The 461,373-nt window shown below is 50.5% G+C and carries 414 protein-coding genes, 4 tRNA genes, 1 other RNA gene, 2 pseudogenes and 2 riboswitches (2 of these 423 only partly in view); of the genes and pseudogenes, 164 read left to right on the forward strand and 257 right to left on the reverse strand.

The genetic code is table 11. The annotated features are described in order from the left end of the window. Positions 1–290: the 5' portion of a hypothetical protein gene (locus tag ACPAOP_RS00560; protein WP_423680871.1), read on the reverse strand. Its footprint begins 178 nt before the window's first position; the window shows 290 of its 468 coding nt (coding positions 1–290); its start codon is at positions 288–290; its stop codon lies beyond the left edge, outside the window. Positions 291–735: 445 nt separating this feature from the next. Here ACPAOP_RS00560 and ACPAOP_RS00565 point away from each other — a divergent pair, with 445 nt between their 5' ends. The 3 genes from ACPAOP_RS00565 to ACPAOP_RS00575 are packed head-to-tail and all read left to right on the forward strand — an operon-like array spanning position 736 to position 4,244. After that, entirely contained in the window at positions 736–1,581 is an 846-nt protein-coding gene (locus tag ACPAOP_RS00565; RefSeq protein ID WP_423708922.1) for an undecaprenyl-diphosphate phosphatase, read from the forward strand. A gap of 3 nt (positions 1,582–1,584) precedes the next feature. Further along, positions 1,585–3,429, forward strand: coding sequence for a DNA helicase RecQ (gene recQ, locus ACPAOP_RS00570; protein WP_423708923.1), 1,845 nt, complete (start codon positions 1,585–1,587; stop codon positions 3,427–3,429). A gap of 23 nt (positions 3,430–3,452) precedes the next feature. Then, positions 3,453–4,244: a fumarylacetoacetate hydrolase family protein gene (locus ACPAOP_RS00575; RefSeq protein WP_423708924.1), complete on the forward strand. Its 792-nt coding sequence runs from the start codon at positions 3,453–3,455 to the stop codon at positions 4,242–4,244. Between the two features lie 51 nt (positions 4,245–4,295). Here the strand turns inward: ACPAOP_RS00575 and trmB are convergent, their stop codons facing one another. After that, positions 4,296–5,012, reverse strand: a complete 717-nt coding sequence (trmB, locus tag ACPAOP_RS00580; protein WP_423708925.1) for a tRNA (guanosine(46)-N7)-methyltransferase TrmB — start codon at positions 5,010–5,012, stop codon at positions 4,296–4,298. Positions 5,013–5,037: 25 nt separating this feature from the next. Continuing rightward, positions 5,038–5,111, reverse strand: a tRNA-Gly gene (locus ACPAOP_RS00585). Positions 5,112–5,346: 235 nt separating this feature from the next. Here ACPAOP_RS00585 and ACPAOP_RS00590 point away from each other — a divergent pair. Then, positions 5,347–5,790, forward strand: coding sequence for a thioesterase family protein (locus ACPAOP_RS00590; protein WP_423680859.1), 444 nt, complete (start codon positions 5,347–5,349; stop codon positions 5,788–5,790). 60 nt (positions 5,791–5,850) lie between these two features. Further along, positions 5,851–6,207 (forward strand): DUF1304 domain-containing protein, encoded by a 357-nt coding sequence (locus ACPAOP_RS00595; RefSeq protein WP_423680858.1) that lies wholly within the window; start codon positions 5,851–5,853, stop codon positions 6,205–6,207. Positions 6,208–6,270: 63 nt separating this feature from the next. Here the strand turns inward: ACPAOP_RS00595 and ACPAOP_RS00600 are convergent, their stop codons facing one another. Further along, positions 6,271–7,326, reverse strand: coding sequence for a phospholipase A (locus tag ACPAOP_RS00600; protein ID WP_423708926.1), 1,056 nt, complete (start codon positions 7,324–7,326; stop codon positions 6,271–6,273). A 103-nt stretch (positions 7,327–7,429) separates the two neighbouring features. After that, positions 7,430–8,173, reverse strand: a complete 744-nt coding sequence (locus ACPAOP_RS00605; RefSeq protein ID WP_423680856.1) for a TIGR00730 family Rossman fold protein — start codon at positions 8,171–8,173, stop codon at positions 7,430–7,432. Between ACPAOP_RS00605 and polA the strand changes: the two genes are divergently transcribed. The 3 genes from polA (at position 8,174) to ACPAOP_RS00620 (ending at position 14,476) form a co-directional block, all read left to right on the forward strand. Next, the gene (gene polA, locus ACPAOP_RS00610; RefSeq protein WP_423708927.1) at positions 8,174–10,954 is read left to right on the forward strand and encodes a DNA polymerase I; all 2,781 of its coding nucleotides are present in this window, start codon (positions 8,174–8,176) and stop codon (positions 10,952–10,954) included. It abuts the gene before it with no gap. A 789-nt stretch (positions 10,955–11,743) separates the two neighbouring features. Then, a complete protein-coding gene (locus ACPAOP_RS00615; protein ID WP_423680854.1) occupies positions 11,744–13,432 on the forward strand; it encodes a methyl-accepting chemotaxis protein in 1,689 nt (562 codons plus the stop codon). Positions 13,433–13,690: 258 nt separating this feature from the next. Further along, positions 13,691–14,476, forward strand: coding sequence for a substrate-binding periplasmic protein (locus tag ACPAOP_RS00620; protein WP_423680853.1), 786 nt, complete (start codon positions 13,691–13,693; stop codon positions 14,474–14,476). Between the two features lie 124 nt (positions 14,477–14,600). Here ACPAOP_RS00620 and corA read toward each other — a convergent pair whose 3' ends face one another. From corA to mpl, 9 genes are all read right to left on the reverse strand, one after another. Then, positions 14,601–15,575: a magnesium/cobalt transporter CorA gene (gene corA / locus ACPAOP_RS00625; RefSeq protein WP_423680852.1), complete on the reverse strand. Its 975-nt coding sequence runs from the start codon at positions 15,573–15,575 to the stop codon at positions 14,601–14,603. A gap of 186 nt (positions 15,576–15,761) precedes the next feature. Continuing rightward, entirely contained in the window at positions 15,762–16,223 is a 462-nt protein-coding gene (locus ACPAOP_RS00630; RefSeq protein WP_423680851.1) for a hypothetical protein, read from the reverse strand. After that, positions 16,220–16,915, reverse strand: a complete 696-nt coding sequence (gene mtgA / locus ACPAOP_RS00635) for a monofunctional biosynthetic peptidoglycan transglycosylase (RefSeq protein ID WP_423680850.1) — start codon at positions 16,913–16,915, stop codon at positions 16,220–16,222. The genes ACPAOP_RS00630 and mtgA overlap by 4 nt, the downstream gene beginning before the upstream one ends. After that, positions 16,912–17,769, reverse strand: coding sequence for a shikimate dehydrogenase (aroE, locus tag ACPAOP_RS00640; RefSeq protein WP_423708928.1), 858 nt, complete (start codon positions 17,767–17,769; stop codon positions 16,912–16,914). The genes mtgA and aroE overlap by 4 nt, the downstream gene beginning before the upstream one ends. Then, positions 17,766–18,659: a TonB family protein gene (locus ACPAOP_RS00645; protein ID WP_423682240.1), complete on the reverse strand. Its 894-nt coding sequence runs from the start codon at positions 18,657–18,659 to the stop codon at positions 17,766–17,768. The genes aroE and ACPAOP_RS00645 overlap by 4 nt, the downstream gene beginning before the upstream one ends. Before the next feature lie 35 nt (positions 18,660–18,694). After that, on the reverse strand, positions 18,695–20,794 hold the full coding sequence (locus ACPAOP_RS00650; protein WP_423708929.1) for a ribonuclease catalytic domain-containing protein: 2,100 nt from the start codon (positions 20,792–20,794) through the stop codon (positions 18,695–18,697). 147 nt (positions 20,795–20,941) lie between these two features. After that, a complete protein-coding gene (locus tag ACPAOP_RS00655) occupies positions 20,942–21,541 on the reverse strand; it encodes a chorismate--pyruvate lyase family protein (protein ID WP_423708930.1) in 600 nt (199 codons plus the stop codon). Positions 21,542–21,543: 2 nt separating this feature from the next. Continuing rightward, positions 21,544–22,125, reverse strand: coding sequence for a YqiA/YcfP family alpha/beta fold hydrolase (locus tag ACPAOP_RS00660; protein WP_423708931.1), 582 nt, complete (start codon positions 22,123–22,125; stop codon positions 21,544–21,546). Next, positions 22,122–23,516: a UDP-N-acetylmuramate:L-alanyl-gamma-D-glutamyl-meso-diaminopimelate ligase gene (gene mpl / locus ACPAOP_RS00665; RefSeq protein WP_423708932.1), complete on the reverse strand. Its 1,395-nt coding sequence runs from the start codon at positions 23,514–23,516 to the stop codon at positions 22,122–22,124. Before mpl ends, ACPAOP_RS00660 begins: the two co-directional genes overlap by 4 nt. A 93-nt stretch (positions 23,517–23,609) precedes the next feature. On the opposite strand from mpl, the gene ACPAOP_RS00670 reads away from it, so the two are divergent. From ACPAOP_RS00670 to ACPAOP_RS00700, 7 genes are all read left to right on the forward strand, one after another. Next, positions 23,610–24,233, forward strand: a complete 624-nt coding sequence (locus tag ACPAOP_RS00670; protein ID WP_423680844.1) for a hypothetical protein — start codon at positions 23,610–23,612, stop codon at positions 24,231–24,233. Then, entirely contained in the window at positions 24,230–24,772 is a 543-nt protein-coding gene (locus tag ACPAOP_RS00675) for a TlpA family protein disulfide reductase (protein WP_423680843.1), read from the forward strand. Before ACPAOP_RS00670 ends, ACPAOP_RS00675 begins: the two co-directional genes overlap by 4 nt. Positions 24,773–24,844: 72 nt before the next feature. Then, on the forward strand, positions 24,845–25,282 hold the full coding sequence (aroQ, locus tag ACPAOP_RS00680) for a type II 3-dehydroquinate dehydratase (protein ID WP_423708933.1): 438 nt from the start codon (positions 24,845–24,847) through the stop codon (positions 25,280–25,282). 145 nt (positions 25,283–25,427) lie between these two features. After that, a complete protein-coding gene (gene accB, locus ACPAOP_RS00685; protein ID WP_423708934.1) occupies positions 25,428–25,883 on the forward strand; it encodes an acetyl-CoA carboxylase biotin carboxyl carrier protein in 456 nt (151 codons plus the stop codon). Positions 25,884–25,948: 65 nt separating this feature from the next. Next, positions 25,949–27,316, forward strand: a complete 1,368-nt coding sequence (accC, locus tag ACPAOP_RS00690) for an acetyl-CoA carboxylase biotin carboxylase subunit (protein WP_423708935.1) — start codon at positions 25,949–25,951, stop codon at positions 27,314–27,316. A gap of 57 nt (positions 27,317–27,373) precedes the next feature. Continuing rightward, a complete protein-coding gene (gene prmA / locus ACPAOP_RS00695; RefSeq protein ID WP_423708936.1) occupies positions 27,374–28,285 on the forward strand; it encodes a 50S ribosomal protein L11 methyltransferase in 912 nt (303 codons plus the stop codon). 6 nt (positions 28,286–28,291) lie between these two features. Then, positions 28,292–29,713: a DUF3426 domain-containing protein gene (locus tag ACPAOP_RS00700; protein WP_423708937.1), complete on the forward strand. Its 1,422-nt coding sequence runs from the start codon at positions 28,292–28,294 to the stop codon at positions 29,711–29,713. A gap of 59 nt (positions 29,714–29,772) precedes the next feature. Here ACPAOP_RS00700 and ACPAOP_RS00705 read toward each other — a convergent pair whose 3' ends face one another. Further along, a complete protein-coding gene (locus tag ACPAOP_RS00705; protein ID WP_423708938.1) occupies positions 29,773–30,693 on the reverse strand; it encodes a pseudouridine-5'-phosphate glycosidase in 921 nt (306 codons plus the stop codon). 2 nt (positions 30,694–30,695) lie between these two features. Further along, entirely contained in the window at positions 30,696–31,796 is a 1,101-nt protein-coding gene (locus ACPAOP_RS00710) for a carbohydrate kinase (protein ID WP_423708939.1), read from the reverse strand. 565 nt (positions 31,797–32,361) lie between these two features. Here ACPAOP_RS00710 and rbsK point away from each other — a divergent pair. From rbsK to ACPAOP_RS00750, 8 genes are all read left to right on the forward strand, one after another. Beyond that, on the forward strand, positions 32,362–33,291 hold the full coding sequence (rbsK, locus tag ACPAOP_RS00715; protein WP_423708940.1) for a ribokinase: 930 nt from the start codon (positions 32,362–32,364) through the stop codon (positions 33,289–33,291). A gap of 186 nt (positions 33,292–33,477) precedes the next feature. Beyond that, a complete protein-coding gene (locus tag ACPAOP_RS00720; protein ID WP_423708941.1) occupies positions 33,478–34,473 on the forward strand; it encodes a BMP family lipoprotein in 996 nt (331 codons plus the stop codon). A gap of 91 nt (positions 34,474–34,564) precedes the next feature. Next, positions 34,565–36,094: an ABC transporter ATP-binding protein gene (locus ACPAOP_RS00725; protein WP_423708942.1), complete on the forward strand. Its 1,530-nt coding sequence runs from the start codon at positions 34,565–34,567 to the stop codon at positions 36,092–36,094. 56 nt (positions 36,095–36,150) lie between these two features. Further along, positions 36,151–37,233, forward strand: coding sequence for an ABC transporter permease (locus ACPAOP_RS00730; RefSeq protein ID WP_423680831.1), 1,083 nt, complete (start codon positions 36,151–36,153; stop codon positions 37,231–37,233). Continuing rightward, positions 37,230–38,201: an ABC transporter permease gene (locus ACPAOP_RS00735; protein ID WP_423708944.1), complete on the forward strand. Its 972-nt coding sequence runs from the start codon at positions 37,230–37,232 to the stop codon at positions 38,199–38,201. Before ACPAOP_RS00730 ends, ACPAOP_RS00735 begins: the two co-directional genes overlap by 4 nt. A gap of 173 nt (positions 38,202–38,374) precedes the next feature. Further along, entirely contained in the window at positions 38,375–39,367 is a 993-nt protein-coding gene (locus tag ACPAOP_RS00740; RefSeq protein WP_423708945.1) for a nucleoside hydrolase, read from the forward strand. 11 nt (positions 39,368–39,378) lie between these two features. Further along, a complete protein-coding gene (locus ACPAOP_RS00745; protein WP_190477367.1) occupies positions 39,379–40,218 on the forward strand; it encodes an isopenicillin N synthase family dioxygenase in 840 nt (279 codons plus the stop codon). Between the two features lie 130 nt (positions 40,219–40,348). Next, positions 40,349–40,747 (forward strand): cytidine deaminase, encoded by a 399-nt coding sequence (locus ACPAOP_RS00750; protein WP_212677746.1) that lies wholly within the window; start codon positions 40,349–40,351, stop codon positions 40,745–40,747. 214 nt (positions 40,748–40,961) lie between these two features. Here ACPAOP_RS00750 and ACPAOP_RS00755 read toward each other — a convergent pair whose 3' ends face one another. Next, a complete protein-coding gene (locus tag ACPAOP_RS00755; protein ID WP_200177929.1) occupies positions 40,962–41,462 on the reverse strand; it encodes a hypothetical protein in 501 nt (166 codons plus the stop codon). Between the two features lie 492 nt (positions 41,463–41,954). Between ACPAOP_RS00755 and ACPAOP_RS00760 the strand changes: the two genes are divergently transcribed. Continuing rightward, on the forward strand, positions 41,955–43,376 hold the full coding sequence (locus ACPAOP_RS00760; RefSeq protein WP_423708947.1) for an MBL fold metallo-hydrolase RNA specificity domain-containing protein: 1,422 nt from the start codon (positions 41,955–41,957) through the stop codon (positions 43,374–43,376). Between the two features lie 83 nt (positions 43,377–43,459). Here ACPAOP_RS00760 and ACPAOP_RS00765 read toward each other — a convergent pair whose 3' ends face one another. Next, entirely contained in the window at positions 43,460–45,157 is a 1,698-nt protein-coding gene (locus tag ACPAOP_RS00765) for an L-lactate permease (protein ID WP_423710045.1), read from the reverse strand. 341 nt (positions 45,158–45,498) lie between these two features. On the opposite strand from ACPAOP_RS00765, the gene ACPAOP_RS00770 reads away from it, so the two are divergent. Beyond that, a complete protein-coding gene (locus ACPAOP_RS00770) occupies positions 45,499–46,380 on the forward strand; it encodes a dienelactone hydrolase family protein (RefSeq protein ID WP_423680825.1) in 882 nt (293 codons plus the stop codon). Between the two features lie 208 nt (positions 46,381–46,588). Beyond that, positions 46,589–47,290 carry a ZIP family metal transporter gene (locus ACPAOP_RS00775; RefSeq protein WP_423682238.1) on the forward strand — a complete coding sequence of 234 codons (702 nt, stop codon included), beginning with the start codon at positions 46,589–46,591 and terminating at the stop codon, positions 47,288–47,290. 84 nt (positions 47,291–47,374) lie between these two features. Here ACPAOP_RS00775 and ACPAOP_RS00780 read toward each other — a convergent pair whose 3' ends face one another. From ACPAOP_RS00780 to ACPAOP_RS00790, 3 genes are all read right to left on the reverse strand, one after another. Next, positions 47,375–48,229, reverse strand: coding sequence for a sulfurtransferase (locus ACPAOP_RS00780; RefSeq protein WP_423680824.1), 855 nt, complete (start codon positions 48,227–48,229; stop codon positions 47,375–47,377). A gap of 92 nt (positions 48,230–48,321) precedes the next feature. Further along, positions 48,322–49,242 carry a DMT family transporter gene (locus ACPAOP_RS00785; RefSeq protein WP_423708949.1) on the reverse strand — a complete coding sequence of 307 codons (921 nt, stop codon included), beginning with the start codon at positions 49,240–49,242 and terminating at the stop codon, positions 48,322–48,324. Between the two features lie 63 nt (positions 49,243–49,305). After that, a complete protein-coding gene (locus ACPAOP_RS00790) occupies positions 49,306–50,406 on the reverse strand; it encodes an aromatic ring-hydroxylating oxygenase subunit alpha (RefSeq protein ID WP_423680821.1) in 1,101 nt (366 codons plus the stop codon). A 542-nt stretch (positions 50,407–50,948) separates the two neighbouring features. On the opposite strand from ACPAOP_RS00790, the gene ACPAOP_RS00795 reads away from it, so the two are divergent. Both ACPAOP_RS00795 and ACPAOP_RS00800 read left to right on the forward strand, forming a co-directional pair. After that, positions 50,949–51,881 (forward strand): lipase family alpha/beta hydrolase, encoded by a 933-nt coding sequence (locus ACPAOP_RS00795; RefSeq protein WP_423680820.1) that lies wholly within the window; start codon positions 50,949–50,951, stop codon positions 51,879–51,881. Between the two features lie 50 nt (positions 51,882–51,931). Continuing rightward, complete coding sequence (locus tag ACPAOP_RS00800; protein WP_423708950.1) at positions 51,932–52,903, forward strand: lipase secretion chaperone; 972 nt, start codon at positions 51,932–51,934, stop codon at positions 52,901–52,903. Positions 52,904–52,959: 56 nt separating this feature from the next. Here ACPAOP_RS00800 and ACPAOP_RS00805 read toward each other — a convergent pair whose 3' ends face one another. After that, positions 52,960–55,173, reverse strand: a complete 2,214-nt coding sequence (locus ACPAOP_RS00805; RefSeq protein ID WP_423708951.1) for a DUF1631 family protein — start codon at positions 55,171–55,173, stop codon at positions 52,960–52,962. Positions 55,174–55,585: 412 nt separating this feature from the next. On the opposite strand from ACPAOP_RS00805, the gene ACPAOP_RS00810 reads away from it, so the two are divergent. Genes ACPAOP_RS00810 through dxs form a run of 3 tightly spaced genes read left to right on the forward strand, consistent with a single transcriptional unit; the run spans position 55,586 to position 58,626 of the window. After that, positions 55,586–55,858, forward strand: a complete 273-nt coding sequence (locus tag ACPAOP_RS00810; RefSeq protein ID WP_423680817.1) for an exodeoxyribonuclease VII small subunit — start codon at positions 55,586–55,588, stop codon at positions 55,856–55,858. After that, complete coding sequence (locus ACPAOP_RS00815; RefSeq protein ID WP_423680816.1) at positions 55,855–56,742, forward strand: polyprenyl synthetase family protein; 888 nt, start codon at positions 55,855–55,857, stop codon at positions 56,740–56,742. The genes ACPAOP_RS00810 and ACPAOP_RS00815 overlap by 4 nt, the downstream gene beginning before the upstream one ends. A gap of 12 nt (positions 56,743–56,754) precedes the next feature. Then, a complete protein-coding gene (gene dxs, locus ACPAOP_RS00820; RefSeq protein ID WP_423708952.1) occupies positions 56,755–58,626 on the forward strand; it encodes a 1-deoxy-D-xylulose-5-phosphate synthase in 1,872 nt (623 codons plus the stop codon). Between the two features lie 204 nt (positions 58,627–58,830). On the opposite strand, the gene lpxC is transcribed toward dxs, so the two are convergent. Further along, positions 58,831–59,766, reverse strand: coding sequence for a UDP-3-O-acyl-N-acetylglucosamine deacetylase (lpxC, locus tag ACPAOP_RS00825; protein WP_423708954.1), 936 nt, complete (start codon positions 59,764–59,766; stop codon positions 58,831–58,833). A gap of 154 nt (positions 59,767–59,920) precedes the next feature. Then, positions 59,921–60,427 carry a peroxiredoxin gene (locus ACPAOP_RS00830; RefSeq protein WP_423708955.1) on the reverse strand — a complete coding sequence of 169 codons (507 nt, stop codon included), beginning with the start codon at positions 60,425–60,427 and terminating at the stop codon, positions 59,921–59,923. A gap of 292 nt (positions 60,428–60,719) precedes the next feature. Between ACPAOP_RS00830 and ACPAOP_RS00835 the strand changes: the two genes are divergently transcribed. Together ACPAOP_RS00835 and ACPAOP_RS00840 are read left to right on the forward strand one after the other, a co-directional pair. After that, positions 60,720–62,384, forward strand: a complete 1,665-nt coding sequence (locus ACPAOP_RS00835; RefSeq protein ID WP_423708956.1) for a hypothetical protein — start codon at positions 60,720–60,722, stop codon at positions 62,382–62,384. 51 nt (positions 62,385–62,435) lie between these two features. Further along, positions 62,436–63,944 (forward strand): S8 family peptidase, encoded by a 1,509-nt coding sequence (locus ACPAOP_RS00840; RefSeq protein WP_423708957.1) that lies wholly within the window; start codon positions 62,436–62,438, stop codon positions 63,942–63,944. 102 nt (positions 63,945–64,046) lie between these two features. Here ACPAOP_RS00840 and ftsZ read toward each other — a convergent pair whose 3' ends face one another. The 17 genes from ftsZ to rnpB form a co-directional block, all read right to left on the reverse strand. Then, positions 64,047–65,243: a cell division protein FtsZ gene (gene ftsZ, locus ACPAOP_RS00845; protein WP_423680809.1), complete on the reverse strand. Its 1,197-nt coding sequence runs from the start codon at positions 65,241–65,243 to the stop codon at positions 64,047–64,049. A gap of 123 nt (positions 65,244–65,366) precedes the next feature. After that, complete coding sequence (gene ftsA / locus ACPAOP_RS00850) at positions 65,367–66,599, reverse strand: cell division protein FtsA (RefSeq protein WP_186884784.1); 1,233 nt, start codon at positions 66,597–66,599, stop codon at positions 65,367–65,369. Beyond that, on the reverse strand, positions 66,596–67,378 hold the full coding sequence (locus tag ACPAOP_RS00855; protein WP_423680807.1) for a cell division protein FtsQ/DivIB: 783 nt from the start codon (positions 67,376–67,378) through the stop codon (positions 66,596–66,598). Before ACPAOP_RS00855 ends, ftsA begins: the two co-directional genes overlap by 4 nt. 14 nt (positions 67,379–67,392) lie before the next feature. After that, positions 67,393–68,352 carry a D-alanine--D-alanine ligase gene (locus ACPAOP_RS00860; protein WP_423680806.1) on the reverse strand — a complete coding sequence of 320 codons (960 nt, stop codon included), beginning with the start codon at positions 68,350–68,352 and terminating at the stop codon, positions 67,393–67,395. Between the two features lie 18 nt (positions 68,353–68,370). Further along, on the reverse strand, positions 68,371–69,756 hold the full coding sequence (gene murC / locus ACPAOP_RS00865) for a UDP-N-acetylmuramate--L-alanine ligase (protein WP_423680805.1): 1,386 nt from the start codon (positions 69,754–69,756) through the stop codon (positions 68,371–68,373). Continuing rightward, complete coding sequence (gene murG, locus ACPAOP_RS00870; protein WP_423708958.1) at positions 69,753–70,835, reverse strand: undecaprenyldiphospho-muramoylpentapeptide beta-N-acetylglucosaminyltransferase; 1,083 nt, start codon at positions 70,833–70,835, stop codon at positions 69,753–69,755. Before murG ends, murC begins: the two co-directional genes overlap by 4 nt. Further along, positions 70,832–71,965 (reverse strand): putative lipid II flippase FtsW, encoded by a 1,134-nt coding sequence (gene ftsW, locus ACPAOP_RS00875; protein WP_423682237.1) that lies wholly within the window; start codon positions 71,963–71,965, stop codon positions 70,832–70,834. The genes murG and ftsW overlap by 4 nt, the downstream gene beginning before the upstream one ends. An 83-nt stretch (positions 71,966–72,048) precedes the next feature. Continuing rightward, the gene (murD, locus tag ACPAOP_RS00880; protein ID WP_423708959.1) at positions 72,049–73,551 is read right to left on the reverse strand and encodes a UDP-N-acetylmuramoyl-L-alanine--D-glutamate ligase; all 1,503 of its coding nucleotides are present in this window, start codon (positions 73,549–73,551) and stop codon (positions 72,049–72,051) included. Between the two features lie 38 nt (positions 73,552–73,589). Continuing rightward, positions 73,590–74,759, reverse strand: a complete 1,170-nt coding sequence (gene mraY, locus ACPAOP_RS00885; RefSeq protein ID WP_423680801.1) for a phospho-N-acetylmuramoyl-pentapeptide-transferase — start codon at positions 74,757–74,759, stop codon at positions 73,590–73,592. Between the two features lies 1 nt (position 74,760). After that, on the reverse strand, positions 74,761–76,158 hold the full coding sequence (locus tag ACPAOP_RS00890) for a UDP-N-acetylmuramoyl-tripeptide--D-alanyl-D-alanine ligase (RefSeq protein WP_423708961.1): 1,398 nt from the start codon (positions 76,156–76,158) through the stop codon (positions 74,761–74,763). Further along, positions 76,158–77,693, reverse strand: coding sequence for a UDP-N-acetylmuramoyl-L-alanyl-D-glutamate--2,6-diaminopimelate ligase (locus ACPAOP_RS00895; protein WP_423708963.1), 1,536 nt, complete (start codon positions 77,691–77,693; stop codon positions 76,158–76,160). Before ACPAOP_RS00895 ends, ACPAOP_RS00890 begins: the two co-directional genes overlap by 1 nt. Further along, complete coding sequence (locus ACPAOP_RS00900) at positions 77,693–79,456, reverse strand: peptidoglycan D,D-transpeptidase FtsI family protein (protein WP_423708964.1); 1,764 nt, start codon at positions 79,454–79,456, stop codon at positions 77,693–77,695. Before ACPAOP_RS00900 ends, ACPAOP_RS00895 begins: the two co-directional genes overlap by 1 nt. Beyond that, complete coding sequence (gene ftsL / locus ACPAOP_RS00905) at positions 79,453–79,728, reverse strand: cell division protein FtsL (RefSeq protein WP_423708965.1); 276 nt, start codon at positions 79,726–79,728, stop codon at positions 79,453–79,455. Before ftsL ends, ACPAOP_RS00900 begins: the two co-directional genes overlap by 4 nt. After that, positions 79,725–80,684 carry a 16S rRNA (cytosine(1402)-N(4))-methyltransferase RsmH gene (gene rsmH, locus ACPAOP_RS00910; RefSeq protein WP_423708966.1) on the reverse strand — a complete coding sequence of 320 codons (960 nt, stop codon included), beginning with the start codon at positions 80,682–80,684 and terminating at the stop codon, positions 79,725–79,727. The genes ftsL and rsmH overlap by 4 nt, the downstream gene beginning before the upstream one ends. Positions 80,685–80,693: 9 nt before the next feature. Continuing rightward, positions 80,694–81,122 carry a division/cell wall cluster transcriptional repressor MraZ gene (mraZ, locus tag ACPAOP_RS00915; RefSeq protein ID WP_423680793.1) on the reverse strand — a complete coding sequence of 143 codons (429 nt, stop codon included), beginning with the start codon at positions 81,120–81,122 and terminating at the stop codon, positions 80,694–80,696. Positions 81,123–81,548: 426 nt separating this feature from the next. Beyond that, a complete protein-coding gene (locus ACPAOP_RS00920; protein WP_423708967.1) occupies positions 81,549–84,743 on the reverse strand; it encodes an EAL domain-containing protein in 3,195 nt (1,064 codons plus the stop codon). A gap of 282 nt (positions 84,744–85,025) precedes the next feature. After that, positions 85,026–85,365: RNase P RNA component class A (gene rnpB, locus ACPAOP_RS00925), an RNA gene on the reverse strand. A gap of 123 nt (positions 85,366–85,488) precedes the next feature. On the opposite strand from rnpB, the gene ACPAOP_RS00930 reads away from it, so the two are divergent. The 3 genes from ACPAOP_RS00930 (at position 85,489) to ACPAOP_RS00940 (ending at position 89,679) form a co-directional block, all read left to right on the forward strand. Beyond that, positions 85,489–87,195, forward strand: a complete 1,707-nt coding sequence (locus tag ACPAOP_RS00930; RefSeq protein ID WP_423708968.1) for a thiamine pyrophosphate-binding protein — start codon at positions 85,489–85,491, stop codon at positions 87,193–87,195. Between the two features lie 82 nt (positions 87,196–87,277). After that, positions 87,278–88,453 (forward strand): MFS transporter, encoded by a 1,176-nt coding sequence (locus tag ACPAOP_RS00935; RefSeq protein WP_423708970.1) that lies wholly within the window; start codon positions 87,278–87,280, stop codon positions 88,451–88,453. Between the two features lie 500 nt (positions 88,454–88,953). Next, positions 88,954–89,679 (forward strand): DNA/RNA non-specific endonuclease, encoded by a 726-nt coding sequence (locus ACPAOP_RS00940; RefSeq protein WP_423708971.1) that lies wholly within the window; start codon positions 88,954–88,956, stop codon positions 89,677–89,679. Between the two features lie 1,593 nt (positions 89,680–91,272). Here the strand turns inward: ACPAOP_RS00940 and ACPAOP_RS00945 are convergent. The 6 genes from ACPAOP_RS00945 to ACPAOP_RS00970 all read right to left on the reverse strand — a co-directional run bounded on the left by ACPAOP_RS00945 (position 91,273) and on the right by ACPAOP_RS00970 (position 99,237). Further along, entirely contained in the window at positions 91,273–92,049 is a 777-nt protein-coding gene (locus ACPAOP_RS00945; protein ID WP_423680786.1) for an enoyl-CoA hydratase, read from the reverse strand. Positions 92,050–92,282: 233 nt separating this feature from the next. After that, the gene (locus tag ACPAOP_RS00950) at positions 92,283–93,479 is read right to left on the reverse strand and encodes an acetyl-CoA C-acyltransferase (RefSeq protein ID WP_423708972.1); all 1,197 of its coding nucleotides are present in this window, start codon (positions 93,477–93,479) and stop codon (positions 92,283–92,285) included. 14 nt (positions 93,480–93,493) lie between these two features. Continuing rightward, complete coding sequence (locus ACPAOP_RS00955) at positions 93,494–95,881, reverse strand: 3-hydroxyacyl-CoA dehydrogenase/enoyl-CoA hydratase family protein (protein WP_423680784.1); 2,388 nt, start codon at positions 95,879–95,881, stop codon at positions 93,494–93,496. Between the two features lie 187 nt (positions 95,882–96,068). Next, a complete protein-coding gene (locus ACPAOP_RS00960; RefSeq protein ID WP_423680782.1) occupies positions 96,069–97,859 on the reverse strand; it encodes an acyl-CoA dehydrogenase C-terminal domain-containing protein in 1,791 nt (596 codons plus the stop codon). Positions 97,860–97,946: 87 nt separating this feature from the next. Continuing rightward, positions 97,947–98,549, reverse strand: coding sequence for a TetR/AcrR family transcriptional regulator (locus ACPAOP_RS00965; protein ID WP_423709961.1), 603 nt, complete (start codon positions 98,547–98,549; stop codon positions 97,947–97,949). Positions 98,550–98,832: 283 nt separating this feature from the next. After that, positions 98,833–99,237 carry an RNA-binding S4 domain-containing protein gene (locus ACPAOP_RS00970; protein ID WP_423708973.1) on the reverse strand — a complete coding sequence of 135 codons (405 nt, stop codon included), beginning with the start codon at positions 99,235–99,237 and terminating at the stop codon, positions 98,833–98,835. 267 nt (positions 99,238–99,504) lie between these two features. Between ACPAOP_RS00970 and ACPAOP_RS00975 the strand changes: the two genes are divergently transcribed. Beyond that, complete coding sequence (locus ACPAOP_RS00975) at positions 99,505–100,158, forward strand: TetR/AcrR family transcriptional regulator (protein WP_423708974.1); 654 nt, start codon at positions 99,505–99,507, stop codon at positions 100,156–100,158. Between the two features lie 188 nt (positions 100,159–100,346). On the opposite strand, the gene ACPAOP_RS00980 is transcribed toward ACPAOP_RS00975, so the two are convergent. From ACPAOP_RS00980 to ACPAOP_RS01030, 11 genes are all read right to left on the reverse strand, one after another. Beyond that, on the reverse strand, positions 100,347–101,147 hold the full coding sequence (locus ACPAOP_RS00980; RefSeq protein ID WP_423708975.1) for a DUF429 domain-containing protein: 801 nt from the start codon (positions 101,145–101,147) through the stop codon (positions 100,347–100,349). Further along, positions 101,144–102,316 carry a cardiolipin synthase ClsB gene (gene clsB, locus ACPAOP_RS00985; RefSeq protein ID WP_423680778.1) on the reverse strand — a complete coding sequence of 391 codons (1,173 nt, stop codon included), beginning with the start codon at positions 102,314–102,316 and terminating at the stop codon, positions 101,144–101,146. The genes ACPAOP_RS00980 and clsB overlap by 4 nt, the downstream gene beginning before the upstream one ends. 11 nt (positions 102,317–102,327) lie before the next feature. Continuing rightward, a complete protein-coding gene (locus tag ACPAOP_RS00990) occupies positions 102,328–103,134 on the reverse strand; it encodes an endonuclease/exonuclease/phosphatase family protein (protein ID WP_423682235.1) in 807 nt (268 codons plus the stop codon). Between the two features lie 4 nt (positions 103,135–103,138). Then, positions 103,139–103,588, reverse strand: coding sequence for a dihydroneopterin triphosphate diphosphatase (nudB, locus tag ACPAOP_RS00995; protein ID WP_423680777.1), 450 nt, complete (start codon positions 103,586–103,588; stop codon positions 103,139–103,141). A gap of 198 nt (positions 103,589–103,786) precedes the next feature. Then, complete coding sequence (locus ACPAOP_RS01000; RefSeq protein ID WP_423708976.1) at positions 103,787–104,266, reverse strand: cache domain-containing protein; 480 nt, start codon at positions 104,264–104,266, stop codon at positions 103,787–103,789. 289 nt (positions 104,267–104,555) lie between these two features. Then, the gene (locus tag ACPAOP_RS01005; protein ID WP_423682234.1) at positions 104,556–105,320 is read right to left on the reverse strand and encodes a CsgG/HfaB family protein; all 765 of its coding nucleotides are present in this window, start codon (positions 105,318–105,320) and stop codon (positions 104,556–104,558) included. Positions 105,321–105,506: 186 nt separating this feature from the next. Continuing rightward, entirely contained in the window at positions 105,507–106,034 is a 528-nt protein-coding gene (locus ACPAOP_RS01010; protein ID WP_423708977.1) for a GNAT family N-acetyltransferase, read from the reverse strand. Positions 106,035–106,106: 72 nt separating this feature from the next. Further along, a complete protein-coding gene (gene aspS / locus ACPAOP_RS01015) occupies positions 106,107–107,912 on the reverse strand; it encodes an aspartate--tRNA ligase (RefSeq protein ID WP_423680774.1) in 1,806 nt (601 codons plus the stop codon). Between the two features lie 70 nt (positions 107,913–107,982). Continuing rightward, entirely contained in the window at positions 107,983–108,591 is a 609-nt protein-coding gene (locus tag ACPAOP_RS01020; protein ID WP_186896366.1) for a DUF502 domain-containing protein, read from the reverse strand. Between the two features lie 55 nt (positions 108,592–108,646). Then, complete coding sequence (locus ACPAOP_RS01025) at positions 108,647–108,958, reverse strand: FmdB family zinc ribbon protein (RefSeq protein WP_423680773.1); 312 nt, start codon at positions 108,956–108,958, stop codon at positions 108,647–108,649. Positions 108,959–109,126: 168 nt separating this feature from the next. Then, positions 109,127–110,551, reverse strand: coding sequence for a sodium:solute symporter family protein (locus ACPAOP_RS01030; RefSeq protein WP_423680772.1), 1,425 nt, complete (start codon positions 110,549–110,551; stop codon positions 109,127–109,129). Positions 110,552–111,159: 608 nt separating this feature from the next. On the opposite strand from ACPAOP_RS01030, the gene ACPAOP_RS01035 reads away from it, so the two are divergent. The 5 genes from ACPAOP_RS01035 to ACPAOP_RS01055 all read left to right on the forward strand — a co-directional run bounded on the left by ACPAOP_RS01035 (position 111,160) and on the right by ACPAOP_RS01055 (position 118,919). Next, entirely contained in the window at positions 111,160–111,894 is a 735-nt protein-coding gene (locus tag ACPAOP_RS01035) for a ribonuclease T2 family protein (protein ID WP_423708978.1), read from the forward strand. 139 nt (positions 111,895–112,033) lie between these two features. After that, the gene (locus ACPAOP_RS01040; RefSeq protein WP_423708979.1) at positions 112,034–112,966 is read left to right on the forward strand and encodes a hypothetical protein; all 933 of its coding nucleotides are present in this window, start codon (positions 112,034–112,036) and stop codon (positions 112,964–112,966) included. Positions 112,967–113,160: 194 nt separating this feature from the next. Continuing rightward, entirely contained in the window at positions 113,161–114,447 is a 1,287-nt protein-coding gene (locus ACPAOP_RS01045; protein ID WP_423708980.1) for an exonuclease SbcCD subunit D C-terminal domain-containing protein, read from the forward strand. Further along, a complete protein-coding gene (locus ACPAOP_RS01050; protein ID WP_423708981.1) occupies positions 114,444–118,448 on the forward strand; it encodes an AAA family ATPase in 4,005 nt (1,334 codons plus the stop codon). Before ACPAOP_RS01045 ends, ACPAOP_RS01050 begins: the two co-directional genes overlap by 4 nt. Before the next feature lie 141 nt (positions 118,449–118,589). After that, complete coding sequence (locus ACPAOP_RS01055) at positions 118,590–118,919, forward strand: DUF2322 family protein (protein ID WP_423708982.1); 330 nt, start codon at positions 118,590–118,592, stop codon at positions 118,917–118,919. A gap of 204 nt (positions 118,920–119,123) precedes the next feature. On the opposite strand, the gene ACPAOP_RS01060 is transcribed toward ACPAOP_RS01055, so the two are convergent. From ACPAOP_RS01060 to ACPAOP_RS01075, 4 genes are all read right to left on the reverse strand, one after another. Further along, complete coding sequence (locus tag ACPAOP_RS01060) at positions 119,124–119,465, reverse strand: phage tail protein (protein WP_423708984.1); 342 nt, start codon at positions 119,463–119,465, stop codon at positions 119,124–119,126. Between the two features lie 75 nt (positions 119,466–119,540). Continuing rightward, a complete protein-coding gene (locus ACPAOP_RS01065) occupies positions 119,541–121,739 on the reverse strand; it encodes a PGDYG domain-containing protein (RefSeq protein ID WP_423708985.1) in 2,199 nt (732 codons plus the stop codon). 21 nt (positions 121,740–121,760) lie between these two features. After that, positions 121,761–123,236 (reverse strand): toll/interleukin-1 receptor domain-containing protein, encoded by a 1,476-nt coding sequence (locus ACPAOP_RS01070; RefSeq protein WP_423709962.1) that lies wholly within the window; start codon positions 123,234–123,236, stop codon positions 121,761–121,763. Between the two features lie 109 nt (positions 123,237–123,345). Continuing rightward, positions 123,346–124,578: a hypothetical protein gene (locus ACPAOP_RS01075; protein WP_423708987.1), complete on the reverse strand. Its 1,233-nt coding sequence runs from the start codon at positions 124,576–124,578 to the stop codon at positions 123,346–123,348. Positions 124,579–124,874: 296 nt separating this feature from the next. Between ACPAOP_RS01075 and ACPAOP_RS01080 the strand changes: the two genes are divergently transcribed. Both ACPAOP_RS01080 and ACPAOP_RS01085 read left to right on the forward strand, forming a co-directional pair. Further along, positions 124,875–125,186, forward strand: coding sequence for a single-stranded DNA-binding protein (locus ACPAOP_RS01080; protein WP_423680762.1), 312 nt, complete (start codon positions 124,875–124,877; stop codon positions 125,184–125,186). A gap of 228 nt (positions 125,187–125,414) precedes the next feature. Further along, positions 125,415–126,122 (forward strand): substrate-binding periplasmic protein, encoded by a 708-nt coding sequence (locus ACPAOP_RS01085; RefSeq protein WP_423708989.1) that lies wholly within the window; start codon positions 125,415–125,417, stop codon positions 126,120–126,122. A 58-nt stretch (positions 126,123–126,180) separates the two neighbouring features. Here the strand turns inward: ACPAOP_RS01085 and ACPAOP_RS01090 are convergent, their stop codons facing one another. Next, positions 126,181–126,321 (reverse strand): DUF3149 domain-containing protein, encoded by a 141-nt coding sequence (locus tag ACPAOP_RS01090; protein ID WP_423680759.1) that lies wholly within the window; start codon positions 126,319–126,321, stop codon positions 126,181–126,183. 325 nt (positions 126,322–126,646) lie between these two features. Here ACPAOP_RS01090 and ACPAOP_RS01095 point away from each other — a divergent pair, with 325 nt between their 5' ends. Beyond that, positions 126,647–127,798, forward strand: a complete 1,152-nt coding sequence (locus ACPAOP_RS01095) for a GNAT family N-acetyltransferase (protein WP_423708990.1) — start codon at positions 126,647–126,649, stop codon at positions 127,796–127,798. A gap of 155 nt (positions 127,799–127,953) precedes the next feature. Beyond that, a complete protein-coding gene (locus ACPAOP_RS01100; RefSeq protein ID WP_423708991.1) occupies positions 127,954–128,769 on the forward strand; it encodes a substrate-binding periplasmic protein in 816 nt (271 codons plus the stop codon). 3 nt (positions 128,770–128,772) lie between these two features. Here ACPAOP_RS01100 and pssA read toward each other — a convergent pair whose 3' ends face one another. The 12 genes from pssA to ACPAOP_RS01160 all read right to left on the reverse strand — a co-directional run bounded on the left by pssA (position 128,773) and on the right by ACPAOP_RS01160 (position 142,990). Next, a complete protein-coding gene (pssA, locus tag ACPAOP_RS01105) occupies positions 128,773–130,143 on the reverse strand; it encodes a CDP-diacylglycerol--serine O-phosphatidyltransferase (RefSeq protein ID WP_423708992.1) in 1,371 nt (456 codons plus the stop codon). Between the two features lie 63 nt (positions 130,144–130,206). After that, positions 130,207–130,833, reverse strand: a complete 627-nt coding sequence (locus ACPAOP_RS01110; RefSeq protein WP_423680755.1) for a methyltransferase — start codon at positions 130,831–130,833, stop codon at positions 130,207–130,209. A gap of 3 nt (positions 130,834–130,836) precedes the next feature. Further along, positions 130,837–132,402, reverse strand: a complete 1,566-nt coding sequence (ubiB, locus tag ACPAOP_RS01115; protein ID WP_423680754.1) for a ubiquinone biosynthesis regulatory protein kinase UbiB — start codon at positions 132,400–132,402, stop codon at positions 130,837–130,839. Beyond that, positions 132,399–132,971, reverse strand: a complete 573-nt coding sequence (locus ACPAOP_RS01120) for a ubiquinone biosynthesis accessory factor UbiJ (RefSeq protein ID WP_423708993.1) — start codon at positions 132,969–132,971, stop codon at positions 132,399–132,401. Before ACPAOP_RS01120 ends, ubiB begins: the two co-directional genes overlap by 4 nt. Before the next feature lie 199 nt (positions 132,972–133,170). Continuing rightward, complete coding sequence (locus ACPAOP_RS01125) at positions 133,171–134,088, reverse strand: Tim44 domain-containing protein (RefSeq protein WP_423708995.1); 918 nt, start codon at positions 134,086–134,088, stop codon at positions 133,171–133,173. Positions 134,089–134,118: 30 nt separating this feature from the next. Beyond that, entirely contained in the window at positions 134,119–134,853 is a 735-nt protein-coding gene (gene ubiE / locus ACPAOP_RS01130; protein WP_423680751.1) for a bifunctional demethylmenaquinone methyltransferase/2-methoxy-6-polyprenyl-1,4-benzoquinol methylase UbiE, read from the reverse strand. Between the two features lie 188 nt (positions 134,854–135,041). Then, the gene (locus tag ACPAOP_RS01135; protein WP_423708996.1) at positions 135,042–135,539 is read right to left on the reverse strand and encodes a cell envelope integrity protein TolA; all 498 of its coding nucleotides are present in this window, start codon (positions 135,537–135,539) and stop codon (positions 135,042–135,044) included. A 151-nt stretch (positions 135,540–135,690) separates the two neighbouring features. Next, entirely contained in the window at positions 135,691–136,113 is a 423-nt protein-coding gene (locus tag ACPAOP_RS01140; RefSeq protein ID WP_423708997.1) for a gamma-butyrobetaine hydroxylase-like domain-containing protein, read from the reverse strand. Between the two features lie 6 nt (positions 136,114–136,119). Beyond that, complete coding sequence (locus tag ACPAOP_RS01145) at positions 136,120–136,566, reverse strand: HIT family protein (protein WP_423708999.1); 447 nt, start codon at positions 136,564–136,566, stop codon at positions 136,120–136,122. Between the two features lie 3 nt (positions 136,567–136,569). Beyond that, positions 136,570–140,544, reverse strand: a complete 3,975-nt coding sequence (locus tag ACPAOP_RS01150) for a DUF3683 domain-containing protein (protein ID WP_423709000.1) — start codon at positions 140,542–140,544, stop codon at positions 136,570–136,572. A 440-nt stretch (positions 140,545–140,984) separates the two neighbouring features. Further along, positions 140,985–142,283: an HAD family hydrolase gene (locus tag ACPAOP_RS01155; protein WP_423709001.1), complete on the reverse strand. Its 1,299-nt coding sequence runs from the start codon at positions 142,281–142,283 to the stop codon at positions 140,985–140,987. A 215-nt stretch (positions 142,284–142,498) separates the two neighbouring features. Beyond that, entirely contained in the window at positions 142,499–142,990 is a 492-nt protein-coding gene (locus ACPAOP_RS01160) for a YqaA family protein (protein WP_423709963.1), read from the reverse strand. 81 nt (positions 142,991–143,071) lie between these two features. Between ACPAOP_RS01160 and ilvA the strand changes: the two genes are divergently transcribed. The 7 genes from ilvA to rapZ all read left to right on the forward strand — a co-directional run bounded on the left by ilvA (position 143,072) and on the right by rapZ (position 151,283). Beyond that, on the forward strand, positions 143,072–144,619 hold the full coding sequence (gene ilvA, locus ACPAOP_RS01165) for a threonine ammonia-lyase, biosynthetic (protein ID WP_423680743.1): 1,548 nt from the start codon (positions 143,072–143,074) through the stop codon (positions 144,617–144,619). A 7-nt stretch (positions 144,620–144,626) separates the two neighbouring features. Continuing rightward, positions 144,627–145,475 carry an NADPH-dependent 7-cyano-7-deazaguanine reductase QueF gene (queF, locus tag ACPAOP_RS01170; RefSeq protein WP_423680742.1) on the forward strand — a complete coding sequence of 283 codons (849 nt, stop codon included), beginning with the start codon at positions 144,627–144,629 and terminating at the stop codon, positions 145,473–145,475. 55 nt (positions 145,476–145,530) lie between these two features. Further along, positions 145,531–146,115 carry a hypothetical protein gene (locus ACPAOP_RS01175; RefSeq protein WP_423709003.1) on the forward strand — a complete coding sequence of 195 codons (585 nt, stop codon included), beginning with the start codon at positions 145,531–145,533 and terminating at the stop codon, positions 146,113–146,115. 95 nt (positions 146,116–146,210) lie between these two features. Next, entirely contained in the window at positions 146,211–148,865 is a 2,655-nt protein-coding gene (locus ACPAOP_RS01180) for a sensor domain-containing phosphodiesterase (RefSeq protein WP_423680739.1), read from the forward strand. 102 nt (positions 148,866–148,967) lie between these two features. Further along, on the forward strand, positions 148,968–149,441 hold the full coding sequence (locus ACPAOP_RS01185; protein WP_423680738.1) for a PTS sugar transporter subunit IIA: 474 nt from the start codon (positions 148,968–148,970) through the stop codon (positions 149,439–149,441). 41 nt (positions 149,442–149,482) lie between these two features. Then, positions 149,483–150,424: an HPr(Ser) kinase/phosphatase gene (gene hprK, locus ACPAOP_RS01190; protein WP_423709004.1), complete on the forward strand. Its 942-nt coding sequence runs from the start codon at positions 149,483–149,485 to the stop codon at positions 150,422–150,424. Between the two features lies 1 nt (position 150,425). Beyond that, on the forward strand, positions 150,426–151,283 hold the full coding sequence (gene rapZ / locus ACPAOP_RS01195; RefSeq protein WP_423709005.1) for an RNase adapter RapZ: 858 nt from the start codon (positions 150,426–150,428) through the stop codon (positions 151,281–151,283). 128 nt (positions 151,284–151,411) lie between these two features. On the opposite strand, the gene ACPAOP_RS01200 is transcribed toward rapZ, so the two are convergent. From ACPAOP_RS01200 to mutM, 6 genes are all read right to left on the reverse strand, one after another. Next, positions 151,412–152,566: an ABC transporter permease gene (locus tag ACPAOP_RS01200; protein ID WP_423709006.1), complete on the reverse strand. Its 1,155-nt coding sequence runs from the start codon at positions 152,564–152,566 to the stop codon at positions 151,412–151,414. 5 nt (positions 152,567–152,571) lie between these two features. Continuing rightward, positions 152,572–153,429: an ATP-binding cassette domain-containing protein gene (locus ACPAOP_RS01205; RefSeq protein ID WP_423709007.1), complete on the reverse strand. Its 858-nt coding sequence runs from the start codon at positions 153,427–153,429 to the stop codon at positions 152,572–152,574. Continuing rightward, the gene (locus ACPAOP_RS01210; RefSeq protein ID WP_423709008.1) at positions 153,426–154,859 is read right to left on the reverse strand and encodes an alpha/beta hydrolase; all 1,434 of its coding nucleotides are present in this window, start codon (positions 154,857–154,859) and stop codon (positions 153,426–153,428) included. The genes ACPAOP_RS01205 and ACPAOP_RS01210 overlap by 4 nt, the downstream gene beginning before the upstream one ends. Positions 154,860–155,004: 145 nt before the next feature. Next, positions 155,005–156,171 carry an A/G-specific adenine glycosylase gene (mutY, locus tag ACPAOP_RS01215; protein WP_423709009.1) on the reverse strand — a complete coding sequence of 389 codons (1,167 nt, stop codon included), beginning with the start codon at positions 156,169–156,171 and terminating at the stop codon, positions 155,005–155,007. Positions 156,172–156,182: 11 nt separating this feature from the next. Further along, on the reverse strand, positions 156,183–158,120 hold the full coding sequence (locus tag ACPAOP_RS01220) for a dynamin family protein (RefSeq protein ID WP_423709010.1): 1,938 nt from the start codon (positions 158,118–158,120) through the stop codon (positions 156,183–156,185). Between the two features lie 101 nt (positions 158,121–158,221). Further along, positions 158,222–159,043, reverse strand: a complete 822-nt coding sequence (mutM, locus tag ACPAOP_RS01225) for a bifunctional DNA-formamidopyrimidine glycosylase/DNA-(apurinic or apyrimidinic site) lyase (protein ID WP_423709011.1) — start codon at positions 159,041–159,043, stop codon at positions 158,222–158,224. 184 nt (positions 159,044–159,227) lie between these two features. On the opposite strand from mutM, the gene ACPAOP_RS01230 reads away from it, so the two are divergent. The 7 genes from ACPAOP_RS01230 (at position 159,228) to ggt (ending at position 166,582) form a co-directional block, all read left to right on the forward strand. Continuing rightward, on the forward strand, positions 159,228–161,075 hold the full coding sequence (locus ACPAOP_RS01230) for a tetratricopeptide repeat protein (protein ID WP_423709013.1): 1,848 nt from the start codon (positions 159,228–159,230) through the stop codon (positions 161,073–161,075). A 120-nt stretch (positions 161,076–161,195) separates the two neighbouring features. Further along, on the forward strand, positions 161,196–161,789 hold the full coding sequence (gene lolB, locus ACPAOP_RS01235) for a lipoprotein insertase outer membrane protein LolB (protein WP_423709014.1): 594 nt from the start codon (positions 161,196–161,198) through the stop codon (positions 161,787–161,789). Next, positions 161,786–162,640, forward strand: coding sequence for a 4-(cytidine 5'-diphospho)-2-C-methyl-D-erythritol kinase (gene ispE, locus ACPAOP_RS01240; RefSeq protein WP_423680727.1), 855 nt, complete (start codon positions 161,786–161,788; stop codon positions 162,638–162,640). The genes lolB and ispE overlap by 4 nt, the downstream gene beginning before the upstream one ends. Before the next feature lie 72 nt (positions 162,641–162,712). Continuing rightward, positions 162,713–162,789 (forward strand) — tRNA-Gln (locus ACPAOP_RS01245). 121 nt (positions 162,790–162,910) lie between these two features. Beyond that, on the forward strand, positions 162,911–163,873 hold the full coding sequence (locus ACPAOP_RS01250) for a ribose-phosphate pyrophosphokinase (RefSeq protein WP_423680726.1): 963 nt from the start codon (positions 162,911–162,913) through the stop codon (positions 163,871–163,873). Positions 163,874–163,988: 115 nt separating this feature from the next. Beyond that, the gene (locus ACPAOP_RS01255; protein WP_423680725.1) at positions 163,989–164,588 is read left to right on the forward strand and encodes a 50S ribosomal protein L25/general stress protein Ctc; all 600 of its coding nucleotides are present in this window, start codon (positions 163,989–163,991) and stop codon (positions 164,586–164,588) included. Positions 164,589–164,809: 221 nt separating this feature from the next. Beyond that, on the forward strand, positions 164,810–166,582 hold the full coding sequence (gene ggt / locus ACPAOP_RS01260) for a gamma-glutamyltransferase (protein ID WP_423709964.1): 1,773 nt from the start codon (positions 164,810–164,812) through the stop codon (positions 166,580–166,582). A gap of 244 nt (positions 166,583–166,826) precedes the next feature. On the opposite strand, the gene ACPAOP_RS01265 is transcribed toward ggt, so the two are convergent. Next, complete coding sequence (locus ACPAOP_RS01265; protein ID WP_423709015.1) at positions 166,827–167,420, reverse strand: 5-formyltetrahydrofolate cyclo-ligase; 594 nt, start codon at positions 167,418–167,420, stop codon at positions 166,827–166,829. Positions 167,421–167,454: 34 nt separating this feature from the next. Here ACPAOP_RS01265 and ACPAOP_RS01270 point away from each other — a divergent pair, with 34 nt between their 5' ends. From ACPAOP_RS01270 to ACPAOP_RS01285, 4 genes are all read left to right on the forward strand, one after another. After that, on the forward strand, positions 167,455–169,437 hold the full coding sequence (locus ACPAOP_RS01270; protein WP_423709016.1) for a transglycosylase SLT domain-containing protein: 1,983 nt from the start codon (positions 167,455–167,457) through the stop codon (positions 169,435–169,437). Then, positions 169,424–170,137, forward strand: coding sequence for a glutathione S-transferase family protein (locus tag ACPAOP_RS01275; protein ID WP_423682229.1), 714 nt, complete (start codon positions 169,424–169,426; stop codon positions 170,135–170,137). The genes ACPAOP_RS01270 and ACPAOP_RS01275 overlap by 14 nt, the downstream gene beginning before the upstream one ends. Then, positions 170,134–171,387 carry a multifunctional CCA addition/repair protein gene (locus ACPAOP_RS01280; protein WP_423709017.1) on the forward strand — a complete coding sequence of 418 codons (1,254 nt, stop codon included), beginning with the start codon at positions 170,134–170,136 and terminating at the stop codon, positions 171,385–171,387. The genes ACPAOP_RS01275 and ACPAOP_RS01280 overlap by 4 nt, the downstream gene beginning before the upstream one ends. 82 nt (positions 171,388–171,469) lie before the next feature. After that, the gene (locus ACPAOP_RS01285) at positions 171,470–172,150 is read left to right on the forward strand and encodes a GNAT family N-acetyltransferase (protein ID WP_423680720.1); all 681 of its coding nucleotides are present in this window, start codon (positions 171,470–171,472) and stop codon (positions 172,148–172,150) included. Positions 172,151–172,185: 35 nt separating this feature from the next. On the opposite strand, the gene ACPAOP_RS01290 is transcribed toward ACPAOP_RS01285, so the two are convergent. Continuing rightward, positions 172,186–172,689: an Lrp/AsnC family transcriptional regulator gene (locus ACPAOP_RS01290; protein WP_423680719.1), complete on the reverse strand. Its 504-nt coding sequence runs from the start codon at positions 172,687–172,689 to the stop codon at positions 172,186–172,188. Positions 172,690–172,864: 175 nt separating this feature from the next. Here ACPAOP_RS01290 and hppD point away from each other — a divergent pair, with 175 nt between their 5' ends. Together hppD and phhA are read left to right on the forward strand one after the other, a co-directional pair. Further along, positions 172,865–173,980 carry a 4-hydroxyphenylpyruvate dioxygenase gene (gene hppD, locus ACPAOP_RS01295; RefSeq protein ID WP_423680717.1) on the forward strand — a complete coding sequence of 372 codons (1,116 nt, stop codon included), beginning with the start codon at positions 172,865–172,867 and terminating at the stop codon, positions 173,978–173,980. Between the two features lie 81 nt (positions 173,981–174,061). After that, complete coding sequence (gene phhA / locus ACPAOP_RS01300) at positions 174,062–174,958, forward strand: phenylalanine 4-monooxygenase (RefSeq protein WP_423709018.1); 897 nt, start codon at positions 174,062–174,064, stop codon at positions 174,956–174,958. 147 nt (positions 174,959–175,105) lie between these two features. Here phhA and ACPAOP_RS01305 read toward each other — a convergent pair whose 3' ends face one another. The 4 genes from ACPAOP_RS01305 to ACPAOP_RS01320 all read right to left on the reverse strand — a co-directional run bounded on the left by ACPAOP_RS01305 (position 175,106) and on the right by ACPAOP_RS01320 (position 178,475). Next, positions 175,106–175,636: a hypothetical protein gene (locus ACPAOP_RS01305; protein ID WP_423709019.1), complete on the reverse strand. Its 531-nt coding sequence runs from the start codon at positions 175,634–175,636 to the stop codon at positions 175,106–175,108. 277 nt (positions 175,637–175,913) lie between these two features. Next, positions 175,914–176,696 carry a hypothetical protein gene (locus ACPAOP_RS01310; protein WP_423709021.1) on the reverse strand — a complete coding sequence of 261 codons (783 nt, stop codon included), beginning with the start codon at positions 176,694–176,696 and terminating at the stop codon, positions 175,914–175,916. Between the two features lie 58 nt (positions 176,697–176,754). Further along, positions 176,755–177,618, reverse strand: a complete 864-nt coding sequence (locus tag ACPAOP_RS01315) for a lipid A biosynthesis acyltransferase (RefSeq protein WP_423709022.1) — start codon at positions 177,616–177,618, stop codon at positions 176,755–176,757. Beyond that, positions 177,615–178,475: a lysophospholipid acyltransferase family protein gene (locus ACPAOP_RS01320; protein ID WP_423709023.1), complete on the reverse strand. Its 861-nt coding sequence runs from the start codon at positions 178,473–178,475 to the stop codon at positions 177,615–177,617. Before ACPAOP_RS01320 ends, ACPAOP_RS01315 begins: the two co-directional genes overlap by 4 nt. Positions 178,476–178,695: 220 nt before the next feature. Here ACPAOP_RS01320 and metK point away from each other — a divergent pair, with 220 nt between their 5' ends. The 7 genes from metK to ACPAOP_RS01355 all read left to right on the forward strand — a co-directional run bounded on the left by metK (position 178,696) and on the right by ACPAOP_RS01355 (position 191,792). Next, positions 178,696–179,877: a methionine adenosyltransferase gene (gene metK, locus ACPAOP_RS01325; protein ID WP_423680711.1), complete on the forward strand. Its 1,182-nt coding sequence runs from the start codon at positions 178,696–178,698 to the stop codon at positions 179,875–179,877. A 26-nt stretch (positions 179,878–179,903) separates the two neighbouring features. Next, on the forward strand, positions 179,904–180,818 hold the full coding sequence (locus tag ACPAOP_RS01330; RefSeq protein ID WP_423709024.1) for a M14 family zinc carboxypeptidase: 915 nt from the start codon (positions 179,904–179,906) through the stop codon (positions 180,816–180,818). A 665-nt stretch (positions 180,819–181,483) separates the two neighbouring features. Next, on the forward strand, positions 181,484–183,358 hold the full coding sequence (locus ACPAOP_RS01335) for a M4 family metallopeptidase (RefSeq protein WP_423709025.1): 1,875 nt from the start codon (positions 181,484–181,486) through the stop codon (positions 183,356–183,358). Positions 183,359–183,675: 317 nt separating this feature from the next. Beyond that, positions 183,676–185,787, forward strand: a complete 2,112-nt coding sequence (locus ACPAOP_RS01340; RefSeq protein WP_423709026.1) for a prolyl oligopeptidase family serine peptidase — start codon at positions 183,676–183,678, stop codon at positions 185,785–185,787. Between the two features lie 250 nt (positions 185,788–186,037). Then, positions 186,038–187,789, forward strand: a complete 1,752-nt coding sequence (locus ACPAOP_RS01345) for an ABC transporter ATP-binding protein (RefSeq protein WP_423680707.1) — start codon at positions 186,038–186,040, stop codon at positions 187,787–187,789. Position 187,790: 1 nt separating this feature from the next. After that, positions 187,791–189,551, forward strand: a complete 1,761-nt coding sequence (locus tag ACPAOP_RS01350) for an ABC transporter ATP-binding protein (RefSeq protein WP_423709028.1) — start codon at positions 187,791–187,793, stop codon at positions 189,549–189,551. A 6-nt stretch (positions 189,552–189,557) separates the two neighbouring features. After that, positions 189,558–191,792: a penicillin-binding protein 1A gene (locus ACPAOP_RS01355; RefSeq protein WP_423709029.1), complete on the forward strand. Its 2,235-nt coding sequence runs from the start codon at positions 189,558–189,560 to the stop codon at positions 191,790–191,792. A gap of 138 nt (positions 191,793–191,930) precedes the next feature. Here the strand turns inward: ACPAOP_RS01355 and metC are convergent, their stop codons facing one another. Continuing rightward, entirely contained in the window at positions 191,931–193,136 is a 1,206-nt protein-coding gene (gene metC, locus ACPAOP_RS01360) for a cystathionine beta-lyase (RefSeq protein ID WP_423709031.1), read from the reverse strand. Between the two features lie 148 nt (positions 193,137–193,284). On the opposite strand from metC, the gene ACPAOP_RS01365 reads away from it, so the two are divergent. Next, positions 193,285–193,767 (forward strand): Lrp/AsnC family transcriptional regulator, encoded by a 483-nt coding sequence (locus tag ACPAOP_RS01365; protein ID WP_423709032.1) that lies wholly within the window; start codon positions 193,285–193,287, stop codon positions 193,765–193,767. On the opposite strand, the gene ACPAOP_RS01370 is transcribed toward ACPAOP_RS01365, so the two are convergent. From ACPAOP_RS01370 to ACPAOP_RS01400, 7 genes are all read right to left on the reverse strand, one after another. Then, complete coding sequence (locus ACPAOP_RS01370; RefSeq protein ID WP_423709033.1) at positions 193,768–194,550, reverse strand: MBL fold metallo-hydrolase; 783 nt, start codon at positions 194,548–194,550, stop codon at positions 193,768–193,770. Positions 194,551–194,797: 247 nt separating this feature from the next. Further along, a complete protein-coding gene (gene metF / locus ACPAOP_RS01375) occupies positions 194,798–195,625 on the reverse strand; it encodes a methylenetetrahydrofolate reductase [NAD(P)H] (RefSeq protein ID WP_423709034.1) in 828 nt (275 codons plus the stop codon). Continuing rightward, the gene (locus ACPAOP_RS01380; RefSeq protein WP_190477187.1) at positions 195,622–195,966 is read right to left on the reverse strand and encodes a phage holin family protein; all 345 of its coding nucleotides are present in this window, start codon (positions 195,964–195,966) and stop codon (positions 195,622–195,624) included. The genes metF and ACPAOP_RS01380 overlap by 4 nt, the downstream gene beginning before the upstream one ends. 68 nt (positions 195,967–196,034) lie before the next feature. After that, positions 196,035–197,462, reverse strand: coding sequence for an adenosylhomocysteinase (ahcY, locus tag ACPAOP_RS01385; protein WP_423680698.1), 1,428 nt, complete (start codon positions 197,460–197,462; stop codon positions 196,035–196,037). A 26-nt stretch (positions 197,463–197,488) separates the two neighbouring features. Further along, positions 197,489–197,562: riboswitch (S-adenosyl-L-homocysteine riboswitch) on the reverse strand. Between the two features lie 373 nt (positions 197,563–197,935). Beyond that, a complete protein-coding gene (locus tag ACPAOP_RS01390; protein ID WP_423709035.1) occupies positions 197,936–198,460 on the reverse strand; it encodes a GNAT family N-acetyltransferase in 525 nt (174 codons plus the stop codon). A gap of 164 nt (positions 198,461–198,624) precedes the next feature. Continuing rightward, complete coding sequence (locus ACPAOP_RS01395) at positions 198,625–199,167, reverse strand: adenine phosphoribosyltransferase (RefSeq protein ID WP_423680696.1); 543 nt, start codon at positions 199,165–199,167, stop codon at positions 198,625–198,627. Positions 199,168–199,200: 33 nt separating this feature from the next. Beyond that, on the reverse strand, positions 199,201–201,183 hold the full coding sequence (locus tag ACPAOP_RS01400) for a cation:proton antiporter (protein WP_423709036.1): 1,983 nt from the start codon (positions 201,181–201,183) through the stop codon (positions 199,201–199,203). A 124-nt stretch (positions 201,184–201,307) separates the two neighbouring features. Here ACPAOP_RS01400 and ACPAOP_RS01405 point away from each other — a divergent pair, with 124 nt between their 5' ends. From ACPAOP_RS01405 to ACPAOP_RS01440, 8 genes are all read left to right on the forward strand, one after another. Further along, complete coding sequence (locus ACPAOP_RS01405) at positions 201,308–202,348, forward strand: KpsF/GutQ family sugar-phosphate isomerase (protein ID WP_423709037.1); 1,041 nt, start codon at positions 201,308–201,310, stop codon at positions 202,346–202,348. Continuing rightward, a complete protein-coding gene (locus tag ACPAOP_RS01410; protein WP_423709038.1) occupies positions 202,348–202,872 on the forward strand; it encodes a KdsC family phosphatase in 525 nt (174 codons plus the stop codon). The genes ACPAOP_RS01405 and ACPAOP_RS01410 overlap by 1 nt, the downstream gene beginning before the upstream one ends. Further along, entirely contained in the window at positions 202,869–203,489 is a 621-nt protein-coding gene (gene lptC, locus ACPAOP_RS01415) for an LPS export ABC transporter periplasmic protein LptC (RefSeq protein WP_423709039.1), read from the forward strand. The genes ACPAOP_RS01410 and lptC overlap by 4 nt, the downstream gene beginning before the upstream one ends. 41 nt (positions 203,490–203,530) lie before the next feature. Continuing rightward, positions 203,531–204,106, forward strand: a complete 576-nt coding sequence (lptA, locus tag ACPAOP_RS01420) for a lipopolysaccharide transport periplasmic protein LptA (protein ID WP_423709040.1) — start codon at positions 203,531–203,533, stop codon at positions 204,104–204,106. Between the two features lies 1 nt (position 204,107). Then, complete coding sequence (lptB, locus tag ACPAOP_RS01425) at positions 204,108–204,860, forward strand: LPS export ABC transporter ATP-binding protein (protein WP_423709041.1); 753 nt, start codon at positions 204,108–204,110, stop codon at positions 204,858–204,860. Positions 204,861–204,871: 11 nt separating this feature from the next. Further along, entirely contained in the window at positions 204,872–206,353 is a 1,482-nt protein-coding gene (locus ACPAOP_RS01430) for an RNA polymerase factor sigma-54 (RefSeq protein ID WP_423709043.1), read from the forward strand. A 109-nt stretch (positions 206,354–206,462) separates the two neighbouring features. After that, complete coding sequence (gene hpf / locus ACPAOP_RS01435) at positions 206,463–206,807, forward strand: ribosome hibernation-promoting factor, HPF/YfiA family (protein WP_423680688.1); 345 nt, start codon at positions 206,463–206,465, stop codon at positions 206,805–206,807. Positions 206,808–206,958: 151 nt separating this feature from the next. Then, the gene (locus tag ACPAOP_RS01440; RefSeq protein ID WP_423709044.1) at positions 206,959–208,053 is read left to right on the forward strand and encodes an enoyl-CoA hydratase/isomerase family protein; all 1,095 of its coding nucleotides are present in this window, start codon (positions 206,959–206,961) and stop codon (positions 208,051–208,053) included. Between the two features lie 351 nt (positions 208,054–208,404). Here the strand turns inward: ACPAOP_RS01440 and ACPAOP_RS01445 are convergent, their stop codons facing one another. The 13 genes from ACPAOP_RS01445 to ACPAOP_RS01505 all read right to left on the reverse strand — a co-directional run bounded on the left by ACPAOP_RS01445 (position 208,405) and on the right by ACPAOP_RS01505 (position 223,715). After that, positions 208,405–209,133, reverse strand: a complete 729-nt coding sequence (locus ACPAOP_RS01445; protein WP_212677639.1) for an ABC transporter ATP-binding protein — start codon at positions 209,131–209,133, stop codon at positions 208,405–208,407. Positions 209,134–209,143: 10 nt separating this feature from the next. Further along, positions 209,144–211,108: an ABC transporter permease subunit gene (locus tag ACPAOP_RS01450; protein ID WP_423709045.1), complete on the reverse strand. Its 1,965-nt coding sequence runs from the start codon at positions 211,106–211,108 to the stop codon at positions 209,144–209,146. Positions 211,109–211,117: 9 nt separating this feature from the next. Beyond that, on the reverse strand, positions 211,118–212,008 hold the full coding sequence (locus ACPAOP_RS01455) for a branched-chain amino acid ABC transporter permease (RefSeq protein ID WP_423709046.1): 891 nt from the start codon (positions 212,006–212,008) through the stop codon (positions 211,118–211,120). A gap of 170 nt (positions 212,009–212,178) precedes the next feature. Next, positions 212,179–213,336 carry an ABC transporter substrate-binding protein gene (locus tag ACPAOP_RS01460; protein WP_423680684.1) on the reverse strand — a complete coding sequence of 386 codons (1,158 nt, stop codon included), beginning with the start codon at positions 213,334–213,336 and terminating at the stop codon, positions 212,179–212,181. 311 nt (positions 213,337–213,647) lie between these two features. Then, complete coding sequence (locus ACPAOP_RS01465; RefSeq protein WP_423709047.1) at positions 213,648–214,352, reverse strand: DUF4197 domain-containing protein; 705 nt, start codon at positions 214,350–214,352, stop codon at positions 213,648–213,650. 32 nt (positions 214,353–214,384) lie between these two features. Continuing rightward, positions 214,385–215,539 carry a deoxyguanosinetriphosphate triphosphohydrolase gene (locus tag ACPAOP_RS01470; RefSeq protein WP_423709048.1) on the reverse strand — a complete coding sequence of 385 codons (1,155 nt, stop codon included), beginning with the start codon at positions 215,537–215,539 and terminating at the stop codon, positions 214,385–214,387. Next, on the reverse strand, positions 215,536–217,191 hold the full coding sequence (gene aroKB, locus ACPAOP_RS01475) for a bifunctional shikimate kinase/3-dehydroquinate synthase AroKB (protein WP_423709049.1): 1,656 nt from the start codon (positions 217,189–217,191) through the stop codon (positions 215,536–215,538). The genes ACPAOP_RS01470 and aroKB overlap by 4 nt, the downstream gene beginning before the upstream one ends. 19 nt (positions 217,192–217,210) lie before the next feature. After that, positions 217,211–218,593, reverse strand: coding sequence for a hypothetical protein (locus tag ACPAOP_RS01480; protein WP_423709050.1), 1,383 nt, complete (start codon positions 218,591–218,593; stop codon positions 217,211–217,213). Positions 218,594–218,651: 58 nt separating this feature from the next. Further along, entirely contained in the window at positions 218,652–220,763 is a 2,112-nt protein-coding gene (pilQ, locus tag ACPAOP_RS01485; protein ID WP_423709051.1) for a type IV pilus secretin PilQ, read from the reverse strand. 32 nt (positions 220,764–220,795) lie between these two features. After that, a complete protein-coding gene (locus ACPAOP_RS01490; protein ID WP_423709052.1) occupies positions 220,796–221,296 on the reverse strand; it encodes a pilus assembly protein PilP in 501 nt (166 codons plus the stop codon). 32 nt (positions 221,297–221,328) lie between these two features. Continuing rightward, positions 221,329–221,985 (reverse strand): type 4a pilus biogenesis protein PilO, encoded by a 657-nt coding sequence (locus ACPAOP_RS01495; protein ID WP_423680676.1) that lies wholly within the window; start codon positions 221,983–221,985, stop codon positions 221,329–221,331. A gap of 21 nt (positions 221,986–222,006) precedes the next feature. Continuing rightward, a complete protein-coding gene (locus ACPAOP_RS01500; protein WP_423680674.1) occupies positions 222,007–222,588 on the reverse strand; it encodes a PilN domain-containing protein in 582 nt (193 codons plus the stop codon). 50 nt (positions 222,589–222,638) lie between these two features. Further along, the gene (locus ACPAOP_RS01505) at positions 222,639–223,715 is read right to left on the reverse strand and encodes a pilus assembly protein PilM (protein ID WP_423709053.1); all 1,077 of its coding nucleotides are present in this window, start codon (positions 223,713–223,715) and stop codon (positions 222,639–222,641) included. Between the two features lie 343 nt (positions 223,716–224,058). On the opposite strand from ACPAOP_RS01505, the gene ACPAOP_RS01510 reads away from it, so the two are divergent. Further along, positions 224,059–226,377 (forward strand): penicillin-binding protein 1A, encoded by a 2,319-nt coding sequence (locus ACPAOP_RS01510; protein WP_423709054.1) that lies wholly within the window; start codon positions 224,059–224,061, stop codon positions 226,375–226,377. Between the two features lie 9 nt (positions 226,378–226,386). On the opposite strand, the gene cyaY is transcribed toward ACPAOP_RS01510, so the two are convergent. Then, a complete protein-coding gene (cyaY, locus tag ACPAOP_RS01515; protein WP_423709055.1) occupies positions 226,387–226,698 on the reverse strand; it encodes an iron donor protein CyaY in 312 nt (103 codons plus the stop codon). 63 nt (positions 226,699–226,761) lie between these two features. On the opposite strand from cyaY, the gene lptM reads away from it, so the two are divergent. Continuing rightward, positions 226,762–226,878 (forward strand): LPS translocon maturation chaperone LptM, encoded by a 117-nt coding sequence (gene lptM, locus ACPAOP_RS01520; protein WP_423709056.1) that lies wholly within the window; start codon positions 226,762–226,764, stop codon positions 226,876–226,878. Between the two features lie 70 nt (positions 226,879–226,948). On the opposite strand, the gene ACPAOP_RS01525 is transcribed toward lptM, so the two are convergent. Further along, positions 226,949–227,572 (reverse strand): 1-acyl-sn-glycerol-3-phosphate acyltransferase, encoded by a 624-nt coding sequence (locus ACPAOP_RS01525; protein WP_423709057.1) that lies wholly within the window; start codon positions 227,570–227,572, stop codon positions 226,949–226,951. Positions 227,573–227,632: 60 nt separating this feature from the next. Here ACPAOP_RS01525 and ACPAOP_RS01530 point away from each other — a divergent pair, with 60 nt between their 5' ends. After that, a complete protein-coding gene (locus ACPAOP_RS01530) occupies positions 227,633–228,367 on the forward strand; it encodes a transporter (protein ID WP_423709059.1) in 735 nt (244 codons plus the stop codon). A gap of 18 nt (positions 228,368–228,385) precedes the next feature. Here ACPAOP_RS01530 and ACPAOP_RS01535 read toward each other — a convergent pair whose 3' ends face one another. From ACPAOP_RS01535 to ACPAOP_RS01555, 5 genes are all read right to left on the reverse strand, one after another. Continuing rightward, positions 228,386–229,006 (reverse strand): sulfite oxidase heme-binding subunit YedZ, encoded by a 621-nt coding sequence (locus tag ACPAOP_RS01535; RefSeq protein WP_423709060.1) that lies wholly within the window; start codon positions 229,004–229,006, stop codon positions 228,386–228,388. A gap of 7 nt (positions 229,007–229,013) precedes the next feature. Then, positions 229,014–229,994 (reverse strand): protein-methionine-sulfoxide reductase catalytic subunit MsrP, encoded by a 981-nt coding sequence (gene msrP / locus ACPAOP_RS01540; protein ID WP_423709062.1) that lies wholly within the window; start codon positions 229,992–229,994, stop codon positions 229,014–229,016. 115 nt (positions 229,995–230,109) lie between these two features. Further along, positions 230,110–231,255, reverse strand: coding sequence for a c-type cytochrome biogenesis protein CcsB (gene ccsB / locus ACPAOP_RS01545; protein ID WP_423709063.1), 1,146 nt, complete (start codon positions 231,253–231,255; stop codon positions 230,110–230,112). 79 nt (positions 231,256–231,334) lie between these two features. Next, complete coding sequence (locus ACPAOP_RS01550) at positions 231,335–233,491, reverse strand: cytochrome c biogenesis protein ResB (protein WP_423709064.1); 2,157 nt, start codon at positions 233,489–233,491, stop codon at positions 231,335–231,337. An 80-nt stretch (positions 233,492–233,571) separates the two neighbouring features. Next, positions 233,572–234,237 carry a c-type cytochrome gene (locus ACPAOP_RS01555; RefSeq protein WP_423709066.1) on the reverse strand — a complete coding sequence of 222 codons (666 nt, stop codon included), beginning with the start codon at positions 234,235–234,237 and terminating at the stop codon, positions 233,572–233,574. A 211-nt stretch (positions 234,238–234,448) separates the two neighbouring features. On the opposite strand from ACPAOP_RS01555, the gene yihA reads away from it, so the two are divergent. The 6 genes from yihA to ACPAOP_RS01585 all read left to right on the forward strand — a co-directional run bounded on the left by yihA (position 234,449) and on the right by ACPAOP_RS01585 (position 241,049). Further along, entirely contained in the window at positions 234,449–235,156 is a 708-nt protein-coding gene (yihA, locus tag ACPAOP_RS01560) for a ribosome biogenesis GTP-binding protein YihA/YsxC (protein WP_423680660.1), read from the forward strand. A gap of 172 nt (positions 235,157–235,328) precedes the next feature. Further along, entirely contained in the window at positions 235,329–236,339 is a 1,011-nt protein-coding gene (gene hemB / locus ACPAOP_RS01565) for a porphobilinogen synthase (RefSeq protein WP_423680659.1), read from the forward strand. Positions 236,340–236,493: 154 nt separating this feature from the next. Beyond that, positions 236,494–237,741, forward strand: a complete 1,248-nt coding sequence (locus ACPAOP_RS01570) for a sterol desaturase family protein (protein ID WP_423709067.1) — start codon at positions 236,494–236,496, stop codon at positions 237,739–237,741. Beyond that, positions 237,722–238,816: a magnesium transporter CorA family protein gene (locus ACPAOP_RS01575; RefSeq protein WP_423709069.1), complete on the forward strand. Its 1,095-nt coding sequence runs from the start codon at positions 237,722–237,724 to the stop codon at positions 238,814–238,816. Before ACPAOP_RS01570 ends, ACPAOP_RS01575 begins: the two co-directional genes overlap by 20 nt. Positions 238,817–238,955: 139 nt before the next feature. Next, positions 238,956–240,398, forward strand: coding sequence for an exodeoxyribonuclease I (sbcB, locus tag ACPAOP_RS01580; protein ID WP_423709071.1), 1,443 nt, complete (start codon positions 238,956–238,958; stop codon positions 240,396–240,398). Between the two features lie 114 nt (positions 240,399–240,512). Beyond that, the gene (locus ACPAOP_RS01585; protein WP_423680655.1) at positions 240,513–241,049 is read left to right on the forward strand and encodes a GNAT family N-acetyltransferase; all 537 of its coding nucleotides are present in this window, start codon (positions 240,513–240,515) and stop codon (positions 241,047–241,049) included. A gap of 107 nt (positions 241,050–241,156) precedes the next feature. On the opposite strand, the gene ACPAOP_RS01590 is transcribed toward ACPAOP_RS01585, so the two are convergent. The 33 genes and pseudogenes from ACPAOP_RS01590 to ACPAOP_RS01750 all read right to left on the reverse strand — a co-directional run. Then, a complete protein-coding gene (locus tag ACPAOP_RS01590) occupies positions 241,157–241,795 on the reverse strand; it encodes a peroxiredoxin (RefSeq protein WP_423709073.1) in 639 nt (212 codons plus the stop codon). A 154-nt stretch (positions 241,796–241,949) separates the two neighbouring features. Further along, entirely contained in the window at positions 241,950–243,761 is a 1,812-nt protein-coding gene (dsbD, locus tag ACPAOP_RS01595; RefSeq protein ID WP_423709074.1) for a protein-disulfide reductase DsbD, read from the reverse strand. Then, positions 243,758–244,243 carry a divalent-cation tolerance protein CutA gene (gene cutA, locus ACPAOP_RS01600; protein ID WP_423709075.1) on the reverse strand — a complete coding sequence of 162 codons (486 nt, stop codon included), beginning with the start codon at positions 244,241–244,243 and terminating at the stop codon, positions 243,758–243,760. The genes dsbD and cutA overlap by 4 nt, the downstream gene beginning before the upstream one ends. A 16-nt stretch (positions 244,244–244,259) precedes the next feature. After that, positions 244,260–244,655, reverse strand: a complete 396-nt coding sequence (gene rplQ / locus ACPAOP_RS01605) for a 50S ribosomal protein L17 (protein ID WP_423680652.1) — start codon at positions 244,653–244,655, stop codon at positions 244,260–244,262. A 122-nt stretch (positions 244,656–244,777) separates the two neighbouring features. Continuing rightward, a complete protein-coding gene (locus ACPAOP_RS01610; RefSeq protein WP_423709076.1) occupies positions 244,778–245,755 on the reverse strand; it encodes a DNA-directed RNA polymerase subunit alpha in 978 nt (325 codons plus the stop codon). Between the two features lie 102 nt (positions 245,756–245,857). Then, positions 245,858–246,481 carry a 30S ribosomal protein S4 gene (rpsD, locus tag ACPAOP_RS01615; protein ID WP_423680650.1) on the reverse strand — a complete coding sequence of 208 codons (624 nt, stop codon included), beginning with the start codon at positions 246,479–246,481 and terminating at the stop codon, positions 245,858–245,860. 196 nt (positions 246,482–246,677) lie between these two features. After that, positions 246,678–247,082, reverse strand: a complete 405-nt coding sequence (gene rpsK, locus ACPAOP_RS01620; RefSeq protein ID WP_110255932.1) for a 30S ribosomal protein S11 — start codon at positions 247,080–247,082, stop codon at positions 246,678–246,680. A gap of 31 nt (positions 247,083–247,113) precedes the next feature. Then, positions 247,114–247,479, reverse strand: coding sequence for a 30S ribosomal protein S13 (rpsM, locus tag ACPAOP_RS01625; RefSeq protein WP_186884641.1), 366 nt, complete (start codon positions 247,477–247,479; stop codon positions 247,114–247,116). A gap of 28 nt (positions 247,480–247,507) precedes the next feature. Continuing rightward, a complete protein-coding gene (gene rpmJ, locus ACPAOP_RS01630; protein ID WP_014004415.1) occupies positions 247,508–247,621 on the reverse strand; it encodes a 50S ribosomal protein L36 in 114 nt (37 codons plus the stop codon). Between the two features lie 33 nt (positions 247,622–247,654). Beyond that, positions 247,655–247,873: a translation initiation factor IF-1 gene (infA, locus tag ACPAOP_RS01635; RefSeq protein WP_005663428.1), complete on the reverse strand. Its 219-nt coding sequence runs from the start codon at positions 247,871–247,873 to the stop codon at positions 247,655–247,657. 24 nt (positions 247,874–247,897) lie between these two features. Next, positions 247,898–249,235, reverse strand: a complete 1,338-nt coding sequence (gene secY, locus ACPAOP_RS01640; protein ID WP_423680648.1) for a preprotein translocase subunit SecY — start codon at positions 249,233–249,235, stop codon at positions 247,898–247,900. A 25-nt stretch (positions 249,236–249,260) separates the two neighbouring features. Continuing rightward, positions 249,261–249,692 (reverse strand): 50S ribosomal protein L15, encoded by a 432-nt coding sequence (gene rplO / locus ACPAOP_RS01645; RefSeq protein WP_186884639.1) that lies wholly within the window; start codon positions 249,690–249,692, stop codon positions 249,261–249,263. Between the two features lie 28 nt (positions 249,693–249,720). Further along, on the reverse strand, positions 249,721–249,900 hold the full coding sequence (gene rpmD / locus ACPAOP_RS01650; RefSeq protein ID WP_186884638.1) for a 50S ribosomal protein L30: 180 nt from the start codon (positions 249,898–249,900) through the stop codon (positions 249,721–249,723). A gap of 10 nt (positions 249,901–249,910) precedes the next feature. Continuing rightward, positions 249,911–250,429 carry a 30S ribosomal protein S5 gene (rpsE, locus tag ACPAOP_RS01655; RefSeq protein WP_110255927.1) on the reverse strand — a complete coding sequence of 173 codons (519 nt, stop codon included), beginning with the start codon at positions 250,427–250,429 and terminating at the stop codon, positions 249,911–249,913. Positions 250,430–250,441: 12 nt separating this feature from the next. Then, on the reverse strand, positions 250,442–250,804 hold the full coding sequence (rplR, locus tag ACPAOP_RS01660) for a 50S ribosomal protein L18 (RefSeq protein ID WP_423001159.1): 363 nt from the start codon (positions 250,802–250,804) through the stop codon (positions 250,442–250,444). A gap of 12 nt (positions 250,805–250,816) precedes the next feature. Beyond that, complete coding sequence (gene rplF / locus ACPAOP_RS01665; protein WP_423680646.1) at positions 250,817–251,350, reverse strand: 50S ribosomal protein L6; 534 nt, start codon at positions 251,348–251,350, stop codon at positions 250,817–250,819. A 10-nt stretch (positions 251,351–251,360) separates the two neighbouring features. Then, complete coding sequence (rpsH, locus tag ACPAOP_RS01670) at positions 251,361–251,756, reverse strand: 30S ribosomal protein S8 (RefSeq protein ID WP_186884635.1); 396 nt, start codon at positions 251,754–251,756, stop codon at positions 251,361–251,363. Between the two features lie 14 nt (positions 251,757–251,770). Then, positions 251,771–252,076 carry a 30S ribosomal protein S14 gene (rpsN, locus tag ACPAOP_RS01675; RefSeq protein WP_423680645.1) on the reverse strand — a complete coding sequence of 102 codons (306 nt, stop codon included), beginning with the start codon at positions 252,074–252,076 and terminating at the stop codon, positions 251,771–251,773. A gap of 7 nt (positions 252,077–252,083) precedes the next feature. Beyond that, positions 252,084–252,623, reverse strand: a complete 540-nt coding sequence (gene rplE / locus ACPAOP_RS01680; protein WP_423680644.1) for a 50S ribosomal protein L5 — start codon at positions 252,621–252,623, stop codon at positions 252,084–252,086. Positions 252,624–252,627: 4 nt separating this feature from the next. Next, entirely contained in the window at positions 252,628–252,942 is a 315-nt protein-coding gene (gene rplX, locus ACPAOP_RS01685) for a 50S ribosomal protein L24 (RefSeq protein WP_423680642.1), read from the reverse strand. A gap of 9 nt (positions 252,943–252,951) precedes the next feature. After that, a complete protein-coding gene (gene rplN / locus ACPAOP_RS01690; RefSeq protein ID WP_006464924.1) occupies positions 252,952–253,320 on the reverse strand; it encodes a 50S ribosomal protein L14 in 369 nt (122 codons plus the stop codon). 239 nt (positions 253,321–253,559) lie between these two features. Then, positions 253,560–253,832 (reverse strand): 30S ribosomal protein S17, encoded by a 273-nt coding sequence (rpsQ, locus tag ACPAOP_RS01695; RefSeq protein WP_423680640.1) that lies wholly within the window; start codon positions 253,830–253,832, stop codon positions 253,560–253,562. Then, positions 253,832–254,023, reverse strand: a complete 192-nt coding sequence (gene rpmC, locus ACPAOP_RS01700) for a 50S ribosomal protein L29 (protein WP_186884630.1) — start codon at positions 254,021–254,023, stop codon at positions 253,832–253,834. The genes rpsQ and rpmC overlap by 1 nt, the downstream gene beginning before the upstream one ends. A gap of 13 nt (positions 254,024–254,036) precedes the next feature. After that, positions 254,037–254,456, reverse strand: coding sequence for a 50S ribosomal protein L16 (gene rplP / locus ACPAOP_RS01705; protein ID WP_423680639.1), 420 nt, complete (start codon positions 254,454–254,456; stop codon positions 254,037–254,039). 2 nt (positions 254,457–254,458) lie between these two features. Then, positions 254,459–255,283 (reverse strand): 30S ribosomal protein S3, encoded by an 825-nt coding sequence (gene rpsC / locus ACPAOP_RS01710; RefSeq protein ID WP_423680638.1) that lies wholly within the window; start codon positions 255,281–255,283, stop codon positions 254,459–254,461. Positions 255,284–255,292: 9 nt separating this feature from the next. After that, entirely contained in the window at positions 255,293–255,625 is a 333-nt protein-coding gene (rplV, locus tag ACPAOP_RS01715) for a 50S ribosomal protein L22 (RefSeq protein ID WP_423017107.1), read from the reverse strand. 6 nt (positions 255,626–255,631) lie between these two features. Next, positions 255,632–255,907 carry a 30S ribosomal protein S19 gene (gene rpsS / locus ACPAOP_RS01720; protein ID WP_124574225.1) on the reverse strand — a complete coding sequence of 92 codons (276 nt, stop codon included), beginning with the start codon at positions 255,905–255,907 and terminating at the stop codon, positions 255,632–255,634. 10 nt (positions 255,908–255,917) lie between these two features. Beyond that, positions 255,918–256,745, reverse strand: a complete 828-nt coding sequence (gene rplB / locus ACPAOP_RS01725; RefSeq protein ID WP_186884626.1) for a 50S ribosomal protein L2 — start codon at positions 256,743–256,745, stop codon at positions 255,918–255,920. Between the two features lie 2 nt (positions 256,746–256,747). Then, a complete protein-coding gene (gene rplW, locus ACPAOP_RS01730; RefSeq protein ID WP_186884625.1) occupies positions 256,748–257,062 on the reverse strand; it encodes a 50S ribosomal protein L23 in 315 nt (104 codons plus the stop codon). Then, positions 257,059–257,682: a 50S ribosomal protein L4 gene (gene rplD, locus ACPAOP_RS01735; protein ID WP_423680637.1), complete on the reverse strand. Its 624-nt coding sequence runs from the start codon at positions 257,680–257,682 to the stop codon at positions 257,059–257,061. Before rplD ends, rplW begins: the two co-directional genes overlap by 4 nt. A 3-nt stretch (positions 257,683–257,685) precedes the next feature. Further along, the gene (gene rplC / locus ACPAOP_RS01740; protein WP_423680636.1) at positions 257,686–258,342 is read right to left on the reverse strand and encodes a 50S ribosomal protein L3; all 657 of its coding nucleotides are present in this window, start codon (positions 258,340–258,342) and stop codon (positions 257,686–257,688) included. Positions 258,343–258,558: 216 nt separating this feature from the next. Further along, positions 258,559–258,876 (reverse strand): 30S ribosomal protein S10, encoded by a 318-nt coding sequence (gene rpsJ / locus ACPAOP_RS01745; RefSeq protein WP_110255911.1) that lies wholly within the window; start codon positions 258,874–258,876, stop codon positions 258,559–258,561. 130 nt (positions 258,877–259,006) lie between these two features. Further along, a pseudogene (locus ACPAOP_RS01750) lies at positions 259,007–259,813 on the reverse strand (elongation factor Tu); the annotation flags it as partial. A 607-nt stretch (positions 259,814–260,420) separates the two neighbouring features. Between ACPAOP_RS01750 and ACPAOP_RS01755 the strand changes: the two are divergent. After that, on the forward strand, positions 260,421–262,028 hold the full coding sequence (locus ACPAOP_RS01755) for an NAD(P)/FAD-dependent oxidoreductase (RefSeq protein WP_423709078.1): 1,608 nt from the start codon (positions 260,421–260,423) through the stop codon (positions 262,026–262,028). Positions 262,029–262,127: 99 nt separating this feature from the next. Here the strand turns inward: ACPAOP_RS01755 and ntrC are convergent, their stop codons facing one another. The 4 genes from ntrC to glnA form a co-directional block, all read right to left on the reverse strand. Continuing rightward, complete coding sequence (gene ntrC / locus ACPAOP_RS01760; RefSeq protein WP_423709079.1) at positions 262,128–263,639, reverse strand: nitrogen regulation protein NR(I); 1,512 nt, start codon at positions 263,637–263,639, stop codon at positions 262,128–262,130. Between the two features lie 81 nt (positions 263,640–263,720). Then, positions 263,721–264,803 carry a nitrogen regulation protein NR(II) gene (glnL, locus tag ACPAOP_RS01765; protein WP_423679308.1) on the reverse strand — a complete coding sequence of 361 codons (1,083 nt, stop codon included), beginning with the start codon at positions 264,801–264,803 and terminating at the stop codon, positions 263,721–263,723. Between the two features lie 95 nt (positions 264,804–264,898). Continuing rightward, positions 264,899–265,387, reverse strand: a complete 489-nt coding sequence (locus tag ACPAOP_RS01770; protein ID WP_423709080.1) for a DUF4124 domain-containing protein — start codon at positions 265,385–265,387, stop codon at positions 264,899–264,901. A gap of 126 nt (positions 265,388–265,513) precedes the next feature. Beyond that, positions 265,514–266,929: a type I glutamate--ammonia ligase gene (gene glnA / locus ACPAOP_RS01775; protein WP_423679306.1), complete on the reverse strand. Its 1,416-nt coding sequence runs from the start codon at positions 266,927–266,929 to the stop codon at positions 265,514–265,516. A 441-nt stretch (positions 266,930–267,370) separates the two neighbouring features. Between glnA and ACPAOP_RS01780 the strand changes: the two genes are divergently transcribed. From ACPAOP_RS01780 to ACPAOP_RS01790, 3 genes are all read left to right on the forward strand, one after another. After that, on the forward strand, positions 267,371–267,835 hold the full coding sequence (locus ACPAOP_RS01780) for a rhodanese-like domain-containing protein (protein ID WP_423679305.1): 465 nt from the start codon (positions 267,371–267,373) through the stop codon (positions 267,833–267,835). 88 nt (positions 267,836–267,923) lie between these two features. Then, positions 267,924–268,013 (forward strand) — tRNA-Ser (locus ACPAOP_RS01785). Between the two features lie 224 nt (positions 268,014–268,237). Further along, positions 268,238–270,106: an AI-2E family transporter gene (locus ACPAOP_RS01790; RefSeq protein ID WP_423709081.1), complete on the forward strand. Its 1,869-nt coding sequence runs from the start codon at positions 268,238–268,240 to the stop codon at positions 270,104–270,106. Positions 270,107–270,267: 161 nt separating this feature from the next. On the opposite strand, the gene ACPAOP_RS01795 is transcribed toward ACPAOP_RS01790, so the two are convergent. Further along, the gene (locus ACPAOP_RS01795) at positions 270,268–271,851 is read right to left on the reverse strand and encodes an isocitrate lyase (RefSeq protein WP_423709082.1); all 1,584 of its coding nucleotides are present in this window, start codon (positions 271,849–271,851) and stop codon (positions 270,268–270,270) included. A 435-nt stretch (positions 271,852–272,286) separates the two neighbouring features. Here ACPAOP_RS01795 and ACPAOP_RS01800 point away from each other — a divergent pair, with 435 nt between their 5' ends. From ACPAOP_RS01800 to ACPAOP_RS01810, 3 genes are all read left to right on the forward strand, one after another. Beyond that, the gene (locus ACPAOP_RS01800) at positions 272,287–273,429 is read left to right on the forward strand and encodes a glycosyltransferase family 9 protein (RefSeq protein ID WP_423709084.1); all 1,143 of its coding nucleotides are present in this window, start codon (positions 272,287–272,289) and stop codon (positions 273,427–273,429) included. 179 nt (positions 273,430–273,608) lie between these two features. Continuing rightward, positions 273,609–274,262 (forward strand): DUF4272 domain-containing protein, encoded by a 654-nt coding sequence (locus tag ACPAOP_RS01805; protein WP_423679301.1) that lies wholly within the window; start codon positions 273,609–273,611, stop codon positions 274,260–274,262. Positions 274,263–274,382: 120 nt separating this feature from the next. Next, positions 274,383–275,093: a tetratricopeptide repeat protein gene (locus ACPAOP_RS01810; protein WP_423679300.1), complete on the forward strand. Its 711-nt coding sequence runs from the start codon at positions 274,383–274,385 to the stop codon at positions 275,091–275,093. Between the two features lie 143 nt (positions 275,094–275,236). Here ACPAOP_RS01810 and ACPAOP_RS01815 read toward each other — a convergent pair whose 3' ends face one another. The 18 genes from ACPAOP_RS01815 to ACPAOP_RS01900 form a co-directional block, all read right to left on the reverse strand. Beyond that, on the reverse strand, positions 275,237–275,983 hold the full coding sequence (locus ACPAOP_RS01815; protein WP_423709086.1) for a hypothetical protein: 747 nt from the start codon (positions 275,981–275,983) through the stop codon (positions 275,237–275,239). A 118-nt stretch (positions 275,984–276,101) separates the two neighbouring features. After that, positions 276,102–276,881, reverse strand: coding sequence for an acetolactate decarboxylase (gene budA, locus ACPAOP_RS01820; RefSeq protein WP_423709087.1), 780 nt, complete (start codon positions 276,879–276,881; stop codon positions 276,102–276,104). 156 nt (positions 276,882–277,037) lie between these two features. After that, the gene (locus ACPAOP_RS01825; protein ID WP_423709088.1) at positions 277,038–278,489 is read right to left on the reverse strand and encodes a cobyric acid synthase; all 1,452 of its coding nucleotides are present in this window, start codon (positions 278,487–278,489) and stop codon (positions 277,038–277,040) included. Between the two features lie 83 nt (positions 278,490–278,572). Beyond that, positions 278,573–279,421: an ABC transporter substrate-binding protein gene (locus ACPAOP_RS01830; protein WP_423709089.1), complete on the reverse strand. Its 849-nt coding sequence runs from the start codon at positions 279,419–279,421 to the stop codon at positions 278,573–278,575. Beyond that, the gene (locus ACPAOP_RS01835; protein WP_423709090.1) at positions 279,418–280,341 is read right to left on the reverse strand and encodes a cobalamin-binding protein; all 924 of its coding nucleotides are present in this window, start codon (positions 280,339–280,341) and stop codon (positions 279,418–279,420) included. Before ACPAOP_RS01835 ends, ACPAOP_RS01830 begins: the two co-directional genes overlap by 4 nt. A 58-nt stretch (positions 280,342–280,399) precedes the next feature. Then, positions 280,400–281,410: a threonine-phosphate decarboxylase CobD gene (cobD, locus tag ACPAOP_RS01840; RefSeq protein ID WP_423709091.1), complete on the reverse strand. Its 1,011-nt coding sequence runs from the start codon at positions 281,408–281,410 to the stop codon at positions 280,400–280,402. Next, positions 281,403–282,350, reverse strand: a complete 948-nt coding sequence (gene cbiB, locus ACPAOP_RS01845) for an adenosylcobinamide-phosphate synthase CbiB (protein ID WP_423709965.1) — start codon at positions 282,348–282,350, stop codon at positions 281,403–281,405. The genes cobD and cbiB overlap by 8 nt, the downstream gene beginning before the upstream one ends. Then, complete coding sequence (gene cobU, locus ACPAOP_RS01850) at positions 282,350–282,919, reverse strand: bifunctional adenosylcobinamide kinase/adenosylcobinamide-phosphate guanylyltransferase (protein WP_423679293.1); 570 nt, start codon at positions 282,917–282,919, stop codon at positions 282,350–282,352. Before cobU ends, cbiB begins: the two co-directional genes overlap by 1 nt. Position 282,920: 1 nt before the next feature. Then, positions 282,921–284,222 carry a cobyrinate a,c-diamide synthase gene (locus ACPAOP_RS01855; RefSeq protein WP_423709092.1) on the reverse strand — a complete coding sequence of 434 codons (1,302 nt, stop codon included), beginning with the start codon at positions 284,220–284,222 and terminating at the stop codon, positions 282,921–282,923. Next, positions 284,216–284,860: a cob(I)yrinic acid a,c-diamide adenosyltransferase gene (cobO, locus tag ACPAOP_RS01860; protein WP_423679291.1), complete on the reverse strand. Its 645-nt coding sequence runs from the start codon at positions 284,858–284,860 to the stop codon at positions 284,216–284,218. The genes ACPAOP_RS01855 and cobO overlap by 7 nt, the downstream gene beginning before the upstream one ends. 6 nt (positions 284,861–284,866) lie before the next feature. Then, a complete protein-coding gene (locus ACPAOP_RS01865) occupies positions 284,867–285,628 on the reverse strand; it encodes an ABC transporter ATP-binding protein (RefSeq protein ID WP_423709094.1) in 762 nt (253 codons plus the stop codon). 19 nt (positions 285,629–285,647) lie between these two features. After that, positions 285,648–286,667 (reverse strand): FecCD family ABC transporter permease, encoded by a 1,020-nt coding sequence (locus ACPAOP_RS01870; RefSeq protein ID WP_423709966.1) that lies wholly within the window; start codon positions 286,665–286,667, stop codon positions 285,648–285,650. Positions 286,668–286,932: 265 nt separating this feature from the next. Then, positions 286,933–288,786, reverse strand: coding sequence for a TonB-dependent receptor domain-containing protein (locus tag ACPAOP_RS01875; RefSeq protein WP_423709095.1), 1,854 nt, complete (start codon positions 288,784–288,786; stop codon positions 286,933–286,935). 109 nt (positions 288,787–288,895) lie between these two features. Further along, positions 288,896–289,227: riboswitch (cobalamin riboswitch) on the reverse strand. Between the two features lie 64 nt (positions 289,228–289,291). After that, entirely contained in the window at positions 289,292–289,642 is a 351-nt protein-coding gene (locus ACPAOP_RS01880) for a PilZ domain-containing protein (RefSeq protein WP_423679288.1), read from the reverse strand. 69 nt (positions 289,643–289,711) lie between these two features. Then, positions 289,712–290,257, reverse strand: a complete 546-nt coding sequence (locus ACPAOP_RS01885; RefSeq protein WP_423709096.1) for a histidine phosphatase family protein — start codon at positions 290,255–290,257, stop codon at positions 289,712–289,714. A 19-nt stretch (positions 290,258–290,276) separates the two neighbouring features. Further along, the gene (locus tag ACPAOP_RS01890; RefSeq protein WP_423709097.1) at positions 290,277–291,077 is read right to left on the reverse strand and encodes an adenosylcobinamide-GDP ribazoletransferase; all 801 of its coding nucleotides are present in this window, start codon (positions 291,075–291,077) and stop codon (positions 290,277–290,279) included. Further along, positions 291,077–292,111 carry a nicotinate-nucleotide--dimethylbenzimidazole phosphoribosyltransferase gene (gene cobT, locus ACPAOP_RS01895; RefSeq protein ID WP_423709099.1) on the reverse strand — a complete coding sequence of 345 codons (1,035 nt, stop codon included), beginning with the start codon at positions 292,109–292,111 and terminating at the stop codon, positions 291,077–291,079. The genes ACPAOP_RS01890 and cobT overlap by 1 nt, the downstream gene beginning before the upstream one ends. Positions 292,112–292,118: 7 nt before the next feature. After that, a complete protein-coding gene (locus ACPAOP_RS01900; protein WP_423679284.1) occupies positions 292,119–292,517 on the reverse strand; it encodes a diacylglycerol kinase in 399 nt (132 codons plus the stop codon). Between the two features lie 315 nt (positions 292,518–292,832). Between ACPAOP_RS01900 and ACPAOP_RS01905 the strand changes: the two genes are divergently transcribed. Beyond that, complete coding sequence (locus tag ACPAOP_RS01905; RefSeq protein WP_423679283.1) at positions 292,833–293,612, forward strand: IclR family transcriptional regulator; 780 nt, start codon at positions 292,833–292,835, stop codon at positions 293,610–293,612. Between the two features lie 84 nt (positions 293,613–293,696). Here ACPAOP_RS01905 and ACPAOP_RS01910 read toward each other — a convergent pair whose 3' ends face one another. The 5 genes from ACPAOP_RS01910 to tkt form a co-directional block, all read right to left on the reverse strand. Beyond that, on the reverse strand, positions 293,697–294,155 hold the full coding sequence (locus tag ACPAOP_RS01910) for a cache domain-containing protein (RefSeq protein WP_423679282.1): 459 nt from the start codon (positions 294,153–294,155) through the stop codon (positions 293,697–293,699). Positions 294,156–294,388: 233 nt separating this feature from the next. Then, the gene (gene lepB / locus ACPAOP_RS01915; RefSeq protein WP_423709100.1) at positions 294,389–295,069 is read right to left on the reverse strand and encodes a signal peptidase I; all 681 of its coding nucleotides are present in this window, start codon (positions 295,067–295,069) and stop codon (positions 294,389–294,391) included. Between the two features lie 182 nt (positions 295,070–295,251). Next, positions 295,252–296,268 (reverse strand): type I glyceraldehyde-3-phosphate dehydrogenase, encoded by a 1,017-nt coding sequence (gap, locus tag ACPAOP_RS01920; protein ID WP_176804895.1) that lies wholly within the window; start codon positions 296,266–296,268, stop codon positions 295,252–295,254. A 67-nt stretch (positions 296,269–296,335) separates the two neighbouring features. After that, positions 296,336–296,944 carry a GNAT family N-acetyltransferase gene (locus ACPAOP_RS01925; RefSeq protein WP_423709101.1) on the reverse strand — a complete coding sequence of 203 codons (609 nt, stop codon included), beginning with the start codon at positions 296,942–296,944 and terminating at the stop codon, positions 296,336–296,338. A 5-nt stretch (positions 296,945–296,949) separates the two neighbouring features. Continuing rightward, a complete protein-coding gene (gene tkt / locus ACPAOP_RS01930) occupies positions 296,950–298,953 on the reverse strand; it encodes a transketolase (RefSeq protein WP_423709103.1) in 2,004 nt (667 codons plus the stop codon). A 300-nt stretch (positions 298,954–299,253) separates the two neighbouring features. Between tkt and ACPAOP_RS01935 the strand changes: the two genes are divergently transcribed. Then, the gene (locus tag ACPAOP_RS01935; protein WP_423709104.1) at positions 299,254–299,979 is read left to right on the forward strand and encodes a 16S rRNA (uracil(1498)-N(3))-methyltransferase; all 726 of its coding nucleotides are present in this window, start codon (positions 299,254–299,256) and stop codon (positions 299,977–299,979) included. A gap of 27 nt (positions 299,980–300,006) precedes the next feature. Here ACPAOP_RS01935 and ACPAOP_RS01940 read toward each other — a convergent pair whose 3' ends face one another. Beyond that, complete coding sequence (locus ACPAOP_RS01940) at positions 300,007–300,282, reverse strand: DUF3079 domain-containing protein (protein ID WP_423679277.1); 276 nt, start codon at positions 300,280–300,282, stop codon at positions 300,007–300,009. 274 nt (positions 300,283–300,556) lie between these two features. On the opposite strand from ACPAOP_RS01940, the gene ACPAOP_RS01945 reads away from it, so the two are divergent. The 9 genes from ACPAOP_RS01945 to dut all read left to right on the forward strand — a co-directional run bounded on the left by ACPAOP_RS01945 (position 300,557) and on the right by dut (position 310,238). Next, positions 300,557–301,207, forward strand: coding sequence for a DUF5610 domain-containing protein (locus ACPAOP_RS01945; RefSeq protein WP_423679276.1), 651 nt, complete (start codon positions 300,557–300,559; stop codon positions 301,205–301,207). A gap of 423 nt (positions 301,208–301,630) precedes the next feature. Next, on the forward strand, positions 301,631–302,767 hold the full coding sequence (locus ACPAOP_RS01950) for a methyltransferase (RefSeq protein WP_423709106.1): 1,137 nt from the start codon (positions 301,631–301,633) through the stop codon (positions 302,765–302,767). Between the two features lie 89 nt (positions 302,768–302,856). Further along, a complete protein-coding gene (locus ACPAOP_RS01955) occupies positions 302,857–303,069 on the forward strand; it encodes a hypothetical protein (RefSeq protein ID WP_423679274.1) in 213 nt (70 codons plus the stop codon). Between the two features lie 24 nt (positions 303,070–303,093). After that, complete coding sequence (locus ACPAOP_RS01960; protein ID WP_423709107.1) at positions 303,094–303,798, forward strand: hypothetical protein; 705 nt, start codon at positions 303,094–303,096, stop codon at positions 303,796–303,798. Between the two features lie 166 nt (positions 303,799–303,964). Further along, entirely contained in the window at positions 303,965–304,945 is a 981-nt protein-coding gene (locus ACPAOP_RS01965) for a bifunctional riboflavin kinase/FAD synthetase (protein ID WP_423709109.1), read from the forward strand. Positions 304,946–304,997: 52 nt separating this feature from the next. Continuing rightward, positions 304,998–307,862, forward strand: a complete 2,865-nt coding sequence (gene ileS / locus ACPAOP_RS01970; protein WP_423709111.1) for an isoleucine--tRNA ligase — start codon at positions 304,998–305,000, stop codon at positions 307,860–307,862. A gap of 139 nt (positions 307,863–308,001) precedes the next feature. Further along, a complete protein-coding gene (lspA, locus tag ACPAOP_RS01975) occupies positions 308,002–308,520 on the forward strand; it encodes a signal peptidase II (protein WP_423679269.1) in 519 nt (172 codons plus the stop codon). A gap of 17 nt (positions 308,521–308,537) precedes the next feature. Then, positions 308,538–309,740, forward strand: a complete 1,203-nt coding sequence (gene coaBC, locus ACPAOP_RS01980; protein WP_423709967.1) for a bifunctional phosphopantothenoylcysteine decarboxylase/phosphopantothenate--cysteine ligase CoaBC — start codon at positions 308,538–308,540, stop codon at positions 309,738–309,740. Between the two features lie 48 nt (positions 309,741–309,788). Further along, the gene (gene dut / locus ACPAOP_RS01985) at positions 309,789–310,238 is read left to right on the forward strand and encodes a dUTP diphosphatase (protein WP_423679268.1); all 450 of its coding nucleotides are present in this window, start codon (positions 309,789–309,791) and stop codon (positions 310,236–310,238) included. A gap of 196 nt (positions 310,239–310,434) precedes the next feature. Here dut and ACPAOP_RS01990 read toward each other — a convergent pair whose 3' ends face one another. The 3 genes from ACPAOP_RS01990 to clpS form a co-directional block, all read right to left on the reverse strand. After that, positions 310,435–310,713 (reverse strand): hypothetical protein, encoded by a 279-nt coding sequence (locus ACPAOP_RS01990; protein WP_423679267.1) that lies wholly within the window; start codon positions 310,711–310,713, stop codon positions 310,435–310,437. A 73-nt stretch (positions 310,714–310,786) separates the two neighbouring features. Next, positions 310,787–313,087: an ATP-dependent Clp protease ATP-binding subunit ClpA gene (gene clpA, locus ACPAOP_RS01995; protein ID WP_423679266.1), complete on the reverse strand. Its 2,301-nt coding sequence runs from the start codon at positions 313,085–313,087 to the stop codon at positions 310,787–310,789. Further along, positions 313,084–313,392 carry an ATP-dependent Clp protease adapter ClpS gene (clpS, locus tag ACPAOP_RS02000; RefSeq protein ID WP_423679265.1) on the reverse strand — a complete coding sequence of 103 codons (309 nt, stop codon included), beginning with the start codon at positions 313,390–313,392 and terminating at the stop codon, positions 313,084–313,086. Before clpS ends, clpA begins: the two co-directional genes overlap by 4 nt. A 386-nt stretch (positions 313,393–313,778) precedes the next feature. Here clpS and ACPAOP_RS02005 point away from each other — a divergent pair, with 386 nt between their 5' ends. The 3 genes from ACPAOP_RS02005 to ACPAOP_RS02015 all read left to right on the forward strand — a co-directional run bounded on the left by ACPAOP_RS02005 (position 313,779) and on the right by ACPAOP_RS02015 (position 316,091). Continuing rightward, on the forward strand, positions 313,779–313,982 hold the full coding sequence (locus tag ACPAOP_RS02005) for a cold-shock protein (protein WP_110257373.1): 204 nt from the start codon (positions 313,779–313,781) through the stop codon (positions 313,980–313,982). Positions 313,983–314,106: 124 nt separating this feature from the next. Continuing rightward, positions 314,107–315,471: a cache domain-containing protein gene (locus ACPAOP_RS02010; protein ID WP_423709112.1), complete on the forward strand. Its 1,365-nt coding sequence runs from the start codon at positions 314,107–314,109 to the stop codon at positions 315,469–315,471. Continuing rightward, entirely contained in the window at positions 315,471–316,091 is a 621-nt protein-coding gene (locus tag ACPAOP_RS02015; RefSeq protein WP_423679263.1) for a response regulator, read from the forward strand. Before ACPAOP_RS02010 ends, ACPAOP_RS02015 begins: the two co-directional genes overlap by 1 nt. A gap of 75 nt (positions 316,092–316,166) precedes the next feature. Here ACPAOP_RS02015 and icd read toward each other — a convergent pair whose 3' ends face one another. Continuing rightward, a complete protein-coding gene (icd, locus tag ACPAOP_RS02020; RefSeq protein ID WP_423679262.1) occupies positions 316,167–317,420 on the reverse strand; it encodes an NADP-dependent isocitrate dehydrogenase in 1,254 nt (417 codons plus the stop codon). Between the two features lie 182 nt (positions 317,421–317,602). Between icd and ACPAOP_RS02025 the strand changes: the two genes are divergently transcribed. From ACPAOP_RS02025 to ACPAOP_RS02035, 3 genes are all read left to right on the forward strand, one after another. Beyond that, positions 317,603–318,148: a pseudouridine synthase gene (locus ACPAOP_RS02025; protein WP_423679261.1), complete on the forward strand. Its 546-nt coding sequence runs from the start codon at positions 317,603–317,605 to the stop codon at positions 318,146–318,148. A gap of 159 nt (positions 318,149–318,307) precedes the next feature. Further along, on the forward strand, positions 318,308–318,508 hold the full coding sequence (locus ACPAOP_RS02030; RefSeq protein WP_423679260.1) for a hypothetical protein: 201 nt from the start codon (positions 318,308–318,310) through the stop codon (positions 318,506–318,508). Positions 318,509–318,617: 109 nt separating this feature from the next. Then, positions 318,618–319,067, forward strand: coding sequence for a DUF192 domain-containing protein (locus ACPAOP_RS02035; RefSeq protein WP_423679259.1), 450 nt, complete (start codon positions 318,618–318,620; stop codon positions 319,065–319,067). Between the two features lie 125 nt (positions 319,068–319,192). Here the strand turns inward: ACPAOP_RS02035 and rpsT are convergent, their stop codons facing one another. Further along, complete coding sequence (rpsT, locus tag ACPAOP_RS02040) at positions 319,193–319,456, reverse strand: 30S ribosomal protein S20 (protein ID WP_423679258.1); 264 nt, start codon at positions 319,454–319,456, stop codon at positions 319,193–319,195. Between the two features lie 241 nt (positions 319,457–319,697). Between rpsT and ACPAOP_RS02045 the strand changes: the two genes are divergently transcribed. Together ACPAOP_RS02045 and ACPAOP_RS02050 are read left to right on the forward strand one after the other, a co-directional pair. Continuing rightward, positions 319,698–320,291, forward strand: coding sequence for a GNAT family N-acetyltransferase (locus ACPAOP_RS02045; RefSeq protein WP_423709968.1), 594 nt, complete (start codon positions 319,698–319,700; stop codon positions 320,289–320,291). Positions 320,292–320,302: 11 nt separating this feature from the next. Beyond that, positions 320,303–321,472, forward strand: coding sequence for a vWA domain-containing protein (locus tag ACPAOP_RS02050; protein ID WP_423709114.1), 1,170 nt, complete (start codon positions 320,303–320,305; stop codon positions 321,470–321,472). Between the two features lie 9 nt (positions 321,473–321,481). Here the strand turns inward: ACPAOP_RS02050 and ACPAOP_RS02055 are convergent, their stop codons facing one another. Further along, positions 321,482–322,318 (reverse strand): response regulator, encoded by an 837-nt coding sequence (locus ACPAOP_RS02055; RefSeq protein WP_423709115.1) that lies wholly within the window; start codon positions 322,316–322,318, stop codon positions 321,482–321,484. 135 nt (positions 322,319–322,453) lie between these two features. On the opposite strand from ACPAOP_RS02055, the gene ACPAOP_RS02060 reads away from it, so the two are divergent. Both ACPAOP_RS02060 and parC read left to right on the forward strand, forming a co-directional pair. Next, positions 322,454–324,445, forward strand: a complete 1,992-nt coding sequence (locus ACPAOP_RS02060; RefSeq protein ID WP_423709116.1) for a DNA topoisomerase IV subunit B — start codon at positions 322,454–322,456, stop codon at positions 324,443–324,445. A 164-nt stretch (positions 324,446–324,609) separates the two neighbouring features. Next, the gene (parC, locus tag ACPAOP_RS02065) at positions 324,610–326,925 is read left to right on the forward strand and encodes a DNA topoisomerase IV subunit A (protein WP_423709117.1); all 2,316 of its coding nucleotides are present in this window, start codon (positions 324,610–324,612) and stop codon (positions 326,923–326,925) included. A 113-nt stretch (positions 326,926–327,038) separates the two neighbouring features. Here the strand turns inward: parC and ACPAOP_RS02070 are convergent, their stop codons facing one another. The 7 genes from ACPAOP_RS02070 to hutU all read right to left on the reverse strand — a co-directional run bounded on the left by ACPAOP_RS02070 (position 327,039) and on the right by hutU (position 338,424). Next, a complete protein-coding gene (locus tag ACPAOP_RS02070) occupies positions 327,039–328,691 on the reverse strand; it encodes a diguanylate cyclase (RefSeq protein ID WP_423709119.1) in 1,653 nt (550 codons plus the stop codon). Further along, complete coding sequence (locus tag ACPAOP_RS02075; protein WP_423679252.1) at positions 328,692–329,084, reverse strand: response regulator; 393 nt, start codon at positions 329,082–329,084, stop codon at positions 328,692–328,694. It lies immediately after the preceding gene. A gap of 50 nt (positions 329,085–329,134) precedes the next feature. Beyond that, positions 329,135–332,857, reverse strand: a complete 3,723-nt coding sequence (locus ACPAOP_RS02080; RefSeq protein ID WP_423709120.1) for a DUF748 domain-containing protein — start codon at positions 332,855–332,857, stop codon at positions 329,135–329,137. Between the two features lie 345 nt (positions 332,858–333,202). After that, positions 333,203–334,417, reverse strand: a complete 1,215-nt coding sequence (gene hutI, locus ACPAOP_RS02085) for an imidazolonepropionase (RefSeq protein ID WP_423709121.1) — start codon at positions 334,415–334,417, stop codon at positions 333,203–333,205. Then, positions 334,417–335,049, reverse strand: coding sequence for a HutD family protein (locus ACPAOP_RS02090; protein ID WP_423709122.1), 633 nt, complete (start codon positions 335,047–335,049; stop codon positions 334,417–334,419). Before ACPAOP_RS02090 ends, hutI begins: the two co-directional genes overlap by 1 nt. Positions 335,050–335,052: 3 nt before the next feature. Then, entirely contained in the window at positions 335,053–336,594 is a 1,542-nt protein-coding gene (gene hutH, locus ACPAOP_RS02095) for a histidine ammonia-lyase (RefSeq protein WP_423709123.1), read from the reverse strand. A 126-nt stretch (positions 336,595–336,720) separates the two neighbouring features. After that, on the reverse strand, positions 336,721–338,424 hold the full coding sequence (gene hutU, locus ACPAOP_RS02100; protein ID WP_423709125.1) for a urocanate hydratase: 1,704 nt from the start codon (positions 338,422–338,424) through the stop codon (positions 336,721–336,723). A gap of 172 nt (positions 338,425–338,596) precedes the next feature. On the opposite strand from hutU, the gene hutC reads away from it, so the two are divergent. The 4 genes from hutC to ACPAOP_RS02120 all read left to right on the forward strand — a co-directional run bounded on the left by hutC (position 338,597) and on the right by ACPAOP_RS02120 (position 340,602). Beyond that, positions 338,597–339,307: a histidine utilization repressor gene (hutC, locus tag ACPAOP_RS02105; RefSeq protein ID WP_423709127.1), complete on the forward strand. Its 711-nt coding sequence runs from the start codon at positions 338,597–338,599 to the stop codon at positions 339,305–339,307. Positions 339,308–339,455: 148 nt separating this feature from the next. Beyond that, on the forward strand, positions 339,456–339,653 hold the full coding sequence (locus tag ACPAOP_RS02110; RefSeq protein WP_186883234.1) for a hypothetical protein: 198 nt from the start codon (positions 339,456–339,458) through the stop codon (positions 339,651–339,653). Positions 339,654–339,686: 33 nt separating this feature from the next. Further along, positions 339,687–340,364, forward strand: coding sequence for a DUF2242 domain-containing protein (locus tag ACPAOP_RS02115; RefSeq protein WP_423709129.1), 678 nt, complete (start codon positions 339,687–339,689; stop codon positions 340,362–340,364). A gap of 19 nt (positions 340,365–340,383) precedes the next feature. Continuing rightward, positions 340,384–340,602, forward strand: a complete 219-nt coding sequence (locus ACPAOP_RS02120) for a DUF3820 family protein (protein WP_423682302.1) — start codon at positions 340,384–340,386, stop codon at positions 340,600–340,602. A 160-nt stretch (positions 340,603–340,762) separates the two neighbouring features. Here ACPAOP_RS02120 and ACPAOP_RS02125 read toward each other — a convergent pair whose 3' ends face one another. The 4 genes from ACPAOP_RS02125 to ACPAOP_RS02140 form a co-directional block, all read right to left on the reverse strand. Next, positions 340,763–341,575, reverse strand: coding sequence for an SAM-dependent methyltransferase (locus ACPAOP_RS02125; RefSeq protein ID WP_423709130.1), 813 nt, complete (start codon positions 341,573–341,575; stop codon positions 340,763–340,765). 6 nt (positions 341,576–341,581) lie between these two features. Then, positions 341,582–342,934: a GGDEF domain-containing protein gene (locus tag ACPAOP_RS02130; protein ID WP_423679243.1), complete on the reverse strand. Its 1,353-nt coding sequence runs from the start codon at positions 342,932–342,934 to the stop codon at positions 341,582–341,584. A gap of 425 nt (positions 342,935–343,359) precedes the next feature. Further along, positions 343,360–343,575 carry a hypothetical protein gene (locus ACPAOP_RS02135; protein WP_423679242.1) on the reverse strand — a complete coding sequence of 72 codons (216 nt, stop codon included), beginning with the start codon at positions 343,573–343,575 and terminating at the stop codon, positions 343,360–343,362. Positions 343,576–343,663: 88 nt separating this feature from the next. Continuing rightward, complete coding sequence (locus tag ACPAOP_RS02140; RefSeq protein ID WP_423709131.1) at positions 343,664–345,370, reverse strand: M14 family zinc carboxypeptidase; 1,707 nt, start codon at positions 345,368–345,370, stop codon at positions 343,664–343,666. 141 nt (positions 345,371–345,511) lie between these two features. On the opposite strand from ACPAOP_RS02140, the gene ACPAOP_RS02145 reads away from it, so the two are divergent. Then, positions 345,512–346,621: a threonine aldolase family protein gene (locus ACPAOP_RS02145; RefSeq protein WP_423709133.1), complete on the forward strand. Its 1,110-nt coding sequence runs from the start codon at positions 345,512–345,514 to the stop codon at positions 346,619–346,621. A gap of 17 nt (positions 346,622–346,638) precedes the next feature. Here the strand turns inward: ACPAOP_RS02145 and ACPAOP_RS02150 are convergent, their stop codons facing one another. The 6 genes from ACPAOP_RS02150 to ACPAOP_RS02175 are packed head-to-tail and all read right to left on the reverse strand — an operon-like array spanning position 346,639 to position 352,385. After that, on the reverse strand, positions 346,639–347,967 hold the full coding sequence (locus ACPAOP_RS02150) for a TAXI family TRAP transporter solute-binding subunit (protein ID WP_423709134.1): 1,329 nt from the start codon (positions 347,965–347,967) through the stop codon (positions 346,639–346,641). Beyond that, positions 347,967–348,770 (reverse strand): competence/damage-inducible protein A, encoded by an 804-nt coding sequence (locus tag ACPAOP_RS02155; protein WP_423709135.1) that lies wholly within the window; start codon positions 348,768–348,770, stop codon positions 347,967–347,969. Before ACPAOP_RS02155 ends, ACPAOP_RS02150 begins: the two co-directional genes overlap by 1 nt. A 31-nt stretch (positions 348,771–348,801) precedes the next feature. Then, positions 348,802–349,629 (reverse strand): EI24 domain-containing protein, encoded by an 828-nt coding sequence (locus ACPAOP_RS02160; RefSeq protein WP_423709136.1) that lies wholly within the window; start codon positions 349,627–349,629, stop codon positions 348,802–348,804. After that, positions 349,626–350,618 carry a sterol desaturase family protein gene (locus ACPAOP_RS02165; protein WP_423709137.1) on the reverse strand — a complete coding sequence of 331 codons (993 nt, stop codon included), beginning with the start codon at positions 350,616–350,618 and terminating at the stop codon, positions 349,626–349,628. The genes ACPAOP_RS02160 and ACPAOP_RS02165 overlap by 4 nt, the downstream gene beginning before the upstream one ends. Then, positions 350,618–351,448 (reverse strand): polysaccharide deacetylase family protein, encoded by an 831-nt coding sequence (locus tag ACPAOP_RS02170; protein WP_423709138.1) that lies wholly within the window; start codon positions 351,446–351,448, stop codon positions 350,618–350,620. The genes ACPAOP_RS02165 and ACPAOP_RS02170 overlap by 1 nt, the downstream gene beginning before the upstream one ends. Then, positions 351,411–352,385, reverse strand: coding sequence for a cytochrome D1 domain-containing protein (locus tag ACPAOP_RS02175; RefSeq protein WP_212678795.1), 975 nt, complete (start codon positions 352,383–352,385; stop codon positions 351,411–351,413). The genes ACPAOP_RS02170 and ACPAOP_RS02175 overlap by 38 nt, the downstream gene beginning before the upstream one ends. Before the next feature lie 239 nt (positions 352,386–352,624). Here ACPAOP_RS02175 and ACPAOP_RS02180 point away from each other — a divergent pair, with 239 nt between their 5' ends. After that, positions 352,625–352,981, forward strand: coding sequence for an FKBP-type peptidyl-prolyl cis-trans isomerase (locus ACPAOP_RS02180; protein ID WP_423679233.1), 357 nt, complete (start codon positions 352,625–352,627; stop codon positions 352,979–352,981). Positions 352,982–353,232: 251 nt separating this feature from the next. Here ACPAOP_RS02180 and orn read toward each other — a convergent pair whose 3' ends face one another. Continuing rightward, positions 353,233–353,817 carry an oligoribonuclease gene (gene orn, locus ACPAOP_RS02185; RefSeq protein ID WP_423679232.1) on the reverse strand — a complete coding sequence of 195 codons (585 nt, stop codon included), beginning with the start codon at positions 353,815–353,817 and terminating at the stop codon, positions 353,233–353,235. Positions 353,818–353,857: 40 nt separating this feature from the next. Between orn and ACPAOP_RS02190 the strand changes: the two genes are divergently transcribed. From ACPAOP_RS02190 to rsgA, 3 genes are read left to right on the forward strand one after another with little or no spacing between them, the layout of a single operon-like run. Beyond that, positions 353,858–355,126, forward strand: a complete 1,269-nt coding sequence (locus tag ACPAOP_RS02190; protein ID WP_423709969.1) for a M48 family metallopeptidase — start codon at positions 353,858–353,860, stop codon at positions 355,124–355,126. A gap of 38 nt (positions 355,127–355,164) precedes the next feature. Further along, a complete protein-coding gene (locus tag ACPAOP_RS02195; RefSeq protein ID WP_423709139.1) occupies positions 355,165–355,515 on the forward strand; it encodes a 4a-hydroxytetrahydrobiopterin dehydratase in 351 nt (116 codons plus the stop codon). Next, positions 355,515–356,420, forward strand: a complete 906-nt coding sequence (gene rsgA, locus ACPAOP_RS02200) for a ribosome small subunit-dependent GTPase A (protein ID WP_423709140.1) — start codon at positions 355,515–355,517, stop codon at positions 356,418–356,420. Before ACPAOP_RS02195 ends, rsgA begins: the two co-directional genes overlap by 1 nt. A gap of 50 nt (positions 356,421–356,470) precedes the next feature. Here rsgA and ACPAOP_RS02205 read toward each other — a convergent pair whose 3' ends face one another. The 4 genes from ACPAOP_RS02205 to ACPAOP_RS02220 all read right to left on the reverse strand — a co-directional run bounded on the left by ACPAOP_RS02205 (position 356,471) and on the right by ACPAOP_RS02220 (position 360,479). After that, the gene (locus ACPAOP_RS02205) at positions 356,471–357,616 is read right to left on the reverse strand and encodes an alginate O-acetyltransferase AlgX-related protein (RefSeq protein WP_423679229.1); all 1,146 of its coding nucleotides are present in this window, start codon (positions 357,614–357,616) and stop codon (positions 356,471–356,473) included. A 9-nt stretch (positions 357,617–357,625) separates the two neighbouring features. After that, on the reverse strand, positions 357,626–359,023 hold the full coding sequence (locus tag ACPAOP_RS02210; RefSeq protein WP_423709141.1) for an MBOAT family O-acyltransferase: 1,398 nt from the start codon (positions 359,021–359,023) through the stop codon (positions 357,626–357,628). A gap of 20 nt (positions 359,024–359,043) precedes the next feature. Then, positions 359,044–359,700 (reverse strand): hypothetical protein, encoded by a 657-nt coding sequence (locus ACPAOP_RS02215; protein WP_423709142.1) that lies wholly within the window; start codon positions 359,698–359,700, stop codon positions 359,044–359,046. A 119-nt stretch (positions 359,701–359,819) separates the two neighbouring features. Continuing rightward, complete coding sequence (locus ACPAOP_RS02220; RefSeq protein WP_423679226.1) at positions 359,820–360,479, reverse strand: SGNH/GDSL hydrolase family protein; 660 nt, start codon at positions 360,477–360,479, stop codon at positions 359,820–359,822. Between the two features lie 395 nt (positions 360,480–360,874). Between ACPAOP_RS02220 and argF the strand changes: the two genes are divergently transcribed. From argF to ACPAOP_RS02235, 3 genes are all read left to right on the forward strand, one after another. After that, entirely contained in the window at positions 360,875–361,789 is a 915-nt protein-coding gene (gene argF / locus ACPAOP_RS02225) for an ornithine carbamoyltransferase (protein WP_423679225.1), read from the forward strand. Positions 361,790–361,837: 48 nt separating this feature from the next. Next, positions 361,838–363,070 (forward strand): argininosuccinate synthase, encoded by a 1,233-nt coding sequence (locus ACPAOP_RS02230; protein ID WP_423679224.1) that lies wholly within the window; start codon positions 361,838–361,840, stop codon positions 363,068–363,070. Between the two features lie 76 nt (positions 363,071–363,146). Next, positions 363,147–363,464 (forward strand): pyrimidine/purine nucleoside phosphorylase, encoded by a 318-nt coding sequence (locus ACPAOP_RS02235; protein ID WP_423679223.1) that lies wholly within the window; start codon positions 363,147–363,149, stop codon positions 363,462–363,464. Between the two features lie 64 nt (positions 363,465–363,528). On the opposite strand, the gene murJ is transcribed toward ACPAOP_RS02235, so the two are convergent. Beyond that, entirely contained in the window at positions 363,529–365,082 is a 1,554-nt protein-coding gene (murJ, locus tag ACPAOP_RS02240) for a murein biosynthesis integral membrane protein MurJ (protein WP_423679222.1), read from the reverse strand. Positions 365,083–365,184: 102 nt separating this feature from the next. Here murJ and ACPAOP_RS02245 point away from each other — a divergent pair, with 102 nt between their 5' ends. After that, positions 365,185–366,273, forward strand: a complete 1,089-nt coding sequence (locus tag ACPAOP_RS02245) for a serine hydrolase domain-containing protein (RefSeq protein ID WP_423709143.1) — start codon at positions 365,185–365,187, stop codon at positions 366,271–366,273. A gap of 111 nt (positions 366,274–366,384) precedes the next feature. Here the strand turns inward: ACPAOP_RS02245 and ACPAOP_RS02250 are convergent, their stop codons facing one another. After that, positions 366,385–366,858, reverse strand: coding sequence for an Lrp/AsnC family transcriptional regulator (locus ACPAOP_RS02250; RefSeq protein WP_423709144.1), 474 nt, complete (start codon positions 366,856–366,858; stop codon positions 366,385–366,387). 206 nt (positions 366,859–367,064) lie between these two features. On the opposite strand from ACPAOP_RS02250, the gene kynB reads away from it, so the two are divergent. The 6 genes from kynB to ACPAOP_RS02280 all read left to right on the forward strand — a co-directional run bounded on the left by kynB (position 367,065) and on the right by ACPAOP_RS02280 (position 371,908). Continuing rightward, positions 367,065–367,691: an arylformamidase gene (gene kynB, locus ACPAOP_RS02255; RefSeq protein ID WP_423709970.1), complete on the forward strand. Its 627-nt coding sequence runs from the start codon at positions 367,065–367,067 to the stop codon at positions 367,689–367,691. A gap of 72 nt (positions 367,692–367,763) precedes the next feature. Then, on the forward strand, positions 367,764–369,014 hold the full coding sequence (gene kynU / locus ACPAOP_RS02260; RefSeq protein WP_423679220.1) for a kynureninase: 1,251 nt from the start codon (positions 367,764–367,766) through the stop codon (positions 369,012–369,014). 100 nt (positions 369,015–369,114) lie between these two features. Then, a complete protein-coding gene (gene kynA / locus ACPAOP_RS02265) occupies positions 369,115–369,969 on the forward strand; it encodes a tryptophan 2,3-dioxygenase (RefSeq protein WP_423709145.1) in 855 nt (284 codons plus the stop codon). Between the two features lie 263 nt (positions 369,970–370,232). Continuing rightward, positions 370,233–370,469 (forward strand): hypothetical protein, encoded by a 237-nt coding sequence (locus ACPAOP_RS02270; protein ID WP_423709146.1) that lies wholly within the window; start codon positions 370,233–370,235, stop codon positions 370,467–370,469. A gap of 83 nt (positions 370,470–370,552) precedes the next feature. Then, on the forward strand, positions 370,553–371,179 hold the full coding sequence (locus tag ACPAOP_RS02275) for a LysE family translocator (protein ID WP_423679217.1): 627 nt from the start codon (positions 370,553–370,555) through the stop codon (positions 371,177–371,179). Positions 371,180–371,299: 120 nt separating this feature from the next. After that, complete coding sequence (locus tag ACPAOP_RS02280) at positions 371,300–371,908, forward strand: fumarylacetoacetate hydrolase family protein (protein WP_423709147.1); 609 nt, start codon at positions 371,300–371,302, stop codon at positions 371,906–371,908. 277 nt (positions 371,909–372,185) lie between these two features. Here ACPAOP_RS02280 and ACPAOP_RS02285 read toward each other — a convergent pair whose 3' ends face one another. The 3 genes from ACPAOP_RS02285 to ACPAOP_RS02295 all read right to left on the reverse strand — a co-directional run bounded on the left by ACPAOP_RS02285 (position 372,186) and on the right by ACPAOP_RS02295 (position 375,863). Next, a complete protein-coding gene (locus ACPAOP_RS02285) occupies positions 372,186–373,721 on the reverse strand; it encodes a chemotaxis protein CheW (RefSeq protein ID WP_423709148.1) in 1,536 nt (511 codons plus the stop codon). Continuing rightward, positions 373,718–375,412, reverse strand: a complete 1,695-nt coding sequence (locus tag ACPAOP_RS02290; protein WP_423709149.1) for a methyl-accepting chemotaxis protein — start codon at positions 375,410–375,412, stop codon at positions 373,718–373,720. Before ACPAOP_RS02290 ends, ACPAOP_RS02285 begins: the two co-directional genes overlap by 4 nt. A gap of 376 nt (positions 375,413–375,788) precedes the next feature. After that, positions 375,789–375,863: transfer RNA gene (locus tag ACPAOP_RS02295), tRNA-Arg, on the reverse strand. A gap of 176 nt (positions 375,864–376,039) precedes the next feature. Here ACPAOP_RS02295 and ACPAOP_RS02300 point away from each other — a divergent pair. Beyond that, positions 376,040–377,956, forward strand: a complete 1,917-nt coding sequence (locus tag ACPAOP_RS02300; protein ID WP_423709151.1) for an ATP-binding cassette domain-containing protein — start codon at positions 376,040–376,042, stop codon at positions 377,954–377,956. Between the two features lie 70 nt (positions 377,957–378,026). Further along, positions 378,027–378,659: a hypothetical protein gene (locus ACPAOP_RS02305; protein WP_423680996.1), complete on the forward strand. Its 633-nt coding sequence runs from the start codon at positions 378,027–378,029 to the stop codon at positions 378,657–378,659. Positions 378,660–378,910: 251 nt separating this feature from the next. Here ACPAOP_RS02305 and murB read toward each other — a convergent pair whose 3' ends face one another. Further along, complete coding sequence (murB, locus tag ACPAOP_RS02310) at positions 378,911–379,939, reverse strand: UDP-N-acetylmuramate dehydrogenase (RefSeq protein ID WP_423709152.1); 1,029 nt, start codon at positions 379,937–379,939, stop codon at positions 378,911–378,913. 86 nt (positions 379,940–380,025) lie between these two features. Here murB and ACPAOP_RS02315 point away from each other — a divergent pair, with 86 nt between their 5' ends. Next, positions 380,026–380,517 carry a YajQ family cyclic di-GMP-binding protein gene (locus tag ACPAOP_RS02315; RefSeq protein WP_423680999.1) on the forward strand — a complete coding sequence of 164 codons (492 nt, stop codon included), beginning with the start codon at positions 380,026–380,028 and terminating at the stop codon, positions 380,515–380,517. Positions 380,518–380,604: 87 nt separating this feature from the next. Continuing rightward, positions 380,605–381,234, forward strand: coding sequence for a retropepsin-like aspartic protease family protein (locus tag ACPAOP_RS02320; RefSeq protein ID WP_423709153.1), 630 nt, complete (start codon positions 380,605–380,607; stop codon positions 381,232–381,234). Positions 381,235–381,283: 49 nt separating this feature from the next. On the opposite strand, the gene aroG is transcribed toward ACPAOP_RS02320, so the two are convergent. Continuing rightward, positions 381,284–382,351 (reverse strand): 3-deoxy-7-phosphoheptulonate synthase AroG, encoded by a 1,068-nt coding sequence (aroG, locus tag ACPAOP_RS02325; protein WP_423709154.1) that lies wholly within the window; start codon positions 382,349–382,351, stop codon positions 381,284–381,286. 68 nt (positions 382,352–382,419) lie between these two features. Between aroG and ACPAOP_RS02330 the strand changes: the two genes are divergently transcribed. Beyond that, positions 382,420–382,575 carry a hypothetical protein gene (locus ACPAOP_RS02330; RefSeq protein ID WP_423681002.1) on the forward strand — a complete coding sequence of 52 codons (156 nt, stop codon included), beginning with the start codon at positions 382,420–382,422 and terminating at the stop codon, positions 382,573–382,575. Between the two features lie 82 nt (positions 382,576–382,657). Here the strand turns inward: ACPAOP_RS02330 and ACPAOP_RS02335 are convergent, their stop codons facing one another. The 11 genes from ACPAOP_RS02335 to ACPAOP_RS02385 all read right to left on the reverse strand — a co-directional run bounded on the left by ACPAOP_RS02335 (position 382,658) and on the right by ACPAOP_RS02385 (position 402,031). Next, positions 382,658–383,077, reverse strand: a complete 420-nt coding sequence (locus tag ACPAOP_RS02335) for a tetratricopeptide repeat protein (RefSeq protein ID WP_423681003.1) — start codon at positions 383,075–383,077, stop codon at positions 382,658–382,660. Positions 383,078–383,080: 3 nt separating this feature from the next. After that, on the reverse strand, positions 383,081–387,466 hold the full coding sequence (locus ACPAOP_RS02340; protein WP_423709155.1) for a cellulose synthase subunit BcsC-related outer membrane protein: 4,386 nt from the start codon (positions 387,464–387,466) through the stop codon (positions 383,081–383,083). Positions 387,467–387,624: 158 nt separating this feature from the next. Continuing rightward, positions 387,625–390,000: a cellulose biosynthesis cyclic di-GMP-binding regulatory protein BcsB gene (gene bcsB, locus ACPAOP_RS02345; RefSeq protein ID WP_423709156.1), complete on the reverse strand. Its 2,376-nt coding sequence runs from the start codon at positions 389,998–390,000 to the stop codon at positions 387,625–387,627. Positions 390,001–390,003: 3 nt separating this feature from the next. Further along, positions 390,004–392,106 carry a UDP-forming cellulose synthase catalytic subunit gene (gene bcsA, locus ACPAOP_RS02350; RefSeq protein ID WP_423709157.1) on the reverse strand — a complete coding sequence of 701 codons (2,103 nt, stop codon included), beginning with the start codon at positions 392,104–392,106 and terminating at the stop codon, positions 390,004–390,006. Positions 392,107–392,165: 59 nt separating this feature from the next. Beyond that, complete coding sequence (gene bcsQ / locus ACPAOP_RS02355) at positions 392,166–392,933, reverse strand: cellulose biosynthesis protein BcsQ (protein WP_423681011.1); 768 nt, start codon at positions 392,931–392,933, stop codon at positions 392,166–392,168. After that, the gene (gene bcsP, locus ACPAOP_RS02360) at positions 392,930–393,550 is read right to left on the reverse strand and encodes a cellulose biosynthesis protein BcsP (protein ID WP_423709158.1); all 621 of its coding nucleotides are present in this window, start codon (positions 393,548–393,550) and stop codon (positions 392,930–392,932) included. Before bcsP ends, bcsQ (ACPAOP_RS02355) begins: the two co-directional genes overlap by 4 nt. 47 nt (positions 393,551–393,597) lie before the next feature. Beyond that, positions 393,598–394,089 carry a cellulose biosynthesis protein BcsD gene (gene bcsD, locus ACPAOP_RS02365; RefSeq protein WP_423709159.1) on the reverse strand — a complete coding sequence of 164 codons (492 nt, stop codon included), beginning with the start codon at positions 394,087–394,089 and terminating at the stop codon, positions 393,598–393,600. Between the two features lie 479 nt (positions 394,090–394,568). After that, the gene (bcsQ, locus tag ACPAOP_RS02370; RefSeq protein ID WP_423709160.1) at positions 394,569–395,336 is read right to left on the reverse strand and encodes a cellulose biosynthesis protein BcsQ; all 768 of its coding nucleotides are present in this window, start codon (positions 395,334–395,336) and stop codon (positions 394,569–394,571) included. Between the two features lie 35 nt (positions 395,337–395,371). Beyond that, positions 395,372–396,832: a metalloprotease TldD gene (gene tldD, locus ACPAOP_RS02375; protein ID WP_423709161.1), complete on the reverse strand. Its 1,461-nt coding sequence runs from the start codon at positions 396,830–396,832 to the stop codon at positions 395,372–395,374. Between the two features lie 124 nt (positions 396,833–396,956). Then, positions 396,957–397,754, reverse strand: a complete 798-nt coding sequence (locus ACPAOP_RS02380; protein ID WP_423709162.1) for a carbon-nitrogen hydrolase family protein — start codon at positions 397,752–397,754, stop codon at positions 396,957–396,959. Next, positions 397,751–402,031 (reverse strand): YhdP family protein, encoded by a 4,281-nt coding sequence (locus tag ACPAOP_RS02385; protein ID WP_423709163.1) that lies wholly within the window; start codon positions 402,029–402,031, stop codon positions 397,751–397,753. The genes ACPAOP_RS02380 and ACPAOP_RS02385 overlap by 4 nt, the downstream gene beginning before the upstream one ends. Before the next feature lie 268 nt (positions 402,032–402,299). On the opposite strand from ACPAOP_RS02385, the gene glnE reads away from it, so the two are divergent. Continuing rightward, positions 402,300–405,050 carry a bifunctional [glutamate--ammonia ligase]-adenylyl-L-tyrosine phosphorylase/[glutamate--ammonia-ligase] adenylyltransferase gene (gene glnE / locus ACPAOP_RS02390; protein ID WP_423709165.1) on the forward strand — a complete coding sequence of 917 codons (2,751 nt, stop codon included), beginning with the start codon at positions 402,300–402,302 and terminating at the stop codon, positions 405,048–405,050. A gap of 104 nt (positions 405,051–405,154) precedes the next feature. On the opposite strand, the gene ACPAOP_RS02395 is transcribed toward glnE, so the two are convergent. Beyond that, positions 405,155–405,286, reverse strand: a complete 132-nt coding sequence (locus ACPAOP_RS02395) for a hypothetical protein (protein ID WP_423709166.1) — start codon at positions 405,284–405,286, stop codon at positions 405,155–405,157. Positions 405,287–405,396: 110 nt separating this feature from the next. Between ACPAOP_RS02395 and ACPAOP_RS02400 the strand changes: the two genes are divergently transcribed. From ACPAOP_RS02400 to ACPAOP_RS02420, 5 genes are all read left to right on the forward strand, one after another. After that, positions 405,397–407,766 (forward strand): TonB-dependent receptor, encoded by a 2,370-nt coding sequence (locus ACPAOP_RS02400; protein ID WP_423709168.1) that lies wholly within the window; start codon positions 405,397–405,399, stop codon positions 407,764–407,766. A gap of 75 nt (positions 407,767–407,841) precedes the next feature. Continuing rightward, positions 407,842–409,020 carry an alpha-hydroxy acid oxidase gene (locus tag ACPAOP_RS02405; RefSeq protein ID WP_423709169.1) on the forward strand — a complete coding sequence of 393 codons (1,179 nt, stop codon included), beginning with the start codon at positions 407,842–407,844 and terminating at the stop codon, positions 409,018–409,020. 13 nt (positions 409,021–409,033) lie between these two features. Beyond that, complete coding sequence (locus ACPAOP_RS02410; RefSeq protein ID WP_423709170.1) at positions 409,034–409,717, forward strand: Fe2+-dependent dioxygenase; 684 nt, start codon at positions 409,034–409,036, stop codon at positions 409,715–409,717. 36 nt (positions 409,718–409,753) lie between these two features. After that, positions 409,754–410,026 carry a PepSY domain-containing protein gene (locus ACPAOP_RS02415; protein ID WP_423709171.1) on the forward strand — a complete coding sequence of 91 codons (273 nt, stop codon included), beginning with the start codon at positions 409,754–409,756 and terminating at the stop codon, positions 410,024–410,026. Continuing rightward, a complete protein-coding gene (locus ACPAOP_RS02420) occupies positions 410,010–410,555 on the forward strand; it encodes a cytochrome b/b6 domain-containing protein (RefSeq protein WP_423709172.1) in 546 nt (181 codons plus the stop codon). The genes ACPAOP_RS02415 and ACPAOP_RS02420 overlap by 17 nt, the downstream gene beginning before the upstream one ends. A gap of 126 nt (positions 410,556–410,681) precedes the next feature. Here the strand turns inward: ACPAOP_RS02420 and pbpG are convergent, their stop codons facing one another. The 3 genes from pbpG to ACPAOP_RS02435 form a co-directional block, all read right to left on the reverse strand. Continuing rightward, positions 410,682–411,644 carry a D-alanyl-D-alanine endopeptidase gene (pbpG, locus tag ACPAOP_RS02425; RefSeq protein WP_423682248.1) on the reverse strand — a complete coding sequence of 321 codons (963 nt, stop codon included), beginning with the start codon at positions 411,642–411,644 and terminating at the stop codon, positions 410,682–410,684. Positions 411,645–411,809: 165 nt separating this feature from the next. Then, complete coding sequence (locus tag ACPAOP_RS02430) at positions 411,810–412,505, reverse strand: nitroreductase (RefSeq protein WP_423682249.1); 696 nt, start codon at positions 412,503–412,505, stop codon at positions 411,810–411,812. Next, positions 412,505–412,942, reverse strand: a complete 438-nt coding sequence (locus ACPAOP_RS02435) for an acyl-CoA thioesterase (RefSeq protein ID WP_423681024.1) — start codon at positions 412,940–412,942, stop codon at positions 412,505–412,507. Before ACPAOP_RS02435 ends, ACPAOP_RS02430 begins: the two co-directional genes overlap by 1 nt. Before the next feature lie 346 nt (positions 412,943–413,288). Between ACPAOP_RS02435 and ACPAOP_RS02440 the strand changes: the two genes are divergently transcribed. Next, positions 413,289–413,855 carry a phasin family protein gene (locus ACPAOP_RS02440; protein WP_423709173.1) on the forward strand — a complete coding sequence of 189 codons (567 nt, stop codon included), beginning with the start codon at positions 413,289–413,291 and terminating at the stop codon, positions 413,853–413,855. A gap of 88 nt (positions 413,856–413,943) precedes the next feature. Here the strand turns inward: ACPAOP_RS02440 and ACPAOP_RS02445 are convergent, their stop codons facing one another. From ACPAOP_RS02445 to ACPAOP_RS02470, 6 genes are all read right to left on the reverse strand, one after another. Then, positions 413,944–414,669 (reverse strand): ABC transporter ATP-binding protein, encoded by a 726-nt coding sequence (locus ACPAOP_RS02445; protein ID WP_423709174.1) that lies wholly within the window; start codon positions 414,667–414,669, stop codon positions 413,944–413,946. Further along, the gene (locus ACPAOP_RS02450) at positions 414,669–415,439 is read right to left on the reverse strand and encodes an ABC transporter ATP-binding protein (RefSeq protein WP_423709176.1); all 771 of its coding nucleotides are present in this window, start codon (positions 415,437–415,439) and stop codon (positions 414,669–414,671) included. The genes ACPAOP_RS02445 and ACPAOP_RS02450 overlap by 1 nt, the downstream gene beginning before the upstream one ends. An 11-nt stretch (positions 415,440–415,450) precedes the next feature. Beyond that, positions 415,451–416,641, reverse strand: a complete 1,191-nt coding sequence (locus tag ACPAOP_RS02455) for an ABC transporter permease subunit (protein ID WP_423681029.1) — start codon at positions 416,639–416,641, stop codon at positions 415,451–415,453. Between the two features lie 11 nt (positions 416,642–416,652). Then, positions 416,653–417,582, reverse strand: coding sequence for a branched-chain amino acid ABC transporter permease (locus ACPAOP_RS02460; RefSeq protein WP_423681030.1), 930 nt, complete (start codon positions 417,580–417,582; stop codon positions 416,653–416,655). Between the two features lie 495 nt (positions 417,583–418,077). Then, a complete protein-coding gene (gene ispH, locus ACPAOP_RS02465) occupies positions 418,078–419,025 on the reverse strand; it encodes a 4-hydroxy-3-methylbut-2-enyl diphosphate reductase (protein WP_423709177.1) in 948 nt (315 codons plus the stop codon). A gap of 3 nt (positions 419,026–419,028) precedes the next feature. Further along, positions 419,029–419,484, reverse strand: coding sequence for an FKBP-type peptidyl-prolyl cis-trans isomerase (locus ACPAOP_RS02470; protein WP_423681032.1), 456 nt, complete (start codon positions 419,482–419,484; stop codon positions 419,029–419,031). An 86-nt stretch (positions 419,485–419,570) separates the two neighbouring features. Here ACPAOP_RS02470 and radC point away from each other — a divergent pair, with 86 nt between their 5' ends. The 3 genes from radC to rpmG all read left to right on the forward strand — a co-directional run bounded on the left by radC (position 419,571) and on the right by rpmG (position 420,799). Next, positions 419,571–420,245: a RadC family protein gene (gene radC / locus ACPAOP_RS02475; protein ID WP_423709179.1), complete on the forward strand. Its 675-nt coding sequence runs from the start codon at positions 419,571–419,573 to the stop codon at positions 420,243–420,245. A gap of 124 nt (positions 420,246–420,369) precedes the next feature. Continuing rightward, entirely contained in the window at positions 420,370–420,606 is a 237-nt protein-coding gene (rpmB, locus tag ACPAOP_RS02480; RefSeq protein WP_162040513.1) for a 50S ribosomal protein L28, read from the forward strand. Between the two features lie 25 nt (positions 420,607–420,631). Further along, a complete protein-coding gene (rpmG, locus tag ACPAOP_RS02485; RefSeq protein ID WP_110257750.1) occupies positions 420,632–420,799 on the forward strand; it encodes a 50S ribosomal protein L33 in 168 nt (55 codons plus the stop codon). A gap of 141 nt (positions 420,800–420,940) precedes the next feature. Here rpmG and ACPAOP_RS02490 read toward each other — a convergent pair whose 3' ends face one another. The 14 genes and pseudogenes from ACPAOP_RS02490 to ACPAOP_RS02555 all read right to left on the reverse strand — a co-directional run bounded on the left by ACPAOP_RS02490 (position 420,941) and on the right by ACPAOP_RS02555 (position 434,037). Beyond that, on the reverse strand, positions 420,941–422,143 hold the full coding sequence (locus tag ACPAOP_RS02490) for a DesA family fatty acid desaturase (protein ID WP_423681034.1): 1,203 nt from the start codon (positions 422,141–422,143) through the stop codon (positions 420,941–420,943). 130 nt (positions 422,144–422,273) lie between these two features. Further along, positions 422,274–423,590, reverse strand: coding sequence for a mechanosensitive ion channel family protein (locus tag ACPAOP_RS02495; protein ID WP_423709181.1), 1,317 nt, complete (start codon positions 423,588–423,590; stop codon positions 422,274–422,276). A gap of 57 nt (positions 423,591–423,647) precedes the next feature. Then, complete coding sequence (locus ACPAOP_RS02500; protein ID WP_423709183.1) at positions 423,648–424,904, reverse strand: RsmB/NOP family class I SAM-dependent RNA methyltransferase; 1,257 nt, start codon at positions 424,902–424,904, stop codon at positions 423,648–423,650. A 41-nt stretch (positions 424,905–424,945) separates the two neighbouring features. Continuing rightward, positions 424,946–425,551 carry a phosphoribosylglycinamide formyltransferase gene (gene purN / locus ACPAOP_RS02505; protein ID WP_423681037.1) on the reverse strand — a complete coding sequence of 202 codons (606 nt, stop codon included), beginning with the start codon at positions 425,549–425,551 and terminating at the stop codon, positions 424,946–424,948. 90 nt (positions 425,552–425,641) lie between these two features. Further along, positions 425,642–426,061, reverse strand: a pseudogene (locus ACPAOP_RS02510) (barstar family protein); the annotation flags it as partial. Positions 426,062–426,066: 5 nt separating this feature from the next. Then, positions 426,067–426,438 carry a ribonuclease gene (locus ACPAOP_RS02515; RefSeq protein WP_423681039.1) on the reverse strand — a complete coding sequence of 124 codons (372 nt, stop codon included), beginning with the start codon at positions 426,436–426,438 and terminating at the stop codon, positions 426,067–426,069. Positions 426,439–426,675: 237 nt separating this feature from the next. After that, a complete protein-coding gene (locus tag ACPAOP_RS02520; protein WP_186896748.1) occupies positions 426,676–427,434 on the reverse strand; it encodes a 3-hydroxyacyl-CoA dehydrogenase in 759 nt (252 codons plus the stop codon). Positions 427,435–427,687: 253 nt separating this feature from the next. Beyond that, positions 427,688–429,850, reverse strand: a complete 2,163-nt coding sequence (locus ACPAOP_RS02525) for a sodium-translocating pyrophosphatase (RefSeq protein WP_423709184.1) — start codon at positions 429,848–429,850, stop codon at positions 427,688–427,690. A 152-nt stretch (positions 429,851–430,002) separates the two neighbouring features. Beyond that, complete coding sequence (gene adk / locus ACPAOP_RS02530) at positions 430,003–430,659, reverse strand: adenylate kinase (protein WP_423709186.1); 657 nt, start codon at positions 430,657–430,659, stop codon at positions 430,003–430,005. A gap of 201 nt (positions 430,660–430,860) precedes the next feature. Beyond that, positions 430,861–431,616, reverse strand: coding sequence for a 3-deoxy-manno-octulosonate cytidylyltransferase (gene kdsB / locus ACPAOP_RS02535; RefSeq protein WP_423709187.1), 756 nt, complete (start codon positions 431,614–431,616; stop codon positions 430,861–430,863). Between the two features lie 12 nt (positions 431,617–431,628). Next, complete coding sequence (locus ACPAOP_RS02540; protein WP_186883146.1) at positions 431,629–431,814, reverse strand: Trm112 family protein; 186 nt, start codon at positions 431,812–431,814, stop codon at positions 431,629–431,631. Continuing rightward, positions 431,795–432,838: a tetraacyldisaccharide 4'-kinase gene (gene lpxK / locus ACPAOP_RS02545; RefSeq protein WP_423709189.1), complete on the reverse strand. Its 1,044-nt coding sequence runs from the start codon at positions 432,836–432,838 to the stop codon at positions 431,795–431,797. Before lpxK ends, ACPAOP_RS02540 begins: the two co-directional genes overlap by 20 nt. A gap of 141 nt (positions 432,839–432,979) precedes the next feature. After that, a complete protein-coding gene (locus tag ACPAOP_RS02550; protein ID WP_186883144.1) occupies positions 432,980–433,429 on the reverse strand; it encodes an ExbD/TolR family protein in 450 nt (149 codons plus the stop codon). A 2-nt stretch (positions 433,430–433,431) separates the two neighbouring features. Then, entirely contained in the window at positions 433,432–434,037 is a 606-nt protein-coding gene (locus tag ACPAOP_RS02555; protein ID WP_423709191.1) for a MotA/TolQ/ExbB proton channel family protein, read from the reverse strand. A 1,145-nt stretch (positions 434,038–435,182) separates the two neighbouring features. Here ACPAOP_RS02555 and xseA point away from each other — a divergent pair. From xseA to ACPAOP_RS02580, 5 genes are all read left to right on the forward strand, one after another. Beyond that, positions 435,183–436,547 (forward strand): exodeoxyribonuclease VII large subunit, encoded by a 1,365-nt coding sequence (gene xseA, locus ACPAOP_RS02560; RefSeq protein ID WP_423709193.1) that lies wholly within the window; start codon positions 435,183–435,185, stop codon positions 436,545–436,547. A 161-nt stretch (positions 436,548–436,708) separates the two neighbouring features. After that, positions 436,709–437,287, forward strand: a complete 579-nt coding sequence (sodB, locus tag ACPAOP_RS02565) for a superoxide dismutase [Fe] (protein ID WP_423681050.1) — start codon at positions 436,709–436,711, stop codon at positions 437,285–437,287. A 311-nt stretch (positions 437,288–437,598) separates the two neighbouring features. Continuing rightward, positions 437,599–438,471 (forward strand): DMT family transporter, encoded by an 873-nt coding sequence (locus tag ACPAOP_RS02570; protein WP_423709194.1) that lies wholly within the window; start codon positions 437,599–437,601, stop codon positions 438,469–438,471. Positions 438,472–438,808: 337 nt separating this feature from the next. Then, on the forward strand, positions 438,809–441,499 hold the full coding sequence (locus ACPAOP_RS02575; RefSeq protein ID WP_423709196.1) for a prolyl oligopeptidase family serine peptidase: 2,691 nt from the start codon (positions 438,809–438,811) through the stop codon (positions 441,497–441,499). 271 nt (positions 441,500–441,770) lie between these two features. Then, positions 441,771–442,079, forward strand: a complete 309-nt coding sequence (locus tag ACPAOP_RS02580) for a hypothetical protein (RefSeq protein ID WP_423709197.1) — start codon at positions 441,771–441,773, stop codon at positions 442,077–442,079. Between the two features lie 167 nt (positions 442,080–442,246). Here the strand turns inward: ACPAOP_RS02580 and ACPAOP_RS02585 are convergent, their stop codons facing one another. The 8 genes from ACPAOP_RS02585 to ACPAOP_RS02620 all read right to left on the reverse strand — a co-directional run bounded on the left by ACPAOP_RS02585 (position 442,247) and on the right by ACPAOP_RS02620 (position 451,040). Continuing rightward, positions 442,247–442,402: a DUF3096 domain-containing protein gene (locus ACPAOP_RS02585; RefSeq protein ID WP_423681057.1), complete on the reverse strand. Its 156-nt coding sequence runs from the start codon at positions 442,400–442,402 to the stop codon at positions 442,247–442,249. 155 nt (positions 442,403–442,557) lie between these two features. Continuing rightward, the gene (locus ACPAOP_RS02590; protein ID WP_423709198.1) at positions 442,558–444,981 is read right to left on the reverse strand and encodes a PAS domain S-box protein; all 2,424 of its coding nucleotides are present in this window, start codon (positions 444,979–444,981) and stop codon (positions 442,558–442,560) included. Beyond that, positions 444,981–445,109, reverse strand: coding sequence for a hypothetical protein (locus tag ACPAOP_RS02595; protein ID WP_423681060.1), 129 nt, complete (start codon positions 445,107–445,109; stop codon positions 444,981–444,983). The genes ACPAOP_RS02590 and ACPAOP_RS02595 overlap by 1 nt, the downstream gene beginning before the upstream one ends. Positions 445,110–445,439: 330 nt before the next feature. Then, positions 445,440–447,008 (reverse strand): beta-N-acetylhexosaminidase, encoded by a 1,569-nt coding sequence (gene nagZ / locus ACPAOP_RS02600; protein WP_423709200.1) that lies wholly within the window; start codon positions 447,006–447,008, stop codon positions 445,440–445,442. A 236-nt stretch (positions 447,009–447,244) separates the two neighbouring features. Further along, positions 447,245–448,255, reverse strand: coding sequence for an SIS domain-containing protein (locus tag ACPAOP_RS02605; protein ID WP_423709971.1), 1,011 nt, complete (start codon positions 448,253–448,255; stop codon positions 447,245–447,247). Further along, on the reverse strand, positions 448,248–449,354 hold the full coding sequence (gene nagA, locus ACPAOP_RS02610; RefSeq protein WP_423709201.1) for an N-acetylglucosamine-6-phosphate deacetylase: 1,107 nt from the start codon (positions 449,352–449,354) through the stop codon (positions 448,248–448,250). Before nagA ends, ACPAOP_RS02605 begins: the two co-directional genes overlap by 8 nt. Further along, on the reverse strand, positions 449,351–450,085 hold the full coding sequence (locus tag ACPAOP_RS02615) for a GntR family transcriptional regulator (RefSeq protein WP_423709203.1): 735 nt from the start codon (positions 450,083–450,085) through the stop codon (positions 449,351–449,353). The genes nagA and ACPAOP_RS02615 overlap by 4 nt, the downstream gene beginning before the upstream one ends. Positions 450,086–450,107: 22 nt before the next feature. Further along, the gene (locus ACPAOP_RS02620; RefSeq protein WP_423709204.1) at positions 450,108–451,040 is read right to left on the reverse strand and encodes a BadF/BadG/BcrA/BcrD ATPase family protein; all 933 of its coding nucleotides are present in this window, start codon (positions 451,038–451,040) and stop codon (positions 450,108–450,110) included. A gap of 307 nt (positions 451,041–451,347) precedes the next feature. Here ACPAOP_RS02620 and ACPAOP_RS02625 point away from each other — a divergent pair, with 307 nt between their 5' ends. The 3 genes from ACPAOP_RS02625 (at position 451,348) to ACPAOP_RS02635 (ending at position 455,781) form a co-directional block, all read left to right on the forward strand. Continuing rightward, positions 451,348–452,094: a YoaK family protein gene (locus tag ACPAOP_RS02625; protein WP_423682251.1), complete on the forward strand. Its 747-nt coding sequence runs from the start codon at positions 451,348–451,350 to the stop codon at positions 452,092–452,094. A 381-nt stretch (positions 452,095–452,475) separates the two neighbouring features. After that, positions 452,476–454,575 (forward strand): TonB-dependent receptor, encoded by a 2,100-nt coding sequence (locus tag ACPAOP_RS02630; protein WP_423709205.1) that lies wholly within the window; start codon positions 452,476–452,478, stop codon positions 454,573–454,575. A 75-nt stretch (positions 454,576–454,650) separates the two neighbouring features. Then, positions 454,651–455,781: a PepSY-associated TM helix domain-containing protein gene (locus ACPAOP_RS02635; protein WP_423709206.1), complete on the forward strand. Its 1,131-nt coding sequence runs from the start codon at positions 454,651–454,653 to the stop codon at positions 455,779–455,781. Between the two features lie 189 nt (positions 455,782–455,970). Here the strand turns inward: ACPAOP_RS02635 and ACPAOP_RS02640 are convergent, their stop codons facing one another. Both ACPAOP_RS02640 and ACPAOP_RS02645 read right to left on the reverse strand, forming a co-directional pair. Then, a complete protein-coding gene (locus tag ACPAOP_RS02640) occupies positions 455,971–456,285 on the reverse strand; it encodes a hypothetical protein (protein WP_186883122.1) in 315 nt (104 codons plus the stop codon). Positions 456,286–456,564: 279 nt separating this feature from the next. Then, on the reverse strand, positions 456,565–458,244 hold the full coding sequence (locus tag ACPAOP_RS02645; RefSeq protein ID WP_423681070.1) for a peptide chain release factor 3: 1,680 nt from the start codon (positions 458,242–458,244) through the stop codon (positions 456,565–456,567). Here ACPAOP_RS02645 and ACPAOP_RS02650 point away from each other — a divergent pair. The 3 genes from ACPAOP_RS02650 to sppA form a co-directional block, all read left to right on the forward strand. Next, positions 458,234–458,440, forward strand: coding sequence for a hypothetical protein (locus ACPAOP_RS02650; protein WP_423709207.1), 207 nt, complete (start codon positions 458,234–458,236; stop codon positions 458,438–458,440). The two genes, ACPAOP_RS02645 and ACPAOP_RS02650, sit on opposite strands and share 11 nt — an antisense overlap. Positions 458,441–458,524: 84 nt before the next feature. Further along, entirely contained in the window at positions 458,525–459,538 is a 1,014-nt protein-coding gene (locus ACPAOP_RS02655; RefSeq protein WP_423709208.1) for a S1/P1 nuclease, read from the forward strand. Positions 459,539–459,562: 24 nt separating this feature from the next. After that, positions 459,563–461,373, forward strand: partial view of a signal peptide peptidase SppA gene (gene sppA / locus ACPAOP_RS02660; protein WP_423709209.1) — the 5' portion only. 46 nt of this gene lie beyond the right edge of the window; 1,811 of the gene's 1,857 nt are visible here — the first part of the coding sequence; the start codon lies at positions 459,563–459,565; its stop codon lies off the right edge, out of view.

Genomic DNA, 461,373 nt, shown 5'->3' on the forward strand with positions numbered 1-461,373 from the left:
GCTGCAAGACATAAATATTCACTACCGCGCACGTTCATGCTGGCACTCAGTATCTGTCCGCGCGCAAATGGCGTAGGCAGATGCGCTGAGATAATCCGCGCACCCTGATGATCAACTTCCATCACCGCACCTTTTGTCGGACGGGATGGTTTCACGACGAATTGATACGGCCCCATATTCGTTGGCACCTTCGCCGCAATTTCTGCGGTTTCCGGAAAATCCTGAAAATAGGTCTCTGAATTTGCTTGCTGCTTCAGAGAAGCGCTGGTTTGTATGCCGGATTTTTGCACGGTGATCTCTCCTCTGCTGGCAATGATCTGCAGACATCTGCATTCCTTTTCCATCGCATCACTCAGCAAGGCAATCACGACAGATGCGCAAAGTATCTTTAAACCACACAAAAACGACAATAATTTTTAATTAAGTATTAAATATCGATACCATGCGTAGCAATATCTGCACGGCATTGATTTCCATATCTAAAACTGGCTCTACATAAGTAAAAAAATACTCCCCCCAGTATCTAAAACAGCCCAGCAAATACGCTGAGGTTAAGCGTATTATTCAAAAATAGGGGGGGAGTATGCATTTTCACTCCGGTTTCCCCGCAGGTGGACGGCAAAAACCGGAATTGAGTCTCCTCCGGCATGTTAAGCTTCGTGCCTGCTAAAACTGCGGCTTCCGCCCGGTTCAGCATCGTCCGCTTCAACATCGATTAAACAAGTGACAAACGCTATGGATTTACTGCTCGCCGTTAAAATTATCATCATGGGCATCGTCGAAGGTCTGACGGAATTTTTGCCTATTTCTTCCACCGGTCATCTGATCCTGACCGGCAGCCTGTTGAATTTCACCGGTGAGACGCAAAAAGTCTTTGAAATCGTGATTCAAGCCGGTGCTATTTTCGCTGTGTGCTGGGAATACCGCGCCAAAATCGCCTCGGTATTGTCCGGTCTGGGAAGTGATCCCAAAGCACGCAAATTCACACTCAATTTGCTGATCGCCTTTTTTCCTGCAGCCATTCTTGGCCTGCTGTTTTCCAAACACATCAAAGCGGTGTTATTTGCCCCGGTGCCAGTCGCGCTCGCCTTCATCGTCGGTGGTCTGATTATTCTGTGGGTAGAACGCAATCAGAAAGGTGCAGACACGCACGATGACAGCCATGCACGGATACAGACCGTTGATGACATGACACCACTCGATGCGCTCAAGATCGGCATCGCGCAGGCGTTTGCGCTGATCCCCGGCACCAGCCGTTCCGGCGCAACCATCATCGGCGGTATGCTGTTCGGCCTGTCGCGCAAAGCAGCAACCGAATTCTCCTTTTTCCTGGCGATACCAACGCTGCTGGGCGCCACGGTGTATTCGCTCTACAAAGCCAGAAATGAATTATCGATGGCAGATTTGCCGATGTTCAGCCTTGGCACTGTGGCGGCGTTTATTTCTGCTTTCTTTTGCGTACGCTGGCTGTTGCGCTACATCAGCTCACACAATTTCAATGTGTTCGCCTGGTATCGCATCGCGTTCGGCATCATGATTCTGATCACCGCATATACTGGCATGATTCAATGGATTGATTAAGCAGTGTCATCAGCAAGTTATCCCGCCAATACGGTTGATCAGGCGCTGCACCTGCTGCAAACCGTCTTTGGCTATCCCGCTTTCCGTTCGCAACAAGGCCATATCGTAGAACATGTCGTCCACGGTGGCGATGCACTGGTACTGATGCCCACCGGCGGCGGTAAATCGCTGTGCTATCAGATTCCGGCACTGATCCGGCACGGCGTTGGTATCGTGGTGTCTCCGCTGATCGCGCTGATGCAGGATCAGGTCGATGCGCTGGCCGAAGTCGGTGTACGCGCAGCCTTTCTGAATTCCACCCAGAATTTCGACGCGATCCTTGCGGTCGAAAAACAAATGCGCGACGGCGAGCTTGATCTGGTCTACATCGCGCCCGAACGTTTGCTGACGCAACGCTGCCTGGAATTGCTGGAAATCGTCGATATCGCTTTGTTTGCGATTGACGAAGCGCATTGCGTATCGCAATGGGGACATGATTTCCGTCCTGAATATATCCGCCTGTCGATGCTGCATGAACGCTTTCCGCAGGTACCGCGCATTGCGCTGACGGCGACCGCCGATCAGCAGACCCGCGATGAAATCATCCATCGCCTGCAACTGGAAAATGCGCTGCAGTTTGTGTCTTCATTTGACCGCCCGAACATACGTTATCAGATCGTCGAAAAAGCGAACGGGCGCAAACAATTGCTGGATTTCATACAGGCGCAGCATGCAGGTGACGCCGGTATCGTGTATTGCCTGTCGCGCAAAAAAGTGGAGGAAACTGCCGAATTTCTGAATGAAAACGGCATCACCGCCCTGCCCTATCACGCCGGTATGGACATGACGGAGCGCAGCCGCAATCAGGCGCGTTTCCTGCGGGAAGACGGCATCGTCATGTGTGCCACGATTGCGTTTGGTATGGGGATAGATAAGCCGGATGTGCGTTTCGTTGCTCATCTGGATCTGCCAAAAAGCGTCGAGGGTTATTATCAGGAAACCGGTCGTGCCGGGCGCGATGGCGCCAGTGCCAATGCCTGGATGGCATACGGTTTACAAGACGTGGTTCAGCAGCGCCGCATGATTGATGAATCGGAATCCAACGATACGTATAAACGCGTGCAGGGCGCCAAGCTTGATGCGATGTTATCGCTGTGTGAAACCCTGAATTGCCGCCGCGTGCAACTCCTTGATTATTTCGGCCAGCGATCCGAACCCTGCGGTAACTGTGACACCTGCCTCAGCCCGCCGACCTCATTCGATGGCACAATCGCGGCGCAAAAAATTCTGTCCACCATTTACCGCGTCGATCAGCGTTTTGCTGCTGGTCACATTGTCGATATCTTGCGCGGCATCGATACCGAGCGCGTACAACAGTGGCGTCACGAACAGTTATCAACCTATGGCATAGGATCAGACAAAAGCGAAGCCGAATGGCGCGCGATTCTGCGCCAACTGATTGCGCTCGGCCTGATTGCGGTTGACTATGAAAATTACAGCGCTCTGAAACTGACCGAGGCCTCGCGCGCTGTTTTGCGCGGCGAAACCAAAGTGCAGTTGCGTCAGTACAAAAAAGCGGAAAAAGCGCTGAAACATAAACGCCAGTCTGCGAAAGACTATGCAGAAACTGAACTCGGCGCGGAAGAACAGGCATTGTTTGACAAACTGCGCTGGTGGCGCGTCGAAACAGCGCGCACGCACAATGTTCCGGCGTATGTGATTTTCCCGGATGCGACATTGCGCGAGATCGCCCGCAATGCCCCGCAAACACTGACTGCGCTACGAGCGATTTCCGGCGTCGGTGATAAAAAACTTGACAGCTACGGCACTGAAATTTTGCAACTGATTGCCGAACTGCACGCCGCCTGACATGACACCGGAGTAATCTGCATATGCCTTCGTTTCACACTGATCAGCAGCGCATTTCTGAGGCTGCCGCTATCCTGCTCGAACGCCGGCGTAACGGCAGCAAAGGCGAACGATTACCAGAATCCTGTCGCCCGCAAAATCTGGATCGGGCACTGGCGATACAAGCGAAAGTCAGTCAGCAATCAGCGGACAGAATAGCGGCATGGAAATGCGGAATGCCGGGCACAGACAAGGTCGTACTCGCGCCGATTTATGCCAGCATTGTTTTTCAGGAAACGGAGACCTGCGAAGTCTGGAGCAACCAACAATCCGCACGCATAGAACCGGAACTGGCCTTTATTCTCGGGCATGATTTACCAGCTCGTGCAGCGTCTTATACGGTGGCCGAAATCGATGCTGCGATAAAGGAAATACGATTGGCGCTGGAATTGATAGGCACGCGTTACGACGATCCCGAAGCGGCCAGTTTTGCCGAACATCTTGCTGATGGCCTGTTTAATCAGGGCTTATATCTTGGGCCGGTGATCCACGCTGACAATGCGGCAAACCTGCAAACAATGCCGATCACAATCAGCCTTACCGGGCGAACATTTAAAGAATTTTCTGGCGTGCATCATGCAGTTAACGCACGTGCGCCGCTGTATTGGCTGATTGAATTTCTGCGTAATCGTGGTCAGAGTTTGCAGGCAGGTCAGGCCATTATTACCGGCTCTTATGCTGGCAGCCCCGATGTTCCTTTACATGAAGATGTGAGCGTCCGTTTCGGACAGCTCGGTAAACTCCAGGTGCGTTTTATCAGTAAATCACCGGCATAAAAAAAGGCAGCTCAGACTCACTGGCTGCCATTATTTTAGCTACTGCAAATATTATTTTTTACGGAATACCAGATCCCAGACACCATGCCCTAAACGCAGGCCACGATTTTCAAATTTGGTCACCGGACGATAATCAGGGCGAGGCGCATAACCGTCAGCCGTATTTTCCAGCGCTGGCTCAGCACTCAATACTTCGAGCATCTGTACAGCATAATCTTCCCAATCTGTCGCGCAATGCAGATAACCGCCAGGTGCCAGTCGGGACGCCAGTAATTGCACCATTGGGCCCTGTATCAGACGGCGCTTATTGTGACGCGCTTTGTGCCAAGGATCAGGAAAGAATACATGTACACCATGCAAAGACGCTGGCGCAATCATATTGTTCAGAACTTCAACTGCGTCATGCTGAATAATGCGCTGGTTTTGCAAACCCATCTCATCCGTCAGTTTCAGCAGACTGCCCACTCCCGGCGTGTGTACTTCAACACCGATAAAATTTGTCTCAGGCATGCCGGCAGAAATTTTGGCACTGGTTTCGCCCATGCCAAAACCAATTTCAAATACCGTCGGCGCATGACGGCCAAAAGCCGCGTCAATATCGAGTAGCTCTTTTTTATACGGAATACAAAAACGCGGCCCCAGAGTTTCAATCGCACGCGCCTGCGCATCAGACAAACGTCCGGCGCGGGTCACAAAGCTGCGGATGCGGCGCTCAGTAGGATCATAAAACAGCGGTTTGCTGCTGTCAGCAGGCTTGGAATCAGGCATACGGGAAATGAAAGGAAGAATTTACTGGAGCGGGTGAAGGGAATCGAACCCTCGTATGAAGCTTGGGAAGCTGCCGTTCTACCATTGAACTACGCCCGCGAAACCGCCATTTTAAGCGGGTTTGACTATCCTTGGCAAACATCTGCGCCCCGTACTGTTATCGAAAAACCGCTGACGGTGCCTGCCAAAGCATGAGTGCAAGTACCGTGGCAGACAGCCGTTTTCTTTTTCTGGGCAGGCTGGCAGACAAAGCCAGATAAGGTATCAAGCCGTCCAATACAGCCTGAGAACGGCTACAATCAGACTTTATCTCTTATCTCTTTTTCAAATTCCCATGGCTCGCCTGCAACTGCATTTCCCAGAAGACCAGTACTATTACTCCACACAACTCACCGTTCGCGTGACCGATATCAACGGCGCCAATCATCTCGGTAACGATTCCATGATTTCGATGATTTCCGAAGCGCGTGCGCGTTTTCTTTTTGAATTCGGTATCCGGGAAACAGCGCAGGATGGTGTCGGTATCATCGTCACGGATCTGGCGACCACTTACAAAGCCGAGGGACATGCGCGTGACCAGTTGCTGTTTGAAGTCGGCGTGATGGACTTTAATAAATATGGCGGGGACATCACTTTCCGTATCAGTCGCCCTGCCGATCAGGCGCTGGTAGCAATGGCAAAATCAGGTTTTGTATTTTTCAATTACCAACTCGGAAAAGTCGTTCCTATGCCGGAAGAGTTTAAAAACAAATTCAGCCGGGTAAACTGGCTGGACTGACATCAGAACAATCTGAGTCTTCATTGTCGTCATCATTTATAAGAAAAAAGGAGCATACGCATGGCTTTATTAGGAAACATCATCGTCGGTCTGGTCGCCTTGTTACACGTCTATATCCTGATACTGGAAATGTTTTTATGGGACAAACCTGCGGGGATGAAAGCCTTCAGGCAAACCAAAGAATCCGCAGCAGTGACAAAAGTGCTGGCGGCGAATCAGGGCTTGTATAACGGCTTTCTTGCCGCGGGCCTGTTCTGGGGACTCAGCCTCGGAACTGCCGGGCATGATGTAAAAGTATTTTTCCTCGGCTGCGTACTGCTCGCCGGTGTGTATGGTGCGGCGACCGCCAGCAAAAAGATACTCTATATTCAGGCGCTGCCTGCCTTGCTCGGCCTGATATTGGTGAATGTCGCCTGAATCCGCAGTTTTCTTACTCAGCAATAAAAAGTGCCCGTGGCTGTTGGCTGACGGGCTTTTTTATCAACGCCACTCGACCAGGGAAATACCGAGACCAAACCTGTTCTGGCGAAAATTGTAGTCAATCAGACTTTCGCCATAACCGCTGAATATCTGTGCATATCCATGCAAACCAGCAACCAGCGGAAATGCCCATTCCAGTTGCACAGAGCCGCGCGATTCTTTTCCACTGCGCAGGCTGTGTCGCCCCTGAAAAGTGAAAATATGTTCACCTGTCTTACGTGTCAGTAATACTTCTCCACGGCCAATATAGTTTTCAATGCCCGGATTATCATCATTACCGACGGCTTCCTTAATACGCCACCAGGGGCGCAGGCTGATACTCCAGTCTCCACGCTCGGCGGCAACTTCGCCGATCACGCGGTTCCAGCTACGCGACAGAGGCAGGGAACGGCCATTCGACTGATGATTTAAGCTAACCGACGCCATGCGCCCATGCCAGCCCATCACTTCAAACGGCGTGGAAAATACAGCCATCAGTTCAGGCTCATAATTTGTTTCACGAAATGGCCGTGACAAATCGTCGTTGTAAACCTGCCAGCGCGATGATTGCGTATAACCGCCCCAGATCGTCGCTCTGTCACCCAGCAAACCATCAAAGATTTTGGATTTAAAGCTCAACTGGAATTTCGCTTCAGCAGGACTCAGGCCAATGGCATCGGACTGATGACCAGGTGTCGGCGAGTAAGGCGCTTTGTTGATCCGGCTACTGTAAGCCACCGGCAGAATGTACACAGGCTTATACAAACGCGGTAAAAACCTTGGATTTTTATTCGACGGATCAAGATCCCAGCGCTCAGTTAAGCCATCCACCCGCTCACTCAGAAACGAACGCGGCGCCTCACTTTCTGCAACAACGGGAAGCGGTGCAACAGGTGAAACAACTGTTTCCGCCGTCATTGCAGGCACAGAATTCACGGCATTTGCATCCGTGGCATTCTTGTTCCTGTTATGCAACTGATCGTAACAGGCGAGTCGCTGTGCATCGTTGTCCAATTGTACGCAGTGCGTCTGCGCCGCGGCGCTCATACTGTACATCGCCAGTAATAGTGCGCTCATCGGCCATATCCTCCGCTGCGGCTTATTTGATATATCCGTTATTTTCTGTTTCATTGCATTGTTCTGTCTGACTTATTTCCGCAAGAAATTTCATGGCCGATTATTACAGGTACAACATACGTTGCCGCTCATCTTCGGAAGGCTCGATATCACGTGCTTCATAGAAGGCAAAAATCGCATCGACAATGTTTGCCGGTTCATCGATCAGATGCACGAGATTCATATCTTCCGGGGCAATCATGCCATTGCCGACCATCTGCACCCGGATCCATTCCAGCAGACCACTCCAGAAACTCGTTCCCACCAGAATCACGGGAATATGCCGCGTCTTGCCGGTTTGAATCAGAGTCAACACTTCGCTGACTTCATCCATCGTGCCAAAGCCGCCAGGAAACACAACATACGCATCGGCGTATTTCACAAACGCGACTTTGCGTGCAAAAAAATGACGGAAGCTGAGGCTGATGTTTTGCCATGGATTCGTGCGCTGCTCGTGCGGTAATTCGATATTCAGTCCCACCGATGGAGAAGCCCCTTCATAGGCACCTTTGTTCGCGGCTTCCATAATGCCGGGGCCTCCGCCGGAAATGACCGCAAAACCCTGATCCGACAATCGTCGGGAAAGGTCCACACAGAGCTGATAGTATTTGTCGTCCGGTTTGGTTCTGGCTGAACCAAAAATAGTCACGGCCGGGCGTATCGTCGAAAGGCGCTCGGTGGACTCGATAAACTCTGCCATAATCGTGAACATATGCCACGATTCACGTGCTTTTAAGGCGGTTGCCTTATCGCGGTCGATAATCTGGCGCAACCTCGTCACATCTTTTCTGTTTCCGTTTCCGTTCATATGCAAAATACCCTGTTATTAGTCGATGGCTCAAGTTATCTGTACCGAGCCTTTCACGCCATGCCCGATCTGCGTAATCCGCAAGGAGAGCCAACCGGCGCCATCTACGGCATGATCAACATGCTACGCCGTTTGCGCAGTGATTATCCGGCAGCATACATGACTTGCGTATTTGATGCAAAAGGCAAAACTTTCCGTGATGACCTGTATCCCGAATATAAGGCACAACGTGCGGCCATGCCTGATGATTTGCGCCTGCAGATAGAACCGATACACGAGGCCGTCAAAGCCATGGGCTGGCCTATCCTGATGGTCGAAGGCGTCGAAGCCGACGACGTGATCGGTACACTCGCTGTCGAGGCCACCGCACGCGGTCTGAATACCATCGTGTCAACCGGAGACAAGGATCTCGCTCAGTTGGTCAATCCCCACGTCACCCTGATCAACACTATGAGCAACGAGAAGCTTGACGAAGCAGGTGTACTCGCAAAATTCGGTGTGCCACCCGGTCGCATCATTGATTACCTGACACTGATAGGCGATACCGTCGATAACGTTCCCGGTGTGACCAAATGCGGCCCCAAAACAGCGGTCAAATGGTTAACTGAATACGATACTCTCGACGGAGTGATCGCCAATGCAGATAAAATCAAAGGCGTGGTCGGCGATAACCTGCGTGCGGCATTAGACTGGTTACCACAGGGCCGTGTACTGATCACGGTCAAAACAGACTGCGATTTATCAGCACACCATATTTCTATCGATGAATCGCTGGTCGCACAGGAAGAAAACAAAGAAGCGATGCTGGCGTTCTACAAACGCTACGGTTTTAAGACCTGGTTACGTGAATTATCCGGCGATGCAACGGCGGGCGCGACACCGTTAAGCGCAACGCCAAAAGCCGCTGCTGGTTCAGGTAATACGCCTGCACAGGCGGGCTTATTCAATGATGACAGCGCAATGCCTGCGGCTGTTATCAGCAATTACGAAACTGTATTAACCGAAACCCAGCTTGACGCCTGGATCACCCGCATCAATAACGCCAGCCTGACTGCAGTCGATACTGAAACCACCTCGCTAGAACCGATGACAGCGCAGTTGGTCGGAATTTCTCTGTGTTGCGAAGCTGGTCATGCCTGTTACATCCCGGTAGCACATCAATATGCTGATGCCCCGGCACAATTGCCACGCGAATTGGTACTGGAAAAACTCAGGCCATGGCTGGAAGATGAAAGCAAAGCCAAGGTCGGACAAAACCTGAAATACGATACGCATATTTTTGCAAATCATGGCGTCGCGCTGCGCGGCATCGTCCACGACACCTTGCTTGAGTCTTATGTTTTTGAGTCGCATAAATCGCATAACATGGACAGCCTTGCGCTGCGCCATCTCGGCAAAAAAACCATCAGTTTTGAAGACGTCTGCGGCAAAGGTGCGGCGCAAATCTGTTTTGATCAGGTGGATCTGCAGCGTGCAACAGACTATGCCGCAGAAGATGCTGACATCACACTGCAATTGCATCTGGCGATGTGGCCAGAAATCGAAGCAGACGCCAGCTTGCAACGCGTTTATCACGACATAGAATTACCCACTTCGGTCGTATTACAAAAAATAGAACGCAACGGCGTCCTGATCAATCAAAACTTGCTCAGCGCTCAGTCGAATGAAATCGGTAAGCGTTTGCTGGAGCTGGAACAAAACGCCTACGCACTCGCAGAACAACCGTTTAATCTGAATTCGCCAAAACAGCTCGGTGAAATTTTCTTTGGCAAACTGGGCTTACCCGTCGTCAAAAAAACACCATCCGGTGCCCCCTCAACGGATGAAGAAGTTTTGCAAAAACTGGCCGAAGATTATCCGCTGCCCAAAGTATTGTTGGAATACCGCGGGCTCGCAAAACTCAAATCGACCTATACCGACAAGCTGCCGAAAATGGTCAATGCGCAAACAGGCCGCGTGCACACCAACTATGCGCAGGCCGTTGCGGTCACTGGCCGCCTGGCATCGAACGATCCTAATCTGCAGAACATTCCTGTACGTACCGCCGAAGGACGCCGTATCCGCGAAGCCTTTATCGCGGCTCCCGGCCATGTCATTATTTCCGCCGATTATTCGCAGATTGAATTGCGCATCATGGCGCATATTTCCGGTGATGCCAGTCTTCTGAAAGCCTTTGCCGATGGCGAAGACGTACATAAAGCGACAGCCGCTGAGATTTTTGGTGTCGCACTTGATGATGTCACGAGTGAGCAACGGCGCTACGCGAAAGTGATTAATTTCGGTCTGATTTACGGTATGAGCGCATTTGGACTCGCCGGTAATCTCGGCATAGAACGTGCAGCGGCACAAAGCTATATCGACAAATATTTTCAGCGCTATCCAGGCGTTGCGCAGTACATGGCCGACACCCGCACCAAAGCGAAGGCACACGGCTATGTTGAAACCGTGTTCGGACGCCGTCTGTGGCTGGCAGAAATCAACAGTCCTAACGGCCCGCGCCGTCAGGCTGCTGAACGCGCGGCGATCAATGCACCTATGCAAGGCACGGCTGCCGATCTGATTAAACTCGCCATGATCGCAGTCCAGAATTGGCTCGAAAAAGAACGCCTGCAATCAAAAATGATCATGCAGGTACATGACGAACTAGTGCTGGAAGTTCCGGAATCCGAACTGGATCTGATACGCAATAAACTGCCGGAACTGATGGCAAATGTGGCACAGCTGAACGTACCCTTGCTGGCAGAAGTCGGTATAGGAAAAAACTGGGAAGAAGCGCATTAACGTCCCCTTGCTACATGCGCCTGCTGGCAGCATTTCGTGCTGGCAGGCGCATGTATGAAGGTTCCCGCTTTGTGAAATGATTCCGGTACAAAGTTCAGCAGCTAAGTCAGCTTGTATCGCAGTCAGAGGATATTGTTGTTTCCCCTTCATCGAGTCCATTTTCCGTGCTGAATAGTTAATTAAAGTTAACTCTGGCAATACTTGTACCCCGCAAAATAACAACGTTTTTCTCTATGAAAAAGCATTACTTTTACTGACCAGCCCCGTCCTTTCTGCAACAGTATTTAACTTTACGCATAGCGATGTGTGTATTATAGTTTTCCCGTCGGAACAAGGTTAACAGAGGATTTTTTCTGCCTGGCTTCAGCTTGTTTCAGGGTGCCCTGAAATAACAAAAACCTGCATTTCATTTGTCATACTGATGGTTGAGAATGACAGAAAAGACGAGCCATGCGCTGTAATATATCCGTCGAGCAACTTCATTTTTACATCCAGAAAATTTACTTATTGTCAGGTATATTTTCTTGGCGTAAAGTCAAAAAACAAACATTTTCTATCGTTGATCATGCTTTGTTCACTCGCGTAAGTTGAGTGACGTTTTTGATGCATATTGCCTGCTTAGCTATTCCGGCTTTGATGCCAGCTGTTGCACCTGTTTTTTACCGGCCAAGCAGACTGATGTTGAATATTTCACCCGCATCTCATTCGCAGCTAATGAAGCTGCTGCGAATTTATGTTGAATCAAACAAGATGTGAGTATTCAAGCCGCTCAGATAATAGAGGAATAGTATGCGTTTAAATATGCCAGTCACTCAGAACGAGTATCTGATCAGTGAGACAGAATCGATCGTTTCCACGACCGACTTACAAGGAAACATCACCTACGCTAATCCGTATTTCATTGAAGTCAGTGGTTTCACGATGGATGAACTGCTGGGCGCACCGCAAAATATCGTGCGTCATCCGGACATGCCTGTCGAAGCCTTTGCTGATTTATGGACCACGGTAAAATCGGGCTTACCATGGACCGGTATCGTCAAGAACCGCTGCAAAAATGGCGACTATTACTGGGTCTGCGCCAACATCACACCAGTGATAGAGGATGGCAAAGCTGTCGGCTATATGTCTGTGCGCACCAAAGCATCTCCCAAGCAGATAAGCGACGCCAGTAAACTATACGCCGAGCTGAAGAACGGTAACCCTAACAATATTCGTCTGCATCAGGGTGGAGCCGTCAGTAACAGTCTCAGCGCCAGATTACGTTCCAGTTTCAGATTTTCCGTCAGTCATCATCTCGCGCTGACAGCCGCGCTGATGCTACTTTCTTCGTTGTTCGCACTGATCTGCAACTTCGTGAAGTTTGATCAGGAAAGTGAAATCCGCTGGTTGAGTGCGTTTCTGTTGCTCGCGACATTCAGCGCATTCTCTGCCTGGTATAACTTTCACAGAGCAGTCACGGTTCCCAGCAAGCGAGCGCTTGAGGCCTGCAAAATCATGGCAGGTGGTGACCTGACAGGGGAAATCAACACCACGCGCACCGATGATCTCGGACAAATATTACGGATGCTGCGTCAGTTACGTGTAAATCTGCATTCGATTGTCGGTGACGTACGTAAAAATTCACAAAAAATCAGTATTGCGACCAAAGAAATTGCTGCTGGCAATATGGATTTATCAAGCCGTACGGAATCGCAGGCCTCGTCTCTGGAGGAAACGGCTGCCAGTATGGAAGAGTTTGCCTCAACCGTATCGCAAAACTCGGAAAACGCCAGTCAGGCCAGCAATATGGCGAGCGATGCCTTGCGCGTGGCGAGCGATGGCGGCAGAATTTCAGAGCAGATGGTTGCGACGATGGAGGACATCAGCCACTCATCGAAGCGCATGATAGAAATCACCGGCATCATTGAGGGCATCGCATTTCAGACCAATATTCTGGCACTGAATGCCGCAGTAGAAGCAGCGCGCGCTGGCGAGCAAGGGCGCGGCTTCGCAGTCGTTGCATCGGAAGTCCGCAATCTTGCTCAGCGCAGTGCTTCTGCATCAAAAGAAATCAAGCAATTGATCGATGAATCGATGCGTAAAATTCAGACTGGTGCTGCGCTGACCGGCACGGTCGGCAACGCTATGCGGGAAATCATCGTCACCTCTGAAAAAGTCACCAGCGTGATCGGTGAAATCGCTTCCGCATCTCAAGAGCAGCGTTCCGGCATCTTACAAGTCAATGATGCGGTCACACTGATGGATGAAGTCACGCAACAGAATGCCGCGCTGGTCGAAGAAGCAGCTGCAGCGGCCTCCAGCCTGGAAGTCCAGACCACCACTCTGGTTAATGCATTATCTGTATTTAAACTCGACCACAGGACCGAGCAATCGTCCAAGCGTTCGTCGGATGCGATCAGATCCAGAACAAAGGCGGCACCGAGATTTTCATCTGCCACGACTTCAGATTCTCACAGAAAACTACCACAGTTGAGCTGAGTATCATCGCCTTCCCGGAACCCACTCCGCATCACCGTCGCGGAGTGCCTCTTACATTACCCGGAATTAATAATTTTCCTGCCGTCAGAAAGCTGCCGCAGTAACACGCTTTACCGGCATCCGTTAACAAAATAAACACCTGGTTTTGCGAAGGTTGTAAAAATACGTACAAAGTACAGAAAATACAGGCAAAGTCTTAGCGAAATCAGCCAATATGCGTCAATATGATAAGTAAGACTGATCTCCGACTACATTTGCATGACTATCCGTAGTGCAAACAACTTCACAGCATACCTGACGCGTCTGCTGCTGTTGCTCATTCTCCTGAGCGGCAACGCTATAGTGGCAGCGCGAGCTGAAACAATCACTTTGATTGGTGAGGATGACTGGTATCCCTACTCAGGAGCCAAAAACGGCAGGATACGCGGTTTTGCCGCCGATATTATTGAGGCAGCTTATGCGGCCTCCGGCATTCAGGTCCGGTTTACTCCTGCCCCGTATTCACGCTGTCTGATGCTGGCGCAGACAGGACAAGCACTGGGATGCTTCGACAGCTTGCAGGACGCCAAACTCGCGTCGCTGTTTATCTTCCACAAAGAACCGATATTCAAAGCCGTTATCGGCATTTATGCACGGGCAGACGATCCTTCGACAACGGTCAGTCGACAGGAACTGCGCGGACATAAGATCGGCTTCACACATGGTTATACCTATGGCAGCGAGATTGAAAACAACGCCGGCATTGTGCGTGAAACAGCGCCATCAGATCTGTCGAATTTGCGTAAATTATTACGAGGCAGGTCCGATTATTCGCTGGTCTATACCAGAGTTGCCGATCACCTCAGTGTCACGCATCCGCAAGAGTTTAAGGGTAAGATCAAGCAGGTCGGTGTCGTGCTCGAAGACAAGTTGTTTGTCAGCTTTTCAAAAACCTGGCCGGGTGCCGCGCGCTACGCACAGTTGCTCGACAGCGGTTTGCTGACCATCAGAGCCAACGGGACCTATGCGCGGATAGAGCAACGCTGGCAGACACCTCCACCCTGATACCGCACCCCGATACTTCACACTTGTGAAGATGGCGCCAGCGAACTGACAATCCTGACGCGGTCGCTGACGCACACATCTGAGGGCTGCACATCAGACTGCCCCGGTCCTGATGCCACTGCGTTTATTTTAACCAGCCGCGACGACGGAAATACCAGAACGGCGTAATCGCAGATGCCAGCATCAGCAGCAGAGCAAATGGATAGCCAAGTTCCCAGTCGAGTTCCGGAAACCAGCCTTTAAAGTTCATGCCGTAGATACTGGCGATCAGGGTCGGCGGCAGGAAAGCCACACTGGCGACAGAGAATATCTTGATGATCTTGTTCTGATTAATATTGATGAAACCGACGGTGGCGTCCATCAGGAAGTTAATCTTATCGAACAAAAATGAGGTGTGTCCGTCGAGAGATTCAATATCGCGCAGAATCTGGCGCGCTTCCTCAAACTGATCCGCATTCAGCAAACGACCGCGCATCAGAAAACTGACGGCACGCCGCGTATCCATCATATTGCGGCGAATGCGCCCGTTCAGATCTTCCTCCTGGGCGATTGAGTTCAGAGCTGCGGCTGCGTCCTGATCGCTGAATTCTTTTTGCAACACAGCGCGGCTGACGTCTTCCAGATTCTGATAAATACCTTCCAGTGCATCCGCGGAATACTCGGCATCGGTCGCATATAAGTCCAGCAGCACATCTTTGTAATCGTTGATAGAACCGGGACGTGAACGGGCACGCATGCGCACCAGGCGGAACACAGGCAAATCAGTATTGTGTACAGAAAAGAGAATATCGCGCGCCAGAATGAATGCAACTGTCACCGTGCGCGCAGGTTCATCATCTTCGTCTTCGTCGATCAGAAAATCGGTGCGCAAATGCAGATCGCCGCTGTCCGCTTCGTAATACCGCGCAGAGGCTTCAATATCCTTGACTTCGTCTTCGCCCGGTAACGTCACGCCGTAGATACTCTTGACCCATTCGCGCTCTTCTTCATTCGGATCAGTCAGATCGACCCACACCGGCAAGGTATTTTCAAGATCGGCACGATTTTCGATATTGATCTGGCTCAGCCGTCCGTTGTGTAATACGAAAACATTAATCATGGGCAATTCCGCTAAAAACCTGCTAGGAGTGAGGCTGAACACGCGATACGGAGAGTGAAACAAATTGCTGCACACCACCCGGCATCATTGCAAGACCAGACCTGACTTAAATTTCTTCATTCACTATGTATCAGTACAACAGCTGATACCTTACCCGACAAACGTCCGGCGTTTGCGCTGTTACTTTTACCGCTGCGCCTTTTGCAACGCCTTTTCCAGTGCCTGCAGTCGTAAATCCTGATCAGCATGGCTGGCACCGGCATCCTCGGCTGGTACCGGAGGTTTAACGAATCCCTGAGTATCGTTCAGCTTGACCTTCCTGCTGGTCGGATTACTGTCAAGACAGGCGGTGTCAGAGTACACCGTTTTTCCATCAATCGTACAACGACGCACACCGGATTCAACCGTGGCGGCCTGACGCACGCCACCGCTGTTTTGTCCAGGCAGAGTAAGTTCCTGTACGCCCGTGACATTTTTTAATTCATTGCCGATCACGTTCGCCGACTTTCCCCATTTCGTCCAGACTTCCTGCATCGGCAAATGGCCATAACGTATCGTATATAAAAAACCCATCGATACCAGCCCCAGCAACATAAACAAAGCAGAAATCCAGATCAGGCTCAGCCCACGTTGTCGTTGTAAATTCATGGTACCTCCGCGTAAGTCATGCGTTTTAAAATTAACTCAGTCCGTCTTTGCAGATATCCTGATCCCTGGTTTTTATCAAAGTAACGAGGCTTAGGCAGCATCACCGCTAAGCGCGCCGATTGCGCAGCCCCCAGATTGGCTGCACTGATGCCGTAATAATGCTGTGCCGCCGCTTCGGCGCCGAATACACCAACGCCCCACTCAACCGAATTCAAATAAATTTCCAGTATGCGGCGCTTGCTCATGCAAGCTTCGAGCATGTACGTAATGATCAGTTCCTGACCTTTACGCAGATAACTACGCTGACCGGACAAAAACAAATTCTTGGCAAGTTGCTGTGTGATTGTCGAGCCGCCGGAAACAACCTTGCCTTTCTTCTGGTTCTTTTCATAAGCCTTTTGCATCGCCTCCCAATCAACACCTTCATGATCGACGAAGGTATCGTCTTCTGAAGCAATCACAGCACGTTTCAGATGTGTGGAAATGCGGTTATACGGCACCCATTTATGCTGCAACCGTGCATCTGGATTTTTCTCTTGCAGCACGCTGAGTTGCTGGCGCATGAAACTGGTGGAAGAAGGATTGAAATTAATCCACCAGCAAATCTGCAATAGAAAATACGCTTGCAGCAAAATCACCAGCAACAGCGGCACCCCGACCAGCCAGAATAATAATCTGCGGAACAGCTTCATTTCGCCTCCGCGCTGGCATTCAATGCCTGTCGCAACTCCGCCAGCACCGCGGAAGTTTGGGGGCGCACTCCGCGCCACAGAAAGAACGCTTCGGCGGCCTGTTCCACCAGCATGCCCAAACCATCACGACATTGCGCGCCGTGTGTCGCTGCAAAACGCAAAAATGCCGTTGGCTGGGCACCATACATCAGATCGTAAGCCAGCGTTCCGGTATCAAACAAGCTACCCGCCAGAGGCGGCACATCGTCATGCAAACTGGCAGAAGTCGCGTTGATGATCACATCAAAACGACCATCAACATCGGTAAAAGTGCTGGCGGCAACCGGACGCTGAGGGAAATATTGCTCAGCCAGTTGCTGCAGCTCCTGCGCTTTCGACAAGCTGCGGTTGGCAATCACCAGTTCTGCCGGCAATTGCTCCAGCAAAGGTAATAAGCTGCCGCGTGCTGCGCCACCTGCCCCGAGCAAGAGAATGCGTTTGCCCTGCAGAGGTACGTCCGCATTACGCACGATGTCAGTCACCAGTCCGATGCCGTCCGTGTTGTCACCCAAAATTTTTTCGCCATCAAAGCGTAAGGTATTGACTGCACCGGCAACTGCAGCGCGGGTAGTTAATTCCGTTGCCAGTGCACAGGCTTCCAGCTTGAACGGCACGGTCACATTCGCGCCTTTGCCTCCCTGCTGCCGGAATGTCTGCACACTGGCGGCAAAACCATCGAGTGGTGCCAGCAATCGCTGATACTCCAGCATTTGCCCCGTCTGCGCGGCAAATGCGGCATGAATATACGGCGACTTACTGTGCGCGACGGGATTGCCAATCACGACATAGTGATCCGGTGTTACGGTGTGATTCATTTTTTACCTCCGCGCAGCTCAGTTTCCAGTTGCTGATCGCGCGTGAATTTGAAGCGGGTAATGACTACCCATAAATCGTCTTTATCATCCGAACGCATGTTCTGTGGAAATTTGCCGAACGGTGCAGCACTGCGAACGATACGCAAGGCGGCTTTATCAAGTGCTTTATTACCGGAAGATTTTTCTATGCGCGGGCCGCCTTCTTTTTCATAAATGGTACCGTCCTGGAAAATCGGGATATACACGATCAGTTCACCGTATAGTTTTTTCCCTTCCTTTTGCGGGAAATTCAGGGTGCCGAAATCTTCTATGCGCTTTTGCAATTCTTTGTAATACATCGCATAACCGACTTTTTGTGTACTCGGCGTAATGAAGGTTTTGCGCGGACGCTTGTTCTGGTCTTCTATCGTCTGTGAAATTTCTGCAGCCATCCGCGCCAGAGCTTTACTGGTATCGAGATCGTCGCTGCCTTTATCAGGCGTGCGGCTGTCATCGAGTCGGCGTTTCTCTTGCTGCGGCAAGCGGAATTTTTCCTGACGTCTGGCCTGATCGAGCAATTGCCGTTGCTGCTGTTCCAGCTCTTCTATGCGTTTGGTCGCATTACGGATACTGTCACCGTCTTCGCTTCTGTTCATATCCGGCAACGGCGATTTACTGCGACCGCTGTCATGCGCACCGCCGCCATCCAAATCGGCTTGTGCCAGCGCATCTGCTTTCAAAGGCTTGCGGTCATGTTTGGAATTGACCAGTATCACTTCCAGCCCGGGGTCTGCGGCCTGCGTTTCTGCAGGCTTGGGTGCGACGAAATGAACCAGCAGCAATGCCGCATGAACGACCACGGAAACGGTAAGTGCAATCGTGAGTATCAAATTATCAAACACGGATTTCATGGGCATGCTGTCTGTCTTTTCTGTCGCGCTGTTCATTACTCTGCTTGTGGCTGAATCTTATCGCTATCGCTGCTGTCAACACTGTCACCGGCGACCGCTTCCTGATCGTCGCTTGCTGCAACAGCTTCATCCGGTAAGGCATCGACCGCAAGTTCCAGCGCGTTTTCAAGCTCCGCATCCATTTCAGCTTCCAGCACTTCTTCTTCACCGATATCCGTCACGGTTCCCAGCACTTCGAGTATGCGTGCCTCAACGCTGAGATCAACTTCATCCCAACGCAAAATGTCGAGTCGGACTTGCGCGCCACGGGCAGTCTGCGGCATGCCTGGCAAGCGGATCACCAGCGGAATCTCAACCAGACGCAGAATCTCATCTTTCAACACCACCGCATCGACCTGACGTGCCTGTTCCTGCTCCAGCCAACGCAGGCACCAGTAACGTTCCATATTGGTCTGGAAATCGTTGTAGGCAGAATAAGCTGCGTCAAAAGCTGAAACAATCGCGAACAAATCGGCATCTTTCGGTTTGAACGGCGCCACCAGCGGTGCGGTCACACCATGTTGTACGCAAGCGATAATCTGCCACTGATTCACCAGATCGGTATAGCGGCGTAAAGGTGACGTGCTCCACGCATACTGATCGACTCCCAAACCCTGATGCGGCGCGGCATGCGTCAGCATACGGACTTGCATGCGACCAGCCCAGCCGCCCTGACCGCGGCCACCGGCCACGCCCTGTGCGCGGTAAATGCCGGGGATGCCATGATCCGCCATCAATTTACCCCAGGTGCTGTTAGCGAAAATCATCAACTCCGCTACCATCTTATCGAGCGGTGCACCGCGTTTGCGACGGACAATACTGACGACATCGTCTTCGACATAAAAATTGAAATCAACGCGATTGGTTTGTTCCGGCTTCATGCCGAAACTTTCACGCTTCGCCATACGTCCCTGTTCCAGCACCAGCGCCCATTTCCAGATCTGCGCGATCTCGGCTTTATGCGGATAATCACCAGCATCGTTCGCCAGATTTTCTTCGGTCACCAGCGCATCCAGATCGTTATGCCGCAGATTCGACGCAATCGGCACCGCCTCGATCTTGGTTTCGGTGTTCAGTACCGACCAGTCAGCGGTATCGAGCGTCGCATACAGCGATACGGCAGGTCGCGCTTGTCCGGCACCGAGGGTATATGTATCGACCAGATCGTCCGGCAACATGGTGATTTTGTCGCCTGGCATATATACGGTGGACATACGCGCACGCGCCAGCTGATCAATCGCATCACCGCGCGCGATGCTTAAAGCCGGTGCAGCAATGTGAATACCGACGCGCAGTTTGCCATCACCCAGTTCAACCACAGAAATCGCATCGTCAATTTCAGTCGTCGTCACATCATCAATCGAAAATGCCTGCACATCGGCAACCGGCAAATCTGATGGTAATGCCGGTATGGTGATAGTCGGGAAACCCAGACCTTTGGGGAAATGTTCGAAATAAAATTTCGCCAGATGTAATTCTTTCGGACTGCGGATGCCGCCGGTCGCCAGCATCAGGCGTGAGGCCGACATTTGCAACGCGTCGCAAGCCTCTGCCAGCGCTTTGTATTCGATCGTGTTTTTATCGGGCTTGAACAGGAGTTGCAAAGCCAGTGGTTTCATTGCTTCAGGCAAACGATGCTGCTTCAGCTCTTCGACATAACTGGCCTGGATCAGCAATTGCTGTTTCTTCTTTTCGATACCGGCGAGTGCGGCTTTCAGGGACGCTTCCGGCGCTGCCTTGTAGCGGCCCCGGCCTTTTTTGTAGAAATACACTGGCGCAGTATGCAAGGCAAAAATCAGGCTGGCGGCTTCGACTGGTTGTGGTGCGTGACCGAAATATTCAGCACCGAGTTCAGCAAAACCAAACTCTTCCTGACCCGCGACTTCCCATAAAAATTCGAGGTCAATATCTGCAGCAGCAGCGCGTGCCTGCTCGATCAGCGTAACCGGATCAGGCGCTGCGAATTGCAACAGCACATCCTTGGCTTTGACTTTGCTGCGCTTACCGCTTGCCAGTTCAACCTGATAGGCTTCCCCTGCCTGCGACATCATGCTGCCCGCTTTAAAATCGCCCGATTCTTCAAAAAATAAATTCATGCAAGACTTCTTTTCTTCATTTTTACGTCTGTATTTTTATCAATCGGGGGGAGTATCTTGTATTTTCAGCCTGATGTCTTTGTATTTAAAAGGCTTTTTAAAATACTCCCCCCAGTATATTTTTCCGGTTTTTCCCCGTTTTCAGCGTCAGCGTAGCTTGCGCGGCAATGTCAGCACCGCGGGCAAAAACACCTCAGTGACCAGCAGGCAGGCGCCTTTACGCCAGAACAACGAGCGCCGCGCCGTCAGACTGCGTTCAGCCGACAGCCCCGGCAATACCCGCACGATGCGACGCATCAGCGGGTGCGTCTGATGCAAGCGGGCATACGATAATGTGCCGCGCACCACCTGCGGATCATTAAACAAGGTACTGCCTAAAGAGCGCTCTCCCAACCCCTGAAACAAAGGCCATTGCGTTGCCGTTGCACTCAGCGGCACCACGGTATGGCCATATATCATTGCTTCGCCATCGCAACGCAGTATCACTTCGCGTTCATGCACCTGACGCCGCTGCGGTAATCCGATCACAGCGTACTCATCCGGCAGACAGACTGCCTTGTGCTGCGACAAACGCTGCACGCGAAATTGCGTACAACGTGCAGTCAGTCTGGCCGTCAGTGAATCGCGGTTGGTCAGCCAGTCCTGCATGGCCGGCCGCCGGTCTATGGTGTTGACATGTTCCACCCAGTGCGCCACCGATGCATGACGAAATGCGGAACGCAGAACGGCTTTGCCAGAATCACGCACCGTCAGACCTCGTCATCACAAAAAGCCATGACCAGACCGAGGTAATCCGCAAACTCGGCAATGCCGTGATCGCTGCCCTCGATAATTTTCTGTTTTGCCCCCGGATAATGCGCAACCATTTCACGCCAGTCGAGAACTTCATCACCAGTCGCAGCCAGCAAAAAATAACGTTCCGGCCGGGTGATTTTTTCCACTGCCAAGGCCCGCAATTGTGCGACATATTCCGCTTTGAATTCAAATACTTCGTCGCTGTGATAATACGTCGTCACACCGACATAACTTTCCAGATCGCGTGGCGGTTTAACGGCAGGATTGAGCAGCACAGCTTTGCAAGCATATTTTTCCGCCAGCCAGGTCGCATAGAAGCCGCCTAACGAGGAACCTATCACCGTCAATGTTGCGCGTTGTGCCGGATCCGCTGTCGCAATGATGGCTTCGGCCTGTGCGATTGCTTCTGCCGGTGATGGTGATAATGCAGGACAAAAAAATTCATCCGTGCGTCCCAGCTCCTGCATATGTTGCTGCATCACCCGCGCTTTATAAGACTGCGGGGAGGAACGAAAACCATGCAGGTAAACAATCATGCTGCCACAACCTCAGCCTGTGCATGCGATTTCAGCGCATCGAGTAATTTCTGATGCACGCCACCGAAGCCGCCGTTACTCATGATCAGCACATAATCACCGGGCCGCGCCTGACGGACAATCGATTCAACCAGCTCGGGAATCACCGAAAAAGTCGCCAGCTTGTCGCCCAGCGGCGCCAGCGTTTCAGCCAAATCCCAGCCGAGCGCATCTTTGCCTTCATGTGCTCCGAAACCAAATACCAGATCCGCTTCCGCCAGACTGCCGGGCAAGGCTTGTTTCATGGTGCCGAGTTTCATGGTGTTGGAACGCGGTTCCAGCACAGCGAGAATACGGGCGTTGCCGACTTTGCGGCGCAATCCGGCGACCGTCGTCGCCACTGCAGTCGGGTGATGGGCAAAATCATCAATCACGGTGATGCCGTTTTCAATGCCGCGCACTTCCATGCGTCGTTTCACATTCACAAACTGCGCCAGCGCTTCAATCGCAATCTCAGGTTTGACGCCGACATGGCGCGCGGCAGCAATCGCGGCCAGAGCGTTCTGACGATTATGTTCGCCATTCAGCTGCCATTGCACTGTGCCCTGACATTCATCGTTGAAAAAGACGTCGAAATCTTCACCGTCTTTTAAGACAATGCGCCATTCCTGTTCATTGCCGAAAAACTCTTTCTCGCTCCAGCAACCGCGTTGCAGCACGCGTTGCAGGGGTTCGTTCTGGCCATTAACGATCAGACGACCAACGCCCGGCACCGTGCGCACCAGATGGTGAAATTGCGTTTCTATCGCACCGACATCAGGGAAAATATCGGCGTGGTCGTATTCAAGATTATTCAGAATTGCCGTCTTGGCGTGGTAATGCACGAACTTGCTGCGCTTATCGAAGAACGCGGTATCGTACTCATCAGCCTCAATTACAAAAAAATCCGAGGCATGATTGCCTTGCAGTCGCGCAGAAATGCCGAAATTCAAAGGCACACCACCGATCAGGAAACCCGGAGCGTAACCGGCATATTCGAGTATCCAGGTCAGCATCGCCGAGGTGGTGGTTTTGCCGTGCGTGCCAGCGACCGCGAGTACCCACTTATGGCGCAGGATGTGGTCACCCATCCATTGCGGACCGGAAACATAAGGCAAGCCGCGATTCAGGATTTCTTCCATCAAAGGATTGCCGCGCGACACGACGTTACCGACCACGTACAGATCAGGCTCCAGCGCGATTTGCTCAGCCCCGAAGCCCTGCGTGAGCGTAATGCCCTGCGCTTCTAACTGTGTGCTCATCGGAGGATAAACGTTGGCATCGCAGCCAGTCACGGTATGTCCGGCTTCCTTTGCCAGCACAGCCAGTCCGCCCATAAACGTGCCGCAAATACCTAAGATATGAATGTGCATAATTTAACTAAATTTCAGAATCCCGCAATTCTACCTGACTGCGCCCGTGTTTCCCTATGCACAAAGGTGCAGATGTTGGGTTATGATGCCGCCATGATGATTCACACTCCCAACGAAGCCGAAGCCCTGCGGGCTGAAATCGCTATGCTGGCGGCACGCATGATCGCTGAAGACGGCGCTGACTATGCGACCGCCAAGCGCAAGGCGGCCAAACAATTGCTGGGTAACCGCAAGATCAAGGGCGATGTTCTGCCGGACAATGCGCAAATAGAACAGGAAGTGCGTGAATACAATGAACTCTTCTTCGGCGATACGCAGCCGCAAAGGCTGCACCATTTAAGACAACTGGCTGCCGGACTGATGGAAGAGCTGGCGCGCTTTCATCCGTATCTGGTGGGCGCAGTACTGAATGGAACGGCGGGCAACCATACCGATATCTATCTGCATTTGTTTACAGACAATACCAAAGACGTCGCCATTTACCTGCTGAACAGAGATATTCAGTTTGAAGTCTCAGAGCATTTCAATAATCGCAATGAAAGCGTGGAAACCCTGAGTTTTATCCACGAAAATGAGGGCGTTCATCTCGTCTTGCATGACCACGACGCGATCCGTAACGGTGGCGGTAAAAGTCTGGAGCGCGCTAATTTACAGACATTAAAAGCACTCATGCAGGAAGCTGCAGAACAACATACCGGAACGAAAGACCTGATATGAATAAACGATTTATCTCCATCGCCCTGCTGTGCGGCACTTTATTCGGCGCACTCGGTATTTACGCCGGAAATCTGAAGACAGCGCCCGAAACACCGCAAAACGATGCCGTCAAACAATTAATGGCAAAGACTTTGCCAGACAGCAATGGCAAGCAACAAGCCTTAACACAATGGAATCAAAAGCTGTTGGTCGTGAATTTCTGGGCGACCTGGTGCGCGCCCTGCGTACAGGAAATGCCGGAATTGTCCGAGTTGCAGCAGGAATTGAAAGGTAAACCAGTACAAATCCTCGGACTGGGTATAGACAGTCCCACCAATATCAGCGAATTTGCAAAAAAACTGAATGTCAGCTACCCGTTATATGTCGCAGGACTCGATGGCAGCGAATTATCGCGCCAGCTCGGAAATAAGGCAGGCGGACTGCCATTTACAGTACTGATTTCTGCCGACGGCAAGGTGTTAAAAAGCTATCTGGGCCGTCTGAAGATGAATGAGCTGCGCGCTGATATCGCCAAATTTTCTGCGGAAAAGGCCAAGTAAGTTGATTTTTCCTTGCCAATTTCCGTGCATTAGCGGCAAAATGCGGCCATCTTCGTCAAATTGAATGTGACTATGGCGCGCAAACTATTGCTGCTGAATGGCCCCAATCTGAATTTACTCGGCACCCGTGAGCCTGCCGTTTATGGCTCAACAACGCTTGCCGATATTGAGTCCGCAGCACAAGCACAAGCCGCCGCCGCTGGCGCAGAACTGATCAGCTTTCAAAGCAATCACGAGGGTGCACTGATCGACAGAATTCACGCGGCACGTGCTGAAAATGTCGATGCGATCGTGATTAATCCCGGCGGACTGACCCACACCAGCGTCGCGTTGAGAGATGCACTGGCAGGCGTCGCCATCCCTTTTGTCGAAATTCATATCTCCAATATTCATCAGCGCGAGAGCTTCCGTCACCATTCTTTTCTGTCCGCCATCGCTAAAGGGGTGATCTGCGGCCTTGGCACTGACGGTTACCGGCTGGCGATTGATTTTTCTCTAAAAAATATCTAATTTCGCTCTTCTTCGTGCATTTAACGAGTATTTTCGTTTAATTTAATGTACAATCTCATTTTTTCCGGCATTGCAGGAACGTCAGAAACGTTCTATATTGCGCGCTCTCATTAATCCAGAACTACTTTTTTCTAGGGGATTCCACATGGATTTAAGAAAACTCAAAACCCTGATTGACCTCGTCGCAGAATCGGATATCGCCGAACTCGAAGTCACAGAAGGTGAAGGCAAAGTCCGTATCGTTAAATCTTCGGCATTACCTCAGAATCAAGTGGTCATGATGCAGCAGCCACAGCAGCAGATGGCGCCGGCCGCAGCACCCGTCGCTACAGCGCCAGTCGTTGCAGCGGCACCGCTTGCACCGGAAGGCAATATCGTCAAATCGCCAATGGTCGGCACTTTCTACCGCTCCTCCGCTCCTGGTGCTGCACCTTTTGTCGACATCGGCAAAAGCGTCTCCAAAGGAGACACGCTGTGCATTATTGAAGCAATGAAATTGCTGAACGAAATCGAAAGCGATTTCGAAGGCACAATCAAACAAATACTGGTGGAAAACGGTCAGCCAGTTGAATTCGGCCAGCCTCTGTTCGTCATTGGCTAATGCCGGCAACGTGCCAGATGTCACTGCACTCATCGCAGCAACCATTGCCACAGTAAAGTTAAATCATGTTTGAAAAAATCCTTATCGCCAACCGCGGTGAAATCGCGCTCCGTATTCAGCGCGCCTGCCGCGAGATGGGCATTAAAACCGTAGTCGTGCACTCAGAAGCCGACCGCGAAGCTAAATACGTCAAGCTCGCCGATGAATCTGTCTGCATCGGCCCTGCTGCCTCGAGTTTAAGTTACCTCAGTATGCCCGCGATCATCAGTGCCGCCGAAGTGACTGATGCGCAGGCGATCCATCCGGGTTATGGCTTTTTGTCTGAAAACGCCGATTTCGCGGAACGCGTCGAGCAATCCGGTTTTGTTTTCATCGGCCCACGTGCCGAATCCATCCGTCTGATGGGCGATAAAGTATCGGCCAAGCACGCGATGATAGAAGCGGGCGTTCCCTGCGTTCCCGGTTCCGAGGGTGCATTGCCGGATGATCCGAAAGCGATTGTGCAGACAGCCCGTAAAGTGGGTTATCCGGTCATTATTAAAGCGGCAGGCGGTGGTGGTGGACGCGGTATGCGTGTCGTGCACACAGAAGCGGCCCTGATCAATGCTGTAGCAATGACCAAAGCCGAAGCTGGTGCAGCCTTCGGCAATCCTGAAGTGTATATGGAGAAATTCCTGGAAAATCCGCGCCACGTGGAAATTCAGGTTCTGGCCGACCAGCATGGTAACGCGATCTGGCTCGGCGAGCGCGATTGCTCTATGCAGCGCCGCCATCAGAAAGTGATAGAAGAAGCACCGGCGCCGGGCATTCCACGTAAGATTATTGAAAAAATCGGCGACCGCTGTGCCGCAGCCTGCCGCAAAATAGGCTACCGTGGCGCAGGTACATTTGAATTCCTGTACGAAAACGGCGAGTTTTATTTCATCGAAATGAATACCCGCGTTCAGGTCGAACATCCGGTGACCGAAATGATTACCGGTGTTGATATCGTGCAGGAACAGATCCGCATTGCTTTCAATGAGAAACTGCGCTTCAAACAAAGCGATATTTCTCTCAAAGGTCACGCGATCGAATGCCGTATCAATGCAGAAGATCCATTCAAGTTCACACCGTCGCCAGGTCGCATCACATCGTGGCATGCTCCGGGGGGTCCTGGCATCCGTGTTGATTCTCACGCTTACGCGGGCTACTTCGTCCCACCGCATTATGATTCTATGATAGGCAAAGTCATTTCTTACGGCGAAACACGCGAACAAGCGATCCGCCGTATGCAGATTGCGCTGTCAGAAATGGTAGTGGAAGGCATACAGACTAATATCGCCCTGCATCGTGAACTGATGATTGATGCACGCTTTATCGAGGGTGGCACCAATATTCATTACCTCGAACATAAACTGGCAGATATGCCGGATCTGGCAAAGAAAAATCAATAATCATCACTACGGATCTTGCGTCATGTGAATGGCGCAAGATCTTTTAGAAAGAGCACTATGGGTTGGATAGAAGTCGTTATCGAAGTGGCACGAGAACATGCGGAAGCATTATCAGACGCATTGATGGATACTGGCGCATTGTCAGTGTCTGTCGAAGATGCGGACGAAGGCACTGCAGACGAAAAACCATTGTTTGGCGAACCGGGTATGGAACCCGAGGAAACAGCATGGGATCGCAGCCGTGTGGTCGCACTCACCGATATCGACAGCGATTATGCAGCGATAGTCGCCGCAGCGGCGCAGTCCATCGGCCTGCCTGCAACCCCATCCTACACCACCCGCTCAGTGGAAGAACAAGACTGGGTGCGCTTGACGCAGTCCCAGTTTGCACCAATACACATCGGCAAAAACATCTGGGTCGTCCCTAGCTGGCATGATGCGCCGGATGCAGATGCGCTGATACTGGAACTCGATCCGGGACTGGCATTCGGTACTGGCAGCCATCCGACCACGAGACTGTGCATGGAATGGCTGGAAGCACACGCACCACAAAACCTGACGGTGCTTGATTACGGCTGCGGCTCGGGTATTCTGGCGATGGTCGCGAGCAAACTCGGCGCTGGTAAAGTGATCGGTGTGGACATTGATCCGCAAGCGATAGAATCTGCGAATTTCAATGCTGAACGTAATCATTGCAACGTTGAATTTGCTCTGCCTGAAAAATTCGGCACCGACCATCCTTCATCGGAAAAATTCAATGTCGTCGTCGCGAATATTCTCTCCAGCCCGTTGAAACTGATGGCACCGATGCTGGCGGGACGCGTTGCAGCAGGCGGCTCACTGGTGTTGTCCGGCGTGCTCGCACGTCAGGCAGAAGAAGTGGCGGCAGCTTACGCTCCATTTATCCAACTCAGCGTCTGGGCAGAGCACGAAGGCTGGGTCGCGCTCTCAGGACAATTGCCAGGTTAATCTGTCATGGCTCTCGCCACACGCTGCCCTCACTGCCTGACCATCTTCCGCGTGGCGAATGACCAACTGAAGCTGCACGCGGGGCTGGTACGTTGCGGCTCTTGCCAGCAGACGTTTAATGGCGTTGAACATCTGGTTCCGCCGCATGAATTGAACAAGTCGCATCAGTCTAAGCCTGACGTGGTGTCCAATATAACGACAGCGCAAGCGCTGGCCTCGCCAGTAGCAAGGTCAGCATTAACACCAGCGGAAACAACGGAACCCGAAGTTGCCGTTCAGTCAACCCCGCTATCGGAAACTGCACCACCCGCTGCAGATCAGGTAGCCATCGTCATTGACGAAACAGCGACAGAAAAAACGATATTTCCTTCTGCAGCGAAAGCAGAAGCAACACCAGCGGCAGTCATTGGCGACGCAGAAATCCGCGAAAAAACGAATGACTTGCCGGAAGATCTTGAGCAGGTTCTGGCCGCCAAGACGAAACCGGAACCAGAAGCGCCGGAAGTACCCGCTACACCGGTACCGGAATCAGCTGCCTCACTGGATTTTTTCCTGGGTGAAGAAGATCCTTTTGCAGAAAATGCAGCCACACCTCCGGAAACACTGTTAGCTCAGGTAGAGCTGGAAACCAAAGCCGCTATGCTGGAAGAACCCAGCATAGACTGGTCGGTTGCGGACAACGTCAATGCAGAAGATGATCAGCGGATAACGGCGTCGGATGACAACGAAGTATTGCCTGCGACGATGACCGCCATCGCCACTGACGAACTTCAGGAGCCTCAGGAACCTTATCTGCCGGAAACGATGGATGCAGCAATACTCGCTCAGACTGGTGCTGCACTGGAGCGCCTGGCAACCGAGACTGAAGACTCCGTCAGCGATACTGGCGCGGATGAAGAAGAAAAACCTGAATTTGTCCTGCAGGCTGAAAAAGCAGAAAAGCGTGGTCGCCTGTACAGTATCCTGATGATCCTGCTGAGCCTGATTTTGCTGCCTGCGCTGATCGCGCAGACCGGCTATATTTTCAGAAATCAGATTGCTGCTGCTTATCCGGAAACACGTTCAGGACTGGAACAAGCGTGCCGCATTATTCACTGTCAGATTTCCCTGCCAGCCCAGATCGACTACATCACCATAGAGTCAAATGAGCTACAGGCGCTGTCACCGGGAAAAAATACATATTCGCTGGTAATGCAATTACAAAACCGCAGCAACACGGTGCAATCATGGCCCGCTGTTGAACTGGTGCTGAATGACGCAAAAGACAAGCCGGTCTTACAAAAAGCCTTTACTCCTAAAGACTATCTGAGCGAGCCGGCTGATATTGCAAAGGGTTTCGCACCCGGTACTGAAAAGAATATCAAGTTGTATTTTGACCTGCCCAAACTGAAAGCATCCGGCTATCACGTCAGCGTTTTTTATCCCTGATGTGTCGTGATCGCAATCACCGTATTGTAATCACGACAGCCAGCGACATCTGCTTCGTATCAGGATTTCTTATGAGCCGCCAGCGCATGCGCGAGTTGCGCCCCCGCCTTTGCATTATTTTTCACTAAAGCGATATTACTGACCAGACTACGGCCAGCGGTCAGCTCCTTAATTCTCGCCAGTAAAAACGGCGTCACAGCTTTGCCGCTGACGCCTTGCCGCGCCGCTTCCTGCAAAGCCTGCTGGGTAATGCCTTCTATTTCTGCCCGCGGCATCGCATCTGCTTCCGGAATCGGATTGGCAATCACGACACCGCCACGCAAACCCAGCGTCCACTTTGTCGCTATAAAATCAGCCTGTTCGGTGGCACTGTCGAGCTGGAAATCAGCACGGAAACCGCTATCGCGAGTGAAGAATGCCGGAAATTCAGCCTGACCTACGCTGATAACAGGAACGCCGTGGGTTTCCAGATATTCCAGCGTCAGACCCAGATCCAGTATCGATTTCGCGCCGGCACAAACGACCGCAACCGAGGTGCGCGCCAGCTCCTGCAAATCAGCAGAGATATCAAAACTGGTCTCTGCACCACGATGCACGCCGCCAATCCCGCCGGTCACAAAAACCGGAATGCCCGCCAGCTCGGCGCAAATCATGGTCGCCGCCACGGTTGTCGCACCTAATTTTTTACTCGAAATCACATATGGCAAATCGCGCCGGCTGACTTTCAGTGCATCTGCAGATTGTCCCAGCAATTCCAGTTCTGCATCTGACAAGCCTATGTGTATCTTGCCATTCATAATTGCAATCGTAGCAGGAACCGCACCATGCTCGCGGATTATTGCCTCAACCTCGCGCGCAGTCTGTACGTTTTGCGGATAAGGCATGCCATGCGAAATGATGGTGGATTCCAGCGCCACCACAGGTTTACCGGCAACTCTCGCGGCGCGTACTTCTTCAGAAAAAACTAAATAGGATTGCATCATCACCCCTCATTGAAAATGGTTGCATCCAGCGTTTGCAGCACGCTGGTCTCTGTTTGTATCGTCAGTGCTGCCAGCTGCAAACCGCGCTGACAGGCAAGCTGCATATCATCCGGCGTCTGATGCAAAGACCAGCACACGGCAGCAGCAAAGGCATCTCCGGCACCAGTGACGTCCACGACCTCAGCCTGATGCGCTGCCAGGTGTTGCGCCGGCAAACCTCGTTTTGCATCAGTAAAAATGACGCCCTCCGCACCAAGTGTGACGATCACATCGGTGACTCCCTGCTCCTGCAGTTGCAAGCAGCCACCGATAATTCCCTCATGGTTGCTGAAGCGGGTAACAAGCCTCTGTTCCAGTTCCGCCTGATTCAGAATCAGCAGGCGCACTCCGTTTAATACAGCAGGAAGACGCGCCATTTTCGGCTGAGAAACAGCCACGATGATCAACGGCTTATTATTCACAAGCGCCTCATTCATCAGCAACTGAATGCTGTCGGGAGGTAGATTCATATCAGCAACAATCATCGCAGCAGCGTTCAGTTGCGACCGGCGACTGATCAGAAAGTCGCGGTTAAGTAACTCACATAACTCCATGTGCGCCAGTGCCAGCACCAGTTCGCCGGAGTGATCCAGGATTGCAGTATAAGTCCCGCTGCATGCGCCGGAAACATGTAAAGAGCCGCTGGTATCGATTCCGCTACTTTTCGCGTGATTCATCAGTCCTTTACCGCTGGCATCGTCACCGATTGCACACATTAACGCTGCGGAGACACCCAGCCGCGCAAGATTTTCAGCGATGTTGCGGGCGACGCCGCCGTAAGACTCATGCTGACTGACAGGGGTGGAAGTGCCCATACGCAAAGGCGCTGCCGTCCTCAACTTACGGTCGATATTCGCACCACCGATACAGAGGATGGCGCGCGTTTCAGGAAACATATATGCCCGGCCGAGAATACGCCCTTCCCTGATCAGCCCGGCGATATGGCCTGCCACCGCCGATCGGGATAAATGCAATGCATCTGCCAGTTCTTGCTGGGTCACATACGGATTCGCACTGACAAGTACAAATAATTGCTCTTTTTTTGATACTGAGCCGCTCATAGTATTTTTTCCTGACGGAACTTTCTGACGAGAATCAAGATACCGCATCAGATAAACAGGGATCGCACTGCCGCCAACCCGAATAAACTTTACCGCAGCTGCACTCGCCCCAAAAAAGACAAATGTCTAAAATAAAAACATTTGTTTATTAAGGTGAATAATAACACATCCGGATACCAGCATCCGCCGGCACCAACCGGATAAATCGTCATATCGTGTCTGCAATTCCGATTTGACAGCAGTTATTATCCGCAGCACAATCTCGCCCTGCATGAATCGGTATCACAGTGGCACGGCAAGATTGTTCCGCTAAGACGCGACAGCAAAAGTACATGCCTGATACAACATGGCGCAGTGACGCGACTGAAGTGATATCGCTTGAGTTGCCGGTCGAAATAATAAGACACGCTGTAACACCGCCTGCTGCATTTTGCCCGTCTGGATATTGCATAAAATTTCATCAAATCCTGAGAATGCGCTTGACTAGCAGAAGTAGGCCATAGTTAAATACGAAATCGATTGCGCAAACGATTGCGCAGCACCCTTTTACTGAGAAAAAAGTATCATGAAGCCACGCATCACCGTAGTCGGCAGCGTCAATATGGATTTAGTGTTCCGCACACCGCGCATGCCCGCAGTGGGAGAAACCCTGTTGGGGCATGAGTTCCGTCAGATTCCCGGCGGCAAAGGCGCCAATCAGGCGGTGGCTGCTGCCCGTCAGGGTGCGGATGTCAGCTTTATCGGTGCAGTCGGCGATGACGGCTTTGGTGATTTCTCGCAGCAGTGTCTGGCGAAAGAAGGTATCAACATTCAGCATCTGGCGCGTGTTGCCGGTGTTGCCACTGGTGTGGCCGGCATATTGGTGGAAGACAATGGCAGCAATAGCATCGTGCTGGCAGGAGGTGCCAATGCAACACTGAGCGTCGATCAAATCGAAGCAGCAACCAGTGTCATCGGTGCGGCACAGTTATTGCTGTGCCAGTTGGAGACACCGGTCGATACCGTCACCCGTGCAATCGCCATCGCGCATGCTCAGGGTGTCAAAGTGGTGTTAAATCCGGCTCCGGCACAGCAACTGGATTCTGCATTATTAAAGCAAGTTGATTACCTGATCGTGAACGAAACAGAAGCATCACAACTCAGCGGCATCAGTGTAAGCAACCAGGCGAGTGCACAACAGGCATCGGAACGTTTGCTGGAACTGGGCGTCGGAACCGTTTTGCTGACTATGGGTGGCGACGGTGCATTGATCACACAAGCAGGCAGCAGTGAATTTATTCCGGCGATTAAGGTCGATGTGGTGGATACCACCGCAGCTGGTGATACTTTTGTCGGCGCGTTTGCAGTCGGTATCGCTAATGGGCTCAGCGTTTCTGATGCCAGTCGCGAAGCACAATATACTGCAGCGCTGACCGTGACGAAATTAGGGGCACAGACATCGATTCCACATCGGCATGAAGTTCTGGAATTTATGAAAGTACGGAAAGTCGCCTGATTACGATCGGGTACGATTACAAGATAGCAGGATTTGATAGAATTTTGACCTTACAGCCAGACTTGGTGGCAACGCATGGTAGTCTGACGACAGCAAGTGCCCATTGATAATGAGTGACACCGCGTGCTGTTAGCGAATAGCGATCACAAACGCGATCACACAAGATATACGAATAAGGAAGCTCTCATGAAACTCAAACAACTCTGCCTGACTCTGGCTGGATTGCTCGTTGCAGGCGGCGCTTACGCTGCAGACCCGAAATTTGCCGTTATTTACGATGCAGGCGGTAAGTTTGATAAGTCTTTCAACCAGTCTGCTTCCGAAGGCGCAGAGCGTTTCAAGAAAGAAACCAAAATCGGCTTCATGGAAGTACAGGTCGCCAGCGACACGCAAACAGAGCAAGTGCTGCGTAATCTGGCTCGTAAAAACGTTGATCTGATTGCCGCAATCGGCTTTGGACAAGCGCAGGCAGTACAAAATATCGCCAAAGAATTTCCAAAAACAAAATTCGTATTGATTGACGGCGTTGCTGCGGGCAACAATGTCAGCTCGGTATTATTTAAAGAACAGGAAGGTTCTTATCTGGTCGGCGTGGCGGCGGCCCTCGCGAGCAAATCCAAAAAGATTGGTTTCATCGGCGGCATGGATATTCCGCTGATCCGTAATTTCTCCTGCGGCTACACACAAGGTGCAAAAGCCACCGATAGTAAAGTCGAAGTGATCCAGAATATGGTTGGCACCACCACTGCGGCATGGAACGATCCTGCCAAAGGCGGCGAACTCGCGCGCGCGCAGTTTGAGCGTGGCGTCGATGTGATCTTTGCAGCAGCAGGTGGCAGCGGCATGGGCACACTGCAGGCAGTCAAAGAAAAAGGCAAACTCGGTATCGGCGTTGACTCGAATCAGAACTATATGCATCCGGGCAATATGCTGACATCGATGGTCAAGCGCGTTGATCAGGCGATTTATGACAGCTTTATGCAAATGAAAAATGGCAAATGGCAAGGTGGTACCATCTACAAAGGCCTGAAAGAAGGCGGCGTGGACTGGGCGCTGGACAAAGACAATCGCAGCGTTGTCAGTGCCGAAGTTGAAAAGCGTGTCAACACGGCGAAACAAGACATCATTAACGGAAAAATCAAAGTCGTCGATTTCCGTGACGCCAATAAATGCCCGGTTTAAGATAAAACTCACCATGATCGGGGCGCCAACATCGGCGCCCCGAAATTTTTACTCCTATTCTTGACTCGATCACACCGAGAATCCCGAACGTATGCAAGCTGCCGTCGAATTTCAACACATATCCAAACGCTTTGGCGCAGTGCAGGCGAATCGCGATGTGAGTTTTTCCATTGCACCCGGTTCCATCCATGGCATCATCGGCGAAAATGGCGCAGGTAAATCCACCCTGATGAGCATACTGTACGGTTACTACCGTGCTGACGGCGGTCAGTTGCTGATTAACGGCACACCGCAACAAATCCGTAACAGTCAGGAAGCAATCGATCTCGGCATCGGCATGGTGCACCAGCATTTCATGCTGGTTGAAAACATGACGGTGCTGGATAACGTCATGCTCGGCTCTGAAGGCGGCTTCCGCCTTGCTGCTCATCGCAAACAGGTTGAAGCGAACCTGCGTGAGATTTGTCAGCGTTACTCGCTCGACGTTGATCCGCTTGCCAAAATTCAGGATTTATCGGTCGGCATACAGCAACGCGTTGAGATTCTGAAACAGATATACCGCAGCGCGAACATTCTGATTCTGGATGAGCCAACGGCAGTGCTGACGGTACAGGAAACCGCTTCGCTGTTTGCCGTTTTGCGATTATTCAAAGAGCAGGGCAAAACGATTATTCTGATTACGCATAAGCTGCAGGAAATTCTCGACATCACCGACGAAGTAACTGTGATGCGCGCGGGTACTGTTGTCGGTTCTGTGCAAACCGCGAACACCAATAAAGAACAACTGGCGGAACTGATGGTGGGTCGCCCTATCGAAACACATCTGCCGCGTGCGCCGTATGCGCCGGGTGAAACAGTGCTCGATGTGCAGGGACTCAATCTGATCAACGCCCAGCAAGTCAGCTTGCTCAAAGATCTGAATTTCAATATCCGCGCCGGAGAAATCGTCGCCATCGCTGGCGTCTCCGGCAATGGACAAAGCGAGCTGCTGGAAGTGCTGAGCGGTATGCGTTTACCGAGTAGCGGCGCAGTGACGATGCAAGGAAAGGCACTACCATTCGCTGGGCGCAAAGATGCGGATGGTTTGCCTGCGACGTTCCGCGAACTCGGCATCGCACACGTACCGGAAGACCGTCTGCGTGACGCCGTTGTAAAAAATTTCTCGGTCATGATGAACAGCTTTCTCGGTTATCAGAAAAAGCTGGGCAAAGCTTTTGGTCTGCTCGACTACAAAACCATACTGAAAACCTGCAACGAACTGCTGAGTAAGTTTGATGTGCGCCCGGCTGATCCACATTTGCGCATTGCGCTGCTGTCCGGCGGTAATCAGCAAAAAGTGGTGATGGCGCGGGAGATGGCGTCAGACCCCAAACTGATGCTGGTAGGTCAGCCAACACGCGGCGTCGATATCGGCACCATAGAAAGCCTGCATGCACGCCTGTTGGCGATGCGCGATGCGGGCGTCGCCATCCTGTTAGTGTCGGTGGAACTGGAAGAAGTCCGTGCCCTGGCTGACCGCATTCTGGTCATGTCCGGCGGCTGCATCACCGGTGAACTGAAAGTAGAAGAATTTGATGCGACCCGCATCGGCCTGCTGATGGGTGGATTACACAAACACTAAACAGCAGCCGGAATACAAAGCAAAACTTAAGCGAACAAACAAGTGACGAACCACGTATGAATCAAGCCGATCTTCCCCGCTGGGCCACCGCCTTTGCCCTGCCTTTACTGAACTTGCTGTCCGCCCTGCTGGTGGCAGCAGGTGTGATTTATCTGCTGGGTGAGAGCCCGCTGGAGTCGCTGGGCATACTGCTGAATGCTGCCGTTTTCAATCCTGAAGGACTGGGCTACACCCTGTTCTACGCCGCCACATTTATCTTCACCGGATTATCCGTATCGATTGCGATGCAGGCGGGTTTATTCAATATCGGCAGCGAAGGTCAGATGTATCTGGGTGGTCTCGGGCTGACTCTGGTGCTGCTGGCTTTTGATGCGAGCTTACCGGCATGGCTGCTGATTCCGCTGGCGATTGTCGGTAGCGCGATCTTCGGCGCGGCATGGGCTTTTTTACCCGGTTATTTGCAGGCAAAACGCGGCAGTCATGTGGTGGTGACGACCATCATGTTCAATTTCATTGCGGCCAGCCTGATGAACTACATCATCGTCAGCTTTCTGATTCCTGCCGGTGAACAAAATACCGCCAGCCGTGTCTTTGCCGATAGCGCATGGCTGCCTAAGCTGAATGGCATCCTGCCGGTTCTTGGTGAAACACCGCTGAATATCAGCTTTATCATGGCCTTACTGGCCTTAGTCATTTACGGTGTTGCAGTGTGGCGCACAACCTGGGGTTATCAGTTACGCGCGACGGGTCTGAACCAGCATGCAGCGCACTATGCGGGCATTTCCATCAGCAAAACCATCATGGTTGCGATGATGATTTCCGGCGCGCTGGCTGGCCTGGCGTCCGTCAATTCCGTCATGGGCTCCACGCATTATCTGGGCCTGAATTTCCCCGCAGGCGCAGGCTTTATCGGTATCGCCGTCGCACTGATGGGACGTCAGCATCCGATCGGTATTTTGCTGTCGTCGATACTGTTCGGTGCGCTGATCCAGGGGGGCTTTGATCTGTCGCTGGAAAAACCGAATATTCCGACCGAAACTTTTATTTTCATTCAGGGCCTGATCATTCTGTTTTGCGGCGCGATGGAAAATCTGTATGCCCCGGCTATTTCTGCCCTGCTCAAACGTAAGGAAAAATGATGTTTGATGATTTTCAATTTTCCAGCATTCTGGTTTCTACCATCCGCAATGCACCGGTATTAATGTTTGCAGCGATGGCAGGTCTGTTCGCTGAACGCAGCGGCGTGGTCGATCTGGCACTTGAAGGGAAAATGCTGGCAGCCGCGTTTGTGTCAGCAGCAGTCGCCTTTGCGACGCAAAACCCGTGGTTAGGCATCCTCGCCGGTGTCGGGATTTCTGCTGTCATCGCTTTATTGCAGGGCTTTGTCAGCATCACGCAAAAAGGTAATCAACTGGTGGCCGGTATTGCCCTCAATATCGCCCTGAGCGGCCTGACCTTTGTACTTGCTCAGTTTTTCTTTATGCAAGGTGGGCGTACGCCTGATCTTGGTTCTGCCCGTCTGTTTGATATTGTTTTACCGGGCTCGGAAGCAATCAGCGGCATTCCGTTTCTGGGCTGGTTTTACACCAAACTGATCGGTGGTCACAGCGCGCTGGTGTATCTGGCATTTGCCCTGATACCGCTGGTGCACTGGGTCTTGTATCACAGCCGTTTCGGTCTGCGTCTGCGCGCTGTCGGTGAAAATCCGCATGCTGCCGATGCCGCTGGCATCAATGTCGAGCGCACCCGTTTTATGGCGATGCTGTGCGCCGGTGTGCTGTGTTCATTCTCCGGCGCTTATCTGTCCATCGTCCAAAGTGGTTTTTTCCTGCGCGATATGTCCGCTGGTAATGGTTATCTGGCGCTCACCGCGCTGGTGTTCGGTAACTGGCGGCCACTGCAAACGGCGCTCGGTTGCCTGATGTTCGGTTTTTTCACTGCTCTGCAAGTCCAGATCGAAGGCGTGGTCTTCCCTGGCTTGGGAAAAGTACCGGGATCATTGATACAGATGATTCCGTATGTAGTCACCGTCGTCGTTCTTGCGGGCCTGATGGCGAAATCCGTCGCGCCGAAGGCGATAGGCGTGCCGTTTGTAAAGTCACGATAAAAGACTATAAAACCTGCCGGTCGTCCGTATGGGCTAGTCCCGTACTGGCTGCCGGTGATTTATTTTTTAAATCGACAACGTTACGGCCTCCTTGAACCAGGTCAAACACAACAAATTGCTTCACACTGGGTTCTGTTCAATGGCCAGTTGAAGTTAATTCCTGGAGTATTTCCATGCAAGCAAAACATAAAGTCATTTTCGATACGGACCCAGGCGTTGATGACGCAATGGCGCTGTATTTCGCGCTGGCCCATCCTGATATTGATGTCGTCGGTATCACCACTACTTTCGGCAACGTGTATGTCGAACAGGCGACCATCAACGCGCTCTACCTGACCCGCATCGCAGGCCGCACTATTCCGGTGGCACAAGGTGTGAATGTGCCATTCGCGAAAGCTGCTGGCATACCGCCAGACTTCATCCACGGTGCAGACGGCCTCGGCAATCTGCCTTCCCGTATCGAAGTCGGCGGTCAGGCTGAAGTGGAAAGCGCAGCGGAATTCATCGTCAAGATGGCACGTCAGCATCCGGGTGAAATCACGCTGGTTGCTGTTGGCCCGCTGGGCAACTTGGGTCTGGCACTGAAAATGGAACCACAACTGCCTAAGCTGTTGAAAAAAGTCGTGCTGATGGCCGGTGCGGTTGACGAGCCGGGCAATGTCTCGCCAGTCGCAGAAGCGAATGTCTGGAATGATCCGGATGCCGCCGATCTGGTCTTTACAGCAGGCTGGGATCTGACCATGGTTGGTCTGGATGTGACGCATCGCGTGGTCTTGCCATCGAGCTTCTTTGCACGTCTGGCAGAACAACACAAACACGTGGCGATGGATACGCTGTCGCACGCAGTGAATTTCTACGCGAACTTCTACCAAAGCATACGCCCTGACCTCGGCCATGCTTGCTACGGTCACGATGTACTGGCGTTTGTCTGGCTGGTCGCACCGGAAATCTTTGAAACACAAAACGGCCGCGTGCGCGTTGCCAAAGAAGGCATAGGCAATGGTCAGACCATGATGGCGAAACTGGCGATTCCTTACCCGCAAGCAGGTTGGGAAGCCAGCAAACCAGAAACCCGCGTCTGCATGAAAGTGGATGCTGAAGCCTGCGCTAAGCTGATCGACCAGACCTTATCCAGCGACTGGCTGAAACCAGCACTGGTAAAATAAGGGGAACAGTCATGCTGATACAACCAGTTGATTACCGTGATCCGGATGCGGCAAGAAAATTCACCGAAAGCCTGCACAACACCGGCTTTGGCGTTTTGACCAATCATCCTTTATCGCAAAATCTGCTCAACACCATTTATCAGGAATGGTACGAGTTTTTCCAGACCGATGCGAAAAACAAATACGCGTTTACGGAAAAAATGGACGGCTATTTTTCGCCGAAAATTTCCGAGACCGCCAAAGGCTATGCCAAGCGCGATCTGAAAGAGTTTTACCACGTTTACCCATGGGGACAATATCCGTCCGAAGTCTCCAAGGCGGCGCTGGAATACTACGAACACGGCAACAAACTCGCCACTGAATTGCTGCAATGGGTAGAAGATCACACACCCGCAGAGATCAAGGCCAAGTATTCCATGCCCTTGTCTGACATGATCACCGACAGCGATCTGACCCTGCTGCGCGTGCTGCACTATCCACCGCTGACCGGCGATGAAGAGCCGGATGCAGTGCGCGCCGCAGCCCATGGCGACATCAATCTGCTGACCGTGCTTCCAGCCGCCACCCAGGCCGGTTTGCAGGTATTGGGCAAAGACAATGCATGGCACGATGTGCCGTGCGATTTCGGTATGCTGATCGTCAACATCGGTGACATGCTCGATGAAGCCTCGCAAGGCTATTACCCTTCGACCATTCACCGCGTGCTGAATCCGACCGGCGAAGAAGCGAAAAAATCCCGCATCTCATTGCCACTGTTCCTGCATCCGCGTCCGGATGTCGTGCTGTCTGAACGTCACACTTCCGGCAGCTATCTGCAGGAACGTTTGCGTGAACTGGGCGTAAAAAAATAATCTCCCAATACCGCTGCGCCTTTCAGGGCAACAATGCGCTGAAAGGCAGCAAATAAGCGCAGCAGATATCAGGAATAAACTTAACAAAAAAGGCATGCTGACCGGCGTGCCTTTTTAAATGGAGAAAGACATGAATACAGAGGAACTGATCGTTGAAGCCAAACTGGCGCGCGAACGTGCGTATGCACCGTATTCCAAATTCAAAGTCGGCGCGGCAGTGCTGACCAAAGATGGCAAAGTTTTCCACGGCTGCAATGTGGAAAATGCGTCGTACGGCCTGTGTAACTGCGCCGAACGTACCGCCTTATTCAGCGCCGTCGCCGCTGGCTATCGCCCCGGTGATTTTCAACAAATCGCCGTCACCGGCGACACCGACGGCCCGATCGCTCCTTGCGGCGCCTGCCGCCAGGTCATCATCGAACTCGGCGGCCCCGAACTCGAAGTCGTGCTGACCAACACCAAAGGCGACATCAAAACCACCACCGCCGGCGCACAATTACCGGACGCGTTTTATCTGCAACCGGAATAAATTTCTACCTAATAAAAAAATCCCCGACAGATCGTCTGATTTGTCGGTTTTTTTTTATTGTTGGAGCAATGTACGGTAATGTGAATGGCTCGGTAGATGCTTGCGTTGAACATGAAGTAATCATGTGTTTTTCGCAATCGATACGAGTGAACTACCCGCGTGTCCAGTTTGCATCAACTCTATCTCGTTGATAGATTGGTTAGGGCGATTCGTTTCAACGAAACTCGCCTAGCTTATATATGGTTTTTCTAAGGAATGTCGATATATTCATCAAATCTGAAATACAACCACCTTTGAAACCGCCTTTTTCATAAGGATAGCGAGCTTCAATGAATGAGTTTGCGAACTTAGCTAGGGCACTTTCAAATGATGGAAAGCTTTTACCTAAAATACTGGACGGAAACTCTTCTTCAATTTTGCTTTTAATGTGAGTTGGAATTTTAGAGTACAAAACATCGAATTTATGTTCACGTGTCAGGCACTTTGTGAAACCTTGGTAAGTTGCACTACCGTCATCGTGAACCAAGAAAGGAATTAAATCATCTTCGGCAAGATACGACTTCAAGTAGAGCTCAATAGATAGCGCCATATTGACAACGAATGGATATGGCCACTCGATTCCTTCTGGCATCGTGTCAAACAGAATCTTTCCTGTTTCTGCAAAGGCATTGGCCGTAGTTACGACAGCCATTTTGGGGAGAAAATCACGCGCCATTTTTAACCCTAATTTGTTTTAAAGTAAAAATTGAAGTTAACATGCCAATGCAAAATTAGCCACACTATTCCAAACTTCTTAACAGCCTGATATTTTCCATTTACCTGCAAAACAGCAACGGCAAAATACATAGCGATTCGCCTCATCGCTACATTCCGCGTCAAAAACCCTTCAAACAACCCAATATATACTCCCCCCAGTATATTTTTATCCCCTTTATTCTTGCTGAGATTAGGGCGATTTTCATTAAATATGGGGGGAGTATCTTGTTTTCTGTGAATTTAACGCTAAACAGGCGCACCATCCTCAACACTAAAGCGGGTAACGTAATGCGCGAAGTTTGCGCTGCCTCAGCATGCGTGCATTCATTGCGGCATTCGCCGACGCTGGTGCGGCGTTTGCTATCTGAATGGCATCACAGTGGCTATACTTGATACCTCGGGCGGCGCAGCGGTAAGCGCGATGCCCTGATTATTCAGTGAGGAAATTCAATTGAAACTTTCATTTCATGGTGCCGATCTCGGTGTGACCGGTTCCTGCCATCTGCTGGAATGCGATGGCGTGCGCATACTGATTGACTGCGGCATGTATCAGGGCAGCCGTAATCTGAATGAAGAAAATGCCGATGCCTTCGGCTTCGATGCAGCGTCAATCGACTATGTGTTGCTGACGCATGCGCATCTGGATCATTGCGGTCGTCTGCCATTGCTGGTGCGACGCGGATTCCGTGGCAACATCATTGCCACCGCTGCGACCCGCGATCTGGCGCGCATCGTGTTGCTCGATTCTGCGCATCTGCAGGAATCGGAAGCGGAATATCAGAACAAGAAAAGCGCGCGGCGCGGTGAAGATAAGCGCACCGAAGCGCTGTACAACACGCATGATGTGTTGCATATGCTGGATCACTTTAACCAGACTGTGCATTACGATCAGGAGCTGCTGATCGCGCCCGGCATCACCGCGACGTTTATCGATGCCGGCCATATTCTGGGCTCGTCCTCCGTCGTGCTGAATCTGACGGAAGATGGCAAAAAATGTCGCGTCGTTTTTTCCGGCGATATCGGCAGCAACGGCAGAAAGCTGCTGCGCAACCCGACGACGCCGCCGAAAGCAGATGTGGTGGTGATGGAAACCACGTATGGCGATCGTCTGCACAAACCGCTGGATCTGTCGATAGAAGAGCTGTATCAGGTGATTACCGACACCTTCCGGCACGGCGGCAATGTCGTGATTCCGACCTTTGCGCTGGAACGTGCGCAAGAGTTGCTGTATTACCTCCGTGAAGGCGTGCAGCAGCATCGCTTACCGCGTTCCATGCAGGTGTTTCTGGATTCACCGATGGCGATCTCAGCGACGGAAATTTTCCGTCAGCATACCGGTTGTTATGACGCCGAAACGGCAGCGATGTTCAGCAATGAGCATGATCCGTTTGATTTGCCCGGTCTGCATTTCACGCGGGATGTGGCGGACAGTATGGCGATAAACCGTTTTTCCGGCGGCGCGGTCATTATGGCAGGTGCAGGCATGTGTACCGGCGGCCGTATCCAGCATCATCTGAAACATCATTTATGGCGACAAAACGCCAGCATCGTGTTCGTCGGGTTTGCGGCGAAAGGAACGCTGGCACGGGAAATTATCGACGGTGCGCGTACAGTGCGTGTGCTTGGTGAAGAGATCGCAGTCAGAGCTGGCATACATACCATCAACGGTTTTTCAGCGCATGCCGACCGCGATGAATTACTGGCCTGGCATCAGCATACGCATGCCGCACATACGTTTCTGGTACATGGTGAAGAAGAAGTCATGCGCAGTTTTGCGCGCTTGCTGCCAGCAGGTGCCGTCAGCCTGCCGCAGACGGCAGACAGCATTGATCTGACGCCGTATTGCCATCCTAAGAAAACAGCGAAGCACTGAAAAAAAAATCCCTGACACAGCGTGCTGTGGCATGGATTTTTGATACGACAGGGGAAATTGCCCCTGTCGTTTGTGTCGCGTTTTTAATGAACTAATGATGTGAATGGCGCAACGTAAGCTTGCATGAACACGAAGAAGCCAACCAGCACCGCCAGCGCCAGACTGTGGAAAAACACGAAGCGCAGAATCGTACCTTCATGTCCATACCAGCGTGTGGCGGTACTGGCGACCACGATACTCTGCGCATCGACCATCTTGCCCATCACGCCGCCCGAGCTGTTGGCAGCCGCCATCAGCACAGGGCTTAAACCGAGTTGCTCTGCCGTAGTTTTTTGCAGGCCGCCGAACAGCACATTAGCTGCAGTATCCGAACCCGTCAGCGCCACGCCCAGCCAGCCGAGCAAGGTGCCGAAGATAGGATAGAAAGCACCGGTATGCGCAAACACCAGACCCAGCGTAGCATCGGTACCGGAATAGCGTGTCAGATAACCCAGCGCCAGCATCAGCACAATGGTCAGCAACGAATAACGTACCAGCCAGATCGTGCGGAAATAAATTTTGACCAGATCAATCAGCTTGTATTTCATCAGCAAGCCGCTGATGACGGAAGCGAGGAAAATCCCGGAACCCGTGGCCGACAGCCAGTTCAGCGTGTACACCGCCGCTTCTTTATGCGGCTTGGCGACGACAGGGGCAACCTTCTCCACCATGTTATGCAAACCGGTAAATGGAATCTTGAACACAGAAATACCATCGACCCATTTTTTGAATTCAGGTATGCCCCAGATAAACACTAACGCCGTTAAGATCACCCACGGCATCCATGCCAGCACCAGCGCACGGCTATCGTGCTTTTTGAAAATCGCTGCTGCGGCATCGGCTTCATGACCATGCGGTTTTTCACTTTCCAGATCCGGTTCGCCGGAATCGGTTTCATGACCTTTGAGAGAAGTCGACGTCCAGATTTTTTTCGGTTTCCAGACTTTCAGGAACAGGATCAGGCTGACCATAGACACAATCGCCGCGACCACGTCCACCAGCCACGGGCCATGGAAGTTCGACACCAGATATTGCGGAATCGCGAAGCTCAGACCGGCAACCAGAATCGCTGGCCAGATTTGCAGCATGCCTCGAAAACCGGCAAACGCCCAGATCAACCAGAACGGCACCAGCAAAGAAAATAAGGGTAACTGGCGACCGATCATGCCGGACAACTGCATCAGATCGATACCAGTCACCGCCGCCAGCGCAATCACAGGCGTGCCGAGCGCACCATACGCCACTGGCGCAGTATTGGCGATCAGACACAGACCTGATGCCGCCAAAGGAGAAAATCCCAGACCGATCATGATCGCTGCTGTCACAGCAACTGGTGTACCAAAGCCGGCAGCACCTTCAAAGAAAGCGCCGAAACAGAAGGCGATCAGCAATAACTGTATACGGCGATCATCGGTGATGCCGGTCAGGCTATCCTGCAATACAGAAAATGAACCGTTTTCTATGGTCAGCTGGTGTAGGAAAATAATATTCAACACAATCCAGCCAATGGGCAGCAGGCCAAATGCTGCACCAAATCCGGCGGCATTCCATGCCAGACCGGCAGGCATGCCGAAGCCAAAAATCGACACGGCCAATGCGCTCGCCAAACCAAGACCAGCAGCGTAATGCGCCTTCATATGACCAAATGCAATACATCCCAGCATCACAACCACGGGTATCGCCGCCATGAGGGCGGATAACCATATATTGCCTAGCGGGTCGTAAACCTGACTCCAGACCATTTCTATCTCCATTGTTTTAAAAGCATGTGCACCCATCAGGGCGCTATGGCGGCGATAGTACGACAGGAAGCTGCGCAGTTTCCGCACTGCACACATGAAATGATTTTCAACTATCGTTGAATAATTCGATACTTTCCTTAAAACAGAATTTCTCTTTAGTTAAAAGTCTGATCAATTCATACTGCATTTTTTGCCGCAAAGAGGTCTCTTTTTTCCTGAGATGTGGCCATGTGCGTGCAGCCAGGGCAGTGTCAGAATAATTTTTCTTTTCAGGTTAATATGTTTTCGGGTGCTGCCATCCCGTTTGCGGCAGCCACGCCCCTAACCTTACGGAGAAGACTATGCAACTTGAAAAAGATTGCCGCAGCATGATCGGGCATACGGATATTGATAAAGGCATCAATCGCAGAAATTTTATTCAGACAGCAGTCGGCGTCGGCTTCGCCGCGGCAACACTGCCCGTCTTTGCGCAGAGCGTGATTAAAACCGATACCAAAGGCTTGAACGCAGGCGTGATGTCGCTCGATATACAAGGGCAAAAAGTACCGCTCTACTATGCACAGCCGGAAGGTAAAACTAATCTGCCTGTGATACTGGTGATCTCGGAAATATTCGGCGTGCATGAGCATATTGCAGATGTAGCGCGCCGCTTTGCGAAACTGGGTTATCTGGCACTGGCACCGGAACTCTTTATCCGCCAGGGTGATGCCAGTAAATATGCATCGATTGCAGAACTGATGAAGGAAGTCATTTCCAAAGTACCGGATGCACAAGTCATGAGCGATCTGGATGCAGTCGTTGCGTGGGCGGGCAAGAATGGCGGCGATTTGCAACGCCTGGGTATTACCGGTTTTTGCTGGGGCGGGCGCATCACCTGGATGTATGCGGCGCATAACCCTGCCGTCAAAGCGGGCGTCGCCTGGTATGGTCGCCTGAGCGGTGACGCCAGCGCACTCACGCCCAAGCACCCGATGGATATCGCTGCCAGCCTGAAAACACCGGTACTCGGTTTGTACGGTGCGAAAGACACGGGCATCAGCGTCGAATCAGTCAGGAAAATGGAGGCGGCGCTGGCGCAAGGTCACAGTCACTCGGCATTCAACATCTATGAAAATTCCGGTCACGCTTTCCATGCCGATTATCGTGCCAGCTATGTAGAAGCCGATGCGAAAGACGGCTGGAACCGTTGCGTCGCCTGGATGAAAGCGAACGGCGTCGCCTGATTTCCCGCAAAAACGACGGGTTGCAATGGTGTTGATCGCCATGGATGCAACCCGTAAAAGCCAGCGTCCATTTGCGTAAATTGTCCGCCTGTGCTTTAATTTGCAACCTGGTTGCAAATTATCCCCGAGGCTCAAAATTCACTCCACGCTGTTATCCATCCTCTTTACCACCGCAATCGCCGGGGTATTGAGCATTTCTGCCGCTGCCATATTTTCATTTTCACTGCTGACCAAAATGGTCGAGCGCATGGTCAGTCTGTCTGTCGGCATTATGTTATCGACATCCTTGCTACACGCACTACCGGAAGCCTTTGAATCACAAGCCGATACGCGTTCTTTATTCGCCTGTTTGCTGGCGGGCTTACTGGGATTTTTTCTGCTGGAAAAATTTGCTGTTTTACGTCACTCGCATCATCACGAGGGCGATGGACATCATCACGAACACGGCCATGATGCGCATGAAGCAGGCAAAGCCGGCTGGATGATACTGGTCGGCGACGGCATGCATAATTTCACTGACGGTATCCTGATCGCAGCAGCATTTTTGGCCAATCCTGAATTGGGTTTCGTCACGGCATTTGCCATTATTGCGCATGAAATTCCGCAGGAAATCGGCGACTTCATCGTGCTGCTGAATGCCGGATTCAGCCGCATGCGTGCTTATATGTATAACCTCGCCTGCAGCATGATGGGAGTGCTGGGCGGGGTGATCGGTTACTTCACGCTCGAAAGTGCCAGCAACCTGATTCCGTATGTCCTGGTGATGGCTTCGTCCGGCTTCATTTATATTGCCGTCAGCGATCTGATGCCGCAAATGCAGCGCCGCGCAACGCTGCGGGAAACGATTATCCAGGTGATTCTGGTGACCGCAGGAATCTTACTGGTGCTGTTTGTCACGCGCCATCACTGAGCGAACAGCCATTTAAAAAAGGCGCTTAAATAAGGAGCTTATAAGGACTCCTCTTTTTATCGCTTCAACAAAACAGCACAAATATTAGCGGGTGACCGGACGTGCAGTATCAGCGCACCATTCACTCCAGGAGCCCGGATACAATGCAGCGCCCGGCAAACCTGCCACTTCCAGCGCCAGCAGATTATGGCAAGCCGTGACACCGGAACCGCACTGCATAATTGCTTTGGCGGGGTCAGGCAGTATCGCCCGCCATTCTGCATGTAACTCTGAGGCTGTTTTAAAACGACCATCCGCTTGTAAGTTGTCTTTGAAAAAGCGATTCAGCGCGCCGGGAATATGTCCGCCGACCGGATCTATGGTTTCATTTTCACCGCGGAAACGATCGGCTGCACGGGCATCAACCAGTGTGCATTCCCGGGTGTCGATATTTGCCAATACTTGCTCAACATTCACTTGCCCGACTAAAGAAGGCTGAATGAGGATATTGCCCTGACGTACAGCAGGCAGCGCTGTTGTCACCGGCAATTGCTGTGCTGTCCACAACGGAAAGCCACCATCGAGCACCGCCACTGCCGCGTGTCCGACCCAGCGCAACATCCACCATAAACGTGCCGCAAACATCCCGCCCTGTGCGTCGTAAGCGATAACCTGACTGTCATGATTAATGCCCAGATCCCGTAAGGTCTGAATAAACACCTCTTTTTCCGGCAGCGGGTGACGACCGCGGAACACACCATCGGCAGATAATTTAGGTGCGGATAAACGCTGATCGAGATGGACAAACTGTGCACCGGGCAAATGCCCCGCGTCATATGCTGCCTGCCCGGCATCCGGATTCATCAGATCATGGCGGCAATCCAGCACAATCCAGTTGCGGTTTGCGTCACCGCTGAGCCGACTGGCAAGGTCTGCTGTGCTGATCAAGGTGGTGTACATCTTCTTCTCCTGAAAAATATATCGCGGATCATCAGAACTCATGTCATCAACAGGGATGGGTTTTGTATGAGTTCTGTTTATTCATCTGTATTTTATTCCTGGCCAATCGCATCATTGCGGACAGATGACTGGTTTGCTCTGGCATTATAAAAAGTGGCAATGATGCCGCTGCACAAAATCACGCCTATGCCCGCCCAGCTTAACCATGCCAGGCTTTCATCCCAAAAAAGCACGTCCCACAGACTGGAAAACACGATGCCAGCATATTGCAGATTTGCAGTCACCAGCGTGTTACCGAGGCGGTAGGCACGGGTCATCGCCATCTGTGCAGACGCAGCGGTAATACCGATTGCCATGATCAGCAGCATGCCACGGCTATCCGGAGGATGCCAGACGATTTCTTGCGCGGCGGCTTGTCCGGATTTCATAATCAACGTGCCTAGCAAGCCGGCCACCGCACAGGTCATCGAAAAATAAAATACCACGCGGTACTCAGGCTCCCCCATCAGACCCATTTTTCTGACTTGCATGTACGCCCATGCGGCCAGCATACCGGACACTAAACCGACGACGATACCGATCACCTGATCCGCATGCATACTGGGACGCAACAACAAGACAACCCCGATAAATCCCAGCAAGATCGCTGCGACGGGCTGCCATGCAAGACCACGTCGTCTGTACCACCAGGCGCCGATCAGCATCAGCGCCGCTATCCATATCGGAGACATGTAATTCAGGGTAACCGCCATCGCCAATGGCAGCTGACCGATAGAGTAAAACCATAACCACAGCGCCAGTACACCCACCGTACCACGTATCAGATGCTCATACGGCATGCGAGTCTTTAAAGTTCCGCCCTGCAGTCTGACCAATATTACGATCATCAGCATACCGATCAGGCCGCGATACGCGACGAGTTCGGATGTCGAATAATCGCTTGATGCCAGCTTCACACAAACACCCATGATGGAAAACAAAAAACTGGCAACTAACATCCACAAAGACTGCATAAAAACCTGACTCCAAAAAACAGGGGAGGCAAGCGCCTCCCCTCTTCATACCCCTGAGCTGTCTCAGATTGCTATTTTTTTCCGGTACCACTCATGAAAGTGCTGCATACCGTCTTCCATCGGTGACTGGTAAGGTCCGACTTCATTCTCGCCGCGATCCAGTAAAATTTTACGACCGGCATCCATACGCACGCCGATCTCATCGTCTTCAATACATGTCTCCATGTATGCCGCGCGTTCAGCTTCGATGAATTCACGCTCGAATAAAACGATTTCTTCCGGATAGTAAAACTCGACAACATTTCTGGTCTTGCCGGTGGCAGTCGGCCACAGCGTGGAAACGACCAGCACATGCGGATACCATTCGACCATGATATTCGGATACAAGGTCAGCCAGATTGCGCCGTACTTCGGCGGTTCGCCGTTGCGGTACTTCAGCACCTGCTCTTGCCAGACTTTGTATTTCTCGGAACCGGATTTCAGCAAACCACTGTTCACACCGACAGTCTGCACACTGTAATCTTCGCCGAATTCCCAGCGCAGATCGTCACAAGTGACGAAGCTACCCAGGCCAGGATGAAATGGTTCGACGTGATAATCTTCCAGATAGACTTCGATGAACGTCTTCCAGTTGTAATCGCATTCGTGAACCTCAACGTGATCCAGCATATAGCCGGTAAAGTCGAGATCTTTGGTAACGCTGAGCTGCGCCATGCGCTCCATGACGTTGTAACCATTTTGCTCAAACAGCAAACCATTCCAGTTCTGCAATGGGGTGCGTTTCAGATTCATGCAAGGCGTATCTGAAAAATGCGGTGCACCTATCAGTTCACCTTTAAGATCGTAGGTCCAGCGATGCAGCGGACAAACGATGTTATTAGCATTGCCGCGCCCATTAAACATCAGCGCCTGACGATGACGACAGACGTTAGACATCAGCTCGATACCCTGAGCGCTGCGGACCAGCATACGTCCTTCATTCTCGGACGCTAAAGTTGCAAAGTCACCGATATTCGGCACCATCAACTCGTGACCGACATAACGAGGACCAGACTGGAACAAGTCCTTGATTTCACGCTGCAACAGCGTTTCATCAAAATAGACATGCACCGGAAGTTGCGCGTCAGAACGCGCGAGTTTAGACAAAGAAGCCAGATCGGACATCCCCACCCCCCAAATTAATTTGCACCAACCTAAGAGAGAAAGAATCCACAAAAACCTGTTTTCGCATGGGTTTTCAATCCAGGCGAAAGTTCAAACGATCAAACGACTTGAAGAGGAAATTTTGGACAGAACCGCGGATTATACCTGAATCGCCGCAGATTCGCCCCCTGAGCAGTCATTTCCTGAGAAAAATCAAATAATTAAATTATCCGGCCCAGGTTCGATTGCAGACCAGCCACATAAGCAAACAAACAACACTGCTGTTTTTTAGATGCGATAGTCTAATTTTATCGTTTTATTTCGTTAAGAAAGCTGCGGCCAGGGTTATTCCACTCTGAAGAAAATTTGCTGCAAGTGCAAATATCTAGTGGAAATTCTCATTTCTATGAACTCAGGCCAACTTTTATGCTGCATAGCAGCTTGTCTTCATGCTTACCTGCAATTAGCCTGAATCTGGCTGATTTGACCAGAACTCGGAGAAGTTCAGCGCAAACATGCCCCCATCCGGTTTCGTTTGAATTAACTTATTCGAAAGAATCAACATGAAAAAAATACTGATAACAAAGCTGATGGCTATTCTGTTTGCCATCTGCACCCTGCCAGCCCAGACATGGGCAGCAGGGTATACGGAGACAAAATATCCCATTGTGTTAGTCCACGGTTTATTCGGGTTTGACAACATCGGCCCGGTTGACTACTGGTACGGTATTCCATCGGCACTACGCTCAGACGGCGCACGCGTGTATGTCACGCAAGTTGCAGCGGCCAACAGCACAGAAGTCCGTGGTGAACAATTGCTGACGCAGGTTAAGCAGATTCTTGCAGTCACCGGTGCCAGCAAAGTGAATCTGATCGGTCACAGCCACGGCGGACCAACGATACGCTATGTGGCCTCGGTCAGGCCAGATCTGGTTGCCTCGGTCACCTCAGTCGGAGGTGTGAACCGGGGCTCCGCGGTGGCAGATATCATTCTGGGCATCGCGCCGCCGGGTTCCATCACCAACAGCGTGCTTGTCTCGGTAACTAACGGACTGGCAACAATCATCAGTTTCCTATCGGGCCAGCCAAATTTATCGCAAGATGCGCTGGCAGCGGCAAACTCCCTCAGCACCGCTGGTTCACTCAAATTCAACAGCAAACATCCGCAAGGAGTACCGACCACTGCTTGCGGTGAAGGTGCATATAACGTCAACAACGTTGCTTACTACTCGTGGAGTGGAGCAAAACCATATACCAATGTTCTTGATGTCGTTGATCCGGCCCTCTCACTGACCTCGCTGGCCTTTGGCGGCAGCAAAAACGACGGACTGGTCAGCAGTTGTTCCTCCCATCTCGGTAAGGTTATTCGCGATGACTACGCGATGAATCATCTTGACGAAGTGAATCAGACCATAGGCCTGGTCAATATTTTTGAAACGAATCCGGTGACGATATACCGGCAGCATGCAAATCGTCTGAAAAATAGCGGCTTGTAAGCAGAAACAACGGCACCGAGGATTTTCTGAATTTACCGGATCGGGATTTTATGAAAACAAAAAATCTGACTTTTCTGGCAGCGACGATCAGCCTGATCGTCGTCTCTTTTTCCCTTCTGCCAAAACAAGGCGGCCGTGAAGAACCGGCCGTCAGGCTGACGCCACAGGACCGTATGTTTTCATTCGTACGCTCGATGGAAGGCACCAGCGTCGATGGGCAGGCAAAGCAGTCCGACGATGGCAATCTGGTCGTCAACGCTGAATTGCGACTGATGTTTGATTATTATCTGGCGGCGGTAGGCGAAAAAAGTATCCCGGAAATCAAACGTGAAATTGAAAAAGCGCTGGACCAAAAACTTAAGTCACAGGCAGCAGCACAGGCAAAGGAATTACTGACCCGGTATCTTGGATACAAGCAGGCGTTACTGGAGGTGGAAAAAAATAGCGGAGCATCAGCGACGACTCCTGCGATCAACACCAGCAACAATATGATTTCAGCCATGCAAAAGCGCTGGCAGAGTATGCAGAAGTTACGTTTACAATTTTTTAGTGCCCAAGACAGTCAGGCACTGTTCGGATTTGACGATGCTTATGATATGGATGCACTGGCGCGGTTAGAGATTAGTCAGAACACCGCTTACAGTGACAAACAAAAGCAGGAAAAACTACAGGCTCTCGATGCCGCAATGTCGCCTGAGTTACGCGAAGCGAAAAATGCCCCCTATCAGATCATACGGCTCGAAGAACAGGCACAGCAATTACGTGCCAGCGGCGCAAGTGAAGACGATATTTACAGGATGCGGGCCGCTGCTGTCAGTCCCGAAGCAGCCAACAGGCTGGCTGATCTCGACAGAGAAGAGGCAGAATGGAAAACCCGGATAGCAAACTATCTTGAACAAAAAAGACAATTGCTAAGCCGGGATGAAGGTAAAAATATGGCTGAAAAAATCACGGCATTACAACAGTTACGTGATCGCTACTTCAGCATTCAGGAACAAAATCGCCTGGCGGCATATGAATAAAAATGTCCGGTGAACCCGGTCAAACTGGTCTGACCGCAATCTGAGCCAAAAATCAATCAGGCTGCGGTTTCGCAGCTTTCTATCTGCGCGTCAGGCGATGCAGGCAAAGTATCGAGTGCCTCTTGCAACGCCCGATCAACGACTTTATCTAACTGCAAAACCTGGGCACGTTTTTCACGGAAAGCCTGCTCCAGTTTTTTTGCTGAAACAGAAAAACTTTTTTCTTTTTCACTCGCAGTAAAAATATACAGACTGCGCATAGGACTGACCCATGCAAGCCTGACCCGCAGCATCCGGGCATTTTCCTCGGCAAACTCTATCCAGATGCCGCGCTCCAGCTGCTGAACAAGATCAACAAACTCATCGTCAGGGACAGACTCTTCCTGCGCCGCGTTTTTCTCCGCTTCAGCTCGTTTTTCCAAACGACGTTCGGTCGCCTGCTGCGCTGCTTCAACGGCCAGCTCGAGTTGCCGATCCGGCGACAATTCTAACGGTGCGCGCACGATAGACGCGTGGCATTCTGAGAGCTCGGCAAAAAACTGTACGCGATCAGCATCTTCCCATTTAATCAGGCTCAGCCATTTATTCAGGCGAGCGAGAATCGCCGGCAGACGATTTAATAATTCCTGCCTGTCTTGCAAGGTGAATTTTGGTTTCACACTCCAGATCAGGTCATCCATCGTTTTGATTGCATCCTGCACCGCATGCGGCTTTTCATCTCTGACGCTGTAAGCAAGGGTCAATACCTTAATCCAGCGGTTTTCAAGAAAAGTCTCGACAAAAGCCACAACCTCGCCAGAACCAACACGGATCGCAACTTCCTGATTCGCATGTATGCTCGCCTGCTTGATTTTTTCTTTACGGATCGCGCTCTTGATCGGTGCTTCCAGTGCCTGCGCCTGCGCCTGCTCTTCTTTTTCGATGAATGATTCAAGATCGGTAACGACCTCGTCAAACAAGGCAATTTCCTGATCAAACTCTTGCGATACTCGTTCGACGTTACGTTTCATCGTCTGGAACAGAGGATCCTCTGCGCCTTTATTCTGATCGAGAGACAAACTGTAACGGGACAACAGATCAATCAGGCGACGAGCCGGATGCTGATCTTTGAAGAAAAATTCTTTATCGATTAATGCCGCTTTTAAGACCGGTACCTGCAGAACGGAAATCAGTTCTTTTACCGGCGCAGGTATGGCCTGATTACGGAACACATTATCAAACACCTGTGACAACAGATCGAGCGTGTGTTTTTCGACGCCGGTAGTAGCCATCTCAGCGACATGCTCACGCATTTGCGACAGGCGCATGAAATCGCCTGCGCCGGACATCATCTGATTCAGCTTCAGATTTTGCTGAAATTCTGCCAGATGCTGAAACAGACGGGACTCAGCCGGATTAGGGGCAAAGCCAGCGTAATCCGCGTAATTCCCGTTATTCCGGGGCGCTTGCTGCTGATGTTGCGTTCCGGAAAAATAGCGTTTCAGCTTTTGAGCTATTTCCTGTGGACTGCTGTCCTGACGGGCGGCCTCAGCTTCCTGTTCGTTCGCAGGGCTGGTCGTCTTGTTTTTATTCCGGCGGATTTTGTAAGAATCATGCAAATCGGGCAGGATTCCTTTCTTCACAAGCGAAGAATTAATTTCGTACAGAATCGGCTCCAGGTCGAACAGAATATCTGCACGCAACAAAGGCAATACCAGATCATGCGTTCCAACTTCAGGATCAAACTGGCACCATGCGGAGTACAACGCATTCAATACGATATCCGGACGGAAAGGATTCTGCGCAATGCTTAATGTTTCGCGCCCCAGAAGATGAGACAAGCGCATGTTCAACGCTGCGTATTGCTCTGCACTGTCGAGCTCTATTGTGCGACTGACTCTGCTGAGAGCCAGTTTTTTATCCATTTCCTCGTAACTGATCAGACTCAGATCTGCATCAGTTGCCGCACTACCTCTGTTTCCGGACGGTTTGGGAGAGATCAGCGCGTTGACTTCCTGGCGGAACGCCTTCTCTATGTCGGCGGACGATAAATGATAAAAAGCGTAGGCATTTTTTTTCAGCAACTGACCGGCATTGAAGCTAAGATTGGCTTCCCGCGAATCCATGCTTTGCTCAGACAAGGCCAGAAAAGCATTGGAAAGCCTGGACGAAAAAGCATCCAGCTGCGATACAACCAGATGGGTTGCCAGAGGAATCAGTCCACGCAACACATCCTCAGCGGAGGCTGAGCCCGTCGCTGTTTTTGTGTGTAGTGGATGAAGACCGCTCATGATTGAAAAGAAAATCCTATTGGATGCAACACAGGTAAAAAATGAAGTTCCTGCTTACAGCGCTCAGTAACAGACGGCGAAGAATGATACGCATCACGGTTGAAATTCGATTATTTCAATAAGATCAATAACTTAGGATGCAATATGCCGTCAATATTGAGACTATGGAGCACACTATATACGCATATTTTCCACATGGAAATGTTTTGAATGCAATTTTTGCCTGTGCCCAGTATAAATCCCCGTACATATCCACACCGGTTTCCCAACTGAAACAAGTATTTCAAAATGTAAGCAAACAAACGGATCAAAAAAGCAGAAACACCTACAACTTGACTTGTTTGCTCTAAAATAGAACGTTAAGTTTCATTTTTTGCGTAATTTCACGCACTGCTAGTCATTAAATATCGATATGCCTAAAAAAAACGCTGGTGCAAACCAGCCTGAACCTGCCAATGCGCCAGTCTCTTTCGAAGCGGCAATGGCAGAGTTGACCGGGTTGGTAGCAAAAATGGAAGCAGGAGATCTGCCTCTGGAAGCCTCAGTGATTGCTTATCAACGTGGCGCTGAATTAATTCAATTTTGTACTTCACAGCTGGATAAAGTGGAGCAACAAGTCAAAGTATTGGAAGCCGGAATGTTGAAATCTTTCCATGCAGACAATGGAGATGAGGATCTCACATGAGCCAACAATTCCGTGCCTGGATGCAACAAAAACAGGATCAATGCGAGCGGGCCCTGTCGGATTTCATTCCTCAGCCCAGCGTGGTTCCCGCTCATTTGCACGAAGCCATGCGCTATGCCGCGCTGGATGGTGGTAAGCGCGTTCGCCCTTTACTGGTCTATGCTGCGGGGCAATTATTCGATGCGCCGCAGGAAGCGCTGGATCGCGCTGCCGCCGCAGTCGAAATGATTCACGCCTATTCGCTGGTACATGATGATATGCCCTGCATGGATGACGACGCGCTGCGCCGTGGCAAACCAACCGTCCATGTGAAATATGACGAGGCAACCGCCCTGCTGGTCGGCGATGCGCTGCAAGCACAGGCGTTTCTGGTTCTGTCCGAAGGAAATACCAGTGCAGAAACCAGACTCGGACTGGTGCGCCTGCTTGCCCACGCTTCAGGCTCGGTCGGCATGTGTGGTGGTCAGGCCATTGATCTCGCCAGCGTTGGTCTGGCGCTGACACGCGAACAACTGGAGCAAATGCATCGCTTAAAAACCGGCGCTTTGCTGCGGGCTTCGGTACTGCTGGGTGCATCCTGCGGCAAAACATTAAATCCGGAAGAAACTGCTGCGCTCAACACCTATGCTGCGGCAATCGGCCTCGCATTCCAGGTCGTCGATGACGTGCTTGATGCGACGGCTGACTCTGCAACACTCGGCAAAACAGCCGGTAAAGACGCCGCGGACAATAAACCAACATATGTCAGCCTGCTGGGTCTGACAGCATCGCAGGAATTAGCTCAGCAACTCTGCCGCGAGGCTCACAGCGCACTGGATTCCTTTAGTGAAAAAGCACAACTGCTCCGGGATCTGGCCGATCTGATCGTGCAGCGACAAGCATAACAAGCATCTACTATGACGAATTTACTGCAAAAAATTAACTCCCCTGCCGATCTGCGCCTGTTGTCGCGCCATCAGTTAGCGCCGCTGGCGGATGAATTGCGCCAGTACGTGATTGATTCCGTTTCCAAAACCGGCGGGCATCTGTCGTCCAATCTTGGTACGGTAGAGCTGACACTGGCGCTACATTACGTATTTAATACACCTGAAGACCGTTTGATCTGGGATGTTGGCCATCAGACTTATCCGCACAAAATTCTGACCGGCCGGCGTGATCGCATGCACACTTTGCGTCAGTGGGAAGGCATCTCCGGCTTCCCGCGCAGAGATGAAAGTGAATACGATACCTTTGGCACTGCGCATTCATCGACTTCAATTTCTGCGGCATTAGGTATGGCACTGGCCGCCCGCACGAAAGGTGAAGACCGGCATGCGGTCGCCATTATCGGTGATGGTTCCATGACGGCAGGGATGGCATTCGAAGCACTGAACAATGCCGGGGTGCATGAAGACATCAACCTGCTGGTGGTGCTGAATGACAACGACATGTCGATCTCGCCTCCGGTCGGTGCACTGAACCGTTATCTGGCAAGGTTGATGTCCGGTAAGTTTTACGCAGCAGCGCGCAACGTCGGCAAATCTGTACTGCCTTCACCCGTGCTGGAACTCGCCAAGCGCTTTGAAGAGCATGCGAAAGGCATGCTGGTACCAGCCACGATGTTTGAAGAATTCGGTTTCAATTACATCGGCCCGATTGACGGCCACGATCTCGAATCACTGATCCCCACGCTGCAAAATATCCGGCAACTCAAAGGACCGCAGTTTTTGCATGTGGTCACCAAAAAAGGTCAGGGATATAAACTGGCGGAAGCCGATCCTGTGTTGTATCACGGCCCTGGCAAATTTAATCCTGCCGAAGGCATCAAACCAAGCACGTCCGCGAAACAAACCTATACCCAGGTTTTCGGGCAATGGCTGTGCGATATGGCAGCCAGCGACCAGAAACTGGTAGGAATCACGCCTGCCATGCGTGAAGGCTCAGGCATGGTGGAATTTGAAAAGCAATTTCCTAAGCGCTATTACGATGTCGGCATTGCTGAGCAGCATGCCGTCACATTTGCCGCCGGCCTCGCTTGCGAGGGTCTGAAACCTGTTGTCGCGATTTACTCGACCTTCCTGCAACGCGCTTACGATCAGTTGATCCATGACGTCGCCCTGCAAAATCTGGATGTGACATTCGCGCTGGATCGTGCCGGGCTGGTTGGCGCAGACGGCGCCACCCACGCAGGCAATTACGACATCGCCTATCTGCGCTGCATTCCTAACATGGTCGTGATGGCTGCCTCCGATGAAAATGAATGTCGTCAGATGCTGACGACCGGCTACAACTACCCCGGGCCTGCCGCCATTCGCTACCCGCGCGGCACCGGTATCGGCGTCAAACCTGAGACTGAATTGAACAGTCTGATTATTGGTAAAGGCGAAGTCAGACGCGAGGGCAACAAGATCGCAATTCTGGCCTTTGGCTCTATGCTGCAACCGTCGCTCCACGCCGCTGATATTCTGGATGCGACCGTGGCGAATATGCGTTTCATCAAGCCGCTTGATGTCGAATTACTGAAAACTCTTGCTGACTCGCATGATGTTCTGGTGACCGTGGAAGAAGGCTGCAAAATGGGCGGTGCCGGATCGGCCGTTGCCGAAGCGCTGGCAGAAGCTGGCATCTGCAAACCTTTGCTGATCCTTGGTTTGCCGGATAAATTTATCGATCATGGCGATCCGGCATTGTTACTGAGCCAGTGCGGTCTCGATAGCAAGGGCATCGTGCAGGCGATACGCGAGCGCTTTAAGCTCAGCGCCACATCAACACCAGCGCAAGCAGCCTGATTACCGGCACTGGCGCGATCAACGAAAAATGGCTACCGCACGGTAGCCATTTTTTTGCCTGATTGAGATCGGAGGATGGAAGCTTAAGACATCAATACCGGAAAATAGAAGCCGCTGAGAGCCTAAATATACTCCCCCCAGTATCTTTTAAGCCCCTTTATTTACGCTGAGAATAAGCGTTTTTTACGACATACTCCCCTGAAATCAGGCGGCAACCCATTCGCGCGTGGCTTGTCCGGCATAACTCACGGGCGCGCTCTGCACATCATCAAACGTCACAATTTCGTACGCATCCGGTTGTGCCAACAAAGCACGCAACAATTGATTATTCAGTCCATGGCCGGATTTGTGCGCTGTGTAGCTGGCGAGGAAAGGATGACCGATCAGATACAAATCACCGATGGCATCGAGAATTTTATGGCGCACAAATTCATCGTCGAAACGCAGGCCATCTGAATTCAGTATCCGGTATTCGTCCATCACGATCGCATTTTCCATGGAACCGCCACGGGCAAGGCCTATGCCGCGCAACATTTCTACATCCTGCATGAAACCGAAAGTGCGCGCTCTGGCGACGTCTTTGACAAACGAGACTTTTTCAAAATCGACCTCGGCGGTCTGCACAGTGCCATCCACAGCGGGGTGATTGAATTCAATGAAGAAATGCAGTTTGAAACCGTTATATGGCTCCAGTCTCGCCCATTTTTCAGCGGCCCCTTTACCCTCGCGGATTTCCACGGGTTTCAGTACGCGGATAAATTTCTTGGCTGCGTCTTGCTGTTGCAACCCGGCTTCCTGCAACAAGTAAACGAACGACGATGCGGAGCCATCCATAATCGGAATTTCTTCAGCGCTGACATCGATATACAAATTATCGATACCAAGTCCGGCGCAGGCCGACAACAAATGTTCTACCGTAGAAACCCGTTCGTCACCGTTGGACAAAGTAGACGCCATACGGGTATCACCGACACCGGTTGCTTTGGCTGGGAAAACTAATGGCGGGGTCAGATCCGTACGGGTAAACACGATGCCGGTATCCACTGGTGCCGGACGCAATACCAGTTCGACCTTGGTGCCCGAATGCAGGCCCACGCCTATGGTTCTGACTTCTTGTTTGATAGTGATTTGCTTTAACATCCGCGTATTATAGCGAGTACGCTAAGACGATGTGCCGGCGCCGTCATTAGCTGTTGCAAAAACAGATAGACCGCAAACTGACACTAAAAAACATTGGTCTAAAAAAACAGCGCCGGTCAGAAAATGGCGGCGCTGCTCTCCGGGGAAACTGAAATTAAGCGAGTTGCGCTAACAGAGTTTCAGCGTTGGATACTTCGAATTTGCCGCCAGCTTCCACGTTCAGTTGCTTGACGATGCCATCGACTGCCAGCAGAGAATAACGCTGGGAACGCACACCCATACCAAATTTACTGAAATCGGCATCCAGACCCAGGGCTTTCGTGAACGCCGCATTACCGTCGGCCATCATACGCACGATGCCGGTGGCTTTCTGATCACGCCCCCACGCCCCCATGACAAATGCGTCGTTGACGGAGATACACCAGATTTCATCAACGCCTTTGGCTTTCAACTCTGCAGCGTGCGCGATATAGCCGGGAAGATGTTGTGCCGAACAAGTTGGCGTGTAAGCACCTGGCAGACCAAAAATCGCAATCGTTTTTCCTTTGACCAGGTCAGCAACCTGAAAAGTGTTCGGACCAATACTGCAACCTTCGCCGGCAACCTCTACGAATTCTGCCAGACTGCCTGCCGGTAAATGTTCACCAATTTGTATGCTCATCATCATTCCTTTCGTTTAAATCAATTCATTCACTATCTTGCGATAGCCCGCTCGCGCCGTATTATCCGGCGCTCAGGCTCGCAGTATGCCTGAGCTGAAAAAAAGCTGCTGAAAGCAACTCAGAGTCCACACTGACAAAACGCTGCTGCAAAGTTTTTTACATTTTTATATGCAATTTCCCCACAGTAAGCCCCTGACAATGAAAGTCAGTGCTAGGATAGCTCACAGACTTAATTACTTAAATACCAACAAATTCTATTTCTGATTTTTGTCACCAGGAGGACGCAGGTAAATGAGGCAATACAAAGCATCAGGCAAAATACAAACAGCACGGATGACCTGCGCACTGATGGGCCTGGGTTTTATTTCACTTCTGTCGGGTTGCGGTGGCGGCGGTTCAGGAGCAGCATCAGAACCGGCGGCACCACCAACGGTGTCGATTGACGTATTTGGTGCCCGCGGTGGCACCCTGACGGCAATTGTCAGCGCGACGGGTTGTTCAGCCACCCCAACCGTCACCTGGCAAAGTTCTGCCGGCGTGGCCATGGGGGCCGGCACAACTATTCAGGATACGCAAGCGAATGCCGCGCTGATTGCGACGGCGACCTGTTCGACTGCAAGCGCAACGCAGACTCTGGCAGCCAATACCGTGCATACGGCACTATCTGCTTTCGCAGTACTAAAAAATGGTAGCGCAGTCGCCTGGGGCAATCCGGTCTGGGGCGGACAAACCGACACTGCGGCAGCGATCACTGGCATATCCCAGCTGTTTGCGTCTGAACGCGGTTTTGCGGCCCTGCTCAGTGACAACAGTATCAAAGCCTGGGGCAGCAGCTACGTCGCCATCACCGATCCGAATTTAGTCTACCCGGCAACAGGAGCGATTGCGTCCAGTGCTCTAACCAATATCGCTTCGGTCATACCAGGCAGAGTGGCTTATTTCGCGACGAAAAAAGATGGATCAATTGCCGCATGGGGAAGTTTCCGTGGGATTACTAATGGTGAAGACGGCTACATCGGTGACAGCAAAATCGGTCTGAGTCCGATTACACTGGCCTTACTCTCGGATATCAAAGCTATGGCATCCACAGAAGGCGCATATGCGCTACTGAAAAGCGACGGAACCGTGGTGACGTTCGGAGATCAGGATGCCGGAGGTAATTCATCCTCGGTGCAATCATTACTGACCAATGTGACGCAACTGGCCGGCAGTAACTTTGACTTCGTGGCTTTACGCAAAGATGGCAAAGTCGTGACCTGGGGCTACGGTTATGCTGCCAATTCCGGTGATGCCGAAATCAACACCACGCTGACGGATATCGCAAAAATTTATATGAACGGCTATGCAGGTGCAGCGATAGACAATAAGGGCGCTGCGTCTGCCTTTGGCTACACGGCATTGATAGACTCAGCTGACTCCAGCTCGGTAACAGCTTCATTAACCAACGTCAGTAAAATTTACGCGACGCAGACGGCATTTGCTGCCCTGCGCACAGATGGCACTGTCATCAGTTGGGGCGACTTACCGCGAATGGGAAGCAGCCTCAATGCCGTGCAGTCCTCGCTGACCAATGTCAAATCTGTACATGCCACCGAATATGCGTTTGCTGCCTTAAAGAACGATGGCACCGTTGTCAGCTGGGGTGACCCTGAACTGGGTGGCGACAGCAGCGCTGTCAGTCCGCAGCTGACAAAAGTGGTCGCGCTGACGTCGAATAAATATGCATTTGCAGCCTTAAAATCAGATGGCACTGTCGTGACCTGGGGTATGAAAAGCAAGGGCGGGGACAGCAGCGCAGCCGCCACTAGATTAAATAATGTCCGCGCGATTTATGCAACGGCTTATGGTGCCTTCCTCGCGATCAATAAAGATGGCAGCTTTGTTACCTGGGGCGATCAGTGGGCCGGCGGCGGAACAGTCCCGGCAACCCTGAGCAAAATTCCTTACACCAGCTGATCATCATGCAATCTGCAGAATCAATACACTTGAAGAAGTGGAGAAAATAATATGACATTGTTCGATTTCACAGCAAAATCCGCACTCGTTTCCATCATCAGCACGATGCTCTGCGCACCGGCGCTGGCATTTGTCAAAGACGCCAGCCAAGCCAGTGCGACACCAAACAAAGAAGCTCAGAACCTGACTCAGATCATAGTCAAATATCGCAACGAGCGCAGTAATGCCGCCGAAACAGCCAGTATCAGCGGCAATAAAACGGGACTGATGCAATTGCAGGCACAACGGATTTCAGCACTGCAATCTGCGGCAAAAAATTATGGTGCAACATTTTCTGTCAAACGTCAGATCGTCACCGGTGGCTGGGTTTATAAGTCGTCCACCCGTCTGAAGCCTTCGCAAATGCTGGCACTCGCTGCGAAACTCAAGGCAGCCGATGCGACGGTGGAATACGCAGAACCTGATTACATTCTGCGTCCGGCCTATACACCAACAGACCCACTGTTCTCATCGCAATGGGATATGCAGGACAGCACTGCACAAGCAGGCGGACTGAATCTGCCAGCAGCATGGGATATCAGCAAAGGAGACAAGATTGTCGTGGCTGTCGTCGATACCGGCTACCGGCCCCATCCGGACCTGCTGCCCAATCTGATCCCGGCACAGGGCGGTGCGGCGAAACAGTATGGCTACAACTTTATCAGCAACCCCGTCACCGCACGCCTGAGCTTGCCGGATGGCGTGACGACCGCACGTGGTCCGGATGCAATCGACTCCGGGGACTGGGTTGACAGTTCCGATACGGACTGTCCGACGCAAGTCCAGAGCAGCAGCTGGCATGGTACGCACGTTGCCGGCACGATTGCTGCAGCGGCAAACGGTACCGGTATTACCGGCGTGGCTCCCAATGCGAAAATATTGCCGCTAAGGGTATTGGGCAAGTGTGGCGGCGAAAGTTCTGATATCGCCGACGCCGTTGCCTGGGCTGCCGGCTTACATATCGATGGACTACCAGATAATGTCAACAAAGCGAATGTGATTAATCTCTCGCTGGGTGGTACGCACCCCTGCAGTAAAACAACCGCCGCAGCCTATCAGAGCGCGATTGCAAATGGCGCAGTCATTGTCGTTGCAGCTGGCAATGAATCTGTGGATGCCAAACTCTCGAGCCCGGCAAATTGCCCGGGTGTTATCACCGTCGCATCCAACTCGATTGCAGGTGGACGCGCGAGCTATTCCAATTACGGTGCGACCGTCAGTGTCACTGCCCCGGGTGGAGGATTTACGACAAGTGCAGACAGAATCCTGTCAACACTACCAACCGGAAAAACCGTTTCTACTGACGATACCACCTATGGTTTGATGGCAGGCACTTCACAAGCAACACCGCACGTAGCAGGAGTGATCGCGCTGATGATGGCGGCCAATCCTAAACTGACGTCAGCACAGATACGCAGCATACTGATCAGAACTGCACGTCCCGCGCCAGCAAACTGTCCCGGCTGCGGTGCTGGCATTGTCGATGCTGCCGCAGCAGTCAAAACAGCCAGCGGGAGTTAGGCCAGCACTCCCGGTATCCAATCGGGACGACCAATCCTCTTTCGCAGAAAATAAAAAAGCCCGCATGATCAGCGGGCTTTTTTTATCAAAGCGACAGATGAATCAGTCTGCCTGCTTACGCAAAAATGCCGGAATATCGTAGGTTTCCATGCCATTTTTTTCAAGCGCACGTACCGTATCAGAAGCAGACTCACGACGCCATACTGCAGGCTTGCTTAATCCGTCAAATGCCGGTGCCGCAGTTGCCATACCATTAGACACTGAGGTGGTAGCCATCGCTGCAGCCATCATCGGTTCGTTATTAGTACCGGTACGCAGCATCGGTGTTTGTACCAGCTGAATATTTTTCTTACCGCGTCCCAGACCAGTTGCAACGACCGTCACACGGATATCGTCGCCCATAGTGTCGTCGTAGGCGATGCCTTGAGCAATCGATGCATCCGGCGCTGCAAATGCGCGCACAGCTGCCATGACTTCTTTAATTTCTTTACCTTTGAGGCTGCGGCTGGCAGTTACATTCACCAACACACCACGTGCACCGGACAGATCGATACCATCCAGTAAAGGTGATGCAACAGCTTGTTCAGCAGCGATACGTGCACGGTCAACACCGGAAGCTGTCGCCGTACCCATCATTGCTTTACCTTGCTCACCCATGATCGTTTTCACGTCATTAAAGTCAACGTTGATATGGCCCGGGACATTGATGATTTCTGCAATACCGGCAACGGCATTGTTCAGCACATCATCCGCATGTTGCAGCCATTCGATCATGCTGTCGTCTTCATAAATCTCTTCGAGTTTTTCGTTGAGAATGATAATCAGCGAATCAACGTGCTGGGTCAGAGCGTCCAGACCTTCATCGGCGATGTCCATGCATTTCTTACCTTCGTAAGAGAATGGCTTGGAAACAACCGCCACGGTCAACGCCCCGAGCTCTTTCGCCACCTGTGCAACGACCGGTGCAGCGCCGGTACCAGTACCGCCCCCCATACCGGCAGCGATAAAGACCATGTGTGCACCACGCAATGCATCTTCGATGCGGGCACGTGAATCTTCTGCCAGTTTGCGACCGACATCCGGCTTCATACCCGCACCCAGACCAGTTTCACCGATTTGAATGACGTTATGCGCTTTGGATTGCAGTAACGCTTGCGCATCCGTATTTGCGGCGATGAACTCAACGCCGGAAACACCTTTATTGATCATGTGCTGAACAGCATTGCCGCCTGCACCACCCACGCCAACCACTTTGATTACAGTACCTTGTGTGGCGTTATCAACCATATCGAACTCCATCATGACTCCTCCGGATAGGCAGTTACCAGTCGCTAATGATCACGAGATGTGACAACTAGCGACTAATAACTGTAGATCAAACCATTATAAAATGAGTACACCAATTACGATACAAAAAGCTACTTAAAAATTCCCCAAAAACCACTCTTTCATGCGCTGCCAGACTGCTTTTGCTGAACCTTCCTGCCTTGTCACAAGATGACCGCGCAAATACTGCTTCTTCGCTTCCAACAACAAACCTAAAACAGTGGCATAACGCGGGCTTCTGACAACGTCAGCAAGCTGTCCGCTATATGCTGGCATTCCTAATCTCGTTGGCTTCAAAAATATATCTTCCGCCATCTCAACCATGCCAGGCATCGCTGACGATCCGCCTGTCAGTACGATGCCTGATGAGAGCACATCTTCGTAACCGGATTCGCGTACCACCTGATGCACCAGCGCGAATAATTCTTCAACACGCGGTTCGATCACCGCAGCCAGTGCCTGGCGTGAAAGCGAACGCGGACCGCGATCACCAAGACCCGGTACATCGAGCGTATCCGCAGGATCTGCAAGCACTTGCTTGGCGACACCGAAACGCACTTTGATTTCTTCTGCTTCCGAAGTCGGTGTGCGTAAAGCCATCGCAATATCATTCGTGATCTGATCGCCAGCGATCGGAATCACTGCCGTATGACGAATCGCACCTTCACTAAAAACCGCGACATCTGTCGTGCCACCACCGATATCAATCAGAACAACACCGAGTTCTTTTTCATCTTTCGTCAGCACCGCTTCTGCTGATGCCATCGGTTGTAAAATCAGATCGGATACTTCCAGCCCGCAACGGCGAACACACTTCACAATGTTCTGCACGGCAGAAACTGCACCGGTGACGATATGTACTTTGACTTCGAGACGGATGCCGCTCATGCCTATCGGTTCACGCACATCATCCTGACTGTCAACGATGAATTCCTGTGGCAAGGTGTGCAGCAGCTGCTGATCAGTCGGGATGTTCACCGCTTTCGCCGTTTCGATAACGCGTGACACGTCGGCTGCAGTCACTTCCTTATCTTTAATCGCCACCATGCCGCTGGAATTAAAACTACGGATATGACTGCCGGCAATACCTGTATAGACACGACTGATCTTGCAATCCGCCATCAGCTCGGCTTCTTCCAGTGCACGCTGTATCGATTCGACCGTCGCTTCAATATTCACGACCACGCCTTTTTTCAGGCCTTTCGATTCGTGCTGTCCCAGACCGATCACTTCATGTCTGCCATCAGGCATGACTTCAGCGACAACCGCCACCACTTTGGAGGTACCGATATCGAGACCAACGATCAGATTTTTTGCGTCTTTTGTCATGTCTTCCCACTTGCTTTTGTTTGCTTTTTCAATCCTATGGAACTGTGGCTGGACTTCAGTGCCAATCCATTCGGATAACGCATGTCTACACTTTGAATACTGTCTTCCAGACTCGATATCAATTGCGGATACACCGTCATCAACTTTTCTACCCTGTTCTGCAACGTCTTACTGTCCTGCACCCGGCCTAACTCTACCTGCATGCCGTTATTTAATTTGACGCTCCACGCATAGCGACTCGAATATTTCACTTCATCCGGTTCGAGATTAATTCTGGAGAACCATTTTTTAAATTCCTGATACTGCGTCAGCACTTCTTTCTCACTGCCATCGGGACCACTCAGATTAATCAGATCCGCATCCTCTTCTGCTTCCGCCAGATTGGCGGTGAACACATCACCATTAACCGAAATTAAACGTCCGTCATTGCCCCAGGTACCTAACACGACATGCTCTTCCAGTCTGACAATCAGCTTATTCGGCCACTCTCTCTGGATACTCGCTTTTCTTACCCATGGAACACTTTCAAAAGCACCGCGTACAGCGTCCAGATTCGCCGTAAAAAAATTCCCCCTGATGCGTGGTACTGCTGAATTCCTGATCGTCAGCGCGTTCACATGCTTCAAGGCTTGCGGACTCATGCTTTCGACCCGGATTGACGTCAGGGTAAACATGGGACGCTGTATCACCCACCAGACACCGGACATCATCAGAATGAACAGCACCATGCCAAATAAGGCATTCGCAGTGTTGTTCATCAGTTTGACGTCGTGCCACATCAGTTATTCCTTCTTTACTTCGTTTCAGTACGGATTTTCAAACGCGCTGTCTTTAAAATTTCAACGCACAGATCTTCGTAACTCATCCCGGTCGCTTTGGCTGCCATCGGTACCAATGAATGTCCTGTCATACCTGGTGAGGTATTAATTTCCAGCAAAAACGGACGCTGATCCGAATTGCGTACCAGCACGTCTATCCTTGCCCAGCCTTCACAATCCAGCGCACGATATGCTTCAACTGCCATTTGCTGGATCGATGCCGTCAGTGCAGCATCCAGCGGAGCCGGGCACAAGTATTGCGTATCGTCAGTGAAATATTTGTTCTGATAATCGTAGTTACCGTCCGGCGCAACGATTTCAATGATGGGCAGTGCATAGGCCTGTTCTCCTCTTCCGAGCACGGCAACGGTGAATTCACGTCCTTCAATAAACTCCTCTGCCAGCACCACTTCATCAAACTGTGCGGCAAGTGTGTACGCCTGCTGCATTTCCGTCGCAGTACTGACTTTAGTAATCCCTATCGTCGAGCCCTCGTGTGGCGGCTTCATGATCAGTGGCAACCCGAGGTTTTGCGCAATCTTGGTCAGATCAGACTGACTATTCAACACGGCATAGCCCGGCGTACTGATGCCGTGCGTTTGCCAGATACGTTTGGTAAAAATTTTATCCATGGCAATCGCCGATGCCATTACGCCACTGCCGGTATAAGGAATATTTAATTGTTCCAGTACGCCCTGCATACTGCCGTCTTCGCCATACCGGCCATGCAAAGCGATAAACACACGGTCAAATTTTTCGGCCGCTAATTCTGCAATACTACGTTGCGAAGGATCGAAGGCGTATGCATCAATGCCTTTAGTTTTCAGCGCTGCCAGCACTCCGTTACCGGACATAATGGAGACATCGTGTTCGGCAGAACGCCCGCCAAACAACACGCCGACTTTACCCAAAGATTTGTAATCAAATTCGCTCATGATTTTGTATCACTTTATTTATTTTGCCTGTGCCAGTTTTGCCGGCACTGCACTGATCGATCCTGCACCCATCACAATCAACACGTCTCCATCTTTCAGGACGTGCAACAAGCTATCGGGCATCTCTTGAATTTCCTCAACGAATACCGGTTCTATTTTTCCCATCACCCGCAAGGCGCGTGCCAGTGAGCGCCCGTCAGCGGCGAGTATCGGCGCTTCGCCAGCGGCATACACTTCCGCCAATACGGCGACGTCGGCAGTAGAAATGACTTTGACAAAATCTTCAAACAAATCGCGCGTCCGGGTATAGCGGTGCGGTTGAAATGCCAGAACTAAACGGCGTCCGGGATAAGCGCCGCGTGCGGCCGCCAGAGTAGCCGCCATTTCGACGGGATGATGTCCGTAGTCGTCAACCAGGGCGAAGCTGCCACCACCAGTCAGCGCGATCTCGCCATAACGGGTAAAGCGACGACCCACACCATTAAATTCGCTCAACGCTTTTTGTGTCGCTTCATCAGCAACACCGACTTCACGCGCGATCGCAATCGCAGCGCATGCGTTCTGAACGTTATGCATACCAGGCTGATTTAAACTCACTCGCATATCAGCATAACCGTCCTGCACCACCGTGAAATGCATCTTGCCATCGGCAGCGATCGCGTCTATCGCACGGACATCAGCGTCTTCACGGAAACCGTAGGTAACAACCGGCTTGGAAATGAACGGCATGATTTCACGGACATTCGAATCATCCACACACAACACCGCAACCCCGTAAAATGGCAGTCGCTGTGTGAATTCGATGAAGGCTTGTTTCAGTCGCGCAAAATCATGTCCATAGGTTTCCATATGATCTGCGTCGATATTCGTGATGACTTCCATCACCGGTAACAAATTCAGAAACGAAGCATCTGACTCGTCCGCCTCAGCAACAATAAAATCACCACTTCCTAATTTTGCGTTTGCTCCAGCACTGTTGAGTCTGCCGCCAATCACAAAAGTAGGATCGAAACCACCTTGTGCCAGCACGCTCGCCACCAGGCTGGTCGTCGTTGTTTTTCCATGTGTGCCGGCGATCGCAATACCACTTTTCAGGCGCATCAGCTCAGCCAGCATCAGCGCACGTGGCACGATAGGAATGTGCTTTGCTCTTGCAGCGATCACTTCCGGGTTATCTGCTTTCACTGCCGTTGATGTCACAACCGCATCAGCACCTTCAATATTTTCCGCCGCATGCCCGATCTTCACGTCCGCACCGAGACTTGCGAGACGCTGTGATGCAGAGTTACTACTCAGATCTGAACCTGAAATGGTGTATCCGAGATTGAGCAATACTTCAGCGATACCGCTCATACCCGAGCCGCCGATACCGACAAAGTGAATATGTTTAACTTTATGTTTCATGCTAATGTTTCCAGAATTTTTGCAATGTTGGCATTCGCCTCACGCTGACCGAGTGCATACGCCTTCTCTGCCATCTGCAAACATTGATGGCGATCAAGCGCCTGTAATTTTTCAGCCAACAGCGCCGGCGTCATCTCCGACTGAGGCAGATAAACTGCTGCCTGCTGCTGTGCCATCCAGGTAGCATTTTCTTTTTGATGCGACGTACTGGAAGCCATAAAAGGCACGAGTATGCTGGCAACACCAGCGGCTGTTAACTCCGATACGGTAATCGCGCCGGCGCGGCAAATCACCAGATCTGCCTCGGCATAACGCCGCGGCATATCATCAATAAAATCGAGGATCTCGGCCTGCACGCCGGCTTTTGCATAGTTCTCACGCAAAGCATCAATATTTTGTTTACCGGATTGATGAGTAACCATCGGGCGCTGCGTTTCAGACATCAATGCCAGTGCTTTTGGCAGGCAATCATTCAACACTTTGGCACCCAGGCTACCGCCGACAACCAGAATACGTAAAGCACCTGTACGCTGGACATAACGCGTTACGGGGGCAGGTAATGCCGTAATTTCCTGACGCACAGGATTACCAGTCAATGCAGTTTTTTGATCGACAGATAAATTCTCAGACGGCAGACCAAATAGCAGTTTTCTGGCAAAGGGCTTCAGCGCTTTATTCGACAATAACAATGCAGCATCAGCATTCATCAGTACCAACGGCGTACCGCGCAAGGCGGCGACCACACCGCCGGGTACCGTCACATAGCCGCCCATGCCAAGCACGACATTAGGACGACGCTGACTGAAAATACGTCCGCAATGAAAGAAGCTGGCGATCAGTTTGAAAGCCCCTGTTACGCTGTGTTTCCAGCCTTTGCCTCGCAGTCCGGTGAAGTCCAGACTATCCATAGGAATATGATGTTTAGGAACAATCTGGCACTCCATGCCAGTCATGGTTCCCAGCCAGGAGACTTCCCAGCCGCGTTGCTGCATCAATTCTGCAATCGCCAGTCCTGGGAAAATATGACCGCCAGTACCTGCGGCCATAATCATGAGTTTTTTCGGAGAGGCTGAAGTCATAAACGGCCTCCACGCATCAAAACTCGATTTTCGTAATCGACCCGCAACAAAATAGCCAGCCCCACACAATTAATTAACACTCCGGAACCGCCGTAGCTCATCAACGGCAACGTCAGACCTTTGGTTGGCAATAAGCCAAGATTCACACCCATATTGATAAATGCCTGCACGCCAATCCAGATGCCAATGCCCTTCGCGGTCAGACCGGCGAATGTCTGATCCAGCGCAATCGCTTGCCGGCCAATTTCAAATGCGCGTTTAATAATCCAATAAAACAATAAAACGACTGCAGTGACGCCGACAAAACCCAGTTCTTCACCGATCACAGCTAACAGAAAATCCGTATGTGCCTCGGGAAGATAATGTAATTTTTCAACGCTCGCACCCAAACCGACACCAAACAATTCACCACGCCCGAATGCAATCAGCGAATGCGTCAGCTGATAAGCTTTGCCAAGCGCGTGATCATCATCAAACGGACTTAGATACGCAAAGATACGTTCGCGACGCCAAGGCGAAAGCAGAATCACCATCGTAAAAATGCCGACCAGCGTAGCGGCGATACCACCGAACCAGATACCATTGATCCCGCCCAGAAAAAGTATGCCCATCGCAATACAGACAATCACACCGAAGGCACCAAGATCTGGCTCCAGCAGTAACAACAAGCCGACCACGCCCACTGCTGCCAGCATAGGAACAAAGCCTTTGGTCAGCTTGTGCATGTATTCCTGCTTGCGCACCGTATAGTCAGCGGCATACAGCACCATAAATAACTTCATGAATTCCGACGGCTGCAAATTAAATACCTTAAATGACAGCCAGCGCTTCGCGCCGTTCACGCCCTTCCCGAGACCGGGAATCAAAACAGCAACAAGCAGAATCAAGGTAAACACAAACAGATACGGTGCCAGTTTTTGCCATGTCAGCACTGGCATACGAAATACCAGTGCCGCCGCAATCACCGAGACCAGAACAAACATCGCCTGGCGTACAAGGAAGTGCGAATTTTTATAGCTCGCATATTTAGGCGAATCCGGCAGAGAAATGGATGCCGAGTACACCATAACCATACCGAACAACATCAGTATCATGGTCACCCATACCAATGGCTGATCATAGTTCATCATTTTCGAGCGATTCACCAGTTGCGTCTCCGGACCCGGAGCCGAAAATGGAAGCCACTTCTGTAATGGCAGGAGCAATTGCTTCATCAGCAAATCTCCCCGCGAGATAATGCTACTTCTCGTACCGCCGCAGCAAAAACCTCGGACCGGTGCGCATAGTTACGGAACATGTCCAGACTTGCACAGGCTGGAGACAGCAAAACAATATCGCCCTCTTTTGCAACATCTGCCGCTGCCTGCACCGCAAGTTCGAGGCTGTTAAATTCCTGAGTCGCTACCTGCGCTGTAGAAGTTGCCTGACGAATCTCGTCCTTCGCTTTACCAATCAGCAGCAGACTCTTCGCATATCGTCCGACCACATCTGCCAGTGGAGAAAAGTCTTGTCCTTTTCCCTCACCACCGGCAATCAGAATGATGCGTTTGTCGAATCCGTCTGTCTGCTGTCCCAAGCCTTTTAAGGCGGCGACAGTTGCGCCGACATTCGTTCCCTTACTGTCATCAATGTAATCAACACCGCCAACAGTATTGATGAGTTCGACACGATGAGGCTCACCCTTATACTCACGTAAGCCGTGCAGTAAAGGCGCAAATGACAGGCCGATGCCACGGCATAATGCCAGTGCAGCAAGCGCGTTCGCGGCATTGTGCTGACCGCGGATCTGCAATGCATCAGTTGGCATCAGACGTGTGATCAGGCCCGGGATTTCTTCTGCGTCTTTTTTCTTGCGGCGAGTGGTAACGACAGGAACATCTTCTGCCGGAACCGATACCGCCAGCCACCCCATACCATGTTCACTCAAGAGGCCAAGATCACCGATATGCTCAGGCGCATCGACACCAAAACTAATGGCTGTTGATTGCGGTTTCAGCATGCTCATCACTAAAGCATCATCACGATTCAGGACCTGTATCGTCGTCTCACCGAAAATCCGTGCTTTATCTGCACAATAGGCTTGCATACTACCGTGCCAGTCGAGATGATCCTGAGTGATATTGAGCACGGTAGCAACATCCGCATTCAGACTGAATGTGGTGTGCAACTGAAAACTGGATAACTCCAGCACCCATACTTGTGGCAATGCATCCTGCTCTATCACTTCGTACAACACATCAAGAACCGCCGGACTGATATTGCCCGCCATTCGGGTTGTTAAACCAGCGCGTTCACACAATAAGCCGACCAGACTGGTCACTGTCGTTTTGCCATTCGTTCCCGTAATCGCAATGACTTTCGGCTCATAAGCCCGCTCTTCTTTCAGGCGGGACAGGGCCTGAGCAAATAACTCTATCTCTCCCCACAACGGGATATTCTTAGCCTTTGCCGCAGGAATGATGTCCCGCAATTCACGCGCGGGCGCGAGGCCTGGGCTGACGGCGACGAAATCGATATCGTTCAGCAACTCTGCTGAAAATTCACCGGCAATGAATTCGATCTGATCGTTCAGCGCGCGTAACGCCGTTAAACGTTCCGGTGCAGAGCGGGTATCCGCTACACGCAAACGAGCCCCGGCACGCAACAACCAGCGAGCCATTGCGAGACCGGATTCTCCCAGTCCCAGGACTAATACGTGTTTTTCAGAAAAATTCATAAACCCTTACTTCTGCCAGACAAAATAAAAATCAGACTTCAGCGTAACTTCAGTGAAGATAAGCCAACCAGTACCAGCAACATCGTGATGATCCAGAAACGTACAACGACCTGCGTTTCCTTCCAGCCTTTTTTCTCGAAATGATGATGCAGCGGTGCCATCAAAAATAAACGGCGACCTTCACCAAAGCGCTTTTTTGTAAATTTGAAGTAAGACACTTGCAAAATAATCGACAGTGTTTCCGCCACAAAAATACCGCCCATAATGAACAGAACGATTTCCTGTCTGACGATTACCGCCAGCGTGCCAAGCGCTCCACCCAGCGCCAGTGCACCAACGTCGCCCATAAACACCTGCGCCGGGTGAGCGTTAAACCACAGGAATGCGAGACCGGCACCGGTCATCGCGCCGCAGAAAATCAGCAATTCACCGGCTCCCGGGATATGCGGAATCAACAAATACTTCGAGTAACCGATATGACCGGACAGATAGGCAAACAAACCTAATGCTGTACCGACCATAATCACGGGCATAATGGCCAAGCCATCGAGTCCATCCGTGAAATTCACTGCATTACTGGTGCCAACGATCACGCAATATGTGAGTGCGATAAAGCCCCAGACGCCGAGTGGATAACTGATCGATTTAAAAAACGGCACAATCAAATCTGCCTTCGGTGGTAAATCCATACTAAACCCCGATTGCACCCATGCAAACAGCAGCTCAAGAATCTTGGAATTACTTGGTGCAGATACCGAGAACGCGAGATAAAACGCAGCAGCAATACCGATCAGTGATTGCCAGAAATATTTTTCGCGCGAACGCATGCCTTCCGGATCTTTGTAGACGACCTTACGATAATCATCAACCCAGCCGACGGCGCCGTAGCCCAGCGTCACGATCAGCACAACCCAGATAAAGCGATTACTGAGATCAGACCAGAGCAGCGTAGAAACCGCGATCGAAATCAAAATGAGCACACCACCCATCGTTGGCGTACCGGACTTCACCAAATGGGTTTCCATCCCATATGAGCGCACAGCCTGACCAACTTTCATACGAGTCAGCATACGAATCACCGCCGGCCCGGCAAAGATGCCGATCGCCAGTGCGGTCATGGTCGCAAATACTGCGCGGAACGTGATAAAACCGAAGACGCGTAGCAGCCCCAGATCCTGTTTAAAAATTTCTGCCAACCAGAGCAACATGCTAATGAGTTCCTGTTATTTTTTGTTGTGTTGAAGTACCGTCATCCGCCGCCAACAAATGGCTGACAACGCGTTCCATTTTCATGAAACGTGAGCCTTTGACCAATACCGTCTTTTCCTGATGAATACTGTTGTCTAAGGCTCTGAATAAATCCTGTATATCGGTGAAATAGTGTGCCCCGGCATAAGCCTTTGCAGTATGGGCGACCAGATCACCAAGTAAATAAAGCTCTGTAATACCCTGAGCTTTGGCATATTCGCCGATCTCTTTATGAAACTGAGCACCGTTTTCGCCCACTTCACCCATGTCTCCCAGTACCAGAACAGTAGCGCCGCCGATCTGCGTCAGCACGTCGATTGCGGCACGGACAGAATCCGGATTGGCATTGTAGGTATCGTCAATCACCATCGCGCCACAACTGGCTTGCTTACGCTGCAAACGACCATTCACCGGGCTGAAATTCTCCAGACCAGCAACGATGAATTCGTCAGAAATTCCTATCGCGTGGCAGCACGCAGCGGCGGCGAGCGCATTCAAGACATTGTGCTGACCGGCTGCCTGCAAATGAACCTCAGATGGGCGGCCTGCTATATGCATGTTGACTTCACTGCCGAACGGGGTCGCCACAAAACTGGCATGGACTTCGGCATTGCTGTTTAATCCAAAGCGAATAACTTTACGTTGTCCGCGTTCTGCCGCATATTGCTGCCACAACGAACAATATTCATCTTCTGCAGGAACAACAGCAACACCGTCATCTGGCAGCGCTCTTATAGCTGCACCATTTTCTTCAGCGACAGCTTTGACCGTCTGCATAAACTCCTGATGTTCACGCTGGGCGTTATTAACCAAGACGACTGTCGGTAAAGCAACTGAGGCCAGCAAGGCAATTTCCCCGGGATGATTCATGCCCATTTCTATCACTGCAGCCCGGTGCGATGGGGTGAGACCAAGGATAGTCAGCGGTACGCCGATTTCATTATTCAGATTGCCACTGGTCGCTAAACGACATTCGACACCAAAAGCCACGCTCTGAATCGATGAAATCATTTCTTTAACGGTCGTTTTACCGTTACTACCCGTCACACCAATTACCGGCAACATAAACTGTTGTCGCCAGTATCGGCCGATCTCAGCTAATGCCAGTTTGGTATCCGGCACGATGAGTGCAGGTAATGCAAAATGTTCCGGGATCCGTTCTGCCACGACGGCGACTGCGCCTGAATTGGCAACCTGCGCCAGAAAATCGTGGGCATCAAAATTTTCACCACGCAAGGCAACAAACAAATCCCCCGCCTTAATTTTGCGGCTGTCGGTAGTTAAACCTGTCACCGCTGCGTCCGCTGTCATGAGCGCGGATGTCAGCACTGGTTGTAATTGTTGAAGAGTAAAATGCATCAGCTACCTCTCTTCATGTTGCCGCTGGTTGCCACGGTTGCCAGCGCAAGCGCAGCATGCTCTTCATCTGAAAATGGCCATTTCTTACCATTAATATCCTGATAGGCTTCATGCCCTTTACCCGCCAGCAGTACCACATCCTGGTCGGCAGCGTGTTTGATCGCATACAGGATTGCATTAGCACGATCTTCAATGACATGCGGAGTTGTGCTCATCCCAGCCACAATCTGCCCGATGATGAGAGCAGGATCTTCGCTGCGCGGATTGTCGCTGGTGACAATCACGTGATCCGCTTGCTCCGATATCCGTCCCATCTGTGGGCGCTTGCCCGGATCCCGATCACCGCCACAACCAAAGACACACCATAACTGTCCACCGCGCTCATCCGCGACGAGGCGCAACGCTTCAAGAGTCTTTTCAAGGGCATCCGGTGTGTGGGCGTAATCAATCACGACCATGACATGTCCGGCAGTACCGGCCAGTTGCATGCGCCCGGGCACCGGCGGCAATTTTTCTATCAGTGCGACCGCTTTGAGTAAAGGAATTCCTTTACTCAAAAGAACGGCGAGTACACCAAGAATATTGCTGACATTAAACCGCCCGATTAATTGTGTTTTCACGAGAGCAGAGCCAAACGGCGACTCGAGATGAAAACTGGTTCCTGCATGCGTGGTCTTCAGATGACTGGCACTGAGTAAAGAAGCACCTTCGTAAGCTGTTTTTTCTAGGCTGTAAGCCATCAGATTGATATCTGGCCGCGTCTGCTGTAAATGGCTTAACAGATGCATCCCGAAACCGTCATCAAGATTGATGACGGCGGTCGTCAGACCATTCCAGTCAAATAAAATTTGTTTGGCTGCTGCATAGGCATCCATATCACCGTGGTAATCAAGGTGATCTCGGGTCAGATTCGTGAATAAAGCAACGTCAATATGCAAGCCATTCAGCCGTCCCTGATCGAGACCGATGGACGACGCTTCTATCGCCAGCGCCTCCGCACCATTTTTCTGCATCTCAGAAAGCGTGCGCTGCAAACTGATCGCATCCGGCGTTGTAAAGCCTGTTTCCGATAACTGTCTCAATACACCATTGCGATAAACACCGGTACCCAGAGTGCCTATTACTGCGGTGTCACACTTTTCCATCGAGAGCGCTTTTGCCAGCCATTGACTGCAAGAAGTCTTGCCATTGGTACCGGTAACTGCCACGCTGAACATACTCCGGTCAGGATTGTGATACCACTCGTTCGCAATCAGACCAAGTTGCGGCGATAAATCCGGCACGGAAAAATGAGGAACTGAAATTTGCTCATCCCACACAAATGTGTCGTCATCAGCTGCGTCATACACGATCGCAACGGCTCCGCGGGCAACGGCATCTGCAATATATTGACGGCCATCGCCATGATGCGTACGGGCAGCAAAAAACACATCGCCAGTAATGATTTTTGCCGAATTTGAGCACAACTGTGCATCTGGTGCGACTTGCCGCAGCCAGTTAACAATTTCGTTAATGGATATTTTTTTATTGGTCATTACATGCTCTCCTGCACGCTGTTGTCAGGAATGATGCTGGTGACAGATGAATCAGGCGGTACGTTCATGGAGCGCAATACATTCGCGGTGATAGCAGCAAAAACCGGAGCGGCGACAATACCGCCGAAATGACCGCCAGTGCTTGGTTCATCAATCATCACAGCAACGATGACGCGTGGATTGGATACAGGAGCAAAACCGATGAAGTCGCCGACGTATTTATTGACGTAGCGACCGCCTTCTATCTTGTGTGCGGTACCAGTTTTCCCGGCCACGCGGTAACCAGGGACGCGAGCCTGAGTTGCGGTACCGCCCGGCTGTGTGACCGATTCCATCATGGCGCGTAATTGCTGTGCCGTTTTATCGGAAATAACACGCTGCCCTGCAGGCGCTTCGCTGGTTTTTTGAAAGGTGATCGGTATCATGTCACCGTTACGAGCAAAGATCATGTATGCACGGGCCATCTGTAATAGCGATACTGAGAGACCATGGCCGTAACTCATCGTCGCCTGCTCAATCGGCCGCCAATTCTTATAATTCCGCAAACGACCAGCAACTGCGCCGGGAAAGCCAATTTTCGGCTGCTGACCAAACCCTAATGTAGTGAACAATTCCCACATTTCTTTCGGTGGCATTTGCAACGCCATTTTGGCGACACCGATATTCGAAGATTTCTGAATAATCTGAGCAACGGTCAGCACCGATTCTTTGTGGGCGTCATGAATTACAGCCGGGCCTATCGTCATGTATCCCGGAGCGGTCTGAAATACAGTATCGGGAGTAACCCGTCCGGTCTCAATCGCCAGTGCAACGGTGAAGGGCTTCATGGTCGAACCCGGCTCGAACGTATCGGTAATAACACGATTACGCAACTGTGCGCCGGTGAGTACCGAGCGGTCATTCGGGTTATAGCTGGGCAAGTTCACCAGAGCCAAGACCTCTCCGGTGTGCACGTCCAGTACTACGGCGCCTCCCGCTTTCGCCTTGTGTTTTTCCACTGCATCTTTTAAGTGGGTATAAGCGATATACTGAATTTTGCTATCGAGAGACAAGGTCAGCTCTTTACCGTCATGCGGCTCACGAACCGCGCGAATATCTTCGACGATACGTCCAAGTCGATCCTTGATAACGCGACGACTACCTGTCTTACCTGCGAGATTTTTTTCCGAGGCAAGCTCTATTCCTTCCTGCCCGACATCTTCCACATTGGTAAAACCGACGACGTGCGCCATGACTTCACCTTCGGGATAAAAACGCTTGTACTCTTTGCGGGTTTCAACACCAGGAATAGCAAGCGCCTGAATTTTGTCGGATATCTGTGGTTCTACCTGCCGCTTCAAATACACAAACTGGCGATCGGAATCAAGTTTCTTACGTAACTCAGCCTCACTCACATCGAGTAAGGCTGCGAGTTGCCGGATCTTTTCTTTAGGCGCTTCCAGAACATCATCGGGAATCGCCCATATCGCTTTCACGGGCACAGACGATGCCAGCACCTGACCGTTACGGTCAGTAATTTTTCCGCGGGTTGCAGGTAATTCCAAAGTGCGCGCATAACGATTGGCTCCCTGCTTCTGCAGAAAATCCGTCGTCATTCCCTGCAGCCACAACGCCCTCGCGATCAGCGCAAAAAAAGCACCGAATAATAAAAACAACACCAGCCTGGAACGCCAGATAGGCAATTTCACTTCCAACACAGGATTGGAGGAAAATGAAACACCGCGCGAAGCAGCTGTACGTGACATGTTCCCTGCGCGGCTCATTTCAGCTCCACCGCTTTCAGATATTGGGTGCGCGCCGGCGTGACCGGCACCATGTTCAGTTCCTTGCTCGCTGTTTCCTCAATCCGCGAGTGTTTACCGAAAGTAGATTGATCCAGTTTCAATTGCGTCCATTGCAATTCATATTGTTTGCTCAGGCTTTGCTCGCGCTCCAGCTCAATAAACAGGCGCCGTGCCTGATACTGAGAATTGATCAGGGACAAAGCACAGGTAATCAGCGCCACCGCAAGAATAACATTCACACGCGTGATCATTTGAGCACCTCCGGCAAACGCTCGGCAACACGCAGGATCGCGGAACGTGCACGGGGATTCACGGCAACCTCGGCTTCGGAAGGCTTGATCCGGTCCAGCAAGCGCATTTTTGCCTGTGGTAAATCAACCTGACGGATAGGCAAACGCCGGTCCGGCTGCTCCACCTTCACTTTAGAGGCAAAAAACTGCTTCACTATCCGGTCTTCCAGAGAATGAAAACTGATGACAGACATACGGCCGAAAGGCGCCAGAGCCACATAAGCGGCATCAAGACCTATCTCGAGATCTTCAAGCTCTTTATTGACGAAAATCCGTATAGCCTGAAAGGTGCGAGTTGCCGGGTCCTTGCCCTTCTCGCGAGTTTTGACGGCGTTCGCGACAAGTTCGGCAAGTTGTCGGGTTCCAGTAATGGAGTCCGTTTGCCTGCGAGCAACAATCGCCTTTGCAATCTGAAAAGCAAACCGTTCTTCCCCATAATTTTTTATCACCTCCCTGATTTTTTCTTCTTCTGCAATTGCCAGCCATTCAGCGGCGGACATTCCGCGGCTGGTATCCATACGCATATCAAGCGGCCCATCTGAACGGAAACTAAAACCCCGGCTAGCATCATCGACTTGGGGTGAAGAGATACCCAGATCCATCAGAATACCGTCGACTTTGCTGACGCCCAGCTGTTCCAGCGCAGTTGTCATTGCCGCAAAACTGTCATGCACGATATGAAAGCGGGGATCATCGATCTGTGCCGCACAAGCAATCGCCTGCACATCTTTATCAAAAGCGATCAGACGCCCCTGAGGGCCGAGTTGTTGCAGAATCAGACGACTGTGTCCGCCACGTCCGAAAGTACCATCAACATAAACTCCGTTTGCACGGTCACCGGATATGCCGAGTGCATCCACGGCCTCATTCAGGAGTACCGTTGTATGCGTGTATTCTGTCGCCTGCTGTGTCGTCATTGCCCGCGATCAGAACGTAAAGTTGTTTAAGACATCTGGCGCACCAGCCGCTTTCGCGTTAGCTTCATTTTCGGCGAGCTTACCGGCATCCCATATTTCAAAATGGCTGCCCATGCCCAGCATCATGATGTCGCGCTGAATACCAACCGCATTACGCAGTTCCGGTGCCAGCAAAATACGACCGGCACTATCCATATCGACATCAGAAGCATTTCCCAGAAAGATACGTTTCCAGTCACGCGCCTGTATCGGCCAGGCAGCAATCTGCTCACGATGAGATTCCCACGTCGGGCGCGGAAACAGCAACAGACATCCGTCAGGATGGCGGGTCAGCGTGATACGCCCCTCGAATTGTTCGCTCAGGGCATCACGATAGCGGGCAGGAATTGACATTCTGCCTTTCGCATCGAGATTGAGTGCGGATGGACCCTGGAACACGCTTTTACCTTTACCTGGACAAGGATTGATATGACTGATTTTGTGAAGATAAATGAAAAATGGGAATTTACCCCACAAAATTACACTTTTTCACACTGTTTCCCACTTTAGAGGATGCTATCAACGTGGTCAAGTGAAATTACTTATAAAAACAGCACTTTCTTTAATGAAGTCAATGACTTAGCGCAACTATTGCAAAAGTAGTTTTATTCAAATAACTGAATAAAATGAATGAGTTACGAAGGATATTGAAAGTAGCTTGTCAGACGAGACAGAATTAAGACCAGAGAAAACTGCAGAAGTGCATGCTTTACGTTAATTTTGAGGAACTTGTCGTCATGTTTGCCGATATCTCACGACATTGCTTACGACAGAAATAGACGGGAATGAAAAATGGCACTGTTTGCGACAAACGCAAAGCTGGAATTAAGCAGTCTGCGTTTGCAGCAGATGCAAAAATTCTTTTGCGGGAACCGCCTTGCTGAAATAAAAGCCTTGGTACTCATCACACTTAAAGTCACGCAGCGTTGCCAGTTGAGTGTGAGCATCCACTCCTTCTGCTATCACTTTCAGTCCTAGAGTGTGCGCCATCGCGACGATCGCCAATACGATCGCCGTATCATTAGGATCTTCCGGAATATCTTTGATAAACGATCGGTCCACCTTCACACTATCCACTGGAAAGCGCTTCAGATAAGCAAGCGAAGAATAACCTGTACCGAAGTCATCAATCGAGAGGCTGAAGCCCGCTGACCTGAAACCATCCATCAGCACTATTGCCTGTTCGCGGTTATGCATCACCATGCTTTCAGTGATCTCAAATTCAATAGCGTCGGCGGGTACTCGCCAGAAATCGATGATCCCCTTGATTTCATCAAGCAGTTGAGGATCGTTAAACTGAGAGCCTGATAAATTAATCGCAATCCGCCCAAAATCAGCATCAATCTGACGGAAACTCAACACATCACGGCAGGCGACATCGAGCACCAGCATTCCCAGACGACTGATTAATCCGGTTTCTTCTGCCAACGCAATAAAGTCACCGGGATACAGAATTCCGCGCTCCGGATGATCCCAGCGCACCAATGCCTCAGCGCCAACAATTTTCCCGGTCTGCAGTGAAATCTTCGGTTGATAGTAAACAACGAATTCCAGTCTCTCCAGGGCCTTACGCAAACGAGCCTCAAATGCCAGTTGCTCAATTGTGTGTGTATTCATTTCAGACGCATAAAACTGGTAATTATCCTTACCCTTGTTTTTTGCCCTGTACATCGCGATATCCGCATTTTTTAGCAATGTCTGAGCGTCGTGCCCGTCGGCGGGGAAAGTAGCAATGCCGATACTTGCACTCAGCTGACATTCCTGACCATGGATTTCAAATGGTTGCGATGCCTCAAATAACAGCTTGTCTGCGATATCGCCCAGATCGCGCGGATCACTGAACTGATCGACGAGCAGAATAAATTCATCACCACCAACTCTGGCAATAATGTCGGACTCTCTTAAAGCCTGCCGGAAACGCTGCGAGATACTACGCAACACACGATCACCTTCATCGTGACCAAAGGTATCGTTGATGTTTTTAAAGCGGTCCAGATCAAGAAAGAGTACCGCAAGCTGACAACTATTCCGCTCCGCCAGCGCCAGCGCCTTGGCCAGATGCTGATGGTATAAAAACCGGTTGGGCAAGCCCGTCAGCTCGTCATAGTGTGCCAGCTGAAGTATTTTTTTCTCGGAACGTCGGCCTTCAATGGCAATCGTCGCGATCTCGATCATGATGCCAATCAGACTCATGTCGTCATCGCTTAATTTTTGCGAATCCGACAGCAACACTGTGAAGCTGCCTAATATATGACCATGTTTATCCATCAGTGGCCAGGCACTGCCTGAGTTCAGTTTCCCCAGGGTTTCCAGACCATTGACAAACTGCATCGACGGTGCCTGTTGAAAATTATTGAGCTGCACAGGGCAGGCAACGAGTACCGCTTCGCTCCAGATACCACTGCCATGAGTAACTGGCATATCGACTATCTGATCGGACAATACATCCGGAAATCCCTGTCCGACACTTTGAATAAAAGTTCTCTGATCATCTGCCAGTAATTGAATTCCTACACACCAGAACGGGCGCAATTTTTCGACAAAATCACAAACCGAGCTCAGGATAAACAGCGGGTCCTCGTTTGCTCCGATCAGTTGCAGCAGGTGATTCTGCGCTTCCAGCAATTGCTCTGAATATTTCTGGGCGCTGATATCCCGCTCGGTGCAGAGCAACAGCCGCTCGCCGTTCAGCTCTACCAGACTGAGCGTTACTTCGGTATACAGGGTAGCTCCGTTTCTCTCTATGATCGATTCAAATCGCTGCGAAAAACCATCAAAAGCACGTTGTATCAGTTGATCAACCAAGCTATCGTTGTCAGTTTGTGACATGCCCGGTATCGATTGCCTCATCGATGAAAACTCATCCGCTTTATGACCAACGATGTCAGCGCTGCCGCTGACGCCAAACAGGCGGACCGCCGCGGGATTACAATCGACATAGATATGATCCTGACTCATCAGCAGAATCGCATCTTCCGAACCGCTGAACAGCAACCGGTATCTCTCTTCACTTGCCTCAATTCTGAGACGGGTATGATTCAGCTGTTGCACCTGTCTTAACAAAAGCCATGTCAGGGCGAGGATAAGAATCAGTGTCACAGATGTGTACAGCATTTTATGTCTGACCCTGTTCTTCCAGTCAGACAGGATATTCTCAACACTACGTGCATATAACAGCGTCAGCGGAAATCCATCGACTTTCCGGTAGGTATAAAGAAATTCTGCATTCCCATCCTGAATGGCGCCGCCATAGAGTGATCCTTCCCGGGATTGACCGGCGATCGCCGACAACAGAGCTTGCTGATTCAGGCTGCGGTTCAGAATATAGTTATCAGCCGGTGCTCCGATCAGAACGTTTCCGCTGGCGTCATGAAGTGACACCGAGGCCACGCTGCCGCGTGCGACTAACTCATAAAATTCTTGTAAATAATTAAGTCGCATTTGCACTTCAATGATGCAAACCCGCTCACCATTGGGTGCGATCACATTTTTTGCCACCGGCAAGACCCACTGATCAGAACCTGTAAGCTTGACGACTGCGCCCACTCGCAACTGCGTATCAGTGGGATTATTGATCAGCGAAACCACATGCAACTGCGGCGAGACCTGAGATGATGAGGGTAGCTGCGCCAGCCGCTGATCAAGAAATTCAGAAGTGAGATGATGCCCCTTCACATCAAACAGTGAAACGGTAGTCACTAACTGAGAATGATGGCGTTGATTCGACAGAACCTCATAAAACGCTTTTTCCCGCAAGCCTTTGTCAGAAGGATAATTTGCGATCTGTTCGCTGATCGAGTCTGTGAACTGAACCACTTCACTGAATGCACGATTGGCATGTTCTTCAAGAATACGGACGGTGAAATAGCTATCCTGCTCGGCATCGGATAAAGTCAGATTTTTATCCTCTTTAACAGTCCACCAACTCTGCAAAACAACGACCGCAAGAATCAGACAAGTGCAGACGGCAAATATCTTCAGGGGAATAATCCGTTCTTTTTTTTTGCCTCTGTTTTCCATGAGTCTGGAATGATTTATCGTTAATCGGTATTCAGAACTGGTGTTTGCAATGAGCAGACAGAAATATCAGCTATGACGAGTCAGCATAGCGGCGGAATATATACAGAATTGTATTGCCGCAAGTGAGTTTAACACCAGTTTTTTGAATTGATCCGATTTACAACAAACAGATGCGCAATCGGATACCGGTTTGAAGACGTATGTTCTGAACTGAGTTGAAGCCCTGCCAGATCAGATCCTCAGAAATGAGGATCTCCACGCTGTATGGCCCTGTGTAGAATTAAGTAAAGCAGGCCGGTAGGCCGGATTCTGTTACGGCGCTTTACATTGCTGTATCGCGCTATGACAATCATTCCTCTAGGCGACGGATTGCTCCGCCGCTCAAGCTTTCTACCCGCACGCTCCGCGAGCCACCTCAACGCGTGCCTATTTGAAATTGCTCCGGGTGGAGGTTACCGCGTTTCACCGTAACTGAATACGCTCGTCTCTGTGGCCCTATTCCTCGTCTTATACCTTGCGGCTTTCAACGTACGGCCGTTAGCCGTCACCCTGCTCTGTGGAGTCCGGACCTTCCTCCCGTCACCATATTGCTATGGCGACCAGCGATTGTCTGGCCTGCTTCGGGCGCTATTCTACTCTACTCATCCACAAATCGTTCGCAATTCGTTGTGACGCGTCAATAGCGCTGCAAATTCGGCAAGCTTTCTGTTAGCGTATGGTTTTTCCTTTTTTAGCTATTACTGTCATGTTGAAATCTCGTAGCGGTGGTCAGTTAATTGTCGATGCGTTGCAAATCCACGGTGTCGATACTATTTTTGGTGTTCCCGGCGAAAGTTACCTGCCAGTACTCAATGCGCTGCATGACAGCCCGATAGACTTCATCATTAACCGCCAGGAAGGCGGCGCGGCATTTATGGCCGATGCTTATGGCAAGATGACAGGCAAGCCCGGTATCTGTTTTGTGACGCGCGGGCCGGGTGCCACCAATGCCTCGATAGGCGTACATACCGCGTATCAGGATTCGACGCCGATGATCCTGTTCGTCGGTCAGGTTGGCAATGATTTTGTTGAGCGCGAAGCGTTTCAGGAAATCGATTACCGCCGTATGTTCGGTCCTATGGCGAAATGGGTTGCACAGATAGATCGCGCCGACCGTGTGCCCGAATACATCGCGCGCGCCTTTCAGGTTGCCACCAGCGGCCGCCCCGGCCCGGTAGTACTGGCACTGCCGGAAGATATGCTGGCACAAACGGCGTCAGTAGCAGATTCCCGGCATTATGCGCCGGTACAGGCTTACCCTTCGCCAGCACAACTGAGCCAGCTGCGCGGCATGCTGGAGGCGGCTGAGCGTCCCGTGCTGATTCTGGGCGGCAGCGGCTGGGATCAGACCGCCTGCACGCAACTCCGGGAATTCGCGGAACTGAATCATTTGCCGGTCGCCTGTGCTTTCCGTTTTCAGGATTTAATCGACAATGCGCATCCTAACTACATCGGTGATGTCGGCATCGGCATCAACCCACAACTGGCACAACGCATACAACAAGCCGATCTCGTGATCGCGATCGGCCCGCGTCTGGGTGAAATGACGACTGGTGGCTATACCCTGCTCGAAGCACCAGTACCAAAACAAACTCTGGTACATGTACACAGCGATGCGCTGGAGCTAGGGCGCGTGTATCAGGCACCGCTGATGATCAACAGCGGCATGAAGGAATTCGCCCATGCACTGTCGGAACTGAGCAAACAGGGCAAGATAAAAAACGCCGTCCGCTGGCAGCACAGCGTAGCGGAAGCCAAAGCAGAACTGCAAGCCTGGCAACAGGAACCCGCCATTTTTGCTAAAGAAAATGCGCCGCTCAATCTGTGGCAAGTGGTGCAGGACATCATGCGCCTGGCACCGGCTGACAGCATCATCACCAATGGCGCAGGTAATTACGCAACCTGGGCTCATCGCTACTTCCGTTATGCCGGACTGCGCACCCAGCTGGCACCGACGTCGGGCGCGATGGGTTACAGCGTGCCATCCGGCATCGCGGCCAAACTCATCGCACCGGAACGTTGCGTGGTCACATTTGCGGGTGATGGGGAATACATGATGAATGGTCAGGAACTCGCGACTGCCGTGCAATACCGCGCCGGTATCGTCATCATCGTGTTTAACAATGGTATGTACGGCACTATACGCATGCATCAGGAACGTGAATTTCCGGGGCGGGTGTCCGGCACTGAATTACACAATCCTGATTTTGCCGCACTGGCCCGCGCTTATGGTGCGAGCGGAGAAACCGTCCTGACGACAGCTGAATTCGGGCCGGCGCTGGAACGCGCGCTACAGCATACACACGATCACCAGTTACCGGCTCTGATCGAACTGCGTTACGACGGCAATCTGATCACCCCGGGTGCCACGCTGGAAACTCTGCGACAAACAGCACGCAATGCGGGAAAATGATCAGTACTGACCAGATCAGTTTCAGATAAATTAAATTCCTGCATTTATCGCCATAGGCGCAGATGATTTTCGCTTAACACTTATGACACGTCCCAAAATTCCCAGAAGTATCTGGATACTCGGTTTCGTCAGCATGCTGATGGATATTTCTTCAGAAATGATACATAGCCTGCTGCCGATGTTTATGGTCGGAACCCTGGGGATCAGTGTGTTTGTGGTAGGCGTGATTGACGGTATCGCCGAATCAACGACTTTGCTGGTTAAAGTATTTTCGGGTGCACTCAGTGATCGTCTCGGAAAACGCAAAATGCTGGCGGTGTTTGGCTATGGGATCAGTGCCTTCTCTAAGCCTCTGTTCGCACTTTCGCAGGGAATGGGGCTGCTGTTAACCGCCCGCCTTCTCGACCGCGCCGGCAAAGGTATCCGTGGCGCTCCGCGCGATGCACTCATTACGGATATTACGCCAGCAGAAATCCGTGGCCAAGCCTTTGGCTTACGACAGTCACTCGATACGATAGGTGCCGTCGCAGGGCCGCTGCTGGCTACGGCGCTGATGCTGTTATGGGCAAACGATTACCGCCATATTTTCTGGCTTGCAGTGATACCGGGGATGGGTGCAATGTTGCTGCTGTTTGTCGGCGTGCAAGAGCCGGATACCAGACCACAAACCAGCCTTGGCAATCCGCTCAGCAAGCACAATCTGAAACGGATGGGGCGGGAGTACTGGTGGGTGGTTTCTCTCGGATGTTTGTTTACGCTCGCCCGATTCAGCGAAGCATTTCTGATCTTACGGGCACAACAATTATCCGTTCCTGTCGCACTGGTACCACTTGTGATGGTCGCCATGAACCTCGTCTATGCGGCGACAGCTTATCCATTTGGTAAATTGTCAGACCGCATCTCTCATCGCCATATGCTTGCTGGCGGATTAGTCATACTGATTGCCTCTGACCTGATACTCGGATACAGCCAGGGCTGGAGCGGATTGTTAGCTGGCATCACGCTCTGGGGCATACATATGGGAATGACGCAAGGCCTGCTGGCGAGTATGGTTGCCTCCAGCGCCCCATCTGATTTACGCGGCACGGCATTTGGCTTTTTCAATCTGGTCAGTGGCATCGCATTATTGCTTGCCAGCGTGGTCGCGGGCCTTTTGTGGGATAAGCTGGGTTCTACTTTCACCTTTTATACCGGTGCAGCGTTTGCGACGGTGAGCCTGATTGGATTATTGGTGCATTCAGCGCGCAACGCATCATGAGTTCCTGAAAAATATAACTCTGTTCCTGTTATCACAGGCATCAGTCTGTATCGTCACTACCGGACCTTCCGGATACCACGCCATGCAAACGTTGTTTATACTTTCGCCGTTCCGTCCGCGCGGGCTGAGCAGCGCCATGCGCTCCGGCTTTTCGCTGTCTGACCAGCACCGCCAAAGGGTTCCGTGGTTTGGGCAATTTGACTCTGATCTTCATCGATGATCTTTCCTTGAAAAACAACCGTGGCTTTCCATGCAGACAGCCGCATTTACTCGGCTAATTTGCTCAGGTATTGAGCAGCCGCATACAGGATCATGCGGCTATGCTGTACCAAATCAACTAAATAAACACCACGGAGATTTCTTCCCGTTAAAATTCGTTTTGTGAATGTGCATCTACACTTTCTTCTTCGCTTCACTCTCCCGCTTTGCTGATAGCCGCGTGGTTGTATGAGTTGCGGTTTTCGGTATCTGTTTTTCTTTTGATTTTCGCTTAAAAATTCATGTTTAATAAATTTATTTTCGCTTTAGCGTTAGCGCTATCGTCGTCTGTCACATTTGCCGCTCCGGCATTTTCAGAATGTCGCCAGTTTTTTGCTAAAGGTCAGATTCCGGTTATTCCACGTGAAGCCGAACTCAATACACGTGCATTGTGCTATTCATCGTTCGCGATCCTGCATTCTGCCAAAAGCCATACACCCGTTTATGTTGCAGAAAAAATCAACCGGCAGACCATCATTGAAGCAAAAGGAAATGAGCGAACAAATCGCTTCTTCGCCGATGCCCGTCTGCCGCGCGCCGAACGCGCTGAACTGAGCGATTACAAGAACTCCGGCTATGATCGTGGCCACATGGCGCCAGCTGGAAATATGGCAACACCGGAAGCCATGGCACAGAGTTTTTCTCTCGCGAATATGGTTCCGCAAGCGCCAGAAAACAATAGAAAAACCTGGGCATCGATAGAAAATGCGACACGTAAATATGCAATGCGTGCTCGTGGTGATATCTACGTTCTGACCGGCCCGGTATTTGAAACGAAGCCTGCAACGATAGGTGAGAATAAAGTCTGGGTACCCAAATATCTGTTCAAACTAGTCTACGACCCGTCAGAAAATAAAAGATGGGCGTACTGGGTTGAGAACATCGACAACACAAAAGCGGGAAAACCGATTACCTATGAAGAGCTGGTCAAGCGCACTGGCATACAGTTCTTTACCGACAAAATGTAAGCACAAAACAAAAAACCTGCTCATTGAGATGAACAGGTTTTTTGATCCGTAAATTGGCACAAAAGTTGAGATTAATTGCTATAAAAAAAGCCAACTTACGATTAGTTCTGTATCACCGAATAATAATTTGTTACCCAGTGCGTATCAGTAGTTGCTTAATATAGATTCAAACTGCGTTCGTCGCCTCGTCCAATTCCGAGACTCGCTTTGCAAATGGAATGTGCGTGAATCGCATAGGAATGGACACAACGTCTGGCAGCATGTTGTGGCGCTCTCAAGGTGACGACGAATATGACATTGTCCAAGGTTCGAATTTCTATTGACTGACGAGACGACACCACTTGCCCTCCTTGAAAACACAACTACTTCTCAGAAGTAAGTAGACATTTATATCCCGAAGCGATTGAATATGCATGGTTGCGGCCAGCAAGTGCTATCACTGTCTCCCCTTCAGCTACTTTCGACAAAAGTAGTTGTGCATAGTGAAAATCTCTGAATGCTTTCTCACGTCTTATGATTTCGTTCGTAAATCGACCGCCAGTGTCTTCCGATGATAGCAAGGGATTAAACCAAGTCGCTGGCGTTTGACGCCAATCGAAGTCAGGCCAAATCTTTCTGACTGCGACAGTCAGGTCGAAAATGTTTTTAATTGAGACAACATCGTCCAATTCCCTGGCGATTTGATTCCACATCCTAAGCTTTTCGAACGTCGCATACTCGAGTCTCTCGCCTGAGGCCTTGTGTCGATCTCTTACGAGCTGAGCCTCGCGTAGAACCAATGTGAGTATGATCTGATCCGCGGAAAAGTACTTGCGTAGATTTACATACAGTTCAGTATCGCGAGGTTCTAAAGGAAGTACGGTAACCCTGCGCTCCCTCGCTATAAATCCGAGGTAGCTCGGCTCGCCGCGAGTTGCGATGACGGACTCCTTTTCTTCCGGCAACTTGCGTAAGTAGGACACGTCATTGACCTCTATGTATGACTCGCTGGGCTTTTCTTTATCGAAGGTGCTTTCGATTAAGTTGAAAAGACTGCGATCCGGCGATGTAACGTGTGGCCCGCCTAAAAATATCAACTGTCCATTCGAAAGACTAGAGATCATCCGCACTTCATAAATGTCATCGCGTGGCTTCTGCGCACTTAGGTTTAGTGAACGTGTCCGCGCAATCGTTCCGACTGGCTCATTCGTAACGGTAGTGTTCTGCAATTGGAAGCATCTTTCGAGTACATCCGGTGCAATCTCATGCCCCTGACCTACTTGGGCGTGCGATGGGAGACAAAATAGCAAACTACCCAACAAGCACATTACAAATTTCATTGCGGTATACCACCTTTCCTTGCATCTCTGGTGCAATTTAATATTAAGTCTAGCCAGGGCGCTCACAGCAAAAAGAGTTGTCAGAGCGAACGTTTTGCGCAGATTTATCATTTGTGACCTGGTGTGAAACTAATTCGATGACCGGTCAACGTCTGCTGCTAAAACAAAACGGCAGCAATACAGCCGCCGCTTGATTAAACACATTCAACTACTTCGACAAAAATCTCAGCTTTCGGGATACTTTACGAAGCCAGATAAACAATTGATTCTGCTATCAGTTAAACTGACTGAAATCCGGTTTGCGTTTCTGAAAAAATGCCATAAATGCTTCCCTGGCTTCAGGGCCATGTAACATCGCAGCAAAATGCTTATTCTCTTCCAGCATTTTTGCACTCACTTCGGCAGGCTGGTTTGCTTTCATCAGACGTTTAGTAACACGTATCGACGCCGCAGGTAAGGCCACAATTTTTGCAGCGACTTGCTGCGCATACGGTAACAACTCTTCCAGTGGCACCACTTTGTTGACAAATCCCATCTCCAGCGCTTCTTGCGCGCTAAACGGTTCGCCCAACATCAATTTTTCAGCAGCGCGCTGATAGCCGACGATTTTCTGGAAAATCATACTGGAAGCGAATTCCGGGCATAAACCTAATTGCGTGAATGGCATGGACAACTTTGCATTATCGGCGAGATAAATCAGATCACAATGCATCAGCAAGGTTGTACCGATGCCGACTGCGGCGCCAGAAACAGCTGCAATTACCGGCTTCGAAGATTCATTCAGTGCCTGCATAAACTGATAAACAGGAGGTACTGCTTCTGAAGAAGCCAGAGAAGAGGCATTTTTCATGAAATCTTCAAGATCGTTACCAGCAGTAAAAATTTCTGGTTTGCCGGTAATCAGAATTGCTCGCACAGCATTGTCGCTCTCGGCGTCACGCAATGCATCGGCCATCGCCTGATACATCGCCGCGGTAATCGCATTTTTCTTTTCAGGGCGATTGAAGTTAATCGTCAGAATGCCATTTTCTTTATGCGTCAGGATATCCATTATTTTGTCTCTTCAAATCGATTATTGTTTTGGGGTGTTATGACCAGTCATTGTAAAGCCTGCTGTCAATGGGTATGAAGTTTTTCGAGATCCGCCTAATGCCGGTCGCAGCAATCATTTATATCCCGCTGTCAGAGCCGTCATTTCAGTTCAGTGCAACGACGGAACATCGCTTTAAAAAAAACGCGCAGAACAAATATTCTGCGCGCTTTGATTTCGACCGAGCTTAACGCTTACATACGTTCGAAAATACCTGCGGCCCCCATACCGGTACCAACACACATCGTCACCATACCGTATTTCAGGTTGTTACGATGCAATGCATGGATGGTAGTTGCCGAACGGATCGCGCCAGTTGCGCCCAACGGGTGACCCAAGGCGATCGCACCGCCCATAGGATTCACTTTGGCTGGATCGAGACCGAGGTCTTGCACCACTGCCAGCGATTGTGCAGCAAACGCTTCATTCAGTTCAAACCAGTCGATTTGATCTTGTGTGATGCCAGCGGCTTTACATGCCGCTGGAATCGCTTCTTTAGGACCGATACCCATGATTTCCGGTGGTACGCCGCGGACTGCGAAAGAGGCGAAACGTGCCAACGGTGTCAGATTGAACTGTTTAAGAATTTTTTCACTGACGATCAACAATGCGCCTGCACCGTCAGAAGTCTGGGAACTGTTACCGGCGGTAACACTGCCTTTGGCGGCGAACACAGCTTTCAGTTTTGCCAGACCTTCCATTGACGTATCAGGACGTGCACCTTCGTCGCGTGTGACGGTGCGGGTTTTCAGTTCGATTTCGCCGGTCGCCAGATTCGGCACACGGTCGATAATATCCACGGAGGTGGTTTCTGCATCGAAATAGCCCGCATTTTGCGCAGCGATTGCACGTTGATGCGATTGCAAAGCAAAGGCATCTTGCGCTTCGCGCGATACTTTCCATTGCGCAGCAACTTTTTCTGCTGTCAGTCCCATACCGTAAGCAATACCGGCATTTTCGTCTTTCAGAATCGCCATATTCATGGATGGATTATTACCCATCATAGGAACCATGGACATCGATTCAACACCGGCAGCAATCATCACGTCAGCCTGACCGACGCGGATACGATCAGCCGCCATTGCCACGGCTGTAATACCGGACGCGCAGTAACGATTGATCGTCACGCCGCCGATCGTGTTAGGCAAACCTGCCAGCAGCACGCCCATACGTGCCAGATTCAGACCCTGAGCGCCTTCCGGAAATGAGCAGCCAACGATCACGTCTTCGATCAGTTTCGGATCGAGGTTAGGTACCTGTGCCACTGCTGATTGCAGTACACGCACCAACAGATCGTCAGGGCGGGTGTTACGGAACATACCGCGACCGGATTTGCCGATCGGCGTACGTGTAGCAGAGACGATATATGCGTCTTGAAGTTGTTTAGTCATTTTGAGTACTCCGATTAGTTGCGTACTGGTTTGCCGGTTTGCATCATGCCCATAATGCGCTCTTGCGTTTTAGGATGATTCAGCAATTCCATAAACGCTTTACGTTCCATGTCGAGCAACCATTGTTCGCTGACCAGACTGCCATTATCGATATCACCACCACATACCACTTCTGCAATCATTCTGCCGAGTTTGAAGTCATGTGCGGAGATAAAGCCACCATCACGCATATTGATGAGTTGTGCGCCTATCGTTGCAATGCCATGACGGCCAGTGACCGGCACCAGCTTTCTCATCGGTGCACGATAGCCTGCGTCAAACATCGCGCGCGCTTCCACCTTAGCCACATGCAGCAATTCATAAGGGTTGAACACGATGACATCGCTGTCAGACAGGTAACCCATTTTCTTCGCTTCCAGCGCAGATTTGGATACCGCTGCTGTCGCTGCATTGGTGAAGTAGTTTTTCAGGAATTGCAGTAAGTCTGTGCCTTTCGCATCCGCCGCAGCACGTACTGCAGCTTCTTTCAAGCCACCGCCACCAGGAACCAGACCAACACCGACTTCCACCAGACCAATATAGGATTCGATCGACGCCACGCGTTTTGCTGCGTGCATCATCAATTCGCAACCACCACCCAGTGCCAGGCCGGAAACGGCTGCCACGACAGGAATGTTCGCGTATTTCAATGCCTGATGCGCATTTTGCAGACGGGAAATCGCAGGCTCAATTGCTTTTACACCACCGGACATGAACAACGGCAGCATCGCTTGCAGGTCAGCACCCGCAGAGAACGCACCGCCGTCAGCTGCATCCGCGCTCCAGATCACCAGACCTTTGAAGTTTTTCTCGGCTTCAGCAATCGCTTTTTCCATGCCTTCGATGACGCCCGGGCCAATTACGTGCATCTTCGTTTTCATCGACAGAATCAGCACGTCATCGTTCTGATGCCAGATACGGACGGAGTCATCTTCGAAGAATGTTGTGCCAGCAGTTGCACCAGTCGCTGCGCCGGTGCCGAGCACAGGAGCACGGAACGCCTGACGGTCATACACCGCCAGTTTGGAACGCGGTACATAAGTGCTGCTTGCTGGCGACCATGAGCCTTCGGCTGTGTGGACGCCTGTGCGGCCATCGAATACCCACGCTGGCAACGGTGCATTACACAATGCTTTACCAGCGTCGATATCTTCCTTGACCCAGCCTGCCACTTCCTGCCAGCCGGATGCCTGCCAAGTTTCGAACGGACCTACCTGCCAGCCGAAACCCCAGCGCATTGCGAAGTCGATATCGCGTGCATTGTCGGCAATCGTTGCGCCATGCACAGCGATATAGTGGAAAGCATCGCGGAAAATCGCCCACAGGAACTGTGCCTGTACATTGGTCGATTCACGCAGGGTCTTCATTTTCTTGACCGGATCTTTTTCTTTCAGCATGCGGGCAACAACGTCGTCCGCTTTCGCGCCACCAGTGACATATTGTGTCGTCGCAAAATCCAGACGCTGAATGTCTTTGCCTACTTTTTTGTAGAAACCAGCACCGGTTTTGGCACCGAGAGCACCAGCAGCGACCAGCTTCGCCAATACTTCCGGTGTTTTGTAGACTGCGAAGAACGGATCGTCTGCGAGGTTATCCTGCATGGTCTTGATCACATGACCCATGGTATCGAGACCAACCACGTCAGCAGTACGGAAAGTACCGGACGATGCACGGCCGAGTTTTTTACCTGTCAGATCATCAACAACGTCAACGGTCAGACCAAATTTTTCTGCTTCATAAATCGTTGCCAGCATACCGAAAATACCGACGCGGTTCGCGATGAAGTTCGGTGTGTCTTTCGCACGTACCACGCCTTTACCCAGCGTCGTTGTCAGGAAGCCTTCGAGCTGATCAATGATTTCTGCACGGGTAGCCACGGTAGGAATCAGTTCCACCAGGTGCATATAGCGTGGTGGGTTGAAGAAATGCACGCCGCAGAAGCGCGCTTTCAGTTCTGCGTCGAAGCCTTCGGACAAGGCCGTGATGGACAAACCGGATGTGTTGGATGCGAAAATCGCGTTTGGTGCAATGTGTGGAGCGACCTTTTTATACAGGTCATGTTTCCAGTCCATACGCTCAGCGATCGCTTCAATAATCAGATCGCAACCAGCGAGTACGTCGAGGTTGTCTTCGTAATTAGCGACTTCGATCAGAGCGGCATCATCTTTGTTGCCCAAAGGAGCAGGATTGAGCTTTTTCAGGTTGTCGATCGCACGCAGAACGATGCCGTTTTTCGGACCTTCTTTAGCAGGCAGATCAAACAGAACGACAGGCACTTTTGCATTGACGCAATGTGCTGCAATTTGCGCACCCATAACGCCGGCGCCGAGAACGGCGACTTTTTTAACGATGAAATTGGTCATTTTTAACCTCGGTTAATTTCGTAAAACAACGAAAAGCAAATTTTTCAGATGCGGACCTCGGAGAGAGGTTGGAACGAGTGACAGATGAAGCAACTTCGGTGGATATTCTGCTACCGAAGAGCTTCAATCTGATGACATTCATCCGCTAATGGTAAGACTCTCCGTTTGACGGGAGAGTCTTACCGCATCAGAACAGATCTGCTTCGAGAGACAACAGATTAGCGGAGCCGGAACGTGCCTGGCGGATCAGCATCGCTGTTTCAGGATACAGACGGGCAAAGTAGAAACGTGCTGTTGCCAGTTTCGCTTTGTAGAAGGTATCGCCGGAATCTTGTTTTGCCAGAGCGATTTTTGCCATTTGTGCGAAGAAATAGCTGTACACCAGATGGCCGACCACACGCAGGTAAGGCACAGCAGCAGCGCCGACTTCATCCGGATTCTGGAAGGCTTTCATGCCAATTTCCATCGTCAGCTTCGTCACTTTGTCGCCGATTTCAGCCAGCGGAGTGATGAACTCTGCCAGTGCCTCGTCGGTACCGTTCGCTTCCACGAATGCCTGCACTTTCGCGCCGAATTTACGCAGTTTCGCGCCATTGTCCATCAGGATTTTGCGACCCAGTAAATCGAGTGACTGAACAGTGTTTGTACCTTCGTAAATCATGTTGATACGGGCATCACGTACGTATTGCTCCATGCCCCATTCAGCGATGAAACCGTGACCGCCATAGACTTGCAGACATTCGGAGGTCGCAGTCCATGCGTTATCGGTCATGAAGGCTTTGATAACCGGTGTCAGCAACGCAACTTCGTCTGCACAGTCTTTACGCACTTGTTCGTCAGGATGATTCAGCTCTTTATCCAGTTGCAGCGCAACGTAGGAACTGAATGCGCGACCAGCCTCAGCATAGGCTTTCGCTGTGAGCAACATACGACGCACGTCAGCGTGAACGATAATCGGGTCAGCGGCTTTGTCCGGTGCTTTCACGCCGGACAGGCTGCGCATCTGGATACGGTCTTTCGCATAGACCAGCGCGTTTTGATACGCGACTTCAGTCAGACCCAGACCTTGCATACCGACGCCGAGACGAGCAGCATTCATGAACACGAACATCGCATTCAGACCCTTGTGCGGGCCACCAATCAGCCAGCCGGTCGCACCGTCCAGATTCATCTGGCAAGTGGAGTTAGCGTGGATACCCATTTTTTCTTCGATCGCGCCGCAGAAAATCGGATTGCGCGCACCCAGTGTGCCATCGGCATTCGGCAGGAACTTAGGCACAACAAACAGGGAAATACCTTTGGAGCCTTCTGGTGCATCCGGCAAACGTGCCAGTACCAGATGAACGATATTTTCAGCAACATCGTGCTCACCGGCAGAAATAAAGATTTTCGCGCCCGTGATTTTGTAAGAACCATCTGCTTGCGGTTCTGCCTTAGAACGCAGCAAACCCAGATCCGTACCGCAGTGTGGCTCGGTCAGGCACATCGTACCAGTCCACTCACCGGAAACCAGCTTAGGCAGATACAGCGCTTTTTGCTCAGGTGTGCCGTGTTCGTGAATACATTCGTAAGCGCCATGCGACAAGCCAGGATACATAGTCCATGCCTGATTCGCCGAGTTCAGCATTTCATAGAAAGAGTTATTGATGACGACTGGCAAACCCTGACCACCGAATTCCGGATCGCAGGACAATGCTGGCCAACCCGCTTCTACGTACTGTTTGTAGGCTTCTTTAAAGCCTTTTGGTGTCGTAACAGTGTGAGTTGTTTTATCGTGGTGGCAACCTTCGCGGTCACCGGAATGGTTCAGCGGGAAAATGACTTCAGAACTGAATTTGCCGCCTTCTTCCAGAATCTGATTGATGATGTCGGCATCCACTTCAGCATGCTTAGGCAGTTGCTTGAGTTCAGATTCAACATTTAATAATTCATGCAACACGAACTGCATATCACGCAATGGAGCGATATATTGACCCATAATTTTCTCCTGACGGCAAAGTTAGTACATTAGATTGAGAAACAAAATTTGGCTTACAACAAAAACGACAAGCTGACGACAGCGACCTCAGTCTTTTAAAGCCACTGGCGCGTAATATTCGATCATTCGTTCAAATCCGGCCTGAGCACGGTCCACACTTCCAGGTTTGCGCAAAAACCGCGCATCATGATGCAGAGCGAGTATCAGTCCATACATTTCATACACGATCTGATCGGCATCCACATTGGCATTCAGATGACCAAGCTGGATCGCCTGACTTGCAGCGCGGTGCAGCGCACCTTGCCAGGCTTTCACCATACCGACCAGTTCATCACGGATAGGTCCCTGACGATCATCGTATTCGGCTGCGCCACTGATATAAATGCAACCAGAGGCGATTTCAACCGTCACGCGTTTAATCCACAATGCAAACATCGACTGCAAACGCGGCAAACCACGCTCTTCTTTCATGCTCGGGTAGAACACTTCCTGTTCAAAGTGATGGTGATACAGCTTCAGCACTTCGATCTGCAAATCCTCGCGCGAACCGAAATGCGCAAAAACACCGGACTTGCTCATGTTCATCTTATCGGCCAGCAAACCTATCGTCAGACCTTCGATGCCGTCACGACTGGCGGCGTCGAGTGCAACATCCAGAATGGCGGCGCGAGTCAGTTCTCCCTTACGCATGAATTTCGATGTCATATTCATATTACATTGTTTTTATTGAAATGCTTCCTGCTTACATAAAACATGTAAACCAGTGAATTAATCGAACGCTCGTACTATTAAGCAGAGCGCATTAAAAGTCAAACCAGATTCCGTCTTTAGAGGAGAGTATCTATTTGTTTTACAGATGTTCCGCCTGCCTATTTTTTGGGCATTATTAACCACATTCCTCTCTGAGATGTCGCTCGCAACAGCATCGCTGTCAACGCTGCTGCTCTACTCTGCAATAGAGCCTTCCCTCAAATCAGCCACGGGTAAAATCGATCTGTCGCCGGTCCCGTTTGGTCGGTCGCCCCTGCAACTGCGCGGCTGGTTCACGGAAGTATTTTCTGTCTTCTGCCGCCTGACTGCGCTTTGCCAGACTCTCTGCCGTTTCCTCGTATAAAGTCTGAGCAACGGCGGCCGGTCCGCGCACATCCGCTACGCGCAGCACTCTGACCTGCCAGGTTTGTTCACCGTGTTGTACTTCGAGCAGATCGCCGGTTTTTACGCTGTGTGCGGGTTTGATGCGCTGCTCGTTCTGCAAAACACGCCCCAGTTCAACGGCATGCGTTGCCAGGCTGCGGGTTTTAAAGAACCGCGCGGCCCATAGCCATTTATCGATGCGGACGGCATCGCTTTTGTCACTCTTCCCGTTTTTAACGTTCATGTCTCTCATTCTGGGCTCACGGCTGGCACAGCTGTGCGATGTGTGACCGGCGACTGCAGAGTCGCTGCTGCCAGATCCGTACGTTCATTCTATTTTGAAGCAATGTATTGCAGCCCGACCGCAAATACAAGGGCTTTATACAGTCCTCGCCGGAACACCAACGGATTCGCTGACTTATGTTGCAGCGCGCATAGACAAGCTTTAGCACGACCGTACAATTCACGACACCTTACTGTTGGCATAGACGTTTGCACCTCGGGATCTGTGATGAGCTCAGTTGATGATTTAAACGGCAAAAAGCGTGCCATTCTGATCGCAGCCGAAAAATGCTTTGCAGCGCAGAGCTATGAAGGTGTGTCGATTCGCGACATCGCACATGAAGCCGCCGTTCCCGTCGCACTGGTCGGATATTACTTCGGTGCAAAAAATGAGCTGTACCACGCGATCTTTGAATACCACAGCAGCTATCTGGCCGAGCGCCTAGACAAATTACGTCACGCGCGCCAACAAGCCAGGAACGACAACATACTTGATGCCGTCATTGCCGCCTTCATTTTGCCGACCCTGCAACTGAATCAACATCCGGAAGGCAAGTATTTCTGCCGCATGGTCATGCGCGGTGCCATCGACCAGCACGAAGCCAGCGAACGTATTTATCAGGATTTTTACGAACCGATGGCGAAAGAATTTATCGCTGCACTGCGAGACGCGCTGCCTGACGCCAGCGCCGACAGCATTTGCTGGAGTTATCAATTCACGCTCGGAGCGCTGTTACACCATGTGGTCGATACCAGTCTGCCACGTCTGGTGACCTCACCGCGCACCGACAAGCTGAATCTGAATGCCGCACCGTATTTACTGAAATTCATCAGCAGTGGCATACGCGCCACCACCGATACGGGTGTCGCTGAGGAAAATTAAGGATACTCCCCCCTGTTTTTATTAAAAACGCCTTCATCTCCTTGAGAATAAAGGGCTTTAAAACATACTAGGGGGGAGTATATTTAGCGTCAAAAACCGCTGAATTACCAACTTAGCGATGCTGACGCCGGATAGTCATACAAGGTCGGCAGAAGTTGGGCGCAAATCAGACCTCTGCCAGACCAGATTCAGGCGCCGACGATCCAGCCTTCGAGTGCATCAAATACCGGCAAACCATAATTCTGCTCACGCCGTTGCCACGCCCATGCAGCCAGCATCAGACAGAGCACGGCGTCCAGCTGATCGGCGCTGCCATCGTCGATCAGCACATCGCGGAACTGTCCGGCATCAAGGTGAATCTGCCACGGGGTAGCACCCTGCTCCAGCGCGCAGACAATGCGTTCACGCGCAAGGCGGCGTTCCGGCGTCTGTTTCGCTTTATCGTCACTCTTATACGAAGCGCTGGTGATACTGCGTGCAACCATGCCCGGATAAGCTTCCAGCGCAATGCGTTGCGGATCACCGGCAACCATGCCGGGAATGCTGACCCCGGCGGCCAGCAAGCGCGGCGCACCCGCGTGCAACATATACGCGACCGGCGGATTAACCCATTTCATCGACGGCGACGAGCCTGCCGGAATATCGGTTGCCCGGTGCGCGAACTTAGCACCGACCGGACGAGCGTCGCAAAAAGCTTTGAATTGCAGCCGCATCTCTGCACGTGTGATGGTCGTCAAATGATGCATCAGGGCTGGCCATTCCTGCGGCCAGTGCAGATGTGTCAGCAATTCGCGTGGTAAAGAAAATGGCAGATCAAAGCCTGCCAGCCACGGCCCGTCATGTTTTAACCATGCATCAAACGCGGCAAAATCGGACAGGGATTGCAAGTGGTCGAGACATAAAACACCGGATCGCAGCGCGCCGCTGGCGATGGTGATCGCCTTGCGTTTCGACGGTGCAGAAGTGAAATCAACGCCGTGCAGCCTCATCCGTAGCTACCCAGCGTGACGATGCGCATCAGACCGCGATACACCAGATACACAGTGCCATACCAGGCGCGCCGGTACCAGGCTCGATTGACATAATCCTCCAGCAATACTTCAACACCGTCGTTGATGCCTTGCTGCAGTTCAGCCCTCAGACGATGATTAAAATGCTTGTCACGAATCACGACATTCGCCTCGTGATTGACAAACAGGCTCAGTCCGTCGAAGTTACTGGAACCGACGGTTGCCCAGTCGTCGTCAATCACCGCTACTTTCGCATGCAATTGCGTTTTTCTGTATTCAACGATGCGCACGCCTTCTACCAGTAATTTCGGGTAATACGAATGTGCGACTGCATCCTGCAAAAGAAACTGATTGACCCCGATCAGCAGCGTCACGTTCACCCCGCGTGACGCTGCTGAAATCAGGGCACGCCGGAATTTTCTGCCAGGCGCAAAGTATGGCGTCACCAGTACCGCGCTCCGGCGCGCATTGCCCAGCGCATGTAAATAAGCTTTCTGTATGGTCGCGCGATTACGCAGATTATCGCGAACCACCAGCGCCGCGCGGCTGAGGTGTCGAAGCTGGCTGCGTGAGACTTTTGCATCGCTACGGAGATCACGGATCAGACCGATACGTGACAGCAGACCAAGCCGGCCGGCGCGGCGCCACTGCGCATCGGCTTCCAGATGAATATGCGTGACCAGCGGACCGCTGATCGCAACAGCAAAATCCCAGCGCGGAAATGGCAGAATATCTGCCCAGCCATCGTCGGAAATATCGTCACCGATAATATTGAAGCCACCGAGAAACGCTCGTTGCCTGTCGATCACACAGATTTTTCTGTGAGTGCGCGCCCAGCCGCGCCGGAACCATGGATTAAAACAGCGGCACTCAACACCGGCCGCCACCAGCAACGCCGTCAGTCGCAAGGCCTGATCGCGCCCGCTGCCCAGCCAGTCGATCACCACGCGTACCACAACACCGCGCTGCGCTGCTGCGATCAGGGCATCACGTACCTGCGTTGCCGTATCATCACTGGCAAAAATATAGGTTTCGAGACAGATCTCGTGTTGCGCCTGCGCTATCGCCGCCAGCAAGACAGAAAAATACTCTCCGCCGGAATGCAGGAGCCGTACGTCATTACCATCGATGTAATGAAGCTTTTTCATGCCTCAGCACATCAGCGAAGATGACGCAATTCAAGATGCGCCACGATAGGAACGTGATCGGATAATTTGCGCCAGGGATCGCCGGTCATCACATTGGCTGCAGCGATCTGAAAGCCACGCAAATAGACGCGATCCAGACACAGCCAAGGAAAACCCGCAGGAAATGTGCGGGCATGAGCAGCGCCTGACTGCGAAAATAAATGAGCGAAACCCTTGCGCTGAAATTTCTCAGCGCCATGCTGACCGTCCACATCAAAAGCTTCAACCACGCCCAGCTGTTCATACAATGCGCCACTCAGACGCTGATTCCAGTCATTAAAATCACCGGCAATAATCAGCGGCGCATCCACTGGTGTATCACGCTGTATGGTGTCAATCAGCGCCTGAATCTGACGCCTGCGGCTGGCCGCAAATAATCCCAGATGGATCACAAAACAATGAATATCCACCTGCCCTGCACGCACCACGGCATGCAGAATGCCGCGTTGTTCATACGCATGATCAGAGACATCGTGATTCACATGAGTGGTAATCGGAAAACGACTGAGCAAAGCATTACCGTGATGTCCGTGCTCATAAACCGCATTCATGCCATACGCGACATGATGCGAGGCACCGGCCAGAAATTCATGCTGCCCCTCCTGCGGCCAGCTAATATGCCGCCTGGCATGCATATCATGCTGTCCCTGCACTTCCTGCAGGAATACCATATCCGCATCCAGCGCGGCAATCGCTTCTTTAATGCTGTGTATGCGCTCATGCCTGCCAAAAGCGCTGACACCTTTGTGTATGTTGTAGGTCGCAATGCGTAGCTTCATCATTTCAGTTCCGGGTCAGTTCCGGCAGCAACAGTATTGCTTCTGCATTCGATGCAGAAAAACAGCGGTCTGCAGCTGCTTTCCACGGTAGCCACTGATATTGCAAGTGCTCACGCGGTGCCAGTCGCACCGTGACGTCCGGGCTGACACATAAGCCAAACACGTGTTCCGTGTTATGGGTGACGCCGGGAGCGTAACGATGGCGCCAGACAGGATAAATTTCATAGACGTTCGATAATTGCCAGTCACTTAGCACAAACTGCGTGGCATCGATGCCGGTTTCTTCTGCCACTTCGCGTATAGCGGTGGTAAGCAGGGCTTCGTCCGGCGTATCTTTCGAGCCGGTGACGGATTGCCAGAAACCGGGTTTATCAGCGCGTTCAATCAAGAGTACATCGAGTGCCGGGGTGTAAATCACCACCAGCACAGATTCAGGAATTTTATACTGGGACATGATGCTCATGGGTGCGTATGCTCAGGCATACCGATTTCGTCAATCTCACCATTTTAGCGCCTTTAGCTCAGGATTTTTTCTATCGTTCAAAGTAAAACGCTGTTCCGGAATGATTATTCACGGAACAGCGTTTTACTCAGCCCACATCTGAAATCGCGTATGCAATCCTGATCGACGACGGGCGATTTCAGAGGCAAATTATTTGCTGACGTAGGTACCAACGCACACAATCGTATCGCCGGCACCGCGTTCACAATAAGAACGTTTCAGATCATACGATTTCGTCGCCGGATTATTAAATTTGTACGGACCGTACCAGCCTTTTGAAGACGCCTTGACGGTATCGATCATCCCTTTGATAAAGGCATTGCCATCAACATCTTTCATCGACAACAGATTTTTGCCAACCATTTTGGCATTCGCCCCCTGTGCCAGGCAATTTCCCTCAAAGTCATACACAAAAACGTACAGATCTTTATAATTAAACGTCGCATCAGGATGCTCGGTGAATGCTTTATAAGCTTTCTCCGTCCCCGCAGACTTCACCAGCGCCACAGCCTTTTTCACCATCTCCTGCGCTTCCGCCTCAGTACCATGTTCCGAAGCTGAAGCGACTGACGTCATCGCAACACTCGCCAAGATTGCGACCGGCAATATATTCTTAAATACATGCTTCATTTTTTCTCCCTGAAATAAGTTATTTTTCTGATCAGACACTAACATCTCTCGTTACTACTGTTTCTTTATAGCAGCAATTTCTTATCCATCTATGTGATGAAACAAGAGTTCACATTGTTATATTGACGTGGTGTCAATAAAGTCGGAACTGTGAAGGCTAGCGATTGATCGTCTATTTATTTTGTGACGTTGGCGTACATCTGCGGAAGGACAACTCACATCTGTGAAGAAAAAAGGGTTCGCGATGCGAACCCTGAATAAATTTTTTTGACCGACAGAAAATACATGATCAATTCTTCAGCGGCACCGCCGGCGGTAACTCTTTACTCTGCAACATTCTGATCTGCGGTACCAGTTTATTATGTGCATCAAGAAAGGCAGCTACGATCACTTTCGCTTCATTGGTATTACTCCATCCGGCTCCCAGTCCGCCAATACCACCTCCGAAACTGAGCCCCCCCATGCCGAGATCGGTCGTTTTCGCAGCGCCGGTTGCCGCCGCTATTTGCTCGGTTGTTTCGTTATCAGTCACCAGCAATGCGACCTGTGCTTCTTTAAAACTGACCTTTTCTGCATACCCGGTAAAATTTTTCAGAAAAGGAATCATCCCCATAATCGCTCCCAGCACGCCGCCTGCCTTGCTTTCGGAAAAAGTCAGGCTGGGCGTCATGGTGTATTGCGCTTCATAGCCTTTGCCTTTTTGCACCGTGGTGTTTTTGCGGATAATGCCCTGCGCCTGCAAATCCTGCTCTTGTATCACCGCTTTCAGGCCGGATGCCCTGTCAACAACGCGGAAACATCCGCTCTGCTGCGCCAGTAAACGAATCAGTGGCACTGGTGAGGCTGGCAAATTATAAGAGCTTTGTAAAGTGTAACCAGTCGGATTTTCTACCAGCGCCAGGGTAGCAACGGGAGCGTCACATTTCACCAGAGACTTACTCGCCCCCTTCGCTCCAGCCGGCCCCGCAGCACCTGTGACTTCCGAAGAACCTTGTCCGAGTTCGGTCTTTTTTTCACCGCAGGCACTCAGTCCGAGTACGGAAAAACCCAGCATAGCAATGACACCACAACGGGATGCAGACAGACGATATTTGATCACGACAAAACCTGTTTTATAAAAAATGAAACTGCCGAATTTACACGAGATTGCCCGCTGCTGAGTCAAACCCGATATGTAAAATTCGTAACAATTTATGTTTCAGAGCGATGTCTCAATTGCATCACTTCTCTGCACTCGTTCTTAAGCTGCACTTTGTGTTTGTAACATGATCCAGTTTTTATGCCGGGTCTGCCCTAAGTCAAAATAGATCTCGCCACACTGCTGGTATTGATGTTTCAAATAAAACTGCATCGCTTTGCTATTTTCCGCATTGACACTCAACCACAAGCGACTGCCTTGTGCTGCAGCCAGTTGTCCGGCACGTTGCAATAATGCGGAACCAAGACCATTGCCTGCAAAATGTGCGTGCACATATAAAGTCTTTAATTCAACCTGGCTGTCGTCATATGTCGGGCATGGACTATCCGTATCCACCAATGCCAGCGCGAGCAAATATTGCTGCTGTTCTGCCACCAGTAACTGCAGCGATGCCTGCTGCATACATTGCAGAAAATAAGCGGGCGTCAGGTTTGCCAGGACATAACTCGCAATCTCGTCATTAATTCCCTGCTTCGCATAGGTATGCGTCCATACCTGCGCTGCCAGCACCGCCAGACGGGGAGCATCTGCCGGAGTGGCGAGGCGAATCTGTGTCGTGGAATTGAGCATAGTTCAATTTTTCAAAAAAAAGATGGCGAAAAAAAAAGCGCGGATCCCGCGCTTTTTTTAATCTGCAATCACTCAGGCTTTGATTGCTGGCTCTGTCGCACGCAGACGGATGTGCAATTCGCGCAATTGCTTTTCGTCGACTTCTGAAGGTGCTTGCGTCAGCAGACATTGCGCGCGCTGTGTTTTCGGGAAAGCGATTACGTCGCGGATTGATTCTGCGCCCGTCATCATCGTGACGATACGATCCAGACCAAACGCCAGACCACCATGCGGCGGCGCACCGTATTGCAAGGCATCCAGCAGGAAACCGAATTTCAACTGAGCTTCCTCATCATTGATCTTCAATGCGCGGAATACTTTACTTTGAACATCGGCACGGTGAATACGGACGGAACCGCCACCAAGCTCCCAGCCATTGAGCACCATATCGTAAGCCTTAGCGATACATTTGCCCGGATCACTTTCCATCAGATCTTCATGACCGTCTTTCGGTGCAGTGAACGGATGATGTGTCGCAGTCCAGCGATCATTGTCTTCATCGTACTCAAACATCGGGAAGTCGATCACCCACAATGGTTTCCAGACATCTTCAAACAAGCCGTTGGCTTTGCCGAATTCGCTGTGACCGATCTTGATGCGCAAAGCACCGATCGCATCGTTGACGATTTTCGCCTTATCAGCACCGAAGAAAATCAGATCGCCGTCTTTAGCGCCAGTGCGTGTCAGAATTTCTGTCAGCGCCGCATCGTGGATGTTTTTGACGATAGGCGATTGCAAACCGTCACGACCTTTTGCCAGTTCGTTGACCTTGATGTAAGCCAGACCTTTAGCGCCATAGATCGCAACGAATTGCGTGTACGCATCAATTTCGGAACGTGGCATGTTAGCGCCACCCGGTACCAGCAGACCAACCACGCGGCCGTTTTTCATGTTGGCTGCGCCAGAGAAAACTTTGAAGTCCACGTCCTTCATCACATCTGTCAATTCAGTGAATTGCAGCTTGACGCGCATATCCGGTTTGTCGGAACCATACAGACCCATCGCTTCGGCGAAGTCCATCACCGGGAATGGATTCGGCAGGTCGATATCCAGCGTATTTTTGAAGACCAGACGAATCATGCCTTCAAACATGTCGCGAATTTCCTGCTCATTCATGAACGATGTTTCACAATCGATCTGAGTAAATTCTGGCTGACGGTCAGCGCGCAGATCTTCATCGCGGAAGCATTTGGTGATCTGGTAGTAGCGGTCAAAGTTAGCCACCATCAGCAATTGTTTGAACAACTGCGGCGACTGTGGCAACGCAAAGAAGTTACCGGCATTGACACGAGATGGCACCAGATAATCGCGCGCACCCTCCGGTGTGGATTTGGTCAGCATCGGTGTTTCGATATCGATGAAGCCGTTGGCATCGAGGAACTTACGCACTTCCATCGCGACTTTGTAACGCAGACGCAGATTGTTTTGCATTTGCGGACGACGCAGATCCAGCACGCGATGAGTCAGGCGTGTGGTTTCGGACAGATTGTCATCATCCAGCTGGAACGGTGGCGTGACGGAAGGATTCAGCACCTCTACATTGTGTGCCAGCACTTCGATCTTGCCGGATTTCAGATTGGCGTTACCGGTTCCCTCAGGACGGCTGCGTACAACACCGGTGATACGCAGACAAAATTCATTACGCACGGATTCTGCAGCAGCGAAAACATCGGCACGATCAGGATCGCAGACCACCTGCACCAGACCTTCGCGGTCGCGCAGATCAATAAAAATCACACCGCCGTGATCACGACGACGATGAACCCAGCCGCACAGGCTGACGGTTTGGCCGAGTAATTCCTCAGTAGTGAGGCCGCAGTAATGGGTACGCATGGACATAATTTCTTACCTGTCTGTATTCAAAATTTAAAATGAGTCGATCAAGCGGCAGCTTGTGGCTGCAAGATCTTTATTTCTTCTCGGTGGGGAGATGCTCGGGAGCCACCACGCCCATGGAAACAATATATTTGAGCGCCGCATCGACACTCATATCCAGCTCTATCGCATCCGCCTTCGGCACCATCAGGAAAAAACCTGAGGTCGGGTTCGGTGTCGTCGGTACATAAACGCTGACAAAATCGCCTTGCAGATGATTGACCACATCACCGCCCGGCACACCGGTCAGAAAACCGATGGTCCAGCAATCACGGCGCGGATATTCAATCAATACGGCTTTACGGAAAGCATTGCCGGATGAGGAAAACAAGGTATCAGACACTTGTTTAACGCTGGAGTAAATCGAATTCACAATCGGAATCCGGTTCAGCAAGCCTTCCCAGATACGCACAACATAATTGCCGATGAAATTTCGTGTCAGCAAGCCTGTCACAAAAACAATCAACACTGTCAGTAAGGCACCCAGACCGGGCACCTTGGTACCGAACACCACTTCGGGCCGCCATTGCTCCGGCAGCAGCAGCAAAGACTGATCCATGGTTGTGATAATGGCATGCAACACCCAGAAGGTGATACCCAGAGGAACCAGAATCAGCAAACCGGTAATGAAATATTTACGCATAGTGTTCAGTCAAGCTCAGTCTAAGTAGTGTTTCATTCTGCATCGTTGACAACGATCAGGTCGATGTCTTGTCGCTGGCCGCAGCCGGTACTGCTGATGTTTCTGTAGCAGCTGTGGTGCTTCCTGCGGCGCTACCAGCATCTGTTGCCACTGCCGGTGCGGAGGTCCCTGCAGAACCACCGGAACCACCTCGGAAATCCGTGACATACCAGCCCGAACCTTTCAGCTGAAAGCCAGCGGCAGTGACTTGTTTCTTAAATGATGCTTTGCCACAAGAAGGACAATCTGTCAGCGGTGCATCGGAAATTTTTTGCAATACGTCTTTGGCAAAACCACACTCTTCACAACGATAAGCGTAAATCGGCATACTCTCGCCCTAAAAAAACTGATAAAACCCTGAATTATAAAGGTTTTCAACTGAAATTTGCGCATTGCATCAACAAGCTGCGCGCTCAGTACCGGGAAACGCTGACCTGCATCGCTAACAAGCGGCGTTCCTGAGGCGGGCAGACTGACCTGCCTCAGAATGGAAAAATCAGAGCGACGTGGCGTTTGCCTTGTATTGCGGCAACAGCGAACCGACGATCATTCCAGCCATACTCATCAACACCCCGACTAGTTGCGGTGGCCAGAAACCTTCCGGCGCCGTCAGCTCCAGCGCAATCCAGCAAGTAATGCCGAAAATAATCGACACCAGCCCGCCCTGCGCCGTTGCACGTTTCCAGTACAAGCCGAACGCCAGCGGCACAAATGCAGCCACCAGCGTCACTTTGTAAGCATTTTCCACCATCTTGTAGATGCTCGACTCGGTATTCATGGCAAAGATGGTCACGATTGCAGTAAATACCAGTACCACGACCCGCATCATCAACAGGAACTGTTTATCTGACTGCTTCGGAAAAAATGGTTTCAGAATATTTTCTGAGAACGTGACCGACGGTGCCAGCAGGGTCGCACTGGCGCAGCTCTTAATCGCCGACAGCAACGCGCCGAAAAACATCACCTGCGCCAGCATCGGCACTTTATTCATGATCAGCGTCGGCAAGATCAGCTGCGAATCCTTATCGATCAGACTCTCTACCATGCCGGGATCAATTAGCGTGGCGGAATACGCGAGGAACATGGGAATAAACGCAAAGCAAAAATACAAAACACCGCCGAGTATCGACGCATTTCCGGCAATTTTTTCATTTTTCGATGAGGCAACGCGCTGAAAAACGTCTTGCTGCGGTATCGACCCCAGCATCATCGTGATCCAGGCGGCAAAGAACCACAGCATTTCCCTTGCGGTCGGTGACGGCCAGAATTCAAATTTACCTGTCGCCGCCGCGTGCTCGATCACGACACCGGCGCCACCCACCATGCCGGACACTTCCCAGCCTATATAGACCATGCCGACCACGATAATGATCATTTGCAGAAAATCGGTAATCGCCACCGACCACATGCCGCCCATCAGCGTGTATACCAGCACGCTGGCTGCACCAATGATCATGCCGGTATCCATACCGATGTAACCACCGGAGACTACATTGAACACCAGCCCCAGCGCCTTGATCTGCGCCGCAACCCAGCCCAGATACGAAATCACGATACACAAAGTGACCAGAATTTCGACTGTGCGTCCAAATTTATTCCGGTAATAGTCGCCTATCGTCAGCAGATTCATGCGGTACAGCGGTTTCGCAAAAAACAAACCAACCAGCACCAGACACAAAGAGGAACCAAACGGGTCAGCCACCACACCTTTTAAACCTTCTTTGACGAAAGTAGACGAAATACCCAACACCGCTTCAGAGCCGAACCAGGTCGCAAATACGGTGGCAGTCACTACGTACATCGGTAAAGAACGACCGGCAACAGCAAAGTCCTTGGAGTTATTCACGTAGCGCGCCGCATACAGGCCTATGCCGACCGAGATAACCCAATACAGGATAACGAACCAGATAAGTGTATTCATGAAGTTGCGTGTGTCAGGAAACCAATAAAAAAACCCGCGAATTTGGAGCGGGCATTATAAAGACATAGGAGATGAGAATATACAGTGAATAATCACTATTTATGTAGAGAAAATCATCAGTTTCCGGCCTCGCGGCGGCGATCTGTGGCGATCTGGGATGTTCGCCACCGTCTACATACCGGCAATGATGTCTTCTACTGTCATATCCACGTAACACTGAACCGATATAGTGTTCACCAGACATGTGAACGTCTCCCCTCGGATTAACCATCCATTCGGCAGCCTGCGAAGGCTGCTTTTTTTTTGCATTTTTTATTCTCTAGCGAAAAAATCCCGCCAACAGAGAGAGTATTTGCCCGATTCCTGCGAAGACTACGTTCAGCGAGCGACCAGTCTAGACAGTAGCAACTGCTTTATCAAATTTACAGTTGTCATATTTAATTTACAAATTTGTCATATTCTCGTCATATCCTGACGGTAACTTTTCGCTGTTGCCGCACTGGCAACAAACTCGGCGCGTTCACGTCTCAGCGATGCGCCCTCACCTCACTGATACGTCAGTGTATTTCGCTTTAAAAACAAATAAACATTAACCTCAGGGAAATTATATGTTGTCAAAATTAATCAAGGCGTCAGTCGCTTTATGTGTTTCCATGCTGGTCAGCGTTGCAGCTCAGGCGCAATCGTATGACTTCGTTTTACTTGCCGCGTCATGGCAGCCAGGTTTTTGCGTGACTCACAGCAGCAAACCAGAATGTCAGAATCTGAAAGGTACATACGCTGCTACGCATTTATCTTTGCATGGTCTGTGGCCAAATGCTTACGATGGCAACCATCCGCAATATTGCAATGTCCCACAAAGAGATATCGATCTGGATGCCAGCAGCGCATGGTGCAGCATGGATTCCTACGGTGTCAGCAGCTCTACCTTGTCGGTGCTGAGCACTTATATGCCGGGCGTACAATCCTGCCTCGATAAACATGAATGGTACAAACACGGTAGCTGCAGCACTAAAACAGCAGATAACTACTGGGGCGACGCGAGCAGCCTGAGCAATCGTCTGGGCCAAACCGCACTGAACACACTGATCGCGAACAACGTTGGTAAAACTTTGTCGCGCTCACAATTGCTGGCAGCAGCAAATACATCGTTCGGCAGCCGCGGTTCATCCGCAGTGTCACTGAAATGTACAAAAACCAATGGCGTCAGCTATCTGACTGAAGTCTGGGTCAATCTGAATAAAAACAATCTGAGCCAGTTCCCTGCATCGACATCGCTGGTCACTGATGCAAACGTCGCGGGTACATGCCCAAGCACGAATATTTTCATCGCCAAGCCATAATACCGGCGGGACCGTATTGCTGACGGTATTTAAAATTACCGGCTGCAATACAGATGTAGTTCGAAGCGGTTATCCGTCTTGATTACGGATAACCGCTACACATCAGTCATAACATCAATACGTTGCCGGTTATCATTTCATGTCTCATAAACAATTGCTGGCATTCTCTTTATTCCTCTCCGGTCTCGTGCTGACGCTGGTGTTCGCCACGCAAACGCCTGACGACAACAATCCTGCGACGATCCGATTGGTCACGTCCGGCAGTTCAATAACACCGTTTGGCAACAGCAACAGTCTGAACGAGATCCGCTCAGCGGAACCGCTGACAGCGGCCACAGGCTATACCGATCCGCTTGAGCTGAGCAAGGATTTACGCGCGACTTTCGAAAAAAACAAAGACGCACAAGATGCAGCACGCCAGCAACTGGCTTATCGCGCCTGGCGTACCTGCATGCCGAATTTCGCAGGCCCCGCTGCCGATCACCTGCGACGACAGATGCAAACGCTGGCGGATAACACTCCACAAAAAATCGCCTACCGGCAACTGACAGAACGTTGCAAAAATTTCGATCAGCTGTCTTCCGATGAAATACGCCAACAGCAACAGACACAGCAAACACGCTGGTCGGGCGGCGCGGTCAGAACAGCGGGAGAACAGGCAACACAATTACTGCAACAGGATCAGTACACTGCCGCCATACAGGCTGCCAATGCCGCGCTGAAAACGCGTAACCCGCAAGCGCTGGAATCCCTGCGTGGCTTTGTCGGAACCTACCTGCGCAGCAATAGCCTCGATGAAGAACAACAGGCAACACTCAGCATACGTGCACAAGCATTCACACTGGCAGCATGCCAGCTCGGTTATCCTTGCAGAGCTGACAGTCTGGCGGCTACCGAGCAATGCGTATACAGCGGCATCTGCGAAGGCAATCTGCGTGAACGATTGTTAGCAACGTTGCCGCATGATGCCAGCGGCGAACGACAACGCCGGCAACTATTCAGTGACACCGATCGGATATTGCAAGAGTTACAGAAGGCAAACCCGGATATACAGACGCTATTGAGACCCTGAGTCTATATGCGCGTCTCCAAGGATTTTATGTCTGCACGGCGCATAAAATATAGGGTACATATTTTCAGGACCACCAATATCTGGTCAGCCATTTTGCGCGCAGCTCTGGTAAAGTCGGTGCTATCTGTTTAACCGCAGGACGTTGATGTTCCCGCTGATGTGCCCCGAAAGCGGCACTCCGTAATCCGGACAAAATGACATCACGCCGCGACCGCATTCAAAGGCTTCCCTTGCGCTTCATCCATACTTCCGACTGGCATCTCGGCCAGACCTTGCATCAGTTTGACCGCAGTGTTGAACATCAGGCTTTTCTCGACTGGCTGAGCGATACGCTGGTCAGCGAGCAGATCGATGCCTTGCTGATCTGCGGTGATATTTTTGATACCGCCAATCCGTCTGCTGCCGCCCATAAGCAGTTTTACCGTTTTCTACAACAAAGCAAAAACCGCCTGCCACACTTACAGATCGTCATCATTGCGGGAAACCATGATTCGCCGGGTCGTCTCGAAGCACCGGCACCTTTGCTCGATGATCTCGATGTGACTGTCATTGGTTTCGTGCCGCGTCTGGCCGATGGCAGTATCGACATCGCATCGTTGCTGGTGCCGCTGAAAAATGCACACGGTGATATTGCCGCCTGGTGTATGGCCATTCCGTTTCTGCGTCCGGGTGATGTGCCGCGCATAGAACAGGCCAATGATCCTTACATGGAAGGTATTGCGCTGCTGTATCGTCAGGTCTTGCAACAAGCTATTGACATACGTGAGCCGCAGCAAGCCATCATCGCACTGGGTCATTGTCATATGGTGGGCGGTGAAATTTCTGAAGAATCCGAACGCCGCATTGTCATCGGTGGCACAGAGGCTTTGTCAGCAAATATATTCGACAGCAACGTCGCTTACGCGGCGCTCGGACATCTGCATCTGGCGCAAAAAATCGGCAAGCTGGAACACCTGCGTTATTGCGGCAGCCCATTGCCCTTGTCTTTCGCCGAAGTGGATTATCGCCATCAGGTATTACGCGTCGATCTGCAAGACAATCAGGTCAGCGCGATTACGCCGCTGTATGTGCCGCGTGCAGTGGCCTTATTGCGCGTGCCGGAAAAACCGGCACCGCTGGCGCAAGTACTGGTAGCACTGACCGCACTCGATATTCCGCACGATATTCCGGCCGAACGCATGCCGTTTCTGGAAGTGCGCGTGCGCCTGAATGCGCCTGAGCCAGGCTTGCGTACCGCGATAGAACAGGCCATCGAAGGCAAACCGGTACGTCTCGCTAAAATCGAAACCAGCTTTGCGCACAGGGATGTCAGTGCAACATCCGATGTTGCGCTAGCCGAGCTGGAACGCCTGCATCCGGATCAGATTTTTGATCGTCTGTATCAAAGCAAATTCGGTGATGAAAACCAAACCGGAACACCGCCGGAAATCAGCGCGGCCTTTGCCGAATTATTGCTGGCAACGCCGGAGGTACAGGCATGAAAATTCTGGCACTCCGGGGTAAAAATCTGGCCTCGCTGGCGGGTGAATTTGTCGTCGATTTTGAACAGGAACCCTTGCGTTCTGCTGGCTTATTCGCGATCAGCGGTGCGACTGGTGCAGGTAAGAGCACGCTGCTCGATGCGCTCTGCATGGCCTTGTATGAAAATACGCCGCGTCTGGTAAAAGCCGGTGGCAATAAAACCCTGCCGGATGGCAAAGAACTGATCTCGCAACAAGACACCGGTAACCTGCTGCGTCGTGGCACGGGTGAAGGTTATGCAGAGGTGGATTTCACCGGCAACGATGGCATCAATTACCGTGCGCGCTGGAGTGTGCGCCGTTCGCGCAACAAGGCGAATGGCAGCCTGCAACCAACCACGATGACGCTGCATCAATTGCCGGAAATGCTGGCGATCGGTGGGAAGAAAACCGAAGTCAAAGACGAAATCGTCAAACGTACAGGACTCAAATTTGAACAATTCACGCGCGCTGTTCTGCTCGCACAAAATGAGTTTTCCAGCTTCCTGAAAGCCGACGATAACGAGCGCGGCGAATTACTCGAAACCCTGACCGGCAGCGCTATTTATTCGGAATTGTCAAAGCGGGCATTTCAAAGAGCCAAAGAGGAACGCGAAGCACTTGAACGCTTCAAAAACCGCCTTGCTGACCAGCAGCCCTTAAGCGAAGAAGAACGCGCAGCACTGGAGCAAAGAACCGCGGCAGCACAGGCAATGCTGGAAAAAATAAATGACCGTAGCGCCAGACTCGAACTCCATCTGCGCTGGCATCAGGAAGCGGAGAAATTCGCACAAAGCAAGCAAGCCGCGCTATCCGATTTGCAGGAACGCGAACAAGAATATGCCATCAGCCTGCCGCGCCGGCGCCTGCTGCAACAACTTGATCAGGTGCAAAGCGCAAGACCTCTGTTTTCCGATCTCAACCGCCTGCAACGAGAGCTGATGCAGGACCAGACAAAAACAGAAGATGCCCGGCAGCAGTTACAGCAGGCACAACAGGTACAACAACAAACGCAGGCAGCGCTCGCGCTGGCACAGACGCAATTACAAAGTAAAGAACAGGAACAGGCTGCCGCAGCCGTCCTGCTCGATACGGCAAAAGCACTGGACGCCAGCCTGGACGTCATACGGCCTGCGCATCAGACTTTACAGCAAAATAAAACGCAGGCCGATCGCGTATGGACCGAGGCTGTCGCGGCAGCGGAGAGTAAGCGTAATGAACTGCATCAGTTACAGAAACGTCTGAGCAGCGCAGCGCAGTGGCTGCAACAACATGCTGCTCTGCGCGCACTGGCCGGGCATTGGGATAAATGGGACACTCTGTTATCTCAGGCCGCCGTCGCCCGCGCCGACCATGAACGCCATCAGGCCACCATCCTGACGCTGGACGCAAAGCAGGCGATGCAACAAGAGCAAATCACACAGCACGAAGCCAGCCTGCACGCTGCCGAACAGGCTTTGGCAGCAGCAGAGCAACAGCGTCAGCTCGCCACCCAAGCTTACACCTTGATGGATATCGCCACACTGCGCCGCGACAAACAGGCAGCAGAGAATCAGCGTGAACAACTCCGCAGCGGCCTGCAATTAGTGATGCAGTTGCAAGAAAGCGATAGACGTTTGCAGAATCTGCAAACACAAACCGAGCAGGCACGATTAGCGATTACGGCTGCTCAAACCGCAGGCGAGCAAGCAAACGCAACATTGCCGGTATTGAGCGCAGCTTTGCAACAGGCCGAACGTGCACTCAGAAGCGCAGAAGCAGCCTGTGCCGACAATGTAGAAAGTCTGCGTGCGCAATTACAGGACGAATCGCCCTGCCCTGTATGCGGCGCGACGGCGCATCCGTATGCGCAGGCCGACAGTAACCCGCAACTGCATGCGCTGCTCGCGCAACTGCAAGCGCAGGTGCATGATTGCCGTCAGCAAGAACAGTCAGCCCGCGAACAAATCAGTCACTATCAAACGCTGACAACACAACACCGTCAGCAGTTAATACAACTGGAACAGGAACTCAGCACGCTGCATGAGCAAAGGGAGAGCCTGCTGGCGCAATGGCAGCAACACGCGATGTTTGCAGTGACCGCGACAAAACATATAACGTTTCTGCAAACACACGAGGCACTCGAACAACAACAGCAAGAAGTTAATCTGCGATTTGCAGAAATACAAAAAAAAGAGTCCATTTATGATCAAGCCTTACAGGCAAAAGATGCCGCGCAAGCCGCATGGGATAAGGCGCAGCAGTTATATCTCGGTAGCAAGGATACCTACAGTGTGCTGCAGCATGCATTAGCGAATATTGCAGCCGAACGTGCAGGCTGTGCAGAACAGATCGTCCTTAGTCTTAGTCGTCTTGATGACTTACTGAGCGAACTCGATGCCGCGTTTGCCATTGCAGAAACAGACGACATTGACGACTGTCTGAACAGTAACAATAGCGGAGGTGACAGCGGCAGCCTAGCTCAGGAATCATGGCGTGATGACTGGTGTGCGTCACCTTCAGAGTTTCACCGCCAGTGCCGGCAAAATGTTCTGGTGTGGCAGCATCAGCAACAAATTCATCAGCAGGCAGAAGCCGGAATTGCAACGCTGACCATCAGTCTGGAAAATAGCCGGATTCAGGAGCAAAAAGCCTGCAATGATCAGCAAGCTGCCGCCCTCGCACTCAGTAACAGCGAACGCGCACTCAATGACAAACTGCGACAACGGCAGGCGTTGTTTGACGGTGAAACAGTCGCTGTCGTCAGTACGCGCTTCACCGAAGCGATACAAGCAGCAAAAGCGCAACTGGCGCAACAGTTGACGAATGCCAGCACCAGCGAGCAGCAACTGAGTCGTGCCACAGAAGCCCTGGCACAGCTTCAGGCGCGTCATCATCAGCACCAGCAGGAAGCAGACAATGCGCAAGTAAAACTGACTGCCTGGCTGGCAGACTATAACGCGCACACTGCTACTGCCGGGAATAATGGTCTCAGCGCAGATCACAGCGATCATGAGAACGATACGCGCGACGACACAATCAACGAGACTCAGCTTCATGCTCTGTTAGAACACAGTAATGAATGGATCAGTGCCGAACGCAGTGCACTGCAAACCATTTCCAACGCACGCCAGCATGCTGCCACAGTTTTGCAGGAACGCCGCCAGCAATACCTTGCCCATCAGTCACAACGCCTACCCGTCTTAGCGCTGCCAGATATTGAGGATCGTGAAGGTGAGGCCGACACCAGTAACGAAAGCAAAGGCAGTGCTCATCATCCCCAGGGTAATTTCATAACGCCGCAGGATGAAGAAAATGTCGAAGAGTACAACAGCGAAGCCATGCACATCGAGGACTTACAGCAACGTCTGCAAAGCCTGCATCAACACCGGCAGCAAGCACAACAACAACTGAGCCGGCATCAGCTGGAAACCGCTCAAGACGATGCCCGCAGACGGCAATCAGCCGACTTACTGCAGGAGATGCAACGACAGCAGCAACGCTATCGGATCTGGGGACAATTGAATGAACTGATAGGGTCGCAGGACGGTAAAAAATTCCGCAACTATGCGCAGCAATACACACTGGACGTACTGCTTGCCTATGCCAATCAGCACCTGAATCAACTCGCACGCCGCTATCGCTTGCAACGCATCAGCGATAGCCTGGGATTAATGGTCATTGATCAGGATATGGGCGATGAAAACCGCTCTGTGCATTCGCTGTCAGGCGGCGAATCCTTCCTCGTCTCACTCGCGCTGGCGCTTGGCCTCGCATCACTGTCCAGCAATCGTGTGAAAGTCGAATCGCTGTTCATCGACGAAGGCTTCGGCAGCCTCGACGCAGATACCCTCAGAGTGGCAATGGATGCCTTAGACAGCCTGCAAGCCCAGGGTCGCAAAGTCGGCGTGATCTCGCACGTACAGGAAATGACCGAACGCATCAACACGAAAATCATGGTACAGAGAACGGCGGGAGGACGGAGTGTGGTGGAGATTTTATAAATATCAGCATTTTTTACTGGTCAAAATCGGATCATATTCAACATGATCGCGAGATCATTTTAGAATGTTGCATGTCTCCAATTCCGCAAGATCATCGTTCAAACAACGCTTGCACAAGCTCATTTTTACAGAAAGATTCCTATGCAATTCAGTGAAATTTTAGCTACCTTACCTGCCATTGATCATATCGCCGCACTGGAACTGTTTGACGGTGATGTGCTCGTCGCACGCCTTGAAAACAAGCCCGGCACCGCAGGCAGTGTGCGCGTTTATCATGCATTGATGCAGGAGTTCGGTGAGATTAATGCGGCTGCAGCAACCAAAGGTTTACAGTTATATGCTGAGCACACCGCTGATGCCAAAGCATTCCAGGGGAAACATCCGAATATCGATCGTCTGCTGACGCTGATCAGTAATGCGGATGAACATACCGGTACGCAGTCTCTTACAGTTAAACTGATTCAGCAATAAGACAAGGGAAGTGGCTCTGTACGCTGCGGCTATTTCACACACGCTCCCCTAATGAACATGCGCCTCAACAGCCATTAATGACCGGTGAGGCGCATATTTATAGGGAGATTGATTTTATTTCTTTATTTCTTCAATTGGCTGGCTGCGTTTTTGATCGAAAGAAATACGCTGAGCAAATCAGCGCCGGTGATAATTCAACGAACATCAGACAAATCTGATCAACTGAGAAATCACCGCATTCGCTGGCCGCGTACCTGGGGCGCTAGCTTCAGGGCGATCGCTGATGACAGACAGGGTCGTCGTATCTAGGCGCGGGATTCTAAACTGCCCATCGCTACCGCCGTACCGATAGCCGATCACCGCAAACAAAAGTGGATACTGCGCTGCGTTCAGCATTCTGCCATCGCACAGCATCCATCCGGATGATTCAATCACGTTCTTTGTCACATCGCCGGCATAGGCCACAATACTGCCAACAGGTGCTTGAGAATAAACAACTCCGGTACCCCCGGAAAGATTGGGTATCGCTGCGCCAGATGTTTGCATACTGTTCTCTTTCATTGCATGTATAAACGAAGGCAGCGTTGAGATAATGCCTCGTAAAATAAGCATAGCTGAATATCAGCCTCCCGTCGCAGCCTCTACCGGACGCTCATGATGCAGCGCATGCCAGTTTGCCTGATCAAGTATAAATACCCTGCCTATGCTGAGAATAGCTGCATACGTGATCTGATCTGTATTGACATCATTTTGCAGCGAGGCCTGCGCACGCAAAAAGACCTGCACATTTTTGAATGCCGCAACCATCGCTTTCGCTCTCCGGATTTCGCTTTCCAGGCCAAAATTATCGAGCACCTTTTTATTTGCGGCCCAGAAACTCAGCGACGCAAGCGTAATAATGATAAGGAAATGATGAGCCATACCATCTATACCTATGTGCAGAAACGCTTCAGAAAAAGTATTAATGGCAATCAGCATTACACACAGGATAAAACAAGACAAACCGATTCTGGCTCGGGAAGACAGATAATTCGCCGCCAGTTCACGACGCTTGAGCAGGATATTTTCATGGTAACGAAGCTGAGCTTCGATGAACTCTTCTTTTACCCTTTCAAGCGCATCCGGTGCCGTAGTCTTATTCTGATCAGATTCTTGCAGGTAGATTGCTCGCAACGCATTTTTGATCCAGTGATTATCTTCACTGTCGATAGTCGGTAAAGCATCGGCAACACTTTCGCGTAAACCGGAATAGTTCCAGTACTGTTGTACTCGCAGACACTCTGCGAGCAAACGATAATCCTGATGCTTGCGTTCGGATTCAGCACGCTTGGCGCTGCCATAGCGGAAAAATGCGATCAGCAACGCAGCCAGATAAATACTGAGAAATATTGTTCCGGCATAGTGTTCCCAGGTAGCAGAGGCGCACCCGGTAAATGCGAAAGGATCATTTTCTTTACAGCCACCTGAAAGTTCGGTGTAAGCAGCGAATGCAATCGCCGCTATCATGCCCAGACTGACCAGCGAACGGACACGCAGCAAGCATTCCTGGAAAAAAACCTGTAAGCGGGAATGACGCCAGCTATAAATTAATCCCCCGTTTTGCGCAATGCGCCTCGTCGTTGAATACACCAGCGTCTGCCAGGCATCCTGATATCGTGACGCCAGCGCATCGGCAATCGTATGCATACGTTCAGTTGTCGTATTGCCGGGAGTAATATTGCCAACTACTGACGATGGCTGTTGCTCGAACGCCTGTACTTCAGTATTAAATAAATTTAATTCCTGCAATTGATTGCTGAGAACCTTTAATTTCTTAAACCTGACTTTCTCTTCAACCGAGGTCAGAGTCAGGCCACGCCAGATTTCAGCCATGTCAGGTAAGGTCTGGCGCAATGCCTGCCATCGTGTCAGGCGTCTGGCCTTAACGCTGACACTCGCTTGACGCCCGAGCTGACTCAGTAAGTGCTGGAATTCCTGTTTGCCCAATACAGGTGCAGGTTGCGGCAACGCATGTAAATTCTGATTGCCTCCTGACTGCGCCGTCCCGCTAGCCACTGCTGCCCAATAAGGTAAGCCTTTGCTGTAATCATTCAGAATCGTTTGTACAGGATGCTGCTGTTGATTTGAGCGTAAAACCAGACTGCAATTCTTTAATAAAATCGCGGCCTGCTGCTCGTCGGCACTGCGTCCGGACTCCAATGAAATGCTGCTGTCGATTTTGCTGAGCTGCTGCTGTGTGAAATGGTATTGTTCCAGAATGCCAGACGTAGTCGCACGTAATATACGCAGTGGCGTGGCTGGCAGTAGCATACTGAGTGCCGTTAATTGTGTGAGTGTCTGCTGATCCAGTTCATCTGTAACCCCTATCACCAGAGGAACCGCATGTTGCTGTAATACGTAAGTCGCAGCGAAAATATCGTCAGCAATAATGCTCTGACTCTGATCTTCATACTGTACCAGCCAGCTTCCGGGTTTGCCTTGCAAAACACCGGCGCCACCAGCCAATGGCAATTTTAAATCGGTCTTTAAACGGATTGCCAACACGCGCACCGGCAGACTTTGATAGCGCCCAGATTCGCCTTTATTCGTTGGTGCCAGCGGCTGATATTTCTGGTGGAATTTTTCCGGACGTACAGGCCAGCGTTCGCCGCTGATTCCTGTCACGATCGCATCACCCGGAAAACACTGCACCGGACCTTCAAGGGTCTCTATGGTTTGTTCTTTGTCAGAAAATACGACATCAAAAGAGAGTATTTTTTTTTCATACGGCAAAGCACCGTAGTTCTGCTGCGCTTTTAAATCAATCATCATTTCAGACATCGGTCATTTATATATAAAAATTTATGCGTGACGCATCAATGGCGGCTGATGCTGATTCACCCAGAAAGCCAGATTCGTCAATAACGGTAAGCTGGCACGTGCACCGGCTTTAATTTCCATTTCCTGAATAATTTTTTCAAATCGCTGACGATAATAAGAGGCTTCATCTTCGTCGAGACGTGCTGTTGCATAGCGCAGCGGCATAAAAAAGGTTTCCCCCTCCCGTTCTTTCGGAAAGCATTCAAGAATTTCTCTGGCGGACATATCAATATCCACTGCATAAAATAATTCAGGCTTGCCACCACGCAGCAATTCCCGGCTGAGCCCCATGAAACATCGCTGGGTTACCGAATGTTTCCGAATACCGAGTTCTTCCGTCAGTTCACGGAATACATGGACATCCTGCATAACGCCTCTGGTATCGCGTCCGCTGAAACTGCGGCGGATATCATCCTCGGTCATGGCGCCGGAAAATCCCGGGCAAAGCTGATTAGGATTGGTCAGCACCTTTGAGCTGCGGCGTTGAAAAATCATGTGTCCATCATTAGAAAATACGAGCCCGCTGATACCGGTATGATTCGCCAGTTTGCTTTTAGAGAGCGCTTCCAGTTTTCCGTCCCGATGCACTTCGTCGCGCAAAGTGCCGCCGACCACGTCATCAAAATCCATCGCCATATTAGTTTTGACATACTCGAAATAGGATGTCGGCTGGAAAATAAATTTAATTTTTTCACCGCCAATGACATCTGCCAAACGGGCAGTTTCTGTGTCATAGAATGATTTCCCGCGATGGATGGCATCGGCTTTATATTCCTCGAATGCCTGCCGGGAACCTATTTTCGCTTTAAAAAACTCATTTTTTAATTCGACTTCCATCTGTTCTTCGTCACGACCATCATTCGCATTCAGCACGGTAACTACCGGAATCCGGTAACTGTCGCCCGCTTCATTTTTCACCGCCAGTATCTGCGGCTGATCCGGATAACGTTCCAGCATATCTATTAACGGGTCAAGAAAACGACGCAGACCTGATGCAGGTTTATCTTCGCGCAACGGCTGTATATGCGACAGGACACTGCAAATCTGCGTCAGAATTTTTTCAAAATCTTCGCTCTTGGGTGACGCCAATGTCAGTGCGTTATATTTACTCAGCAGGCAAATTTCTTCCGGTAAAACCTGCGGATCGGGCATAGCAGCACCGCTGATCAATAGCGGCACAATAGTTTTACCCAACGCGATTGCCGTTTTTATTTCCCAGACGACCTGATCTTCAGTCTCGATACGTTTCTGTATTTCTTCCATCCACGCAGGGCCGATCACAACGACAATCAGACTGGCGGCGCTAATCGCAGTTTGCAGACGTAATTTCCAATCGGCGGCGACATCAATGTTTTCCACGTCGAGAAAGACTTCATCTTGTCCCAGCTTTTTATCTAAAGCTTCGTGCAAGCGTGCAGAAAATTGTTCACTGTCTTTCCTGCGATACGAAATAAACACGGCACTCAAAAAAAATCTCCTTCAAACCTCATATGCATACTGACTGACAATCCACATCAGTCAGTACGCACCAGTTTTAATATACTGTCGTTAATAATCTTCGCGCGACTCAACTTAGCATCATCATTGACGCACTTTTCGGATGACGCAAAAGATCGGTCAATACCTGCCAGCGCGCATCCTGATCCTTTATTCCTGCATGTCTTTCTATGTAAGCCTGCACCACATCCTGACCAAGATTGTAGTTGATGACATATGACCGTAAATGCTCAATAAAGCGCAGTCTCTGTTCGGAACGTGCGGCATCCGACAGACTGTATTTCATCAGCATCAAGAGCGCAGTATCCCTGTCAATCAGGCTATCCAGGTATTGTCGCGCCACCATATTTCCGGCGTAAGACAGTTTTTGTAATACGGCCTGTATCTGATAGTAACGTTCGGCTTTAGCCGGATCAATACCAGCCAGCGGGAACAACACTTCTTTTTCAAACTGCATTCGTTCCGCGTGAGGAAACGCGACCTCAATACCATAATTGGCACTGCCTTCAGCCAGCAACGACATCGGTGAATACAATGGATATATCGCATACTCGATCCAGCCTTTTTCTCTGACCAACTCGTTTTCTGTCAGGACGTTGAAGACATGATGCCCCGGGTAAGCTTCATGACTGGCAAGATCAATCGCGCGGCTGATGAACATCGGGAAATCAGTATTGACTTCGATCAGGCTGTGGCTGTCGCCCTTGTACCAGTTGTAAGCGCTCCAGACTTTGTCCTTCACATAAGCGACCTGAAAACTCTCGTTCTCAGGTAAGTGAATGTAACGTCGGGTGCGCGCAGGCGCTTCGTTGATCGCGGCAGTAAAAACGGCATCGAGTTTATCGCAAGGAATTTCGAATTGTTTGTGGTACGCAGACAATCTGGCATTCAGATCTTCACCCTGAATTTCTGCGGGTAACAATGTCGCCAGTTCTACCAGAGTAATGTCAAGATCTGCCGTGGTCAGCGGAGGAGATACCGCATCGTATAAGGCCAGTGATTCCGTATCGAATGATGATTTGCCACCATTGAGTTGAGTGATAAAAGCGTTCACTGCCCGTAACTGCTTCATTAAAAATTGCTGTCGCTCATGCTGATCTTGCGGCGGTGCAGGCAAACTTTCCGCCCGCCGCAATATGGCGCCTGCTTGCGCCGATAAATCAGGCAAAGGAACCACCGGTGCTTGCTGCGCTTCGGTTTGCCATGATGGAGGGCCGATATACGCGTCCACATAGCTGCTGTCATGCCGGCCGACAGCAAGAACGAGTCTGACGTATTCTTCTGCAATCTGATTGAGAGTCATGATATTCGGAGTGAAGGATAGAAACAGCGCTGACGCTAAATCGGATTAACGCCCTTGTGTAGCTCGCAGTATAAGCAGAATGGGAATATATGTATGTTTTAGCGAAAACGATGCTTGCTTGATTCCCGCGTCCGGCGTCAAATCCGTTTCGCACACTTAGCGTCTGACGTAGAATTGATCGTACGAGACATCGCGGCAACGGTGGCGTAAGCACAACAGCGACAGTATCTGTAAAGCAAATACGAAACAAGCTAAAACCTCCGCGATATCACACCTGCATAAAGGAGAAAAACACTATGATAGATGGATTAATCGCTGGCCGTATGTATGGCAGCGCAGAAGAACGCAGCGGTCAGGCAGGTTCTGCTTATGTCACCTGTAAGGTACGCGCCACGACAGATGATGGCGATACGATCATCTGTAATGTGATTGCCTTTAATGATAATGTACGTCAGGCCTTGCTTGCGCTGAACGATGGCGACAGTGTCTCACTGTCGGGAGCATTGACGCCGAAAGTGTGGGTTGATAAACAAGGAAAGCCACGCCCAGCCATCGATCTGATTGCACATAAGATTCTGACCGTCTATCCGGAAAAAACGTCTGTCTGACATTAACAGCTCGACCTCACACCTATCAGTTAATTAAGTTTTCCTCCGCGGCTGTCCACCACACGCTGATCAATTACGCGTTCAAATTTCTTTCACATCTTCTTACAAAGTTGCATTTCAGATCTGAATCAGCCAACATTAAGCTGTGACGATGACATGATTGGCGTGATTTCTCTGATTATAAGCAGCGCAGTGATAAGGGCTGATATGAGGTTTTTCCGGATATGTATGTTACTGAGCGGTGCGTTGATGAGCTGGGAAGTGCAGGCTCTGGAACTCCTGTTTCATTTTTCCGCTTTGCCGCCCTACGTAAAAGAAGATCCTCGTCAGGGTTTGGTACCGGAAATCGTCACCCGGGCCTTTGCCACTCAGGGCATACAGTGCAGGTTTATCCGTTCAAATAATAAACGCATGGAAACGGAGGTGGAAGCCGGGACTGCGGATGCCGGCTTTGCCGGAATTCCCGTCAATAATCCGAAAATTTTTTTTTCAGACCCTGTTATAGACTTTGAGAATGTCGCAATCACTCTGAGCAGTAAAAATGTGCAGATTAATTCTTTGTCAGATTTGTCGGATAAAAAGATAGTCGCGTTCAGCAATGCACAGAGAGTCCTAGGTCCGCAATTTGCGCAGGCAATCAAAAATAATCCATCGTATTCGGAAGTCGGCGATCAGGCTTCCCAATTACCGATGCTTGATGCTGGCCGCGGAGATGTAATCTTACTGGACTTAAGGGCATTCCAGTATTTCGCCAGATTACTGCATGGTAAAACGGAAGCAAAAAGCCGTTATGCGGTACACCATTTATTCAAACCCACGCCCCGTCTGCTTGGCTTTCACAAGAGTGAATACCGCGATCAGTTCAATAAGGGTCTGAAAGCAATACAAAAAAATGGTGAATACGCCTCCATTCTTGATAATTACCGCAACGATTAAACAACCTTCAGGCAACCGGAGTAATCCGGTCACCCCAGCCATGAGTTAGCTGCACAGCTTATTTTTTTTGCTGTTCTTCTTCACGCATATGCGACAGGAAATAGCGAATGAAAAATATCCCCATACCAATAATAAACATAACGACAGCAATGCTCATCAGGCCGTAGTCAGTAGAAAACAAATCGATTAACAGTTTCATTTCCATTCTCCTTTAAGGTAATTTGTGCAAGAAGTATGGAGTGCTTACTATCGTCAGCTTTTGATTTGTATCAAGGTAGGACGATGACAAATGCCGGTCGCGGTTTTATCCGAAAGTGATGGGGGCAGGTCTGCAGCCAAACGCGATAAGCAATTGAAAGAAATTGTTTAACGGCATCGTTGTCGCAGTATGATCTCTTGCAAAAAAATAACTTTTATGGGATAAGTGGTCTGTTTCAATTTGTTACACAGTCTTTAAAAATACGGACGGATAAAGTCACATTAATACATCGCCTTATTGCCTGCGTGCGCCACTGTTATTTTCAATGCATAAACTCAACAAAATCATCATCACTAAAGAAGAAGATTTCGAAGCACTTGCGACCGCGTGGCGTGCTTTAGAAACGAAAGTAAGCTATCTGCTGCCGTTTCAGACTTACGACTGGAACCGTTCATGGTGGAAAGTATTCGCTCACGAATCATTTTTTCATAAAAATGAACTCGCCATCTGTACCGTATATGACGAGGATCAGCTAGTTGCAGTAATGCCGCTGATGAACACCCATGTAGGGCTGCATTACTTTTTCCTGTACCGCTACGTTCGTCCATTTGGAGGCGATCCTAATCTGACAGAGTTACGTGTGCCGCTCAGCTTGCCGGAATATGCAGAACAGGTTCTGCAACTATGGGAAGAGTTAACTCGTTGTGAAACCTTTGGTCTCACAGAGTTTCAGATCATAGGAGCCAAAGCGCCCGCAGATCACTTTATCCAGAATAACGAGGAGCTCTTTCCTCTGACTGATCGCACCATCCCCAATTTCGTATTGTCTCTGGGTAAGGATTGGGACAGCTTTAAATCCGGACTGAAACGCAACATCAAAGAGTCTCTGCGCCGCTGTTATAACGCTCCCAAACGAGACGGTCTGGAAATTAATTTCCGCGTCGCGCAGGGATGTATCAGCATCCGCCAACTGTTGCCGGTGTTTTATACCCTGCATGGTGCGCGGGCATCGGCAAAAGATACGATAGAACATCCGGATTATTTTTCCCATCCACGACACAAAGCCCTGCTGGAAAGCCTGCTGGAAAGCCCGTTTGCAGACCGTATCTGTCTGTTCTGTCTGGAATTGAATGGAAAAATAGTCGCGATGCGCCTTGCATTCAATATGGGTGATGAACTGTATTTGTATTATTCAGGTTACGATCTGGATTACGCACAATACAGTGTCATGACAACATTAGTTGCAGAAGCAATACAATGGGCGATCGGACAAAAAATTGATCGTGTTAACCTTTCAATCGGCGAGGATGTATCCAAAACCCGCTGGGGTCCCGCCGTGATTAACTATGTTGAATATCAGTGCGTAAAAAATAAGGCATGGCGCCGGTTGATCGGACATCAGATTTTCCGTATGCGAAAAATCAGAAATCAACGGAGCGCTGCGCTGAATCCGGCCTGCGAAACAAAGACAGGCTGATACCTGTGTTAGAAATGTGTCATTGTATTCGGCGGTCTCATTCACGGTAACTCCAGATATCCTCTGGCTCTGATCGTGTAAACAGTTTAAATTGGTAACATGTATATAAAAAATGTCGTGGTTCACTGCTGTTTGCCAACAATTTCCGGCTGATGATGATTCTGTCCCGCATTTACCGCTGTCCACAGATCACTGCTCGCTATCGCTCACTGGTAGCGGTATGTCTGTTATTTTTCTGCTCTTTGTCTGGCGCACAGGAATTACAGATACTGACAGAAAACTGGCCCCCGGTTACTTTCGGTATTGACACAAAAGCAGACGGCATGGCGGTAGAGGTTGTCAGGGCAATACAGACAAAAATAGGAAACACTCAGCCGATTCAGGTATTGCCATTTGCGAGAGGATACAAAGCCTTACTCGAAGAGCCTAATGTTTTACTTTTCACGGTAGGACGTTCGGAAGAGCGCGAGAAACTCATGCATCTGCTCGGGCCGGTTGCGATCTCCGACATTACACTCTATACCCGCAAAGGGAACGCAGCCAATCTGCAACGACAAGGCGATGCGATCCGCAAATTGAAAGTCGGCACCTACCGCTCCAGTATTTTTGCAGATACAGCACGTAAAAAAGGCTTCTTTAATCTCGAACTGGCAGTATCACCACTCGTTATCGCAAACATGTTAATGGGTAAACGCTTTGATTTATGGGTGGAAGGCAGTGTTGTTGTTCCCGCTATCCTGAAAGACGTGGGCTACTCGTTTGAGGATGTCGAGCCGGTCATGGTGCTTGATACTCTGGAGTTGTATCTGGCGTTTTCTGCAAAAACACCGGCCTCAACTGTCAATCTATGGGAAGAGGGACTACGCTCAATTAAGAAAGATGGCAGCTTCGCCAGAATCTACCGTAAATGGCTGCCGAATGAGGTGCCACCTATGCAAGTCATTCATACCACGCCGACTGCTCAGCCCTGATACTCACAACACCCGGTAAGCGAGGCGGTCCAGCCTGATCGTACTCAGCCGCGTTAATAATTTCCGGACCGGTGCAGGATAATCCTTGACCTTATCGAGCAAACGATAATCGCTGATCAGCGTCGTATGCTCAATAATTTTAGCCAGCTCCGTGTTTCTTTGTTCCAGTAGTTCCTGTCGCGGATCATGGATTAAAAGCGCATTTTCCAGATCAAGCCGGAATGCTCTCGGATTCAGATTATTTCCGGTCATCAGCGCATAACACTGATCAACCCACAGTCCTTTGAGGTGATAAGTGTTATCCCCATCTTTCCACAACCGCAGCCGAAGCTGATCTTTCTGAATATCGGACTGATGCGCTTTGGCGAAACGCCTCAGATTGACCTCATACAGATAAGGAAGAGCCGAAATCACTTTAAAAGGCTGTTCGGGCGGAATAAAAAAATCATTTGCCACTTTATCGCCAACGATAATCTCCACCTTCACCCCACGTTTAAGCGCACGATTCACTTCTCTGGTCACGGCTCGCGGAAAATTGAAATAGGGTGTACAAATGATGATCTGTGTCTTACTTTCCGCGAGCAGCTGGCATATCACCTTGTTCAACGGATTATCTTTACCGATGCCAACTAATGGCGTCACCCTCAGAGCAGGAAGTATTCCGGTGCGCTGCTCCACGAATTTTTCCTCAAACTGATAACGCGCACTTTTCAAGTGCTCGCGAAAGCGGCGAATATCGTTGCGAATAGCGCGCGTTGCAGGAATCTCCGGTTTATCGAGACGATGTACAGCTGAGGCCAGCAGCAAATGCTGGCGTATAAAATCGACCATCGTGGTCGCTAATACAGAATTGTGAAGCAGCAAATAACGATCATGCCGGTATTTATCCTGCTTATGCAGATACACATTATTAATACTGGCACCGCTATAAATCACCACGTCATCAATAACAAAACCTTTGAGATGCAATACGCCGAACAACTCACTGGTCTGTACTGGAATACCATACACCGGTACGACGACCTCATGGGTAAGGTTGAGTTTCTGGTACCACGCGGCATTCCCGTTTGGTTTTTCCGCTTCTCTACGCTCACCGATCAGGCCTCGTTGCGCCCGGTGCCAGTCCACCAATACTGTAATGTCCAGCGAAGGGCGAGCGGCTTTGGCAGCATACAACGCTTCCATGATCTCGGCGCCGGCTTCATCGTTCTGCACATATAAACTACACAGATAAATTCTGTGTTTTGCAGCAGCGATCTGCTTCAGTAATTCCTCCCTGTATTCGATCGCACTTAACAAGGTTTTTACCGCATCCGTCTGCAACGGAATTGCGGGTAACTGATCAGGGCTCAAACGGGAATTCAGATAGCGCATAAATGGATATCGCAAATAAAACGGATGCGGATAGTCACACCGAAGACCATCGGTAATACAGCATTACCGGCCATTCGTGGCCTGATCGCGCTGCCAGACTTGCCAACGTTCCCGACCTTCGAATACGGCAATCGAATCGTTCACTGCCCGATCCGTCAGTAACGTGAAATGAGGTGACATTAATTCTTGCCAGGCATGATCTGATATGGAAAACGGCGGACCTTTCTTACTCGCATCAGCACTGTCATCAAAGAAAAAATAACCCGCCAGCAAAGCACCGGGAGACAGGAGTTCGATCCAGCGCCGCACAATATCCTGACGCCGCACAGGCGGCAGAGCACAGAAAAATGCACGTTCGTAAATCAGATCAAGCGCCGCAGCAGGCTGATATTCAAAGAAATCCGCTTCCGTCACATGGCGGCCCCACTCGCCTATCGCATTCTGTGCGCTCTTTACCGCAGCCGGAGAGAAATCAATTGCGGTCACATCCCAACCGGCCTGTGCCAGAAAAGCGGCTTCATAGCCGTTGCCGCAGCCCGGTATCAGCGTTCTCATTTTGCAACCGGCAGTCGCCACAAAATCACGCAAATCCTGAGGAACATCACCCTTGTCCCAAGGTGTGAAATTTTTGCTGAAACGTTCATCCCAAAAACACGGACTATTCGGGTCCCTGCTGATAAAATCCGCCATAACTCAGCCGAAAAAATAAAAATGCAGCAACAGCTGTGCTGCGATAACACCGGCAAACAGGCCGCCACCAAAGTAGATAATAACTCTCAACAAAGTATTGGTACTGCGCTGCTCAGACAATAATGCGGCAAGCATTTCATCACTATGACTTTGCTCGCCAGCCCGGCTCAGAGCCTGATGTGCAAGCCGTGGCAATTGCGGGAAAATGTGACTGTAACGTGGTGCTTCTGCTTTCAATTTGTCAATCAAGCCGCGCCAGCCTACCTGCTCATTCATCCAGCGTTCGAGATAGGGCTTTGCGGTTTTCCATAAATCGAGCTCAGGATCGAGCTGACGCCCCAGACCTTCAATATTGAGCAAAGTTTTTTGCAATAACACCAGTTGAGGCTGAACCTCGACGTTAAAACGGCGTGAGGTCTGAAACAGACGCAACAACACCTGACCAAAGGAAATATCTTTCAGCGGTCTATCGAAAATCGGCTCACAACAGGCGCGTACGGCAGCTTCCAGCTCATCCACGCGCGTCTCCTTCGGCGCCCAGCCTGACTCAATGTGCGCTTCAGCCACACGCTTATAGTCACGCCGGAAAAATGCCAGAAAATTTTGTGACAAATAGTCTTTGTCAAAGTCATTCAAGGTACCGACAATACCGAAATCAAGCGCAATGTAGCGTCCGAAAGTGGCGGGATCGGTCGAAACCAGAATATTTCCCGGATGCATATCCGCATGAAAAAAACCGTCACGGAAAATCTGTGTAAAGAAAATCGTGACACCGTCACGTGATAATTTTGCCAGATCGACACCCGCCGCCTGCAATTTATCGATTTGCGAAATCGGTATGCCTTTCATGCGTTCCATGACGATGACAGACGGAGAACAGTAATCCCAGTACATTTCCGGCACCAGCAATAAATCAGAATTCAGGAAATTCCGTCGTAACTGGCTGCCGTTCGCGGCTTCCCGCATCAGATCGAGTTCGTCGTGCAGATATTTGTCAAACTCACCGACCACTTCTTTTGCCTTGAGACGCTTGCCGTCTGCCCATAAAGCTTCCAGCCACCCTGCCGCAACCTGCATCAGCGCAACATCTTTATCGATCGTGTCCTTCATGCCCGGACGCAGCACTTTCACTGCAACTTCACGACCATCCTTGAGCGTGGCGAAATGCACCTGGGCGATTGATGCCGATGCGACCGGAACGCGATCAAAACTCGCAAACAGTTCATCCGGATGAGCACCTAAGGATTTGGTAATCTGCGCGACTGCCAGATCAGGATCAAACGACGGCACACGATCCTGTAACTTTGCCAGTTCATCCGCGATATCAGGTGGCATCAGATCTCGCCGCGTAGAAAGCACCTGGCCCAGCTTCACAAAAATCGGCCCCAGATCCTCCAATGCCTTGCGCAAGCGTTCTCCACGGGGCGCCGATAAATCGCGCCAGAACAGCAGCGTCTCTATCAGGCGTGCAGTACGCGGGACTTTAAGACCGGAAATAGCGATTTCATCAATTCCGTAACGCAGCGTTACACGAATAATTTTAATTAGGCGTAAAAACTTCAATATCATCTGCGCGTCCTTTCGAGTTTCTCGATGCGCTTGATGAGACGCTCGACATCATCACGGGTTTTATTCACTTCTGCAGCCAATCCCTGTACGGCAGCGGGCCGAACCAGCATTGGGTTTTCTTCGAGAAAATACTCCGCCAGATTTTCCTGCAATTTGTTATGCGTCTGCTGTACAGTCTTCAACGCAGATTTAGCACCATCAACCATACGGACAGCAGCAATATCACCAAAAATTTTACTTAAATCAGCTTCAGCTTCCCATTTTAATTCCTGACTTAAGTGAGAGATCGTATTTGCAAATTCGGCATCGCCTTCAATCTTGACGTAAGAAAATGCGCGTTCACGATTTTGCGCCATCAATGGCAAATCACTCAGTTTCACGCGAATTGTCACATCAGGTGACGTCTGGGTATCGGCAGATTCAAGGTATCCGTCAACTCCGACTCGCAAACGTAACTGGAATGTATGCAAATCAATACAGGCAATTTTGCCAGCATGTGGCAAAAGTTTATTTCTGGCCCATGTTTCCCGGGCCAGTAAATGATTAATGAAGGGAGCAGTTGAAATCATATCGTTGAGCAAAGACTGGCGCAGCTTTGTAGATTAATCAGGTGCTTACGAAAACACGATCTGAAAGATAAATCCGCGTCATTCTTAATAAAAAAACCGCCCGGCGAAATGGCGGGCGGTCTTTAGTTTAACAGCATATTTGGTCTGTTACGTTCGATCTGTATCAGGACTTATTAAATCAGATGAAATCCTGCTGACATCATAATTGCTGAATACCTGCGAGTACCCAACCACCCTGACCATTCATCGGTTTGGATAAGTTCCAGACCTCACTAAACGCTTCTGCCGGCGCATTCGCCGCTTCTTTGATCATACCGGTGAATTTTACGCTTGCCAGATGATCGCTGCCGACGTTTTCTATCCCCAGCAATTCAGCATCGATCGATACAACATCAGTCACATTTGCAGTTGCGCCGCGTTCCTGAATTTCCAGTTTCAGCTCTGCATACATTTCCGGTGTCGTGAACTCGCGCAAATCATTGATATCTGCCTTATCCCAGGCCGCTTGCAAACGTATGAAATACGTTTTCGCGTTACGCAGGAAAGCCGGCACATCAAAATCGGCAGGAATGCCCCAGTTAGCTGCTGGTGCGGCGGCAGAAGAGGCACCATTCGCCTGATAAGCCTGTGGCTCCAGACGCGAACCGATTTCTGGCGTCGCAGAGGAAGGTACGGCCGCATAAGCTGGCGGAGCAAATGCCGACGGTGTATTCGTATTCGCTTTGTTACCGCGGAACAAACGGATAACGAAGAAAATCGCAAACGCGATCAGCGCAAATGTCAGCAAAGACCCTAACATGCTGGCCATCGCGCCACCCAGTCCGAAATGCGACAAAGCTGCGCCTAATAACGCACCGCCGATCAGACCGCCCACAATGCCTTTCCATGGGCTCGCTGGTTTAGGTGGGATTGCTGGTGCAGGAGCTGCGGCCGGTGCCTGCGCTGGACGGGCCTGATTAGCGTTATTGGTATTCGATGGCGGCGTGGCCTGACGCGAGACATTGCTTGACTGGCGACCAATAGAACCACCACTGCCAAGACGTTTGGCGTCGGCATCATGCATCGTCATTGCGAATGTGCTGGCAACCATCACCATGGCGAGTAAAAATTTCTTCATTGATGTCACTCCTTTTGCTTCGTCAGCGATTTAAAGTTTAATACCAGTGTGTAATGCGGCCACACCTGCCGTCAAATTAAAGTATTGCACTTTTTCAAGGCCCGCCGTTTCCATCATACCTTTCAGCGTTTCCTGATCAGGGTGCATGCGTATCGATTCTGCCAGATATCTGTAACTGTCCGCATCACCCGCAATTTTTTTCCCCATCCACGGTAAAAAATTGAATGAATACAAATCGTAAGGTTTTTGCAGAATTTCCGGCACTTTAGAAAATTCCAGTACCAGCAATTTCCCACCCGGCTTTAACACACGCTGCATCTCGGCCAAAGCCTGATCTTTATGTGTCATATTACGCAAACCGAAAGCCACCGTGACGCGATCAAAATAATTATCCGGAAATGGCAGTTTTTCTGCGTCACACAGCAAGGTGGGGGTAATCAGGCCTTTATTCAAGAGGCGATCCCGGCCAACCCTCAACATGGATTCGTTAATATCCGTGTGCCAGACCTCACCCGTCTTCCCGGCTTGCTTAACAAATTCTTTCGTCAGATCACCAGTGCCCCCGGCAATATCCAGCACTTTGAAACCCGGACGTACACCAGCCTGAGCAATAGTGAACATTTTCCAGATACGGTGCAGACCGCCAGACATCACGTCATTCATGATGTCGTATTTCGCAGCCACCGAATGAAATACTTCGGCAACTTTATGCACCTTCTGGTCTTCTTCAACGGTGGTATAACCGAAATGGGTAGTATTACTCATGATCTCAAGACTCCTTTACGAAGTCGCATTATAGGGGAACTGCGACAGGCTGGGCAGCAGATTGGCGGAAAAAGGCTCACCAGCCTGCGCTTTAGCAAAAGGCTGGCGATGCAATCAAAAATGAGGGGAAACCTTGGGAGAGGAAAGCCTCAGTGATACAAGAATATCTGCGCTTCCTGCGGGTATTGTTATCCGGTACGCTGCGGTAACGCAATACTGCGGATCTGAAAACGTCCATCGTCGTTGAACAGCCATGTTTCAGACACGTCGAGACGTCCGCCGCGTAATAATTGTGGATGTGGTTTAGGGAACGGAGCACTGTTTTTCAGACTTGCCAGAGCAGTTCTCTCAGCATCACGGTCTTTATTGCTGCGCTGAATCTGAGCGTTGATCAGATTACCGTCGGCATTGATGGAATAACGAACAACAACGACAGAACGCAGTAAAGGCTGCGGACTTTCAGAATAAACCTGCTGGCGATGCAGATGACTGATGCGATGCGCGACTTCCGCCTTGTATGCATCGACCGTACGTGAAGCCGACACGGCTGACACCGATTCACTCCCTTTGCCGGTTTTGCCAGATTGTGCTCCGTTGACAGCTTTACCCGTGCTGTTGCCTGTTTCGTTTGTTGAGCAAGCAACCAGCGCGCAGACAGTGACCATGCTCAGTATGCGTTTTTTCATGCTTATCGCTCCTGGGGTATTGATAGTTATGCAGCAAAAGAGATTCCGCTCCACGGAATCAGAGTTGATGAATCACCTTACTGCCAGTCTCTGTAATCGCCAAATTTTTATCGTAAGTAAAAGTAAAAAATGCGTCTCGAAGACGCATTTTTTAATGATGATGGCCGCAGGCACTGCCGGACTTGACCGCCATTGGCGCATCCCTGCCGCTCTCCCCCGGATACCCCGCTTCCTGCAAGCGCGTCAGATAGTCCTGCCATAGCTGATCCTGATTCTCGCCCAGCCAGTATAAGTAATCCCAGGAAAAGATACCGGAACTGTGTTCGTCAGAAAATATTGGTTTAACGGCGTAATTACCGACGGGTTCCAGCGCCACCAGACTCACCTCGCGCTTGCCGGTTTGCAGCGTTTCCTGTCCGGGGCCATGTCCACGCACCTCGGCGGACGGTGAATAGACCCGTAATAACTCGAACGGCAAAGAATATTCTTTGCCATCGTCAAAAGAAATTTCCAGCACCTTCGATTGCGTACGTGCGTTCAGCGATGTTGGTTGTGGCTTACTATTACTCATCATTTCTGCCTAATAAAAATAGGAAACAAGCGCTGCACGTAACGCTGGCAGCAGTGCTCGACGCTCACTCAGCACCACAGCTTCAGTGGCAGGCTTTTTTTGTGAAGCCCAAACGGGATCGGGAAAATGCAGATCGTCGGTGTAACGCGGAATGACATGCCAATGCAAATGCGGCACCATATTCCCCAGACTTGCAAGATTAATCTTCTGTGGTGCCATGACGTCGCGAATCGCCTGCTCGGTTTTGCAAACCGCCTGCATGAGAGCGGAACGATCCTCGACTGCTAAATCGGTCATTTCTTTCGCATGAGAGTTCCAGATCACGCGACAAAACCCGGGATAATTCGCATCATCCACCAAGACAACCCGTAACTTGTCGGTCTTGACGATGAGCTCACCGCCATCGACCTTACACAATTCACATGGAGGAACATCACTATCGATTAATACAGTCATCGCTTATACCAATACTCTCTCAATGCCGCCATTATTCGCTCTCGCGACGTATTCCGGCAGCCAGTTTTCACCCAACAAATGGCGCGCCATTTCAACGACGATGTAATCGGCAGTCGTGTCAGCATCTTCGTTATAACGGGATAAACCTTGCAAACAGGACGGACACGACGTAAGGATTTTCACATCGCCATGAAAACCGTCTGCCCGCAATTTATCTGCCCCTTTACGCATTTCCTCTTCTTTGCGGAAACGTACTTGTGTTGAAATATCCGGGCGGGCGATCGCCAGTGAGCCGGACTCACCACAGCAGCGTTCACTCTTTTCAATCTTGACATTACCCTCAGTGGTAATCAGCGTATTCACCGTTTTCACCGATTCCTGCAACTTCATCGGATTATGACAAGGTTCGTGATACATATAACGCGTACCGGTGACACCTTCAAGCCTGACGCCTTTTTCCATCAGATATTCATGAATATCAATGATGCGGCAACCCGGGAAGATTTTTTCAAACTCATAGGTTTCCAGCTGGTCGTAACAGGTGCCGCAAGACACAACGACGGTTTTGATATCCAGATAATTCAGCGTATTCGCCATGCGATGGAATAACACGCGGTTATCCGTCATCATCTTTTCCGCTTTATCAAACTGACCGCTGCCGCGCTGCGGATAGCCACAACACAGATAACCCGGTGGCAATACTGTCTGCACGCCAACATTCCACAACATCGCCTGCGTCGCCAGTCCTACCTGCGAGAACAAGCGTTCTGAACCGCAACCGGGGAAATAAAATACGGCTTCAGTGTCCGAGGTTGTAGTCTGGGGATTACGGATAATCGGGATGACTTTATCATCTTCAATATCAAGCAGGGCACGTGCGGTTTTCTTCGGCAAATTGCCCGGCATCTTTTTATTGATGAAGTGAATCACCTGCTCTTTAATGGGCGCTTTGCCAACGGTCGCTGGCGGCATACGGGTCTGTTTTTTAGCGAACTTTTTCAGCAAATCATGACCAAAGCGCTGTGCTTTATAACCCCAGCCTATCATGACCTGACGCGTCGCATTGATCGTCGCCGGATCGGTGGCGTTCAGGAAAAACATCGTTGCGGCAGAACCTGGATTAAAGGATTTTTTCCCCATCTTCCGCAACAGATTTCGCATGTTCATCGACACGTCACCGAAGTCGATATCGACCGGACAAGGGTTCACGCATTTATGGCAGACGGTGCAATGATCAGCAACATCTTCAAATTCTTCCCAGTGCTTAATCGATACGCCGCGACGGGTTTGCTCTTCGTAAAGAAAAGCCTCAACCAGCAAGGATGTCGCCAGAATTTTGTTACGTGGTGAATACAGCAGATTGGCGCGCGGTACATGCGTGGCACAGACCGGTTTGCACTTACCGCAACGCAGACAATCTTTCACGCTATTCGCAATAGCCCCGATATCGCTTTGCTGCATGATCAGCGATTCATGCCCCATCAGGCCAAACGACGGTGTGTAGGCGTTTCGCAGGTCAGCCGCAAAATCCGGCAGATTCAGCAATTTCCCTTTGTTGAAGCGGCCTTCCGGATCAATGCGTAATTTGTAGGCGCGGAAATCCTTGATCTCATCTTCGGTCAGGAATTCCAGTTTGGTAATACCTATACCGTGTTCACCAGAAATCACACCATTGAGAGAGCGCGCCAGCACCATAATGCGGGCCACCGCATTATGCGCGACCTGCAACATTTCATAGTCATCAGAGTTGACTGGTAAATTGGTATGCACATTGCCATCACCGGCATGCATGTGCAAGGCGACGAACACGCGGCTACGCAATACTTTTTTATGCAAAGCAACGCACTCATCGAGGATGAGTTTGAATGCGGCACCACTGAAAATCTGGCGCAATTGCGCGCGTATTTCCGTTTTCCACGAAATACGGACAGTTCTGTCCTGCACGACAGAAAACACGGTGGCGTCAGGCTGACGCTGCAAACGCTCATCAAACACAAAAGCCAGTTTATCGAGACCCAGTGCGATCAATTCGGCTTTTGCATCGATCAGCGGTTTGTCGAGATTATTCAGCACATAGGTCCAGCGGGCATGCGTTGCATCCAACAAGGCTTCGGTCTGATGAACCCGGTCTTCCAGCAATTCAGTCGCAGGAATATCGTCGCCATCAACGTCTTCACTTTTACCTAATGGCAGATTGCCTTTTGCAAAAAAATCCTGCAGCGCGGCGACTAAGGCGAGTTTGTTTTGTATCGACAACTCGATATTGATACGCTCAATGCCATCCGTATATTCGCCCATACGATTGAGCGGAATGACCACGTCTTCATTGATTTTGAACGCGTTCGTATGCTTGGAAATCGCTGCTGTTTTAGCACGATCCAGCCAGAATTTTTTACGTGCTTCGGGGCTGACCGCAACAAAGCCTTCACCAACCCGCGTATTCGCCATGCGCACGACTTCAGATGCCGCCTGTGCTACCGCATTTTCGTCATCACCGACGATGTCGCCAAACAAGGCCATCTTAGGCAGTACGCCACGTTTCGATTTCGTGGTGTAACCCACCGCACGCAGATAACGTTCGTCCAGATGTTCAAGCCCGGCCAAGATAGCGCCGCCTTTTCTGGTTTCGCCATCGAGATAATCTTTGATCTCAACGATGCTGGGGATAGCGTCACGTGCCTGGCCGAAAAACTCCAGGCAGACAGTGCGCGCAAATTTCGGCATCTTGTGTAATATCCAGCGTGCCGACGTGATCAGACCATCGCAGCCCTCTTTCTGCACACCCGGCAAACCGGCCAGGAATTTATCGGTAACATCTTTACCAAGTCCTTCTTTGCGGAAGACGCGGCCTTTGATCTCCAGTTGCTCGGTTTTGAATGGCTGCTTTTCACCGGGATGTCGCCATTCGAGCCTGAACTTCGCGACTTCGACATCATGAATTTTGCCGAGATTATGTTCGAGACGGGTTACTTCCAGCCAGTCGCCATTCGGATCAACCATTTTCCATGACGCAAGGTTGTCTAATGCTGTTCCCCACAACACCGCTTTCTTGCCACCCGCATTCATTGCGACGTTACCGCCGACGCACGAAGCCTCAGCAGACGTGGGGTCAACGGCAAATACAAACCCGGCTTTTTCAGCCGCATCCGACACACGTTTGGTAACAACACCAGCGCCGGAATAAATCGTTGCGTAGTCACGATCCACACCCGGCAAGCGCGTCATTTCAACCGCACCAAGCTGCTCGAGTTTTTCCGTGTTAATGACCGCAGATAAAGGCGTCAGCGGAATGGCACCACCCGTATAACCTGTACCGCCACCACGCGGAATAATTGTCAGCCCAAGCTCAATACAGCTTTTGACCAGACCAGCCATCTCCTCTTCTGTATCCGGCGTCAGCACAACGAACGGATATTCGACGCGCCAGTCGGTGGCATCGGTGACATGCGATACACGGCTCAGACCATCAAACTTGATATTGTCTTTGGCAGTGTAGCGCGATAACAGCTTATTCGCCTTCTTACGCAAATCGTAGGTATTACGGAATTCCTGCGAAAAATCAGCAACGGCTTTGCGAGCTGCCTGCACCAGCGTCTCAACGCTGTTGCTGCGCTCTGCATCGTCATCATTCTCGGTATTCAGACGGCGCTTTTCAATTTCGCCCAAACGATGGTTCAGTGCATAGATCAGATCCTGACGACGCTTGGGGTTATCCAGCATATCGTCTTGCAGATACGGATTGCGGCGAACCACCCAGATATCGCCCAACACTTCATACAACATGCGGGCAGATCGCCCGGTCTGCCGCTTCCCGCGCAATTTATCCAGCAACTGCCAGGCATCCTCACCGAGCAGACGGATGACGATTTCACGATCAGAAAACGAGGTGTAGTTATACGGAATTTCCCGGACACGGGTAGGCGAAGCGCCCTGCGGCGACTCAGCATGCAATTGAGGTATCTGGACTGGAGCGTTCATGTATGGCGTGGTTTGGCGATGACAGACAACGCAATCAAACTGCCGGCAAACCACCGCCAGCTCAATGCCTTACATCCGTCTGAGGTTTCTCAAAGGCCTATTCTAACTTATTGCGATGCACCACGCGGCAACAGCCTTGAAGTTTGTACGGCTATGGGCTTATTTTGTGGCTATTCACCAAAGTTTATTTCGTTGCGATGCCAATTTTTAAGAAAATGAATGAAAATTTCATCGTCATACAAAATTGGTCAATGGAAAAATATCACCATTTTTGCTAAAAACTTTCAGTGACCAAAGCTGGTCGCCAGGCCGGATGACTTACACGCCTTCGGATGTTTTCCACGTACCAAAGATAATGACTGGCTGTATGTCTCAATAAAAATCCCGGGGACCAGCCGGTGCCCGGGATTTTGCTCACTCAGCGAATATGATCAGGTGATTCAGCCTAACAATGCGCCGGCAGTTTTACCGAATTTCAGCGTGGTTTCCACTGGAAGCCAGTTACCTGTCGACTCCTGGCGGCCTTGCAGCAGGAAGCGCGGATGCGCGTCTTTCAGTGCGTCGGCTGCGGCCTTCGATAATTCACCAATTTTGCCTTTTTTCAGACGATTGACGACCAGACCAATCTCGGTGTCAGGAAAGTCACGCAGCATATCGTAATCACCATCGCTGTCGCCGGCAACAAACACCGGACCATAGCCTTTTTGCGCAACCAGCTCACGTTTGATCACCGCGGTTTTACCTGGCCCCCAATTCAAAGGCCAGTCTTTACGGTAAGCATTTTTATAGACATCGCCGTTTTGTTCGAGGCGCAAACCCAGCACATTCTCGCGTTTGACGTGATAACCATACTTAGGATTGGTCGCAAATATAGCAACCACGTCTTCCAGAGAAGCCGTACTGACATAGACGTCGAAACCATGGTGGCGGAAGGTGTCCATCAGTGTCGCTATTTCCGTGCATAAACGTATACCGTGGAAATGCGTGGTGGTGACGACACCCGCCACACCGGGTAAGGAAGCCGGACTGGTGTACTTGGTCTTAGTCAGGCTCATGCCGAGATTAGCGTCATTCGATGCCTCTGCCAGCGCGCTGACTTCAGGCACAGTCATATTCGCAAAGAAGTAGATCACCCACGGATAGCCGACGTTGACGCCATGCGTATCATTGACGCCCTCATACAGGAAATACAGCTTGGCGCGGAAATCTTGGAATTGCGGTGTTTCGGTGATCTCTTCCAGCGTGCGGTTTCCGGCCATACCTTTGTAATTTGCGTGCAAGAATGCGTAGTCACTGTCGAGGTCGGCACAGATACTTGCAAGATCCACTACTTTGCCTGACGCATTTTTATAATCAGGCGCAAAGTTCCCGGCAGGGACATTCTGACGAATGATCGCAGAGAATTCTGTCGGGCTCAGTTTGAAGGCCAGATGGTTGATCTGGTACATCAGCAAAGCTTCTTCGCAGTCGTTCATGATGCTGGTGTTATCCCAGTCGAACACCGCATAGGGCTTACGTTTCGGGTTATAAGTCTTGCTGCTGATACCGTGTTTGGCGATCAGTGCACTCACCATTTCACGGTTACGCGGCGCCCATTTTGCGGCATCCAGATACACATTCGCCGCTGTCGCTGGTTTTGCCATCGCTGGCGTCGCCAGTGCGGCACCCGCCGCTGTAGCGACCAGACCTTGCAAAAATCCCCGGCGTGGTTGCTTGCTGATCAATTCTCTGTCTTGCATTTAATTTCCTTGTGTTGAGCATGCCTGTCGCAATGCCAGGGAATGCACCTGGCAACCAGTCAGCAAAAAACATCGTTTTACGCTGCAGGCTAAGGATCATAGGCAACAATTGTGACAGGCTCGTAAAATGGAAAAATTTTCAGATAAAAATCTGTCTTTCCCTCAATGACAAGGAAATTTCTGTTGTAAATGAAACGAGATGAAAACCGGACAGATCAGAAAATGAACCTGGCAACACTGTGCCAGAAGCCATCCGGCACACTGAGCAGCAAAAAACTCACCGTCAGGTAACGCAGGAATTTTCCCAGTGCCATATAAGCGACGCTGGGCCAGAAGGGAAGTTTCAGCCACCCTGCCAGCGTACAGATAGGATCGCCGATGACCGGAAGCCAGGACAGCAGCATGGTTTTGGCGCCGAACTGCTGCAACCATGAAAACCAGAAGCTCTGCCGCTCATGATGAAAGGCCCGGTTGGCGGCATAACCCATCGCGTAATCAACCACACCGCCCAGCGTGTTACCCAGCGTCGCCACCAGCATGGCGGGCCAGAACAATTCCGGATTCGCTTTGATCACAGCAAATACCGCGGGTTCTGAGCCCATAGGGATCAGCGTGGCAGAAATAAAACTGATAATAAATACCGAGCTGAGCCCGACTTCGGGCAGCGCCAATACGCCAAACAACCAGTGCACACCTGCTTCTATCATGTCATTCCGAAGGTAAGCTGAAATGACATCCATTATAATAGGAGCCTTGTCGCCTACCATTTCACTCACTTTCTCAAGCATATGAGCACCGATTATCTAAAAAAAATCCTGACTGCTCGCGTCTATGACGTGGCATTTGAAACACCGCTGGAATTCGCTCCCAGCCTGTCAGCGCGGATGGATAATCGAATTATGTTCAAGCGTGAAGATATGCAGAGTGTCTTCAGCTTCAAGTTGCGGGGTGCCTACAACAAGATCGCACATCTGACTCCGGCACAACTCAAACGCGGCGTTATCTGCGCCTCCGCCGGCAATCACGCGCAGGGGGTTGCACTGAGTGCGCGCCGCGTCGGTTGTAAAGCGGTCATCGTGATGCCGACCACCACTCCACCGGTCAAAATTGATGCGGTTCGTGCGCATGGTGGTGATAACGTTGAAATCGTCCTGTTCGGTGATTCGTATTCAGACGCTGCAGCCTATGCCTCTGAACTGGAAAAGAAACGCAAACTCACTTTCGTGCATCCTTTTGACGATCCTGACGTGATCGCAGGACAAGGCACCATCGGCATGGAAATTTTGCGTCAGCATTCTGCACCTATCCACGCAATTTTTGTCGCTATTGGCGGCGGCGGTCTGATTTCAGGCGTCGCGGCATACGTCAAAGCGATACGTCCGGAAATCAAAATTATCGGCGTACAGACCGTTGACTCGGATGCGATGGCACGTAGCCTGAAAGCCGGCAAACGCGTGGCGTTGAGCGATGTCGGCTTGTTCTCTGACGGTACCGCGGTCAAGCTGGTTGGTGAAGAAACCTTCAGGCTCGCAAAAATGTATGTCGATGACATCATCACCGTGGATACCGATGCCGTCTGTGCGGCGATCAAGGATGTATTTCAGGATACACGCAGCATTCTTGAGCCTGCCGGCGCGCTGGCGGTTGCCGGTTGTAAGGCGTATATCGAACGCGCCAAAGCAAATAAAAAGCCACTGAAAAATGAAACTCTGGTGACCATAGCCTGCGGCGCGAATATGAACTTCGACCGCCTGCGCTTCGTTGCTGAACGCGCGGAAGTCGGTGAAGCACGTGAAGCCGTGTTTGCCGTCACTATTCCAGAAGAACGCGGTAGTTTCCGGCGTTTTTGTGAACTGGTCGGCGACCGTAATGTCACCGAATTCAATTACCGCATCAATGATGAAAAGAACGCGCATATCTTCGTCGGCATCCAGGTCAACGGTCGCCCAGAATCCGGCAAGATCGCCAGAAATTTTGAAAAACATGGTTTTCCGACCTTAGACCTGAGCGACGACGAACTGGCAAAAATGCATATCCGCCATCTGGTCGGCGGTAAAAGTGCGCTGGCAGAAAACGAATTACTGTACCGCTTTGAATTCCCGGAACGTCCCGGTGCCCTGACCCGCTTCCTGAACAGCATGGCGCCGAACTGGAATATCAGCCTGTTCCACTATCGTAATCATGGCGCGGATTACGCGCGGATTCTGGTGGGATTGCAGGTACCGAAAAAAGAAATGAAAGTTTTCCGGGAATTTTTATCGACACTCGGCTATCAATACTGGGATGAAAGCAATAATCCTGTCTATCAATTATTTTTAGGCCAACAGCCAAACTGACTTTGCAATGACTGAATCAACATCCGGCAATCTGCCCGAGCAATCCCTGCTCGGCAAAGCCGCCACCTACAAAGCAGAATACGACCCTTCGCTGTTGTTTCCGATTCCCCGTTCGGGCAAGCGCGAAGAGATAGGCGTCGGCGCTACCCTGCCGTTCTTCGGTGTCGATATATGGAATGCGTACGAGGTGTCGTGGCTGAATTTGCGCGGCAAACCGCAAGTCGCGATAGCGACCATCACGGTGCCGGCTGATTCGCCAAACATCATCGAATCCAAGTCATTCAAGCTGTACCTGAATTCGTTTAACCAGACAAAACTGGCTGGCAGCGACGCGTTAGTCAGCTTGCTGCAAGCGGATTTGTCGGCGGCTGCCGGAGCACCAGTGCATGTACAACTGACGCTGTCTGACAATTTCGGCTCACTGACGATGGCAGAACTCGAAGGCACGTTGCTCGACAGACTTGATATCGAAGTGAATTCGTATACGCCGGCACCGGAATTGCTACACGCCAATCACGCAGAAGCGATCGTTGAAGAAACACTGATTTCTCATTTACTGAAATCCAACTGTCTCGTCACTGGTCAGCCTGACTGGGGCAGCGTGCAGATACACTATGTCGGCGCACAGATTGATCAGGAAAGCCTGTTGCGCTATCTGATTGGTTTTCGCAATCACAATGAATTTCACGAACAGTGTGTCGAACGTATTTTTGTTGATATTATGCGCCACTGCAAGCCGCAGAAATTATCCGTGTATGCACGTTATACCCGGCGCGGTGGACTCGATATCAATCCCTGGCGCAGTAATTTTTCGACAGGAAAAAAACCCGGCAATGAACGGAATGCGCGACAGTAAGCGTTAGATATCAGATCGAACGGGCCGCCCATTTTTTTATTTTTCTGAATTGATTATGTCTATTTCCAAGATCTCATTTTTATATCGTTTCTTTTGTCTCTCAGCTCTGTTGCTGGCTTTCGGCGGTACTGTACAGGCGCTACAAAAAGAAGATGAAAGCTGGTGGGACAGCAGCAAAGCAAAAGCGCAAAACATCCTCGACAAAGGCGACTTATCGATACTGCTATCCGGCTACGCCCATCACGGTCGCAACACTTACACCCGTGAGCGCCTGGCCGAACTCAATGAGCGCGCATGGGGGTTAGGCTTTGCAAAAACAATCCGGAATGAAAAAGATAATGAAGAATTGCTGTATGCAATGATGATTTCAGACTCTCATTTCAAACCGCAACCCATGGCAGGTTATGCCTACCAATGGATGAAACCTTTATCTGAAAAACTGGAAGTCGGCGTCGGTGCCACCGCCTTGTTAATCAGCCGCGCTGATTACTTCTCTGGCGTGCCGTTTCCGGCAGTATTGCCGATCGCATCCATAGGTACCCGCAAAAGTAAATTAATGGCGTCCTATGTTCCCCGCATCTCACAAAATAAAGGAAATGGTGACGTTCTGTTGTTATTTGTGCGTCTGGATCTGAACTAAACAATTGACGAAGCGGCTAAGAGTTTGTCATGATTGATGACATAAATTGCCATAGCGCAATAACGAAAGATTGAACAGATTCCAGAATTGTTGTCGTGAAATTGCCTCCCCCACTCCTGAGCAGCAACATTCCTGCGTACATCCTGGATGACGAATGGCACGCAACATTGCTGGAGCAGCATCCGGATGCGGTCTATGTATTGATCGATGATCGTATTGCGTATGCAAATCCTGCTGCTCTGGCCTTGATGAAGGCAGCCGATCTGGTACAGGTGCTGGGTCTGAAACCGGAAGCCTTCTTAGTTGCCAGACCTCCCGGCATCGAGCGCATACAGAACCCCGGCAATCATGACGGACTGCAGTTTTATCAATGTATCGCGCTCGATGGGCAACAGCTGGAAATCGAGGTCCGCATTGTCAGCTTTGACTATCAGGGGCAGCCAGCAACGCTGCTGAGTGCCCGCGAAACGCACAGACATGGTCTGCAGGTGTTCAGCCGTCATGGAAATGACGCGGTAGACGAGAAAGCCAGCAGAATTCACGAAGCACTGCATCACGAGAAAGAAATTCTCGAAATGATTGCGCTGGACAAACCCTTAGCGCACATACTGGAAGATGTCTGTGACCGCATGGAACGCCTGCTGGACAACGATGCCCTCTGCGCCATCAGTCTGTTCGATCAGACCAGCAGGCAAATCACGATCGGTGCAGCACCTTCACTGCCTGAGACCTTCTCTTCGCTGCTCAACAATATCGAAGTCGGTACAGATAGTTGCACGGCTGCGGCGGCAATCCATTACAACCGGCTGACCATTGTTCAGGATATTGCTCATAGTCCTTTGTGGGAAAAGTTCAAAATCAGCGCCCTTGAACACGGCTTAATGGCATGCTGGTCTTATCCTATCAGTACCGCGTTTAACAGTGTACTGGGCACGGTCGATGTCTATTACCGGCACAAACATAGTCCGGGTGAAGATGAGCAGGCAATGATCATCGATGCCTGCGATCTGATCGGTCTGGCGATCGACAAAAAGAACATGGAGCAGACGCTGGAAGAAAGCGAAGAGCGCTATCGTTCCGTCGTCACCAATCTTTCCGAAGGTATTATGGTGGTTGCGCCAGGCGGAGAAATCCTGACCAGCAACCCAAGCGCGCTCAGAATCCTGAAGATAGACGATATGAATAAAATCAGTCGTCACCGGCGTTACTTCAAGCGGCTGATGAATGAAGACGGAACAACTATACGGCTGGGAAATGATCCCGCATCTTCTGTTGTGCGTACCGGCAAGCCAATACTGAATCTATCCATCAGTCTGGAATTAATTGATGGCTCGGTCGTCTGGCTGCTGGTGAATTGCTTCCCGATTTTTAAAAAACGCAGCACGTCTGTTTCTGCAGTGTTACTGTCTTTTACCGACACAACCGAAGTCCGCGAGACGCAGCAACAGTTAAAATTTATGGCATCGTTTGATGCACTGACCGGTTTGCCTAACCGCCATCAGCTCAATTTACGACTAACCAGAGCCCTCGCAGATTCGCAGCAAAAAAATCAAAGTGTGGCTTTGTTATTTCTGGATCTCGATCGCTTCAAATACGTGAATGACACGGCCGGACACGCCGCCGGAGACAGCTTGCTGCGCGACGTCGCAAAACGCCTGAGTTCATGCATACGTACCACCGATCTGCTGGCCCGCTTGGGTGGCGATGAGTTTGTGATCGTCGCCGAAAATGTCGAAGATGCGCAATATCTGCGTGATCTCAGTGAGCGTGTGCTGGCCAGAATGCGCGACCCCTTCATCATCGACGGCAATGAGTATTATCTCGGCACCTCCATCGGTATCAGCATCTCGCCGCATGACGGACAGGATGCCTCGACTCTGATGCTGTGCGCCGATTCTGCGATGTATCACGCTAAAGAACTGGGCCGGAATAACTATCAGTTTTTCACAACGGAACTCAATGTCCGCGCCCAGCACCGCTACACGCTGGAAACTAATCTGCGACGTGCCCTGACCGAACAGGAATTCCTCGTTTATTATCAGCCCAAAATTTCTCTGCAAACATCGCGTATCGTCGGTGCAGAAGCACTGATACGCTGGCAGATGCCTGGTCAGGGGCTGATCCCGCCTGATGAATTCATACCGATTTCTGAAGAGATTGGTCTTATTCTGCCGCTGGGACGCTGGGTGCTGGAACAAGTCTGCCAGCAGACGAAATACTGGCGGGAACATCTTGTGCCGGATCTGGTGGTCAGCGTGAATATTTCCCCGCGTCAGTTTCAGGATGCAACGCTGTGCGATTTTATTGCAGCAACTTTACAAAAAACTGGTTTACCGCCTGCTGCTTTGCAACTGGAAATCACCGAAGGTCTGCTGATGGGTGAAATCGATCGCCTTTTACCTATGTTTCATACGATTAAAGCGCTGGGCGTGAGTATCTCACTCGATGATTTTGGTACCGGCTTTTCTTCCTTATCGTATCTGCAACGCTTCCCTATCGACAACCTGAAAATTGACCGTTCATTTATCAACAAAATACCGGAAAATCAGGATTCCGTCGTTCTGACACACGCGATTATCGCGATGGCCAACGCCCTCGGTATGAGTATTACGGCCGAAGGGGTGGAAAATGCAGAGCAAATGTTTTTCCTGACCGATTCCGGGTGTCAGGAAATGCAGGGATATTATTTCAGTAAGCCCTTACCCGTAGAGCAATTTGAAAAACTGTTGCGGAACAACCGGCAGCAGTGAAGTTGCGCTGATTTGCCGCCCCCTCCAAAGCAGCCTATAATTCGGTTCGCATCTGCTTCGCCTTTGCACACGAAACTCTCTGCTGTAATCCGATCTTGCACTATGACGAATATCGCCAAAATTCTTCCCCTCGCCAACGTACTGCTGGACCTGGAAATTTCCAGTAAAAAACGTGCATTCGAGCAAGCAGGACTGTTATTTGAAAACAATTGCGGCATCGCCCGTTCCACCGTTTCCGATAATCTGTTTGCACGCGAGCGTCTGGGCTCTACCGGACTTGGTCATGGCGTGGCTATTCCACACGGACGTATCAAGGGGCTGAAAGCACCGATTGCAGCATTGGTCCGTCTGAAAGACGGGATTCCGTTTGAATCGCCGGATGGGCAGGTGGTCACATTGCTGATTTTCCTGTTAATGCCCGACAATGTGACGCAGCAACATCTGGAAATACTGTCCGAAATTGCCGAGATGCTGTCGAATGAAAGCTTCCGTAACGAATTAAATACCGAAGCCAGTGCCAGCGTCGTACACGAAAAAATCCTCGCCTGGCGTCCGGACGTCTCTACCGTCTCCTGACGCCTCAGATTGTTGTCGTCTGATTTTTTTATTGCTTATCCATGCCCTTACTCACTGAATTAACGATACAAAAAATTTACGATGACAACCGCGACATCATGCAGCTCGGCTGGTTCGCCGGCTTTGCAGGTGCCGACAAACAAATCATCGGTGACGCCGCCTCTTCTGCCGATCAGGTCGGCCATTTAAATCTGATTCACCCTGGTCGTATTCAGGTGCTCGGACCGCAGGAATTAGCCTACTTTGAACGTTTATCGAGTGCATCCCGCGTCAACCTTTTCCGCGAACTGGTTGCCGGTGATCCGCCTGCACTGATCGTTGCTCAGGGACTGGATTCGCCACCGGAATTTCTGACTGCGTGTGACGATAACAATATCGCCCTGTTTTCCACACCTTATCCATCGGCGCAGGTGATCGACTATCTGCGTGTGTATCTGTCGAAAAAACTGGCACAGAAAATCACCATGCATGGCGTCTTCATGGACGTACTGGGCGTGGGCGTACTGATCACCGGCGAATCTGGTCTGGGTAAAAGTGAACTCGGGCTGGAGCTGATTTCCCGCAGCCACGGGCTGGTGGCGGACGATGCGGTTGAATTTTCACGTATCGCGCCGAACATGATAGAAGGCCGCTGTCCGGAACTATTACAAAATCTGCTGGAAGTCCGCGGTCTGGGTCTGCTCGATATCAAAACGATATTCGGTGAAACCGCCGTACGCCGCAAAATGCGTCTGAAACTGATCGTGCATCTGGTTCGCCGCAGCACACTCGAAGATAATTACGAACGACTGCCTATTGATTCGCAAACCGAAGAAGTGCTGGGACTGCCGATACGTAAAGTGGTGATTCCGGTTGCGGCAGGTCGAAATATCGCCGTTTTGCTGGAAGCAGCGGTACGCAACACGATATTGCAATTGCGCGGCATCAATACGTTGGAAGACTTCATGGAACGCCAGCGCCGCGCGATGGAGGCGGGAGACTGACATGCAAATCCTGCTGATCTCAGGTATTTCCGGCTCAGGAAAATCGGTTGCTTTGAATGTGCTGGAAGACGCCGGCTATTACTGCGTCGATAATTTACCGCCCAGCTTGTTGCCTGAGCTGATCAGAACTTTATCGAATGAACCGCTGGTCGCGGTTGCGATTGACTCGCGCAGCGCCAGTCAGCTGACCGGCGTTCTGGATACAAAGCAGGTATTAACCAACACCGGGCACGAAGTCAGAATGCTGTTTCTCACGGCCAGTACCGATTCTCTGGTCGCCCGTTTTTCAGAAACGCGACGCAGTCATCCGCTGTCGCACCGGCTGATCCGGGAAGAAGCTTGTGTCGAAAAATTAAGCCTGATTGAATGCATAGAAGAAGAGCGTGAAATTCTGGCAGAAATTCAGGCCTTAGCCCATGTCATCGACACCACCGACCTCAGCGCCAATCAGTTGCGTAGCTGGGTCAAAAACATGATAGACATGCCGCATGCGCCATTGACGCTGATGTTTGAATCCTTTGCCTTTAAACGCGGCGTGCCGCTCGATGCTGATTACGTTTTTGACGTCAGGATGCTGCCGAATCCTCATTATGATCTGGCACTGCGGCCACTGACCGGGCGCGATGCGCCTGTTGTTGACTATCTGGACAATCAGGCCATGGCGCAGGATATGTATGCAGATATTCTGGCTTTCCTGACGAAATGGATACCGTCGTTCAAAGACGACAATCGCAGTTACCTGACCATTGCGATCGGTTGTACCGGCGGTCAGCATCGCTCGGTGTACATGGTAGAAAAACTGAGCCGCCACTTCCAGCAGTCAGAGCAGGTGCTGGTCAGACACCGCCGCTTGCACTGACCGCACTGGCCTCGCGGGCTATTGTGAGTAATAAATATACTCCCCCGGGTATCTAAAAACCCCGTTTGTTTATAAGGACATCAACGGGGTTTTCTTAAAAAGAGGGGGGAGTATCGCTGAAATACGCTTTACACCATGACGACCTTGCGCATTTTCTGCGCAATATACATCAGACAAATCACGGTGATCAGAACGCAGGTGGCAAGCGCCATACCAACCGTCAGCGGGTGCAGCACCTCGCCTTTTAACACCTGATTCATCATCTGATTCTGCGCCAGCACCGGCACCCATTTGAACCACGCCGGTTCACGCCCCGGGAACAAAATCGGAATCAGGCTGACGAACGGAATGAACATCGTCACAATCTGATTGCGAACCTGCGCTTCTTTATAGCTTTTACAATCAAGCGCAATCGCGATCTGCAACGCCGCCATGCTCGCCGCTAACGGTAATAACACCATCAGAAAACCGATTGCATCCTTGATGCCGAATTGAAATTCGGCGCGCAAAGTATCATTTTTTATCAGCCACTGCGACGGAAAGAAGCTGAAGATCGTCAACACCACCACGCCCATTCCTACCGCCGCCACCGCGCCCCATTTACCTATCGCCAGTTGCCAGCCGCTGACCGGATTCATCATCAGCGGTTCAAGCGAGCCGCGCTCACGTTCACCCGCCGTAGTATCAATCGCGGCGTACATGCCACCGATAATAATCGCCATCAATACCATCATCGGCAGCATTTCCGTGACCGATGCTTTGCGTTCTTCCGGCTTTTGCAAACGACGCTCTCTGACCTCGATCCGCTGCAACAGTTCCGTCGAGATGCCGCGCATCGTCAAGCCCATCAGCGTGGTTTCCTGGGTGTAGGCTTCCAGCAAACGCTTGAGTGGCCGCAAGCCGAATTCGGCCTGACGGTTATTACTGTCATACGCGACCTCAAGGATGGCTTTATCACCCGTCATCAGTTTCTTTTCAAAATCCTGCGGCACCAGTAACACCGGCTGATCCAGCTCTTTACTACGTGATTTGGCCTCATAATCCACCGGAGCAGTTTTGACCTGATATCCCTGCCGCAAAATGAAATTTTCCAGTTGTGGAGCATATTCGATACCCACCGCCAGCACTGTGCGCTTTTCTTCCTGAGACTCGACCTGCGATAACACCGTCGAAAAAATAAACAGCATCAAAGGAACGCCAAGCAGGGAACTCAGCAAGGCCGTCATCAAGGTACGGCGGTCGCGCAAAGCATCTTTTATTTCTTTGCGAAAAATCGTTAACATCGCTTTCATCCGCGCGCTCCCATCGTCACATTATTCATCACGTTATTCGTCACGTTAGCAGTCTGCAAAAATGCCAGCTTCACGAAGGCATCTTCAAAATTATTTTCTTCCGCCTGTTGTAACAAGCCGGCAACAGTGCCGCGTGCCACATTTTTTCCCTGCGCCACGATGACGACATCGTCACACAGGCGTTCCACTTCCTGCATGATGTGGGTGGAAAAAATAATGCATTTGCCACCACCTTCAGCAGAACGCAGCCAGCGCAAAAATTCACGCAAGGCGCGCGTCGCCACGACATCCAGGCCATTGGTTGGTTCATCAAGAATGATATTTTTGGGATCGTGCACCAATGCCCGCGCCAGCGCCGTTTTCATACGTTCGCCCTGACTGAAACCATCGGTACGTCTGTCCAGCAAGGCCCCCATTTCCAGCCAGTGCGATAACTGCTCAGTGCGCTGTGCCGCCTGCTCTGCTGACATGCCATGCAACAGACCATAGTAGTGAATATTCTCGCGCGCCGTCAGTCGCGGATACAAGCCGCGCGCATCGGATAACACGCCCATCTGCGATTGCGTTGATGACACGCCCGCCTGCACCTTAATGCCATCGACCGTAATATCACCTCGATCTGGATTCAGTAAGGCGGCGACCATGCGTAAGGTGGTCGTTTTACCGGCACCGTTTGCGCCAAGCAGGCCAGTAATCGCGCCGTCCTGCGCAGTAAAGCTGACACCATTGACGGCATTCACTACTTCATTTTTTTTCTTCATCAGCCCCAGCAAACGCGCAATATCGGTGATATTTTTTGTGCTGACTTTTCCTTGTCTGACGAAAGTCTTATGTAAATCGTTGACGATAATCATGGCTGCACTTCCTTTCCGGCTTGCAGGGGTTGCCACGCCAGCGGTCGTGGAATCTGACGTACACAACTACTATCAACTTTCAGCGCTTCGGTATTTTCTTTGGCGTTCAGAAAACGATAAACCACATCGCGCACGCAGCCTTGCGCCAGCAAACCATGACCAGCATTTTCTATCGTGATATGCACGGCCTGGGAGCCCAGTGCTTTCGCCACAGCGGCACCATGACGTATCGGCGTGACCGGATCAATACCGCCACTCAGCAGCAATACCGGCGACTGTGCAGCAGGGATCGAGAAAAATTCCGCCGGAATACTGGCACGCGGCCAGTTTTTACATGTGCGCTGATACATATCCGTCATCAGCTTTTCAAACTCATCTTTAGGTGCTGCCAGGGGACGAGCGAACATCTCGGAACACCAGACCGAAAAATGCATCCCGTAATTGATTCCCGCCGGTCCCGGCAGGTTCGTTGCACCACTCAAGGTCACCAGCGGCTGATAGTTTCCCTGCGCCGCCTGGGTCAGCGCATACGGCAAACCAGCGACGGTTGTCGGTGCATACAAGGTCTTATGCACCAGACTCAAAAGAATGTCATGCGTCATGGTGAATTTCAACGGAGTGCCGAGCCGCGGATGCGTGACACTGACTGATTGCGGCATGCGCGTGATTAAACTTTTCCATTGCTGTGCCAACGCCGGATAAGCTGCGTTGCACGATGCATGCCGGGCACAATCCTGAAACACACCATCCAATGCGACCTGTGCATCTGCGGCGGGCAGACTCATGTCCGGCGGCACAACGCCATCGAGCACCATGCGTTTCACTGAAAGCGGAAATTGTCTGGCGAATTCAAGACCTACGCGAGTGCCATACGAAGCACCGACCAGATTAATTCTGTCGTACGCCTGTTGCTTGCGTACCGCTTCGATATCCTGCACCGCTATGCTGGTGCTGTAATAGCGAAGATCACCGTACGGCAAGGTTTTTAAACGCGCAAGGCAGGCGTCTGAATGCTTTTGCATTTGCACATCATCGACAACCTCGGCGGAATTTTCCATTTCAGGACAAGCAAGCGACGCGCTGCGCCCTGTTCCACGCTGATCGACAAACACCAGATCACGCCGTTTATTTAAACGACTCAACATCGCCTGACCAAAACCGGCAACGCTGATTGCACTCTGCCCCGGACCACCGGCCAGCAGAAACACCGCATCAGGCAGTTTATTTTTATCCTGCGAAGGCAACACGACGTAATGCACATCGATTTTTTTGCCTTCCGGCTCAGCAGGATTCAAAGGCCGTTGCACTTTTCCACATCGTAATTCCTGCGGAAATTCAGGTAAGCGGCAGGGACTGGTGACGGTATCAGCGGCGAACGAAGCCGCTGCCGACAACAAACCGATCACGGCAAGAAAAATATGTTTTCGCAAGGAGTTCTCCTGAATAAACAATTTCGAGGAGGGTAGTGTAAAGCGAACAATATATAAAAAGTCCGTCTTGCGATAAAACAACGAAATCAGCGACGAAAACCGTGGAAACGGCGATGAGTCAGCAATGGCAAGGCAACAAGATAAATCAGAGTTGCAATTCCGCCTGTGCTAAAGACTGCAATAGAGTCTTGATCGGGGCTGGCACACCGGCCTCAGCGGCCTGCTGTAAATCCAGCCACACGTAACTGTTCTCAGCCACTTGCGGCGCATGCTGCGACAGTTCAGCAAGCACCGTATGAATATGCAATCTGAAATGCGTGAAGACATGCTCAATCACTGGCAATTCACGACGGATTTCAACTTTACCAAAGCGCGCAGTCAGCGCCAGCAAGGCGGGTGTCATCACCGAGAATACCGCAGCGGTATCGCCGGTATCCTCCTCCGTCCGGACGTATGGCTGCATGCCGTCAACCTCCGGTAAGGACAACAAGCCGCCCCATATACCGCTATCGGGCCGCCGCTCTAATAAAACCCGGTTCTGATCCAGCAACAGCAGCATCACAGCGCGCTTTTCTTTCGCCAGTTTTTTCGGTTTACGAGTCGGCAATTCGGCGGTACGGCCTTCCGCAAAGGCGACACAGCGCGCCTGCAAAGGACAACGTCCGCAAGCAGGGCTGCTGCGGGTACACAAGGTGGCGCCGAGATCCATCAGACCTTGCGTGTAGGATTCAATACCCTCGTCCGGCAACAGCGCGAGCGCACGTTGCCACATACTGTCCTCGATGACTTTACTGCCGGGATAACCGGCAATACCGAATACCCTTGCAAACACGCGTTTAACATTACCGTCGAGGATGGCCGCCACCGTACCATACGAAAATGCTGTAATCGCAGCGGCAGTAGAGCGACCTATGCCCGGCAATTGTTCGAGCAAAGTCTGGTCTACGGGAAATTGTCCCTGATATTTTTCCACCACCTGCTTTGCGCACTGATGCAGATTGCGGGCGCGGGTGTAATAGCCGAGTCCGCTCCAGTGCGCCATCACAGCCTCGGCTGGTGCGGCGGCGAGATCAGATACGGTAGGGAAGCTTTGCAGAAATTTCTGGTAATACGGAATAACTGCACTGACCTGCGTCTGCTGCAACATGATTTCGGATAACCAGACGCGGTAGGCGTCGCGGCTTTGCTGCCAGGGTAATCCATGTCTGCCATGCTGTTTCTGCCACCGGATCACCGTTGCAGAAAAATCGGGATCAACAAATTCGGGATGAATAAAATTGGCGGCCGCAGCCGCCGGAATACGACGTTTCATTAATTCTCAACTTATGCCGCGACCTTGATGTTTTTCAGGTCGGCGTTCAATGCTGCTTGCAAATTGTCCTGCATCTGTTGCAAGCCCTGCTTCTGTGCCTCAATTTCCGTCTGCAGGGCTTCAAATGACGCAATCCTGTCTTCCAGACTGTCCGTCGCGACGTGAATACGTTGTATCGACTGCATGCGGTTTTTCAGCTGGCTTTTATGCTCACGGATCTGCGCTTCCAACGGTGCCATCACCACTTTCTGCCAGGCTTCCACGTCTTTATTTGCCTGTAAAAAATTTTGTTTGACACGTGCCGCAACAGAATCGAAAAATTTGCGCATCAGGGCAACACGGGTATTCGTCAGCATGGACGTCGCATTAAATTGTTTCTGATACACGACTTCAATCGCATCGAGTTCCTTGATGTACTTATCCAGAGAAAACGGCATCGGTGCAGATAAAGCCAGACCATGCTCAGTCGAAAATTTACGATACATCACGACCATCATTTCCGAGATTTCATCCGTCTTCTTATTGGACTCAATCAGATTCAGACGAACCTGTGCAAAAAAGTGTTTGATCGAATCGCGCAGGCCCAGCGACAAATAGCTTTTCTCCATCGCTTCGCGCGTCTTACGTATTTCTTCGCGCAAAATATCCATGCCCAGATTCGTGTAAACCTCAGTCGACAAACGCGTGAATACCGAGCGAGTTCCCTGCATGCGGATCAGACTGGCGTCAAACTCTTTTTTCTCGGCATCGACACGTTTCATCATGTGTTCAATGACATTCATATTTTTACCGCGCAGCCCCTTGAGCTCCAGCATCTGTTCCACCACATTACGGCTGCGCGATGAAATGACAGCCTGTTGTGCAGCAGCGATTTCGTGAATGTCGGATTCGAGTTGAGCGCGGATGATGTCTTGTTTTGCCGGGATTAACTCTTTAGATAACGCGTATTCCAGCACTGGTAAACGGGTTTTTGCCAGTAAAGGTGCATCCTTGTTGATCTTCGCAACCAGTCCTTTTTGCGCGGAAACCGGGAAAATCTGTTTTTCTTCAATCCCCAGCGTGTGCGCGACAGTTACGACCTGACGCGCCAGTTGCTTCTCAATTTCTTCCGGTGTACGCAACTCGTCCCACATACTGTCGATCTTATTCAGTACGACCATGCGTCCCGGCCCGCCACCGATGTGGTTACGCCAGACATCGATATCGCTCTTGGTCACACCGGTATCGGCAGCCAGTATAAACAAGACGGCATGCGCATTTGGGATCAGGTTCAACGTCAGTTCAGGCTCGGTACCAATCGCATTCAGACCCGGCGTATCAACGATGATCAGGCCTTCTTTCAACAAAGGATGAGGGAAATTCACGATCGCATGACGCCACTGGGAAATCTCGACCATACCGTTTTCGTCAACTTCCAGCGCCGCATCCGGATCATCTTCATCAAACAAACCATATTGCTTGGCCATCTCGACGCTGACTTTTTTAGTCAGACTGACTTGCTTGAATGCTTCCAGCATACCGTCGCCGGAACTGATGTTCAGCGGCAACACTTTCCAGACGTGGTTCTGGCCTTTATATTCGCTGGTGGACTGCGCCTCTGCGCGAGTCTCTATCGGCAACAGACGAATACATGGCGGAATCGTGTCGTCATACAGTAATTCTGTCGGACACATCGTCGTACGGCCAGCAGACGAAGGCAGGATACGCTGACCGTAATCAGCGAAGAATATCGCGTTAATCAGTTCCGATTTACCGCGCGAAAATTCTGCGACAAAAGCAATCGACAATTTATCGTCAACCAGACGCTCCATCAGACGTGCAAGACGCTGATCTGTCGCCGTATCGGCCATTTCCGATCCATTCGTCCAGGCACGATACTGTTCAAGCGCCCGCACAACTCCCTTGCGCCACTCACTGTATTCTTGGAATTTCTGGACCAGATTACTCATGTTTCCCTCGGTTAATTTCTTATTCATTCAAGTATATATGGGTGAACGAAAAAATACCCGTAAAACAAGCTTACGCTGACAATTCAAAGCATAAATGCGATTTATTTCTGACAATGCGGACAATAAAAGCTGCTGCGTTGACCTTGTACAATTTTGCGCACAGTATGACCGCAAAGGCGGCAATCTTCGCCCGCACGATCATAGACGAAATAATGCTGCTGAAAATAACCGCTTTGCCCATCCACCCCGACAAAATCTTTGAGAGTACTGCCGCCTTGTTGTATCGCCGCCGCCAGCGTTTCGCGTATCGCCTCTGCAAGAAGACGGTAACGCGCAAGGCTGATACGTTTTGCCGGCGTCTTCGGATTAATTTTCGCTTTAAACAGACTTTCTGACGCATAAATATTGCCTACGCCGACCACGATATCGCCCGCCAGCAATACCTGTTTGACAGCAGCGCTGCGCTGCCGGGTCTGGCGAAACAATAATTCCGCATCGAACTGATCTTCCAGCGGTTCAACACCCAGATTTTTCAGCAAAACATGATGATCGAGATCACCATCGGTCACAGCATGCCAGAGCACCGCGCCAAAACGACGCGGATCGGTCATACGCAATGCATTCTCGCCGACAATGATATCAATATGATCGTGTTTCCCTGCCGGAGTTGTCGCTGGCAGGATACTTAAATGTCCCGACATTCCAAGATGAATCAGCAGCGTACCATGCTGAAAATGGAGTAACAGGTATTTGCCGCGCCGACCGGTCGCCACGATGGTATGGTCTTGCAGCAAGGCAGGCAAATCTGCAGGAAAAGGCCAGCGTAAGCCAGCGCGTCGCATGATCACAGCGCTCACGCGCTGCCCCGTCAAATGGGGTGCGACGCCGCGGCGTGTCACTTCAACCTCAGGTAATTCAGGCATAGTCCGGAACTTTTATATCAATGAAGTTTCTAATTTTGCAGAGTTCAGAAAGTACGGCGGCATTCATGTGCGTGAACATGAGTCATCGTTATATACAATTTGAAACAGGGTCAGGCGTGTCAGCTCCCACGCGCTGGCTAGTTCGGCGTAAAATCAACTATCCACAGTTCATTTCGGGTTCGTCTTGAAAACTATCTCAGCATTTGTCACCACATCTATTGTATCCGTACTTCGTCCGGCGGCTTACCTCAGCTGCGCTGCGCTGCTGTCTGCCTGCGCCGGGATTGGCGGATTACACAACCTCAAATCCGAAGACACCCATCATGTCAGCGATGCGGCGAAAGCTGCACTGTCTGCAGATAAAGATCTCAACGGTGCCAGCCCGGCGATCGTCGAAAACAAAGATAAACTGCCTGCGGTCGCACTGACAGATGAATTGCTGTACAAAATCCTGACTGCAGAGATCGCCTATCAACGTGGCAACTGGCAGGCAGCGTACATTACCCTGATGAGCACCGCGCAGCAAACGAGTGACCCGCGTCTGGCAAAACGTTCAGCGGAAATCGCCCTGAGTGCAAAACAGCCCGGAGAGGCACTGGCAGCAATCCGTCTATGGCGCGAGCTGGCACCGGGCTCGAATGAAGCGACCCAGTATTATCTGGGCTTCATGGTGATGAACAATAATCTGGCCGAAATTCAAAAAGTTTTTTCTGAAAAACTCAGAGAAGCTGATCCGAAACAATACGGCGTCATTATGTTGCAAACCCAGCGTTTGCTGGCACGGGCTCGCGATAAAAATGCCGCATTTGACGTTCTGGAAGAAACCCTTGCCCCCTACAAATCACTACCGGAAGCGCATCTGGCACTGGCGCAAGGCGCTTACAGCAAGGGCGACAACAAGCGTGCCGTCGAAGAAGCGCAGCTGGTTCTGAAAACCAAAACCGATTCGCAACTGGCGATACTCACCATCGCACAGGCATCCTCGCAAAAGGACGCGGCAAAAGCGATGGCGGGATTTCTGGCAAAAAATCCGGATGCGCGCGATGTCCGTCTGGCCTATGCCAGTATCCTGATCGACTTAAAACAGCTGGATAAAGCCAGCGTTGAATTCGAACATATTCTGCGCGACAAACCGGATGATCTGAGTGCAATTTACACGCTGGGTTTGCTGGCGATGGAAAAGAAACAGTCACAGCAGGCAGAAGAATATTTGACGCGCTATCTGAAGATCATCGAAGCAAAAGGCGAAGAGCGCGATACCACGCCGGTGTTGCTGAATCTGTCGAGAATCGCGTTTGAACGCAAAGACTACAAAGCAGCGCAAGAATGGCTAAGTAAAGTCGAATCGTTCGACGGCCGCAACTCTGCGTGGTTTAACGTGCAGATGCGTCGCGCGAGTTTGTATTCCAGAGACGGCAAACTTGAAAATGCAAGGGTCTTACTGAAAGAACTTAAGCCGTCCAATACGTCTGAACAAATGCAGCTGATACAGACCGAAGCACAGATATTGCGTGATAACGGCCTGGTAGCAGAAGCCGCCCAGGTTTTGCAAAATGGCCTCAAATCGCATCCCGATAATGCCGATCTGTTGTATGACTACGCAATGCTGCTGGAATCGCAATCGAAGTTCGCAGAAATGGAACAGGCTTTGCGCCGCGTCATCAGTGTTGATCCAAAAAATCAGCATGCCTACAATGCGCTAGGTTACTCTTTCGCAGACAGAAATATCCGCCTGAATGAAGCACTGATACTCATAGAAAAGGCGAATGAATTGTCACCGGACGACCCTTTCATCCTCGATAGCGTGGGCTGGGTGAAATTCCGTCTTGGTCAGCTTGAGGAAGCAGAAAAAGCCCTGCGCCGCGCTTATGAATTGCGCCCTGACACCGACATCGCGGCGCATCTCGGCGAGTTGTTATGGACCCAGGGGCAGAAAGACGCGGCACGCAAAATCTGGCGTGAAGGTCGCACTAAAGACCCGAAAAACACCTCCCTGAAAAACACGCTGGAACGCCTGAATGTGAAGCTGTAATTTCTTCGTAAAAGTTTTCTGATAATGCATATACTCCGGTGGGGTATATGCATTATTTTTAATAAAGTCCAATAAAATAAAGGGCTCCAGAGCATCATGCACAGATACTCCCGAATTTTCATGCTTCTGACAAGCTTATCCGGCGCGCTGCTCAGCAGTGCCTGCAGCAGCCTTCCGAACGCTAATGTCAGCAGCACAGAACAAGCTCCCAGGGCAACCCGCAACTACCAGGAAAACATTCACCTGAACGGTAAAATCTCGGTGCGTTACGAGCACAACAACAAACCGCAAAATCTGCCCGGCAGCTTTGAGTGGGAACAGACCAGCAACAGTTTGCAAATCACATTATTCTCGCCAGTCGGGCAAACGATCGCCAGAATCACCCAGAATGGGCACGGTGCGCGACTCGAACAGGAAGGCAAAATGCCACAAGAAGCTGACAATCTGGATCAGCTGCTGTCCGACGCCTTGCGCTGGCCGCTGCCGGTCTCAGGTATGCGCGACTGGCTGCAAGGCTTTATCCGTCAGCCTGATGGCAGCAGAACAGCGCTGACAGCCAGCGATCAGACCATCAGCACCGACGGCTGGAATATCCGCTACGCCAGCTGGCACGAAACGACGAACTCCCCCAAACGCATTGATTTGAATCGCTACACCACCAATGCCGGCGAAGTCACTCTGAACATTTTTATTGAAGCGCCGCAAAATCCATGACGCAACAACTTCTCGCCTGCCCGGCGCCCGCCAAACTGAATTTATTTCTGCATGTGACCGGCCGGCGCGCCGATGGCTACCACTTGCTGCAAACTGCATTTCAACTGATAAACCGCTGCGATACGCTGGACTTTGAAGTTCGCAACGATGGTCAGATCATCCGCACTAATGACATTCCCGGCGTGCCGGCAGACTCCGATCTGATAGTGCGTGCCGCGCGCCTGTTGCAAGAAAAAACCGGATGCCCACTCGGCGCCAATCTGACACTGCATAAAATTCTGCCTATGGGTGGCGGACTGGGTGGCGGCTCCTCTGATGCGGCTACCACACTGATGGCACTGAACCATTTATGGCGCACCGGTCTGAGCAAAACTGAACTGATGTCGCTGGGTTTGCAGCTCGGTGCTGACGTACCGTTTTTCATCTTCGGCGAAAATGCTTTTGCTGAGGGCGTCGGTGAAGAATTGCAGGCAATTCAGACACCGGAACGCTGGTTTGTCGTCATCGAACCCGGCATACAAGTACCGACACCTGCAATTTTTTCGGCAAAAGAGTTGACAAGAGACACTAAGATCGTCAGAATAGCGGACTTTTCCAGCAATGCAGAAATGTTCTGGAAAAACGATCTGCAAACAGTTGCCTGCGCAATGTTTCCTGAGGTTGACGAAGCGGTTAAATGGCTGTCACAATTCGGAAACGCGAAGATGACAGGATCAGGAGCTTGTGTTTTTTGTGCTTTTGCCGATGAAGCGGCAGCAGACAAAGTAATAGAGCAGATACCTGAACGCTGGACATCTTGGAAAGCAAAAGCACTGAATCGCCATCCGATGGATGACTTGAAGCAGAAGTAAAAAAGATTTGGTCTGACGTCGAATTAACGCTAAAATAGCGGTCTATTCTGGACGACAGACAAACGGTTGAGTAGGGGAGTCGCCAAGCTGGTTAAGGCACCGGATTTTGATTCCGGCATGCGAAGGTTCGAATCCTTCTTCCCCTGCCATTAAAATTAAAGCCGCCGCATAGATTCTGCGGCGGCTTTTTTAGTTTTTACTTTTGGTTTTTTTGCAAAAAGTCTATGCAAAAAGATCAGGTCCTCAAAAATTCAGCCAATAGGTCCCGCCATGGCAAACGCGCGCGTAAATGACAACATGATGGTCTTCACTGGCAATGCCAATCCGGCATTAGCAGCTGGAGTCGTCAAACAACTGGGCATTCCTCTCGGTAAAGCAGATGTTTCAAAATTCTCTGACGGTGAAGTGATGGTCGAGATTAATGAAAATGTCCGTGGTAAAGATGTCTTCGTTTTACAATCCACCTGTGCTCCAACCAACGACAACCTGATGGAAATCATGTTGATGGTCGATGCACTCAAACGTGCTTCTGCTGGTCGCATTACTGCAGCCATTCCTTACTTCGGTTACGCCCGTCAGGATCGCCGCCCACGCTCAGCGCGTGTCGCGATTTCTGCCAAAGTGGTGGCGAACATGCTGGAAGAAGCCGGCGTTGACCGCATCATGATCATGGATTTGCATGCCGATCAGATTCAGGGTTTCTTCGACATTCCGGTCGATAACATCTACGCGTCGCCAATTTTGCTGGGCGATCTGGTCTCGAAAAACTATGACAACCTGCTGGTTGTTTCCCCTGACGTCGGCGGTGTAGTACGTGCCCGCGCTCTGGCAAAACGCCTCGGCTGTGATCTGGCGATTATCGATAAACGCCGTCCGAAAGCCAATGTGTCCGAAGTCATGAACATCATTGGTGAAGTCGAAGGCCGTAACTGCGTGATCATGGATGACATGGTTGATACCGCCGGTACGCTGACCAAAGCAGCAGAAGTATTGAAAGAACGTGGCGCCAAGAAAGTGCTGGCGTATTGTACGCATCCGGTATTATCCGGCCCGGCCATCCAGCGCATTACCCAATCACCGCTCGATGAGCTGGTGGTGACGGACACGATTCCATTATCCGAGGCAGCACGCGCCTGCCCGAAAATCCGTCAACTGTCTTGCGACAGCTTGCTGGCAGAGACTTTCCGCCGTATTACCAAAGGCGAATCAGTTATCTCCCTGTTCACGGATTAATTTTTACCGGTTTCGGCGCTGTCGTTTATCTGACGGCGCTTTTTTATGAATCCCTGGTCGCGGGGATTCTTTATCGCAAAACGACAAACCGTTTTGCATTTTTTGGAGTAACACCATGAAAGTTATCGCATTTGCACGCAAAGAACAGGGGACCGGAGCGAGCCGCCGCCTGCGCAATGCTGGCCAAACACCTGGCATCATCTACGGCGGCACTGAAGCACCAGTCGCTATCACGCTGGATCACAATGCCCTGTACCATGCATTGAAAAAAGAAGTATTCCACTCCTCCATTCTGGATCTGGAAGTTGACGGTAAAGTAGAAAAAGTTCTGTTGCGCGACTTCCAAGTCCACGCATACAAACAATTGGTATTGCACGCTGATTTCCAACGCGTTGATCCAAATAAAGAAATCCACGTTAAAGTGCCTCTGCACTTCGTGAACGCTGACGTATCCCCAGCAGTAAAAACTTCTGGCGCAGTCATCAGCCACGTAGCAGTTGAGCTGGATGTATCCTGCCTGCCAGCAAACCTGCCAGAATTCGTTGAAGTGGACCTGTCCAAACTGGAAGCTGGTCAGTCTATCCACGCATCTGGTCTGAAACTGCCAAAAGGCGTCACAGCAGTTGTACACGGTGGTGATATCACTATCGCTATCGCGACTGTACCTGCAGGTGCCGTAGCTGCTGAAGCAGAAGGCGATGCTGAAGCGAAGTAATTCTCACAAATTGCTCTCGTTTTAACGCTGTAAAAGCCACCTTACGAGGTGGCTTTTTTATTTTCACAGCAATTTGGACTCAGTCCCCTGCCCTTTCACGCATGCCGGCAAGATCGCATGCCGCCGTGTAAAAAGTGTCTATCGATATGCGATAGAAATATAGTCCCCCTCGGGCTAAGCAGATACACTATTGTCCGGGCGTTATGCCACTCACACCAGACATGACATCACGGAGAATTTGCGTGTTATTACAGAAAAAATTGGGACTGTCACTATTCTTTGCTGCCAGCATCAGCGCTGTCGGCCTCGCCGCCACGCTCCCGGCGCATGCGCAGATTGCGGCGAACATTCGATACGACACCAATTTCCCCATCATCAGCCCGGTCAGCAGTCGTCATGGAATGGTTGCAACTGAACAGGCGCTGGCCAGTGAAGTCGGTGCACAGATACTCGCGCAAGGCGGCAACGCTGTCGATGCCGCAGTCGCCACTGGATTCGCTCTCGCAGTCGTGCTGCCGAATGCCGGAAATATCGGCGGCGGTGGCTTCATGCTGATTCACGATAGTCGTTCCGGAAAACAGATCGCCCTCGATTTCCGTGAAAGCGCGCCGGCAAAAGCCCACAAAGACATGTATCTCGATGCCAGCGGCAACGTGATTCCCGGCAGTTCCACCCACAGCCATCTGGCGATAGGCGTGCCCGGCACCGTCGCTGGTCTGGAGCTTGCACTCAGCAAATACGGCAGTATGAAACTGAAAGATGTCATCGCACCTGCGATCCGCCTGGCAGAGCAAGGATTCAGCGTCACGCCTTATCTGGCCACATTGTTGCAGGCCGAACGTGATCATCTTGGAAAATGGCCGTCCAGCCGGGCGATTTTTTTCAAAGACGGACGACCATTGCAGGCAGGTGAAAAGCTGGTTCAAAAAGACCTTGCACATTCGCTGCGACTGATAGCGTCACAAGGTTCCAAAGCATTTTACGAAGGCGAGATCGCTAAAAAAATTGTCGCTGAAGTTCAGTCGCATCAGGGCGTTATTTCCGCCAACGATCTGAAAAATTACAAGGCGATAGAGCGCCAGCCAGTCAAAGGCAATTATCGCGGCTACGAGGTCGTTTCCATGCCGCCGCCCAGTTCTGGCGGTGTGCACATTATCCAGATGCTGAATATGCTGGAACACTATCCGCTCAGAGAGCAAGGTGCCAACAGCGCACAGACTCTGCATCAGCTCAGTGAAGTGATGAAGCTCGCTTATGCCGACCGTTCAGAATATCTGGGCGACCCGGATTTCTACACCGTCCCCAAAAAAGGACTGACTGCGCGCAGCTACGCCGATGAACTCGTCAAAAAAATTCATCCCGAGCGCGCCACACCCTCGGCAGAAATCAAACCAGGCCAGCCACAAGCCTATGAAAGCGACCAGACCACGCACTACAGCGTGGCCGACAAATTCGGCAACGTCGTCGCAACGACCTACACCCTGAATCTGAACTTCGGCAGCGGCATCGTCGCCAGCGGCACCGGCATCGTACTGAATGACGAGATGGATGATTTTTCCGTCAAAGCCGGCGTACCGAATGCATTCGGACTCATCGGCGGCGCTGCCAACGCGATACAGGCTGGTAAGCGCCCGCTGAGTTCGATGTCACCGACGATAGTGTTAAAAGACGGCAAACCGTTTCTGGTTACCGGCAGCCCCGGTGGCAGCCGCATCATTACCACCACGCTGCAAACGATTTTAAATGTGATCGACCACGGCATGAACGTCGCTGAGGCAACGATCGCGCCGCGCATCCATCAGCAATGGATGCCGGATCAGCTGTATTTTGAAAAAGGCATCAGCGCTGATACCTTGAAAATTCTGAGCGACAAAGGCCAGAATCTGAAACAAGCGCCAGTCATAGGAAAAACTCAGACCATACAGATCCGCGATGGCGTGTTTTACGGTTTTTCTGATTCACGCAATCCTGATGGCAAGGCATTAGGGTTTTAAAATGCGGCATTGCTGATCGCATCGCGGGGCGCATCAATACAGCTGATTGTTGCACCCTCGCCTTCCCTGTTTAGGTGCGGAATCAACTCTCCCGCATCATCAAAACACCAATTTTTTAGCATACTCCCCCTCTTTTTTATCAAAATCACGCTCTTGTCAGCGAAAAATAAGGGGGTAAATATATACTCCCCGGGAGTATATAAAGCATCTAAAACGCCGGAATAGTCATGCTGATCGAAATCACTCAGGCAAAACATCCGGCTTCGGTGATGATCTGCGTCATAGGAATGTCGTGTTCACCCGGCGCAAAGTCGGCACTGGCGCACTGGTAGGCGATGCCGAGGCTGACCGCATCTGGCAGACCGGGCAGTGTTCTGTCGTAATACCCACCGCCATAACCGAGGCGATAGAGATCGGCGTTAAAACCAACGCAGGGAATCAGCAGTGCAGCCGGCGTCACCAGATGATTACGTTGCGCCGGTAAAGGAATGCCGTAATCATCCTTCAGCATCGCATCCCCTTCGTGCCAGGCGAGAAAGCGCAAAGGTGCCTCTTTCGCGCTGACCCAGGGCAATGCGAGTTGTATACCCATTGCGGCTATTGCAGCGTAGCAAAACCGCAGATCAGGCTCGGCCTGTATCGGCCAGTAAACGGCCAGACTGGCGGGTTTTTCCTGACGGCACCACGCCAGTAAATGATCCGCAATCTGCGCATCCCATTGCTGGCGCACAGCTGCATCAAGCTGGCGACGATAATCTAATAAATATCGTCGCAAGGCGCTGCGATTCTGGTGAAGTTCTGCGAGGCTGGTGTGTCCGCTCTGAGGTGGCTGTGTCATACTGTCAGAAATAGATTTTGATAGCGATGCAAAGATGTCTGTGAAAAATAAATTAGCTCTGTGTAGCCTCGTGATCTTAGCAGGTTTAAATGTTTTGCCCTGTGCGTATGCAGCCTCTCCCAAAAAGAGTTTCATCAATGATGATGACCGCTTTATGGCCTTGCGCGATGCGGGCTTGCATGAAGATGCGGCTAGCGCCGAACAACATGCGCCGGCACTCGCGCAATATGATATTCCGTCGTATGTCGATTACTACCGCCTGCGTTCACATCTGCAGCGCGCGTCCAATGCAGAATTCCGCGAATTCCTCAGTAAATACGAAGGCAGCGCGATCGCAGACCGCTTGCGCAATGACTGGCTGCTGCTGCTGGGCAAACGTGGTGAGTGGGAAATTTTTGATCAGCAATATCCGCAGTTCGTCGTGGCTGACGATAATCAGTTACGTTGCTATGCGCTGTTATCGAGAGCATATAAACAGCAGAAAGTCGCCAGCGAAGCTAAAGCCTTGCTGAATGCACCGCGTGATTACGGCGAAGGCTGCCACAGTCTGGTCAGTTATCTGGTGGCAAACGGCCAGCTGAGTCAGGCAGATTTATGGACACAGATACGCATGGCAGCAGAAAACGGTGCCGTAGCACTCGCACAGCGACTGGGGAAACTGCTGGATTTGCCGGAAAAAAAACTCAGCGCGGCACTGGAGAAACCGGCGAGTCTGTTAAAAACCGGGCCGGATAATAACCGGATCTCCAGAGAATTATTCGTCATCGCGCTGGGTCGCGCAGCAAAATCTGATCCCGAAGACGCCGCAGAAAAATTGTCGCGTTTCAGCGCCAAACTCAATGACACAGAGAGAGCAAACGCATGGGCACAGATTGCCTTGCAGTCGGCACTGAAATTAGAACCGGAAGCGCTGGTCTACTGGGTGCGCGCGGACGGTGCCACCTTGTCTCAGGAAGCCTACCAATGGCGGGTGCGTACTGCCTTGCGTGAAGGCGACTGGAAAATCGTCAAGACAACAATCGCGCTGATGCCAGCCGCGCTGAAAAATGAACCAGCATGGATTTACTGGCTGGGACGTGCGCTGAAAGCCGAAGGCAAAAACGAAGAAGCGCGGCAGTTATTTGCCAGCATCGCCGATCAGATTCATTTCTATGGCCAACTCGCGCTCGAAGAAAACGGTCAGAAAGTCGGCGTGCCCCTGACTTCCAGACCGGTCACGGCAGAGGAGCTGGCGGCGGTGGAACGCAATCCGAATTTACAACGTGCGCTGAAATTTTATTCCATGAATCTGCGACTCGAAGGCACGCGGGAATGGAACTGGGAATTACGCAAAATGACAGAGCGGCAGCATCTGGCTGCAGCAGAACTGGCGCGTAAAAATAATATGCTCGATCGCATGGTCAATACCTCCGACCGCACCCGGGGCGAATTCGATTTCAGCCAGCGTTACCCGACTCCGTTCAATGACAGCATGTATAAAACCACGCAGGCGCTAGGACTCGATATGGCATGGGTGTATGGACTGATTCGTCAGGAATCGCGGTTCGTCATGCATGCAAAATCCCATGTCGGCGCATCCGGGCTGATGCAGATCATGCCAGCGACCGCGCGTTATGTTGCAAAAAAAATCGGGCTCGGCAATTTTGTACCGGAACAGGTCAATGATATCGACACCAATATCGCTCTCGGTACCAATTATCTGAATATGGTGCTGACCGATCTGGGTGGTTCACAGGCACTGGCGTCTGCAGCCTATAACGCCGGCCCCGGGCGTCCGCGCGCATGGCGGGCAAAACTGACGCGACCGGTAGAAGGCGCCATTTTTGCTGAAACCATTCCGTTTGCAGAAACCCGTGGCTACGTCAAAAATGTCCTGTCCAATGCCACTTATTACGCGGCCTTGCTTGAAAAAAAACCACAATCACTGAAAGCCCGTCTCGGCATCGTCGTGCCTAAAGGCATGTCTGCCAATGATGCCGAAATACCTGATGAGTCAACAAATAATGCAAGATACTGAAATGCTTCCCGCGCTGGCTGCGCTGATGGATGAACGCCGTTCCCGCATGGTGCTGGTGATAGGAAATAAAAATTATTCATCATGGTCCATGCGCCCCTGGGTGACCATGAAAGCCTTTGGCATTCCGTTTGAAGAAATCCGTATTCCTCTCGATCAGCCCGATACCACGGCAAAAATTGCCGAATATTCGGCGGCCGGAAAAGTACCGGTACTGATTGCCAACGATATTACGGTCTGGGACTCAATGGCAATCTGCGAGTTTTTAGCCGAACAGTTCACGCTGCTGAATTTATGGCCCGAAGACACTGCAGCGCGTGCATTTGCACGCAGCATCTGCGCTGAAATGCATGCAGGATTTTCTTCGCTGCGCTTTGACATGCCGATGAATATCCGCGCAGAGCTGCATGGCAAAGGCCATACTCCCGGCGCACAGGCAGACATAGGCAGGATTTGCGAAATCTGGGAAGATTGCCTTGCACGCTTTGGCGCGCATGAATTTTTGTTCGGCAACTTCTCCATCGCCGACGCGTATTTTGCTCCGGTTGTGATGCGCTTTAAAACCTACGGCGTCTCCCTCGCGCCTGCGCTGCAGGCCTATGCCGACCGGGTCTGCGCCCACCCGGCAGTCGCGCAATGGATACGCGAAGCCAACGCCGAAACAGAATCAGCTCCCTGGCACGATGCCCGCCCGACGCAATGAGCGCAAAGCAAACCTATATCGTCGGTGGCGCGGTACGTGATTCCCTGCTGGGACTGCCAGTGCAGGACCGGGATTATGTCGTCGTCGGCAGTACGCCGGAAGAAATGATCCGGGATGGTTTTCAGGCGGTGGGTAAAGATTTTCCGGTGTTTCTGCATCCGAAAACCCACGAAGAATATGCGCTCGCGCGCACCGAACGCAAAACAGCCGGAGGCTACAAAGGCTTTGTTTTTCATACCGATGCCAACGTCACACTGGAACAGGATTTAATCCGTCGTGATCTGACGATCAACGCCATGGCGCAAGGTGCCGATGGTCATATCATCGATCCGTATGGTGGTCAGCAGGATTTGCAGCGACGTGTATTCCGCCATGTTTCTGCCGCGTTCGAAGAAGACCCGGTACGCATACTGCGGGTTGCCCGCTTTGCGGCGCGCTTTGCCTTGCCGCCGCACAACTTTACTGTCGCGGAAGAAACCAATGCCCTGATGCAAAAAATGGTGGCAGCGGGTGAAGTCGATGCACTGGTGCCGGAACGCGTCTGGCAAGAGCTGGCGCGCGGTCTGATGGAGGTCAAACCATCGCGTATGTTTGAAGTCTTGCGCGCCTGTGGTGCTCTCAAACGATTACTGCCCGAGCTGGATGCGCTGTGGGGCGTGCCGCAACCGGAAAAACATCATCCTGAAATTGATACCGGTGTGCATGTCATGCTGGTTGTCGATTACGCCGCACAACAGGGTTATTCGTTACCTATCCGGTTTGCTGCTCTGATGCATGATCTGGGTAAAGGCACGACTCCGCCTGAACTCTGGCCAAAACACCACGGTCACGAGGAACGCAGTGCAAAGCTGGTCGATATTGTCTGCCAACGCCTGAAAGTACCGTCAGATTGCCGCGATCTGGCATATATGACGGCACGTGATCACGGCAATGTCGGGCGTGCTTTCGAAATGCGTGCATCGACTATCGTCGATTTTCTGACCCGTAACGATGCCTTCCGCAAACCGCAACGTTTTATCGAGATGCTGCGCGCAGCCGAATGTGATTGCTTTGGTCGCCAAGGTTTTGAAAATAAAGAATTTCCACAAACTGCCTTTTTAGAACAAGTGCTCAATGCAGCGCAGCAAGTGAATGGCGGTGAAATCGCACAGCTATGTAAAGATCAGCCCAAACGCATTCCCGACGCCATACGCGAGGCCAGAATTGCGGCAGTGCAACAAATTAAAAAAGAATCTCCCCTCTCACATTGACAATGTTTTCTGGAATAATCAGGTCAGATCACCTACAATGCGTTGTGCGCTGCACAAATTCCTTTTGCAGTAAGGACATATCATGAATCCTACCGATATTTTTCCTATAAATTTCAGTGAACATTCCGGCAGCAGCAAGCCAACGATCCATGTCAAAGAGCTGTCGGAAAAAGACCGGCATCGTATCCTGAAACATTTTCTGGCACTGGAAGAGAGTGATCGTTTACTACGTTTCGGTACCTATCTGCCGGATGCCATGATAGAAAAATATGTGAACGGCATCGATTTTTCGCGGGATAAAGTGTTTGGCGTACTGAGCCATAACTTCCGTCTGGTAGGCGTCGGGCATCTGGCATTTGCGCCACGCAGTGAAAAAGATGAGGCTACCGATAAAGATACGGTCGCGGAATTCGGCGTGTCGGTATCGAAATCAGCGCGCGGCAAAGGCGTCGGCGCCAAACTGTTTGAACGCGGCGCGATTCATTGCCGCAATGCTGATGTAGACACTTTGTATATGCACTGCCTGTCGTCAAATCAGACCATGATCCATATAGCAAAAAAAGCTGGCATGGAAATTCAGCGCGAATACGGCGAGGCTGACGCCTATCTGAAATTATTGCCAGCCGATGCTGTCAGTGTGCTGAAAGAAGCCGTGCAGGAACAGGTTGCAGCGATTGATTATTCCATCAAAGCCAATACCCGCGCGGCTGTGAAATGGCTCAGACACTTGCCGGGTATGAACGGCCATCCTGAAAAAAAATAACATCACTATTCCCTCTTGCACACGCTGATTCAGCTTCAGGCCACGCCCAGTACGGGCATGGCCGTCGTCTCTTTAATCTGCTGTAATGCAAAGCTGGATTTCACATCCAGCACTGCCGGATGGCGTAACAAGGTTTCCATCATGAAGCGTGAAAAATGATTCATGTCTTCGACATGGACGCGCAATAAATAGTCCATTTCCCCGGTCATCGCGTAACACGCCACCACTTCCGGCCACTGTCCCACCGAGGCGGAAAAATCGTCCCGGGGCGAGCGTGAGCCGCTTTTCCCAGGCAGATCATTGTGTTTTTCCAGACGTACATTCACATAGGCCAGCAGACCCAGACCAATCTTTGCCGGCTCCAGCAACGCCACATATTTGCGTATCACCCCGCTCTCTTCAAGTCGCCTGATCCGACGCAAACAAGGTGAAGGCGAGAGATTGACGCGTTCTGCGACCTCCTGATTCGTGAGCCGGCCATCGGCCTGCAAGATCGCCAGAATTTTGCGGTCAATTTTATCGAGTGGAATTTCAGCCATTATCTGCCAACATTAAAATTTAATAAGGCATATTATTGCTCAAATTGTAAATATCTTGAGTTGTTTTGAAATTTAATGGCGCATTTGCCCGACTATACTGCTGGTTTGACCTACATCAAAACACGCGTCACGACGTGCTGATGCAGACCCGGACAAATTAATACAGGAGACATGCATGACTTTCCAGACTTGGGAAAACCCGATGGGGACAGATGGTTTCGAATTCATCGAATACGCGGCACCAGACCCGAAAGCACTCGGCGAATTATTTGTCACGATGGGTTTCACCGCCATCGCAAAACATCGTACCAAAGATGTCACACTGTACCGTCAGGGCGATGTGAATTTCATTATCAACGCTGAAAAAGACTCTTTTGCTCAAAAATTTGCGCGCAAGCATGGTCCGTCGGTATGCGCTTTCGCATTCCGCGTCAAAGATGCTAATGCCGCCTACAAACGCGCGCTGGAATTAGGCGCCTGGGGTTTTGATAATAAAACCGGCCCGATGGAATTAAACATTCCTGCGATCAAAGGCATCGGTGATTCATTGATTTACTTCGTCGATCGCTGGCACGGTAAAGATGGCGCGCAACCCGGCGCGATAGGCAATATCAGTATCTATGATGCTGATTTCGTTGCGATTCCAGGAGTTGATTCCAATCCGGTTGGACTGGGTCTCACCTACATCGATCACCTGACCCACAACGTGCATCGAGGCCGCATGAAAGAATGGGCAGATTTCTACGAAACGCTGTTTAATTTCCGCGAAATCCGCTACTTCGATATCGCCGGCAAACACACAGGTCTCAAGTCAAAAGCGATGACATCCCCTTGCGGAAAAATCCGTATTCCTATCAATGAATCGTCGGATGACAAATCACAAATTGCCGAATATCTCGACCTGTATCAGGGCGAAGGCGTGCAGCATATTGCCATGGGTACAGACGATGTTTATGCAACCGTCAGCGGCATGAAAGCCAGTGGTGTTGCATTCCAGGACACGATAGACACTTACTACGATCTGGTTGATCGTCGCCTGCCCGGCCACGGCGAAAATCTGGAAGCCTTGCGCAAGTTACGGATTCTGATCGATGGCAAGAGCACGGAAACATCGCGTGAATTATTACTGCAGATTTTCACGACTACAGTAATCGGCCCTATCTTCTTTGAAATCATTCAGCGTAAAGGCGATCAGGGTTTCGGAGAGGGTAACTTCCGCGCATTGTTTGAATCGATTGAGCTTGATCAGATCCGTCGCGGAGTACTGAAAGACGACAAAGCGACAGCATAAAATTTCTGTACGGATGTGATGTGAATGACCTCAAAAGGCTGACCGGTTTCTGGTCGGCCTTTTGTCAAAGAGAGACAATCTATGGACAACATCAACACAAACAATATGACCGTCAGTAATGAAGAATTTCTGGCAACTGTCGCTGAAAAATCTCATGGAGCAGCACTGCGCGGTGACTATGAACATGCCGATTCGCACTATGTCGTCAAACAACATTGGCAGGCTTATACCGAGGCAGAACACGATCTCTGGCGCGCCTTATATCAACGACAGATGTCGCTGTTACCGGGACGCGCATGCGACGAATTTATTGATGCCTTACATAAAATGAATGCAGCCGATGGCATTCCTGAATTTGAAAAAACATCGCGTGCATTATTTGCAGCAACTGGCTGGACTATCGTCGCCGTTCCCGGCCTGATTCCTGAACTGACCTTCTTTGAACACCTTGCCAATCGCCGCTTTCCGGTCACCGTCTGGCTGCGCAAACCCGAAGAATTCAATTACATCGTTGAACCCGATGTATTCCACGATTTCTTCGGACATGTGCCCATGTTGTTCAATCCGGTATTTGCCGATTACATGCAGTTGTATGGCAAAGGCGGTTTAAAAGCGATGCAGCTGGGTGGTCTTGAACAACTGGCGCGTCTGTATTGGTACACCGTGGAATTTGGCCTGATCAACACCCCGCAAGGCTTACGTATTTACGGTGCAGGTATTTTATCTTCCGGTGGTGAAGTCGAATATTGCCTGACACCGGGCACGAGTTCGCGGCATATCCATCTGAACATACAACGGTGTCTGAATACCTTATATAAAATCGATACATATCAGGAAACCTACTTTGTCATTAACAGCTTCCAAGAATTATTTGAGGGTACCGCGACAGATTTTGCACCGTACTATGAACAACTGAAACAAGGTCAGGCGTTACCAGCCAATACCTTGTTGCCTGACGAAAAAGAACTTTTAGTGTAAATCCTTTGTGTTTACAAAGTCTGCGAAGCACGAACGCCGGAGAGTAATTCCCCGGCGTTTTTTTATGTGGATCGCTGAATATTTTCCATTTTTCAAACCTGGATAAAATTTTTCAACACCTGTTAACGCGGTTGACGTTCAACTCCGCTATTGCGCAAAACGGTCAACACGACTGTTTTGTAAACGTTGTAATGCCAGCGCTTGCCACGCAGGACTGGCATACGCCAGCATTAGATTTCTTTGCAGACCATGCCACAAACCCGCATCCAGATCCAGTTGCAGTGCTTCCAGATAATACGCACTAACCAGCAAAAACTGCCGCCGGTAAGGAAGCAAACAGAGATGCGGATCGGACTGCAGTTGCATCTCTGCATCGGCGTAATTGGCATACCAGAGGTTACTCAATCCAGCAACTTCCGGGCCATGCCAGAAATCCCCCATATCGTCACCCGCTTGCGCCTGACCAGACAGCACGTGGCGTGCATGCTCCCAATGAGAAAAACCAATATCCGCCGCGGCCAGATTAAAACAATGGCGCAGTTGCCAGCCGTCAGGAACATCCCAGCGCTGCTGGCGGCAAAGAACCTGCGCACGCTTGTGCGCATTAGCATTGTCGTTTTGTAGCAGTGTTAACCACAGACGGGCGCGAGTTTTGAGTTCGTTGATTAAAGCATTCATGTCCGCGCTCCCTGAGTAAGGCAGACAGTAAAAGGAAATAGTGCAGAAATATACAAGGTCAACATGATGAGCTCAGATTCGTTATCTGACGACCCGCTACGTCAAACGAATTTCGCTTATCACATTAAAAGATGGCAGCAACAGCATCGTCAGTAACGACACTAATACAGTGGCTGCAAAGATAAAGGGTGAGAACCTCTTGTGCGGGAAGGCGCCCCTTGGCACCTGTGCCGCGATTGTAAAGTCAGGCTAAAGCGATTGTCAATCAGACTGTTTCTTACTCAACAAAATCACCAATCAGCTCGATTCCCAGTGCTTCACCCAACGCATCAAGCGCAGCCTGATCTGCCGGATAAGGATAATCTGTGATGCCCTTAACACCATATTTCGTCAGCATGCTCTCGTTGGGAAAATAAACTTTTGACGTAGGTCGAACAACTTTGAGCTGAAATTTTCTATTCGCCATTGATTTCTTAAGAAAGCGTGCCAATTCATCCTTGCTGGTAAATGTATGCACTTGCTTATCATCATCAAACTCTAACTCATAAATGAGTGAGCTAGTCGCAATAGTCAATAAAGCGGATATATGTATCAACCTCGGGTCAAAACCAACTGATCGGTAAAATAACTCTTGATCATTTGCCAGCTTATCTATTTCAGATCCTAACTGCCCTTTCTTCGCGCTCTCAGCCTGAAGCTGGTTTTCCGCAGGATCTGGTGCACCGCCATGAAAACCAAGCACAGCGCCAGGCATGAGCTTTTTCTGCGCTGCTGCTACAAACAAATAATTGGCACAGCTAGATAAGCAATAATCCTGTACCTGTAACGTAACCTGATGATTACGAATTGCACTGGCTACTTCCAGTGCATCTTTGACGCTTCCCCCCTCAGAGCTGATAACAATTGATGAGATACCGCTATGAATTTGGTCTATCAAAGCCCGCGCAGACGCATTTTCAATTTTGCCTTTAAAAAATATCGTATTTTGCTCGCGGTGTAGTTCAAACGTCTGCTCCGCCTTGGCCGGCGCACAAGATATTAGTGCCAGATAAATCAGCACGCGCCAACCCGCTTTTTCCCAAGTTTATATAAGCATAAGAAATCTATAAGAAAAAACATCAATACACGCCGGCACCACCTTCCGGCCGTGTCTTAAAGCGTTTGTGTGCCCAGAAATATTCAGCCGGCGCTTTCAGGATTTCCTGTTCAATGAAGGCATTCATCTGACGCGTTGCTGCGATCATATCCTCACCGGGATAATTCTCCCACGGTGCGTGGAAAGTGACTTTCCATCCGCGGTAATCTGGCAGCATGGTCGCGATCACCGGCACCACTTTTGCACCGGTCGATGCAGCAAGGCGGGGCAATGCCGTCAGCGTTGCGGCAGGCACACCGAAGAAAGGCACGAACTCGGCATTTTTTTTGCCAAAATCCATATCAGGCAACATGAAATAAGGCAGCCCTTCATGCATCGCACGGATAATCGGCTTCACGCCATCGGCGCGTGAAAATAACTTCACTGGACGAAACCGTGAACGGCCGCGACGCAAAGCGAGATCAAACACTTTATTTCTCTGCTCGGTATAAATCGAGCATAAAGATGACTCCAGCATCACAGCAACACCAGCAACATCCAGACAGACAAAATGCGGACACATCAGTATCGTCGGCCCCTGTTGAATCACATCCAATGGAACGGCTGGTTCAATCTGAATCAAACGCTTCAGGCGACGTTCTGACGCCCACCAGAGAATGCCGCGCTCCAGCACACTGCGCGCGTACATCTGAAAATGCTGGCGTGCGATGCGCGTTCTTTCTACCTCACTCAGATGCGGCAAACAGAGTCGCAAATTGGTCAGCGTAATATGGCGGCGTTTGCGTATCAGGAAAAACAATATGCTACCGACGCCCTCGCCCAGGCGCCCCAAAATCGGCAAAGGCAGCCAATGCAACAGCCACATCAGCAACAGCACCGCCCTCATGCCTGCCCCTCGGTTACATCAGCATCGGGACCACTGACGCCATCCGGCTTTTTGTAGCGGTTATAACTCCAGAAATACTGCTCCGGTGAGCGTGCAATTAATTTTTCCATACTGCGATTAATCGCTTCTGCCTGTTGTACCGGATCGCTTCCCAGCTCTTCCTCAAAAGCCGTAAAACGTACGATATAGCCACGACCGTGTGGCAAACGTTCAGCATAAGTCAGAATAATCGGCGCACCGTTCATGCTGTGTAGCTTGGCTGACAAAGTCATCGTGTAAGCAGGTTTGCCGAAAAACCTTGCCCACACGCCCTCACCTTCCTGCGGTACCTGGTCCGGCAATAAACCAATCGCTTCGCCTTTTTTTAGGGCTTTTGCCATGATCCGCACGCCGGATAAATTGGCAGGGGCCAATAATAAATTCTCGCGCGCGCGGGCGCCTTCGATCAAAGGCTTCAACGCCTCTTTACGTGGTGGTCGATACATCACTGTCAAACGGGTGCGCACTGCAATTGACTGCGCGACAATTTCAAAACAGCCTAAATGCGGGGTCAGAAAAATCACACCTTTTTTCGCATCCAGTGCCTGTTGCACCAATTCCCAGTTTTCCAGACGGGCAGTACGCAAAACACGGTCAGGTCGCGCGCACCAGATAAAAGGTAACTCGAGTATATTTTTTCCGGCCTCTTTGACCGCATCGCTTAATTGCGCCGAAAACCCTGCGCGCTCCAGATTTTCCCGCAAACGGCGACGATAAGAACCTGACAACAAATACACGATACGTCCCAATACTGCGCCAATCAGATGCAGTACAGAAAGCGGGAAAATCGACAAAAATCGGAAAAGAATGACAAGCATGACGCTGCTCAAGAATAGGTAAAAAAAAGAGGGGTATTCGACAGAAATCGAATAGAGAGCGTAAAATATCACACATTGGCTGGCTGTTGAGGTTCTGACAGCAGGCTACCGCCGAGTTAACAGACAACTTGCGAGGCGGTTTATAAAATTCGCTAAAGCGTCGCAGGATCTCTTTTCGACTGCGGCACAATTTTTACGGTCATTTTTACAGGAGCCTGCGATGGCAAATGATTTTCTTTTTACCTCAGAATCGGTCTCTGAAGGACATCCCGATAAAGTCGCGGATCAGATTTCCGATGCAATTCTTGACGCTATTCTCGAGCAGGACCCATACTCACGCGTTGCGGCTGAAACGCTGACGAACACAGGCTTAGTTGTTCTCGCCGGAGAAATTACAACGCAAGCCAACATTGACTACATTCAGGTGGCGCGCGACACGATCAAACGTATCGGCTATGACAATACCGAATATGGTATCGACTACAAAGGTTGCGCAGTCCTGGTCGCCTATGACAAGCAAAGTAACGATATTGCACAAGGTGTGGATCGCGCCAGCGATGACTATCTGAATATCGGTGCGGGTGATCAGGGTCTGATGTTCGGCTACGCTTGCGATGAAACACCTGAACTCATGCCAGCGCCGATTTATTATGCACATCGTCTGGTGGAACGTCAGGCACAGTTGCGTAAAGACGGTCGTCTGCCGTTCCTGCGTCCGGATGCGAAATCCCAGGTCACCATGCGTTATGTCGATGGCAAACCACACAGTATAGATACAGTCGTGCTGTCGACCCAGCACAGCCCGGATCAAAGTGAAACACCGACTAAGATGAAGCAATCCTTCATCGATGCAGTGATTGAAGAAATCATCAAACCGGTACTGCCTAAAGAATGGCTGCAAGATACCAAGTACCTGATCAATCCTACCGGTCGCTTCGTAATCGGTGGCCCGCAAGGCGATTGTGGTCTGACCGGTCGTAAGATCATCGTGGATACCTATGGCGGTGCTTGCCCGCACGGTGGCGGCGCATTCTCCGGTAAAGATCCTACAAAAGTGGACCGCTCTGCGGCTTACGCTGCACGTTATGTGGCGAAAAACGTAGTTGCCGCTGGTCTGGCGCGTCAATGCCAGATTCAGGTTGCGTATGCGATCGGTGTTGCGCGTCCGATGAACGTCACGGTCTATACCGAAGGTACTGGTGTTATTCCTGACGAAAAAATCGCCGCGCTGGTCAATGAGCATTTCGACCTGCGCCCGAAAGGCATTATCCAGATGCTGGATTTACTACGCCCGATTTATTCTAAGACCGCGGCTTACGGTCACTTCGGCCGCGAAGAGCCAGAGTTCACCTGGGAACGTACTGATAAAGCAGCTATTTTGCGGGCTGCAGCAGGGCTGTAATTTTTGTAGCAGGAGTTGAAGTAGCGATGCAATGGTTTTTATGGAAAAGTAAAGTCATTGCATCGCCCGGCAAAAAATCGGCACAACTCTGTTCGATGCTGATACCCGCTCTGCTTCTGCATTCTGCGTTTGCGATGCCCGTCCCCAAGACAAAAACTGCGACAGACTGGTGCACGCCGCTGGCGCTCAGATTACCGGGGATCAATGTTAATGACTGCCTCAAGAGTAAGTTAATACCGGCTGGTGCAAATTCACTCAATGGTTTTCCCTTACTGTCGCGTGACTTACGTGCAGATACCAAATATCCGCACGCGATCAAAATCTTAATGCTTGGCGGTATTCATGGTGACGAACAGACTGCATCGGCCATCGTGTTTAAGTGGCTCGAGAATATCCAGAAAAATGAAGTGACCGAGTTTCATTGGAAAATCGCGCCGGTCGTGAATCCTGATGGCTTGCTCGCTGCAAAGCCGCGCCGGGTCAACGCGCGTGGTATTGATCTGAACCGTAACTTCCCGACCCCGGAATGGGAAAAAGAAGCGCCTGCCTACTGGGCTCGCGTAACAAGAAAAGACCCGCGTCGCTATCCGGGTAAAACACCAATCTCAGAACCGGAAAGTCGCTGGGTGTATGACACCATCGAAAAATACAAACCGGATGTGATCATTTCTGTTCACGCGCCGTATGGTGTACTTGATTTTGATGGTCCGAGTAAGCCACCGAATCGCTTCGGCAGACTGATTTATAACCGTGTCGGCGTTTATCCCGGGTCACTGGGAAACTACAGCGGTCTGCATAAAGACATTCCAGTCGTCACCATAGAATTACCTCATGCAACGCAAATGCCACCAGAAGCCGAGGTACAACGGATCTGGCAGGACATGCAGAAATGGATACGTCAGAATATTGCAGCACCAGTGCGTACCGCACGCAATCCTTAAGTAAAAGTATTTTCAGAATTCCGTTGCAAAACAGGACGGTAGCATTTTCATGCACCAAAATCGTTATAGCGGCGAGCATGCCTGAATCCTCAACTTACGCATGATGACCGAACACAATGCAGAAAAAATATTTGTTATTTTTTTCTGAACATGGGGAATTTTTTTAAATATGGCGAATCTGAGGTTTTACTGATCGGAATCAACACGCCCGCTTCCAGTATAAGTTATTTAAACATATTGGCTTTTCTGTCAAGTCCGCCTCCATCCCCACTCCTCTCATTACATAATATTTAGTAAAAATATTTTTAACTATTTCTTATGTGATATGTCTATTTACTTAGTACAGCCCTCAGTTCACTGAAGCAAGTTTGATAATTATTAATTGAAAAGAAATTTTCTTCTGTTGGTAAAAAATTTACTTTTTTAAATAATTGAAAATACGCAACACTGTCATTTTCCCTTCACAAATTATCTGATTAACTGTTTATAGCTATTCGGGCAATAGATTGTCAGATAGCTAGCATGTATCGCAGTGTTTTCGCTGGGCGATAAGCCATAAACCTCTGGCTTTCCCGCTTTGATCTGGTTTGTTTAAGTTCCACTCTCAGCTGCCGCCCCAGGCAGCAGATTCAATAACATCAACAACAATTTAGGGATAAACAAAAATGACACGTAAATTCAATACCAGCTTAGTGTTCCGGCCAACCATGATGGCAGCATTGCTCGCCTGTGCATGGAGTGCCTCCGCCGCAGACAGAATCAATCTTGAGCAATTCACTCCTTCAGCAACTGCGCAATCTGCTGCCAGCAGATCGTCCTCAGTCACATCGAAAGCAAGCACAGGTGCTCCGAGTATCCATAGCACACTGGGTTTAACAACGAGCGAACTGCAAGCCGCACGCAGCCAGACTTATGCCAATGGTCGCGTTGTTACTCGTTACCAGCAATTTCATCAAGGTGTACCGGTCTGGGGTGAAGCAGTGGTTGAGCATGTCAATGCAGGGGCAGCGCAATCTTCCCTGTCTGGCTATCTGATCAGCAATCTGGCTAAAGACGTTCCCAATGCAAAGCCGTTCTATTCGACAACACAGGCGGTCACTCTGGCAAAAACCCAGGCCCGCGCATCCAGCACTGAAAATGAACAGGCAAAACTGTTTGTGAAACTTGACGAGAATAACGTCGGTAAGCTGGTCTACCTGGTGTCATTTCTTGATACGACCAATCCGGCCAAACCCAGTCGTCCGCACTTCATCATCGATGCGAACACAGGCGTTGTTGTCGAAAAATGGGAAGGTCTGACTCACGTCACATCAGGCACAGGGCCTGGCGGCAATGCGAAAACCGGGCAATATGAATATGGCACAACTGCAGGATATGGCTTCCTCGATGTGACGGTCAACGGTTCCACTTGTACGCTCAACAGCACCAATGTTGCGACCTACAATATGAACAATGCCACTTCGGGTTCTGGTACTTTGCACTCGTTCACCTGCCCAAGAAATACCGTGAAGACTGTCAACGGTGGCTATTCGCCGATGAATGATGCGCATTACTTCGGCAATCAGGTCTTCAACATGTACCAGACTTATCTCGGCGTGCGCCCCATCAGCCAGAAACTGGTGATGAAGGTACATTACGGTTCCAGCTACGAAAATGCATTCTGGGATGGAAGCACAATGAGCTTTGGCGATGGCGCATCCACTTTCTATCCACTGACAGCGCTCGACGTGACCGGACATGAAGTCAGCCACGGCTTTACCGAGCAAAACTCCGGTCTGGTGTATTCCGGTATGTCCGGCGGTATGAACGAAGCGTTCTCCGATATGGCTGGTGAAGCCGTTGAATACTTTGTGAAAGGTACGAACGACTTCAAAGTCGGTACTGATATTTTCAAAGCGACTGGTGCATTGCGCTACATGTACAATCCGCCACTGGATGGCAGCTCGATTGCCAATGCGAGCAACTACACCAGCAGCCTTGACGTTCACTATTCAAGCGGTGTGTATAACAAAGCGTTCTACCTGCTGGCAACCACAGCTGGCTGGAATACCCGCAAGGCATTTGAAGTCATGGCGGATGCAAACCGTTTGTACTGGACATCCAGCAGCACATTTAATCAAGGTGCCTGCGGTGTTGAAAAAGCAGCGACTAACCGTGGCTATGTCGTTGCCGATGTGACTGCTGCTTTCGCCAGCGTCGGCGTCAGCTGTGCAAGCACAACACCGACTGCAACACCTCTGACGAAAGGCGTGACTGTCAGCGGCATCACACTGGCTAAAGGTGCGACGAAACTGTATTCCATCGTTGTTCCTGCGGGTGCCACGAATCTGACATTTAAACTGTCAGGCGGTACAGGTGATGGCGATCTTTATGTCAAAGCATCGACAGCACCGACAACGACATCGTACACAGCAAAATCAACCGGTTCCACAAATACCGAAACTGTGAAGATTGCATCACCGTCAGCTACGACATACTATGTTCTGGTCAGCGCCTATGCAGCCGTCAACAGTACAACGCTGGTGGCTAATTACCAATAACCGTAGTTAAAAAAGTGGTCAGTCATTCCTGACCGCAGGTGTTAAAAAATCCCGCTCTGATGCAACGTCTGGAGCGGGATTTTTCATGTCCAGCAGAGGAAAACCTGAGATCCGAACATACTTGTTGAATTTCACAGACGATTCAGACTGACTTACTGCATACAGACAATCAGAAAAAATACCAAAGGCGAGAAATAAACATGTAGATGGAACTACTCAGCCAATACTTTGTCGATGTATAAACGCCTTGAAAATAATTATGGTGACCAGCGCCATAATACATACAGCAAAATCACATAGCGGAGATCTATCAAAAAATGAAACCACAGTTAACACTGCTCACCACTCTTTGCATGCTGGGCGTCACCAGCATCGCGGCGGCACAAACGACGGATGCTCACCAATGGCTGGAAGATGTCAACGGAGAAAAAGCACTCAGCTGGGTCAAAGCACAAAACCAGATCACCCGTAGCAAGCTCGATAACGACGCTGGTTTCAAACAATTACGCAGTGATTTGCAAGTCATCCTGAATTCCAAAGACCGCATCCCCGGCATACGAAAAATGGGCGATGCGGTCTATAACTTCTGGACCGATGCTGAACATCCGCGCGGCATCTGGCGCAAAACTTCGCTCGAGGAATATCGTAAGCCTCAACCGAAATGGGAAACTGTCCTTGATATCGGTGCGCTGGCGGCAGCAGAAAACGAAAACTGGGTATTCAAAAACAGTAATTGCCGCGAACCCGCATTTGACCGCTGCCTGATCGAACTCTCCCGTGGCGGCGCCGATGCCGTCACCATGCGCGAATTCGATCTGAACACCAAAACATTTGTGAAAGATGGCTTCTCGCTGCCGGAAGCAAAAATGGCGCTCGACTGGCGCGATAAAGACAGCTTGTTTGTCGCGACCGACTTTGGCACCGGCTCACTCACCGATTCCGGTTACGCCCGTATCGTCAAATTATGGAAACGAGGCACGCCGATCAGCGCTGCTAAAACTATTCTGGAGGGTAAAAAAACCGACATGGCTGTCTCAGCACAAAGTACGCAGCATGGCGGAATTCAACACAATCTGGTTCATCGTCAGATCACGTTTTACACCGCAGAAAATTTTTTACTTGAAGGCGATAAGTTACAGAAACTCGATATTCCGGAAAAATCCGGCGTCGCCTTTTTCAGCACACAAATGATCGTGACACCAAGAGAAGCCTGGAAAATCGGTGAAAAAACTTATGCCAGTGGCAGCGTTCTCGCGATTGATTTCAACTCTTTTGAAAATGGTGATCGCCAATTCACTACGCTGTTTGAGCCTACAGACAGTACGTCTTTCACGGGCCTCACCGCAACAAAAAACTACCTGCTGGTACAGTCGCTCAACAATGTTAAAAGCCATTTGCAGGAATGGAAATTCGCAGATGGAAAGTGGGCATCCCGCCAGGTGCAGTTACCAACCATGGGGGCAGTGGGCATCAGTGCTGTTGACGTTGAAGGCAATGATGATTACTTCCTCAGCTATTCCGATTATCTGACGCCCAATGTCTATCTGCTCGCACATGCCGGCAGCGACACGCGTGAACAATTGAAATCAGCACCCGCATTTTTTGATGCATCCCCTTATGAGACCGTTCAGCAATTTGCGGCCTCGGCCGATGGTACGCAAGTTCCTTATTTCGTCATCAAACGCAAAGATATCAAATACGATGGCAGTAACCCGACGCTGCTGTATGGTTACGGTGGCTTCCAGATTTCCCTGACACCATCGTACTCAGGTACATTAGGTAAAACCTGGCTGGAAAAAGGCGGCGTCTATGTTGTTGCGAATATTCGTGGCGGTGGCGAATTCGGTCCGCGCTGGCATCAGGCCGCATTGAAAGAAAATCGTCAACGCGCTTACAACGACTTTGCGGCAGTAGCAAACAGTCTGATCGCAAGCAAAATAACCAGCCCCCGTCATCTCGGTGCCATGGGCGGCAGTAACGGCGGTCTGCTGGCAGGGGTGGCTCTGACTCAGCATCCGGAACTGTTCAACGCCGTTGTCAGTCAGGTGCCACTGCTGGATATGCAGCGCTACAACCAACTGCTGGCCGGAGCTTCGTGGATGGGCGAATATGGGAATCCTGATGTGCCGCAAGAATGGGCATACATCCAGCGTTACTCGCCTTACCACAACGTCAAAGCAGGTGTTCGTTATCCTAACGTTCTGTTCATCACCTCTACCCGTGATGATCGCGTCCACCCCGGCCATGCCCGCAAAATGGCGGCAAAAATGCTGGATCAGGGTCATAAAAATGTCTGGTACTACGAAAACATCGAAGGCGGACATGGTGGCGCGGCAAATAATGAACAAAGAGCCGATATGAGTGCAATTACCTACAGCTTTTTGTGGAATATGTTAAAGCGCGACAACGAGGCAAATGCAATTCACTGATGACGGCAAACTGCCACAAATTTGGCAGGCGCTGATTCGACGTCGATAGTCGAATCCACCTGTGATCCAATCACAATCTGTTTAATGCGTTTACAATCCGTTATCCTGTTGAGGGATAACGGATTTTTTATTTAACAGGACTGACGGATAGTTATTCCGGCAAGACACGACAACCAAGACAGCAGGCATAGCAGTCAAGAGCCATCGTACCTCCGGGGCGCTGTCAGGTAAGTCCTATTTAAGAATTTGCATGACACTGTTCCAACTACTGAAAACATTTATCCGCCGCCATTGGCAGCGCTATTGTGCAGCGGCCAGTATGCTGTTCGCCGTCGCCCTGATGACCGTATTGATACCGCGTCGCGTTGGTGCCGTGATTGATGGACTGGTCAGTGGGCAGCTTGATCAACGCGGTATGCTGACCGAACTCGCGTGGCTGTTATTGATGGGCATTGCCATTTATTTCCTGCGTGTCGGCTGGCGCATGCAACTGTTCACAGCCTCGTATCAGCTTGGTGTTGAACTTCGTACCCGTTTATATCAGCGCCTGAGTTTGCAGGGACAGAATTTTTTTCAGCAACAACGTACTGGCGACCTGATGGCACTCGGCACCAATGATGCCGATGCGATAGAACTTGCGGCCGGTGAAGCAGCGCTGGCAGGTTTTGATGGTTCGATGACATTTGCCCTGGTCATCGGCATGATGTTACTGGGCGTGGACTGGCGTCTTGCGGTGGCGGCGTTATTGCCATTTCCCCTGATGGCGTGGGCGTTCCGGCATATCACCCATCAGGTACATGAAGCCTCGCGCGATTCGCTGGAACGCTTCAGCAAACTCAACGATCAGGTGCAGGAAACCCTTGCCGGCGTACGTACTCTGCGCGCTTTAGGTCTGGAACAGCGCAGTGCTGCGCAGTTTGCCGAACTCGCTGAAAACGCAGCCAGCGCCAGCCTCTCGGCGCAAAGCTGGGAAGCGGCTTATGAGCCTGCGGTCGGCATCACGCTGACAGCAGCTGGCGCGCTGACACTGGCCGTCGGCGGTTATCTGGTGTGGCACGGAGAAATGACAATCGGCGCACTCACCAGCTTTACTATGTATCTGGGACAACTGATCTGGCCCATGTTCGCTGCGGGCTGGGTGTTGTCTCTGATGGAGCGAGGCAAAGCGGCCTGGGGCAGGCTGGAACCTGTGCTGTCGCAAGAACTGTCGATACAGGATAAAGGTACTCTGAGCAGCCAGCCATCTGGCAAGATACATTTCGATCACATCAGTTTTGCGTATCCCGGCCAAAGCAGAAATGCACTGACCGATATTTCAGTGTCCATCACACCTGGACAAACGCTGGGGATCGTCGGGCCAACCGGTGCCGGTAAATCCAGTATTGTTAAATTGCTGTTGCGGCAGATAGAAACACCGCATGGGCAGGTGCGCTGGGGCGAACATCTGATTGCAGAATATCCGCTGCACAGCTTACGAACTGCTATCAACTGGGTCGCGCAAGAACCATTTTTATTTTCGGCCTCAATTGCCGAAAACATTGCTCTTGCTAATCCGGAAGCGGGCCGGGAACAGGTTATTCATGCTGCCACTTTAGCGGCAGTGCATGACGACATTCTGCGTTTCCCACAAGGCTACGACACGCCCGTCGGTGAACGCGGAGTCACACTGTCAGGTGGCCAGCGCCAGCGCGTTGCAATCGCCCGCGCACTGCTGACATCCAGTCCGCTGTTGATACTGGACGACGCGCTTTCCGCCGTCGATACGGATACCGAAACCCGCATCCTGCAGCATCTTGCCGAATTACGCCAAAAACAAAACGAACGCAGTGCGATCATCATCAGTCACCGCCTGAGTGCAGTGGTCGACGCTGATCACATCCTTGTTTTGCGGGATGGAAAAATCACAGAACAAGGAACGCATCAACAACTGCTGGACGCCAATCAATGGTATGCATCGCAATGGCGCTATCAGCAACTGGAGGCAAGCTTACATGCCGCATGATATGAATACGACAGAAAAAGCCTCCGTGAAATCAGAGAAAAAATTAGCCGTACAGTTATTGGTACAAGCGGCTCAGCCAGAAAAAAAACATGTCGTCTGGGGCATATTTTTTTTATTGATTGCTGCCGGACTGGAAGCCATCGGCCCCTTACTCGGCAAAGCGTTTATCGACCGTTATCTGCTGCCGCACTTAATGGACTGGCCTGCGGTTATTGCCTTACTGGTGGCGTATGTCGTGACAGGCTGGGGTGCAACCTGGCTGCGCTACATGCAGCTGACCCGGCTTGCGGGGGTTGCAATGCGTTCAGTGCGGCGCTTACGCGAACAGGTGTATGGGCATGTCTTGCGTTTGCCTATGGCCTTCTTCGATAAGGCGATTACCGGTCAGCTCGTCAGCCGCGTCACCAACGATACCGAGTCAGTCAAAAATCTGTATGTGCAGGTATTGTTTGTGATGCTGGACAGCTCCATCGTCGTGCTCGGCGCGCTGGTGGCCATGGCATGGCTGGACTGGCGATTGATGCTGATCGTCATCACCTTAATTCCGGCCGTCGTGATTATTGTCTGGTTTTATCAGCGCTGGAGTGCCCCCGCCGTCAGCCGTGCACGGCAGTTGCGTAGCGACATTAACGCGCAGGTTGCCGAGAGTATCAGTGGCATGAGCGCCCTGCAGGCCAGCAATGCCGAACAACGTTTCGGTCAGCGATTTGCCAACACAAACCAATTACATTACGTCGCCCGTCTTGATGAACTGCGCGCAAACGCCTGGTTACTGCGACCAGCGCTGGATTTACTTAATTCCGTGCTGTTGGTGGTCGTGATTTACAGCTTTGGGCAACGCAGTTTTTCGGGTGTCGAAGTCGGGATTCTGTATGCATTTGTCAGTTATATCGCGCGAGTTGTAGATCCGCTGATTCAGATTACGCTGCAATTCGGGCAAATTCAGCAAGCCGTCGTCTCGGCTGCACGGGTCAACACCTTGTTACACGAACAGCAGACAACGAATACCAGTACCGATGCGCAAATGCTGTCAGGCGACGTGAACATAGCGCATCTGAGCTTTGCCTACAACGCCGGACATCCGGTATTGCAGGACGTGAATTTACACGTACCAGCCGGCAGTTTTTTTGGTGTGGTCGGTCATACCGGCAGCGGAAAATCGACGCTGATGAGTTTGCTGCTGCGCTTTTATGCCGCGCAATCCGGCAGCATCAGAATTGACGGTCATGACATTGCCACTTTTTCAGATGAGCATTTCCGTGCCAGCGTCGGCCTCGTTCCGCAAGAACCCTTTTTGCTTGCCGCCAGCGCGCGTGAAAATATCGCGATGGGGCGCAGCCTCAGCGAGACAGACATCATCACGGCAGCGAAAGCAGCACACGTACATGAGTTTATTCTGCAACTGGAACATGGCTATGACACGCCACTCGGCGAAGGCGGCGCCAGATTATCCACAGGGCAAAAGCAACTGATTGCGATTGCCCGCGCACTGGCGGGTCAGCCACGCATCCTGTTCCTGGACGAGGCGACCTCTCATATTGATAGTGAAACCGAACAGATCGTGCAAGTTGCGCTGAATGAATTACGCGGCAAAGTCACCATCATCGCCATTGCGCATCGCCTTTCCACTATCAGAGATGCAGACAGCATCATCGTTCTGAATCACGGCAAAATCGCTGAGCAAGGTCAGCATCAGGAATTAATGCAGATAGATCAGGGCATTTATCAAAAACTGTATCTGCTGCAAACTTTAGAGGACTAAACCAACATGAAATGGATTGCTGCCATCGTGGCATCGCTGGGCATCATCGCTGCGGGCGTTCTGGCCTACGTGTTTCTGGTACTTGCGCCCAACCTGCCGCCACTTGACGCGGTGACCGATTACCGACCAAAGATACCGCTGCGTATCTATACTGCAGATAACGCGCTGATCGGTGAATTTGGCGAAGAACACCGCGAATTTGTACCGATCAAAGAGATTCCCGAAAAACTGAAAACGGCACTGCTCTCTACCGAGGATGCGCGCTTTTACGAACATAGCGGTATCGACTTTATCGGTGCCGGTCGTGCGGTTCTGGCTGATCTGCGCGGTGGATTTCATCAGGGAGCGTCGACCATCACGATGCAGGTCGCCAGAAATTTTTTCCTGTCGCAGGAAAAAACCGTGAATCGAAAACTCAAAGAATTGCTACTCACCACCCGCATCGAAGCCGCGCTCAGTAAAGACCAGATTCTGGAGCTGTACATGAATCAGATTTATCTGGGGCAGCGCACCCATGGCTTCGCTGGCGCAGCGCGGACTTACTTCAATAAATCACTGAATGAACTGAGTCTGGCGGAAGCTGCAATGTTGGTCGGGATACCGAAAAATCCGGTGCGGCACAATCCTGTCAGCAACTTCCAAAAGGCCAAGCAAAGGCAGGAAGTGGTGCTCAAACTCATGCTCAATCGTGGCGTGATTACTGAAGCACAATACGATCAGGCTCTGCATGAAAGAATCACCGTCACCGGAAAACAGATTTACGATACCCATGCCGACTATGTTGCTGAGATGGTGCGCCAAAAAATCGTCGACGAATACAAAGAACAAGCCTACACCAGTGGTATCAAAGTCTATACCACGCTGCTGAAAGCTGATCAGGAAGCGGCTTATGAAGCCGTGCGCAACAACGTCATGGCATACGACCAGCGCCACGGCTATCGCGGCCCCGAAGCCTTTATTCAGTTACCTGCAGATGAAGATGAACGTGACGATGCGATTGATGAAGTGCTGCGCAAACATCCTTCCAGCGACAAATTACAGGCTGCAGTCGTAACCGAAGTCAGCAGCAAAGTCATCAAGGCAGAACTGGCCAACGGCGACACCGCAGTGATTGATGGTGACGGTTTAAAATTTGCGGCAAACGCCTTACAAGCGAAAGCGAAATCCAGTCTGAAAATCGTACCTGGTGCGGTGATCCGCGTGATACAGAATACGAAGAAGCGCTGGAGTATCAGCCAGTTGCCTGAAGTCGAAGGTGCCTACGTTGCCCTGAATGCGGAAACCGGTGCCTATCGTGCACTGGTGGGCGGATTCGATTTCAACCGTAAAAAATTCAACCATGTCACCAGCGCCTGGCGTCAGCCTGGTTCCAGCATTAAACCCTTCATTTATTCTGCAGCCCTGGAAAAAGGCTTTTCTCCGGCAACGCTGATCAATGACGTGCAGCTCTCCGCCACGACAGGTACTTTGCTGCGCTGGGACCCACGCAATGACGATGGTAAATATGATGGTCCCATCAGCATGCGTACCGCGCTGGCACAATCGAAAAACGTGGTCTCTGTGCGCATACTCAAAGCCATCGGTGTCGATACTGCGCATAACTGGTTGCCGCGTTTTGGTTTTAACAAAGAAAAGCATCCGGATGACCTGACCATGGCGCTCGGCACCGGTGCTGTCACACCAGTACAACTGGCAGCCGGATATGCCGTGTTTGCGAATGGTGGTTATCAGATCACGCCGTGGCTGATCAGCAAGGTCGTTGACGCCAAAGGCAAGGTGCTGAGTGAAAATAAAGTACCTGCGATTGCGCAGGAAGATGCCCGTGTGATTGATGGCAGGAATGCCTTTGTGATGCACAGTCTGTTAAGTGAAGTCACCCGCAGTGGTACCGGTGCAGCAGCCAGCGCACGTCTGGGACGCCATGATCTGGCCGGAAAAACAGGGACCACCAGTGATGCTGTTGACGGCTGGTTTGCTGGCTACGCAGGGAATGTGGTCGCGGTTGCCTGGATGGGTTACGACGATCCTAAATCGCTGGGTGGCAGAGAATTTGGTGCGACTCTGGCTTTACCAATCTGGATAGACAGTATGCGGGCAAGTCTCGCCGGTAAAGCAGAAGTTCAGCGAAACGTGCCGGATGGCGTCAGCAATGCCGAAGGAGACTGGATGTACGTGGAATTTCTGAATGGTGGAGGAGTAAAAACACTGGATATAGATGAGGCGATCAGTTCACCACCATAAAAAAACCCGCAGAAAAATCTGCGGGCAAATATCCTGACCTTTGGAGTTAAAGCAGTAGGACATACGCATCTTAAACAAGGTGAGTGACATCCTGATGACAATACTGGAAACTGTCGTCTGGCATTCACGGCTTCCAGCTTATGCTGCTCTGGCAGTGCAGGCAGATGCTCTTAATGCGGAAAATCCTGCATCAAGATCGGTGATTAAATCCTCCACGGCTTCGAGACCGACATGCAGACGTATCATCGGCACATTCCATTTTTCCGCATTGATCGTCCTGTATCCCGCCGGGCGTGTCGGCAGAATCAGGCTCTCGTATCCACCCCAGCTGTAACCTATGCCGAATAAAGCAGTACGATCGATCAGGGCTGCGACCTGCGCCTCCGTCACGCCGGAATGAAAAACGGCTCCCATCAGTCCGCATGCGTATTCTGCGCGGAAGTCACGCTTCCATAATGTATGTCCGGCTGCACCTGCCAGCGGTGGATACAGCACTTCTGCCACTTCAGGCTGAGCCTGCAGCCACTTCGCAACGACCTGCGCGCTGTCGCGATGCACTGCCAGACGCGCAGCCATGGTACGCAGACCACGCAATGCCAATGCTGCATCATCACCGCCGACAGACATGCCCAGTTGTTTATACGTATTGCGGATACGCAGATGCAGCGCTTCATTTGTCAGAATCGCCCCCATCAATGCGTCAGAGTGACCGACGATGTACTTGGTCGCCGCGTGTATAGAGACATCAATTCCCAGAGCAAAAGAATCCCAGCCTATCGGTGTGGCCCATGTGCTGTCAGCCACCACGACCGCACCAGCCGCATGCGCGACCGCCGCAATCGCCGGTACGTCCTGCACTTCAAATGTCAGCGAGCCGGGTGATTCGACAAAAATTACTTTGGTCTCTGGCTGCATTAACGCCGCAATACCCGCACCAATCAGCGGGTCGTAATACGTCGTGTTAACGCCGATCTGCTTCAGCAAGCCATCACAGAACTGGCGTGTAGGATCATAAGCAGTATCGACCATCAGCAGATGATCGCCCGGTTTCAGTAAAGCCAGCAAGGTCGTTGTAATCGCCGACAAACCCGACGAGGTCAGCATGCAGGCAGCAGCGCCCTCCGCTGCGCACAATGCCTGCTCCAGCGCCAGCGTGGTTTCGGTCGCATGGCGCGCATACGAGCGACGGGTACCATTGGCATCCTGTAAAGCCGCACAATCGGGAAACAACATCGTCGATGCACGAACCACAGGCGGATTGACAGGACCATGATGCTCTTTTCCTTTGCGCCCGGCGTGAGTCAGGCGCGTTGCCGTTTGCAATTCAGATGCGGGTTGGTGCATGGCGTTCTCCAGAGACAGACAGAATTTTCAGATATCGCGTTCAGGCGACGGTACAGCCGACATCGTAACAATCATCAGCCGGAAATTTTTACTCATTTTTTTAAACATTCATGTTATTTTTAGAAAAATTTCCTAAAAATATATGATTATGGATAAAAAAGATCTTGAAATACTGAGTTTCCTGCAGAAAGACGCCTCGATTGCGCTGGCCGATCTGGCGCAGGCGGTGCATCTTTCCGTCACGCCTTGCTGGCGGCGGGTACAGAAACTACAGGAAGACGGCGTCATCCGCAGTCAGGTTGTGTTGTGCGATCCCGGCAAACTGAATCTCGGTTTAACCGTGATGGTGGCGCTCAAGGCGGCGCAACATAACGAGAAATGGATGCAGAAGTTTATCGCGGGAGTCAAAGATATCAGTGAAATCGTCGAGATACTGCGCATGAGCGGCGACATCGACTATCTGTTGAAGGTCCATGTGCCGGATATGGCAGGCTTTGATCTGGTCTATAAAAAGCTGGTGAAAGTCGCCGACTTGCAGGATGTCAGCTCCAGTTTTGTGATGGAAGTAATTAAGAGTACTACCGCATTGCCTCTCGACTATGCGGTAGTGAAACCGCTGAAAACCGGCTGATCAGCCACGGAAGCGGTAATGTTCCTGAGTAAACAGATCAATACCGCATTGCAGGTTTTCTATCCAGTCGAGGAACGCGTGTATCGCTTCCTTACCGACAAAATAACGGCCATGCTGAGGTACCATCATCTCGATATCCATTTGCCGCACCATATTTGCCCACAGACGGCAGACCTTGTTTGACACCATATAACGCTTATGGAAACCACTCATGGTGTGCAGCTCTGCAAGGAAATCTTCTTTGGTTCTCATCGGATTAACGATATCGCCCGCATCCACCATCGACGCTCCCATATCACCGGAAAACAGGATTTTTGATTTGGAATCGTAAAACTGGAAGTTACCTTCCGCATGGAGAAAATGCGCAGGCACAGCGTGGATAACGGTATCACGCATAGGTACAGGCATGCCTTCATCCGGAATCCCGATAATACGACCGTCAGCACGGTTCAGATTACAGAAATGCGGTACGAAACGTGACCAGAGTTTAGACACAAACAGATTGCACTCTGTACTGAAGAGCCACTTATCCAGTGCGCCGATAATATCGGGATCTTGATGCGAGGCAAACAGATACTTCAGCTGCTGCTTAGGCATGTACTTGTGCATTGCCAACACCAGCGAGTTGTAAGTCAGATGGCCGGACGGATCAATCAGCGCACCCTCACCATCGGAAACGACAAGGAACTGATTAGCCTGAACGGCATGATCCCCGGCATCTTTCACCAGATCGTTAAACATCACGCAGATGTGTTTGCCGTCATTGTAAAGTTCAATAGCCAATTTTGCTCCCGGTGGCAAGGTTATTTAAATATGAAAAATTAAATATAACGAATTATTGTAATGCAGAAAAAGGCCTGTATTCTTGACTTGAATCAAAATAAATATTTTCTTAAAGACAAGAATTTGTGCTTAAAAACGCAGAATGAGTTCAGCCGCCTGACAAACCGCTCCTTTTTCACAAGCAAAAAAAGCGTGCTGACATTGCCATCAGCACGCTTTTGAAAAAATGGACGATTAAAACGAACGATTACACCAGGCGTTGCCAGATCGCCGTTGTTGCGGCGGCCTGATTCAATGAATAGAAATGCAGCCCTGGTGCGCCGCCTGCCAGCAAACGTTCGCACATAGATGACACCACGTCGAGTCCAAACGCTTTGATCGACGCAGTGTCGTCGCCAAAACTCGCCAGCTTCAGGCGTACCCAGCGTGGGATCTCTGCACCGCACATTTCAGAGAAACGCAACAACTGACTGCTGTTGGTAATCGGCATAATGCCGGCCACGATAGGTGCGGTCACACCTGCTTTCTGCGCCTCTTCAACAAAACGGAAATATGCGTCCGCATTGTAAAAATATTGCGTGATGGCGGCATTGGCTCCGGCGTTCATCTTACGGACAAAATTTTGTAAATCGTCTTGCGGTGAGCGTGCCTGCGGATGCATTTCCGGATAAGCAGCCACTTCGATATGAAACCAGTTACCGGTTTCGGCACGGATAAATTCAACCAGATCACTGGCGTGACGGAATTCGCCGCCCATGCCATAGCCACTCGGCAAATCACCACGCAACGCCACCAACCGGCGGATATCGTTGGCCTGATATTGCTGCAGAATGTCGCGTATCGATTCACGGCTGCCGCCGACACAAGACAAATGCGGCGCGGCATCGTAGCCTTCTTTACGGATCTCCAGAACCGTATCCAGCGTTCCTTGCTGTGTGGTACCACCGGCACCAAATGTCACGGAAAAATATTTAGGCTGCAACTCAGCCAGTTTTGCTCTGGTTGCACGTAATTTCTCGATGCCTTCCGCCGTCTTGGGCGGGAAAAATTCTATGCTGAAATTATGCGTCTTCATCGTTGTTGAAAGAGTAAAGTCGACAGTGTCCAGGAGATCACGCTGTACAACAAAGCACCACCGACTGCGGCCCAGAATCCGGCGACATGAAAGCCATCAACCACGTTCGCCACAGCCCAGAACAACAAGCCGTTGATGACAAAAATGAATAAGCCCATGGTCAGCATCGTTACCGGCAAGGTCAGCACCAGCAACACCGGACGCAGAATGGTATTGACCAATCCCAGTACCAGTGCTACCAGCAGGGCTGTGCCGAAACTATCAATGGCAACAGAGTGCATCAGATAAGGAATGGCGAGCAAAGCGAGGGCGTTAATCAGCCAGATAGCAAGCAGACGCATACGGACTCCTGTTTCGACGGATAAGAAAAACTCCCCGCTGACACAGTCAGACGGGGAGTCAGTCGTGATTAATAACGGTAGTGTTCAGGCTTGTAAGGACCTTCTTTTTTCACGCCGATATACGCAGCTTGTTCATCGGTCAGCTCGCTCAGTTGCGCATTGAGTTTTTTCAATTGCAGACGGGCGACTTTTTCATCCAGATGCTTAGGTAAGGTATAAACGCCAACCGGATACTGATCATTGTTCTGGAACAGTTCAATTTGCGCAATCGTCTGATTCGCAAACGAAGAACTCATCACATACGAAGGATGGCCAGTACCGCAACCCAGGTTCACCAGACGGCCTTCAGCCAGCAAAATGATACGTTTGCCATCAGGGAAAATCACATGATCGACTTGCGGTTTGATGTTTTCCCAGGTGTATTGCTTGAGTGAGGCGACATCAATTTCATTGTCGAAGTGACCGATGTTGCACACGATTGCCTGATCTTTCATCTTCAGCATGTGTGCGTGATTGATGACGTGGTAGTTGCCAGTGGTCGTCACGAAAATATCACCATGTTCTGCGGCGTATTCCATCGTTACCACGCGGAAGCCTTCCATCGCCGCCTGCAATGCACAGATAGGATCAATCTCTGTCACCCAGACCTGAGCGGATAATGCACGCATCGCTTGTGCGCAACCTTTGCCGACGTCACCATAACCGACGATCACGGCAACTTTACCGGCGATCATCACGTCAGTCGCACGTTTGATACCGTCCACCAAAGATTCGCGGCAGCCGTACAGATTATCGAACTTAGATTTCGTTACGGAATCATTAACGTTGATCGCAGGGAAAGCAAGTTTGCCTTCTTTGTGCATCTGGTACAGACGATGTACGCCTGTCGTCGTTTCTTCGGTCACGCCTTTGATCGCGGCCAGACGTTTGGAATACCAGTCTGGTTCTGTTTTCAGATGCGATTTGATTGCGTTGAACAGGCAGATTTCTTCTTCTGAACCTGGATTAGCCAGCACAGAAATATCTTTCTCTGCGCGGGTACCGAGATGCAGCAACAAAGTCGCATCGCCACCATCATCCAGAATCATGTTGGAATAACCACCGTCGGTCCATTCAAAAATACGGTGCGTGAATTCCCAGTATTCATCCAGGTTTTCGCCTTTGAATGCAAAGACTGGTGTGCCGCCGGCGGCGATTGCTGCCGCAGCATGATCCTGAGTTGAATAGATATTGCAGGATGCCCAGCGGACCTGCGCACCGAGTGCGATCAGAGTTTCGATCAGAACGGCTGTCTGAATTGTCATGTGCAGCGAACCGGTGATACGCGCGCCTTTTAACGGCTGGCTGGCAGCGAATTCTTCGCGGATCGCCATCAGGCCCGGCATTTCTGTTTCAGCGATTTTAATTTCTTTACGACCCCAGTCTGCGAGACTGATATCGGCAATGAGAAAATCCTGAGTTGTCTTGGATGGTGCGGAAGTTACAGTGGCGTTCATCACGCCCTCCTTTCTGATTGAAAAAAGTAACGTGAGCGCGGTTGTGTGGATTCCAAGCCTGGCAAGATAGCAAGATCTTGTCGCAGCGCTCCTTGGAAGACCTGAAGTATAACGCAGAAGCTTAATTTTTGCCGATGTAAACTTGCCGCGCCAATTCGGACGCTACCATTTTTTTCCTGACAAAATCAGGTGCTCGTCAGCACCTGGCGACGAAACAAGCGAGGACTTCCGGCTGCACGGAGAAAACCATTCCCCACATAGAAATAATCCCGGAAAATTGAAAAAATGGGGAGTATGTTAAAAAATCAGCTTATTGTCACAATAAAATAAAGGGGGATTTTATATACTCCCCCCGGTATATTTTGATACAAAAAACGCTTCTGAAAGAAAAAAGCGCCTCAGTATCCGCGGCCAATGCACAACAAGACGGCGTCAGCGCTGGCAAATACTGAGGTTGCCCGCCCTCTTCGCTGTCAGCCGCGTAACAATTGTTTAAACATAATACTGGTGCTGTCCAGCGTTCCCGCATCGGACATGGCATAAGCGGGAATGATCCCCGCCAACTGAAAACCCAGCGACAAATACAAAGGTTCTGCGGCATCACCGGTTCGGGTATCGAGCACGATCAGACTGCGCTGTTCCGCGCGGCAGACATCTTCAGCCCACTGCATTAAGCTGCGCGCAATACCACGCCGCCGTGCGTCCGGTGTCACCATCAGTTTGGCGATTTCCGCACGATGCTGGCCGTTTTGCGGCATATCCAGCACAAGCTGCACAGTGCCGAGCACCCGGCCGTCGTCATCAAGCGCCAGCGCCATGCGGCGTTCGCCAGACTGTACGGACTGATGAATATTTGCCCAGAAAGCCGCCGCTTTATCGTCGCTGAGCGGCGCAATAAAACCGATGCTGGCACCAGCGGCAATACATTGCCGTAACAGCTGATTCAACTGCGCCGCATACGCCGGCAGCGCAGCGCCCTGCATTTCTAAAACACGCATACTTTATCCCCACAATTTCGGCATAAAAAAAGCTGATCGCAATCAGCGTATCAGCTTTTTCAGAGCCAGAAGAACCAGTCAGTTCTTCTTTTCATATATTTTTTAACGCGGTCATCACGCCATCAATTCAGCACAGCGTTCAGCAGCGAATCAATTTTCCGGCATTAATGTCCGTCGAAATTACACACGGTAAACAGCGGCAAGCCACTGTCTTTAATCAGCTTAGAGCCGCCCAGTTCAGGCAGATCAACGATCACCGCGCCCTCGACCACGATCGCACCGAGACGCTCCAGCAATTTTTTACCTGCCATCATGGTGCCACCCGTCGCGATCAGATCGTCGATCAGCACCACGCGCTCACCTTTTTTGCAGGCGTCGGCATGCAGCTCGACGGTTGCGCTGCCGTATTCCAGTTCATATTCTTCCGACACAGTGTGAAAAGGCAATTTACCTTTCTTGCGAATCGGCACAAAACCCAGATTCAGTTCATACGCCAGCACCGAACCGATGATGAAGCCGCGCGCGTCCAGACCGGCGATCACATCAATCTTCTGATCCATGTAGCGATGCACAAACATGTCGATTAAAACGCGAAATACCTTAGGATTTTGCAACAAAGGGGTAATGTCGCGGAACATCACGCCTTCTTGCGGCCAGTTTGGCACAGTGCGGATATGTTCTTTAATGTACTCGGATGGATTTAACATCGCCGGATGACCTTCAATTTTTAAAATAACCCGCTATTTTAGCAGTCGCTGCTCGGCTCTTGCGACTGCTTCTGATGTTCCTCGCACGACGATCACATCGCCGGCCTGCAAAATCATGTTTTCGGCAAGCGCCAGACGCTGACGATCACGGCGGATCGCATGCACATCCGCCCCTGTTTCCGCCAGACGTATCGATTGCACGGATTTGCCAACTGCCGTTGCGCGCTCACTCAGGACTATCGTATGCAAACGGACCTGCATCGCTTCCGGGCTGTCAGCCGCATCGCTGGCGCCACGGAAAAATCCCCGCAGCGATTCGTAGCGCTCATCACGTGCCGCCTGCACCCGATGCACAACACGGCGCAACGGTACGCCGAGTATCACCAGCGCATGCGATGCCAGCATCAGGCTGCCTTCCATTAGTTCAGGTACCACCTCGGTGGCACCGGCGGCTCTGAGTTTATCCAAATCAGTGTCATCGTGGCTGCGTACGATCACCGGCAAGGAAGGATTAAGCTCATTCACGAAGTGCAGAATTTTTAATGCCGAGGCAGTGCTGGAATACGTGACGACCAGTGCAGCCGCGCGATTGATACCAGCTGCCGTCAGGCTCTCTCGGCGCGCCGCATCGCCATACGAAACATTTGCGCCCGCCATCTGCGCTTCCTGCACACGGTCAGGATCCATATCCAGCGCGTGATAGCTAATGCCTTCTTCTTCCAATAAACGCGCCAGACTTTGCCCGCTGCGTCCGAAACCCGCGATAATCACGTGCTTTTTCGCATTCATCGTGCGGGCCGCAATTTGTGTCAACGCTAAAGATTGCAGCATCCATTCGTTGGCAGAAAACTTCATCACGATCACATCCGATTTCGCCAGAATAAACGGCGATACCAGCATCGACAACACCATGGCTGCCAGTATTACCTGCAACAATTGCGCTGGTATCAGATGCAGATCACCGGCCTGATTTAATAAAACAAAACCAAACTCACCCGCCTGCGCCAGCGCCAGACCGGTGCGCAAAGAAATACTGGTCGAGTTGCCAAACAATTTTGCCAGACCGGCAATCAGCAGCAGCTTGACAACCATTGGCACAATAAACAGCAACAACACTAACCACAGATGATCAACCACCAGCCGCCAATTCAGCAGCATGCCGACGGTGATAAAAAACAGCCCCAGCAGCACATCGCGGAAAGGCTTGATATCCTCCTCGACCTGAAGGCGGTACTCGGTTTCAGAAATCAGCATCCCTGCCACAAACGCCCCCAGCGCCATCGACAGCCCGGCCTGTTCGGTCAGCCATGCAGCCCCCAGCGTGATCAGCAACAGGTTGAGCATAAATAACTCTTGCGAACGCTGCTTCGCGACCACCCGGAACCAGGCGCGTATCAGTTTTTGTCCGGCAACCAGTAATACGAGCAGGACCAGGATTGCCTTCGCACTTGCCCACGCCAGGTTTTGCAGCAGATCAGAGGAATGTGATGCCAGCGCCGGAATCAGGATCAGCAGCGGCACCACCGCCAGATCCTGAAACAACAGGATGCTGATAATCTGCCGCCCGTGCAAACTTTCCAGCTCCAGGCGCTCCGTCAGCATTTTGGAAACGATCGCTGTCGATGACATCGCCAGTGCACCGCCTAAGGCAAAAGCGGCTTCCCAACCAATCTGAAAATACTGCGGCAACCAGATACTGGCCAGTCGGGCGGCGACCAGGCTGACCGCAATCGTCATGACTACCTGCGCCATGCCCAGACCGAACACCGCCTTGCGCATCGTCATCAGCTTGGGCAAAGAGAATTCCAGCCCTATGGAAAACATCAGAAACACCACGCCAAACTCGGCAAGTTCGTGCGTGACCGCGCCATCGTCGGCAAACCCCAGACCAAACGGACTTATCAGCACGCCGACAACGAGATAACCCAGTATTGGCGGCAGTTGCCACAGACGAAAAACAACAACCCCGAGAACCGCGGCAGCTAACAGAGACAGTGTCGTATCGAGCGCATTCATAGAGGATATTATTGCCGATTTATGCTGAAGTTTTCGTCATATTCAATGAACAATGTGCACGGAATATGCATTTCGTTACGTCTGGCAGAGTTTTTGCTTACAGGATTTCGTTTATACTTCGGACATGAATGATCTGAACGCAACCCCATTTAACGAGACGACAGCAAATGATGCGTCCTCGACCGCCGCGCAACGTGCGGTGCAACTGGCATCAGCAACTCTGCAAATTGAAGCAGACGCACTGATTGCCTTACAAAACAGGCTCAACAGCGACGATGCCACAAATTTCTCTGTTGCAGTCAGAATGTTACTTTCATGCAATGGGCGTGTTGTCGTTTCGGGTATAGGCAAATCCGGTCATATCGCCCGTAAGATTTCCGCCACCTTCGCCTCCACCGGCACACCATCGTTTTTTATCCATCCTGCAGAAGCGGCGCATGGTGATCTGGGTATGGTAACCAAGCATGATGTCTTCATTGCCATCTCTTATTCCGGTGAGGCCGCAGAACTCATCGCGATCCTGCCTATCATTAAACGCCTTGGCGTCAAACTGATTTCACTGACAGGCAATCCGCAATCGAGTCTGGCGAAACTGGCCGATGTGCATCTGAATCTGCACGTCGATAAAGAAGCCTGCCCGCTGAATCTTGCGCCGACAGCCAGTACCACGGTCACCCTTGCTTTAGGCGATGCGCTGGCAGTCGCCGTACTCGATGCCCGCGGCTTCCGCGAAGAGGATTTCGCCCGTTCCCACCCGGGTGGCGCACTGGGTCGCCGTCTGCTGACCTATGTCAAAGATGTGATGCGTACCGGTGACGCGATTCCCTGCGTGACACCCGATACGCAACTGACCACGGCACTGCTGGAGATCACCAAAAAAGGAATGGCGATGACCGCAGTGATTGATGCCGAGCGTCATATCGTCGGCGTTTTCACCGATGGTGATTTGCGCCGCCTGATGGAAGACGTCAGAGATTTCACGCAAATCCGCATCGCGGATGTCATGCACAAAAATCCACGCAGCATACGCGCCGAACAACTGGCGGTCGAAGCTGTCGAAGTGATGGAAACCTATCGCATTAATCAGCTGCTGGTCACAGATGAACATGGCAAACTGGCTGGTGCATTACATATTCACGATCTGACCAGAGCCAAGGTGATTTAATGTCTGAAGCGATCATAAGAGCAGCAAAAATCAGACTGATGATCTTTGATGTGGACGGTATTCTGACCGATGGCAGCCTGCATTTCGGTGCGGATGGCGAAACGCTGAAAACATTCAATGTGCTGGATGGACAGGGCATACGGTTGCTGCAAAACGCTGGCATTGCCACGGCCATAATCAGTGCCCGGCAATCGCCGATCGTCGCGCGGCGCGCCGCTGATCTGGGCATCACCTATGTGCGTCAGGGCATCCATGACAAAAAAACGGCATTTTTGCATCTGCTGCAAGAGTTGAATATACCGGCAGACGAATGTGGCTTTATCGGCGATGATGTGATCGACCTGCCGGTTCTGACCCGTGTCGGCTTCGCCGCCAGCGTACCTAACGGTCATGCAGAAGTGCGCCAACGCGTCCATCACGTGACGACGGCCAGCGGCGGCAAAGGTGCAGCCAGGGAAGTCTGCGATTTCATATTGCGGGCGCAAAACAAGTACGACAGCGTTCTGGCAGAATACCTCGCATGAAGGCACAAATCACTATCGACCGCGCACGCACCTGGATGGCTATCGCTGCTGTCGGTCTCCTTGCACTTGGCAGTTTCTGGCTGTACGACACAGTACGTCGTCAGGGCGCCGATGATTACAACCGGACCTCAGCGCGTCAGGAACCGGATTATTACGTCGAGAATTTTAATTTCATCAAACTCTCGAATAACGGCAAGGCAAATTATCACGTGACCGGACAAAGCCTGGTGCATTTACCGCGCACGGATCAGTACGATATCAAAGAGCCGCGCATCAGCAGCTTCGATACGCAGCGCACACCGATCACGATTAATGCAGCGCGTGCGGTTGTGGAACAGAAATCTGAGGTGCTGTCCCCAAAACGTACCGAAGATGTGGTGCATCTTTATGATCAGGTAAGAGTAGAGAGGCCACAAGGAATCAACTCCAGTTTTATGCGGGTAGAAACAGAATATCTGCAGTTACTGCCGGACTCCGACATCGTCAGGACGGACCAACGCATCAGACTGATCACGGATAACGGCGAAACCGATGCGACCGGTATGATCGCGAACAATGCGAATCAGGAATTGCGTCTGCTCAGTAAAGTGCATGCACGCCTGTTCAAACATAAATGAAAAAACATTCATCAACAACACAGACAAGACAGAGAGTAAACATGCGCCCCGAAAAAAAAACAGTGCATCTTGCGTTGAGCTCATGGATGTTAGCCCTGATGGCTTTACTGTCCGTATCCAGCGTTCACGCTGAAAAAGCAGACAGTCTCAAAGAAATGACGATAGAAGCAGACCAGTTTTTAAATAATGGCAAGACCAATGTCAGTACGTTTTCAGGTGATGTCGTGGTCGTCCGCGGCACACTGAAAGTCAGAGCAGAAAAAGCTGTTGTTACAAAAAGTGCCGATGAATTCCAGCATGTTGTACTGACCGCCAAACCTGGCGCAAAAATCACGTTTCGTCAGAAGCGCGACGGCGGGCCAGATCTTTGGGTGGAAGGCGAATCCGAAAAAGCGGAATACGATGAAAAAACAGAATTCGTAAAATTCCTGTCCAGGGCACAAATACGCTATCTCGACGGAAACAAAGTCACACAGCAACAAGAAGGAGAATTCCTTTCCTACGATAGTAAAAATGATGTCTTTGTCGGCGTCAATTCCAGCTCAGGTCAGGCAGTGTCAGGAGGCGGTCGCATCAAAACCACGATACAACCAAGAACTGAGAAACAGGCAAATTAAGATGGGATCAAAAGACAGCACGCTGACCGTCAAAGGTCTGCAAAAACGCTACGGTGCACGACAAGTTGTGCGCGATGTATCGCTGCTGGTAAAAAGCGGCGAAGTCGTCGGGCTGCTGGGACCAAACGGCGCAGGTAAAACCACCTCTTTTTATATGATCGTCGGACTGGTACCTTCCGACGCCGGCGAAATCAATATCGACGATACGAATGTTTCGGATTTACCGATACATCAGCGTGCCGTCCTCGGTCTGTCGTATCTGCCTCAGGAAGCATCAGTGTTTCGTAAACTGACGGTCGAAGAAAATATCCGCGCTGTACTCGAACTGCAAAAAGACAAAGATGGAAAATTTTTATCCGAGAAAAAAATCCGGCAACGTCTGGACAGCTTGCTGACCGATCTGCAGATAGAAAAAATCCGTGACAGTCAGGCGCTGGCTTTATCGGGCGGTGAACGACGTCGTGTCGAAATTGCGCGCGCACTCGCGACGAACCCGCGTTTTGTTCTGCTCGATGAACCTTTTGCCGGAGTCGATCCGATTGCAGTGATTGAGATTCAACGCATCGTCCGCTTCCTGAAAGAACGCGGTATCGGTGTGCTGATCACCGATCATAATGTCCGCGAAACGCTGGGTATCTGTGACCATGCCTACATCATCAATCAAGGCTCGGTATTAGCCAGCGGCAAACCCGACGACATCATTCAGAATGAGTCTGTGCGACGCGTCTATCTGGGAGAACATTTCCGGATGTAACGGGACGCATTATGAAACAAAGCCTGCAACTACGTACTTCTCAGCATCTTGCGCTGACGCCTCAACTGCAGCAATCGATACGGCTGTTGCAACTGTCAACGCTGGAACTGCATCAGGAACTGGAAACGCTGCTGATAGAAAATCCTATGCTGGAGCGTGTCGATGACCCTATGGATAATGCGGTCCGCCTGCTGGCGGATGGCGCCATCAACAATACAAGTACGACGCCGGATGCAGGCATGGAAAGCATCACGCCTTCTGAAAGCGCCGCGCCACAAGATGCTGCTGTCGAAGCTGATGTGCCGGTCAACGACAGCATCAGTGCCAACGAAGAAGAGTGGAGTTTTAACGATGCGCCTTCCGGTGCAGCTAACGCCGATGAAGATGAAGGCAGGCCTCAGCTCGAATCTACCCACATCAGCCTGCGTGACTATCTGCTGGAACAAATGCGCCTCACGCTCAGGGAAGCACGCGACCGCGCATTGCTGGAACTGATCATCGACACACTCGATGATAACGGCTACCTGACAGAAAGTCTGGAAGAAATTCACGCTGGTCTGCCACTCGAATTATTAATAGACGAAGAGGAATTATCGTTCGCGCTGAAGATGCTGCAGAGTTTTGATCCGCCGGGTGTCGGTGCGCGAAATTTATCAGAGTGTCTCGCGATACAGATCAGGCGCATGCCGAAAATTCCTTTTGTTACCCGCCGTCTTGCACTGGCACTGGTGGAAACACAGCTGACTTTGTTTGCACAAAGAGACTTCACAAAATTAAAAAAAATATTCGACTGCGATGATGAAGATTTGCGCGAAGCGCAGGCAGTCATACGGCAATGCGAACCACGGCCAGGTATCGCATTTGCCACCAGCAGCTCAGACTATGCAGTACCGGATGTGATCGTCAGAAAAAATGGTAATGGCTGGCAAGTGTTACTGAATCAGGATGTGATGCCGAAACTGCGCGTGAGCAGTATGTACGCCAACATCATGCGGCAGAATCGCGGCGAAACAGGACTTGGAACCCAGTTACAGGAAGCACGCTGGCTGATCAAAAATATGCGTCAGCGCTTCGAAACAATCTTACGGGTGTCACAAGCGATAGTTGAAAGACAACGTAATTTTTTTGCGCATGGTGCTGTTGCGATGCGCCCTCTTGTTTTGCGCGAAATAGCTGATACACTGGGTCTGCACGAGAGCACTATTTCTCGTGTGACGACTCAGAAATACATGCTGACCCCGCATGGGATGTTTGAGTTGAAATATTTTTTCGGCAGCCATGTTGCGACGGAAACAGGGGGTGAAGCCTCTTCCACCGCGATACGTGCACTCATCAAGCAGTTGATAGGAGCAGAAGACCAGAAAAGCCCACTCTCTGATAGCAAAATCGCAGACATGCTGGGTGAACAGGGCATGGTAATTGCCCGACGGACCGTAGCCAAATACCGTGAAGCCCTGAAAATACCGCCAGTCAGTTTGCGAAAATCTTTGTAAGCAGTCCTTGTAATCACGGTTTGAATTGCTATATATGATTTAGCTCAACGCCGTAAAATCAAAATGAGCTTATTGTTATTAGCAAGCAATATCACTAAAGGAGCACAGTATGAATCTCACCATCAGTGGACATCACGTTGAAGTCACTCCTGCCATTCGTGAATATGTACATACCAAGCTGGAACGTATCCGGCGTCACTTTGATCAGGTCATTGATCTGACCGTCACGCTGACCGTCGACAAGCTGAGCGAAAAAGAGAAACGACATAAAGCCGACATTGACCTGCATATCAGTGGTAAAAATATTCACGTTGAAAGTCTGGCGCATGATTTATACGCTGCGATTGATACACTGATTGATAAACTGGATCGTCAGGTGATCAAGCATAAAGATAAAGTTCAGGGTCACGATCGCGATGCGATCAAACATATCCCTGATCCGGCATCGGCATAATCGCCCGCCTCCCGTTATTTACGGAACACGAAAACAAGGACGCCAACAGCGTCCTTTTTTGTTATCTGTTTTTTGTTATTTTTGTCGTACTGACGAAGTGCAAACAGGAATAAAATGATTGCCCTGTCACGACTATGTTAATGGTATCTACATGAGCGAATACGTAATCACTTCCGTTAAAAATCAGATCGGCTACATCACTCTCGACCGTCCGAAAGCATTGAACTCTCTGTCACTGGAGATGGTGCGCGCACTCACCGCCACATTATTGGCGTGGCGCGACGATACAACTATCCGTGCCGTATTCATACACAGCAGCAGTGAAAAAGCATTTTGTGCCGGTGGCGACATCCGCTTTTTCTATGACGTCGGCACCGCTACGCCAACTGGTGACAGCGCCCTGCTCGAAGATTTTTTTACCGAAGAATATGCGTTAAATCATTTGATACATTTTTACCCTAAGCCCTACATCGCGTTGATGAATGGTGTGGTGATGGGTGGCGGTATGGGCATTGCGCAGGCAGGTGAAAATTGCCGTCTGCGTATCGTGACCGAACGTACCAAAATGGCGATGCCGGAAGTGAACATCGGTTTATTTCCGGATGTCGGCGGTAGTTATTTCCTGTCGCGAACACCGGGTGAAATCGGTACTTATCTCGGTCTGACTGGCGACATCATTGCCGCTGCCGATGCCTTATATGCAGGCCTCGCTGACGTCTATATCCCAACATCTGAACTGCCAGCATTACTGACCATGCTGGAGCGTACCGAAGCGGCAGATATACGCCTGGCGATACGTGAATTTGCTGCGCCATTTGCATCGCAGGCTGATCCGGCCAGCAGTAAACTTGCCAGCCAGCGCGCCTTGATCGATCAGTTTTTCAGCGGCAACAATGTGCTGACCATCGCAGAAAAATTAAGCAACAACAGCGATGCATTTGCTCAGCAAACACTGGTCACGATGGAGAAACGTTCGCCTTTACTGATGTGCGTCACGCTCGAACAACTGCGGCGCGGCGCACGTCAGAATGTGGCGGACTGTCTGCGCATGGAACGCGCCATGGTACGCCATTGCTTCAAACATGGCGAAGTGCTGGAAGGCGTGCGGGCCCTGGTCGTTGATAAAGACAATATGCCGCAATGGTCGCCTGCGCATCTGCGCGATGTGAGTCATGAACAGATCGCGCAATTCTTCACCGAAGTATGGCCGGCGTACGCACATCCGCTGCGGCATTTGCAGGGTTAATAGCGGACAGGTTTTAAAGCAATTTCACTTACAGATTTACTGACAGATTTGCCAGTACGTTTTTGCTGGCATCAGCACAGCAGCGCCCATCACGCAATAAAGTGATGGGCGCTTTTTCATGGAACGCTGCTTAAAAAATGTGGCTGTATTTCTATCGCATCCGTGTTTCAGCAACAGATCACGACAAATCAAGCAACGAAGTATCAGGAAATTCCATTCTGAGCATCAAATATACTCCCCCCAGTATATGTAAACCACCCTTATTTTCTGCTGACAATAGACCTATTTTATAAAAAAGAGGGGGAGTATATGCACTCCCCCTCTTTCGTTTTGACTTCTGACTTACTTCATTTAATGATGTGAGCCACCACCCAGATACGCTGCTTTCACTGCCGGATCGTTCTGCAATTTATCGGCCGGACCATGCACAGAGATGCGCCCGTTTTCGAGGACGTAGCCATAATCCGCAACAGCGAGTGCGGCTGCCGCAAACTGCTCGACCAGCAACATGGTGCGCCCTTCCTGCTTGAGTCGCTGGATGATGCGGAACACTTCATCGACCAGGATAGGCGCCAGTCCCATCGATGGCTCATCCAGCAATATCACTTCCGGATTCAGCATAACGGCGCGTGCCATCGCCAGCATTTGCTGTTCACCGCCGGATAAAGTACCGGCCAGTTGATGGCGGCGCTCACGCAGGCGCGGGAATAATTCCATCGCCTGCTGCAGATCGCTTTCGATATCACCGCGCGGACGCGAACGTGTGAAACGTGGAAATGCGCCCAGCAATAAATTATCTGTCACCGACATCGTCGCAAACACACGACGGCCTTCGGGTGAATGGGCAAGGCCAGCACGCGCGATTTTATGCGAATCCAAACCGGTCACATCTTTACCATGCAAGGTGACTGTCCCCTGTTTCGGTTTCAGCATGCCGGAAATCGCCCGCATAGTCGTGGTTTTACCTGCGCCATTCGAGCCGATCAGCGTCACCACTTTGCCCTTAGGTACGTCCAGCGAAATGCCATGCAAGACTTCCACCTTGCCATACGCCGCGTGTAAATTTGAAATACTTAACATACTGATCTCCTCAGGCGGTGGCGGTCGATGGGGCAGCAGACCCCAGGTCATCGCTGACGCTGCCACCGAGATACGCTTCGATTACTTTCGGGTCTGCCTGTACTTCGGCAGGCTTGCCCTCAGCAATTTTCTGACCAAAATCGAGCACGGTCACGGTATCGCAAATCGACATCACGACGTCCATGTGATGTTCAATCAATATGATGGTGATATCGTGCTCGCGGATTTTACGAATGATCGCAATCAGGTCTTTGATGTCTGGTGCGGTAAGACCTGCCGCTGGTTCATCGAGTAACAGCAACTGCGGATTCAGACCTAGTGCACGACCAATTTCCAGCAGGCGCTGTTTGCCGTAAGGCAGATTCCGCGCTTCTTCGTTTGCCAGATCAGCCAGGCCGACAAAGTTAAGAATACTTGCAGCCCGTGCACGCGCTGCGCGCTCTTCACGCAGGTAACGCGGGCTATGTATCATCACATCAAACACATTGCTGCGGAAGGTATTGTGCAAGCCGACCAGCACGTTTTCTGTCGCCGTCATTTCACCGAACAGTTGCACGTTCTGGAAAGTCCGTGCCACGCCGCCCAGCGCGATTTCTGAAGGTGTGGTGCCGGAAATCACTTTGCCACTGAATTCAACGACACCATCGGTCGGTTTATAGATACCGGTGAGCACGTTCATCATGGTACTCTTCCCGGAACCGTTCGGTCCGATAAGACCATGTACCGTGCCTTTGGCGATTTGCAGATCGACCTGATTCAAGGCTTTCAGACCGCCGAATTGCATCAGCAACTGACGCGCACTCAGCAACACGCCGACACGTTCACCGTTCGCTTTGACGATCGCCAGATCTTCACCGCCACTCAGCTCACCGGCTTTTGCCATTAAATGGCGTGGGCCTTTACCGAGCAAAGAATTGACGAACCCTACGATACCATCTTGCAGGTAATACACGACGAACAGCGTCATCAGACCGAATACCGTCAGACGCCAGTCAGTGATATTTTCCAGCTTGTAAGAGAAGATCGCCATACCGACCACCGCAGCCACCGGCACCAGTAATTCTTTCGCCGTTTTACGTCCCTTCGCAATCGTGAAGGCAGCGCCAGCAAGTCCAATCACTGCAGCGGCAGTGGCGATCTTGCGGAACAGTTCAATATCCGCCAGCAGCGAAGGCAGCATCACGACAATGAAAGCACCTAGCAAAGAGCCGATACGTGATTTACGGCCACCCATGATCACTGCGAGCAAGAACATGATCGTCAGTTCAAAGTTGTAGGTATTCGGCGAAATGTATTCTTCGGAATACGCATACAGACTACCCGCCAGCCCTGCCAGTGCGGCACTGATCACGAACGCATACACTTTGTAACGGTACACCGACACGCCCATACAGTCAGACGCAATCGGGCTGTCACGCAAAGCCTGAAACGCACGGCCGAGATGCGAACGCAAAATACGATGCACTACGATCAGCGCTAATACCATCATGGCGGCGACCAGATAAAAATAGCCGACCTCTCCGAGCTTCTGACCGAACAGAATTGGCTTCGCAACTTTGAGACCCATCGGGCCTTCGGTCAGGAATGTCATTTCGTTGATCAGAATCTGAATGATAGTACCAAATGCCAGTGTCACCATCGCCAGATAAGGACCGGTGACGCGCAATGCAGGCAGGGCCAGCAGGGCACCAAAAATGGCAGTCACACCGATACTGGCAGGCAAAGCGACCAGAATAGGCAGACCGAGTTTGAAGTACAGCACACCTGTTGTGTACGAACCTATACCGAACAGACCAGCATGTCCTAAGGACACCTGACCAGTGTAACCGACGACGATGTCCAGACCGAACAACAGAATCGCGTAAATTAATATCGTTTCAGCCAGGTGTATGTAATACGGGTTATGTACAACGGTCGGAAACAGTATCAGGGCAATAATGCCGAGTATGGAAAAAGCTAAGGTTTTCTTGTTCATTTTTATTCCTTATACCTTTTTGATCGCTGCTTTGCCGAACAGACCAGCGGGCTTGAGTGCCAGTACCAGCAACAACAAGACCAGACCAGGTACTTCTTTGTAGCCAGTCGAGATATAAAAGCCCGTGAGCGTTTCGGCCACACCTAAAATCAATCCCCCGACAATCGCGCCGACACCGGAAGTCAGACCACCGATAATCGCTACCGCAAACGCCTTCAGACCCAGTGCGGAACCCATCGTCGCGCCGGTCAGCGTCAGCGGTGCAACCAGCACGCCCGCAAATGCTGCCGTGGCAGAAGATAAGGCATATGAGAAGGTAATCACGAGGCTGGTGTTAATCCCCATCAGACCAGCTGCATCGCGGTCATTGGACGTCGCCACCACGGCTTTTCCGTAAATCGATTTGCGGTTGAATAATTCCACCGCCAGCATAATTGCCAGCGCGCCGATGACGACGACGATTTGCATCGCCTGCACGTTCGCGCCAAAAATTTGAAACGGCGCGGCGGACAATGGCGATGGGAAAGTCAGGTCGTCTTTACCCCAGATATTTTCTGCGACGTTTTTAAAAATAATCGCGAGCGCTATCGTCGACATGATCCAGCCGAACTCGGATTTAATTTTGATCGCCGGACGGACACCTATCCATTCAACGAACATCCCTTGCAGGGCACCGAAGACGATGACGATAGGTATCATCAGCCAGTAATTTATGTAAGGGCCACCATGAATATTGCCGACGACGCTCAGGCCGACCAGCGCACCCAGCATCAATGATTCACCCTGACCGAAATTCAGCGTACCGGAAGTGGCGAAGGTCAGCTGATATCCAAATGCGATGACCGCGTAGATCATGCCGAGTGCGATACCACTGAACACTAACTGTAATAAAATTTCCATTTTCATTTACCTAATGGAGAGCACAGCCCAAGACGTGCATAACGACGCACAGACATAGCAAGGCTAGTCGATGCAAGCGATATGATCTTGAGATGCAGTACTGAGAAACGAGTCAGATCTTTACACGGAGGGGAAATATCTGACTCTGATGACAGCTAAAAAAACAGGGATTATTTCGCCAGGACGATATGGCCGCCTTTGGCTTCACCCATCACTGGAATACCTGGTTTGATTGCTTCGTGATCGTCGTGGGTAAATGGTTTGTTGTAGGTAGTGACGACACCATCCACTTTTTCACTCAGATTTTCGAGCGCTTCACGAACTTTGACGCCATCCGTAGTGCCGGCTTGTTTGATCGCTGCGGCGAGTAAATAGATGGAGTCGTATCCTTGTGCAGCAGAAACTGGTGAAGGAATACGTTCAACTTTGTACGCCTTTTGATAGGCATCGATGAAAGACTTACGCTTAGGCGTTGTGCCGTCTTGAATGAAGGTTTGTGGCATACGTGCGCCGTCGCCATTTTTGCCGGCGTTATCGAGGAAGTTACCCATCGATAATGTCCAGCTGCCGATCATCGGCACTTTCCAGCCCAGCTTTTCCATACCATTCGCGATCTGCGCCAATTCAGGACCGATACCGTAAGTCAGAATCGCTTGTGCGCCGCCTTGCTTGGCTTTCAGCAATTGCGCAGTCATATCCACATCTTTGATGTTGAATTTTTCAATGGCGACTGGCTTGATGCCTTTCGCTGCCAGCGCTTTTTCGAGATCCTCACGACCCAACTGGCCGTAATTAGTGGAGTCAGCGAGAATCGCTACTTTCGTGAATTTATGCTTGCCGATCGCGTCTTCCACGATCATCGCAGACTGAATCGTATCGCTGGCAGCAATACGGAAGATGTAATTATCTTTATGTTCCGGCGCAACAAACTGCTTGGTGATCGCAGTACCAGTTGCAATGTTATTCATGACCGGAATTTTTGCTTCCTGATAGAAGCGTTGTGAGGCCAGAGCCACGCCGGTGTTTGCATAGCCGACCGTTGCAACTACTTTTTCTTTATTGATCAGCTCTTGAGCAACTTGCACACCACGCTCATTTTTTGCTTCGTCATCACGTTCCACCAGTTGGAACTGACGACCAAGCACACCACCTTTTGCATTGATTTCGGCAACAGCAATTTTGACGCCATCGCGCATCGAAACGCCCATAGGCGCTGAACCGCCAGTCAAAGGACCGGAAACGCCGATCTTGATCGGTTCTGCGGCAATACCTGCCACGGACCAGCTTACCAGTGCAGATGCAATAACAGCTTTCATTTTGTATGACATTGTCAGTCTCCAGATTATTTGTATGAAATTGAATATTTGCTTTTCGATGTACTACGCATACAAATTACCAGAAAATTCTTTTTGCATTGCAACAAAAGCTACTTAAGTAAAACTACGCAAGTAAGCGTTATGTGCTCGCCTGTCACTTATCATGATGTTGAAGGGCGCGTATTTTCTGAGTTTCCTGGAAGAAAACAATTTCTTGTGAAATCCATTTCATCCAAAAGTGAAATTTATTTCACCAATTCTGGTCATTCTTGACTTAAGTCAAGAGCATAAAAAGCGACAGTCAACAGCTGCAGTATGGCCGCTTATTTCAGCAAGCTGAAAACCTGGCTGATGGCTTTGCTGCCAGAACCAAACGGATCTTTACGTATCGCTTTTTCTTCTTCTGCAATCATGAGGTACAGACCGTCCAGTGCTTTCTGTGTCACATAGCCCTCCACTGTCGCCTCCTGAGCGGGTACAACTCCGAATTTCTGCGCTTGCCCCATCATATTGTTGTACTTAGAAGATAAGCCTGCCTTATCCGTCACATTCTTCACCAAAGACAAAAATTTGACCGATAACGGTGCCGCTGTTTTCTCTTTGAAAAAATCGGTGACCGATGTCTCGCCACCAGTCAGAATATTTTTTGCGTCAGTCAGTGTCATTGATTTAACCGCGTTGATTAACAAAGGCTTCGCTAAAGGCACGGCTGATTCCGCAGCACGGTTCATTGACAACACCAGTTCATCGAGCTGCTGCGACTTTCCGGTCATTTTCAATATTGGCCGTACTTTTTCGAGCACCGATGGCAGCGGTATTCTGACCTTATCGTTATTCAAAAAACCGTTTTCCACGCCAAGTTTGGCTACCGCGGCGACACTGCCCTTGTCCAGCGCCGCTTTTAAGCCAGTGCTGGCGTCTTTATTACTTAAATCACTGAAAGAAATCGCATGGACGGACGTTGCTATCGCGGTCAGCGAAACAGCCAGCAGAAAGCGTCTTTTAGATAAAGAATGATCAGTAAACATAAGGAACTCCTGAATAAATTTGATGCAGCAGATTAAATTTCCTGCATGGAAAATAAGCGCTTGTGTTCACGTATTGCATAACGATCAGTCATGCCGGCGATGTAATCGGCTATTTTCCGTGCCTGCAGATCAGCGTTATCGTGATTCTGAGGATGTCGCGTTACCTGGTAATCCGGCGGCAGCAGATTGGGCTCGGCCATCATCGCATCGAATAATTCCTTAATAATTCTGCGCGCCTTCGATGTCATGCGGTTAACCTGGTAATGGCGGTACAACTGGTGATGTAAGAATTGTTTAAGCAGCTTGGCTTCTTCAAATCTGGTATCAGAAAAGGCAATCAGTTTGCCGCTGTTTCTGACATCGTCAACAGACTTCGGTGCGCAATCACGGATACGTGCGGCAGAGGTTTCGATCAGATCTGTGATCAGAGTATTGATCATGCGGCGTATCGTTTCTGAAATAGCTCTGCGGCCCTGCACACCCGGATATACAGCACTAACCTCGGCACGGTGCCGGGCAAAAAAATCGACTTCCATCATCTGCGCCTCGGTCAGCAGACCGGAGCGTAGTCCGTCATCAATGTCATGATTGTTATAGGCAATCTCATCTGCCAGATTTGTCAGTTGCGCTTCAAGGCCGGGCTGGGTTTTATTGATAAACCGCTGTCCGAGTTCACCGAGCGCAGCAGCGTTAGTCATCGAACAATGTTTGAGAATACCTTCGCGAGTTTCAAAGCATAAGTTCAATCCGTCAAAGCCCGCATATCGTTCCTCAAGTTGATCTACGATGCGCAGACTTTGCAAGTTATGCTCGAAACCTCCATATGGCTGCATACAGGCATTCAAGGCATCCTGCCCCGCATGACCGAAAGGTGTATGGCCGAGATCGTGCGCGAGTGCAATCGCTTCTACAAGATCTTCGTTAAGCCTCAGGTTGCGCGCAATCGAGCGACCAATTTGTGCAACTTCCAGGCTGTGCGTCAGCCGCGTCCGGAATAAATCCCCTTCGTGATTTACAAACACCTGGGTTTTATACTCCAGTCGCCGGAATGCCGAACAATGGATGATGCGATCACGGTCTCGCTGAAACTCAGTGCGCGAGGCGGATGATGGCTCAATAAAAAGCCGCCCTCGTGATGTTGCTGATTGGGCGGCGTAAGGTGCTAAATGATCGTCAGTAAAATTCATTTATGATCAAGAATACAGTGACGTAAGGTTTGTAATAGTGTGTCTTCCGGTACACTGGTAATGACGGAATGTCCCAAAGGCTTTAATAAAATGAACTTGATTTTGCCACCTTCATTTTTTTTATCGACGTCCATCAGTTCTAACCAGCGCTGCTCACCAAGGTCAGGCGCAATGACAGGTAAACCGGCAGCTTCAATTAATTTTTTAATTCTGGTTTTGGTCACGAAATCAATATAGCCCAGGCGGCAAGACAACTCTGCTGCCATGACCATGCCACAACCAACAGCTTCGCCGTGCAACCATTTTCCATATCCCAGACCAGATTCAATCGCGTGTCCGAAGGTGTGTCCGAAATTTAAAATCGCACGCAAACCGCCTTCCCGCTCGTCCTGTCTGACAACATCTGCTTTGATTTCGCATGAACGGACAACGGCATACGCCAATGCTTGTGCCTCTCTCGCACGCAACTTTGCCATGTTCGCTTCCAGCCACTCAAAGAACGCGAGGTCAATAATCGCGCCATGTTTGATGACTTCCGCCAGACCTGCGGACAACTCATTATCCGGCAGAGTATTCAACGTCGACGTATCGGCAATGACGGCCTGTGGCTGATAAAATGCTCCTATCATGTTCTTGCCGAGCGGATGATTAATGCCTGTCTTGCCACCGACCGAAGAATCGACCTGAGATAATAAGGTCGTTGGAATCTGAACGAAAGGAACACCTCGCATGTAACTGGCAGCAGCAAACCCGGTCATATCTCCGATCACCCCACCTCCGAGTGCAATCAAGGTAATTTTACGATCACACTTTTGTTCCAGCAAATGATCGAAAATCTTCATCAGGCTGCCCCAGTGTTTGTGCTCCTCACCATCAGGCAGAACGACGGCACTGCATTTCTTGCCAAGATTGCACAGTTCTTTTTCGAGCGCGGACAAATACAAGGGCGCGACCACAGTGTTAGTGACAATGACGACGTTTTTACCTTTGATGCGATCTGACAATACAGACGCGTCATTTAATACGCCAGCACCAATAGTGATGGGGTAAGACCTGTCGCCTAATTCGACATTCAATGCATGAAATCCGGCTTCTGTTTTGTGCATACTGGGATGTTTCGGAGAAATTAGGCCGTTGCCACTGGAATCAGGCAACTTGTCCAGAATATTCTGGACCAGATACTGGACATTCGGACGTCCGGTTTCGATCACTAAATCAGCTATTTCCTGGTACAGCGGGTGGCGTTGAGACTCAAGCTCTTCGAGTTTTTTACGCGGATCTGCGGTACGAAGCAAGGGCCGGTTTTTATCGTTACGGGTACGCTGGAGGATACTATTCACACTCGCGTGTAAATAAATAACGGTACCACGCTCACTCAGGTAGCGTCGGCTATCACTGTTCAGAATAGCACCACCACCCGTCGCCAGCACGATACCGTCTTGAGCAGTCAGGTCCCGTATCACTTCAGCTTCGCGCTGACGAAAACTGGCCTCACCTTCAATTTCAAAGATAACAGGAATCGAGACGCCTGTACGCGCCTCGATTTCGTGGTCTGAATCTATGAAACGTTTATTAAGCTTCTTTGCCAGAGCCCGGCCAACCGTGGTTTTGCCGGAGCCCATCAATCCAACTAGAAAAATATTATTCGACACTGTCTTGCTTTAATTTCCATTATTTACAAGTAGCGTCCAAAGTATCTCTGACGTTCATTTTACTGGTTGCCGATGCACCTAAACTGTCAACGACGGTCAATGTCACTGTGTACACACCTAGAGCTGCCGGCGGAGTAACGCATCGACGACTAGCAACTGCACCGATTGTAAAAGTATTACCGGACAATGACACCGCACCAAATAATGGATCACTTGACCAGTATTGTACGTATGGAGGAGCACCACCATAGACCTTTAATTGATATGAGTCAGAAGACTGCTCACTCACCTCAAAATCGTTTGGAGCCAAACGCAATGTGGCAGCATCACCGGTAGCAGTAACTGTAATTGTGGTCGTTGTTCCCAAAGCATCAATGACAGTCACATCGGATTTCCCCACATTACTCAGTACCGCGCTAAACGACGCACCATCTGCTGATGGAAATACTTTAGCGATACTGTCGTTCGTGTTGGTCACTTTGTAAGGTAACACCCCACCAACAACATTGAATTTCAGTGTGTCGCCAACACTGCCGGAGGCACCTGCAGGCAATACCGCCAGTGTTCCTGGTGCAGCACTAGTTACTGTTACGACGATAGTCACTGAATTACGGGCAGCATCAGTCACCACAACATTGGCCGTTCCCGCCGCTACTGCCTTGACATCAAAATCGGTACCGTTTTGTTTTAATGTCACCTCAGCAGCACCTACGTTATTGCTAACAATAGAATATGGCGCCGTACCGCCGGAAATTGAATAAGAGACTGTTTTCCCAGATGGGACTGTAATTGCTGACGGTGCGGTAGTGAACAAAGCGAGTGTACCGGCTACCACGGTCACGTCAACATTCACCGATGCGCCCGCGGTGTCTTTAACGATGACCGTTGCTTTACCTGGACTGACACCTCCGATCACAAAAACACTTCCGGAGATACCGACATTAACGATAGAAGTATCGCTGCTGGTAACGAAATAGACGCCTGTTCCGCCGTTAATGAAGTATTTAGGAGAAACAGTACCAACGCCTACTGTGACTGCCGATGGAGCACTCGTGTTAAAAGTCGCCCCCGTTCCTACTGTCACGTCGATTGATACCTTGGTGCCGACATTGTCAACCACGGTAACAGTGCCACTGCCGGTTGACGTTGCAATAATGGTCAGCTTCGTGCCAGCAACCGATGCGGAGATTGCGCCAGAGTTACTAGAGGCGGAATAAGAAGGAACACCGCCACCAATAGTAAAGGTTTTCGTTTCTCCGTAGAGCATCTGAACCTTATCTGAAGCGGTCGTAAATAGCGGAGCACCGTTCATGCTGGAACCAGAAGAACCACCGCCGCCACCGCACGCGGATAAAATTGCCAGCAAAAATAGTCCAGAAACTATCCGAAAAAACTTCTTCATGTAACACCTGTAGTTAAGCTAAAAATTATCAAATCTGCTCGTTAGTCTGAGTCCAGTGTCACTTCACACTAAACTTATCAGTTACGATTTTAGGCGTAATGAAAATTAACAATTCAGTTTTGTCATTTGTGCGGCCGGTATTTTTAAACAAGTTACCGAACAGCGGAAGGTCACCAAAAAATGGTATTTTGGTGATGTTATCACGTTCAGTCTGCTGGAAAATCCCGCCCAATACAACTGTACCGCCATTTTCAACCAAGACCATCGTTTTCACTTCTTTGGTATCAATCGCATAACCCATACGTGTTTCCTGACCCACGCTGTCTTTATGCACTTCAACGTCAAGTATGACATTTCCATCCGGCGTGATCTGTGGCGTGACTTCCAGGCGTAACGTTGCTTTGCGGAAGAAAATCGACGTCGCACCGCTCGATGTTGCCACCAGATATGGCAGCTCCGTACCTTGTTCAATTAATGCCTTTAACTGATCCGCTGTAACCACCCTTGGACTGGAAATAATCTTACCTTTGCCATCTGCTTCGAGCGCAGACAACTCCAGATTCAGGAAGCGATTTGCTGCAGCAGAGAACAAACTGATCGCCAGACTTCCAGGAGTTGATCCATTAATACCTGCAGCTGGCAGGCTAACGAACTGTGAGTTCGGAACGAAACTCTGATCTGTAATCTTGGCCTGACCAGTCTGCTCACCGACACCCAGATAGTTACCGGTCAAAGCAACTCGTTGATTTCCACTGACGGAGTATCCGGTATCACCACCGCGCAAGCCGCGTAAATCCGTGAAACCTAATTTTGCACCAAGATTTTTACTGAATTTATCATCTGCCTCGACGATCCTAGCTTCAATCAAAACTTGCTTAGACGCGATGTCCGTTTTTTGAACTAACTTCCGCACTTCCTCAAGTTTCGAAGGAATATCAGTAATAAATATCTGATTAGTACGAGGCTCAATTACCGCACTTCCACGCTTAGACAAAATACGGTTGGTTGACGCACCATCCATACCAAAGACCTGCTTAAATGCTTCGGCTTTTTGGTAATTTAACTGGAATGATTCTGTCTTCAGTGGCTCCAGCTCCGCAATCTGAGCTTTTTGCTCCAGCTCGAGTTTTTCTTTCGTCAGTAATTCATCTTTCGGCGCAATCCAGATCACATTACCGTTCTTGCGCATATCAAGGCCCTTGATTTGCATAATATTGTCCAGAGCCTGATCCCATGGAACATCTTTCAGACGCAAGGTAATCGTACCCGTCACAGTGTCACTGGCAATAACGTTCAGACCACTGACCTCTGCAATAATTTGCAGAATAGCCCTGACCTCAATGTTCTGGAAATTAAATGACAAGCGTTCGCCTCTGTAACCTTGTGTACCCTGTGTCAGCTTATTCGGATCTTCTTTGATTGGCTTCACTTCAAGGACAAACTGGGTATCACTTTGATATGAACTTTGTTCCCACAGTCCCTTAGGTTCGACCACCATCTGCACGTTATCACCAACCGGCGTTGTCGTAATGATCTGTACGGGAGAACCAAAATCCGCAACATCTAAACGCTTGCGTAAAACTTCAGGCAAGCCCACTTTCTGGAACGTCACCAGAATTTTCTGCCCTTGTTGACGTACGTCGACAGCAATCTGATTCAACGGCAGGTCAACAACAATCCGGCCATCACCAGCAACACCGCGGCGGAAATCGATATCACGTATCATTGGCTTTGTGACTACCGGAGCTTCAGTACTTACAGGAAGCCCTTGGGAATTAACAGCGGTTGCGACGCCACCTGAACCGTCAATCGTCACAATCAGATACTTACCTTCAATCACTGTTGCATAGTTCAGTGGCTTATTCAGATTAAATATCATCCGCGACCGGCCTGAAGCTTCCACTATGGTCACTGTACGCAAATCGCCGATATTCACATCTACATTTGTTTTACCAGTTGCATTCGATACATCAGCAAAATCGAGCGCAATACGGGCAGGGTTTGCAATAGAAAATCCTGCAGGCAATTTAGTAACCGGATTTTTCAACCCAACCTTTACGACGATATTTGAACCTTGTTGGTTGGCAATCACCGACTCAATACTATTCGACTGCGCCAACGCGAACTGACAAACGCCCAATAGCATGAAAATACAGGCTTTAAAAAACATGGCGCCCCTTTTACTTATATTTATCAACGCGTTCATTTCTTACTCTCCTGCAACTCAAGCTTAACGTTACGTTCAACCCATTCCCCAGATGCGTCTTGAATGGTTTCTTTGATCTCGATCTCAGAATCAGTAATTCGCGTCATCAGTCCAAAATTCTGCCCAATGTAACCGCCTACTTTCGCCTGATAAACCGTTTTATCTGCTTGCACCAGGGCTTGCTTGACTCCGGCTTTTTCAATCACACCAACCATTTTTAACAAATCCAGCGGAAACGCTTCCAAAGCCTCTTTACGCCTGTCCATATCCGGTTTCAAGCCATTCCCCGAATCTTTCATCCTGGCCAGAACAACAAGAAGTTTCGCAGGATTAAAGGGATCAATATCTGCTGCACCCGAATAAGCAACAGGAACATAGACTTTAGGTGGACTCAGCTTGGGAATCGATAACTTAGTCTCTTTTTTCACCGAGTTCATCCACTCGGTCAGTTCCGATACACCATTATCGCCACAACCGGCAAGAGAAAATGCAGGCAACAACAGAATCAGTATTTTGAAATATCTCAACATCATTTCTTTGCCTTTGCGGCTTTTTTCAGATTAGCCTGAGCCAAAACTTCATCCTTATCCAGATATCGGAATGTTTTAGCCACGACATCCAAAGTTAAGCCACCATCTTTATTACTGGTCAGCGCCAGGTTATTCAAAGTGACGATCCTAGGTAATTTTGCAATGTCAGCAACAAATTCGCCTAAATCATGATAGCTACCGGCAAGTTTGATATCGATCGGTAATTCAGCATAGTAATCCTTGACGACCACGATGCCAGGCTTAAACGAATCGAATTGCAACCCTCGGCCTGTGCCCGCCTGATTAATGTCCGACAACAAAGCATACATTTCAGCCTTGCTAGGCAATTGTTTTTCCATCGTGGCGACGTATTGCAGCACCAGCCCGCGTTGATCTTTCAACGCATCAAGATTAATCGCTTGCTGCATTTTGTCGCGGTAGTCCTGTTTGAGTTTGACCTCTTCCTGGATTTTCTGATTAATTTCTTCTGTTTGTCCATCCCAGTAAAAAAACCAGCCAAGCCCCAGCACTACTACTGTCACAGCAAAAGCGATAGCAATTCTTGGTGCGATAGGCCACAAACCAGGATGTAATCCATTCAGATCACGGAATTGCTCGCTGATTCCGTCAAAAAACTCTTTTGCATTTATTGCCATTCCTGACCTTCCCTTTTTACATTATCGAGCAGGACTTGGAGCACGCGGAGCTTTTACCGCATTTGCTGCAACACCGGACGCCGACTCTTCTTTTTCGCGCGGACGTTTAATGCCAACGTTCACAGTAAAGTCTGACACTTTTTTTGCATCCCGGCCTTGCCCGATTCCCGTTGTGTGGATATCGATCAGTTCTGGCTTGTACATCCATTCAGAGTTGTTGCTCAGATTGCGGATGAATTCAGCAACACGTTCCTGGGATTGAGCATAACCATTGAGTGTCACGCGCTGCCCATCCTGCTTTAAAGCACGTAAATAAACACCTTCTGGTGTATGAATAACCAGCTCACTGAGCAAAAATACAGGCTGATTCCGGTCACTCTGCAAATCTTCTACCGCCTGCTGACGCGCTTTCAACGAGTCAATTTCCTGCTTCAAAGTAGCAATCTCTTTGATTTTTTCATCCAGCTTTGCATTTTCACTTTTAATGAAATTCGCTCTGTCTGTCTGTATCGCAAGTTCACGCGCGTTGAATACACCGACCACCACCACGATTAACGCACCGATAATGGCCGCCAACAGCAGCAGGGAATAAAAATCTTTCACCTTCTGTTTACGCTTTTCCTCCCGATGAGGAAGAAGATTAATTTTTATCATTAGTCGAATCTCCGCAGCGCGAGACCGCAAGCAACGGTATAAGCAGGTGCTTCACTGCGCAACGCCTTTTCATTTACTCCTGAAGCCAATTCCATCCCCTTAAACGGACTGATAACCGCGGTCGAAATTTTCGTACGCTCAGCGACGATATCAACAAGTCCCGCGACAACGGCGCAACCACCCGTCAGGAAGATCTGATCAACTCTTGTATAGGGAGTGGACGTAAAGAAAAACTGAATTGCACGAGTTACCTCCAGTGCAGCATTCTCTAAGAACGGCTCTAGCAATTCCATCTCATAACTATCCGGAAGATCACCATTTTTCTTTTTAGTTTCCGCCTCTTCCTGGGACAGACCGTAATTTCTGACGATATCCTGAGTCAGCTGACCACCGCCAAATTGTTGCTCACGTTCATAAACCACTTCACCATTGAACATGATGTAGATATAGGTTCTTTTGGTACCGATCTGGAAAATAGCAAACACCTGATCACGCCCTTCATTGGCTTGCTTTTCGATCAGGCGCTGCATCGCAGCGCGAGCCGCATACGACTCTATGTCCATGACTTTTGCCTGCAAGCCTGTGGCCTGAACCACAGCAACCCTATCTTCAATTTTTTCTTTACGCGACGCAGCCAGCATCACTTCGACGTCTTCCTGGTTCGCAGCAGGCCCGATTACACAAAAATCGAGACTGACTTCATCCATGGAAAACGGGATGTACTGGCTTGCTTCGGATTCAACCTGCACTTCCAGGGCCTGATCACTCAAGGTTGCAGGTAAAAATATTTTCTTCGTGATAACCGCTGCTGCAGGCATAGCAACCGCAACATTCTTGGAGCTGGAGCCACTTTTCTTGAGTAATTTCCGGATGGTGTCAGATACCTGCTCGATATTTTCTATATTCCCATCCAGAATCGCACCCTTGGGCAAAGGCTCGGAAGCATAACGTTCCAGCCGGTATTCTTTGTCGCTACCCTCAGAAAGCTCGACCAGTTTGATATCAAACGAGCTGATATCTAACCCGATAAGAGGCGGATTTTTTCTGCCGAGCAGTGAAGCAAGATCTAAAGCCAAGAATACCCCCTCATGAACACATCCGAATTTTGAAACACGACAGTGTTCTTTTTTTAAACACTTCAGTGTTCGTTTTTTACAAATTGAAACAAACCCAACAACGGAAACCGAAAAATCTCTTTAAAAACCGCTATTTAGGAGACACTTATGCAAGCCTACGTGAAATCCTAGCAACATAGGCAGTATTGGTAAAGAACTTTCCTAAGGGCATATTCAGAATCCGTTGCCAAATTCCCACGCTAGTGCACATTTCCTGTCCCTGCTCAAACCGCGAATCAGGTTTCGGCAGCGCTCCTGGTGACTGCCGTTATAATGTCTGCCGCGATTGTTAATGAGTAAACACATGACGGATAACGAAAAAGAACCATCTCAAAAACCCAGCCATAAGTCAGGTGCAGGACGCAGCCTCGTCAGCCGTGTCGTTATCTTGACCTTAGGAACATTGTTGGGTCTGGGTGTCGCCGGCGCACTGATCATCGGCTTCGCCTTAACTATGGCCTATCCGAATTTGCCTGAACTCGATTCGATCACCAGCTACAAACCGAAAATGCCCTTGCGCATTTTTTCTGCCGACAATGTGCTGATAGGCGAGTTCGGTGAAGAGCGGCGCAACGTCGTCCGCTTTGATCAGATTCCCGACATCATGAAAAAAGCGGTGCTCGCAATCGAGGATGATCGCTTCTATGAACATGGCGGCGTTGATTATCTGGGTATCACACGTGCAGCCCTGCACAACCTGACCGGCGGGGCTAAGCAGGGTGCATCAACCATCACACAACAAGTCGCGCGTAATTTCTTTTTATCGAGTGAGCAAACCTTCAAAAGAAAAATTTACGAAATTCTGCTAGCCTGGAAAATAGAACAAAATCTGAGTAAAGATCAGATTCTAGAAATTTATATGAACCAGATTTATCTGGGACAACGTGCGTACGGTTTTTCCTCGGCAGCACAGATTTATTTTGGCAAAAACCTGAAAGACCTCACCATCGCCGAAGCAGCTATGCTGGCTGGCTTACCGAAGGCACCTTCTGCTTACAACCCTGTCGTTAATCCAAAACGGGCAACTGCACGTCAGCAATATATTCTGCAACGGATGCGACAACTCGGCTACATCACCAATGATCAGTATGAACAGGCGAAGGCAGAAGAGCTGATCACGAAAACCGACAGCAGCGAATTCGGTGTGCACGCAGAATATGTAGCAGAAATGGCGCGCCAGCTGGTATATGAGCAATTCAAGGAAGATACCTATACGCGCGGCTTGAACGTCTATACCACGATCACCAAAGCAGATCAGGATGCGGCTTATCTGTCCTTACGCCGCGGCGTGATGGAGTACGAGAAGCGCCATGGTTACCGCGGTCCGGAAGCGATTATCAGCATACCGGAAGGAAAAGAAGCGGCAGAGGATGCGATTGAAAAAGCACTTGCGGAACACTCAAACAGCGATGACTTGCAAGTGGCGATGGTGCTAGATGCAACGCCAAAATCAGTACGCGCGATTCTCGCGTCCGGAGAGGAAATCCGTATCGACGAAGCCGGCCTCAGCTTTGCAGCCTCGGGCTTGTCGCCGAAAGCACCGGCAAATAAACGCATACAACGCGGTGCCGTCATCCGCGTGATGCAAGAGGGAAAAAACTGGGTCATCACGCAGATGCCCGAAGTGCAGTCGGCGTTCGTAGCAGCGAGTACGACTGATGGCGCCATCAAAGCACTGGTTGGCGGTTTTGATTTTGACCTCAATAAATTCAATCACGTCACGCAGGCATGGCGTCAGCCGGGCTCGAGTTTCAAGCCGTTTATTTACTCCGCTTCGCTGGAAAAAGGTTTATCTCCGGCCACCATTATCAATGACGAACCCATCAGCTTTGATGCTGGTCAGACTGGCGGTCAGGCATGGGAACCGAAAAACTATGACGGCAAATACGAAGGTCCGATGACTATGCGTAAGGGTCTGACGAAATCGAAAAATATGATTTCGATTCGTATCCTTAACCGGATAGGGGCGAAATACGGGCAGGAATACACCAGCCGCTTTGGTTTTCTCCCGGAAAAAAATCCGCCTTACCTGACACTTGCCCTCGGTGCTGGTGCTGTAACGCCATTGCAGATGGCCGGCGCGTATGCAGTGTTTGCGAATGGCGGTTACAAAGTTAACCCTTATCTGATCAGTAAAATTACCGACAACAACGGCAATGTACTGGTCACTGCAAAACCGGATAAAGCGGGCGACGAAAGTAACCGCGTTATCGATGAACGCAATGCATTCCTGATCGACAGCATGTTGAAAGACGTGGTGCGCTATGGCACGGCCGCTAAAGCGATGGTGCTGAAGCGTCCGGATCTGGCTGGTAAAACGGGAACGACAAATGATTCTTTCGATGCGTGGTTCGCTGGTTACCAGGCGAAGATTGTGGGGATTGCGTGGATAGGTTTTGATCAGCCGAAAAACCTCGGCAATCGTGAAACGGGCGGTGGTCTGGCTTTACCTATCTGGATAGGCTTTATGCAAAAAGCATTGAAAGATATTCCTATCGAAGAGCGTCCGGTTCCGAATGGCATCATTTCTGTGAATGGCGATTTCTATTATGCAGAGAATCCGCCCGGAACCGGGATCAGCGATCTGAGCACACCGCCGGTGATTGAAGAACCGAAAGAGTAAATCAGTAATTCAGCGACCTTGTTCCTGCGCGAGCGCGGACAAGGTCGAAAATAATTCCGAGCCATCGCGCGTATTGCGCCAGTGCTGACCGTCGTATTTATAGTGGTAACCACCGGCGCGCGCTGCCAGCCACATTTCCTGCATTGGTGCCTGACTGTTGACGATCATTTTGGAGCCATTGTTCACAAACTCTATCGTCAGTACGTTGCCGGTACGGCTGCATTCGACATCCAGCTCATCATTGTCGAACGCTTTTTCAAACATCTCTTCCACCTGGTCCAGGCAAGATTCCGCCAGAGTCAGGAAATCAGATTCAGTCATGCTACACTCCTCGCATTGATTCACACTTAAAACGCCATTTTATACGGTGTCAGACATTTCAAGATGCGTACCCTGATTTCTTCCCTGTTACTCCTCAGCCTGCTCTCCGCCTGCGGACAAAAAGCGCCTTTGTATTTACCGAATAAACCGGGTGCCCAGACACTCTCTACGGCAAAATAATACTCCCCGGGAGTATATTTAAAGCCCCCTTTATATCCACAGAGATTCGGGCATTTTTGGCACATACTCCCTATTTTTCTGCGTCATGGGGACGAAACTGTATAGGACCGGCAAGTTGCGGACGACAACCCTGCACACCATCGTAAATGCCGCGTATCTTCGCCAGATCGCCATCAATATCGCCGGTTAAGTCCAGATAATCGACCAGACTGATTTCTTTGCGGCGAAAATCAAAATAGGCACAGCCCAGCGGTACCCTCGCAGAGCATGCGATGTGATAAAACCCGCTGCGCCAGTATGGTTTGCGGCTACGGGTGCCTTCCGGTGCGATCACCATCCAGTACCAGTCGGACTGATTCACTTTTTCCGCCAGACGGGAAATCGCCCCGGTTGAGACCCCACGCTCCACAGGCTCTCCGCCCAAAGCACGGATAATGCGGCCTATCGTCGCGCCAGTAAAGCCTTCGAACAGAGAAGACTTTGCGATGAAATAAAATGGCATACCGATCGCCAGCTTTCCCAGAACACCGATAGGAAAATCCCAGTTAGAGGTATGCGGGTAAACGATAATGATGCCCCTCGGATCTGGCAAGGGCCGGTAATTCACCTTCCATCCGATGCAATTCAGTATCCACAACGCCACGCGCTGCGTCAGGGTTTGCATCTGGTCTTTTTTTAACAGATAGCTTGTCATAATTTAACGGTACGATGTACTCAAAATTGTGCCGGGCATTATGCCGTGGAAAAAACAGAGATGCAAAAATTACGCAAAACCATACTGCTCGCTGCCTGCGCACTGATGACCCAGAGCGTGGCTCGTGCAGCACATCCGCTGGTGACAGAAGATGCCAATCTGCAAACCAGCGGCAAACAGCAAATTGAATTCAATGGTGACCACTGGTCTTCGCGCAAAGGGATCAGTCAGATCGGCAATCTGACCTACACTTATGGCTACAACGACCAGCTCGATCTGTTTTTCTCCAGCCCCGTACGCTGGTCGTCTCCCGGCGCGCTCGGCGACTTATCGGTCGGCAGCAAATATCTGTTTTCGTCGCAAGAAAATACCAACTGGGCCTGGAAAACCGAAGCCTTTTTCCCGACGGGCGCCAAGACATACGGCAGTGATCGCTATGATCTCGCGCTGACTTTAGTGCGCACGGAAAGCATCGGGCCGTGGGTGATACACCGCAATCTCAGCCTGAATATACGTCAGCACAGACAGGCGCTGGCAGATGCACAGCAACGCGATCAACTATGGCGCTCGTCAGTTGCAGTATTGCGTGCGATCAATCCGCAGACGCAGTTACTTGCCGATACCGGAATCGCACAAGCCGATCAGAAAAATGACGGTTACTGGCAACCGTATCTGGTCGCAGGCCTCATTTATTCACCCGTGAGCAATCTGGATCTGGATATTGGCTTCAAATATCAGAAGAAAACACTGTCCACAGAAAGGCAAATCGGTATCGGTATGGCCTGGCGTTTTTAAGCGATTTGTCTGGCGTTTTCAGCGTCCCTGCGAAAGCGCGTTACGGCTGGCGGACCAGCGCCACCACACACGCATTAGCAACAGCACACTGACCAGCACCGCGAACATCAGGGGCTGCGACAAATCATGCTTGCCTGCCTTCATCCAGTAATAATGCAAGACACCGGCAGGCACAATCAGATAAATGAGGCGATGCAAAAGCTGCCAGCGCTTACCGCCGAGGCGTCGGATCATGCCATTCGTGCTGGTCAGCGCCAACGGCAGCAATGCCACGAAGGCGAGAAAGCCAACTGTGATAAACGGACGTTTCAGTACGTCGGCCCACATTTCTGTCAGATCAAAAAAGTGATCGAACCATAGGAAAGTGAGGAAATGCAGGCTGGCGTAAAAGAATGCATACAAGCCCAGCATGCGCCGCAAGCGCAGTAACCAGCTCCAGCCAGCAATCTTACGTATGGGTGTCACCGCGAGGGTGACGCATAAAAAATATAAGGTCCAGTCACCGGTACTGCGGGTAATGAATTCCAGGGGATTCGCTCCCAGCTGATCTAGCATGGCAAAGCCTGTCAGCCTCGCCAGCGGTAACAAACAAAGAATAAAGATGACGGTTTTGATCACCGCCATCTGTCGCTGAGACATCGCCATATCAAAAGAATTTTTTCAGATCCATGCCCGCATACAACGACGCAACTTCAGGATAACCATTAAACATCAGGGTCTTACGCTTACGGGTGAATAAGCCATCTTCGCCGATGCGCCGTTCGGTCGCCTGCGACCAGCGCGGATGATCAACCTGCGGGTTCACATTCGAATAAAAACCGTATTCATTGGGTGCCGACTGATTCCACGCAGTACGCGGCTGTTCTTTGGTCAGGCGGATTTTAACGATAGATTTGGCTGATTTAAAACCGTACTTCCACGGGACAGACATGCGCACCGGCGCACCGTTCTGATTCGGCAATATTTCGCCATACATGCCGAATGTCAGCAGCGCCAGCGGGTGCATCGCTTCGTCCATGCGCAGACCTTCGATATACGGCCAGTCGAGCACGGGGCTGCGCAAACCCGGCATCTGTTTCTTATCGTCCAGCGTAATGAATTCCACGTATTTGGCGTTGCCTGTCGGCTCTACTTTTTTCAGCAGATGCGATAAAGAATAGCCTATCCACGGAATCACCATCGACCAGCCTTCGACGCAACGCAGACGATAAATGCGCTCTTCCAGCGGTGCCAGCCTGAGCAAACTATCGAGGTCCAGCGTGACAGGCTTTTTGACTTCGCCTTCAATCACCACTGTCCACGGCCGTGTTTTCAGGCTGCCAGCCATCACGGCCGGATCTGCTTTATCGGTGCCGAATTCATAGAAATTATTGTAGGTCGTGGCGTCTTTGTAAGCGGTCTTTTTCTCTACCAGCGCGTATGCCGGATTAAGATTCGCCGCCAGTTTCTGCGCCGCCGGTGTTTGCGCAAACGCTTCACGATTGGCCATTTCCAGCAGGCTACCACCGGCAATCGTTCCGACGGCCAACTGGCGTATGAAATCGCGACGCGATTCAAACACCTCTTTTGGGGTAATTTCAGATGAAAGCGGCAAATGCTTGCCACTGGGATGAGATTTGATCAGCATGACAGACTCCAGAGTTGAAACGCCAGACAAAACAGAAGGAATACATCCCCCCCTGTTTTGCCGCTTAGTTTCTCACGAGTCGCAAAAGTCTGCTGAGAGAGGAAAATTTAACTGATTACAGCGTGCCGTAGGAATGCAGGCCGGACAGGAACATATTCACTCCAAGGAAAGCAAATGTCGTCACGAGCAAACCCACCAGCGCCCACCAGGCGGCAACCTGCCCCCGCAAGCCCTTCATCAGGCGCATGTGCAGCCATGCAGCGTAATTCAGCCAGACGATCAGCGCCCAGGTTTCTTTCGGGTCCCACGACCAGTAACCGCCCCAAGCTTCCGCCGCCCACAGCGCACCAAGTATCGTGGCGATCGTGAAGAAGGCAAAACCAACAGCAATCGCTTTGTACATCACATCATCGAGCACCTCCAGTGCAGGCAGGCGATCCTCCAGATAGCCTTTCGATTTCAGCAGATACGCCATGGCCACCATCGCTGCCAGCGCAAATGTGCCGTAACCGATAAAGTTTGCAGGAACATGAATTTTCATCCACCAGCTTTGCAGCGCGGGCACCAGTGGTTGAATTTCTGCCGCATCGCGACTGACTGTGTACCACAGCAGAAAACCAACCGCTGCGGAAATCACCAGCAACACAAATGCGCCTAATTGCCGGGTTTTGTATTCCTGTTCGTAGTACAGATAAAACAATGCTGTAATCAGTGAAAACAGAATGAAGACTTCGTACAGGTTTGAAACCGGAATATGACCGATGTCAGTGCCGACCAGATACGATTCGTACCAGCGCACCAGCATACCGGTAAAGCCCATCACGACCGCCGCCCAGCACAGCACAGAGCCGACCGAGGCACCGAAATCAGAACGGACAATCAAACCGCCCCAGTAAAATAAAGTCGATAAAAAGAACAGCGTGCTCATCCACAGAATCGCAGACTGGCTCGACAGCAGATATTTGAGAAAAAACTTCTGGTTCGCCATTTCCAGTGAACCTGCGTACAAATGGATAGCGAAGAAACTGAGCAGCGCCAGCAGTACGATCAGCGGACGTACCGGCTTCCAATGCCATCCCAGCCAGGCAAATGTCGGGGCAGCCAATAACAAAATGCCTTTTTCATAGACATCCATGTAAGCACCGAAACGATTCAACGCAAACAGCGATGCCATGCACAGAGCAACGGCATAGAGCCAGTCGAGCACACCCAGACGCTTAAAAAAACCTTGATAGGGCGTGTAATTTTGTGTCATTTCCATTATTTCTCCCCGAACAAGAACAGGAAAATATCCTGTTCGTCAGTGTAGTCTATTCGCTGCAAATTGTTCTGATCAGGTTTTACAGATGACCGCTAGCGGTCATCTGTGCCAACTGTGCTTTCAGTTCGCCGAACTCTTTTTCAAAGTCCAGAGTTTTGCGTTGTGAACTCAGGGCCATCAGTGTATTCGTCCCATGCCCATCGTCTTTGAGCCAGATCCAACACCGTCGTTCGCGGATATAAAACATCGCAAACACGCCTAAGACTAAAAATAAGCAGCCGAGATAAACGATATTTTTCCCAGGTGAGCGGGTCACTTGCAATACCGACGCTTTGACTTCGTCGAAGCCCCTGAGTTGCAGATACACCGGCGCACCATAGAAATAAGCGTCCGACATCGCACCAATCGACAATTGCAGGAAACGACCGTGTTTCTCATTCAGTTCCAGCGCAGGCAAACCGTCTTTCTCACGCGCCAGCATCCACAGATCCCACAGGCTGCCATTCAGAATTTTCATGAATACATCCGCCGCCTTGCCCTGATCTGCGGCGGGAATCTGTTCTAAGAATGTCGAAATAGCCACGAAACCCGCTTGTTTTCCATCGCCAGCAAAAATGCCCAGACTTTTTTTCGCCGACTCTGCCAATTGCAGTTGCATCTGCGACATATTATCCATTTTTGCAGGCAAGGCTCTGACAGCATAACGCTGCGCGGCGGCATCGCGCAATGCAGGATTAGCGACGGCGGCGCGCAGACGCATCCATTCCTTCACGGTATCGTCATCATCGGCAGGAATGCGCAAATAACGGAAGGTATCTGCCGGACTATCTCTGGTTCCGGCAAGAAACATGTAATCACCGTCCACCAATACAGGCTGCATGTAATTATGAAATTCTCTTGCCTGCCCGGTTTTGTCGCGCAATTTGTATTGCACACTGGGGCCGACGTTTTTCAAATCCTTGTTGTTCGCATTCTTGGCAGCAGAGCCGAGATGTTTATCGAGATCTGCGCTGAATTTTTCATTAAACGATTTACCGGTATTGACTGCGCGTACATCGGCACCATTCTGCGTCATATTTTCGACATTGAATGGGCGGAATCCTGACCACTCTATGGTGTAAGCACTACCACCTTGCCCATTCAGCGGTGTGCTCCCACCGACTTCGCCTGCGACTTCAAAACTGGTGGCAGATGCCCCAGACATAGGAAATGCGGCTAATTTCAGACGACTGCCACCGTCTTCAAAACTCGATTGATAGACCGCGACACCTTTGTAAATCAAAGGCTGATTCACCTTAATCGTCGAGTTGAATTTTTTACCTGTGTCATGATCGGTCACCTCGACATCGCTGGCAAACAACTTAGGCATGCCACTGCTGTAGAAATCGATCGTGAATTTATTCAGCTTGATCGTGAACGGTAAATCCTGAATCAGGACGCCAGTTTGCTGCGGAATAATTGCAGTATTGCTGCTGGCTCCTTCAGGAATCATGGTGTTACCACGGAAAGTGGGATTCGCCAGCGGCAAGCGGTGCTGCTGTGGAATATTGGCAATAATGCCGCTGCCATCAAAGGGCACCTTACCCATAAACCATTGCTGAAAACGGATAGGAAGCTCCGAATCCAGCATACCGCCGATACAAATAATCACGATCGCGGCATGCGCAAAAATATAGCCCCATTTATTTCCCGCACCTCGTTTGGCTGCAATCAGGGTCGCACCTTCTTTTTCCACGACTTTGAATTGATAGCCGATACGTGCAAGATGTTGCGTCATATCTGCCAGCAATTGTGAACGCTGACGTACTGAGGCCCACTCTGCTTTATGGCCGAAATTGCGCAATGACTGCTCGCGCACGTTATCGCGCCAGCTACGCATGTCTTTCAGCATTTTTGGCGCATTGCGGATCAGACACAAACTGGTCGATAACACCAGAAACGCCATGATCAGCAAAAACCACCATGCCGAATAGACCGAATACAAACTGAATTTAGCAAAGACCTCAAACCAGAACGGTCCGAACTGATTAACGTAATTCGGCATAGGCTCATTCTGCTTGAGCACGGTACCGATTACCGACGCAATCGAAATCAGTGTCAGCAAACTGATCGCAAAACGCATAGACGATAGTAACTCTATCGCATCGGCCAGCCATAATTTACGGGTGGCAATCTGTATGCCGCCAGTGTCGGCCACCGTATCATCCACGATACCGGCTTCTGTTTTGTTTTCCATACTGCTCCGAGAAAAACCTGAAAAAAAAGGGGATGGCTTTGCGCCACCCCCTCCTGTTGTCTTTAGCTTGTCGTAATCTGTTATTTCAATCCGGCGACGTAATCTGCAACTGCCTTCATTTCATCATCAGACATTTTTTTTGCGATAGTGACCATTTGCGCGCTGTTTTTGCGAGCACCTGTACGGAAGTTAGTCAGCTGAGCAATCGTGTAATCCTGATGCTGACCAGCGATACGCGGAAACTGAGCTGGAATACCTGCACCGTTAGGGCTGTGGCAACCCGCGCAGGCAGGTACGTTTTTCTCAGCGATACCGCCGCGATAAATCTGCTTACCCAGTTCAACGATGTCTTTATTTTTTGCCGAACCTGGCTGCGATTTTTGTTTCGATAAATAAGCAGCGACGTTTTTCATATCGTCTGCCGTCATCGCTTTAGCGAAAGTCGTCATGACCGCATTGTTACGATCCGGGCCGGTAAAATCCTGCAACTGTTTCACGATGTATGCATCGTGCTGAGCGGATAATTTTGGATTGACGGTAATCGTGGAATTGCCGCCAGCACCATGACAGGATGCGCAGGCAACGATGCCGCGCGCCGGATCACCATTAGTGAACAGCGCCTCGCCTTTGGCCGGATCTGCTTTGACAACCTTGGCTGGTTCATTGGCATACGCGGAAGCGATCGAGGACACCGCCAGAATAGCGACGCCGATGGACTTGAAAAATGGTAAGAAAGCACGGTTCATTCAAACACCCTGAGACTAAATAATAGAAATCTGCCCTGATGGCGACACGTAGCTACTGGTCTGATCTGAATTCACCCGGATCAAACCCTGGAAACAACCAGAAGGGGTCAGTACGATGTTGCTACCGCCCGTTACCGAACCCCTTATTGTACAATAGCTTTCAGGCGTTTTTACTGCTGACTGTTGCATTTTTCAATTTTTCCTTTCCTCTATGTCTATCCTCTGGCAAGCCCGCTTCTTTACTACGGTCAATCACTTACGTGACCTGCCGCGTACCCATGTACCGGAAATCGCATTCGCCGGTCGCTCCAATGCAGGCAAATCAACCGCCATTAATACCCTATGCAACCAGAAAAAGCTTTGTTTTGCATCAAAGACTCCCGGTCGCACCCAGCATATCAACTATTTTTCTATCGGCGGAGCGCATGTCGCGATGCATCGTAAAGATGAAACCCGGGTAGATGAGATCCGTGCGCTGCTGGTCGATTTACCCGGTTATGGTTACGCTGAAGTGCCGGGTGCCGCGAAAAATCACTGGAATCAGTTACTCGGTTCCTACATACAACGACGCACACAGCTCGCAGCGCTGGTGCTGATTATGGATGCACGTCGCCCATTTACTGATCTCGACGTTCAGATGCTCGAATGGTTTGCTCCTACTGGCAAACCGATACACTGTATTCTGACTAAATCCGATAAGTTAAATAAGACTGAATCTGCGAATGCTTTGCGCCAGGCCAAAGACATCCTCGCCAGCTACGCGGATGATGAAGGTCCATTGTTTCCGTACAGCGTACAGTTATTTTCTGCCTTAAAACGCACCGGCATAGAAGAAGCCGATGCCGCGATTCAGCGGCTGCTGGGTCTGGACCGCCCTACTGAACCGGCAAAGACAGAACCCTTGCCGGAAAGCGAATAAAAAAACCCCGGCTTTTGCCGGGGTGAAATAACACCGATACGAATAGGGACGAACGGTGCCCGCTCAGGGAGGAGAAGCGGTAGGCTCGGAGATCATGATTCCTAACCTGTGCGTTAAGATGTGGCTCAACCCAAAAAGTTTCATTTACCTGACAATTTTTTTTTAATTCATCATGGCCCAAAACAAACCTAATCTTTTCCCTGCAGTGCGTATGCGTCGCATGCGTAAGGATGTTTTTTCACGCGCAATGATGCGTGAAAATACCATTACCTCTGCTGATCTGATTTATCCGGTATTCATACTCGATGGCGTCAATCAATGCGAAAAAGTGGCATCCATGCCGGGCGTGGATCGTGTCTCCGTCGATCTGCTGCTGGGCGTTGCAGAAGAATGCGTCGCACTCGGTATTCCGGTGATGGCCTTATTCCCGGTCATCAATCCCGCTTTAAAAACCCCGGATGGCATCGAAGCAACCAACCCTGACGGCTTGGTGCCACGTGCGATTCGCGAGTTGAAAAGCCGTTTTCCAGAACTCGGCATACTCACTGATGTCGCACTGGACCCCTATACCAGTCATGGTCAGGATGGCTTGATCGACGCCAATGGCTATGTGCTGAACGATGAGACCACCGAAATGCTGGTGCGTCAGGCACTGACGCATGCCCGCGCTGGCGCGGATATTGTTGCCCCCAGCGATATGATGGATGGTCGCATCGGTGCGATTCGTCATGCGCTTGAAGCACACAATTTTATTCACACCCGCATCATGGCTTACTCCGCTAAATATGCATCTGCTTTCTACGGTCCTTTCCGCGACGCGGTTGGCTCCGCGACCAATCTCGGTAAGAGCGATAAAGCGACTTATCAGATGGACCCGGCCAACAGTGACGAAGCCTTGCGCGAAGTGGCACTCGATCTGGCCGAAGGCGCCGATATGGTGATGGTCAAACCCGGCATGCCGTATCTGGATGTGGTGCGTCGCGTCAAAGATGAATTCAGGGTGCCGACCTTCGCGTATCAGGTCAGCGGCGAATACGCGATGATTAAAGCGGCGGCGCAAAATGGCTGGCTCGATCACAACAAGACCATGATGGAATCCATGATGGCATTCAAACGTGCCGGTGCCGATGGCGTACTGACCTATTTTGCGCGCGACATCGCTCGCTTGCTGCGACACGCCTGAATCACGATACCGGTGAAACCGGTGTCCTGCCACTACAGAATGTTGCCGCCAGCGATGCTGCAAGACAGCATTCTGCATCACGGCTACAGGCATTCCCAAGATGTGCTGAGCCGTGTAGCATCACTGCTTCCTTTCTCTTTTGACGGTGAAGCGCATGCAAGAAAAAGTCATCACTTTTGCCAGTCCGATATTCTTTCTGCTGATCGCGTTCGAAGCCTGCGTCGCCATGCGCAGGCAGCGCCATGCGTATCGCGTCAATGATGCGATCAACAGCCTCAGCCTGGGCGTGATGAGCCAGATTATTAACGTCTTTCTGAAGTTATTATCGATCGGTATTTACGTCTGGGTTGCGCAACATTTTGCCATCGCCACGCTGCCAGCAGATCAACCTTGGGTCTGGCTCAGCGGTCTGTTGCTGTATGACTTTTTATATTACTGGCTGCACCGCATGGGTCATATGACGAACCTGCTGTGGGCAGCGCATGTCGTCCATCATCAAAGTGAACATTACAATCTGAGTACCGCGTTGCGGCAAACCAGCAGCGGCCATTTATTCGGCTGGATATTTTATTTACCGATGGCATTGCTCGGTTATCCGCCGGAAGTATTCATCGTCGTGGGACTGATCGATTTGCTGTATCAATTCTGGATACACACGCAGCAAATCGGCAAGCTGGGCTGGTTTGACCGCGTGTTTGCATCGCCGTCAAATCATCGCGTGCATCATGCGGTCAATGACATCTATCTGGATAAAAATTTCGGCGGTATCCTGATACTCTGGGACAGGCTGTTCGGCACTTTCATCGAAGAGCAGGACGCACATCCTGTTGTGTTTGGCACACGCAAACCCTTGCGTAGCTGGAATCCATTCTGGGCCAATGCGGAAGTCTATGCTGCCGTGCTGAAAGACATGCTGAGTACCCGGCGCTGGATGGATAAATTCAAGATCTGGCTGATGCCGCCGGGATGGCAACCTGCCGATCTGGCGGCACGCTCTGCGCCCGTCACATTCGATCTGCAACGGCCAGAATATAATCCGCCATTGCAAGGCGCGCTGATGTGGTACTGTCTCGCGCAGTTCGCGCTGGGACTGAATATCACAACGCATTTTTTACTCAGCGCAAATACTGCCGGTGGCGTTTCGCTGATGCTCTATGCAATGTGGTTGCTGGCCGGTTTCTGGATCATCGGCGGTCTGATGCAACAGCAAAAATTCTTTGCGCTGTTCGAAGCATTCAGAATTGCAATCTGTGCTGCGATAGTGCTGACGACATCAAGCTGGTTTGGCATCAGCACACTCACCAGTACGGCGCAGGCCTGCATCCTTACCGCCTGCGCGGCTTGCTTACTGGCGCTCTTACTGATTTTTAAAACGAAACCGCATGGATATCTTTCACATTAACGACAATCAGGTTTTACTCAATCCGGACTCTTCAGTCACGCAGCAAGGCTTTCTGTGGCTGGATGCAAGCCATGATGAAGTCAGCAGTAACCCAGAGGCATGGCGGGCAGAAGTCGAGCGACTGACCGGCATTCACATTTATGATCTGCATCTGAGCGATGCGGTCAATCTGAGTCATCCTTCGAACTTTGATAACACGCATGACTACGAAATGGTGGTGTTCCGCAAGCTCGCACTGAACGGCGAAGCAGCCGCAACTGACACCGCAGAAAAACGAAAAATGCCGGCCGCACTGAATAAATTACTGACCGTTCCGGTGTCCTTTTTTGTCTTCAGTCATGCGCTTGTCACCGTCCGTGCGGCGAACAGCAAAACCATCGACAACGCCCGCGCCCGCTTGCTGAATTTCAAGGCCAAAGCCGATGGCGGCAGTCATGGTCGCTTGCCAGCGTCACCCGAAGATCTGATGCTGCGCTTACTCAATGCGATGGTCGATCAGTATCTGGAATTGCGTCAGCCACTGACCCAGCAACTCGAGCGCTGGCAGCACGCGCTGCTGGACCCGCGCCGCCCGTTCAATAACTGGATGGCCTTGCTCGATTCACGTCTGGAATTACGCAAGCTCGATAATCTGTGTGAAGAACAACACGATGCCCTGCAGGAATTGCGTGACCATATCGTCGATACGCATGACGGCAATGACGATGCGCAAAGCCGCGCGAAAGATTTATTGCTGGTTCGCACCACCGATGTGATGGAACACATCAGTCGCGTGCTGAATCATGCGCGTCGCCTCGAAGCATCGCTGGAATCGGCGGTGCAGATACACTTTTCTGCGATGGCGCACCGTACCAGCGAAATCATGCGTACCCTGACAGTCATCACGGCCTTGTTCATGCCTCTGACACTGATTACCGGGATTTTCGGTATGAATTTTGAAGTCATGCCGTTGCTCAAAAATGCTTCCGGTTTCTGGATCACGATGGGTGCTATGGGCATCATTGTCGTACTGCTGCTGATATATTTCCGCAGCCAGCGCTACCTCGAAGACCGCCTGCGCAATTCCCGTCGGTAACACGTTTTTTTGGGGAGTATGTGCTTAAATGCCCTTCATGTCCTTATAAACATTAGGCGTTTTAAAATACTCCCCCCAGTATATTTCATCTGTTTTTAAACATATTTCTCTCACTTTTGCAGCCATTCCCGACGATTCCATGCAAGCACTGACCTTTCTGTGGCACGACTATGAAACTTTCGGCGCCGTGCCACGCCGCGATCGCCCGGCGCAATTTGCCGCCATCCGCACCGATGCGGAACTCAATGAAGTCGGCGACGAACTGATGCTGTATTGCCAGCCCGCGTCCGACTTTCTGCCTGATCCGCAAGCCTGCCTGATTACCGGAATCACGCCGCAAACTTGCCTGCAGCTCGGCGTTCCCGAACACGAGTTCGCCAAGCAAATCGAAGCCGCATTCGCGCACCCCGGTACCATCGGCGTTGGTTACAACACCATACGTTTCGATGATGAAGTCACCCGTTTTTTATTCTGGCGTAATCTGATCGACCCATATGCCCGCGAATGGCAAAATAATTGCAGCCGCTGGGATATTCTTGATGTCGTGCGTACCGCGTATGCACTGCGTCCCGACGGCATACAGTGGCCGCGCAACGAAGAAGGCAAAGTCAGCTTTCGCCTCGAACATCTGACCGCCGCCAACGGCCTCAGCCATGAAGCCGCGCATGATGCCTTATCCGATGTGCGCGCCACGATTGCGATGGCGCGTTTGCTGAAAGAAAAAAATCCGCGGCTGTTTGATTTCTGCCTGAGTCTGCGCAAAAAAGACCGCGTCATGGAAGAGATAGGCTGGCCCGTGCAAAAGCCGTTTCTGCACATCACCGGCATGATTCCGGCAGAGCGCGGATGCATCAGCGTGATGTGGCCGCTGGCGATGCATCCGACTAATAAAAATGAAATCATCGTCTGGGATCTGAGCGCCGATCCGGCCGAATTATTTTCGCTCAGCAGCGAAGAAATTCAGCTGCGCATGTTCAGCAAAAGCAGCGATTTGCCGGAAGGTGTGAGCCGTCTGCCGATCAAAACCATCCACATCAATAAGTCTCCGATCGTCATCAGCAATCTGAAAACCCTGTCTGCAGAACGCGCCGCGCATTGGGGCATCGATATGACTGCCGTCATGGCGCACGCTGCCATCGCAGCCCGCGCACCTGACATGGCGCCTATCTGGGAAGCGGTGTTTGACCGCTCTGCTGCGAACGGCTTATCAGCGAATAATGATGTTGACGAAGATTTGTACAACGGCTTCATCGGGAATGCTGACCGCCGCTTATTGAACGAGCTGCGGGCACTGCCAGCAGAACAACTGGCGCGAGCCTCCGCCCATTTTCAGGATAGCCGCCTGGAAGAACTGCTGTTCCGCTATCGCGCCAGAAATTTCCCCTCAACCCTGAGTGCGGACGAAGCAGAAACATGGGAACAACACCGCGCCGCGCGCCTGCATGAAGGGCTGGGCAATGTAATGACGGTGGAACAGTTTTTTGAGCGTATCGATCAGTTATCGGAAGACGCCGATGAACGTTCAGAAGAGATACTCGGCGCTTTATATGATTACGCTGAGCACATCACGCCTATGCGTTGAAAATATCATCCTGCGTGTAAAACAAAGGCTGAGTATTCATCCACTTTTCCAGAGCATTTCCTGTGAAGCGGCGCATGATGATGCAGATGTTTACATTAATTTTAAGGAGTCACAATGATACGAGGTAGCTGCTTTTATTTACGCCATCCTAAAAAAGAAGAAATACCGCAGCTCATAGAATTACTCAATAATCTCGATACACGCGGGCCGTGGCTGCCAACCGAACTGATGCTGCCAGGTCAGCTAGAAAAACGCTTCGAGGAGCAACACAGCTCTAAAGAAAACATGGAATATTTTCTGATCATTGGCGACGATGAACAGATACTGGGTCGGGTATTCCATTTCAAAACAGTGCCGTATTTTCAATCGCGCGAAATTGGTTACTCGCTTTTCTCTACCGATCTGCACGGCAAAGGCATCATGAGCGAAGCGGTGGCGCTACTCACGCGCTACCTGTTTGAAACCACTTTACTGAACCGTCTGGAAATTCACATGGAAGCGGGTAATACCGGTTCTGAAAAAGTCGCGGTCAAGAACGGCTTTCAATTTGAAGGTGTCGCGCGCGGTGCGGCATACAATCGCGGGCGCTTTGTCGATGTCAAGATGTATGCCTTGTTGCGCAGCGAATGGGAAGCCTTGCAGAACGCCTGATACGAGCGGCACCACGAATCCGATGAACTATGTGGATTCAGGTCTCGACGCCATTAAAAACCCCGGTGCAAAGACCGGGGTTGTTTGATTGACGGGCTGGGCGACACTTATTTATTTGGTTGAGGTGTAATGCGCAGATATGGCTTCGGCGCTTTGTAACCTTTAGGATATTTCTGTTTGATCACGTCTTCATCTTTGATCGACAAAGGAATAATCACATCGTCACCGTCGCGCCAGTTGCCTGGAGTTGCGACCGTATAGCCATCGGTCAGTTGCAGGGCATCGATCACACGTAAGACTTCATCAAAATTACGGCCTGTAGTCAGCGGATAAGTAATGATCAGGCGGACTTTTTTATTCGGATCAATAATGAACAGCGAACGCACCGTGACAGTTTCTGACTGATTCGGATGAATCATGTCGTACAAGGCGGCTACTTTGCGATCAGCGTCAGCAATGATGGGGAAGCCAACCACGGTCTGTTGTGTATCCTCAATATCTTTAATCCATTGCAGATGTGAATCGGCACCATCCACCGACAAGGCAATCGCTTTGACATTGCGTTTATCAAACTCTGGCTTGAGCTTCGCGGTCAGGCCGAGTTCTGTCGTGCAGACCGGTGTGAAATCTGCCGGATGGGAAAATAATACCACCCAGGAATTACCGGCCCACTCGTGAAATTTCAGTTTCCCGATAGAAGAATCCTGCTCGAAATCCGGTGCAATATCGCCTAAACGTAAAGTCATCTTACTCTCCCAAAAATGTAGAGTTTGACTATAAATCTTGACTCTCGATTTCTCAAGAACAGAGAAGTTGGATGCTTATATCTGCTTGTGTATAAGTGCGCGGCAGAGAAGTAATCAGACAACGCTGCGAGAATGCAGCGTTGTTCCCAGCCATTTATTTACCTTCGATTCTTGACAGTGACTGTAAGAATTTTTCCGCATTCTGGAAGCCAACGACGCGACTATCCGGAATTTCCATGCCTTGATTATTGAAGAAAATGATGCCCGGAGGCCCGAATAATTTAAAGCGTTTCAGCATTTCTTTATCGTCCGCATTGTTCGCTGTAACATCGACTTGCAGCAGCAACATCGTGTCCATTTTTGCCTTGACTCTGGCGTCAGTGAATATCAGCTTTTCCATTTCTTTACATGAGACGCACCAGTCCGCGTAGAAATCCAGCATCGCAGTTTTCCCCTTGCTCTGCGCCAATGCCGCATCCAGCTCAGCAACATTACGCACACGTACAAACACAGCACCATGCGTCTGCGTGCCGAACAGATGAGCGACAGGCGCATAGATATCGCGCCCACCTGTGACGACACCAACGAGTTGCAGCAAGCCCAGCATGCCAAACACTGCAGCAATGAGCTTTCCTGGTAAACCTGAACGATGGAAAAATAACTGATAGCCAGCGTAGCAGATCAGCAGCGTCGCCCATCCCAGCATCTGTAACCAGACGGGAATGACCGGCGAGATCATCCACAAGGCCATCGCCAGCATCAGCACACCGAAGAAGCGCTTGATATTTTCCATCCAGATACCGGCGCGTGGTAACAGGCTGCCGGCAGAGATACCAAGTAACAGCAAAGGTACGCCCATGCCGACTGCTATCGCAAACATCGCTGCACCACCGACAATCACATCGCGCGTCTGACTGATGTAGACCAGCGCGCCTAGCAATGGACCGGTAACACATGGCCCGACGATCAGCGCCGAGATCGCTCCCATCAGGAATACACCAATTAATTTTCCAAATTTGCTATCGCGCTGACCTTCGGAAATTTCAGTTAACTTAGTTTGCAATGCCGCTGGCATTTGCAATTGATAGACGTTAAACATCGACAACGCAAAGAACACCATCAATAAGGAAAATGCACCCAATACCCATGGATTTTGCAGGGTGGCGGCCAAGCCCTCACCGGCGAGACCGGCAGCAACCCCCATTCCTGTGTACACCAGAGACATTCCTAGTACGTACGCAAGCGATAACATGAATCCACGCGTACGACTGACACCCGCACCTTCACCAACGATAATAAAAGACAAAATTGGCACCATAGGCAGCACGCAAGGTGTCAGCGATAAGCCCAGACCAAGAATGAAAAACAAAGGCAGAATCACGGATAACTTACCGCTCTTTAATGCAGCACTGATACTGCTACTTTCCGCATCCGGCGCGGCATCGGTATTACTTAGGTTTGCACTGCCCGATGAGGTGGAAACAGGGGCATTAGAGGCTGAAATGCTCAGTCTGAATTCGCTTTCCAATGGCGGATAGCACAAGCCCTGATCAGCGCATCCTTGTCTGCCGACTTTCAGTACAAAGTCTCCCGCAGCCTGCACCGGAACCCTGATCACCACAGACTTACGATAAGTCTCTACGTCTTTCTGGAATGTCTCGTCAAACTTTACCTTACCAGCAGGCAGTATCACTTCGCCGAGCTTAGCGCCGGTCGCGCTGAATTTCAATTTTTCACGGTATAAATAGTAACCGTCAGCAATGCTTAACGTCACTTCAGCGACGCCGGGCTCCGCCATCGTTGCAGACGCCTTGAACGCAACTTCTGGATCGAGAAACTCGTCAGCAGCCGCGACGCTGCTGAAAAGCAAAAATACGGTCATTAACAACGCCTGTAGCACTTGTGTAACGCCGGAAGGAATAAAGCCCAATTGAGGCAGAGGTGTTACGTTGAGATGCGTGTTCATTCAAGTCCTGTTTGTTCGTGTACCCATTGCAGATAGCTGGGTAGGCCGTCAACGACGGGTATAGCAATGATTTCCGGTGTCTGGTAAGGATGAAGGGAGCAGATCAATGTCTGCAGTTCAGGATAAACATGTGCCGTTGTCTTGATCAGCAACTGCACTTCCGCTGCCACTTCTTCTTTTCCATTCCATGTGTACAGAGACATCATTTCCGGCATGATGTTCACGCACGCTGCGAGATTTTTTTTCAATATGCTTTTTGCGATCGTCTGGGCAACGGTCTTATCCGGACAATTTGTCATTACCAGCACTATTGATTGATCATTTATTTTCATATCACGCATTTTATCAAGAGTCGCATGATTAAGAGCAATCCAAACTGAAGTTACCAGATTAGACAGAACAAATGTCAGAACCAACCTCGCTACCCGCACGCATACAGCACGAATAAAAAAAGCCCGGATTAACCGGGCCTTTTCAATCAAAGAAATTTTTCTTCGATTATTCTGCTACTGGAGCATCTGCAGCATCAGTGATTTCTGGACGATCAACCAGTTCTACGTATGCCATAGGCGCATTATCGCCAACGCGGAAACCCATTTTGAGGATACGCAGGTAGCCACCGTTACGATTTGCGTAACGTGGACCGAGTTCTGCGAACAGTTTAACAACCATTTCGCGATCGCGCAGACGGGAGAAAGCCAGACGCTTGTTAGCCAATGTATCAACTTTACCCAGAGTCAGAATGGGCTCGATAACGCGGCGCAATTCTTTTGCTTTTGGCAACGTTGTTTTGATCGCTTCGTGACGCAACAGGGATACTGTCATGTTGCGCAACATAGCCAGACGGTGGGAAGAAGTACGATTGAGCTTACGTAAGCCGTGACGGTGACGCATGGTATTTCCTTTCAGATTTCATTGCCAGCTCTTCTATCGACAACATTGTCGCGGGCCGGTAATTATTTTTACTACGATAAAAAAATGAACGGCTTTGTTTAAAAACCGTTCATTTAGACTAATTATTTTTCCAGACCTGCAGGTGGCCAGTTTTCCAGTTTCATGCCCAAAGACAAGCCACGGGATGCCAGCACTTCTTTGATTTCGTTCAAAGATTTGCGACCCAGGTTTGGTGTCTTCAACAGTTCATTTTCACTACGCTGGATCAGATCGCCAATGTAGTAAATGTTTTCTGCTTTCAGGCAGTTTGCTGAACGTACTGTCAGTTCCAGGTCATCGACCGGACGCAACAGAACAGGATCAACAGCCGGAGCACGGGATGGGGCTTCTGCTGCCGCTTCTGTACCTTCCAGGGCTGCGAAGACATTCAATTGATCAACCAGCACGCGTGCGGATTGACGAATCGCTTCTTCTGGTGTGATCACACCATTCGTTTCAATATTGATGATCAGCTTATCCAGATCGGTACGCTGTTCAACACGAGCGGACTCAACGGAATAAGAAACGCGACGCACTGGAGAGAATGATGCATCCAGAATCATACGACCGATTGTTTTGTTCGCATCTTCAGACAAGCGACGAACGTTACCAGGCACATAGCCACGACCTTTTTCAACTTTGATCTGCATGTCCAGCTTACCACCGGCAGTCAGATTAGCGATGACGTGGTCTGGGTTGATCAGTTCAACATCATGTGGCAATTCGATGTCAGAAGCCAGTACAGCACCTTCGCAGTCTTTTTTCAGTGTCAGTGTCACTTCGTCACGATTGTGCAACTTGAATACAACACCCTTCAAGTTCAACAGAATATCAACAACGTCTTCCTGAACGCCGTCGAGGGATGAATACTCATGAACAACACCGGCGATCACGACTTCAGTCGGCGCATAACCAACCATCGTCGACAACAACACGCGACGCAGCGCATTGCCCAGAGTGTGGCCGTAACCACGTTCAAACGGTTCCATCACAACTTTCGCGTGACCGGCACCCAGCATTTCCACATCGATAATACGTGGCTTCAACAGATTGTTTTGCATGAAATGTCCTTTTCAATACCCTCGGTTCGTTACACCGATAAGGCTGACGGCATTAAAGAAAAAGCCTGCCTGTCGCAAAACAGGCAGGCGGTGAAACTAAAATTAACGGGAATACAATTCAACGATCAGAGATTCGTTGACATCGTGAGCGATATCGCTGCGATCTGGCATGGATTTGAAAGTACCTTCCATTTTCTTCGCATCAACCGCTACCCATGAAGGCATGCCGGATTGCTCAGCCAGAGACAAGGCTTCAACGATACGAACTTGTTTTTTCGCTTTTTCACGAACAGCAACAACGTCACCAGCTTTCACTTGATAGGAAGCGATGTTGACAACGATACCGTTAACTGTGAATGCTTTGTGGCTGACCAACTGACGTGCTTCTGCGCGTGTGGAACCGAAGCCCATACGGTACGCAACGTTGTCGAGACGGGATTCCAGCAATTTCAACAGTGTTTCGCCTGTGTTGCCTTTTTGGCGATCAGCTTCAGCGAAGTAGCGGCGGAATTGACGTTCCAGAACGCCGTACATACGTTTAACTTTTTGTTTTTCGCGTAATTGATTACCGAAGTCAGAAGTACGTGCGCCGGATTTAGCACCGTGTTGACCTGGTTTTACATCTAATTTGCACTTTGAATCCAAAGAACGACGTGCGCTTTTCAGAAACAGGTCCGTGCCTTCGCGACGGGATAACTTAGCTTTTGGTCCGATATAACGTGCCACAATATTTTCCTTTTATAAATGACGCAGAACTTGGCTGCGCTAGTCTGATCTGCTTGCTATCAGACAGTGGTCTTAAAGGCGAAAGCAAATTGCTTAAAGCCTGAAATAAATTTCCCAACACAAAACCCGCCAACAAAATGGCGGGCTTGCATTCTAACGAAAAAACCGTCAGAACGCCAGCAGCATATGCTACCGCTTAGATACGACGACGCTTTGGAGGGCGGCAGCCGTTGTGTGGCACTGGAGTTACGTCTTGGATCAAAGAAATCTTGATGCCGAGATTATTCAATGCGCGTACTGAAGATTCACGACCTGGGCCTGGGCCTTTGATGCGAACTTCCAGATTTTTGATACCGCATTCAACAGCAACTTTACCTGCTGCTTCCGCTGCAACCTGAGCTGCGAACGGAGTAGATTTACGTGAGCCTTTAAAACCAGCACCGCCAGCAGTTGCCCAAGAGAGCGCATTGCCTTGACGATCAGTGATCGTGATGATGGTGTTATTGAAAGAAGCGTGAACGTGTGCGATACCTTCTGCAACGTTCTTTTTAACTTTCTTACGAGCACGTGCTGCTGCTGCGTTGTTTTGTGCTTTTGCCATAATGATTTCCTTGGATCCGGGCTAGCCTGGATTATTTCTTCAAAGATTGAGCTGCTTTACGTGGACCTTTACGTGTACGTGCGTTAGTACGTGTACGTTGGCCACGGCAAGGCAAGCCTTTACGATGACGCAAGCCGCGATAGCAACCCAAGTCCATCAAGCGTTTGATGTTCATGGACAATTCACGACGCAAGTCACCTTCGACGATAAACTTACCGATTTCGTCGCGAAGCTTCTCAAGCTCGTTGTCATCCAGATCTTTAACCTTTTTGTTGGTCAAAACACCTGTTGCTTCACAGATTTTCTGTGAGCGTGGACGGCCAATACCATAGATCGCTGTTAAGCCGATTACAGTATGCTGATGATTTGGGATATTAACCCCTGCGATACGTGCCATTCGTTATTCCTCGTTCAATAACGTTAAATTAACCTTGGCGCTGTTTATGGCGTGGTTCTGTGCAGATAACACGAACAACACCTTTGCGCTTGATGATTTTGCAGTTGCGGCAGATCCGCTTAACTGATGCGAGAACTTTCATTTTTGCCCTCTTCCCTTCTTGTTCACTTTTAATTTACTTGGTTCGGAACACTATTCGCGCCCGGCTCAAATCATAAGGCGTCAATTCCACTGTCACCTTATCACCTGGAAGAATACGAATATAGTTCATCCGCATCTTCCCGGAAATATGGCCTAGTACAACATGCCCGTTTTCCAACTTAACTCTAAATGTTGCATTCGGAAGATTCTCCAGAATCTCGCCCTGCATCTGTATAACGTCGTCTTTTGCCATTCGATCTGCTATCCCTTCAGCAAATTAGCGCGAAGGAATCCCGCCCTTGAAATTTGCTTTACGAAGCAGCGATTCATATTGCTGCGACATGACATAGTTTTGTACCTGCGCCATAAAATCCATGGTCACGACCACAATAATCAGCAGTGAAGTCCCACCGAAATAGAAAGGAACTTTCCATTTGGCGATCAGAAATTCAGGTAACAAACAGACCAGCGTGATATAAACCGCACCAGCCAGCGTCAGACGCATCAAAATTTTGTCGATATAGCGGGCAGTCTGATCACCTGGACGAATGCCAGGAACAAACGCACCACTCTTCTTCAAATTATCAGCTGTTTCTTTGCTGTTAAATACCAAGGCGGTATAAAAGAAGCAGAAGAAAACAATCGCAGCAGCATACAACAACGCGTGAATCGGCTCACCCGGCGCCATCGATGCAGCCAGATCTTTCAAGAAAGTTATAAAACCACTTGTTGAAGAATCTGCACCTTTGGTGAACCAGCTGGTAATTGTTGCTGGGAACAGAATAATTGACGAAGCAAAAATAGGTGGAATAACCCCAGCCATATTTAACTTCAGTGGCAAATGACTGCTTTGACCACCGTACACTTTATTCCCAACCTGCCGTTTTGCATAGTTAACCAGGATCTTGCGCTGACCACGTTCGACAAACACCACCAAGAACGTAACAGCTACAGCAATGACGCAAATCAACAATACAGAGGCAGGATGCATAGAGCCGGTACGAACCAACTCAAACAAACTTACCAGTGCACCAGGCAGACCAGCAGCAATACCGGCGAAAATAATGATAGAAATACCATTACCTAAACCACGCTCAGTAATCTGCTCGCCAAGCCACATCAGAAACATCGTTCCAGTCACTAAAGACACCACAGTGGTAAAGCGGAAAGCAAGACCCGGATCAATAACGAGCCCAGGTTGCGCTTCCAAACCAAACGCGATGAAATAAGCTTGCACTGTCGCCAGCAATAAGGTTCCATAGCGGGTGTACTGAGTAATTTTTCTACGACCGGATTCACCTTCTTTTTTCAGTGCTTCCAGTTGAGGAGAAACGATAGACATCAGTTGCATGATGATCGATGCCGAGATGTACGGCATGATACCGAGTGCAAACACGGTGAACCGTGATAGTGCACCACCGGAGAACATGTTAAACATCCCCAGAATACCGCCCTGGTTTTGCTTGAACAGATCTGCCAATGCAGTTGGATCTATACCAGGAACAGGTACATGAGCGCCAATCCTGTAGACAACCAGTGCCGCAAGCAAGAACCAGAGTCGCCCCCAGGGAAACCCGCTTGCTGCACTTTTAGCTTGTTGTGGAGATGTTGCCAATTATTGCTCCGGTGTCTGCAGTGAATTAAGCGATCGTGCCGCCAGCAGCTTCGATTGCAGCTTTAGCGCCTTTAGTGACGATCAAGCCGTTCAAAGTTACTTTCTTAGTAATCGCGCCAGACAAGATCACACGAACTACACGTGCGAGCTCAGAAACAACACCAGCTTGCTTTAAAGCAAGGATGTCAATTTCAGTGACTGGCAAATTTTCCAAGTCTGTCAGACGAACTTCTGCTTTGTACGGTGTTGCCAGTGATTTAAAACCACGTTTTGGCAAGCGACGTTGCAAAGGCATCTGACCGCCTTCAAAACCAACTTTATGAAAGCCGCCGGAACGAGATTTCTGACCTTTATGGCCGCGACCCGCTGTTTTACCCAAACCTGAGCCGATACCACGACCAACACGACGTTTGTAGTGTTTAGCGCCATCAGCAGGTTGTATGTTATTCAATTCCATAATTTGCTCCGAACATAAGTCTGACGACTTACGCTACAACCTTCACAAGATACGAGACTTTATTGATCATGCCGCGTACTGCTGGCGTGTCTTGCAATTCAGAAACTGAATTAACACGACGCAGCCCCAGACCACGTACCGTAGCACGGTGATCCTGGCGTGTGCCGATCAGACCTTTGACCAATTGCACTTTTACTGTCTTAGTCATCGCGCTCTCCTTAACCGAGGATTTCTTCAACGGTCTTGCCACGCTTTGCAGCGATTTCAGATGGAGTACTCATCTTAGCCAGACCATTCAAAGTTGCACGAACCATGTTATAAGGGTTTGTCGAACCGTTGGATTTAGCAACAACGTTAACAATACCCATTACTTCAAAAATCGCGCGCATTGGACCACCGGCGATAACGCCAGTACCTTCTTTTGCAGGAGAAATCATGACGGAAGACGCGCCGTGCTTACCAGTAACGGTGTGCTGCAAAGTACCGTTCTTCAAAGTCACTTTGATCATCTTACGACGAGCTTCTTCCATCGCTTTTTGTACGGCAACAGGAACTTCCTTAGACTTTCCCTTACCCATACCGATACGGCCATCGCCGTCGCCTACGACTGTCAATGCAGCGAAGCCCATGATACGACCACCTTTAACCACTTTGGTTACACGGTTGATCGCGATCATTTTTTCGCGCATGCCATCATCCGGCTTGTCGGCTGCTGTTTTTGCTTGCATTTTTGCCATGACAAATTTTCCTTAGAACTTCAGGCCAGCTTCACGGGCAGCTTCTGCAAGCGCCTTGATGCGGCCATGGTAACGGAAACCGGAGCGGTCAAACGCAACTTCGGTAACCCCTGCTTTGATTGCCTTCTCTGCCACACGCTTGCCGATCAAAGTCGCAGCGGAGGTGTTGCCACCAGCACCGGATTTGCCAGCCAATTCTGCACGTACTTCTGCCTCTACGGTAGAAGCCGATGCCAACACTTTGGCGTCTGGGCCAATGATGTTTGCATAGATGTGCAGATTGGTGCGATGCACGGCCAGGCGGTTCACTTTGAGTTCTGCGATCTTGGCACGGGTTTGACGTGCGCGGCGCAGACGTGATTGTTTCTTGTCCATCGTCAACCCCTATTACTTCTTCTTGGTTTCTTTAATCACAACCACTTCGTCCGCATAACGGACACCCTTGCCTTTATAAGGCTCTGGGCTGCGGTATGCACGAACTTCAGCTGCCACCTGACCTACTACCTGCTTATTAACACCTTTAATCAGGATTTCAGTAGGAGTTGGCGTAGCACAAGAAACACCTTCCGGCATTTGATGCACAACTGGATGTGAAAAACCTAAAGACAAATTCAACTTATCACCCTGGGCTTGCGCTTTGTAACCAACGCCGACCAACGTGAGTTTTCTTTCAAAGCCTTTAGTAACACCGGTAACCATATTATTGACAAGGGCACGCAAAGTGCCTGTCATTGCATTGGCTTCACGGCCGTCATTGGCTGGTGAAAAACTCAAAGTGCCGTTGTCGTTCGCAATGTTCACCAAACCATTAAGGCTTTGTGACAAAACGCCCATAGGACCTTTTACTGTAATCTGCTCTGCTGAAATTGCAACTTCTGCACCGGCCGGCAAAGCGATTGGCATCTTACCTACTCGAGACATCTTTCACTCCTTAGGCGACGTAGCAAATTACTTCGCCACCGACACCGGTTGCGCGCGCTTTGCGGTCTGTCATGACGCCTTTAGGTGTAGAAACAATCGCCACACCCAAACCGTTCATCACATTTGGAATCTCGTCTTTACCTTTGTAAATACGAAGACCTGGACGTGAAACACGCTCCAAACGTTCAATAACTGGACGTCCTGCATAATATTTCAAGCCGATTTTTAATTCGGACTTCCCTGCAGTTTCTAAAACTGCGAAATCTTCAATGTAACCTTCGTCTTTAAGTACATTTGCAATTGCAATTTTTACTTTAGAAGACGGCATCGCAACAACAGTTTTCTGAACAACTTGTGCGTTACGAATGCGGGTCAGCATATCGGCGATAGGATCGCTCATACTCATTGCTTATTCTCCTATTACCAGCTGGCTTTAGTCATACCCGGGATTTCACCACGCATGGCGACTTCACGGAGTTTAATACGGCCCAAACCGAATTTACGGAATGTGCCACGTGGACGACCTGTCAAAGCGCAACGATTACGCTGACGTGTCGGATTAGAATTACGTGGCAAAGCCTGCAACTTCAAACGAGCGAGATAACGCTCTTCTTCAGTCTTTGATTGGTCATCAACGATGGCCTTCAATTCGGCGCGCTTGCCAGCGAATTTCTTCACCAAGTCTGCACGCTTTTGCTCACGATTAATCAGTGCCAGTTTTGCCATGGCGACCTCAGTTTCTGAACGGAAATTTAAATGCGGCGAGGAGTGCTTTCGCTTCTTCGTCGGTCTTTGCTGTTGTCGTGATACTGATATTCATACCACGCAATGCGTCGATCTTGTCGTACTCGATTTCAGGGAAAATGATTTGTTCCTTGACACCGATGTTGTAGTTACCACGACCATCAAACGCGCGACCAGACACACCACGGAAGTCACGTACGCGTGGTAAGGCCACGGTAATGAAACGATCCAGGAATTCATACATCTGAGCGCCACGCAAAGTAACCATACAACCGATTGGATAACCTTCGCGGATTTTAAAACCTGCGATCGCTTTACGAGCCTTGGTTACAACTGGCTTCTGGCCGGCGATTTTTGTCAGATCACCCACTGCGTGCTCGATAACCTTTTTATCTGCAACTGCTTCAGACAAACCCATGTTTAGGGTGATTTTCAAGATACGCGGAACTTCCATGCTTGACTTATAAGCGTACTTTTCAGTCAATTCACCGACGATTTTTTCTTTATATAATGCTTGTAGACGGGCCATGATGTTATGCCTTCACAACTTCGCCAGTCGACTTGTAGATACGGACTTTTTTACCATCCACTACCTTGAAGCCTACACGGTCTGCCTTACCAGATGCAGCATTAAACAACGCCACATTGGAAACATGAATCGGCATCAATTTATCAACGATGCCACCAACTGCGCCAGTCATTGGGTTTGGCTTAACCGCTTTTTTAGCGACATTAACACCAGCAACAACTACGTAATCACTATCGATGCAAGATTGCACCTGACCGCGCTTACCCTTGTCTTTACCCGTCAAGACGATGACTTCGTCGTTTTTACGAATTTTATTCATCACGACTCCTTACAGCACTTCTGGAGCCAAAGACACGATTTTCATAAAGCGCTCAGTACGCAATTCGCGTGTCACTGGGCCGAAAATACGAGTGCCGATAGGCTCAAGCTTTGCATTCAACAATACTGCGGCATTGCCATCAAATTTGACTAACGAGCCATCCTGACGACGAACACCCTTAGCTGTTCTCACAACCACGGCGTTGTAAATTTCACCTTTTTTTACACGACCGCGTGGAGCAGCAGATTTCACAGTGACTTTAATCACATCACCGATACCCGCATAACGACGCTTGGAGCCGCCCAACACTTTAATGCACAGAACTTCACGCGCACCAGTATTGTCAGCCACTTCCAGCCGGCTTTCTGTTTGAATCATAATGTTCTCTTTCCCAACTTAATCCACACAACTTACACAATGCAAGCTTGTAGTCAGTCTTGGTCCTGCCAGCCAACCCCTACATAACCTGCAATGCACGAGCCAACTGATTAGGTGGACGATTTTTTAACCACTTTCACAACGAGAGGGTGTTGCGAAAGACATTTAGGCTGCCATTTACGCACTTCGCAAATGACAGCCCATCATTATTACATCAAAAAAAAATTTGTGCAATAAATTTATACAACTTGCGCTACTTGAACCACACGAGTCAATGTCCAAGCTTTTGTCTTGGAAATTGGACGACCCTCTTGAATTTCAACTGTGTCGCCAGCTTTTGCCTGGTTAGACTCATCGTGTGCGTGGTACTTGGCAGTACGAACGATGATCTTGCCATACAAAGGATGTTTAACGTGACGTTCAACCAGTACTGTAACTGTTTTGTCCATCTTGTCAGACACAACTTTGCCAATCAATGTGCGCTTCAGAGCCACTTTAACTTGATCGTTCATTATTTGGCATCCTTCTGATTCATGACGGTTTTAACGCGCGCGATGTCGCGACGAACTTTTTTCAACTGCGAAGTGTTAGTCAGTTGCTGTGTAGCGATTTGCATACGCAGGCTGAACTGTGCCTTCAACAGATCATTCAGTTCTTTCGTCAAAGCTGCAGAGTCTTTGCCTTGGAGTTCAGATACTTTCATTTACAACTCCCTATTAAGTGCCGACTTGACGTACGACAAACGTTGTCATCAATGGTAATTTGGCAGCTGCCAAGCGGAAAGCTTCGCGTGCCAGCGCTTCATCAACGCCATCCATTTCGTACAACATTTTGCCTGGTTGAATCTCGGCAACGTAGTACTCAGGATTACCTTTACCATTACCCATACGAACCTCTGCAGGTTTCTGGGAAATTGGCTTGTCCGGGAAAACGCGGATCCAGATACGACCACCGCGCTTGATATGACGGGTCATTGCACGACGCGCTGCTTCAATCTGACGCGCTGTAATACGACCACGGCCAACCGCTTTCAAGCCAAACTCACCGAAGGAAACAGCGGTACCGCGGGTATGAGAGATACCCTTATTACGGCCCTTTTGCTCCTTACGATATTTTCTGCGTGCTGGTTGCAGCATGATTATTCTCCTGCTTTCTCAGCTGGAGCAGCATCAGCTTTTGCGCGTACACGCTTAGCTGGAGCTGCTGCGCCAGTTGTATTTTGCCCTTCAGGACGCTTAGCACGTGGGCGGCTGTTTGGCTTGCCATCGTCACGACGAGGACCACGACGTTTTTTGTCGTCTTCCGGAGTCGATTCGATCACAGGCGCATCGCCGTTTGCCAAACGATCACCTTTGTAGACCCACACTTTTACGCCAATAATGCCGTATGTTGTGGATGCTTCACCGAAGCCGTAATCGATATCAGCACGCAGTGTATGCAGAGGCACACGGCCTTCGCGATACCATTCTTTACGAGCAATTTCGATACCATTCAAACGACCACCGGACATGATCTTGATACCTTGCGCGCCGAGACGCATTGCGTTCTGCATCGCACGCTTCATCGCGCGACGGAACATAATACGTTTTTCGAGCTGCTGTGCGATAGAGTCAGCGATCAGTTGAGCATCGATCTCTGGCTTGCGAATTTCTTCGATGTTCACGTGCACTGGCACGCCCATCATTTTCGACAAGTCGGCTTTCAATACTTCAATGTCTTCGCCTTTTTTACCGATTACAACACCTGGACGGGAGCTGTAAATAGTAATACGTGCATTTTTAGCAGGGCGCTCAATAACGATGCGGCCTACAGATGCGTTCTTCAGTTTTTTCTTCAGGTATTCACGTACCTTCAGATCTTCACCAAGCATAGAAGCAAAGTTACCATTGCCTGCATACCAACGGGAAGACCAGTTACGCGTTACCGCCAGACGAAAACCGGTTGGATGTATCTTCTGTCCCATCGTGACTCCTTAGTTACCAACAGTCACATAAATGTGACAGGATTGTTTAGAGATACGATCACCACGACCTTTAGCGCGTGCTGTGAAGCGCTTCAGGATCGCACCTTTCTCGACATAGATACTCGTTACTTTCAGCTCATCGATATCTGCGCCATCATTATGTTCAGCGTTTGCAATTGCAGACTCCAACACTTTCTTGATGATTGCAGCACCTTTTTTAGGGCTGAATGCCAGGATATTCAATGCCTGATCAACTTTTTTACCACGGATCAGATCTGCCACGAGGCGACCTTTTTGCTCGGACAGACGCACACCGCGAAGATTAGCTTTAGTTTCCATCATCGGTCCTTATTTCTTAGCCTTTTTGTCGGCAGCGTGACCCTTGAACGTACGGGTCAGCGCAAATTCGCCGAGCTTGTGACCAACCATGTTTTCGGAAACATAAACTGGTACGTGCTGCTTACCGTTATGAACCGCAATGGTCAAACCGATGAAGTCCGGCATAATTGTCGAACGACGGGACCAAGTCTTGATTGGCTTTTTGTCTTTGTTTGCCTGAGCAGCTTCGACTTTCTTCACCAGATGAGCGTCGCAAAACGGCCCTTTTTTCAATGAACGTGTCATGTTTTATCCCTTATTTCTTACCACGGCGTGAGACGATCATCGAAGTAGTACGTTTGTTACGACGTGTCTTCTTACCCTTGGTCTGTTGACCCCATGGAGAAACTGGATGACGGCCTGCTGCAGTTTTACCTTCACCACCACCGTGAGGATGGTCAACCGGATTCATTACCACACCGCGGACGGTAGGACGGATACCGCGCCAACGCATCGCACCAGCTTTACCAATCTTACGCAGATTGTGTTCGCCATTGCCGACTTCACCGACAGTTGCGCGGCATTCGATGTGAATGCGACGAACTTCGCCGGAACGCAGACGAACCTGAGCGTAAGTACCTTCACGTGCCATCAGAACAACACCAGCACCAGCTGTACGGGCAATCTGAGCACCTTTACCTGGCAACATTTCCACGCAGTGCATAGTTGTACCAACTGGGATATTACGAATAGGCAAGCAGTTACCGGATTTGATCGGAGCCTGAGAACCGCTGATCAACTGGTCGCCGACAGCAACGCCTTTAGGTGCGATGATGTATGCACGTTCACCATCCGCATAGCACAACAATGCAATGTGCGCTGTACGGTTAGGATCGTATTCAATACGCTCAACTTTTGCAGGAATACCATCTTTGTTGCGTTTGAAGTCAACAACACGGTAATGCTGCTTATGACCACCACCGATATGACGGGTAGTGATGTGACCGTTATTATTACGGCCAGCAGTTTTGGATTTCTTTTCCAACAAAGCAGCAAACGGACGACCTTTAAACAGGCCTTCTGTTACCACTTTCACCATACCACGACGACCTGGTGAGGTTGGCTTCATCTTAACGAGTGCCATTATTATGCCCCCTCAGTGAAGTTGATTTCCTGACCAGGCTTCAAGCATACAAAAGCACGTTTTGTATGGTTGCGGCGGCCAGTAAATCTACCGGTACGTTTTTGTTTACCTTGACGATTTGCCACTTGCACAGATTCAACCTGAACCTTAAACAGCAATTCGACGGCAGCTTTAATTTCTGGCTTGGTTGCATCTGGAGTAACCAGGAAAACCACTTGCTCATTCTTTTCAGCAACCATAGTCGCTTTTTCAGAAATCACAGGAGCCAGCAACACCTTCATCAGGCGTTCTTCGCTATGTTTGATTAATGCACTCATGCCAGCATCTCCTCAATCTTTGCCAGTGCTGGCTTGGTGATCAACACTTTCTTGTAGAACACCAAAGAAACTGGATCAGCGTAACGTGGTTCAACAACCAGTACATTCACCAGATTACGTGCCGCCAACATCAGGTTTTCATTGAATTCGTCAGTAATGATCAGAACAGAATCCAGGCAACCCAATGCTTTGAGCTTCTCAGTCAACAGCTTAGTCTTAGGAGCATCTACCGCAATAGAGTCAACCACACTCAAACGATCCTCACGAGCCAACTGAGACAGAATCGAGCAGATACCAGCACGATACATCTTCTTATTAACTTTGTGAGAGAAGTTCTCATCCGGGCTATTCGGGAATATACGACCACCACCACGCCACAAAGGAGAAGAAGACATACCAGCACGTGCACGACCAGTACCTTTTTGACGCCAAGGCTTCTTGGTTGTGTGGTGGACTTCTTCACGATCTTTTTGCTTGCGGTTACCACTACGAGCATTAGCCTGATAAGCAACAACCACCTGATGAATCAGAGCTTCATTGTAATCACGACCGAAAATAGTATCAGGAGCTACAACGTTTGCAGCCGCTTGACCTTGTTCGTTTAGGAGCTTCAGTTCCATGGATTAGGCTCCCTTCTTAGCTTTAACTTTAACAGCAGGAGATACGATCACCTGACCATTTTTTGCACCAGGCACGGCACCCTTCACCAGCAACAAAGAACGCTCCGCGTCAACGCGAGCGATTTCCAAATTTTGCACAGTGCGATTAACGTCACCCAGATGACCAGTCATGCGCTTACCAGGAAAAACACGACCTGGATCCTGCGCCATACCGATAGAACCTGGAACATTATGGGAACGGGAGTTACCGTGAGTAGCACGACCAGAAGAGAAGTGGTAACGTTTAATGGTACCGGCATAACCTTTACCAATTGTCACACCTTGCACATCAACTTTCTGACCAGCCTCGAACATACCGACAGGCACAACATCGCCAGCCTTCAATTCAGCAGCTTTAGCAGCGTCAACACGGAATTCTTTTAATACAGTACCAGCTTCAACACCTGCTTTTGCGAGGTGACCGGCAGCCGCTTTATTTACACGGGATGCACGGCGCTGACCGAAAGTAACCTGAACAGCGGAATAACCATCTGTTTCAGGAGTTTTGACTTGCGTCACGCGGTTGTTGGACACATCCAAAACAGTAACAGGAATAGAATCCCCGTCATCCGTAAAGATACGCATCATGCCAACCTTGCGACCAACTAGGCCCAAGCTCATTATTTTCTCCATTCTCACCTACGATTGGGTGAGGCTGATGTTTAAAAAACTTAAACGAAAAGGTCAGCAAAAGCCGACCCACATTTAAGCCTTCGATTATAGCCCGCAAATTTTTTATTTACAAGGCAAATTATTTGAAAATTCGAAGAATTGTGGTATGTCAAATTTCTTCAGTTTTTGATTTTTAAAAAAAATCAAAAATTACCGGAAATTCGATTACTGCAATTTGATTTCAACATCAACGCCAGCAGGCAAATCGAGCTTCATCAAAGCGTCAACTGTTTTATCTGTTGGATCAACGATATCCATCAAACGTTGGTGTGTACGAATTTCAAACTGATCACGGGAAGTTTTATTCACGTGCGGTGAACGCAGAACGTCGAAACGTTGAATACGGGTTGGCAGAGGAACCGGGCCTTTAACAACCGCACCAGTGCGCTTCGCTGTCTCAACGATTTCCAAAGCAGATTGATCGATCAATTTATAATCAAATGCTTTCAGGCGAATGCGGATCTTTTGATTCTGTGTAGACATAATAATTCCTATAAAGAGCGAGCCACCACCCCTTGGGGAAATGGCATTTTTTACAAAGAGCGAATACAAAAAAGCGGCTGCCGCTTAAAAAATCAGCGACAGCCGCGTAGTGTACTACAAAATTACAAAATTAATCGATAATTTTAGCAACAACACCTGCACCAACAGTACGACCACCTTCACGAATCGCAAAGCGCAAGCCTTCTTCCATCGCAATCGGGTTGATCAGTTTGACTGTGATAGAGACGTTATCACCTGGCATCACCATTTCTTTGTCTGCTGGCAACTCGATCGAGCCAGTCACGTCCGTTGTACGGAAGTAGAACTGTGGACGATAGTTGTTGAAGAACGGTGTATGACGACCACCTTCATCTTTCGACAGAACATAGATCTCGCCAGTGAAATGCGCGTGTGGCTTGATCGAACCTGGTTTTGCCAACACTTGACCGCGTTGGATATCTTCACGTTTTGTACCACGTAGCAGTACACCAACGTTATCGCCTGCCTGACCTTGGTCGAGCAGTTTGCGGAACATTTCAACGCCAGTACATGTCGTTTTTACTGTTTCTTTGATACCAACGATTTCAATCTCTTCGCCGACTTTGATAATGCCGCGTTCAACACGACCAGTTACCACGGTACCGCGACCGGAGATGGAGAATACGTCTTCAACTGGCAACAGGAAGGCACCGTCAACAGCGCGTTCTGGTGTTGGGATGTAAGTATCCAGTGCGTCAGCCAGTTTCAGGATGGCTTCTTCGCCCAGAGGACCTTTGTCGCCTTCCAGCGCCAGTTTTGCAGAACCCTGGATGATAGGCAGGTCATCACCTGGGAATTCGTATTTGGACAGCAATTCGCGCACTTCCATTTCTACCAGTTCCAGCAACTCAGCGTCATCAACCATGTCGCATTTGTTCAGGAAAACGATGATGTATGGATGTCGCTCACTCAAAATACTGACAGTTCAGATTCCATTTCTGAAATCCGTCTTGCTTTATTTCTTGTGAAGCATTTGATATTTTTTAAGCATGCCAATCAGTTCAACTGATTGGTGCGATTTCATCAAGTGCTCACATTTATTGACTGTTAATTGTTAAAGAACCGCGAATACTTACATTCTTTTCTACTCAACTCTTCCGAGTTTTGCTTCGCATCGTTGTGTGCGTCAGCAGCAGAGAAACGAGATTATGAAGCACTTCACCCTCACTGTCAACTCCCTTCACGCTTCAGATCCGCTTTTTCTTCTCGGCTTCCGCATTTTGTTGTGGGGGCGCCAATCAAATCGCTTGGCTTGGGGGTGTTGGAGCTACTTTCCGTTCCTTACTTCACTTCCTCTCCCGCATTTCTGCGGGAGGCGAACTATCGCAAAGCCTCCTCCGGGCAATCTGTGAGGGAGATTATTTGGATTAAGGTGTCACTACTTTTTAATTACCCGGGTTTGTGGCGACAATTAACTGTCGCACTGACCGTAACAGGTAAAATATCGCTTTCAGAAGAATTAAATACTAAACAGTTTTTACTGATTAGTTATATGGACCCCATCTATGTTACGCATCACCGACTTAAAACTTCCTTTAGATCATCCAGAATCCGCATTGAGAAGCGCCATCTTGGAACAATTGGCGATTCCTGAATCGGATCTTATCGGCTTCAATGTGTTTAAGCGAAGCTATGATGCAAGGAAGAAGACCGCCATCATTTTGATCTACACCATTGACGTGGAATTAAAGAATGAGTCCCAGGCATTGGCTCGTCTGAAGAAACACTCCAATATTGGCCCAGCGCCGGATACTAATTATAAGTTTGTAGCGCATGCACCCGACAGCGATTTCAAACGTCCACTTGTTATCGGTTTCGGTCCTTGCGGTCTGTTTGCGGCATTATTGCTGGCGGAAATGGGATATCGCCCGATCGTTCTAGAACGAGGAAAAACCGTCAGGGAGCGCACAAAAGACACCTGGGGATTATGGCGCAAACGTGAATTACAACCTGAATCCAATGTGCAATTTGGTGAAGGTGGTGCAGGAACGTTTTCTGATGGAAAACTGTATAGTCAAATCAAAGACCCAAAGCATTACGGCAGAAAAGTAATCACTGAATTTGTGAAGGCAGGTGCGCCGGAAGAAATTTTGTATGTCAGCAAGCCTCACATAGGCACCTTTCGCCTGGTGAAGATGATAGAAGAGATGCGGCATAACATTGAAGCACTTGGCGGTGAGATTCGTTTTGAACAGAAAGTAACTGATATTGATATCAAAGACGGGAAAGTCTGCGGAGTGTCGGTGAATGATGGTGAATATATCGCATCAAATCATGTGGTACTCGCGATTGGCCATAGTGCACGCGATACATTTCAGATGCTCTACGACAAAGGTGTTTATATAGAAGCCAAACCGTTTTCAATTGGTTTTCGCATCGAACACCCGCAATCCGTCATCGACAAAGCACGCTTTGGCCCGAACGCAGGAAATGAGATTTTGGGTGCAGCAGATTACAAGCTGGTGCATCACGCCAAAAATGGGCGCTCCGTGTATAGCTTTTGCATGTGCCCGGGAGGAACGGTCGTAGCTGCGACATCGGAGCCGGGACGCGTGGTGACTAACGGGATGAGTCAGTATTCACGTAATGAGCGCAATGCAAACAGTGCAATTGTTGTAGGCATTTCTCCGGGAGATTATCCCGGGCATCCACTCGCTGGGATAGACCTGCAACGCAAGCTGGAGGCGCGCGCCTACGAGATGGGTGGTGAAAATTACAATGCTCCGGCCCAGCTTATCGGGGATTTTATTAAAGGGGTTAAATCAACGGAACTGGGTAAGGTGATACCGTCCTACAAACCTGGTGTGACGCTGTGCAATCTGGCAGATGCCTTACCTGAATTTGCGATTAATGCCATACGTGAAGCGATTCCGGAATTCGATAAAAAAATCAAAGGTTTTGCAATGAGCGATGGCATTCTCACAGGCATAGAAACCCGGACCTCTTCGCCTATACGGATTAAACGAACCGATGACAGCTTACAAAGCCTGAATACTAAAGGACTGTATCCTGCCGGCGAAGGCGCTGGATATGCGGGAGGCATTCTGTCTGCGGGTGTTGACGGGATCAGGATCGCTGAAGCAGTAGCTCTCGATATCAATACCAACGGTTAATTCTGCAAACTAAAATCAGAACGAGCAATTCCGTGGAAACCTGACTCACACAAAGATTGCTCGATTCTGATCATCACCAGACAGCGTCAGAATAAAGGTTCAATCATCTTTAGCACCATCGATACCCAACTCATGTATTTTGCGGGTGATCGTATTGCGTCCTATGCCCAACCTGACAGCTGCATCGTTTTTTCTTCCATGCGTATATTTGAGCGCAGCCTTAATTACGACTGCTTCAAATTTATCACCTAATTTCACAATCACTTCCGGTTGTCCCTGTGAAAGCATCGACATCGCTTCCTCTTCCAGCAAGTCAATCCAGCTTTGGGCAGGATAAAGCTGACGATCAGGAGTGGAAAGAGAGACATGATGCGACGAAGCCTGCTCAGAAATGCTGCTCACACCAAGCTCAGCCTCAGTTCTGTGCGTTGTCGCTGCGCCCCCGTTAGCTTGTTCACTTGAAGGAAACAAATCTTGCGGCAAATCAAGCACTTCCACTGTCTGACCCGGCGCCATGACGGTGATCCAGTTACACAGATTTTCTAATTGGCGGACATTACCTGGAAAATCCAATCCAGACAAAAACTGCAAAGCCGATTCCGATAAACGCTTAACCTCAACGCCAAGTTGCTTCGCGCTTTGAGACAAGAAAAATTTAGCCAGCACCGGTATATCTTCACGACGCTCACGCAGACTAGGCAAACGCAGGCGAATCACATTCAAGCGATGGTATAAATCCTCGCGAAACAGGCCTTCGCGGACTCTGGTTTCCAGATTCTGATGAGTCGCCGCAATGACACGCACATTCGCCTTCATGGGCTGATGGCCGCCGACCCGATAAAAATGACCATCCGACAGCACTCTCAGTAATCTGGTCTGTAAGTCGAATGGCATATCACCAATTTCATCCAGAAATAAAGTACCGCCCTCTGCTTGTTCAAAACGACCACGTCGGGTCGTCTGCGCCCCGGTAAATGCGCCACGCTCATGACCAAATAATTCAGACTCCAACAAATCCTTAGGAATCGCGGCAGTATTCAGCGCAATGAAAGGTTGAGATGATCGCGGACTATGCTTATGCAAGGCGCGGGCAACCAATTCCTTACCACTACCGGACTCGCCGGTAATTAACACGGTCACATTCGATTGTGATAAACGCCCTATCGCACGAAAAACATCCTGCATTGCAGGTGCGTGGCCAAGAATTTCCGGCGCTTCAGAAATCGTTTGTTCGACGCTGGACTCTCGCAGACTCTCATCCAGAGCGCGGCGTATCAGCTCAACCGCCTTATCCAGATCAAATGGCTTTGCCAAGTATTCAAACGCCCCGCCCTGAAAAGCAGCGACGGCAGAATCCAGATCTGAGAATGCTGTCATGATAATCACTGGCAAACCAGGATGTTTCGCTTTAACGGTTTGCAATAATTCCAGGCCTGAAGCGCCGTGCATGCGAATATCAGAAACTAAGACCTGTGGCGTGTCCGATTGCAACGCCGTCATGGCATCACGCGCATTAGTAAAACTCTTGGTCGTCAGATTTTCTCTTGCAAGTGCCTTCTCAAGCACCCAGCGAATTGAATCATCGTCATCCACTATCCAAATAGGTTTCATATTTTTTTTAGTTCCAGGTTTGAACATATTGATTAGCAAAGGCGCTAACTTGCACTCATAAAGCGTTTCCCCCATCCGGCTTCAGGGCAGAGGAATAAGGATCCTGAAATCAGTACAACCGGGACGACTCTCGCATTCAATCACGCCCATATGCTGATCAACAAAGGTTTGCGCTAAAGTCAGCCCGAGTCCGCTGCCACCGTCTCTTCCCGAAACTAAAGGATAAAAAATACGATGGAAAATTTCGGGCGGAATTCCAGGACCGTTATCTATGATATGCAAGTCTAATGCCAACCTGTATCTGACCTTCGCTAAAGTAATCTGCCGGACGACACGGGTTTTAAAAGTCAGCTCCGCATCACCGTGACGAATACGCTCAGCCAATGCCTGCGCGGCATTGTGGGCTATATTCAGTACTGACTGTATCAACTGCTCCTTATCACCACGGAATTCAGGTATCGACAAATCGTAATCCCTGTGAATAGTCAGCCCCTGCGGAAATTCCGCTACGATCAGACTACGGACCCGTTCACACACTTCGTGAATATTGACATCTCCCACTATGTGAGGAAGTCTGTGCGGAGCCAGCAAACGATCAACCAAGGTTTGCAAACGGTCCGCTTCTTTAATAATCACTTGCGTATATTCACGCAGTTCCTTGAGCTGTCTCTCAGGCAGCTCAAGCTCCAGTAACTGCGCGGCTCCCCGGATGCCTCCAAGCGGATTTTTAATTTCATGTGCAAGGTTACGTATCAGCTCCTTGTTTGCCTTGCTTTGATCCAGCATCCGCTCTTCCCTGTCGAGTTTGAGTTGCTGGACGTTTTCGCGGAATTCAATCAATACCGGCGTCTCGGGATTATCTAATGCGGTGACAATGCTGTGCACATGTAACGGTTCTCTGCCTGCACGCTCCAGAGTCAGATCCTGACGCTTATCGGCAAAATGATGAGCAACTGCCTGATGAAATACCGCCTGCAATTCATCCCCATTCAAAAATAAAGCATTGAGCTTTTGGTCGATCAGGGATTTCGCTGAACAATCCAGCAATATCTCCGCTGCCGGATTAGCGAACTTAATACTGCCATCAGCGTTAAAAACGATGACAGCAGAGCTAAGCAGCTCAAGTCCGGCAAATGCCGGCAGGGTAGAGAGAGAATTTTTCACCATAATCCATAAAAAAAGGCCGCATCGTGCGACCTTATTATGCAAGCATCATGCCCGCTGCTTCAATTTGGAATCTGAAAAGCTGCGATTTTGCATTATTTCAGGTTGGAAATTTCACGCCGCAATGCTTCAATGTTCTTTTCAGTGCGGCTGATGTTATCTTTCATCATTGCAGTGCGTTCCTGATATTTTGCGTAATTCCGCTCATCGCCACGGCGCTCGGGTTCGCCATTGTTGTACTCTTTTTTAAGATCGGCCAGCTTTTGCTCTTCCGCTTTGAGCTCATCCAACAAAATTTGCCTGCGATCTGAATCTCTCGCCTTCTGTGTTCCCTCATCAACCTTAGGAAAATCAGCAGGACTGGAGGCAGATTTTGCCTGCGTTTTTTTAGGAGCGGAAGGCAAAGCCGGTGCAGGAACAACCGTAATACCGGGCAACTCAACCCTCTTACAACCTTTCGTTGCGCCAGTATTTTTGTATTCTTTCTTGCCATTATCGTCGACACATAAAAAAACATCTGCCTGTGCGTGCGCAATATTTTGGATGGCGATTAACGAAATAAAACCAATCAATAGTCGCTTCATATTCAATCACTAGTCAAAAACAGAGGTGTAGTGTATGCGATGCCGCGTATATTCACAATTCCACGTTACGCGCAGTAACAAACAAAAAAAGCGGGGTTACCCCCGCTTTTACAGTCCCCCTTACGATTACAGGGAGTAGTACATATCGAATTCAACAGGATGCGTCGTCATGCGCATACGTTGAACTTCCTGCATTTTCAGTTCAATGTAAGCGTCGAGCATACTGTCGCTGAACACACCGCCACGAGTCAGGAATTCGCGGTCTTTATTCAGTGCATCCAAGGCTTCTTCCAGAGACGCGCACACTGTTGGAACCAATGCATCTTCCTCTGGTGGCAAATGGTACAAATCTTTAGATGCTGCTTCACCTGGGTGAATCTTATTCTGTACACCATCCAGACCTGCCATCATCAGTGCAGAGAAGCACAGATATGGGTTTGCCAGTGGATCTGGGAAGCGCGCCTCAACGCGACGACCTTTTGGATTCGCAACGTAAGGAATGCGGATAGATGCTGAACGGTTTTTAGCAGAGTAAGCCAGTTTCACCGGTGCTTCGTAGCCTGGAACCAGACGCTTGTACGAGTTAGTGCCTGGATTTGTGATTGCGTTCAGTGCTTTTGCATGTTTGATGATACCGCCGATGTAGTACAGAGCGAAATCAGACAAGCCAGCATAGCCGTCGCCTGCGAACAGGTTTTTGCCATCTTTCCAGATCGATTGATGCACGTGCATGCCGGAACCATTATCACCAACGATAGGTTTAGGCATGAAAGTCGCTGTTTTGCCGTAGGTATGAGCCACGTTCCAGACAACGTATTTCAGGTTTTGTGTCCAGTCAGCACGCTCTACCAATGTAGAGAATTTTGTGCCGATTTCATTTTGACCAGCGCCAGCTACTTCATGATGATGCACTTCCACTGGAATGCCCAAAGATTCCAGAATCAGGCACATTTCAGAACGCATATCCTGGAAACTGTCGACTGGAGGAACTGGGAAGTAACCGCCCTTGACTGTAGGACGATGACCTGAATTGCCGCCTTCCAGTTTTTCACCTGTTGTCCATGACGCCTCTTCGGAATCAATCTTGACGAAGCAACCGGACATATCAATTTTCCAGCGCACGCCATCAAAAATAAAGAATTCTGGTTCCGGACCAAAGTAGGCAGTATCGCCGATACCGGAAGACTTCAGATAAGCTTCCGCACGCTTCGCGATAGAACGTGGGTCACGATCGTAACCTTTGCCATCGGAAGGCTCGATAACGTCACACTGCATGAACAATGTGGTTTCTTCCATGAACGGATCGATATTCGCTGTGTTTGGATCTGGCATCAACAACATGTCAGAAGCCTCGATCCCCTTCCAGCCCGCAATAGAAGAACCATCAAATGCATGGCCAGATTCGAATTTATCGATATCGAATGCAGATACTGGCACTGTAACGTGCTGCTCTTTACCTCGTGTATCAGCAAAACGGAAATCAACGAACTTTACTTCGTTATCCTTTACCATCTTCAAAACTTCTGCAGCTGTCATTGCCATGTGAAACTCCTCAAGTAGCGCTAAAAATAAATCGGGGATTACTGAGCCTTCGTTCTGCCATCCTGACAAAAGAAACCTGTCGTTAATTTTCTACCTGCTCAATCATCTGACTGCTCAACTCCGCGAACAATAATAGCAGAAACTATGCCACATTCCAGAATCTGCGAAGCCAGACGTAATTATCCGTAACACTTTGTTTTTTAAAGAACTAATTAAAAACCCTGAAGAAAAGCACCGAATAACGCACCAGAAAAAACAAAATAAACTACAGAAAAAATATATCGCACATTAATAGTGCAATATTTAGCACCATTAATGTGCGAATCTCATTTTGCACTCTATTGGAGCAACAAGTTAAGAGCATGGTATGCAAATGGATATTGCTTCATGCATAATCAGCGATACACCTTTTCAAACTCACTGTCTGTACTGGATTTATTTATGTCAAGCAAGGAACTGATCGCATCTGCCCGGCAACGCGCCCTAGAACAATCATTTTCGTACGCCGGTGCATTCACTCCCGTTGAGGCTTTTGAACTATTAGAGTCAGACCCGAACTGCGTACTGGTAGACGTACGCACCAATGCTGAACGTGACTGGGTTGGTAAAGTCGCTATTCACGATAAGCAGCACTATGCGGTGCAATGGAGTCTGTATCCGGGTGGTGCGCAAAACCCTGATTTTTTACAACAGCTGGAAGCCATCATCGCAGATAAAAATTCCGTCATTCTTTTTCTCTGCCGTTCCGGCGTCCGCTCACGCCACGCCGCAAAACTCGCCACAGACAACGGCTACACGCAGTGTTTCGACATCCTGCAGGGCTTTGAAGGAGACAGAGATGCACACGGCCACAGAAAAACCACAGGAGGCTGGTGCGCAAGTGATTTACCATGGATAGGCGCATGATTTATAAATACATTAAAAACCTACTTCCATCCGCCTCAATACTTTGCTAGAATAGCGAGCTTCGCTGATCACGCATTAGCGAAAAGCAGGAGAGGTGGATGAGTGGTTTAAGTCACACGCCTGGAAAGCGTGCGTAGGTTAATCCCTACCGGGGGTTCGAATCCCCCCTTCTCCGCCAAGAATCAGAAAAGCCCTTGACTTATTCAAGGGCTTTTTTTTGGCCTGCACTTGTCGTTAAATATATTTCCCATACGATCTTTGCGAGTCAACGCATTCACATCGATTATCTTGCTCGAGCCTTATCCGAGCCCACATTGCACTGGTCTATATATCGCGACACACATTGCATTGACCAGGCAACAGAGATGCTGAGAAATAACATAACATTTCCGGATGAAATCCATGTCTAATTCCCCTACTGTTACGCGATCAACAGCGATGTCACTGGTCAGCCTTGTTTGTGTGCTGGCACTGCTGCATTTCGGGCGGGATGTTTTAGAGCCTATCGTGCTGGCTTCAATGCTGAGCCTGATCATCGCACCGCTGATACGCAGCATGCGTCACATGGGGCTCGGGCGCGTGAGCGCCACATTCGCTGCCATCATTTTCGTCACGACTGGCATTATCGGCATTGGCGTGGTGCTGACTTCTCAGTTAGTCAGCGTCACGACAGAAATCCCTCAGTACAGAGCAGCGATTCAATCGAAGCTGGCAATAGTAAGGCAAATCACAGAACGTCCATTTGCACACATAGAGGCAGAAATGAAAGCTGTGTCATCGAATGGCTTTCCATCGGCCGAAACTGTGTTACAAAACGAAAAAATCTTACCATCAGGCCAGAAACAACCGATTCCAGTTGAGATACGAAAACCACAACCAACCCCGACAGAGACAATCACGCGTTTGCTATCGTCCATTTCCGGGCCGGTAGGAGAAGCCTTTCTGGTACTGGTGCTGCTGATATTCATCCTGCTTGAGCATGAGTCTTTACGCGACCGCGCAATCCGACTCACCGGCCAGAGTGAAGTGGGCAAAACGATCAAAGCGCTCGGGGATGCAACAGAAGGGGTATCACGCTTTTTCTTTTCACAATTTCTGGTCAACACCGCCTTTGCCATTATCATCGCCCTTGCCTTGTGGGCTGCGGGCGTGCCGCATGCGTTTCTGTTCGGAGCCCTGAGCGGTTTATTGCGCTTTGTTCCCTATCTGGGTGCATTAATTGCAGGAGGAATAATTACCTTATTCGTCGCAGCCATTGATCCCGGCTGGACTCTGGCTATCGTCTGTATGGCCTTTTTCGGCGCCACCGAAGTACTGGTGGCCAACTGGGTGGAACCAAAAGTGTATGGGCACAGCTCTGGCCTGTCACCGCTCGCGGTCATGGTGTCAGCGCTATTCTGGGGGGCGTTATGGGGACCTGTCGGCCTGCTGCTGTCAACACCGCTGACTTTATGTCTGGTCGTCGCCGGACGTCATATCAGCGCTCTCGAACCCATCACTATACTGTTTGCGGATACGCCGAATGTGGACGACGCACACCGCTTTTTTCATCGATTACTGGCCGCAGACACCGATGCCATCGTCAGCGATGCTGAGGTATTTTTACGTAAATTCAGCTTTGCGAAATATTGTGATCACATCCTGATTCCGGGACTGGCTTTAGGAATACACGATTTTGAAAATGGATTAATAGAGAAAACGCAGCAAAATAAAATTCGCACCACGATAGCGACGCTCGCAGAAACAGTCAGTCAGGCATCTTTTGGCAGCGATAAAAAGCACAAACGCCGCTCTATTTCGATGCTGGATGCAAATGTCGGCGCGCATTTACGTCAGATGCGCAAAAAACGTCTGGGACGTTGGCAAGGCTCTCTGAATGTGCCTTCACGTTCGGTAGTTTTATGCGCCGGTTTTGACAGCGAACGCGATGATTTACTGAGCGAGTTATTCGTGCTCGCGCTAAGAGAGTCACATATTGATGCGCGCAGTTTTTCGTTCGGTGATCGCCAGGAAGATCCGGGCAAAGATGGCACTGACCTGGTGTCCACTGTTTTTGTCGCCTATCCGCTGGCATCCACCCTTGCAGCATGGATACCCATAGTTCATGAACTCCGGAGCTCGCTTCCACACGCGCTGATCGTCACCATACGCCTGCTCTCTGAGGAACATCTGGCAGAGCAATCTATCGTGAATCAGCATGTCGATATGGTGTTACGTTCATTCGAAGAAGGGCTTGCATTCGTCGCACCGGACAGAGCCCCCTTACATTAAGCTTTTGTCCTGTATCTGCGCGAATTCGCGCTATGACTATCAAAGCAAAAAGCGTAAGTTACGCATAGAATGCTTTCCCATAGAAAAACCCTGAAAACCGCTATGCAATTTTCAGGGTTGGTTTTCACTACATTAGCGAGCAGATGGCTCGCCAATCAGTTTTATGAGAACTGATTCATAGTGTTGTCTTTACCAGCTGCTTTCAGTGCTGCTTCACCGCTGAAGTAATCTTTGTGATCATCGCCGATGTCGGAGCCAGACATGTTCTGATGTTTTACGCATGCGATGCCCTGACGGATTTCTTTACGCTGAACACCAGCAACGTAACCCAGCATACCTTGGTCACCGAAGTATTCTTTAGCCAGATTGTCGGTTGACAAAGCAGCAGTGTGGTAAGTCGGCAAAGTGATCAGATGATGGAAAATACCTGCTTCGCGCGCTGCATCAGCCTGGAATGTGCGGATTTTCTCATCAGCTTCGATCGCCAGTTCGGTGTTGTCATACTCAACACTCATCAGCTTAGCGCGGTCGTAAGCAGAGACGTCTTTACCTGCTGCAACCATGCGATCGTAAGCTTGCTGACGGAAGTTCAGTGTCCAGTTGAACGATGGGCTGTTGTTGTAGACCAGTTTCGCATTTGGAATGACTTTACGGATTTCTTTAACCATGCCGCCGATCTGAGCGATATGTGGTTTTTCAGTTTCAATCCACAACAAGTCTGCGCCGTTTTGCAGAGATGTGATGCAATCGAGTACGCAACGTTCTTCACCTGTACCAGCGCGGAACTGGAACAAGTTACTTGGCAAACGTTTAGGGCGCAGCAGTTTGCCATCACGTTTGATCACAACGTCACCATTCGCCATGGATTCAGTCGACACTTCTTCAACATCAAGGAAAGAGTTGTATTTGTCACCCAGATCACCGGGTTCACGTGTCACAGCGATTTGTTTTGTCAGACCAGCACCCAGAGAGTCAGTACGTGCAACGATAATGCCGTCATCCACGCCGAGTTCCAGGAATGCGTAACGAATCGCACGGATTTTCGCGAGGAAATCTTCGTGAGGAACGGTCACTTTACCGTCCTGGTGACCGCATTGCTTTTCATCGGAAACCTGATTTTCAATCTGGATACAGCATGCACCAGCTTCAATGAACTGCTTTGCCAGCAGATAAGTCGCTTCAGCATTACCAAAACCTGCATCAATATCAGCGATGATAGGTACTACGTGGGTCACGTGGTTATCGATTTGTTCTTGAATTGCTTGTTTAGCCGCGCCTTCCGCTGCATCGAGCTGACGGAACAAACCACCCAGTTCACGTGCGTCAGCCTGACGCAGGAATGTATAGAGTTCTCTGATCAGATCGGAAACTGCCGTTTTTTCATGCATAGACTGATCTGGCAATGGACCGAATTCAGAACGCAATGCAGCGACCATCCAGCCAGACAGGTATAAGTAACGACGATCAGTGCTGTTGAAGTGCTTCTTGATAGAAATCATCTTCTGTTGACCGATGAAACCATGCCAGCAACCCAGAGACTGAGTGTATTTGGAAGGATCAGCATCGTAGTTAGCCATATCCCGACGCATAATTTTCGCAGTGTATCGTGCAATGTCGAGACCAGTTTTGAATTTATTCTGAGCGCGCATACGTGCAGCGTATTCAGGATTAATCGCATCCCAGGCGCTACCTTGTGTTTCTTTCAGTGCAGAAACGGCTTTAATGTCGTCTTGATACTGTGACATATGAATCTCCTAGAGAAGTAAAAAAAATTTAATGAAGCAATAACGAAACAATATCGTGCGCCGCCCTATCTGTTCGGAATCGAACCGGTAAAACAGCAGGTTGAAGCAAAACTGTATGGGTTAATGATAGACCATTTAGGAAGCCAAGCCAACTCTTATATAAGACATATAACTTAAATTTTCTCTTTTATATTCAATACCTTAAATTCACATTTTTGCTATATGAAACATGTTTTCAGAAAATGAGATGGAATATCCTGGGTAGCCCCAACTTTAATTTCACACTATGGAATGTGATTTCGCATTAATGCGTTCACTGCGCTGGCACCTTACCGGGAACATTTCTCCCATCAGCAACGGAACCAATTTCTTCCAACTGTGTCAAACTGTAACTAAACAGCTACAATTCCACCCTCTGAAAAGCATCACCCTTTCATGTCCACGCAACAAATCCCTGCTGATCTGCTCAAAAAAACAAAAAAAATATTATTTATCGCTCCGCTCGCTATCGGTGACTTCAGCTATTTACAAAATTCCTTTAAAGCGTTTTCCGAGACGTATCCTCACATAGAAATGCATTTGTGGATCGATGAATTACGCAGGACGCGCGATGAGCGTCAGTGGCCTTATCTGGAAAAATATGCGTTGTATGACTGGGTCGGCGAATGCGAATTATTTAACAAGGTGTATCGCCGCACATACAGTCCTGCGTTACTGACAGAGAGTATCGAGGAAGCGAAAGATGAGAACTATCCCATCGTAGTTTCGCTATCAATCCTCCGTCCCCATCAGTATGCCTCGCTGGCGCGCAGACTCAGTCCGGATGGCTTCATCATCGGGATCAAAAATCCAGTCAGTCTGCTGCGCCCGCATCATCTTTTTGCATACAAAAAATTAGATGCCACGATTCTGGAAAACCGTTTTCAGGGGCAGCAAGTGCACATCAGCACAATTTATGCAGACTGGTTTTATCAGGCATTTGGCATTGAAAGCAAAGAAACGGAGCGCTTCCCTTATGTGAACATTCCCAAGCAATGGTTACAACAAGCACGCTTTCAATTAGAGGAATGGGGCTTCGATAAAACGAAACATCAGGTCGTCTTCATTAATCCATTTGCCAAAATTAATAAACGCTGCTGGCCACTGCCCAAAGTCGCTGAATTAATCAAAGCCATGCAAAGAATGAAGAGATGGCGTAATGCTTGTTTTGTTGTCAGTGCACCGCCAGAAAAACTGGCTAAGACGCAGGCAACTTTAAAACAATACAACCTGAAAAATACTCAGTTTTTTTCAGCCCAGGAAAATTTCTTTCAACTACCGGCGATGCTGAGCTGGTGCGATCTGATCATCTCTGTTGAGACTGCCGTTATGCATCTGGCCAATGCGGTACATGTACCGGTCATCGCACTGATGCGACAAAAAAACCCCGAATGGGCACCCTTCGATCAGGTTAACAGTCAGGTTATTACATCAAGTCATCGCCGCGACTGGGTCGATGCTATCAGCGTCAACGAGGTGCTTGCTCACCTGACGGATACAAATAGCGCTGAAGATCAGGAAGAAGTAAGCACCTTCTGACGCATCTGTTCAGCTCATTATTAACTGCAGTGGCGTAATGTTTGCGTACGCCCGGGTCTGCCTTTGACGGGGGAGATGATGTCTGCCAGCCAAACCAGAAACCGGGCGGTCATGAGGAACAATCATAAACACCGGCGCAGCACTGTTACAATCTCAGACCTTTTCTATTTTTGTCTGTTATGAAATCTCCGGAACTGCGTAAAGAGTTGTCAGAACTGACGCTGCACAAACGTGGCATACGCATCAATCTGCAATTACCACTCATCGAGAGTGAAGATGAAATTCAATTGCGCAGTAATGAAGACGTTTTTCAACGTCTGATCGCACTAACTGCAATCTGGCAACTACAACAAGCATCACAAAGGTCCGATGTAATCGATGTCATTCATACGCAGCAGCTCGATTCGTATTTTTCCGAAAATGAACGCCGACTGATGCTGGAGAACAATGCTGATCCGGCGATACCAGCTAATGCAATGTCTGCGGATGCTCTGCATTTTCTGGCCTGGTGCAGCGGCATACAAAAAGCCATAGGTATGCCCGATGGGTGCTATAAAGAAGATGTCGCAGAACTATTGTGGAAACAAATTGTCCGTAATCCTGACAGTCTCCGCTCGCAGATACATTTGCAATCTAAAACGGTCTTACTTGACTGGGCCGATCTGCTTTATCGCATGCACTGGGCAGTACGCCACGCCCACATTACTGGCAAACCGATACCTGGCCGTCTGAATGCTGTGGCGGTCCATGAATGGCATAAAGTGGTGAACTGGCTGATTCAATACGATGATGAAAATGACTGGGATAAGGTCAGCACGGAAACGGCAGGCTGAATTCAGGGCGGATTCAGATTATATGAAGAATGTTTAAACACGGTCGCAAAGCCAAAATAAAACCGACTAAAATAGCGTAGTCTGTATCCGCTATTGTCTCCGTTACTTCAAGGCTTGCATATGAATTCGCGCCCTCTCAAGCTCCTCGTTACGTTCTCTTTCATCACGTTGTCCGGATTCACAGTACAAAGTGTTTGTGCCGGTGATTTTGAAGACGGCGTCACGTTGTATGAGCAGCAGGAATTCACCGAAGCAGCCAAGTTCTTTCAGGCAGCTGCAAACAAAGGCAATGCGGATGCCCAGTTTAACCTTGGACTGATGTATCTGAACGGCGAGGGTGTTGAGCAGGATTATCAGAAAGCACGTGCGTTGTTCCAGCAATCGGCAGAAAAAAATAACGTGCGGGCACAGGTCAATCTCGCACGCATGTATGCCAAAGCGAAAGGCGTCGCTCCCGATTATAAGACTGCCGTCGTCTGGTTCACCAAAGCTGCCGAACTCGGCTATGCTGACGCACAATACAGTCTGGGTGTTTTGTATGTGAATGGTCACGGCACACCACTCGATTATAAGAAGGCCCGCGAACTGTTTGAACTCGCCGCTGAACAGAATAATGCCAGCGCACAGTACCAGCTCGGCCTGCTGTATTTCAAGGGAAAAGGCACACGCGTTGATCTGACTGAAGCCTATAAGTGGCTGACGCTTGCCGGAGATTATGAAGATGCCGCGCTCTATCGTGATTACGTCGCAAAAAAAATGACTAAAGCTCAGATCGAAGAAGCACAAGCGCTGGCGGACGATTGGAAACCAAAAAATACCGTGAAAAAGTAATTGGTTCCACAGATTAACCTATTACTCCGGTAAGCCCTGTTTGCTTTGCCAAGCCCGGCTTCATTGGTCGTAACATCAATGCGCGGAAATGCGCTCGCCCCCGTTAATCTCAACGTTCCCCTTCCTATGAGAGATGCCTGCGATTATTGTTTGACGGGTTCAAACATAATCACAGCATCATCACTCCAACTCTGCTCATGCAATGGCACTGAATAACGCTGACCATCGGCGGTTAATGTCAGCGCCATCCTGCGTTCGCCAGACACCAGTGTGGCAGCACCGCTTTTAAACGGTGAGGAATAAATGACTGTGATCATTGATGAATGACATGGGCCGCCAGCCGCACGAAACATATTCCGCCGCAGGAACGGCAACTCATCGTGTTCGACTGCCCAGCGTATTTCGCACTCCAGACGCAGGTCGCCAAGGCGGCGCGTGTTGGCAGTCAATCCGGCGCTGCGAACTTCCGGCCGCCAACGAAAGCTCCCCTTCTTCTGATTCGTCAGCAAATCGGCATTATCGGCTTCCGCTTTTTTATCACGCGGCAAGGTGAAACCGCCATCGTTTGCAACCGGAATCGGTATTGAGCTGTCGTCGCTGACGATACGCAGGCCAACATCATGCAGACTGGCATCTGGCTTCTGAGGAATTAACAGGAAACGAAATACAGAATCAGGGGCTCTTGCGAGGTGAGCATCGTAAGCGTTTAAACCCTTGAGTAATTGCCGGTAAGATTTCAGTTCCGGGTCGCGGGTGGCCGATATCTGCACCGATGATGGCGCGACTTCATCAGGATTTGTCGCAGGAATTATCGCCGGTTCCGAGGCCTGCACCGACGCGATGACTGACCCGACACAGACTCCCGTCATCCATACAGATAATTGACGCATTGCTTACCCCAGGCAAAAGAAAAAAATGAGTGTAATGCAATTCCGTCTGATCTATTGAATGAAACACAAGGTATTAACTTTTGCACCCAAAGGTATCGTCAGATCAAAACACGATGTTTTACTCCCGGATTTTTTCAACTGCGTGTAATTCCTGCGCCCGGTCTTTTGACTGATCTGCATGAATGAAACCCTCAGTATCCGGCACCTGCAATTCAACCGTAGAAATCGTGGCGATTTTTACCTTGCCTGCCGTCAGCTGTAAGGAAAGTACATGTCCGCCATGACTGAGGTCGGAAGATAAATAATGCCAGTGATAACCCGGCACATTAAAGCCTTTGACAAATGCAGGGCTGCGAAATCCTATCAATTGCCCTGAGGTGCTGCCAAGTTTAAAAATAGATTGAGTCTTAGTGACTTCAGCCAAAGGTTTGTAAGGTTTCTTTTGCGGATCGATTGCGCGCGTGGTCATCTCCGCAAAATTTCCTTGTATGCGTATCGCATAGAAAGCGTTTTTATTAATCAGACTGGCATCGAGTTGGGCTTCCAGTTCGGCCAGCGTCGCCACGCCTGCCAGGCTGATTTCTTTCGTCGGCTGAAAATATGTCACAATCGCCAGCGGAGAAAGTTCTTGCGGTGGCACGATTTCGACTTTGCCATTGCCCTTCGCTTTATAGAACACGCCGTCGATCAGTATCATCTCACCATCGACACGGTTATATGTACCGATACCGAAATCACCGTGTCTGGCTAATTCAGCCACGGTAATATTGCCGTCATACGCACCGGCAAGCAAAGCATCGATTGTTGAATACTGAAATAGCCGCGCATCAGACGCATACGCAACCGAGGTGGAAAAAGATAAAGCCAGAACAAGCGGACACAGAAATCGTAAAGGCATGATAGTGAGAGCGAATAGTAGAGTGAGAAGTCATTAAGTGTCGGCAACAGCGAGCATGCCGTCGGCATAAATACCGACAGGTAAGATGCTCATTATGCGCATGAAGACAACAAACTCACAATCACTTTCACCAGCTGTGGTCGTCACTCCTTCCGGCTATAAGGCGCGCAAAGCGCCGAGTAGCGGTATGCAGGCGTCTGCCACGCGCTCAATGCTCTGTTCGCGTAATGCAGACAAATCAACGACCGCGTCACTTTGCAGACCCGCCCATGCCAGCAAGGCGCTGCACGCTTCCGGGTGGTCAAATAATCCGTGCAGATAGGTGCCGAGTATCAGATCATCCGGCGAGCGAGCGCCCTCGTCCTCGCCATCCAGGTGAAACGCGGGCAAGGTTTCATTGCTGGCGTATGTCAACCCCATGTGAATTTCATAGCCCTGCACTGCCGCCGGTGCGCCGTCTGCGGCAAACCCGAAAGCACAGCGACCACTGACCTGCTGCAGCCGTTTTTCCTGCGTCAACTCGGTTGTAATATCCAGCAAGCCAAGACCATCCGAATCACCCGCGATACCTTCGACACCATGCGGGTCACTGACGATCTGTCCCAACATCTGATAGCCACCGCAAATGCCTATCACTTTGCCGCCGTAGCGCAGATGTTTTTCCAGCGCTTGCTGCCATCCCTGCTGCTGCAGAAACGCCAGATCGGCACGGGTATTTTTACTGCCGGGCAAAATAATCAGATCAGCAGGTGGAATCGCATGATCAGGGCCGATAAACTGTAAATCCACATCGGGATGCGCGCGCAAAGCATCAAAATCCGTGTGATTAGAAATACGTGGTATTGCAGGAACGATGATGCGGAATTTTCCGCTGCTTTGTTGTGCCGGTTGTATCGCATCTTCGGCGTCCAGCTGTAAGCCATGCAGATACGGTAACACTGCGAGCACAGGTTTACCGGTTTTCTGTTCGAGCCATGTCAGCCCCGGTTCCAGCAAGCGGATATCACCCCGAAAACGATTAATAACAAAGCCAACAATGCGCTGTTGCTCGGATTCAGATAAGCATGCCAGCGTCCCGATGAAATGGGCAAAGACACCGCCGCGATCAATATCTGCCACCAGTATCACCGGGCAATCGACCGCCTCAGCAAATCCCATGTTGGCAATATCACGATCACGCAGATTCACCTCCGCCGGGCTGCCAGCACCCTCAACGATAATTGCATCATATTGATTTTGCAGTCGCTGATACGACTCCAGCACAGCCCCCATCGCGATCGTTTTGTACTGATGGTAGTCACGTGCATCCATGTCTGCCCGAACCTTGCCATGAATGATGACTTGCGCTCCGGTATCAGAGGATGGCTTCAACAACACAGGATTCATATCGGTATGCGCAGGCACACCGGCAGCGATGGCCTGCAAGGCCTGAGCACGACCGATCTCGCCGCCATCGACCGTCACCGCGCTGTTCAGTGCCATGTTCTGCGGCTTCATCGGCGCAACACGCACACCGTCTCGCCGTAACAAACGACAAAGCGCAGCAACCACTGTACTTTTTCCCGCATCCGAGGTCGTGCCCTGTACCATTAAAGTAGAAATCTGCATGCGACTATGCTTTCTCAAAAAGTTAAGGCAGACACAAAGGAAAATAAGAAGATGAAAGAACCGCTCTGTTCATTTCCACGACGTTAAGTCTCGACTGCCGGGATAAGTGGCGAACCTGTTACAGACAATGTTTGCGAGGCCTGCCACTCCGCAATCAGTACATGCAATTGCAGAAGTCCATGCTGGATTGCCGACGGCCCCGGCGAGAGTATGTCGGCCGATTTGATCTCCAATACCCGCCCATGACGGACAGCCGGGATCGTATCCCAGCCTTCGCGTGCGACCAGGCTGTCAGGACGAAATTTCTTACCGCACCATGAGCCGATAATGATATCCGGCGCACGCCGGATGACTTCAGCAGGATCTGCGATGATGCGCTGTTTAGCGCTGTGAAAACCGGCGAGATCGGCAAACACATCATCACCACCTGCGATCTGTATCAACTCAGAAACCCAGCCGATACCAGACATCAGCGGCTCATTCCATTCTTCAAAATAAACCTTCGGTCTGCGCGTCCACTTTGCTGCCTGATGGCGGATAACATCGATTTGCGCCTGTAGTTCTGCGATCAACAGCGCGCCCTGTTCCTGTTTTCCAACCAGTGCAGCTAACACTTTAATCATGTGCAGAATACCTGCAACATGATGCTGATTGAACGCATGGACTTCAATACCAGCGCTGATCAATTCGCGCACAATCTCGGATTGCATATTGGAATAGGCAATCACCAGATCGGGCTTCACTGCCAGTATTCGCTCAATCTGTGCAGAAGAAAAACCACTGACCTTGGGCTTTTCGTCGCGGGCACGCGCGGGTCTTGTGGTGTAACCGGAAATGCCAGCAATGCAATCTTCTGCACCCAGCGCATACAGCACCTCGACGGCTTCGGTAGATAAACAAGCGATACGCTCAAACAATGGGTTGGTATTCATGTTTTACCTTGTGCTGAAGTCCCAGATTTTTCGCGTTTTTGCCGCGCTTGCTCCAGCGCTTCACATATCGCTTTAGCGCCATCAATAATCCGTGGGCCGGACCGGTTCACCAGATCGCCATCAATCAGTACCAGATTATTGTTTTTTGCCGCTAGTAACGACGTCATGTTTTTCCATTGATCGATACCATTTGAAGCCTGATTGCGGCTTTCCGCACTGATCAGCACTTCCGGGTTTTCCTGCAACACAGCTTCAATACTGACGACAGGTGCGGTCACATTCAGTTTGCCAAAAATATTTTCACCACCGCAGACACGTATCGCATTGCTGACATTATGCTTATCGTTGAGCGTGTACAAAGGCTTGTGCCATACCTGATAAAAAGTACGCACTTTCGCCTTTCCCTGATACTGCGCACGTAGCTGATGCAACTGCTGGCGGAAATCGTTCGCCGAAAGTTGCGCTGCTTTTTCGGTACCAAGCAAACTCCCGAGTTTGAGGATGGTGTCAGGAATCTGTTCCAGCTTTTGCGGATCGCTGAAAAAAAATGGGACACCCGATTGTTTTAACACTTCTAACTGGCGCTCAAAAGCACCGTGCATCCAGATCACCAGCAAATCCGGCTTCATCGCCATAATGCGTTCCAGATCAAACTGGCGATTATCGCCGATGCGTGGAATGTCCTTTGCAGCCGCAGGATAATCGCTGTATTTGACTGTGCCGATAATTTTGTCACCGGCGCCAGCAGCAAAAATCAATTCAGTGACATGCGGTGACAGACTAATCACCCGCTGTGCCGGCTTGGCTAAACTGACAGTATGACCAAGGTCATCCGTCACACTGATTGCCGCCTGCGCCGATGTGGCCAACAGCAGGGTAACGATACCCGATATGAAAAAACGACAGAAAAATATGTTCATATTCTTACCCTCTTTTTTGCTCTCTTTTTTGTCTTATTCTTGTGACTGACATGGACGGTCATCTCCGGCTCGTCCATTCAGCGCAAGCCAGTTGCAAACGCTGCCACCCGGCTTCATTTGCAGGCAAGCCAAAACGCACGCCATGCGGCCTGAGTACGCCCGCCTCAAACCAGCGTAGCCAGATACCGCGTTCAGCCATGAAATGAAACAGTGCCTCGCTTTGCTGTTGTAAGTGCTGGTCACTGATCCACTGAAATAAATCCGTGCCGGAACATTGCCAGTTCTGTTGCATCAACAGGCAGCGCAGACGCTCACCTTCATACTGTAAAAGCAGCCTTTGATCTTGCTGCCAACCCGTATCAGATAAAGCTGCAAGCGCAATTTGTTGCGCCGGGCCACTGATAGTCCACGGGCCCAGGTAATTCGCCAGACGTTCCAGCAAGGAATTGCAGGCTGCGACGAAACCAAGCCGGATACCAGCCAGACCAAAAAACTTGCCGACGGACCGCAAGACAATCAAACCCTCACGCTGGGTGTGTGCTGCGACACTGATGTCCGGCAGGGTGTCGGCAAACGCCTCGTCCACAATCAGCCAACCACCGCGCTGCGCCAGTTGTTCAGCCCATTGCAGAAGTTGCGCCGGGGCGATCACCTCACCAGTAGGATTATTCGGATTACACAAGACGACCACATCGGCATTTGCCACTGCGTCGTGCAAATCCTGATAACGGGTTTCGCTGACGTTATGTCCGGCCTGTCGCCACTGATAGGCGTGTTCGGCGTAAGACGGAGCAGACACCACCACCCGCGACAGCGAACGCAAACGCGGGAAGGCCTGAATTGCGGCCTGGCTGCCAGCCACCGCTAACATGCGCGGTGCACCGTAAAAGTTTTGCGCTGCGTTGATTAAGTCATCGGAATACTCAGGCAATCTGTGCCAGGCGTTTGGCGCAAGCACAGGCGCCGGATAAAAATGCGGATTAATGCCGGTCGATAAATCCAGCCAGTCATCGAGCGGACGAGAAAACATTTTTGCTGCATCACGTAAATTACCGCCATGTTTAAGCATATAAAATCCCGCTTAAAAACAACGCTGCCAGGACGATGATGCCGAGCCACAGCAGAGTGCCACCGAAAACCAGTTGCCATGCACGCTGAATATCCGACGCTGCCGCCAGTTTGCCTTTACCTAACAGTGGACGGTTTTCATTCTCACCATCGTAGCGGGCATTACCGCCCAAGGTCAGATGCAGCGCACCGGCTCCCGCTGCCATGACAGGACCCGCATTCGGGCTGGGCCAGCGTGGTGCCTGCTGCTGCCAGCATTGCAAGGCCAGGCGCGTGTTGCCAAGGATGGAATAAGTCAACGCAGTCAGGCGTGCGGGCAGCCAGTTCAAGCCATCGTCAATACGTGCCGCGACGCAGCCAAAACGTAAAAACCGGCTGGTACGATAACCCCACATGGCGTCCAGGGTATTTGCCAGACGATATAAAACGGCACCTGCGCCACCCAGCAGCATAAACCAGAACAAGGTACCGAATACCGCATCACAACCGTTTTCCAGGACCGATTCAACGCTGGCTTTGGCCAGATATTCTTCATCCGCATCATCGGTATCGCGACTAACGATATACGATGTCAGCCTTTGCGCGCTCGCGATATCACCATCCTGCAGCGCTTGTTGTATCGGTAAATTGTGGTCGCGTAAGCTGCGCAGGCCGAGGCAAAAATACAGCAAAATGCCGTGCAAAACAGGAGCCAGCCAGGTCGTGTAATGATGGGCGAGCAACAACGTCAGCAGGGTCAACAACACGAACGGCAGCACGACCAGCAACCAGGCAACGGCCCCAGTCCAGCGGTTTGCCGATGCGCGGTTCAGGCTTTGTTCCACCCGGTTTGCCAGATGCCCGAAGCCCACCAATGGATGCCATTTTCTGACTTCGCCGAATGCCATATCCAGCGCGACACCGAACAGCAAACACAAAGCGGTCGTCAAACCGGTCATCATCAGCATGCAGCCCCCTTCAAAAACAAAGGCAAGCCCGCCGCGACCCAGGCGACATTGTCACAGCTGGCGGCCACGGCCTGATTCAAACGCCCGGCCTCATCAACAAACCAGCGTGAAATCGCCCCCATCGGAACAATGCCCATACCGACCTCATTCGACACCAGAATAACGTCGCCCGCTGCCTGCTCCAGTGCGTTAAGCATGTCGCTCCTTTGTTCCGCGAATAATGCTGGCGGTGTAATCTGACCGACCTCAGGAAATTCGGTATTGTCCGAAAATAGTAAATTCGACAGCCAGACAGTCAGGCAATCAATCAGCAAGACGGTTCCGGGCTGGCTGTATATCCGTATCGCCGTACCCAGTGCTGTTGTCTGCTCAAGGGTGAGCCAATCCGCCGGACGGCGGCTTTGGTGATGCGCTATCCGTTGTTGCATCTCACTGTCGGCTGCCGTTGCGGTTGCGAGGTAAATGACCTGCTTGCCGCCATTCGCAGATAGACGACACGCCAGTTGCTCTGCATACGCACTTTTACCTGAACGGGCCCCGCCAAAAATCAAACTGAGACTCATCTCAATCCCTTAAAAACAAGCGCGCGGCGGCGATCGGGTTTGAAGCAAAATAAGCGTGGAAATACGAGGCATGCAGCTGCCCACACTGATAAATCGCTTCGCCCTGATCGCTATCGGAGTAATGCGCATTTTTGATGGTGTGCGCGACTGGATGCAGCGACGTTTCGAAGCGCGAATAATGAAAAGTGTGTCCACGTAAATCGCCGTCAGAAAAATGCCATGCCTGCGCACCGAGCGCTGCCAGCTTTTTCTGCATATGCACTTCGCCACTCAGTAAACCCGCCATCGTCCAATGCTGCCCGTCCTGATCGACCAATCCGTCGGTCAGCGCCATCATGCCGCCGCACTCGGCCAGTATCGGCATACCGGCAGCATGTGCGGCCCTGACCGATGCTGTCCAGCACTGCGCAGCGCTGAGGGTAGCCGCGTGTAATTCAGGATAACCACCGGGCAGATACAAGGCGTCGGCTTGCACAGGAACACGCTGATCGGCAAGCGGAGAAAAAAACAGCAATTCAGCGCCCAGCATACGCAGCGTATCCAGATTGGCGGCATAGATAAATGCAAATGCGGCATCACGGGCAACCGCAATTTTTTTGTCTGCCAACAAGCGAGGAATCGCAACAGGATTAGTCTGATCAAACTGTGTCTCAGGCAAGGCATCCCATGCCTGCATATCGAGCTCCAGCTGTTCTGCCATGGTATCGAGTATGGCATCGATTTGTCCGACTTCATCCGGCAGTACCAGCCCCAGATGTCGCTCAGGCAGCACTTCAGCCTGACGCTGCAGACATCCGAGCAAAGGAATATCACGCATCGCCGCGGCCACCATTTTTCCATGTCCGGCAGAGGCGACCCGGTTAGCGATCACGCCTGCCAGATGAACCGGGCCGAAGTCGCGCAAGCCCAGCGCCTGCGCCCCCACAGTCTGCGCCATCGCAGCAACGTCCAGCACCGCAAGTACCGGCACGCCGAAAGCACGCGCCAGATCGGCGGAAGAGGGACGTCCATCATACAAACCCATCACGCCTTCAATCAGAATCACATCCGCTTCCAGCGCTGCCTGCGCCAGCTTAGCCTGCGATGCTGATTGGCCCACCATCCACAAATCAAGTGAATAAACCGGGGCGCCACTGGCACGCTCCAGAATCATCGGGTCGATAAAATCCGGCCCGGTTTTAAAAACTCTGACGATCTTGCCCTGCCCACGCAATTTGCGGGCAAGCGCTGCCGTTGTTGTTGTCTTTCCTTGTCCGGACGCAATCGCCGATACCAACACCACTTTTGCCTGAGCTATCACCATTCAACTCCTGCTTGCGCGACGATGCCATCTTTAAACGCATGTTTCACGACATTCATCTCGGTCACGGTATCCGCAATCGCTATCAGTTCCGGTAATGCACCGCGACCGGTAACGACCACGTGCTGCATTTCAGGACGAGCATCCAGATCGGCAATCACCGTATCAAGATCCAGATAATGATATTTCAACGCAATATTGAGTTCATCAAACACCACCAGGCCGATGCTGGGATCACTCAGAAATTTCTTCGCCTGCGCCCATGCGACCGTCGCTTTTTCAATATCACGATCACGATTCTGCGTCTCCCAGGTATACCCCTCCCCCATCGCATAGAACTCGACTTCATCAGGAAAACGACGCAGAAAAATTTCTTCTCCGGTTGACATCGCGCCTTTAATGAATTGCACCACGCCGACTTTCATGCCATGCCCTAATGCGCGCATCACCATCCCAAATGCGCTGGAACTCTTACCCTTGCCATTGCCGGTATGAATCAGCAATACACCTGTCGTACGCTGGGCTTGCTGAATTTTTTCATCCATCAGCGCCTTCTTGCGTTCCATGCGGCGCTGATGGCGGGTGTTGATATTGTCGCTTTCGATGGCTGATGCAATCGGGGTAGTGGGAGTCTCGCTCATATTTATTTAATTTTTCGGAATAAAAAGTATCTGACCATGATGCTCGAAACGTTCAATCGGATAACCGAGACAAGCGCCGAGTTGTTCGGCAGTCAGCATGTCGGCCGCACTGCCAGCCAGCCACTGGCCATCGCCCATCAACAGCAAAGCATGACTGGCAATGCGTTGGGCCAGATTCAGATCATGACTGACCATGACGACGGACTTATTTTTTTCGCGGCAACAGCGCGACATCAATTGCATGACACTCACCTGATGCGCAAGATCGAGTGCGTTTGCAGGTTCATCCAGCAGCATCAGTTGCGCATCCTGCGCCAGCAAAGCGGCGATCGCGACACGCTGACGCTCGCCTCCTGACAAGCTACGGACATCGCGTTGCGCCAGATCGTCAACGTCCAGTTCGCGCATCGTATCTAAAGCAATCTGCATGTCATTACTGGATTCCCAGTAATGGGCATCATGGTAAGGATGGCGTGCGCTCAATACCGTTTCGATCGCTGAATAACCGAACGCATCAACGCGGGATTGCGATAAAAAAGCCCGTTCACGCGCAAGCTCTGCCAGCGGCCAGGCCGACAGCGATTTGCCATCTAAAAAAATGTCTCCGGATTCCACCGGGCGCAAGCCCGCCAGTGTGCGTAACAAAGTACTTTTACCGGCACCGTTGCGGCCAATAATGCACCAGCATTCGCCTGCCTTCACTTGCCAATTCAAGTCCTGTACCAGCAGACGTTTGCCTGCCGTTAAATTCAGATGATGGGTTTTCATCGTTATCGTCCCATTCTCGTTAGCGCCGGCGTAACTGATGCAACTGCAACAAAAACACCGGCACGCCAATGACAGCGGTAATCACTCCCACCGGCAACTGCTGTGGTGCCACCACGGTACGCGCAATCGTGTCGGCTAAAACCAGAAAACTGCCGCCCGCCAGCGTTGCAGCAGGGATCAATAAACGGTGGTCCGGCCCCAGAGCGAAGCGACACGCATGCGGCATAATCAGGCCAACAAAGCCTATGCTGCCGGCAGTGCTGACCGCGCTGGCGGTCAGTAAGGCAGAACATAAAAATAAGAGCTGGCGCAAACGTCCGATATTCACGCCCAGCGTACTGGCGACATCCGCATGCATCGCTGCAATATTAATCGCACGCGCATTGCGCATCGCAAATACAAATACTCCAGCGCCGACTATCCACGGTAAAAAGCGCGACTGCGCCCCGGACAAATCGCCTATCATCCAGAACACCATGCCGCGCAAACGGCTATCGGGTGCCACCGACAACATCAAGGTAATCAATGCACCGCAACCGGATGCGACAATCACACCGGTCAGCAATAACACGGGCGCGCTGCCATCGCTGCTGCCACTGCCGCGTAAATCGCGATAAGCAAGACCAAACAAGAGTAAAGCAACTGCCAGCGCCCCGCCGAACGCCGCCAGATCAACCATCCAGAACGCCCCGTACAATAAAATGGTCGCAAGAGCACCGACCGATGCGCCACCGGAAATGCCTAGTACATAAGGGTCCGCGAGGGGATTGCGCAATAATGCCTGCATCATGACGCCGGACAAGGCAAGCGTGGCACCGGTGATGAATCCTGTGAATGCACGCGAAAGCCGCAATTCGAGCAAACTTGCAGCCAGCGAATTGGCGGGGCCGTGCATCAGCTCCATCGCCGCATCGGCGAGATCGGAAAAACTCAGCGCGACAGAACCAGTGAGGCCAGCAAATACAATACTGGCGAAGGTGAAAAACAGCAGAAAACCAAATATCAGACCGGCATGTTGCTTCGCCCGGCTTGCAGGCATTAAGCCGTCCTGCATCGGTTGCGAACTGAAAAAACGAAACTTGTTGCGCATGTACAGCCCGATTAATTTAAATTAGGACTGACGCAAAATTGTCCCAGCAAGGCATAGCGACGAAGACAGTACGAATAGTACGACTAGGCGCCATAACACCGCTGGGGCGGTTTTGCGTAAGTTCTATAAATAAAATCTGTGCCCGCATTCGGACACAGATTCTTCTTCATGTTGAAAACCGCTTTAATGCATGATTCAATTTTTGCTTTGATTATTAAAAGCCGTAATTCAATCCGACAAAGACACTCGATCCTGCAGTTGCGTAATTTTTCGCCAGCTCGTAGTCTTTGTTCAGCGCATTATTCCAGCGACCAATCAGCGACAAATTTTTTGCAACTTCATACGTGCCGTAAATATTCAGCAGGCCGTATCCCGCCAGCGTCTTTTTGTTTGCGACATCGTCGAAACGGTCACCGGAAAACACGGTTTCTGCGCCGATTTTGGCTTTCGCTATGGTGTATTCTGCCGCCAGCGAACCATGTTTTTTGGAGCGACGGGCAAGCCGCAAGCCGGTGGTATCGTCTTTCGGGTCCTGAATATCGACAGAGCCACGCAGACTCCAGTCACCGATGCGGGTGTTTGCGCCGACGGTCAGTCCGGACATCGTGGCTTTGTTCACGTTGTACGCACAACCGTAAGGATGACCTTTGACGTCCACAGGGCAGGTATTCGTGCTGACGAGCAAATCAGTCGCCTTGTTCTGATAAAAAACGGCACTCAGCTGCGTATCGCCAAGTTCATAATAAATACCTGCTTCGGCATTTTTTGCCTGCTCGGGCTTGTTTGATGCAACGCCATACCCCGGGTAATACAACTCATTAAACGTCGGTGCGCGGAAACTGCTGCCATAGCTGACGTTTACACGCCACACATCATTCAGTTTATATCCATAAGCGATACTGCCTGTAGTGTGGGAACCATAGACTGAGCTGCGATCATAGCGAACGCTCGCACTCGCCAGATGTGCCTCATGTTTCAGGATATAAGATGCAGCAAGAGAATCCGTTTTACGCTCACCATTGAGTGCCGGGGTCGTTGCATACACGGTTTCTTCGCGGCGCTCTGCCAGCAATTGCAGCACGTCTTTACCAACACGGATATCGTTCTGGAACGTGGTCAGATTCTGCACTGTGTCGATCTGACTCTTACCGTAAGAGGCATCGGTAAAACCTCTGTCTGCTGACTGCGCAACAGTCAGAGATGCAGTCCAGATATCATTGATCCGCCCCTTACCAAAAACAGAGATCGTTTCTAAATTCTGTACATTGTAATCATCATATCCAAGACCGGAATCAAACTGAGCGTGTAAGCGACTTTGTAAAAACTTGGCACCGAACCCGAGGTCTTTGCTGACTTCGTAATCTGCGCGCAGACTGACACTGTCGAGTTTGTAGCCGTCTTTGTCGGGGTTGTAGGAATAGATACCGGCGCCCGGTTTGGTTGCGGAAAAACCATCATCTTCGTCATGCGCCACATTCAGCGCCAGACTCAGATTACTGCTGACGGATCCGGAAACTCCGGCCTGCAATTTACGCGTACCGTAACTGCCGGCGCCAACCGAAGCAGTTGCATTCAACGCACCCGGCGTTTTCTTTGTAAAAATGTGAATCACGCCACTCATGGCATCAGCACCATACAGGCTGGACAAAGGGCCATAAACGATTTCAATATGGTCAATCTGACTCAATGGAATCGTCGACCAGCTGGCACCGCCTGTTGTGGAAGAACCAACACGGACACCGTCAATCAACACCAGATTTTGCGTGTTGTTACCACCACGCATAAATACGGAAGAATTATTACCTGGACCGCCATTGCGACTGATTTCTATACCGCGTTGTTGTTGCAGCAGATCGACGACGGATGCAGCGCCTGATTGTTGAATTTGCTCGGCAGTGATCACGACATTGTCGGCGAGAACATCAATTGCGGCCTGTGGCTGACGAGCAGCAGTGATAATCACGCTCGATGCGGTGGCAACAGAAATTGATTGAGCAAGCGCAGACGATGCTGGAAATGCGGCGGCCACGGCAAAACCCATGGCAAGAGGTTTGAATACAGAGTTCATGATTTAGAAATAAGGAGGCATACAGCCAACTTCCCCGTAGGCTGTATTCAACAAAGTGAACGTCTGAGCTTTCCGCACGGTTCATGCCGTTGCTGAAAGTCGCAGCTGTATCACTTCACTTATTCTGGCCGGTATCCGGGCTGACAAGTATCACCATCTGACCTTCCCATGCATCAACGCACAGTGGTATTGGAAAATGGCTGGCCGTATCTCTCGTATTTATCGTAACAAGGTCGCGATAATCAACAGAAAGAAATACAGCAACTTGTACACCGTTGCGGGGGCAGCACACTCTTGCTTTTCATCGTGAAATTCCGCAATCTGACTTATGCCGTGCGACTTACGCACACAGATTGACGGACAACTCCGGAATTACATCGTGTTTCCCGTTTAACTGCAGACATGAACATGTCCACGAGCACCAAAACCCCGCCATTCTATCGGCAGATGACAAGTCGGGCAAGGATGGGGATGAAAACAACATTACTGCGAATGCAAGATGCGCTTACAAGGAAGCGAACTTATTTGCTCTGGAAATCCAGGCATTGACGAGCTCATTATGCAAATCAGACATATTTGTCAGATGCATGCCGGCATGATAATGGCCACCGGTCAGAATGATATGCCGGACTGCTCCTTTACACGCGACGCGGAAAATATCGTTGCTGTTGGTGATACCGGGAATTTCTATCATCATCGGATAGCTTCGTGTCAGCTGCAGACTTTCCTGACACTGAAGTAACACACCCTCACCGGAAATATTCACTGCCCGGCACAACAACAAATGGCCATCCGGCATCCTGATGCCGCAACGCCAGCTCACATTGATACGCGGGGCTCGTCTGAGTTCTATCATAAGAATAATGTCACCGGATAACGCGCAACAGGTTTTCCGGACTCCGACTGGAAAACCAACGTTCATATCCTACATGACAATATTAACATCCATGCAACAACCATAAGAAAATTCGTCTCTGCTCTGTGCCGCCCGTTGCGCGATGCTGACACTTTCAAGGCCGTGCTCCCATGCAGAGATGATTTTAATGACGCCAGCATGGCAGACAATCACCGCTTCCGGTTCCGCTGTCGCATGTAACTCCACCAGAAATGCAATCACTCTGTGAGTCATCTGCACAAGATTTTCTTGTTGCCCGGGACGATAATGAACAACATCAGCAGCCCAGGCATCAATTTCTGCGCGTGAAATCAAATCCCAAGCCTGCATTTCCCAATGACCAAAACCCAGCTCCACGATACGGGCATCGGTACGTGGTGCCGGATGCAACAATTCGGCTAGCTTTGTACAACGCTGTAAAGGACTGGAATACACAGGGACATGCGATGGCCAGCGTTGACTCAGGCGGGTAGCGAGCGACGTGCAATCGGACAAATCAACTGCAAGATCCGACTGACCATAGCAAATACCGGGAGCAATCAGCGGCCGGGTGTGACGTATCAAATGCAGCAGCATCGTCTCCGGACAAATCAGCTTAAGGACTGGTACTGACAACGCGTGCCAGTACACCAAGATAAAAAGCGAGCTCAGATAGCTGCTGCACTGCCCCCAGGCAATCACCGGTATATCCGCCGATTTTTTTGAAAAATACGCGGGCCAGCCAGAAACTGGCCAGCAACATTAAAACCATTGCGGGCAACAAACGGTCTGTCATCAAAGGCTGCCAGAACAAAATAGCTCCAGCGGGTAGCAACACCGTCAGGCAAGCGATACCGAATTCATTTGAGGTCATCTTCTGCGCCAGTGGCTTGGCTTTTCCTTCCTGTTTCGCGTAACTGAGCAGCCAGATCAGACTGCAGGAGAACAAACGCGACAATGGGTGAGCAAGCAGTAAAGCGGGTATGACCAACACGGTCGGCAAGCTCACCAGTACGATAAATTTACTCAATAACATCAGGCACATGCCAATCGCACCGTACGCACCGACACGCGAGTCTTTCATGATCTCCAGTACCCGTGCCGGTGTCATCCCGCCGCCAAACCCATCGCAGACGTCGGCAAACCCGTCTTCGTGAAATGCGCCAGTCAACAAAATACTTGCCACCATAGACATCAGGATTGCGACAGCGGCTGGCCACCATAACGATGCAATCGCATAGGTACTGGCCGCAACCGCACCGACTACCCAACCGACCGCAGGGAAATAACGTGAAGCATGGTGCAGCCAGGCAGGATCAAAGCCCACCCAGCCCGGAATAGGAATGCGCGTAAAGAACTGCAGCGCAATAAAAAACAAGCGCAGCTGATGCAGCGCATGCTGCCCTAACAGCACCATCAGCCAGCACTCTTTTCACTGACTTGCGCTGAACCAAATGTCGCCATCTGATTCAGGAAATTCACCGCTGCCTGCACCATAGGATAGACCAGTGCTGCCCCCGTACCCTCCCCCAGACGCAGATCGAGTTTCAGCACAGGATTTACCTTAAGCACTTGCAGTAAGCGAGCATGACCACTTTCATCAGATTGATGGGAAAACACACAGTAATCGAGAATATCCGGTTGCAGTCGTGCAGCGACAAGCAAGGCGCTGCTGACAATAAACCCATCGATCAGCAAGACCTTACGACGTGCAGCCGCTTCCAGCATGGCTCCGGCCATCGTCGCAATTTCAAAACCGCCAAAACAAGCCAACACGTCAAGAGGCTCGCTTACACCGGAATGTAAGGCAACGGCTGCCTCAATAACCTTTTGCTTATGTCGTATGCCATCAGCAGATAATCCGGTACCGGCTCCGACACAATCGGCGACTGGCAGCGATGTCAATATATGCATCAACGCCGCAGCGGCCGTCGTGTTGCCGATACCCATTTCGCCAAAGCCAAGCACGTTACCGGGTAAAGCAGCAACCAGTTCACGCCCGTTCTGTATGGCCATTTGACATTGCTCCGGTGTCATCGCTGGCTGCTGTGCAAAATTACGTGTACCGGGGGCGACTTTACGTTGAATCAAACCGTTTTTCTGACCAAATTCATGATTCACGCCCGTATCGACAATCTGCAGCGCAATATTATTTTGTCTGGCAAACACATTAATTGCCGCGCCGCCGCTGAGAAAATTTTCAACCATCTGCCAGGTGACATCTTGCGGAAAAGCGGAGATTCCCTCTGCAACAACACCGTGATCGGCTGCAAACACAATAATGGCCGGGTCACGCAGCACCGGGTTAGTGGTTTGCTGTATCAGGCCGATTTGTAAGGCCAGTTGCTCTAGGCGCCCCAGACTTCCCAGCGGCTTGGTTTTGTGATTGATCGCATCGTTGAGCGCGCTGGCAAGCGTGGCGTCGTTCGTCGTTAAAATGGTAGGTAACATGTTTTTCTTATGGGTAAAAGCGATTGACTAAAATAACAGCCCAGGTACCGATTGCAATAAAAAAAGTCAGTAGTACAGCGGCACTGCCGAAGTCCTTGGCATTTTTAGACAGGGTGTGACGTTCGAGGGAAACTCTGTCCACCACCGCTTCAATGGCAGAATTCAGCAGCTCAACGACCAGAATCAGTAATAACACCGAAATCATCATCAGCTTCTCAATTGCGGATACAGGCAAACTCAGGGCAACAATAACACCGACTATCACCAGCACTAGTTCCTGGCGGAAGGCATGTTCGTTGATCCACGCTGAACGAAAGCCATCAATCGAATAAAAAAAAGCCGAAAAAATACGCCGCAAACCACTCTTACTTTTGAATTCGCTGATGGGTTGTTCCTGCTCGGACATCGTCATTCCTTGTGAGAAAAAAACAGCGGAGCCATTGATCGACTCTCGCCTCGCCGCCGGATTTTACATGACAAACATCCGCACACCATTTCAAAATGATGACGGTATCGTTTTACGGGTAATCACTTGCAATCAATATGCAATCCGGTTTTCTCTGCAAAAGTTATTTTTTCAATATAAAACCAATATCGTTTGCAGCGAATTTGCATCGTTTTTTATTAAATTTCCGTTTCAGCCTCTTTTTTCGTTGCTGGGTCAATGACGATTTTTTCACATTGTGGTATAACTTGATTATTGCACTGCACCACCAAGATTATGAAAAACGACGCTCCTGCCTCAGAAAAAACTTCCATACAAGTCATAGAACGCATGGTTTCGCTGCTTGATGCGCTTGCGCATTATCAAGATCCGGTCAGTCTGAAAGAACTGGCATCAGAAACCGGCCTGCATCCTTCTACTGCTCACAGAATTTTGAATGATCTGGTCAAAACACGCTTTGTTGATCGCGCCGATACCGGCTATTACCAGTTAGGGATGCGCCTGCTTGAACTTGGTAATATCGTCAAGAGTCATCTGAACGTACGGGAAACCGCGCTGGAATTTATGCGCGCACTACACCGGCAGACTAACCAGACGATCAATCTGTCAGTGCGTCAGGGAGACGATATCGTCTACATTGATCGTGCGTTTTCCGAGCGCTCAGGCATGCAAGTAGTCCGTGCAATCGGTGGTCGCGCACCCTTACATCTGACATCGACAGGAAAATTATTTTTATCACTGGACGAGCCCAAGGCGATCAGGGCTTATGCGACGCGTACCGGTTTATCCGGTCACAATAAAAATTCGATCACGGATCTCGCCAAACTGGAAAAAGAACTGGCTGAAGTCCGTCAGACTGGTTATGCCAAAGATAATGAAGAACTGGAACTCGGCGTGCGCTGCATGGCTGCCGGTATTCACGACGACAGCGGAAAAATGATCGCCGGCCTTTCCATCTCGGCACCGGCAGATCGTTTGCAGGAAGACTGGAAGAACAATTTAATGGAAACCGCGCACCAGATTTCTGCGGCTCTGGGATATAAAGGACCACGCTGAGCCATTGCCGGAATATATAAAAAAACAGCGCTGGATCAGCGCTGTTTTTTATTGCGATGAGCCAATTCAGCTCACGGTAGCGTTTTATTTATAAGCACCACAGCCAACGAAATAATCGTCAATTTTTTCAAAATAACTGGATTTCGTTTCCAAGCCCTTGGTCACAGGATTGGGCCATTGGTAATCAATCCAGCCCTCATTCTTCGTTTTAAGCGTCGCAATCATTTCCTTGATAATCGGCTTGCCTTCAACTTTCAAGTCCATTAAATTTTTACCTATCATCTTGGGGTTCGCACCATGCGACAGGTTGACGCCGTTCATATCATAGACGAACAAATATAGATCACGGTCATGAAAATCCTTGTTCGAAACATCGTTAAAATCGGCGAATGCTTTTTCTTTTCCGACCTTCTTAATATGAGCAATTCCTTTTTTGACCAATGCCTGCGCCTGCGCGGTAGAACCACGCTCGTCTTTTGCCATGGCAGTCGTCATAAAAAATCCCATTACTGCCAACAAAAACAGCTTACTTACTAATTTCATGTTTTATCTCCTCATTTAGCACAGTGTCAACTGACTATGCATGTTTGTTATATTGCGTCAGCGCTCCAATGATTAATGAGTTGTTGTCTGTAGTCCAGCCTTAGTCGCTGTGCAGCGCAATAAATCTGTCGTTCTTTTGACTGATTTCACAAAAATCTACATTCTAAGAAAAATCTACTCAGCAACAGCAATGAGGCAGGCTCGCCCGGCTTCACCGGATGAGACCGGCCTTACTATAGTTTTGCGCCGAAACGTTCAAAACGTGGCAGATAATAATCGTCACCATTCAGAGAAAACATTAAACGCTTCACCTGGCCGGTAATCAGTTCACGTTTTACAAAGCCGATGTAACGTGAATCTTTGCTGTTGTCACGGTTATCGCCAAGCATCAGATATTCGCCTTGCGGAACCCGTACCGGACCAAAATTACGCATGGATGCACGTTCCGGCATCACGATGATGTGATGATTGAGGCTGCCGAGCTGCTCTTTATAGACTTGTTGCAGACCTTTATATTCGCGTTGCGGTGTCAGTTGGTCTGGAGTAGCGACCTGCGCCGCTTCGTAATTGGCAGTCTGGCCATTAATCAGTAAGCGTTCATCGCGCATTTCCACCACGTCCCCCGGTACGGCAATCAGGCGCTTCACCAACCGCGTACCATCTTCCGGCGAAGAAAAAGTAACGATATCGCCACGCTGTGGATCTGACACGTGCTTAAGGATCACATCCGTCAATGGCAGCTTGATATCGTAGGCGATACGGTCACAAATCACTCTGTCGCCCTCAAGCAGGGTAGGATACATGGAGCTTGACGGCACAAGGTAATAATCGGCAAGCGCACCGCGTACCAGCGCCATACCAAACATAAAAACGATAAAGCCTTTGTTCTGCGAAAACAGTTTCTTCAATTTCATCATACGGCTCCTGTTATGTAATGATGACTGTGATGTGTCGCATTTCTACAGAGCAGGCATTAGTTACACAAGACTGCTACTGTCATCTTGCATTGAACTTTGACAAATTCAAGTATTCTGAATTCATTGGACAAAAAAATACCCCGAAAGTTCGGGGTATTTTTTGAGACCAAAACGCAGAATTATTTTGCGCTCATCAGTGCCACAGTCGTGTCGAGCATACGGTTGGAGAAACCCCATTCGTTGTCGTACCAGCTGGAGACTTTGACCAGACGACCGCCATTAACTTTAGTCAGTGTTTCGTCATAGGTCGAAGATGCTGGGTTGTGGTTAAAGTCAACAGAAACCAACGGTGCTTTGTTGTAATCCAGAATACCTTTCAACGCGCCTTCGGATGCTTCTTTCAATACTTTGTTGATTTCTTCCACTGTCGTATCACGCTTAGCAATGAAAGTCAGATCAACGACGGAAACATTGATAGTCGGTACGCGCATTGCGTAGCCATCTAATTTTCCGTTCAACTCTGGCAAGACCAAACCAACTGCTGCTGCCGCACCAGTTTTCGTTGGGATCATGCTCATGGTTGCAGAACGTGCACGGCGCAGGTCTTCGTGCATCACGTCTGTCAGGACTTGGTCATTCGTGTAAGCGTGGATCGTTGTCATCAAACCGCTTTCAATACCGATCGCATCGTTCAATGGCTTTGCCAATGGTGCGAGGCAGTTCGTTGTGCAGGATGCGTTAGAGATCACAGTGTCAGTTGCTTTCAATACGCCGTGGTTCACGCCATAAACAACAGTCGCATCTACATCTTTACCGCCTGGAGCAGAAATGATGACTTTTTTCGCGCCGCCAGCCAAGTGGGCAGATGCTTTTTCTTTGGTTGTGAAGAAGCCTGTGCATTCCAGTACGACGTCCACATTCAATTCGCCCCAAGGAATATTCGCTGGGTTACGCTCAGCAAATACTTTGATCTTGTCGCCATTGACGATCATGGAGTCACCTTCAACTACGACGGTGCCAGGGAACTTGCCGTGGGCTGTGTCATAACGTGTCAGGTGGGCATTCGATTCTGCATTGCCCAGATCGTTGATGGCGACGATCTGAATTTCATTTTTGAATTTGCCACCTTCATAGTGTGCGCGAAGGATGTTGCGGCCGATACGGCCATAGCCGTTGATTGCGACGCGAATCGTCATGGTTTTATCTCCAAAGGACTGAACAACAATAAAAGAACAATAAAAAACAAACTGTTTTGCAAAAATCTCAGTGCAACGCACCCGATGTCGGCATCGCGTTCACCGATGCCATCAGCACAGACAGATCACGCCAGCCATAGCCGACTTCTTTCAAATCGGCGCCATCCCAGGTAAACGCTTGTTCATGCATTAAAACAGCACCCAGATCTTCGTAAAAATTACGGGCAATTGCGTTACCTGAAATCACCCAGACCAGCAAATTATCAGCGCCCTGTGCCTGTAATGTACGCGCAACCTTTTGCAGCAAACGACGACCAATGCCAGAACGCTGCCACGCAGGACGCAGATAAATTGCGGTCAGTTCAGCGCGCATACCCAGCTTTGGTTCCGGAAGCAGCATGCCAGAAGCAAAGCCGATAATGTGCCCTTCGCTTTCTGCGACGTACACGCACACGCGGTCACCTGCAGCCGGCAAGGCTTCCAGTATCTGCTTCCAATGCAGGAAACTATCCTCAATGCGCATCTGATCCAGATATGTATCCGGAATCATCCCGCGATACGTGGTTTGCCAGCTTTCCACACGCACAGCGGCGATCGCTTCTGCGTCGGCGACTGTAGCACGACGCAGACTGACTTCTTTGATAAGGCTCACAGTGCTGTCAACTAAATCTGTCATTGTGCTTAAGCCAGAGTCGCCTTAACCTTGGCGACCACATTTTCAACTGTAAAGCCAAAATACTTAAACAAGACACCTGCCGGAGCGGATTCGCCAAACGTGTCAATACCGACCACCGCGCCTTCCAGACCAACATATTTGTACCAGAAGTCCGTTACGCCAGCTTCAATCGCAATACGTGGCAAACCTTTACCCAATACTGCAGTTTTGTACGCAGCATCCTGACGATCGAATACATCCGTCGATGGCATGGACACCACGCGTACTGCAATACCCTGCTCAGCCAATGCGGCTGCGGATTTCACCGCCAGCTCGATTTCAGAACCAGTCGCAATCAGTACCGCTTTTGCATCTGCGGCATCTTGCAGAACATAGCCACCACGCTGAATGTCAGCGATTTGCTGCGCTGTACGCTCCTGATATGGCAAATTCTGGCGCGAGAAAATCAGGGTCGATGGGCCATCATTACGTTTCACAGCATGTGCCCAGGCTGCAGCAGATTCCACCGTGTCACATGGACGCCAGTTATCCAGATTCGGGATCAGACGCATACTGGAAACGTGCTCAACTGATTGATGAGTAGGGCCATCTTCACCTAGGCCGATAGAATCATGCGTGAACACAAACAGCGTGCGGATTTTCATCAGCGCAGCCATGCGGATCGCATTGCGGCTGTAATCTGAGAACGTCAGGAAAGTCGCGCCGAAAGGAATATAGCCGCCATGCAAAGCGATACCATTCATGATCGCGCTCATGCCGAATTCGCGCACACCGTAATTGATATGATTACCCGCCTGATTACCACGAACGGCAACACATTCTTTCCAGTTCGTCAGGTTAGAACCGGTCAAGTCAGCGGAACCGCCAAGAAATTCTGGCAACGATGGGGCAAGAGCCTGAATCGCATTCTGACTCGCTTTACGCGTCGCGATGTTTTCTTTTTTCTCAACGCAGGCAGCGATCGCATTCGCAACCACTTCATCGAAATTCGCTGGCAAATCACCTTTCATACGGCGCGTCAGTTCAGCCGCTTTTTGCGGGAATTTTGCGCTGTAAGCAGCAAATGCGGCATTCCATTCGGCTTCCGCTTTGGCGCCGTCGGCTTTCGCATCCCATGCGGCATACACATCTGCAGGAATCTCAAACGGTGCATATTCCCAGCCGATATGAGCGCGTACGGCAGCAATTTCTTTATCGCCCAACGCTGCACCGTGCACATTGTGTGTGCCTTCCATGTTAGGCGAGCCTTTACCGATCACGGTTTTGCAGCAGATCAGCGTTGGTTTGGCCGATGTTTTTGCGGCGGAAATCGCGGCATCCACGGCTTTGGCGTCGTGACCATCGACTGCGCGAATGACGTTCCAGCCATAGGCTTCAAAACGCTTAGGCGTGTCGTCAGTGAACCAGCCTTCGACGTGGCCATCAATTGAAATGCCATTGTCATCCCAGAAAGCAATCAGTTTATTCAGTTGCAGCGTACCGGCCAGCGAGCAGGCTTCGTGAGAGATACCTTCCATCAGGCAACCATCGCCCATGAACACATAGGTGTAGTGATCAATCATGGGCAAACCATCCTGATTGAATTCGGCTGCCAGTAATTTTTCAGCCAGCGCCATGCCAACCGCATTGGTGATACCCTGCCCCAGCGGACCGGTCGTCGTTTCCACGCCTGGCGTGACATGCACCTCCGGGTGTCCTGCTGTTTTCGAATGCAGCTGACGGAAATTTTTAATTTCATCCATAGACAGGTCATAGCCTGTCAGATGCAGCAAGGAGTAATGCAACATCGAACCATGTCCATTCGAGAGCACAAAACGGTCGCGGTTAATCCATTGCGGATTCGATGGATTATGACGGTAGTGCCCCTTCCACAGTGCCACAGCAATATCTGCCATGCCCATCGGTGCGCCCGGATGACCGGAATTAGCTTTTTGTACTGCATCCATAGACAAGGCACGAATTGCGCTTGCCATCTTTGTGATTATTGCTGGCTGGAGAGATGAAATCATGGCGATAGAAGGTCTAGATGAGGAAACTGGTCAGTGAGCATGTTAGCGAGCGTCTTTAAAAAAATGACATTCATGGCTCTGCAAAGCCCGATATTTTACCAGAGCACAGCGCCACACAATACAATTATGACTTTTGCATGACTGGTAGCAGCATGGATAACTCCCCTCTGCGCAGGATTATTTTCTTATGACGGAGTCAACGCGCCACTGTTTTATAATCGCCGCTGATTTCTTCATATAACTCTTGAGTAACTCTCGATTTAAGTCTTCATTCACCCTGTATTGCTCTAGCACCGACTTATGCCACGTTTTTTCTGCCCCGTCCCTCTCATCATTGGTGCTGTTATCGATTTACCGGAAACGGTCGCACATCACTTATTTGTGCTGCGCCTGCAAATGGGCGACACGATACAACTGTTCAATGGTGAAGGCGGTAGCTATGTTGCCAGCATCGCAGAAATTGCAAAAAAACGCGCAACAGCTGAAATAAAAGTGTTCTTACAGGAAGAAGTTGAACTCCCTTACAGTCTGACGCTGGCGCAAGCCTTGCCGGAAGGCAGCAAGATGGACTGGATCATAGAGAAAGCGATGGAACTGGGCGTCTCTGCGATCCAGCCACTCGCGTCACAGCGCTGTGTTGTACGTTTATCCGCAGAACGGGCAGAAAAGAAACTCAGCCACTGGCAAGGCATTATCGTTGCCGCCGCCGAACAATCCGGCCGCAACCGCCTCGCCCATCTGTCTGCGCCGCTGGATCTGAGTAAATGGCTGGGGCAACAGGATATACATCAACGCATTATGCTGTCGCCGCGAGCAGAGCAATCGCTGGCCGATTGGAGCAGACATCACGCACCACAGGCAGTGAGCTTGCTGATAGGCCCTGAGGGAGGACTCACCGAAGAGGAAGAAGACTTTGCAAGCCGCCAGGGCGTGATCGCCCTGTCAATGGGCCCTCGAATCCTGCGTACAGAAACGGCCGGTCTCGCCGCCATCGCCGCGCTGAATGCTGCCTGGGGCGGAATGTAGAAACAGGAAGCTGACTCCTGCTATTCATCAATGATCATTACTCTTGCTGACATCGGTTGCTCCGCCTGCCTCTGCAGCGCCAGTGCTGTCAGTGGCGTCAGTCTTGTCGGCCCCGCCCACCGGAACGATCTGTATTACCGCACCAGGTTGCCAGTCTTGCCAGTCATCGCCAAATAATTCGGCCGGATGTGCGGTACGATCTGCGCCGTTACCACAGCGCATAGCATCAGCAGGGCAATACTCATCACACCCCCAGCAAATGCGCTCAGGGTTCTTGGGTTGAGCAGGAAACTTTTTTGCCATCGTCGCCACCGGTTTTACACCAATTGACTAATCCTAGCGCAATCCGGACGATACTTCCTTGATCCAGAACCGGATTTTCGGGATTCGCCGGAATTCATAACATGAACAGCAACGCCCGTTCGCAACGATAGACGACCAGTACCGCATCAATACGATAAAAGCACGAAGCAAACTTGCTGAAAAATAACTCACAATAAAATTATAGAAACAGCGTTTTCTGTCGTTAAGGGAAAACGGAGATAGTCATCTCTGACCTTATTACTGGGAGCGCAACATGGATCTGAGTGTATCTGGTGTCAACACGACCACGCCGGCAACACTGGCAAAACCAACGACCGTCAAACGGACGGATAGTAATGACCAGAATGCGGGCAATGCGGTACAGGGAGACAAAGTCAGCCTCGCGTCCGGCTCCGGCGTAACAGATTCGCCGGTCTATGCAGATCCCCGAACCAGAGCAGCATCAAGCTCGGACGTCGCCGCCGTAGTCGAAGAAGCCAACCGTAAGGCACAACAAATTACGGATATGATCAAATCCGCGGTGCAGCAGCAGGGCTTACAGTTATCCAAGGTCGTCAGCGGTGAACAGAAAATCACTGCTTCAGCAGATGATATCAAAGCTGCGCAGGCCGCGATTGCTGATGGCGGTGAATTCAGCCCGCAAAAAACTGCGGAACGTATTCTGACTTTTGCCAAGGCGGCTATCGGTGGTGATCCGGCGAAATTACAGAAAATCCGTGACGCAGTGGAAAAAGGCTTCAAGGAAGCAGCTGAAATTCTGGGCGGCAGCCTGCCGGATATCAGCCAGCGCACTTTGCAAGCAGTACGTGCAGAATTCGATCGCTGGCAGTCGGAAGGGATACCGACTGGCGATACGGTCAGTTTGTCATCCCCGGCAACTGCGTCCGCAACAGTGAAGAAATAAGATCCATTTCATCAGAAACGCTGCTGTCCCCCTGAACGCAGCGTTTTTGATGTGAATGCCAGTGCACTCCGAGATACAGAATATCCCTAACTGCCTCTGCATTGTCAGACAAAACTGCGCCCCCCCTATTTACATATACTGGGCAGGAGTATGTGTAAAAACCAGTCCATACCCTAAGTAAAATAAGGGGCATCTGAATATACTCCCCCCACTCTCAAAGCAGCGTATCCATCCTGCTGATGACTCTGCTCAGCACGTTGATGCCGCTACGTTCTTCACGCTGTGATCCCGTCCGGTCAATCACGATGACGTAATGACGCCGAATCTTTGTTTGCGAATACGCCTCAGGTACAATCGCGCCCCGGCCCGCGAAATGATGCGTGCGACCATATTTCAACACATTCAGCAAACAACAGGCTCAGCATGAACTCACCTACTCCACAATTGCAATGGACAGAAAACGACGAAGTACGCAGTTGTCGCTGGCATGCAGAGAACGGCGCACCGCCGCCAAAACGGGTGCAGATCGCTGATGACCGCATGAGCACGGAAGTCGCCTACAAGCTGGCTTGCGAAGGAACCGCCTTGTTGTGGCGCGGTGATTTTCAGAATGCCAAACAATTATTGCAGGCACTCGCCCGTCGTATCGACAAAAAACCGGCTGGCAAAAAAAAGAACGTTGCGACGACTGCCGCCGAAGCCTTCCATTTACACCGGCAGGCTCAGTCACAGCGCGCGCGGGTGCTGGCCATGGTGTTAATTCCATTCGAGGTGGATTACCGTATTCCCCTGCGCCGCGCGCCAGATGTTGTTACTGCCTGCACCGAAGCCTATGGCGCACCTGACACCGCATTTGTGACTTCATTACGTGAATTACTCGGCATCATCGGCGCCCATGAATGGCGTAAAAATGGTGTGCACATTGCACCACTGGGGGCAAAAATCCACCCGCATTACGGCGTGTTTTCTCCGGTACGCGGCGAATATCTCGATCTGCTGGCAAAAGCGCCACTGCCGTCCAACGAACTGGCATTCGATATCGGCACCGGTACCGGGGTCGTCTCAGCCTTGCTGGCAAAACGTGGCGTCAGAAAAATCATCGCAACCGACCTTGATCCACGCGCCTTGCGTTGCGCAAGCGACAATGTCGAGCGGCTTGGACTAACAACACAAGTCGAATTGCAGCAGACTGATTTATTCCCCGAAGGTAAAGCACCGTTAATCGTCTGTAACCCGCCTTGGTTGCCAGCGCGTCCAAATTCGGCCATAGAACACGCCATTTATGATCCGGAAAGTCGCATGTTGCGAGGCTTTCTGGCCGGTGTTGCTGATCATCTGGAAGCCAACGGCGAAGCCTGGCTGATCATGTCTGATTTTGCAGAACATCTGGGCTTACGTACCCAGACTGAACTGTGGGACTGGATAAGCGCAGCGGGTCTCATCGTCGCGGGAAAAATGGACATCAAACCACGTCATCCGAAATCCACCGACAGCAATGATCCCTTGCATACGGCAAGGGTCAAAGAAGTAACCTCGTTATGGCGTCTGAAAATAAAATAAACCCTGCTATTGTCATCACACATCGGTAATTAAAATCAGTAATTAACCGCGTCACTCTTGATTTATATTTAGTCCGCACACCAACTATCATGAATAAACCAGCCCGTATCCTGACTTTCAAATGTAAAAAATGCAGTAAATCTGTACAGGTATTTTTGCAAAAAGTCTCTGCCTGCTCACACATACAACCGTATCAAGGCATCTGCACCTGCGGTGAAGTGATGAAACACGCAACCGGCAACAAAGAAGCAGTCGAGTCCTACCTGAATTCAAATGACGTCACCTGGTCACATCATCACTAAGATAATTTACGGGACAAAACAGTCATGCCCACACCTCCGTCACAAGCAGAACAATGGCTGAGCGATGCGCAAGCCGCCGTTACAAGGCAGGAACCTGCATTCGCGTTAGAGAAATATCTGCAGTTTTTTGAGCATGCATTGGAAGAAAATCCGGCGCTCAGCGCTGTCAGGCTCTCGTTTTGTCTGAGTGGGTGGGCTGATCTGGCTAGAAATTATCCGCCCGCACAACTGAAACTGAAACAGCATTGCGAGCAAAGCCTGCAGCAGTTCATGGCGACCGGGCTTACTTCTGACTTCCACGATTACCTCAGTATTTGTCGTTGCCTGAACACGTCTGATGCGGCACTCGACACATTTTGCCGGATTCACGAGACCCACCCGGCTTTGGCAGCCAGCGTCCACGACCTGATTTGGGTGCAACTGGCCGAAGCGAAAAAATGGAGTATTTGCGCCCGCTATCTGGACGACTATCAGAAAAAGTATGAGTTGGCGTTAGAAGTGTATCTGGGTTCGATGAGCATCGCGCAAAAGCATCCCGACACCGGCGACGAATTCATCACTATCTGTCAACAGCGGTTCGCCGACCATATTCGCCATTTAATCTCCGCGCTCGAACATACTGGTCGGCAGCAACAGGCAAGCGACATTTGTGGACTTGCCAATCAGGCAGTCATCACGCATCAGATTCCGCTTGAGCTTTTTACCTGCGCTGGCGGGAGCCAACAATAAGCAGCAGTCCAAACGAAAATTGGCACTGGCAGCGGTATAAAACGAACGATCAATGCGTAGAAAACGCTCAGGATCGCACTGAATCCGCCCAGAAATCGCGTTTTACACGGCTTGTCCGGGCGAAAGCATTTATAATCTACCGCTTTGCAGCAGTTTTCTGGACACAATGAAGGTATTCCGCGGACTTCCGAATGCAGCCTCCCGTGCCGCTTGTGCATTGGCGATAGGTAATTTTGATGGGGTGCATCTTGGCCATCAGACTTTGCTCGCTCATTTGCGTGCAGCAGCTGATCGTCTCGGTATCGAGGCTGCGGTGATGACGTTTGAACCACATCCGCGCGCGTTCTTTGCCAAACTGGCTGGCGATTTATCAAAAGCACCTGCACGCATTGCCAACCTGCGCGACAACCTGACTTCGCTACAAAACGCAAATGTTGACCGTGTCATCGTCGAACACTTCAACGCCCACTTTGCCTCACTGTCGCCACAAGACTTTATAGAAAAAGTGCTGGTCGAAGGTTTGCACGTGAAATGGCTGATGGTCGGTGAAGATTTCTGCTTCGGCGCCAAACGTGCGGGCAGTATCTCGATGCTGGAAGCCGCCGGAAAAATTCATGGCTTTGAGGTCGTAACCTTAGCTTCCGTACAAAATAAAGGTGTCAGAATTTCTTCCTCAGCGGTACGCGCGGCGCTGGCACAAGGAGATTTCGAGGAAGCACAGGCTTTACTTGGACATCCTTACCGCATATCCGGTCATGTGACGCATGGACAGAAACTGGGCCGGACCATCGGTTTTCCGACGCTGAATTTACGTATCCCACATCATCGCCCCGCGCTGACCGGTATTTTTATCGTACAGGTGCATGGTCTTGCCGAACAGCCACTGCCTGCGGTCGCCAGCCTGGGCGTGCGCCCTACCGTGGATGACAGCGGCCGTGTCCTGTTAGAAACGCATGTCTTTGACTACAGTGGCAATGCTTACGGCAAAATCGTACAGATCGAATTTTTACGGAAACTGCGTGACGAAGAAAAATACATCGATCTGGCAACGCTGACCGCCGCGATACAACGTGATGCAGATCACGCACGCGCTTATTTCCGCGCGACGACACGCATACCAGCCAATAACGCTACTGACCGAATTTGAAGAAACACCTCAGGGTTTTTCTTCCACCTCTCTATTTACAAGAAAATTCATCATGTCTGAAAACAAAGCGGCTAAATCTGCCAGTAAATACCCGGTCAACATGACCGAAACTGCCTTTCCTATGCGTGGCGACCTCGCTAAACGCGAACCGAAATGGGTTAAGGAATGGCAGGATAAAAAAATCTATCAGCGCATCCGTAAAGTCAGCGCCGGTCGCCCTAAATTTATTCTCCACGACGGTCCTCCATACGCCAATGGCGACATCCACATTGGCCATGCCGTCAATAAAATTCTGAAAGACATGATCGTCAAAGCCCGCAACATGGCAGGCTTTGACGCGCAATACGTGCCCGGCTGGGATTGCCATGGCATGCCTATCGAAATTCAGATCGAAAAACTGTATGGCAAGAATCTGCCTGTCGGTGAAGTGCAGGCAAAAGCGCGTGCTTATGCTAATGAACAAATCGAGCGCCAAAAGGTGGATTTCATCCGTCTCGGCGTGCTCGGTGAGTGGGATAACCCCTACAAAACTATGAATTTCAGTAACGAAGCCGATGAAATCCGCGCGCTCGGCAGCTTGTTGGAAAAGGGCTATGTTTATCGCGGTCTGAAGCCGGTCAACTGGTGTTTCGACTGCGGCTCGGCACTCGCTGAAGCGGAAGTTGAATACGAAAACAAACGCGATCCGTCGATCGACGTCGGCTTTCCTTTCGCAGAACAAGATAAACTCGCCACCGCATTCGGACTGGACAAACTGCCACATGAGCATGGTTACTGCGTCATCTGGACCACCACGCCATGGACCATTCCATCGAATCAGGCGCTGAACATGCACCCGGAAATCACTTACGCTCTGGTCGAGACTGTTCGTGACGGTACTCCCTTACTGCTGATCCTGGCACAGGATCTGGTTGCAGACTGCCTTGCCAAATACGAACTCGAAGGCAAGATCATTGCAAGCTGCGCCGGTACTGCTTTAGCCGGAATCAGATTCAAACATCCGTTCGCCTCGCTGGACGCGGGCTATGATCGTTTTTCGCCTGTTTATCTGGGTGATTACGTCAGCACCGAAACCGGTACCGGTATCGTTCACTCGGCACCCGCGTACGGTATCGAAGATTTCCTGTCATGCAAAGCGCATGACATGAAAGACGAAGACATCATCGCGCCTGTCATGGGCGACGGTAAATTTGCCTCCAGCCTGCCATTCTTTGCTGGTATGACGATTTGGGAAGCCTCCAAACCTATCTGCGACAAACTCAGAGAAGTCGGATCGCTGTTCTCCCTGAAAATGTTTGACCACAGCTACATGCATTGCTGGCGTCATAAAACGCCGATCATCTATCGTGCAACATCGCAATGGTTTGCCAGCATGGACAACACACCGAAAAACGGTGGCGACTCCCTGCGTCAGACTGCGCTGAAAGCCATTGATGAGACGGCGTTTTATCCTGGCTGGGGTAAAGCACGTCTGCATGGCATGATCGCCAACCGCCCCGACTGGACCTTGTCACGCCAGCGTCAGTGGGGCGTACCTATGGCGTTTTTCCTGCATAAAGAAACAGGGCAGTTGCATCCACGCACACCTGAACTGCTGGAACAAGTCGCTCAGCGCGTAGAAAAAGAAGGTATAGAAGCCTGGCAAAAAATTGAAGTTGCCGACCTGCTCGGTGATGAGGCCGGGATGTATGTCAAAAACCGCGACACTCTCGATGTCTGGTTTGACTCCGGTACAACACATCAGACTGTGCTGCGCGGCTCACATAAAGAGCAATTGCAATTTCCTGCTGATCTCTACCTCGAAGGTTCCGATCAGCATCGTGGCTGGTTCCATTCTTCTTTGCTGACGTCAAGTATGCTCAACGGCCGTGCGCCGTACAAAGCTTTGCTGACCCACGGTTTCGTGGTGGATGGCGAAGGCAAGAAAATGTCTAAGTCCAAAGGCAACGTGGTCGCTCCGCAAAAAATCTCAGACACCTTAGGTGCAGATATTCTGCGCTTATGGGTCGCATCGACCGACTATTCCGGTGAACTTTCAATCTCGGATGAAATTCTGAAACGAGTGACAGAAGCCTATCGCCGCATCCGCAATACCTTGCGCTTCTTGCTGGCGAACACCTCCGATTTCAATGCAGCAAAAGATGCAGTCGCTATCACTGATCTGCTGGAAATCGACCGCTACGCGATCGCTAATATGGCAGTATTGCAAACAGAAGTACTCACTCACTACGACGCCTATGAATTCCATCCGGTAGTCAGCAAACTGCAATCGTATTGCTCAGAAGACCTCGGCGGCTTCTACCTCGATATTCTGAAAGACCGTCTGTATACCAGCGGCACAACATCGCATGCGCGCCGTTCTGCGCAGACAGCGATCTGGCATATCACGCAATCGCTGCTGCGCCTGATGGCACCGATGCTGTCTTTCACAGTCGAAGAAGCATGGCAATTCTTTGCTGATGCTGACGCGTACAAAGGCAGTGATGAAACCATCTTCACCCAAACTTATTACCAGTTGCCGGCAATCGCGGATGCAGATGTCCTGCTCGCCAAATTCAATACTTTGCGCAACGTTCGTGCCGACGTGACGAAGCAACTCGAAGAAGTCCGGGTGTCCGGTGCAATCGGTTCTTCACTGCAGGCAGAAGTTTCGATCAAGGCTGCAGGCGAAAAATTTGCGGCGCTCAGCAGTCTGGAAGACGACCTGAAATTCACGCTGATCACTTCCGCCGCTACCGTTGAACAGGTAGCGACCGAGGCTGAAGAAGCCGTCGTTGTAACACCATCCAAATATGAAAAATGCGAGCGTTGCTGGCATTATCGTGCAGACGTCGGCAGCCACGCGGAACACACAGGTCTGTGTGGCCGTTGCGTCAGCAATCTGTTTGGTGCGGGTGAAAAGCGTCGCTTTGCTTAAGCGCTCATCCTGACCGTATCAGGCCGTGCTTATTCTGCCCGGCCTGATACGGTGAAGCTGGTAAAATTTCCTCATCCTGCCTTGCTGCACAGCTTTTGGCGCGGGCGACGTTCATTCTCATCTTCATCGCAGACTTTTCATGGCTACCAAAAAACGTACGAATCTTTCTGCAGTCAGTGTTCACTCCGGCTCGTCCCTGATCCCGTGGTTAGGATTTGCCACCATCATTATCCTGCTTGACCAGGTCAGCAAAATCACTATCACCAAGTTATTTGCCTATGCTGAATCGCTGAGCGTGACTTCATTTTTTAATCTGACGCTGGTCTATAACAAGGGTGCGGCATTCAGTTTTCTGGCAGCAGAATCCGGCTGGCAACGCTATTTCTTTACCGCGATAGGGCTGGTTGCTGCAGCGTATATCACCTATCTGCTGAAGCGCCACGCTACACAAAAACTGTTTTGCACTGCCCTGGCCTTGATTATGGGTGGTGCGTTGGGGAATGTAATCGACCGTCTGCTCTATGGTCATGTGATTGATTTTCTGGACTTCCACTACCAGGAGATCTATCACTTCCCGGCTTTCAATATCGCGGATAGTGCGATCTGTGTCGGTGCAGCATTATTCATTCTCGATGAATTGCGCCGCGTCAAAAAATAAGGAGTGCTGACATGAGCCTGCGATTGACTGGCAAAAAAATTGTGCTTGGTATGACAGGTGGGATCGCCTGTTACAAGGTCGCCGAATTAACACGCTCCTTAAGCAAAGCAGGCGCTCACGTGCAGGTGGTGATGACACAGGCAGCAATGCAGTTCATCACGCCGGTGACCATGCAAGCTTTGTCCGGTCATACGGTATTTACCGATCAGTGGGATGCGCGGATTCATAACAATATGCCGCATATCGATCTGACGCGCGATGCCGACGCAATCATCATTGCGCCCTGCAGCACTGACTTCATGTTCAAACTCGCACATGGTGCTTGCGACGATTTACTGTCGACGCTGTGCGTCGCACGTCCGCGCCACGTCCCCTTATCGATCGCGCCGGCGATGAATGTTGAGATGTGGCAGAACCCCGCAACCCAACGCAACCTCGCCCTGATTGAAGAGGACGGCATACAGGTTCTTGGCCCGGCAGCGGGTGAGCAGGCCTGTGGTGAGACAGGTATGGGACGCATGCTGGAACCTGAGCAATTACTCACAGAAATCATCGCGGCATTCCAGCCCAAAATCTTGGCCGGTAAGCACGTGCTTATTACCGCCGGCCCGACTTTTGAGCCGATTGATCCTGTGCGCGGCATCACCAATTTATCCTCCGGCAAAATGGGCTATGCGCTGGCGCTGGCAGCCTGGGAAGCCGGCGCACAAGTGACGCTGGTGTCTGGTCCGACTGCGCTCGCAGCACCGCATGGTGTGCGCCGTATTCATGTGCAGACTGCGCAGCAGATGCATGATGCCGTGCTGAAAAGCCTGGCACAAAACAAGCAGGATATTTTTGTTGCCGTCGCCGCCGTGGCCGATTGGCGCGTTGCCAATGCGAGTGAGCACAAACTGAAAAAAACGCAACACGATGACACGCCGCAACTGGTGTTCGCACAAAACCCGGATATTCTGGCGACCGTTGCCGCGATGCCCGGTGCGCCCTACTGCGTCGGCTTTGCAGCGGAATCAGAAAACCTGCTGGAATATGGCGCGGCGAAACGCATCAAGAAAAATATACCGCTGCTGGTGGGCAATATCGGTCACCATACTTTCGGCAAAGACGATAACGAACTCGTTATATTTGACGAACATGGTCACACCGCTCTGCCTCGCGCTGACAAGCAAACGCTGGCAATTCAGTTGCTGGCTGAAATCGCGCGACGCTTGCCGCACTAAATGAGCGCGGCGGCGTATCCCTTTTATGTTTTCTTTGTCTGAATTTTTATGAAAAATATCGACCTCAAAATTCTTGATCCGCGCATGAAAGATTTACTGCCGGCTTACGGCACCCCCGGCAGCGCGGGACTCGATCTGCGTGCGTGTCTGGACGAGTCTGTCACAATACAACCCGGTGAGACAGTCTTAATCCCGACCGGACTGGCAATCCACATTGCTGATCCGGGTTACGCCGCAATGATCCTGCCACGCAGCGGCATGGGTCACAAAAACGGCATCGTACTGGGTAATCTGGTCGGCTTAATCGATTCTGATTATCAAGGTCAGCTGATGATCTCGACCTGGAATCGCGGACACAGCGCATTCACTTTGAATCCTATGGAGAGACTGGCGCAATTAATCATCGTTCCTGTGGTTCAGGTCGGCTTCAACATCGTCGAGGAGTTTGGCGACAGCGAACGCGGTGAAGGCGGCTTTGGCAGCACCGGTAAGCATTAGCAGAAACGGTCGTCAAATGACGATACTCCCCCTATTTTTTTGAATTTTCGCCTTTACCTCCGCATAAAATAAGGACTCTGAAATATACCCCGGGGAGTATATAAACAAGCCGACAGAGGACGATGCGCCGGTGACGGGCATCAGCAATGACACCACGAGCGACAAGGCACACAAAAACCGGAGCTGGCGCCGGTTTTTATTTCTTCATTTTACGGCTGCGACCCGCGGATTCGCGCAGCAAGGTGTAATTCCAGGTATCTTCATGCGGACCGGTATCTGAGGCGACGCAAATCAGGAACGTATCGTCTTCATCTTTCATCCGGCGACCGATTGCCGTATATTTTTTTTCGGAGTTGCGCCGGTCATAGACGTCGACCTCGACTTCCTTACCTTCCAGCGCGGCAGGTGATAAGACCGCATTCACCGTCTTCGTCGTGTAATCCAGCACATACAAGGGAGCAACAAAACTACCCATGACGATCTCCAGAGTGTCAAATGACAGGGCTGAAAAAAACAGCGACCTTGAAGATCGCTGTGTAATTTTTTACTTATTCCACTTCAACAATTTCCTGTGAAGCCTCAGGTGGTGTCGCATCACCTTCGCTGAAATCCAGCGTAATCTGATCTTTATCATCCAGATCAACGATGACGCGACCACCAGACACCAGGCGGCCAAACAACAACTCATCAGCCAGAGCCTTACGTATCATGTCCTGTATCAACCTAGCCATAGGGCGTGCGCCCATCAGCGGATCAAAGCCCTTCTTCGCAAGGAATTTGCGCAAGCGCTCAGAGAAAGTCGCCTCGACCTTTTTCTCATGTAATTGCTCTTCCAACTGCATCAGGAATTTATCCACGACACGCAGAATAATTTCTTCGTCCAGCGGACGGAAACTGATGATCGCGTCAAGACGATTACGGAATTCCGGCGTGAACATGCGCTTGATATCCGCCATCTCATCACCGGCTTCACGACTGTCATTAAAACCGATAGATCGTTTCTGCAAGCTTTCAGCGCCAGCGTTCGTGGTCATGATAATGATGACGTTGCGGAAATCCGCTTTACGGCCATTGTTATCGGTCAGCGTGCCATGATCCATGACCTGCAACAGTATGTTGAAAACATCAGGATGCGCTTTCTCTATCTCATCCAGCAGCAGCACTGCATGCGGCTTCTTGTTAATCGCCTCGGTCAGCAAACCACCCTGATCGAAACCGACGTAACCCGGTGGCGCACCGATCAGGCGACTGACCGCGTGACGCTCCATATACTCCGACATGTCGAAACGGATCAGTTCTATGCCCAAAGTGAAAGCAAGCTGTTTCGCCACCTCGGTTTTACCGACACCGGTTGGACCAGAGAACAGGAAAGAACCAATCGGCTTGTCCGTTTTACCCAGACCGGCGCGAGCCATCTTGATCGCAGAAGCGAGCGCTTCGATCGCAGGTTCCTGACCGAACACGACATTTTTCAGATCGCGATCAATCGTCTGCAATTTGCTGCGATCGTCCTGATTGACGGTTTGCGGTGGAATGCGGGCAATCTTGGAAATAATTTCCTCAATGTCTGCTTTGCCTATGGTTTTCTTCTGTTTCGATTTCGGCAAAATACGTTGCGCTGCACCGGCTTCATCGATCACATCAATGGCCTTATCCGGCAAATGGCGGTCGTTAATGAAACGCGCAGACAATTCAGCTGCCGTCGTCAATGCCGATGCGGAATACTTTACATTGTGATGTTCTTCAAACTTCGATTTCAAGCCGCGCAGAATTTGCACGGTTTGCTCGACCGTTGGCTCGTTCACGTCAATTTTCTGGAACCGGCGTGACAACGCATGATCTTTTTCAAAGACGCCGCGGTACTCAGTATAAGTTGTCGCTCCTATGCACTTCAGTTGTCCGCTGGACAAAGCAGGTTTCAGCAGATTGGATGCGTCCAGCGTTCCGCCCGATGCAGAACCGGCGCCGATGATGGTATGAATCTCATCCACAAACAAAATACCGTTCGGTGTTTCTTTCAATTGCTTGAGCACGCCCTTGAGACGCTGCTCAAAATCGCCGCGATACTTCGTCCCTGCCAGCAACGCCCCCATATCCAAGGAATACACCACCGCATTTTGTAAAATATCGGGAACTTCCGCTTTGACGATACGCAAAGCCAATCCCTCGGCGATCGCTGTTTTACCGACCCCGGCTTCACCGACCAGCAAAGGATTGTTTTTACGGCGGCGGCAAAGGATCTGAATCACACGTTCGACTTCACTGTCGCGTCCGATCAAAGGATCGATTTTGCCCTCTGCTGCAGCCTTGTTCAGGTTTTGCGTGAACTGATCAAGTGGATTTTCTTTCGCCTGCGCATCTGCCTGCCCTTCCTCACCACCTTCAGGTGATTTCTGTGGCTCATTCGGATTGTCTTTGCGTACGCCGTGGGAAATAAAATTCACCACGTCCAGGCGGGTGACCCCTTGCTGATGCAGGTAATACACAGCATGCGAATCTTTTTCACCAAAAATAGCCACCAGAACATTCGCTCCGGTCACTTCTTTTTTACCGTTAGAAGACGACTGCACATGCATGATGGCACGCTGAATCACACGCTGGAAACCGAGTGTCGGCTGCGTATCGACTTCTGCTGTACCCGGTACCGTCGGTGTATTATCGGTAATGAAGTTTGTCAGGGTTTTGCGTAAGTCATCAATATTGACCGCGCAAGCACGCATCACTTCGGCGGCCGAAGGATTATCCAGCAAAGCCAGCAGTAAATGCTCGACCGTGATGAATTCATAACGAGCCTGCCTGGCCTCAACAAACGCCATATGCAAACTGACTTCTAATTCTTGCGCAATCATACTTCCTCCATCACACATTGCAGGGGGTGTCCTGCCTTACGAGCGTGTGTCAAAACGAGTTCCACTTTAGTCAGTGCAATATCTTTCGAATATACGCCACAAATTCCTTTACCGTCTCTATGTACTTTGAGCATGATCTGCATCGCCGTCTCACGGTCTTTATGAAAGTATTCCTGAACCACCGCTACCACGAATTCCATCGGGGTATAGTCGTCGTTCAATAATATTACCTGATACATCGACGGCGGTTTGAGCTGTTGCTCCTGCCGCTCCAGTACCGTACCATTTTCGTGCTTGTTTCCCATGCGTCTATTCTAGTACGTTGATTCGTTCCAAAGGCAAATAATAAACAGGTAAAACTACCTTATTTTCGTTCTCAGCAGATGTTACCTGCTTTCTGTCAGACTCACAGATGGTGATCATTTTTCACAGATCAAGTTTTAAGTGAAAAGCAGGCTTTCCACTTAATTGTATAAAGGAATTTACTGACATTACTTAAAAATACAACAATGGGCGAGGAGTAAATAAAAGTTTCTTGACTTTAGTTTTTTTTCCGCCAAGAATGACATTTATTGACTGCATTAGTATCAATTAGTCAATATGAAGTGGGCAAGTTTAGGGAGGGCTGGCATGTCGTCAGATTTCTTGCTTTTACGGCTCGTGTGATTAGTTTTTATTTGAAAGACGCATTATGGCAACAGGTACCGTCAAGTGGTTCAATGATTCCAAAGGCTTCGGCTTTATCACTCCGGACGACGGTGGTGAGGATTTGTTCGCCCACTTTTCCGCAATCCAAATGAACGGCTTCAAGACCCTGAAAGAAGGTCAGAAAGTATCGTTCGAAGTCACGCAAGGCCCTAAAGGCAAGCAAGCTTCCAACATTCAAAATCCTTAATTTTCACATTCTGGATTTTCTGAAAAACCCCGCTTTCGCGGGGTTTTTTTATTTTGCTGAAATAACGACGTCAGTAGACAATAGCCGATAAGCCTGAACCACCACCACAGACAGCTCTGACGAAATGAAACTTCGCTATAAATTTATACTGCTCGCCATCATTCCGCTTTTGCTTTCGTTCGCGGGCATTTCAGCAGCAGTGTTTTATCAGGCGACAAACCTGGCGAAGCAACAGCGAAATACCGTCGAGCAGGCGTATCTTGCCAGTAAGGAGGCAGAACTTAAGCACTACGTCAGCCTGGGAAAAGCGGCAATTCAGCATTTTTACAACAGTAATAAAGACGTGGCCCAAAATCAGGAAGCTGCGAAAAAGATGCTATCCACCCTAGATTTTGGTGATGATGGTTACTTTTATGTCTATGACATGCAAGGCAATAATCTGATGCATCCGCGACAACCTGATCTGATGGGAAAAGATCTGTGGAATCTGAAAGATCCCGAGGGAAATTTCACTATTCAGAATCTGATCAATAAAGCGAAAAATGGCGGTGGTGCGGTACGCTATTTATGGGAAAAGCCATCCAGTGGTCAGATTGCACCAAAACTGGGTTACGTGATCCTGCTTGAGCGCTGGGGCTGGATGCTGGGGACAGGCATCTATCTTGATGACGTCGATGCGGCACTCAATAAAATTGATGTGCAGGTCGAAAAAAATATACGTGGCACCTTATTGTGGATCACCGTAATCGCTCTGGTTTGCGCACTGTTGATCGCCCTTTCCGGCTTAGTGCTGAATATCAGCGAGTCCAGAATCGCCGAAGCTAAACTCAAAGTACTCGCACGAAGTGTGGTCCGCTCTCAGGAGGACGAACGCGCCCGCTTGTCACGTGATTTACATGATGGTCTCAGTCAGTTACTTGTCTCAATTAAATTGCAGATCGAGTCCGGCCTCGCAAAGCTGGAAACTGCCCGGCATAAGCAAGAGTCAAGCAGATTACCATTTCAGCGCGCAACACAACAACTGAATGAGGCACTTAACGAAGTGCGCAGAATTTCACATGATTTGCGCCCGGCGATGCTGGATGATCTGGGCCTGGTCGCGGCATTTGAACATCTGGCCGGAGAATTTGAAAATGCATCAGGCTTACCTGTGCGCGTCACTGCGACAGGAAATTTCAGCAAATTGTCAGAAATCAGTAATACAGTTCTGTTCAGGATAGCCCAGGAAGCACTGACCAACATCCATAAACATGCACATAATGTCAGCCACGTAGATATCCGGCTCATCGAAACTGGTGAATTCATCACATTGACAATTGAAGATGATGGAAGTGGCTTTGATATCCAGGACATAGAGAATCACCCTAAACGCGGGATAGGCCTCAGCAATATGCACGAGCGCATGGCGACTGTGAACGGTAGTCTGGATATACTCTCGGGCACAGATGGTACCCGCGTGATAGCAAAAATTCCGAACGGAGAAATATGATGACGGACAAAAAGACGATCAATCTGCTGTTAGTCGATGATCATCCGCTGGTCAGAGACGGACTGAGGGCGCGGCTGGAAAGCGTTCCCCACTTTCACGTAGTCGGAGAAGCTGGAAATGCAGCGGACGCGCTGAAAATGGTGATGCATCATTCACCGGATCTGATTTTGATGGACATTAATCTGGGGGGGGCGAGTGGAATCAGCCTGACCGCAAAATTTGCACAAGATTATCCTCATATCGCGATCATTATGCTCTCTATGCACGATAAAGCAGAGTATGTGAGTCAGGCAATACAAGCAGGTGCCCGGGCCTATGTATTAAAAGATGCCCCCGCGGAAGATATTATCAATGCGATAGAAACAGTCAGAGCCGGAGGAAGGTATTTCAGCTCCGGCCTCAAGCAAAATAATACAAACAACGCAACTCAGATACTGACTCAACGGGAACAATGCGTTCTTAAAAGTATTGCGACAGGAAAGTCAAACAAACACATAGCACAAGACTTAGGCTTAAGTGTCAGGACGGTGGAAACACACAGGCTGAATATCAAACGCAAACTCAATATTGAAGGCCAGGCCGACCTGATTCGCTATGCCCTGAATAACATTGATCAGTAATCCGAAGAAGAATAAAAAAAGCCAGCTTATGCTGGCTTTTTTTGACTCTGTCAGAAACAGATGGTCTGCTGAGAATTACATATTCTCAATCATGACATCACCGAAACCTGAGCAGGATACTTGTGTAGCACCTTCCATCAGACGGGCGAAATCGTAAGTGACTTTCTTCTGCGTGATTGCTTTTTCTGTCGACGAGATCAGTAAATCTGCCGCTTCAGTCCAGCCCATGTGACGCAGCATCATTTCAGCTGACAGAATTAATGAACCTGGGTTCACATAGTCTTTACCGGCATACTTAGGTGCAGTACCGTGAGTCGCCTCGAACATAGCAACGGAATCAGACAGGTTAGCACCCGGAGCGATACCGATACCACCGACCTGAGCTGCCAGCGCGTCAGAGATATAGTCGCCATTCAGGTTCAGTGTGGCAATAACGCTGTATTCGTTCGGACGCAACAGAATTTGCTGCAAGAACGCATCTGCAATCGAATCTTTCACTGTAATTTCTTTGCCAGTCTTTGGATTCTTGAATTTGCACCATGGACCGCCATCAATCAGTTCTGCACCAAATTCTTTTTGTGCCAGAGCATAAGCCCAGTCACGGAAGCCACCTTCGGTGTACTTCATGATGTTACCTTTGTGAACGATCGTCACTGATGGCTTGTCGTTGTCAATCGCGTATTGGATCGCTTTGCGAACCAGACGCTCAGTGCCTTCGCGGGACACTGGCTTGATACCGATACCCGAAGTCTCAGGAAAACGGATTTTCTTCACGCCCATCTCGTCTTGCAGGAACTTGATCAGCTTTTTAACCTGATCTGAGCCTTGCGCGAACTCGATACCGGCATAGATATCTTCAGAATTTTCACGGAAGATCACCATGTCAGTTTTTTCTGGCTCACGCACTGGAGAAGGCACGCCTTTGAAGTAACGGACTGGACGTAAGCAAACGTACAGATCAAGCTCCTGACGCAGGGCAACGTTCAGCGAACGGATACCGCCACCGACTGGCGTAGTCAGAGGACCTTTGATAGAAACAACGTAATCTTTCAATACTTTCAGTGTTTCTTCTGGCAACCAGACATCCGGGCCATACACTTTCGTAGATTTTTCACCAGCATAGATTTCCATCCAGCTGATTTTGCGTTTGCCTGCATAGGCTTTCGCTACGGCCGCATCAACGACCTTGATCATGACAGGGCTGATATCAACACCAGTACCATCGCCTTCGATAAAAGGGATGATAGGATTATCAGGAACATTCAATGAAAAGTCAGCATTGACGGTAATTTTTTTACCTTCAGCAGGTACTTTAATATGTTGATACATTGTTTTCTCCGTAGTTAGGCGATCAAGCGGGTCACGCTTTTCTCGTAATATGCCTTGCTTGCCAACACAGCGGTCAATATCGCTATTAACTCTTCTATAAGACACAAGACCTTCATTTCGTATTATGCACTAGTATTTTACTGGATGCCATCTGTTTACAAAATTGCGTTTACCATATTGCCATGAAACTCATCTTATTTAACAAGCCATTCAACGTCATGTGCCAGTTTTCCGCCCACCCTGAACGGCAAACGCTGGCGGACTATTTGCACATTCCTAATATATACCCGGCAGGACGTCTTGATGCGGATAGTGAAGGTTTAATTTTGCTGACCAATGACGGCAAACTCCAGAATCGTATCAGCCACCCTGATCACAAACAGCCTAAAACTTATCTGGTGCAGGTCGAAGGCATCCCCGACAAGGACGCCCTGGAACGACTGCGCAACCCTTTGGATCTGGGCGATTTTGTGACGCAAGCCTGTACTGTGATGCATGTACAGACACCCGAATGGTTATGGGAAAGAACACCGCCAATTCGCCAGAGGAACCAGATTCCTACCAGCTGGCTTTGCATCATTCTGTCAGAAGGAAAAAATCGTCAGGTGCGGCGAATGACGGCAGCAGCCGGACTGCCGACTTTACGCCTGATACGTACCGCGATCGGAGGATTTTCCTTAGAATCACATCCATTACTGCCGGGAGAATGGATGGAAGTCGGCATCTGAGTGGTTTTATTGCCTTACAGTATCAGAAGTCACCACTTAACTAGGTACCGCTTAATTATTTAACAGCTCCTCATGTCAACTTATCCGTATTTGTGTACGTTATAGAGATGATTCCTGTCGAATCATCCATCGCAACGTCATCACCTAAAGGAAGTTAACATGAAAAAATTGATCGCCACACTGATTGCTGGTCTGTTTGCTTCAGCCGCTTTCGCACAAGCTCCTGCCCCGGCAGCTTCCACCCCGGCATCTGCTTCCGCAACGACCGAAGTCGCCAAACCAGCTAAAAAAGTCAAAAAAACGAAGAAAGCAAAAAAAGCTGCGGCTGAATCTGCTGCATCTGCATCAACAACAAAGTAATCAATCAAAATTAATTACTTTGTCACAAATAAAAAAGGCAGGATATATTCCTGCCTTTTTTATTTGCGGTAGCATAGCCATTATTATTTTTTATCATACACCAACGACGATGAACATTTCCCCCGCAATCAAACTGAAGGCAGCGAGTGCCTTGCTGCTGACCACGCTGATTCCATTCGCACATGCAGAGAGAAAACTACCTGTAAAGCAACTTTCCGCAGGAATTTACGTGATTCAAGCGGAAGTAGCTGCCAGTGAAGCAGACCGGGAACAAGGCCTGATGTTCAGAACAAAAATGGGAGCCAACGAGGGCATGGTATTTGATTTTGGCGCCCCGGCCGGAGTCTGTATGTGGATGAAAAATACATTGATCCCGCTATCCGTTGCATTTATCGATGCGGAAGGGAAAATTATCAACATTGAGGATATGCAGCCGGAAACGACCGACTCTCACTGCGCGAAAAAGACGGTCCGCTATGCACTGGAAATGAATCAAGGCTGGTTCAAACAGAAAAATATTAAACCAGGCAGCAAAATTGAAGGACTGCCGCTCCGTTAATCGCTTCGATACGGATATACAGCAAACTGTATATCCGGTAAAGACAGGCAGAAAAACAAAAAACCGCAAAAATGCGGTTTTTTTATATCTGAAATTGCCTGTAAAAACGACAGGCAGAGCAACTATTAAGCCAGCGCTTTCAGAGCAGAAGCGAGGCGGCTTTTATGACGGGCAGCCTTGTTCTTGTGAATAATTTTCTTATCAGCAATACTATCGATAGTCGATACGGATGCTTGAAAAATTGTTGCTGCAGCAGCTTTGTCACCAGCTTCGATTGCTTTACGAACAGCTTTAATCGCTGTACGCAGAGCCGAGCGTTGGCTGGAATTATGTGCGTTTTGTTTTACTGCTTGACGAGCACGTTTGCGTGCTTGTGCGGTATTTGCCATGAGATTTCCTAAACGTGGTCAAAGCGACGAGGTCAAAACATTTGATTAAATGCCACGCCGCAAAATTCTATACAGCTTTGCAGTATAACGGCTTTTATTTTCGTTAGCAAGCATTGCTGTTGTTTTGAGTGAATAGAAGATTATAACCCGTAAAACCCACTTTATTCATCCATTTTTCATTATTGTTACTGATATGCACGGACTTTTTGTGCAAAAGTCTTAAAAATAACTACTTCTGGGAATCAGTATGGAATGCCAGCCACTACATTTAGAGGGAACCCGCGTCAACCTGGAGCCATTAGAGCAGGCACAGATTGCAGATATTCGCAAAGCAGCTGCCGATGGCGAACTATGGAAGTTATTTTTTACTTCGGTTCCCACACCCGAACAGACACAACAGTGGCTAGACACGGCGCTTGCCATGCAAGCACAGCAAAAAGCGATTCCTTTTGTCGTCCGTGAAAAATCAGAAAACAAAATTGTTGGAAGCACCCGCTTTTGCAATATCGATCATCAGCACCAGCGTCTTGAAATCGGTTACACCTGGTACTCGCAATCGGCGCAACGCTCGGGTATCAACACGGAATGTAAGTTATTGATGCTGACACATGCGTTTGAGGTACTGAACTGCATCGCGGTAGAATTTCGCACAGACTGGTTTAACCGGCGTTCGCAAGCGGCAATTGAACGGCTCGGCGCCAAACGTGACGGGGTTTTGCGCAACCATATGATACTGCCCGATGGGCGTATCCGTGATACGGTCGTCTACAGCATTCTGCAAAGTGAATGGCCGGGTTTGAAAAAGAATTTGCAATATCTGCAAAGTAAATACTGAGAGATACACAAGTGCTGATCGATTTCTTCTTTACGTTAAAAGACGCAAAAATTCCTGTCTCAATCAAAGAGTTTCTGATGCTACTCGAAGCATTGGAAAAGGACCTGATCGCGTTGTCACTTGACGATTTTTATTTCCTGTCTCGTACGATTATGGTCAAAGATGAGGCGCATTACGACAAGTTTGACAAAGCCTTCGGCATGTATTTCAAAGGAATAGACACGATCTTTGAGAAGCGTCCCGACATACCACTCGACTGGCTGAAGAAGCGACTGGAACGCGAACTGAGTGACGAACAAAAAGCGGCGATAGAAAAATTTGGTTACGACAAACTCATGGACAGACTCAAAGAGCTGCTCAATGAGCAAAAAGAACGGCATGAAGGCGGCAGCAAGTGGATAGGTACAGGCGGCACCTCGCCTTTCGGTAATGGCGGCACAAATCCCGAGGGAATACGCATCGGTGGCAAAGGCGGTAACCGCAGCGCAGTCAAAGTATGGGAGGAGCGTGCGTTCAAAGATTACGACGCTGAACGTGAACTCGGCACTCGCAACATCAAGGTCGCGTTGCGCCGCTTGCGCAAATTCGCCCGTCAGGGTGCAGAAGAAGAACTGGCGCTGGATGCAACGATCAAGGCCACCGCTAACAATGCTGGCTATCTTGATATCAAGATGCAGCCCGAGCGTAAAAACAATATCAAAGTACTGATGTTGCTGGATGTCGGCGGAACAATGGACGATCACATACAGCAGACGGAAGAGTTGTTTTCAGCAGCGAAAACTGAATTCAAGAATATGGAATTCTTTTATTTCCATAATTGCGTGTATGACTATCTGTGGAAAAACAACCGTCGCCGTCACGCAGAAAAATTCCCGACCTGGGATGTCTTGCGCAAATATCCGTCAGATACCAAAGTCATCTTCGTTGGCGATGCCACCATGAGTCCGTATGAAATTCTGCAACCGGGCGGCTCCGTCGAATACAACAATGAAGAAGCCGGTGCAGTCTGGCTGCAGCGTTTTGCAACGATGTTTCCCAAATACATTTGGCTTAATCCGGAACCGGAAGGCCTGTGGCAATACCGGCAATCTATTTCGATTATCCGTCAGGTCATGAGTAACCGCATGTTTCCGGTCACTATTGAAGGTCTGGAGAGGGGAATGCGATTACTCAGCAAGTAATCGCATGGCTTATTTATTAAATAGGTGCAGATATTTTTTAATGGTGCGGAGCAGAACACGGCGCGACAAGGGCTTCACCAGAAACCCGTCGCAATGGACGCGCTCCGCCAGCCCGAGTTTGTAGTCAAAAGACTGGTCAATCAAAAAAATCACCGAAGTTTTCAGACCATGATTTTGTTTTTTCAGACCATCACATAAGCGGTAAGGATCAACATCCGGGGTGGATGTGTTAATCAGGGTCAGCGCATGCTGATTATTCCGGTCCAGCATCAGGGCACTGCGTTCATCCGATGCCAGTGTGACTGTGATGCCGTAATGATCCATGATAGCGGCAACGTATTCACGGAACTGCGTATCCTTGTCAACGACCAGAATACCGCCCTTCGCCATCGGTGTATCACGCATTTTTTGATACACCTGAGGATCAGTCAGATCAAAATCGATGCGCTTGTGTGTGCGTCGCTCATGCACCGTTAAATTGATGGTATGCGCGGCTAAAGTATTCAGTAACAGATCGCGCTTATTAACCAGCTCGTCGAGAATACTGAAAATAGTGCGCCAGCGTATGGGTCTTGGCATCACTTCATACGGCAAATCGATGTCGGTCTTGCCGATCAGCAACACGGGCATCGCCTCACCGGGATTCAGATCGGACAACGTTGCAATCGCTTTGATGTTGCTGGCATTGACGATATACATGTCCGGATCCTGGACACAACCTGTCCTCAGGCATGTATAGCGGTAACCGGTCTCGCGTGCTACCGCAAGCACTGCGGAAAATGTTTCTTCCTCTTTGGCGGAAAATCCAAGCAGTCGGATCGCGATCGTTGGAGTTTTTATTGACATCGTTTATCCATCTACCTATTACAGCTACAATAGCTGCAAAAACGTATGCAAGAATACATCTAAAATCACGTATTCCGTATTTAAAAATTGCAAAACATTATTGCACTTTAACTAAAACAACAGATTTCTATTTGCATGGCCACTAAAAAAAATACGACTCCGTCCGACTATAGCGAATCATCCATCCGCGTCCTCAAGGGATTGGAACCGGTTAAACAAAGACCGGGCATGTATACCCGCACAGAAAACCCTCTGCATATTATCCAGGAAGTCATCGACAATGCGTCCGATGAAGCGCTGGGCGGTCATTGCAAACACATACAAGTCACGCTCAATACCGACGGCAGCGTCAGCGTTGAGGATGACGGCCGCGGTATTCCGGTTGGACTGCATCCGGACGAAGGTGTTCCCACGGTCGAAATTGTATTCACACGTTTGCACGCCGGCGGCAAATTCGACAAAGGTTCCGGCGGAGCCTATGCGTTTTCCGGCGGTCTGCACGGCGTTGGTGTCTCCGTCACAAACGCGCTATCCAAACGTCTGGAAATTACCGTCTGGCGTGAAGCTGGCCTGCATCAGCTGACCTTTGCCGATGGTGAGGTGATAGAACCACTGCGCAGCCAGCCTATTCCCCGCGGCGATAAAAAAAGCGGCACCCGCGTCAGTATCTGGCCCGATGCAAAATATTTTGATTCTGCGAATATACCCCAAGGTGAGTTACAGCGTTTGCTGCGCTCAAAAGCGGTCTTGCTGCCAGGCGTGAAAGTCACACTGAGCAATGCCAAAACTGGTGAATCGCAAACCTGGCAATACGATCAGGGCTTGCGTGGCTATCTGACCGAAGCGCTGGCCCAGTATTCGCATGGCGAACCACTGATCCCGCTGTTTGAAGGCGAGCAATTCGCCAGTGCGGACACCGAAGGTTTTGCCGAAGGCGAAGGTGCGTCATGGGTTGTGGCCTGGACCGAAGAAGGCAATGTGGTGCGTGAATCATATGTGAATCTGATTCCGACGCCAGCTGGCGGCACGCATGAATCCGGTCTGCGCGAAGGCTTATTTGGCGCGGTCAAAAGCTTTGTAGAAATGCATTCGCTGCTACCGAAAGGCGTCAAGCTGTTGCCGGAAGACGTATTTGCGCGCGTCTCATTTGTGTTGTCAGCAAAAGTGCTGGACCCGCAATTTCAGGGGCAGATTAAAGAACGTCTGAATTCTCGCGATGCCGTGCGTCTGGTGTCCTCATTCGCCAAACCACCGCTGGAACTGTGGCTCAATTCGCATGTCGATTACGGCAAAAAACTCGCTGAACTGGTCATCAAACAAGCGCAGTCGCGTTTGCGTTCAGCGCAAAAAGTGGAAAAGAAAAAATCCTCCGGCGTGGCCGTTTTGCCGGGCAAACTGACGGACTGCGAATCCAGCGACATCACCCGCAATGAATTGTTTTTAGTCGAAGGTGATTCCGCCGGTGGCTCCGCAAAAATGGGGCGTGACAAAGAATTTCAGGCGATTCTGCCCTTACGCGGTAAGGTGCTCAATACCTGGGAATCGGAACGTGATCGCCTGTTTGCGAATAATGAAATTCACGATATTTCAGTCGCTATTGGCGTTGATCCACATGGGCCTAACGATAACGTTGATCTGTCGAATCTGCGTTACGGCAAGATCTGTATTTTGTCCGATGCGGACGTCGATGGTTCACATATTCAGGTGCTGTTGCTGACGCTGTTTTTCAAACATTTTCCACAACTCATCGCCCGTGGTCACATCTGCGTTGCACGTCCGCCGCTGTTCCGCGTTGATGCTCCGGCACGTGGCAAAAAGCAGGCGCAAAAAATCTATGCGCTCGATGCTGCCGAGCTGACATCCATCGAAGACAAGTTACGCAAGGAAGGCGTTAAAGACGGCGCATGGAATATTTCCCGCTTCAAAGGTCTGGGTGAAATGAATGCTGAACAATTATGGGAAACCACGATGAATCCTGACACCCGCCGCTTGTTACCGGTCAGCCTTGGTGAATTCGATCAGGATTTTTCCGAGGGGCGCTTCAATATGCTGATGGGAAAAGGCGAAGCCGCGGCCCGTCGTGCCTGGATAGAAGAACACGGCAATGCTGTCGAGGCCGATATTTAAGGCGCTGGAATGCTTTTGAAGGTCTGAAAATACTCCCCCCAGTATATATAAACACCCCAATGAATATGCGGACATAAGGTGTATTTTCAGACATACTCCCCGAAAATTACAGATGAAGGCAAACAGAACGGCGCTTTGCCGGATGCCACAAAGAATAAAAAACTATGAGCGAACAAGCGAATTTATTTGAACAGACACCGCCGCCAGGTGATGGCGAAGCACTGACGCTGGCGAGTTTCGCCGAACGTGCTTACCTTGATTATGCAATTTCCGTCGTCAAAGGACGCGCCTTGCCGGACGTCTGCGATGGTCAGAAACCGGTGCAGCGCCGCATCCTGTTTGCGATGAACGAACTCGGTCTGAATTCGTCGGCCAAACCTCGTAAATCGGCGGCAGTGGTCGGTGATGTGCTCGGTAAGCTGCATCCGCATGGCGATCAATCTGTGTATGACGCGCTGGTACGGATGGCACAGGATTTTTCGCTGCGTTATCCGCTGATCGATGGACAAGGTAACTTCGGCTCGCGCGATGGCGATGGTGCCGCAGCGATGCGTTACACCGAAGCACGCCTGACGCCGATCGCTAAATTGCTGATGGACGAAATCGATCAGGGCACCGTTGATTTTCAGCCAAATTATGACGGCACTACCGAAGAGCCGAAACTGCTGCCTGCACGTTTGCCTATGGTGTTGCTGAATGGTGCATCCGGTATTGCGGTCGGTCTGGCCACCGAAATTCCTTCGCATAATTTGGGCGAAGTGGCGAAGGCGGCCGTCGCGCTGATCCGCAATCCGGCAATGAAACACGCGGAGCTGATGGAATATATCCCCGGCCCGGATTTCCCCGGCGGCGGACAAATCATTACACCGGCATCGGCGATTGCCGAGATGTATGCGAGTGGTCGCGGCAGCATGAAAGTGCGGGCACGCTGGAAGATAGAAGATATGGCGCGTGGTCAGTGGCAAGCTGTCGTCACCGAATTACCGCCCGGCGTCTCGTCACAGAAAGTGCTGGAAGAAATTGAAGAGCTGACCAATCCGAAAATCAAAACCGGCAAAAAAACGCTCTCGCCAGAACAGATCGCGTTAAAACAAGTGATCCTGTCGGTGCTCGATACCGTACGCGACGAATCAGGCAAAGATGCGCCTGTGCGTCTGGTGCTGGAACCAAAATCGAAAAATCAGGATCAGGCCGAATTCATGCAGATGTTGCTCGCGCATACATCGCTGGAAACGTCGGCATCGATCAATCTGGTGATGATCGGTGGCGATGGTCGCCCACGCCAGAAAGGGCTGCTCGATATTCTCAGCGAATGGATCGCGTTCCGTTTCACGACCGTCACACGTCGCACCCAATTCCGCCTGAAAAAAGTCGATGACCGCATTCATATACTCGAAGGTCGTGAAGCAGTTTTACTCAATATCGATGAAGTGATCCGCATCATCCGTGAGTCAGATGAGCCGAAACCTGCACTGATACAAGCTTTCCGCTTATCCGACCGGCAGGCGGAAGATATCCTTGAAATCCGCCTGCGTCAGTTAGCACGGCTGGAAGCCATTAAAATTCAGCAAGAGCTCGCGGAATTGCGTAAAGAAAAAGCCGCTTTACATGATTTACTGGATAATCCGGCCTCAATGAAAAAAGCGCTGATTAAAGAAATCGACGCTGATGCAAAACAATACGGCGACGCCCGCCGCACGCTGATAGAAGAAGCGGTTCGTGCCTCTGTAGAGCAGAAAGTCGTCGATGAGCCGGTCACGGTCGTCATTTCAGAAAAAGGCTGGGTACGCGCCCGCACAGGGCACGGACATGAAGCCAGCCAGTTCACGTTCAAGGCGGGTGACAGTCTGTATGGCACATTTGAATGTCGTACGGTTGATCATTTACTTGTGTTCGGCTCTAACGGCAGAGTCTATTCTGTCCCTGTCTCCGCCCTGCCCGGCGCGCGTGGCGATGGCGTGCCGATTACTACCCTGATCGATCTCGCAGCCGGCACAAAAATTCTGCATTACTTCGCCGGCAACAGCGACATAAGTTTATTGCTGGCATCGGATGCCGGCTATGGCTTCACAGCGAAAGTGGGCGACATGGTTGGTCGTATGAAGGCAGGTAAAGCGTTTATGACGCTGGAAGAAAACGATCTGCCACTGCCGCCGTCATTGATCGCCGAAGATGCAAGTGCGATTGCCTGTTTATCCGGCAACGGCCGTTTGCTGGTCTTCGGTCTGAATGAAATCAAACAATTGTCGAGCGGCGGACGCGGCGTAATTCTGATGGAACTCGAAGACAAAGAAGCCCTGCTTGCGGTACAGGCAATCAGCCAGAAAGGTGTCCGTGTAAGCGGTACCGGACGCGGCGGCAAAGCGCAGGAGGTGAATCTGAGCGCCAATGCACTGACGATTCACATCAACAAACGTGCCCGCAAAGGCAAGCCACTGGAAGCAAAAATCAAGGCCAGCAGCCTGCAGAAATTGAGTTGAGCAGCGTTCGTCAATCGCAGCAAAAAAAAGCCTGAAGATGCTTCAGGCTTTTTTTATTGAGCGGTCATTTTGAGTGTTCGCTTACCAGTAACACCACCTCCGCTATGCAGGTCTCAGGCGATCGTGATGCAATTGCGTCCGCTTTGTTTGGAGACATACATCGCTGCGTCGGCGGCATCAAACAAGGTATCGACATCGCCACATAACTCCAGGTCGGCGATACCGGCAGAAAACGTCGAAGAAAATTCCTTGCTTTCTGAATGCTGAAGAATTTTCGCAAAAGCAACACGGACCTGATCCAGTACACGGCGTGCGGTACTCGCATCGGTATGCGGAAAAATAACAGCAAACTCTTCCCCACCGTAACGTCCGACAATATCAGTGCGGCGCAGACGCTGACGCAGCAAACGTGCCAGTGTCCGCAGTACGTGGTCGCCGGCAGCATGCCCGTGCATATCGTTGACTTGCTTGAAATAGTCGATATCAATCATCGCCAGTGCCAGCGGCGTCGCATTACGATGCGCCTGCAAAATCTCGGCTGCAAGGTGCTCCTTGATCGCAGTATGGTTATATAAGCCGGTCAGGCCATCGCGCATAATCAGCGCACGCAGGGAACGATAGCGCTCGGCTCGGGTGGACAGCGAGGAAATCAGGTAATCCGGCGCAACCGGTTTGGTAATGAAATCATCCGCACCAGCACGCACGGCTTCCAACTGCTTCTGCGGATCGGCTTCGCTGGATAAAAAGACGATAGGCACATCCACATACGAATTATCCTGACGGATCAGTTGCGACAACTCTATCCCGCTGCACAGCGGCATGTAGACATCCAGCAGCAATAGCTCAGGACGGAAATCTGTCATGACAGATAACATCCGGGTCGGCTCATTGAGCAACTGCACGATCATGCCGGCATTACGCAAAATCGCGCCGTAATAGTTCGCCGTCACCACATCATCATCGACGATCAGTACCCGGTAACCTTTAGTTTCATCCCGCTGCAGGATCGTGTCGATTCTTTCAGTCAGCTCGACCACATCAACCGGCTTCGTAAAATAGCCGTCGCCTCCGGCATGCACGGCCAGTAAGCGTGATTCAAAGCTGCTGGATTTCGAAATGAAAATCGTCGGAATACGCAGACGTTGCAACTGTGCGACTTTTTTTATTTCTTCCACCCCACCGGTGCCATCTTCAGCAGACCCCATATCAATCACGATCGCATCCGGGCGCCGGCGCGCCACTGCCAACACCAGATCTTTCGGTTGTGCGATGCAGACGGTTTCGTAACCGAAATGCTCTAATTGTGTCGTGATTTCCTGATTTTGCCGGCAGTCCTGATTGACCAGATAAATCAGCCGCGACTGGTTCTCCGGCGAAGCTGGTTCGGTCAAACCAGGAGCCAAGGCGTCACTCAGTGTATTTTCTTTATTCAGGTTATTCAGAGCGGCAGCAAAATAGTCGCGGACATCGCGGGCATAATCGTCGAGTTCAGTCTGACTCCACTCTGCGCCAGTTAATAAAGGTTTCAGACGGGATTCGAACACGCGGGCCTGCACACCCAGTTCTTCAAAACCAAAAGTACCGGCGGAACCTGCCATCGTATGCAAATGACGATGCAAGGCAGCCAGCGACTCTTTGTCATGGGGATTGTGTACATACTGACCTAGTGCTCCCGTGATTTCATCAAACCGGGAGGGTAATTTCTGCAAAAAAACTTCTTCTAATTTACGCAATTTTTCTTGCAGACTATCCATTTTTTCAGACATTTACTTTCTTTCCTGCCAGAGCTTGGCAACCTGCGCGGACAATTCCATAGGATCAAACGGTTTCGCAATCACACCAATGGCACCTAAGGAATAATATAGTTCCAATTCATAGGTCTGCACTTTGGCCGTCATAAAAACAACTGGTGTCGTCGCCGTCGCCGGTAACCGACGTAACTCAGCCAATGTCGTTGGCCCGTCCATATTCGGCATCATCACATCGAGCAAAAGCAAATCCGGTACAAACCCTGCATTCACCTCAGACAATGCCTGACTGCCGGAACTGCAAGTCTTCAGCACAAAGCCACCAACAACCTCAAGGGCAATCTGCGCCACCGTCTGTATATCGGGGTCATCCTCAACATACAAAATGTTGACCAGGTTTGCAGATGTCATACCCACTCCTTCAGCAAAATTAATACTCAGATTACTCAGTTCAGATCCGCTTACTTCAATGAAAAATCAACGCGATTAGGAGCACCTTTATCTTTGATGCCATCCGAATTGAGTTTGGGTGCAATCAGGAACATACGCTCACGCCCGACCTGTGCCACGTCTTCGAGATAATCGCGCACGGCATCAGCACGTCTTTGTGCCAGTTCCCGCAAATCATCGGTATCGACTGTCAGATTTTGCAATAACAATTGCTCCGCTTCTGCATCCGGCAGTGTTTTTGCTAATCCCAGCATATTCCGTGGCTTGGTGAATTTGGCCGCATCATATAAAGCTTGCAGAAACTTATGTCGTTCGTCTGCGGTCAGCGTCAGTGATTCTGATTTGATACCGCGGTTTTTCCGCCCCAGTTCGCGCCATTTGGCCTCACGCAGGCGGCTTTCCAGCATTTCACGTTTTACACCTTCCGTATCACTTTTGACTTCGACACGACCGGTGATATCTAGACGCAGGCTGGCACGCTCCTTCAGTGCTTTTGCCAGATGATCGAGTTTTTCAGTGGCTGCCGGCGTCAAGGCTGCACTGCCGGGATTGAATTCGAGATACGCCAGCTCTTCACCGCCACCGCCAAATATCGAACCAAGCAAAGCAAACGGAGAAGTCACCGCCTTGGTGATGATGTTCACAAACACTTTAAAAATAATGCTGCCGACAGAAAACTGCGGATCAGATAAAGAGCCTGAGATCGGCAAATTGATCGTGATCCCGCCCTGATTGTCACGCAACAGAGCCACCGCCAGCATGACCGGCAATTTGGTCGCACTCGGACTATCCACCCTTTCACCAAACGTCAGTTGATCCAGCCTGAGCTCATTTTCTGCAGTCAGTTGCTGATTTTCTATCTTATAACTGGCCTGCGCCGATAACTTGCCTTTTTCTATCGCGTAACCGGCATATTTTGCGGCATATGGCGTCAGCTTGGTCAACTCGATACCATTCGCGCTGCCTTTAATATCCAGAAATACCGGTGTCGATAAGGGATTCATGCTGCCTGAGATCAGCAAAGGTGCGTCATCATCCACTTTGCCATTCAGCTCCACCGTTGCCACTTGTGGGTTGTCGGATGAAATCGTCCCTATGCTGCCGCTGATGCCAGTCAGATTCGCATGGTAATTCGGCTGTATGAAATTGTCCGTGAAATTGACATTACCGCCGGTAATCACGGTTTGCCCTATACGCATAATGACCGATGACGGAGTTCCCGTCACAGGCAATTTCTGGGTGACGGTATTTTTACCGGCAAGAACGGCGCTGCTCTTCGCAGTTATTTCTTTCGGTGTTGCTGCTGCATTAACAGGTGTATCTTTCGCAGCTTTACTGACCAGAATATTCTGCAAATTCAGGCGTGCCTTGTCCGACAAGACCAGGCGTGCAAAAAAATCATTCAAGCTCAGTTTTTTGACATCAATCAGTTGCTGGGATTTTCCGATTTTTGCATGCATGCCTTCGGCTGAAATCGCTTTCCAGTCAAGAAAATCCTCGTCTGTTCCATTTTCAAATATCTGAAAATTATTCAGACTCAGCATGCCGTCGTAATCAATCTGACGGTCAGCTTCCAGTACATTTGTCAGCACCAGCTTCCCCTTAGCCGTGCCACCACCTTTTACGATCTGCACATTCAGAAATTGTGAAAAATACGAAGATAGTCGCGCAATCGGCAAACTCTCGGTATCCAGATTCACATTCACTTTTTTCATGCCAGCGGAACTGTTGCCGTCCAGATTCAGCTTCGCACGCCGGTTCAGCTTCGATTGCAGACGGAAACTGACGTCTTTAGAGAAATCACTGCTCAGTTGCGCCAGATTCAGGTTGATGCTGTTCAGGTTTAATTTCACTTCCGGAGTAACCGACTGATCAAGAAAATCGATTTCACTGTTTTTCAGATCAAATTGATTCAGGCTGATTTTCCACGGCGCAGCTGCTGTGCTTTTAGCAGGTGGCAATTCAGCGTTGGCAGTTCTGACGACGTTGCCTTTGCTCGCAGAGGAAGCTGACTCAGGCAACCAGCTCTGCATCAGCATCGCCGCCGATTTATCGCGCCGGATATCGGCCCGCAAACCATCAAATTCGACGGTTCCCATCTGTATCGTGCGGTTTGCGGAGTTAAGTAATGATTTATTCAGCGCAAAAGATTTGAGCGCAATGCTACCGTCACTGGCTTTCCCCTTTAGCAGGAGATCACGCAGTCTGAGTGACAAATCACTGAGCTGAAATTCGCCGGCCTTCAGGCTAACGCCGGATTCCGCATCCAGTTTGCCACTGACGTTCGCCTTCAAAAACGGGTTCAGAAAAGCCTGATAATTGGCGAGCGCCACATCGCTGATCTCAAGCTTGCCATTCAGCGTAGAGGAAAAAATCTGCAATTGCCCGTCAAACCCGATTTTTTCATCGGCTTTTGTTTCCAGGCTCAGTTTCAGTTGCGCTGGCTTGACGTCTTTTGCGGTCGATAACTGCTGCGCATTCAAGCTGATGTTTTGCAATTCCAGTTTTTGTTCTGGTCTGGCATGCACGGCGTCAGAAAAGTGTATCTGTCCATTCGTCACCTGCAGATCCTGCACCTGCACGAGTGGCAACGGTGCCGGGTTTGCTGTCGCTGTTGCCGCCGTCACCACAGGTGTAGTTGTGGACGTTTTTCCGGCTGCAGCAGTCGTTGCCACCCCTGATTTACCAACGGGCGCGGCTTGCAGATTCGCCCAGTTCAGGCCATGCTGCGCATCAAAATCCAGCCATACCTGTGGTGCACTCAGACTCAATTGTTGCAATTCTGTCGCTGTCGTCATCAGATTCATCTGACGTATACGCGCCTGCAAACCCTCCAGCTTCAGCAAAGGCTGGCTTTGTTTATCTTTCAGGAATACATCGTGCAAACGCACATCGCCAGACAGAAAAATTTCTGTCTGCTTTTTCTGACTGAAGGTCAGATTAAGCTTGCTGCTCAGCCTGGCGCTCTCAACCTGCACCGGCAGGGCAACCGGGACATAAGGCGTCAGCTGTGCCAGATCTAATTGATCGAAATCGATCGCCAGCGTGCTTTCATGGGTTGCAGAAAATGGCTTGGCACGCGCCTGTAAAGCAAAATCGGCACCGTTGAAATGCGCTGATAACCTGGGTTCGACAAAACTGTCAGCCTGTTTCGGGAAATTGGAAATGAAAGGTAAGCCTACCTGCAAGTCTGTCAGTTTAAATTGCTTACCGAAGACCTGGTCATCAAAGACGATAGTGCCTTTGCTGATCTGTATATTCGCAACAGAAAAACGCAGCGGCGCATCACTTTTCGGTGAGGCTGCAATTTTATCGAGCACATCGCTGACGTTATAGCGGCTAGGCTGAGCCGCGCTGTAACGCACCAGATGCACATCCGGCGCGGTCAGGAAAAGCTCGTCAAGCACCAGTGCTCGGTGAAATAAAGATGTGATGGATAGATTGACCCTGAGTTCCTGCGCTGATACGGCAGGCGTTTTCTGATCGGCTTCGTACAGACGGATATCTGTCGCCGTCAGTGCCAGCGAAAACGGAGAAAAACTGATCGTCCCGATGTCCAGCTTACGGCCGGTCTGTTGCTGTATCTGCTCTATCGCGATACGCTTTACAAGAACCGGAAGAAATAGATAGCTGAGTAACATCAACAGCGCGACAAATACCACTGCCCCGGCAAGCCTGTGCCCTGGGCGCCAGCGCTGAAAACGGGACGGAAAAGAAATAAGCGGTAATACCACTGTGAACCTCTGAGCGTAGGTAAAAATGAAGCAATAAGCCTCTGCAGAGCCTCATTTTTGAATTGAATATTATTTTTCCAGCATTATACGTCCCGCTCTGCGCCTGAGCGGACAAAACCCGGGCTGCGCGGGTTAAATAATGTGTCAAAAGATTACCAGAGTGTGTTCAGAATCAGTGAATATTGACGCGGATCTGAAACAGATTCTGCATAAGCGCGGCAGACTTTGTTATCAGGAACTAACGATGGGTATCGGTCAGTCGCGGGCTGAGCACCGGATGCCTGACGTACTCCCCTGCCAGGACACATCTTACTTTGACCATCAACTATCTCGCTGGTGAGTCTCTCAGATTCCGACCGTGCGACCGCCGAAAACTCTGCCCCGCAGCGGATTGGCGCCGATGTGATAGGCCAGATCAGCCGGCCGCTGTATCTGCCACAAAATAAAATCGGCTATTTTTCCAACTTCTAATGTTCCGCTGACGTCTGCCATACCCAATGCCTGTGCCGCATGACAGGTGACGCCCTGCAGGGCTTCCAGCGGTGTCAAACGAAACAGGGTACAGCCCATATTCATGGCCAGTAACAGCGAAGTCATGGGCGATGTGCCGGGGTTGCAATCGGTCGCCACGGCGATCTTCACACCGGCAGCACGTAACGCCTGCACCGGAGGCAATTGCGTTTCACGTAAAAAGTAAAAAGCACCGGGCAGCAACACGGCGACCGTACCGCTGGCGGCCATCGCAGCGATCCCTGCGTCCGACAGATATTCCAGATGATCCGCCGAAAGCCCCTGATAACGCGCAGTTAACGCCGCCCCCCCCTGATCGGATAATTGCTCTGCATGGAGTTTCACCGGCAAGCCGAGTGCTTGCGCAGCCATAAATACCCGCTCAGTCTGCGCCGGAGAGAAACCGATTTTTTCACAAAACACATCAGCAGCATCCACCAAACCTTCAGCCACCAGCGCCGGTAACATTTGCTCGCACACCAGCGTGATGTAATCGTCTGGCCGACCGGCATATTCCGGTGGTAAGGCGTGCGCTCCCAGAAAAGTGGTCTTGACGCGAACCGGAAACTCACGTCCTATGCGCCGCGCGACACGCAGCAGCCGCGCTTCACTAGGTAAATCCAGACCATAGCCGGACTTGATCTCCAGCGTGGTCACACCTTCACTGAGCAATGCGCGCAGACGTGGCAGGGTCGCTTGCAATAATTCATCTTCGGTCGCAGCTCTGGTCGCCCTGACGGTGGAGAGAATGCCGCCCCCCTGCCTTGCAATGGTTTCATAACAGACGCCATTCAGGCGCGCTTCAAACTCATCGCTGCGGTTACCGGCGTATACCAGATGCGTATGGCAATCGGTCAGCCCCGGCGTGACCCAGCAGCCAGCGCCATCATGCTGAGTTGTGACCGAATAATTTGCAGGCAAGGCATTGCGCTCACCCAGCCAGACGATCTTGCCGTCACGAACAGCAAGCGCTGCATCATTGATCTCGCCATAGCCATTTGTCATGGTCGCGAGGTGGATGTTGATCCACAAACTGTCCCAGTGCGACATCAGTCCGCCCCTTTATCGAGAAATTCAAGCGTGATCAGAAACAGGACGGCGCCCTCATCGGCAGTCAGCTCCAGTGCTATGCCTGATGCAGGATGGGTTTCGTTCAACAGCATAAGATCGCCGCTGCAAAATACTTCCTCCGCTGTTTCTGGCGTTGTCAGGCGGGCATTGCCAGCAACGCAGTACAGCAAGATTTGCCGGGCACCCTGCGCATCAATATGATAATGGCCGCTTAATAGCTTACGCATCGTATGAGTACAAACATCGCGGCGCGTCATCATGTTCAGATCCGACACGCTGCTCTCTGCCAATTCAGCCGCTACCTCGAGCTCGCCTGTAAAGCAATACGGTGCGCTGTTTTGCGTCAGATGCACCGCACCCGATGGTGTAGTTCCCTGCTCAGCCTTCGTATGCAAAATCAAAGCTGCGCCAGACAACACGGCAAGCGTTCTGTCTATGCCGGGGAAGCTGGAAAACGGCCCATCAACCGCTACCTGTGCCGTACTCAGACGCCAGATGAAATTATCGAGGTCAGAGCCCGCCGGAAAAATCGCCAGCTCCGTCGTGCTGCCGCCGCCATTTTTCCAGGGCATCGTCTGGTAATCGCTCTCCGACCAACGCTGCATCAACATACGTCATGCCAGATATAAATGCTGATACAAATGCTGGCATTCAGCGCTGATGCGGCCAGAGACCACCAGTTCTTTAGCGGCCTCAATGTCGGGTGCGAAAAAACGGTCCTTGTCATAGAACGCAACTTGATCCCGCAAGGTCTGATGCACCTGCGCCAGCATAGACGAGGTTTTCAGTGGTGCATGAAAATCCACGCCTTGCGCCGCCGCCAGCAATTCAATCCCGACAATGGTCGCTGTATTTTGTGCCATTTCATGCAGGCGACGTGCGCCATAGGTCGCCATACTGACGTGATCTTCCTGATTGGCTGAGGTCGGAATTGAATCGACGCTGGACGGATGCGCGTGCGATTTGTTTTCGGAAGCCAGCGCGGCTGCTGTCACATGCGCGATCATGAAACCGGAATTCAGACCCGATGATGGCACCAGAAATGGTGGTAAACCAGATAAGGACGCATCGATCAGCAAGGCAATCCGACGTTCGGAAATGGCACCGATTTCAGCAATGGCGAGCGCCAGCGTATCGGCCGCAAATGCAACTGGCTCAGCATGGAAATTTCCACCGGAGATGACTTCGCCGGTGTCAACAAACACCAGCGGATTATCGGTCACGGCATTGGCTTCGATCAGCAAAGTGCGCGCTGCATTATTGATGATATCCAGGCAGGCGCCCATGACCTGCGGCTGGCAGCGCAGGCAATACGGATCCTGCACGCGCTCATCATTAACCAGATGGGATTGACGTATTTCACTGCCGACCAAAAGCTTACGGTAAATTTCTGCCGTGGCAATCTGCCCGGGCTGACCACGGCTGCTATGTATCCGCGGATCAAACGGTGCATCGCTGCCTTTAGCGGCATCAACAGACAAAGCGCCGGTAATCGTGGCTGCTTCCAGCAAACGTTCCGCCATGAATAAGCCATGCAGGGCGAGCGCCGTTGATACCTGCGTACCATTGATCAATGCCAGGCCTTCTTTCGCGGCGAGGACGACCGGCGTGATACCAGCATTCGCCAGCGCCTGTTTAGCCGGAATCAGTGTGCCGTCGACGCGCACATCGCCTTCGCCCAGCAGCGCCAGCGTCATGTGCGATAACGGTGCCAGATCACCCGAAGCACCGACCGAGCCTTTGACGGGGATGGTCGGCATAATGCCAGCGTTGAGCATGGCGATCATGGTGTCGATCACCACTGCTCTGATACCGGACACACCGCGCGCCAGGCTGGCGATTTTCATTGCCAGTATCAAGCGCACGATCTCATCGGCAATCAATTCGCCTGAGCCAACCGAGTGAGACAAAATCAGATTGCGTTGCAAGAGCTCAAGCTGATCGTCTGGTATCCGGGTTTTCGCGAGTTTGCCAAAGCCGGTATTGATGCCGTATGCGGCATCACCTTTGGCAACGATTTTTTGTATCATTTCTGACGATGCGTGTATCGCCGGATACGCAGACGCAACCAGCTTTAGCGGCGTCGGACTGATCCAGATGCGACGCAAATCCGACAAGGTGAATTCGCCAGGATATATCTCAAGATGCTTGCTCATTTCTTTTTTGCTTTCTTAATAGGATGTCGCAATGGATTGTCTCAATGCCTGTGCGCCTCTTCAGGCATTTTTACGCCAGGACGCCCGAAATACGCGGGCACTGTCCTGTCAACTCAGACGATCTGCTTATTTAATCATCGGTAAGTTCAGACCTTCGCGCTTAGCACAGGCTACGGCTTCTTCGTAGCCCGCATCGGCATGACGCATCACACCGGAACCGCAATCGTTGACCAGTACGCGCGCCAGACGTTTCGCTGCGGCATCTGTCCCATCGGCCACAATCACCATACCGGAATGCTGGGAATAACCCATACCAACACCACCGCCATGATGCAAAGAAACCCAGCTGGCGCCACCGGCGGTATTCAGTAAGGCATTCAACAAAGGCCAGTCAGAGACGGCATCGGTACCATCGCGCATGCCCTCAGTTTCGCGATTCGGGCTGGCGACCGAACCGGTATCGAGATGATCGCGACCAATCACGACAGGTGCTTTGAGTTCACCGTTTCTGACCATGTCATTGAATGCGAGCCCGGCAATATGACGCTCGCCCAGACCCAGCCAGCAAATGCGTGCTGGTAAGCCCTGAAACGCGATGCGTTCACCCGCCATGTCCAGCCATTTATGCACGCCTTTATTGTGTGGGAATAATTCCTTGATTTTGGCGTCGGTTTTACGGATGTCTTCCGGATCACCTGACAAAGCCACCCAGCGGAATGGACCTTTGCCATCGCAGAACAGCGGTCGGATGTAAGCCGGTACGAAGCCAGGGAAATCGAAGGCATTTTTAACGCCGGTATCGAATGCAACCTGGCGGATATTATTGCCATAGTCAACCGTAGGGATGCCCATCGCATGGAAATCCAGCATAGCCTGTACATGCACCGCACAAGCCTGAGCCGCATCTGCAGTCAGCTTCGCGTGTTGCGATGAATCGTGCTGAGCAGTTTTCCACTGCTCCACGCTCCAGCCTATCGGCAGGTAACCATTGATCAGATCATGGGCCGAAGTCTGGTCAGTCACCAGATCCGGCTTCATGCCGCCCGCTTTAGCGCGCTTAACCAGTTCAGGCAGAATTTCAGCAGCATTGCCGAGCAAGGCGATAGAAACCGCTTCTTTACGTTCGCAGTGGTGCTGTATCAATGCCAGCGCATCGTCCAGGTCCTTCGCTTGTTTATCGACATAACGGGTACGCATACGGAAGTCGATACTACTTTGCTGGCATTCGATATTCAGCGACACTGCTCCGGCGAAGCTGGCCGCTAATGGCTGAGCGCCACCCATGCCGCCGAGGCCAGCGGTCAGTATCCAGCGCCCGCCCCAGTCACCGTTGTAATGCTGACGTCCGGCTTCGGCGAAGGTTTCATACGTTCCCTGCACGATGCCCTGAGTGCCAATGTAAATCCAGCTGCCTGCGGTCATCTGGCCATACATAAACAGACCTTTGCGGTCGAGTTCATTGAAGTGTTCCCAGTTGGCCCATTTCGGTACCAGATTGGAATTCGCGATCAGTACGCGTGGCGCATCTTCATGGGTCTGAAATACACCGACCGGTTTGCCTGACTGTATCAACAGGGTTTCATTGGCTTCCAGCGCTTTGAGCGAAGCCAGAATCTGGTCATAGCATTCCCAGTTACGCGCAGCGCGACCGATGCCGCCATACACCACCAGATGCTTAGGGTTTTCAGCAACGGCCGGGTCCAGGTTATTTTGTATCATGCGATAAGCCGCCTCAGCCACCCAGGTTTTACAAACCTTCTCCGCACCATGCGGTGCGTGAATAACACGGCTGGCATCCCAGCGCGGATCGTTTTGAAGAATATCGGACATACGGTGTCTCCTGATCTCAGATGATGTGCGGAAAATATCGCCGGACATTGTGTGCAGGGTGCGACGCATACCCGCGTCGCCCCATTTGTTTTTTTGAGTTTAAGTTGTATATACAACTTTTGCAAGCGGATTTTTAGTGAGACAATAGCGTCATCATTTCAGCAGGAATCCCGTGCCAAAAGTACAAGTCAATGTCCCCGCTTTCCAGACGATAAAGAATTACTTATTGAAAGAAATTCAGTCAGGCACCTGGAAAGAAGGCGATGTAATCCCATCCGAAGCTACGCTGGCAGAGCAATTTGGCGTTTCGCGTATGACCGTCAACCGCGCGGTACGCGAACTGACCAGCGAACAGATCCTGCACAGAATTCAGGGCTCGGGCACCTATGTCGCGCAGCAGAAATACCAGGCGACGCTGGTGGAAATCAAAAGCATCGCCGAAGAGATCCGTTCTCGTGGACACGCGCACCGCAGCGAGTTACATCTGTTAAAAGAAGTTCCGGCGAACGAGCAACTTGCGCATGAATTCCTGGTCAAACCCGGGCATCGCCTGTTTCATTCAGTCATCGTCCACTTTGAAGACAACGTTGCGATTCAGGTCGAAGACCGCTGGGTCAATTCCAGTGTTGCACCCAACTATCAGCAACAGGACTTCACCAGTATGACGCCGAATGAATATCTGGTTGCAGTAGCACCGCTGCAGGGCGTCGATTACCGTATAGAAGCAATGATGCCGTCAAAACAAATTGCAGCCATGTTAAAGATTGAAGTCAAGGATACTTGTCTGGTTTTGCACAGAAAAACCCGTTCCAAGGGAAAGATTGCAACTGTTGTCACAATGTGGCACCCAGGAAAACGCTACCAGTTTACAGGCAGTTTCTAATGACAAAATGACCGAACACGTCATCGAAAAACCGCGCTGACACGTTGCAAAACCGGACTGATACGTTACGACATGATCTGGTAACAGTCTTGTAACAACGCTTGTACTGCCAAGCAGTTAAAATGCAGGCTGAATGAAGGAAAACACCATGGCAAAAAAGAATGAACTTGATCCGGAAACCGAAGCACTGATTGCATGGTGCACAGAAGTCGAAGGTTTTTTAGTCGCTGGCGGTGCGACCATCGCACAGGCTCAGGATCATATAGAAGAGCAAATCGAGTGGTTCACCGATTTATTTTTTGATGGTTTAAGTCCGGAAGAAGCAGCAAAAGAGGCGCTCGCTTGAGGATAGATCATATTAAAACCAGCCTCTGCTCACATGAAGTTTAGATTAAAAATGCGTCGTTTATTTTTATACTTGTCAGCCGCACTGTCACTGAATCTGGTCAGTGCCTGCTCTGCCACTAAATCTCCGGCACAGCAACATGAAGAGTTCGGTGCCAGTGGCGTATTTACGCGCAGCTTTCCAGGTACTGAACAGTCCGCGTGTGAAGCCGCCCGGCGAGCGTTGCTGAGTCAGGGATACGTGATCAGTGACTGGAAGCCTTCGATCCTCAAAGGTCGTCGTAAATACCAGCACGATGCCGAGGTCCATGCTGAAATCGAATTCAATGTCGTTTGCGTCGCCAACAGCCTGGGCAGCAACAGCACGACCATCTTCGCCAACGCCGTACGTGATCGATATTCTCTGAAAAAGAGTAACACCTCGGCCAGTATCGGTGTCAGCGCGATAGGTTCCGTATCCCTACCGTTCGGTACGACAGATGATGCGATGGTTAAAGTCGCCAGTGAGACGATACCGACCGGTCAGTTTTATAACCAGTTTTTTGATCTGGTCGAACGTTATCTCGATAGCGTGCAAACACCGGCTGAAGCTGAGACAGAAAAAAAGGAAAGCGTAGCCGTTAAAGCGATACTGCCTGAACAGTCTTCCGCTCCGGATCAGGCGGGCAGAGAAATGAATAAATCAGACGCCGATAAGAATGCCGGGAATTAAGCTGCCTTTTGAAAAACCCATGCAGGCAGATGACCTACAACGATTGCTGACGCTGAAAATGCCTTACGGTAAATATGAAGGCCGGTATATTGCCGATTTACCGGGGCATTATCTGGGCTGGTTTGCGCGTGAAGGTTTTCCAAAAGGAGAGATAGGCAGATTATTGGAACTGATGTACGAGATTGACCATAATAATCTCAGGGAACTGCTGAATCCTCTGCGGCAAGCAACAAAATAAACAACGCGACCCAGACTACGTTGCAGCAATATTCGTCAACGCCGTCGTTCTATTCATATCATGCCAGCATGCACAGACAAATTAAAACTGGCGAACAAAAAAAGCGGCGCAATTGATTTGTGCTGCTTTTTTATTTCAGTAAAAACAGTACAGGTAAAGCTCAGGCAAGTATGGTACCTGACAAGGCTCGCAACTGATCGACGACATCCTGATCAATCTGCATCTTTTTTGCAGCCGGAATCACCAGCGTGGTGATCTGCTTGAGTGCCGCCTGTGGCAATTCACAGAGACGAATTTTATCCGCTCTGGTCTGCTCCAGCGGGTGGGTAGCAGCCTCATACAAAATCACCTCATGATCAGGCGAATATGTTTTCATGAGTTTATTCACGATAATCTGTAAATGCGCAGGTTCTGTTTCAAAACGTTTGAGTGTCAGATCGCCAGCAATACCGATCTGCCACAAAATCAGCAAAGCCGTCGGATCAATCTGACGCTGATAAATCATAAATTGCGTGGCTTCCATCGACTGCATGCCGACGGTTCCCGGGTCGATTCCTAGATCGGCAACCAGAGAATCCAGCGCAGAGATACCCGGCTCCATATGCGCTTCAAAACCCTCCTGCCGCGCGTCAGCAATTGCCATGTGTGAGATGCAGGCGAAAATACCGGGATGCCCATAAAATGCCGCGCAGACTTTTTTCCCCTGCCGGACTTCATGCAAAATCGTATCAGCCATACGACGATAAGTATCCCGCCGGGTCTTGCCATCGACTTTCGTATCGTCGTAGTGATCTAATAAACAGACATACTCTTTCGCCACACCTTGCAACCATTTGCGGGTGAACATGTTAGGAACGGCAGCGATCACTACGTCAAATGATTCGATATAGCTTTTTGCCAACGGCGTCAACTGTCCCGCCATACGCATACCAGTGCCAACACACACTAATTTTCCTGCTTTTTTATGTGACATTGAATTTTATGAAAATACGGAAACGCGATTACGCCCATCTGCTTTGGATTGATACAACGCTTTATCGGCTGCTTGCATCAGTTCTAGGAAACCATCAATACCAGCAGCAGCGTTAACCGTCATTGTTGCCACGCCAAAGCTTGCACTTAAAGGAAAATGGATACCACGGGATTCGGTGTCTATCATATTGATCACGTGTCGGCAGCGCTCTGCAAGTTGTACGCCGGCTTCCTGCTCAGTCGCGGGTAAAAAAATAGCAAATTCCTCGCCTCCGATACGCCCGAAAACATCATTTTTTCGCAATACGCTTGCAACAGCCTGACTCACACTTTTTAACACCCAGTCACCGGCAGCATGACCGCAAGTGTCATTCACATTTTTAAAAAAATCCATATCGAACAATATCAAAGTGACTGCGGCGGTACGATGCTGAACACCTGCCTCAGCCACACTCATAAAGTGAGAACGATTGCTGATCTGCGTCAACCCATCCAGCTCTGCATGACGTTTGAAAATATTTTTCTGCCTGATAACTTTCCACAACCAGACGCCCAGCACACAAATAAAACACAGTACCAAGGCGATAATCAGCAACAGATTCTGATTGCTCTTTTTCTCTAATTTTTTTTCAACATCGAGAATTTTGTTTTTCTGTTCGAGTACCAGCATTTGATTTGCTTTGTCCTGAATCTCGAACTTAACACGCTGGTAAGCAAGATTTTTCTGCAACTGTTGATCAAGCAGTTTATTTTTTAAAGTCAGCGCGGTGTCAGCATACTCCAGCGCGGCGAAATACTGCCCCTGCGATCGTTTGATATCCGCCATAATTTCACTGGCTTTTTCCAGTAAAAGAACGACATTTTCTTTTTTTGCCCGGGCATATGCGTTTAAACCGTATAACTCAGCCTGCTGTGTTTTTCCCGTTTTTAGATAAGCTTTTGCAAGTGCCGTTTCCAGCTGTATCAAGTAATCAGAACTCTGACTATTTTTTTTTAACTCTTCAAGCAAAGGTATTCCGGATTTGATACCCAGAGCATAATTACCAGATTCAATCACATCAATATTGGCAATTGTTTTAATCAAAAGCGAAATGAAAAATAGCTTTTGCTGGTCACAAGTCGCGATGGCACTGTTCAACAGTGCGTTAGCTTTTTCACGATGCCCCATTAAAAAACTGATTTCAACCTGATCACCGATCCCCAGACAGCTTGCGGAACTTGGAATTTCATTCAGATCCAGCTCAGGCAGACGCAGCGCATATTCCATCGACTCCTCATATGCACGCAATGAATTCAGGATAGTAATCGCTGATTGCAAGACATCAATCTTGGCATTTTTATTTTTCAGCTTAGGCAGCATTACTATGCTCTGATTCATATAATTCAGCGCATTTTCGTACTCACCCAAATTGATGTAACCATCCGATAGCTGGTATAAGAATCGGGCACGATAATCGATATCAGAAATACCTGGGATAACGGACTGAACAAATTCAACACGCTCGCGATGTTTTCCGAGAAAACCGAGCGCCGACGCGCGTAAAAGATAAAATCTATTTCTTTGTTCAGTAGAAAAAGTCTTCTGCTGCGACGTCAGCTCGTCTAATTTCCTGAGCGACTCACCCGGGGAATTGAGTAAGCTCCGGGAGACAATTTTTAACAACGTATCGTTTTTTTCTTCGGTGCCAGCCAGACTGGATTGCGAACATAATGAGATGAGCAGCGTTACGCCGAATAATAAAAACCTCGTAAATGCCTTCATTATTGCGCACGCCGCTAAACACATCAGTGGGTAGTTTCAACTGTCTGGAGCGTGGGCAGGTTCGCCACATCAATCCCGATCACCTTGGCCACTCTGGATTTATCACCTGAAAGCAGCGCATTCTTTTCCTCTTCATTTAAGCCAAAACTATCCATTGCAGCGACAGGGTTGGCAGCAAATGCTTCACGTGCTTCAGCGTTTTGATCCAGATAATTCAGATAGTCCAGCAGTTTTGACATAGAGATTCTCAGATGAAAATTAACAACATTACTTCGAAGAAAACATTCTATTCGGTTTCATCTTAAATGTAAGCAAAAGTTACCGACATTAGATTATCCGCAACACCGGATAACAACGCCATTCTGGTTCTCTGTAGCGCTCGCAATGCGTGAAAATAAAATCGAGTACTGCTTCCTGATTATTCAACAACTCGGGATGGCCCTGCTTCCAGGCATCAAACAAAGCCAGAGTAGCCGGTTCGTCGCGCAGGATTTCTGCCGCGGTATCTTCAAAGACGTAATCGGAATACGCCTCCTTTTTTTCCAAGACACTGTTGAAGAATCCCCAGCGGAAAAAGCTGTCATGCGCTTGTGGCTCCAGTGTTTCCATCACATACCGTGCCTGTGGCTGATTAAGATCAATCAGGTAGTCACCGGGTACAGCCTGCACTGTCTGCTGATGGCTGACGAGCGTCAGCTGGTCGTGAAACAGATGCCCCTCATACGCATGCGGACGCGACTGCACAGATTCAATCCGGTAAGTCTGCGCTTCAAGCATCTGTGCTTTTTCGACGCGCTGCATCTGCACACCATTCCATTGCAGTCGCTCGATCACCGCGCGCCATGCTTGTGGCACCAGATAGGCTTTGGGACGCGTAACAGTCACATCACTGACAAAGTGATTAAAGTAAGGAATCGGCTTTTCCCACGGCTGACTGCGGTCATAGGCTAAACACGTGTAATGACCGATCACACTGGGACGATATACCGCCTGATAACCTTTAAAAAGAAAACTGGAAGCATGGTTACGATCTACCTTCCAGCTGACTGCAGTATGAGTGCTGCTTGCTGCAGCCTGTCTGGCCTGCGCTCTCAGCGTTTGTATCTGTGCTGCATTGGCAATGGTGAAGTCCAGCACGGTTTCGACCAGTGCCCGCATCGATGCGTAGCGGTCAGCGAACGGTTTCAGCATGTGCGTCTCAGGCATAAAACCTATCGTGTGATGCAGCGCGGCGTAACCTGTGGAAAAGCGCGGCGTTTCCAGAAAATCTTCTATGCCGTGATCCGGAATATCCTGCACAGGATTCACATATGGGCATGTTGGCCAGCCGCGTTCGTTCATCTGTGTATAAATTGCAGGTAACATCGTCTCGCGCAAAAAAACACCGAGCCCATTTCCCAGCTTATCGGCCTGGGTTTGTATCAGCGTCATTGTGTACTGGTAATCTGCGCCGTTCGACGTATGCGTATCGACCATCACATCCGGGCTCCAGGCACTGAAGAAACGGTTAAAGACCTGCGCATTCAGACTATCGCATTTAATGAAATCACGGTTCAGATCGAGATGCAGACTGTTACCGCGAAAGCCGAACATTTCCGGGCCATCCTGATTCACCCGCGACGTATTCTGACGATTGACGCAGCCATCAACGTTATATACCGGGATAAACAAAAACACGGTTCGCCCTAATGCCGCCAGACGTTCTGGCTGCAGACAAAAGTCACGCACCAGCGCCATACAGCCGTCAATTCCTTCCGGTTCCCCCGGATGAATACCATTGTTATTAAAAAAGACGGGGCGGCCTTCACTTTGTAATTGTTTACGATCAAACACACCATCTGCAGTCACAATACCCGCATGAATAGGTCTTCCTGCATCGGATTTACCGATGTCAAAAAACTGTAAGGTACGGGGAAATTCAACAGCAAGTCGCTGATAGAATTGTATGCACTCGTCCCAACTGGCTGTCTGATTCTGATTACCGGTTTCATAGGGCGTTAAGAACTGCGGTGCAAGCGTAGGCGTCGTGCTCATGTTCAGGGCTTCTGCAAAGTGGAGTGAGGCAACGATTTTAGCTTACATTCAGTTTTACAAAAACCCGCGGCATACTTCGTCAGCGGCGTACTGAACGATACCTCAGCAAAGAACTAAGCAAAAAACCGACCGGAGAAAAATGTGAATAACGCCGATACTCTCGCCCTGAAAAACACTTGTCATACCATCCTGGCCGGTCATAAAGCCTTGACCCCAGCGCAGAGTTTTGCACAGATGGCGAGCTGGTGCGAAGCGAATAATATTGAGCATGACGTGTATGGTGAGGGCGATTTTTTACAGTCTTTTGAGAAGAAAATTGCCGGGCTGCTGGGAATGGAATCCTCGATGTTTTGCATCAGCGGCACCATGGCTCAGGTGATTGCATTAAAACTGGCCTGCGAAGAACGCGGCAGTTCGCTGGTTGCGCTGCACCCGACCTCACACCTGCTTTTGCACGAACGCAGTAACTTTCAGGCTATGCATTATTTCACCGCATTGAACATCGGTAATCCTCACCGTCCGTGGACACTGCAAGACCTGCAAGCCCAGCCCGAACACATCGCCGCCGCACAATATGAGTTACCGCTGCGCGAGATCGGCGGGCAATTACCGGGCTGGGAAGAACTCAATGCGATAAAAACCTATTGCCGTCAGCAAGACATTCACCTGCACATGGATGGCGCAAGGTTATGGGAAGCAGCCAGCGGTTTCAACAAGCCCTTGAACAACATCGCAGCAGGCTTCGATAGTGTCTATGTTTCGTTTTACAAAGGTATAGGCGGATTTGCCGGTGCCATGCTTGCTGGTCGCAATGATTTCATCGCGAAAGCCAGAGTCTGGATGCACAGGCAAGGCGGTAACGTTTTCCGGCGCACACCGTATGTCGTTGCCGCCGCGATGCAATTCGATCAGCGCATTGCAGCAATGCCGGCGTATTTTCAGCGTACCAGAGAAATCTATGAAGTATTAAAAGACTATCCGGCATTCATCACGAATCCGGCAGCGCCTCACTGCAATATGCTGCATCTGCATTTGCCGGCAGACAAAGACTCAGCGATACAGTTGCGTAACCGGATCGCCAGCGAACACGGCATCTGGCTGTTTAACAACGCAGTGCATACAGCACTGCCGGGTTATTGCATGTTTGAATGGTATGTCGGTGATCAAATGCTGAACATTGATAACAACACTCTGCGCCAGGCTCTGGATTTGCTGGCAGCGGGCATACAGTCACCCGTTGTTCCATTGTGATGGATGGTACGCAGGGATTATCTGCTTTTCAGCAAAGACTGCACCCGGGTGCGTACGAACTGGATATGGCTGCGCAGGCCATATAATTCTTCCGCATATGACAGGGGAACGCTGATGCGATTCACCTTGCCCTCGATCTCATCGAGATAATTCAATTGCTTTTCCAGTGTCGCTTTTTTATCTGAGCTGGTCAGATGCTCAATCGTTTGCTCAACGATGCGCAATTGCCCATACCAGCGATAAATTCTGGAGCGGATACGCCAGACGTATAAAGGGGGAATAATTTTGGACAACGGTAGAAATAATGCGCCAAGAGCGACGATCACTACCCACATACGTTCGATAAAATTCGCGACCCAGAAAGTCAGATAACGTTGCAGCACTGGCGCACCGTTTTTATAGAATTTTTCAGCTTCTTCTGAAACCGGAATTTCCGTATAGCGATCAGAAGGAAACTCGCCCTGTTTGCTCAGCCAGTCAGCGCGACTGTGGATTTTAGCCGCGGCCTGCAACAACAAACCAGTCAATGCCGGATGCAGGCTTTCGTGCGCCACCAGCGTTGCCGTCGGTGAGATCAGGTGATAATCGCGGGCAGGTAAATCCAAACCAATATCGACGATGCCGCGTGGTAGCGTCACTTGCGAAAGATAAGGAAAACGGCGGGTATAGGCTTCGGCCTGTACAAAGTCAAACAAACGCACACCGGGTGTCTGCAACAACATCTGCACCAGCGGCGCATCGCTGGCGGTGCTGAATACCAGCACATCCAATTGCCCCGCCAGAAAAGCCACTGTCGCAGGCGTATCATCAAGATGCCGGAAACTGACATCGCCGGCACTCATGTTATTCACCGATAAAATCTGCTCGAAAATACGGCCAACACCGGTACCGTCGGGGCCGACATTAATGCGTCGCCCTCGGAACTGGCTGATGGTCGTGAATTCTTTTTTATCGCGGTAAAAAATCCAGATCGGTTCGTAAAACAAACTGCCGAGCGACACCAATCCTTTTTCCGCCGCTTCCGTACGATCGGTTGAGCCGCTACGCACGAAGCCTACTTCGATTTCAGAATCTGGGTCACTGATGCGTTGCAAGTTTTCCTGCGAACCTTGCGAGGTTTTAAAGCGTAGCTGAATCTGATTTTTTGCTAACTCCGCAGCATATAACTTGGCAAAACGTTCGTAAGCACTGTTTTCCGGACCAGTAGAAATGTCGATAATGCGCGGAGGTGCCGGATCGACCAGCCAGAACCCGAGGCCGCAAACGACCAGCACCATCAAGGTCACCGGCCCAAACGCGATGATCAGGTCGCGCAGCGAAAACAGGGTGAACTTGATCTTTTGCATCAGGCGTCGGAACTCAGCGGTACCGGCACATATTCAGATTGAAAATGATCGAGGCCTGCGAGCATTTTCTTAAATGCGGCTTCCACCTGTGCAGGATCACCTTTGACGCCCAGCTCAATATGTCGGCGCTGTGTCGCAGTACCAACACTAGGCAGGCTGAAGACTTTAATCAGCGGAAATTCCGCTTCCAACGCTTCCATTAACGGTGTCAGTACCGACTCGATTGCCTCGTATACCAACACCGCTTTTTCTGCTCTTGCCTGTTGATGGAACAGATGGGAATAATGCGTATCCAGTACCCACTCTATCATCGGCCAGGCCATCACCGGAAAACCCGGAACGAAATAATGCTGGCGTATCGCAAAACCGGGAATTTTGTTGTAAGGATTTGGAATCAACGTCGCGCCTTGAGGGAACTCGCCCATCTTCAGCCGCTGCAAATGATCGGGGCTGTTCAGATCCACGGTCTTACCTGCCTCCGCCGCCATATCCAGTATCCGTTGCTGTATCAGTGCTTTGGCTTCAGTATGCAACTCCAGCGGCAGATTCAGCGCTGCGGCAGCGCATTGACGGGTATGATCATCCGGAGTGGCACCGATGCCACCAGTCGAAAAAACGATATCACCGCTGGCAAAACTACGCTGTAAGGTCGCGGTAATCCGTTCGCGGTTATCACCGATGTATTCTGCCCAATCCAGTTGCAGACCGCGTGCATTCAGCGCGGCGATCACTTGCGGTAAGTGCTTATCCTGCCGTTTTCCTGAAAGAATTTCGTCACCGATGATAATAAGACCGATAGCCATGTGCGTTCCTTAGTTGAAATTCGCGATGTGCTTATTGTACAAGAGCAGGCGATGACGCTGCTGCCGCACGCTGTTGCGCCAGCGCCGCCAAACAATAGTGCTGAAACCACAGACCGGAAAAAACAAACACCAGCACATACAGCCAGATCGCAAACCCGGCAATCACGGGTAAGAACATGACCGCCATAACACCACCCAGCCATAACAAACCCGGCGCGGCACCGAATATACCCGCAATCGTTCCCATGAATAATAAAGACCAGCGGTGCTGCTTCATCAACGCGCGACGTTCATCCGCATCGGCAAATTCAGCCAACGCGTCATAGACGATCACGCGATAAGTCAGCCAACCCCATAGCAAGGGTTGCAAGACCAGACTCACAGGTGGAAATAAAGTCAACGGCAATGTCAGTAGCCAGACAACCGCAAAAATCATAAATGAACTGAGTGAATACCCTATGCTGCCGAGCAAAGAACCACCATGCCGTTGTTCCAGTTGCGGATAATGGCGGGACCCGACATGTTTGCTGATTGCAGGCATCGCAAACAAGCCTATGCACAATAAAGCGGTAAATACCATCAGCGGCAGCAACAACCACATCGCCACCAGCGGCACTACCATCGTTTTCAAGGCGAACAGACCTATCATTCCGAGGATGTCACCGGCGGTCTGAAAACTGTTGTGATCGGCAAACCATAGTTGCAGATAATCGATCAGCGCCTGCAGACCAAACCACATGGCGATGCTCCAGATCAGCAGTGCAGCCAGAAACGGTGCAAACGTCAGCAGCAGCATGCGAACATGTAATTGCGCCGCAACCGCTCGCCCCCATGCGATACCCACTGCAGCAATATTCATGAGTGCGTTTCCTTTTCCATACCTGTCATGCGTTTGAGCCCCAGCCATTGCTGCGCCCAGAATCCACGACCATAATCGCGGGAGCAGCCATCCGGTGCAGGCAGTTGATCACGGATGCCGGTCTCGGCGTATTCTTTACTGAATAAGGCTGTACCAAACAGCACATCCCATAGCGGAAACAGCACGGCAAAATTGTGCCCACCCAAAGTGCCTTTACCTTGCGTTTCATGCCCGAGTCCAATCGCGTGATGCACACGGTGATAGCGTGGCGATACCAGTAAATAATCACCGAACCGGCCGAAATGAATACGCACATTCGCATGCTGCAGGCTCTGCAACATCTGCGATGCCATCACCAGCATTACATACTGCCCCGGTTCCACGCCTATCACTATCGCGATCATGCCCATGTAAATATCACGCAAAAAATCGTCGAGCAGATGATTACGGTTATCGCTCCACAGATTCATATTGCGCTGACTGTGATGCAGACTGTGCAAACCCCACCACCAGTTGAACTGATGGCTGGCACGGTGATACCAGTAATCAAAAAAATCCAGTACAAACAGGTATGCGATAAACAGCAAGGCCGGATATTGCAAGAAACCTGACCACAGATTTTCCAGGTTAAAAGGATTGACGCCCTGCAAATGCAAGACCGCTGTCAGATGATCAAATACCGGTGTCAGCAGAAAAAACACCACCATCGAAAACGCGCCCAGGCGATGCAAGGCGGTATAAATAAAATCGTTCCAGCGGGCGTAACGATCAGTGATTTTATGTACCGGTATCCACGATTCCAGGGGACGTAAAATCAGGAACAGAATGATCAGTTGTAAAGCACCAAAGATAAACCACTCAACGCCCTCGAACGAATCCTCTACATATTCGCCCAACCCGACATAAAACATCGTCGGCTGCACGATGGCTTGAAAAATCCAGGATTGCAGGTTGGTCAGTAATTCTGAGAAGTAAGCAATGAAATTCATTATTTGCCAGTGGTATAGGAAGGATGCTCGCGTAGCGTAGCAAAACAAAAGGATTTTTGCTCAAGCCCGGTAATCAAGGGTTCCAGATTTTCCGGTGCCCAGGCCTGCTTGCGCGACCAGATGCCAAGGTGCGCCATGAAAATATCACCATCCCGCAAATGATCCAGCGCGCGTTTTAACAGCAACGCATTACTGAATTTTTCGCTTGATAATTCATCGCCGGAAAAACCGGCAGGCGCCCACGCGACATGACGATAGCCGCAAGCTTCGCCCGCTTTCAGTAAATTCGGCGTCAGCTTACCGCCAGGCGCGCGCCAGTAGGGATCAAGTTGCTTACCGGTCAGCTGCAAAAAGCGCTGGTTCACACGGCGCAATTCGCTGCAATATTGTTGCGGCGTCCACGCCAGCTTTTTTCCGGCATCAGCGCCGAACTGCGGGCGTACTTCAATCCTGCCATCAGGCAAATCACCGATCACATAAACGTGATCGAAAGTGTGCGAACCAAACGCATGGCCTTCATTGGCCAGCGTCTTCCAATAGGATGCCCACGATGGATCGAGAGAATAATCGTCACGCACCGTTTTTTCGTTCGCCAGAAAAAAGGTGGCCTTGATCTGATGGCGACGCAGGGTTGCTGCAATCAATTCCGCCTGCGACTGACTGCCAGTATCAAAGGTCAGATAAATCGTTCCCTTACATGCGGCGGAATGAGCAGCTGCAGTCGCAGCGGCGGCGCTGCTCTCCACCGGCAGAATCAGGGCTGCCAGTGCGGCTGTAATGTAAGGGAGGTGCTTAGATATTGCCTGCACGATTGGCAAAGAAAACGCCATGTGGGGAGCGGCCAACCGGAATCAGCTTGATGACTTTTCTGGAAGGAATATCGACGACCGCCACTTTTTTAATCCAGCGCAGAGTCGCCCACAAAGTCTTACCATCTTCACTGACTTCCATGCAATCAGGGCCACCGGGAACAGGAATACTACCGACCATTTCCAGCGTTTGCTGATCGAGGATATTGATTTCATTCGAGGTGCGGTTAGACACAAACACATGACGCTTATCGCCCAGCGCACGGAAATTATGCGTGCCGACACCGGCCTTGATACGCTTGACGGTTTTTTGCGTACGCCAGTCAATCACTTCAACGTAATCTTTACCCATGATGCCGACCAGCAGATATTTATCATCCGGCGTCATCACGATACCCGCCGGCAGCTTACCGACAGGAATCGTCCATTTCACTTTCTGCGTCGCCAGATCAATTGCCGACACCTGATCACTACCCTGCTGAGTAATGAACACGGTCGTGCTGGCGGCATCAAATGCCATGTGACTAGGTAATTTCGCCAGCGGAACACGGTTCACCAGTTTCAGATCCTGACCATCGAATTTATAAAAATCAACGCGATCGAGGCGCAGTGAATTTGAGACAAACCATTTCTGATCCGGTGAAAAACCGATCTGATACGGATCTGCAATATCTTTGATACGACGCTGAATCTGACCACTCTTAGGATCCAGAAACACCAGCTCGTCACCAATCGCATTCGCCACAATCAGTGATTTATTATCCGGCGTCGCCATCAGATGATGCGGCTCTTTACCGATAGGAAAAGTACTGATTTCTTTGTAGGTCTGCTGATCCAGCAAACTGACCGTCGCATCACGCGAATTCAGCACGACCACCACATTTGACTGTGCTGCCGGTACAACCGCAGGAACCAATAAACCAAACAACAAAGATGCCAACAAAGAACGACTACGCATGAAAGAAGACCGCCAATAAATGAATCAAGTCTGCATTTTACCGTGCATAGTCATCAACGGCTCAGATCAGGCTTGCTGTTTTTTTACTTTTCAGCCGATATTGAGCAAAATCAAGGCAACAACTTTCATACGGGAAACTCCGTACAACCAGGAAAAAAACGCGCGCTGGGCAGATTACAGCGCCGGACTCTGTTTTTGCTCTACAATTGCGCCACTTTTTGACAAATGAAGGGGAAACCATGAGCACAATTACTACCGTCAGCGGTCTGCAATACGAAGATAAAATCGTCGGTGAAGGCGCCGAAGCAAAAGCAGGCAATCACGTTGTCGTCCACTACACAGGCTGGCTGCAAAATGCCGATGGCAGCGCCGGCGCGAAATTCGATTCCAGCAAAGACCGCAATGATCCTTTCTCTTTCCCACTCGGCGCTGGCCACGTAATCAAAGGCTGGGATGAAGGCGTACAAGGCATGAAAATCGGCGGCACACGTATCCTGACGATTCCATCCAGCCTCGGCTACGGCCCACGCGGCGCCGGTGGCGTGATTCCACCGAATGCAACGTTGATTTTTGAAGTGGAACTGCTGGGCGTGTAAGCTTCTGGTTGCGCAGAAAATGGCCTGAAAACAGCCTTTTTGACCATTTTTCAGGGAGTATCCTATTTAACAGCGAACATCTCCTTATAAACAAAGGAGGTCGTCTATGCCAAAACATATACTCCCTGGGAGTATATAAAAAATCAGGCGATAAAAAAGCGACGGTGAAATGACCGTCGCTTTTTTATGTCTGCTACTATCTGCTCACGTCCGCAACTCCACAACTACGCAGAAGCAGCATCGCACTCAGCTTATTCCTTGATGAAATGCTGGCGGTAATATTTGAGTTCCTCAATCGATTCAATGATGTCGGCCAGCGCGGTGTGTTTCTGGTGTTTCTTGAAGCCTGTCGATAATTCCGGTTTCCAGCGGCGGCAGAGTTCTTTCAGCGTCGAAACATCCAGATTGCGGTAGTGGAAGAAGGCTTCCAGCTTAGGCATGCCGCGCGCCATGAAACGGCGGTCCTGGCAAATCGAATTACCGCACATCGGTGATTTACCTGCTGGCACATATGGTTTCAGAAACGCGATCAAGGCCTCCTCTGCGTCGGCTTCGCTGATCGTCGATGCTTTGACTTTATCGATCAGGCCGGAACGGCCATGTGTACCTTTATTCCAGGCGTCCATTTTGTTCAGCGTTTCATCTGACTGATGGATCGCAAATACCGGGCCTTCTGCCAGCACATTCAATTGCGAATCCGTGACCACCACGGCTACTTCGATAATGCGGTCATTATCAGGGTCCAGGCCGGTCATTTCCATATCCACCCAGATCAGATTCATTTCATTTGGGCGTGCAGGCGGTGTGTTTGCTTGAATGTCGGTCGCTTGTGACATAATTCTTCCTTAGCGTTTTTTACGAATGTCACATTTTCCCATGATTTCAGTCGCCTTTTCGGTTTTCTTCGTTTCCTTTCTGCTGCTCACGCTGCTGGTGCAGTTCTGGCTGGGCTCGCGCCACATTCGCCACATACTGCAACACCGTTCTCAGGTGCCAGCGCAATTCGCCGAAAAAATCCCGCTGGCAGCGCATCAGAAAGCCGCTGACTACACCATTGCCAAGACCAAGCTCGGGCTGGTGCTGCTGATATTCAACGCGCTGGTGCTGATGGGGTTCACCTTATTTGGCGGCTTGCAGTGGCTGTCTGTCACCCTGGTCAAAATCACTGGCCCGGGTATGGTGTATCAGATCAGTCTGATCGCTGCATTTGCGGTCATCAGCAGCCTACTGGAGCTACCGTTTTCGTATTACTCGCAATTCGTGCTTGAACAGCGATTCGGCTTTAACAAAATGACGCCGGGTCTGTTTTTCGGCGACCTAGTAAAAAGCACGCTGCTGGGCGCGGTGATTGGCCTGCCGCTGATCTGGGTCGTGCTGACGCTGATGGATAAATCCGGTGCCTTGTGGTGGTTGTATGCGTGGTTATTCTGGAGCGGCTTTCAGTTATTGATGATGCTGATTTACCCCAGCGTGATCGCGCCGCTGTTCAATAAATTCACCCCGCTGGAAGATGATGGATTGCGTGCACGTATCGAAGGCCTGATGCAGCGCGTCGGCTTTGCCTCAAAAGGCCTGTTCGTAATGGACGGTTCTAAACGCAGCGCCCACGGTAATGCTTATTTTTCGGGTTTCGGCGCATCAAAACGCATCGTTTTCTTTGATACTTTGTTGTCGCGTCTGGCACCTGCCGAAATTGAAGCGGTACTCGCGCACGAACTCGGTCACTTCAAATTAAAACACATCGTCAAACGTATGATCGTGATCTTTGGTCTGTCACTGGTTTTTCTGGGCTTGCTGGGCTATCTGAAAGAACAGATCTGGTTTTATACCGGTCTTGGTGTTGATCCTATGCTGCTGGCAAAAAATGATGCGATGGCGCTGATTTTGTTTATGCTGAGCGTGCCTGTGTTTACCTTCCTGTTTTCGCCGCTGACCTCGATCAGCTCGCGCAAACATGAATTTGAGGCCGATGCCTTCGCCGCCAAACATACCGATGCCAATGATCTGGTGGCAGCGCTGGTGAAACTTTATGAAGACAATGCATCTACCCTGACGCCAGATCCATTGCATTCTGCTTTTTATGATTCGCATCCACCAGCGACTGTACGGATTAACAAATTGCTGGCAGCATCTTCAGCCGCGTAATTTCATGAATAACGTGAAAAATAATCTCAGGAATGACCATGATTAAAACCGCCGACCTGCTCGCAAAAAAATCACAGGAAACCTTCACCGGATTACCGGAATCGGAATTACCTGCTTATCTGGCTGCCACGCCGGGCTGGGCAGTCGATGGCGCGCGTATCGCCAAAACTTATCAGTTCAAAAATTATTACGAAACGCTGTCGTTCATCAATGCGATTGCGTATGTGATTCATGCAGAAGACCATCATCCGGAACTGGTCGTCACTTACAACCGCTGTGTGATCCGCTTTGACACGCATACGGTGAACGGCGGGAAAGGCGGCATTTCAGAAAACGACTTCATCTGCGCCGCTAAAATCGACGCCATTTTTGAGCAAAGTTTTTCCTGATGGCGCATCTACAAGGTCTGGTTATCGCTGCTCATGGCCGTCATTACCTGATACAGGCAACGATCAACGGCGAAGTACAAAAGCTGCATTGTGTGACGCGCGGCAAGAAAAGCGATGTCTCTGTCGGTGACGTGGTTGAATTCGCGCTGACATCGAAAAATCAGGGCGTGATCGAAGCGATTACGCCGCGTCAAACCTTGCTGTACCGCTCGGATCAGTACAAGTCAAAAATGCTGGCAGCGAATCTCACGCAACTGCTGATTGTGGTGGCGACTGAACCCAGCTTTACTGACGATCTGGTTTCGCGGGCACTGGTGGCGGCAGAATCCTCCGGCATCAAGCCGCATCTGATTCTGAACAAAGTGGATGTCACCGAATCGCTGCCGAAAGCACGTGAACGTGTCGGACTCTACGAGAAGCTAGGCTATCCGGTGCATGAAGTTTCGGCCAAGGCCGACCCTGAAGGCACACGAATGACGATGGAAAACCTGATGCGCGGCCAAAGCACCATACTGATAGGCCAATCAGGAATGGGGAAATCCTCGCTGATCAATCTGCTGATTCCCGATGCGGAAATTGCCACGCGTGAAATCTCGGCTGCACTGGATACCGGCAAGCACACAACAACATTCACCCGTCTGTATCAAATGGATGAAAACTCAAATGTGATTGATTCGCCGGGTTTTCAGGAATTTGGCTTGCATCATCTGAGCGAAGGCATGCTGGAACGGGCGTTTCCGGAATTTTTACCGCATCTCGGACACTGCAAATTCTACAATTGCCACCATCACGCCGAGCCCGGCTGCGCGATACTGGCGGCAGTCAAAGATGGCAGTATCGCTCCCATGCGCTATGAGCTGTTTGAGCAACTTGTGCATGAGTCTGCGCAAACAGCGGGTTACTGATTGCGGACTTTTCAGCGCTGATTTTTTGCGCTAAAAAATCAGCGCTGCAATTACAGCTTGCCCTGCTTCAGGCTTTCCAGCCAGGCACGCTCGGAGGGCTTGAACGGCTTTTGCAGCATACGTTCCGGAATCTCCCACACTACGACTTTGGGTGGTTCCTGCTGAAAAGCTTTACTGTGAAGATAGGCAGTGGCGGAACCGTCAAAATCGCCACCATCTTTGGCAAGATTCGCCACCGGTGCCACCAGGTGCTGACTCAGAAACGGCACAAAATTACCGCGCAGACTGAATGAAGTGCCGATTAAAGCCACCGCGGGCAATCCGGCATCACCAAACAAATCGTCGCTGTTATTCGCAACCGGTGCCACGGTACTGGTCGCCGTTTTTTCAATCGCAGGACGTAACGCAGCCGGCAATCCATCCAGATTAGCGACACGGAATAAATCCCCCATACGCTCTGCGATCACTGTCTTCACCGCGCCAGCAGGAAGCTCTGCAGTGAACTTATCAACCAGACCTGCACTCTGCAAATGCCTCGCAATCGCTGCCGCAGCCACATTCGCCCCCGCCTCACTCCAGTGCGAATCGGTCCGGTAATAACGCTCGCCACTGAAACTGTTCAACGCTGGATACAGATCGATCACATCGACCTGTTTTGCGCGCAAAGCCTTAATCCAGTCATCGCCACGCTGGGCAAAGCCCGCTGGCCGGTGCAGACCACAAAGATGCTGCTGTTCCACACGGGATTTATCGGGGACGACCGCCACCACCAGTTGTATGCCTTGCTTTTTCAGGGTTTGCGCAATCTGTCCGACCATGTATGCGCGGGCATTGGCGTTTTGTGCACCGCCATCAAATGTCGTCAGCTCTTCCTGCAAAAAGAACCAGCCATCACAACCAACACGGACATTCGGGCCTGCATCGCGCGCAAGATTCCATCGAACCGCCCGCTCAAATTTAGCAAAGGTTTTACTCCATGAAAAATGTTCATTGAGCTGCGTCGTCAACATCCGCGTCGCCTCTCCCTGAACAATTTTCTGCACGTCACCCATCTCTTGCCACTTCTGCTGAGGCACCTCTTGCAGAGACGAAACCATCGCAACCAGGCCAGCAGTCAGTATCGCGGCAAATGACAAGGCCGGCACATAGCGCCAAACCCCGGCTTTTTTTGCATCAAAGGAAAAAGATTCGCTCATGTTTTCCTCTTAAAACTGGAAGTACAAAAATGGAATTGCCTTTTGACCGGCCAGCACAATCACTGCATAAGCAAATGTAAGCACAGGCCAGACCATACTCCAGCTCATCACACCAAGACCGCCCTGCTTTGCTATCCGGGTTGCGGGATAGATCACGCAGATCACGCCGATCGCAAACGTCAGCAAAATACCAGGGCGCAAAGCAAGAATGATTTCATCACCGATACTCATACCGTTAAGACCAAGTTGTCCCGCCCACATGTCGAGCGCATTATCGAAACCTGCGGCACGGAAGATGGTCCAGGCGAACATCACGGCCAGCAAAGTCAGGCTGCGTGAAGCGAAGTTTGGCATCGACCAGCCGCGCTGAGTAAAGGCACGGTCACAGCACAATGCACCGCCATGAATGATGCCCCAGATCAGATAATTCCAGTTATCACCACCATGCCATAAGCCGCCGATTGCCATTGTCAGCATCAGATTGATATAGGTGCGGATTTGTCCCTGACGGTTACCGCCAAGACTGATGTAGAGATAATCCCGTAACCATGACGACAGGGTCATGTGCCAGCGACGCCAGAAATCCTGTATCGACACCGCCAGATAAGGATTATTGAAGTTTTCCTCAAAATGAAAACCCAGCATCAGCCCAAGGCCAATCGCCATTGCACTGTAACCGGCGAAATCAAAATACAGCTGCAGCGTGTACGCGATACAACCAACCCAGGCATCGCCAAAGCCGGGATTTTTCAAACCGAAAGCCAGTGCCACTACCGGTGCCAGCGTATCGGCTATCAGAACCTTCATCGAAAAACCGATCATGAAGCGGCGCGCACCGAGTGTGAATTTTTCAAATGAAAAAACACGCTCGCGCAGTTCTTTGTCGATCACTTTATAACGAACGATAGGGCCAGCGATCAGATGCGGGAACATCGCCATATACGCACTGAAAGAAATGAAGCTGTATTGCGCAGGAACTGTCTTGCGGCGCACATCCACGATATACGAAATCGCGTGCAGCACGGTGAAAGACAAGCCTATCGGCAGCATCAGGTTTTCCCACGGTATGACAGGCATCTGCCGCCCCGTGAGTATGGTGTTGAGCGAAGACACCACCATATTGGTGTATTTGTACCAGACCAGCGAAGCCAGATTCAGGACGATAGTTACCGCCATGACCCGCGTTTTCAGGCGTTCATCATTGGTTCTGTCAATCAGAATGGCAGCGCCCCATGCGAGGATGGTCAGCGCAATAATCAACAGCAGGAATTTCGGCGTCCACCATGCATAAAACAGCCAGCTGCCGAACAGCAAAGTGTGATTACGATACTGCTGCGGTGTAACCAGATACAGCACAAAAAACAGAGGCAGAAACAGCGTCAGAAACTCAAGAGAAGCGAATACCATGAGAACAGTCCTGATCCAGATCAGGAGGTTGAATCACGTACAAAAAAAGTCTGATGACCTTTTTTCGCCGGGATCACGATAATGCTGTAACGTTCACCAGCTTGCAATTGCGACATATCTACCGCTGCACCGGCAGCGTCAGTGCCACAATTCGCCTGTACTGTCAGTGCCACCGGATTGACCAGACGGCGCTGTGTTGTCGCCGGTTTGACACCTTCAAAAATCGTCGCTGATTTAGCGCCACCCGTCAGCGAGGCGGCAGCGCAACTGCTGTCGACATTCATCAGAGAAATAGAAGAACGCATGGCGTTGAAATCGGTTGGTGCTTCACGCACCAGCACGCTTTCAAGCGCCGTCCCTTTATTCAGGATGGTGACAGTAATAAATTCCCCCGGCTTAGCCACAACTTCCACATTGGTTTTAGCAGCACCGACTTGTACACTGGCCTTCAGTTTCTCACCGGCTTTGACCGGATAAAAACGTGAAACACGACTCTCATTTTTAATATCCAGACTGACTTTTGCGGCACCGTTAACGATCAGTGCCTTGTCACTGCTGGCATTCAGAAAACGCACGAAGGAAGAATCCTGACCGGGTCCGGTTTCATACAAAGGATTATCTGCATACGCGGTCAGAGACAATACAGAAGCCAGGCAGGTAAGGATAATTTTTTTCATTTTTTGAGTCAGTGTATGTAATCAGAGGCGGGGCAAACAATGCAAAGCGCATCATGCCAGCCGAAAACATCAGCGCGCCACAGATCAGCATCTGATAGCGCGCTGTCGGACAAGCTGAATTAACGTTTGATTGAATTCAAAATTGCTGGTGTGGCAATCGCATTACCAATCGCACTGCCCCAGGATTTATAGCCGGCACCGTCAAAGTGCTGACCGTCAATCGTGCCCCATTCACCTGGTTTAGACAGGCTCAGCGAATCGATATAAGTACAAGGAGCCACGATTTCAGACAGGTAACCGGACATTTCTTTAGCACGGGCATAGGTTTTATTAAATTTACCGCCCTCAGTACCCCATGCCGGGCCAACCCAGACACAACTCACATTGTTATTTTTGACGCCTTTGGTCAGACGGGAAACCTGTTGCCAGATCCAGTTCTTCGGCAGTTCAGGCTGAGAATAAGACGCCATCGTATCGCCATTCACAACAACCACCAGATTTGGTTTGTAGGTTTTCACCAGTTCGTTAAACGGACGCGTCATCGCATCCTGCCCGGTTTTCACTTCAACCGGTCCATCTTTCATACGGACTGCACCGCCGCAGGAAGACTGACTCTTCACCATCCAGTCACCGGCTGCCACACCACAAGCACCGAATGAATAAACGACTGCACCTTTATTCATCAGATCATCATGCAGAGTAGTGATCAGATAATCAGGCGTGGACATATGGCTATCGCCAATAATCAGGACGGTCAGTCCGGCTAAAAGTGCACTCATAATAGTTAATCCGGGTAAATGTTACTCAATTCAAACAATCCGCCAGCATTGTCGCCGGGCAGATTAACGACAAATTCTCAGAAGAAATCAATTTCGCAAACAGAAGCATTATAAATAGCTTACCGTGAACCAATGATGTCAGAACGATAAGATTATCAAGTGGAGTTACTTTTTTTTACTAATTCACAAAAATTAACATTCAAAGGCACAGCGAAACAACATTTCCACAAGACGAGGACAAAGCGGATTTTTCGCAAATAATTGGCAAAAGCACCCACAAAATTATTTTCAAATCCCTCATCTTCTGAATTTAATATGGGAAAGCCGTTTTAATCCTTTATAATGAGGCAGTTATAACAGGCGGCGGCAAGCTTCACTTGCTGCCGGTTTTATTTATGGCTATCAAACACTTCCTGCAATTTTCCGATTTCACACTTAACGAGTTTGAGTATGTGATGCAACGAGCGCGCATCATCAAACAGAAGTTCAAGGCTTATCAGACCTATCATCCTCTGCTAGACAGAACGCTGGTAATGGTTTTCGAGAAAAATTCCACCCGTACCCGTCTGTCATTTGAAGCTGGCATGCATCAGCTCGGTGGCGCGGCAATTTATCTGAACACGCGCGACAGTCAGCTCGGTCGCGGTGAACCTGTCGAAGACGCAGGTCAGGTCATGTCCCGCATGTGCGACATCATCATGATCCGCACATTCGAGCAAGAGATGATAGAAAAATTCGCCGCCAATTCGCGCGTCCCTGTCATCAATGGTTTAACTAACCAGCATCATCCGTGTCAGGTACTGGCCGACGTGTTCACCTACATCGAACATCGCGGCTCGATTACCGGTAAAAAAGTGGCGTGGATAGGCGACGCGAACAATATGCTGTATTCGTGGTTGCAGGCAGCCCAGATCTTCAATTTCCATCTGCATATTTCGACACCGAAAGGTTATGACATGGATATGTCGCTGGTCAGCGCAGATCCATCGCAGTACACCTTGTTCGACAATCCGTCCGATGCCTGTGCCGGTGTTGATCTGGTGAATACCGATGTCTGGACCAGCATGGGTTACGAAGCCGAAAATCAGGCGCGTCTGCAAGCATTTGACGGCTGGATTGTGGATGAAGCAAAAATGGCGCGCGCTAATCCGGATGCGCTGTTCATGCATTGTCTGCCGGCTCACCGTGGCGAAGAAGTCTCAGCCGGTGTTATTGACGGCCCGCAATCTGTGGTCTGGGATGAGGCAGAAAACCGCCTGCACGTACAAAAAGCTTTATTAGAATATCTGGTTGTCGGCGAAATCAGCTGAACCGGATCAAGCACTCACGTTTTAAATAGTACATTTTGAAAGCACACTATGAGCGATATTAAAAAAGTCGTCCTTGCCTACTCTGGCGGTCTGGATACCTCTGTCATTCTGAAATGGCTGCAAGACAATTATCAATGCGAAATCGTGACCTTCACAGCCGATCTGGGTCAGGGTGAAGAGCTGGAACCGGCACGTGCCAAAGCGCTCAAATTCGGCATCAAGCCGGAAAACATTTATATCGATGACGTGCGTGAAGAATTCGTGCGCGATTTCGTTTTCCCTATGTTCCGTGCCAACACGATTTACGAAGGTGAATACCTGCTCGGCACATCGATTGCCCGTCCGCTGATCGCCAAACGTCTGATCGAAATCGCCAAAGAAACCGGTGCCGATGCGATCTCGCACGGTGCGACTGGTAAAGGTAACGACCAGGTACGTTTTGAACTCGGTGCTTATGCACTGATGCCAGGCGTGAAAATCATTGCACCTTGGCGTGAATGGGATTTATTGTCACGCGAAAAACTGATGAAATACGCAGAAGACGCTGGCATAGAAATCGACCAGAAACATAAAAACGGTGGCGCGCCGTATTCCATGGATGCGAATCTGCTGCACATCAGCTTTGAAGGTCGTCACCTTGAAAACCCAAGTGCGGAAGCCGAAGAATCGATGTGGCGCTGGACAGTCAGCCCGGAAGCAGCACCGGATGCACCAGAATATCTGGACATCGAATTTGAACGCGGTGATATCGTCGCTCTGAATGGCAAACGCATGTCGCCAGCCGCAGTGCTGACAGAACTCAACCGTCTGGGCGGCAAACACGGTATCGGCCGCCTCGATCTGGTGGAAAACCGTTATGTCGGTATGAAATCCCGTGGTTGCTATGAAACGCCAGGCGGCACCATCATGCTGCGTGCACACCGTGCAATTGAATCGATCACGCTGGATCGCGAAGTCGCGCATCTGAAAGATGATCTGATGCCACGTTACGCCAGCATGATTTACAACGGCTACTGGTGGGCACCAGAGCGTATCGCTCTGCAAACCCTGATCGATCACACACAACAAACGGTCAATGGCTGGGTACGCGTGAAGCTGTACAAAGGCAATGTGATCACTGTATCGCGTGATTCCAAAACAGATTCTCTGTTCGACATGAACATTGCTACTTTTGATGAAGACGGCGGCGCTTACAACCAGGCGGATGCCGGTGGCTTCATCAAGCTCAACGCATTGCGTATGCGTATTGCAGCAAATGCCCGCGCAAAACGCGGTCAGTAATCAGGAAATACACCTGCTTTTATCAATACAACTCAGCCCGCTTTTTACGCGGGCTGTTTTTTTGGAACAGAACAACATGACAACTCAATTCGACCAGGTCAGCGTCGTCAAAAAAGCGAATATTTACTTCGACGGCAAATGTGTTTCCCACACAGTATTAATGGCGGACGGCACAAAAAAAACCATAGGTGTGATTTTCCCGTCGAGCCTGGTATTCAATACCGGTGCGGCTGAAATCATGGAGCTGAACGCAGGTAAATGCCGTATCCGCGTCAAAGGCGACAGTGAATGGTCAACCTACGAAGGCGGCCAGCAATTCCAGGTACCTGCCAATTCCAGCTTCGAAATCGAAACGCTGGAAACTCTTGATTACGTTTGCCATTTCGTCGTGTAAGTTGTATTCAGAGGTAATAAAAAAGGGATGCCGCGGCATCCCTTTTTTATTATCGGAGAAACACTCAAACCTTCGCTGTTTTCCTGAAATCTTTCGGGCGGAATCCCATCACCGCCAGCGCACCGAAATACGCCGCCGCCGATATCAGTATCAGCACGAACAAAGCACCGGCGCGCAGCAACGGCGTATGTTTCATCGCCAGCCAGGGTATCTGATCTGATATCCAAGACGATACCGCGGCCATCAGCATTAATGCCGCAGCGAGTTTAATCAGGAACATCAGCCAGCCTTTTTGGGGATGGAATATACCGCGGCGACGCAAGCCGACAAACAGCAAAAGCGCATTAACACAAGCGCCCAGCCCGACAGATAAAGCCAGTCCGGCATGTGCAAACAAAGGCACAAAGACCAGATTCAGCAATTGCGTTGCGATCATTACGGTCAGCGCGATTTTGACCGGCGTGCGTATATCCTGCCGCGCGTAAAAACCCGGTGCCAGAATTTTCACCACGATCAGACCAATCAGACCGATGCCATAAGAAATCAGGGCATGCGAAGTCATCTGCACCGCATGATCATCGAATTTGCCATGATGGAACAAGGTAGCGGTCAGCGCTTCGGGAATGGTAGCCAGCGCCACTGCAGCGGGCATCGCCAACAGAAAAGTGAGTCGCAAGCCCCAATCCAGCAAAGCCGAATACTCCGTTGTGTCGCCATCAGCATTCGCTTTGGACAAACCCGGTAGCAAGATCGTCCCTAAAGCAACGCCCAGCAGCGCGGTTGGAAATTCCATTAAACGATCTGCGCTGGCCAGCCAGCTGGTGCTGCCCGCCACCATTTTGGAAGCCAGACTGGTGTTGATCAGAATACTGATCTGCGACGCCGACACGGCGAGTATCGCTGGCAGCATATTGCGCACAATGCGACGCACGCCTTCGTCCTGCCATGCGGTATGCGGCCGCCAGCCTATGCGTGGCAACATGCCGATGTTGACCAAGGCCGGAATCTGGATCGCCATTTGCAGCACGCCGCCAACGAACACCGCAATCGCCAGCGCATAGATCGGTTGCTCAAGAAAGCGTGACAGCCACAAAGATCCGGCTATCGAGGTCAGGTTATAAATCACTGGCGTAAAAGCCGGTATTTTGAATTCGCGCCAGGTATTCAGAATGCCGCCAGCCAGCGCCACCATCGACATGAAACCGATGTAAGGAAACATGATGCGCGTCATCACCACGCTGGCGTTAAAGACGTCTGGACGGTCTAACAAACCATTCGCAGCAAAATACAAAATCACTGGCGCACCAACGATGCCGACAGCACAGGTCAGCAGCAAAGCCCAGGTCAGCAGTGTCGCAACATGATCGACCAGTGCCTTGGTGGCTTCTTCGCCCTGCCTGACTTTATATTCAGCCAGAATCGGCACAAAGGCCTGCGCGAACGCGCCTTCGGCAAATAAACGACGTAAAAGATTCGGGATACGGAAGGCGATATTGAATGCATCGGACAGTGCATTCGCGCCGAACTGGCTGTTAATCAGAATGTCGCGCGCCAGGCCAGTAATACGCGACAACATCGTCATGCCGCTGATAGAAGCAAGAGTTTTCAGTAAATTCATGGTGCGGCATTATATCGCGAGCGCCTTCATGCACTGCACAATCTTCCGTTTTAATCGTGATTTGTTACACTGCGGATTCTGATCTGTTCCCGGAGTAGAGCTATGCCCCGCCTCTGTCACCTGAGTCACTTCCTGCGCAGCAGCGTCCTCATCGTTCTGAGTCTGTTGAGTGCGCTATCCGTCCAGAATGTCGCAGCAAAACAGCCTGATGCACTGGATGCCGCCGCCAGCCAATTGTTTGCCAGCGGTTTCCGCGGTGCGATACTGGCAGCACGCGGCGATAAAATCTTGGTGCAAAAAAGTAGCGCCGACTTTGGCGATCTGCAACGCCCCTTCCGTTTCGCCTCGATCACCAAGCAAATGACAGCGATACTGATACTGCAGGAAGTCGATGCCGGGCGTTTGCAACTCGATCAGCCGCTGGGAAAGTATTGGCCAGATTATCCAAATCCGCAGGCGCGCCAGATCACGCTGCGGCAGCTGTTGACGCATTATTCCGGCCTTTACAATGAAAACGCCGAGCCGACGTTTCACATGCGCAATGCTAATCAGGGCGACAATATGCAGGCCTTCGCAAGCGGCATCTGCGCAGGGCCAATGAATAGTGCGCCCGGCAGCACGTTTGATTACAACAACTGCGATTATCTTGTGCTCGGTGCGCTACTGGAAAAAATCAGCGGGCAAGCATTTGCCCAATTGCTGCAACAGCGTTTATTCCAACCATCAGGCATGAAAAATGCCGGCATGTACAACGCCGCGATGCCAGACAATCCGGCGCATGTGCACGGCACACTGGGTGGGAAAGCTGAACCGGAAGTGAATTTCGCCAGTTACGGCGCAGCAGGTTCGTCGTATGGCACGTTACAAGACTTGCTCGCCTTTGACCGCGCCTTCATTGCGGGCAAACTGCTGTCATCGGCCGCCCGCGCTGAGATGCTGAAACCGAATGCCACCGGCGGCGCGCTCGGCGTCTGGCTCTATCCTTTCAAAGGTGCCGACGAACGTAAACCGACCACTATCGTCGAACGTCAGGGCTGGATCGCCGGTGTGCGGATACTGAATCTGCTCGACATCCAAAACGGTCATATCCTGATCCTCGTCAGCACCAACGGCGACCTTGATCTGACCCAGACCTGGAACAATCAAGGCCCGGCAGCAGGAATCCTGAAAGCGCTGTTACAGAGTAAATAAGCCTGTAAAACAGCTTCCGGAGACGAAAATATACTCCCGGGAGTATATTTAAAAGCCCTTTGTTTATGCTGAGAATAAGGCGAAAATCAAAGATACCCCCCTGAAATTGCCTTATTCTGCGAGCAGAGCGGTATCAATCTGCTGGGTATCTTTCAGCGTCTGCAAGACGATATTCGAGCGGATATCGAGCACACCGGCGGTTTTGTAGAGGCGTTCAAGGACGAAGCTGGAGTAATGCTTGAGATTGCGGGCGCGCACACGCAGCAGGTAATTGGCGTCACCGGTGATGATGTAGGAACCGGTTACTTCCGGCCACTGCTGCAAGGCCTGCGAAAAACTCTCATGCCATTGTTCAACATCGCGCCGCATCGTCACCTGCACAAACGCATCCACCTCCAGCCCGACTTTTTCGGTATCAATCACGGCGCAATAATGATGAATCACGCCAGCCTCTTCCAGCATACGCACCCGCCGCAGACAGGATGAGGGCGACAGAAACACTTTGTCCGCCAATTCCTGATTGCTGATACGGCCATCGGTTTGCAGGTAATCGAGAATTTTCAGATCGGTCGCGTCGAGTTGCATAGTTTTCCTGTTTTCTGGTGCATTTGCGCGATGCACAAACGCACATTCGCAATTTCCGTCAAATAAACTTGATTTATTCGCAGTATATTCTACCGACACCGTTTTTGATATTGTGATTTGCAACAATTATTCAAGCAATCCGGCATAAAATCTCTGCCTGTTCTGTTAAGGAGTTTGCCATGTCTGATCTGTCTGAAATGCCTGAAATGTCCCGCTTGTGGGACATCACACCGGCGATACAACCGGGCATTCCGGTCTGGCCGGGCGACAGTGCTTACAGCGCTGAAACCACCTGGCAAATTGCCGATGGCTGTCCGGTCAAAGTCAGCAAGATCACGATGTCCACCCACACCGGTGCGCACTGCGATGCGCCTTCGCATTACGATGTCGATGGCAAATCCATTGATCAGGTCGCGCTGGAGACTTATATCGGTGCCTGCCGCGTGATTCACAGTCTGGGCGTGGCACAGGTTTTACCGGAACACGTCAGCAACTTTCTGCACAATCTGCCGCCACGCGTGTTATTCCGCACCTATCTGCAGGCACCGCTGATGCAATGGGATGCGAATTTCCCGAGTATTGCCCCGGCAACTATCGATCTGCTGGCGCAGCATGGTGTCAGGCTGATCGGCATCGACAGCCCGTCTTTCGATCCGCAGGAATCCAAAACGCTGGATGCACATCTGCGCATGAAGCAGCATCAGATGGCGATTCTGGAAGGCATCGTTCTTGATGAAGTGCCGGAGGGCGATTACGAACTGATCTGCCTGCCCTTAAAACTCGCCGGACTCGATGCCAGCCCGGTGCGGGCGGTGCTCAGAGCGCTGCGATAAATCCACACGCTAATCGATGCAAAAAAAACACGAGCGCATCAACGCGCTCACTATTATTTTCAGGAGATGAATATGACTCTAGCCCACAGCCGCGCAGCCTGCGAGCAACTTGATCAGCAAGACCCGCTGGCCGCTTTACGCGATGAATTTCTTTTGCCGGATGGTGTTATTTACCTCGACGGTAATTCACTCGGCGCCCGCCCGAAAGCCTCGCTGCAAAGGGCGCAGGAAGTGATCGCGCAGGAATGGGGCACCGATCTGATCAAAAGCTGGAATAAAGCGGGCTGGTTCGATCTGCCGTCCACACTGGGAAATCAGCTCGCACCGCTGATCGGCGCGCAGGCAGACGAAGTGGTCGTCACCGATTCGACCTCCATTAATCTGTTCAAAGCCATCAGCGCCGCCTTGCAGATGCAGTCTGGCGATGCGCAACGCAAAGTCATCATCACCGAGCGCAGCAATTTCCCTACCGACATTTACATGGCCGAAGGTCTTACCCGCTGGCTGGATCGCGGCTATCAGATACAACTGATTGATACTCCTGACGAGCTGCCGCAGGTCATCAATGAAAAAACGGCGCTGGTGATGCTGACGCATGTGAATTACCGCACTGGTTATCTGCACGATATGACAGCGGTGACGGCCCTGATACATCAGCATGGCGCGCTGGCCTTATGGGATCTGGCCCATTCCGCCGGTGCGGTGCCTGTGGAACTGAATGCAGCGCAGGCTGATTTCGCGGTTGGCTGCACGTATAAATATCTGAATGGTGGCCCCGGCGCGCCCGCATTCATCTGGGTACCGCAACGCCATCAGGCTGCATTTCAGCACCCGCTGTCTGGCTGGTGGGGACATGCAAGCCCGTTCGCGATGCAGCCACATTTTGAGCCGACGGCCAATATTCGCCGCGCGCTGTGCGGCACGCAACCGATGGTGTCGCTGGCGCTGGTCGGCTGTGGACTTGATATTTTCGGACAAACCACGATGCAGGCGATACGCAAAAAATCGCTGGCACTGACCGACCTATTTATCGCGCTGGTTGAAAGTCAGTGCGCCGCACATCCGCTGGAACTGGTCACGCCACGTCAACACCAGCAACGCGGCAGCCAGGCCAGCTTCCATCATCCGCATGCTTACGCGATTATCCAGGCCTTGATAGAACGCGGCGTGATCGGTGACTACCGCGAGCCCGGCATCATGCGTTTTGGTTTCACACCGCTATACGTGCGTTATGTCGATGTCTGGGACGCCGTTGCCAGCTTGCGCGATATCCTTGATCGCGAAGATTATGATCTGCATGCAAAACGCCATGCCGTGACCTGATCACAGCGGTGATACGGGCAACTGAGCAGACAACTGAGCAAACAACTGTGCGGACAAGTCAGCAGACCAGGCAACAGCAACGATAAAAAAGAGGAACACAATGAGTAAGGACAATACCAGCGCTGGTAAATGCCCGATGTCATGGCATGGTGCGCAGATGGATTTTTCAAATGATATGAGCTACGGCGATTATCTGGGGCTGGATCAGATACTGACGGCGCAACATCCGCGCTCGCCGAATCATAATGAAATGCTGTTTATCGTCCAGCACCAGACCAGCGAACTCTGGATCAAGCTGATGTTGCACGAGTTGCATGCCGTGCGGGTACAGATACGCAATAATGATTTACCGCCTGCGTTCAAAATGCTGTCACGCGTCGCCCGCATCATGGATCAGCTGGTGCATGCCTGGGATGTGCTGGCCACCATGACGCCGAGTGAATACACCGCAATCCGCCCTTACCTCGGCGCATCATCCGGCTTTCAATCGCATCAGTACCGCGAACTGGAATACCTGCTCGGCAATAAGAATGCGGCTTTACTGGGCGTGCATGAAAGCAAACCGGAGGTCCATGCCACGCTGAGCGATGCACTGCACACGCCATCAATTTACGATGAAGCCATCATGCTGATGGCGCGGCAAGGGCTGGCGATTGATGCTGAGCGCTTGCAAGCCGACTGGACACAATCGACGACATCCAACGAATCCGTCAAAGAGGCATGGCTGCAAGTCTATCGTGCGCCGGAACTGCACTGGTCTTTATATGAGCTGGCAGAAAAACTGGTCGATATGGAGACTGCATTTCGCATCTGGCGCTTCCGTCATGTGACAACGGTGGAACGCATTATCGGCTTTAAAACCGGCACCGGTGGCACGGCTGGCGTCAGTTATCTGCGCAAAATGCTGGATGTGGTGCTGTTTCCGGAATTATTTGCGCTGCGCACCGCGCTGTAACAGCCGCGCCGGTTCCGCCTGCCGCGGCGACCACGTCGCCGCATAGCAGCACCGCGCTGAGACCGGGGGCTGCCTGCACTGTTGATATCGCGCAATCTTACTGCGACTGATGGATTTATAATAGCGATGGCGGCACTGATACCACTGAAGAATGATCCGCCCCTTCACAGTAATCTCATTACTATCGCCAGTTGTATGTAGGATGAATGCCGGCAGCAAGGCATGAGGAAGATATCGCGGCTGGTCTGATTATGGAGTCTGTCATGCAACACCATGTTATTACAGCATTTCCTGCGCCTGTCTCACCATTGAATGATGCCGGCACAATCACCACCCAGCGTCGCGATCTGCGCACAGCGGATTATGTGGAAACAGCCCTGCGTCTGCAACAGACTCATGGTACCAGTTGCGCTCTGGAATACCTGCAGGCACATGATGTGGATCCGCTCACCAGCGGACGGGTTCTGTCCCATCCCGAAAAACGCCGTCACTCTGTGTAATTTCAGTATCGCGGCAGATAGCCGGTTCAGGGCAAATCGCAGATAATGTCTGTTTGCCTTTGTGCATTTTTCCGGATCGCGCCATGCTGACTTTACAAACCGCACTGACTTTTTTTGGTATTTCGCTGTTACTGGGGCTGACACCCGGCCCCGATAACCTGTTCGTGCTGATGCAATCGGCAACGCAGGGACGCAAAGCCGGTATGCTGGTGGTGTTTGGTCTCAGTACCGGCATCGTTGTTCACACCTGCGCTATCGCAATGGGGCTGGCCGCGCTGTTTGCCGCTTCAGCCACCGCCTTTCTGGTCCTGAAATTCATCGGTGCGGCATATCTGACCTATCTTGCGTGGGGCGCTTATCACGCTCCGGTCGGCGATACGGCAGACAGCAGCGCACCGGCTATGCGCCCCGCGCAACTGTATTTACGCGGCATTATCATGAATCTGACGAACCCCAAAGTCGTGTTATTTTTCCTCGCTTTGCTGCCGCAGTTTGTGTCTGCGGAACGGGGAGCGATAGCGCCGCAGTTTTTTCAGCTTGGTGCTATTTTCATCGTCGCGACGCTGATCACCTTCGGTACCATCGCCTGGTTCGCCGCCAGTGTCGGTCAGCGTTTGCGCCGCTCAGCACAAGCACAGCGCTGGCTCAATCGCAGCGCCGCGGCGGTGTTTGCCTTACTCGCCGCCAAACTCGCGCTGGCACAACGCTGATACCGCGATCGTTCAGATACACACGCCAAATCATCACAATTCAGCGCCGTACAAGGCGCTAAACAAATCACTTGCATCATCTACACTGCCCGCTCTGACGGCAGACATTCAGGAGTCAACATGCATACCGTAATACGCGAAAATCAGGCCGTCGTTCCATCCAAAATCGTCTGCGCCGGCCGCAATTATGTCGAACACATCGCCGAGCTCGATAATGAAGTCCCGACCGAACCTGTGATTTTTGTCAAACCAAATTCAGCTCTGTCTGACGACCTGCACTCGGATGGCGACGATATTCATTACGAAGGTGAAATCAGCTTCCTGCTGCACAATGGAAAAATCGATTCGGTCGGCTTCGGTCTCGATCTGACCCGTCGTGCGGTGCAGACCAGCCTGAAAAAACAAGGCTTACCGTGGGAACGAGCCAAAGCCTTTGATGGCTCGGCAGTGTTCAGCCGCTTCGTGCGCTTTGACGGCAATCTGGAGGCACTGCGACTGGAACTGCTGATCAACGGGCAGCTCGCACAGCATGGCGGCACACCGCTGATGCTGTTTAAACCTGCACAATTACTGGCATCGATACAGAGTTTTATGAGCCTCAATGATGGCGACATCCTGATGACAGGCACACCGAAAGGCGTGGGACCAGTGCAACGCGACGCAACGTTCACCGGCAGGATTTATTCCGGCGACAGCCTGCTGGTCGAGCAGCAATGGACAGCGTTGTGATCTGACTCAAACATCGATGCCAGATCACCGGATTAACATCGTGCCGGCAAGGCTCTGGCGATCGCTGAATCAAGCTTTTTTATTGAAAATATACTGGGGGGAGTATTTTTTAAAGCCCTTATTTCATGCTGACTATCAGTATAAATTGGCAGATACTCCCCTGTTTTTGCAAATAGCTGGTGAACATAACGATCCATATTGCCGTCGTGCTCACAGCGAAAACAACGCTTCATAACAGGCAGTCGCGGACACGTCTAAAGCCCTTGTGCGTGAGCTCTCAGCACGCCAATGCTTGTCGCAAAGGTAGATATTCTGCCGGATTGAGGATGCTGTAAGTTTTTTCCTGATCGTCATAGCGAACGGTGATGATCTGAGTAACACCTGTCTGACGTCGCCCGAATGCCGCAACTTTGCCGCTTCTGGCGGGTAGCAGGATCAGCAACTGCTCAACCAGCAGCCCGATCAGTACACCATCAATACGCATGATCAGCACACGCCGTTCCGGGCTGTCCGGCGTTGGTGTCTGATTGGTCAGCATACGCAAATCCCACAAGGGTATGGTCTGCTGATTCCAGATAAAGTTACCTAACTGTGCCGGGTGTCCCGCGGTATTCGTATCGAACTGCGCCGGAAAATAAACGATGGCTTCCAGCCAACGCATACCCAGCGCCCAGGCCTGTCCCCCCTGCACCACCACATGCGCCTGTAACGCGGCATCCTGATCTGCCTGACTCCGCTGATCTGAATGGTGGTTTTTCTGGTCTTGTTCGTCAGTCCCGGCTTTCTGGCTCAGCGCACTCAGGGAACAGGTGTTCACCAGTTCCGCGCCATCTATCAGCAACAGACGCTCCGACGCAGACGTATGGAACACGCCGCTTAATACGGTGTTGACAGGTAAACCGGCGCTGGCAGCCGTTTGCGCTGCGCTGGTATCGAGTGGCATCACCGCGCGCGCGGCCTGCACCGGCACACCGGCATAACGGCCTTCGCTGCCCAGTATCACCAGTAAGTTTTCTTGTGCTGATCCGCTTTCCGCTTGCGGCGGCAAACCTAAAGCCGCCATCGTACGCAAGACCGGCACATCACGTTCACGCCAGATGGTCATGCCCAGCCACGCCGGATGACGTCCCAATATCCTTGTAACGACAGGCATAGGAATCACAGCGGCAACATCGCTGGCGGGAATCGCCAGCACCTGTCCGGCAAGCTCAAACAATGCATGCGGCACTGTATTGGTTGAGGCAGCGGCAGCAGTTGCCGCCAATCCGCTATCGGCGTCTGCGATGGAAGCCGCAAACTCTTCATCCGCCGCACACCATACCTGTGACAGCCGGATCAGCGCATCGACATCAAGCAGACCCAGCGCCTGCGATTCTTGCTCACCAGCGGCAATACTGACGGTCGAGTGAAACAATTCTTCGTCATCCTCACGCTGAACCACGCGCTGAATCTGACTGACAGGGACGCGCTGCAAACCATCTACCTGATCAATCGCAATACCGGTCAGATGCGCATTGCGTCGCACTAGCAATATCTGTCCAGGCAGCTCGCTACGTTCATCCGGCCACGGCAGCCAGCGCCGTAAATCGATTAAAGGTATGGTCTGCTGTCGATACACAAAAATTCCGGCGATCGCGTGATCGCGACGTGGCAGCAGCGTTAGTTGCGGCGGCTGCCGGATCGCCTGTACCACATCTGTCAGCGGCACACCGAAACGCAGATCGCCGAGCCGGCAGAATGCAATGTTCTGGCTGTTCTGGCTGATCGCCGCGCGGTTCAGCGATGCCGAGGCGAAGGCCGGCGTCGAATTCACAGACGCTCCGTCGACTGATTCAATTCATTGAGCAGCCTGACCACGTTGCGGGTCGCATCGGCCTGCTCGCTGGTTGCACCGTGAATCGCAGCGATCGATTGCGTGGTGTTATTCATAGAATCGAGAATCCGCGCAAACGAATCACCAACCTGTTCTGACAAACGCCCGCCTTCATCGACCCGTGTGACCGTCTGCGTGATCAGCTTGGCGATTTCACGTGCCGCCAGCGTCGATTTTTCTGCCAGCTTACGGACTTCTTCCGCCACCACGGAAAAACCCAGTCCCTGTTCACCGGCACGCGCCGCTTCTATCGCCGCATTAAACGCCAGCAAATTTGTCTGACTGGCGATATCAGCAATCGTATTGATAATTTCGTTAATATCATTCGATGAAGTCTGTATCGCCTGTATCGCTTCTTGCGAACGTTTCAGCACGCCGCTGCCATCAGCGGCATGTTGCTGGGTGCGTTGTGCTAACTCATTCGAATGCGCGGAACTTCTGGAAATGCTGTCTATCGACGCCGACAATTCATCGAGTATGTGCGTGATCGATTCGACCTTCTCTGAAATCAGGTTTTCTCTGTCCACTTGTTCCGTGATATCCACCGCATACTTGACGACTTTATATGGCTTGCCATCAAGATCGAGGATAGGATTGTAGGTCGCCTGAATCCAGACTTCAGCGTCGTGTTTTCCTATCCGTTTATAGCGACCGCTTTTAAACTGGCCATCTGCCAGATCCGCCCAGAAATGGCGATATTCGAGCGATTTGACCAGCGCGGCTTCGCAAAAAATTTTGTGGTGCTGGCCGATGATTTCCTGTTCTGTAAAACCAAAAGTACGTAAAAAATTTGCATTCGCTGACAGAATATTTCCCTGTAAATCAAATTCAATCACCGCCTGGGAACGCGAGATTGCATTCTGCTTACCCTCAGATTCCGCCTGTCTGGTGCGTAAGTCTGTAATGTCAGTCGCAAACTTCACGATCTTATAAGGCTTGCCGTCAGGATCAAATACAGGGTTATATGACGCCTGTATCCAGACATCCTTGCCATGCGCATCGAGCCGGCGATACACACCGGTATCAAATTCTCCGCGCCCGAGACGTTCCCAGAAATTCAGATATTCGACAGAACGCGCTTCGTCCTGCGTGCAAAAGAGGCGGTGATGCTGACCCCTTATTTGTTCGATGTCGTAACCAAAAATCTGCAGAAAATTCTGGTTTGCGGCCAATACTCTGCCATCGAGCGAAAATTCGATCACCGCCTGCGCGCGGTCGATTGCATTGATTTTTCCCTCATCGTTCGCACGTCGTAATTTTTCTGCAGTGATGTCGCTCGCAAATTTGACGATGCGTGCTGGCTTGCCATCATCGCCCATAATGGGGTTGTAAGACGCATGTAACCAGACCGTTTTGCCGTCTTTACCGTAACGATGAAACTCTCCTGTGTAGGTTTCGCCCTTGGCTAACTTACTCCAGAACTGGCTGTATCCTATGCCGCTGACATAAGAAGGCTCGCAAAAAATTTTGTGATGCTGGCCGACCACTTCGTCGAGCGTGTAGCCCATCGTTGCAAGAAACAATTCATTCGCATGCAGGATATTGCCCTGCAGATCAAATTCAATAATCGCCTGCACGCGATTGAGCGCTTCAATTAATGCATTCTGACGGGAGTTACTTGACTGATTCATGACGGTGCTCTTTCGGTTTGATATCTTTGATTCTGAGGTGATGGCGCAATCTCCGCGGACAGAACCGCGGGCAGACACAAGCGGGGTGACGCGTACGCAGCTGAAAATGGCGATGCGTGAAAGGAAATCAAATATAACAAGTCACCGCGATGACATCGCTAAGACTGACTGATGCTGATACATCAGAGTTGCGCTTTTATATTTATCTGAATGCAAGTTTCTTAATTACAAGAAACAATGAACGTCCGCAATGATAACTTACTTTGAAGAAATCATATTGCAGGCGTCAAATCTGCTGTGATGACACCGCCGATGCTGAGCGGCAACGACATGAATCACATAGGGAGGAGGACTTCACACAGAGATGGACTCAGACTGGTCCCGCCGACAGGAATCGAACCTGTATCTTACGCTTAGGAGGCATACGTTCTATCCATTGAACTACGGCGAGACACGGTGTGAACAGCGGCAGGCGCTGTTCAGCAAGCCCGCCATCTTACCTGAGCAGCCCCTAACAATCAATCAAGGCCACATCAAGATCGCTAAGCGCCGTGCTGCCTGTCGTACAATACGGGTTTTCTCCAATGTAGTCCGGCATGATCTGCCGTACTGATCTCACAGGTATTTATGGCAGTTATCTCATTAAGCGATGCCCAACTGGCATTCGGTCACGTTGCTCTGCTCGATCATGCAGAGTTTTCTCTTGAAACCGGCGAGCGCGTCGGTCTGATCGGCCGTAACGGCACCGGCAAATCTTCTTTGCTGAAAATTATCGCCCGCACTTCAAAAATCGACGATGGTCTGCTGGTGCAGCAACAAGGTCTGAAAATCGCGTATGTGGAGCAGGAACCGCAATTTGATCAGAACATCAGTGTGTTTGACGCCGTGGCTTCGGGCCTCGGTGAATTGCCTGCGCTGTTGCAAGAATATGAAAGCCTGACCGGCCAGTTCGGAGGCGACAACGATGATGCGCTGATGGAGCGTATGCATGACATTCAGGTTAAGCTGGATGCGGCCGATGCCTGGAGCATTGGCAATAAAGTCGAAACCACGCTGGATAAACTCAACCTCAGCAAAGACGCCATCATGGGCACCTTATCGGGCGGGATGAAAAAGCGCGTGGCGCTGGCCTGTGCGCTGGTCAGTGCACCGGATGTATTGTTGCTCGATGAACCGACCAACCATCTGGATTTTTCCTCGATTCAATGGCTGGAAGGATTGCTGAAAGATTTCAAAGGCAGCGTGCTGTTCATCACACATGACCGTAGTTTCCTCGATAATGTGGCGACGCGCATTGTTGAACTCGATCGCGGCAAGCTGACCTCGTATCCCGGCAATTTCAGCACCTATCAGACCCGCAAAGCAGAACAACTCGAAATCGAAGAAATCGAAAATGCCAAGTTTGATAAATTTCTGGCACAGGAAGAAATCTGGATACGCAAAGGTGTGAAAGCCCGCCGCGTGCGTGATGAAGGCCGTGTCAAACGTCTGGAACAATTGCGTCTGGCACGCAGCGCACGACGCGAATTGCAAGGTCAGGTCAGACTTGATGTCACTACCGGCGAGCGTTCCGGCAAGATCGTGGCGGAACTGGAAAACGTCAGCAAATCCTTTGGCGACAAGGTGATCGTCAAAAATTTCTCCAGCATTATTCTGCGCGGCGATAAGATCGGTCTGATTGGTCAGAATGGCGCTGGTAAAACCACTTTGCTGAAACTGATACTCGGCGAGGAGACACCGGATAGCGGCACCATCAAGCAAGGCAGCAAATTGCAGATCGCGTATTTCGATCAGATGCGTGCGCAGTTAAACGATGACATGAGTCTGGCTGACACGATTTCGCCGGGCAGTGATTTCGTTGAAATTAACGGCCAGCGCAAACATGTGATGTCGTATCTGGGTGACTTCCTGTTTGCGCCGGAACGCGCCCGTTCACCTGTCAAATCTTTGTCCGGCGGCGAACGCAACCGCCTGTTGCTGGCGCGCCTGTTCGCCAAACCAGCCAACGTCTTGGTACTCGATGAACCGACGAATGATCTCGATATCGACACGCTGGAATTACTCGAAGAATTGCTCGAAGAATATACCGGCACCGTGTTCCTGGTCAGCCATGACCGGACTTTCCTCGACAACGTGGTCACGCAAGTTATCGCATCCAAAGGTGCTGGCCAGTGGCGCGAATATATCGGCGGTTACAGCGACTGGGAACGGTACAGCAATTCCGTCGCTAAATCTGCGGTGAAAACCGACAGCAAACCCGCTGCCAATGTCACCACGACAGCCCCAACGGCGACAGCCCCTGCCGCTGCAAAAGCAAAAAAACTCAGCTACAAAGAGCAGCGCGAACTGGAAGAATTGCCCAAGCTGATTGCGCAACTGGAAGCAGAACAAGCTGCGATTACCGCGAAACTTGCCGATGCTGACTTATATAAAAATGGCCCGGACGAAGCGAATAAACTGAATGCGCGCTTTGCCGAGATCGATGAAGAACTGCTGACCGCGCTGGATAAATGGGAATCTATCGAGGCCAGAAGCAAAGGCTGAATCCAATCGCAGTAAAACAAAGAGAGGTGCACAGACGGCACCTCTCTGCATTTGGACGACAGGAGTCACTATGAAGACACGATGCAATCTTTTCTCAGCATCAACCGTGCTCGGCAGCTTACTGCTGGTTCTCAGTATGACGACAGGTGCGCAGGCGCAAACCCTGTATCGCTGCGGCAATTCATATCAGGACAAACCCTGCGACAAAGGCCAGAAAGAGCAGATCTTAGGCAAGCTCGCCACCACAGACAATACAAATAAACCGGTGGTCGATGCATCGTGCCGCTTGCGTGGCGAAGACGCTAAAAAAATTATCTGGATGCGTGAAGCCGGTGCGACGCAAGAACGCGTTTTGTCTGAAGCCGGCACCGAAGAGCGCAAGAAACTGATCAATGAAATTTACGCGCAACGTGGCAATGCTGCGGATGTACGGGCTGCGGTTGAAAAAGAATGCATGGATGAAAAACAGCGTGCAATGAATGCCGCAAAGCCAGCAGCACCAGCCACGCCAGCGACACCAACATCAGCCTCGGCACCTGCTGCCAACGAAAAAGCTGCACCTGCAAGTGCCCCCGACAATGGCGAAGCAGCGCGTAAAAAAGCGATGTGCGATAAGGTGCGTGAAGCGCTGGCGAGTCTGCGTCAGGGCGGTAATGCCGGCAATGCGGACAAAGATTTGAAAGGCATGGGTTGCGATCGCTGAACCGTGTCAGCACTTGAGACTTTGCTGTCCGCAAGGTTTTGAACTTGCCCGATAGTGCCCAAATACGGTCAAAGACACGCCCACATGCCTTAAATATACTCCCCCCAGTATATTTTGAAGCCCTTTATTTATGCTGAGATAAAGGCGATTTTATTAAAAAAGAGGGGGAGTATCTGTATTGACAGAAAAAAACCGGCGCATACGTCAGAGCGCCAGCCAGGACAATCTGCAGAGAAATAATCAGACAAAAATCAGACAAACACCGGTTCAATTTCCAGCGTGACCGCAAACTTCGCCAGCACATCCGCCTGCACCGCCTGCGCCAGCGCGCGCACTTCTGCGCCACTCGCACCGCCGCGATTCACCAGCACAAGTGCCTGTTTTTCATAAACACCGGCACGTCCCAGATTTTTTCCTTTCCAGCCGCAACGTTCTATCAGCCAGCCGGCCGCCAGTTTGTACTCGCCAGATGCCTGCGGATAACTGACCAGATCAGGATAGTTCAGCAATAGCGCATCACGCTGTGCCGCGCTCACCAGCGGATTTTTGAAAAAACTGCCGGCATTCCCGATGACCTGCGGATCGGGTAATTTCGCCTGACGTATCGCGATAACCGCATCGCTGATTGCACGTGGTGAAGGGACACTGATCGCTTGCAATTGCAGATACCGGGCAACATCGGCATAGCCGATTTTTGGCTGCCATTGTTTGGGCAACGCAAACTGCACGCTGGTGATTGCCACGCGGTCTTTCAGCGCATGTTTGAAAATACTGTCGCGGTAAGCGAAGTGGCACGCCGCCTTATCCAGCGCCAGCGTCTCGCCGCTTGCAAAATCAAAGGCTTCGAGTTGAAACAAGGCGTCCTGCACTTCCATGCCATATGCGCCGATATTCTGTATCGGTGCCGCGCCGACTGTGCCGGGAATCAGGGATAAATTTTCCAGTCCGCCCAGCCCCAGCGCCAGCGTCCATTGCACGAACGCATGCCAGTTTTCACCGGCCTGCGCCTGCACATAAACAAACTCTGCGTCTTCACCGACGATGGATTTTCCCAGCAAATCCATCTTTAATACCAGCGCATCGACCTGGTCCGACAACACCAGATTACTGCCGCCACCCAAGATCAGACGCGGCATGGCAGCGAGTGCAGGATCGGCGCGCAGCGCACGTAACTGATCGACGTCGGTAATGGATAAGAAGTAATTCGCCTGCGCCGCAATGCCAAAAGTATTGTACGGTTGCAGCGAAACGTCGCGGGAAAAAGAAAGATTCGTCGTCATAGAGTGCAAATTATAGCTGCTGCGCTTTGTGACAGCCGCGCTTTTGATAAAATGAGCAGGTTTATTTATTTCACCAAGGAAGCACCATGCCCTCATTTGATACCGTCTCTGAAGCAAATATGGAAGAAGTGAAGAATGCGGTCACGCAATCGAACAAAGTCATCACCAATCGCTTCGACATGAAAGGCACCAGCGCCAAAATCGAACTCAAAGACAAAGAGCGCGAAGTCGTGATTTTTGGCGATACAGAATTTCATCTGGATCAGATCATTACCGAGCTGACACAAACCATGGGGAAACGTAAAGTGGATGTACGTTTCCTGGATTTCGGCAAAGTCGAAAAAATCGGCGGCGACAAAGTAAAACAAGTCATCAAGGTCAAAAATGGCATTGAGACTGAAGATGCGAAAAAAATCGTTAAAGTGCTGAAAGAAAGCAAAATGAAAGTGCAAGCCAGCATACAAGGCGACGCGGTGCGTGTTCAGGGTGCCAAACGTGATGATCTGCAGGCAGCGATGGCCTTGCTGCGCAAGGAGATCAAAGATCTGCCGCTGGAATTTAATAATTTCCGCGACTGATGGTGGATGAGCATATCGCGCTGTTTGGCGCGATATGCTGCGCTCCCCGCTTCATTCCACATGCCGTACTTCAAACCGAAAGTCACTATGAAACGCTTTGCCCTGCTGCCACTTTTCCTGTGTTCACTGCCATCGTTTGCAACGGATGTCGGCGTGGTTGGTTTATTTCCGGGTAAGGCGATCCTGGTAGTCGATGGTGCACCACCCAAGGCGTATGCGGTAGGCAGCGCGCTGAGCAGCGACACCAAACTGGTTGATGCAGATCGTGAATCTGCCACCATCGTCAGCAACGGCAAACGCTACGTGCTAGTGATGGGGCAAACTGTTCACCGTTCTGCCGCCAGCAGTGGTAACAGTGTGGTTCTGAAAGCCGGTGACCGCGGACATTTTATGGCACCCGCCGTGATCAACGGCGTCAGTGTAAATATGATGGTCGACACCGGTGCCAGCCTGATTGCCTTGCCCGCTGCCGATGCTACGCGTATCGGTCTGAATTACAAAGCGGGGCGTATGGGTCGTGCCAATACCGCCGGTGGCGTCGTCAATACTTATCTGATCAAGCTCGATACCATCAAAATCGGCGACATTGAATTACATCAGGTGGACGCGTCCGTCATCGAAGCGGGCCTGACGGTACCCTTGCTGGGCATGTCGTTTCTGAACCGCATGGAAATGCGCCGCGAAGGCGATCAGATGACCCTGAGCAAACGTTTCTGATCAGGATCATCCGCATAGGCGCCACGTACAGACGCCAATAATGTAACGCTTACGCTGATTGTGCCTCGACCACACGACGCTGTCTGACCGCTGCCGCCAGACCTTCCAATAACTTGACGCTGGAATCCCAGTCGATACAACCATCGGTCACAGACTGACCATACACCAACTCTTGTCCCGGCACCAGATCCTGACGTCCGGCTACCAGATGTGACTCAACCATCACACCAACAATACGCGTGTCACCAGCAGCAATCTGGGCGCTGATATCCGCGCAGACCGGAATCTGGTTTGCCGGATTTTTCGAGCTGTTCGCATGGGATGCATCGATCATCAGACGCGCAGCCAGACCGGCTTTCGCGATGTCCTTGCAGGCAGCATCGACGCTAGCTGCGTCATAGTTCGGTGTTTTTCCGCCGCGCAGGATGATGTGGCAATCTTCATTACCATTGGTCGCCACAATCGCGGAATGTCCGCCTTTTGTCACTGATAAAAAATGATGCGACTGCGAGGATGCCTTGATCGCATCGACCGCAATTTTGACGTTGCCATCGGTACCGTTTTTAAAGCCGACTGGACAAGACAAGCCGGACGCCAGCTCGCGATGGACCTGCGATTCTGTGGTACGGGCACCAATGGCACCCCAGCTGATCAGGTCAGCAATATACTGCGGGCTGATCACATCGAGAAACTCCGTACCTGCAGGCAAGCCAAGTTCATTGATATTCAGCAGCAATTCACGCGCAATACGCAGGCCATCATTGATGCGGAAGCTGTTATCCATGTACGGATCATTAATCAAACCCTTCCAGCCGACGGTGGTGCGCGGTTTTTCGAAATACACACGCATAACAATTTCTAACTCACCAGCAAAACGCGTGCGCTGTTCCGCCAGGCGACGTGCATATTCCATGGCCGCTTTGGTGTCATGAATCGAGCAGGGACCAATCACCACCATCAGACGATCATCTTTACCGTGCAGAATATTGTGCAAGGCGGTGCGCGCGTGCGCTGCGGTTTCAGAGGCTTTCACAGAACAGGCAAACTCACGAATCAAATGTGAAGGTGGAACCAGTTCTTTCATTTCGCGTATGCGTAAATCGTCGGTACGGTGCATGTTCTCTCCTGTGTCTTTCAAGTATAAATAAGTGCAAATGGCTGAATTCGTGGCAAAAAAAAACCGCCATGACTGGCGGTTTTTTCAGAAATCTGGTTGAGCTTTTTTTCTTTGTGCGCTTACCTTCTTCCTACCGCCTGAGGCTTGGAATAGCTAAAGTAAAAAAAGAAAAAGAAGTAAGCAAGTTTCATAAATTAGGCGTTTGGCTTGAATCGCTATATTAAATTTTGATAAAACTTAAAAATTTCAGCATTGATATTGCATCAAAAATCAGCAATTGGCAAGCCAAATCCCCTTATTTCGTATTTATTTTTTCCAGAGCGCTGGCGGTTCCGGCGGAATATCGCCTTCGGGATATACATTCACGATGGGTTTGCTCTGCTCTTTCAGTTTCACTTGCGGTACGTTGCGCGCCATCCACTGCCGCATATTCGTCAGATTGGTCGCAATATCACGGCGTTCAGGATTGAGTCTGACCGCGCGCTCCAGCAAATTCAGTGCGTTTTCATAATCGCCCTGCGCTGCCAAAGATACGGCCTGATTGTTCAATGCAGACGCATCAAAAGGATTTACTTTCGCTGCTTCAGCAAATTTTTTACTCGCGGCAGCCGCATCCCCTTCCGCCAGATGAACCCGCCCCTCTGACTGTAAATCTGCAGCATTTACAAAGCTTGTTAACAGCAGCGCTGCCGATGTGACGATCAGTGTCTTCATGATAGTTTTCATCGGTCAATTTCCCAGATAGTAAGGCTTAGGAGCAATCGGCGGAAAGGCGACCTGACCTCGCCGCGGCTCGAACGTGTAACGGATATACAGCATACCGCTGGCATCGGTAAAATCGCCCGAGTTATCGGCAGAGAATCTGCCGCCCAGCGTGAAATGCGGCGACAGCAAATACTCTAAGGCACCGGAAATTTTGTACTGCAATCCGGTATGCGATTGCCCCGCATAGCTGCTGGCAATATTCAACGCTGGATTCGCCGCCGCAAATAACTCAAGCTCGGTCTGATCTGCACTGATCAAAGGGTAATACGGTGTCGCATCTTCACGGAAATGCTGAACACCAACCGATGCACCGGCCTGATATGACAATTTGCCATAACGTCCGCTGATCTCCAGCGGTACATTCAGAGCAAGATATGATTGCGGGCTGAAATACCCGCCGTGGCCGTAAGTAAAATAACGCAGATTCTTTTTATAGAAACTTGAATTCAAACCCAGCCCGGTTGTCACTGTGGTGTCTTTGGTGCGGTAAGCCCGCCAGTAAATACCGGCACCCGCATCAACCTGCGTGTTTTTAACCACGTTTTTACCATTGATGCCATACAAGCCCAGCGCGCCGTAGACGCCGCCCTCCTCGCCATCGTAGGACGCATCCAGACGTAAGCCATTTCTGGTAACGCCGCCCCAGTTCAGCCCGTACAGGCTGTCTTTTGCGCCCGCATACGACAGGTAACTGTCCGTCACTGACCGACGGGACAATTCAGCACTAAAATTAAGGCCATCCGACTGCGTGCTCCAGCGCAGGCCGCCGACAACATTCTGGATAGGGAAATTAAGCGGGCTGGAGCCAACATCAAGCTTCACACCCGCCAGTTCGTAACTCATATTCAGCGCCACACCTTTCGCCACTTGCTCGATGGAAGACGCATCCGATAAGCCACGTGTTCTGGCTTGTGTTGAAAAAGCGACTTTGGCGAATTTTGCCTGTTCATTGAGTATGGCATTACGCCCGAACTGGCCTGCGATATTTGCATCATTCAGTTGCAAGGTACCGGCATCAATCACGACCGGAATCACCTTCAAGCCAAACTGACCATAACCCAGGGTCGTGATATGTGCTTCTATCGGTGTTTCCAGATCTTTCAACTGAGATAAACCACTTTGACCGCTGCGTGCTCTGGCAGAAAACCCGGCGGTGACTTCGGAGCGGTTCAACTCATTCAGAGCATCAATCTCTTTGATCAGTGCCGCCTCTTCCGCGCTGATGACCTGCTTTGAAATACCCGCGTCTGCTTTGACTGATGCTGCTTTTTTCACCTCTGTTCCGCTGGCAGCAGGTGCTGGCACCGGATTGTTGCGCGATACCGTTGGCGTCGGAGATGGAGCTACTGATACTGCTGGCGTTGCTGGCGTTGCTGGTGTTGCTGGTGTTGCTGGTGGTGCGCTCGGCACATTCAGCAATACCGGTGCAGACGCTGGTTTGCTGACGACGTTGCTACTTGCAGCCATTCCTGAATTAGCCGCGGCGGCAGGTACAGTCGGAGTGACAGGTGTCGCCTTTATCATGGCCGCACTCGCTGGTGCAGCGGCAACGGCTGCGACCGGTGCCACTGCGGCCGGCGTTGTGGCAGAGGAATTTGCCGCCGGCAACTTCGGTACCGGCGACGCGATAGCAGCATATTGCGGACCAAGTTGCGGCACTTCCTTCAACACCGGCGGTGTACGCGGAGCGGCTGTAACCACTGTTGGCTGCACAGCAACTTGCGCCGCTGCCGGAACAGCATCTGCCTTACGTTCGGCAAAAGGATTGACTTTGAAATTGTTGAGATTGTTGGCAACAGAACCCGGCGTGACCAGACGCAAACCATCAACACCGGCACCTGACAATGGTCGCTGCGCCTGCTCCAGTGCCAGAGCTTTTTTGAAGTAACCCAGCGCCTTGCTATTGTGTCCCTGCGCGCGCGCGACATTACCCGCCAGCGCTATAAAGCGTGGATTCTCCGGCTGCATGCGCATTAATTTCTCAAGATAATTTTCGGCGCCGCTGAAATCTTTGATTTGTATTGCCGCAAAGACCAGTCCTTGTAAGACCTCTGGATTATCCGGATCGGTTTCCAGTACCTTGGTGTACAACTCTTTTGCCGGTTCAGTATCACCGGCAGACGAATAAATGCGCGCTAATGTCAGCAGCAATAAATTATCGTCCGGCGTCTCGATCAGATAAGGCTGGATATAAGCGTAAGCAGCGGCGTAGTCTTTCGCCTCCCTGGTGCGCTCGGAGTAGCGCATGGACAAAGCCTTTTGCAATTGTCTGAAGGATTTTACTTCGTCCTCCTGCAATTTCGGCATCGCTGCCACTTTACGCATCACGGCTTCGAGCTCGGCTTCCTGATTCGCCTGCATCAGGGTGCTGGCATATTGCAATAACAAACTGGCAGAAGGCTGCTGCGTATTTTGTACTGCCTGGCGTATCATGGCAAAACCGCGTTCGGTATCGCCTAACTTGATGTACAAAGCAGCGAGGGTGCCGATATACTCACTATCCGTTCCTGCAGCTGCTTCAATCTGTGTCAGGATATCCCTGACCTGATCGACATAACCACGTTTGTTCAGAAGATCAATCCGGTCAAGCTGGACGCGTATCCATAATTGCTTTTGCAACGCAAACATTTCTGGTTTGCGCGCGTTGGCTGGCACACGCTCGAGAGTTTGCAAACCTTCCCACCACAGTTGCTGCATCTGACTGAGCAAGGCACTGACGTACAACGCCTCCGCATCGGGCTTTTCAACATTCGTGAGCGCATCTAACAATGCCTGCGCCTGCGGTGCCATGTCCCGTTTCAGATAAATTTTCGCCAGCGACATCCTTAACCAGGCATCTTCCGGTTTGATCAGTACCGCGTCTTCCAACACCCTTTGCGCACCGATGATATCGCCAGCCGATTCAAGTTGCTTCGCCTGCGCTGCCATTTGCTCAGACTTCAGATTTGCGACGATCGCCAGATGACGAGGTAATAAATATTCGCCTAGTGCCTCAAGATCGCTGAGCCGCTTCTGCAAAACATAAATGCCAATCAGTCCGTCCAGCGCGCGCATTTCTTTTTTATCGGCGTTGAAAACACGTTTAAAGTTTTCTTCTGCGCCGGCCATATCATTCTCAGCCTGCAATGCTTCGGCAAGTTGCAAAATACCTGAGGGCTCGGTACCGTTAATCTCAATGGCTTTGCGCAATAAGGCGATTCCTTTTGCGCTGTCCGCATCCTCAAACGCCGTGCGCGCATCTTCGATCAATGCCCAGTAATTGGCACCATCAAATGCCTGTTTCCAATTCGATTTCGCTTTGGCGGATGAGAGATCCAAAGCTTTTTGCAGGAACTTACGCGCCTCAATAAATTCTTCCTGGCGCATTTTGACCAGCCCCATACCGCCATATCCGACCGGATCTTTAGGGTGAGACTTAATCAGTGCCTGAAATTCTTTCTCAGCGGTCGGCACATCGTTGGCATCCAGCGCTTTAAACCCGAGCGCCGATCCTTTTGCCAGAGGACTTTCAGGCTTGGGCTTGTTGACGGGACGGCGCTCTTCCGACGCATCACTTCTGGCCGGACGATTCACGCTGGCGAGTTTGTCCTGTATGGTTTTATCCTGGGGATGTTTTTCCAGATAGCTGCGGAAATATTTACTGTTGCTGCTTTGCAGTCCCATCCAGGTCAATGCCTGACGCCACGCCTCTTCCGCCTGTTTAGATACTTCGGCTTTGTTACTCAGATTTTCCAGTAACGCGAGTCCCTCTGGCCTGCTGGTCTCACGATAAGTCAGCACCTGCGCATATGCCAATGCATATTTATGATTGGAAGGATTTTCTTTCGTCAGCTTTTCAAGGCCTCGCTTTGCCTCGGCATAACCAGTTTTTGTCCCTGCCAGCACCTGATAATATTCAAACGCCGCATCACCTTTCAGTCGGGATGCATCGCCAAGCTGGCGATAACTCTCGGCTGCAGCTTCGGTATCACCTTGCTGTGCCAGTCGTCTGGCATTTTCAAGCTGAGATTTACCACCGCCAGTACCAAGACTGATTGCTTTTTCAACTAACCGGATCTGCGCACTGCCTGCCTTGATTTCTATCAGTTTATTGAGGTGACTTTTTGCAAGCTCAGCATTGCCACTGTGGGCATCAAATATGCCTAAGGCAACCAAAGCCTCAATATTGTTCGCATCGACTTTCAGCACCTTGCGCCAGGCATCCGCCGCATTATCGTCGCGACCGCGCTGTTCCCAAAAGTGTGCCTGTTCAATTAATTTCTGGGTCAGAGGAGAGTTCGCAAAAGCCGTGCTGCATTCGACACACATCGCTAAAAGCGCCAACACCATCGCTTTTCTTTTGAAAACCATTACCATCCCCTATTCAACACTTAGATGAAGCGATCTCTGCCTCAGCTTACGATTGTGAAATCCGCTTTAAAAACTGACGATAAATTATAAACAGGCAGACCACATTCATGTGGTCTGCCTGCGTGAAATGACTGTTTTATTCAGTTATTTTTGATGTATCAATGTTGGTCTTTCGGCTCGTTCGCCTTCAGGCGCTGTGCTGCCTTTCTCCGTAAATAGCGGAACAGTAAAGCTGCAGCAATCAGTGAAGCCAGCATCAGGAACACAATCAGCACGACCGGTTTCGTTGACAGATTCCACTTCAGCCAGGTCCAGAACGGCAGATGACCGGAGTAATAAGTGTTACCAACCAGTGCGTTGACGACCCTGTCGCCTTTAATCAATACCAGATCGCCCTGGAATTGGCTGCGAAGATCGGCTTTGTTCAGACCATCGGTGACATCCAGCAGGCCACGGGGGCTGCCAGACGTCACGACAACAACACTGTGACCACTGGATAATGGCGATTCAAACTGCATGACGGTACCGAATGCACTGCCGGTACTGGCTAACATTTCACCGGATTTACGCTCGAGTTCATCCAGATCTTTGCCAGCCCAGCGTGCCAGAACACGTAAAAACCCCGTAGGTAATTGCAAACGGTTCCCTGTCTCATCGATGGTCAGCGGCATATATTTTGACCATTGTTTCAGGAGAGGTTGATTACCGTTAGTCGCAATAACGAGCAGATCTTTATTACTGTGTTTCTCAACATCGCTGCCGTAGATCAGGCTGTTGTTGGTGACCGGATAGCCGGTCGACTCTCCCATACGCCCCATCAGATTGAAAAAAACTTCCAGCTCCTGATTACTGGCGCGCTCAGGAAGAATAACCGCCGATTCGGACAAATCTGCAAATTTTGTGAACGGGAACCCGGCGTTCGCAACGTAGGCCAGATTAGGGTAAGTCGCATAGTGCGGCATGTGAGAAAAATCGATAGTCGAATCCGGATCTATCGTGGAACGTACGTTATCCAGATACACGTCTTTACACGCGCCTTGCTTAGGATAATCGTAGAAGAAATGAAATTGCAGCTGATTTTCCGCACCGATTCTGAACGTCGGCACCTGAATTTCTTCCTGAGCATAACGCAAGCCCGACTTAAAGAACAGCATCACGGATTCTTTGATTTTGCCTTTTTCAGGTTCTGCACCGGACAAAGATAAGGCGCGGACAAATCCGTCATTGATACCGATATTCAGCGTGGATTTGTCAATAGTTGGTCGGGGTGTGAAACGATAGCGCAGATCCATAGGTACGCCCTCGGTCTGCCAGGTGAACAGATCCGGTGCTACCCGCATGTTAATCCTGATCAGATCCGGCGTCAGACCATTTACCTGCAGGCTCTGCAGCGGGGTCAGCTCACCGAATTTCACAGGCCGGGAAGTAGGTAGCCATTTAGGAGCATCATAGGCTTTGCGGATCGCCGGTTCTTTAAAGTTACGGATGATTGCCGTCTGCCCGGCGAGCGCGGTCTGCCCCAGCGTCAGGGCCTGAACTGCGATCTTCAACTCAGCGTTATCGCGACCTAACACCAGCAATAATTTTGTTTTCGGGTTCTGTGGATTAGGCACGACCATCAAAGTCGGACCGTTGATCACGGGTAGCTGCACACCGGCCGGCGCTTCCTTGGTCGTAGCGAACACGATCGCATGCGATTTAGGCATGCCATCTGCAACCGGGAAACGGGCTCCACGATAGGAGGCCAGATGACCGAACCAGGAAGCCACGACACCGGCATTGCGCAGCAATTCCAGTGATGCGCCACCAGGCAGCACAAAAGGCAATTCCAGCAATTTGGAATCACGTTTATCAAAAAACGGACCTGGTAACAGCGCCAGATCATTCGCCAGATCTATCGTGCTGACGGTCAGTTCCAGCTGCGTCGTATTACTGATTTTCGCCCACAAACTGGAATGATAAGGGTCTTCGCAATCTCTGGTGTAATGTCCTATCAGCTTGAAACTGAGCTGATTAAAATCGGCGAAATAACGTGGATCGATATTGTCTTCACGAACGATGCCTTTGGGATTATCTTTCGGTAAAGGAACAACACTGACCAGCTCATTGTTAACTGAGATTTTGATATGCGACAAATCCGGCAGCAACGCAGGTGAATACGCAATACCATAACGTATTTTCGCCGCAGTGATCACTTCGTCACTGCGGACAGTGAAAGGAAACGTACGCTCGCCCTCAACACCGCGTAATTCGATATTGGATCCCTGCCCCATTTGCTTAAGGCTGATGGTATACACTTTCTGGCCTGGTGCTGCTGTTGAAACGGCGACCGGGGCGTCGCTGGCGGCAAGTTTTTCTGTCTCTTCTGTCTGCGCTTCGGAAGATTTGCGCTTCGATTTTGCAAAAACATCGTCGTGCGCAGTCACACTCATGCCAAATGCAATCGCCAGCGCAAGTGTGGTGTTGACCGTTTTTTTCCAGGGCAATGTTGATTTCATGTTTTTCACAATGTTCGCTTCAGTAAGTGTAGTCATGTGCTAATCGCTTTTTTTTCCGAAATACTGTTTCAACCCGGCTCCAAACTGAATAAAGCCGCGCAGGCTGTGATAGGCAATTTCTTTCAGACCATTCAGAGGATGATCGAGATCACGTTCTTCAGACCAGTTCAACCAGACATCGGCCCTGCCAATGGTGCAACTGATCAGATCCATCTGCTGCTGCAAATTCAGATTCAGGAACTGCAGACTCAGCAAGTTCTCTTTTGAGAAAATGACTTTCGCCGGAAATAAACATTCCCCGTTCGTGCCATACAGCGAAATCATCGCCTCTTCGCCTTTCTCTAATTTGAAGCCTTCAGGTATGCGAAGCGACATTCCACCCATAGAAAAATCTTCAGTCTGACAGACGAAGGAATGTCCATTGTGTAAGCGCAGTGTCGCATTCAGTACGGCACGCACCCGATGAGAGCGCCGCACCTGCTTGGACTCGGTTGCTACAGCAAGTGTCGCACCGAGAATAATCAGATTGTAAATTGTCCACAGCATGTTCAGCAAAACCGTATCCAGCTCATAACTGTTCCACCAGATCGCTCGTCCGATACCAATAATAAAACCTAAAATATTCAGCGCCAGCATGACCAGATAGGGTTTGGAAATAACCCAGTCAAAGTGCTCCTCTTCAACCAGACCGCCCTTCGCGGTCACGTTGAACTTCCCTAATTTGGGATTAATCAGAGCAACCATTGTTGGACGGAAAATATACCAGGCCAGGGTGGCTTCATACACCTCGGCCCAGAAAGAATGCCGATGTGCTCCCTGAATACGGGAGTTCGTCAGGTTGGCGTGCAGCAAATGCGGCAACGAGTAAGCCGCAATCGCAATCGCCGACGCCTTGATGATATGTACTTCAAAAAACAAATATGAAATCGGCGCCAGCAGAAAAACCATGCGTGGCAAGCCGTAAAAGAAATGCAGCATCGCATTGCTGTAACAAAGTCGCTGACCGAAAGTCAGGCCTTTGCCTAACAAAGGATTATCCACCCTGAAAATCTGCGCCATGCCACGCGCCCAGCGTATGCGCTGCCCGACGTGTGCCGATAAACTCTCAGTCGCCAGCCCTGCCGCCTGTGGCAATGCCAGATAAGCGGTGTTATATCCGAGCCGCTGCATTTTCAATGCAGTGTGTGCATCTTCGGTCACGGTTTCGACGGCAATCCCACCAATTTCTTCCAGATAGGTTCGCCGCAGAATTGCGCAAGAACCACAAAAGAAGGTAGCGTTCCACAAATCATTTCCATCCTGAATCAGGCCGTAAAAAAGCTCACCTTCATTCGGCACATGCCTGAACGTATGCAGATTTCTCTCAAATGGGTCAGGGGATAAAAAATGGTGGGGTGTCTGTACCATCGCCAATTTTGGATCAACCAGAAACCACCCCATCGTATATTGCAGAAATGAACGGGTAGGCATGTGGTCGCAGTCAAAAATGGCGACAAACTCACCATTTGTCCGTTTCAGCGCAGCATTGATGTTGCCTGCTTTCGCATGATTATTATCGGCACGCGTGAAGCACTGGACGCCGACGGTCCGGGCAAATTCGGCAAATTCAGGGCGCCGTCCGTCATCCAGAATGATGATATTCAGTTTATCTTTGGGCCAGTCTATGCCCATTGCTGCCATAACGGTCGGTTTAACCACCGCCAGATCTTCGTTATAAGTCGGGATGAACAGATCAACAACCGGCCAAGTCGATGTATCTGCCGGTAAGACGGCAGGTTTGCGTCTGAGCGGCCATGCAGTTTGCAGATATCCGAGCAATAACACCAGCCACGCATAAATTTCCGCAAGGATCAATACCAGAGCGAAAAATAAATCGACCAGATTTTCGGTATCGATTGTGTAGTTGACCCGCCAGTAAATATATCGGCTCGTTGCGCTGACGGAGAACATCACCATGATCAGAGAAATCAGCGTTCCCGTGTAACGGCGCAAATACATCGCGGTAGAAAATATCACCACCGAGAAAAAAGTCTGATACGGCAGTTCCATGGGCATACTGATCGAGACCCAGAAAAGCACGGCAGCAACGATCAGCGCTGAAACCCGGGACAACTTGGAATTCCAGCCAGGCCAGTTGACCATCAATCGCCCAAACTCATTGAGCCGGCCGTATAAATATCGCGAATTCAGTATCGAGCGCATCAATCAACCAGTCCGAAATTTTCTTGCAGCCATACAGCAAGTTGCTGCACATCGTGTGTGGCGGAACTGTGTTGTGCATAGTAAGAAACGGGAGTCTGGCATGCCAGCGCTTCACTGACAGCCTCATCCTTGTGTATCGTGGAAGGAACAAACTTACCACCTAAGGTCGAGCGCAGCATACCGTGAACATCACGACACAATTGCCTGGACGCATCCATCTGATTCAACACGTAGCAGTAACCAAGAAAATCCTTCCTTCCGGCTGTGTAATATTGAATCAAAGATTCGATTGAGGGCACCGTCGAATAGGACGCGGCGTCAGGCTTGAGTACAACCAGACCGATATGTGCAACGCTCAGCACTTGCTGCAGATAAATGCTTGGCCCTGGCGGAGTATCAATTAAAACGACCGTTGCCGGGTCCAGCGATAAATCACGCAGATGCAAATACAACCAGTCCGGATTACTCCGGACTGTATCTTCAAAAACTTCCCGCTGATCTTCCTCAACGGTACCGTATGGTAAGAAGTCAACGCCATAAGTGCTTTCATAAAGCACATGCGTCCAGCGGTCATCTCTCAGACTGCGCATGGCAATTCCTGCTACATCATCGTAAGGCATACCGAAATGTAGCCTCAGCGCATTTTGCGGATCCAGATCGAGCACCACCACCTTGGCGCCCATACGGGCAAGCGCTGAAGCAAGATTTGCTGTCACCGTTGTCTTTCCCACGCCTCCCTTCGGAGAAATAACAGCTACCACTCTCATGATTTGAAGATTTTTTTGAAAAAAGAATTTACTGGAGATTCGGTAGTTTTCGCCGGTTCAGGCTGAGCGGCAAGGCGCTTAAACACCGCTGAAAGCGGTTGATGCTTATCGGTATGTACAGGCAGGGCGACACCATTATTCTGAGACTCAGCTTGCACAGCCGTCGTGCTCACCACACTTGCCTTAGGAGTACGGAACAAACTATTCATTTCATTTTTTAACGGCTCTTCCTGTTTGGAAAGCACCATTTTTTGCTGGGGTCCTGACTGGAAAATGCCTGGCGATGCAAACGTAGCCATTGCCGGAGACGTCGTTTCCTTTTTCTTTACTGAAGGATGACCAGACTCAGGTATATCCGCACTGCTACTCCGGTTAAACAAGGGCTTATGATGAACATCAGGAACCGCCTCCTGTTTCAGGGATGGCGTCATACGTTGCGCCTCAGAAAACTCTTCATTGTCCGCCGAAGCATGATCTGGAATTGCATGAACCCTGACATCACGTAAAAGCGGCCAGCGTTTTTTCGCCTGCTCGCTTTCAACTTCGCGGCTTATCTCTTGGTACGCTGTCGCTGGTTGCCCAAACTTTTGAAAAAGATTTTTAACGTCATCATCCATAATCTTCACAGCCCTTTTCAATTTCTTAGTGCGTCATCATCCGACAATCAACGACGTGTGAAATATGTCGGTTCATCGGGCTGCTTCTTTAATTCGTAAACAAACAACTGGCCATCTTCCAGAGCATCTCCGCGCTGCGTTAAGCAGAGCGATTTATCCATGCCGAGATTGTCAAACAACTGTGCATAGACGCCCTCAAGCAAGGCTGGAGACCATGTCAGCGCGTCCGCTCCAAACGCTACTTTGACAGGCGAGGCATGATGTTCCACGATCAGGCTTTCTGGCTGCTCAATCAGTTCCATCCAGCCCCAGTTGGTTTGCGACCAGTAAGAATTAATGCCGTCTTCAAGGGCTTGCAAACTAGTGCCGTCAAGTTCAGGAAAGGCAGCGGCCATCGTCCGTCCCATCTGATACATAAACGCCCGGAGGTCCGGAACGTCACCTTTTGAGGCAAACTCAGCAGAGAACGCGGCAAGAAATGCTTTCCATTGAATCGCACACTGCTGAGATTCGTAATACTGCACATTTTTATTCAACATACTTGGGTACTTCCATTCATTGTTTCGCTGACTTTCCAGCTCCTGATCTCTGGAACAAAACCTAGTTTTTCGTCTAAAACTGTAACACTCGCCGAAAGTAATCGTCCAGCAAAACACCGTAAAAGAATGTCAACAATTCATAACTGGACAGAGATCAACTTCAGTACAGATGCTGTTTTTAAAAATAAGTTTCTTATTAAAAACATTACTTTGCGTTAGATCAGAATTTATCAAAAGTAAATTCTCATTTCATTTACTTACAATTACCCGTTATTTGAACACGGTGTCTGAGAAAAAACATTATCACATTAGAAATTAATTGCTTTTTATTTTCTAATAGCACAACTGTATGAGGCAACCCGGTGTCTTTAGCGGTAAGGAAGTGATATTTCAAGGGAATTTGCCAGGAGGCCATGCAAAAACCACGCCGGCAAAAAAAACGGTGGCAGAACAGAATGAGGAGGTGATTTATTCTTCGCTCACTGAGCTTGAGGAACCCGTGCAAGCAACCAGTCAACGACGGACTGTATTTTCTTTGTGGCCTGATTATCCGGACGATAATGCAGGAGCGGACATTCGTATGCCAATGCCTCTTCGACTTCTGCATCTTCAGGGATCACATAAGGCACCATACGCTCAGCCAGTTGCGACGCGAATAAGGCAGACACGTCCTGTGCCAGTTGCCGCTTCGCAGACTGATTAATCACATAAGCCGAACCTTTCAACCGCGAAATGGGTGGCCGGTAAGCGGTGATCAGTTCTTCCATTTCAGGCAGGGTGGAATAAGAGGCAGCGTCCGCCAGCACCACTACCAGCACGTAATCTGCTGCATGAATTGCCTGCTTCATGTAAACCGAGGGTCCGGGTGGAGTGTCGATTAAGACAATCGCATTTTCCGGCAAATTCGCTTTTTCCAACTTCAAGCGCAGCCAGTCATCCTGTTGCTCCAGAACACTCTCAAAACGCAGACGCTGAACTTCTCCACCACTGCCGTATGGAGAAAAATAGACATGGTATGGACTGCCATGCGTCACGCCTGCAAGCCTGGTACGCGGGCCGGTCAGTGCACTGATTCCTTTGCAATTGCTCTGTTCCAAGCCGCCGAGATGCCATTGCAGTGCATTCTGGGGGTCGAGATCGATCACCAGAGTGGGGTGACCACGCTGAGCAATACCGAATGCAAGGTTGGCAGATAGCGTAGTCTTTCCTACGCCACCTTTTGCTGACACAACAGCGATCACAAACATGGAACCCTGACCTCAATTTTAAACCGGTAAAAAAACTAAGCGGTGCCGCCGACTGTCAGACCATCAATCCGCAGACTAGGCTGACCTACGCCAACCGGCAGACTCTGTCCCTCTTTACCACACACGCCGATACCAGAATCGAGGCGCAAATCATTGCCGATCATGGACACATGGTTCAGTACTTCAGGTCCATTACCTATCAGGGTTGCGCCTTTGACCGGATAACTGAGCTTACCGTTTTCTATCATATAAGCTTCGCTGGCAGAGAACACAAACTTACCATTCGTGATATCAACCTGACCACCACCAAAATTCACAGCGTATAAGCCATTTTTCACAGACGCCAGAATTTCTTGCGGATCTTTATCTCCGGCCAGCATATAGGTGTTGGTCATGCGTGGCATCGGTAAATGCGCAAACGATTCACGACGGGCATTCCCCGTAACTGCCATCTTCATCAGACGCGCATTCATCGTGTCCTGCATATATCCCTTCAGTATGCCGTCTTCAATCAGTGTACTGCATTGGGTTGGATTACCCTCATCGTCAATATTGAGCGAACCGCGGCGATTCCGCATCGTGCCGTCATCAACGACCGTCACACCTTTTGCAGCAACGCGCTCACCGATGCGGCCGGAGAACGTACTCGATCCTTTGCGGTTGAAATCACCCTCAAGACCATGACCCACCGCCTCGTGCAGCAATACACCGGGCCAGCCAGGGCCAAGCACGACCGTCATTGGCCCCGCTGGTGCCGGGCGTGCATCCAGATTCACCAGAGCAGACTTCACAGCCTCATCCGCATATTGTTCAAGCAAGGCATCAGAAAAATAGGAATAATCATAGCGACCACCGCCACCGCTGGAACCCATTTCACGACGTCCGTTCTGTTCCGCAATCACGGTCAGCGAAACGCGTACCAGAGGACGGATATCTGCTGCCAGCGCACCATCGCTGCGGGCCACCAGAACGACGTCGTATTCACCGGCGAGCGACGCCATCACCTGAACGATACGAGGATCTTTTGCACGCGCAATTTTTTCTATACGCTCAAGCAAACGTACCTTCTCGTTGGCGTCAAGAGAATGCAGAGGATCATCATGTAAATACAAATCCCGCCCCTGAATTCCGTGCAAAGCGGAAGCGACTTTGATCTTGCCCGCCCCCTGAAGCGCAATCGTTCTGGTTGCTTTGGCCGCATCAGACAAGGCTTTTTCAGATATTTCATCCGAATAAGCAAACGCAGTTTTATCGCCGGAAACAGCACGGACACCAACACCCTGGTCAATCGAAAAACTGCCGGTTTTGACTATACCTTCCTCAAGACTCCAGCCTTCGCTGCGAGTGAACTGAAAATACAGATCAGCATAGTCCACACGGTGCGTGAACATAGAACCAAGCACTTTCGACAATTTATGGTCGTCCAGACCAAATGGCGTCAATAAAATGTCACGTGCAATAACGAGGTGGTTCAAGGCTGAATTTGAAGAACTCATAAAGTAGATTAACCAATACAAAAGAATGCAATATATGCATTGTAAAACAACTCAGCGACGACAACAGTATGCTGATAACTTACACTTGAAGTTGAGCCATCCTGAGAGGTAAGCCGGATGGCAACTATAATTTCCGGTGTTGCAACGCAGGCAGACTGGTGCGGATCTGCTGCAACAATTCCGCATCGATGTCACCGCTGACTATCCCCTCACCTTCGGGCAATTCCGCGAGAATTTTCCCCCAAGGATCAATCAACATACTGTGCCCCCAGGTACGACGGCCATTGATATGTCTGCCACCCTGCCCCGATGCCAGAACATAACACTGATTCTCTATCGCTCTGGCGCGCAACAGAATTTCCCAGTGCGCCTGACCTGTGGTGTAAGTAAAAGCAGCAGGAACAACGATCAGAGAACAAGGCCCCATCGCGCGGAATAATTCAGGAAAGCGTAAGTCATAGCAAATAGACAGACCAACCCGGCCGGCCTCAGTTTCAAAGGTGGCTACCTGTTCGCCGGCAGTAATGGTACGTGCCTCTTCGTATGACTCATCGCCTTTGGAGAAACCGAACAAATGAATTTTGTCGTAGCGAACACGCTGCACTCCCTGCGGATCAAATACCAGCGTCGTATTCATGACTTTGCCAGTTTCGGCTGATTGCAGCGGGATAGTGCCTCCGATCAGCCAGACCTTCAGCGAACGCGCCATTTCCGCTAAAAATTCCTGCATAGGGCCGCTACCGGCAGGCTCGGCAATCGCCAGTTTATCGGTATCCTGCAAGCCCATTAAAGGCCAGTATTCCGGCAATAACAGTAGTTTGGCACCGTCGCCTGCTGCACTGGTCAGCAGACGTTTTGCTGTCGCCATATTGTCTGCCAGAGTGGCAGAAGAAACCATTTGTATCGCTGCAACTTTCATCATTCACCTTTCCTGGCATCTGGCTGTCGATGCTCAACGGCAACGTCCTGACTGTCCTGACGCTCAATTTTTTTCACCAGAGGATCCTTCCACGGGCCACTCACCATATATTCAAAGGTAAAAGCCTTTGCCAGCGGTTCACGTAAGAACAATTGCGCGAGGAAGGTTCCCAGACCAATAACGGGATTCACCGCTAGTCCGTACACCACCGACGCCGCGCCGGCATTGATAACCGGAATGACCACTACATGCAATTGCTGGGATTCATTGACGATATCTGCGTTACCCGCCATCACCACGGTCGCATTCACTCCGCGCATTTTCAGATTATCAGTGCGGGCTACACCCTGCACAATCTGCGCGCTGCCGGTAATGGCATCAAATGCGAAGCCTTCAGAAAATATATCCCGGAAATCCAGAGTAAGGCGTCGTGGCAATGACTGCATACTCAGCACACCGAGTAACTTCGCAGCGCCTGGATCGACTTTTAAAAACTGCCCGGCGGCCAGATCGAGCTGCACCTTGCCGCTCATGCTGGGAATGTCCATCGCATAGGGCAAGCCATTCCATTTCACGTCGCCGTCCAGTCGTCCACGTCCACCGCGTACGACATTGGCAAACCCAAGCCTGTCCAGCAATTGCCCGGCATTCGCGATATCAAGCACGTAATTGAGTTGGGTCACGCTATTTCCGGCGCTATTTCCGGTGCTATTCCCAGTGCGACTCCCCCAGCGTCCAGTCGCCCTGAGTTCCGCATCCGGATTTTTCAACAGTACCTTACTGAGCAGCCATTCACTGGAAGCGCCACTCATCTGATTACTGGCTTGCAGTTCCAGTCTGCCGAGCTTTTTATTGAATACCTCAAAACTATCGGCAACGATATCGAGTCCCGGTATCTGGGTACTGCTGCGCTTATCCTCCAACAAATCACTGACATCGCTGGTCGCCGCTTGCGGGATCGTCAGCTTGCTTAAACGTGCCGTCACCGTGCCCGGTCCCGCCAGCCCTGCCGTCCCAGCTTTGACACTGCCTTCATTCCAGCTGATATGCCCGGAAACCTGACTGGCGTCGATATTCGCCTGCCACAGATCATTGTGATGAGACATACCCATCACCACGTGATCCAGCTGCTTACCCAAGATATGCAACTGACCGGTTTTTAATGCCAGTGTGCTGATGTCGAGATAAGGAGCAATATTTAAAGCAGCACCGCCCTGCGCTGCTTTGCCCGTAGTACCGTTCAATGCAGAGGTGTTCGTCGTATTCCCAACTGCGGTATTGACGGAACTTGTATTTAAAACGCTACGCCACTCGTCCGCTTGCAGTACATTCGCTTCAATATTAACCGCCACGCCGCGCAAAGGCTCGGGCGCAGGCACATTCACACCGATACCGCCACGCAAGAGCTGCCAGTTGGCTTGCTTATCGGTACTTTTCTGACGTACGTATTTTGCATGCACTGCATTACCAAGATGCATCCGCAACTCATCCTGCAGAACACTGCTGTCAGCTGTGTTCTGTGGCACCAGTTCGATGCGCAAGGGCATCAACTCCGTCGCATTTTTTTTCATGGGTGCGGGAAAATTGAGCGCCATTCCCTGTAAATTCGATTCAATCACGATTTCCGGTAATTGCTTTTTCACGGCAATCGTTGCGGTGTAGCGACTGGTACCGTCTATTTTGATTTGCTCGCGATTTGCAGCTGGCAGCATCTGCCGTACACCCTCACCAGTGACGCTGCCATCAAGCCGGACGCGAATACTGTTATCTTTTTGTGAGCCGCCGCTGATGACAATTGGACCACCCAGCGCACTTCCCTTCAGCGTCCCGAGATTAACGCCGCGCTCGTTAAATTCGAGTTTGCCATTGACCCCGGTGACCAGTGGAATACCGGGTTGCAGTACCACGTCATTATTGGCGAATTGCAGTACGCCGTTGACTTTTGCATCGATCATATGACGCAGCGGTAATTGCAGCTTTAAAGTTAAACCTGCGTTCGCACTTGCTTTCGACTCTGCCAGGAAATGCCCCAGCCAGCCAGCCACAGGACTTGCACTGACGTATGCCAGCATGGTCTGCAACTGGCCGCTGGCGTTGCCATCGATATTCAGGACAGATCCCGCACTTAATAAATCGGGAATCACCGCTTTCACCTTGCGCAGATCTGCCCCCAGAGTTTTCGCTGTGTCACCGTTAATTTCCATTCTGGCGCGCTCAAAGATGAAATTGCCTTTGATATCGTCAATGACCGGCCATAAAGGCGCCTTACCGCCTTCGGCCAGTTCGCCAGCGGTGAAATCCAGTTTGCCGCCGCTCAGACTGCCTTTGACCAGAAACTCCCCTTTATTCCTGGAGTGCGGGTCACTCGCAGAAAACGGGAAATGCGCGAGATCACCGCGAACACGCACAGTCACATCATCGGCACGGCCATCCAGTATGCTTTTCGTCAGCCAGTGACGCAAATCTGCTTCGGCGACGGTGGGAATATAGCGTTCGAGTCGCTTCAGATCAAAGCCGTCAATATGCGCAGTTAAGTCGACCTCACCGGGTTGCGGCTGCGCAGATGCACGCATAGACATGACGTGTTTGCCGGACAAAGTGGCATGCATACTGTCTTGCGTCATATCCATCTTATTGATCTGAAACACCAGCTTATCGTCCGCCTGAAATTTCCAGTTCGCCTCCATTTGCAGGCGATCGAACGGCATCACAGGATCGATGAAATAACTGGTGAGGCGTAATGACAGATCTTTGGAATCGAGTGAAAAATTTCCACCGCGATCACTCGCATCCACAGTACCGGATAAATTTTCAAAGCCGGGAATCGCCGGAACGGCTGCTTTCGCGGGTGTTTTTGCAGTTTTGGCCCGGGCTAACTGTGCAGGTTGCGGCCGCATGGACAAATTAATAAATTCGCCCTTCACTTTATATGCAGCCACATCCGGATATGTTCCCTGCCAAGAGGCAGAAAATTCCTTTAACTGACCTTTTGGCGCAAAATCCAGCAACATCTGCCGCTGGTCTGCAGGTAAGGGTAAGTGTCCGGCAAAGTTAGCCAGAATTTGTAAGTCCAGAAATTTGGTGTACAGCTCAACCTTCGCCGACTGATTGCCTGTGCCCGGGGTAAAACTTTCCCTGATAGTGGTTGGTGGCATGACCGAACCGTCCCTGGCTTTCATATAAAAATCGGTCAGAGCAATGGTGTGTCCGGCTTTACCGAACAAGGACGGCAGATATTTTTTGCCAAGATCGGCTTTTTCACTGGCGGTGACGCGGCCACGGATTTCCGCCATATCCAGTTCAGGCAGATCTTTGGCAAATTGACCTTGCACGTCAACGAGCCTCAGATCGGCACTGACATCTGCGACGCGGCCGCGATCGAGTCGCAGCCAGGATCGTACCGCACCATGTCCCTGACTGATATCGCCAGGATAATCAATATACGAGCGCAACGCATGCAGATCGGTACTTTGCAGATCGGCATACAGTTCGCCGCTCCAGTTGGAGAAATCCGACACTTGTCTGGTGAATGCCGGATGTTGCACATCGCCGCGGATATCGACCGGCGCAGATAACGCCGCCGGAGGCGTTGCACGCAAGGCAAACTGGTGGTGACGCCAGCGATTGCGCAGAATCAGGCTGACATCATTGAGTTGTAATTCCGGTGCCTGACGCACCCGGTCATTCCAGCGCAAAACGCCTTGCCTGATGACAATCTGATGCTGTGCCAGCACCCAGTCCAGCCCCTTGCCGTCGCTTTTCTTTTTCGGATCGATAAAAAAACCGCCGATATACAATTTGCCGTCGGTATCGCGCTGAATATCGAGTACTGGCTGATGCAGCTCGATGTTGTCAAAGCGCAGATCAAGCAGCGCCAGACTCCACCACGACAGCGTCGTCCTGACTTCAGGCAGACGCAAGGCCGCTTTGCCATGCTGGTCAAGCATCTCCACATTCTGTAATACCAGTTGCGGATTAAGCCCTTGCCAGGATGCCTGCAATGACACCATGTGCAATTCGCGTCCGATCGCACGGCTGACCATGGTTTCCACTTCCTGCTTGTAATCAGCCACGTGTGGCAACACCAGATAGCGCAACACCAGTACGAGGGCGCAGAACACAAAGTACAGCACCAGCACCGCACGAAGAAAAAAGCGGAGCCCGCCACCGCAAGCGGCAAAAGTATGCGACAAAAGGCGACGCCAGCGCGAGCGTGCTGGCAACACTGGCTCCTGATCTTCCGCAGCAGAAGGCTGAGAGGCGGGAATATCCGTTTTCATTTAAGCAATGACACTATTCTGCCGACGAGGCACTGGTCACTGGATATACCGCAATTTTCAACATACTCCCCTATATTTCTCTTCATTTCACCCAATTGTCCGCATAAACATTGGGGTTTAAATAATACTCCCCCGGAGTATATTTATGCCTTCCGGGAGAAACTTCACACTTCTTTGATTAAGACGCCCGCAGCCGATCAAGATGACTTAGAATCGAAGCAACACTGCAATAGGACTTACGCAAAACCGCGCTTTCCCGACATTGACTATGAATCTCACGCCACCCGACCAAGCTGACATCCCCGATATTCTGAATGCATCGCGTTTCCTGCAACGCTGGCTACAAGGCGGCAGCGACCGTCAGACAATGTTGGACGAGATTTCAAGATTATCCTTGACCCCGGCGATTTTTGCTCAGATTTTACAAAAAGAAATTTCATCTGGCGCGACTCTGAACAAAGCCATGCGTCGTTTGCGCAACCTCGTCGTCTGCACACTGATCAAGCGCGATCTGTGCGGCGACGCAGACATGCACGAAGTGGTGACAACCATCAGCGAATTTGCTGACTTCGTCGTGCAACAGCATCTGGCCGCCCTAAATGCAGAAATGCAGGAGTTATACGGTACGCCGACCGGGGAAGAAAGCGGCCGCGCACAGGAAATGATCGTGCTCGGCATGGGCAAACTCGGCGGCTATGAACTCAATGTCTCGTCGGATATCGATCTGATTTTTTGCTACGCCGAGGATGGCGATACCGTTACCAGCGACAGTACGCAACGCAGTCTGTCGAATCACGAATACTTCACCCGCCTCGGTAAAAAGCTGATTGCCGCAATTTCTGAAGTGACCGAAGACGGTTTCAGTTTCCGCGTCGATATGGCATTGCGTCCGAACGGCGCATCCGGCCCGCTGGTCGCCAGCTTTGGCATGGTCGAAGAATATTTCCTGATACAGGGCCGCGAATGGGAACGTTATGCCTGGGTCAAAGCGCGCGCCATGACAGGCAATGCCGACGATATTGCAACACTGGAAAAAATCATCCGGCCTTTTGTCTATCGGCGTTATCTCGATTATGGGTCGATTGATTCGCTGCGCTCCATGCATGCCCAGATTCGTGCCGAAGTGGTACGCCAGGAAAGCAAGCACCCGGAACGCAGTAATAATGTAAAGCTCGGTCGCGGCGGCATCCGTGAAGTGGAATTTCTGGCACAGGTCTTTCAACTGATACGCGGCGGTCGTGACACCAGCCTGCGCGACCGCTCGACCCGCAACACCTTGAAAACGCTGGCTGACAAAGGGATACTCGACACCAGAATAGTGCAACAGCTAATTACTTCTTACACTTTTTTGCGTAACCTGGAACATCGTTTGCAATATCTGGATGATGCGCAAACGCACACTTTCCCGGCGCAGACAGAAGACCAACTGCGCGTTGCGCAGATGATGCGTTGCCAGACTGTGGACGAACTACTGACGCAATTGCAGCCGCATCGCGCCTTTGTCGCGGAACAGTTCGACGCCATTTTTAAAGATAAAGCAGACAACAGTACAGAAGCAGCCCAATACTTGCTGACGGCCAGTCTCGGCAGCAGCGACAGCGAAGAACTACTGACATCACAACTGACAATCGCAGGCTTCCATGAGGCGGGCGATGTTGCGCGCAGACTGATCGCCAGTTGGCAATCAGCGAAAATTCAGAGCTTGTCTGAATCGAGCCGCACAAAAATGATTGCGCTGATCAACAATGCTTTGCCGCAGATTGCCAGACTGGAAGAAATGCAACTGGCTTGCTGGAACCGTCTGCTTGATTTTCTCGAAACCATTGCGCGCCGATCTGCCTATCTGTCTTTACTGACCGAATATCCGCACGCGCTGGCACGCGTAATCCGTATGATGGCTGCCAGCGACTGGGCCGCCAAGTTTCTGACCCGCCATCCCATTCTACTGGACGAACTGCTTGATGAATCATCGCTGCACCAGCGTCCTGACTGGAGCAGTTTTGAGCAGGATCTGCAGCGCCAACTCAGCCAGCATCAGGGCGACACGGAACGCCAGATGGAAACCCTGCGTGAATTGCACCATGCAATGCAGTTCCGCTTGCTGGCTCAGGATCTGGAAGGCCAGCTCAGCGTTGAGCATCTGGCAGATGAGCTCTCGAAACTCGCTGATCTGATCGTAGCGGCAACCATACAGGCGGCATGGGAAACCATCGCCAGCCGGCATCGCGAAGTGCCGCGCTTTGCCGTCATTGCCTATGGCAAACTGGGTGGTAAAGAACTCAGTTACGCGTCGGACCTGGATGTGATTTTTCTGTACGATGATGACGATCAGGAAGCGCCCGGTAATTACGCCAAACTGGCACAGCGCTTCATCACCTGGATGACCAGCCATACACCGGCGGGCATACTGTTTGACATTGATATTGCGCTGCGACCCGATGGTGCCAGCGGTTTATTGGTGTCGTCGCTAAGCTCATTTGCCCGCTATCAGGAAAAATCGGCCTGGTTATGGGAACATCAGGCACTGACCCGCGCCCGCTTTTGCGCCGGCGACAGCGGGATAGCACAGGAATTTGAACGTATCCGCGATCAGGTATTACGTCAGCCCAGAGATGCTGTCAGCTTATCGCAGGAAGTCGTCAGCATGCGCAAAAAAATGCGTGACGCGAACATTAACCGCAGCGAATTATTTGACCTCAAGCATGATGCTGGCGGCATGATCGATATTGAATTCATAGTGCAGTATTTAGTGCTCAGATATGCCCACCAGTATCCGCAGCTGACCGCCAATATCGGTAATATCGCCTTGCTGAAACTATGTGGTGAACTCGGACTGATTGATGCTGATCTGGCTGGACAAACTGCCAAAGCCTATCGCTGGCTGCGCAAGTTACAACACGGCATACGCCTGCAAGGGGAAGACCGTGCTCGCATCGCTGTCACCAAGGTTGCCCGGGAAGCAGAAGCAACCCGGCAATTATGGGACTCGCTGTTTGGTAAGGACATCACCCCAGCCTAAATCCCCTCCGAATTTCCGCCTGTCTCAGGGTAAGGACGACACCCAAACGCCTTTGCCCTGCATCTGCTCCCCTGACTGGTTCTCATCAGCCATTCCTCTTTTCATTATCGGCAAATACCAGTCGCCCAGGCAAAGCCGCGACCGGCATCAAATAACACCTTCAGCATGCCTCGCTCCCCCGCCCTCGCGGCAACATCAGCACCGATGCCAGACACTGCCTCTGTCACCCGCAACATATTCTTTGAAAAAAATAAACACCAATGCAAATGAGATTAATTCCTATTTACATTAACTAAAATCTTGTTTACACTACGCTCAAATCTTCAACACCACTTGGGAGTACATCTTGAAACGTAAACAAACGCGCCAGCCAGATAGCCTACGCACCAATGACACGAAGTTCACCTCCGTGAACAAAACCAGCATTGCCATGGGCATTTCCAGCGCGATGTTTATTCCTCTAGTAGCGATGGCGCAGACAACCCCGGCGAAACCTGCAGATGACAAAATGCAGGTACTGCCGGAAGTACAGATTTATGGCAAAGCGCTGGATCCGAACCCGAATGCAGAATCTGGTGTGCCTTACAAGGCAAAAACGTCTGGTGATTCCCGTCATACTCGCCCGCTGGCAGAGACACCACAGACCATTTCTGTCATTACTAAAGCAGCTATCGATGATTCCGGTCTGACTGAACTGAAACAGATTCTGAATGCACAGCCCGGCATTACCCTCGGTACCGGTGAAAATGGTAACGCCTTCGGCGACCGCTATATCATCCGCGGTCAGGAAGCGCGTAGTGACGTTTTCGTTGATGGTCTGCGCGACCCCGGAATGACGACACGCGAAAGTTTCGCGATTGAACAATTAGAAATCTCCAAGGGGCCAAGCTCCAGTTTTGCCGGGCGCGGCAGTGCTGGTGGCGCGGTCAATGCCATCACAAAACAGGCAACTTTAGATAAAGACTTCTCCAAAGTGTCTATCGGTGCAGGTACTGATAATCAGAAACGTGTGACCGCCGATGTGAATAAAGGCTTTGGTGATAATTTCGCTTTGCGTGCCAACGTGCTCTACGGTGATGAAGGCATACCAGATCGCTCACCATCGAACCGAAATCGTAAAGGTGTGGCTCTGTCTGGACTGTGGGAAGCCAATGAAAATCTGTTTGTAACGCTGGATTACTATGGTTTGCGTACCGAAGATAAAGCACCGGATCTTGGTTACTATCTGGTTGGCACGGTGCCTGACCGCGTTCCGGCAAAAAATGTTCCGGTATATGCGCAGGCCAATGATTTTCTCAAATCAGATGTCGATACGCTGACCGCCCGAGTCAAATGGAAAATCGCCCCGGCGCTCACGCTCAACAGCCTGACACGTTACGGTAAATCAGGTAATTCCTATGTTACGACCGGTGCATCCAGCGCAACCCGCTACGATGGCGCGACTGGTAAAGCTTACACGACAGGCGTGCTTGATAACGGGCATACCGGCTGGCAGGACGTTGACTACTTCGCGCACCAAAGTAATCTGCGCTGGGATAAAGAATTGCTGGGTCTGAAGCACGAATTCATCTTTGGTGCAGAATACACAGATCACAAAGTGGTTTCCGGTAACTTCGCCATCAGCAACACCGGTGCATTTAACTGCAAAACAACCGCAGGTATCGGTGCAAATAACGGCTATTGCTTTACTGATAGCAATGGCGTTCCCGTCAGCAACCTGAACACACTCGCTGGTCGTAACGGAACCCGTCTGGGCTGGACACAGAACTGGCAGGTAAAAACGATCGCACTGACGGCGATGGATACCGTTGATCTGACGGATCGCTTCACGGCATTTGGTGGCTTGCGTGCCGATTATTTTGACCTGTCACTGATCCGCCGCAATAATACAACCGCAGCGATCACTGGCGACTACAGCTACAACGACACGCTGGTCAACGGTCACCTCGGTCTGAGCTATAAAGTCACGCCAAAACTGATCGTCTACGGCAGTGTGGCAAGCGCACAGGATATCAACGGCGGTGAAGCAGATGCCGGTACCAGCAGCGGTTACGGTGGTGCTGTCCTGTATCAAAATCAGATCGCTGGTGCTAAACCTGAAACTTCGATCAATCTGGAACTGGGTGCCAAGTGGAATCTGTTTGACGACAAATTACTCGCAACGGCAGCGATATTCCAGACTAAAAAATCGGACGTGATGGAAGGCGCCAATTACGACACGATCGGTACTTTCAACACGGGTAAAAATCGTGTACAGGGGATTGAGTTTGGTCTCGCTGGTGATGTGACTGAGAAATTGTCAGCACAAGTCGGCCTGGCAATACTCCGCTCGAAAGTGCTGGACTCAGCAACCGCGTCGAATATTGCTCGCCCTTTAAGTAACTTCGCAGAAAAATCATTCTCTGCACAAGCGAAGTATCAGTTGACAAACGCGTTCTCGTTCGGTGCCACTGCCCGCTACGAAAGCGACCGTTGTGGTGGTCAGCCAGACACTGCGGCTGGTTACACTGCAACTGGCTATTGCTCGCAACCCGTGCCGTCATTTGCGGTCTATGATGTGTTCGCCGCCTATCGTTTTTCCAAAAAACTGGATCTGCGCGTGAATGTGTTAAACGCGACAAACAAGGACTATTACACAGCGGTTTATCGTTCCGGTTCATTCCTGTACAAAGGTGATGCCCGGGCAGTCCGGTTAACGCTGAACTATGAAATGTAATCTCGCTGCAAAAACCATTATCAACGCAATATAACGTTAGATACCATGTCGGGCACTTGCCCGACATTTGCTGATATGACCAATACCACCTCTCAGGCGCAAGCTCCGCTCAGCACTATTCCACCGGACATACGCTGCGCACAGGATTACGAGCGTCTGGCGCAACAATTCATGGCGCTCCCCCACTATGAATATGTTGCCGGTGGTTGCGGTCGCGACATCACTGTCGCGGCGAATCTGAACGCATTCGCCCAATGGGCGATTTATCCTCGTCTGCTGCGTGACGTCACCGCTGGACATACCCGACTGACGCTGGGTCAGCAAACATTCCCCCACCCGATTTTCATGGCACCGGTTGCATTTCAGCGGCTTGCCCATCCGGCCGGAGAAATAGAGACTGCCCGTGCCGCACAGGCGATGCAGAGCTGCATGGTCAGCAGCACGCTGTCATCTGTCCGCATGGAAGATATTTCTGCGGCCACCAATAATGGCGGCTCGCCGCGCTGGTTCCATCTATATTTTCAGCCCCGACAAAATGACACTCTGGACCTCATCAACAGAGCCGCCAATGCGGGCTTCAGTGCCGTTGTCGTCACTTTAGACGCATCGATTCAAGCCGCCAGCTTGCGCGCCCAGCGCGCTGGTTTTCGCATGCCACAAAGCTGTTTGGCGGCCAATCTGCGCGATCATGCTGCCCCTGAGAACATCACACTCGGTCCCGAGGAGAGCCGCGTCTTTCAGGGCATCATGCGCGATGCGCCAACCTGGAAAGATCTTGAGTGGCTGATGGCCCAGACATCGCTGCCGGTCTGGGTAAAAGGTGTGTTACATCCCGACGATGCACGCGCACTGCAAAACATGGGCGTGGCTGGCCTCATCGTCTCAAATCACGGCGGGCGTAGTCTGGATGGTGCCCCTGCCAGCCTCGATGCGCTGCCAGCCATTCGTGCTGCCGTCGGTAGCAGTTTTCCCTTGTTGCTCGATAGCGGCATACGCTCTGGCAGCGATATATTCAAAGCCCTGGCATTGGGCGCCGATGCCGTTCTCATAGGCCGCTTACAAATGTACGCACTGAGCGTCGCTGGTGCTCTGGGCGTTGCCCACATGATCAAGCTACTGTGCGAAGAACTCGAAATATGTATGTCGCTGGCTGGTTGTGCGACACTGAAAGAAATCAATCGCGGCGCGTTAGTGCGATGCGGCGCGTCGGCCACGTCCACGGATTGCCCTCATCACGACAACAGTCACGAATAAATGAGATGAAATTATGCTGATTACTATTGATCACGTATTGAGTAAGGAAGAAGTAAAACAATTCCGCCGCCATCTGGATACTGCGGAATGGAATGACGGTACCAAAACAGCCGGAACCCTGGCACGGAATGTCAAACGTAACGCGCAGATTGACGATAATTCAGAAATTGCGATCAGCCTTGGCAATCATATTCTGCGTTCGCTCGGGAATAATCCTCTGTTCGTATCGGCAGCGTTACCACGCAAAATATATCCCCCAAAATTCAATCGCTATGCTGACGGCGGCACTTATGGCACACATGTGGACAGTGCGATCATGCAGATACCCGGCACAAATCTGAGTCTGCGCACCGACTTATCAGCCACATTATTTCTGGCCGAGCCGGATGAATATGAAGGCGGCGAGCTGGAGATCGAAACGGAATTCGGTGTGCAGGCAGTCAAACTGGAAGCCGGCAATATGGTGTTGTATCCATCTTCCAGTCTGCATCGGGTCATGCCAGTTACCGAGGGCGCCAGAGTCGCTTCGTTTTTTTGGATAGAAAGTCTGGTTCGTGACGAAGGAGAACGTGCGATGCTGTTCGACCTCGATCAGACTATACAAAAACTGACACCCGCAATTGCTGCAAGCGATCCTCGTTTGCTCAGTCTGACCGGCGTCTACCATAATTTGCTACGCCGCTGGACGATTACCTGAATATCCGTTTCACATTACCCTCATAAAGGAGTTTTTATGACATCAATAATGAAAAAAATTATTCCTCTGCTGCTCGCATTCTCCGCCAGCTACGCCTCTGCTCACGGAAACGTGAAGTGCACGACACAGCCAAAATCGGAATGGCGACCACATACAGAATTACAGGAGAAACTGACCAAGGAAGGCTGGGTCATACGCCGTATGGAAATGACCTCAAGCTGCTACGAAGTCTATGCCAAAGACCCGCAAGGCAAGCGCATCGAGGCTTTTTTTGATCCGGTGACATTCAAGCGTGTTGAAGAAAATTAAGCAGCAAGTCTGGGATTTGCCTGTACGCCTGCTGCACTGGTTGTTGGTTGCGACGATCGCAGCAGCATGGATAACCAGTCATCGTACGGGCTCAGTGCACGAATATATTGGCTACGGTGCGGGTGCGATCGTTTTGCTAAGGTTACTGTGGGGTTTTACTGGCAATCGTTATGCCCGCTTCCGGCAATTCGTTCGCCCTGCCCCGCAGACGCTGCAGTATCTGCGCGAAGTAATGCGTGGCAACGCAGCCCGCTATCTGGGACACAATCCTCTGGGCGGGTGGATGGTCATTGCATTACTGGTCTGTGTCGGTTTGCTCGTTATCACTGGCTGGCTAACGACCACTGATATGTTTTGGGGCTACGCATGGCCAGTGCTAATCCACATCACCATCGCCTGGACCTTAATCGGACTGATTGCTTTGCATATCTGCGGTGTCGCGTTTACCAGCTGGCAGCATCGTGAAAACCTGATTGCAGCAATGCTCACTGGTAAGAAAGCGCCACCCTGCGAGGGCGATATTCAGTAGCGCAACAGGGTCGGAAAAATCAGACAGGAAACATTAAAGAAAGTACGGGACGGCAGCACCGGAGCGAGAAGAAAGCGGTGATGCCGTTACCGATGTATGTCAGATCAGTATTGATCTGAAGGATGCTCAGACTTGAGGTTTAGCACTTTCCAGCCATTTTTTGATACGGCCTGCATCCGCCAGTCGAGAGTATTTGCCCTTTGAGTCCAGAAATACCATGACAATCGCGCGGCCTTCTATCATCGCCTGCATCACCAGGCAACGGCCAGCCTCTGCGATATACCCGGTTTTTTGCAAGCCGATTTCCCAGGCAGGATTAGAAACCAGTTTATTTGAGGTGCCATACTCAAGCTGACGACCACCCGGATTAACCACATATTTAGAGTCGGTTGAATACTCGCGAATGACAGGATGCTGATAAGCAGCATTAACCAGTTTAACCAGATCCTTTGCGCTTGCTCGGTTCTGACTCGACAAGCCACTGGAATCGACATAGTGCGTTTCCGACATTCCCAGTTGCCGCGCTTTTGCATTCATTGCATTAACAAAGGCAGGCAAACCACCCGGATAATTGCGTCCTAACGCCGAAGCTGCACGGTTTTCGGAACTCATTAAGGCGATATGCAGCATGTCCGAACGTGACAGCTTCGCACCTATCTTCAGACGGGAACCGGTTCCCTTTTCCTTATCAATGTCTTCTGTCGTAATTTCTATCAGTTCGTTCATATCCTGATTCGCCTCAACCACAACCAGACTCGTCATGAGTTTGGTAATGGAGGCAATCGGCAAAGACACATTGGAATTTTTTTCAAACAAGACCTTAGAACTCGCCTGATCAACCACATAGGCAACGTTTGACTGTAAGGCTAAAGGATCGTGTGAATGATTGAGTCCTACAGTATCGCCAACACTGGGCTTTTCTGGCACGATCGGAGCTTGTGCCACGCGTTCATTCACCAGTTTACGCTTACCATTGACAACGACATAACGTTTAGCCGGTTTTGCAGAAGCTGTTTTAACCACTTTTTTGTGGACAACATGTTTCTTGTGCTGGGTATGTTTATGCTCACTCGCCTGCGCGGATAACATGGTGGCGGGAAATAGGCTCACCAAAGAGAGAATTAAAGCTTGACGGGCAAATTTCACTGTCACTAACTCCTATATAAAATATGCCAAAAATTTGATGAAGTTTAGCAAATATCAAAAAAATCGCAAGATAATTAATAACTTAGCGCAAGTTTTTGAAGCAACACATCATGTTAAAAACTTAACGAAAGCAGATACTGACTCACGTTCAGTTACAAGTGAATTTTCTACTTTCGACATATCCGCGTAACCCAGAGCCATGCCACAAACAAGCATTTCATTTTCAGGAAATTGCAGTTGCTCACGAATCAATTTATGGTATTGAGTAAAGGCCGCCTGAGGACAAGTGTCCAGACCACGGGCTTTCGCAGCAAGCATAATATTTTGTAAAAACATGCCATAGTCCAGCCAGGAGCCTTGTTCCATTACGCGATCAATGGTGAAAATCAATCCCACTGGTGCATCAAAGAAAGCATAATTCCTGCCATGCTGCGCATGCATGCCCTGTTTATTCTCACGTGCAAGGCCGAGTAAGGCATATAAATCCCAGCCGACTTTGCGCCGCCGCTCAAGATAGGGACTGATCCATTTTACCGGGTAATAATTGTATTCCTCGGTATGCGGTTCGTCCGCGGAAGGATGATGATGAGCATGCAGGATCTTTTCAGATAACTGCGTGAGGCTCTCCCCCGTCAACACGTAAACCTTCCATGGCTGAGTATTGCTTCCGGATGGTGCACGTGACGCGACCTCAAGAATGCGCTGTATTTCTTCGCGATCAATGGTATCGGGTAAAAAGGCGCGGATAGAACGACGTTCAGTAATGATCTGATCAACAATTTGCTGGGAAGGGGAAGTTATCATCATGAGTCACTTTTTATCGATTGCAACAGTATGCGTAAAGCGTCCGGGAGCGGAACCGGCCTGCGGCTGTCCCTGTCCACATATACGTGAACAAAGTGTCCCTGAGCACATGCTTCAGTTTCATCGCCTTTGAAAATTCCCAATTCGTAACGTACGCTGGAATTCCCTAATTTACTCACAGAAACACCGGCCGTTACTTTTTCGGGAAAAGCGACAGAAGAAAAATAATTGCATTGCGTTTCTATCACGAGCCCGATCACATTACTTTTTTCAACATCAAGTACCCGATTGCTGATCAGAAATTCATTGACCACCGTATCAAACCAGCTGTAATACACCACATTATTCACATGCCCATACGCGTCGTTGTCCATCCAGCGTGTGGTTATTTCATGGAAATGGCGGAAGTCGCTGCGACTTTTCGCTTGTATCTTCATCAGTCCCCTTTTTCATCGGCTCAGACGGCCGCTTGTTGTCCTGGATGAAAGTCTAACATAAGCCTACAAATTCATGACCCTGTCATACAGGCCAGAGACACTACGGAATGAGAACAGACATTTCTCCTGACTCATCATTCAAAGTCAGTGTTTCACCAAAAACCATAGCGTTAAAAAATTGCATTATTTGCACAATTAAACTTGATTAAGCGCTATGAAATAATATAATTATTACTGCATTGCACAAATTTAATGAACGACTGCATTTATCGATTGTATTTGTTCTGTTTCAATAAATGCTGAAAACACCCTCAGTCTGATTCCCCCTTTTAAACAGGAGATCATCATGTTTTCCGTACCTGAACAACTTTCTAATGCAACTAAAGCAAACTTAGATGCGCAACTCGCCTTATTCTCTAATCTGAGCGGCAAAACCATCGAGAACCTTGAAAAGCTGATGGAATTAAACCTCAACGCAATTAAGGGCTCATTCGAGTCGTCTGCAGCAACCACAAAACAATTACTGGCAGCAAAAGACCCTCAGGAATTCTTTACGCTGAGCAGCGCATATGCACAGCCACGTGCAGAAAAGCTACTCGATTACAGCCGTCATCTGACATCAATTGCATCTGCCGCACAAGCAGAATTAACACATGCAGCAGAAGTACAGATAACAGAAAACAATCGCAAATTTCAGGCCTTATTCGATGAAGTATCGAAAAATGCGCCTGCTGGATCCGAACAATTTGTGTCGTTTTTTAAAACGGCTTTCGCGAATATGAATTCCGGCTACGAGCAATTAAGTAAAACGACTAAACAAGCCGTGGAAGCAATAGAAGCAAACATGAACAATACCGTTGCACAAATTTCACAAGCAACAGAAAAAGTAAGTCCCCGCACTGCCAAGAAATAAATTATCACCTGCACCTCTGCAGTCCGCATTCTCTGTCGCAGAAAAAAAGCCCCGGAATTTTCCGGGGCTTTTTGCTACAAAAAAACAATCAGGCTTCACCTAAATACGCTGCCTGAACCTTAGGATCATTCAGCATATCTTTGGCGTTCCCGTTCATGGTAATCGTACCCGACTCCATCACATAACCGCGATGAGCTGCCTGCAGAGCTAATTTTGCATTTTGTTCTACCAGCAAAATCGTAATACCCTGTGCAGAAACATTTCTGATTACTTCAAAAATCTTTTCAACCATAATGGGTGACAAGCCCATCGAAGGCTCATCCAGCAACAATAATTCAGGGTGACTCATTAATGCCCTTGCCATCGCCAGCATCTGTTGCTCACCGCCGGAAAGCGTACCTGCCAGTTGTGCAGAGCGCTCTTTGAGGCGTGGGAAAATCGAGAACCATTTATCGATATCGCTTTCAATACCTGCTTTATCATTTCTGGTAAAAGCGCCCATCATCAGATTTTCGTGAATCGTCATGCGGGTAAAGACACCGCGCCCCTCAGGCACCATCGCCAGATGACTGGTCACCAGTTCGAAAGAATTTTTCCCCCTGATGGATTGACCGAGATAAAGAATATCCCCCTCAACCGTACAGCTGGGTAAAGTACCTGTGATTGCTTTTAATGTTGTGGTTTTTCCCGCACCATTCGCACCAATCAGGGTAATCAATTCGCCCTTATTCACCTCAAGGTCGATGCCTTTGACGGCTTTAATACCACCGTAAGCGACCTTCAGATTACTGATTTTTAAAATATTCTCGGCCATTAATGAGACCCTCCCAAATATGCTTCGATTACCGCAGGATTTTTCTGAATATCAGCGGGAACACCTTCTGCAATCGGTTTGCCATAATCCAATACGGTAATACGGTCACACAGGCCCATCATCAATTTCACATCATGCTCAATCAGTAATACAGTCTTTCCTTCTGCCTTGATTTTCACCAGCAGTTCCCTGAGCGCGAGCTTTTCTGTCGCATTCATACCAGCAGCCGGCTCATCAAGAGCAAGTAATTTCGGATCAGTTGCCAAGGCGCGTGCAATTTCAAGCCGGCGCTGATCTCCGTAAGAAAGAAACTTAGAGGTACGGCCGGCAAACTGCCCAATACCGACGAAATCAAGCAACTCCTGAGCCCGGCGACGGATTGCAGCCTCTTCCTCACGTGCAGCAGCGTGCTGAAATATCGCACCAAAGACGCCCTGTTTTGTGCGTACATGACGCCCGACCATGACGTTTTCGAGCGCTGTCATTTCGCCAAACAGACGGATATTCTGGAACGTACGGGCAATCCCAGCCTTGGCAACCTCATGCGGAGCCGAGGGCGAATAAGGCTGACCATCCAGCTCAAAACTGCCGGAATCAGGCTGATAGAGACCGGTGATCACATTAAAAAATGTGGTTTTACCTGCACCATTCGGGCCGATCAAACCGTAAATCTGCCCCTTCTTGATGTCAATTTCTACATTTGACAATGCTTGCAAACCACCAAAACGCTTGTTCGCACCCTCAATTTTCAACATTGTTTGTTCAGTCATATTGATTTTCCTTATGCCGCGGCGTCATTCGTTTTGGCCATTCTGTCTTCATGTTTTGGCGCTGGCCATAAACCTGCCGGACGATTCAACATGACAACCACCATTGCCAGACCGTATAACAATTGACGCAACACCTCAGCATCAATCCAGATTTTTCCGAATATCAATATTTGTACTGGTTCAACCACGTGCCGTAACACTTCTGGCAAAGCGGCAATCAGAATCGCCCCCAGAATCACACCCGGAATATGCCCTATGCCCCCCAGCACAACCATCGCAAGTATGACCATTGACTCAGTCAGAGAGAAAGACTCGGGTGAGACGAATCCCTGGAATGAAGCAAACATCGCACCGGAAATGCCGCCAAACGACGCGCCCATGGAAAAAGCCAGTAATTTGACATTACGTGTATTAATGCCCATCGCTTTGGCTGCGATTTCGTCTTCGCGAATCGCCACCCACGCCCGGCCGAGACGGGAATGCTGCAAACGTGTCGATACAATCACAATCGCGACACACAAAATCAAGAACAGAAAATAGTAGGCATTGACCGATGGCATACTGAAACCAGCCAGGTTAATTGTTGCATTAGAGCCCGCCTCACCCGCCAGTGACACTCCGAAGACACTGACCGGGTCAATCATATTAATTCCCTGAGGTCCGTTCGTGATGTTGACCGGTGCATTCATGTTGTTCATGAAAATGCGGATAATTTCACCAAAACCCAGGGTCACAATTGCGAGGTAATCGCCACGCAGCTTTAAAGTTGGCGCACCAAGCAATGCACCAAAGAAGCCCGCAATGACCGCAGCAAACGGAATAATGATCCAGACAGAGAGATGAATGCCCTTTTGCGCAATTTCAGGACCAAACAGCGTCACCAGAAAATTCCCGAGTGCCGGATAATTTTCGACAAAAGACTCAAGGACAATCGCGAATTGTGGGGATCCGAACAATGCCGCCAGATAAGCACCTACTGCATAAAATGCAATATAGCCAAGATCCAGTAGTCCGGCAAAGCCGACCACAATATTCAGCCCCAGCGCCAGCATGATATACAGCAGCGCAAAGTCAATGATGCGAACCCAAGAATTACCAAAATTCGCCGCAACAAACGGGAAAAGAACCAGTACCAATCCCAGCACAGCAAAACTGGTGTAAGCCTTCTTCGGATTGGCTTTTACATCAAATATAGTTGACATCGTCTTTCCCCTTACGCACGGTCAGCAACGCGTTCACCCATAATGCCGGATGGTCGCAATGTCAGAACGATAATCAAAACAATGAAAGCAAAAATATCCTGATACTGACTGCCGAGCACACCTCCGGTCAGGTCGCCGATATAGCCCGCCCCCATACTTTCGATTAATCCAAGAATGATGCCACCGACCATCGCACCGTAAATATTACCGATTCCACCTAAGACCGCAGCAGAAAAAGCTTTTAAGCCAGGAACAAAGCCCATGGCAAACTGCGCGGACGAGTAGTTTGCTGCCCACATCACGCCGGCAATTGCAGCAAGAGCGGCACCAATCGCAAACGTGGCTACGATTACTTTATTCGAATCGACACCCATTAAGCCGGCAACTCTGGGATTCTCCGCAGTTGCACGCATTGCACGTCCCATTTTGGTCTTTTCCACCAGCAGCACGAGCGCTATCATCGCCACGGTAGCGAGTACCAATAACAGAATTTGTACTTGAGAAATCACTGCGCCACCAATCTCAACGGGAACTATCGGCATCACGGATGGGAATGAGATAGGACTACGCCCCCAGATCATCATGGCAAAGGTCTGCACCAGAAGTGAAACACCGATTGCCGTGATCAAAGGTGCCAGACGAGGAGCATTGCGCAGACGACGGTATGCCACTCTCTCAATCAGCAGGTTGACGGCGATACAGACTGGAATGGCGCCAATAATTGCGATGAGTAACATGACGAATCCGGGAAGTTCAGGAGCATATACCAGTAATAGCTTGATAATACTCAGCCCCGCCATCGCTCCGACCATCAACACATCACCATGGGCGAAGTTAATCAGATTCAGCACACCATAGACCATGGTGTACCCCAGGGCAACCAGAGCATACATACTGCCCAGAACAAGCCCGTTAATTATTTGTTGGATAAAGGTATCCATATTTTGCATCTCTCTTTATAAACGAATCGGAATTTCAGCCAAACGACGACTTACAACTGGATAAGCTAGTCTGCAATCAGCAAAAATCATTCCTGTTAACAAAAAACGGCTCCCTTTAATCAGGGGGCCGCTCGTGTTTTAACAATTTGCTATCCGAAAAGGCGCGTCATCATATCGAGAGTGCCAATAGTACGTGTAATGCACATGATCAATTCTCCTCTGCAACTTTTTGTAAAAGTTTTTCTAATATTTAGACTTCTTTAGTACGCCATTGAAGTGGGCGGAATTATACAGATGCGGCACACTATCCGAGTGGTAAAAAAACCACCCGATGCTACGTATTTTCCACAAAATTCAATACTGGCTGAAAACACTTGATCAATCTGGCAAATATCCGTATTGATGTGTGAAGTAATCTTAAATACGAATTAGCTAAATAAAATATTGAAAATTTTAAAAAAACAGATTTTTCAATTGTTATGTGAGTACACCCTCCTATTGTGCCGCTTCCTTATTGCCACCGAGTCCCTTTGGCATTGGAAACGTTACATGTTCCTCAACCCCATCTAAAGCCCGGACGCTACGCGCACCAAGATCGCGCAATCTGGCAATCACCTCTTCCACCAATACTTCCGGAGCAGATGCACCGGCGGTAACACCGATACGCACCACGTTCTCCAGCCAGACTGGATTGATCTGGGCCGCGTTGTCCACCATAAACGCTGGCACGCCTATTTTTTCAGCCACTTCACGCAAACGGTTGGAATTCGAACTGTTTGGACTGCCAACAACAAGTACCAGATCGACTTGCGGCGCCATGAACTTCACGGCCTCCTGCCGGTTAGTTGTGGCATAGCAAATATCGCCTTTTTTGGGTTCGCTGATCAATGGAAAGCGTCTCTTTAAAGCCGCAATAATTTCAGCAGTATCATCAACAGACAAGGTCGTCTGGGAGACATAAGCCAGCTTATCAGGATCAGCAACGGACAACTGCTCTACATCATCTGCCGTCTCAACCAGATACATCCCGCCCTCTGCCTGCCCCATAGTGCCTTCGACCTCAGGATGTCCCTGATGCCCAATCATAATAATTTCACGTCCTTCGCCGCGCATTTTCACGACTTCGGTATGTACCTTGGAAACCAGAGGACAGGTCGCATCAAAAATCTGTACACCTCGCTCCTGAGCCTCTTTACGCACAGCCTGAGATACGCCGTGCGCAGAAAAAACCAGGGTATTCCCATGTGGAACATCGCTCAGGTGCTCAATAAAAATGGCTCCTTTGGCTTTTAAATCATTGACGACATAAGCGTTGTGAACGATTTCATGCCTGACATAAATCGGCGCACCGAACTTTTCCAATGCTCTCTCAACGATTTCAATCGCACGGTCTACTCCCGCACAAAAACCACGGGGCTGGGCCAATAAAATCTCTTTTTCCATGTCTTACAAAATCCCGATGATTTTTGTTTCAAACAATAAAGTCTGTCCTGCAAGAGGATGGTTAAAGTCAAAAATGTATCCCTGCTCATCCACTGAGCGCAGGACACCGGCAAAACGACCACCCGACGGAGCGGCAAAATCCACCAGATCGCCAACAACGTATTGTTCGCCAAGCGCGGAGTTTTCTTTTAAAGTAGCAGCAGATACACGCTGAACCAGATCCGGGTTACGCGGACCAAACGCTTTTTCCGGCGGCAGCTCTTGCGTGACATGGGAGCCCTCTGCCAGACCGATCAGGGAAAGTTCGAGCTCCGGTGCGAGCTGACCAGTTCCCATCTGCAACGTAGCGGGGCTTTCTTTAAATGTAGTGATAATGTCTTCGCCATTTAAGGTCGCAAGCCGGTAATGCAAAGTAAGATAAGCGTCTTTGGTAACAACGGGAGTATCGGTAGTAGTCATGATGAATGGCTTTCACAAATAAGTCTCTATTGTAAGCCAGCTTTCGTAGTTCGATTCTTTTCTCAAAATCTTGGAGCGACCTGACTATGGCGATTAATGAATGGCCCGAAGACCAGAGGCCGAGAGAAAGACTGATTAAGTTCGGCGCTTCCGCCTTATCAGATGCCGAGCTTCTGGCCGTATTTTTAAGAACAGGGGTGGCCGGAAAAAGCGCTGTGGATCTGGGACGGGAGATGATCAATAGCTTTGGCTCTTTATCAAAATTATTTAATGCGACCATTGCAGAGTTCTCTGCTATTCATGGATTAGGAAGTGCCAAATATGCGCAGTTGCAGGCAGTCCTAGAATTAGCAAGACGATCGATTTATGAGGAGCTGCAAAGCAACGCATCGCTCTCATCGCCGCAAGCAGTCAAACATTACCTGCAACTGTTAATCGGAAACAAAGCACACGAATCATTTGCAGTGCTCTTTCTCGATACAAAAAACAGACTGATTACATCCGAAGAATTATTTCGGGGCACACTCAATCACGCCAGCGTATACCCGAGAGAAGTGATTAAGACCGCCTTACAACACAATGCTGCAGCCATTATCCTCGCTCACAATCACCCATCTGGCTCCTGCGATCCCAGTGACGCCGATTTAAGACTGACACAAACACTGAAGCAAGCGCTGGAACTGGTTGACATCAGAGTTCTGGATCATTTTATTATCGCTAATCCTGAAGTTTACTCATTTGCAGAGCATGGTTTACTCTGATTTTAAATTGTTAAATTATTTTTTTTAACAAGACACAATTGTTTTTTGCAAGTCGTTGATATTTCATGAGATTTTGTTTATACTCTCATTTTTTCCAATTTCGGAAACTATCAAGGAGTTAAATATGGCACGTGTCTGCCAAGTAACTGGGAAAGGGCCGATGGTTGGCAACAACGTTTCCCACGCTAATAACAAAACAAAACGTCGCTTTTTGCCTAACCTGCAAAACCGTCGCTTTTTCGTAGAATCAGAGAACCGCTGGGTTTCTCTGCGTTTATCTAACGCTGGTCTGCGCGTCATTGACAAAATCGGTATTGATGCGGTTTTGGCTGACCTGCGTGCTCGCGGCGAAAAAGTTTAAGCTAATTTATTGTTAGGAAATTATCATGGCTAAATCTGGTCGCGACAAAATCAAACTGGAATCGACTGCTGGTACAGGTCACTTCTACACAACATCCAAAAACAAGCGCACGATGCCTGAAAAAATGGAGATCATGAAGTTTGATCCTAAGGCACGTAAGCATGTGATCTACAAAGAGACCAAAATTAAATAATTTTAGTTTGCTTATGTAGCAATAAAAAACCTCGCGATGCGAGGTTTTTTTTCGTTTATTCGTTTTCATTTTTTCGAAACGCCATCGATTATTCACAAAAAAACGGCGTTAGTGACGCCGTTTTTCTTACAACGAAATCAATCAGGCGTAGGTACGCAGCCGGCGGGAAAAATCATGCAAAGCCTGGATACCAGATGCTTCCGCACGCAGACACCAATCCTGTAACTGATGTACAAGCTGCTCACGACTGACTGTCGAACGTTCCCAGATCAGCCCCAACTCTACTCTCATATCGTGCATCGTCTGCAATACCGTGCTGTGTGCCAGCACTTCTGACAATGCCTGTTTCTGAGATACTTCCAACTTGGTGGGTTCGCGCTGCAACAACTTTTTGGTCAATTTCAACCGTGCAGCTTCAAATTGCGCTTTCTCACGTAATAAAACGACTTCATCGTGCCAGGTTTTACGCAAAGATTTTGCATACTTTGCCATCACGTCATAGCGATTAGTAATGACGGCTTGCAAGGTTTCCATATCGACTGATGATTTCAGTTCGACGAACTTCGGTTCCGGAGCAACTTTTTTGACAGTTGCCCAGCCAACGATTTCCATCATACGGATATACATCCAACCGATATCAAACTCATACCATTTAGACGATAACTTCGCGGAAGTGCCAAACGTATGATGGTTATTGTGCAGCTCTTCTCCGCCGATTAATATACCCAGGGGAAATATATTGGTAGAAGCATCCACACAATCGTAGTTACGATAGCCCCAGTAGTGACCAATGCCGTTAATAATCCCTGCAGCTGTAATCGGAATCCAAGCCATCTGTACAGCCCATACAGTAATACCGATAACGCCAAACAGCAGAAAATCGATAATGAGCATTAATACAATACCTTGCCCTGTAAAACGGGTGTAGATATTCTTCTCAAGCCAATCGTCAGGTGTGCCATGGCCGTATTTCTGCATCGTTTCAAGATTCTTACATTCACTACGATATAGTTCCGCGCCCTCGAACAACACTTTCTTGATACCTCGCGTTTGCGGACTATGCGGATCCTCTTCAGTCTCACATTTTGCGTGATGTTTGCGATGAATAGCAGCCCATTCTTTGGTGACCTGACCAGTCGTCAGCCATAGCCAGAAACGGAAAAAATGGCTGGGAATGGCGTGTAACTCCAGAGCACGGTGCGCCTGACAACGATGAAGGAAAATTGTGACACTGGCAATCGTAATATGAGTAACGATTGCTGTGAAGATGAAAATTTGCCAGCCAGTAGCGCGGGTAATGCCGTTGGACAGAAAATCAATTACTGTTTCAATAAAAGTGCTCAAAATATCATTTACTCCGTTGTTATCGCTTGCTTCTCAGCTTATGCTGTAAAAATATAGCACTACAGATATGTAGTATGTTGCATCGGTATTGTACGCGTTTTCAGAGAGCTCCCCCAATTAAAAGCGCAGCTCATTCTGACTTTGCTACCTCTGAGGACTCGTTCTGGATCAAGGTCACCACTCTCTGAGGGTACGGCAAATCAACATTGTGCTCTTTAATGAGCTGCCAGATCGCCAGATTAACCTCAGACAGTACGCCGACACGTCCGTTCTCGGGATCTGATATCCAGAATCCTACGCGGAGCTCAAAACCATCAGCACCAAACCTGATCAGAGATGCGGACGGCGCAGGATCCGGTGCGACCCGCGCAACCTTAGCGACCACAGAGGCTAAGAGAGGCAGCAAAACATCCAGATCAGTCTGATAGGAAACCGTCAGATCTGTCGACATCGCCACCTTACTATTGGTTAAGGAGTAATTTTGTACCGGGGTAGATACCAGCATTTCATTCGGAATCACTGATTCGGAACCATCCGGTCCCAGCACAACGGTGTAGCGGGTATTAATCTGAGTGACTTTTCCACTAAATTTATCTACGGCAATCATGTCCCCGATAGACATGCTGCGATCCAGCAAAATAATAAAACCCGAAACATAACTACTGGCGATTTTCTGCAAACCAAATCCAAGACCGACACCCAGTGCACCACCGAATACCGAAAGAACGGTTAAATCGATACCTACAATCGTTAAGCTCATCAAAATTGCAATGAGGATAAACAGAGCTCGTCCGACGCGGGAAAGAACAACTTTTAACGATGTATGCACAGTTGGCAGCATCATCAGCCGAGACTCGAGTGAAGCGCTGGCCCACAATGCAACTACCAAGGTAATAGCAACAGAGATACTTGCCTGGAAAATCGTCAGCAAAGAAATTTTATTCTTACCGACAGGGATAACCAGGCTTTCCATTGCCTCCAGTAAATCAGGCCACAAACCGCTGAAATGTAAAACTACACCTATCCAGACCAGGCCCGCAAAGAGCTTCTCAAAAAGAGCGAGAAACTTACCTATGCTTCCATCCCTCGCAAAAGTCTTACGTACGACGTAAAACCCGAAGCGAATCAGTGCCAGTGAACCGATAACCGGAAAAAGTAATTGAATCAGGTTGGTATGCTGCCATTGACCTAAAATTGCCTTACCAATCAGTAAAAACAATAAGGTCAACGCAGGGGTGAGAACGCGTGAAAAACTGCCGACACCTAACTGAACAACTCCCGAAGCGGCTCGTTCATGCGTAGTCGCGACGCTGTTTTTGAGAAAGCGTGAAGCTCCCCAGGCAAGCGAGAAACAACATAATACGGTCCCGACTTGCCAAAAAAACTGAGGCTCACGAAAATCGGTCGCCAGATCGGATAATAAGCTGGCAAGTAATGGTGCACTCATATCGGAAAAATAAAAATGTCCCCTGCGGATAACGAAGGGGACGAGAGATGGAACAAATTATTTATTGCGCTCTAATACCGCGGCAAAGAAGCCATCGGTCTGATGAAGATGCGGATACAACTTCAGATAATCGCCCATCTCCAGTTCTATCTTCTGCTCAGCCAGTACTTTCGACGCCGGAACTAAGGTGAAATCAGGATGTTCCGCCATGAAGGCCTGAACAATCGCCTCATTTTCCTCATCCAGAATACTGCATGTTGCATACACCAGGCGGCCACCGGGCTTCACCATACGAGAGGCGCTCGCCAGAATAGAGGCTTGCTTTACATTCAGCTCAGCTACCCCTTCTGCTGTCTGACGCCATTTGACGTCCGGATTACGGCGCAAAGTTCCAAGACCACTACACGGAGCATCGACCAGCACACGGTCGAGTTTGCCTGCCAGTCGCTTAATTTTTGCATCTTTTTCATGTGCGATCACAACCGGATGCACGTTCGACAAACCGCTGCGGGCAAGCCGAGGTTTCAATTTCGCCAGACGCTTCTCCGAAATATCAAAGGCGTATAAGCGGCCTGTATTGCGCATGATCGCGCCAAGTGCCAAAGTTTTACCGCCGGCACCTGCGCAGAAATCGGCGACCATTTCACCGCGACGTGCACCGAGTAGTTGCGCCAGAAGCTGACTACCCTCATCCTGGACTTCTATCGTGCCATCTTTGAATAAGGGTAAATTCTGTATCGACGGTTTTTTCTTTACCCGCAAACAAGTGCCCGCATATGCTGTCGGTTCGGCGATGATCGGAGCCTCTGCAAGAGCTGCTGCAACATCATCTCGATTGGCCCTCATCGAATTCACACGTAAATCAAGCGGAGCTGGTTTATTCAGGGATTCCGCCAGTGTCAGTGCTGTATCCTCACCAAAACGTTCGCTAAGTTTATCCCATAGCCATGCCGGTAAATTAGCTTTCATGGCGACAGGCAGATGTGAACGATCAATCTGCATCACACGCTCTAACCAACTGGCTTCATCTTCTGTCAGTCCACCTAGTGATTCTACGCCGACAGCATCGGCGAGACCGAGTAAAGTCAGGCGTCGCATCGGAGAACCAGAGCCAGATTCAGCAAAATTGGTATACACCGATTTATTCCGCAACAAACCATATATTGCCTCCGCTATCACGCCTCGTTCGCGCGAACCAAGGCGAGGATGTTCGCGGAAATAACGGGATAAAGTACCATCAGCTGGACCGGTAAAACGTAATATCTCGCGTAAAACTTCTTCTGTGTGGCCAGTAATGGCGGGAGGTAATCTCATACTGCTTCCTTCAATTTCTGTATCGGTCAATATTGACCTGTTTATTCACTGACCTTAACTATATGGCCAGTAATATTGATTTTATTTTCCACGAACTTGCGCACTGCCTGTGGATAGATAACATGCTCCTGTTCGAGCACGCGCTGCGCCAGACTTTCTTCAGTATCGTCGGCTTTCACCGGAACAACTGCCTGTGCCACGATAGGTCCGTGATCAAGCTCAGCCGTCACAAAATGTACCGTTGCACCATGCACCTTGACGCCTGCATCCAGCGCCTGACGATGTGTCGCAAGACCAGTAAAGCTCGGCAACAATGATGGGTGAATATTCAGCAGACGACCGGCATAATGTTCGACAAATGCAGGGGTGAGTATGCGCATAAAACCCGCCAGAACAACCAGATCGGGAGAATATTCATCAATCTTCTGCTGCAGTGCGTGATCGAATGCTTCGCGCGAAGAAAATTCTTTACTGACGACAACGGCTGTATCTAAACCAAGCTCTGCTGCATAAGACAGACCACTGGCATCGGCTTTGTTACTGATAACGGCAGCAATCTGAGCTGGCCATTTTTGTAAAATACAGGCATCAACAATGGCGCGCATATTACTGCCGCGACCAGAAATGAGAATAACGATCTTTTTCATGGCGGCATTGTAACGCCCTAAGGCACTGATTCCAAAATAAAAATGCCGGTCATGAACGCCGGCATTTTTATTATGGCAACGTCAGCATGACTATTCAAATGAATAAAATACCCGGAAAGCAACTTTTTTTTCTGCCCAGAATTCGGCTGCATCACGAAACACATCTAATAAAATTTCACGCGCTTCTTTATCGAATTTCGGTGTATTCGGCAATTGCTCAAGAACGATAACAAATCCGGGCTGAGGACCAGCCTGATGAATCATGTCTGTCAGGCAATCATACAAAGCGTCAAAATTTTTTCCGAAATGCTTAGGAAAACCAAAAGACGCGGCAATTTTTCCCAGCACTTGCTGTTTAGTCGTGGCGTCCAGACAGTAAGCATACAAAAAATGCTGTCCCAGATGCACTGCTTCTGCCTGCAGATCCGGTACACGAAAAGCCCGTATCGACTGCACGACGTTCGGCGCCACTGTTGCTAACAAATCCATTTCTCCCTCAGGTGATGAGATCATAATTATTCTCTGATACGCCGGAAACTTTCGTAATGGTCATCGGTATAGTAGTACTCTCCGGATTGAGCCGGTATTCCGCCTGTGATAATGCGGCGAGCCCCGCGATTACGGGCTTTCGGAGTTTTCACTGTGTATTCGTGATAATACCCGCGCTTTTGTTTTGGGAGTCTGGACTCATAGTTACCAAAAACAACGCCATCTTTGTCGTATGGAAACGGGCCGCCTTGTTTAATCAGGGCCAGGGTTATCTGCGCCTCACGCGGAAGCTCGCTGACGAAAACGATGCCGATATTATCTTTGGCAAACGCAACAGAAGCAAGTAAAGCGATTGCCAGAAAGAGGAAGTACTGACGAAAAAATCGGAAATTTCTCATTAATCACTCATTTGTTTAGCATTATGCAAACTATCAACGAAACCGTAGATTAACGTTTTGCTCGTCATGTATCAACCCGCATTCTTAGCCGGCAGTTCTGTCAGAAATATGGCAGATCGGCTGAATAATAAAAAAAGGGCAAACAAAGGTTTGCCCTGCTGTACCTGTCTGACCAGAATTGTTATCAGATCAACTGCGGGATCCGCACTAAAATAACAATTATGACCCGACAAGCCATTATTTTGGCTGCATGCGGATAGCGCCATCCAGGCGGATAGTTTCGCCGTTCAGCATCACGTTTTCAATAATCGTTTTGGATAAATGTGCATATTCTTCCGGCTTACCGAGGCGGGGTGGGAATGGCACCATTTTTCCTAACGCATCCTGCACTTCTTGCGGCATGCCCAGCAACATCGGTGTTTCAAAAATACCCGGTGCAATCGTCATAACACGAATCCCACTGCGGGATAAATCACGCGCCATCGGCAAAGTCAGCCCAACAACCGCTGCTTTAGAGGATGCATAAGCGGCCTGACCGATTTGTCCGTCATACGCCGCGACAGATGCAGTATTAATAATCACGCCGCGCTCGCCTTGTTCTGTCGCGTCTGTCTTTGCCATCGCATCAGCGGCCAGACGACACATATTGAACGTGCCAATCAGATTAATATTGACGACACGCTGAAAAACGTCGAGTGGATGTGGTCCGTCTTTACCGACAGTTTTAACCGCCGGCGCAACGCCCGCACAGTTCACCAAGCCACGCACAGTACCCAAAGCAGTCGCGGCTTCGACCACCGCTTTGCCATCGGCTTCTGAAGTCACGTCACACTTCACGAAGATCCCGCCCAATTCTGCAGCCAGTTTCTCGCCAGCGTCCACCTGCACATCTGCCAGCACAACTTTACCGCCATTGGCAGCAATCATCTTTGCCGTCGCGGCACCCAAGCCGGAAGCACCACCAGTAATAATAAAAACACCATGTTGGATTTGCATGTTCTGTCTCTTTCGTTTTGGTTAAGAAATAGCAAAGTTATGCTATTGATGTGAAAATCTGACCAGATATTGGGCTTGTATTTCAAGGTAGAAGCAAACACATTACGTTTACGTAAACGTCATATCCGTATTGTATCCAACTTTGCCGCACCGCTAAAAGAAAAAAGATGCTCCGCCATTCTGGCACGCATCTTTTTTATCTGAATCAAATATTCCGTTTATATCTGTGTCTTTTTCTGATTTGATCTTGCATCTATTTCTTTACCGACACTGACAGAATCCCCTCGGGTGGATGTACAGCAGGAACGAGGACGACAGCGACAGATGATGCGGAAACACTTGCAGCAATTCCGCCAACCGACTGTGGCACCGGATGCGGTAGCAGTGGCACAAGCAATAAGGCAACAATATTAATAATTTTGATCAGCGGATTCACCGCCGGTCCGGCGGTATCTTTGTATGGGTCCCCCACCGTATCCCCGGTCACGGCCGCCTTATGCGTCTCAGAGCCTTTGCCGCCGTAATGCCCATCCTCAATGTATTTCTTTGCATTATCCCAGGCACCGCCGCCGGTCGTCATCGAAATGGCGACGAATAATCCGGTTACTATCGTTCCCATTAATAATCCACCCAGCGCTGCCGGCCCCAGCAGTAAACCTACAAGCAGCGGCACGATTACGGGCAGCAGCGACGGCAATATCATTTCCCGTATAGCTGATGTCGTCAGCATATCGACCGCCTTGTCGTACTCTGGTTTGCCAGTGCCATCCATAATCCCTTTGATTTCGCTGAACTGGCGGCGCACCTCCACCACCACGGCACCAGCCGCGCGCCCGACGGCTTCCATGGCCATCGCTCCAAACAGATAGGGAATCAAGCCACCGATAAACAGCCCGACAATGACCTGAGGATTGGACAAATCAAATGCCGTCGATTTACCGACCGCATCTAAAGCATGGGTGTAATCGGCAAACAAGACCAATACGGCCAAACCTGCAGAGCCTATCGCGTAGCCTTTGGTTACCGCTTTGGTGGTGTTACCAACCGCATCCAGCGGATCGGTAATGGCCCTAACTGAAGCAGGCATTTCTGACATTTCAGCGATACCACCAGCGTTATCTGTAATCGGGCCATATGCATCCAGCGCAACGATGATACCAGCCATCGACAGCATCGCCGTCGCAGCGATCGCAATACCATATAAACCACTAAAGCCGTAAGAGGTCAGAATGGCGGCGCACACCGCCAGCACCGGCCACGCGGTCGACTTCATCGACACACCCAGACCAGCAATAATGTTGGTGCCGTGACCAGTGGTTGACGCCTGAGCCACATGTTGCACCGGCTTAAAATCGGTTCCTGTGTAATATTCAGTGATGTACACCATCAAGCCAGCCAGCACGATACCAACCACGGTCGCGCCCATCATACGCCAGCGCATTGCGTCGTCGGGCCACACCAGCCAGGTCACAATCGCAAAGCCGATCAGCGACAAACCGGCGGCCCACCATAAGCCGGTATACAGTGCTGACATGATTTTTTTATCAGGACGGGCTTTCACGGCAGAACAACCGACAATTGAGGCGAGTATCGACACCGCGCCGAGCAGCAAGGGATAAACAATCGCTTGCATTGCTGCGTTAGTGACGACCAGCGCTCCCAGTAACATCGTCGCAATCAGCGTCACGACATACGTTTCAAACAAGTCTGCAGCCATTCCAGCACAATCACCGACATTGTCGCCAACGTTATCGGCAATCACGGCAGGATTACGCGGGTCATCCTCGGGAATACCTGCTTCAACTTTCCCGACCAGATCCGCGCCTACGTCGGCGCCTTTGGTGAAAATACCGCCGCCCAGCCTGGCAAAAATGGAAATCAGCGAAGCACCGAAGGCAAGCCCGACCAAGGGCTGAATCACATCGTGCTGACTCAGCGTCAGCCCCATCCCATGCGGCGCGGAGAGTATGAGTATCGAGTAAAAACCTGTGACACCTAACAAGCCGAGTCCGACGACCAGCATGCCGGTAATTGCACCGCCACGAAAGGCAACATCCAGCGCGTCATTCATCCCTTTGGTTGCCGCCTGCGCAGTACGCACATTCGCCCGCACCGACACATTCATACCGATAAAACCACAGGCACCGGACAAGACTGCGCCGATCAGAAAGCCGCAGGCAGTCGTCAGGCCCAAACCGGGAATCGCAGCAATCGCAATGAACAGGATCACGCCCACCAGCGCTATCGTACGGTATTGTCGCGCCAGATAAGCTGACGCGCCTTGTTGTATCGCCGCTGCAATCTCCTGCATACGCGGAGTGCCGGCATCTTGTTTTAATATCCAGCGGCGCGACAGCAAACCGTACAGCACGGCAATCATGCCGCAGCCGATCACAAACCAGAGACTAGCTACCATGGTGACTCCTCCTGTTGTTGTCGTTGTCAGACAGCGTCGTCCGGGACGAATGCTCAGAGACGACAGAAAAACTCAGTACATGACCAGATCAGGCACAACAGGAGCAGAGACGAAAAAAAAGCGGACATATTGTCCGCTCCCTCTTACTACTCTTATTCCGTTAATGCAGCGAAAGCGCTGTCGCGTATGCTCTCGACTGGCCCTACTCCCGCAATCTTGCGATATTTAGGCGCACCGGGCTGACCTGATTTTGCCCAGTTACCATAGTAACTCACCAGCACTTCTGTTTGTTCGTGATAGACAGACAAACGCTTTTTAACGGTTTCTTCCTTATCGTCGTCGCGTTGTATCAGGTCTTCACCTGTGACGTCGTCTTTTCCTTCCACTTTTGGCGGATTGTATTTGACGTGATAAGTACGACCTGAACCCGGATGCACACGACGGCCACTCATACGGTCAACAATCGCTTCATCAGGAACGTCGATTTCCAATACATAATCAATCGCGACACCGGCTTCTTTCATCGCATCGGCTTGTGGCGTTGTGCGCGGAAAACCGTCGAACAGATAACCATTTGCGCAGTCGCTTTCTTTCAGACGATCTTTGACCAGACCAATAATGATGTCATCGGAGACCAGACCACCTGCGTCCATGACTTTTTTTGCTTCCAGACCAAGCGGGGTACCAGCTTTGACCGCGGCGCGTAACATATCGCCAGTCGAGATTTGCGGAATATTGAATTTTTCTTTGATGTAATTAGCCTGCGTGCCTTTACCAGCACCTGGCGCTCCTAACAAAATAAGACGCATTTTATTTCCTAAGACGAGTTTGAATTTGTTTGCACGCTCGCAAGGGAGCATGCGGAATCTTTTTTAATTTACTGCGTAACACTACGGAATTGTTTTTCTTTTAGTAGTAATAACACAGAATCTTTTCACGAAACTTACCACAATTTCCGGCGCTATTGCTGTCTGAATATGAAATCAATCCAGAGTCATCAATGTTTTAGCTCATTTTCCTGAAAAAATACGACGAACCCGTTCCAGATCTTCCAGCGTATCCACACCGGGCGCCGGGCTGGTCTGCGTTACATGTACTGCGATCGGATAGCCGTGCCACAGCACGCGTAACTGTTCCAGTGCTTCGATCTGTTCCAGAGGCGAGATGTCGAGTTGTGGATACTGTTGTAAAAAATCATTGCGATAGGCATACAGACCAATGTGCCGCAACGGCGTATAGCCAGCCGGCAGCTGCTCACGACTTGCCGCAAACGCGTCGCGATGCCAAGGGATCGTTGCGCGTGAAAAATACAAAGCGCGGCCAGATTTATCGAGCACCACTTTCACCACATTCGGATTAAAAACTTCAGCGACGTCATGCAAGGGATGCGCTGCGGTCGCCATCGGCACCTGCGCATTCACCAATGCTGCCGTAGCACCGATCAGTGCCGGATCAATTAAGGGTTCGTCGCCCTGCACATTGACCACCACCGCGTCTGCTGGCAATTGCATGCTGGCGGCCACCTCTGCAATCCTATCAGTGCCAGACGGATGATCCGGGCGCGTCATGCGCACAGGCACGCCATGCGCCTCACAAGCGGCGACAATATCGGCATGGTCGGTTGCCACCATAATCGCACTGGCGCCGGATGCAAGCGCACGTTCGGCGGTGCGTACCACCATCGGTTTACCAGCGATATCCGCAAGCGGTTTGTTTGGCAGGCGACTCGATGCCAGTCGCGCCGGAATAATGGCGATAAAACTCATACGGCGTCCCGCTCAGCGCGCGTCGATTTCTTCTTGTGTCAGGGTGCGCGCCTGATCTGTCCACATGACAGGAATATCGTCACGCACAGGAAACGCCAGTTTATCGGCATAGCAAATTAATTCTTGCGCAGCTTTGTTGTAGACCAAAGGTCCCTTGCAGACAGGACAAACCAAAATATCAAGCAGGCGAGCTTCCATGCTTTTTCTCCGAAATCATTTGAAGTAGATCTGCTGCAAATGTGCCGCCGAGTTGCGCCTCAACAGGCACCACCCAGATGCGGGCATCGTTTTGCAATGCAGGAATTTGTCGACATTTTACTGCATCCTTTTCCGTGATCAGAATGCAATCGGCAGCGATGGCCTGAAAAGTCGTGGCGTCAAAAGCGAAATGATCCGGCAACGCCACACCTTCACATTGCAACCCCGCATTAGCCAGCGTAGTGAAAAAACGCTGCGGATGACCGATGCCTGCAACCGCACACAAACGCTTTGCAGCAAAATTGGCGAGGGGCTGACGACATTCCGGCTCCGCCAATTGATACGCCTGTTGTGCTTGTAATTGCATGCGAACCGCGTCAGCGGGAATACCGGGCACCGCTGCGGCGCTGATCTCTGCGGGCGCATTGAGGACGGTAAAATCACGCCTTCTTTGTACCGGTTCGCGTAAAGGACCCGCCGGCAACATCCAGCCATTACCGGCACCACGCTGATCGAACAACATGATTTCGATATCGCGCGCCAGAAAATAATGCTGCAAGCCATCGTCGGCAATCAGGATATCCACTTCCGTATGCGACGCCAGCAATGCGCGTCCGGCAGCCACGCGATCCTGCCCGACAGCCACCGGAACACCCGTGCGTTGCGCAATCAACAGCGGCTCATCGCCGACCTGTGACGCCAGCGCATCCGCCGTCAGCAGCGTCACGTTGTCAGCTTGCATCCCATAGCCACGTGAAATGACGCCGGGCCGATAACCAGCCGCCTGCAATTGCTGCACGAGCCAGATCACCAACGGGGTTTTGCCGGTGCCACCGACATAGATATTGCCAACCACGATCACTGGCACACTGAGTTTCACTTGCGCTTTGTAACCCAGCACAAACAAGCCAAAGCGGAACGTGACAATCAGCTGAAACAGTCTGGATAGCGGCCACAATAAGCACGCCACGACGCCGCGCTTTTGCCACGCCTGCAACAGCCAGGATTCCAGCCAGATCCGCATCGTTTTTCCTCTGCTAAAAAACAAGCGGGGAGTAAGATACTCCCCGACAGTATGCTATTCAAAAATGAAATCGTCCGCTAAAACATTGGGAGATAGCGCACAGTATTCATATACTCCCCAAAATCACCGTGTCGGAGAAGCTTATTTACTGCGGCTTCCAGCCTGGGCTGCGAATGTCACTTTGGCTAATCCGGCGATACGCGCCGCTTCCAGCACATCAATCACCGACTGGTGCGTCGCCGCGCGGTCTGCATTGATGATCACAACGGGCTCAGCCTGCGCACCAGTCGAACCCTCGGCCAGCGCGGCGCTGGCACGCCGCAAATCCTCCGCCAGCGTCGCAGTATCCAGAAAAGAAACCGCCTGATTATTGATCTTGTATCGCCCTTGCGCATCGATACCGATATCAATCTGATTCGGCTTTTCCTGTGCTTTTTCGGCATCTGCCGTTGGCAGTGTGATCTGTAATTCGGTGAAACGGCTATACGTCGTCGTCACCATCAGAAAAATCAGGATGACCAGCAGCACGTCAATAAACGGGATCAGGTTAATTTCAGGCTCTTCCCTGCCCTTTCCTTTACGAAAATTCATGTTTACTTCCTGGCGCTATGCACGACATCAACAAATTTGACGGCCTGTTGTTCCATATCAACCACGAGACTATCTACCAGGGCTCTGAAATGGCGGTAAGCGACCAGTGCCGGCATCGCGATCAGCAAACCAAAGCCCGTGTTATACAAAGCCACAGAAATACCATGAGCCAATTGCGCCGGATTCGCGCCGGTCGCCGTTTGTGAACCGAAAATTTCTATCATCCCGACCACCGTACCGAACAAGCCCATCAACGGCGCCAATGAAGCGATCGTGCCCAGCGTTGTCAGGAACCGCTCCAGTTCATGTGCGACCGCAGCGCCGGCTTCTTCGATGGACTCTTTCATCACTTCACGTGGCGCGCTGACGTTGCGCAAACCCGCAGCCAGCACTTTGCCCAAAGGGGAATTGCCTGCAAGTTGTTGTATGACTTCCGGCTTCACCTTGCCTGCCTGATACACGCGTATCACCTCATCGAGCAGCGTCGATGGCAGGATTTTATTGCGACGCAAGGAAAAACTGCGTTCAATAATCAGCGTTAAGGCGATCACAGAAGAAATCAACAACAGATAAATAGGCCAGCCGGCGGCTTGAATAATGGCGAACAAAGCGCACTCCTAATAGGTTCAGAAATCCAACCCCGCAATGTAGCGCTTTGTGTGCAGACGGGCAAGGGTACTCAAGAAAAAAACGACGTCTGTGCATATCCGGCGTGTTTTACACAAAATCTGTGCGCAAGCCTGTGGATAAGTACTTGATAGCACATTAAGTCTTTGAAATAAAACAGATTTCTTTTTAAGCTTAAGAATTAGGCAGCAATTTTCAGGGCATGCGTCATGGTTTTTCTGCAGTATTTTTTCTCATTTCTGCACACTTTATGTGGACAAGCTTGTGCACAAGGACCGGGAAATAAGTTAAGTCCCTGATTTTTAAACAGATTAATCTTCTGCAAATTATTTAAGCAAAAGCCTTTTTTCAGGCTGATTTGCTGAAAATAACAGCACTCAGATACTGGTCGTGGATAAGCGGATTGTTTTGCACAAATTATGTGGACAAATTTGTGCAGAATGCTGAAAAAGTGCGGCAATTAATTGATTTATATAGATAAATACAATTCGCTCAAAAAATATGCAAATCGGCATTGAAAGCGTTTCCGTCATTTTTTATTGCAATAAAAACACGGCAAATTCAGCGTATCAGGGGATAACTCTGACTTTTTGCACATTTTTTGTGGACAACATTGTGAAAAAAGCGGGGCAATCATATTAAGTTCATGATTTATATCAATTATTTTTAAAAGCCTGTTTTTTAAGCAGGCTTTTAAAATAAGAAACGTCAACGAAATCATGTTTTAAAAAGCAAATTTTTATGTGAACAAGTCGGTTTTTCTCACATTTTTTGTGGAAAAGACTGTGTAAAAACAGAAGAAAACACAGTAACTCTTTGATTTTATTAACAAATAAGATCATGCACAAAATATAGGCAACACCCTCGTTTTATCACCAGATAAAAGATACTCACATTTTATGCACTTATTCTGTGGATAAGTTTGTGCACAAGCCTTGTATCGTTCTGTAACTCCCTTGATTTGTAAGGATTTTTTCATATTGCCCGATTTACTTGCAGAGAGATTGATAATAAAAATCAAGGACTTATATCCAGCGTTTGCATTTCTTTTGACTTATTGCTGTCTCAATGACATGCTGACGACCACCACAGGCTTATGTGGACAGCTTTTTTGATTGTATGCCTCATGAACACTGATTTCCGTCCATCAAACCCAATCCCGGCGAGCACTGTCATCAGTGTTTCTGCGCTCAACAGCGCCGTTGCTCAACTCTTGGAACGTAATATCCCGCTGACATGGGTTTCCGGCGAAATATCGAATTTCACCCGCGCCAGCTCAGGACATTGGTATTTCACCCTCAAAGACAGCACGGCTCAGGTACGTGCAGTGATGTTTCGTGGCCGCGCCCAGTATGCCGATTTCCAGCCACGCGAAGGTGATAAAGTCGAGGTGCGGGCGCTGGTGACTCTGTATGCGCCGCGCGGCGATTACCAGTTGAGCGTCGAAGCAATACGCCGTGCCGGCGTCGGCAACCTGTATGAAGCCTTTTTACGCCTGAAAGCGCAACTGAGTCAGGAAGGCTTATTTGATCCGGAACGCAAACGCCCGCTGCCGGTGTTTCCTAAAACCATAGGCATCGTCACCAGCCCACAGGCAGCCGCATTGCGCGATGTCCTGACGACATTGCGCCGGCGTGTGCCGCATGTTCAGGTCATTCTGTATCCGACGCAGGTACAGGGCGAAGGTGTCGGTGCCAAAATTGCACAGGCGATAGCTACTGCCGCCGCACGTGAAGAATGTGATGTGCTGCTGGTCTGCCGCGGCGGTGGCAGCATCGAAGACTTATGGGCATTCAATGAAGAAATCGTGGCCCGTACCATCGTCAACTGCCCCATGCCGGTGATTGCTGGCATCGGTCATGAGACCGACTTTACGATCGCCGATTTCGCCGCGGATATGCGCGCAGCAACACCGACGGCAGCGGCAGAACTCGCTGCCACGCCGCGTGCCGACTGGGTCAGTGCTTTAGAACAACAGCAACACCGCATGCAAAGAGCCATGCAAAGGCAAATCGCGACCCAGAATCAGACGCTGGACTGGCTGTCACGCCGCCTGCTGAGTCCGGCGGCAGCGATTGCGTTGAAGCGACAGCAACTACAACATTGCCTGCAAACTCTGCGTTACAGCAGTGGCATTCCGCTGCAGCATTCACGTCATGCGCTGGCGCAGCTGGACATGCGACTGCAAAGCCAGCGCCCGGATATGACGCCAGCACGAACAAAATTAAACGAACTCCGGCTTCGGCTGCAGCAATTCCAACGCCACGCGCTGTTACAGCAACGCCAGCAACTGGGCGCACTGCAAACCCAGCTGGAATTACTGAACCCGCAACGCACGCTGGATCGCGGTTACGCGATTATCCGCGACCACAAAGGCCGACTCCTGCGCTCAGCACAGGAGTTGCAGCCACACAGCCTGCTCAATATACGCCTCTCACATGGCAGCGCGGAAGTCGGTATCAGCAGTGTTCAGACCAGTCTCGATCAGTGATGACCAAAATATGCTACCGGCATGACACGTTCTGCGAGCGCTTCCTGATTCGAAAATCACACAGTTGCGCTGCAAGCTTTTGCACAAACGCTTACAATGAGCGTTTTACCCGTTCGTCGTCATCAAACGGAAACCACTGAAGAAAACTAAAAGGACACATCATGGAACATACCTTACCGGCATTGCCCTATGCATTGGACGCTCTGGCTCCGCACATTTCCAAAGAAACACTGGAATATCACTACGGCAAACATCACCAGACTTATGTGACCAACCTGAACAACCTGATCAAAGGTACAGAGTTCGAAAATTCCACACTCGAAGAAATCGTTAAAAAATCTTCCGGTGGCGTATTCAATAATGCGGCACAAATCTGGAATCACACATTCTACTGGAATGGCCTGAAACCTAATGGTGGTGGCGCTCCTACTGGCGCACTGGCTGACGCGATCAACGCCAAATGGGGTTCTTTCGACGCGTTCAAAGAAGCTTTCAATAAATCAGCTGTCGGCAACTTCGGTTCTTCCTGGACCTGGCTGGTGAAAAAGGCAGACGGTACACTCGATATTGTCAACACATCGAATGCTGCCACACCACTGACAACAACAGACAAACCACTGATCACCTGCGATCTGTGGGAACACGCTTACTACATCGACTACCGCAATGCGCGTCCAAAATATCTGGAAGCGTTCTGGGCGCTGGTTAACTGGGATTTCGCTGCCGCGAACCTGGCATAAGCTACCAAGTTACCGGGTCTGTTCTGACGCTGGTTGGAACAGATGAAAAAAACCTGTGCATGTTTCGGCATCACAGGTTTTTTTTCATCTATCCCAAAGTAGCTTTATGCGAAGATAGTTGCGCATAAAAAACAATAGCTATAAGCAGCGACAAACAGATTTGCCTTCAATGATGAATCTGCCCGGGAGTTTGGAGTATTTCCGGGTTACCGCCGCGTATTCAGAATATGCGCTCAACAGCGCGAATTCACTGATTCCGGCCAGAGAACGAATACATCCCTATTTCACTCACGCCCCGATACCGACTTCGTATGCAATCAAATTCAAGTCTGCTGCTTAAATCATTGCCCGCCATCTTCATTTTTATCTGGGCGTCCGGCTACGTCGTTGCTAAATATGGTCTGCCCTATGCAGAACCACTGACATTTTTATGCATGCGTTATATGGGCGTAGTTGTCATGATGCTGACGCTCGCCATACTCATGCGCGCGCCCTGGCCCGCCCGCAAAGACCTGTTACCGATCGCCATCGCTGGCATACTGATGCAAGCTTTGTATCTCGGCGGTATCTGGTGCGCGGTCAAGCTCGGCATGCCGGCAGGTGTGGCGGCTCTGATCGCCAATGTGCAACCTATTCTGACTGCTGTCATGGGACCTTTTATCGGTGAGCGCATACGTGGCAGACAATGGCTGGGACTGGCTTTCGGCATCGCTGGTGTCGGTCTGGTCGTGGCGAATAAAATTTCTGTTGTTGCCCTGTCGCTGACCAGTGTCAGTCTGGCGGTGATGGCTTTGTTTGCAATGACCACGGGCACGCTGTACCAGAAAAAAACCTGCCCTTCATTTGATGTGCGCACCGGGCAAGTGATTCAGTTTGCCGCGTCGCTGTTAGTTACCGCACCATTTGCATGGATGCTGGAGACACAGACGATACTGTGGACGCCACAATTTTTCGGCGCACTTGCCTGGTCGGTTCTGGTGTTATCCGGTATCGGCATCTCTGTTTTATACATCATGATACGACATGGTGAAGCCACCAAAGTCACCAGCTATATGTATCTGGTCCCGGCCGTTACAGCCGCAATGGCATGGCTGATGTTTGGAGAAAAATTCACCCTGACCGCACTGGCGGGAATGGCTATTGCGCTGGCTGGCGTGGCTTTAGTCGTCAGACCAGCACGCTGAAAATAGGCCTGAAGCGGATGCGCTTCAGGCCTATTTTTTCGGAGAGAAACCTTCACCACCGACAGCTGCGGTGGTACACCTCAGCTCATCAGCTCAACGCATATCGACAACGTGTCCGCGCCGATGGGTACGTACAGAAAAATATTTGTATGCAGCAGGAACTCGCCAGACCGTATGCGTGTCTATCCCGCTTGTCTGCAAATTGGCTGTCGGCTGATCAGTGCAGGAAGCTCGGATATTGACCATCCGGGATGCGCTGCTAACCAGATACAGACATGCCGAATCTCACCTCGTTAACGTCATAAATCATCCTATAAAAACAATGAAGGCAAGTGCTATGTTCCCGAAATTTATTCCTTTCAGTATTGCCCTCGCGTGCTCAGGCGCAGCGCTGTTACCGCAGCATGTCGCCCATGCAGCGCCAACCGGCAACGTCATTGCAAAAATCCAGCCTGCGGATCTGACGCTGGAACAGGTATTCCGTGCAAAACCGTATGCAGGTCAGGCAGCAAAAGTCATCAGCTTCAGCCACGACGGTCGCTACCTTGCTTACGTCTGGAATCCGTTTAATGAAATCGGCTCTGACTTGTATGTGCACGACACGCAAACAGGAGAAACCCGCCGCATTACTTCACCAGCACTGATGAAGACGTTCGATGCGCCGGAAGTGTGGGACCGGTTCGAGAAGAAAGCAAAGCAAAAAGAAAAAGAAGAATCAGAGCGTCAGGCAAAGGCTGAAGCCCATGCCGCTTACCTGCGTGGTGAAAAGGTTAACCTGCAACAATGGGAAGAAGCCGGCTTAGAGGAAGTAAAACGTGAACTGGCTGATAAAAAAGCCCGCGATGCGAAGAAGAAAGCCGAAGCTGATGCAGAAGCTGCAAAAGAAAAAGCTGCCGAGAAAGCAGCAGCAAAAAACAGTGCTACGGCTGATACTGCGTTAGCAAAGTCGGACGACAAAAAAGACAGTAAAGCCGATAAAGACAGCGACAAACAAAAAGAGCTGTGGGAACTGCGCGATGAACTGAAAAAGAAAATCGCCAAAGAAAGACTGAAACCCAGTGACCTCTATCCAGGTGTCGATTATCTGGTCTGGGCAAATAAAAAAAATGAACTGATATTCCAGTATCGCGGCGATTTATTCCGTCTGCAGGCAGCCAACGGCAAGGTGGAAAGGCTGACGCAAACCGACAAAGCAGAACGCATCGTCGCTTATCGTGCGGATGACAAAGGCTATATCTATATGGATAGTAAGAGTCTCTACAGCGCCGCCTTTGACAATAGTGCGATCCGTCAGTTGAATCGTGAACTGATCCATCCGGATGACGCGGAGAAAAAATACAGCATCGCCAGCACGGTGCTGAGTGAAGATAAACAATGGATGGCAATTTCTGCAGTGGCGCCCGATGTCGATGAAGAGACCGGTAAAGTGAAACCGGCTTCTGAGCGTCAGGTAGAAATTATGAATTACAGCGAGCGCTTCGCCACGGCCAAAAAAGTGCCGCGCGAAGTGTCGGATGATAAACGTAAAGTTCCGGCGACAGCCTTATACATTCGCCGCGTGACCGATACATCTGTCCGTCAGCCACAACCGGTATTCACTAACAACGGCGGTGATGTCTGGTTTGAAATGAGTAAAGTCAGCTGGGCGAAAGACGGTAGCCGCTATACATTTTCAACCTGGGAACGCGAAAAAAATCTGCTGCGCATTTACGTCGGTAAAGCAGAAGAAGGTGTTAAGCCTGCGCTGGTGTTTGAACGTCGTGGCAATGTCGGACATGAAGTCGTGAATGTGCTGGAGCCAAAATTTACTCCCGACGGAAAACAACTGATCGCCGTACTTGACGAGCAAGGATATCGCCAGCCTTACATTATCAGTACTGATAACAACAATGGCAGCGGCAGTGCCAAAGCCATTCTGAAAGGTGATTTTGAAGCGCACCAGATCATCGGTTTTACGCCAGATAGCAAATCCATGTTCGTACTGGCAAATAAGGATGACTTCGCTTCGATGAATGCGTATAAGGTCGATATCGCCAGCGGCGACATGAAAGCACTCGGACAAAAGGGCGATTTCCATCGTGCCAGCGATGTCGCCGATAGCGGTGACAAACTCGCCAGCGTCGCTGGTCAATGGTCGAGCCGTCCGGAGTTAAAACTGATTGATGTGAAGACTGCAAAAAGTACGACGCTGACGCAAAGTCACGATCCTTTGTGGCAGGCGATTGATATTCAGCAGCCAGAACGTTTCAGTTTTAAAAACCGTCACGGCGATCAGATACAGGCGTATGTTTTCAAGCCAGCAAACTGGAAAGCCAGCGATCAGCGCCCCGCTATTGTCTATACCTATGGTGGCCCGCTGAATGACAGACACATCATTGAAACCGACAGCTTCCAGCAAACAGCCTATATGTTTGGCATGTATATGTCGGCAAAAAATGGTTATGTGACTGTGGCAGTTGATCCGCGCGGACATTCCAATTACGGTCGCAAATTCAGCGATGCCAACTGGGAACAGGCGGGCGAACCGCAAACCGAAGACCTCGAAGATCTGGCGCAATACATGCAGAAAAACCTGGGTGTTGACGGTCAACGCATAGGTCTGACGGGCTGGAGTTTCGGCGGCTTCCAGACCCAATATACGATGTACACCAGCCCGGATACCTTCGCTGCCGGGATTGCCGGTGCTGGCCCGACCGAATGGGAAAACTACAATAGCTGGTACAGCGGCCGCACCATAGGTAAGACTGAGCGTAATAAACCTAACCTTCGCAAGTATTCTTTATTGCCGCTGACTGCTGGCCTTAAAAAGCCGCTGCTGCTGGTGCATGGCATGCAGGATCCGAATGTATTGTATCAGGACACCGTGAACGTCTATCGCGCCTTACTGGAAAATGGCAAGGAAACACTGGTCGATCTTTTCCTCGATCCGGATGGTGAGCATGCTTTGGGTGGCGCCATCAAAGCCAAAGCCTGGCACAAAAAATATGAAGCCTTTTTCTTACAGCATTTAGGCTCAGGCAATAAATAATCAGCGGGATACCGGAGTGATGCTGGCTGCAGCGATTTGCATACATCATCACTCTGATTTTCTCTTCACATTCCCGCGCAAGGCAGGATTTCTTATTTGAAAAACATCCCCCAAAGCGGCAGACTCAGATCTGCGTTTCGCATCACAGATAACATCTGCACGGCAAATTCGAGAAATTATTACCGTTGTGAAGCAAACGGATACACGCAATAATCAGCACCAATTCAGCCTGTCATTTATTCCCGACGAAAGACGCTACACGAAAGCCACTATGAATGCCTTTTCGCAATATATGTATTCAGTCCTGCGCCAGGTCACGCAGGAATTCCGTCAATTAGCATCGAAATGTGCGCTGGCGATGCTGCGTACACCGCTGCCGCGTATTTTTGTGATCTGCGTCGCGATTGCGCTCGCGATCAGTCTGATTCCGTTTGTGCTGAGCTTGTTTGTACTGTTTGTGGTGTTGAGAGTTTTCCTCGGTCTGCTGAAAACACCGCAGCAGGATCGTACGTACAACCAGCAAGCGCAGTCATATCAGGAACAGCAGATTTACATCAGACGTCTGCGCAGAGATGAATAATATCAACGCGACTTTCTGAAGAACATTAACGTCAACCGCCGCACCGGGCAACCTCAATATCCTTGTCCGCTTGCGCTCTTGTTATTCTGCACCGATTTGTATTAATCCCCGTCTGCATATAAGGTCAGCGGGGATTTTTTGTGTAATGCGGACATCAATGATGATCGTCAGAACAGATGAAAACGCCCCAGCCCGAAGATGCCGGCCAGCCCGACAATAATGAGGTACAAAGCAACAATAAAGCTGACCAACTTCGGTTTCACCAGAATACAAAGACCTGCGACCAGCGCTAGTACAGGCATCAGAGAAAGATGAATGTTCATGAATAACCAATCAAAAAAGCAGTAAAAAGTCTGATAAAGAATCCGCACGTTCACCCGGCGGCGCTCATTCCGTACCGAGATCATTACCGTTCATAAAAAAGCCCTGCAGGCGCTGTGTCTCTGTCAGGTGGATGAATACAGAATCAGCTCTGTACTCACTGTTTATCGTGCAGCAATGAGGCATCGCTCACCTCACCCGGCGCTGTATCCGCATAGGGTGCGGTGAGCGGCAAATGAATGATAAAACGCGTTCCGCGACCTACGACACTCTCCACTTCCAGTTTTCCGCCAAGCATTTTAATAACGATATTGTGAACGATATTTAAGCCAAGACCCGTGCCACCGCGCCCCATTTTGGTGGTGTAAAACGGATCAAAAACGCGCGACATATGTGCGGGTTCTATTCCTATACCGTCATCAGCAAAAGTAATTTTCACTTTATCCGGCTCTGTCAGTTCGGCATGGATAGTCATCGTGCCCGAAGATTGTCCATCAAACGCATGTGCAACTGCGTTATTAATCAGATTGGTGATGATCTGTTCTAGCGCACCGGGGAAACTGTCCATGATCAGTTTTTCCGGAATGTCAACCTGAAGTACAAACGGTGTCTTACGTAACATCGGTTGCAATAAGCTGGTGACTTCTTTTACCACCGCCTGCAAATCAAAAGGACGGCGCTGATCAGATACCTGATCTGCTGCCACCTGTTTGAAATTCATCACCAATTCACTGGAACGGTTAAGCCCGCGCAACAGTATCCCCATCCCTTGCTCGGTATCCTGCAAATAACTTGCGAGCAAAGAACGCTTTAAACTTCCATCCCCGAACGCCGTGCTGATCTCGCGGGATTTTTCGAGCAGCGTGCTGGCGACCGTCAGACAGTTACCGATAGGTGTATTGAGTTCATGCGCCACCACTGCAACGACATCACCAAGCGCACGCAATTTTTCTGAACGCAGTAACTCGGTCTGTGCCATTTGTAAATGCCCCATCGTCGAAGCAAGCTCATGATTCGCCGACTCCAGCTCTGCCGTGCGTTGTCGTACCCGCGATTCGAGTTCACCATTCAGCTGATTCAAGGCTTCACGCGCTTCGATCTGCGGCGTGATATCGCGTGCAATACCGAGGTAGCCGGTGATTTCCTGATCCGCGTTAACCAGCGCCGTCACACTCAGGGATACATGAATTTTTTTACCGTACTTGGTCACGTAAATCCAGTTCCGAGTCTCCATCCCTGACTGGATTGCGATGCTTGAAAAAATATCGATACCCGTAATTTCACGGCCGAATTTCTCAGATAACTCGCGGCTGCGCTGTTCCATCTCATCGGCATCATGAAAATCGGTCGCATGCAGCTGACCAACACTTTCGTAAGACCGATAGCCGAGCATTTTTTCAGCTCCGCGATTAAAGATCGTGACCAGCCCTTCCTTATTGGTCGCGATGATGGAGATTTCCGATGCGGCGTCGAGCACTGCCTGCAGGTCCCGACGGGCGGCTTCTACCCGAGCTTCAGCCTCCAGACGATCGGTAATATCTTTGCAGATCGCCACGATATGTCTGGCACCGTCAACTTCGACTATCGCCGCAGATAATAATCCGGATCTGACTTGTCCATCCTTGGTCTGCATTTTCCCCTGAAAATCGCTGACTATCCCTTGCTCCAGAATCATACTGGTCCAGGTTTTGCGCTGTTCAGGGTCTGACCAGATACCCAGCTCGAGCGAAGTCTTGCCTATCGCATCCTGTTTGTTATGGCCTGTGAGTTTTTCAAATCCTGCATTCGCATACAGGATACGGCCAGTTTCTAACTGGCTCAGCGTCATATAGTCAGGCACGGCCTCAAACACTGCCAGCAGACGATTCGCCGTTTCCCGCTGCTGCTGCTCGCTCAGCCGGAGTGCGGCAATTTCACTAGCCAGCTGATCGCTCATCACATTCAGCGCGTGACCGACCACACCGATCTCATCCTTGCCGGTGTACTTCACTTTGGTGTCAAACTCTCCGGCGGAAATCGCATTGGCAGCGGCTTCCAGTTGTCGTAAATGGCGGGTCAGCCACAGCCCCAATAAATAAAGGAATAATGTCGAAACGACGACTTCAAAAAACGAAATCAGTATCGACTCTTCAAACAGCTTTTTTTGGGCTTCCTGCGCAAACCGGGTTGACAGTCCAAACACCAGTTCACCTTGATTGGAGCCGCCAGCGACGAGAGGAACACGGATATCGCGCCGATGACTGTCCAGCGGCAAACGTAAGCCGTCGCTGCTGGCAGGCAGGGCATCGGTCCAGCCTGAATGCAGCAACAGCTGGTGATCCTGGCCGAACAACAGAAAATAATCGATCCCATGCTCCTGGGTACGGAACAACTCTGTGATCGCAGCGTAGTCTTTTTGCAGTAGCAATGGCGCGATTTCAGCACTGAGTAAATGCGACATTTCACGCGCCCGCAACTCAGTCAGTTGCGATAAATTTTCCTCATTGAAGCGCAGGCTGTTGCCAACAAGAACGGACAACATCACGACTTCAACGAGCACGCTGACGAATATCAGCTTCCAGCGTAAAGACAGCTTCATCATCAGATCGCCCGTGCCACTCTGGCACCGGGCATATCAACGCCGACGCAAAACGACATGGCAAAAAAAATGCTGCGCCCTGCGGCCGCGCGCATCATCGCCATCATTGGTGTAAAGAATTCCATCGACATCTTCAAGCCCTAGTCTCCTCTGTACGCTCCGCTCTGCCTGACAAATCAGATGCAGATATCATTTCATCATGTCGTGGACTGAATATCGGATTGTATTCAACAGATAATGCAACATACTATCCGATAGGATTACGCTTTTGCTCATCACCACAGGGAAAAATAACATTCATTCACAAGCGGTGTTTCCGGTACAACAAACCACGGTAATCCGTAAGTTCAGTGTCAGCATCCTGTGAATTTCACGATGAAAATTCAGACCAAATAGTTTATAAACTACTATTTTTTCGCACTGACTTTGTTGATATTTAACAAAGCTGATTCTTGGCTGATCTATACATGTTTATCAGGCGGATAGCCGGAAATATCGACAGGAATATTTCCCTGCGCACCGACCTCACCGGCCAGCCACGCACGTACTGCCGCGATTGCAGGTACGGCGAAACCATAAGTGATCAGCGCAGGAGCCTGAATATCGAGCATGTGAAACGGATTCCACAATACCAGATGCAGATCCGGTTTCCACGAACGGCGCACCCGTTCACCATAGCGTTTGCGCACAGTCGAGGCGAGGATGACGAAACGATCATCCTGCGGCAGACTTTGCCAGTCAAACTGTTCAGCATCGCTGAAGGTCACAGTCTCAACGTCATACAAATCTGCCAGCATCGATGCAACTTTGTCTGCCGTGATACCTGCTTCAGAAACACCATCACTGACCGCGTCTGCGCGTATCACCAGACGTACCCGGCTGCCTTTTGCCGGCGCCTGCGGCTCACCAGCACTGGTCAGACCGCGTTCCCACGCATGCGCCATCAACGCTCGGTCAGCGGCATCAGTCAGATAGTCAGTATCGATGCAAGGATAAGCGTCAGTCAGTTGCCGTATGCGCTGCAATTTCTGCTGCACTGTCTGATATGAAATTTGTCCAGAGAGTATGACTTCTGTGAGTGCCGCCAGCGTTTCGGTTTGCGCCTCGCGGCTGCCGATCGCCATCACCATATCGGCACCAGCCAGCAATGCTCTCACCGCTGCATTGCCTACACCATAACGCCCCGCAATCGCCTGCATATCCATGCCATCGGTAATCACGACACCGCGATACTGCCACTGCTCACGCAATAAATGCGTCAGTATCGTCGGCGACATGGTTGCCGGATTTTCCGCATCCAGCGCGGGATAAACGATGTGTGCCGTCATCATCGCAGGCGCTTTGCGGCGGACGGCGATCTGGAATGGGGCAAACTCCATTGCCTGCAATTCGGCCAGCGATTTATTCACTGTCGGCAGCGCGCGGTGCGAATCGACATTGGTGTCGCCATGCCCGGGAAAATGTTTAACGCAGCAAGCCACGCCTTCCGACAGGCTGCCATCCATCCACGCCAGCGCCAGCGTGCTGGCACGCTGCGGATCGGCGCCGAATGAGCGTTCAGCGATGACAGGATTATCAACGTTATTATTCAAATCCAGCACCGGCGCGAAATTCCAGTTGAAGCCCAGCGCCTTAATGTTGCGTGCGACTGCCGCACCGACCTGATAGCACAGATCTGCATCGTCGCTGGCACCCAGCGCCATCGCTGACGGCGGTTGCGGTACCCAGGTTGGCCGCACGACTGCGCCACCTTCCTGATCGAGCGCGATCAGCGCTTCCGGCCCCATCACAGCGTGCAGATCCGCGGTCAGTTTTTTTAGCTGCGCTTCGTCCGTCATGTTGTTGCGGAACAGGCAAACGGCGCGGATATGATGCGCGCGTAAAAAATGCGCCAGATCGTCATCCATGCGGGTCACAGTAATGCGCACCATCACCAGTTGCCCGGCCAGACGACGTGCATCATCAATATTCAGCGGTGCGTTCAGCGCATGCGGCGGTTCAACTGGCGAGATGGAATTGTTATTTGTCATAGGTCTCTGGTGGCTGCTATTACGGATATTTACGGCATCGAGAATGTCACGCTCATACCGATCAGGCTGAATTTGTTCATATTGCCGGTCTAGTTCCAAACTGGCGCAGATGCGTCTGAATATGGATACTCCCCCTACTTTTGTTAAAAATGCCTTTATTGTCAGCATAGAATAAGGGGCTTAAAAAATACTGGGGGGGAGTATATATAAGGCTGAAATCCGGTCATTTCGCTGATTTAACTGGTTTTAGTCACTTTACTTAAATGACGCGGCTGATCGGGGTCCAGCCCGCGCGCCACTGCCAGTTGCGCTGCCATCACATAAAACGCCTGAATCGCGACGATGGGATCAAGGTCCGGCGTCGCTGCCACCGGTAAAGTCAGTTGACGTTCGCGTACATCCTCCGGCGCGGCCAGCAGCACCTCAGCACCGCGTCCGCGCATTTCTTCTGCGAGCCGGATCAGACTTTCCTGCGCCGGACCACGAGTCGCGAATATCAGCAATGGATAACCGTCATCAATCAAAGCCATCGGGCCATGTTTGATTTCTGCACCGCTGAACGCTTCCGCCTGTATGGCGGAGGTTTCCTTGAATTTCAGCGCAGCTTCGAGCGCCACTGAAAAACTGATGCCACGGCCAACCACCATCATGCGCTGCGCGGGCACCAGCACATCAAGTGCCGCCGACCAGTCTGTTTTGCTGGCGGCATCAAGCGCGGTAGGTAGCTGCGCGATTGCTGCCAGCAACAGCGGATCGTTCTGCCAGTGCGCAACCAGACGGGCGGCGGCCACCAGCGAAGTGATAAAACTTTTAGTGGCCGCAACGCTGCGTTCCGGCCCTGCATGCAAAGGCATCGTCCACTCTGCGGCTGCGGCTAAGGGTGAGCTGACATCATTCACCAGCGCCACCGTGGTCGCACCCGCCTCACGAAAATAGCGCATGGGATCAACTACGTCCGGACTTTGCCCGGATTGGGAAATCGCAATCGCCAGCGCGTCCCTGACCAGCAAAGGTGCATGATTCAAGGTCACCAGCGATAACGGCAGCGAAGCGACGATACGGCCGAGGCGCGCCATGATCAGATATGCCGCGTAATTGCTCGCATGATCGGAGCTGCCGCGGGCGATCGTCAGTACCGATGATGGCGGTTGCGCCCGCAAATGCGACCCCAGCCTGGCATAGCGGTCGCCATCGTGCGTCAGTTGGATGGCAACCTGTTCTGCGGAAGCATAGGCCTCGTTAAGCATTTGCGAATTCAATCTTTTCTCCTTCGGTATAAACGGCAAGCAGTTGCAAGTCCTGATCAAGGACGACGATATCGGCGAATGCGCCCGGCGCTAAGCGACCGCGTTCAGGCAGCCCGAGATAATCGGCAGCGTAAGTCGAAACGCGCCGCGCCGCATCATCCAGCGTCAGGCCTATGCTGACCAGGTTGCGCAGCGCCTGATCCATCGTGAGTGCACTGCCCGCCAGCGAACCATCGGCCAGACGCACGCCGCCCAGGCATTTATGCACACGCTGCCGCCCCAGCATATATTCGCCATCAGGCATGCCGGTGGCGGCGGTTGAATCAGTCACGCAATACAAATACGGTATCGCTCTTAATGCAGCTTTAATCGCCCCCGGATGGACATGCAACAGATCTGGAATAATTTCTGAAAACTGTGCATGCGCGAGCGCCGCACCGACCATGCCGGGCGCGCGATGATCGAGTCGTGACATCGCGTTATACAAATGCGTGAAGCCGCTGGCACCATTTTCCAGCGCGGCAACGCCCTCTTCATAACTGCCGGTGCTGTGACCGAGCTGCACCCTTATGCCCAGCGCCGTCAGGTCGCGTACCAGCGCCAGATGGCCGTCCATTTCGGGCGCGAGCGTAATCAGTTTAATGGCAGCAATCGCATCAAGCGCCCGCACCTGCGCGAGCGAGCCTATGCCAGCAAAGGCAGGCTGGGCACCGAGTTTGCCCGGATTAATATATGGCCCTTCCAGATGCACACCCAGCACACGTGCGGTACCGGCGGGACGCTGCTGTATCAGCGGTTGTATTGCACTCAGTGCTGCCTCAATATCGCTCAGCGGCGCAGTCATCGTGGTTGCCAGCAAACTGGTGGTGCCGTGTTGCGCATGCAAACGAGCGATGGTTTCGACGGCACTGCCCGCTTCCATCGTATCTTTGCCACCCGCGCCATGCACATGCAGATCAATGAAACCAGGCAGGATGTAATGCGCTGTTTCGCGCAGCGGTGCGCTCTGGATACGCTGTATCTTTTCGCTGAAATTGATGCTGCCGTTTACCCAGCCATCCGGCGTGAGTATCTGGCCGTGTAATTGCTGTTCGCTCATCGGAATAACTCCGCGACAAAATCGTAATAATCACTGCGGCAATACGAATGCGTGAGTTCGATTGCGGTGCCATCTTGCAGATAACCGATGCGGGTAATGAACAACATCGCTGCGCCGGGTTTGATATCTGCGAGGTGTGCCTGTTCCGCGGTCGCATTGATGGCGCGAATATGCTGTAAGGCGCGCGTCGGTGCGCAATGATGGGCATCGAGATAGCCGTATAAACTGTCCGTCACCAGTTGCGGCTGCGGCATATACGCCGCCGGAATAGTGGTGGTTTCTATCGCCATAACCACATTGTCTGCGGTGCGTAAGCGCTTCAGGCGCGAGACCGCGGTATTCGGCGATAAACCCAGCGACAAAATTTCCTCCGGTGAAGCGATGCCGCTTTCACGTTGTATCCAGCGCGAACCGGGCACAAAACCACGCTGGCGTAATTCTTCGCTGAAGCTTGTGAGCCGTGATAAAGGCTGCTCCAGTTTCGGTGTGATATACGTGCCGGAACCATGTCTGCGGCTCAGCAAGCCGCGCTCGCATAACATGGCCAGAGCCTTGCGTGCGGTGACGCGGGAAATTTCCAGCGTCTCTGCCAGCAGACGCTCTGACGGCAAGGCTTCATCGGGCTGCCAGCGCCCGCTTTGTATGCCTTGTGCCAGCTTGTTCGCCAGTTGCAGATACAAGGGCGTGGCATTGTCGCTATCCGGTTTGAAATCGCGCAGGGAAAACTGCATGTCGCCTCGATTTTTTAATAATTCAGGTTGAACGTAAATGTTGTTGCAGCAAAATCAGGGCACCGCTGGCAGAATCGCCCAGAGGCGCACGCACTCTTTGTCGCAAGCCCTCTGGCAGAAACGGTAGCAGCGCACCAGCCAGCCCGCCGCACAGCGCCAGCGGTAATGTATGTGTGGGATCAAGCGCGTCCGCAATTGCCTCGACTTCATGCCCGGCATCAAGCAGCATATCGCGCGCAAACGCTGATTCTGCCGCGTGTTGAAAGACCAGCGGTGCCACTTCCGCATAACGGGTCTGATTTGCCTGCGCCAGCCATCTGAACACAGCATCTTTGTCACCGCCGCAGTGAGCGTAAATTGCGTCAGCAAAACGGCTTCCAGCCGCTCTGCCATCAAGCACGCGCTGCAGATAATTGACGGCACGCATTCCTATCCGTGCGCCGCTGGCTTCATCACTGACAGGAAAGCCCCAGCCGCCGACTTCACGCCGTTGTCCATCGCTTTGCAAAACTTCACCCACACTACCGGTACCAAGCGCAATCACCGCGCCCGGCGCGCCATGATGCGCACCAATCAGGGTTGTACCGGCATCGGTTTCTGTCAGCAGCAGCGCAAATCCAGGATTGAGCGCCTTTAGTTCGGCCGCCCACTGCGCGTTATTCACGCCGGACAGTCCGCATGCGATTGCAATCTCAGACAAGGCCGGAAGCGTCAGATGCGCCTGCGCAAATGCGTCATCAATGGCCTGCAGAATCGCATCCCAGGCCTGCGGGCGACCATGCGCAAGCGCCGAAGGCCCGGCTGCGCCGCGTGCCAGCTGCTTACCATCAAGGTCCGCCAGTACGACGCGCGTGCCAGTGCCGCCGCCATCGACACCGATCAGATACGCGATTCGTGCGATGTCGGCGGAGTACAGTTTTGCTCGTATCTGGGTTTGTATCGTCGTCTCTGCCATGAGGTTTTTTTCATTATTCTTTCGTATGTTGCAAACGCGCTTGCCGGATGGCATGCGGCGGATACGGCGCTGCCTTCTTAATCAGTTTCGGGAGAGTAGTTTGCTGAAAACGAAGCTGAGAATGTAATTTTTTTTATAGTGGTCGTCAATAGGTATTTAAGTGGTATTGCCATTAGACGCAAGACAGGCATTATCTTTTTCTGCCAGCAATGCACACACCATGCCAGAACATTCACAGTACGGCCCGGTGTCGGTTACACTAAGACTAGGTTTTCATCATTTAAGGCCGTCTGCGATGCCCATCTCCATTCCGATTAATTACCTCGCCAAACTGACATCCCCAAAAAGAACACCGCGCTCGAATATGCATCTGGGCATTACCCTCGCCTGTATCGCAGGCGCAGTGAATGCCGGTGGCTTTCTTGCTGTCGGTCAGTACACGTCGCACATGACAGGCATGATTTCCAGCGCGGCTGACGATCTGGTTCTCGGTAAATTTATCCCTGCATTTGCCGCGATCTTTATGCTGATTGCATTTGGCTGGGGCGCCGCCTGCACCTCGCTGATGGTGAACTATGCAAAACGCAATCACATGCGTTACATGTACACACCGGTGCTGCTGCTGGAATCGGTCTTGTTGCTGGTGTTCGGTCTGGTCGGCACAGAGTTACAGGAGCACGCGGTCGTGACGGTTTCCTTCACCACGGTGCTGCTGTGTTATCTGATGGGTTTGCAAAATGCACTGATCACCAAAATTTCACGGGCCGAAATCCGCACCACGCATGTGACCGGTCTGGTGACCGATATCGGTATAGAAATGGGAAAATTGATTTACTGGAATAAAAATAAAGACGAGCTGCATCCTGAGCAGGAAATCAATGCCAATCTGCAGAAGCTGCGTCTGCATCTGCGGCTGGTTGTGGCATTTTTTATCGGCGGCATTCTCGGTGCATCCGGCTTTAAACACGTTGGTTTTATCTCCACCGTGCCACTCGCAATCGCGCTGATTATCTTATCGCTGGCACCGAATATCAAAGAACAGCTGAAGCAATGATGCAGTCTTTCACTCAAACGGCAGCCCGCACCAGATGTATATGCAAGAATGTTCAGTAGTTTGAAAGTAAAAAAACGGGAGAAAAGTCAGAGAAAAAATACACAAAAAAGTATTAAAAAAATGAGATACACACGCTGGCGAACGCGTAAAAATCACGCCCATCCTACCTAAGAATTTCCTGCCACCAACAATTCCACGCCTGAATCAAGAAAACAACACACACATAATAATTATCGCGAATCATTATCATTTGCGTTAATATATTCAGCACTTGCTCTTGCTGCATACCCCATCAGGTCGATTCCTGGCTACGTCGCGTTTATTCGCCAACGCAATGTAAGAAGAAGCAACAGTGTAACGACGATCTCTCTCAATTCCGATATGAAGAACTTTCAATTAAAAACGATTGCCGGCATTCTGGCTGGTGGGCTATTTTCAAGCTATGTGCAAGCAGACAATCAACTGCCGGAAATTCAGGTAAAGGTTAAAGCCGAAAAAACGGATCAATACGATGTTACTGAAGCCAGCAGCGCAACCAGACAAAAAATTGCTCTGCGCAATATTCCACAAATTGTTAACGTCGTGCCAGACATCGTCATGCGCGAACAAAATGCCAGCTCGGTTCAGGATGCCTTGCAAAATGTGGTCGGGCTCAGCTTCAGCGTTGGTGATGGTCAGCGCGATCAGGTCGCCATTCGCGGCTTTACCGCTATTTACGATCAGTACATCGACGGTATCCGCGATGACGCGATGTACTTCCGCGATTTATCGAATATTGAACGCATTGAAGTGCTGAAAGGCCCGGCATCGGTCTTGTATGGCCGTGGTTCTGCTGGTGGACTGATCAATCGCATCACCAAAAAGCCACAAGCGCATCCAGAATCCGAGGTTGCACTGAGTCTGAGTTCACAAGGTCAGAAGCGCACAAGCTTCGATGTGGGCGGCGCGAGTGAACAACTGAACTTCCGTATTAACGGCGCGCTGGAAGACAGCAGTAATTTCCGCGATCAGTTTTCACTCAAGCGTCAGGCTGTTGCACCTTCTGTAACCTGGCAGCTGAGTCCTGCAACACGCATCACGGCTCAAGCCGACTATCTGAAAGACAAACGCATCGCAGATCAGGGCTTACCAGCCTACCTTGGCCGTCCCGTGGATGTCCCTGTCAATACCTTTTATGGTGCAGCAAATGCGAGTGATGTTGGTTATGTGCAGTCAGATGTAGTCAGCGGCACAATTACCCTCGACCATACAATTAATGAGAGCCTCTCGCTACACAGCGCGATCCGCTCTTATGATTTCAAACTTGACAGAAATTACACCGGCATCGGTGACATCAAAGACGGCGCGACACCGACGGTATCCATCGGTCAATCCAAGCGATTACGTAATGAGAACGGCACTTACTGGCAAACCGAGTTATCTCAAAAAGCGCAATGGGGTGACACGCGCCATCAGTTGATGTACGGCGTGGAATTAGGGACACAAGACAAAGAAGAAATTCTCTGGAGCCGGAATAACGTCGCGACCTACAATTTATTCCAGCCGGTCAGAGTCAATTTAGCGGCAATGCCGACGACACTTGTTCCGGGAACCAATACATTGAACCGCTATGAGTTTGCTGCGGCGTATGTGCAGGATTTGATCAGCCTGACGCCACAATGGAAAATTCTGGCGGGTCTGCGCTATGACAGTTTGCGCCAGAATCGCGATGACCGCACTTCAAAGAATCTGGATCAATCTCGCCAGGATAATAATTTCGCGCCCCGACTTGGCTTTGTCTATCACGCCAGCGATGCGTTAAGCTTTTACGCCAGCAATAGCACCTCGTTCCAGCCACTGGCCGACACCTTTACGATACGTACCAACACCGACAAGCTAGAGCCAACGAAAACGACGAATAACGAGGTAGGCTTAAAGCTCGACATCGATGCCAAAGCAAGTCTGACGCTCGCCGTATTCGACATGCGCCAGAATAACGTACAGGTACAGGATCCTCTGAATAAAAATGCTTCTCTGCCTGTCGGAAAACAAGGCACGAAAGGTGTAGAACTGCAGTACACAGGCGAGATCGCCAAAGGCTGGGACATACTCGCCGGTTACGCCTACATGCGCGGTGAGATTCTCGAATCTACAGAACTCACCAGTGCCGGCACACCGTTCAAAGGTAATACCTCAGCACTCACGCCAAAGCATAGCGCCAACCTGTGGCTGAAATATACAATCAATCCGGCATGGTATGTTGCCGGTGGTGGACGTGCAGAATCGGCACGTTATGCGTCGCCGGATAATCTCGTTACCTTACCTGGCTACACCGTTATTAACCTGGCAACCGGTTATCAGGCCGGAAAACTGGAATTCAATGTCAGCCTGCGTAATCTGTTCAATCGTCGTTATTTTGTCGCCGCTCACAGTGGTGCGAATGACTACAATATGCCGGGTGAAAGCCGGGGTCTGTATATGACGACACGCTACCGTTTTTAACAAGCAGACACGTTGAAATAATCTCCCCCAATCAAACGCACCGCAACCTTGCGGTGCTTTTTTATTTACATAGCCATGTCGTATAAAAAAATTTTCCGGCGTTTGCACTTATGCTTTGCACTGACGGCCGGCCTCTTCTTTGTGCTGTTAGGACTAACCGGCAGCATACTCAGTTGGCGGCATGAAATTGATCAGTGGCTCAACCCCGGCTTACTGACTGTATCGGCAAACACTCAGAAAGCACCGCTCGCACAACGTCCTGACGACCTGCAACGTTTGCTGGTAAAACTTTCGGAAACACAAGCGTCCGCACCGAGCCGTATCGAATTGCCGGAAGATAACCAGCATGCGGTGGTCGTCTGGTATAAATTAAGCGCTGACAAAGAAAAAGGAGTATCTCGTCAACTCATGCTGAATCCTGATACCGGCGCCATTCTGGGTGAGCGATATTGGGGTAAGAGCGGCTTCAGCCGTGAGCAAATCATGCCAACAATTTTTCATTTGCATCATTATTTGCTGGCAGGAGAAACCGGGAAATTCATTTTATCGATCGCAGCCATCATCATCGTTATGCTGAGTTTATCGGGCATTCTGCTCTGGTGGCCCAAAGCACGCTGGCAAGCGCTGCGACAAGCATTAACCACAGGTAAATTCGTCAGTTGGCGCGCACTGAATTTCCGGCTGCACCGGGCGGCAGGGTTTTACTTTGCACCTGTGTTTCTTACTCTTGCAATAACGGGAATCTACTTTAACTTTCCCCAATGGATAACGCCGCTGATCGCGCAGATCATGCCCATCTCGACGCAAGTCAAAAAAACTGAGCGGACATCTGCAGAAAATCCAGCACTACCACTTCGCCAAATTTTATCGGTCGCACAACAACAATTCCCCGAAGCGAAAATGACCCGTCTGACTTTTCCGGCAAAATCCGCAAACGTGCTGGAAGTGCGGATGCGTCAACCCAACGAAGTCAGAAAAGGGGCGGGGTCTACCCGCATCGCTATCGACATGCGTGACGCCAGCATATTACAAATCACAGATCCGGAGCGACTACAAGGCGGGAACTTAGTATTGAACTGGTTTTTCCCCTTACATACAGGAGAAGCATTTGGAATTGTGGGCAGAGTTTTTATCAGTCTTACCGGGATAATGCCGCTGCTGTTTATGCTCAGCGGAATATGGCTGTGGCTACGACGTCGCAGCTAAGTCTGAACGATACAGGTGAAAAACACATACAAACAATAGCCGAACCATTAGTAAACAACTGCCTTTGCCCTGCATCAGATGACATCTGGTACCGCATCTTTTGCAGAGCTAAGAGCAGAAAAACATTAGACGAGTTAGGCAATCCAAACAATTTTACTTTTCAAAGCAGAAGAGTATTAATTGTCGTGGTTAAAAAGACGGCAAATCCTGCAAGCGGATGCCATCACCGCCATTTGCGTCGCCGCATAGCCCGCGCATACCATCTTCGTACAGCACACCGGTCACTTTCTCGCCCAACACGATGCCATGATCGCCATGGAATTTCGTCACCACCTCATCGCCATTGGCAATGGTATCCCAGACCACACCGACATCAACCTCCTGTGGATCATCCACGATCGCCGGTGGCATCACCTGCCCGCCTTTACTTCGTCCCCAGCGTACTTTTTCAATACGCTTGCCACTGTCATCAAACCTGACTGCTTCAATAAAGAATAATGCCATGATGAATCTCCCTGACGATGAATCAAAAAACGGAAGTCAATTCGATATTTCAGAAGGGTCGTCCGCAGCATACTCTGCTGCAGGCATACCGTTTGCGATATGCAGGTGGAATAGTAGCAAATAAAAACGCGATTTCAACTCTCGTTATCAGTCTCAATAACAAAGCGGCTCGCAAAGGAAAAAACCTTTGCGAGCCGCATCAGAATTGGGTCTTTGCTATTGATCCGTGTTGACTCTGTATCGAATTTTTATCTGCTTACAAGGTAGCAAGCCGTCGCTTTAACCCAGCTTCGCCGCATGTTCGCGGGTCGCGTGGAACGTGATGCCGGGCCAGCGCTCCTGCGTGAGTTTCAGATTCACACCGGAAGTCGCCAGATACGCCATGTTCCCCGCCGCGTCAAAAGCGATATTCGCACCGGCAGATGAACGCTCAAAGTCTGCCAGCATTTTTTTATCGTCGCAGGTAATCCAGCGCGCGCTGCTGATGCTGGTGCCTTCAAACACAGCATCGACGCCGTATTCATTTTTCAGACGGCTGGCGACCACTTCAAACTGCAGTACGCCGACCGCACCAAGTACCAGATCACTGCTGACCACGGGCTTGAATACCTGTACCGCACCTTCTTCTCCGAGTTGCTGTAAGCCTTTTTGTAATTGCTTGATTTTCAGCGGATTCAGGATACGCGCGGTGCGGAAAAAATCCGGCGCGAAGTATGGAATGCCAGTGAATTGCAGTAATTCGCCTTCCGAAAAACTGTCACCGATCTGCATATTGCCGTGATTCGGCAAACCAATAATATCGCCCGCATACGCCTCTTCGACCTGTTCACGCGAAGATGCCATGAAGGTCACGACCGACGACACTTTAATCTCACGGTTCAGGCGCAAATGCTTTAGCTTCATGCCGCGTTCGAAACGGCCTGAGCAGACGCGTAAAAATGCAATACGGTCACGATGTGCCGGATCCATATTTGCCTGAATCTTGAATACAAAACCAGAAAACGCCTGCTCGGTCGGCTCGACAGAACGCACGGTGGCATCACGTTCGCGTGGTGGCGGTGCCCAGTCCAGCAAGGCATTCAGAATTTCGCGCACACCGAAGTTATTAATCGCGGAACCAAAGAACACCGGCGTCTGCACACCGGCCAGGAAATCTTCCAGACTGAACGGATGCGATGCACCATGTACCAGTTCCACTTCCATCTTCAATTGTTCGATTTCCAGCGGGAACATCTCCGCCAGACGTGGATTATCAATGCCTTTGATCACTTCAAATTCCTGATCGGCACGCTCGCTGCCCGGCGTGAACAGCAGAATTTCATCGCGCAGAATATGGTACACACCGCGGAAGGTTTTGCCCATGCCGATAGGCCAAGTGACCGGTGAACATTGAATCTTTAAAACGGATTCCAGCTCATCGAGCAATTCCAGCGGATCGCGGGTTTCACGATCCATCTTGTTGACGAAACTGATAATCGGCGTATTGCGCATACGGCAAACGTTCAACAGTTTGATCGTCTGTTCTTCCACACCTTTCGCCGCATCAATCACCATCAGCGCAGAATCGACTGCCGTCAACACGCGATAGGTATCTTCAGAAAAATCCTGGTGACCCGGCGTATCGAGCAGATTCACAACGTGATCGCGGTATTCAAACTGCATGACGGAAGAAGCAACCGAAATACCACGTTGCTTTTCGATTTCCATCCAGTCCGAAGTCGCATGGCGGCCGCTCTTACGCGCCTTGACGGTACCGGCCAGTTGAATCGCGCCGGAAAACATCAGCAGTTTTTCTGTCAGCGTCGTTTTACCCGCATCCGGATGGGAAATAATGCCGAAAGTGCGGCGACGCTTCACTTCGCGGCTGATCAGATCTTTTGACACAGCATTGCCTGGCCTGACATCCGTCGCTGATGCCGATTCTGAAGTGTCGTCTGTGGATTCGTGATTGGTATTCATTGCAGATGCCGCAAAAATGGAAGAAAAACGCGCAAGTTTAACTGGTATTGCGGGTGAAGTCGAATGCACACCTGACGCCGCAGCGAAGGACGGCGCTACCACCTCGCAAGACGGCATCACCCACGGCGCCGGTAACGGCCGCATGCAGAGGACAAAACGATGTACGGTATCTGCTCTGCAAAGGACTCAGATCTGAATAAAATTTTCTCCGTTTGCTATATCCTCGTCATCTTTGTGTACTACTATTCATGCTATTTTCTCAACCTTTATCTGAACTTCTATGAAAAAGATATTCATTTCCGCCCTGATGCTCTGTGCGGCCAGCCTGCCGCAACTCAGTTTTGCCTGGGGCGCTGACGGTCACCAGACAGTCGGAGCGATTGCAGATCAATTACTGTCCGGCACCAAGGCTGGAGCCCAGGTCAAAGCCCTGCTGGGTGACAACACGCTGGAAAAAATGGCGGTCTGGGGCGACTGCGTTAAAGGCATTTCACCTGAAAAGGATTATGCGTACACATCCGCCGGGCGCTATCCGGAATGTGCACCATTTGAAAATCCGGCCGGTATCGCGGCAATGGCAGATTATGTCCGTCGCAACAATACGAATTGCAATCCGGCGTTTGATGAAGAAAACTGCCATAAGCAATATCACTATGCTGACGTCGCCCTGCAGCACGATCATTACAAGACCGGCTATGTCGGCACCAGCGATCATGATGTGGTGAATGCGATCCGTGCTGCAGCTCTGGTCTTGCAAGGCAAACCGCAGCCTAAACCGTTTGCATTCAAAGACAAACAAGAGGCACTGGCCTTGCTGACGCACTACGTCGGCGATATTCATCAACCGCTGCATGTAGGCTCAGTATTCCTGAATGCGGAAGGGAAGATCGTCAACCCGGATGAAGGCGAATACGACCGCGGCAGCAATACCGTCGGCGGCAATGCCTTACAATGCCCTTGCGGCAACCTGCATTCTTTATGGGATGATTTGCCACCGCAGTTTAAACGCGGCCGCATGAATGAAGCACTGACTAAAAAAGCCCGCAATCTGGCTGTCAAAAAAGCACCGCTGGAACAATTGCCAGCTTTGTGGGCAGACGATGCGGTCAGCGATGCGAAAAAATTATTTGCGGGCACACAGTTCAGTAAAAGCACACCAAATCAGCGCGGTAATAGCTGGTCGATCGCGCTGCCGCTGGAATATGAAAAAACCATGGTCAGCATGAAAGAAGGTGCCTTAGTACGTGCAGGAGCACATCTGGCGCAGATCTTACAAACTGTCTGGCCGGAATAATCACTACGCCGCCAAAGGATTACTATGAGTTTTACGCCATTTCGCTGGATAGGTCAGGGTTTCCGCTATCTCTGGAGCGCGCTGGATTTCAGCCGCCGGGTGCTGCTGAATTTACTGTTGCTGATATTTTTTATCGCACTGCTGATCGGTTTTTTTACCGGTGGTATCAAAAAGCTGGAAGACAAGACCGCGCTGATTCTCGATTTTAAAGGCGCGCTGGTCGAACAGCATTCCGGCAATGCCCGCGAAGCCTTGCTCGCTGAAGCACAGGGTAATGCGAAAAAGAGTACGCAATTGCGCGACATACTGAGCGTGCTCGACAGCGCCGCCAAGGATGACAAGATCCACAGCGCCGTCCTGCTGCTCGATGATATGGGCAGCGCGGGCTTGCCTATGCTGCGCGAAGTGGCCGCTGCCATCGACCGCTTCAAAGCATCCGGCAAACCGGTGATTGCCTGGGGGTCGAGTTTCGATCAGCGTCAGTATTTTTTGGCAGCACATGCGAACCAGATCTATCTGCATCCCATGGGTTCCGTCATGATGACCGGCTTTGGCCGCTATCGTAACTACTACCGCGATGCACTCGACAAAGTCGGCGTGACCGTGAATCTGCTCAAGGTCGGCACCTACAAAAGCTTTGCAGAGCCTTACATTGCCAATGAACCATCGCCAGCCGCAATGGAAGCCGATACTTTCCTCTACAACGCGATGTGGAAAACCTACACCGACAATGTAGAAAAAGCACGCAAACTGCCTGCCGGCAGCATCATGCAGGGCATCAATGAATTGCCGGAACAAATGAAAGCGGCAGGTGACGACAGCGCAAAACTGGCATTGAATCTGAAGCTTGTCGATGGTTTGAAAACCCGCGATGAATTGCGTGATCTGATGCTGAAAAACGGCGCCAGAGACGAACAAGGCAAAACCTTCCGTCAGATCGCTTTTGACGATTATCTTGCGCGTCAGAAGCCACAGTTATTCGGTGATGCAGTCGGCGTCGTCGTGGCATCCGGTGAAATCAGTGAAGGCACAGCAACCGCAGGCGCGATCGGCGGCTTGTCAACGTCCAAACTGATCCGTAAGGCACGTGAAGATGACAGCATCAAAGCGATTGTCTTGCGTGTTGATTCGCCTGGCGGCAGCGCTTTCGGTTCCGAATTAATCCGTCGTGAACTCGAACTGACGCGCAAAGCTGGCAAGCCTGTCGTGGTTTCCATGGGTAATGTTGCTGCCTCCGGCGGTTACTGGATTTCCATGGCGGCCGACGAAGTGATCGCCGATGAAGCGACGGTCACTGGCTCCATCGGTGTGTTTGCGATTCTGCCGACCGCAGAAAAAGCGCTCGATAAAATCGGCGTGCATACCGGCGGCACCACGACCACCTGGCTCGGCGATGGCTTCAACCCTCTGCGCCCGCTGAATCCGAAATTCGGTGAACTGGTACAAAGCAGTATCAATCATATTTATGCGGAATTCACGAGCAAGGCAGCAGCGGCCCGTAAAACCACACCAGAGAAAATCGACGCTGTCGCGCAGGGACGTGTCTGGACCGGTGCGCAGGCAAAAGAGCGTAATCTGGTCGATACCGTCGGCAGCTATTCTGACGCCATAAAATCGGCTGCGAATCGCGCTAAACTCGGCATCGATTTCCGCGTCACCTACGTCGAGCCCGAACTGTCAAAAGTTGACCGTATTTTTGATCTGCTCGGCTCACAAACGGCCAAAGTACTGCAACAGCAATTCAAAGTCGCACTGGTACCGACCGGCGTACCACCGGCAGCAGCAATGCAAATGGCATCGGAACTGAGCTGGCTCGCCGACATTAACAAAGATGG

It is taken from the genome of Undibacterium sp. WLX3042 (assembly GCF_049544825.1).
Classification (GTDB): domain Bacteria; phylum Pseudomonadota; class Gammaproteobacteria; order Burkholderiales; family Burkholderiaceae_D; genus Undibacterium.

What these genes read in the sequence shown, in the direction of transcription:
- ACPAOP_RS01530 (WP_423709059.1), top strand. Translation starts at nt 227,633, where the DNA reads ATGCAAAAATTACGCAAAACCATACTGCTCGCTGCCTGCGCACTGATG.
- ACPAOP_RS01285 (WP_423680720.1), top strand. Translation starts at nt 171,470, where the DNA reads ATGAATCCTACCGATATTTTTCCTATAAATTTCAGTGAACATTCCGGC.
- rpmD (WP_186884638.1), bottom strand. Translation starts at nt 249,900, where the DNA reads ATGACTAAGACAGTAAAAGTGCAATTGGTCAAAGGTCTGATCGGCACA.
- ACPAOP_RS01220 (WP_423709010.1), bottom strand. Translation starts at nt 158,120, where the DNA reads ATGAGTAATCTGGTCCAGAAATTCCAAGAATACAGTGAGTGGCGCAAG.
- ACPAOP_RS02155 (WP_423709135.1), bottom strand. Translation starts at nt 348,770, where the DNA reads ATGGCTATCGGTCTTATTATCATCGGTGACGAAATTCTTTCAGGAAAA.
- ACPAOP_RS01780 (WP_423679305.1), top strand. Translation starts at nt 267,371, where the DNA reads ATGTCAAGCAAGGAACTGATCGCATCTGCCCGGCAACGCGCCCTAGAA.
- lptB (WP_423709041.1), top strand. Translation starts at nt 204,108, where the DNA reads ATGGGATCAAAAGACAGCACGCTGACCGTCAAAGGTCTGCAAAAACGC.
- msrP (WP_423709062.1), bottom strand. Translation starts at nt 229,994, where the DNA reads ATGCTGATCAAATCTCATCCCAGTGGCAAGCATTTGCCGCTTTCATCT.
- ACPAOP_RS02445 (WP_423709174.1), bottom strand. Translation starts at nt 414,669, where the DNA reads ATGGCCGAGAATATTTTAAAAATCAGTAATCTGAAGGTCGCTTACGGT.
- ACPAOP_RS00600 (WP_423708926.1), bottom strand. Translation starts at nt 7,326, where the DNA reads ATGAGCGCACTATTACTGGCGATGTACAGTATGAGCGCCGCGGCGCAG.
- hutU (WP_423709125.1), bottom strand. Translation starts at nt 338,424, where the DNA reads ATGTCCGATATTCTTCAAAACGATCCGCGCTGGGATGCCAGCCGTGTT.
- ACPAOP_RS02470 (WP_423681032.1), bottom strand. Translation starts at nt 419,484, where the DNA reads ATGACTACTACCGATACTCCCGTTGTTACCAAAGACGCTTATCTTACT.
- ACPAOP_RS00630 (WP_423680851.1), bottom strand. Translation starts at nt 16,223, where the DNA reads ATGAATTTACAACGACAACGTGGGCTGAGCCTGATCTGGATTTCTGCT.
- nudB (WP_423680777.1), bottom strand. Translation starts at nt 103,588, where the DNA reads ATGTCCCAGTATAAAATTCCTGAATCTGTGCTGGTGGTGATTTACACC.
- ACPAOP_RS01570 (WP_423709067.1), top strand. Translation starts at nt 236,494, where the DNA reads ATGCAAGAAAAAGTCATCACTTTTGCCAGTCCGATATTCTTTCTGCTG.
- ACPAOP_RS02575 (WP_423709196.1), top strand. Translation starts at nt 438,809, where the DNA reads ATGTTCCCGAAATTTATTCCTTTCAGTATTGCCCTCGCGTGCTCAGGC.
- ACPAOP_RS01140 (WP_423708997.1), bottom strand. Translation starts at nt 136,113, where the DNA reads ATGATGAGTAATAGTAAGCCACAACCAACATCGCTGAACGCACGTACG.
- ACPAOP_RS02035 (WP_423679259.1), top strand. Translation starts at nt 318,618, where the DNA reads ATGAACATTTCCCCCGCAATCAAACTGAAGGCAGCGAGTGCCTTGCTG.
- ACPAOP_RS00945 (WP_423680786.1), bottom strand. Translation starts at nt 92,049, where the DNA reads ATGGATATCCTGACGCATAAAGAAAATGGCATTCTGACGATTAACTTC.
- ACPAOP_RS01305 (WP_423709019.1), bottom strand. Translation starts at nt 175,636, where the DNA reads ATGAATGCTTTAATCAACGAACTCAAAACTCGCGCCCGTCTGTGGTTA.
- ispE (WP_423680727.1), top strand. Translation starts at nt 161,786, where the DNA reads ATGACGCAACAACTTCTCGCCTGCCCGGCGCCCGCCAAACTGAATTTA.
- ACPAOP_RS01445 (WP_212677639.1), bottom strand. Translation starts at nt 209,133, where the DNA reads ATGTTAAGTATTTCAAATTTACACGCGGCGTATGGCAAGGTGGAAGTC.
- lptC (WP_423709039.1), top strand. Translation starts at nt 202,869, where the DNA reads ATGAAGGCACAAATCACTATCGACCGCGCACGCACCTGGATGGCTATC.
- metK (WP_423680711.1), top strand. Translation starts at nt 178,696, where the DNA reads ATGGCAAATGATTTTCTTTTTACCTCAGAATCGGTCTCTGAAGGACAT.
- rplE (WP_423680644.1), bottom strand. Translation starts at nt 252,623, where the DNA reads ATGGCCCGTCTACAAGCATTATATAAAGAAAAAATCGTCGGTGAATTG.
- aspS (WP_423680774.1), bottom strand. Translation starts at nt 107,912, where the DNA reads ATGTCCATGCGTACCCATTACTGCGGCCTCACTACTGAGGAATTACTC.
- ACPAOP_RS01275 (WP_423682229.1), top strand. Translation starts at nt 169,424, where the DNA reads ATGCAAGATACTGAAATGCTTCCCGCGCTGGCTGCGCTGATGGATGAA.
- ACPAOP_RS01510 (WP_423709054.1), top strand. Translation starts at nt 224,059, where the DNA reads ATGACGGATAACGAAAAAGAACCATCTCAAAAACCCAGCCATAAGTCA.
- ACPAOP_RS01950 (WP_423709106.1), top strand. Translation starts at nt 301,631, where the DNA reads ATGAACTCACCTACTCCACAATTGCAATGGACAGAAAACGACGAAGTA.
- ACPAOP_RS02060 (WP_423709116.1), top strand. Translation starts at nt 322,454, where the DNA reads ATGGCCACTAAAAAAAATACGACTCCGTCCGACTATAGCGAATCATCC.
- ACPAOP_RS00705 (WP_423708938.1), bottom strand. Translation starts at nt 30,693, where the DNA reads ATGCAATCCTATTTAGTTTTTTCTGAAGAAGTACGCGCCGCGAGAGTT.
- ACPAOP_RS00900 (WP_423708964.1), bottom strand. Translation starts at nt 79,456, where the DNA reads ATGAGCCGCGCAGGGAACATGTCACGTACAGCTGCTTCGCGCGGTGTT.
- purN (WP_423681037.1), bottom strand. Translation starts at nt 425,551, where the DNA reads ATGAAAAAGATCGTTATTCTCATTTCTGGTCGCGGCAGTAATATGCGC.
- sodB (WP_423681050.1), top strand. Translation starts at nt 436,709, where the DNA reads ATGGAACATACCTTACCGGCATTGCCCTATGCATTGGACGCTCTGGCT.
- ACPAOP_RS01265 (WP_423709015.1), bottom strand. Translation starts at nt 167,420, where the DNA reads ATGACACAGCCACCTCAGAGCGGACACACCAGCCTCGCAGAACTTCAC.
- ACPAOP_RS00960 (WP_423680782.1), bottom strand. Translation starts at nt 97,859, where the DNA reads ATGGGTCAATATATCGCTCCATTGCGTGATATGCAGTTCGTGTTGCAT.
- ACPAOP_RS01795 (WP_423709082.1), bottom strand. Translation starts at nt 271,851, where the DNA reads ATGTCACAGTATCAAGACGACATTAAAGCCGTTTCTGCACTGAAAGAA.
- ACPAOP_RS01945 (WP_423679276.1), top strand. Translation starts at nt 300,557, where the DNA reads ATGGATCTGAGTGTATCTGGTGTCAACACGACCACGCCGGCAACACTG.
- ACPAOP_RS02220 (WP_423679226.1), bottom strand. Translation starts at nt 360,479, where the DNA reads ATGAGTGCACTTTTAGCCGGACTGACCGTCCTGATTATTGGCGATAGC.
- murJ (WP_423679222.1), bottom strand. Translation starts at nt 365,082, where the DNA reads ATGAATTTACTGAAAACTCTTGCTTCTATCAGCGGCATGACGATGTTG.
- ACPAOP_RS00565 (WP_423708922.1), top strand. Translation starts at nt 736, where the DNA reads ATGGATTTACTGCTCGCCGTTAAAATTATCATCATGGGCATCGTCGAA.
- ACPAOP_RS02110 (WP_186883234.1), top strand. Translation starts at nt 339,456, where the DNA reads ATGGCAAAAAAGAATGAACTTGATCCGGAAACCGAAGCACTGATTGCA.
- lspA (WP_423679269.1), top strand. Translation starts at nt 308,002, where the DNA reads ATGGCTACCAAAAAACGTACGAATCTTTCTGCAGTCAGTGTTCACTCC.
- ACPAOP_RS02170 (WP_423709138.1), bottom strand. Translation starts at nt 351,448, where the DNA reads ATGGCGTTTTCTTTGCCAATCGTGCAGGCAATATCTAAGCACCTCCCT.
- ACPAOP_RS02010 (WP_423709112.1), top strand. Translation starts at nt 314,107, where the DNA reads ATGAAACTTCGCTATAAATTTATACTGCTCGCCATCATTCCGCTTTTG.
- ACPAOP_RS01910 (WP_423679282.1), bottom strand. Translation starts at nt 294,155, where the DNA reads ATGAAATTAGTAAGTAAGCTGTTTTTGTTGGCAGTAATGGGATTTTTT.
- lpxC (WP_423708954.1), bottom strand. Translation starts at nt 59,766, where the DNA reads ATGTTAAAGCAAATCACTATCAAACAAGAAGTCAGAACCATAGGCGTG.
- ACPAOP_RS00615 (WP_423680854.1), top strand. Translation starts at nt 11,744, where the DNA reads ATGCGTTTAAATATGCCAGTCACTCAGAACGAGTATCTGATCAGTGAG.
- ACPAOP_RS00605 (WP_423680856.1), bottom strand. Translation starts at nt 8,173, where the DNA reads ATGAACGGAAACGGAAACAGAAAAGATGTGACGAGGTTGCGCCAGATT.
- rplF (WP_423680646.1), bottom strand. Translation starts at nt 251,350, where the DNA reads ATGTCTCGAGTAGGTAAGATGCCAATCGCTTTGCCGGCCGGTGCAGAA.
- ACPAOP_RS00840 (WP_423708957.1), top strand. Translation starts at nt 62,436, where the DNA reads ATGACATTGTTCGATTTCACAGCAAAATCCGCACTCGTTTCCATCATC.
- ACPAOP_RS01880 (WP_423679288.1), bottom strand. Translation starts at nt 289,642, where the DNA reads ATGATAGAACTCAGACGAGCCCCGCGTATCAATGTGAGCTGGCGTTGC.
- ACPAOP_RS01390 (WP_423709035.1), bottom strand. Translation starts at nt 198,460, where the DNA reads ATGCGTGTTTTAGAAATGCAGGGCGCTGCGCTGCCGGCGTATGCGGCG.
- clpS (WP_423679265.1), bottom strand. Translation starts at nt 313,392, where the DNA reads ATGGGAAACAAGCACGAAAATGGTACGGTACTGGAGCGGCAGGAGCAA.
- ACPAOP_RS02275 (WP_423679217.1), top strand. Translation starts at nt 370,553, where the DNA reads ATGCTGACTTTACAAACCGCACTGACTTTTTTTGGTATTTCGCTGTTA.
- ACPAOP_RS01990 (WP_423679267.1), bottom strand. Translation starts at nt 310,713, where the DNA reads ATGGGTAGTTTTGTTGCTCCCTTGTATGTGCTGGATTACACGACGAAG.
- ACPAOP_RS01250 (WP_423680726.1), top strand. Translation starts at nt 162,911, where the DNA reads ATGGCAAACGCGCGCGTAAATGACAACATGATGGTCTTCACTGGCAAT.
- ACPAOP_RS00675 (WP_423680843.1), top strand. Translation starts at nt 24,230, where the DNA reads ATGAATAAACGATTTATCTCCATCGCCCTGCTGTGCGGCACTTTATTC.
- ACPAOP_RS02115 (WP_423709129.1), top strand. Translation starts at nt 339,687, where the DNA reads ATGAAGTTTAGATTAAAAATGCGTCGTTTATTTTTATACTTGTCAGCC.
- ACPAOP_RS00895 (WP_423708963.1), bottom strand. Translation starts at nt 77,693, where the DNA reads ATGACCAATAAAAAAATATCCATTAACGAAATTGTTAACTGGCTGCGG.
- pssA (WP_423708992.1), bottom strand. Translation starts at nt 130,143, where the DNA reads ATGCGCTATCTGAATTCCCGTTTGAGCCCTGATCAGTTACCCGCAATT.
- ACPAOP_RS01125 (WP_423708995.1), bottom strand. Translation starts at nt 134,088, where the DNA reads ATGAAGAAATTTTTACTCGCCATGGTGATGGTTGCCAGCACATTCGCA.
- mpl (WP_423708932.1), bottom strand. Translation starts at nt 23,516, where the DNA reads ATGCACATTCATATCTTAGGTATTTGCGGCACGTTTATGGGCGGACTG.
- bcsQ (WP_423681011.1), bottom strand. Translation starts at nt 392,933, where the DNA reads ATGAGAGTGGTAGCTGTTATTTCTCCGAAGGGAGGCGTGGGAAAGACA.
- tldD (WP_423709161.1), bottom strand. Translation starts at nt 396,832, where the DNA reads ATGAGTTCTTCAAATTCAGCCTTGAACCACCTCGTTATTGCACGTGAC.
- ACPAOP_RS02330 (WP_423681002.1), top strand. Translation starts at nt 382,420, where the DNA reads ATGACTGGCGGTTTTTTCAGAAATCTGGTTGAGCTTTTTTTCTTTGTG.
- hutI (WP_423709121.1), bottom strand. Translation starts at nt 334,417, where the DNA reads ATGTCGCACTGGGACAGTTTGTGGATCAACATCCACCTCGCGACCATG.
- ACPAOP_RS02245 (WP_423709143.1), top strand. Translation starts at nt 365,185, where the DNA reads ATGCCCCGCCTCTGTCACCTGAGTCACTTCCTGCGCAGCAGCGTCCTC.
- clpA (WP_423679266.1), bottom strand. Translation starts at nt 313,087, where the DNA reads ATGATTGCGCAAGAATTAGAAGTCAGTTTGCATATGGCGTTTGTTGAG.
- ACPAOP_RS00785 (WP_423708949.1), bottom strand. Translation starts at nt 49,242, where the DNA reads ATGCAGTCTTTGTGGATGTTAGTTGCCAGTTTTTTGTTTTCCATCATG.
- ACPAOP_RS01270 (WP_423709016.1), top strand. Translation starts at nt 167,455, where the DNA reads ATGTCTGTGAAAAATAAATTAGCTCTGTGTAGCCTCGTGATCTTAGCA.
- ACPAOP_RS02435 (WP_423681024.1), bottom strand. Translation starts at nt 412,942, where the DNA reads ATGAAGATACAAGCGAAAAGTCGCAGCGACTTCCGCCATTTCCATGAA.
- ACPAOP_RS02075 (WP_423679252.1), bottom strand. Translation starts at nt 329,084, where the DNA reads ATGACATCTGCAAACCTGGTCAACATTTTGTATGTTGAGGATGACCCC.
- ACPAOP_RS02495 (WP_423709181.1), bottom strand. Translation starts at nt 423,590, where the DNA reads ATGAGTGCACCATTACTTGCCAGCTTATTATCCGATCTGGCGACCGAT.
- ACPAOP_RS02270 (WP_423709146.1), top strand. Translation starts at nt 370,233, where the DNA reads ATGCAACACCATGTTATTACAGCATTTCCTGCGCCTGTCTCACCATTG.
- trmB (WP_423708925.1), bottom strand. Translation starts at nt 5,012, where the DNA reads ATGCCTGATTCCAAGCCTGCTGACAGCAGCAAACCGCTGTTTTATGAT.
- rplC (WP_423680636.1), bottom strand. Translation starts at nt 258,342, where the DNA reads ATGAGCTTGGGCCTAGTTGGTCGCAAGGTTGGCATGATGCGTATCTTT.
- ACPAOP_RS02300 (WP_423709151.1), top strand. Translation starts at nt 376,040, where the DNA reads ATGGCAGTTATCTCATTAAGCGATGCCCAACTGGCATTCGGTCACGTT.
- ACPAOP_RS00970 (WP_423708973.1), bottom strand. Translation starts at nt 99,237, where the DNA reads ATGAACGTTAAAAACGGGAAGAGTGACAAAAGCGATGCCGTCCGCATC.
- ACPAOP_RS01175 (WP_423709003.1), top strand. Translation starts at nt 145,531, where the DNA reads ATGTCTATTTCCAAGATCTCATTTTTATATCGTTTCTTTTGTCTCTCA.
- ACPAOP_RS02515 (WP_423681039.1), bottom strand. Translation starts at nt 426,438, where the DNA reads ATGAGAAATTTCCGATTTTTTCGTCAGTACTTCCTCTTTCTGGCAATC.
- ACPAOP_RS01085 (WP_423708989.1), top strand. Translation starts at nt 125,415, where the DNA reads ATGTTACTGAGCGGTGCGTTGATGAGCTGGGAAGTGCAGGCTCTGGAA.
- ACPAOP_RS01805 (WP_423679301.1), top strand. Translation starts at nt 273,609, where the DNA reads ATGAAATCTCCGGAACTGCGTAAAGAGTTGTCAGAACTGACGCTGCAC.
- ACPAOP_RS01120 (WP_423708993.1), bottom strand. Translation starts at nt 132,971, where the DNA reads ATGATTTCAACTGCTCCCTTCATTAATCATTTACTGGCCCGGGAAACA.
- ACPAOP_RS00980 (WP_423708975.1), bottom strand. Translation starts at nt 101,147, where the DNA reads ATGAGGCTGCACGGCGTTGATTTCACTTCTGCACCGTCGAAACGCAAG.
- ACPAOP_RS02605 (WP_423709971.1), bottom strand. Translation starts at nt 448,255, where the DNA reads ATGCTTAACGAGGCCTATGCTTCCGCAGAACAGGTTGCCATCCAACTG.
- ACPAOP_RS00890 (WP_423708961.1), bottom strand. Translation starts at nt 76,158, where the DNA reads ATGCATTTTACTCTTCAACAATTACAACCAGTGCTGACATCCGCGCTC.
- ACPAOP_RS02120 (WP_423682302.1), top strand. Translation starts at nt 340,384, where the DNA reads ATGCAGGCAGATGACCTACAACGATTGCTGACGCTGAAAATGCCTTAC.
- ACPAOP_RS01405 (WP_423709037.1), top strand. Translation starts at nt 201,308, where the DNA reads ATGAATGATCTGAACGCAACCCCATTTAACGAGACGACAGCAAATGAT.
- ACPAOP_RS01155 (WP_423709001.1), bottom strand. Translation starts at nt 142,283, where the DNA reads ATGCAAGACAGAGAATTGATCAGCAAGCAACCACGCCGGGGATTTTTG.
- hppD (WP_423680717.1), top strand. Translation starts at nt 172,865, where the DNA reads ATGACTTTCCAGACTTGGGAAAACCCGATGGGGACAGATGGTTTCGAA.
- ACPAOP_RS01030 (WP_423680772.1), bottom strand. Translation starts at nt 110,551, where the DNA reads ATGAATACACTTATCTGGTTCGTTATCCTGTATTGGGTTATCTCGGTC.
- ACPAOP_RS00575 (WP_423708924.1), top strand. Translation starts at nt 3,453, where the DNA reads ATGCCTTCGTTTCACACTGATCAGCAGCGCATTTCTGAGGCTGCCGCT.
- ACPAOP_RS01800 (WP_423709084.1), top strand. Translation starts at nt 272,287, where the DNA reads ATGTCCACGCAACAAATCCCTGCTGATCTGCTCAAAAAAACAAAAAAA.
- ACPAOP_RS00595 (WP_423680858.1), top strand. Translation starts at nt 5,851, where the DNA reads ATGGCTTTATTAGGAAACATCATCGTCGGTCTGGTCGCCTTGTTACAC.
- ACPAOP_RS01410 (WP_423709038.1), top strand. Translation starts at nt 202,348, where the DNA reads ATGTCTGAAGCGATCATAAGAGCAGCAAAAATCAGACTGATGATCTTT.
- ACPAOP_RS00720 (WP_423708941.1), top strand. Translation starts at nt 33,478, where the DNA reads ATGAAACTCAAACAACTCTGCCTGACTCTGGCTGGATTGCTCGTTGCA.
- ACPAOP_RS01935 (WP_423709104.1), top strand. Translation starts at nt 299,254, where the DNA reads ATGCCACGTTTTTTCTGCCCCGTCCCTCTCATCATTGGTGCTGTTATC.
- ACPAOP_RS00965 (WP_423709961.1), bottom strand. Translation starts at nt 98,549, where the DNA reads ATGCGTAAGGGAGAACTGACTCGCGCCGCCATTCTGGATGTTGCACTC.
- ACPAOP_RS02230 (WP_423679224.1), top strand. Translation starts at nt 361,838, where the DNA reads ATGAGCGATATTAAAAAAGTCGTCCTTGCCTACTCTGGCGGTCTGGAT.
- hprK (WP_423709004.1), top strand. Translation starts at nt 149,483, where the DNA reads ATGCCCTTACTCACTGAATTAACGATACAAAAAATTTACGATGACAAC.
- ACPAOP_RS02175 (WP_212678795.1), bottom strand. Translation starts at nt 352,385, where the DNA reads ATGCGTAGTCGTTCTTTGTTGGCATCTTTGTTGTTTGGTTTATTGGTT.
- ACPAOP_RS01890 (WP_423709097.1), bottom strand. Translation starts at nt 291,077, where the DNA reads ATGGTGCTGTTAGGGCAGCATGCGCTGCATCAGCTGCGCTTGTTTTTT.
- ACPAOP_RS01135 (WP_423708996.1), bottom strand. Translation starts at nt 135,539, where the DNA reads ATGAAAAAACGCATACTGAGCATGGTCACTGTCTGCGCGCTGGTTGCT.
- ACPAOP_RS01495 (WP_423680676.1), bottom strand. Translation starts at nt 221,985, where the DNA reads ATGGCAATAAATGCAAAAGAGTTTTTTGACGGAATCAGCGAGCAATTC.
- ACPAOP_RS01005 (WP_423682234.1), bottom strand. Translation starts at nt 105,320, where the DNA reads ATGCTGGGTTTTTCCGTACTCGGACTGAGTGCCTGCGGTGAAAAAAAG.
- ACPAOP_RS02455 (WP_423681029.1), bottom strand. Translation starts at nt 416,641, where the DNA reads ATGTCAACTATATTTGATGTAAAAGCCAATCCGAAGAAGGCTTACACC.
- rplR (WP_423001159.1), bottom strand. Translation starts at nt 250,804, where the DNA reads ATGGACAAGAAACAATCACGTCTGCGCCGCGCACGTCAAACCCGTGCC.
- murB (WP_423709152.1), bottom strand. Translation starts at nt 379,939, where the DNA reads ATGACGACGAATCTTTCTTTTTCCCGCGACGTTTCGCTGCAACCGTAC.
- ACPAOP_RS02290 (WP_423709149.1), bottom strand. Translation starts at nt 375,412, where the DNA reads ATGAATCAGTCAAGTAACTCCCGTCAGAATGCATTAATTGAAGCGCTC.
- rplN (WP_006464924.1), bottom strand. Translation starts at nt 253,320, where the DNA reads ATGATTCAAACAGAAAGCCGGCTGGAAGTGGCTGACAATACTGGTGCG.
- ACPAOP_RS02195 (WP_423709139.1), top strand. Translation starts at nt 355,165, where the DNA reads ATGATTAAAACCGCCGACCTGCTCGCAAAAAAATCACAGGAAACCTTC.
- ACPAOP_RS02415 (WP_423709171.1), top strand. Translation starts at nt 409,754, where the DNA reads ATGACATCAATAATGAAAAAAATTATTCCTCTGCTGCTCGCATTCTCC.
- ACPAOP_RS01090 (WP_423680759.1), bottom strand. Translation starts at nt 126,321, where the DNA reads ATGAAACTGTTAATCGATTTGTTTTCTACTGACTACGGCCTGATGAGC.
- ubiB (WP_423680754.1), bottom strand. Translation starts at nt 132,402, where the DNA reads ATGATATTGAAGTTTTTACGCCTAATTAAAATTATTCGTGTAACGCTG.
- ccsB (WP_423709063.1), bottom strand. Translation starts at nt 231,255, where the DNA reads ATGGAAATGACACAAAATTACACGCCCTATCAAGGTTTTTTTAAGCGT.
- ACPAOP_RS01395 (WP_423680696.1), bottom strand. Translation starts at nt 199,167, where the DNA reads ATGTTAAATCCATCCGAGTACATTAAAGAACATATCCGCACTGTGCCA.
- ACPAOP_RS01095 (WP_423708990.1), top strand. Translation starts at nt 126,647, where the DNA reads ATGCATAAACTCAACAAAATCATCATCACTAAAGAAGAAGATTTCGAA.
- ACPAOP_RS01365 (WP_423709032.1), top strand. Translation starts at nt 193,285, where the DNA reads ATGGATAAAAAAGATCTTGAAATACTGAGTTTCCTGCAGAAAGACGCC.
- rpsQ (WP_423680640.1), bottom strand. Translation starts at nt 253,832, where the DNA reads ATGAACGATCAAGTTAAAGTGGCTCTGAAGCGCACATTGATTGGCAAA.
- ACPAOP_RS01205 (WP_423709007.1), bottom strand. Translation starts at nt 153,429, where the DNA reads ATGATTATCGTCAACGATTTACATAAGACTTTCGTCAGACAAGGAAAA.
- ubiE (WP_423680751.1), bottom strand. Translation starts at nt 134,853, where the DNA reads ATGAGTAATACTACCCATTTCGGTTATACCACCGTTGAAGAAGACCAG.
- ACPAOP_RS01040 (WP_423708979.1), top strand. Translation starts at nt 112,034, where the DNA reads ATGTCTCATAAACAATTGCTGGCATTCTCTTTATTCCTCTCCGGTCTC.
- ACPAOP_RS01145 (WP_423708999.1), bottom strand. Translation starts at nt 136,566, where the DNA reads ATGACTGTATTAATCGATAGTGATGTTCCTCCATGTGAATTGTGTAAG.
- ACPAOP_RS01480 (WP_423709050.1), bottom strand. Translation starts at nt 218,593, where the DNA reads ATGAAGAAGTTTTTTCGGATAGTTTCTGGACTATTTTTGCTGGCAATT.
- ACPAOP_RS01770 (WP_423709080.1), bottom strand. Translation starts at nt 265,387, where the DNA reads ATGAAGCGACTATTGATTGGTTTTATTTCGTTAATCGCCATCCAAAAT.
- ACPAOP_RS00930 (WP_423708968.1), top strand. Translation starts at nt 85,489, where the DNA reads ATGTTGAAATCTCGTAGCGGTGGTCAGTTAATTGTCGATGCGTTGCAA.
- ACPAOP_RS02430 (WP_423682249.1), bottom strand. Translation starts at nt 412,505, where the DNA reads ATGATAACTTCCCCTTCCCAGCAAATTGTTGATCAGATCATTACTGAA.
- ACPAOP_RS00710 (WP_423708939.1), bottom strand. Translation starts at nt 31,796, where the DNA reads ATGAGCGGCTCAGTATCAAAAAAAGAGCAATTATTTGTACTTGTCAGT.
- rpsM (WP_186884641.1), bottom strand. Translation starts at nt 247,479, where the DNA reads ATGGCACGTATCGCAGGGGTTAATATCCCAAATCATCAGCATACTGTA.
- ACPAOP_RS02210 (WP_423709141.1), bottom strand. Translation starts at nt 359,023, where the DNA reads ATGGTATTCGCTTCTCTTGAGTTTCTGACGCTGTTTCTGCCTCTGTTT.
- rplP (WP_423680639.1), bottom strand. Translation starts at nt 254,456, where the DNA reads ATGCTGCAACCAGCACGCAGAAAATATCGTAAGGAGCAAAAGGGCCGT.
- ACPAOP_RS01960 (WP_423709107.1), top strand. Translation starts at nt 303,094, where the DNA reads ATGCCCACACCTCCGTCACAAGCAGAACAATGGCTGAGCGATGCGCAA.
- ACPAOP_RS01185 (WP_423680738.1), top strand. Translation starts at nt 148,968, where the DNA reads ATGACGAATATCGCCAAAATTCTTCCCCTCGCCAACGTACTGCTGGAC.
- ACPAOP_RS00660 (WP_423708931.1), bottom strand. Translation starts at nt 22,125, where the DNA reads ATGATTGTTTACCTGCATGGTTTTCGTTCCTCCCCGCAGTCTTATAAA.
- ACPAOP_RS00920 (WP_423708967.1), bottom strand. Translation starts at nt 84,743, where the DNA reads ATGGAAAACAGAGGCAAAAAAAAAGAACGGATTATTCCCCTGAAGATA.
- ACPAOP_RS02340 (WP_423709155.1), bottom strand. Translation starts at nt 387,466, where the DNA reads ATGGTTTTCAAAAGAAAAGCGATGGTGTTGGCGCTTTTAGCGATGTGT.
- hemB (WP_423680659.1), top strand. Translation starts at nt 235,329, where the DNA reads ATGGCCCAAAACAAACCTAATCTTTTCCCTGCAGTGCGTATGCGTCGC.
- ACPAOP_RS01160 (WP_423709963.1), bottom strand. Translation starts at nt 142,990, where the DNA reads ATGATAGAAGCAGGTGTGCACTGGTTGTTTGGCGTATTGGCGCTGCCC.
- ACPAOP_RS01200 (WP_423709006.1), bottom strand. Translation starts at nt 152,566, where the DNA reads ATGTTAACGATTTTTCGCAAAGAAATAAAAGATGCTTTGCGCGACCGC.
- ACPAOP_RS02280 (WP_423709147.1), top strand. Translation starts at nt 371,300, where the DNA reads ATGCATACCGTAATACGCGAAAATCAGGCCGTCGTTCCATCCAAAATC.
- aroE (WP_423708928.1), bottom strand. Translation starts at nt 17,769, where the DNA reads ATGAATCACACCGTAACACCGGATCACTATGTCGTGATTGGCAATCCC.
- ACPAOP_RS00765 (WP_423710045.1), bottom strand. Translation starts at nt 45,157, where the DNA reads ATGGTCTGGAGTCAGGTTTACGACCCGCTAGGCAATATATGGTTATCC.
- ACPAOP_RS01815 (WP_423709086.1), bottom strand. Translation starts at nt 275,983, where the DNA reads ATGCGTCAATTATCTGTATGGATGACGGGAGTCTGTGTCGGGTCAGTC.
- ACPAOP_RS00830 (WP_423708955.1), bottom strand. Translation starts at nt 60,427, where the DNA reads ATGAGCATACAAATTGGTGAACATTTACCGGCAGGCAGTCTGGCAGAA.
- murC (WP_423680805.1), bottom strand. Translation starts at nt 69,756, where the DNA reads ATGAAACATAAAGTTAAACATATTCACTTTGTCGGTATCGGCGGCTCG.
- rpsC (WP_423680638.1), bottom strand. Translation starts at nt 255,283, where the DNA reads ATGGGACAGAAGATACATCCAACCGGTTTTCGTCTGGCGGTAACGCGT.
- bcsD (WP_423709159.1), bottom strand. Translation starts at nt 394,089, where the DNA reads ATGTTGAATAAAAATGTGCAGTATTACGAATCTCAGCAGTGTGCGATT.
- hpf (WP_423680688.1), top strand. Translation starts at nt 206,463, where the DNA reads ATGAATCTCACCATCAGTGGACATCACGTTGAAGTCACTCCTGCCATT.
- ACPAOP_RS02070 (WP_423709119.1), bottom strand. Translation starts at nt 328,691, where the DNA reads ATGTCTGAAAAAATGGATAGTCTGCAAGAAAAATTGCGTAAATTAGAA.
- ftsA (WP_186884784.1), bottom strand. Translation starts at nt 66,599, where the DNA reads ATGACAAAAGACGCAAAAAATCTGATCGTTGGTCTCGATATCGGTACC.
- rpmB (WP_162040513.1), top strand. Translation starts at nt 420,370, where the DNA reads ATGGCACGTGTCTGCCAAGTAACTGGGAAAGGGCCGATGGTTGGCAAC.
- ACPAOP_RS00935 (WP_423708970.1), top strand. Translation starts at nt 87,278, where the DNA reads ATGACACGTCCCAAAATTCCCAGAAGTATCTGGATACTCGGTTTCGTC.
- kynA (WP_423709145.1), top strand. Translation starts at nt 369,115, where the DNA reads ATGAGTAAGGACAATACCAGCGCTGGTAAATGCCCGATGTCATGGCAT.
- ACPAOP_RS01835 (WP_423709090.1), bottom strand. Translation starts at nt 280,341, where the DNA reads ATGAACATATTTTTCTGTCGTTTTTTCATATCGGGTATCGTTACCCTG.
- corA (WP_423680852.1), bottom strand. Translation starts at nt 15,575, where the DNA reads ATGATTAATGTTTTCGTATTACACAACGGACGGCTGAGCCAGATCAAT.
- ispH (WP_423709177.1), bottom strand. Translation starts at nt 419,025, where the DNA reads ATGGAAAAAGAGATTTTATTGGCCCAGCCCCGTGGTTTTTGTGCGGGA.
- ACPAOP_RS01465 (WP_423709047.1), bottom strand. Translation starts at nt 214,352, where the DNA reads ATGTTTACTGATCATTCTTTATCTAAAAGACGCTTTCTGCTGGCTGTT.
- ACPAOP_RS01955 (WP_423679274.1), top strand. Translation starts at nt 302,857, where the DNA reads ATGAATAAACCAGCCCGTATCCTGACTTTCAAATGTAAAAAATGCAGT.
- nagZ (WP_423709200.1), bottom strand. Translation starts at nt 447,008, where the DNA reads ATGACAAATAACAATTCCATCTCGCCAGTTGAACCGCCGCATGCGCTG.
- ACPAOP_RS00645 (WP_423682240.1), bottom strand. Translation starts at nt 18,659, where the DNA reads ATGAAATCCGTGTTTGATAATTTGATACTCACGATTGCACTTACCGTT.
- rpmJ (WP_014004415.1), bottom strand. Translation starts at nt 247,621, where the DNA reads ATGAAAGTTCTCGCATCAGTTAAGCGGATCTGCCGCAACTGCAAAATC.
- ACPAOP_RS02655 (WP_423709208.1), top strand. Translation starts at nt 458,525, where the DNA reads ATGAAAAAGATATTCATTTCCGCCCTGATGCTCTGTGCGGCCAGCCTG.
- ACPAOP_RS00810 (WP_423680817.1), top strand. Translation starts at nt 55,586, where the DNA reads ATGCCTAAAAAAAACGCTGGTGCAAACCAGCCTGAACCTGCCAATGCG.
- ACPAOP_RS02150 (WP_423709134.1), bottom strand. Translation starts at nt 347,967, where the DNA reads ATGCAAAAGATCAAGTTCACCCTGTTTTCGCTGCGCGACCTGATCATC.
- bcsP (WP_423709158.1), bottom strand. Translation starts at nt 393,550, where the DNA reads ATGGATGATGACGTTAAAAATCTTTTTCAAAAGTTTGGGCAACCAGCG.
- ACPAOP_RS00650 (WP_423708929.1), bottom strand. Translation starts at nt 20,794, where the DNA reads ATGAATTTATTTTTTGAAGAATCGGGCGATTTTAAAGCGGGCAGCATG.
- ACPAOP_RS01585 (WP_423680655.1), top strand. Translation starts at nt 240,513, where the DNA reads ATGATACGAGGTAGCTGCTTTTATTTACGCCATCCTAAAAAAGAAGAA.
- ACPAOP_RS00790 (WP_423680821.1), bottom strand. Translation starts at nt 50,406, where the DNA reads ATGTCCGATCTGGCTTCTTTGTCTAAACTCGCGCGTTCTGACGCGCAA.
- rplO (WP_186884639.1), bottom strand. Translation starts at nt 249,692, where the DNA reads ATGGAATTGAATAACATACAACCTGCTGATGGCGCTAAACACTACAAA.
- ACPAOP_RS01590 (WP_423709073.1), bottom strand. Translation starts at nt 241,795, where the DNA reads ATGACTTTACGTTTAGGCGATATTGCACCGGATTTCGAGCAGGATTCT.
- mutY (WP_423709009.1), bottom strand. Translation starts at nt 156,171, where the DNA reads ATGAAACGTCGTATTCCGGCGGCTGCGGCCGCCAATTTTATTCATCCC.
- rplD (WP_423680637.1), bottom strand. Translation starts at nt 257,682, where the DNA reads ATGGAACTGAAGCTCCTAAACGAACAAGGTCAAGCGGCTGCAAACGTT.
- murG (WP_423708958.1), bottom strand. Translation starts at nt 70,835, where the DNA reads ATGACTTCAGCCTCTCCGAAAAAACTCATGATTATGGCCGCAGGTACT.
- infA (WP_005663428.1), bottom strand. Translation starts at nt 247,873, where the DNA reads ATGGCAAAAGACGACGTTATACAGATGCAGGGCGAGATTCTGGAGAAT.
- kynU (WP_423679220.1), top strand. Translation starts at nt 367,764, where the DNA reads ATGACTCTAGCCCACAGCCGCGCAGCCTGCGAGCAACTTGATCAGCAA.
- ACPAOP_RS01010 (WP_423708977.1), bottom strand. Translation starts at nt 106,034, where the DNA reads ATGCTCAATTCCACGACACAGATTCGCCTCGCCACTCCGGCAGATGCT.
- ACPAOP_RS02215 (WP_423709142.1), bottom strand. Translation starts at nt 359,700, where the DNA reads ATGAAAAAAATTATCCTTACCTGCCTGGCTTCTGTATTGTCTCTGACC.
- cobD (WP_423709091.1), bottom strand. Translation starts at nt 281,410, where the DNA reads ATGCTTAAACATGGCGGTAATTTACGTGATGCAGCAAAAATGTTTTCT.
- ACPAOP_RS01830 (WP_423709089.1), bottom strand. Translation starts at nt 279,421, where the DNA reads ATGAATACCAACCCATTGTTTGAGCGTATCGCTTGTTTATCTACCGAA.
- ACPAOP_RS02595 (WP_423681060.1), bottom strand. Translation starts at nt 445,109, where the DNA reads ATGTCGATGGAATTCTTTACACCAATGATGGCGATGATGCGCGCGGCC.
- ACPAOP_RS01050 (WP_423708981.1), top strand. Translation starts at nt 114,444, where the DNA reads ATGAAAATTCTGGCACTCCGGGGTAAAAATCTGGCCTCGCTGGCGGGT.
- metC (WP_423709031.1), bottom strand. Translation starts at nt 193,136, where the DNA reads ATGCACCAACCCGCATCTGAATTGCAAACGGCAACGCGCCTGACTCAC.
- rsgA (WP_423709140.1), top strand. Translation starts at nt 355,515, where the DNA reads ATGGCGCATCTACAAGGTCTGGTTATCGCTGCTCATGGCCGTCATTAC.
- ahcY (WP_423680698.1), bottom strand. Translation starts at nt 197,462, where the DNA reads ATGAACGCCACTGTAACTTCCGCACCATCCAAGACAACTCAGGATTTT.
- ACPAOP_RS02305 (WP_423680996.1), top strand. Translation starts at nt 378,027, where the DNA reads ATGAAGACACGATGCAATCTTTTCTCAGCATCAACCGTGCTCGGCAGC.
- ACPAOP_RS02250 (WP_423709144.1), bottom strand. Translation starts at nt 366,858, where the DNA reads ATGCAACTCGACGCGACCGATCTGAAAATTCTCGATTACCTGCAAACC.
- cbiB (WP_423709965.1), bottom strand. Translation starts at nt 282,350, where the DNA reads ATGATGACCGGTTTGACGACCGCTTTGTGTTTGCTGTTCGGTGTCGCG.
- lpxK (WP_423709189.1), bottom strand. Translation starts at nt 432,838, where the DNA reads ATGCGGATCTGGCTGGAATCCTGGCTGTTGCAGGCGTGGCAAAAGCGC.
- adk (WP_423709186.1), bottom strand. Translation starts at nt 430,659, where the DNA reads ATGCGTCTTATTTTGTTAGGAGCGCCAGGTGCTGGTAAAGGCACGCAG.
- ACPAOP_RS01455 (WP_423709046.1), bottom strand. Translation starts at nt 212,008, where the DNA reads ATGGAAATTTTATTACAGTTAGTGTTCAGTGGTATCGCACTCGGCATG.
- xseA (WP_423709193.1), top strand. Translation starts at nt 435,183, where the DNA reads ATGAACACTGATTTCCGTCCATCAAACCCAATCCCGGCGAGCACTGTC.
- clsB (WP_423680778.1), bottom strand. Translation starts at nt 102,316, where the DNA reads ATGAAAAAGCTTCATTACATCGATGGTAATGACGTACGGCTCCTGCAT.
- cobU (WP_423679293.1), bottom strand. Translation starts at nt 282,919, where the DNA reads ATGAGTCTCAGTTTGATTTTTGGCGGGGCCCGTTCAGGTAAAAGTGCG.
- ACPAOP_RS01330 (WP_423709024.1), top strand. Translation starts at nt 179,904, where the DNA reads ATGCAATGGTTTTTATGGAAAAGTAAAGTCATTGCATCGCCCGGCAAA.
- ACPAOP_RS00800 (WP_423708950.1), top strand. Translation starts at nt 51,932, where the DNA reads ATGAAAACAAAAAATCTGACTTTTCTGGCAGCGACGATCAGCCTGATC.
- dxs (WP_423708952.1), top strand. Translation starts at nt 56,755, where the DNA reads ATGACGAATTTACTGCAAAAAATTAACTCCCCTGCCGATCTGCGCCTG.
- ACPAOP_RS02235 (WP_423679223.1), top strand. Translation starts at nt 363,147, where the DNA reads ATGACAACTCAATTCGACCAGGTCAGCGTCGTCAAAAAAGCGAATATT.
- nagA (WP_423709201.1), bottom strand. Translation starts at nt 449,354, where the DNA reads ATGAGCGAACAGCAATTACACGGCCAGATACTCACGCCGGATGGCTGG.
- ACPAOP_RS00860 (WP_423680806.1), bottom strand. Translation starts at nt 68,352, where the DNA reads ATGAGCGAATTTGATTACAAATCTTTGGGTAAAGTCGGCGTGTTGTTT.
- ACPAOP_RS02540 (WP_186883146.1), bottom strand. Translation starts at nt 431,814, where the DNA reads ATGGAAGCTCGCCTGCTTGATATTTTGGTTTGTCCTGTCTGCAAGGGA.
- parC (WP_423709117.1), top strand. Translation starts at nt 324,610, where the DNA reads ATGAGCGAACAAGCGAATTTATTTGAACAGACACCGCCGCCAGGTGAT.
- rplQ (WP_423680652.1), bottom strand. Translation starts at nt 244,655, where the DNA reads ATGCGTCACCGTCACGGCTTACGTAAGCTCAATCGTACTTCTTCCCAC.
- ACPAOP_RS01080 (WP_423680762.1), top strand. Translation starts at nt 124,875, where the DNA reads ATGATAGATGGATTAATCGCTGGCCGTATGTATGGCAGCGCAGAAGAA.
- ACPAOP_RS02500 (WP_423709183.1), bottom strand. Translation starts at nt 424,904, where the DNA reads ATGAGATTACCTCCCGCCATTACTGGCCACACAGAAGAAGTTTTACGC.
- ACPAOP_RS01340 (WP_423709026.1), top strand. Translation starts at nt 183,676, where the DNA reads ATGAAACCACAGTTAACACTGCTCACCACTCTTTGCATGCTGGGCGTC.
- ACPAOP_RS00815 (WP_423680816.1), top strand. Translation starts at nt 55,855, where the DNA reads ATGAGCCAACAATTCCGTGCCTGGATGCAACAAAAACAGGATCAATGC.
- ACPAOP_RS01460 (WP_423680684.1), bottom strand. Translation starts at nt 213,336, where the DNA reads ATGTCATACAAAATGAAAGCTGTTATTGCATCTGCACTGGTAAGCTGG.
- ACPAOP_RS01000 (WP_423708976.1), bottom strand. Translation starts at nt 104,266, where the DNA reads ATGAAGCATGTATTTAAGAATATATTGCCGGTCGCAATCTTGGCGAGT.
- mutM (WP_423709011.1), bottom strand. Translation starts at nt 159,043, where the DNA reads ATGCCTGAATTACCTGAGGTTGAAGTGACACGCCGCGGCGTCGCACCC.
- ACPAOP_RS02140 (WP_423709131.1), bottom strand. Translation starts at nt 345,370, where the DNA reads ATGAGCACGACGCCTACGCTTGCACCGCAGTTCTTAACGCCCTATGAA.
- ACPAOP_RS00590 (WP_423680859.1), top strand. Translation starts at nt 5,347, where the DNA reads ATGGCTCGCCTGCAACTGCATTTCCCAGAAGACCAGTACTATTACTCC.
- ACPAOP_RS01315 (WP_423709022.1), bottom strand. Translation starts at nt 177,618, where the DNA reads ATGAGGGCGGTGCTGTTGCTGATGTGGCTGTTGCATTGGCTGCCTTTG.
- ACPAOP_RS01870 (WP_423709966.1), bottom strand. Translation starts at nt 286,667, where the DNA reads ATGCCTGCAAGCCGGGCGAAGCAACATGCCGGTCTGATATTTGGTTTT.
- ACPAOP_RS02645 (WP_423681070.1), bottom strand. Translation starts at nt 458,244, where the DNA reads ATGAATACCAATCACGAATCCACAGACGACACTTCAGAATCGGCATCA.
- ACPAOP_RS00735 (WP_423708944.1), top strand. Translation starts at nt 37,230, where the DNA reads ATGATGTTTGATGATTTTCAATTTTCCAGCATTCTGGTTTCTACCATC.
- ACPAOP_RS00725 (WP_423708942.1), top strand. Translation starts at nt 34,565, where the DNA reads ATGCAAGCTGCCGTCGAATTTCAACACATATCCAAACGCTTTGGCGCA.
- ACPAOP_RS02635 (WP_423709206.1), top strand. Translation starts at nt 454,651, where the DNA reads ATGTCGTATAAAAAAATTTTCCGGCGTTTGCACTTATGCTTTGCACTG.
- ACPAOP_RS01255 (WP_423680725.1), top strand. Translation starts at nt 163,989, where the DNA reads ATGAAAGTTATCGCATTTGCACGCAAAGAACAGGGGACCGGAGCGAGC.
- ACPAOP_RS02335 (WP_423681003.1), bottom strand. Translation starts at nt 383,077, where the DNA reads ATGAAAACTATCATGAAGACACTGATCGTCACATCGGCAGCGCTGCTG.
- rpsT (WP_423679258.1), bottom strand. Translation starts at nt 319,456, where the DNA reads ATGGCAAATACCGCACAAGCACGCAAACGTGCTCGTCAAGCAGTAAAA.
- prmA (WP_423708936.1), top strand. Translation starts at nt 27,374, where the DNA reads ATGGGTTGGATAGAAGTCGTTATCGAAGTGGCACGAGAACATGCGGAA.
- aroG (WP_423709154.1), bottom strand. Translation starts at nt 382,351, where the DNA reads ATGCACCGTACCGACGATTTACGCATACGCGAAATGAAAGAACTGGTT.
- rplB (WP_186884626.1), bottom strand. Translation starts at nt 256,745, where the DNA reads ATGGCACTCGTTAAGATGAAGCCAACCTCACCAGGTCGTCGTGGTATG.
- ACPAOP_RS02135 (WP_423679242.1), bottom strand. Translation starts at nt 343,575, where the DNA reads ATGTCAAAACTGCTGGACTATCTGAATTATCTGGATCAAAACGCTGAA.
- ACPAOP_RS01885 (WP_423709096.1), bottom strand. Translation starts at nt 290,257, where the DNA reads ATGCTGCTGCATTTGATACGTCACACCCGGCCGCTGATTGCTCCCGGT.
- bcsA (WP_423709157.1), bottom strand. Translation starts at nt 392,106, where the DNA reads ATGGTCAACTGGCCTGGCTGGAATTCCAAGTTGTCCCGGGTTTCAGCG.
- ACPAOP_RS02055 (WP_423709115.1), bottom strand. Translation starts at nt 322,318, where the DNA reads ATGTCAATAAAAACTCCAACGATCGCGATCCGACTGCTTGGATTTTCC.
- ACPAOP_RS01535 (WP_423709060.1), bottom strand. Translation starts at nt 229,006, where the DNA reads ATGTCTCAGCGACAGATGGCGGTGATCAAAACCGTCATCTTTATTCTT.
- ACPAOP_RS01825 (WP_423709088.1), bottom strand. Translation starts at nt 278,489, where the DNA reads ATGCAGATTTCTACTTTAATGGTACAGGGCACGACCTCGGATGCGGGA.
- ACPAOP_RS01430 (WP_423709043.1), top strand. Translation starts at nt 204,872, where the DNA reads ATGAAACAAAGCCTGCAACTACGTACTTCTCAGCATCTTGCGCTGACG.
- ACPAOP_RS01610 (WP_423709076.1), bottom strand. Translation starts at nt 245,755, where the DNA reads ATGCAAAACAATCTGTTGAAGCCACGTATTATCGATGTGGAAATGCTG.
- ACPAOP_RS00755 (WP_200177929.1), bottom strand. Translation starts at nt 41,462, where the DNA reads ATGGCGCGTGATTTTCTCCCCAAAATGGCTGTCGTAACTACGGCCAAT.
- ACPAOP_RS02205 (WP_423679229.1), bottom strand. Translation starts at nt 357,616, where the DNA reads ATGAGCGAATCTTTTTCCTTTGATGCAAAAAAAGCCGGGGTTTGGCGC.
- ACPAOP_RS02320 (WP_423709153.1), top strand. Translation starts at nt 380,605, where the DNA reads ATGAAACGCTTTGCCCTGCTGCCACTTTTCCTGTGTTCACTGCCATCG.
- ACPAOP_RS01345 (WP_423680707.1), top strand. Translation starts at nt 186,038, where the DNA reads ATGACACTGTTCCAACTACTGAAAACATTTATCCGCCGCCATTGGCAG.
- murD (WP_423708959.1), bottom strand. Translation starts at nt 73,551, where the DNA reads ATGAATTTTTCTGAAAAACACGTATTAGTCCTGGGACTGGGAGAATCC.
- dut (WP_423679268.1), top strand. Translation starts at nt 309,789, where the DNA reads ATGAAAAATATCGACCTCAAAATTCTTGATCCGCGCATGAAAGATTTA.
- rplX (WP_423680642.1), bottom strand. Translation starts at nt 252,942, where the DNA reads ATGAATAAAATTCGTAAAAACGACGAAGTCATCGTCTTGACGGGTAAA.
- glnE (WP_423709165.1), top strand. Translation starts at nt 402,300, where the DNA reads ATGAATCTCACGCCACCCGACCAAGCTGACATCCCCGATATTCTGAAT.
- ftsL (WP_423708965.1), bottom strand. Translation starts at nt 79,728, where the DNA reads ATGATCACGCGTGTGAATGTTATTCTTGCGGTGGCGCTGATTACCTGT.
- kynB (WP_423709970.1), top strand. Translation starts at nt 367,065, where the DNA reads ATGTCCCGCTTGTGGGACATCACACCGGCGATACAACCGGGCATTCCG.
- ACPAOP_RS00730 (WP_423680831.1), top strand. Translation starts at nt 36,151, where the DNA reads ATGAATCAAGCCGATCTTCCCCGCTGGGCCACCGCCTTTGCCCTGCCT.
- ACPAOP_RS02005 (WP_110257373.1), top strand. Translation starts at nt 313,779, where the DNA reads ATGGCAACAGGTACCGTCAAGTGGTTCAATGATTCCAAAGGCTTCGGC.
- ftsZ (WP_423680809.1), bottom strand. Translation starts at nt 65,243, where the DNA reads ATGGAGTTCGATATGGTTGATAACGCCACACAAGGTACTGTAATCAAA.
- rpsJ (WP_110255911.1), bottom strand. Translation starts at nt 258,876, where the DNA reads ATGTCTACACAGAATCAAAAGATCCGCATTCGCCTGAAAGCATTTGAT.
- ACPAOP_RS01790 (WP_423709081.1), top strand. Translation starts at nt 268,238, where the DNA reads ATGTCTAATTCCCCTACTGTTACGCGATCAACAGCGATGTCACTGGTC.
- ACPAOP_RS02615 (WP_423709203.1), bottom strand. Translation starts at nt 450,085, where the DNA reads ATGCAGTTTTCCCTGCGCGATTTCAAACCGGATAGCGACAATGCCACG.
- cyaY (WP_423709055.1), bottom strand. Translation starts at nt 226,698, where the DNA reads ATGACTGAATCTGATTTCCTGACTCTGGCGGAATCTTGCCTGGACCAG.
- ilvA (WP_423680743.1), top strand. Translation starts at nt 143,072, where the DNA reads ATGAGCACCGATTATCTAAAAAAAATCCTGACTGCTCGCGTCTATGAC.
- ggt (WP_423709964.1), top strand. Translation starts at nt 164,810, where the DNA reads ATGACATCACGGAGAATTTGCGTGTTATTACAGAAAAAATTGGGACTG.
- rapZ (WP_423709005.1), top strand. Translation starts at nt 150,426, where the DNA reads ATGCAAATCCTGCTGATCTCAGGTATTTCCGGCTCAGGAAAATCGGTT.
- ACPAOP_RS02450 (WP_423709176.1), bottom strand. Translation starts at nt 415,439, where the DNA reads ATGACTGAACAAACAATGTTGAAAATTGAGGGTGCGAACAAGCGTTTT.
- cobT (WP_423709099.1), bottom strand. Translation starts at nt 292,111, where the DNA reads ATGTTACCTACCATTTTAACGACGAACGACGCCACGCTTGCCAGCGCG.
- yihA (WP_423680660.1), top strand. Translation starts at nt 234,449, where the DNA reads ATGTCTATCCTCTGGCAAGCCCGCTTCTTTACTACGGTCAATCACTTA.
- ACPAOP_RS02440 (WP_423709173.1), top strand. Translation starts at nt 413,289, where the DNA reads ATGTTTTCCGTACCTGAACAACTTTCTAATGCAACTAAAGCAAACTTA.
- ACPAOP_RS02125 (WP_423709130.1), bottom strand. Translation starts at nt 341,575, where the DNA reads ATGTCACATAAAAAAGCAGGAAAATTAGTGTGTGTTGGCACTGGTATG.
- ACPAOP_RS01940 (WP_423679277.1), bottom strand. Translation starts at nt 300,282, where the DNA reads ATGGCAAAAAAGTTTCCTGCTCAACCCAAGAACCCTGAGCGCATTTGC.
- sbcB (WP_423709071.1), top strand. Translation starts at nt 238,956, where the DNA reads ATGCAAGCACTGACCTTTCTGTGGCACGACTATGAAACTTTCGGCGCC.
- ACPAOP_RS01020 (WP_186896366.1), bottom strand. Translation starts at nt 108,591, where the DNA reads ATGCGTAAATATTTCATTACCGGTTTGCTGATTCTGGTTCCTCTGGGT.
- ACPAOP_RS00780 (WP_423680824.1), bottom strand. Translation starts at nt 48,229, where the DNA reads ATGTACACCACCTTGATCAGCACAGCAGACCTTGCCAGTCGGCTCAGC.
- accC (WP_423708935.1), top strand. Translation starts at nt 25,949, where the DNA reads ATGTTTGAAAAAATCCTTATCGCCAACCGCGGTGAAATCGCGCTCCGT.
- ACPAOP_RS00855 (WP_423680807.1), bottom strand. Translation starts at nt 67,378, where the DNA reads ATGTGGCACGACGTCAAACTGATGAACAACACTGCGAATGCCTTATTT.
- ACPAOP_RS00990 (WP_423682235.1), bottom strand. Translation starts at nt 103,134, where the DNA reads ATGAAGCTACGCATTGCGACCTACAACATACACAAAGGTGTCAGCGCT.
- ACPAOP_RS00950 (WP_423708972.1), bottom strand. Translation starts at nt 93,479, where the DNA reads ATGACTAAACAACTTCAAGACGCATATATCGTCTCTGCTACACGTACG.
- ACPAOP_RS00805 (WP_423708951.1), bottom strand. Translation starts at nt 55,173, where the DNA reads ATGAGCGGTCTTCATCCACTACACACAAAAACAGCGACGGGCTCAGCC.
- ACPAOP_RS02520 (WP_186896748.1), bottom strand. Translation starts at nt 427,434, where the DNA reads ATGCAAATCCAACATGGTGTTTTTATTATTACTGGTGGTGCTTCCGGC.
- rpsN (WP_423680645.1), bottom strand. Translation starts at nt 252,076, where the DNA reads ATGGCAAAACTGGCACTGATTAATCGTGAGCAAAAGCGTGCAGACTTG.
- ACPAOP_RS01150 (WP_423709000.1), bottom strand. Translation starts at nt 140,544, where the DNA reads ATGAACGCTCCAGTCCAGATACCTCAATTGCATGCTGAGTCGCCGCAG.
- ACPAOP_RS00835 (WP_423708956.1), top strand. Translation starts at nt 60,720, where the DNA reads ATGAGGCAATACAAAGCATCAGGCAAAATACAAACAGCACGGATGACC.
- dsbD (WP_423709074.1), bottom strand. Translation starts at nt 243,761, where the DNA reads ATGAACACGCATCTCAACGTAACACCTCTGCCTCAATTGGGCTTTATT.
- lepB (WP_423709100.1), bottom strand. Translation starts at nt 295,069, where the DNA reads ATGAAATTGAAGAAACTGTTTTCGCAGAACAAAGGCTTTATCGTTTTT.
- ACPAOP_RS01550 (WP_423709064.1), bottom strand. Translation starts at nt 233,491, where the DNA reads ATGGAAAACAAAACAGAAGCCGGTATCGTGGATGATACGGTGGCCGAC.
- ACPAOP_RS01575 (WP_423709069.1), top strand. Translation starts at nt 237,722, where the DNA reads ATGGATATCTTTCACATTAACGACAATCAGGTTTTACTCAATCCGGAC.
- ACPAOP_RS02460 (WP_423681030.1), bottom strand. Translation starts at nt 417,582, where the DNA reads ATGGATACCTTTATCCAACAAATAATTAACGGGCTTGTTCTGGGCAGT.
- ACPAOP_RS01355 (WP_423709029.1), top strand. Translation starts at nt 189,558, where the DNA reads ATGAAATGGATTGCTGCCATCGTGGCATCGCTGGGCATCATCGCTGCG.
- gap (WP_176804895.1), bottom strand. Translation starts at nt 296,268, where the DNA reads ATGACGATTCGCGTCGCAATCAACGGCTATGGCCGTATCGGCCGCAAC.
- mraY (WP_423680801.1), bottom strand. Translation starts at nt 74,759, where the DNA reads ATGTTGCTCTGGTTGGCAGAAATTTTTAAACAGGATCTGGGGCTGCTA.
- rpsE (WP_110255927.1), bottom strand. Translation starts at nt 250,429, where the DNA reads ATGGCAAAAATGCAAGCAAAAACAGCAGCCGACAAGCCGGATGATGGC.
- ACPAOP_RS00700 (WP_423708937.1), top strand. Translation starts at nt 28,292, where the DNA reads ATGGCTCTCGCCACACGCTGCCCTCACTGCCTGACCATCTTCCGCGTG.
- ileS (WP_423709111.1), top strand. Translation starts at nt 304,998, where the DNA reads ATGTCTGAAAACAAAGCGGCTAAATCTGCCAGTAAATACCCGGTCAAC.
- ACPAOP_RS00770 (WP_423680825.1), top strand. Translation starts at nt 45,499, where the DNA reads ATGCAACTTGAAAAAGATTGCCGCAGCATGATCGGGCATACGGATATT.
- pbpG (WP_423682248.1), bottom strand. Translation starts at nt 411,644, where the DNA reads ATGTTATCCGCGCAGGCGAGTGAGCATAAACATACCCAGCACAAGAAA.
- argF (WP_423679225.1), top strand. Translation starts at nt 360,875, where the DNA reads ATGGCTATCAAACACTTCCTGCAATTTTCCGATTTCACACTTAACGAG.
- mtgA (WP_423680850.1), bottom strand. Translation starts at nt 16,915, where the DNA reads ATGAAGCTGTTCCGCAGATTATTATTCTGGCTGGTCGGGGTGCCGCTG.
- ACPAOP_RS01965 (WP_423709109.1), top strand. Translation starts at nt 303,965, where the DNA reads ATGAAGGTATTCCGCGGACTTCCGAATGCAGCCTCCCGTGCCGCTTGT.
- rpsK (WP_110255932.1), bottom strand. Translation starts at nt 247,082, where the DNA reads ATGGCAAAAGCACAAAACAACGCAGCAGCAGCACGTGCTCGTAAGAAA.
- rpsH (WP_186884635.1), bottom strand. Translation starts at nt 251,756, where the DNA reads ATGAGTATGAGCGATCCTATCGCCGATATGCTGACCCGCATTCGTAAC.
- ACPAOP_RS01755 (WP_423709078.1), top strand. Translation starts at nt 260,421, where the DNA reads ATGTTACGCATCACCGACTTAAAACTTCCTTTAGATCATCCAGAATCC.
- rsmH (WP_423708966.1), bottom strand. Translation starts at nt 80,684, where the DNA reads ATGACGACACAGCAGGCGACAGAATACACGCATACAACGGTACTCCTG.
- ACPAOP_RS02590 (WP_423709198.1), bottom strand. Translation starts at nt 444,981, where the DNA reads ATGATGAAGCTGTCTTTACGCTGGAAGCTGATATTCGTCAGCGTGCTC.
- rpmG (WP_110257750.1), top strand. Translation starts at nt 420,632, where the DNA reads ATGGCTAAATCTGGTCGCGACAAAATCAAACTGGAATCGACTGCTGGT.
- kdsB (WP_423709187.1), bottom strand. Translation starts at nt 431,616, where the DNA reads ATGAGTTTTATCGCCATTATTCCGGCGCGACTGGCATCGAGTCGCCTG.
- ACPAOP_RS01055 (WP_423708982.1), top strand. Translation starts at nt 118,590, where the DNA reads ATGCAATTCAGTGAAATTTTAGCTACCTTACCTGCCATTGATCATATC.
- ACPAOP_RS01110 (WP_423680755.1), bottom strand. Translation starts at nt 130,833, where the DNA reads ATGGCGGATTTTATCAGCAGGGACCCGAATAGTCCGTGTTTTTGGGAT.
- ACPAOP_RS02385 (WP_423709163.1), bottom strand. Translation starts at nt 402,031, where the DNA reads ATGAAAACGGATATTCCCGCCTCTCAGCCTTCTGCTGCGGAAGATCAG.
- ACPAOP_RS00955 (WP_423680784.1), bottom strand. Translation starts at nt 95,881, where the DNA reads ATGACCAATTTCATCGTTAAAAAAGTCGCCGTTCTCGGCGCCGGCGTT.
- ftsW (WP_423682237.1), bottom strand. Translation starts at nt 71,965, where the DNA reads ATGATGAACTATGATCAGCCATTGGTATGGGTGACCATGATACTGATG.
- ACPAOP_RS01450 (WP_423709045.1), bottom strand. Translation starts at nt 211,108, where the DNA reads ATGAACAAGAAAACCTTAGCTTTTTCCATACTCGGCATTATTGCCCTG.
- ACPAOP_RS01320 (WP_423709023.1), bottom strand. Translation starts at nt 178,475, where the DNA reads ATGCTTGTCATTCTTTTCCGATTTTTGTCGATTTTCCCGCTTTCTGTA.
- ACPAOP_RS01280 (WP_423709017.1), top strand. Translation starts at nt 170,134, where the DNA reads ATGAGCGCAAAGCAAACCTATATCGTCGGTGGCGCGGTACGTGATTCC.
- ACPAOP_RS00620 (WP_423680853.1), top strand. Translation starts at nt 13,691, where the DNA reads ATGACTATCCGTAGTGCAAACAACTTCACAGCATACCTGACGCGTCTG.
- ACPAOP_RS01075 (WP_423708987.1), bottom strand. Translation starts at nt 124,578, where the DNA reads ATGACTCTCAATCAGATTGCAGAAGAATACGTCAGACTCGTTCTTGCT.
- ACPAOP_RS02165 (WP_423709137.1), bottom strand. Translation starts at nt 350,618, where the DNA reads ATGAATTTCATTGCTTACTTCTCAGAATTACTGACCAACCTGCAATCC.
- ACPAOP_RS02315 (WP_423680999.1), top strand. Translation starts at nt 380,026, where the DNA reads ATGCCCTCATTTGATACCGTCTCTGAAGCAAATATGGAAGAAGTGAAG.
- ACPAOP_RS00750 (WP_212677746.1), top strand. Translation starts at nt 40,349, where the DNA reads ATGAATACAGAGGAACTGATCGTTGAAGCCAAACTGGCGCGCGAACGT.
- icd (WP_423679262.1), bottom strand. Translation starts at nt 317,420, where the DNA reads ATGTATCAACATATTAAAGTACCTGCTGAAGGTAAAAAAATTACCGTC.
- ACPAOP_RS01525 (WP_423709057.1), bottom strand. Translation starts at nt 227,572, where the DNA reads ATGACAAGCTATCTGTTAAAAAAAGACCAGATGCAAACCCTGACGCAG.
- rplV (WP_423017107.1), bottom strand. Translation starts at nt 255,625, where the DNA reads ATGATGGAAACTAAAGCTAATCTTCGCGGTGTGCGTCTGTCCGAGCAA.
- ACPAOP_RS02580 (WP_423709197.1), top strand. Translation starts at nt 441,771, where the DNA reads ATGAATGCCTTTTCGCAATATATGTATTCAGTCCTGCGCCAGGTCACG.
- ACPAOP_RS01335 (WP_423709025.1), top strand. Translation starts at nt 181,484, where the DNA reads ATGACACGTAAATTCAATACCAGCTTAGTGTTCCGGCCAACCATGATG.
- ACPAOP_RS01865 (WP_423709094.1), bottom strand. Translation starts at nt 285,628, where the DNA reads ATGAAAACCCATCATCTGAATTTAACGGCAGGCAAACGTCTGCTGGTA.
- ACPAOP_RS02410 (WP_423709170.1), top strand. Translation starts at nt 409,034, where the DNA reads ATGCTGATTACTATTGATCACGTATTGAGTAAGGAAGAAGTAAAACAA.
- phhA (WP_423709018.1), top strand. Translation starts at nt 174,062, where the DNA reads ATGGACAACATCAACACAAACAATATGACCGTCAGTAATGAAGAATTT.
- ACPAOP_RS02570 (WP_423709194.1), top strand. Translation starts at nt 437,599, where the DNA reads ATGCAATCAAATTCAAGTCTGCTGCTTAAATCATTGCCCGCCATCTTC.
- ACPAOP_RS01100 (WP_423708991.1), top strand. Translation starts at nt 127,954, where the DNA reads ATGATTCTGTCCCGCATTTACCGCTGTCCACAGATCACTGCTCGCTAT.
- ACPAOP_RS01060 (WP_423708984.1), bottom strand. Translation starts at nt 119,465, where the DNA reads ATGCAAACATCTGGCGCAGCGATACCCAATCTTTCCGGGGGTACCGGA.
- accB (WP_423708934.1), top strand. Translation starts at nt 25,428, where the DNA reads ATGGATTTAAGAAAACTCAAAACCCTGATTGACCTCGTCGCAGAATCG.
- ACPAOP_RS02620 (WP_423709204.1), bottom strand. Translation starts at nt 451,040, where the DNA reads ATGGCAGAGACGACGATACAAACCCAGATACGAGCAAAACTGTACTCC.
- ACPAOP_RS02380 (WP_423709162.1), bottom strand. Translation starts at nt 397,754, where the DNA reads ATGATGAAAGTTGCAGCGATACAAATGGTTTCTTCTGCCACTCTGGCA.
- ACPAOP_RS02190 (WP_423709969.1), top strand. Translation starts at nt 353,858, where the DNA reads ATGATTTCAGTCGCCTTTTCGGTTTTCTTCGTTTCCTTTCTGCTGCTC.
- aroQ (WP_423708933.1), top strand. Translation starts at nt 24,845, where the DNA reads ATGGCGCGCAAACTATTGCTGCTGAATGGCCCCAATCTGAATTTACTC.
- ACPAOP_RS01855 (WP_423709092.1), bottom strand. Translation starts at nt 284,222, where the DNA reads ATGGTGATAGCTCAGGCAAAAGTGGTGTTGGTATCGGCGATTGCGTCC.
- ACPAOP_RS00670 (WP_423680844.1), top strand. Translation starts at nt 23,610, where the DNA reads ATGATGATTCACACTCCCAACGAAGCCGAAGCCCTGCGGGCTGAAATC.
- ACPAOP_RS02160 (WP_423709136.1), bottom strand. Translation starts at nt 349,629, where the DNA reads ATGAATATTGCTGCAGTGGGTATCGCATGGGGGCGAGCGGTTGCGGCG.
- ACPAOP_RS02585 (WP_423681057.1), bottom strand. Translation starts at nt 442,402, where the DNA reads ATGAACATTCATCTTTCTCTGATGCCTGTACTAGCGCTGGTCGCAGGT.
- ACPAOP_RS02090 (WP_423709122.1), bottom strand. Translation starts at nt 335,049, where the DNA reads ATGTTGATGCAGCGTTGGTCGGAGAGCGATTACCAGACGATGCCCTGG.
- rplW (WP_186884625.1), bottom strand. Translation starts at nt 257,062, where the DNA reads ATGAGTGCATTAATCAAACATAGCGAAGAACGCCTGATGAAGGTGTTG.
- budA (WP_423709087.1), bottom strand. Translation starts at nt 276,881, where the DNA reads ATGCCTTTACGATTTCTGTGTCCGCTTGTTCTGGCTTTATCTTTTTCC.
- ACPAOP_RS01875 (WP_423709095.1), bottom strand. Translation starts at nt 288,786, where the DNA reads ATGAACTCTGTATTCAAACCTCTTGCCATGGGTTTTGCCGTGGCCGCC.
- rbsK (WP_423708940.1), top strand. Translation starts at nt 32,362, where the DNA reads ATGAAGCCACGCATCACCGTAGTCGGCAGCGTCAATATGGATTTAGTG.
- ACPAOP_RS02640 (WP_186883122.1), bottom strand. Translation starts at nt 456,285, where the DNA reads ATGGCATTATTCTTTATTGAAGCAGTCAGGTTTGATGACAGTGGCAAG.
- ACPAOP_RS02030 (WP_423679260.1), top strand. Translation starts at nt 318,308, where the DNA reads ATGAAAAAATTGATCGCCACACTGATTGCTGGTCTGTTTGCTTCAGCC.
- bcsQ (WP_423709160.1), bottom strand. Translation starts at nt 395,336, where the DNA reads ATGTTTGTGATCGCTGTTGTGTCAGCAAAAGGTGGCGTAGGAAAGACT.
- orn (WP_423679232.1), bottom strand. Translation starts at nt 353,817, where the DNA reads ATGTCACAAGCGACCGACATTCAAGCAAACACACCGCCTGCACGCCCA.
- pilQ (WP_423709051.1), bottom strand. Translation starts at nt 220,763, where the DNA reads ATGTTTTTTAAAGCCTGTATTTTCATGCTATTGGGCGTTTGTCAGTTC.
- ACPAOP_RS02180 (WP_423679233.1), top strand. Translation starts at nt 352,625, where the DNA reads ATGAGCACAATTACTACCGTCAGCGGTCTGCAATACGAAGATAAAATC.
- ACPAOP_RS02630 (WP_423709205.1), top strand. Translation starts at nt 452,476, where the DNA reads ATGAAGAACTTTCAATTAAAAACGATTGCCGGCATTCTGGCTGGTGGG.
- tkt (WP_423709103.1), bottom strand. Translation starts at nt 298,953, where the DNA reads ATGATTTCATCTCTCCAGCCAGCAATAATCACAAAGATGGCAAGCGCA.
- rpmC (WP_186884630.1), bottom strand. Translation starts at nt 254,023, where the DNA reads ATGAAAGTATCTGAACTCCAAGGCAAAGACTCTGCAGCTTTGACGAAA.
- ACPAOP_RS01900 (WP_423679284.1), bottom strand. Translation starts at nt 292,517, where the DNA reads ATGTCCGAGCAGGAACAACCCATCAGCGAATTCAAAAGTAAGAGTGGT.
- ACPAOP_RS02025 (WP_423679261.1), top strand. Translation starts at nt 317,603, where the DNA reads ATGAAACTCATCTTATTTAACAAGCCATTCAACGTCATGTGCCAGTTT.
- ACPAOP_RS01810 (WP_423679300.1), top strand. Translation starts at nt 274,383, where the DNA reads ATGAATTCGCGCCCTCTCAAGCTCCTCGTTACGTTCTCTTTCATCACG.
- ACPAOP_RS01555 (WP_423709066.1), bottom strand. Translation starts at nt 234,237, where the DNA reads ATGAACCGTGCTTTCTTACCATTTTTCAAGTCCATCGGCGTCGCTATT.
- ACPAOP_RS01350 (WP_423709028.1), top strand. Translation starts at nt 187,791, where the DNA reads ATGAATACGACAGAAAAAGCCTCCGTGAAATCAGAGAAAAAATTAGCC.
- ACPAOP_RS02130 (WP_423679243.1), bottom strand. Translation starts at nt 342,934, where the DNA reads ATGCTGCCTAAGCTGAAAAATAAAAATGCCAAGATTGATGTCTTGCAA.
- polA (WP_423708927.1), top strand. Translation starts at nt 8,174, where the DNA reads ATGCAAAATACCCTGTTATTAGTCGATGGCTCAAGTTATCTGTACCGA.
- ACPAOP_RS02395 (WP_423709166.1), bottom strand. Translation starts at nt 405,286, where the DNA reads ATGTTGCGGGTGACAGAGGCAGTGTCTGGCATCGGTGCTGATGTTGCC.
- lolB (WP_423709014.1), top strand. Translation starts at nt 161,196, where the DNA reads ATGCTTCTGACAAGCTTATCCGGCGCGCTGCTCAGCAGTGCCTGCAGC.
- radC (WP_423709179.1), top strand. Translation starts at nt 419,571, where the DNA reads ATGGCGATTAATGAATGGCCCGAAGACCAGAGGCCGAGAGAAAGACTG.
- ACPAOP_RS02405 (WP_423709169.1), top strand. Translation starts at nt 407,842, where the DNA reads ATGACCAATACCACCTCTCAGGCGCAAGCTCCGCTCAGCACTATTCCA.
- cobO (WP_423679291.1), bottom strand. Translation starts at nt 284,860, where the DNA reads ATGAGCGAGACTCCCACTACCCCGATTGCATCAGCCATCGAAAGCGAC.
- rpsS (WP_124574225.1), bottom strand. Translation starts at nt 255,907, where the DNA reads ATGACACGTTCATTGAAAAAAGGGCCGTTTTGCGACGCTCATCTGGTG.
- lptA (WP_423709040.1), top strand. Translation starts at nt 203,531, where the DNA reads ATGCGCCCCGAAAAAAAAACAGTGCATCTTGCGTTGAGCTCATGGATG.
- ACPAOP_RS01290 (WP_423680719.1), bottom strand. Translation starts at nt 172,689, where the DNA reads ATGGCTGAAATTCCACTCGATAAAATTGACCGCAAAATTCTGGCGATC.
- ACPAOP_RS01035 (WP_423708978.1), top strand. Translation starts at nt 111,160, where the DNA reads ATGTTGTCAAAATTAATCAAGGCGTCAGTCGCTTTATGTGTTTCCATG.
- ACPAOP_RS01065 (WP_423708985.1), bottom strand. Translation starts at nt 121,739, where the DNA reads ATGTCTGAAATGATGATTGATTTAAAAGCGCAGCAGAACTACGGTGCT.
- ACPAOP_RS01380 (WP_190477187.1), bottom strand. Translation starts at nt 195,966, where the DNA reads ATGCGTCTGCTTGCTATCTGGCTGATTAACGCCCTCGCTTTGCTCGCC.
- ACPAOP_RS01045 (WP_423708980.1), top strand. Translation starts at nt 113,161, where the DNA reads ATGACATCACGCCGCGACCGCATTCAAAGGCTTCCCTTGCGCTTCATC.
- lptM (WP_423709056.1), top strand. Translation starts at nt 226,762, where the DNA reads ATGCGTACCCTGATTTCTTCCCTGTTACTCCTCAGCCTGCTCTCCGCC.
- ACPAOP_RS01905 (WP_423679283.1), top strand. Translation starts at nt 292,833, where the DNA reads ATGAAAAACGACGCTCCTGCCTCAGAAAAAACTTCCATACAAGTCATA.
- bcsB (WP_423709156.1), bottom strand. Translation starts at nt 390,000, where the DNA reads ATGACTACACTTACTGAAGCGAACATTGTGAAAAACATGAAATCAACA.
- queF (WP_423680742.1), top strand. Translation starts at nt 144,627, where the DNA reads ATGACTGAATCAACATCCGGCAATCTGCCCGAGCAATCCCTGCTCGGC.
- ACPAOP_RS00795 (WP_423680820.1), top strand. Translation starts at nt 50,949, where the DNA reads ATGAAAAAAATACTGATAACAAAGCTGATGGCTATTCTGTTTGCCATC.
- ACPAOP_RS00940 (WP_423708971.1), top strand. Translation starts at nt 88,954, where the DNA reads ATGTTTAATAAATTTATTTTCGCTTTAGCGTTAGCGCTATCGTCGTCT.
- ACPAOP_RS02015 (WP_423679263.1), top strand. Translation starts at nt 315,471, where the DNA reads ATGACGGACAAAAAGACGATCAATCTGCTGTTAGTCGATGATCATCCG.
- ACPAOP_RS01925 (WP_423709101.1), bottom strand. Translation starts at nt 296,944, where the DNA reads ATGACAGATTTAGTTGACAGCACTGTGAGCCTTATCAAAGAAGTCAGT.
- metF (WP_423709034.1), bottom strand. Translation starts at nt 195,625, where the DNA reads ATGAAGACGCATAATTTCAGCATAGAATTTTTCCCGCCCAAGACGGCG.
- ACPAOP_RS02525 (WP_423709184.1), bottom strand. Translation starts at nt 429,850, where the DNA reads ATGGTAGCTAGTCTCTGGTTTGTGATCGGCTGCGGCATGATTGCCGTG.
- ACPAOP_RS02550 (WP_186883144.1), bottom strand. Translation starts at nt 433,429, where the DNA reads ATGAATTTTCGTAAAGGAAAGGGCAGGGAAGAGCCTGAAATTAACCTG.
- ACPAOP_RS00975 (WP_423708974.1), top strand. Translation starts at nt 99,505, where the DNA reads ATGAGCTCAGTTGATGATTTAAACGGCAAAAAGCGTGCCATTCTGATC.
- ACPAOP_RS01025 (WP_423680773.1), bottom strand. Translation starts at nt 108,958, where the DNA reads ATGCCGATTTACGCTTATCGTTGTGAAGAGTGTGGTTTTGCCAAAGAC.
- ACPAOP_RS01470 (WP_423709048.1), bottom strand. Translation starts at nt 215,539, where the DNA reads ATGAATTTTACTGACGATCATTTAGCACCTTACGCCGCCCAATCAGCA.
- ntrC (WP_423709079.1), bottom strand. Translation starts at nt 263,639, where the DNA reads ATGAAACCTATTTGGATAGTGGATGACGATGATTCAATTCGCTGGGTG.
- hutH (WP_423709123.1), bottom strand. Translation starts at nt 336,594, where the DNA reads ATGAGCAAGCATCTTGAGATATATCCTGGCGAATTCACCTTGTCGGAT.
- ACPAOP_RS00740 (WP_423708945.1), top strand. Translation starts at nt 38,375, where the DNA reads ATGCAAGCAAAACATAAAGTCATTTTCGATACGGACCCAGGCGTTGAT.
- ACPAOP_RS01400 (WP_423709036.1), bottom strand. Translation starts at nt 201,183, where the DNA reads ATGAATGCGCTCGATACGACACTGTCTCTGTTAGCTGCCGCGGTTCTC.
- ACPAOP_RS01440 (WP_423709044.1), top strand. Translation starts at nt 206,959, where the DNA reads ATGAGCGAATACGTAATCACTTCCGTTAAAAATCAGATCGGCTACATC.
- glnA (WP_423679306.1), bottom strand. Translation starts at nt 266,929, where the DNA reads ATGGCAATGACAGCTGCAGAAGTTTTGAAGATGGTAAAGGATAACGAA.
- ACPAOP_RS00745 (WP_190477367.1), top strand. Translation starts at nt 39,379, where the DNA reads ATGCTGATACAACCAGTTGATTACCGTGATCCGGATGCGGCAAGAAAA.